The organism is Myxococcus sp. MH1 (genome assembly GCF_059738865.1).
Genome location: NZ_AP026947.1, coordinates 9,054,866 through 9,516,238 on the forward strand (window position 1 = coordinate 9,054,866; position 461,373 = coordinate 9,516,238).

362 protein-coding genes, 1 tRNA gene, 3 pseudogenes and 2 riboswitches (2 of these 368 only partly in view) are annotated in these 461,373 nt (G+C 70.1%); of the genes and pseudogenes, 180 read left to right on the top strand and 186 right to left on the bottom strand.

What is annotated here, in order from left to right; all coding sequences use genetic code 11:
• Positions 1–463 carry the end of an eCIS core domain-containing protein gene (locus tag AC6JA9_RS35720; protein ID WP_473570973.1) on the top strand. Its footprint begins 1,514 nt before the window's first position, so 463 of the gene's 1,977 nt are visible here — the last part of the coding sequence; its start codon lies off the left edge, out of view; the stop codon is at positions 461–463.
• Positions 464–473: 10 nt separating this feature from the next.
• Here the strand turns inward: AC6JA9_RS35720 and AC6JA9_RS35725 are convergent, their stop codons facing one another.
• The 6 genes from AC6JA9_RS35725 to AC6JA9_RS35750 form a co-directional block, all read right to left on the bottom strand.
• Positions 474–1,136 carry a hypothetical protein gene (locus tag AC6JA9_RS35725; RefSeq protein WP_497958487.1) on the bottom strand — a complete coding sequence of 221 codons (663 nt, stop codon included), beginning with the start codon at positions 1,134–1,136 and terminating at the stop codon, positions 474–476.
• An 83-nt stretch (positions 1,137–1,219) separates the two neighbouring features.
• Positions 1,220–1,408 carry a hypothetical protein gene (locus tag AC6JA9_RS35730; protein ID WP_223781474.1) on the bottom strand — a complete coding sequence of 63 codons (189 nt, stop codon included), beginning with the start codon at positions 1,406–1,408 and terminating at the stop codon, positions 1,220–1,222.
• Between the two features lie 313 nt (positions 1,409–1,721).
• Positions 1,722–2,687 (bottom strand): IS630 family transposase, encoded by a 966-nt coding sequence (locus AC6JA9_RS35735; protein WP_497958488.1) that lies wholly within the window; start codon positions 2,685–2,687, stop codon positions 1,722–1,724.
• 224 nt (positions 2,688–2,911) lie between these two features.
• The gene (locus tag AC6JA9_RS35740; RefSeq protein WP_267699523.1) at positions 2,912–4,153 is read right to left on the bottom strand and encodes an alpha/beta fold hydrolase; all 1,242 of its coding nucleotides are present in this window, start codon (positions 4,151–4,153) and stop codon (positions 2,912–2,914) included.
• 297 nt (positions 4,154–4,450) lie between these two features.
• Positions 4,451–5,197, bottom strand: coding sequence for an RICIN domain-containing protein (locus AC6JA9_RS35745; protein WP_473570971.1), 747 nt, complete (start codon positions 5,195–5,197; stop codon positions 4,451–4,453).
• Between the two features lie 109 nt (positions 5,198–5,306).
• Positions 5,307–6,443: an alpha/beta hydrolase fold domain-containing protein gene (locus AC6JA9_RS35750; protein ID WP_497958489.1), complete on the bottom strand. Its 1,137-nt coding sequence runs from the start codon at positions 6,441–6,443 to the stop codon at positions 5,307–5,309.
• 345 nt (positions 6,444–6,788) lie between these two features.
• Here AC6JA9_RS35750 and AC6JA9_RS35755 point away from each other — a divergent pair, with 345 nt between their 5' ends.
• Complete coding sequence (locus tag AC6JA9_RS35755; protein WP_223781470.1) at positions 6,789–7,139, top strand: hypothetical protein; 351 nt, start codon at positions 6,789–6,791, stop codon at positions 7,137–7,139.
• Between the two features lie 848 nt (positions 7,140–7,987).
• Here AC6JA9_RS35755 and AC6JA9_RS35760 read toward each other — a convergent pair.
• Complete coding sequence (locus AC6JA9_RS35760; RefSeq protein ID WP_426745053.1) at positions 7,988–8,254, bottom strand: hypothetical protein; 267 nt, start codon at positions 8,252–8,254, stop codon at positions 7,988–7,990.
• A 185-nt stretch (positions 8,255–8,439) separates the two neighbouring features.
• Between AC6JA9_RS35760 and AC6JA9_RS35765 the strand changes: the two genes are divergently transcribed.
• From AC6JA9_RS35765 to tnpC (AC6JA9_RS35785), 5 genes and pseudogenes are all read left to right on the top strand, one after another.
• The gene (locus AC6JA9_RS35765) at positions 8,440–9,618 is read left to right on the top strand and encodes an IS256 family transposase (RefSeq protein ID WP_497958490.1); all 1,179 of its coding nucleotides are present in this window, start codon (positions 8,440–8,442) and stop codon (positions 9,616–9,618) included.
• A 312-nt stretch (positions 9,619–9,930) separates the two neighbouring features.
• Positions 9,931–15,468 carry a protein kinase domain-containing protein gene (locus AC6JA9_RS35770; RefSeq protein WP_497958491.1) on the top strand — a complete coding sequence of 1,846 codons (5,538 nt, stop codon included), beginning with the start codon at positions 9,931–9,933 and terminating at the stop codon, positions 15,466–15,468.
• A 176-nt stretch (positions 15,469–15,644) separates the two neighbouring features.
• Complete coding sequence (tnpA, locus tag AC6JA9_RS35775; protein ID WP_267699516.1) at positions 15,645–15,959, top strand: IS66 family insertion sequence element accessory protein TnpA; 315 nt, start codon at positions 15,645–15,647, stop codon at positions 15,957–15,959.
• A gap of 4 nt (positions 15,960–15,963) precedes the next feature.
• A complete protein-coding gene (gene tnpB, locus AC6JA9_RS35780; RefSeq protein ID WP_267699515.1) occupies positions 15,964–16,329 on the top strand; it encodes an IS66 family insertion sequence element accessory protein TnpB in 366 nt (121 codons plus the stop codon).
• Positions 16,330–16,459: 130 nt separating this feature from the next.
• A pseudogene (gene tnpC, locus AC6JA9_RS35785) lies at positions 16,460–17,632 on the top strand (IS66 family transposase); the annotation flags it as partial.
• A gap of 15 nt (positions 17,633–17,647) precedes the next feature.
• On the opposite strand, the gene AC6JA9_RS35790 reads toward tnpC (AC6JA9_RS35785), so the two are convergent.
• The 5 genes and pseudogenes from AC6JA9_RS35790 to tnpA (AC6JA9_RS35810) all read right to left on the bottom strand — a co-directional run bounded on the left by AC6JA9_RS35790 (position 17,648) and on the right by tnpA (AC6JA9_RS35810) (position 22,234).
• Positions 17,648–19,747: a recombinase family protein gene (locus AC6JA9_RS35790; protein ID WP_497958492.1), complete on the bottom strand. Its 2,100-nt coding sequence runs from the start codon at positions 19,745–19,747 to the stop codon at positions 17,648–17,650.
• Complete coding sequence (locus AC6JA9_RS35795) at positions 19,734–19,922, bottom strand: hypothetical protein (RefSeq protein WP_267699514.1); 189 nt, start codon at positions 19,920–19,922, stop codon at positions 19,734–19,736. The genes AC6JA9_RS35790 and AC6JA9_RS35795 overlap by 14 nt, the downstream gene beginning before the upstream one ends.
• 117 nt (positions 19,923–20,039) lie before the next feature.
• Positions 20,040–21,608: pseudogene (gene tnpC / locus AC6JA9_RS35800) on the bottom strand (IS66 family transposase).
• Positions 21,550–21,915 carry an IS66 family insertion sequence element accessory protein TnpB gene (tnpB, locus tag AC6JA9_RS35805; RefSeq protein WP_267699515.1) on the bottom strand — a complete coding sequence of 122 codons (366 nt, stop codon included), beginning with the start codon at positions 21,913–21,915 and terminating at the stop codon, positions 21,550–21,552. The pseudogene tnpC (AC6JA9_RS35800) and the gene tnpB (AC6JA9_RS35805) overlap by 59 nt, the downstream one beginning before the upstream one ends.
• A gap of 4 nt (positions 21,916–21,919) precedes the next feature.
• Complete coding sequence (gene tnpA, locus AC6JA9_RS35810) at positions 21,920–22,234, bottom strand: IS66 family insertion sequence element accessory protein TnpA (RefSeq protein WP_267699516.1); 315 nt, start codon at positions 22,232–22,234, stop codon at positions 21,920–21,922.
• 334 nt (positions 22,235–22,568) lie between these two features.
• On the opposite strand from tnpA (AC6JA9_RS35810), the gene AC6JA9_RS35815 reads away from it, so the two are divergent.
• The 3 genes from AC6JA9_RS35815 to istB all read left to right on the top strand — a co-directional run bounded on the left by AC6JA9_RS35815 (position 22,569) and on the right by istB (position 25,278).
• Complete coding sequence (locus tag AC6JA9_RS35815) at positions 22,569–23,780, top strand: helix-turn-helix domain-containing protein (RefSeq protein ID WP_497958493.1); 1,212 nt, start codon at positions 22,569–22,571, stop codon at positions 23,778–23,780.
• Positions 23,777–24,337: a hypothetical protein gene (locus AC6JA9_RS35820; protein ID WP_223782506.1), complete on the top strand. Its 561-nt coding sequence runs from the start codon at positions 23,777–23,779 to the stop codon at positions 24,335–24,337. Before AC6JA9_RS35815 ends, AC6JA9_RS35820 begins: the two co-directional genes overlap by 4 nt.
• 221 nt (positions 24,338–24,558) lie before the next feature.
• Entirely contained in the window at positions 24,559–25,278 is a 720-nt protein-coding gene (gene istB / locus AC6JA9_RS35825; protein ID WP_223782897.1) for an IS21-like element helper ATPase IstB, read from the top strand.
• A 227-nt stretch (positions 25,279–25,505) separates the two neighbouring features.
• Here the strand turns inward: istB and AC6JA9_RS35830 are convergent.
• Positions 25,506–25,582: transfer RNA gene (locus AC6JA9_RS35830), tRNA-Pro, on the bottom strand.
• A 266-nt stretch (positions 25,583–25,848) separates the two neighbouring features.
• On the opposite strand from AC6JA9_RS35830, the gene AC6JA9_RS35835 reads away from it, so the two are divergent.
• Complete coding sequence (locus tag AC6JA9_RS35835) at positions 25,849–26,229, top strand: response regulator (RefSeq protein ID WP_046718495.1); 381 nt, start codon at positions 25,849–25,851, stop codon at positions 26,227–26,229.
• A 7-nt stretch (positions 26,230–26,236) separates the two neighbouring features.
• Here the strand turns inward: AC6JA9_RS35835 and rpe are convergent, their stop codons facing one another.
• The gene (gene rpe / locus AC6JA9_RS35840) at positions 26,237–26,893 is read right to left on the bottom strand and encodes a ribulose-phosphate 3-epimerase (RefSeq protein WP_141325276.1); all 657 of its coding nucleotides are present in this window, start codon (positions 26,891–26,893) and stop codon (positions 26,237–26,239) included.
• A 172-nt stretch (positions 26,894–27,065) separates the two neighbouring features.
• On the opposite strand from rpe, the gene AC6JA9_RS35845 reads away from it, so the two are divergent.
• Complete coding sequence (locus AC6JA9_RS35845) at positions 27,066–28,595, top strand: GAF and HD-GYP domain-containing protein (RefSeq protein ID WP_473568804.1); 1,530 nt, start codon at positions 27,066–27,068, stop codon at positions 28,593–28,595.
• A 71-nt stretch (positions 28,596–28,666) separates the two neighbouring features.
• On the opposite strand, the gene pyk is transcribed toward AC6JA9_RS35845, so the two are convergent.
• The 4 genes from pyk to AC6JA9_RS35865 form a co-directional block, all read right to left on the bottom strand.
• Positions 28,667–30,094 carry a pyruvate kinase gene (gene pyk / locus AC6JA9_RS35850; RefSeq protein WP_223747194.1) on the bottom strand — a complete coding sequence of 476 codons (1,428 nt, stop codon included), beginning with the start codon at positions 30,092–30,094 and terminating at the stop codon, positions 28,667–28,669.
• A 101-nt stretch (positions 30,095–30,195) separates the two neighbouring features.
• Entirely contained in the window at positions 30,196–30,900 is a 705-nt protein-coding gene (locus AC6JA9_RS35855) for a hypothetical protein (RefSeq protein ID WP_408889178.1), read from the bottom strand.
• A 316-nt stretch (positions 30,901–31,216) separates the two neighbouring features.
• A complete protein-coding gene (locus AC6JA9_RS35860) occupies positions 31,217–32,674 on the bottom strand; it encodes an NFACT family protein (RefSeq protein ID WP_497958494.1) in 1,458 nt (485 codons plus the stop codon).
• Between the two features lie 98 nt (positions 32,675–32,772).
• A complete protein-coding gene (locus AC6JA9_RS35865; RefSeq protein ID WP_046716140.1) occupies positions 32,773–32,991 on the bottom strand; it encodes a hypothetical protein in 219 nt (72 codons plus the stop codon).
• Positions 32,992–33,354: 363 nt separating this feature from the next.
• Between AC6JA9_RS35865 and AC6JA9_RS35870 the strand changes: the two genes are divergently transcribed.
• Complete coding sequence (locus AC6JA9_RS35870) at positions 33,355–34,641, top strand: glycoside hydrolase family 1 protein (RefSeq protein ID WP_408889177.1); 1,287 nt, start codon at positions 33,355–33,357, stop codon at positions 34,639–34,641.
• 15 nt (positions 34,642–34,656) lie between these two features.
• Here AC6JA9_RS35870 and dusB read toward each other — a convergent pair whose 3' ends face one another.
• Complete coding sequence (dusB, locus tag AC6JA9_RS35875; RefSeq protein ID WP_223782510.1) at positions 34,657–35,679, bottom strand: tRNA dihydrouridine synthase DusB; 1,023 nt, start codon at positions 35,677–35,679, stop codon at positions 34,657–34,659.
• A 94-nt stretch (positions 35,680–35,773) separates the two neighbouring features.
• On the opposite strand from dusB, the gene AC6JA9_RS35880 reads away from it, so the two are divergent.
• From AC6JA9_RS35880 to AC6JA9_RS35905, 6 genes are all read left to right on the top strand, one after another.
• Complete coding sequence (locus tag AC6JA9_RS35880; protein ID WP_223782511.1) at positions 35,774–37,210, top strand: site-2 protease family protein; 1,437 nt, start codon at positions 35,774–35,776, stop codon at positions 37,208–37,210.
• 85 nt (positions 37,211–37,295) lie between these two features.
• Complete coding sequence (locus AC6JA9_RS35885) at positions 37,296–38,387, top strand: acyl-CoA desaturase (RefSeq protein WP_483578724.1); 1,092 nt, start codon at positions 37,296–37,298, stop codon at positions 38,385–38,387.
• Between the two features lie 166 nt (positions 38,388–38,553).
• Positions 38,554–39,078, top strand: coding sequence for an RNA polymerase sigma factor (locus AC6JA9_RS35890; protein ID WP_223747188.1), 525 nt, complete (start codon positions 38,554–38,556; stop codon positions 39,076–39,078).
• Complete coding sequence (locus AC6JA9_RS35895) at positions 39,075–39,893, top strand: DUF1109 domain-containing protein (RefSeq protein ID WP_223747187.1); 819 nt, start codon at positions 39,075–39,077, stop codon at positions 39,891–39,893. The genes AC6JA9_RS35890 and AC6JA9_RS35895 overlap by 4 nt, the downstream gene beginning before the upstream one ends.
• A gap of 100 nt (positions 39,894–39,993) precedes the next feature.
• On the top strand, positions 39,994–42,099 hold the full coding sequence (locus AC6JA9_RS35900; protein WP_497958495.1) for a chloride channel protein: 2,106 nt from the start codon (positions 39,994–39,996) through the stop codon (positions 42,097–42,099).
• 107 nt (positions 42,100–42,206) lie between these two features.
• Positions 42,207–42,716, top strand: a complete 510-nt coding sequence (locus AC6JA9_RS35905) for a GNAT family N-acetyltransferase (RefSeq protein WP_046716146.1) — start codon at positions 42,207–42,209, stop codon at positions 42,714–42,716.
• Positions 42,717–42,726: 10 nt separating this feature from the next.
• Here AC6JA9_RS35905 and AC6JA9_RS35910 read toward each other — a convergent pair whose 3' ends face one another.
• Both AC6JA9_RS35910 and AC6JA9_RS35915 read right to left on the bottom strand, forming a co-directional pair.
• Positions 42,727–43,272 carry a peroxiredoxin gene (locus AC6JA9_RS35910; protein ID WP_141325287.1) on the bottom strand — a complete coding sequence of 182 codons (546 nt, stop codon included), beginning with the start codon at positions 43,270–43,272 and terminating at the stop codon, positions 42,727–42,729.
• Between the two features lie 50 nt (positions 43,273–43,322).
• Positions 43,323–44,606: an amidohydrolase family protein gene (locus tag AC6JA9_RS35915; protein WP_223782898.1), complete on the bottom strand. Its 1,284-nt coding sequence runs from the start codon at positions 44,604–44,606 to the stop codon at positions 43,323–43,325.
• Positions 44,607–45,386: 780 nt separating this feature from the next.
• Here AC6JA9_RS35915 and AC6JA9_RS35920 point away from each other — a divergent pair.
• From AC6JA9_RS35920 to AC6JA9_RS35930, 3 genes are read left to right on the top strand one after another with little or no spacing between them, the layout of a single operon-like run.
• Positions 45,387–47,576: a serine/threonine-protein kinase gene (locus tag AC6JA9_RS35920; protein WP_267699500.1), complete on the top strand. Its 2,190-nt coding sequence runs from the start codon at positions 45,387–45,389 to the stop codon at positions 47,574–47,576.
• A 10-nt stretch (positions 47,577–47,586) separates the two neighbouring features.
• Entirely contained in the window at positions 47,587–48,606 is a 1,020-nt protein-coding gene (locus AC6JA9_RS35925; protein ID WP_223747183.1) for an extracellular catalytic domain type 1 short-chain-length polyhydroxyalkanoate depolymerase, read from the top strand.
• Between the two features lie 18 nt (positions 48,607–48,624).
• Positions 48,625–49,374 carry a carbohydrate deacetylase gene (locus tag AC6JA9_RS35930; RefSeq protein ID WP_223747182.1) on the top strand — a complete coding sequence of 250 codons (750 nt, stop codon included), beginning with the start codon at positions 48,625–48,627 and terminating at the stop codon, positions 49,372–49,374.
• Between the two features lie 99 nt (positions 49,375–49,473).
• Here the strand turns inward: AC6JA9_RS35930 and AC6JA9_RS35935 are convergent, their stop codons facing one another.
• Positions 49,474–51,393 (bottom strand): ATP-binding response regulator, encoded by a 1,920-nt coding sequence (locus tag AC6JA9_RS35935; protein ID WP_223747181.1) that lies wholly within the window; start codon positions 51,391–51,393, stop codon positions 49,474–49,476.
• 196 nt (positions 51,394–51,589) lie between these two features.
• Here AC6JA9_RS35935 and queF point away from each other — a divergent pair, with 196 nt between their 5' ends.
• Positions 51,590–51,952, top strand: a complete 363-nt coding sequence (queF, locus tag AC6JA9_RS35940) for a preQ(1) synthase (RefSeq protein ID WP_141325292.1) — start codon at positions 51,590–51,592, stop codon at positions 51,950–51,952.
• Positions 51,953–52,008: 56 nt separating this feature from the next.
• On the opposite strand, the gene AC6JA9_RS35945 is transcribed toward queF, so the two are convergent.
• Both AC6JA9_RS35945 and AC6JA9_RS35950 read right to left on the bottom strand, forming a co-directional pair.
• A complete protein-coding gene (locus AC6JA9_RS35945) occupies positions 52,009–52,203 on the bottom strand; it encodes a hypothetical protein (protein ID WP_141325293.1) in 195 nt (64 codons plus the stop codon).
• 18 nt (positions 52,204–52,221) lie between these two features.
• Positions 52,222–53,232 (bottom strand): serine/threonine-protein kinase, encoded by a 1,011-nt coding sequence (locus tag AC6JA9_RS35950; RefSeq protein ID WP_426748993.1) that lies wholly within the window; start codon positions 53,230–53,232, stop codon positions 52,222–52,224.
• A 182-nt stretch (positions 53,233–53,414) separates the two neighbouring features.
• Between AC6JA9_RS35950 and AC6JA9_RS35955 the strand changes: the two genes are divergently transcribed.
• The 4 genes from AC6JA9_RS35955 (at position 53,415) to AC6JA9_RS35970 (ending at position 57,847) form a co-directional block, all read left to right on the top strand.
• Positions 53,415–53,621, top strand: coding sequence for a hypothetical protein (locus AC6JA9_RS35955; RefSeq protein WP_223747179.1), 207 nt, complete (start codon positions 53,415–53,417; stop codon positions 53,619–53,621).
• Positions 53,622–53,685: 64 nt separating this feature from the next.
• Positions 53,686–54,825, top strand: a complete 1,140-nt coding sequence (locus tag AC6JA9_RS35960; protein WP_223747178.1) for a phospholipase D-like domain-containing protein — start codon at positions 53,686–53,688, stop codon at positions 54,823–54,825.
• Between the two features lie 122 nt (positions 54,826–54,947).
• The gene (locus AC6JA9_RS35965) at positions 54,948–56,471 is read left to right on the top strand and encodes a Ppx/GppA phosphatase family protein (protein ID WP_267699495.1); all 1,524 of its coding nucleotides are present in this window, start codon (positions 54,948–54,950) and stop codon (positions 56,469–56,471) included.
• Positions 56,472–56,626: 155 nt separating this feature from the next.
• Complete coding sequence (locus tag AC6JA9_RS35970) at positions 56,627–57,847, top strand: zinc-dependent alcohol dehydrogenase (protein ID WP_223782518.1); 1,221 nt, start codon at positions 56,627–56,629, stop codon at positions 57,845–57,847.
• Between the two features lie 11 nt (positions 57,848–57,858).
• Here AC6JA9_RS35970 and AC6JA9_RS35975 read toward each other — a convergent pair whose 3' ends face one another.
• Together AC6JA9_RS35975 and AC6JA9_RS35980 are read right to left on the bottom strand one after the other, a co-directional pair.
• A complete protein-coding gene (locus AC6JA9_RS35975; RefSeq protein WP_497958496.1) occupies positions 57,859–58,884 on the bottom strand; it encodes an S-adenosylmethionine:tRNA ribosyltransferase-isomerase in 1,026 nt (341 codons plus the stop codon).
• On the bottom strand, positions 58,881–59,603 hold the full coding sequence (locus AC6JA9_RS35980) for an SDR family NAD(P)-dependent oxidoreductase (protein ID WP_223782520.1): 723 nt from the start codon (positions 59,601–59,603) through the stop codon (positions 58,881–58,883). The genes AC6JA9_RS35975 and AC6JA9_RS35980 overlap by 4 nt, the downstream gene beginning before the upstream one ends.
• Positions 59,604–59,694: 91 nt before the next feature.
• On the opposite strand from AC6JA9_RS35980, the gene AC6JA9_RS35985 reads away from it, so the two are divergent.
• Positions 59,695–60,252 carry a helix-turn-helix domain-containing protein gene (locus AC6JA9_RS35985; protein WP_046718499.1) on the top strand — a complete coding sequence of 186 codons (558 nt, stop codon included), beginning with the start codon at positions 59,695–59,697 and terminating at the stop codon, positions 60,250–60,252.
• A gap of 1 nt (position 60,253) precedes the next feature.
• Here the strand turns inward: AC6JA9_RS35985 and AC6JA9_RS35990 are convergent, their stop codons facing one another.
• Positions 60,254–60,946, bottom strand: a complete 693-nt coding sequence (locus tag AC6JA9_RS35990; protein WP_223782521.1) for a 2OG-Fe(II) oxygenase — start codon at positions 60,944–60,946, stop codon at positions 60,254–60,256.
• 1 nt (position 60,947) lies between these two features.
• On the opposite strand from AC6JA9_RS35990, the gene AC6JA9_RS35995 reads away from it, so the two are divergent.
• Positions 60,948–61,565 (top strand): DUF4230 domain-containing protein, encoded by a 618-nt coding sequence (locus AC6JA9_RS35995; RefSeq protein ID WP_141325308.1) that lies wholly within the window; start codon positions 60,948–60,950, stop codon positions 61,563–61,565.
• A gap of 75 nt (positions 61,566–61,640) precedes the next feature.
• Here the strand turns inward: AC6JA9_RS35995 and AC6JA9_RS36000 are convergent, their stop codons facing one another.
• The 4 genes from AC6JA9_RS36000 to AC6JA9_RS36015 all read right to left on the bottom strand — a co-directional run bounded on the left by AC6JA9_RS36000 (position 61,641) and on the right by AC6JA9_RS36015 (position 67,567).
• A complete protein-coding gene (locus AC6JA9_RS36000; protein WP_408889164.1) occupies positions 61,641–61,925 on the bottom strand; it encodes a hypothetical protein in 285 nt (94 codons plus the stop codon).
• Positions 61,922–63,202 carry a tetratricopeptide repeat protein gene (locus AC6JA9_RS36005; protein ID WP_497958497.1) on the bottom strand — a complete coding sequence of 427 codons (1,281 nt, stop codon included), beginning with the start codon at positions 63,200–63,202 and terminating at the stop codon, positions 61,922–61,924. Before AC6JA9_RS36005 ends, AC6JA9_RS36000 begins: the two co-directional genes overlap by 4 nt.
• Before the next feature lie 477 nt (positions 63,203–63,679).
• A complete protein-coding gene (locus tag AC6JA9_RS36010; RefSeq protein WP_497958498.1) occupies positions 63,680–64,759 on the bottom strand; it encodes a hypothetical protein in 1,080 nt (359 codons plus the stop codon).
• A gap of 744 nt (positions 64,760–65,503) precedes the next feature.
• A complete protein-coding gene (locus AC6JA9_RS36015; RefSeq protein WP_497958499.1) occupies positions 65,504–67,567 on the bottom strand; it encodes a hybrid sensor histidine kinase/response regulator in 2,064 nt (687 codons plus the stop codon).
• A gap of 197 nt (positions 67,568–67,764) precedes the next feature.
• Here AC6JA9_RS36015 and AC6JA9_RS36020 point away from each other — a divergent pair, with 197 nt between their 5' ends.
• Together AC6JA9_RS36020 and AC6JA9_RS36025 are read left to right on the top strand one after the other, a co-directional pair.
• Positions 67,765–68,541, top strand: a complete 777-nt coding sequence (locus tag AC6JA9_RS36020; RefSeq protein WP_223747168.1) for a DUF2270 domain-containing protein — start codon at positions 67,765–67,767, stop codon at positions 68,539–68,541.
• Between the two features lie 133 nt (positions 68,542–68,674).
• A complete protein-coding gene (locus tag AC6JA9_RS36025; RefSeq protein ID WP_223747167.1) occupies positions 68,675–69,679 on the top strand; it encodes an isocitrate dehydrogenase (NAD(+)) in 1,005 nt (334 codons plus the stop codon).
• A gap of 111 nt (positions 69,680–69,790) precedes the next feature.
• Here AC6JA9_RS36025 and AC6JA9_RS36030 read toward each other — a convergent pair whose 3' ends face one another.
• From AC6JA9_RS36030 to AC6JA9_RS36040, 3 genes are read right to left on the bottom strand one after another with little or no spacing between them, the layout of a single operon-like run.
• Positions 69,791–70,177 (bottom strand): translation initiation factor, encoded by a 387-nt coding sequence (locus AC6JA9_RS36030; RefSeq protein ID WP_141332825.1) that lies wholly within the window; start codon positions 70,175–70,177, stop codon positions 69,791–69,793.
• A 12-nt stretch (positions 70,178–70,189) separates the two neighbouring features.
• Positions 70,190–71,578: a vitamin K epoxide reductase/DsbA family protein gene (locus tag AC6JA9_RS36035; RefSeq protein ID WP_223782523.1), complete on the bottom strand. Its 1,389-nt coding sequence runs from the start codon at positions 71,576–71,578 to the stop codon at positions 70,190–70,192.
• Positions 71,575–71,901 carry a cupin domain-containing protein gene (locus AC6JA9_RS36040; RefSeq protein WP_223747165.1) on the bottom strand — a complete coding sequence of 109 codons (327 nt, stop codon included), beginning with the start codon at positions 71,899–71,901 and terminating at the stop codon, positions 71,575–71,577. The genes AC6JA9_RS36035 and AC6JA9_RS36040 overlap by 4 nt, the downstream gene beginning before the upstream one ends.
• Before the next feature lie 38 nt (positions 71,902–71,939).
• Between AC6JA9_RS36040 and ygfZ the strand changes: the two genes are divergently transcribed.
• From ygfZ to AC6JA9_RS36060, 4 genes are all read left to right on the top strand, one after another.
• Positions 71,940–73,016 carry a CAF17-like 4Fe-4S cluster assembly/insertion protein YgfZ gene (gene ygfZ / locus AC6JA9_RS36045; RefSeq protein WP_223782524.1) on the top strand — a complete coding sequence of 359 codons (1,077 nt, stop codon included), beginning with the start codon at positions 71,940–71,942 and terminating at the stop codon, positions 73,014–73,016.
• Between the two features lie 133 nt (positions 73,017–73,149).
• Entirely contained in the window at positions 73,150–74,643 is a 1,494-nt protein-coding gene (locus AC6JA9_RS36050; protein ID WP_497958500.1) for a fused MFS/spermidine synthase, read from the top strand.
• Positions 74,640–75,119: a hypothetical protein gene (locus AC6JA9_RS36055; protein ID WP_223782526.1), complete on the top strand. Its 480-nt coding sequence runs from the start codon at positions 74,640–74,642 to the stop codon at positions 75,117–75,119. Before AC6JA9_RS36050 ends, AC6JA9_RS36055 begins: the two co-directional genes overlap by 4 nt.
• Positions 75,116–75,589 (top strand): hypothetical protein, encoded by a 474-nt coding sequence (locus tag AC6JA9_RS36060; protein WP_497958501.1) that lies wholly within the window; start codon positions 75,116–75,118, stop codon positions 75,587–75,589. Before AC6JA9_RS36055 ends, AC6JA9_RS36060 begins: the two co-directional genes overlap by 4 nt.
• Here AC6JA9_RS36060 and chrA read toward each other — a convergent pair.
• Positions 75,576–76,766 carry a chromate efflux transporter gene (chrA, locus tag AC6JA9_RS36065; RefSeq protein ID WP_497958502.1) on the bottom strand — a complete coding sequence of 397 codons (1,191 nt, stop codon included), beginning with the start codon at positions 76,764–76,766 and terminating at the stop codon, positions 75,576–75,578. The genes AC6JA9_RS36060 and chrA overlap by 14 nt on opposite strands.
• A gap of 117 nt (positions 76,767–76,883) precedes the next feature.
• Between chrA and AC6JA9_RS36070 the strand changes: the two genes are divergently transcribed.
• Positions 76,884–77,300 (top strand): OsmC family protein, encoded by a 417-nt coding sequence (locus AC6JA9_RS36070; protein WP_426745025.1) that lies wholly within the window; start codon positions 76,884–76,886, stop codon positions 77,298–77,300.
• A gap of 46 nt (positions 77,301–77,346) precedes the next feature.
• Here the strand turns inward: AC6JA9_RS36070 and maiA are convergent, their stop codons facing one another.
• The 3 genes from maiA to AC6JA9_RS36085 all read right to left on the bottom strand — a co-directional run bounded on the left by maiA (position 77,347) and on the right by AC6JA9_RS36085 (position 79,691).
• Positions 77,347–78,006, bottom strand: coding sequence for a maleylacetoacetate isomerase (gene maiA, locus AC6JA9_RS36075; RefSeq protein ID WP_497958503.1), 660 nt, complete (start codon positions 78,004–78,006; stop codon positions 77,347–77,349).
• Positions 78,003–78,983 (bottom strand): fumarylacetoacetate hydrolase family protein, encoded by a 981-nt coding sequence (locus AC6JA9_RS36080; protein WP_074953112.1) that lies wholly within the window; start codon positions 78,981–78,983, stop codon positions 78,003–78,005. The genes maiA and AC6JA9_RS36080 overlap by 4 nt, the downstream gene beginning before the upstream one ends.
• Positions 78,984–79,103: 120 nt before the next feature.
• The gene (locus AC6JA9_RS36085; RefSeq protein ID WP_141326173.1) at positions 79,104–79,691 is read right to left on the bottom strand and encodes a hypothetical protein; all 588 of its coding nucleotides are present in this window, start codon (positions 79,689–79,691) and stop codon (positions 79,104–79,106) included.
• Between the two features lie 353 nt (positions 79,692–80,044).
• Between AC6JA9_RS36085 and AC6JA9_RS36090 the strand changes: the two genes are divergently transcribed.
• Positions 80,045–84,994 carry a protein kinase domain-containing protein gene (locus AC6JA9_RS36090; protein ID WP_497958504.1) on the top strand — a complete coding sequence of 1,650 codons (4,950 nt, stop codon included), beginning with the start codon at positions 80,045–80,047 and terminating at the stop codon, positions 84,992–84,994.
• A gap of 5 nt (positions 84,995–84,999) precedes the next feature.
• On the opposite strand, the gene AC6JA9_RS36095 is transcribed toward AC6JA9_RS36090, so the two are convergent.
• A complete protein-coding gene (locus tag AC6JA9_RS36095; protein WP_497958505.1) occupies positions 85,000–86,028 on the bottom strand; it encodes a class I SAM-dependent methyltransferase in 1,029 nt (342 codons plus the stop codon).
• Positions 86,029–86,204: 176 nt separating this feature from the next.
• Between AC6JA9_RS36095 and AC6JA9_RS36100 the strand changes: the two genes are divergently transcribed.
• The gene (locus tag AC6JA9_RS36100; protein WP_497958506.1) at positions 86,205–88,166 is read left to right on the top strand and encodes a S9 family peptidase; all 1,962 of its coding nucleotides are present in this window, start codon (positions 86,205–86,207) and stop codon (positions 88,164–88,166) included.
• Here the strand turns inward: AC6JA9_RS36100 and AC6JA9_RS36105 are convergent.
• On the bottom strand, positions 88,135–89,130 hold the full coding sequence (locus AC6JA9_RS36105; RefSeq protein ID WP_223782534.1) for a serine/threonine-protein kinase: 996 nt from the start codon (positions 89,128–89,130) through the stop codon (positions 88,135–88,137). The two genes, AC6JA9_RS36100 and AC6JA9_RS36105, sit on opposite strands and share 32 nt — an antisense overlap.
• Positions 89,131–89,155: 25 nt before the next feature.
• Positions 89,156–89,509: a hypothetical protein gene (locus AC6JA9_RS36110; RefSeq protein WP_141326168.1), complete on the bottom strand. Its 354-nt coding sequence runs from the start codon at positions 89,507–89,509 to the stop codon at positions 89,156–89,158.
• 217 nt (positions 89,510–89,726) lie between these two features.
• Between AC6JA9_RS36110 and AC6JA9_RS36115 the strand changes: the two genes are divergently transcribed.
• The 3 genes from AC6JA9_RS36115 to serA all read left to right on the top strand — a co-directional run bounded on the left by AC6JA9_RS36115 (position 89,727) and on the right by serA (position 93,307).
• Positions 89,727–90,104, top strand: coding sequence for a SpoIIAA family protein (locus AC6JA9_RS36115; protein WP_046716184.1), 378 nt, complete (start codon positions 89,727–89,729; stop codon positions 90,102–90,104).
• A 96-nt stretch (positions 90,105–90,200) separates the two neighbouring features.
• Entirely contained in the window at positions 90,201–91,862 is a 1,662-nt protein-coding gene (locus AC6JA9_RS36120) for a serine protease (protein WP_483578736.1), read from the top strand.
• 191 nt (positions 91,863–92,053) lie between these two features.
• Entirely contained in the window at positions 92,054–93,307 is a 1,254-nt protein-coding gene (gene serA / locus AC6JA9_RS36125; protein ID WP_223782536.1) for a phosphoglycerate dehydrogenase, read from the top strand.
• A gap of 18 nt (positions 93,308–93,325) precedes the next feature.
• Here the strand turns inward: serA and AC6JA9_RS36130 are convergent, their stop codons facing one another.
• On the bottom strand, positions 93,326–94,732 hold the full coding sequence (locus AC6JA9_RS36130) for an FAD-binding oxidoreductase (RefSeq protein WP_473568774.1): 1,407 nt from the start codon (positions 94,730–94,732) through the stop codon (positions 93,326–93,328).
• Between the two features lie 169 nt (positions 94,733–94,901).
• Here AC6JA9_RS36130 and AC6JA9_RS36135 point away from each other — a divergent pair, with 169 nt between their 5' ends.
• The 3 genes from AC6JA9_RS36135 (at position 94,902) to AC6JA9_RS36145 (ending at position 98,049) form a co-directional block, all read left to right on the top strand.
• Complete coding sequence (locus tag AC6JA9_RS36135) at positions 94,902–95,285, top strand: hypothetical protein (RefSeq protein WP_223747150.1); 384 nt, start codon at positions 94,902–94,904, stop codon at positions 95,283–95,285.
• Positions 95,286–95,308: 23 nt separating this feature from the next.
• A complete protein-coding gene (locus AC6JA9_RS36140) occupies positions 95,309–97,126 on the top strand; it encodes a hypothetical protein (protein ID WP_497958507.1) in 1,818 nt (605 codons plus the stop codon).
• A gap of 383 nt (positions 97,127–97,509) precedes the next feature.
• Positions 97,510–98,049 carry a dihydrofolate reductase family protein gene (locus AC6JA9_RS36145; protein ID WP_223747148.1) on the top strand — a complete coding sequence of 180 codons (540 nt, stop codon included), beginning with the start codon at positions 97,510–97,512 and terminating at the stop codon, positions 98,047–98,049.
• A 37-nt stretch (positions 98,050–98,086) separates the two neighbouring features.
• Here AC6JA9_RS36145 and AC6JA9_RS36150 read toward each other — a convergent pair whose 3' ends face one another.
• The 3 genes from AC6JA9_RS36150 to AC6JA9_RS36160 all read right to left on the bottom strand — a co-directional run bounded on the left by AC6JA9_RS36150 (position 98,087) and on the right by AC6JA9_RS36160 (position 102,080).
• Positions 98,087–99,391, bottom strand: coding sequence for a hypothetical protein (locus tag AC6JA9_RS36150; protein ID WP_426745014.1), 1,305 nt, complete (start codon positions 99,389–99,391; stop codon positions 98,087–98,089).
• Positions 99,392–99,405: 14 nt separating this feature from the next.
• Positions 99,406–100,644: a hypothetical protein gene (locus tag AC6JA9_RS36155; RefSeq protein WP_497958508.1), complete on the bottom strand. Its 1,239-nt coding sequence runs from the start codon at positions 100,642–100,644 to the stop codon at positions 99,406–99,408.
• Positions 100,645–100,754: 110 nt separating this feature from the next.
• A complete protein-coding gene (locus tag AC6JA9_RS36160) occupies positions 100,755–102,080 on the bottom strand; it encodes a hypothetical protein (protein WP_497958509.1) in 1,326 nt (441 codons plus the stop codon).
• A gap of 129 nt (positions 102,081–102,209) precedes the next feature.
• On the opposite strand from AC6JA9_RS36160, the gene AC6JA9_RS36165 reads away from it, so the two are divergent.
• Positions 102,210–102,773, top strand: a complete 564-nt coding sequence (locus tag AC6JA9_RS36165; RefSeq protein ID WP_223747144.1) for a hypothetical protein — start codon at positions 102,210–102,212, stop codon at positions 102,771–102,773.
• 137 nt (positions 102,774–102,910) lie between these two features.
• Here the strand turns inward: AC6JA9_RS36165 and AC6JA9_RS36170 are convergent, their stop codons facing one another.
• Genes AC6JA9_RS36170 through AC6JA9_RS36180 form a run of 3 tightly spaced genes read right to left on the bottom strand, consistent with a single transcriptional unit; the run spans position 102,911 to position 105,094 of the window.
• Positions 102,911–104,155 carry a hypothetical protein gene (locus AC6JA9_RS36170; RefSeq protein ID WP_497958510.1) on the bottom strand — a complete coding sequence of 415 codons (1,245 nt, stop codon included), beginning with the start codon at positions 104,153–104,155 and terminating at the stop codon, positions 102,911–102,913.
• Positions 104,148–104,600, bottom strand: a complete 453-nt coding sequence (locus tag AC6JA9_RS36175; protein WP_223747142.1) for a phage tail protein — start codon at positions 104,598–104,600, stop codon at positions 104,148–104,150. Before AC6JA9_RS36175 ends, AC6JA9_RS36170 begins: the two co-directional genes overlap by 8 nt.
• Positions 104,601–104,638: 38 nt before the next feature.
• Positions 104,639–105,094, bottom strand: coding sequence for a hypothetical protein (locus AC6JA9_RS36180; RefSeq protein ID WP_223747141.1), 456 nt, complete (start codon positions 105,092–105,094; stop codon positions 104,639–104,641).
• Positions 105,095–105,428: 334 nt separating this feature from the next.
• On the opposite strand from AC6JA9_RS36180, the gene AC6JA9_RS36185 reads away from it, so the two are divergent.
• Positions 105,429–107,684 (top strand): CocE/NonD family hydrolase, encoded by a 2,256-nt coding sequence (locus tag AC6JA9_RS36185; RefSeq protein WP_497958511.1) that lies wholly within the window; start codon positions 105,429–105,431, stop codon positions 107,682–107,684.
• 12 nt (positions 107,685–107,696) lie between these two features.
• Here AC6JA9_RS36185 and AC6JA9_RS36190 read toward each other — a convergent pair whose 3' ends face one another.
• On the bottom strand, positions 107,697–110,858 hold the full coding sequence (locus AC6JA9_RS36190) for a serine/threonine-protein kinase (protein ID WP_223747139.1): 3,162 nt from the start codon (positions 110,856–110,858) through the stop codon (positions 107,697–107,699).
• Positions 110,859–110,899: 41 nt separating this feature from the next.
• Between AC6JA9_RS36190 and AC6JA9_RS36195 the strand changes: the two genes are divergently transcribed.
• From AC6JA9_RS36195 to AC6JA9_RS36225, 7 genes are all read left to right on the top strand, one after another.
• Positions 110,900–111,784, top strand: a complete 885-nt coding sequence (locus AC6JA9_RS36195) for a sigma factor-like helix-turn-helix DNA-binding protein (RefSeq protein ID WP_497958512.1) — start codon at positions 110,900–110,902, stop codon at positions 111,782–111,784.
• Positions 111,785–111,929: 145 nt separating this feature from the next.
• Complete coding sequence (locus tag AC6JA9_RS36200) at positions 111,930–113,012, top strand: fatty acid desaturase (protein ID WP_223782547.1); 1,083 nt, start codon at positions 111,930–111,932, stop codon at positions 113,010–113,012.
• A gap of 5 nt (positions 113,013–113,017) precedes the next feature.
• Entirely contained in the window at positions 113,018–113,749 is a 732-nt protein-coding gene (locus AC6JA9_RS36205) for a hypothetical protein (protein WP_141332770.1), read from the top strand.
• Positions 113,742–114,818, top strand: coding sequence for a YheT family hydrolase (locus AC6JA9_RS36210; RefSeq protein WP_223747136.1), 1,077 nt, complete (start codon positions 113,742–113,744; stop codon positions 114,816–114,818). The genes AC6JA9_RS36205 and AC6JA9_RS36210 overlap by 8 nt, the downstream gene beginning before the upstream one ends.
• Complete coding sequence (locus AC6JA9_RS36215) at positions 114,709–115,191, top strand: acyl-CoA thioesterase (protein WP_223747135.1); 483 nt, start codon at positions 114,709–114,711, stop codon at positions 115,189–115,191. The genes AC6JA9_RS36210 and AC6JA9_RS36215 overlap by 110 nt, the downstream gene beginning before the upstream one ends.
• A 214-nt stretch (positions 115,192–115,405) precedes the next feature.
• The gene (locus AC6JA9_RS36220; protein ID WP_497958513.1) at positions 115,406–116,029 is read left to right on the top strand and encodes a hypothetical protein; all 624 of its coding nucleotides are present in this window, start codon (positions 115,406–115,408) and stop codon (positions 116,027–116,029) included.
• Positions 116,030–116,046: 17 nt separating this feature from the next.
• Complete coding sequence (locus tag AC6JA9_RS36225; RefSeq protein ID WP_223747133.1) at positions 116,047–116,592, top strand: hypothetical protein; 546 nt, start codon at positions 116,047–116,049, stop codon at positions 116,590–116,592.
• Between the two features lie 7 nt (positions 116,593–116,599).
• Here AC6JA9_RS36225 and AC6JA9_RS36230 read toward each other — a convergent pair whose 3' ends face one another.
• Positions 116,600–117,115: a hypothetical protein gene (locus tag AC6JA9_RS36230; protein ID WP_267699457.1), complete on the bottom strand. Its 516-nt coding sequence runs from the start codon at positions 117,113–117,115 to the stop codon at positions 116,600–116,602.
• Positions 117,116–117,212: 97 nt separating this feature from the next.
• Between AC6JA9_RS36230 and AC6JA9_RS36235 the strand changes: the two genes are divergently transcribed.
• Both AC6JA9_RS36235 and AC6JA9_RS36240 read left to right on the top strand, forming a co-directional pair.
• Entirely contained in the window at positions 117,213–117,929 is a 717-nt protein-coding gene (locus tag AC6JA9_RS36235; RefSeq protein WP_497958514.1) for a TetR/AcrR family transcriptional regulator, read from the top strand.
• A gap of 10 nt (positions 117,930–117,939) precedes the next feature.
• Complete coding sequence (locus AC6JA9_RS36240; protein WP_483578749.1) at positions 117,940–118,941, top strand: lytic transglycosylase domain-containing protein; 1,002 nt, start codon at positions 117,940–117,942, stop codon at positions 118,939–118,941.
• 36 nt (positions 118,942–118,977) lie between these two features.
• Here AC6JA9_RS36240 and AC6JA9_RS36245 read toward each other — a convergent pair whose 3' ends face one another.
• Positions 118,978–119,715: a hypothetical protein gene (locus tag AC6JA9_RS36245; RefSeq protein WP_483578750.1), complete on the bottom strand. Its 738-nt coding sequence runs from the start codon at positions 119,713–119,715 to the stop codon at positions 118,978–118,980.
• 596 nt (positions 119,716–120,311) lie between these two features.
• Here AC6JA9_RS36245 and AC6JA9_RS36250 point away from each other — a divergent pair.
• Positions 120,312–120,533 (top strand): hypothetical protein, encoded by a 222-nt coding sequence (locus AC6JA9_RS36250; protein WP_497958515.1) that lies wholly within the window; start codon positions 120,312–120,314, stop codon positions 120,531–120,533.
• Between the two features lie 151 nt (positions 120,534–120,684).
• Here the strand turns inward: AC6JA9_RS36250 and roxB are convergent, their stop codons facing one another.
• Positions 120,685–122,706, bottom strand: coding sequence for a rubber dioxygenase RoxB (gene roxB / locus AC6JA9_RS36255; RefSeq protein WP_463749564.1), 2,022 nt, complete (start codon positions 122,704–122,706; stop codon positions 120,685–120,687).
• Between the two features lie 590 nt (positions 122,707–123,296).
• On the opposite strand from roxB, the gene AC6JA9_RS36260 reads away from it, so the two are divergent.
• Positions 123,297–124,928, top strand: a complete 1,632-nt coding sequence (locus AC6JA9_RS36260) for a vWA domain-containing protein (protein ID WP_483578752.1) — start codon at positions 123,297–123,299, stop codon at positions 124,926–124,928.
• A 4-nt stretch (positions 124,929–124,932) separates the two neighbouring features.
• Here the strand turns inward: AC6JA9_RS36260 and AC6JA9_RS36265 are convergent, their stop codons facing one another.
• Positions 124,933–125,676, bottom strand: coding sequence for a glucosamine-6-phosphate deaminase (locus AC6JA9_RS36265; RefSeq protein WP_267699451.1), 744 nt, complete (start codon positions 125,674–125,676; stop codon positions 124,933–124,935).
• A 192-nt stretch (positions 125,677–125,868) separates the two neighbouring features.
• Between AC6JA9_RS36265 and AC6JA9_RS36270 the strand changes: the two genes are divergently transcribed.
• The 3 genes from AC6JA9_RS36270 to AC6JA9_RS36280 all read left to right on the top strand — a co-directional run bounded on the left by AC6JA9_RS36270 (position 125,869) and on the right by AC6JA9_RS36280 (position 130,154).
• Complete coding sequence (locus AC6JA9_RS36270; RefSeq protein WP_497958516.1) at positions 125,869–127,296, top strand: amidase; 1,428 nt, start codon at positions 125,869–125,871, stop codon at positions 127,294–127,296.
• A 78-nt stretch (positions 127,297–127,374) separates the two neighbouring features.
• Complete coding sequence (locus AC6JA9_RS36275) at positions 127,375–128,412, top strand: 6-phosphofructokinase (protein WP_141332983.1); 1,038 nt, start codon at positions 127,375–127,377, stop codon at positions 128,410–128,412.
• A gap of 101 nt (positions 128,413–128,513) precedes the next feature.
• On the top strand, positions 128,514–130,154 hold the full coding sequence (locus tag AC6JA9_RS36280) for a long-chain fatty acid--CoA ligase (protein ID WP_223747123.1): 1,641 nt from the start codon (positions 128,514–128,516) through the stop codon (positions 130,152–130,154).
• 48 nt (positions 130,155–130,202) lie between these two features.
• Here AC6JA9_RS36280 and AC6JA9_RS36285 read toward each other — a convergent pair whose 3' ends face one another.
• The 5 genes from AC6JA9_RS36285 to AC6JA9_RS36305 form a co-directional block, all read right to left on the bottom strand.
• Positions 130,203–130,499 (bottom strand): hypothetical protein, encoded by a 297-nt coding sequence (locus AC6JA9_RS36285; protein WP_483578754.1) that lies wholly within the window; start codon positions 130,497–130,499, stop codon positions 130,203–130,205.
• 18 nt (positions 130,500–130,517) lie between these two features.
• A complete protein-coding gene (locus tag AC6JA9_RS36290) occupies positions 130,518–130,658 on the bottom strand; it encodes a hypothetical protein (RefSeq protein ID WP_483578755.1) in 141 nt (46 codons plus the stop codon).
• On the bottom strand, positions 130,655–130,957 hold the full coding sequence (locus AC6JA9_RS36295; protein ID WP_483578756.1) for a hypothetical protein: 303 nt from the start codon (positions 130,955–130,957) through the stop codon (positions 130,655–130,657). Before AC6JA9_RS36295 ends, AC6JA9_RS36290 begins: the two co-directional genes overlap by 4 nt.
• A gap of 322 nt (positions 130,958–131,279) precedes the next feature.
• Positions 131,280–133,310 carry a hypothetical protein gene (locus AC6JA9_RS36300; protein ID WP_497958517.1) on the bottom strand — a complete coding sequence of 677 codons (2,031 nt, stop codon included), beginning with the start codon at positions 133,308–133,310 and terminating at the stop codon, positions 131,280–131,282.
• Between the two features lie 158 nt (positions 133,311–133,468).
• Positions 133,469–133,819, bottom strand: coding sequence for a hypothetical protein (locus AC6JA9_RS36305; protein WP_223747119.1), 351 nt, complete (start codon positions 133,817–133,819; stop codon positions 133,469–133,471).
• Between the two features lie 311 nt (positions 133,820–134,130).
• Between AC6JA9_RS36305 and AC6JA9_RS36310 the strand changes: the two genes are divergently transcribed.
• The gene (locus tag AC6JA9_RS36310; protein ID WP_141324015.1) at positions 134,131–134,667 is read left to right on the top strand and encodes an FHA domain-containing protein; all 537 of its coding nucleotides are present in this window, start codon (positions 134,131–134,133) and stop codon (positions 134,665–134,667) included.
• A gap of 169 nt (positions 134,668–134,836) precedes the next feature.
• Entirely contained in the window at positions 134,837–136,105 is a 1,269-nt protein-coding gene (locus AC6JA9_RS36315) for a metallophosphoesterase (protein WP_223782558.1), read from the top strand.
• Here the strand turns inward: AC6JA9_RS36315 and AC6JA9_RS36320 are convergent.
• From AC6JA9_RS36320 to AC6JA9_RS36330, 3 genes are read right to left on the bottom strand one after another with little or no spacing between them, the layout of a single operon-like run.
• Positions 136,086–136,748, bottom strand: a complete 663-nt coding sequence (locus AC6JA9_RS36320; RefSeq protein WP_497958518.1) for a class II aldolase/adducin family protein — start codon at positions 136,746–136,748, stop codon at positions 136,086–136,088. The genes AC6JA9_RS36315 and AC6JA9_RS36320 overlap by 20 nt on opposite strands.
• Positions 136,745–137,851 (bottom strand): S-methyl-5-thioribose-1-phosphate isomerase, encoded by a 1,107-nt coding sequence (mtnA, locus tag AC6JA9_RS36325; protein WP_223782559.1) that lies wholly within the window; start codon positions 137,849–137,851, stop codon positions 136,745–136,747. The genes AC6JA9_RS36320 and mtnA overlap by 4 nt, the downstream gene beginning before the upstream one ends.
• Entirely contained in the window at positions 137,848–138,732 is an 885-nt protein-coding gene (locus AC6JA9_RS36330) for an S-methyl-5'-thioadenosine phosphorylase (RefSeq protein ID WP_497958519.1), read from the bottom strand. The genes mtnA and AC6JA9_RS36330 overlap by 4 nt, the downstream gene beginning before the upstream one ends.
• A gap of 96 nt (positions 138,733–138,828) precedes the next feature.
• On the opposite strand from AC6JA9_RS36330, the gene AC6JA9_RS36335 reads away from it, so the two are divergent.
• The 4 genes from AC6JA9_RS36335 to AC6JA9_RS36350 all read left to right on the top strand — a co-directional run bounded on the left by AC6JA9_RS36335 (position 138,829) and on the right by AC6JA9_RS36350 (position 140,731).
• Complete coding sequence (locus AC6JA9_RS36335; RefSeq protein WP_223747114.1) at positions 138,829–139,194, top strand: ArsR/SmtB family transcription factor; 366 nt, start codon at positions 138,829–138,831, stop codon at positions 139,192–139,194.
• Positions 139,191–139,664, top strand: a complete 474-nt coding sequence (locus tag AC6JA9_RS36340) for an SRPBCC family protein (RefSeq protein ID WP_223747113.1) — start codon at positions 139,191–139,193, stop codon at positions 139,662–139,664. The genes AC6JA9_RS36335 and AC6JA9_RS36340 overlap by 4 nt, the downstream gene beginning before the upstream one ends.
• Entirely contained in the window at positions 139,657–140,190 is a 534-nt protein-coding gene (locus tag AC6JA9_RS36345; RefSeq protein ID WP_223747112.1) for an SRPBCC family protein, read from the top strand. Before AC6JA9_RS36340 ends, AC6JA9_RS36345 begins: the two co-directional genes overlap by 8 nt.
• A gap of 100 nt (positions 140,191–140,290) precedes the next feature.
• Positions 140,291–140,731 carry a CBS domain-containing protein gene (locus AC6JA9_RS36350; protein WP_223747111.1) on the top strand — a complete coding sequence of 147 codons (441 nt, stop codon included), beginning with the start codon at positions 140,291–140,293 and terminating at the stop codon, positions 140,729–140,731.
• A 20-nt stretch (positions 140,732–140,751) separates the two neighbouring features.
• On the opposite strand, the gene AC6JA9_RS36355 is transcribed toward AC6JA9_RS36350, so the two are convergent.
• The 3 genes from AC6JA9_RS36355 to AC6JA9_RS36365 all read right to left on the bottom strand — a co-directional run bounded on the left by AC6JA9_RS36355 (position 140,752) and on the right by AC6JA9_RS36365 (position 143,676).
• On the bottom strand, positions 140,752–141,543 hold the full coding sequence (locus tag AC6JA9_RS36355; protein WP_497958520.1) for an alpha/beta hydrolase: 792 nt from the start codon (positions 141,541–141,543) through the stop codon (positions 140,752–140,754).
• A 51-nt stretch (positions 141,544–141,594) separates the two neighbouring features.
• Entirely contained in the window at positions 141,595–142,833 is a 1,239-nt protein-coding gene (locus tag AC6JA9_RS36360) for a DUF1501 domain-containing protein (RefSeq protein ID WP_223782564.1), read from the bottom strand.
• Positions 142,834–142,971: 138 nt separating this feature from the next.
• Positions 142,972–143,676, bottom strand: a complete 705-nt coding sequence (locus tag AC6JA9_RS36365) for a type 1 glutamine amidotransferase domain-containing protein (RefSeq protein WP_223782565.1) — start codon at positions 143,674–143,676, stop codon at positions 142,972–142,974.
• A gap of 104 nt (positions 143,677–143,780) precedes the next feature.
• On the opposite strand from AC6JA9_RS36365, the gene AC6JA9_RS36370 reads away from it, so the two are divergent.
• Together AC6JA9_RS36370 and AC6JA9_RS36375 are read left to right on the top strand one after the other, a co-directional pair.
• A complete protein-coding gene (locus tag AC6JA9_RS36370) occupies positions 143,781–144,701 on the top strand; it encodes a LysR family transcriptional regulator (protein WP_223782566.1) in 921 nt (306 codons plus the stop codon).
• Between the two features lie 597 nt (positions 144,702–145,298).
• The gene (locus tag AC6JA9_RS36375; RefSeq protein WP_497960810.1) at positions 145,299–149,837 is read left to right on the top strand and encodes an alpha/beta fold hydrolase; all 4,539 of its coding nucleotides are present in this window, start codon (positions 145,299–145,301) and stop codon (positions 149,835–149,837) included.
• A 6-nt stretch (positions 149,838–149,843) separates the two neighbouring features.
• Here the strand turns inward: AC6JA9_RS36375 and AC6JA9_RS36380 are convergent, their stop codons facing one another.
• Positions 149,844–151,448, bottom strand: a complete 1,605-nt coding sequence (locus tag AC6JA9_RS36380; protein WP_497958521.1) for a DUF1800 domain-containing protein — start codon at positions 151,446–151,448, stop codon at positions 149,844–149,846.
• A 163-nt stretch (positions 151,449–151,611) separates the two neighbouring features.
• Here AC6JA9_RS36380 and AC6JA9_RS36385 point away from each other — a divergent pair, with 163 nt between their 5' ends.
• Together AC6JA9_RS36385 and AC6JA9_RS36390 are read left to right on the top strand one after the other, a co-directional pair.
• Positions 151,612–153,447, top strand: a complete 1,836-nt coding sequence (locus tag AC6JA9_RS36385) for a protein-arginine deiminase family protein (RefSeq protein ID WP_497958522.1) — start codon at positions 151,612–151,614, stop codon at positions 153,445–153,447.
• Complete coding sequence (locus AC6JA9_RS36390) at positions 153,444–154,358, top strand: hypothetical protein (protein ID WP_497958523.1); 915 nt, start codon at positions 153,444–153,446, stop codon at positions 154,356–154,358. The genes AC6JA9_RS36385 and AC6JA9_RS36390 overlap by 4 nt, the downstream gene beginning before the upstream one ends.
• A gap of 6 nt (positions 154,359–154,364) precedes the next feature.
• Here AC6JA9_RS36390 and AC6JA9_RS36395 read toward each other — a convergent pair whose 3' ends face one another.
• From AC6JA9_RS36395 to AC6JA9_RS36425, 7 genes are all read right to left on the bottom strand, one after another.
• Positions 154,365–155,069 carry a response regulator transcription factor gene (locus AC6JA9_RS36395; RefSeq protein ID WP_223747102.1) on the bottom strand — a complete coding sequence of 235 codons (705 nt, stop codon included), beginning with the start codon at positions 155,067–155,069 and terminating at the stop codon, positions 154,365–154,367.
• Positions 155,066–156,889 carry a sensor histidine kinase gene (locus AC6JA9_RS36400; protein WP_497958524.1) on the bottom strand — a complete coding sequence of 608 codons (1,824 nt, stop codon included), beginning with the start codon at positions 156,887–156,889 and terminating at the stop codon, positions 155,066–155,068. The genes AC6JA9_RS36395 and AC6JA9_RS36400 overlap by 4 nt, the downstream gene beginning before the upstream one ends.
• A gap of 8 nt (positions 156,890–156,897) precedes the next feature.
• Positions 156,898–158,295 (bottom strand): YfbK domain-containing protein, encoded by a 1,398-nt coding sequence (locus AC6JA9_RS36405; protein WP_497958525.1) that lies wholly within the window; start codon positions 158,293–158,295, stop codon positions 156,898–156,900.
• Positions 158,296–158,383: 88 nt separating this feature from the next.
• Complete coding sequence (gene ddpX, locus AC6JA9_RS36410) at positions 158,384–159,043, bottom strand: D-alanyl-D-alanine dipeptidase (protein WP_223747099.1); 660 nt, start codon at positions 159,041–159,043, stop codon at positions 158,384–158,386.
• Positions 159,040–159,738, bottom strand: a complete 699-nt coding sequence (gene queC, locus AC6JA9_RS36415; protein ID WP_141324036.1) for a 7-cyano-7-deazaguanine synthase QueC — start codon at positions 159,736–159,738, stop codon at positions 159,040–159,042. Before queC ends, ddpX begins: the two co-directional genes overlap by 4 nt.
• On the bottom strand, positions 159,738–160,337 hold the full coding sequence (locus AC6JA9_RS36420) for a hypothetical protein (RefSeq protein WP_223747098.1): 600 nt from the start codon (positions 160,335–160,337) through the stop codon (positions 159,738–159,740). The genes queC and AC6JA9_RS36420 overlap by 1 nt, the downstream gene beginning before the upstream one ends.
• Before the next feature lie 21 nt (positions 160,338–160,358).
• A complete protein-coding gene (locus AC6JA9_RS36425; RefSeq protein WP_497958526.1) occupies positions 160,359–169,916 on the bottom strand; it encodes a flagellar hook-length control protein FliK in 9,558 nt (3,185 codons plus the stop codon).
• A gap of 154 nt (positions 169,917–170,070) precedes the next feature.
• Here AC6JA9_RS36425 and AC6JA9_RS36430 point away from each other — a divergent pair, with 154 nt between their 5' ends.
• A complete protein-coding gene (locus AC6JA9_RS36430) occupies positions 170,071–172,674 on the top strand; it encodes a protein kinase domain-containing protein (RefSeq protein ID WP_497958527.1) in 2,604 nt (867 codons plus the stop codon).
• Between the two features lie 39 nt (positions 172,675–172,713).
• On the opposite strand, the gene AC6JA9_RS36435 is transcribed toward AC6JA9_RS36430, so the two are convergent.
• Positions 172,714–173,136 (bottom strand): hypothetical protein, encoded by a 423-nt coding sequence (locus AC6JA9_RS36435; RefSeq protein ID WP_223747095.1) that lies wholly within the window; start codon positions 173,134–173,136, stop codon positions 172,714–172,716.
• Between the two features lie 162 nt (positions 173,137–173,298).
• Between AC6JA9_RS36435 and sitA5 the strand changes: the two genes are divergently transcribed.
• Entirely contained in the window at positions 173,299–174,654 is a 1,356-nt protein-coding gene (gene sitA5, locus AC6JA9_RS36440; protein ID WP_223747094.1) for a SitA5 family polymorphic toxin, read from the top strand.
• Entirely contained in the window at positions 174,654–175,004 is a 351-nt protein-coding gene (locus AC6JA9_RS36445; RefSeq protein ID WP_141324046.1) for a DUF2019 domain-containing protein, read from the top strand. The genes sitA5 and AC6JA9_RS36445 overlap by 1 nt, the downstream gene beginning before the upstream one ends.
• A gap of 14 nt (positions 175,005–175,018) precedes the next feature.
• Here AC6JA9_RS36445 and AC6JA9_RS36450 read toward each other — a convergent pair whose 3' ends face one another.
• Positions 175,019–175,933 carry an NlpC/P60 family protein gene (locus tag AC6JA9_RS36450; RefSeq protein ID WP_267699423.1) on the bottom strand — a complete coding sequence of 305 codons (915 nt, stop codon included), beginning with the start codon at positions 175,931–175,933 and terminating at the stop codon, positions 175,019–175,021.
• 71 nt (positions 175,934–176,004) lie between these two features.
• Positions 176,005–182,121 carry a hypothetical protein gene (locus AC6JA9_RS36455; protein ID WP_497958528.1) on the bottom strand — a complete coding sequence of 2,039 codons (6,117 nt, stop codon included), beginning with the start codon at positions 182,119–182,121 and terminating at the stop codon, positions 176,005–176,007.
• Positions 182,122–182,322: 201 nt separating this feature from the next.
• Here AC6JA9_RS36455 and AC6JA9_RS36460 point away from each other — a divergent pair, with 201 nt between their 5' ends.
• Entirely contained in the window at positions 182,323–182,829 is a 507-nt protein-coding gene (locus AC6JA9_RS36460) for a GNAT family N-acetyltransferase (RefSeq protein ID WP_141324043.1), read from the top strand.
• A gap of 186 nt (positions 182,830–183,015) precedes the next feature.
• The gene (locus tag AC6JA9_RS36465; protein ID WP_483578765.1) at positions 183,016–183,705 is read left to right on the top strand and encodes an endonuclease III domain-containing protein; all 690 of its coding nucleotides are present in this window, start codon (positions 183,016–183,018) and stop codon (positions 183,703–183,705) included.
• 3 nt (positions 183,706–183,708) lie between these two features.
• Here AC6JA9_RS36465 and AC6JA9_RS36470 read toward each other — a convergent pair whose 3' ends face one another.
• Entirely contained in the window at positions 183,709–184,989 is a 1,281-nt protein-coding gene (locus AC6JA9_RS36470; RefSeq protein ID WP_223747090.1) for a phospholipase D-like domain-containing protein, read from the bottom strand.
• Between the two features lie 143 nt (positions 184,990–185,132).
• Between AC6JA9_RS36470 and AC6JA9_RS36475 the strand changes: the two genes are divergently transcribed.
• Positions 185,133–187,472, top strand: coding sequence for an acyl-CoA dehydrogenase family protein (locus tag AC6JA9_RS36475; protein ID WP_473568699.1), 2,340 nt, complete (start codon positions 185,133–185,135; stop codon positions 187,470–187,472).
• A 68-nt stretch (positions 187,473–187,540) separates the two neighbouring features.
• A complete protein-coding gene (locus tag AC6JA9_RS36480) occupies positions 187,541–188,053 on the top strand; it encodes an ester cyclase (RefSeq protein ID WP_223747088.1) in 513 nt (170 codons plus the stop codon).
• A 12-nt stretch (positions 188,054–188,065) separates the two neighbouring features.
• Here the strand turns inward: AC6JA9_RS36480 and AC6JA9_RS36485 are convergent, their stop codons facing one another.
• Positions 188,066–188,695 (bottom strand): hypothetical protein, encoded by a 630-nt coding sequence (locus AC6JA9_RS36485; protein ID WP_223747087.1) that lies wholly within the window; start codon positions 188,693–188,695, stop codon positions 188,066–188,068.
• A 256-nt stretch (positions 188,696–188,951) separates the two neighbouring features.
• Between AC6JA9_RS36485 and AC6JA9_RS36490 the strand changes: the two genes are divergently transcribed.
• The 4 genes from AC6JA9_RS36490 to AC6JA9_RS36505 all read left to right on the top strand — a co-directional run bounded on the left by AC6JA9_RS36490 (position 188,952) and on the right by AC6JA9_RS36505 (position 193,791).
• A complete protein-coding gene (locus AC6JA9_RS36490) occupies positions 188,952–189,410 on the top strand; it encodes a DUF3293 domain-containing protein (protein ID WP_473568696.1) in 459 nt (152 codons plus the stop codon).
• A gap of 121 nt (positions 189,411–189,531) precedes the next feature.
• Positions 189,532–191,487, top strand: a complete 1,956-nt coding sequence (locus AC6JA9_RS36495; protein ID WP_408889107.1) for a bifunctional metallophosphatase/5'-nucleotidase — start codon at positions 189,532–189,534, stop codon at positions 191,485–191,487.
• Positions 191,488–191,624: 137 nt separating this feature from the next.
• Complete coding sequence (locus tag AC6JA9_RS36500) at positions 191,625–193,394, top strand: bifunctional metallophosphatase/5'-nucleotidase (protein WP_497958529.1); 1,770 nt, start codon at positions 191,625–191,627, stop codon at positions 193,392–193,394.
• Positions 193,395–193,599: 205 nt separating this feature from the next.
• A complete protein-coding gene (locus tag AC6JA9_RS36505) occupies positions 193,600–193,791 on the top strand; it encodes a hypothetical protein (protein WP_497958530.1) in 192 nt (63 codons plus the stop codon).
• 552 nt (positions 193,792–194,343) lie between these two features.
• Here the strand turns inward: AC6JA9_RS36505 and AC6JA9_RS36510 are convergent.
• The 8 genes from AC6JA9_RS36510 to AC6JA9_RS36545 all read right to left on the bottom strand — a co-directional run bounded on the left by AC6JA9_RS36510 (position 194,344) and on the right by AC6JA9_RS36545 (position 204,081).
• The gene (locus tag AC6JA9_RS36510; RefSeq protein WP_497958531.1) at positions 194,344–195,270 is read right to left on the bottom strand and encodes a PfkB family carbohydrate kinase; all 927 of its coding nucleotides are present in this window, start codon (positions 195,268–195,270) and stop codon (positions 194,344–194,346) included.
• 40 nt (positions 195,271–195,310) lie between these two features.
• The gene (locus tag AC6JA9_RS36515; protein WP_497958532.1) at positions 195,311–196,984 is read right to left on the bottom strand and encodes a hypothetical protein; all 1,674 of its coding nucleotides are present in this window, start codon (positions 196,982–196,984) and stop codon (positions 195,311–195,313) included.
• A gap of 61 nt (positions 196,985–197,045) precedes the next feature.
• Positions 197,046–198,317 carry a cation:proton antiporter gene (locus AC6JA9_RS36520; protein WP_497958533.1) on the bottom strand — a complete coding sequence of 424 codons (1,272 nt, stop codon included), beginning with the start codon at positions 198,315–198,317 and terminating at the stop codon, positions 197,046–197,048.
• 189 nt (positions 198,318–198,506) lie between these two features.
• On the bottom strand, positions 198,507–199,730 hold the full coding sequence (locus tag AC6JA9_RS36525; RefSeq protein WP_497960812.1) for an MFS transporter: 1,224 nt from the start codon (positions 199,728–199,730) through the stop codon (positions 198,507–198,509).
• Between the two features lie 172 nt (positions 199,731–199,902).
• Positions 199,903–200,505: a histidine phosphatase family protein gene (locus AC6JA9_RS36530; RefSeq protein WP_497958534.1), complete on the bottom strand. Its 603-nt coding sequence runs from the start codon at positions 200,503–200,505 to the stop codon at positions 199,903–199,905.
• A 39-nt stretch (positions 200,506–200,544) separates the two neighbouring features.
• On the bottom strand, positions 200,545–201,372 hold the full coding sequence (locus tag AC6JA9_RS36535; protein ID WP_497958535.1) for a hypothetical protein: 828 nt from the start codon (positions 201,370–201,372) through the stop codon (positions 200,545–200,547).
• A gap of 51 nt (positions 201,373–201,423) precedes the next feature.
• Complete coding sequence (locus AC6JA9_RS36540; RefSeq protein WP_497958536.1) at positions 201,424–202,104, bottom strand: hypothetical protein; 681 nt, start codon at positions 202,102–202,104, stop codon at positions 201,424–201,426.
• A gap of 891 nt (positions 202,105–202,995) precedes the next feature.
• On the bottom strand, positions 202,996–204,081 hold the full coding sequence (locus AC6JA9_RS36545; RefSeq protein WP_497958537.1) for an IS66 family transposase: 1,086 nt from the start codon (positions 204,079–204,081) through the stop codon (positions 202,996–202,998).
• On the opposite strand from AC6JA9_RS36545, the pseudogene AC6JA9_RS36550 reads away from it, so the two are divergent.
• Positions 203,980–205,140: pseudogene (locus AC6JA9_RS36550) on the top strand (IS3 family transposase). The gene AC6JA9_RS36545 and the pseudogene AC6JA9_RS36550 overlap by 102 nt on opposite strands.
• Positions 205,141–205,205: 65 nt before the next feature.
• The gene (locus AC6JA9_RS36555) at positions 205,206–205,460 is read left to right on the top strand and encodes a hypothetical protein (RefSeq protein WP_497958538.1); all 255 of its coding nucleotides are present in this window, start codon (positions 205,206–205,208) and stop codon (positions 205,458–205,460) included.
• A 144-nt stretch (positions 205,461–205,604) separates the two neighbouring features.
• Here AC6JA9_RS36555 and AC6JA9_RS36560 read toward each other — a convergent pair whose 3' ends face one another.
• From AC6JA9_RS36560 to AC6JA9_RS36575, 4 genes are all read right to left on the bottom strand, one after another.
• Positions 205,605–206,027 (bottom strand): hypothetical protein, encoded by a 423-nt coding sequence (locus AC6JA9_RS36560; protein WP_497958539.1) that lies wholly within the window; start codon positions 206,025–206,027, stop codon positions 205,605–205,607.
• Between the two features lie 184 nt (positions 206,028–206,211).
• Positions 206,212–206,820: an ATP-dependent Clp endopeptidase proteolytic subunit ClpP gene (clpP, locus tag AC6JA9_RS36565; RefSeq protein WP_046716258.1), complete on the bottom strand. Its 609-nt coding sequence runs from the start codon at positions 206,818–206,820 to the stop codon at positions 206,212–206,214.
• A 151-nt stretch (positions 206,821–206,971) separates the two neighbouring features.
• Positions 206,972–208,366: a class II fumarate hydratase gene (gene fumC / locus AC6JA9_RS36570; RefSeq protein WP_497958540.1), complete on the bottom strand. Its 1,395-nt coding sequence runs from the start codon at positions 208,364–208,366 to the stop codon at positions 206,972–206,974.
• Positions 208,367–208,597: 231 nt separating this feature from the next.
• A complete protein-coding gene (locus AC6JA9_RS36575) occupies positions 208,598–208,948 on the bottom strand; it encodes a PspC domain-containing protein (RefSeq protein WP_223747082.1) in 351 nt (116 codons plus the stop codon).
• A gap of 270 nt (positions 208,949–209,218) precedes the next feature.
• Between AC6JA9_RS36575 and aceB the strand changes: the two genes are divergently transcribed.
• From aceB to AC6JA9_RS36590, 3 genes are all read left to right on the top strand, one after another.
• Positions 209,219–210,844, top strand: coding sequence for a malate synthase A (aceB, locus tag AC6JA9_RS36580; RefSeq protein ID WP_497958541.1), 1,626 nt, complete (start codon positions 209,219–209,221; stop codon positions 210,842–210,844).
• Between the two features lie 40 nt (positions 210,845–210,884).
• The gene (gene aceA / locus AC6JA9_RS36585) at positions 210,885–212,171 is read left to right on the top strand and encodes an isocitrate lyase (RefSeq protein WP_141325400.1); all 1,287 of its coding nucleotides are present in this window, start codon (positions 210,885–210,887) and stop codon (positions 212,169–212,171) included.
• A gap of 193 nt (positions 212,172–212,364) precedes the next feature.
• Positions 212,365–212,796 (top strand): hypothetical protein, encoded by a 432-nt coding sequence (locus AC6JA9_RS36590; protein ID WP_223747079.1) that lies wholly within the window; start codon positions 212,365–212,367, stop codon positions 212,794–212,796.
• Between the two features lie 16 nt (positions 212,797–212,812).
• Here AC6JA9_RS36590 and AC6JA9_RS36595 read toward each other — a convergent pair whose 3' ends face one another.
• From AC6JA9_RS36595 to AC6JA9_RS36620, 6 genes are all read right to left on the bottom strand, one after another.
• Entirely contained in the window at positions 212,813–213,064 is a 252-nt protein-coding gene (locus AC6JA9_RS36595; RefSeq protein ID WP_046716264.1) for a hypothetical protein, read from the bottom strand.
• 104 nt (positions 213,065–213,168) lie between these two features.
• A complete protein-coding gene (locus AC6JA9_RS36600) occupies positions 213,169–213,504 on the bottom strand; it encodes a hypothetical protein (RefSeq protein ID WP_141325406.1) in 336 nt (111 codons plus the stop codon).
• 57 nt (positions 213,505–213,561) lie between these two features.
• Positions 213,562–214,845, bottom strand: coding sequence for a TIGR04013 family B12-binding domain/radical SAM domain-containing protein (locus tag AC6JA9_RS36605; protein ID WP_497958542.1), 1,284 nt, complete (start codon positions 214,843–214,845; stop codon positions 213,562–213,564).
• A gap of 60 nt (positions 214,846–214,905) precedes the next feature.
• Positions 214,906–216,381 (bottom strand): serine hydrolase domain-containing protein, encoded by a 1,476-nt coding sequence (locus AC6JA9_RS36610; protein ID WP_497958543.1) that lies wholly within the window; start codon positions 216,379–216,381, stop codon positions 214,906–214,908.
• 375 nt (positions 216,382–216,756) lie between these two features.
• Positions 216,757–218,280 (bottom strand): pyridoxal-dependent decarboxylase, encoded by a 1,524-nt coding sequence (locus tag AC6JA9_RS36615; RefSeq protein ID WP_497958544.1) that lies wholly within the window; start codon positions 218,278–218,280, stop codon positions 216,757–216,759.
• Between the two features lie 53 nt (positions 218,281–218,333).
• The gene (locus tag AC6JA9_RS36620; protein ID WP_223747074.1) at positions 218,334–218,738 is read right to left on the bottom strand and encodes a VOC family protein; all 405 of its coding nucleotides are present in this window, start codon (positions 218,736–218,738) and stop codon (positions 218,334–218,336) included.
• A gap of 89 nt (positions 218,739–218,827) precedes the next feature.
• Here AC6JA9_RS36620 and AC6JA9_RS36625 point away from each other — a divergent pair, with 89 nt between their 5' ends.
• The gene (locus tag AC6JA9_RS36625) at positions 218,828–219,625 is read left to right on the top strand and encodes a TetR/AcrR family transcriptional regulator (protein WP_497958545.1); all 798 of its coding nucleotides are present in this window, start codon (positions 218,828–218,830) and stop codon (positions 219,623–219,625) included.
• A gap of 72 nt (positions 219,626–219,697) precedes the next feature.
• Positions 219,698–221,164, top strand: coding sequence for a hypothetical protein (locus tag AC6JA9_RS36630; protein ID WP_497958546.1), 1,467 nt, complete (start codon positions 219,698–219,700; stop codon positions 221,162–221,164).
• Positions 221,165–221,214: 50 nt separating this feature from the next.
• On the opposite strand, the gene AC6JA9_RS36635 is transcribed toward AC6JA9_RS36630, so the two are convergent.
• From AC6JA9_RS36635 to AC6JA9_RS36645, 3 genes are all read right to left on the bottom strand, one after another.
• The gene (locus tag AC6JA9_RS36635; RefSeq protein ID WP_223747070.1) at positions 221,215–221,805 is read right to left on the bottom strand and encodes a hypothetical protein; all 591 of its coding nucleotides are present in this window, start codon (positions 221,803–221,805) and stop codon (positions 221,215–221,217) included.
• 161 nt (positions 221,806–221,966) lie between these two features.
• Positions 221,967–222,233, bottom strand: coding sequence for a hypothetical protein (locus AC6JA9_RS36640; protein WP_223747069.1), 267 nt, complete (start codon positions 222,231–222,233; stop codon positions 221,967–221,969).
• A gap of 169 nt (positions 222,234–222,402) precedes the next feature.
• Complete coding sequence (locus AC6JA9_RS36645; RefSeq protein ID WP_223747068.1) at positions 222,403–223,314, bottom strand: LysR family transcriptional regulator; 912 nt, start codon at positions 223,312–223,314, stop codon at positions 222,403–222,405.
• A gap of 66 nt (positions 223,315–223,380) precedes the next feature.
• On the opposite strand from AC6JA9_RS36645, the gene AC6JA9_RS36650 reads away from it, so the two are divergent.
• Complete coding sequence (locus AC6JA9_RS36650; protein WP_223747067.1) at positions 223,381–224,325, top strand: haloalkane dehalogenase; 945 nt, start codon at positions 223,381–223,383, stop codon at positions 224,323–224,325.
• A gap of 60 nt (positions 224,326–224,385) precedes the next feature.
• Here AC6JA9_RS36650 and AC6JA9_RS36655 read toward each other — a convergent pair whose 3' ends face one another.
• Together AC6JA9_RS36655 and AC6JA9_RS36660 are read right to left on the bottom strand one after the other, a co-directional pair.
• Entirely contained in the window at positions 224,386–225,615 is a 1,230-nt protein-coding gene (locus tag AC6JA9_RS36655; protein WP_497958547.1) for a hypothetical protein, read from the bottom strand.
• Between the two features lie 54 nt (positions 225,616–225,669).
• Entirely contained in the window at positions 225,670–226,128 is a 459-nt protein-coding gene (locus tag AC6JA9_RS36660) for a MarR family winged helix-turn-helix transcriptional regulator (protein ID WP_223747065.1), read from the bottom strand.
• Positions 226,129–226,245: 117 nt separating this feature from the next.
• Between AC6JA9_RS36660 and AC6JA9_RS36665 the strand changes: the two genes are divergently transcribed.
• A complete protein-coding gene (locus AC6JA9_RS36665; RefSeq protein WP_223747064.1) occupies positions 226,246–226,998 on the top strand; it encodes a hypothetical protein in 753 nt (250 codons plus the stop codon).
• Positions 226,999–227,041: 43 nt separating this feature from the next.
• Here AC6JA9_RS36665 and AC6JA9_RS36670 read toward each other — a convergent pair whose 3' ends face one another.
• Entirely contained in the window at positions 227,042–228,028 is a 987-nt protein-coding gene (locus AC6JA9_RS36670; RefSeq protein ID WP_223782601.1) for a polysaccharide lyase family 20 protein, read from the bottom strand.
• Positions 228,029–228,378: 350 nt separating this feature from the next.
• On the opposite strand from AC6JA9_RS36670, the gene AC6JA9_RS36675 reads away from it, so the two are divergent.
• On the top strand, positions 228,379–229,404 hold the full coding sequence (locus tag AC6JA9_RS36675; RefSeq protein WP_408889097.1) for an arginine N-succinyltransferase: 1,026 nt from the start codon (positions 228,379–228,381) through the stop codon (positions 229,402–229,404).
• A gap of 106 nt (positions 229,405–229,510) precedes the next feature.
• On the opposite strand, the gene AC6JA9_RS36680 is transcribed toward AC6JA9_RS36675, so the two are convergent.
• Positions 229,511–230,530 carry a lasso peptide biosynthesis protein gene (locus AC6JA9_RS36680; protein WP_408889096.1) on the bottom strand — a complete coding sequence of 340 codons (1,020 nt, stop codon included), beginning with the start codon at positions 230,528–230,530 and terminating at the stop codon, positions 229,511–229,513.
• Between the two features lie 66 nt (positions 230,531–230,596).
• Here AC6JA9_RS36680 and AC6JA9_RS36685 point away from each other — a divergent pair, with 66 nt between their 5' ends.
• Positions 230,597–233,740 (top strand): ABC transporter substrate-binding protein, encoded by a 3,144-nt coding sequence (locus tag AC6JA9_RS36685; protein ID WP_223747061.1) that lies wholly within the window; start codon positions 230,597–230,599, stop codon positions 233,738–233,740.
• Positions 233,741–233,911: 171 nt separating this feature from the next.
• On the opposite strand, the gene AC6JA9_RS36690 is transcribed toward AC6JA9_RS36685, so the two are convergent.
• Positions 233,912–236,050 (bottom strand): hypothetical protein, encoded by a 2,139-nt coding sequence (locus tag AC6JA9_RS36690; protein ID WP_497958548.1) that lies wholly within the window; start codon positions 236,048–236,050, stop codon positions 233,912–233,914.
• 67 nt (positions 236,051–236,117) lie between these two features.
• The gene (locus AC6JA9_RS36695; RefSeq protein ID WP_223747059.1) at positions 236,118–236,738 is read right to left on the bottom strand and encodes a DedA family protein; all 621 of its coding nucleotides are present in this window, start codon (positions 236,736–236,738) and stop codon (positions 236,118–236,120) included.
• Positions 236,739–236,895: 157 nt separating this feature from the next.
• On the opposite strand from AC6JA9_RS36695, the gene AC6JA9_RS36700 reads away from it, so the two are divergent.
• The gene (locus AC6JA9_RS36700) at positions 236,896–237,213 is read left to right on the top strand and encodes a hypothetical protein (RefSeq protein WP_408889093.1); all 318 of its coding nucleotides are present in this window, start codon (positions 236,896–236,898) and stop codon (positions 237,211–237,213) included.
• On the opposite strand, the gene AC6JA9_RS36705 is transcribed toward AC6JA9_RS36700, so the two are convergent.
• Both AC6JA9_RS36705 and ltrA read right to left on the bottom strand, forming a co-directional pair.
• Positions 237,202–238,359 carry a DUF6183 family protein gene (locus AC6JA9_RS36705; protein WP_497958549.1) on the bottom strand — a complete coding sequence of 386 codons (1,158 nt, stop codon included), beginning with the start codon at positions 238,357–238,359 and terminating at the stop codon, positions 237,202–237,204. The genes AC6JA9_RS36700 and AC6JA9_RS36705 overlap by 12 nt on opposite strands.
• Positions 238,360–238,396: 37 nt before the next feature.
• Entirely contained in the window at positions 238,397–239,830 is a 1,434-nt protein-coding gene (ltrA, locus tag AC6JA9_RS36710) for a group II intron reverse transcriptase/maturase (protein WP_408888341.1), read from the bottom strand.
• Between the two features lie 885 nt (positions 239,831–240,715).
• Between ltrA and AC6JA9_RS36715 the strand changes: the two genes are divergently transcribed.
• The 10 genes from AC6JA9_RS36715 to AC6JA9_RS36760 all read left to right on the top strand — a co-directional run bounded on the left by AC6JA9_RS36715 (position 240,716) and on the right by AC6JA9_RS36760 (position 262,892).
• Positions 240,716–242,194 carry an amino acid permease gene (locus tag AC6JA9_RS36715; protein WP_408889091.1) on the top strand — a complete coding sequence of 493 codons (1,479 nt, stop codon included), beginning with the start codon at positions 240,716–240,718 and terminating at the stop codon, positions 242,192–242,194.
• Between the two features lie 487 nt (positions 242,195–242,681).
• Positions 242,682–244,136, top strand: coding sequence for a putative metal-binding motif-containing protein (locus AC6JA9_RS36720; RefSeq protein WP_497958550.1), 1,455 nt, complete (start codon positions 242,682–242,684; stop codon positions 244,134–244,136).
• Between the two features lie 94 nt (positions 244,137–244,230).
• The gene (locus tag AC6JA9_RS36725) at positions 244,231–251,211 is read left to right on the top strand and encodes an RHS repeat-associated core domain-containing protein (protein WP_497958551.1); all 6,981 of its coding nucleotides are present in this window, start codon (positions 244,231–244,233) and stop codon (positions 251,209–251,211) included.
• Positions 251,212–251,218: 7 nt separating this feature from the next.
• On the top strand, positions 251,219–251,404 hold the full coding sequence (locus AC6JA9_RS36730; RefSeq protein WP_223782609.1) for a hypothetical protein: 186 nt from the start codon (positions 251,219–251,221) through the stop codon (positions 251,402–251,404).
• A 186-nt stretch (positions 251,405–251,590) separates the two neighbouring features.
• Positions 251,591–252,325, top strand: coding sequence for an SAM-dependent methyltransferase (locus AC6JA9_RS36735; protein ID WP_497958552.1), 735 nt, complete (start codon positions 251,591–251,593; stop codon positions 252,323–252,325).
• A 297-nt stretch (positions 252,326–252,622) separates the two neighbouring features.
• Positions 252,623–254,317 (top strand): putative metal-binding motif-containing protein, encoded by a 1,695-nt coding sequence (locus AC6JA9_RS36740; protein ID WP_497958553.1) that lies wholly within the window; start codon positions 252,623–252,625, stop codon positions 254,315–254,317.
• 64 nt (positions 254,318–254,381) lie between these two features.
• On the top strand, positions 254,382–261,218 hold the full coding sequence (locus AC6JA9_RS36745; RefSeq protein WP_223782612.1) for an RHS repeat-associated core domain-containing protein: 6,837 nt from the start codon (positions 254,382–254,384) through the stop codon (positions 261,216–261,218).
• Positions 261,219–261,892: 674 nt separating this feature from the next.
• The gene (locus AC6JA9_RS36750) at positions 261,893–262,078 is read left to right on the top strand and encodes a hypothetical protein (RefSeq protein ID WP_223782613.1); all 186 of its coding nucleotides are present in this window, start codon (positions 261,893–261,895) and stop codon (positions 262,076–262,078) included.
• Positions 262,079–262,113: 35 nt separating this feature from the next.
• Complete coding sequence (locus AC6JA9_RS36755) at positions 262,114–262,548, top strand: hypothetical protein (protein ID WP_223782614.1); 435 nt, start codon at positions 262,114–262,116, stop codon at positions 262,546–262,548.
• Positions 262,549–262,574: 26 nt separating this feature from the next.
• The gene (locus tag AC6JA9_RS36760; RefSeq protein WP_223782615.1) at positions 262,575–262,892 is read left to right on the top strand and encodes a hypothetical protein; all 318 of its coding nucleotides are present in this window, start codon (positions 262,575–262,577) and stop codon (positions 262,890–262,892) included.
• Between the two features lie 14 nt (positions 262,893–262,906).
• Here the strand turns inward: AC6JA9_RS36760 and AC6JA9_RS36765 are convergent, their stop codons facing one another.
• From AC6JA9_RS36765 to AC6JA9_RS36780, 4 genes are all read right to left on the bottom strand, one after another.
• Positions 262,907–263,977 (bottom strand): radical SAM protein, encoded by a 1,071-nt coding sequence (locus AC6JA9_RS36765; protein ID WP_223782616.1) that lies wholly within the window; start codon positions 263,975–263,977, stop codon positions 262,907–262,909.
• The gene (locus AC6JA9_RS36770; protein WP_141325753.1) at positions 263,974–264,213 is read right to left on the bottom strand and encodes an anti-sigma factor family protein; all 240 of its coding nucleotides are present in this window, start codon (positions 264,211–264,213) and stop codon (positions 263,974–263,976) included. The genes AC6JA9_RS36765 and AC6JA9_RS36770 overlap by 4 nt, the downstream gene beginning before the upstream one ends.
• Positions 264,214–264,282: 69 nt before the next feature.
• On the bottom strand, positions 264,283–264,897 hold the full coding sequence (locus AC6JA9_RS36775) for an RNA polymerase sigma factor (protein WP_141325754.1): 615 nt from the start codon (positions 264,895–264,897) through the stop codon (positions 264,283–264,285).
• A gap of 35 nt (positions 264,898–264,932) precedes the next feature.
• Positions 264,933–265,520, bottom strand: a complete 588-nt coding sequence (locus AC6JA9_RS36780) for a DNA-3-methyladenine glycosylase (protein ID WP_141325767.1) — start codon at positions 265,518–265,520, stop codon at positions 264,933–264,935.
• Between the two features lie 134 nt (positions 265,521–265,654).
• On the opposite strand from AC6JA9_RS36780, the gene AC6JA9_RS36785 reads away from it, so the two are divergent.
• Positions 265,655–267,205, top strand: a complete 1,551-nt coding sequence (locus AC6JA9_RS36785; RefSeq protein WP_223782618.1) for a 4-alpha-glucanotransferase — start codon at positions 265,655–265,657, stop codon at positions 267,203–267,205.
• A gap of 65 nt (positions 267,206–267,270) precedes the next feature.
• Here the strand turns inward: AC6JA9_RS36785 and AC6JA9_RS36790 are convergent, their stop codons facing one another.
• Positions 267,271–267,579: a hypothetical protein gene (locus AC6JA9_RS36790; protein WP_141325756.1), complete on the bottom strand. Its 309-nt coding sequence runs from the start codon at positions 267,577–267,579 to the stop codon at positions 267,271–267,273.
• A gap of 166 nt (positions 267,580–267,745) precedes the next feature.
• Between AC6JA9_RS36790 and AC6JA9_RS36795 the strand changes: the two genes are divergently transcribed.
• Entirely contained in the window at positions 267,746–269,875 is a 2,130-nt protein-coding gene (locus tag AC6JA9_RS36795; protein WP_223747047.1) for a BamA/TamA family outer membrane protein, read from the top strand.
• Positions 269,872–274,584: a translocation/assembly module TamB domain-containing protein gene (locus AC6JA9_RS36800; protein ID WP_223782619.1), complete on the top strand. Its 4,713-nt coding sequence runs from the start codon at positions 269,872–269,874 to the stop codon at positions 274,582–274,584. The genes AC6JA9_RS36795 and AC6JA9_RS36800 overlap by 4 nt, the downstream gene beginning before the upstream one ends.
• A 25-nt stretch (positions 274,585–274,609) precedes the next feature.
• On the opposite strand, the gene AC6JA9_RS36805 is transcribed toward AC6JA9_RS36800, so the two are convergent.
• The gene (locus AC6JA9_RS36805) at positions 274,610–275,665 is read right to left on the bottom strand and encodes a hypothetical protein (protein WP_223747045.1); all 1,056 of its coding nucleotides are present in this window, start codon (positions 275,663–275,665) and stop codon (positions 274,610–274,612) included.
• A 246-nt stretch (positions 275,666–275,911) separates the two neighbouring features.
• Here AC6JA9_RS36805 and AC6JA9_RS36810 point away from each other — a divergent pair, with 246 nt between their 5' ends.
• A complete protein-coding gene (locus AC6JA9_RS36810) occupies positions 275,912–277,219 on the top strand; it encodes a hypothetical protein (RefSeq protein WP_223782620.1) in 1,308 nt (435 codons plus the stop codon).
• 42 nt (positions 277,220–277,261) lie between these two features.
• On the opposite strand, the gene AC6JA9_RS36815 is transcribed toward AC6JA9_RS36810, so the two are convergent.
• Positions 277,262–278,944 (bottom strand): hypothetical protein, encoded by a 1,683-nt coding sequence (locus AC6JA9_RS36815; protein WP_497958554.1) that lies wholly within the window; start codon positions 278,942–278,944, stop codon positions 277,262–277,264.
• A gap of 306 nt (positions 278,945–279,250) precedes the next feature.
• On the opposite strand from AC6JA9_RS36815, the gene AC6JA9_RS36820 reads away from it, so the two are divergent.
• Complete coding sequence (locus AC6JA9_RS36820) at positions 279,251–280,507, top strand: calcium-binding protein (RefSeq protein WP_223747042.1); 1,257 nt, start codon at positions 279,251–279,253, stop codon at positions 280,505–280,507.
• Positions 280,508–280,540: 33 nt separating this feature from the next.
• On the opposite strand, the gene AC6JA9_RS36825 is transcribed toward AC6JA9_RS36820, so the two are convergent.
• Genes AC6JA9_RS36825 through AC6JA9_RS36860 form a run of 8 tightly spaced genes read right to left on the bottom strand, consistent with a single transcriptional unit; the run spans position 280,541 to position 292,817 of the window.
• The gene (locus tag AC6JA9_RS36825; RefSeq protein ID WP_497958555.1) at positions 280,541–283,306 is read right to left on the bottom strand and encodes a VWA domain-containing protein; all 2,766 of its coding nucleotides are present in this window, start codon (positions 283,304–283,306) and stop codon (positions 280,541–280,543) included.
• A complete protein-coding gene (locus AC6JA9_RS36830; RefSeq protein ID WP_497958556.1) occupies positions 283,303–285,033 on the bottom strand; it encodes a vWA domain-containing protein in 1,731 nt (576 codons plus the stop codon). Before AC6JA9_RS36830 ends, AC6JA9_RS36825 begins: the two co-directional genes overlap by 4 nt.
• Positions 285,030–285,878 (bottom strand): DUF58 domain-containing protein, encoded by an 849-nt coding sequence (locus AC6JA9_RS36835; protein ID WP_497958557.1) that lies wholly within the window; start codon positions 285,876–285,878, stop codon positions 285,030–285,032. The genes AC6JA9_RS36830 and AC6JA9_RS36835 overlap by 4 nt, the downstream gene beginning before the upstream one ends.
• A 14-nt stretch (positions 285,879–285,892) precedes the next feature.
• Positions 285,893–287,416, bottom strand: coding sequence for an ABC transporter permease (locus tag AC6JA9_RS36840; protein ID WP_497958558.1), 1,524 nt, complete (start codon positions 287,414–287,416; stop codon positions 285,893–285,895).
• A complete protein-coding gene (locus AC6JA9_RS36845; RefSeq protein WP_408889077.1) occupies positions 287,413–288,387 on the bottom strand; it encodes an ABC transporter ATP-binding protein in 975 nt (324 codons plus the stop codon). Before AC6JA9_RS36845 ends, AC6JA9_RS36840 begins: the two co-directional genes overlap by 4 nt.
• A complete protein-coding gene (locus tag AC6JA9_RS36850; protein ID WP_223782628.1) occupies positions 288,384–290,150 on the bottom strand; it encodes a hypothetical protein in 1,767 nt (588 codons plus the stop codon). Before AC6JA9_RS36850 ends, AC6JA9_RS36845 begins: the two co-directional genes overlap by 4 nt.
• Positions 290,143–291,141 (bottom strand): AAA family ATPase, encoded by a 999-nt coding sequence (locus tag AC6JA9_RS36855; RefSeq protein WP_408889076.1) that lies wholly within the window; start codon positions 291,139–291,141, stop codon positions 290,143–290,145. The genes AC6JA9_RS36850 and AC6JA9_RS36855 overlap by 8 nt, the downstream gene beginning before the upstream one ends.
• A 20-nt stretch (positions 291,142–291,161) precedes the next feature.
• Positions 291,162–292,817: a hypothetical protein gene (locus AC6JA9_RS36860; RefSeq protein WP_497958559.1), complete on the bottom strand. Its 1,656-nt coding sequence runs from the start codon at positions 292,815–292,817 to the stop codon at positions 291,162–291,164.
• A gap of 240 nt (positions 292,818–293,057) precedes the next feature.
• Between AC6JA9_RS36860 and AC6JA9_RS36865 the strand changes: the two genes are divergently transcribed.
• The 6 genes from AC6JA9_RS36865 (at position 293,058) to AC6JA9_RS36890 (ending at position 298,871) form a co-directional block, all read left to right on the top strand.
• Positions 293,058–295,025, top strand: a complete 1,968-nt coding sequence (locus AC6JA9_RS36865) for an alpha-amylase family glycosyl hydrolase (protein ID WP_408889074.1) — start codon at positions 293,058–293,060, stop codon at positions 295,023–295,025.
• 62 nt (positions 295,026–295,087) lie between these two features.
• Entirely contained in the window at positions 295,088–295,864 is a 777-nt protein-coding gene (locus AC6JA9_RS36870; RefSeq protein ID WP_408889073.1) for a helix-turn-helix domain-containing protein, read from the top strand.
• Positions 295,865–295,914: 50 nt separating this feature from the next.
• Positions 295,915–296,397 carry a DoxX family protein gene (locus AC6JA9_RS36875; protein ID WP_223782631.1) on the top strand — a complete coding sequence of 161 codons (483 nt, stop codon included), beginning with the start codon at positions 295,915–295,917 and terminating at the stop codon, positions 296,395–296,397.
• Positions 296,398–296,409: 12 nt separating this feature from the next.
• Positions 296,410–297,405 (top strand): aldo/keto reductase family protein, encoded by a 996-nt coding sequence (locus AC6JA9_RS36880; protein ID WP_223747030.1) that lies wholly within the window; start codon positions 296,410–296,412, stop codon positions 297,403–297,405.
• A gap of 112 nt (positions 297,406–297,517) precedes the next feature.
• A complete protein-coding gene (locus AC6JA9_RS36885) occupies positions 297,518–297,808 on the top strand; it encodes a hypothetical protein (RefSeq protein ID WP_046716308.1) in 291 nt (96 codons plus the stop codon).
• A gap of 100 nt (positions 297,809–297,908) precedes the next feature.
• Complete coding sequence (locus tag AC6JA9_RS36890; RefSeq protein ID WP_408889072.1) at positions 297,909–298,871, top strand: hypothetical protein; 963 nt, start codon at positions 297,909–297,911, stop codon at positions 298,869–298,871.
• Between the two features lie 10 nt (positions 298,872–298,881).
• On the opposite strand, the gene AC6JA9_RS36895 is transcribed toward AC6JA9_RS36890, so the two are convergent.
• Positions 298,882–299,304, bottom strand: coding sequence for a hypothetical protein (locus AC6JA9_RS36895; protein WP_408889071.1), 423 nt, complete (start codon positions 299,302–299,304; stop codon positions 298,882–298,884).
• Between the two features lie 234 nt (positions 299,305–299,538).
• On the opposite strand from AC6JA9_RS36895, the gene AC6JA9_RS36900 reads away from it, so the two are divergent.
• From AC6JA9_RS36900 to AC6JA9_RS36915, 4 genes are all read left to right on the top strand, one after another.
• Positions 299,539–300,816 carry a PQQ-dependent sugar dehydrogenase gene (locus AC6JA9_RS36900; RefSeq protein WP_223782634.1) on the top strand — a complete coding sequence of 426 codons (1,278 nt, stop codon included), beginning with the start codon at positions 299,539–299,541 and terminating at the stop codon, positions 300,814–300,816.
• A gap of 173 nt (positions 300,817–300,989) precedes the next feature.
• Positions 300,990–301,703 (top strand): MotA/TolQ/ExbB proton channel family protein, encoded by a 714-nt coding sequence (locus AC6JA9_RS36905; RefSeq protein WP_046716312.1) that lies wholly within the window; start codon positions 300,990–300,992, stop codon positions 301,701–301,703.
• A 3-nt stretch (positions 301,704–301,706) separates the two neighbouring features.
• Positions 301,707–302,141 (top strand): ExbD/TolR family protein, encoded by a 435-nt coding sequence (locus tag AC6JA9_RS36910; protein ID WP_141333310.1) that lies wholly within the window; start codon positions 301,707–301,709, stop codon positions 302,139–302,141.
• Between the two features lie 16 nt (positions 302,142–302,157).
• Complete coding sequence (locus AC6JA9_RS36915) at positions 302,158–302,955, top strand: energy transducer TonB (protein WP_408889070.1); 798 nt, start codon at positions 302,158–302,160, stop codon at positions 302,953–302,955.
• 18 nt (positions 302,956–302,973) lie between these two features.
• Here the strand turns inward: AC6JA9_RS36915 and AC6JA9_RS36920 are convergent, their stop codons facing one another.
• Positions 302,974–303,465, bottom strand: a complete 492-nt coding sequence (locus AC6JA9_RS36920) for a MarR family winged helix-turn-helix transcriptional regulator (protein WP_223747024.1) — start codon at positions 303,463–303,465, stop codon at positions 302,974–302,976.
• A gap of 317 nt (positions 303,466–303,782) precedes the next feature.
• On the opposite strand from AC6JA9_RS36920, the gene AC6JA9_RS36925 reads away from it, so the two are divergent.
• The gene (locus AC6JA9_RS36925; protein ID WP_223747023.1) at positions 303,783–305,207 is read left to right on the top strand and encodes a TolC family protein; all 1,425 of its coding nucleotides are present in this window, start codon (positions 303,783–303,785) and stop codon (positions 305,205–305,207) included.
• 151 nt (positions 305,208–305,358) lie between these two features.
• Positions 305,359–305,571, top strand: coding sequence for a hypothetical protein (locus AC6JA9_RS36930; protein ID WP_267699368.1), 213 nt, complete (start codon positions 305,359–305,361; stop codon positions 305,569–305,571).
• Between the two features lie 137 nt (positions 305,572–305,708).
• Here the strand turns inward: AC6JA9_RS36930 and AC6JA9_RS36935 are convergent, their stop codons facing one another.
• From AC6JA9_RS36935 to AC6JA9_RS36970, 8 genes are all read right to left on the bottom strand, one after another.
• Positions 305,709–306,284 carry an RNA polymerase sigma factor gene (locus AC6JA9_RS36935; RefSeq protein WP_408889069.1) on the bottom strand — a complete coding sequence of 192 codons (576 nt, stop codon included), beginning with the start codon at positions 306,282–306,284 and terminating at the stop codon, positions 305,709–305,711.
• A 7-nt stretch (positions 306,285–306,291) separates the two neighbouring features.
• On the bottom strand, positions 306,292–307,338 hold the full coding sequence (locus tag AC6JA9_RS36940; protein WP_223747020.1) for a Rieske 2Fe-2S domain-containing protein: 1,047 nt from the start codon (positions 307,336–307,338) through the stop codon (positions 306,292–306,294).
• A 23-nt stretch (positions 307,339–307,361) separates the two neighbouring features.
• Positions 307,362–308,006, bottom strand: a complete 645-nt coding sequence (locus AC6JA9_RS36945; protein ID WP_408889068.1) for an HAD family hydrolase — start codon at positions 308,004–308,006, stop codon at positions 307,362–307,364.
• Positions 308,007–308,151: 145 nt separating this feature from the next.
• Positions 308,152–310,485: a Kelch repeat-containing protein gene (locus AC6JA9_RS36950; protein ID WP_408889067.1), complete on the bottom strand. Its 2,334-nt coding sequence runs from the start codon at positions 310,483–310,485 to the stop codon at positions 308,152–308,154.
• A gap of 303 nt (positions 310,486–310,788) precedes the next feature.
• Positions 310,789–311,994 (bottom strand): RICIN domain-containing protein, encoded by a 1,206-nt coding sequence (locus tag AC6JA9_RS36955; RefSeq protein ID WP_223747017.1) that lies wholly within the window; start codon positions 311,992–311,994, stop codon positions 310,789–310,791.
• Between the two features lie 64 nt (positions 311,995–312,058).
• The gene (locus tag AC6JA9_RS36960; protein ID WP_141332012.1) at positions 312,059–312,700 is read right to left on the bottom strand and encodes a M23 family metallopeptidase; all 642 of its coding nucleotides are present in this window, start codon (positions 312,698–312,700) and stop codon (positions 312,059–312,061) included.
• On the bottom strand, positions 312,697–313,563 hold the full coding sequence (locus tag AC6JA9_RS36965) for a TolB family protein (protein WP_497958560.1): 867 nt from the start codon (positions 313,561–313,563) through the stop codon (positions 312,697–312,699). Before AC6JA9_RS36965 ends, AC6JA9_RS36960 begins: the two co-directional genes overlap by 4 nt.
• Before the next feature lie 187 nt (positions 313,564–313,750).
• Complete coding sequence (locus tag AC6JA9_RS36970; protein ID WP_408889065.1) at positions 313,751–314,737, bottom strand: RNA ligase family protein; 987 nt, start codon at positions 314,735–314,737, stop codon at positions 313,751–313,753.
• A 103-nt stretch (positions 314,738–314,840) separates the two neighbouring features.
• Here AC6JA9_RS36970 and AC6JA9_RS36975 point away from each other — a divergent pair, with 103 nt between their 5' ends.
• The 4 genes from AC6JA9_RS36975 (at position 314,841) to AC6JA9_RS36990 (ending at position 319,400) form a co-directional block, all read left to right on the top strand.
• Positions 314,841–315,737, top strand: a complete 897-nt coding sequence (locus AC6JA9_RS36975) for a DUF6310 domain-containing protein (protein ID WP_408889064.1) — start codon at positions 314,841–314,843, stop codon at positions 315,735–315,737.
• Positions 315,734–316,489, top strand: coding sequence for a DUF5953 family protein (locus tag AC6JA9_RS36980; RefSeq protein ID WP_223747012.1), 756 nt, complete (start codon positions 315,734–315,736; stop codon positions 316,487–316,489). Before AC6JA9_RS36975 ends, AC6JA9_RS36980 begins: the two co-directional genes overlap by 4 nt.
• 187 nt (positions 316,490–316,676) lie before the next feature.
• Positions 316,677–317,870, top strand: coding sequence for an LLM class flavin-dependent oxidoreductase (locus AC6JA9_RS36985; protein WP_267699362.1), 1,194 nt, complete (start codon positions 316,677–316,679; stop codon positions 317,868–317,870).
• Positions 317,871–318,191: 321 nt separating this feature from the next.
• Positions 318,192–319,400, top strand: a complete 1,209-nt coding sequence (locus AC6JA9_RS36990; RefSeq protein ID WP_483578796.1) for a right-handed parallel beta-helix repeat-containing protein — start codon at positions 318,192–318,194, stop codon at positions 319,398–319,400.
• Between the two features lie 335 nt (positions 319,401–319,735).
• Here the strand turns inward: AC6JA9_RS36990 and AC6JA9_RS36995 are convergent, their stop codons facing one another.
• A complete protein-coding gene (locus tag AC6JA9_RS36995) occupies positions 319,736–320,479 on the bottom strand; it encodes a hypothetical protein (RefSeq protein WP_223747009.1) in 744 nt (247 codons plus the stop codon).
• 27 nt (positions 320,480–320,506) lie between these two features.
• Positions 320,507–323,698 carry a TonB-dependent receptor gene (locus tag AC6JA9_RS37000; RefSeq protein ID WP_255652914.1) on the bottom strand — a complete coding sequence of 1,064 codons (3,192 nt, stop codon included), beginning with the start codon at positions 323,696–323,698 and terminating at the stop codon, positions 320,507–320,509.
• A 241-nt stretch (positions 323,699–323,939) separates the two neighbouring features.
• Between AC6JA9_RS37000 and AC6JA9_RS37005 the strand changes: the two genes are divergently transcribed.
• The gene (locus tag AC6JA9_RS37005) at positions 323,940–324,857 is read left to right on the top strand and encodes a DUF547 domain-containing protein (protein ID WP_497958561.1); all 918 of its coding nucleotides are present in this window, start codon (positions 323,940–323,942) and stop codon (positions 324,855–324,857) included.
• A gap of 3 nt (positions 324,858–324,860) precedes the next feature.
• Here AC6JA9_RS37005 and AC6JA9_RS37010 read toward each other — a convergent pair whose 3' ends face one another.
• On the bottom strand, positions 324,861–327,713 hold the full coding sequence (locus AC6JA9_RS37010; protein WP_483578798.1) for a cation-translocating P-type ATPase: 2,853 nt from the start codon (positions 327,711–327,713) through the stop codon (positions 324,861–324,863).
• 183 nt (positions 327,714–327,896) lie between these two features.
• Here AC6JA9_RS37010 and AC6JA9_RS37015 point away from each other — a divergent pair, with 183 nt between their 5' ends.
• The 3 genes from AC6JA9_RS37015 to AC6JA9_RS37025 are packed head-to-tail and all read left to right on the top strand — an operon-like array spanning position 327,897 to position 330,644.
• Positions 327,897–329,060, top strand: a complete 1,164-nt coding sequence (locus tag AC6JA9_RS37015) for a HEAT repeat domain-containing protein (RefSeq protein ID WP_223782647.1) — start codon at positions 327,897–327,899, stop codon at positions 329,058–329,060.
• A gap of 11 nt (positions 329,061–329,071) precedes the next feature.
• The gene (locus tag AC6JA9_RS37020) at positions 329,072–330,043 is read left to right on the top strand and encodes a HEAT repeat domain-containing protein (RefSeq protein WP_497958562.1); all 972 of its coding nucleotides are present in this window, start codon (positions 329,072–329,074) and stop codon (positions 330,041–330,043) included.
• Positions 330,044–330,095: 52 nt separating this feature from the next.
• Positions 330,096–330,644 carry a M23 family metallopeptidase gene (locus AC6JA9_RS37025; RefSeq protein WP_223782648.1) on the top strand — a complete coding sequence of 183 codons (549 nt, stop codon included), beginning with the start codon at positions 330,096–330,098 and terminating at the stop codon, positions 330,642–330,644.
• A 63-nt stretch (positions 330,645–330,707) separates the two neighbouring features.
• Here the strand turns inward: AC6JA9_RS37025 and AC6JA9_RS37030 are convergent, their stop codons facing one another.
• Positions 330,708–331,517 (bottom strand): helix-turn-helix domain-containing protein, encoded by an 810-nt coding sequence (locus AC6JA9_RS37030; protein WP_473568598.1) that lies wholly within the window; start codon positions 331,515–331,517, stop codon positions 330,708–330,710.
• Between the two features lie 134 nt (positions 331,518–331,651).
• Between AC6JA9_RS37030 and AC6JA9_RS37035 the strand changes: the two genes are divergently transcribed.
• Positions 331,652–332,056, top strand: coding sequence for a hypothetical protein (locus tag AC6JA9_RS37035; RefSeq protein WP_223747001.1), 405 nt, complete (start codon positions 331,652–331,654; stop codon positions 332,054–332,056).
• A 30-nt stretch (positions 332,057–332,086) separates the two neighbouring features.
• Here the strand turns inward: AC6JA9_RS37035 and tpx are convergent, their stop codons facing one another.
• The 6 genes from tpx to AC6JA9_RS37065 all read right to left on the bottom strand — a co-directional run bounded on the left by tpx (position 332,087) and on the right by AC6JA9_RS37065 (position 339,497).
• Positions 332,087–332,605, bottom strand: coding sequence for a thiol peroxidase (gene tpx, locus AC6JA9_RS37040; protein WP_223747000.1), 519 nt, complete (start codon positions 332,603–332,605; stop codon positions 332,087–332,089).
• Positions 332,606–332,623: 18 nt separating this feature from the next.
• Positions 332,624–333,556 (bottom strand): ROK family protein, encoded by a 933-nt coding sequence (locus AC6JA9_RS37045; protein ID WP_497958563.1) that lies wholly within the window; start codon positions 333,554–333,556, stop codon positions 332,624–332,626.
• Between the two features lie 14 nt (positions 333,557–333,570).
• The gene (locus AC6JA9_RS37050) at positions 333,571–334,122 is read right to left on the bottom strand and encodes an NADPH-dependent FMN reductase (protein ID WP_141328863.1); all 552 of its coding nucleotides are present in this window, start codon (positions 334,120–334,122) and stop codon (positions 333,571–333,573) included.
• Entirely contained in the window at positions 334,119–335,489 is a 1,371-nt protein-coding gene (locus AC6JA9_RS37055) for a phosphomannomutase/phosphoglucomutase (RefSeq protein WP_426744919.1), read from the bottom strand. Before AC6JA9_RS37055 ends, AC6JA9_RS37050 begins: the two co-directional genes overlap by 4 nt.
• A 798-nt stretch (positions 335,490–336,287) precedes the next feature.
• Positions 336,288–338,231, bottom strand: a complete 1,944-nt coding sequence (locus tag AC6JA9_RS37060) for a protein kinase domain-containing protein (RefSeq protein ID WP_267699347.1) — start codon at positions 338,229–338,231, stop codon at positions 336,288–336,290.
• Between the two features lie 201 nt (positions 338,232–338,432).
• Positions 338,433–339,497: a mannose-1-phosphate guanylyltransferase gene (locus AC6JA9_RS37065; RefSeq protein ID WP_223746996.1), complete on the bottom strand. Its 1,065-nt coding sequence runs from the start codon at positions 339,495–339,497 to the stop codon at positions 338,433–338,435.
• 70 nt (positions 339,498–339,567) lie between these two features.
• Here AC6JA9_RS37065 and AC6JA9_RS37070 point away from each other — a divergent pair, with 70 nt between their 5' ends.
• Positions 339,568–342,504 carry a GDSL-type esterase/lipase family protein gene (locus tag AC6JA9_RS37070; RefSeq protein ID WP_497960814.1) on the top strand — a complete coding sequence of 979 codons (2,937 nt, stop codon included), beginning with the start codon at positions 339,568–339,570 and terminating at the stop codon, positions 342,502–342,504.
• Between the two features lies 1 nt (position 342,505).
• Positions 342,506–343,924 carry an MBOAT family O-acyltransferase gene (locus tag AC6JA9_RS37075; protein WP_267699344.1) on the top strand — a complete coding sequence of 473 codons (1,419 nt, stop codon included), beginning with the start codon at positions 342,506–342,508 and terminating at the stop codon, positions 343,922–343,924.
• Here the strand turns inward: AC6JA9_RS37075 and AC6JA9_RS37080 are convergent.
• Both AC6JA9_RS37080 and AC6JA9_RS37085 read right to left on the bottom strand, forming a co-directional pair.
• Positions 343,921–344,532: an NUDIX hydrolase gene (locus AC6JA9_RS37080; protein WP_267699343.1), complete on the bottom strand. Its 612-nt coding sequence runs from the start codon at positions 344,530–344,532 to the stop codon at positions 343,921–343,923. The two genes, AC6JA9_RS37075 and AC6JA9_RS37080, sit on opposite strands and share 4 nt — an antisense overlap.
• A 19-nt stretch (positions 344,533–344,551) precedes the next feature.
• Positions 344,552–345,445 (bottom strand): undecaprenyl-diphosphate phosphatase, encoded by an 894-nt coding sequence (locus AC6JA9_RS37085; protein ID WP_046716342.1) that lies wholly within the window; start codon positions 345,443–345,445, stop codon positions 344,552–344,554.
• Positions 345,446–345,571: 126 nt separating this feature from the next.
• On the opposite strand from AC6JA9_RS37085, the gene AC6JA9_RS37090 reads away from it, so the two are divergent.
• Together AC6JA9_RS37090 and AC6JA9_RS37095 are read left to right on the top strand one after the other, a co-directional pair.
• A complete protein-coding gene (locus AC6JA9_RS37090) occupies positions 345,572–346,042 on the top strand; it encodes a YchJ family protein (protein ID WP_267699342.1) in 471 nt (156 codons plus the stop codon).
• Between the two features lie 12 nt (positions 346,043–346,054).
• The gene (locus tag AC6JA9_RS37095; RefSeq protein ID WP_497958564.1) at positions 346,055–347,857 is read left to right on the top strand and encodes a TIGR02996 domain-containing protein; all 1,803 of its coding nucleotides are present in this window, start codon (positions 346,055–346,057) and stop codon (positions 347,855–347,857) included.
• 76 nt (positions 347,858–347,933) lie between these two features.
• On the opposite strand, the gene AC6JA9_RS37100 is transcribed toward AC6JA9_RS37095, so the two are convergent.
• Complete coding sequence (locus AC6JA9_RS37100) at positions 347,934–348,590, bottom strand: hypothetical protein (RefSeq protein ID WP_223782654.1); 657 nt, start codon at positions 348,588–348,590, stop codon at positions 347,934–347,936.
• 45 nt (positions 348,591–348,635) lie between these two features.
• Complete coding sequence (locus AC6JA9_RS37105) at positions 348,636–351,296, bottom strand: CHAT domain-containing protein (protein WP_497958565.1); 2,661 nt, start codon at positions 351,294–351,296, stop codon at positions 348,636–348,638.
• A gap of 320 nt (positions 351,297–351,616) precedes the next feature.
• Here AC6JA9_RS37105 and AC6JA9_RS37110 point away from each other — a divergent pair, with 320 nt between their 5' ends.
• Positions 351,617–352,441 (top strand): penicillin-binding transpeptidase domain-containing protein, encoded by an 825-nt coding sequence (locus tag AC6JA9_RS37110; protein WP_223782656.1) that lies wholly within the window; start codon positions 351,617–351,619, stop codon positions 352,439–352,441.
• Positions 352,442–352,533: 92 nt separating this feature from the next.
• Here AC6JA9_RS37110 and metK read toward each other — a convergent pair whose 3' ends face one another.
• Positions 352,534–353,712 carry a methionine adenosyltransferase gene (gene metK / locus AC6JA9_RS37115; protein WP_223746987.1) on the bottom strand — a complete coding sequence of 393 codons (1,179 nt, stop codon included), beginning with the start codon at positions 353,710–353,712 and terminating at the stop codon, positions 352,534–352,536.
• A 231-nt stretch (positions 353,713–353,943) separates the two neighbouring features.
• On the opposite strand from metK, the gene AC6JA9_RS37120 reads away from it, so the two are divergent.
• The 5 genes from AC6JA9_RS37120 (at position 353,944) to AC6JA9_RS37140 (ending at position 360,758) form a co-directional block, all read left to right on the top strand.
• Complete coding sequence (locus tag AC6JA9_RS37120; protein WP_248542969.1) at positions 353,944–354,519, top strand: Tgt2/MlaC family protein; 576 nt, start codon at positions 353,944–353,946, stop codon at positions 354,517–354,519.
• Positions 354,520–354,627: 108 nt separating this feature from the next.
• Positions 354,628–356,763, top strand: a complete 2,136-nt coding sequence (locus AC6JA9_RS37125; protein ID WP_497958566.1) for a site-specific recombinase — start codon at positions 354,628–354,630, stop codon at positions 356,761–356,763.
• A gap of 111 nt (positions 356,764–356,874) precedes the next feature.
• The gene (locus AC6JA9_RS37130; RefSeq protein ID WP_473568589.1) at positions 356,875–359,553 is read left to right on the top strand and encodes an efflux RND transporter permease subunit; all 2,679 of its coding nucleotides are present in this window, start codon (positions 356,875–356,877) and stop codon (positions 359,551–359,553) included.
• 86 nt (positions 359,554–359,639) lie between these two features.
• Positions 359,640–360,239: an MXAN_6521/LA_1396 family lipoprotein gene (locus AC6JA9_RS37135; RefSeq protein WP_223782658.1), complete on the top strand. Its 600-nt coding sequence runs from the start codon at positions 359,640–359,642 to the stop codon at positions 360,237–360,239.
• A gap of 33 nt (positions 360,240–360,272) precedes the next feature.
• On the top strand, positions 360,273–360,758 hold the full coding sequence (locus tag AC6JA9_RS37140) for an MgtC/SapB family protein (protein WP_255665582.1): 486 nt from the start codon (positions 360,273–360,275) through the stop codon (positions 360,756–360,758).
• A gap of 12 nt (positions 360,759–360,770) precedes the next feature.
• On the opposite strand, the gene AC6JA9_RS37145 is transcribed toward AC6JA9_RS37140, so the two are convergent.
• From AC6JA9_RS37145 to AC6JA9_RS37175, 7 genes are all read right to left on the bottom strand, one after another.
• A complete protein-coding gene (locus AC6JA9_RS37145) occupies positions 360,771–361,130 on the bottom strand; it encodes a hypothetical protein (protein WP_497958567.1) in 360 nt (119 codons plus the stop codon).
• Positions 361,131–361,216: 86 nt separating this feature from the next.
• A complete protein-coding gene (ptsP, locus tag AC6JA9_RS37150) occupies positions 361,217–363,037 on the bottom strand; it encodes a phosphoenolpyruvate--protein phosphotransferase (RefSeq protein ID WP_223782661.1) in 1,821 nt (606 codons plus the stop codon).
• A gap of 46 nt (positions 363,038–363,083) precedes the next feature.
• Entirely contained in the window at positions 363,084–363,362 is a 279-nt protein-coding gene (locus tag AC6JA9_RS37155; RefSeq protein WP_141327235.1) for an HPr family phosphocarrier protein, read from the bottom strand.
• Positions 363,363–363,383: 21 nt separating this feature from the next.
• Positions 363,384–364,151 (bottom strand): PTS system mannose/fructose/sorbose family transporter subunit IID, encoded by a 768-nt coding sequence (locus AC6JA9_RS37160; RefSeq protein ID WP_141327233.1) that lies wholly within the window; start codon positions 364,149–364,151, stop codon positions 363,384–363,386.
• On the bottom strand, positions 364,148–364,867 hold the full coding sequence (locus tag AC6JA9_RS37165) for a PTS sugar transporter subunit IIC (RefSeq protein ID WP_223746981.1): 720 nt from the start codon (positions 364,865–364,867) through the stop codon (positions 364,148–364,150). The genes AC6JA9_RS37160 and AC6JA9_RS37165 overlap by 4 nt, the downstream gene beginning before the upstream one ends.
• A gap of 4 nt (positions 364,868–364,871) precedes the next feature.
• Positions 364,872–365,357: a PTS sugar transporter subunit IIB gene (locus tag AC6JA9_RS37170; protein WP_046716356.1), complete on the bottom strand. Its 486-nt coding sequence runs from the start codon at positions 365,355–365,357 to the stop codon at positions 364,872–364,874.
• Positions 365,358–365,390: 33 nt separating this feature from the next.
• The gene (locus AC6JA9_RS37175; protein WP_223746980.1) at positions 365,391–365,813 is read right to left on the bottom strand and encodes a PTS sugar transporter subunit IIA; all 423 of its coding nucleotides are present in this window, start codon (positions 365,811–365,813) and stop codon (positions 365,391–365,393) included.
• A 429-nt stretch (positions 365,814–366,242) separates the two neighbouring features.
• Here AC6JA9_RS37175 and AC6JA9_RS37180 point away from each other — a divergent pair, with 429 nt between their 5' ends.
• From AC6JA9_RS37180 to AC6JA9_RS37190, 3 genes are all read left to right on the top strand, one after another.
• On the top strand, positions 366,243–366,734 hold the full coding sequence (locus tag AC6JA9_RS37180; RefSeq protein WP_223746979.1) for a peroxiredoxin: 492 nt from the start codon (positions 366,243–366,245) through the stop codon (positions 366,732–366,734).
• Positions 366,735–367,223: 489 nt separating this feature from the next.
• Positions 367,224–368,330 (top strand): M35 family metallo-endopeptidase, encoded by a 1,107-nt coding sequence (locus AC6JA9_RS37185; protein ID WP_408889051.1) that lies wholly within the window; start codon positions 367,224–367,226, stop codon positions 368,328–368,330.
• Between the two features lie 120 nt (positions 368,331–368,450).
• Complete coding sequence (locus AC6JA9_RS37190) at positions 368,451–369,020, top strand: protease (protein WP_223746977.1); 570 nt, start codon at positions 368,451–368,453, stop codon at positions 369,018–369,020.
• A 24-nt stretch (positions 369,021–369,044) separates the two neighbouring features.
• On the opposite strand, the gene AC6JA9_RS37195 is transcribed toward AC6JA9_RS37190, so the two are convergent.
• Entirely contained in the window at positions 369,045–369,965 is a 921-nt protein-coding gene (locus AC6JA9_RS37195) for a diacylglycerol kinase catalytic domain-containing protein (RefSeq protein WP_408889050.1), read from the bottom strand.
• 24 nt (positions 369,966–369,989) lie between these two features.
• Positions 369,990–371,003, bottom strand: coding sequence for an SPFH domain-containing protein (locus tag AC6JA9_RS37200; RefSeq protein ID WP_408891808.1), 1,014 nt, complete (start codon positions 371,001–371,003; stop codon positions 369,990–369,992).
• A gap of 214 nt (positions 371,004–371,217) precedes the next feature.
• On the opposite strand from AC6JA9_RS37200, the gene AC6JA9_RS37205 reads away from it, so the two are divergent.
• The 5 genes from AC6JA9_RS37205 (at position 371,218) to AC6JA9_RS37225 (ending at position 377,339) form a co-directional block, all read left to right on the top strand.
• Positions 371,218–371,925: a metallophosphoesterase family protein gene (locus AC6JA9_RS37205; protein ID WP_408889049.1), complete on the top strand. Its 708-nt coding sequence runs from the start codon at positions 371,218–371,220 to the stop codon at positions 371,923–371,925.
• Between the two features lie 83 nt (positions 371,926–372,008).
• Positions 372,009–372,806 carry an imm11 family protein gene (locus AC6JA9_RS37210; protein ID WP_408889048.1) on the top strand — a complete coding sequence of 266 codons (798 nt, stop codon included), beginning with the start codon at positions 372,009–372,011 and terminating at the stop codon, positions 372,804–372,806.
• Positions 372,807–372,925: 119 nt separating this feature from the next.
• Positions 372,926–374,140, top strand: a complete 1,215-nt coding sequence (locus AC6JA9_RS37215; RefSeq protein WP_223782666.1) for a serine/threonine-protein kinase — start codon at positions 372,926–372,928, stop codon at positions 374,138–374,140.
• Positions 374,141–374,191: 51 nt separating this feature from the next.
• Positions 374,192–375,205, top strand: coding sequence for a PEGA domain-containing protein (locus tag AC6JA9_RS37220; RefSeq protein ID WP_223782667.1), 1,014 nt, complete (start codon positions 374,192–374,194; stop codon positions 375,203–375,205).
• A gap of 85 nt (positions 375,206–375,290) precedes the next feature.
• On the top strand, positions 375,291–377,339 hold the full coding sequence (locus AC6JA9_RS37225; protein WP_408889047.1) for a TonB-dependent receptor plug domain-containing protein: 2,049 nt from the start codon (positions 375,291–375,293) through the stop codon (positions 377,337–377,339).
• On the opposite strand, the gene AC6JA9_RS37230 is transcribed toward AC6JA9_RS37225, so the two are convergent.
• Positions 377,340–377,975, bottom strand: coding sequence for a dioxygenase family protein (locus tag AC6JA9_RS37230; protein WP_267699328.1), 636 nt, complete (start codon positions 377,973–377,975; stop codon positions 377,340–377,342).
• A gap of 166 nt (positions 377,976–378,141) precedes the next feature.
• On the opposite strand from AC6JA9_RS37230, the gene AC6JA9_RS37235 reads away from it, so the two are divergent.
• The 15 genes from AC6JA9_RS37235 (at position 378,142) to AC6JA9_RS37305 (ending at position 398,008) form a co-directional block, all read left to right on the top strand.
• Positions 378,142–380,211: a hypothetical protein gene (locus AC6JA9_RS37235; protein ID WP_497958568.1), complete on the top strand. Its 2,070-nt coding sequence runs from the start codon at positions 378,142–378,144 to the stop codon at positions 380,209–380,211.
• A gap of 512 nt (positions 380,212–380,723) precedes the next feature.
• The gene (locus tag AC6JA9_RS37240) at positions 380,724–381,470 is read left to right on the top strand and encodes a hypothetical protein (RefSeq protein ID WP_223747253.1); all 747 of its coding nucleotides are present in this window, start codon (positions 380,724–380,726) and stop codon (positions 381,468–381,470) included.
• A 43-nt stretch (positions 381,471–381,513) separates the two neighbouring features.
• Positions 381,514–382,740: an ROK family transcriptional regulator gene (locus AC6JA9_RS37245; RefSeq protein ID WP_426744906.1), complete on the top strand. Its 1,227-nt coding sequence runs from the start codon at positions 381,514–381,516 to the stop codon at positions 382,738–382,740.
• Positions 382,737–383,582: a glycoside hydrolase family 16 protein gene (locus AC6JA9_RS37250; RefSeq protein WP_497958569.1), complete on the top strand. Its 846-nt coding sequence runs from the start codon at positions 382,737–382,739 to the stop codon at positions 383,580–383,582. The genes AC6JA9_RS37245 and AC6JA9_RS37250 overlap by 4 nt, the downstream gene beginning before the upstream one ends.
• Positions 383,579–385,228 carry an ABC transporter substrate-binding protein gene (locus AC6JA9_RS37255; protein ID WP_223746966.1) on the top strand — a complete coding sequence of 550 codons (1,650 nt, stop codon included), beginning with the start codon at positions 383,579–383,581 and terminating at the stop codon, positions 385,226–385,228. Before AC6JA9_RS37250 ends, AC6JA9_RS37255 begins: the two co-directional genes overlap by 4 nt.
• Positions 385,229–385,230: 2 nt before the next feature.
• Complete coding sequence (locus AC6JA9_RS37260) at positions 385,231–386,211, top strand: ABC transporter permease (RefSeq protein ID WP_141328654.1); 981 nt, start codon at positions 385,231–385,233, stop codon at positions 386,209–386,211.
• On the top strand, positions 386,204–387,958 hold the full coding sequence (locus tag AC6JA9_RS37265; RefSeq protein WP_497958570.1) for a dipeptide/oligopeptide/nickel ABC transporter permease/ATP-binding protein: 1,755 nt from the start codon (positions 386,204–386,206) through the stop codon (positions 387,956–387,958). Before AC6JA9_RS37260 ends, AC6JA9_RS37265 begins: the two co-directional genes overlap by 8 nt.
• Complete coding sequence (locus AC6JA9_RS37270) at positions 387,955–388,950, top strand: ABC transporter ATP-binding protein (protein ID WP_497958571.1); 996 nt, start codon at positions 387,955–387,957, stop codon at positions 388,948–388,950. Before AC6JA9_RS37265 ends, AC6JA9_RS37270 begins: the two co-directional genes overlap by 4 nt.
• Positions 388,931–390,301, top strand: a complete 1,371-nt coding sequence (locus tag AC6JA9_RS37275) for a GH1 family beta-glucosidase (protein ID WP_141328648.1) — start codon at positions 388,931–388,933, stop codon at positions 390,299–390,301. The genes AC6JA9_RS37270 and AC6JA9_RS37275 overlap by 20 nt, the downstream gene beginning before the upstream one ends.
• Entirely contained in the window at positions 390,298–393,627 is a 3,330-nt protein-coding gene (locus AC6JA9_RS37280; RefSeq protein ID WP_497958572.1) for a glycoside hydrolase 5 family protein, read from the top strand. Before AC6JA9_RS37275 ends, AC6JA9_RS37280 begins: the two co-directional genes overlap by 4 nt.
• A 10-nt stretch (positions 393,628–393,637) precedes the next feature.
• Positions 393,638–394,192: a hypothetical protein gene (locus AC6JA9_RS37285; protein ID WP_483578813.1), complete on the top strand. Its 555-nt coding sequence runs from the start codon at positions 393,638–393,640 to the stop codon at positions 394,190–394,192.
• Positions 394,189–394,833: a putative glycoside hydrolase gene (locus tag AC6JA9_RS37290; RefSeq protein WP_408889039.1), complete on the top strand. Its 645-nt coding sequence runs from the start codon at positions 394,189–394,191 to the stop codon at positions 394,831–394,833. Before AC6JA9_RS37285 ends, AC6JA9_RS37290 begins: the two co-directional genes overlap by 4 nt.
• Positions 394,834–395,109: 276 nt before the next feature.
• Entirely contained in the window at positions 395,110–395,613 is a 504-nt protein-coding gene (locus AC6JA9_RS37295; RefSeq protein WP_497958573.1) for a hypothetical protein, read from the top strand.
• 165 nt (positions 395,614–395,778) lie between these two features.
• Entirely contained in the window at positions 395,779–397,269 is a 1,491-nt protein-coding gene (locus tag AC6JA9_RS37300) for a Tox-REase-5 domain-containing protein (protein ID WP_408889037.1), read from the top strand.
• 13 nt (positions 397,270–397,282) lie between these two features.
• Positions 397,283–398,008: an immunity 52 family protein gene (locus AC6JA9_RS37305; protein ID WP_408889036.1), complete on the top strand. Its 726-nt coding sequence runs from the start codon at positions 397,283–397,285 to the stop codon at positions 398,006–398,008.
• A gap of 3 nt (positions 398,009–398,011) precedes the next feature.
• Here the strand turns inward: AC6JA9_RS37305 and AC6JA9_RS37310 are convergent, their stop codons facing one another.
• The 7 genes from AC6JA9_RS37310 to hprK all read right to left on the bottom strand — a co-directional run bounded on the left by AC6JA9_RS37310 (position 398,012) and on the right by hprK (position 404,701).
• Positions 398,012–398,719, bottom strand: coding sequence for a QsdR family transcriptional regulator (locus tag AC6JA9_RS37310; RefSeq protein WP_223782677.1), 708 nt, complete (start codon positions 398,717–398,719; stop codon positions 398,012–398,014).
• Positions 398,716–399,561, bottom strand: coding sequence for an SDR family NAD(P)-dependent oxidoreductase (locus AC6JA9_RS37315; RefSeq protein WP_141328636.1), 846 nt, complete (start codon positions 399,559–399,561; stop codon positions 398,716–398,718). Before AC6JA9_RS37315 ends, AC6JA9_RS37310 begins: the two co-directional genes overlap by 4 nt.
• Positions 399,558–400,661 carry an alpha/beta hydrolase gene (locus AC6JA9_RS37320; protein ID WP_223746956.1) on the bottom strand — a complete coding sequence of 368 codons (1,104 nt, stop codon included), beginning with the start codon at positions 400,659–400,661 and terminating at the stop codon, positions 399,558–399,560. The genes AC6JA9_RS37315 and AC6JA9_RS37320 overlap by 4 nt, the downstream gene beginning before the upstream one ends.
• On the bottom strand, positions 400,654–402,177 hold the full coding sequence (locus AC6JA9_RS37325; RefSeq protein ID WP_408889035.1) for a flavin-containing monooxygenase: 1,524 nt from the start codon (positions 402,175–402,177) through the stop codon (positions 400,654–400,656). Before AC6JA9_RS37325 ends, AC6JA9_RS37320 begins: the two co-directional genes overlap by 8 nt.
• A 143-nt stretch (positions 402,178–402,320) precedes the next feature.
• Complete coding sequence (locus tag AC6JA9_RS37330) at positions 402,321–402,869, bottom strand: manganese efflux pump MntP (RefSeq protein WP_223746954.1); 549 nt, start codon at positions 402,867–402,869, stop codon at positions 402,321–402,323.
• Positions 402,870–402,875: 6 nt separating this feature from the next.
• On the bottom strand, positions 402,876–403,739 hold the full coding sequence (gene rapZ / locus AC6JA9_RS37335; RefSeq protein ID WP_141332937.1) for an RNase adapter RapZ: 864 nt from the start codon (positions 403,737–403,739) through the stop codon (positions 402,876–402,878).
• Positions 403,736–404,701 carry an HPr(Ser) kinase/phosphatase gene (gene hprK / locus AC6JA9_RS37340; RefSeq protein ID WP_223747245.1) on the bottom strand — a complete coding sequence of 322 codons (966 nt, stop codon included), beginning with the start codon at positions 404,699–404,701 and terminating at the stop codon, positions 403,736–403,738. Before hprK ends, rapZ begins: the two co-directional genes overlap by 4 nt.
• A 196-nt stretch (positions 404,702–404,897) precedes the next feature.
• On the opposite strand from hprK, the gene AC6JA9_RS37345 reads away from it, so the two are divergent.
• Together AC6JA9_RS37345 and AC6JA9_RS37350 are read left to right on the top strand one after the other, a co-directional pair.
• Entirely contained in the window at positions 404,898–405,242 is a 345-nt protein-coding gene (locus AC6JA9_RS37345) for a histidine triad nucleotide-binding protein (RefSeq protein WP_408889034.1), read from the top strand.
• A 65-nt stretch (positions 405,243–405,307) separates the two neighbouring features.
• Positions 405,308–406,084: a YoaK family protein gene (locus AC6JA9_RS37350; RefSeq protein WP_223746952.1), complete on the top strand. Its 777-nt coding sequence runs from the start codon at positions 405,308–405,310 to the stop codon at positions 406,082–406,084.
• Positions 406,085–406,086: 2 nt separating this feature from the next.
• Here AC6JA9_RS37350 and AC6JA9_RS37355 read toward each other — a convergent pair whose 3' ends face one another.
• The 15 genes from AC6JA9_RS37355 to AC6JA9_RS37425 all read right to left on the bottom strand — a co-directional run bounded on the left by AC6JA9_RS37355 (position 406,087) and on the right by AC6JA9_RS37425 (position 429,354).
• Complete coding sequence (locus tag AC6JA9_RS37355; RefSeq protein WP_408889032.1) at positions 406,087–408,729, bottom strand: fused MFS/spermidine synthase; 2,643 nt, start codon at positions 408,727–408,729, stop codon at positions 406,087–406,089.
• 21 nt (positions 408,730–408,750) lie between these two features.
• Positions 408,751–410,442, bottom strand: coding sequence for a carbon starvation CstA family protein (locus AC6JA9_RS37360; protein WP_223746950.1), 1,692 nt, complete (start codon positions 410,440–410,442; stop codon positions 408,751–408,753).
• A gap of 75 nt (positions 410,443–410,517) precedes the next feature.
• Positions 410,518–414,228 carry a serine/threonine-protein kinase gene (locus AC6JA9_RS37365; RefSeq protein WP_497960816.1) on the bottom strand — a complete coding sequence of 1,237 codons (3,711 nt, stop codon included), beginning with the start codon at positions 414,226–414,228 and terminating at the stop codon, positions 410,518–410,520.
• 176 nt (positions 414,229–414,404) lie between these two features.
• Positions 414,405–416,087: an adenylate/guanylate cyclase domain-containing protein gene (locus AC6JA9_RS37370; protein ID WP_223746948.1), complete on the bottom strand. Its 1,683-nt coding sequence runs from the start codon at positions 416,085–416,087 to the stop codon at positions 414,405–414,407.
• A 151-nt stretch (positions 416,088–416,238) separates the two neighbouring features.
• A complete protein-coding gene (locus AC6JA9_RS37375) occupies positions 416,239–416,730 on the bottom strand; it encodes a QcrA and Rieske domain-containing protein (protein WP_223746947.1) in 492 nt (163 codons plus the stop codon).
• Positions 416,727–417,455 (bottom strand): cell surface protein, encoded by a 729-nt coding sequence (locus AC6JA9_RS37380; protein ID WP_223782685.1) that lies wholly within the window; start codon positions 417,453–417,455, stop codon positions 416,727–416,729. The genes AC6JA9_RS37375 and AC6JA9_RS37380 overlap by 4 nt, the downstream gene beginning before the upstream one ends.
• Positions 417,452–418,828: a hypothetical protein gene (locus AC6JA9_RS37385; protein WP_408889031.1), complete on the bottom strand. Its 1,377-nt coding sequence runs from the start codon at positions 418,826–418,828 to the stop codon at positions 417,452–417,454. The genes AC6JA9_RS37380 and AC6JA9_RS37385 overlap by 4 nt, the downstream gene beginning before the upstream one ends.
• Positions 418,829–419,013: 185 nt before the next feature.
• Positions 419,014–419,229: riboswitch (cobalamin riboswitch) on the bottom strand.
• Positions 419,230–419,248: 19 nt separating this feature from the next.
• Positions 419,249–420,862, bottom strand: coding sequence for an MXAN_6577-like cysteine-rich protein (locus AC6JA9_RS37390; protein ID WP_497958574.1), 1,614 nt, complete (start codon positions 420,860–420,862; stop codon positions 419,249–419,251).
• Positions 420,863–421,195: 333 nt separating this feature from the next.
• Positions 421,196–423,157 carry a TonB-dependent receptor plug domain-containing protein gene (locus AC6JA9_RS37395; RefSeq protein ID WP_408889029.1) on the bottom strand — a complete coding sequence of 654 codons (1,962 nt, stop codon included), beginning with the start codon at positions 423,155–423,157 and terminating at the stop codon, positions 421,196–421,198.
• 59 nt (positions 423,158–423,216) lie between these two features.
• A riboswitch (cobalamin riboswitch) is annotated at positions 423,217–423,463 on the bottom strand.
• A gap of 9 nt (positions 423,464–423,472) precedes the next feature.
• Positions 423,473–423,994, bottom strand: coding sequence for an FHA domain-containing protein (locus tag AC6JA9_RS37400; protein ID WP_497958575.1), 522 nt, complete (start codon positions 423,992–423,994; stop codon positions 423,473–423,475).
• A 74-nt stretch (positions 423,995–424,068) separates the two neighbouring features.
• Complete coding sequence (locus AC6JA9_RS37405) at positions 424,069–425,328, bottom strand: DUF7305 domain-containing protein (RefSeq protein WP_408889028.1); 1,260 nt, start codon at positions 425,326–425,328, stop codon at positions 424,069–424,071.
• The gene (locus tag AC6JA9_RS37410) at positions 425,325–426,203 is read right to left on the bottom strand and encodes a tetratricopeptide repeat protein (RefSeq protein WP_223746941.1); all 879 of its coding nucleotides are present in this window, start codon (positions 426,201–426,203) and stop codon (positions 425,325–425,327) included. The genes AC6JA9_RS37405 and AC6JA9_RS37410 overlap by 4 nt, the downstream gene beginning before the upstream one ends.
• The gene (locus AC6JA9_RS37415) at positions 426,200–426,796 is read right to left on the bottom strand and encodes a sigma-70 family RNA polymerase sigma factor (protein WP_497958576.1); all 597 of its coding nucleotides are present in this window, start codon (positions 426,794–426,796) and stop codon (positions 426,200–426,202) included. The genes AC6JA9_RS37410 and AC6JA9_RS37415 overlap by 4 nt, the downstream gene beginning before the upstream one ends.
• A 44-nt stretch (positions 426,797–426,840) precedes the next feature.
• A complete protein-coding gene (locus AC6JA9_RS37420) occupies positions 426,841–427,941 on the bottom strand; it encodes a hypothetical protein (RefSeq protein ID WP_267699307.1) in 1,101 nt (366 codons plus the stop codon).
• Between the two features lie 159 nt (positions 427,942–428,100).
• Positions 428,101–429,354: a dipeptidase gene (locus AC6JA9_RS37425; RefSeq protein WP_497958577.1), complete on the bottom strand. Its 1,254-nt coding sequence runs from the start codon at positions 429,352–429,354 to the stop codon at positions 428,101–428,103.
• A 268-nt stretch (positions 429,355–429,622) separates the two neighbouring features.
• On the opposite strand from AC6JA9_RS37425, the gene AC6JA9_RS37430 reads away from it, so the two are divergent.
• Positions 429,623–432,484 carry a hypothetical protein gene (locus AC6JA9_RS37430; protein ID WP_223782692.1) on the top strand — a complete coding sequence of 954 codons (2,862 nt, stop codon included), beginning with the start codon at positions 429,623–429,625 and terminating at the stop codon, positions 432,482–432,484.
• A gap of 135 nt (positions 432,485–432,619) precedes the next feature.
• On the opposite strand, the gene AC6JA9_RS37435 is transcribed toward AC6JA9_RS37430, so the two are convergent.
• The 3 genes from AC6JA9_RS37435 to AC6JA9_RS37445 all read right to left on the bottom strand — a co-directional run bounded on the left by AC6JA9_RS37435 (position 432,620) and on the right by AC6JA9_RS37445 (position 435,036).
• Positions 432,620–433,498: a sigma-70 family RNA polymerase sigma factor gene (locus tag AC6JA9_RS37435; protein WP_223782693.1), complete on the bottom strand. Its 879-nt coding sequence runs from the start codon at positions 433,496–433,498 to the stop codon at positions 432,620–432,622.
• On the bottom strand, positions 433,485–433,946 hold the full coding sequence (locus AC6JA9_RS37440) for a carboxymuconolactone decarboxylase family protein (RefSeq protein WP_223746936.1): 462 nt from the start codon (positions 433,944–433,946) through the stop codon (positions 433,485–433,487). Before AC6JA9_RS37440 ends, AC6JA9_RS37435 begins: the two co-directional genes overlap by 14 nt.
• Before the next feature lie 193 nt (positions 433,947–434,139).
• Positions 434,140–435,036, bottom strand: a complete 897-nt coding sequence (locus tag AC6JA9_RS37445; protein ID WP_223782694.1) for an MBL fold metallo-hydrolase — start codon at positions 435,034–435,036, stop codon at positions 434,140–434,142.
• A 310-nt stretch (positions 435,037–435,346) separates the two neighbouring features.
• On the opposite strand from AC6JA9_RS37445, the gene AC6JA9_RS37450 reads away from it, so the two are divergent.
• The 11 genes from AC6JA9_RS37450 (at position 435,347) to AC6JA9_RS37500 (ending at position 447,848) form a co-directional block, all read left to right on the top strand.
• Positions 435,347–435,595: a hypothetical protein gene (locus tag AC6JA9_RS37450; protein ID WP_194869429.1), complete on the top strand. Its 249-nt coding sequence runs from the start codon at positions 435,347–435,349 to the stop codon at positions 435,593–435,595.
• Complete coding sequence (locus AC6JA9_RS37455; protein ID WP_248543008.1) at positions 435,592–435,945, top strand: ComEA family DNA-binding protein; 354 nt, start codon at positions 435,592–435,594, stop codon at positions 435,943–435,945. The genes AC6JA9_RS37450 and AC6JA9_RS37455 overlap by 4 nt, the downstream gene beginning before the upstream one ends.
• 158 nt (positions 435,946–436,103) lie before the next feature.
• Positions 436,104–437,816, top strand: a complete 1,713-nt coding sequence (locus AC6JA9_RS37460; RefSeq protein WP_408889024.1) for a dipeptidase — start codon at positions 436,104–436,106, stop codon at positions 437,814–437,816.
• A gap of 278 nt (positions 437,817–438,094) precedes the next feature.
• Entirely contained in the window at positions 438,095–438,640 is a 546-nt protein-coding gene (locus tag AC6JA9_RS37465) for a MarR family winged helix-turn-helix transcriptional regulator (RefSeq protein WP_223747243.1), read from the top strand.
• Between the two features lie 446 nt (positions 438,641–439,086).
• Positions 439,087–442,230, top strand: a complete 3,144-nt coding sequence (locus AC6JA9_RS37470; RefSeq protein WP_248543010.1) for a DUF4175 family protein — start codon at positions 439,087–439,089, stop codon at positions 442,228–442,230.
• An 11-nt stretch (positions 442,231–442,241) separates the two neighbouring features.
• The gene (locus AC6JA9_RS37475) at positions 442,242–443,996 is read left to right on the top strand and encodes a peptidase MA family metallohydrolase (RefSeq protein WP_223746931.1); all 1,755 of its coding nucleotides are present in this window, start codon (positions 442,242–442,244) and stop codon (positions 443,994–443,996) included.
• A gap of 428 nt (positions 443,997–444,424) precedes the next feature.
• Positions 444,425–445,132 carry a DUF4142 domain-containing protein gene (locus AC6JA9_RS37480; protein WP_497958578.1) on the top strand — a complete coding sequence of 236 codons (708 nt, stop codon included), beginning with the start codon at positions 444,425–444,427 and terminating at the stop codon, positions 445,130–445,132.
• Positions 445,133–445,193: 61 nt separating this feature from the next.
• On the top strand, positions 445,194–445,472 hold the full coding sequence (locus AC6JA9_RS37485; protein WP_141332695.1) for a hypothetical protein: 279 nt from the start codon (positions 445,194–445,196) through the stop codon (positions 445,470–445,472).
• A gap of 21 nt (positions 445,473–445,493) precedes the next feature.
• Positions 445,494–445,802 (top strand): hypothetical protein, encoded by a 309-nt coding sequence (locus tag AC6JA9_RS37490; protein WP_408889021.1) that lies wholly within the window; start codon positions 445,494–445,496, stop codon positions 445,800–445,802.
• Positions 445,803–446,273: 471 nt separating this feature from the next.
• Positions 446,274–446,519: a helix-turn-helix domain-containing protein gene (locus tag AC6JA9_RS37495; RefSeq protein WP_408889020.1), complete on the top strand. Its 246-nt coding sequence runs from the start codon at positions 446,274–446,276 to the stop codon at positions 446,517–446,519.
• A gap of 3 nt (positions 446,520–446,522) precedes the next feature.
• Positions 446,523–447,848, top strand: a complete 1,326-nt coding sequence (locus tag AC6JA9_RS37500) for a type II toxin-antitoxin system HipA family toxin (RefSeq protein WP_497958579.1) — start codon at positions 446,523–446,525, stop codon at positions 447,846–447,848.
• A 194-nt stretch (positions 447,849–448,042) separates the two neighbouring features.
• On the opposite strand, the gene AC6JA9_RS37505 is transcribed toward AC6JA9_RS37500, so the two are convergent.
• Complete coding sequence (locus tag AC6JA9_RS37505) at positions 448,043–450,076, bottom strand: alpha/beta hydrolase family protein (RefSeq protein ID WP_223746929.1); 2,034 nt, start codon at positions 450,074–450,076, stop codon at positions 448,043–448,045.
• 220 nt (positions 450,077–450,296) lie between these two features.
• Here AC6JA9_RS37505 and AC6JA9_RS37510 point away from each other — a divergent pair, with 220 nt between their 5' ends.
• A complete protein-coding gene (locus AC6JA9_RS37510; RefSeq protein WP_223746928.1) occupies positions 450,297–450,917 on the top strand; it encodes a DsbA family oxidoreductase in 621 nt (206 codons plus the stop codon).
• Between the two features lie 26 nt (positions 450,918–450,943).
• Here the strand turns inward: AC6JA9_RS37510 and fliB are convergent, their stop codons facing one another.
• The 3 genes from fliB to AC6JA9_RS37525 are packed head-to-tail and all read right to left on the bottom strand — an operon-like array spanning position 450,944 to position 456,059.
• Positions 450,944–452,206, bottom strand: coding sequence for a flagellin lysine-N-methylase (gene fliB, locus AC6JA9_RS37515; protein ID WP_497958580.1), 1,263 nt, complete (start codon positions 452,204–452,206; stop codon positions 450,944–450,946).
• 13 nt (positions 452,207–452,219) lie between these two features.
• Positions 452,220–452,459: a ClpX C4-type zinc finger protein gene (locus AC6JA9_RS37520; protein WP_223782701.1), complete on the bottom strand. Its 240-nt coding sequence runs from the start codon at positions 452,457–452,459 to the stop codon at positions 452,220–452,222.
• Between the two features lie 18 nt (positions 452,460–452,477).
• Positions 452,478–456,059 carry a TIGR02266 family protein gene (locus AC6JA9_RS37525; RefSeq protein ID WP_497958581.1) on the bottom strand — a complete coding sequence of 1,194 codons (3,582 nt, stop codon included), beginning with the start codon at positions 456,057–456,059 and terminating at the stop codon, positions 452,478–452,480.
• A 143-nt stretch (positions 456,060–456,202) separates the two neighbouring features.
• Between AC6JA9_RS37525 and AC6JA9_RS37530 the strand changes: the two genes are divergently transcribed.
• Both AC6JA9_RS37530 and AC6JA9_RS37535 read left to right on the top strand, forming a co-directional pair.
• On the top strand, positions 456,203–457,381 hold the full coding sequence (locus AC6JA9_RS37530) for a hypothetical protein (protein WP_497958582.1): 1,179 nt from the start codon (positions 456,203–456,205) through the stop codon (positions 457,379–457,381).
• A 213-nt stretch (positions 457,382–457,594) separates the two neighbouring features.
• Complete coding sequence (locus tag AC6JA9_RS37535; RefSeq protein WP_497958583.1) at positions 457,595–459,010, top strand: fibro-slime domain-containing protein; 1,416 nt, start codon at positions 457,595–457,597, stop codon at positions 459,008–459,010.
• Positions 459,011–459,068: 58 nt separating this feature from the next.
• Here the strand turns inward: AC6JA9_RS37535 and AC6JA9_RS37540 are convergent, their stop codons facing one another.
• Positions 459,069–460,520: a metallophosphoesterase gene (locus tag AC6JA9_RS37540; protein WP_497958584.1), complete on the bottom strand. Its 1,452-nt coding sequence runs from the start codon at positions 460,518–460,520 to the stop codon at positions 459,069–459,071.
• A 232-nt stretch (positions 460,521–460,752) separates the two neighbouring features.
• Between AC6JA9_RS37540 and AC6JA9_RS37545 the strand changes: the two genes are divergently transcribed.
• A protein-coding gene (locus AC6JA9_RS37545) for a DUF3466 family protein (RefSeq protein ID WP_223782705.1) crosses the window boundary here: on the top strand, positions 460,753–461,373 show its beginning. 987 nt of this gene lie beyond the right edge of the window; only the first 621 of its 1,608 coding nucleotides appear in the window; it begins with the start codon at positions 460,753–460,755; its stop codon lies beyond the right edge, outside the window.

The following is a 461,373-nucleotide window of genomic DNA, read 5'->3' on the forward strand; positions in this document are numbered from 1 at the left end:
GGCCGCGGCGCGGCTGCTCCCCATCACCCTGCTCGAGCACATGGCGGGCAACGCCGGCCTGCGCTTCGTCGAGGGCGGCATGGCCCGCATCATCGGCGGCACGCTCCTGCAGGGCGGCCTGTCCGCGTTCGGCGGCGGCGTGGGCGTGGTCACCTCCACGCTGATGCGGGTGTTCACCGGCCTGCTGGCGCCCGAGCCCGAGGCCACGTCCACGCCAGCCCGTCGTCCCAGGACGGGGAGCACGGCGCGACGCACGCCCGAGAGTGATGCCTTCGCCCGCACCATCATCGAGCGATGGGGACGCACGCTCCTGGGACCGGCGAGCATGGTCAGCGCCTCGCTCCCGGACATCATCCCCGGCTGGATTCTGCGCACCCAGGAGTTCAGACAGTCGCTGCTGCTCTCCCTGGTGGCCGAGGGCATGACACCCGAGACCGCCATCGCCGTGATTTCCGGAGCCTGAGCCGAGGGCGTCACCCGGACGACGTGCCCCGCTCCTGCCGCCACACGCAGACCTGGCACACGCCGGCGATGAGCAGCAGCCCCCACGTGCACCGAGGCTCGCGCGTCGCGGCGAGCACCACCACCGACAGGCCCAGCATCCATGGCACCCAGAGGGATTCCCCCTCCCGATAGCGCACGTACACGCGCCCGGGGAACACCAGCAGGAGGCACGGCAGGGCGAACGACAGCCAGTCCCCGGAAGGCGCGCGGAGCATGAGCCACAGCGACAGCGCCGTGAACGCGCTCCACTCCGCCAGGACGAGGCCCGTGCGTCGCGCCAGCACCCTCCGCGCTCCGCGCCACGCCAGGAAGGCCCGCGCCTGCGCGACGGACGGGCCTGGAGACGCAGCCTCCTCCGCCGAGGGCGGGGGCATCGCGGCCTCCTGGAGCAACCGCGAGCGTCGGGAGTGGACCTGCGCGCCGAGCGCCACGAGCCCCAGGGCGCCGACGCCCACGATGACACCCCAGTCCTGGGACGACGGGGCCCGAGCCTCGGGGGCGAGCGGCGCGACACGCGGGCCCTCGGGTCGAGGCGAGGACACATCCAGCCGGGTCGCGATGACGTGAGCCATCATCGCGGCCAGGGCGACGAAGACGCCGAGGATGATGGGGACCTCGCGAGGCGCTGCCATGACGACAGTGCAGGGAAGACCGGGCCGCATGTCAATGGCCCGGTTGACTCACCCGCCCGAGGGCCTGGACCGAGGGGCTCGGCTCAATCGCCGCAGGTGCCGAACTCCGAATCCCAGACGCATCCCTTGATGCGGCAGAGGGACTCGCTCGTGATGTTCGCACAGATGATTTCCGCGGAGGTCGACTCCTCGGGGGATGCCGCCGGCGCCTCCGTGCGCCCGGTCCAGCCAGACAGGGTCAGGAACGCAGCCAAAGCCATGAAGCCTCGCATGGTCACCTCTCCTCGTGGACTCATGGACAGCCATGAGTCCAAGCAGCGTCTTCCTTTCAGCCACCCAAGTCAAACACACACATGATGCGACCACCGCCGTCAGAAAAATCCACCCTGCGGCGAGGCGCATCCCCACAGAGGCACCTCCTCTGGAGCCCACGAGGCGCGTCTGTCCGCGGCAGGTCGCGCCCCGACCTCCACGCGAAGCGCTCTGGATTCAGCCGACGTGGGGTGAGTCCCGAGGAGGGTCTTGAGGGCGTGGTGTGTGCGCGTGGGTTCCTGCTAAACCAACGATCTCGATTCTCGCACGACGTCAGGAGGCGCGCCTGAGGGCGGCTCGGCGCAGGGATGGACAGGCAGAGCGCTGTGCATTCCGCGCGTCGAGGTAGGCATGTACCCGCACCATGAGCTGGGCCATGGTGCGGCAGCGGTGGTTTCGCGTGACGTTTGCGTGCAGGTCGAGCCACACGCGCTCGATGCGGTTGCCCTGGGGGCAGTAGGGCGGCAGGAAGTGGAGCACGATGCGCTCTTTGAGTTGGACCAGCGCCTTGCGAGTCTTCTGACTGGTGTGGACCGCTGCATTGTCCAGCACGAGGTGGATGCGACGAGCGCGCCGGTATTCCCCCGCCAGCCGCCAGAGCAACTGGATGAAGAGGTCGCTGGCCTTGGATTTGCCCTCCACCCACGTCAGCTTTCCCGTCCGGACATTCAACGCTCCAGCCAGGAAGCGCTTCTGGTTGTTGCCCGGGGTCACCACCACCCGACGCTGCCCCGGAAGACACCAGTCGTGTCCGACCTTGGGGTTGAGATGGATGTCCACCTCATCTACGTGGAGCACGGGCTCTTCGGGGGGCTTGTGTGCATGCAGGCACTTCAACTCGTAGAGCCGGCGCCGACGCTTCCACGCGGGCCAGGGACACTTGACGATGGGCCTGGCGGCCTTGCGCCGCGCGCCGAGCCAGGTGAGCGCGCGGCCCATGGTCGCCACGGAGACCTGGGGCAGCCCGCGGCGCTCAAGCTCCAGGCACAGCAACTCCCGTGTCCAGGTGGGCCGGCACCAGCCCCAGTCCTCGGGCGTTCCCACCAGCACCCGCGCCAGCCTCTCTCGGAATCGCTCGTCTACCTTGCGCTGGCCGTTGCCCTCCCTCCTGTCTCGTAGCGCTCCGCGTCCGTCCTCCCGGTAGCGGCGCACTGCGCTGACGACGGTGGAGGTTGCACAGCCCAACTCCCGGGCTGCCGCGTTGCATGAGGCTCCCCGCCCCACAGCCGCCACGGCCATGCACCGCCGCATGGTGAGCGGGCAGCCACTCCGCTCACCCCACCTCAGCAGCGCCTGCCGCTGCTTCCTCTTCAGCCACTGCCTACCTTTGCCCTCGGGCAGGGCCTTCTCGCTCTCAGGTCTTCTGCGCACACAGAGCCGAACGAGAAGTGCCCCTGCTCCCTCTTCCCGCGCACTTCCCGCCTGCCCGCCCTTCAGCCTGATCGAGAATCACGAACTTCGGTTTAGGGCGTCACGGATGACAGCTCGGTGAGGACCTGGCACGAGCTCAGGACATCGGGAGGAGCGCTTCCTCCGAAGCGCTGGGTCAGCCAGGCCACGGTGCCAGGGATGTCATCGCCCAACACGCCGAAGTGGTCCGCCACCGGGCACCCCACGTACTCCACCGAGGCCTGACGCGCGATGAGCTCGTTGCGGACGACCCACGTCTGCGCCGGATTCACGCGCGCATCCAGGCGCCCCTGCACCAGGCGCACCGGGACTCCGATGCTCAGATATCCCGGGTGCATCGCGCGCAGCTGCGCGAGCAACGGCGGCCAGTTCGCGGTCTCGCTCATCACATTGCCCTTGGGGATGAAGCTCCCCCAGGAGTCCGTCAGGCTCAGCTCGGTGCGGCACTTCGTGTCGACCTCCGCGTACAGCTTCAGGGCCTGCGGCTTGAGCAGCTGCTCCAGCTTCACTCCGTCGGGGTCTCCCTCCGCGGCCCCGGTGAGGAAGAGTGGAATGAACGCGGCGTCCGGCGAGGCCTCCGCGACCTGCACCGCGAGCGGGAACGTCAGGTGCATCGCGGACCCTGGCGCATAGGCCAGCGCGCCCACCAGCTCCAGGTCCTTGCCTCGCAGCCGCTCCGGGGCCTCGGCCGCGGAGAACAGCGCGGCCTGTCCTCCCTGGGAATGGCCCACGATGGCGTACTTCTTCGACAGCTTGCCCGGGTACAGCTTGTGCGCCGCCACCACGCTGTCGAGCACGCCTCGTGCCTGCGAGCGTCCCAGCAGGTACGGGTGCCGCCCCTCCGTGCCGAGCCCCTCGTAGTCGGTCATCACCACGGCCCACTTCATCTCGCCCAGGAAGTAGTTCAGCAACCGCTGCGGCGCCTGATTGTACCAATGGGCGCTCGAGCCCAGCACATCGCGCGATGGCGCGCACTTGTCGGCCACGCCCACCGTCCCGTGTGCCCAGGCAATCACCGGCCAGCCACCTTCCGGCGGTTCTCCCTTTGGGAGCGCGATGATTCCGGACACGGCGATGGGCCGGTCCCCCTTCACCGCATCCGAGCGGTACAGCACGCGCACGTTGCTCCCCGCCTGCTCCAACGCGGCGAAGCCCGTGAGCGGCTCGTGCCGGAGGACATCGCCCTGAGAGGAGGTCGGGAGCGAGTCAGGCGTGCGGTAGAACGGAGGGAGCTCGTCCTGCTGCGGCTGGGGCGACCCGCGAGAGCACGCGAAGACGAGGACGGCCAGGGACACGAGGGACACAGCGCACCTGCGCGAGACAGGCATGACGACTCCCAGGAGAGTGCCGCGCGCGCGGGAGCTGGACGAAGGTGTCGGCGTGGGCGTCCAGTCTCGAAGAGCGAGCCAACGGCTCACAAGCCCGACACGGGGCCTCGGGCGGGAGCACTGCGAGTCGCGAGCCGCCGTCGTGAACCAGCCGACACGCGCCTGCCCTCGCGGGCCACGTGCATCGAGGCGGCTCCAGCAACGGCGAAGGCGGCACCCTGTTCGAGCAGTGCCGCCACGGTCCCACGGATTCAGGTGGGCGACTCAGAGGTCCACGCGCCACAGCTGGTTGTCGGCCGCCTTGCGATGCATCGGGTAGACGATGAGCCGACCCGCGCCATCCTTCCTGGCGCCCTCGATATCCAGCACGAAGCCATTGAGGGCGCTCTGGATGTAGTAGGTGCCGCGGGCGCGACCGGGCACGAGCTTCCACACCTGGTTGGGGCTGCCGTGGGCTTCCCACATGATGACCCGGGTTCCCGGCGCCTTGTTCGCGCCATCGATGTCGAGCACGAGTCCGTTGAGCTTGCTGCGGATGAGGTAGCCGCCGCGGGTCGGCACCAGCTCCCACTGCTGGTTGTCGTTGCCCTCGCGGTGGGACTTCGCGGGGTGGGCGATGAGTCCGGCGCCGAGCGAGCGGTTGTTGCCCTCGATGTCGAGCACGAGCCCCGCGAGCTTGCTGCGGATGAAGGAGGTGCGCTGGTGGCGCGGCTCATCGCGGCCGTGACCATGGCCCCGGCCCGGCGGCGGGGGCGGAGGAGTCGGGCGGGCCTCGCCCTGGCACCAACCGGCGGGGCTGCAGGTGCGCGCGCCGTCGCACTCCGAGGAGCTGTGGCAGCGGTTGGGACCGGGGCGGTTGCGAGACTCGTCCCAGCGGTAATCCGGCCCGGGACCCGCCGCCGCCGTCATGGGCAGGAGCAGCAGCGCGAGCGCCATCCATCCCCTGCCCTTCGCGGACGACCGGTTTTCACGCGCACGAACACCCTCGGAGCCACCGCGAACCGCCAACATGGGACCTCTCCTTGTCTGGAATCACCGCGGCGGGGCCGCTCTCGCTGTCCCGCTCACCGTGTGCTCTTCATGACGGGGGGCCGGGGATTTCATTCACGCCCGGCCCGCGTCACTCGACGGGCACGTACTTCTGGAGGAAATATCCCACCCGTCCCCGGGCGAGCTGTCGGCCGAAGCCGCCGTCCCAGATGTCGAAGCCGTGCTCCGCATACGGGAGCGTGAAGAGCTCGTGGGGCACTGCGTACTGCGCGAGCCGGACGGCCATCGCCTGGGAGGCCTCGGGCGGCACGACGCTGTCGGCACCACCGTGGAGCAGGAGCGTGGGAGGAGCGCGTGGACCGATGTGGTGGATGGGAGAGAGCAGCTCGTACAGCTCGCGGTGTCCGTCCAGCGGTGCACCGGTGAAGCCCTCGAGCGTGTCGGCGTTGATGGCTGCGTGAGCCACCAGGTCACCCGGCGCGTAGAAGCTGATGATGGCCGCGACGGACGTATCTCCAGTGGAGCCACAGGAGGACGGGAGGCGGGAATCGCCCGCGGAGTACCCCGCCAGCATCGCGAGGTGCCCACCCGCGGACTCACCGAACAGGACGAGCCGGGACGGGTCGATGCCGTAGGTCTCCGCGTGGTCCTTGACCCAGCGGATGCCGCACTTGACGTCTCCCGGAGCGGTCATGCCGGTGGCGGGAGGGAAGAGCCGGTAGTCGAGGGCGATGAGGACGTAGCCCTTCGCGGTGAAGAAGTCGGCCCAGGCGCGGGCATACGCGCGCTCGCCGCCGCGCCAACCGCCACCGTGGAAGTAGAGCACCGCCGTGCGTGGAGTGGATGGAGCGCCTGGGGGAAGGAAGATGTCGGCGTGCAGTTCGCGCCCCGCGGCTTCGGCGAAGCGAACCGTCTGACTCGGGAGGGGGCGAGCAGCGACGAGAGGACGGAGATACGCGCGGAGGTCGAGCGGGAGGTCGTTCGCACGGGCCATCCGCCAGGCGGAGACAGCGGGCCATGCCGCGAGGACTCCGACGAGCAGCGCGGACGTGGGGGTCGCCCAGCGCAGCCACTTCCACACGTCCACGTGAGCGCACCAGACGGCCACCAGCGCGGTGAGGAGCGCGGGGACCAGCATCACCAGGCTGTACTCGCGCAAGATGCCCTTGAGCAGATGGACGAGCGTGGGCACTCCGGCGGGAGCGAAGAAGACGGCGGCGAGCAGCACGCAGCCCAGGATGTGAAGTAGCGCCAGGACGGTCGGCATGGAGTTCGGAGTGCCCTGGACGGTACGCATCCGGCACCGGTCGCGCCATGCCCCACGACACCGTGGCGCTTGAAGATGGCGCCCATCGCCGCCGACTGACATCTTCACGGGATGGACGCGAGTGCCCGCGAGTATCTCGCGATTCAGACGTTCTACGGACAGCGTCGCGCTCGACGCTCCGGCGTACCGTACATGCACCACATCGACGAAGGGCTGTGGGTGCTACGTGCCCTGGGCGCGAGCGACCGGGCTCAACGCGCGTACTGCCTGCATCCCCTGGTGCAGGACGATGACGAACGCGCAGCAGCCTGGGCCCGAGCGCTCGCCACAGGAGCGGACCTCTCCTTGCCGCCGGTCGATGGCGTGAGTGACGACCCGCGAGTCCTCGCGCTCGCGCTGGACTACCGGGAGACGGCCAACGCGGCCCTGTCCCCTCGACCGGACTTGATGGGGCCCGAAGACATCGCGCTCAGCACGGAGCCCGAGGTCAACGACATGCTCCGCGCCGACAAGGTCCAGAACTACAAGGACTTCCTTCGACATCACCGGGGAGTACATCCCCGGTCCGTCGAATTGGAGCGCTACTTCCAGGCATGGCTCGCGCGCCTCGATGTGTCTTCGGACCAGGTCACCCACTGGCACGCGGAACTGGACCGTCTCCACCCCGCCAGGCACTCAGGCTGGATGCCCTCGTGAGTTCCGACCTGGCGGGGCAATATCCAGCGCAAGTTCAACGTCGACGCGCCTGAGCGACAAGCGTGTGCCCGAGAGCGGAGCACCAGTCTTCGTGGCGCCGCTGCCATCCCGAGTGCTTGCGCATCAGATTTCCTGGATGCGTCAGATGCACGATCGAGAGCGGCCGCCCCCATGGCTCCAGCTCAACGGCCGCCCCATAGAGAAGCTTCTGAGCATCTCGTATCGACGTCAGTCCTCGAACGAACGCGGCTGCCTCGGTGCCGAGCGTCAGCAAGAGCCTCAGCGCTGGGTTCCCGAGAACCTCTGCGAGTCGGTCGAGATTACCCGGTAGCTCCCGGGAGCGCGCCAGGAGCTCATCTGGCGCAGGCCGTGGCTCCACGGCAGTCCGCCTCCCTGTCTCTGCCTCGTAGCGCGCGACGTTGTCCGCCATCGAGCGGCCGCGCTTCCCAGTCACCGTGGTGGACAGGTAGTAGGGCCAGAGGTCCGTGATGAGGACGGAGCTCCGATTGAGACCGAGCGGCGCGAGGTAGCGCGCATCCAGGTCCCTTCCGGAGCGAGAGACAGGCTCGAAAGAGGTCCGCTCGACCTGAGTCGGAAGGTTGCACACCAGCCCATCATGTTCCCACCTGGAGAGCTTCGTCGCGGCGGGGTACACGCCAAGAATGGCGACCGCGGCGTCCGCCGGGCCCGACGCGTCCGTGCGTACGAGGTCTCCACCCAGGGGGAGGCTGCCTCGTCTATCAGGAAGCAACTCCCGCCAATGCGGCACCGCGTACTCCCAATCCGGCCTCTACGACAGGCAGCAAACCCGGGGGATTGTACCCGTCGCGTGGGCATGGAGCCGAAGTTCAACGTACCGAAGGCTCGGGTTCCGGGGCCGCACCACGAACCAGCCCAATCACCTGCGCGGCGAAGTGAACCCGGTCCGTCTTCACGATGTTGAAACGGCCTCGATGGCCCCAGAGCGTCTCTGGGTTGTCCGCATGGATTTCGCAGTTCCAAGTCCCGTCGGGCTTGGTGGCGATTCTCACGCGCTTCATGGTGTATGCCCGCTGGTCGATGTAGTCATTGGCCGCCAGCACATAGATGCCATCGTTCTCGATGATGCCCGGCAACGAGGAGTTGGATGGGGGCTCCGAGATATCAACCGGATCCAGATAGACCCCGTCCAGGAACCTGAGGGTCGTGTCCCTATAAGTGTGTAGTCGGCGAGCAGGGACGAGCGGGAAAGAGGGAAGCTCCTCGGTGAAACCAACCGAGACGGTCTCCCCCTGGCAGGGGAGCCGAGGAGTTCCCTGAAGTGGACGATACCGAGTTTGCCGCGCCCTCGCACGAGGAGGTGCGCACCGACGTGCGAGGCCTGTTCCTGGGAGCCATCCGCATGACGCTGGAGATGCTGCTGGAGGAGGAGATTCGAGGGCTGGTGGGGGCCGGGCGCTGGCAGCAGGTGGCAGGGCGGAAGGACCAGCGCAACGGCAGCTACCTGCGAGGCCTGCTGACGTCCATGGGGCACCTGGAGGTGGCCGTGCCCCGGACGCGGGCCAGCGGCTCGGCGGAGGCCGTCCTGGGTCGCTACAAGCGGCGCAGCGAAGAGCTCGACGAGGCGATTACCAGCGCATACGTGCAGGGCGTCTCCACGCGGAAGATGGGCCGGGTGACGCGAGCGCTCATGGGGGAGGAGGTTTCGCGTTCGACGGTGAGCCGAGTGACGAAGTCCCTCGAAGAGAAGGTGGAGGGCCTTCGCACCCAGCCTCTCACCCAGGCCTTCCCCTACCTGTACCTGGATGCCACCTTCCTGGACGCCCGGTGGGCGCGCACGGTGCAGAACGTCTCGGCCCTGGTGGCCTACGGCGTGGGAGAGGATGGGCACCGGCACCTGTTGGCCGTGACTCTGGGGGGCAGCGAGTCGCAGGACTCCTGGCTGGAGTTGCTGCGCCAACTGCTCGAGCGAGGGTTGAGGGGCGTGCGCCTGGTCATCGCCGACGGGCACGCGGGACTGGCCGCCGCGGCCCGGCAGGCACTGCCCGAGGCCCAGCTCCAGCGCTGCACGGTGCACCTCACCCGGAACGTCCTCGCCAAAACTCCCTGGCGCCTGCGAGGACGCCTCGGCAAGGAGACCTCGGCCGTCTTCGAGGCCCCCTCTCTCCTGGACGCCAGGAAGCGTCTGGAGGCGCTCCAGTCCGGACTGGGCCGCCAGGTCCCCGAGGCCATGGAGTGCCTGCGCGAGGGCTTCGCCGCCGCCACCTGCTTCTTCTCCTTCCCCAAGGCCCACTGGAAGCGCCTGCGCAGCACCAACGGCCTGGAGCGTCTGCACGGCGAAGTGAAGCGCCGCATCCGCTCCGTGGGCGCCTTCCCGGACCGTGCCAGCGCGCTGCGTCTCATCACCGCCGTCGCCCTCGAAGTGACTGGTATCTGGGACGACCGCCGCTACCTCGACATGGCCCTGCTCAACTCAACCCCAGACACTGCCGCTGCTTGACACCGCCAAAGAGCATTCCTCCCCCGAACCCCCCTCCGAACAACTACACACGATTCGGGACTTGACCCGGCAGTCTGCCTGGACATCAGGAGGACAGGCGGAACCGCCGTGAGTCTAATCCAACCCACAGCATCCTCTGGCGCTAGCTGGGTTTACGGGTTCGCGGCACGCTATCCTCTCATCCACGCCCAACATAGGGAGCGGGGACCGGAATGGGCCGTGCGTGCGTACTCCACTCCCCTGCCCGCGAAGCCGGCACCGGCTCCTGCCCGTAAAGAGGTCTCCGTGCCCGCCAGTACCCTGGAGGTCAGCATGCAGTCCGCCACCGCGCTCAAGAGCCTGTCCGCGCAGGAGCGCACGACGCTCAAGGACGTGCTCCGCAAGGTGAATGCCCAGTTGGGTATTAGCCTGCTGCGGCAGGTCGCGAAGGAGGCGGGGCTGCTGGGGAAAGAGGCCAAGCGCGCCGACGGCGCCACCCTTAAGCGGCTCGTCGCGGACGCGGACCAACTCACGAAACTCTTGGCGGAGGCGCTCGACGACCGGGGGCGACAGGCTAGTGCCGTGCGCACCCTGCAGCGCATCGCCCTGACCGCCTCGCAGGACCCGACCCTGGACCATCGCGCCCACAACGCATTCAGCCGGGTGCGCCAAGCCTTCGAAACCGGCGAATGGGAGCAGCTCAAGCGCTCCGCCGAGAGCCTGAGGAAGATTCGCGACGAGACGCCGCACGAGTTGCTGGACCTCATCAACGTCCTCATCGCGTTCCTCTCGGGAGACATCCAGCGCATCCTCCACGCCCTGGAGTCGCCCCTGGCACTCCCGTCGGGGCCGCTCCAGCCTCCCAGCCGCCCGGTGGGCGCTTCTGGCACGCGGCACAAGCCGCCGGAAGAGGCCCCGGCCCCCGCGGCCCCTCCGCCCGCCAGCGAGGAGAGCCACCGTGCGCGGCTGGCCGAATACCGCGCCTGTGTCCAGGCGCTCTGCGCGGGGTTGAGGGCGTCCATTGAGAAACTGCCGACGAGAGAGCGGCTCGCTCTGGCCAATACGCGGCTGCAAGACGCTACCGGCTCCCTGGCATCCATCTCCCTCGAGTCCTTCGGGTCCGCGCTGGACCTGGGCAGGCAGTTGCAGACCCTAGGCAGCCGGATTGCCGAGAGCATCCAGCACCTCTCGGATGCGTCCGCCTCCGTGGAGCAGGAAGCCCATCAGCTCGCCAGTGCGGTGGGCAAGTCGCTCGGGACGGTGGCTCCGTTCGATTGCACCCTCATGGGGCTGGCGAAGCTGCCAGCCGCGCTGGAGGCCGAGGTCGCCCGGTGCGAAAAGCAGGTCGAGGCGCTGTTCCAGCGGCTCGGTGAGGCCTCCCTGGATGGCTCCATCGAGCTGCTCCCCCCGCCTGACGCGTCGGCGGGGGCGCAAGGCCTGCTCGAAAGGATCCAGCAGTTCGACCGGAACGTGGCCACCACGCTCAAGGCACGCGCGAACGGCTCCAGGGTGGAGGCCCCGGGAGTGCGCGAGGAGGCGCCCGCGCCTAGGAGCAAGGAGCGCGACATCGAGCTGCGCTTCCGGGTGACAGGAGCTGTCCCGGCGCTCATGTCGGCGGGCCTGCTGGGGCGTCTGCGCGAGGAAGCACGCCACGAAGTGACGGGAGAGGTCCCCTCGTTCCTGCCCGTCGATGGCCGGGCCAACGAGCCGGTGCTCGTCCAGGTGCCCGCGTCGGCCTCCGACGCCGCCGCCGTGAATGCCGCGGCCCGCAACCTGCTGGTCCTGTGGGGCTCGGTGGCCAGGGCGGACACGCCCATACGGCCCCTGGCGCAATGTCTCGAGTTCCTGGGAGAGGCGGCGAAGCTCCAGGAGGTGGTTCGCAAGGACCCCATGGCCCCGCACTTCGACGTCGCCGTGGCGGCCATGGCTCTTCATTGCGCGGCCCTGGACCGGCTGGACGGCCGGGGCCGCAGGCGGCTGGCGGGAGTTCTCTCCTCCAGAACTCCCGCAGAGCTGGAGCGAGGGCTGCTGGAGTGCGCGGAGGCCGCGAGCAAGTCCCCTGCCCTGGCGCGCGCCTGCGCGGAACTGGTGGCGCCAGGGCTTCACCTGCCCCTGGCGCAGGCGGTGGGCGCCCTAGCGCGGACCTCGGCCGCCGTGGCCCGCCGGCTGCTGGACGGCATTGGCATCGCTGCGGCGCTCGTCGGCCGCGACAAGAGCCTTGAGTGCCGCAACGCCGTCCTCCAGGCGCTCGGGGCCGAGCCCCAAGACTCCGAAACGATTGAGGACTTCCTCGACGACGCAGAGCGGCAGTCCCGGCGCGGGGCCCGGCCGGACGTGCCCAAGCTGAAGTCCCTCCAGCCGCTCGTCACGGACTTCGTCGCGGCGATGGGCAGCAGGCTCTGGGAGCGGGGCCGCGGGAGCAATGCAGCCCCCAAGCCCGGTATCGCGCTGCCCAAGGCCGCGGAGAAGGGCCTGTCCCTCACTCCCGGCGCTAGGTTCGTGGAAGTCCCCATCCGCGTGCGCAATGGCGGCGACGCCGCCGTGGGGGGCATCAGCATCCTGGTGAGTCGGCCCGCCAAGGGCGACTCGCCCATCAGCTCCGCCCCTACCGAGCTCCACGTCTCGTGGCTGAGCGACCAGAACCTGGAGGACACGTCCTCGGTGGTCATCGCCTGCCGGCTCGAGCTGGACCCGGACAAGGCGGAGCAGTTCAGCGAGCTGCGGCTGTCCCTTCGCTCCTCGTGGTTCGGCGGCGGGCAGGATGAGAGCTACGTGCTGCCGCTGCGGTTCGAGGAGCGGGCGCTCGCGGAGGCGGAAATCACGGGCTTCAACGGCGAGCCCGTCGACCTCAACGACGAGAAGACCTTCCGGCTGTCGTCCTCGTCCGTGCAGACGTGCTTCAAGAAATTGCGGGGGCGGCTGCGCCAGGGCCGGGCCGTGCGCGCGGTCATCTTCGGCCGGCGGCGGCGCGGAAAGAGCTCCATCTGCGCCTCGCTGGAGGGAGACCGGGAGATACAGAAGCTGTTCTCCGTTCGCCGCCACGTGTGGAACGGACCACGGATGACCACGGCCGCCACCGCGTTCTCGACGCTGTCCGAGCTGCTGGTGGAGGCGCTGGCCCGCAGCGGGGTGGACGCGGCCGCGATGAACGTGACGGACCTGAGCCGGGCGGACGAGATGTCCCAGCGCTTCCTGCACTGGTTCGACCGGCTCTCGGAGTCGCTCAAGGAGAAGACGCGGGTCCTGCTGCTGCTCGACGAGTTCCAGAAGTGGATTGCCGGTCTGGGCTCCAAGCAGGAGCGCCTAGCGCTGCTGGCGGCCTTGCGGCACTTCAATGAGCGCAGCGGCAAGCTAGAGGTCGCCTTCGTCCTGAGCGGCCTGCAGAGCCTCAAGGGGCTCGTCCAGGAGTCCACCGACTTGGCGAATGCCGTGGAGTCCTTCGAGGTCAAGGAACTGACCAACGAGGAGGCGGACCGCTACCTGCGCGAGCGGGTTCCCCTGGAGTTGGACGGGCGCACGCGCCGGCGGCTCATCAGCCTGAGCGGCGGCAATCCTTATGTGCTGAATCGACTGGGCGGCCTCCTGGTGGAGATGTTGCGGCACCAGCAGCGGAGCTGGTGCACGGTGGCGGATGCGGACGCGCTCCTGCTGGACGACGATGCCCAGACGGGGCGGCTCGCCGAGTTCGTCAAGTACATGCTCCACGAGGACGAGGACGATGGTGCAGCGACGCTGCGCCAGCTCACCGTGCTGCGCGCGGTGGCCTCGACCCTGAATGAGCGGGGCGACTTCGATGGCTACGTCCGCATCACGGACGTGGATGCGTGGCTCCAGCGCAACAGCGTGGAGTTCGAGCCGGGAGAGCCTCAGCGCCAGTTGGATGAGCTGGCCCAGATGGGCCTCATCCAGACCCGTGAAGGGGGGCGCCACTACCTTCGTGGGGAGTGGCTGTGCCGGCAGCTCGCCGCGCTGGATCCGGAGAAGGTGAAGCTCCAGCCCGTCACCTCTCGCCCGGACCCGGACTTGGTGCTGGGGCGGTACCGGAAGCGCAAGTTCCTGGACAAGGGCGGAGAGGCGGAAATCTGGCTCGCGGAGAACGTGCAGGAAGGCGGGCACGACGTCGTGCTTCGCATCTACCCTGAGGGCACGGTGGGGCTGCACGAGCGCATCGAGCGGGAGAAGAAGGTGCTGTCCCGCATCCGCCACCCGAACGTCGTCGGCTTCCTGGGGGCCAGCATCGACGATCGCCACGGTGGAGTCGTGGTCCTCAACTACATCAATGGCGAGACGCTGGAGTCCGTCCTGGGAACGAAGCCCGCGTCGGCGCAGACGATTCTTCCTGGCGGCGACGTGGTCGCCCAGGTCCACCTGCTGAAAAAGATTGTCGACGCCGTTGGCGCCTGCCACGCCGAGAACATCGTCCACAAGGACCTGTCTCCCAGGAACATCATGGTGGCGCAGCAGATGGGGGTCTGGGAACCCACCCTCATCGACTTCGGCATCGCCGGGTTCGACACGCAGCCCGTCCAGGACGGCACGACTGCCCTCGGCACACCCGGCTACATCGCGCCGGAAAAGGCGCTGGGCGGCCGGCGTACCCCTCCCGCGGACATCTACTCGCTGGGGGCGTTGTTCCTCCGGGTGCTGACGGGGTGCGAGCCGCGTGAGGCGTTCAGCACACCGGAGCGGCTGGAGCGCCTGCTGGAAGAAGCACGCATGCCCACTCGGCTAGCCAGCCTGCTTCTGCTGATGCTCTCTCGCGACCCTGAGCAGCGTCCATCCGCCTCGGAGGTAAGGGGCAGCTTGGAAACGGTGCTTGAGCCGCACACCTGGAAGGAGCTTCGGGAGAAGGCGGGAGACGCCTTCCTAGACAACCGGGAGGATGACGCGATTCGCCTCTTCGGGCAGACCCTGTCGTCCATCCCGGCCGGGGAGCGCAAGGGCGCGGACTACGTGACGCTGCTGGGGGATGCTGCGGATGCCCTGGCGCAGGCCAATCAGCCAGTTCCCTGGGACACCCAGTGGTTGGACAAGTGGGTCGTCCTCATGAGGACGACGCCGGAGCTGGGCAAGGGGGCGCAGCAGATTCCGGCCGTCTTGAAGGAGTACCGGGTGAAGTTCCCCCAGGAGGGGGCTCGCCTGATTCGCCAGTTGGCCTCGGCCCTGGCCCAGCCGCCGGCGAGTCCCGCGCTGGTGCCGTTGCTGCGAGAGGTGGCCCGGGAGGACCTGTTCCGCGAGGCGGATGCCGCCACTGCGACCTTCGAGGCCCTAGCCCGCTACTATTCGGAGAACCACCTCGACGTGGTGTTGCTGGAGGACTTCGGGGTGCGCTGTGCCCGGCATTCTCGGGTCCGGCTCCAGCAGCCGCTCACCGCGGAACTGTGGCTTCAGCGCGTCCGCCGGCTGGGGCAACAACCGCGCGCAGACTACGACGAGGAACTCAAGGCCCTCACGGAGGCGCGCAGGAAGACGGGCAAGCTCCAGACGCTGCCTGAGGCGAAGAAGCAGGAGCCGATGAAGGTGGGCGTGGACGAGCGGGGGCACCTCGTCATGTCGAAACTGGAGGAGTTCGACAGCCGCATCCGGAACCTGTTCCCCTTCGTCTACCGGCTGGAGCGCGTCACCAAGGACCGGAATGCAAAGGCTTCACGCCCCACTCTGCTGCGGCTGGACAACATCGCCAGGCACCTGCCACAGGGTAGCCAGGACCCGGGGAACATCATTCCCCTGGTGCTCGATGGCTCCTTCACGGCGGAGGGCATTCCCTTGCGAATGAACATCGTCCTGCCCGCCGAGACCACGTCATCGCAGCGAGATGCCGCGCTCAACGTCCTCAAGGAAGCCGTCGACATCTTCGACTTCCACGGTTGAGGCCATGACCGGAGTGCCCGTCAAACTCCCTGACACAGGGGGCCAGCGTCTCGAAGCCCTCGCCCTCGAGAATGCCCGACTGAAGGGCGAGGACGCGCAGTCGCTGCGTAACCGTCCGGCGAGCGACGTGGCGGGAGGCATTGCCGGGGTATCAGTCGTGGTGGACCCTGGCCGGAATGTCGAAGCCGGCTGAGAAGCAGGAGTGGTTCCAGGTCGCCGAGGCCTTCGAGGCGAGCGGCCTGACGCAGAAGGAGTTCTCCGCACAGCGAGGGTTGAGGCTGAGCACGCTGCAGTCGTGGGTATACCGGCGCCGACGTCAGCGCCCCCGGAAGGCGCAGGAGGTGCGCCTGCTGCCGGTGGAGGTATCGGCCGTCGCGCAGGTGAGTCCTGTGCTGCTCGAGGTGGCGCTGGCCAGCGGAGCCAGGTTGCGGTTCCCCGCGGGCGCCGACGTCGATTACGTCGCCCGGCTCGTCACCGCGCTGGGCGGGTGAGCGCGTGTTCACGCTTCCGGCGTCCGTGCGCGTGGTGCTGGCCACCGAGGCGGTGGACATGCGCAAGTCGATTGACGGCCTCATGGCGCTGGTGAAGTCCGCCTGGGGCGAGGACGTCTACTCCGGCCACCTCTTCGCCTTCGTCTCGAGGCGGGGCGACCGCATCAAGGTGCTGACGTGGAGTCGGGGAGGCTTCGTGCTGCTGTACAAGCGACTGGAGACGGGCCGCTTCCGGCTGCCGAAGGTGGACGCGGACGCGAGCGCGGTGCACCTGGACGCGACGCAGTTGGCGATGCTGCTGGGCGGCATGGATGTCACCGACGTCAAACGCTCGCCCGTCTGGACGCCACCCGGGCGCACGTCCTCGTAGCGCGAGGACAGGCCGTGGCGCCGCGAGGTGTTGGTACCAGGTGCCCCGCGAGCTGCCCCAAGACCACTTCTGTCCCTGGCGCGAGGAAGCCGAAGAGCTTCGCGAACGGATGACGTCGCTGGAGGCGAAGATGGCGGCGCTGGAGCGGCGCGTCTTCGGCCGCAAGACGGAAAAGCTGCCTCCGGTGGCAAAGGAACTGAAGCCGTCGTCCACCAGCCCGGAGGACGAGGCGGCCCGGGCCGCGAGCGCACTGCAGACGCGACGCGAGCGCGCGGCCCGTAAGGCCGCCGGGGCCGTGGAGCGCGAAGTCCCGCACGAGGTGCCCGCCGAGGAGCGGCGCTGCCCAGCGTGCGGCAGCGAGGCCCTCAAGCCCCTGGGAGAGGGGCGCCGGACGGTGGTGTACGAGTACGTGCCGGCCTTCTTCGAGAAGCAGGTGCACGAGCAAGAGGTCCTGGCGTGCGCCTGCGGCCGAGGTGTCGTCACCGCGCCCGCGCCGCCCAAGGTGGTGGACAAGGGCGAGTACGGGCCGGGTCTCCTGGCCCACGTCGTCGTCTCCAAGTGCGCGGACGCCATGCCCCTGCACCGGCTGGCTCAGCGGATGGAGCGCGGCGGGGTCCCCATGAGCCGCAGCACGCTGACGGACCTCTTCCACCAGTCCGCCGAGGTGCTGCTACCGTTGTCCTCGCACCTGCTGCAGTGCATCGCCTCTGCGGAGGTGGTGTGGGCCGACGAGACGCCACTGCGCGTGCTGGACGTGAAGAAGACGCGCCGGGGCTACCTGTGGACATTCCTCACCCAGACGCCCCAGGGAGAGTGGCTCATCGGCTACCGCTTCAGCCTGGGGCGCGCGGGCAAGACGCCCAAGGACGTGCTGGGAGGCACCACGGGCGCGCTCGTGGTGGACGGGTACACTGGCTACAACGCGGTGACGCTGCCGGAGGGCCGCACGCGCGTCGGCTGCTAGGCCCACCTGCGTCGTCGCTTCTTCGAGGCGCTGTCCACCGCGCCTGAAGCCCGGGAGGCGATGGACCTCATCCTCGAGCTCTACCGCGTGGAAGCGCAGGCGCGGGACGCGGACCTCGTGGGTACCGCCGCGCACCGCGCGCTGCGCCAGGAGTCCAGCACTCGCATTCTCGCGCGTCTGTCGACGTGGCTCGCAGTCCAGACGCCGCTCCACCCGCCGAAGAGTCCCATGGGGCAGGCCCTCTCCTACGCGACGAAGCAATGGGACGCGCTGACGCGCTTCCTCGACGACGCGCGACTGCCTTTGGACAACAGCCGCTCCGAGGCGGCTCTGAGAAAGGCCGCAATGGGAGTTTCATTGTGCGTCACCTCTTCGGGGCGTTGTCGACCGCTTCACGCGACGGCGGGGCTTGCTCGCGCCGCGAGGGCTCCTACGTCGCTTGTGGACGGTCTCAAGCACGTGTGTCGCTCGCAGGTCCTCCGCTCGAATCTGCCACGGAGCATCCGGCATCACCTGCTTGGCGGGGAGAAGCCCACACTGGATGAGTTTTCGAATGGCTTGGTTCGGCACGCCGAGGGCTGCGGCAGCATCCCGCATGGTGAGCCAGCCGCTGTCCTGCCGGCCAGAGGCGTAGGCTGGAATTCGTGCCGTCCGTCGGTACGCAGCGACGCGCCTATGGGTCCACGCAAGGCCGTGGCCAGTTCGGTGGCCCGCCTGGTTGAGACGTACCGCCATGGCCGCGTCCGACTGCTCGCCAGCCATCGCACGAATCATCGCATCGGCGTCGGCGGAGGCACGCTTGCGGTGCTCTCCCGTGGCGGGCTTGCGTGCTCGCACCTCTGAGTGCTGCCCACCCCGCCAGTGAATGATGAGCACCAGCTCTCGGCGAGCATCGTCGATGTCGACGACTACCTCCTCAATCAGGGTACGCACCAGTCGCTGCTTCAAGGCGGCATCCGCCCCTGGGGCGTCCCATGCTGTGCGCAGGTCGCCTGCCAAACGTAACAGCGCTTCGCGGTCCGGGACGGAGGCAGACGAAGGCTCCCGCTCACTGACGCGCTGCTCGCATGCACGCAGTTGCGTGAGTGCCGCATTCCATCGCGCTTCCAACTCGGCGGCGACGAGTCGATTGTCCGGGTCGACGGCTTCGTAGCGACGCTGTGCGAGACGCACCTCGTAGTTCGCCTGCTCCTTCTCGAGTTCGAGGGCGCGCCGCCGCTCGGCGTGTTGCTGCTGGGCAAGGTCCATGGCGGCTATTGCTGCTTCCACGGCGACGGGAGCGACGGCTCGCAGCACCTCGGCCGCAACGAGGTCGTCCGGCCGAGAGGAGCCGAAGGAGATGCAGGGCGCGGTGCCGTGGGCCTCCCGGCCCCGGTGACAGAGGTAGCGCGCGCGGCGCGGCGGACGCCCGGTGTACGCCACGAGGAGCATGCGCCCACAGCGGCAACGCAGCAGGCCCGAGAGCAGGGCTCCTCCGCCTCTTGCCGACTTCGCGCTGCCAGCAGGGCGGCGGTGCGCGTTGCGCCGCAGGCGTTCCTGGTTGCGCTCGAACTCTTCCCAGCAAATGTAGCCTGCATGATGGTCTCTCAGCAGCACCGTCCATAGGTGCATGGGACGGGGGTGCCCGTAGCTCTTCGTAAGGCGCCCCTCGACAAGCTGGGTGCGCTGGGTCGACTTCCCATACGCATACACGCCTGCGTAGACAGGATTCTGTAACACGCTGATGATGTTGCGGTAGGTCGGTGGCGTCCAGCACCTGGGTGCCCCCCACCGCTTGCCATCGCTCGGCCGTGGGAACAGGTGGCGCTCACGGCACATGGACAGATGCACCTGCCGTGCGCTCTCCAGGCGCGCGAAGAGTCGGAACACCGTACGGATGGCTTCCTGCACGCGCCGGTCCGGGTCTATTTCCAAGGCAGGCCCCTGGGCCCACAGGTAACCGACCGGCACGGGAATATGGAGTTCCCCGCGCCGTGCCTTGGCCTGCGCTCCGTCGATGAGCCGGCGGCGCATCAGGGTCAGCTCGAATTCACTGATGGTCCCCTTCAGTCCGAGGAGTAGCCGGTCATTCGGCACGCTCGGGTCATAGGCACCGTCGCCGTCGACCACGCGAGCATCCACAAGGCCACACAACTCCAGGAGGTGGTGCCACTCACGACCGTTGCGCGCCAGCCGGGAAGCCTCCAGGCAGAAGCCGGCTCCGACGCGGCCCTGGCAAAGTTGTGCTACCAGCGCCTCGAAGCCCGGACGGGCGATCGTCCCGCTGGCCGAGCGGCCAAGGTCTTCATCGATGGTGACGACGTCACGGAATCCGTAGGCGCGCGCCAGGTCAGCGAGCGCATACTGGCGGCGCTGACTCTCCACGTTGTCCTGAACCTGCGCGACGGTGGATTGACGGACGTAGACGATGGCGCGCCGCTGCAGGACCGTCTCCGGCAACTCAGTACGGTTCATCGCCGGCCTCCGTCGCGGCGCCGGCGCCGCGGCTTGGCGGAGGCACCGTGCGCAGCAGGAGCTGCGCGAGCAGCAGTACCACTTGGTGGTGCTGCTCTTCGGTGACCCGGGGACTCGGCGCCCTTCCGAGCGGGAGCGAGAGCTGTTTCGGCTTCCTTTCCTGGTGGTTGGCCATGCGCGACCTCCACCCTCAAGCCTGAGGTGGTTGCCGACGCGTGCTCGGATGCCTGCGCGTCGAGCAACCGGCGCAAATCGCGAAGTGCCTCCAACGAAACCCGCGGAATGCCGAAAGTCAGCGTCGCGCAAGCCGCCCGCTCCAGCATCCAGGCGGGGACAACCGCTCGCGAGCCATCAAGCAGTTCGCAAATAGCGACTTGCTCTCCTTTGCGATGTTCTCGGTACAGGACTGGAACCTGCTGGGCCCACCAAGGGGTGCCATTGGTATTGGACCTGGGCAACTTCCGCGATGCTTACGGCAGAATGAACGGGGCGTTGCCGCTTTTCTCAGAGCCGCCTCGGAGCGGCTGTTGTCCAAAGGCAGTCGCGCGTCGTCGAGGAAGCGCGTCAGCGCGTCCCATTGCTTCGTCGCGTAGGAGAGGGCCTGCCCCATGGGACTCTTCGGCGGGTGGAGCGGCGTCTGGACTGCGAGCCACGTCGACAGACGCGCGAGAATGCGAGTGCTGGACTCCTGGCGCAGCGCGCGGTGCGCGGCGGTACCCACGAGGTCCGCGTCCCGCGCCTGCGCTTCCACGCGGTAGAGCTCGAGGATGAGGTCCATCGCCTCCCGGGCTTCAGGCGCGGTGGACAGCGCCTCGAAGAAGCGACGACGCAGGTGGGCCTAGCAGCCGACGCGCGTGCGGCCCTCCGGCAGCGTCACCGCGTTGTAGCCAGTGTACCCGTCCACCACGAGCGCGCCCGTGGTGCCTCCCAGCACGTCCTTGGGCGTCTTGCCCGCGCGCCCCAGGCTGAAGCGGTAGCCGATGAGCCACTCTCCCTGGGGCGTCTGGGTGAGGAATGTCCACAGGTAGCCCCGGCGCGTCTTCTTCACGTCCAGCACGCGCAGTGGCGTCTCGTCGGCCCACACCACCTCCGCAGAGGCGATGCACTGCAGCAGGTGCGAGGACAACGGTAGCAGCACCTCGGCGGACTGGTGGAAGAGGTCCGTCAGCGTGCTGCGGCTCATGGGGACCCCGCCGCGCTCCATCCGCTGAGCCAGCCGGTGCAGGGGCATGGCGTCCGCGCACTTGGAGACGACGACGTGGGCCAGGAGACCCGGCCCGTACTCGCCCTTGTCCACCACCTTGGGCGGCGCGGGCGCGGTGACGACACCTCGGCCGCAGGCGCACGCCAGGACCTCTTGCTCGTGCACCTGCTTCTCGAAGAAGGCCGGCACGTACTCGTACACCACCGTCCGGCGCCCCTCTCCCAGGGGCTTGAGGGCCTCGCTGCCGCACGCTGGGCAGCGCCGCTCCTCGGCGGGCACCTCGTGCGGGACTTCGCGCTCCACGGCCCCGGCGGCCTTACGGGCCGCGCGCTCGCGTCGCGTCTGCAGTGCGCTCGCGGCCCGGGCCGCCTCGTCCTCCGGGCTGGTGGACGACGGCTTCAGTTCCTTTGCCACCGGAGGCAGCTTTTCCGTCTTGCGGCCGAAGACGCGCCGCTCCAGCGCCGCCATCTTCGCCTCCAGCGACGTCATCCGTTCGCGAAGCTCTTCGGCTTCCTCGCGCCAGGGACAGAAGTGGTCTTGGGGCAGCTCGCGGGGCACCTGGTACCAACACCTCGCGGCGCCACGGCCTGTCCTCGCGCTACGAGGACGTGCGCCCGGGTGGCGTCCAGACGGGCGAGCGTTTGACGTCGGTGACATCCATGCCGCCCAGCAGCATCGCCAACTGCGTCGCGTCCAGGTGCACCGCGCTCGCGTCCGCGTCCACCTTCGGCAGCCGGAAGCGGCCCGTCTCCAGTCGCTTGTACAGCAGCACGAAGCCTCCCCGACTCCACGTCAGCACCTTGATGCGGTCGCCCCGCCTCGAGACGAAGGCGAAGAGGTGGCCGGAGTAGACGTCCTCGCCCCAGGCGGACTTCACCAGCGCCATGAGGCCGTCAATCGACTTGCGCATGTCCACCGCCTCGGTGGCCAGCACCACGCGCACGGACGCCGGAAGCGTGAACACGCGCTCACCCGCCCAGCGCGGTGACGAGCCGGGCGACGTAATCGACGTCGGCGCCCGCGGGGAACCGCAACCTGGCTCCGCTGGCCAGCGCCACCTCGAGCAGCACAGGACTCACCTGCGCGACGGCCGATACCTCCACCGGCAGCAGGCGCACCTCCTGCGCCTTCCGGGGGCGCTGACGTCGGCGCCGGTATACCCACGACTGCAGCGTGCTCAGCCTCAACCCTCGCTGTGCGGAGAACTCCTTCTGCGTCAGGCCGCTCGCCTCGAAGGCCTCGGCGACCTGGAACCACTCCTGCTTCTCAGCCGGCTTCGACATTCCGGCCAGGGTCCACCACGACTGATACCCCGGCAATGCCTCCCGCCACGTCGCTCGCCGGACGGTTACGCAGCGACTGGCCGACAATGCGCGCCAAGTCCACCGAGCCCCACATGGTGGCAGTGCGAATGCGACCACCGACGTAGGACAAAGTGGGAGACAGAGCATGTCGTCACCGACATACTCTCTCCTACAATTTCCTCCGTAGACTCTTACGCCAGTCTACTTCCCCTAGCAGGGTTCCCCTTGCTCCTACATGTCAGTGGCACACTCGAACCCTGTTGGCATATCTTGAGGCAAATCTTCCGCTGAGAATGCTCACGCATGAGGAGCAATGCCATTACCCCCAGAAGAGATCGGACGGAGAATCAAGGAAGTACGGATTGAGGTTGGCTTTTCTCCGGCTCAGTTGGCTGCGATTCTCGGTGTCCAACCCATAGTGATTGAACAGCTTGAGTCTGGCATCTTGTCTCCTGTGCCTGGAGACTACATTCTGATTCTCGCCCAGGCACTCAAGACAGACTTTCGCTATTTTATCTCGCGAAGTCTCGATGACGTTGAGACGGGGATCAAGAAGCTATTTAGGGCGCTCGCAGCCCCTAATCCCAAAGATTTCTTAGCTCTTCGGCGCTTCATGTCGTTTGCAGCCGCAGAGCATGATCTAGAGATACTGCTCGGGTGTCCCAAGCCGTCTCCGCCTCCTGTGTACCGATTCGAAAAAAACATCCTACACAAGGATCAAGGAAAGCAGGCCGCACAAGCCGAAAGAAAGCGCTTAGGCTTAGGAAACGAGCCCATTTCGAACATCTTCGATTTGATGCGTCGGCAGGGAATCGGCCTGATGCGTCAGCGCCTAGAAGACGGAAATCTCTCAGGCGTTACGCTTCTCCATCCACGGGCTGGGGTTTGCGCCCTCATCAATTACGATGACGATTTGTTTCGGCAATTTTTCTCAGCCGCGCACGAGTATTGCCATGTCCTCTTTGAACGAGGCGTTCTTGATCGAGAAAGCTGTATCGTTTCGTACTACAACAATAGGGAATTAGGCCGGAGAGACAGCACACAAACACCCCAGTCTGAACGAGAAAGCCATTGGATAGAGCTGAGAGCGAATAATTTTGCCTCAGAGTTTCTTCTCCCCCTGAGCGCTCTAGACCGTTATCCCAAGCCCCAGACGACGGATGATGTGGCCGAACTTACCCTCAGAATTGGAAGAGACTACCGTATTAACACCGTGACGGTTGCGATCCGATTGAAGGACAAGGGCTGGATCTCCCAGAGAACATTGGAGTCCTTCAAGAAAGTTATGCCCAAGCGAATCCCGCGGAGCGAGAAGCGCGACCCGGAAGTTCCTCTTGGTCTAACTCAGCAACAGTATGAGCGCCGTCAAGTTGCCACAGAATATGGCACGAGTTCCTATTACCTGGAGCTCCTTCGCCGTGCCGTGTCTAGCAATTTGATTACCATGGGACGGTTTACAGAAATGCTAGACATGACTCCTCGGCAGGCGGCATCCTTTGCTGTGGAAACGGGAATCGCTCTATGACGCTCGCTCAAGGCAAGGTCGGCCTTTGGATGCTAGATAGCTCGACCTTTATCCATTCCCTTATTATCGAGCAAACACGACTGGTCGTAACTCTGAGAAATCCCATAGCTTTCCCTGAGTATGTGTTCAAGGTTGAGTTGCTGGGTGAACGAGCCCACCCTGAAACCCAGGAGATAGCAAGAGCGGTCGTCACTTCTGGTCAAATCACATTAAGGAACTTGACTCTTGGCGATCTTGATCGAATTGCACAACTGAACGCCCCAAGAAAGGCAGGCCTCGGCGAATTGGCCTGTGCAATCATCGCAGGACGAGAAGGTGGTGGCGTACTGTGTGATGACTGGAAATGTCGCAACTGGATGTCTGCCAACACAACCCCGCTCGTTGAATGGCAGAGCATTGAGGATGTGCTACTTGAGGCGGCCGAGCGTGCCCATCTGAGCGAATATGAACTCGAAGACCTTCAAAAAAGGCTACTGAGCAACCGCTATCACTGTCGCTTCGACCTGCGCAATGAACATCTGATGCGTTCCCTGAGCAGAAAGACTCCGGATACATAAATAGATCAAGGGCAGTGCATAGCGGGGCTCTCGACATCGCCTTCACAAGGAACTACTCGCAGTAGCGGGGAGGCAGCATCTTTCCTTCCCGCAGCACAAAGTGCGCATGCGACCGGAAGGTGTTGCCATCAGCGAGCTCTTCTCAAGGGAAATGCCAACTGGAAACTCCGCCTACGCTTGCTTCGAAAAGCGTGCGATAAGTTCCTGGCACTTGGTCTTCCATCCCTGATGATGCAGTTTGGGTTTCTCGACGTCAGCAGGCGGTGGACGACAACCTCTCCCACTCCGAATTCCTCTACCGGCTGCTGGGAGACGAGGTGGAGCGCCGCGACTCCAAGCAACTCTCCCAGCGCGTGCGTCGCGCCTCCTTCGAGCACGCCAGGTCGCTGGAGGACTTCGACTTCCACTTCAACCCCAGCGTGCCCAAGGCCAAAGTGCTGGAGCTGGGCACCTGCGGCTTCCTCGAGCGCCACGACAACGTGCTCATCGTCGGCCCCACCGGCGTGGGCAAGTCCCACCTGGCGCAGGCTCTCGGCCACCGCGCGTGCCGTGCTGGCTTCAGCACCCTATACGTCGGCACCCACGAACTGCTCATGCAGTTGCGCTCCGCCCGGGGCGACGGCTCCTACGACAAGCGCCTCTTGCGCTTCACCTCGCCGGACCTGCTCATCATCGATGACCTCGGCCTGCGCGGGCTGACACAGGACGAGCCGGTGGACCTCTACGAAGTCGTCCGACAGAGGAACGAGCGCAAGAGCACTGTCATCACCTCCAATCGCGCAATCGAAGAGTGGCCTCCGCTCTTCGGGGACCCGCTGATGGCCAGCGCCGCCATGGATAGGCTGCTGCACCACTCGCATGTCCTGGTCATCGAAGGCGACAGCTACCGCAATCCGCCTCCCGTCCGGCGCCGAAAGGCCGCCGCTGCGGAAGCGCGCTAGCCACGGCGTGGATCCGCTTGGCCGACCCCGACCTCGTCAACGCCGCGAACTTGAGCAGCGGCTCCCTGACGAGCTCAGCAACCCGATCCGCTTGGCCGACCCTCCCGCGGTCCATGACCCCGGTCCTTGACACAAACCCGCCCACAGCAGCCTCGGGTCGAGCAACCGTCGGGCCCCTAAACGGCAACGGGCTGGAGACCCCGAAGGATCTCCAGCCCGTCAAGTCATGGTCGGGGAGACAGGATTTGAACCTGCGACCCCTTGGTCCCGAACCAAGTGCTCTACCAGGCTGAGCCACTCCCCGATATGTCCGTCCGCCGGCGGGTACTCCTCGGGACCGGCGAAAGTGCGGCGGTAGTACCCGAGCCTCACGGCTGAGTCAACGTCCTCGGATCACCTTTTCTTTCCCCCTCCCCACCTCCCCACCCTCCTGCGGTCCGAAAAGACCCTCGCTCCTCCCCTCGCCCCTTGCCCCCTCTAACAATTGTCCTGACATTCCGGTAGTTCCGGATATATTCACCAGTCCCCTCTGGGCCGAGAAGGCAGCTGGCCGTGCAGCTCCATACGAACATGCCCCCCGTCGTCCTCATCTCCGATGATGAACCGCTCATCGTGTCGGCCCTCGCCCGGGAGGCGAAGCGGTCCGGCCTGACGTGCATCTCGGACACGACGTCGGAGCGCGTCCTCGAGCTGGCCCGCCTCCACCGGCCCGCCGTCATCATCCTGGACATCAACCAGCACCAGGACGGGCGGGATTTGCTCGCCCAGCTCAAGCAGGACCCCGCCACCCGCGAGTGCAAGGTCATCATCCTCAGCGGCGTCGAGGACCAGTTCACCCGACACGTCTGCTTCGAGCTCGGCGCCGACGACTACGAGGTGAAGCCCTTCGACCCCACCTTCATGACCCGCGTCGCCCGCCTCGCCACCACCGTGGCTCGCACCCGGGCTTGACCCGCCGTCACCCCCGGAGCGAACGGATGGCCGCCGCCCGGTCCTTCGCCCCGAAGACGTAGCTGCCCGCCACCAGCACCGTCGCCCCCGCCTCCACCACCTTCTTCGCCGTCTCGGCGTTGATGCCCCCGTCCACCTCGATGTCCGTGTCCAGCCCCCGCGCGTCCAACATCGCGCGCAGCCGGCGCACCTTGTCCACCGTGGACTCGATGAACCCCTGCCCCCCGAACCCGGGGTTCACGCTCATCAACAACACCATCTCCACGTCCCCCAGCACCTCCTCGATGGCCGACAACGGCGTGCTCGGGTTCAACACCACCGCCGGCTTCGCCCCCGCATGACGAATCTGCTGCAGCGTGCGGTGCAGGTGCGGGCTCGCCTCCACGTGCACCGTCAGCACGTCCGCCCCCGCCTTCGCGAAGGCCTCCACGTACTTCTCCGGCTCCACAATCATCAGGTGCACGTCCAACGGCTTCGTCGCCGCACGCTTGATGGCCTCCACCACCACGGGGCCAATCGTGAGGTTCGGCACGAAGCGCCCATCCATCACGTCGACGTGAATCCAATCGGCGCCCGCGGCTTCGATGTCGCGGACCTCCTCGGCCAGGCGACCGAAGTCTGAAGACAACAGCGAGGGCGAGATTCGGACAGGGCGGCGGCTCATGGGGGCGCTACATACCCCGCTCCCTTCCACCCCGACAGCGAAGGAATTCCCCGACGTCCGCTCTAAAGCAGAAAACCAAGCAGGTCGGGCCCCAGGGCGACCACCTGCCCGGGCGTGTTACAACCTTGGAATCCTGCACAACCGCAGGACACACCTCGCCCGGAGCCACCCGGTGCCCTCTTCCGCCCTCGCGCAGCAGCCGACTCCGCCGCAGCCCGACCTCACCCGCCGCCTGGCGAAGCTCACGTCCATCCTCGACGTGGCCAAGGCCATGAGCGCCGAGCGGGACTTGGACCTGCTGCTGCCGCTCATCCTCTACGAGGCCACCAAGGTGGTGGAGGCGGACCGGTGCTCGCTCTTCATCCTGGACCGCGAGCGCAACGAGCTGTGGAGCAAGGTGGCCCAGGGCTCGAAGAACGAAATCCGGCTCCCCGTGGGCAGCGGCATCGCCGGACAGGTCGCCCACACCGGCACCATCATCAACATCCCCGACGCCTACGCGGACACCCGCTTCAATCGCTCGTTCGACGTCTCCAGCGGATACCAGACGAAGACCATCCTCTGCGTCCCCATGCGCGACGCGAATGGCGACGTCACCGGCGTCATCCAGGCCCTCAACAAGCTCGATGACCTGGCCTTCAACGCCGAGGACGAGGAGCTGCTGCTCGCGCTGGGCGCGCAGGCCGCGGGAGCCATCGAGAACGCCCTGCTCCACGAGGAGATCAACCGCCTGTTCGAGGGGTTCGTCTCCGCGTCCGTCGTCGCCATCGAGCAGCGGGACCCGACCACGGCGGGTCACTCGGGCCGCGTCGCCGACCTCACCGTGTCCCTGGCCCAGGCGCTGGAGCACCAGTCCACCGGCCCGTATACCCAGGTGCGCTTCTCCGCCACCGAGATTCAGGAGCTACGCTACGCGTCGCTCCTGCACGACTTCGGCAAGGTCGGCGTGCGGGAGAACGTCCTCGTCAAGGCGGAGAAGCTCTATCCGCATGAGCTCGAGGTGCTGCGCGCCCGCTTCCAGCTCGCCCGCAAGGATTTGCAGCTGCAGAGCTACCGGCGGCGGTTCGAGGCGGTGAAGAAGCGCGGGGACTCGGCGCTCGCGGAGATTGAAGCCGAGGAGACCGAGCGGCTCGACACGGAGCTCAAGCACCTGCACGAGGTGTTCGAGTTCGTCCTCACCTGCAACCGGCCCACGGTGCTGGCGCAGGGCGGCTTCGAGCGGCTCACGGAGCTGGGCCACCTGAACTTCCAGGACGACGCGGGCCAGACGCAGCCGCTGCTCCTGCCGCGCGAAATCCAGTCGCTCTCCATCCCCCGCGGAACCCTCTCCGCCGACGAGCGCCGCGAAATCGAGAGCCACGTCGAGCACACCTACCGCTTCCTCACCCAGATTCCGTGGACGCGCGCCCTGCGCCGCGTGCCCGAAATCGCGTACGCGCACCACGAGAAGCTCGACGGCACCGGCTACCCCCGCGCCATCCCCGACCGCACCATCCCCGTCCAGTCGCGCATGATGTCCATCTCCGACATCTACGACGCCCTCACCGCCAGCGACCGTCCCTACAAGAAGGCCGTGCCGCACACGCTCGCGCTCGACATCCTCAAGAAGGAGACGCAGAACGGGCAGCTCGACCCCGAGCTGTTCAAGATCTTCGTCGAGGCCGAGATCCCCCGCCGTGCACTGAAGCACGCGCCGAAGTAGCGGACCTCGCGGAAACCAAACGGGGCCCGCCGCGCGAAGCAGCGAGCCCCAGGTCCTCACGGCGTCAGGCTTCAGCCGATGGTGTGCAGCCGCAGGCTGTTGATCTTCCCCGGCTGGCCCACGGGCGCGCCGTAGACGATGACGATGCGGTCACCCTTGCGGCCCAGTCCTCGCGCGAGCAGCTCCTCCTCCACGCGGCGCACCATCGCCTCCGTGTCCTGGATGGGCTCGAGCACCCGCGGCACCACGCCCCACAGGAGCGCCAGTCGCCGACGGACCTCCTGGTTCGGGCTGAAGGCCACAATCGGCACCGTCGGCCGGTAGTGCGACAACAGCCGCGCCGTCACACCCGACAGCGTGAAGGCGGCAATCAGCGACGCGTTGCTCGCCTTCGCCGCCTCGCACGCCACGCGCGCGATGACGTCCGGGAAGTGCGAGGGCACGCCCAGCGGCGCGTCGATGCGCGGCGACAGCCCCTGCACCCGCGACGAGGACTCCGCCGCCAGGATGATGCGCTCCATCATCTGCACGGACTCAATCGGGAACTTGCCGCTCGCCGTCTCGCCCGACAGCATCACCGCGTCCGCGCCGTCGAACACCGCGTTCGCCACGTCGCTCGCCTCGGCGCGCGTGGGACGCGGGTTGTCGATCATCGAGTTCAACATCTGCGTCGCCACGATGACCGGCAGGCCGCGCAGGTTGGAACGCCGGATGATGTCCTTCTGGACCGCCGGCACCTCCTCGGGCGGAATCTCCACGCCCAGGTCGCCGCGCGCCACCATCACCCCGTCCGTCTTGTCCAGGATGGCGTCCAGCCGCGCAATCGCCTCCGGCTTCTCCAGCTTGGCGATGATGGGCACCGTGCGGCCCACCTCGGCCATCGCCTGACGGGCCGTGTCCAGGTCGGAGGGCTGCCGCACGAACGACAGCGCGATGTAGTCCACGCCCGCCTTGATGCCGAAGACCAGGTCCTCACGGTCCTTCGGTGTCAGCGCCTCCGCGCGCACCGCCACGCCGGGCAGGTTGATGCCCTTGTTGTTCTTCAGCGTGCCGCCGTGGATGACCTCCGTCTTGATGAGCTTCTGCTTGTCCGTGTGGAGCACCTTCAGCTCCAACAGGCCGTCATCCAACAGGATGCGGTCCCCCGGATTCACGTCCGCCGCCAGGAACGGGTACGTCGTCGACACGATGTCGTCCGTGCCCGGCACCGTCTCGTCCGTGGTGATGTGGAAGGTGCCCCCCTCCTTCAGCTCCGTGCTGCCCTGGGTGAAGCGGCCCGTGCGAATCTTCGGGCCCTGCAAATCACCCAGGATGCCCACCGCCTTGCGCACCTTCAGCGAGGCCGCGCGCAGCTTGGCGATGTTCTCCGCGTGCTGCTCGTGGCTGCCGTGGGAGAAGTTCAACCTCGCCACGTCCATGCCGTTCTCCAGCAGCGCCTCCAACATCTCCTGGCTCTGACTCGCGGGCCCGAGGGTGCAGACAATCTTCGCTCGTCGCATATGGCTCGGGAGGATGGGTGGACCTCATGGAGGCGTCAAGCACGCACCACGGGTCGCTTCGCTCGGTAAACCGGTAAATGAGCCAGCGAGCAGAAGAGCCATCAACCGCGCAACAACACGCCCAGGTTCTCCCGCTCCCAGCGCAGCGCCGCCGTGTAGTGCGGGTACGTGCGCTCGCGCTCCCGGAAGGCGCGCGGATGGTGGACGCGGCGCCCGCCCCGCCCCGTGCTCGGGAAGAGCTGATGGAGCATCTCGTGGTAGACGATGAACTCCACGAAGAAGGCCGGCACCTCGGGCCTGTCCAGCGCGGGATGGATGCGAATCTCCCGCGTCTGATGGTCGTACACGCCCAGGCGGATGGACTTCCGACGCCGCCGGGGCGGCATGCGCCCCCAGCCGATGCGCGCCTGGATGACGTTGTCGAAAAATGTCGCGTTGACCCCGTTGTAAAGCGCCTGCAGGTCGAAACAGCGACCCAGCGGGTTCAGGTCCGCGTCGGATTCGCGCCGCACCTGACGGATGCGCGGCTGCTGTCCCCGGATGTACTCGTCCAGCAGCACGCCCGCGGTGCGGTGGCCCCGGCCCGCGTAGTCCGCCACCGCGCGCACCACCGTCTCCGGCGCGTCCAGGAACATGTGGTGCAGGCGCAGCTGCAGCGCGTTGCCTCCCCGACGGAAGGACACCATGGTGGAGCGGTTGTCCGTCACCGCCAGCTTCACCGGCATCCCCAGCTCCGCGCTCAGCCGCCACGCGAGCGACTCCGCGCGGTTCCACATGTCCTCGCGCGTGGAGGAGACGTTGAGCATGCGCGGCGCTTCCTCGGGCACCCGGTTGCGGGGCGGAGGAGGACGGGGCGCCGGGGGCGCCAGCTGCGCCTCGAGCTCCGCGACGACGTCCGGGGCACGCGGCTCCGCGGCCGCCGCCGTGGCCCGACTGGCCGCGGAGAGGCCGCGTGGGAACAGGGACATCTGACGGAAAAACTCGGAGGTCACTCGGCGCGCATCGTACCCGCCAAGGCTCCGGACTCAAGGCCGCAGGCCCCTGCCCGCCTGCCCTCCGTCAGCCCGTCAACCGCGTCCGCCCCGAGTCCCCGGGTGATTCACACTCCGGGGGCGGCATCCGTCACGGAGCGGGCACCTCGGTGTGACGGGACTTGAGCAGTCGCTCCAGCCGCTCGGGCTCCATGCGCACCACGAAGGTCTTCTCGCGCGTGTACGTCACCTGCCCGTGCGCGCCGCCCTTCACCTTGCGCACGAACTTCACCGGCACGTAGCTCACCTCGCCCCGCGGCTCGCCCTTCGCCCCCGAGTGGTGCAGCGCCAGGTGCGCCGCGTCGAGCAGCGCCTCCTGCGCGGGCTCCTGTCCCTTCTCCAGGGGCAGCACCACGTGGCTGCCCGGCACGCCGCGCGCGTGCAGCCACAGGTGCCAGGGCCGGGCGAGCTTGAAGGTGAGCGTGTCGTTGTCCTCCGAGCCCCGGCCCACCCAGATGCGCGCGCCCGCGTGGCCCACGTACTCCTTGAAGGGCCGGCCCTCCGGCGTCGCCTCGCCGCCCGCGGAGACGTGCAGCACCTCCACCTGGGCCAACAACATCGCCTCGTCCATGCGCTCCACCTGCTCCAGCGCGGCCTGGGCGTGGGCGACCTCGCGCGCCAGCTCCGCCTCGCGGTGGCGCGCCTGCTCCACGCCGCGCAGGAGGCGCCGGTACTGGTGGAAGTGCCAGTCCGCCTCCTCCTTGGGCGTGCGCTTCGGGTCCAGCGGCACCCGGACCTCCTGGGCGCCCTCCTCCGTGTACTCGGTGAGCGTCACCTCGGTGGCGCCGCGCTTGAGGCGGAAGAGGTTCTGCGCGAGCAGCTCTCCCAGCCGGCGGTGCTTCTCCGCCTCCGGCCCGCGCGCGGCCTCCGCCCTCACCTTCTCCAGGGTGCGCGAGGAGCGCTTGAGGCGGGCGCGGTACGGCTGCGCGAGACGGCGGCGGATGGACTCGGCGCGGCTCTGCTGGTCGCGGGCCCCGAGCAGCCGCTCGGCCGCGTGGGAATAAGGGAGCACCTCTCCCGCTGTTGGCACCAGGCGGGAGGCGACCTTGAGCGCCTTCTCCAGCGCCTCGGCGGGCATGGGCTCCGGCGGTGTCCACGCAGCGCCTGGGTACAGATTGCGGCGGGGTCCGAAGCCCTCGCCCGAGAGCATCAGCACCCGGTTCTGCTCGCTCGAGAGGAGGAGTCCCCCCGGAGAGCCCAGCTCCATCACGAGGTGACGGCGCACCTCCTCGCGCTCGAAGTCGAGCCGCACCACGCGTTCGGCCTCCATGAAGCGGGCGCCGGTGAGCTTCGCGCCGGTCAGCTCGTGGCGGAGCCAGCGCTGGAAGGGGGCGGGCTCGCCCGGCGTGGGGAAGCGGGAGGTGGCGGCGGAGACGCGGGCCAGGTCTCCCTCCGCGCACAGGCACAGGAGGATGGAGCGTCCGGGGACCCGCAGCTCCAGGTAGGCCAGCCTCGGCAGGGGGCACCAGGCCTTCTGGGCCACCGCACCCGTCAGCTGACTGCCCACCTCCGCCACCACCTGTGAGAGCTCCACGGGACGCAGCGACACGGGCAACCTCCTGTCCGGACAAAAGAAAAACGGCCCGGCGGGTTTCGCCGAGCCGTTCACCGGACGTCAACCGACGTCCGCGAATGACGACCTGCTGCTCAGGACTCCGGCGTAACCGGGGCCGCCGTCGCGCTGGTCTTCTTCGCCCGGGCCGCCTTCTTACGGGCGGGGGCCTTCTTGGCGCGAGCCGCCGTCTTACGGGCGCCGCCCTTCTTGGCCGCGGCCTTCTTGGTCGCGGTCTTGCCAGCCGTCTTGCGGGTGGTCGTCTTCTTAGCCTTCGCGCTGGTCTTCTTCGCGGTCTTCTTCTTGGCGGCCATCAGAACCCTCCATGTGATTTGGCCCCAGTCAACCGGGGCCCTGCACTCTTCCTGATGAAAGTGAGTGCTTGAAGTGAATGGTACGGGCGACACACCAGTGTGTCAACGCATGGTGATGTATTGCATCGCGCGGCGAGGCCGATTTTTCGGCATCGAGCGGTGCCGAGGGCCTCGAACGGAGGTTCGCGGACACTTCGGAGGCGCGTCGCCGAATCGCGCGCGAGGCCGATTTTCCGGCTCCGGACGCGACGGAGGCCTTCGCTTCCGCGCTCGCGCGGACGCACTGTCGGCTGCCGCGCAAAGGCCCGAGCGGCACGCGGCGCTTTTCGCGAGGGAGGTCGGCGTCTACGGTGCGCGGCCACGATGAGGACCCCCGAGCGCACCTTCCCCGCGGACTTCACCTTCGGCGTCGCGACGTCGGCGTACCAGGTGGAGGGCGGCATCGAGAACGACTGGGCCGAGTGGGAGCGCGCTGGAAGATTGAAGGAGCCCCACGCGCGCTGCGGGCGGGCGGTGGACCACTGGAACCGCTACGAGGAGGACTACCGGCTGGCGACGGCGGTGGGGGCCACCGCGTTCCGCATCTCCCTGGAGTGGGCGCGAATCGAGCCCGAGCGCGGGCGCTTCGACGAGGCGGCGCTCGAGGGGTACCGGGAGCGGCTCCTCAAGATGAAGGCCCACGGCCTCACGCCGGTGGTGACGCTGCACCACTTCACCCACCCCACCTGGTTCCACCGCGAGACGCCGTGGCACCAGCCCGAGAGCGTGGAGGTCTTCCGCCGTTATTCCCGCCGGTGCGCGGCGCTGCTCGAGGGGCTGGACGCGCGGGTCATCACCTTCAACGAGCCCATGGTGCTCCTGTTGGGCGGCTACCTGCAGGGCGCCATCCCCCCGGGAATCGCCGACGGGGCGCTCACCATGAAGGCGCTGGAGAACCTGGTGCGCGCGCACGTGGTGGCCCGGCGGGAAGTGGGCGAGAGGCTGGGCCGGGTGGAGACGGGCATCTCCCAGAACATGCTGGCCTTCGCGCCGGACCGCTGGTGGAACCCGCTGGACCGCGCGCTGGTGCGGCTGGGGGGCCAGGCCTACAACCACGCCTTCCATGAGGCGCTGTCCACCGGGAAGCTGCGGGTGAACATGCCGGGGGTGGCCACCACCCGCGTGGACATCCCGGAGGCGCGCGACTCGGCGGAGTTCGTGGGGGTGAACTACTACAGCCGCGCGCACCTGCGCTTCGTGCCCCGGCCGCCGTTCATCGAGTTCAAGTACCGCGACACCCAGGGGCGGGGCCTGACGGACATCGGCTGGGAGGACTGGCCCGAGGGCTTCCTCCAGACGCTGCGCGACGTGAAGCGCTACGGCAAGCCGGTGTGGATTACGGAGAACGGCATCGACGACCGGAGCGGGACGCGCAGGCCCCAGTACCTGCACACCCACCTGGGACAGGTGCTCGCCGCGCGGGCCGAGGGCGTGGACGTGCAGGGCTACCTCTATTGGAGCCTGCTCGACAACTTCGAGTGGCTGGAGGGCTGGGGCCCGCGCTTCGGCCTCTACCACGTCGACTTCGACACGCTGGAGCGCAGGCCCACGCCCGCGTGCGACTACTTCCGGCGGGTGGCCACCGGGCGGAAGCTCGTGGCCCCGCTGTAAGAAGTTCCGGGCCGCTCAGCCGAGCGCGGCCCGGTAGTCGACGTCCTGCTCCTCCTCGGAGGCCGCGCCCGAGTTCGAGGCGCGGTCCGCGGTGGCGAAGAAGGCGCGCACCGCGTCGGCGACGGCCTCCGGTGCGTCCAGGGTGTTCACCCGGGCCCGGAAGACCGCCGCGCCCACCAGGCCATGGGCGTACCAGCCCAGGTGCCGGCGGAACGAGCGCACCGCGCCGAGCGGGTCCCCCACGAAGGCCAGGTGCGCGTGGAAGTGCTCCAGCACCAGCGCGCAGCGCTCCTCGGGGGTGGGCGGCTCGCCTCCATTCAGCTCGCGAAAAATCCAAGGGTTGCCCAGGGCCGCGCGGCCAATCATCACGAAGTCGCACCCGGTGGTCTCCAGCATCCGGCGCGCGTCCTCGCAGCTCTTCACGTCGCCGTTGCCGAACAGGGGCAGCTCGGGGAAGTGGCGCTTCACGTCGGCGATGACGCTCCAGTCGGCGCTGCCCGAGTAGCCCTGCTCGCGGGTGCGAGGATGGATGGCCAGCCCCGCGCAGCCCGCCTCCTGGAGGGCCTCCGCCATCTGGAGGTAGTTGCGGGAGCGGGCGTCCCAGCCCGAGCGAATCTTGCAGGTGACGGGCAGGCCCGAGGCCTCGCGCATGGCGCGGACGATGGCGGCGGCGCGGGGCGGGTCGGAGAGCAGCGCGCTGCCCGCGCCGTTCCTGGTCACCTTCTTCACGGGGCAGCCCATGTTGATGTCGAGCAGCTGGGCGCCGTGGGACCTGCCGACGCTGGCGGCGAGCCCCATGGCCTCCGGGTCTCCTCCATAGAGCTGGAGCGAGTAGGGCTTCTCCACCTGGGCGTCGAAGCGCAGGTACATCAAGGTGCGCTGGTTGGCCCGCATCAGGCCCTGGGAGCTGACGAGCTCGGTGGGGCACAGGGCGGCGCCCATGCGGAAGGCGAGCACCCGGTAGGGCATCTCGGACACGCCGGCCATGGGGGCGAGGACGTAGGGGTTCGCGAGCGTGAAGGGGCCGAGTCGCAGCATGGGGCCTGAGGAACCTAGCGGAATCGAAAGAACCGGTCGCGGGATGTGCGCTCCGGACTGCGCAACCGCCCTTCAACGGTTAAGGTCCGTCTCCATGTTCCGCTTTCGTCTCGGGAGCATTCCCGTCGAGGTCCATCCCAGCCATCTGCTGGTCTCCGCCATCATCGCGTACACGTCGATGAGAGCGGCCCAGAACGGCTGGCCCTTCGCCCAGGTCGCGGGGGCTCCCGCGCTGGGGCAGGCCAGCGCGATGGGGGTGTTCGTCCTCTCCTGGATGCTCATCGTCTTCGTGTCCGTGCTGGTCCACGAGCTGGGGCACGCCCTGGCCAGCCGCCTCTTCGGCTATCGGCCGAGCATCGCGCTCGTCTGGTTGGGCGGCCACACCCTGCCCACCGACACCCCCGGCCCCCTTCCTTGGAAGCGGGACGTGGTCATCACCGTGGCGGGCCCGCTGTTCGGGCTGATGCTCGGCGTGGTGTGCCTGGTGGGGTACCTGTTCCTGAGCGGGGGCTCACCCGCGCTGGACTTCTTCCTGCGCACCTTCGCGGGGGCCAACTTCATCTGGGCCATCTTCAACATGCTGCCCGTGCTGCCGCTGGACGGCGGGCGGCTGGTGAACACCCTGTCCACGCGCATCTTCGGGCCGCGCCGGGGCATGGTGGTGTCCCAGGGGCTGGCCCTGCTCGTGTGCGTGGCGGTGGTGGGCTACAGCCTGAGCACCGGCTGGCTCTTCGCCGGCATCTTCTTCGCCATGTACGGCTACCAGGCGTTCCGGATGCTGACCGAGGCGCTGGGCTCCGGCTCCTCGGGCACGCTGAGCAGCGGCGCGCTGGAGAACCCGCTCGCGCAGAAGTTGCGCGAGGGCAAGTTCGCCCTGGACGCGGGGCGGATGGACGACGCGCGGCGGCTGGGGGCGCAGGTGCTGGAGGGTGGCGACGCGCTGACGCCGGAGCTGGCGAGCCATGCCCACCACCTGCTCGGCTGGGTGGCGCTGAAGGAGGGCCAGGGGCGGCAGGCGCTGGACCACTTCTCCCAGGTGCAGGGGCTGCAAGTGGAGCCGCACGCGGTGGCGGCGTCCTTCTCCCTGGTGGGGGATGACGCCCGCGCCCTGGACTGGTGGAAGCAGGCCTGGCAGACGTCGTCGGACCGCACGGTGATGCACGAGTACGCCGGGACGTTGATCCGCCTGGGCCGCGCGCCGGAGGCCCTCAAGCTGCCGGGCGTGGAGCCCGCGGCGGCGTACTCCTGCGCCGAGCGCGTGCTGTTCATCCGGGGCGCGTACTCGGAGGCCGCGGCGGTGGGCGAGGCGGCGCTGGAGCACGCGCCGAGCGCGAGCATCGCGTACGACGCCGCGTGCGCCCATGCCCGGGCGCGCAACGTCACGGACGCGATGAGGATGCTGCGGCGCGCCAGCGAGCTGGGCTTCCGGGACGCGGCGTATGCGGCGTCCGATTCGGACCTGACGGCGCTGCACGGCCAGCCCGCTTTCGAGGAGTGGTTGACGGAGCTGAAGCAATCCGTCGCCTCCTGACAGAGGCATGACAGGAGGGGGTGTTGATGCGGGATGAGGCTGCGCACCTTCGGGTCCGCGCCTTCCTTCCGCTCACGAGGCTCCCTTGCAGACATCCTCTCCTGCCGCGGCTCCCGTGGACGACGAGCGACTGAACTGGCTGTCGTCCATCCCGTTCTTCGGCGTCCACGTCATGTGCCTGTTCGCCTTCGTCGTGGGGGCGAAGCCGGTAGACCTGGCGGTGTGTGTGGGGCTGTACATCGTCCGCATGTGGGGAATCACCGCGGGCTACCACCGCTACTTCTCCCACCGGGCCTTCAAGACGGGGCGTGTCTTCCAGTTCATCCTGGCGCTGGTGGGCAGCACGTCCACGCAGAAGGGTGTCCTCTGGTGGGCGGCCAACCACCGCCACCACCACCGGTACTCGGACCAGGGGGAGGACATCCACTCGCCCGTGCAGAAGGGCTTCTGGTTCAGCCACGTGGGTTGGATTCTCTGCGACAAGTACGGCAAGACGCGCATGGAGGGCATCAAGGACTTCGCGCGCTTCCCGGAGCTGGTGTGGCTCAACCGCTTCCACCTGGTGCCGTCGGTGGCCCTGGCCGTGGCGCTCTACTTCATCGGCGGGTTCTCCATGCTGGTGTGGGGCTACTTCGTGAGCACCACCCTCTTGTGGCACGGGACGTTCACCATCAACTCCCTGAGCCACATCTTCGGCAAGCGCCGGTACAAGACGACGGACACCAGCCGGAACAACTGGCTGCTCGCGCTCGTCACCCTGGGCGAGGGCTGGCACAACAACCACCACTACCACCAGAACACGGCCAACCAGGGCTGGTTCTGGTGGGAGGTGGACCTCAGCTACTACTCGCTGAAGGTGCTCTCCTGGTTCAAGGTGGTGGAGGGCCTGCGGCTGCCGTCGGAGGCGACGAAGTACTCGTACCTCAAGTACACGGCCGAGGAGCGCGCCGAGCTGGCCGCGCCCACCAGCTTCTTCGGCGCGGGTGGGGCTCGCGCGCAGCTGGTCGCCGCGAAGTCCGCCGCGGAGGCGCAGCTGGTCGCCGCGAAGACGGCCGCCGAGGCGCAGCTCATCGCCGCGAGGGCGGCCGCCGAGGGCAAGGTGCGCGAGGCGCTGGCCGCCGCCGCGGACCACCTGCCCTCCTCCGCACCCACACCCGAGCCGCTGCTCAAGCCGTGAGGACGTCGGGCGGCGCGCGTTCCTCGCGGGTCCACCGCGACGGGATAGAGTGCGCCGGTCCGTGGCTCCGCCTCCGCCTCCGCCGATGAAACCCGCCTCAGCGCCCGCGCGTACCGGAGAGGACCCGGTGCGCGCCTGTGTCGCCGCCGATCCCGACGAGGTGCTGATGGCGCGGTTCTGCGAGGGACATCCCCCGGCGTTCGACGCGCTCTTCCAGCGCCACGCGGGGCCGGTGCGCGGCTACCTCACCCGCCTGACGGGCAGCGAGGCCACGGCCGAGGACCTGGTGCAGCACACCTTCATGTCCCTGGTGCGCTCGCGAGGGCGCTTCCAGCCGGGCTCGCGCTTCAAGCCGTGGCTGTACGCCATCGCCACCAACGCCGCGCGGGACTTCCAGCGCCGGGGACGCCGGCCCGAGGAGCTGACGCCCGAGGGCGAGCTGCCCGTGGTCGCCGACGAGCGCACCGGCCCGCGCGACGTGGGCCTGGAGCGGGCCGTGCGGCAGGCGCTGGACCAGCTCCCCGAAGGACAGCGCATCCCCATCCTGCTGCACCGCTTCGAGGGGATGGGCTTCGCCGAAATCGCCGACACCCTGGGCCTCACCGAGAGCGCGGTGAAGGTGCGGGCCCACCGGGGCTATGCGCGGCTGCGCGAGCTGCTCACGGCCCTGCGCACGGAGACGATGGAATGACGCCGGAGTGTTCTCGGGTGATGGACCGCCTGGGCGAGATGCTGCCCCCGGAGCTGGAGTCCCACGTGGCGACCTGCGCGGACTGCCGGGCGATGACGGGGGGCTTCGACCTGATGGGGGCGCCTGGCAAGCTTTCCCACCCCCTCGCGCGAGAGGTGCTGGCGCCGTCCACCGAGCGGCTCGCGAGCGAGGGCGCGTCCCTGGATGCGGCCCACAGCTTCGCGTACGAGGCGCTGGCCCGGCGGCCCCGGGCCCGGCCCTGGTGGCACGAGCTGCTGCTGCTCCTGGGGGTGCACGGCGCCATCGCGATGACGGCGTTGGCCGTGCTGGCCCACGGGGCCTGGGTGGCGAACCGGGCCGACGTGCCCGTCATCGTGGGCGTGGGGCTGCTGCTCACCGCGCTCCTGTCCTCCGGGGCCTATGTCGCCCTGGCGCCTCATCGCAGGACGGTGCCCTGGGGTGGCGTCATCGCGGTGATGCTCTCGGTGGGCGCCACCGTGGTGCTGTCGGGCTCCGGGGTGCGGACGGCTCCGCTCATGGCGGGCATCCTCGGCTGCGCGGGTACCGAGCTGGCGGTGACCGCCGTGCCGCTCGCCTTCACGCTGGTGCTGCTGTGTCGCTCCGCGTACCACCCGGTGCGCGCGCTCGCCGCCGGACTGTCGGCCGGAGGGGTCAGCCTGCTGGTGCTCCACCTGCACTGCGCCGACGGGACGACGCCTCACCTGCTCGCCGGGCACGTGGTCCCCTGGCTGGCGCTCGGGGGCATCACCCTGTTGCTGCGCGCCCTGCTGCCCACCCGCAGCCACGCGCCCTAGGCCGCCTGCTCCTCCCTCGCTCGGAGCCGTGCCCAGGTTCCGACAGGCCCTTCACGAACGTTGAAGCATCCGCGTTCGCGATGGGTTAGTGGGAGGACCAATGAATGCCGATGAACCTCCGCCCGGGACGTCCTCCCAGCGCGCGTTGTGGGCGCGGGCGCGAGCACACCTGAGCCGTCTGATACACGCGACCTTGCAGGCCTCCAACCGCCTGCGCCTGCCCGGCCCCTCGGTGCTGCCGGTGGCGGGCGCGGTGGTGGGCCTCTACAGCGGACTGGCCGCTGGAATCTTCGCCAACCTCATCGGCCTGGTGACGGGCCTGACGTTCGGCACGGCCGAGCTGGCGCACACGCTGCGCCGCAGCCAGCTCTTGACGCTGTGGGAGGCGTTCGCCTCCGCGCGGTGGCATCCGGAGTACGCCATCGTCGGAGCGCCGCTGGCGCTGGGCGGGCTGCTGCTCGCGCGGGTCATCGAGCCGGGGGGCCCTCGCGACGAGGTGAAGCGACGGCTGCGGCTGCTCGCCCTGCTGACGTTGGGCGCGCTGTCGCTCTACTACCCGCTGGTGGCGCTGGCCGCGCTCAACAGCGTCTTCGGCCACTCGCACTCGCTGGCGGACGCGATTCCGCACCTGCCCTGGTGGCTGATGCTGCTGGCGCCCACGCTGGGCGGCATGGCGGTGGGACGGCTGCTGCGCGACAGGCCGGAGACACATGGCCACGGCGTGCCGGAGGTGGTGCGCGCGGTGAAGAGCGGCGCCAACGTGGTGCCGGCGGACCGGGGCCTCTTGAAGCTGGTGGCGTCCGCCATCACCATCGGCTCGGGTGGCTCGGCCGGACGCGAGGGGCCCATCGTGTACGGCGGCGCGGCGTTCGCCTCCAGCGTGGGGCGCGTCCTGGGCTTCAGCCGGCGGGAGCTGTCCATCCTGCTGGCCTGCGGCGCGGGCGCGGGCATCTCCGCGTCCTTCAACGCGCCCATCGCCGGCGCGGTGTTCGCGATGGAGATCATCCTCCGCGAGTTCGAGCTGCGCGTCTTCTCGCCCATCATCCTGGCCAGCGTGGCGGGCACCCTGGTGAGCCAGGGCGTGCTGGGCGAGGCGCCCATGCTGCGGCAGGTGCCGTACGAGCTGGTGAGCGGCTCGGAGGTGCTGGCGTACGCGGCGCTGGGCATCGGCTGTGGCCTGTTGGCCTTCGCCTTCGTGCGGCTCCTGCACGGGGTGGAGCACTTCTTCCATGGACGGATGCCGGGCACCCTGTCGCCGTGGCTGGGCAGCAAGTCGCTGCCGTTCCGCGCGGGCCTGGGCGGGCTGTGCGCGGGCGTGCTCGCGTTCATCAGCCCCACGGTGTGGGGCAGCGGGCACGACTACATCAACCTGGCGGCGGTGGGGAAGCTGCCCTTCTTCTTCCTCGTGACGGCGTGCCTGCTCAAGCTCGTGGCCACCGCGGTCACCATCGGCTCGGGCGGCTCGGGCGGCACCTTCTTCCCGGCGGCCGTCATCGGCGCCATGGCGGGCGGGGCCTTCGGCACGCTGGTGCACTACTTCTTCCCGGCCAGCACCGGCCCCAGCGGGGCGTACGCGCTGGTGGGCATGGGCGGCGCGGTGGCGGCGCTCAACCGCGGCCCGCTCACCGGGATGATGATGCTGTACGAGCTGAGCGGGAACCACGACATCATCCTCCCGCTGATGGTGACGTGCACCATCGCCTCCGCGCTGTGCCACTACCTCATCGAGCGCAAGGCGGCGAAGGTCCTGAGCGACGCGGACCTCTTGGAGAGCACCCACGTGCAGACGCTGATGGAGCACGTGGCCCCCGTGCCCGCGGGGCTGCCGGTGCGTCCGCTGGCGGACCTGCTGCTCACGTCCGAGACGGGCGCGCTGCCGGTGTTGGACACGGCGGGCGAGGTGTACGGCATCGTCCAGGTGGAGCAGCTGCGCGAGGTGTGGCGCGACGAGTCCGTCTACCCGCTGCTGGTGGCCAGTGACTTGTCGCGCAAGCTGCCGGTGCTCACGCCGGAGACGGACCTGGCGCAAGCGCTGCAGCTGATGGACCAGGAGGACGTGGACGCGCTGCCCGTCGCGGCGCCCACGGGCATCGCCACCCGGGGGCTGCTCACCCGCGCGGCGGTGCGTCGCTTCCTCTTCGCCCAGCACGCCCGGCACCACGCGCGCGGTGACGCGCCCGTCGGCGCGTCCGAAGTCACGCACTGACGCTGACCCCGAGCCGGGGGTCAGTGTCACCCCACGAAAGAGCCCGCGTGGCGAGGGTGGTCGCCACGCGGGGGATGGGACATGCTGCGCCCCTCCCGGAGGCGTCCTTGGAGCTACGCCGCGCGACCCCAGCCGAGCATCCGCTGCTGCGCAACCTGTACCCGCTCTATCTGCACGACTTGAGCGAGTTCGGGGTCGGCTACCGCCTGGACGAGCAGGGCCACTGGGCACCCAACTACCTGCCGACGTGGCTGGCGCCGTCGTCGGAGGTCCACCCGCTGCTCCTGCGCTGGGAGGGCCGCACGGTGGGCTTCGCATTCGTGGCCCAGGCGCCCTTCCCGTACATGACGCCGGGGCGCGACTTCCGGATGAGCGAGTTCTTCATCCTGCGCGGCGAGCGGGGCTACGGCCTGGGCCGGCGCGCCGCCGTCGCCGTGTTCGAGCGCTTCCGCGGGCTGTGGGAGGTGTCCCAGCTGCCCGCCAACCACGCGGCCACGTCCTTCTGGCGCAAGGTCATCCGCGAGTACACGCAGGGGCGGTTCGAGGACACCTTCGTGGACGACTCGCCCGCGCAGATGTTCGACAACCGCGAGCTGCCGCCGCGCTCCGGACGCTGAAGCGCGGGCGCTACGGCCTGGGCTTCGCCTCGGGCGCCGGCGTGGCGGGAGCGGGCTCCTTCGCGGCGGGCTGGGCCTGGGAGCAGGAGGTGATGGCGCCCGACGGGTCGATGGCGTCGCCGCCCGCGTCCACCTTGAGCACCTTGCGCCCCTCGCCCACGACGAAGGTGTAGCGCTTGGACACCGTCACCAGGGGCATCTTCACGTCGTAGGACTCGACGACCTTGCCCTCCGGGTCGGGGATGAAGGGGAACGGCGCCGCGAGCTCCGCCTTGAAGCGCTTGAGCGTCTCCGCGTCGTCCGTGCTGAAGGCGAGCACGCGCCCCTGCAGCTTCTCGATTTCGGCGTGCCGGGCGGTGAAGGCCTTGAGCTGCTTGGTGCACCCGCCCGTGAAGGCCTTGGGGAAGAAGGCGACGATGACGGGGCCCTGCTTCACCATCTCCGACAGGATGTAGACCTTGCCGTCGGTGTCCTTCACCGTGAAGTCCGGGGCGGTGTCCCCCACGGCGGGGATGGCGGCGCTGAGCAGTCCTGCGAGCAGTACGGGAGCGAGCATGCCTCGGATAAGAGCGGACCCGTCACTCCCGGGCAAGCGACCCCGAGGGCCTACGTCGTCTCACCCATCCGGGCCCACACCGCCGCCGCGGCCTCGCGCGCCTGCTCCGCCACCACCGAGGGGTTCACCGACAAGGGCCGGCGCGCCCACATGCGCCACACCCCGTCCACCATCACCGCCTCCACGTGGCGGCTGCCCAGGCCGAACACCACGTGCCACGCCAGGTTCTCCGCCGTCAGCGGCGTGGCGGGCAGGTAGTCGAGCACCAGCAGGTCCGCGAGCGCGCCCTCGCGCATGGAGCCCATGGGCACGCCGAAGTGCGCGGACGCCAGCCGGTGGCCGTTGGCCAGGTAGCGCAGCACGTCGATGACCTGCCCCGCCTCGCGCGAGCGCAGGTACGCCGCCTGGGCCTCCGCGAAGAGGTCCGCGGACACGCCATCCGCGCCCAGCGTGGCGCGCGCGCCGAACTTCAGCGCCGGCGCGTAGCCCACCTCCAGGCCCTGGTTGGCGCGCGGCGTGTGCACCATCCACGCGCCCGTCGCAATCACCTGCGCCAGGTCCGCCCACGCCAGGTGCCCCACGTGCGCCAGCTGGCTGCGCGGCGACAACAGCCCCGCGGCCAGGAGCCGGGGCACCGGCGAGTCACCGTGTCGCTCGTTGGACAGTCGCTCGTCGAGCGGGTCCTCGGCCAGGGGGAGGTGCAGGCCGGTGTTGGCGGTCTTCACAGCCTCGGTCAGTCCCTGGAGCGCGTCGGGGCCCAGCGTGAAGCAGGGGCCCGCGCCCACCTGTCCGCGGAAGCGACCCTGCGCCTTCTGCGCGAAGCCCACCGTCTCCTCCAGGCCCTCCTCGCGGCCCACCGCGCCGTTGCGGTCCGACACGGCGTAGGCCAGCACGCCGCGCACACCGACCTCGTGGAGTCCGCGCGCCAGGCGCACCAGCGAGCCGGAGACCGCGCTCGGGGAGGAGTGGAGGTTGACCACCGTGGTGGTGCCGCACTGGAGCGCCTCCAGGCCGCCCGCGCAGGCGGCGACCTGGACGGCGTCCAGGTCCAGCGCGTCCTCGTAGGGCCAGAGCACCTTCTCCAGGCTGTCCTGGTACGTCTCCATCGCCTTGCGCGGCATGCCCCGTCCGAGCACGGCGTGCAGCCGGTGGTGCGCGCTCACCAGGCCCGGGAAGACGAGCTTGCCGGAGAGGGCCACCACCTCGTCGTCCGGCTGGGACGCCAGGTCCGGCCCTCGCGCGACGATGCGCTCGCCCTCGATGCGCAGGTCCACGCGCTCCACCACCGCGGGCTCCAACTCGACGACGTAACCACCCTTGAGGACGGTTCCCAACATCCCTCCGAACGAAGAACGAAGCGCGGCAGCGGGCCCGGACGTTAGCACTCTCACTCCCTCATCGCGCGAGCGAGCAGATGGGGCGCCCACACCCCGCGTAAGGCACACCGCACCACCCGCGACGTCGGACGTGGTGGCCCTCATTGATCTCGGGGTCCGTCACACCCCGGCGCACACCTCGAGGTGGGAGCGGAGATGAAGGCGCATCGCACGAACACACCAGGGCACATGGTTCGCGCCGCCGGGCATCGCGCCCTCCAGGCTTGGTCGAGCTTCGTCCTGACGAGACGGGGCCCCTGTCGAGCGTCGCATCGCCCACCTCGTTCGAGCCTCACCCACCCATCGGCGCTCCGGTGGCGAGCCCCCAAGTGATGAGCGCTTCTCGGCGGGGCATGCCTCTCCGACGAGGTGGGCCCCCGCGGAGCGCCTCCTCCGACAGCGAGCTCCGCCCAGGCCCTGCGGGCCAGCCTCGCCCGGAAGAACGAGCGCTCCCATGCGACGAGGCGGGGCCCTGGACTGGCACGTGTCGGCAGATCGCCGCCCAGGCGCCCACGAGGCCCGAGCCCAGGTCTCCGACGGACACCGTGCCGACGCGCACGAACGTCGTGGAGAGGACGTGTCCCGCGCGGCCCTCGCCACGTGGAAACCCCGTGCTCCCACGCAGGCCGTGAGGACGGGAGCGCCGGGCGAGCGGGCCCGGACGAGACCGAGCGGGCATGCCCCCTCGAACTTCTGAGGGGGCACGAAGACAGGCTCTCCACATAGACTGGCGCCATCTTGGAGTCGGGTCCGAACACCTATTGGGTCGGTCGCTACCGTCTGTCCGCGCGCATCGCGACGGGCGGCATGGCGGAGGTCTACCTGGGGCGGCGCTTCGAGGATGACGGGCAGCGCGGGCCCGCCGTCGCGGTGAAGCGGCTGATGCCCCACCTCGCCTCGGACCGGCGCGTGGTGCAGATGTTCCTCAACGAGGCGCGCATCACCGCGCAGGTGCGCCACCCCAACGTCGTCGCCATCCTCGAATTGGGCATGGAGGGCACCGAGCCCTTCATCGCGATGGAGCTGCTCGAGGGACGCTCGTTCGCGGAGCTGCGCCAGGAGGCCGCCGAGCGCGGCCAGCGCGTCCCCCTGGGCATCACCCTGCGCGTGCTCGTGGAGGCCTGCCGCGGCCTGGACGCCGCGCACCGGGCCGTGGACGAGGCGGGCCGGCCCCTGCGCATCGTCCACCGCGACTTCACGCCGGACAACATCCACGTCGGCGTCAACGGCGCGGTGAAGGTCATCGACTTCGGCATCGCCAAGGCGGACGCGCTCGGCGCGGGCACCGAGCCCGGCGTGCTCAAGGGCAAGTTCTTCTACATGTCGCCGGAGATGATTTCCGGCAAGCCCGTGGACCACCGCGCGGACCTCTTCGCCGCGGGCGTCATGTTGTACGAGCAGCTGTGTGGCCGCAGGCCCTTCACCGGCATGACGGCCGAGGAGGTCCTGGGCCGCATCGCCGAGGGCCGCGTCCGTCCGCCCACCGGCTTCGACCCGTCCGTCCCCGGCGCGCTGGAGCTGGTGTGCCTCACCGCGCTCCAGAGGGACCCGGCCGCGCGGTTCGACAGCCTCGAGTCCTTCATCGACGCCATCGAGGCCATCGGCGGCCCCGCCGAGGTCGCCTCCGCGGAGGAGGTCGCCGCCTACGTCGACACCCTCTTCCCGCCGGAGAAGGACCCCAAGCGCCAGGCCCTCCGACGCGCGCGCATGGCGGACCCGTCCCACGGAGGCACGCCTCCGGGCCCGCGCCGCTACGAGCCCCACGTGGCCCCCCACGCCGCCATGACGGTGCCCACCGGCTGGCCCGTGCTGCCGGACGTGGGCGCCACGGTCCACGACGAGACCTTCCCCGAGCCCGCGCGCACGGCGACCGTCGAGCCCGTCGCTCCGCAGGTCGTGAAGCCCGCGCGCGTCCCCTCTCCGACGGACTCGACGCCGCCCACGCGCGGCACGCCTTCCGGCATCGGCGAGGGCGGACCCTCGCGCCGTGGGGGCTCGCGCGTGGCGGCCATCCTGGCCGGGGCGCTCGGGCTGGCGGCGCTCGGGGGCGGAGGTGTCTGGTACCTGAAGCGCGCAGAGGCGGCGCCCCAGGAGCGGCTGGCGAAGGCGACGGCCGCGGACACGGCGGCCGAGAAGAAGGCGCTGCTCTCCGGGCTGGGCACCGACGTGCGCGCCACGGCAGAGGAGCTGGCCCAGGCGGGCGCGCTGCTCGTCGACGCGGGGGCCTTCCCCGAGGTGGCCGAGCTGGCGGAGTCCTTCACCACGCGCTTCCCCAAGGAGCTGGAGGCGCACCTGCTCGCGGCCCGCGCGGCGACGGAGCTCAACCGCGGCAAGCGGGCCGAGCGCGCGTTGGATGAGGCGCTCGCGCTGGCGCCCAAGGATTTGCGCCCCGCGCTGATGCTGGCGGACCTGCGCGAGCGACAGGGCGACCTGCCGGGCGCGGTGGCGGCGCTGGCGAAGGCGTACGTGCTGAAGCCGGGCTCGCCGAAGGTGGCGCCCCGCTTCGGGCGGATGCTGTCGCAGAGCGGACGGCTGGACGAGGCGGCCTCGGTGCTGTCGGCCTGGACCCGCGAGCGGGACGACGCGGTCAGCCTGGCGGAGCTGGGCTTCGTGCGCTTCCGGCAGGAGCGCGTGGACGAGGCCGCGGCGCTGCTCAGGCGCGCGCTGCGCAAGGACGGCCGGCTGGCCGTGGCGCACTACTACCTGGGGGCCGTCCTCTTCCGACAGGGCGACAGCGCGGGGGCCGAGCGCGCCTATCGGGAGGCGGACAAGCTGGCGCCGGAGGACCCTCGGGCCCTGGCCGCACGTTGTCAGCTCCACGCTCACGGTGGCAACGCGGTGGCGGTGGCCGAGGTGAAGCGTACGCTGGAGGAACGATTCCCCGACCGCGCGACGCGGCTCGCGGCGGAGTGCCAGGCGGGGAATTAGCTTCCCCTCCATGCACCGCGGCCCCTTCCTGGCACTGCTCTTCCTGACGGCTCCCGGCTGTTCCTCGTCCCCCGACACCTTGCCGGAGCCCCAGGCGCCGCCGGACGCGGGCACGCCCATGCCGGAGCCCCAGGTGCCGGACCGCGCAGCCTGCCAGGGACTGTCCGCGGGCCCCGGTACCCACGACTGGACAGTGACCCACGACGGACGGGAGCGCGCCTATCGGGTGCACGTGCCCCCGGGTTACGACGCCACCCGCCCCACGCCCACCGTGGTCGCCTTCCACGGCTATGGCTCCCACCCGGAGCAGCTGGAGCGGCAGACGGGGCTGTCCACGCTCGCCGACACCGAGGGCTTCCTCGTCGTGTACCCGCGCGGGCTCAGCGCCCAGGAGCTCAACGGCGGCCCGCCGCCTCCGCCGCAGGACAACACCCGGGGTTGGAACGGGGGCGCGTGCTGCGGCTCGTCCCAGCTATCCCAGGTGGACGACGTGGGCTTCGTGGACGCGATGATGGCGGACCTGGACACGCACGTGTGCGTGGACCCCCGGCGCACGTTCGCCACGGGTTTCTCCAACGGGGGCTTCTTCTCGTACCGGCTGGCCTGTGAGCGCGCGGGACGCTTCGCCGCCGTCGCCCCCGTGTCCGGCATGGCGCCCTCGAGCGGGTGCGCGCCGTCCCGGCCCGTGCCGGTGCTGCACATCCACGGCACGGAGGACACCGTCATCCTCTACGAGGGGGGCAGCAACATCCCCTTCGGTCGCCCCTACCCCTCCGCGCGGGACTCGGTGCGCGGCCAGGCGGAGCGCAACGGCTGCGGTGGGCCGGAGCAGCAGACGTATCAGCGGGGCAACAGCACCTGCGTGGCGTTCACCGGATGTGCTCCGGAGAGCGCCACCGCGTCGCTGTGCACCGTGCAGGGTGGAAACCACACGTGGCCCGGCAGCCCCGTCAGCTCGGGCAACCCCACACGCGACCTGGACGCCTCGCTCGAGGCCTGGCGCTTCTTCCAGGGCCGGCCGCGCCCCTGACGCACAGGAGACTTCTTCGTGAGCACACGCACGCTCGTCATCAACGCCGACGACCTGGGGCACGACCCCGCCATCACCCGAGGCATCCTCAAGGCCATGCGAGAGGGGGTCGTCTCCTCGGCCTCCCTCATGGTGAACACGCCCTACTCCGAGGCCGCGGCCCAGGAGTCGGGGGGCCTGTCACTGGGGCTGCACCTGGACCTGGCCCGGGGCCAGCCCGTGTGGAGCGAGTTCCCCCGCGAGTCGCTGGGCGCCCAGGGGCAGTTCACCGAGGGCCGCGCCGCCGGGCTGTCCGCGGAGGTGGTGGAGGCGGAGACCCGCGCCCAGTTGGAGCGCTTCACCCAGCTCACCGGACGCGCGCCGAAGCACATCGACGTGCACCGGCACCTGCACCTGCACGCCAATGTGCTGGAGGGCGTGGCCAAGGCCGCCAGGGACGCGAAGGTGCCGGTGCGCGCGCTCGACTCCATCATGCGCCACGCGCTGAAGAAGCTGGGCGTGCCCACGAACACGCACTTCGTCGGGGACACGAGCGATGACCCGTACTGGACGCTGGAGCGGCTGGAGGCGGAGCTGGTGGCGCTGCCCTCCGAGGGCGTCATCGAGCTGATGTGCCACCCGGGCTACCGCCCCGAGAAGGTGAAGAGCAGCTACGCCGCGCAGCGCGAGGTGGAGCTGGCCACGTTCGTGGACCCCAAGGCGAAGGAGGCCCTGTCGCGGCTTGGGCTCACGCCGGTGGACTTCGGCGTGCTCGCTCCCGCGAACTGAGGCCTTGCGGGGGCGGCCCCCTCGCCACTCGAGCGCTGGGGCCGCGAGATAGAGCTCCGGCGCGCGGGTGCCGCGAGGCCACGCGGCCCCTCAGCGGGCTCAGGCCCGGGTCAGCAGGCCCACCTGGGCCACTTCCTCGACGACGTGGGGCGCGGTCGCCGTCCTGCGCCGCTCCTGCGTCAGCACGTTGCGCACGCGCGCCACCAGCTCATCGGCGACGTACGGACGCGTGCACAGGGACGTCTCCTCCTGCGCCCACCACGGCCGGGCATCCCCGGCCAGCAGAATCGGCACCGGACGCGCGCGCGGCAGCGTGGCGAACGTCTCCAGGAACACCCCCGCCTGGCCATGCGTCGCGGAGGTGGACAGCACGATGAGGTCCACCGGCAGGTGCGTGGCCCGCCGGAGCGCCTCCGCCCCGTCCCTCGCCGTGAGCACCTCGAAGCCCTCCGCGCACAGCACGCGCTCGGCCATCGCCTCCTGCGCCGAGTCCTCGTCCAGGAGCAGCACCCGCCGGGGCAACATCTTCACCTCGTGCGCCGGCATGCGCGGCAGGCTCACGGTGAAGGTGCTCCCATGCCCCTCGGCGCTCGCCAGCGTCAGCGCGCCCCCGTGCAGCCTCGCGATGGAGTGGCTGATGAACAGCCCCAGCCCCAGGCCCCCGAAGTTGCGGTGCGACACGTTGCGCGCCCGGTAGAAGCGCTGGAACACCTGCGACTGGTCCGCGCCCGGAATCCCGATGCCGTGGTCCTGCACGTGGATGCGCGACTCGCTCGCCAGCTTCTCCACCCGCACCACAATCGGCTCCCCGGGCGGGCTGTACTTGTGCGCGTTCTCCAGCAGGTTCACCAACACCTGCTCCAGCCTGTCCCTGTCGCCTCGCACCCACACCCGCTCGCGAGGCACCTCCACGGCGAACGGGCGCTCGAAGGCCGCGCGGAAGTGGTCCACCACCTCCGCCACCAGCTGCCCCAGCTCCAGCGGGGCCAAATCCAGGGCCAGCCGACCCGCGTCCAGCCTCGACGCGTCCAGCAGGTCGTCCACCAGGCCCACCAGCCGCTCGACCTGGCGCTTGGACTTCAGCACCGTGGACAGCTCCAACGGCTGCCCCAGCGTGAGCCTTCGCTCCATCGTGTACAGGCCCAGCTTCAGCGGCGTGAGCGGCGTCTTCAGCTCGTGGCTCGCGATGGACATGAACTCCTCGCGCACCTGGAGCGCCGCCTTCGCCTCCCTCAGGAGCCGCGCGTTCTCCACCGCCACCGCGAGCTGGTTGGCCGCCGCCGTCCACAGCTCCAGCTCCCTCGCGGAGAAGGACGTGCCCTGCTCCTTGTAGAGCAGCAGGAGCCCCACCGTCCGCCGGGGCGCGCACAGCGGCACCGCCGCGAAGATGGAGCCCAAGGAGTCCCCATACCCGCGCTGGATGCCCAGCTGCGCCTGGCGCAGGGTCAGCGCCTGGTGGAACGGGTCCTCCGACGGGTCGAACGAGTCCTCCGGCGACTCCGTCCCCGCCAGGTCCGACACCGCCGAGCGGCGCAGCTCCGTGCCGTCCTCCTCGCAGAGGTACACCTCCGCGCGGCGCACCTGGGCACACCTCACCAGCGCCACCACCGCGGCCGCGCAGACGCTGTCCACCTCCAGCGACTCGCCCACGGCGCGGGCAATCTCGCGCACCGCCAGCGAGAAGGCCCCGTCGTCATCCACGCCGGAGGGCTCCACCACCAGCCAGGCGCCGGGCACCTCCTCCTCGCGGCCCGGCTTCACCTGCACGCGCACCTGGTGCAGCTCGCGGGTGATGACATGGCCGGTGTGGGCGCGGCCCTCGCGCACGGCCAGCTCGATGGCCTCCAGGCTCCGGCCCTGCTCCAGCGCGGACAGGAGGCTGTGGCCGGGACTCAGCGCCAGGCCCGTCTTGCGGGCGAAGCTCGCCTCACACCACTGGACGCACAGGTCGGGACCGACGCGCACCAGGGCCTGGGGGAGACACGAGAAGGCTTCTTCGACGTCAGGGGGAAGCGTCATGTGCTCGGGAAGGTGGCGGGGGCCTTCCCGGGATTATGAACCCCGCGGCGAAGGCGCAACCGAGGGCCCCCCCGCTTTCCCCGTTGGTGGACGGGTGCCGCGTTGAGGGCTCGACAGAACCCCCGGCGGGCCTCCCGAAAGGCCCCACTCCACGTCGTGGATGACACGTAGCGATGGTGTGCTAGACGACAGCGCCATGCCTTCGCAGCCGACCAAGGACCTTCAGACCTTCCCCAACCCGGCGCCCGAGCGCGACTACGAAATCGCGTTCGACGTCCCGGAGTTCACCTGCCTCTGCCCGCTCACGGGGCAGCCGGACTTCGCCCGGTTCAAGATCACGTACGTCCCCGACCAGAGCTGCATCGAGCTCAAGAGCCTGAAGCTCTACATGTGGGCGTACCGCAACGAGGGGGCCTTCCACGAGAAGGTCACCAACACCATCGCCGAGGACATCATCAAGGCCATCCAGCCGCGCAAGCTGACGGTGGTCGGTGACTGGTTCGTGCGCGGTGGCATCGGCACCATCGTCACCGTCACGCACGAGAAGAAGAAGGCGTAAGCACCCGGCGGGGTGGACGGTCGCCCCGAGGCGCCGTCCCTCCGGACGCGTGGGGCCTACTCCACCTTGTCGAAGATGGCGTCGGCCTTCTTGTTGAGGTCCGTCTCCACGCGATCAGCGGCCTTGTGCACGTTCTCCAGGCGCCGCGCGGCGGCGGCCTCGGGGTCCGTCCGTGCGGGCCGCTGCAGGACGTACCACGCGGCGGCGACGAGGACTCCAAAGCCCAGCACGAAGGTGACGATGCGTCCCATGACTGCCTCCTGTCCTCGTCAGCGCGTGAGCTGCTGGACGAGCGGCGCCCACTGCGCCTGGGTGAAGTAGAGCCCGGTGCCCGCGGCGGACGCCAGCGCCAGCGCGGCCAGCGCCCACTTGAGCTTGCCGCCGGAGCGCGAGCGCGAGGTGTCGAAGACCTCCGCCGCCGCATCCAGCTCCTGGGGCCGCAAGAGCTGCTGCGCCTCCGTCTCGGTGAGCTTCTGGCGGTGGCGCAGGAAGGCGACGAGCAGCCCCGCGTGCGACACCTGGACCTCCTGGGCGAGGAACACGTCCAGCTCGCGGCGCATGGCGGCGGCGTCCGGGAAGCGGTCCTCGGGCTTCACCTCCATGGCGCGCTGGATGATGCGCACCAGGGGCGTGGGCACGTTGGGGGCCACCTTGTTCAGCGGCGTGTACTTGCCGTCGCGGATGCGCGCGAAGACCTCGCCCGCCGTCTTGCCGTGGAAGGGCCGGGCGCCGGAGAGGGCCTCGTAGAGCAGCACGCCCAGCGAGAAGATGTCGGTGCGGCCATCCAGGGGCGCGCCCGTCACCTGCTCCGGGGACATGTACGACGGGGTGCCCACGGCCATGCCCGCCTGGGTGAGGGCCTCCAGGCCCACGTCCTTGGCGATGCCGAAGTCCATCAGCTTCACGTCGCCGGACTTGGTGAGCATGACGTTGGCGGGCTTCAGGTCGCGGTGGATGATGTGCCGGAAGTGCGCGTGGTCCAGCGCGCTGGCGATGCGCGCGGCGATGACGCCCGTGACGTCCGGGGGCAGCGGCCCTTCCTTGATGAGCGTGTGCAGGGTGGGCCCGTCCACCAGCTCCATCACCATGAACAGGCTGTCGTTCTTCTCCACCAGGTCGTAGAGCGTGACGATGTTCTGGTGACGGAAGGCGGCCAGCGCGAGCGACTCCCGACGGAAGCGGGACAGGGTCTCGCGGTCTCGCTTGCCCTCGGGCAGCAATTCCTTGATGGCCACCTCGCGCTGAATCATCTCGTGGAGGCCGCGATACACGACGGCCATCCCACCTCGGCCCAGCTCTCCGAGCACTCGATACGCGCCAATCTTGCGATGACGCACGCTTCTTTCCGCGGCAGGCACGTGCGAAGGGTACAGAAGTGGACGCGCACCGTCGATGTCTCACGTGGCCGCTTCGACACCCGCCGGGTCCAGGTCCACAGGCCCCCGCTTTCCCCCTCGACACCATGACACTTCGTCTGCTCGCCCCCCTCCTCGCCCTCTGCATGTTCGGTGGCTGCATCGTCCACCGGGACGTGCACCACGACCACCGTCCGTCCAAGTCGAAGAAGTCCAAACACAACAGCAAGCAGTGCCACCCGAGCCAGTACTGGGACGGCGACGAGTGCCGTCACAAGGGCAAGGGCAAGGGAGCACGCAAGCACGACGGGTGAAGTCCCCCGCTTCCACCCGGGGCCCGTCCCCCTCCGCCCGGGAGAGTTGTAGGGTGGCCAGGTGATGCGTCCCGAAGCCGCCGTCCTCCCGTCGCCCGTCCCCGCCCCCGTCCCCGGAGCGCTCGCTCCGGAGCGGGAGGATGAGCGGTGCACGCTGCTGGACGGCGGGACGGAGGCGTATCCCCGGATGCTGGAGGCCATCTCCTTCGCCCGGCATCGCATCCACCTGGAGGTCTACACCTTCGAGCGCGAGGGCGTGGGCGCGCTCTTCGTGGACGCGCTCGTCGCCGCGGCGAAGCGGGGCGTGTCGGTGAAGGTGGTGGTGGACGGCTGGGGCAGCATCGGCAACAGCGCGTACCTCACCCAGACGCTGCGGGCCGCGGGCGCGAAGGTGCGGGTGTACAACCCGCTCACGTCGCTGTGCCTGGGGCGCTCGTGGCGCAACCACCGCAAGATATTGCTCGTCGACGACACGGTGGCGTTCCTGGGTGGCATCAACATCGGGGATGCGTATGCGGCGAAGGGGGACGTGCCCGGGTGGGCGGACCTGGCGGTGGAGCTGCGAGGCGACATCTGCCGGCAGCTCGGCGAGAAGCTCACCGCGGGCGCGGCGGCGCTGACGTCCGGCCAGGTGCGCCTGTTCCTGTCCGGCTTCGCGGGAGGCCACCGGCTGAGGAGGCGCTACCTGTCCGCCATCGACGGCGCGAAGCACGAGGTGCTGCTCGCCCACGCGTACTTCCTGCCCGACGCGGCCTTCGTGCGGGCGCTGACGCGCGCGGCGCGCCGGGGCGTGCGGGTGTCGCTGCTGCTCGCGGGCCGCAGCGACGTCATCTTCGCCAGGGCCGCCACCATGCGGCTGTACGGCACCTTCCTGCGCGCGGGCGTGAGCATCCACGAGTGGACCGCGTCCACGCTGCACGCCAAGGCGGCGGTGGTGGATGGGCAGACGCTGCTCGTGGGCAGCTTCAACCTGGACCCGCTCTCGCTCGTGAATCTGGAGACGCTGGTGGAGGCCGAGGAGCCCGGCGTGGCGGCGCAGGCGGCGCTGTGGCTGGAGAAGCACGTGGCGATGTCCCGGCACGTGCTGCTCGAGCAATGCGGCCGCTCGGGGCTGCAGCGGTGGCTGCTGGACGTCGTGGGCCTGGCGGTGGCGCGCTTCGCGGAGCGCTTCGCCAGCTTCATCGGCCGGCGTCGCAAGCGCTGAAGCCCCCTGGCGTCACGTGGACGTCACACGGGCAGTGGGGAGCGCTCCGCCGAGTGGTCGCTCCCGTCGATGACGTGCTGCGCGGGGCGTCCGGGGGCTCTACACTGCGCTGACGCCCGACCATGCCAAGACGCCACCCCCTCCAGCCCGTACTCGCCGCCATCGACGTGGGGACGAACGCCGTCCGCTTGGAGCTCGCCCGGCCGGATGCCGACGGGGCGCTCGAGACGCTGCACCAGGAGCGAGACCCCATCCGTCCCGGTGAGGGCGTCTTCGCCACGGGCACCATGCCGGAGGCCACCGCCCAGCGGCTGCTCTCCACGCTGCGCCGGTACTCAGCGCTGTGCCGCCGTCACAAGGCGCAGGTGCGCGCGGTGGCCACCAGCGCCCTGCGCGAGGCGCGCAACGCCCCGGACATCGTCCGCCGCGTGCGCGAGGAGTCGGGCCTCAACCTGGAGGTCGTCAGCGGCAAGGAGGAGGCGCGCCTCATCTGCCTGGGCGTGCTGCACCGCAAGCCGCCGGGCACCCGCTCGCTGCTCATCGACATCGGCGGGGGCAGCACGGAGGTGGCCACCGCCGTGGGCGAGCGGCCCGACAACCTGTGGAGCCTGGGGCTGGGCTCGGTGCGGCTCACGGAGGTGTTCGACGCGTCGCGCACGGTGACGACGAAGCAGCTGCGGCTGATGCGCGGCTTCGTGTCGGAGGTGCTGGGCAAGACGCTGCCGCCCAAGCTGCCGCACCTGCCCCGGGTGGCGCTCGGCTCGTCGGGCACCATCAACGCGGTGGTGTCCTTCGCCGCGGCGGAGAACAGCGGCAACGCCACCGTGCGCCAGCTCACGCAGACGGTGGAGGCGCTGGCGCAGATGCCGGTGGAGCGGCGCAGGAAGCGCTTCGACCCCAAGCGCGCGGACATCATCGTCTCCGGCGCCGTCATCCTCGAGGGCGTGGCGAAGTACCTGGGCGTGGAGTCGGTCAGCGTCGTCAACCGAGGCCTGCGCGACGGCATCCTGGTGGACCTGCTCTACCGCCAGGAGGCGCACCACCCACCGGACGACCACAGCCTGTCCGACGCGGCCATCGCCATGGGCCAGCGCTTCTTCTTCGACGAGAAGCACGCCAAGCAGGTGACGCGGCTGGCGCTGCGGCTCTTCGATGACCTGGCCGCCCTGCACCAGCTGCCGCTGTCGGTGCGCCCGTATCTGGAGACGGCCGCGCTGCTGCACGACATCGGCCACGCGGTGAACTACGAGCGGCACCACAAGCACACGTACTACCTCATCCGGCACGCGGACATCCCGGGCCTGTCGGACCGCGAGCGGGAGCTGGTGGCCCGTGTGGCGCGCTACCACCGCAGGAGCCCTCCGGAGCTGGCGCACTCGGGCATGGCGGGGCTGACGCCCACCGAGGCCCGCACCGTGCGCAAGCTCGCCACCCTGCTGCGCGTGGCCAACTCGCTGGACCACAGCCACCACCAGCCCATCAAGGACTTCCGCGCCACCAACGGCCGTGACGGCGTGGCGCTGCACCTGCACGCGCGTCAGCCGGTGGACCTGGAGCTGTGGAACGCGGAGCGCGAGGTGGTGCCCTTCCGCCGCGTCTTCGGCCGCAAGCTCACCTTCCACGTGCACCACACCGCGGGACGCTGACGCACGGCCCCCCGGCTGCTGGCCGGAAGAGGAGGCTGTGCGCGCTTTGCTCCCACCCGGACGGATGCCCACGCTGCAAGGCGTGTGGGTCCGTCCGCGGGCGGGCCCTTTCGTCTTTCCAGACACGGGCCCCCGGCGGGGGAAGGAGCAGTCCGATGAAGGCCATCGTATTCCATGGGATTGGGGACATCCGGCTCGACGACGTGGAGGAGCCCCGGCTGGAGAAGCCCACGGACGCCATCGTCAAGCTGTCGGCGAGCGCCATCTGTGGCACGGACCTGCACATGATTCGCGGGACGATGCCGGGGATGAAGCCGGGCACCATCCTGGGCCACGAGGGCGTGGGCTACATCGAGGCGCTCGGCGACGACGTGCGCAACTTCAACGTGGGCGACCGCGTGGTCATCCCGTCCACCATCGCCTGCGGCAACTGCGTGTACTGCCGCGCGGGCTACCATTCGCAGTGCAACGACGCGAACCCCAACGGCGCCGCCGCGGGCACGGCCTTCTTCGGAGGCCCCGCGCCGACGGGCCCCTTCCACGGCATGCAGGCGGAGAAGGTGCGCGTGCCCTTCGCCAACGCGGGGCTGGTGCGGATTCCGGACGGCGTCACCGACGAGCAGGCCATCCTCGTCTCCGACATCTTCCCGACGGGCTACTTCGGCGCGGAGCTGGCGGAAATCAAGCCGGGCGACACCGTGGCGGTGTTCGGCTGCGGCCCGGTGGGGTTGTTCGCCATCGTCAGCGCGAAGCTCCTCGGCGCCGGCCGCGTCTTCGCCATCGACTGCCACGAGGACCGGCTGGACCTGGCGCGGGCGCAGGGCGCGGAGGTCATCAACTTCGATGAAGAGGAGCCGGTGGCGACGCTCTTGCGCCTGACGAACGGCATCGGCGTGGACCGGGCCATCGACGCGGTGGGCGTGGACGCGGTGCACGCGCACGCGGGCCCCGCGGCGAAGGAGGCCCACGCGCAGAAGGCGGAGCACAAGCGCGAGGTGAAGGAGGCCGCGCCCAAGACGAACCCGGACGGCGACAACTGGGTGCCCGGCGACGCGCCCGCGCAGGTGCTCCAGTGGGCAGTGGAGGGCCTGGCCAAGGCGGGCACCCTGTCCATCATCGGCGTCTACCCGCAGCAGGTGCGCACGTTCCCCATCGGCGCGGCGATGAACAAGAACCTCACCCTGCGCATGGGCAACTGCAACCACCGCAAGTACATCCCCCGGCTGCTGGAGCTGGTGCGCACCGGCGAGGTGGACCCCACGGCCATCCTCTCGCACGTGGAGCCCATGGCCAGCGCGCTGGACGCCTACCGCAACTTCGACCTGCGCAAGCCCGGCTGGGTGAAGGTGGAGCTGGAGCCCTCGCAGCTCCAGTGAGCCGTGGGCCCTCACGTGTCCAGGATGAGGCACGAGTCCCCGAACTCGTGCCCCAGGTAGCCCTTCGCCTCCGCGTGCGCGGCCACGTCTCCGAGCAGGGACAGTGGAGCGAAGGCCTGGAGCAGCGCGTGGTGGCTGGTGCCCGGCTCGTGCATGCCCGTGAGCAGGCCGTCCACCACGCGCGGCACGAAGCCCGGCCCCAGGAGGAGGTCCGTCACCGACTCTCCCGCCACGAGCCTTCCGCCATTCATCGCCGCCCTGCCCTCCAGCGCGCGCACCACCGTGGTGCCCACCGCGACGACGCGTCCTCCCTCCGCGCGCGTGGCCTCCACCTGGGCCACGGTGACGGCGGGGATGTCCGAGCGCTCGGGCCGGGGCAGCGCCGCGTCCAGCACCGCGTCCCCGGTGGAGGACAGGCCCGCCGCGTGGGTGAGTGACGCGAGCCGCACGCCGCGACGGCGCAGGGCGAGCAGCAGGTTCCAGGTGAGGGGCAGTCCCGCCGAGGGCGCCTCCACGGCCCAGGGCCTGGCGCCGTAGCCCGTCTGCACGTGCCACAGGGACAGGGGCGCCAGGGTGTGCGCGTACTGCACGGGGCGGCCACCCTGGTAGAGCGCGGACCAGAGCTCGGCGCCGTCGTCCTCGAAGGCCACGCGCAACAGGCGCGGCGAGGGCGGCAGCACCTCCACCACCCGCGCGGAAAGGCCCACGACGGTGAAGCGCGCCCCGGCTTCGAGCACGGGCGGCGAGGGGCGGTCCTCGGTGCGCTTGCGCCAATCCCCCGCGCCGAAGAGCACGGCGAGCCACGTGCCGTCCGGTTCGTGCGACAGCAGGCGCAGCTCGATGCGCTCCGCGGCCGCCGTGCGCCCCTGCAGCGAGGCGGGGAACGTGGCCGCGTCGTTCACCACCAGCAGGTCCTTGTCGCGCAGGAGCGAGGGCAGCTCCCTCAGGTGGGCGTCCTGGAAGCGGCGAGCTCGGGGCTCCACGTGCAACAGCCGCCCTTCCTCCGGGTGGTCTCCAGGCCAGCGCGCGGGCTTCATGCGGCCTCCAGGCGCGCGGCTTCCAGTCGGGAGCCGCTGGGGGGAAGCGGGCGCTCCACGAGCGTGACGATTCGGGCGGCCACGTCCTCGGGCCGGGCGAGCGTGGAGCGGTCCGCGTCCGGTATCGCGTCGGCGTGCATGCGCGTGTCCATCTCGCCCGGGTCCACGCTGAGGAAGTGCACCCCTGTGCCCTCCAGCTCCGCGGCCCAGATGCGGCCCAGGTGCTCCAGCGCGCTCTTGGAGACGCTGTAGGCGCCCCAGCGCGGATAGGACGCCACCGCCGCGTCGGAGGTGATGGTCACCACCAGCCCGCCCCCGCGCACCACCATGTTGCCCACCACCGCCTTGGAGAGCCGGAAGGGTCCCACCAGGTTGACCTCGAGCACGCGCTGCAGGTCCTCGCACGCGGTGTCGAGCAGCAGCGGCAGCGGCGTGGGCCCCAGCGTGCTCGCGTTGTGCACCAGCACGTCCACGGGCCCCACCAGCGACGCCGCCACGCCCACCAGCCGGTAGATGGACTCCTTGTCGCCCACGTCGTAGGCGAGCCCGTGCGCCTCAAGTCCCTCTGCGCGCAGGGCCTCGGCCACGGCCTCCATCGGTTGCGCGTGCCGGGCCACGCCCACCACCCGCGCGCCCCGACGCGCGAAGTGGCCCATCAGGGCCTTGCCCAGCCCCTGGCTCGCGCCCGTCACCAGGACTGCCTTTCCCTTCAAGTCCATTCGGATGTCCTCCTTGCCGGGAGGGATAGCCAAGGGACGTTGATGAAATGGCGTCCACGCCAATCCTTTGGCAGATTGCCATCCCATGCCCCTGGAAGAAGAGGACCTGCCGAGCCGGCTCGCCCGCAACATCCGGACGCTGCGCGAGACGCGAGGCGCCACGCAGGCCCAGCTGTCGAAGCTCGCCGGAGTGCCCCGGGCCACGTGGGCGAATCTGGAATCAGGGACGTCCAACCCCACCCTGTCCGTGCTGCACCGCGTGGCCTCCGCGCTCCAGGTGTCCCTGGAGGAGTTGGTGGCCAAGCCTCGGGCCAGCGCGCGGCACTATCCGCGCGACAGCCTGACGACGCGGGTGCGGGGCGCGGGGCAGCTTCGCAAGCTGCTGCCGGACCCGCTGCCGGGCATGGAGTTCGACCGGGTGGAGCTGCCCTCGGGCGTGCGAATCACGGGCGTGCCCCACACGCCGGGCACCCGGGAGTACCTGGCCTGTGAGTCGGGCGAGCTGGTGCTGGTGGCCAGCGGCGAGCGCTTCCTGCTCAAGCCCGGGGACGTGGTCGTCTTCCGGGGAGACCAGAAGCACTCGTACGAGAACCCGGGCACACGCACGGCGGTGGGCTACTCCGTCGTGCTGCTCGCGCCGCCGTTGTGAGTCAGCCCGCGTCGCGACCGTAGAACCAGGCGGTGAGCGCCAGGCGGTGGGCGTGGGTGGGTAGCACCTCGTGCTCGATGCGCTCGCTCAGGAAGACGACCAGGGTGTCGAGCCTCGGCGGCACGTCCACGGGGGATTCTCCCTCGGGGTGCAGGCGGAGCAGGCCTCCGTGCTCGGCGCGCCAGTCCGGGTTGGCGTACCAGATGGCCGTGGCCCTGCGGTTGGACTTGCCGGGGAAGGCGTCGAAGTGGCGTGAGTAGTGCGCTCCGCCGCCGGGATAGCAGGCGAGCTGGAGGTCGAAGCGTCCCAGGCCCAGGTACGCGCCCGCCGAGAGCGCCTGGCCGAGCTGCTCGAACTGCCGCCAGAGGGCGCCGAGCGCCGAGTCGGGCTCAGGCGTCACCCAGCCGATGAGGTCTCCCCTCACGCGGGTGTCGAGCGTCCGGTCCGCGCCTCTCCGGATGCCCGCGGCATGAAGTACTCCGGATTCCGCCCTCGCCAGCGCTTCTGCCCGCGCCGCGAGGGCTGCTTCATCCCCGAGGAAAGCCGGGCGCGTGAAATACCCCCGCGCGCCCAGCGCCTCCACTTCCTGGACCGACAACTCCACACGTGCTCCTTCCAGCAGCGTGCCGACTCCACCTGGGCGCACGGTGCCCCAGACGCGGGCGGCGCGGAAGGGGATAAACTCGGGGGCCATGATGACGCACCTCACGCGAATCCTCGCCGTCCTGCTGGGCATCGCGGCCGGAGCCCTGGGGGCCGGCTGGCTGCTCAGGCCCCGCATCCCCGCTCCGCCGGACACCGCGTCCGTGGTGAGCCAGATGCGCGAGGTGGCGCGGCTGGAGACGCTGGAGGTCGCGCTCTACAAGAAGGTGTCCTTCACGCCCGAGCCGCAGGTGACGGATGCGCTGTGGAAGGACGTGATGAACTGGGCGCGGCACGCCATCCAGAATCCGCACGGCCGCGCCATCGTGTTCGCGGATGCGTACCTGGGGTTCGACTTCCAGCGGTTCGGTCCGTCGAACCTGCACGTGGCGGGGACGAAGGTGTACGTGGTGATGCCGCCCATCGATGTGCGGGTGGCGCTGCGGCCGGGGGAGACGGAGGTCATCGACTCCAACCTGGACAGCGATCAGACGGCGCAGTTGCTGGAGAAGGCGCGGCTCGCGTTCGAGCGGGAGGTGCGCGCGGACACGCGACTGCAGCAGCGGGCGCGTGACTCCGCCGAGCGGGCGCTGCGCGCGCTGCTCGTCACCGTGGGCTATCGCGAGGTGTTGTTCGTGGAGCGGTTGCCGATGTCCGCCACCGCGGGGTGAGGCGGCTGGCACTTCGCCCCACCCACGCCATTCACCGAACGACGGACTTCCGAGCCTTGAGGCTTCGCGCTCGGGTCACTCTGGCGGCAGGTCGCGCTCAGCGTCCTTCAGCCAGCTCTCGAATCCTTTTCGTTGAACTCGCGCGTACCCTTCGTCCTTCACACGGATGTCCGCGTCGATGAGGTAGTGCCAGACAATCTCCTCCAGGTCGAAGGAGGCCTGGACGGAGCGCAGTCGCTTCATCAGGGCGATGGCCTCGTCCTCCCAGGGTCCAAGGCTCTTCTTGTCCGTGGGCTCATGCTCGAACAGCCTCCGCATCGTCCGCAGGGCGGAGACCCACTCCGGGGAGGGCGCACTCATGAACGCCCCTCCTCGAGTCCAGGAGCAGCGGAGAGCCCTTCCTCGGTCAGCAGGAACAGCCCCGCGATTCCCTCGGAGGTCGGCAAGAGCTCCGCGAGCACACCTCGGGCCGAAGCATCCGAGGCCCTGGCGACGAGCGTCATCTCGCGCCGCACCAGGGACACGTACAGCGCGCCTTCGCCCACCTGGTCCGTGAGCAGCCGTCGCTGCCCCGCCGTGAGCATCCGCGCGCCGTCCAGCCCATCCCCGCCAGCCACCGCCCACAGGCCGGAGAAGCCCTCCGCCAGCCGCACCTCGCCCCGGTCGATGATGACGGGCTTCACGGGCGCGGGCTCCAGGTTCCTCCACGCCGCCGCGTCCACCGCCTCCACCGTCAGGCCCGAGTCCTTCAGCGCCGACTCCGGCAGGTAGCGCACGAAGTCCGCGTCCTCCAGCACATAGAAGACCGAGAGCCCCGCGGGCCCCTCACGGTGCAGCGCCCCCACCGCCTTCGCCGCGAAGTCCGCCGGACGAAGCACGGGCCGAAGCCTCGCCTCCAGCGACGCCGCATCCGACGCCCCGAGCCCCGAGTCCAGTCCGCCCAGCCGCGCCGCCAGCGCCTCGACATAGGCCGCCAGCCCCTGCGTGCCCGGCGCCTCCTGATAGGCCGCGTACAGCGAGCCCAGGTCCACGCGCCCCACTCCGCCCGAGGCCAGCTTCACCAGCAGGTCCTTGCCCTGTCGACGGAACGCCACGCGCGCCCGGGTGAGCGCCCCCGCCAGCGCGGCGGTGAACTCCGGCCGGAGCACCTGCTCCTGGGGCACCGGCGGCGGAGGTAGGTCCGCGGCCTCCAGTTCCTCCTTCAACAGCCGCGCCTCCGCGTCGAACGGATCCCTCGCCAGCGCGTCCTTCACGTAGGCCTGGACCTTGTCCATCTCGCCCCTGCGCAGGGCCAGCACGGCCAGCACCTTGAGGACCTCCGGGTCGTCCGGCTCCCGCGCGCGCACCTGTCGGAGCAGCGCCTCCGCGTCCCCGTGCCGCTCCAACCCCAGGAGCGCCCGGGCGAGCCCCAGTTGCACCGGGACGTGCTGGGGAAAGTCCCGCCGCAGGGCCTCCAGGAGCGGCAGGGCCTCACGCTCCGCGCCCGCGTTGATGAGGGCGTGCGCCACCGCCAGGCGCGGCGTCGGCCCGTCCTCGTCCCTCACCCGCGCGCGCAGCACCTCCATCTCCGCGTCACTCAGGACCTCGCCCGCCTCCACCTTGCGGCGGATGCGCTCCACTTCCAGCAAGAAGCTCACGTCCGCGACTCTAGACGCCCAGGCCCGATTCAAGAACCACCCCGCACCGCGCCCGCGACCCAACGCCAGACACACACTCCGCGATGCCAGGGAATGTCCACCGGCTGAATGGACAAACAACCCACCAGGAAACACTCACATGCCCTGATGTTGGATGGTGGGTGGAAGGTCCTGCGGGCACCATGCCGGTCCTGGCTTGGCGCATGACGGCGCGATGTGAAGGCCGCGGTGGAGGGCCGACGGCGGCCCCTGTCGGTGCTCCACCGCGGAACAGTAACAACAGGACACCTCCTTGCGGGTAAGGGACCGAGGTGTGCCGCAATTAGGGAGAGACCGTCCAGCCATGGAGTGGCCGCCGAAGAGCGAGAGCCGGGTTGAGTCCACAGCAACTCCGTAGACGTGCCAAGGATCGTGGCGCCACCCTGGCGGATAGGTGGCTAGCGAGTGGCATCTGCTCTTTCTTCAGTCCCGCTTTTGCTAAGACCCATCGAGGGCAGCCATCATCTTACGGCCCACCAAGTGCGAGAGACTCATCGCAGCAACTTTCTTCCATTCCGAATCAGGCAGCCCCACATCCGAAGGCCGATTTGCCTCCTCCTCCGTTGGAGACGTTTCGGTCCACATGCGGTACATACGTGGAATGTCCGTCCCGAGTGCAGCGTAGAATCCGGAGGGTTCGATGAAGTCCGGCGTTCGCTTGAGCTCGTACTGCCGCTTTCCGCGCCGCGTGAGCTTCAGCGACCCACCAGGACGGATGGGAACACGAAAGATCGCCGGGTGGAACACCTCCCACCACGAGAACGGACCGCCTGCACCGGCCACGACGTTTGAGCGCGGATCGTGCAAGACAAGAGGATTGGGCGCAATGAGGGACCAGTCGACCAACACCTTGATGGTATAGGCGCGATCCTTCGGCGAGAGGCGATAGACCTCATGCTTAAAAACGTGACCATCGTCCGTGATCAACCCGGCAATGGTTCCCTCGGGAGCCATGCCAACTTCCAGCATGTCACTCGGCCCAATCAGCTTCGCGACACTCGTGAAATACGCGTGGTGGGGTGAAACAAGCTCAGTCATCCCCTGGAAGTTCCACTTGCTTGGAAGAAAGCGAAGTGTGCCATCGATGCCCTTAGCACCAGTCTGGGTCGTATGATGGAAGAAGCACACCTTCGTTCCCTCAGTCGGCAATGCGAACAAGGAGCCGAACGGGTCTCCGTCCAAGAACGCTTCCACCTCAAGTTCATAAGCCCCCAGCGTCCAGAGCCCATTCGGATCCTTTTTGTCTCGAAAGTAGATGAAAGCTCGGATGGTTGGCGTCAGCATCATCTCCACAGACACCCATCCCTCATTGTACGAGACTCCATCAATCGACATGGGGCGCAGAAACCGCCCCTCATGAATGAGCCCCACGGGATAGTGAATGACTCCAGCGGGCGTCGTTGCGATGAGAATACGTGCCCTGAGCTGCGCCTTCCGCTGAGGGTAGGTCTCCGAGGTGAAGTGCCGGTATGTCTCCAAGCGCTTCTCAGTGGCATTCGTAACGTACTTGTCGAGCAAGACTCGGCGGAGTTCTGCGTCGGGGGTATCTCCATGGCAGCGCTCTCTGCGACGTCCGCTTCCGCAGCGACAGTTCATAGGCATTTGCGATGTCTCTTTCCGAGTAACTGCTTAGTTTTTTGCCCTGCAATAATAGTGTCAAAATAACACTATGTCAATGCACCCTGATCGTGCCGCTCTCCTCCGCCGAGCACGTCCCTGTGGAGGGCCGGGGCATGGGCGACAAAGGGCAGTATCGAGAATTGTGGAATGGTGCGTACAGGTAGGTGGAATAGGGGCCACGGTTGCTACGTGAAGGGCGTGGGGCGCACAGGAAGCAGGAGCAGCCTTCTGGCTTTATTCGCAGTCCGCACTACATGGATTGCCGGACGTCCACCTTGCTCGCCAGGAAGGCCCCAGAAGGGGCTCGCACCATAAAGGGCTGACGCAGCCGAAGTGGAGCGGCTACGCGCAGAGGGAGCCTGCGGTGGGCAGTGCTCCGGTACTAGCAGTACAGGAGTATCAAGCGCCTTCAGCTACCTAGAGGTTGAGGATGCAGTAGATGGCCACTCCATGCCTCAGGTTCGCCAGTACCCATGAGCCTGCCCCTACCCTCAGCACAGCAGAAGAAGTCCACCTTGAAAACGCTGCGCATGAGATCCACCTGTTCGAGCCTCTACATGCGCTGACACCTCCACATATGCCCACCTCTGCTTTCAAGCAGCGATGCCACGCATGAGCCTTACGTGATCACCCTGAAGCAGATCAGTGCTGGGAGTCAGGCCCCGGGCTGGCGGGGGCCTCCTCGTCCGACGACGTGTCCTCATCCTCCCCACTGTCCGTCTGCGCGAGGAAGTCATCCAGCGCGCCCACGTCGATGGGCTTGCGGAACACCGCGTCCACCAGGGCCAGGTTGGCCCGGTTCTGTCCGCGCACGTCCATGCCGGTGACGATGGCGAGCAGCGCCTGGGGTGACTTCTCCCGCAGCTCGCGCGCCAGCTCCCAGCCGCTCATCTCCGGCATCACCGCGTCCAGCAGGGCCGCGTCGTAGCGGCGCCGGTCCCACATGCCCAACGCCACCGTCGGGTCATGCGCCACCTGCACCTCGTAGCCCTCTTCGCCCAGGACCTCGGCCATCATCCGCGCGTTGTCCAGGTCATCGTCCACCACCAGCACGCGCCGCGTCTTCTGGAAGCGCCGGGGCGCCGACACCGGGGGCCGCGTCACGCTCTCCGGAGGCGGTGTGGGCTCACTGGGCGACTGCACACGCACCCGGGGCAGCCGCACCACGAACGTCGCGCCGCTCCCCGAAGACACGTTCTCCGCCGTCAGCTCGCCGCCCCAGCGCTGCACCTGCGCCCGCGCCACGGCCAGGTACAAGGACAGCTGCGGCGCCCCCGGGTCCCTGCGCAGCGGGTCGAACAGGTGCGACAGCTCCTCCGACGCATACGACGGGCCCTGGTCCTGGATGCGCAGCGAGAGCCACGCGGGGCCCTCCTCGCGCGTCGTCACCTTCAGGTGCCCGCCCTCCTCCATCCTGTCCCGCGCCGCGAGCAGCAGGTTCACCACCAGCTCGCGGAAGAAGGCCGCGTCCGCGCGCACCGCCCCCGGGTCGTGAAGGTCCAGCTCCACGTACACCGGGTGCTCGCGCTGCTCCAGCTCGCCGCGCGCCAGCTCCAGCGACTCGCGCACCGTCTGGTCCACCTTCACGTCGACGGGACGCTCCTCGGTGCGCTGGACGTTGAACTCCTGCAGCCGCGCCACCAGCTCGCCAATCTGCTGCACCGTCTTGTCGAGCGCGTCCAGGTGCTCGGGCTTGTACTCGCGCTGCAACAGCGTGATTCGCAGCCGCAGCACGTTGAGGAAGTTGTTGAGCGCGTGCGCCGCGCCACCCGCCAGCTGCCCCAGCGCCTGCTGACGCGTGCGCTGCAACAGCCGCCCCTGCAGCCGGCGAAGCTCCCCGTACGCGCTCTCCAGCGCCTTGGTCTTGTTCGCCGACTCCGTGCGGTCCGTGAAGGTCTGGATGGCGCCCGCGAGTTCGCCCTCCTCCTCCCACACGGGCGTGGCGCTCATCTCCAGCGTCACCTCGCCGCCGCCGGGGCGCTCCACCACCATCATCACCCCGCGCACCGGGCCCTGCTCCTTCAGCGCGCGCACGAAGGGCATGTCCGCGACCTTGAAGGGCTCACCCGAGGCGTGCCGCGCGTTCACCTGCGTCAGCACCGGCGCGAGCGTGTTCACCGCGCGCCCGCCCACCACCGCGCGCATCGGCACGCCCATCAGCCGGCTCACCGGAGGCGTGGCGAAGGACACCGTGCCGTCCACCTCCGCCAGGAGGATGCCCACGTCCACGTGGTTGAGCACCGACTCCATCACCGCCGCTTCCCGGAAGCGCACCTCCTCCGTCTTTAGAATCCGCGCGTACGACGCCTGCGCCGCCGCGTCCCCCTCCCACACCAGCTCCGCGATGAGGCCCGCCACCTCGGGCTCAATCAGCCCACCGTGGTGGCGCGCGTAGACGTGCAGCAGCACCTCCTCCAGCGACTTGAACTCGCGGGTGAGGTCCTCGGACTCGAAGTTCTGCGTGTACCGGTCCGCGCCGTGCGAGCGCGCCACCTCCGGCCACAGCCGCACCGCGTCCTCGCCCCGGTCCTTGAGCAGCCGCGCCATCTCCCCCACCAGTCGCCGCAGGGGAGCGCGCAAGTCGCGGCCCGGAATCTCCACCTCGTACACCTCCGCGCGCAGACGCTTCGCCCACAGGCGCGTCACACGCTCCTGCTCTCCCTGGAGCAGCTCCGACAAGGCTTCGATGGGGTCGAGACGGGCCACGTTGAAAAGCCAAGGTGTGCATGGCCGCCCGCCATGGCCACCCAGGCGCCCGCCCGCCTGCCCGTCCCCGACGCCGTCCAGACACGTCCGGTCGGCTGCCCCTCGACGGGCCGTTCGCGGAAGGCGCGCGGATCGCCCCCTGGCGTCCGGGCGAGCCGTTGCACCCGCTGGCGCGTCAGCCCACCTTCCAGGAACGGATGCCCCTCAACGAGCCCATCAAGAACGACCTCCTGGAGTCGCCATGGCTGTCGCAGCAGGCCATGGCGCAGCTCTTCCGGGGCGAGCTGAGCCGCTCCGACACCTGGCGCACGCGCCTGGACACCACCACCAACTGGGCGCTGACGACGACGGCCGCCGTCATCTCGCTCGGCTTCGCCACGCCGCAGAGCTCCCACGTTACCTTCCTCGTCGGCATCTGGATGGTGGTGTCCTTCCTGCTCGTCGAGGCGCGCCGCTACCGCTACTACGACCTGTGGAACCGGCGGGTGCGCCTGTTGGAGGACGGCTGGTGGGCCCCCATGTTGCGCCGCGAGCCGGTGGACCCGGACGCCCTGCGCGAGCTGGCGGTGGAGATGTCCCGGCCGCAAATCCAGCTGTCGCTGATGTCGGCCATCTCCACGCGGCTCAACCGCACCTACGGGCCCATCCTGCTGGTCCTGCTCATGACCTGGTTCTTCAAGGTCTACAGCCACCCGAAGCCGCCCGAGGACTTCGGCGAGTTCGTCGCCCGGGCCCACGTGGCGTGGATACCCGGGTTCCTGGTCATGGCGGTGCTGGCGCTCATCACCATCGGCGCCGCCTACCTGTTCATCTCCTCGTTCTTCATCCGGGCGCCCCTGGGCGAGCTGCGCACCCGGCCCCGGGGACGACGCGCCGCGCTGTGGGAGTCCTTCTACCGGCCCTACGCCATCCGCCGCCGGCACCGGCCGACCCGCAGGGCCCCCCGTCGCCCGGACGCGGCGTCCGAGCACTGAGGCCCCGGCCCTCGCTCGCAGGCCGGGTGGCCCCGAAGGGTTCGGCATGCTCATGGCCCCCATGTGCCGACCTGTCCGGCTGGAAGTTTTCGTTCTTCCGGGAGCGGGGGATTTGTGCTGTGAATCCGCACCCATGGCGAACACGCGCACTGTTACGGTCCTCAATGGCGACGGCATCGGCCCCGAGGTGATGGCGGCCACCATTCGCGTCCTCGAGGCGCTCAAGGTTCCCCTCGAGTTCGAGTACAAGGACGCGGGCACGGAGGTGGTGGCGAAGTACGGCACCAACCTGCCCCACGAGTCGGTGGAGGCGGTGCTGCGCAGCGGCGTGGCGCTCAAGGGCCCCACGGGCACGGTGGTGGGCGGCGGACTTCCCTCCGCGAACGTCGGCCTGCGCAAGCGCCTGGACCTGTACTCGTCGCTGCGGCCCGTCAAGAGCGTGCCGAACGTGAAGACGCGCTACGAGAACGTGGACCTGGTGGTGGTGCGCGAGAACACGGAGAGCCTCTACTCGGGCCTGGAGCACATCATCGTCCCGGGCGTCGTCGAGGCGCTGAAGATCATCACCGAGAAGGCCTCCACGCGCATCGCGAAGTTCGCGTTCGAGTACGCGCGCAAGCACGGCCGCAAGAAGGTGACGGCCGTCCACAAGGCCAACATCATGAAGCTGTCGGACGGCCTGTTCCTGGACTGCTGCCGCAAGGTGGGCCGTGAGTTCCCGGAGATCCACTACGAGGAAGTCATCATCGACAACCTCTGCATGCAGTTGGTGAAGGACCCGACGCGCTTCGACGTGATGGTGCTGGAGAACCTGTACGGCGACATCGTGAGCGACCTGTGCGCGGGTCTGGTGGGCGGCCTGGGCGTGGTGCCCGGCGCGAACATCGGCGAGCGCACGGCGGTCTTCGAGGCGGTGCACGGCACGGCCCCGGACATCGCGGGCAAGGGCATCGCGAACCCCACGGCGCTGATGATGTCCGCCGTGATGATGCTGGACTACCTGGACATGCGCGACGAGGCCCGCCGGATGGAGAACGCCATCCACAAGGTCTACACCGAGGCCAAGGTCCGCACGGGTGATTTGGGCGGCGGCGCCACCACGCGCGAGTTCACCGACGCCATCATCGCCGCGCTGTAGTCGTCACGAAGCCGTGGCACCCCGAGCCCGGGCCGCCTGTCGAAGGCGCCCGGGCTTTTTCGTGGCCAGGGGACGACGTCCACCGAGCCGCGAAGCGAAGGGCCCGCCTCGTCAGCCCACCGTCACCTTGCGCACGCCGCGCGCCTCAAGCAGCGCGGGGAGCCGCTCGCGCTGGTCGCCCTGGAGCACCAGCGTGTCGTCCTCCACCACGCCGCCGCAGCCCAGCGAGTTCTTCAGCGCCTTGAGCCACACCTCGCGCTGGGGCGCGGGCAGCTCCAGGTGCTCCACCACGGTGACCTCCTTCCCACCGCGGCCCTTGCGCTCCATGCGCACCACCGCGCGCGCCGGGCCCTTCGGCTCGGACTTGCTCGGGGGCGCGGCCACGGGCGCCACCGTCCCCACCGGCAGCTCCTCCCGCTTCGCCGCCAGCGCGGCGAAGGGGTTGTGGAACGGAGCCGGGGGCGCGGCGGGCGCGTCCTTCTTGTCACGCTTGCCCATGGCGTCCGGGACTCAGTGGTTGTGGCCCGCGTGGTCGTCCATCGGCATGGCGCGCGGCGGCGGCAGCACGTCGAACGCGGGCGCGCTCGGGTTGCCCTCCGCCATCACCAGCGCGTACAGGAACGGCGCCGACGGCATCGCCTGACGGCCGTTCACCACCACCAGCGGCGTGCCGGTGAAGTGGTAGCGCAGCGCGTACGACGTGTCCTCCTGCAGCTTCGCCGCCGTGTCCGCGCTCGCCAGGCACGACTCCAGCTGAGAGCGGGACATCGAACCGGACGAGGCGATCTCCATCACCCGCTCCGTGTCCAGCATCGCCTGCGCCGCGAAGAGCTTCTCGCGCAGCTCCCAGAAGTCCGACGCGCCCTCCAGGCAGATCTGCGCCTTCGCCGCCACGCACCGAACCGTGGGGGCGTCCGGCCCGCGCCGCTGCATCGCCGGGTTGCACGCGCCGTCCAGCGGGAACTGCCGCGCCTCCAGGGACAGCTTGCCCTCCGGCACGCGCTTCTTGAGCACCGCCAGCTCCTCCACCAACGACTTGCAGTGGGGGCACTTGCTGTCGGTCCACTCGACGATCTTCACCGGCGCGGTGGCCGGGCCATACAGGCGCCGCGCCGGCGCCGCGGCGGGCTTCGGCGTGTCCCGGCGGTACATCGCCAGCGCGTTGGAGATGAACTGCTGCTGGTCCATCGGCAGCCCCTTCAGGTACGCCTCCAGCGACGCGGGCGAGCTGTTCGCGCTCGCCGCCCCCGTCGTGGCGTTCACCGACGCCTCCGTGGGCGCGGGAGGCAACAGCGCCCCCGCCTTGGGCGCGGGCGTCGACAGCGAGCGACCCGGCAGGGCCACCGCCACGAACACCAGCACCGTGGCGCCCACCGTCCAGCCCAGCGCCGGGCCCCACTCGCCCGCCACGCTCGGCAGGCCCTTGAAGGCCACGCCCGCGATGAGCGCCACCAGCGCGTACGTGCCCAGGCACGTGGGGCACACCACGCCCGTCTGGTAGCTGGCGAAGGCGAACACGAACACCGACGCCACGCCCGCCAGCGCCGTCAGCTTCAGCCCCTGCGACGCCGGGGCCACCGACTTGCCCGAGCGCTCGCGCGCCAGGAACACCGCCGACAGCGCCACCACCGTCAGCCCCCACACCAGCCCCAGGCCGGCGACGGGGATGCCGAACAGCTCATGCAACCGGGTGGCGAAAGGCGAGTTCCACACCGTCTCGCAGTTCACCGTGTCGGACACGCCGCACACGGTGGCGCCGCCGGCGCGCAGCGTGAGCAGCTGGCTCCACTGGAAGATGGACAGGGCACTCGCGGCCACGCCCAGCACCAGCAGCGCCACGGCGGCCTTGGAGGGCGCGGGGGTGGCGGGGGCCTTGGGGGAGGAGGACTTCGAACTCATGCATGCTCCGGGGGCGGGGTCATCAGGACGAGCAGTCGGGCGGGAGCGGGGCCTTCGTTGGTGACCCCATGCTCGGCGCCCGCGGGGGCGAACACGGCCGCGCCCACGGTGTGGACCTCCTCCTCGGCACCCACGCGGAAGCGGCAGGTGCCCTCGAGGACGACGTAGACCTTGTCGGAGGTCACATGGTGGTGCGGCTTCTGGGCCTGCCCGGGCGCCAGGCAGTAGACATCCAGGAAGAAGCGCTCGGATTGAAAGACGTTGTGCTTCCGGAGCTTCTCCGGGGAGAAGTCCTGGAAGGACGACAGGTGCTTCACATCCATCGTGGCATTCGCTCCTTCGCCTCTATATAGCGACGGACATGGAACCGCTGTCGCTGCATTTTCTTCACGAAGAAGCGCGGGGCCGCTTCATCGAGGTCGGCGGCCGGGAGGTCGTGGCCGACTACGGGAACGCCGAGGACGCCTACCAGGCCGCCCGTGAGGCCGTGGCCCTGCACGATGCCTCCTATCGTGAGGTCCTCCGAATCACCGGGGAGGACCGGGTCACCTTCCTACATGGAATGGTGACACAGGAGGTGAACAACCTCCCCGTCGGGACCGCAGCCTACGCCGCCCTGGTGAACGTGAAGGGGGCCATGGTGGCGGACGCCCGCATCCTCAAGCGGGAGGCGGACCTGCTCGTGGACGTGGAGCCCGGCACCGGCGCCAAGGTCCGGGAGTTCCTGGAGAAATACCTCATCTCCGAGGACGCCGAGCTGCATGAGGCCACGGCCGACCACGGGCTCTTGCGGCTGCTCGGGCCCCGGACGGGCGCGCTCCTCACGGCCGTACTGGGCACCGACTTCGCCCCCCTGCCCCACCACGCCACCCGCCCGGGGACGCTGGCCGGGCAGGACGTCCTGCTGGTGGGCAACACCCGGCTGGAGCCGCACGGGGTGGACGTGTGGGTGCCACGCGCGGGCCTGGAGGCGGTGTGGCGGGCCTTGAGCCAGGCGGGCGCCGACCTGGGCCTCAAGCCCCTGGGCTTCGAGACGCTGGAGCTCTTGAGGGTGGAGGCCGGGGTGCCCCGTTACGGGCAGGACATGGTGGACACCACCATCCCCCTGGAGGCGGACCTGGGCCCGTCCGCCATCTCCTACAACAAGGGGTGCTACATCGGGCAGGAGGTCATCGCCCGGGCCACCTTCCGCGGGCACATGAACCGCAAGCTGACGGGGCTCTTGCTGGGCGACGTGGAGGCGGCGCCGGGCACGGAGCTGCGCCGCGGTGAGAAGAAGGTGGGCTGGCTCACCAGCGTGGTGCGCTCGCCCGCGCAGGGTGGGCAGCGGGTGGCCCTGGGGTACGTGCACCGCGACTCGCTGGAGCCCGGCACCGAGCTGACCCTGGCTCAGGGCCCCGCGACGGTGAAGGTGGCCGCCCTGCCCTTCAAGGGGTGAGCACGACAATCCTGTCAGTCGGGCCACGGCTCGCTGACGGGGGTGTCGCGGGCCTCGCGGTGTGTCTGCCCGTGGGGCCCGGACTTACGGGCTGTTGAATATGGAACGGGGCTTGCTGTTGGCGCCCCCGCCCATGAAGCCCTCCTCGCTGACCTGGTTGTCCTTCCTCTCTGGCGCCACGGTGATGGCGTCGGAGATGGCGGCCTCGCGACTGGTGGCGCCCTACTTCGGGAGCAGCACCCCGGTGTGGGCGGCGCTCATCTCCCTGGTGCTGGGCGGGCTGGCGCTGGGGGCGCACCTGGGGGGCAGGGTGGCGGACCGGGCCGCGAGGCTGGAGCCGCTCCGGGTGGCGCTCGGCGTGGCGGCGCTGATGCTCACGGCGCTGCCCTTCCTCGCGAGGGTGCTGCTGCCGGGGGCCACGACGGCGGTGATGACGGGCAGGCCGCTGGAGGCCATGGGGCGGGTGGCGCTGGTGGTGCTGGTGGCGATTCCCCCGCTGCTCGCGCTGGGCGCGGTGGGGCCGTTCCTGGTGCGCGTGGGGTTGGGGGGCGTGACGTCGGCGGGGGCGCACGCGGGGAGGCTGTCGTCGGCGTCCACGCTGGGGAGCATCGTCGGGACGCTGCTGGCGGCCTTCGTGGTGCTGCCGTGGCTGGGGACGGCGCGGGCCATGGCGTGCTTCGCGGGGATGCTCGGGCTGACGGCGACGTGGGGGCTGGGGTGGCGGTGGCGCGCGCTGGCGGTGGGGGTGCCCGCGGCGGCGCTGGTGCTGGGGGCGCACGCGCTGCCCCGACATCCGCAGGCGCTCGAGGTGGCCGAGTCGCCGCACGCCTTCCTCCAGGTGCTGGAGTCCCCGAGCGGCACGCGCAGCCTGGTCTTCGACGAGGGCTTCGCGGTGCAGAGCACGTGGGTGCCAGGCCAGCCGGTGCGCGACGAGGTGTTCGCGCACTACCTGCTGACGCCGGCGATGGCGCGCGAGGAGCCTCGGACGCCGCGCGTGCTGGTGTTGGGGCTGGGCGCGGGCACGAGCGCGCGCGGGCTGCGGGAGACGTATCCGGGGGCCTACGTGGTGGGCGTGGAGCTGGACGCGATGGTGGTGAAGCTGGCGCGTCAGCACTTCGGCCTGGGGACGGAGGTGGAGGTGCACATCGCGGACGCGCGCACGTTCCTGCGCCGGGACACGCGGCGCTACGACGCCATCATCGTGGACGCGTTCCGCTTCCCGTACGTGCCCTTCCACCTGACGACGCGCGAGTTCGCTCAAGAAGTGGCCGCGCACCTGGAGCCGGGCGGCGTGGCCTGCTTCAACGTGGGCCGCTTCCGCGATGAGCGCGCGGTGGTGCGCGCGGTGGGTGGGACGCTGGCGACGGTGTTCCCGCAGGTGCTCGCGGCGGATGCGCGCAACCACAGCAACACGCTGTTGTTCGCGGGCCCGGAGGGCATGGGGGAGCGGTTGAGCTCGCGGACATCCTCGCTGCCGCTGTCGCTGCGGCCCCTGGCGACGCGCGTGGTGGGGGAGCTGCAGCCGGTGGCCTCGGCGCAGCCGCTCACGGATGACCGCGCGCCGGTGGAGATGCTGACCGACGCCATCCTCCTCAAGGCGCTGATGGGCTCGGAGGCGCTGCGGTGAGCTGGCGCGCGTGGGGGACGAAGCCCCTGCCGTCGATGTCGGAGTTCCTCGCGCCCATGCCGCTGGCCGCCGTGGTGCTGATGGCGGTGAACGACCGCGTCCTCAAGCCGACCTTCCACAACACGCTCACCGGGAAGTTGTCGGACGTGGCCATCTGCTTCTTCCTGCCGCTCTATGTGTCCGCGCTGCTGGTGCTCGTCACGCGCTGGAGTCTGCGCGTGAGGCTGGGCGTGGGCGCGCTGGTGACGACGGGGCTGTTCACCGCGCTCAAGGTGTCCCAGCCGTTCGCGGACTTGTTCTGTAAGTGGCTGCGTCCCATCGGCGCGCCGTTGGGGCTCAGTGGCTTCCGCGCGGTGGCGGATGTCTCGGACCTGCTCACCCTGCCCTTCGTCGTCCTCGCCGTGCTGTACGGCCGCGCCTCGCTGCTGTCCCAGGCGCGGGCCGTGCCCCTCTCATCCCCAGGAGTTCCATCATGATGCCGTTGCTGAGGAACCTCGCCTCCGTCGCCGTGCTCGCCGCCACCGGTGTCCTGCTCATCGCGGACTCCGCGCCCGACTGTGAGAAGGACGCGCAGGAGGTCACCTTCGACGTGACCGAGAACACCTGCGGCGGCAACGGCTCCTTCCAGTTGAGGGTCCCCGAGGATTCGTGCGACCTGACGGCCGTGGGAAACGAGCCCCTGGGCTTCCCCGAGTACGGTGGCGCCAGCGCCAAGGTGGATTTGAAGCGGGGTGACTGGTCGTTGCATGACCGGGCGCACACCCTCCACGTGGACGCGGATGGCGGCGTGGTGCGGCCCGACGCGGGTGGGACGGCGGTGGACGGCAACCGTCACTGCGAGGCGACGCGCGAGGCAGAGCACCTGAGGCTGACATGCATCGACCGGCGCTCAGACCTGTCCGGTGTCGAGGTCTTCCGCTGCGAGGCGAAGCTCACGCCCCGCTAGCACTTCGGACGAGCCACCCCACCGCGCCTCCGCCGAGCACCAGCCAGGCGGAGTTGACGCGGAAGCGGATGAGCAGCACGGCCGACACGACGGCGAGCCCCACGGTCCACACGTCGACCAGGGCCGCGCGGCCGAGCTGCCACGTCACCACGGCCATCAGCGCGAGGGACGCCACGTTGACGCCATCCAGGAAGGCCCCCGCCACCCAGGACTCGCGCAGTCGGGGCACCAGCGGGCCGCTGAGCGCGACGAAGACGAAGGCGGGCAGGAAGATGCCCACCGTGGCCACGGTGGCGCCCACGGGCCCGCCGAGCACGTAGCCGATGAACGTGGCCGTGGTGAACACGGGGCCGGGCGTCACCTGTCCCACCGCCACCGCGTCGAGCAACTGCGCCTCGGTCAGCCAGCCCAGCCGCTGCACCAGGTCCGAGCGCAGGAACGCCAGCAGCACATAGCCGCTGCCGTAGAGCACCGAGCCGACCTTCAGGAAGAAGAGGAACAGGCCCTGTTGCGTGAAGGGCACTGCCGCCGACGCGGCGCCCAGCGGGAGCACCGCGCTCCATGGTGCGACGAGCATTCCAGCCGAAGGCCCCGAGGCTCCTCCGCGACGTGTCGCCGCGCGCCAGCCGAACACGGCCAGTCCCGACAGCAGCAACAGGAGCAGCTCATCGACGCCGAGGAAGGCCGCGGTGGCGGCGGCGATTCCCACGACGGCCGCGAGTGGGCCCTTCACCACGGTGCGCGTGAGTCCCCACAGGGCCTGAGCGACCACGGCGATGATGACCGCCTTGACGCCGTAGAGCAGCGCGCCCACGTCCGGCAGCGCGCCGAAGCGTGCGTAGCCCCACGCGACGCCGAGAACGATGAGGAACGCGGGGAGGATGAAGCACGTGCCCGCGACCAGCAGGCCGGGCCAGCCGGCGCGACGGTGGCCGATGTGGATGGCCAGCTCGGTGGAGTTGGGGCCGGGGATGAGGTTGGCCGCGCCGAGCAGGTCCACGAACTCCTCGCGCGTGAGCCAGCGCCGACGGCGAACGACCTCGTCCTCCATCAGGGCGATGTGCGCGGCGGGGCCACCGAAGGCCGTGGTGCCCAGGCGAAGGAAGAGCAACGCCAGCTCGCGCAGCGCGGCGGCGCGGTCCGGCACGGAGGGGCTCTGGGGCTCCAGGGGTGACATCCACCGAGGACGCTACCCCCGGAAGAGGGAGGGTGGCTCGAAACATCCGTGTGGCTCGACGCATGTGGGACGGGTGGACGCTTGTCACCCGGGCCGCGCCCTGGATTCATGGCCCTCATGACCACCCATGACTCCACGCTGCTCGCGGCGGCCGTCGTCGAGAGCCAGGCCGGCTACACGCAGTCGATTCGCACCGGCAAGCACCACTTCCAGGCGGACGAGCCCGCGGCGCTGGGCGGCGCGGACCAGGGCCCCGCGCCCTACCAGTTGCTGGTGGGCTCACTGGGCGCGTGCACCGCCATCACGTTGAAGATGTACGCGTCGCGCAAGGGCTGGGAGCTGAGCCCCTTCACCGTGAAGCTCAAGCTGCTGCGCGAGAACGACGTGGAGCGCGTGGAGCGAGTGCTCTCGGTTGGCCCCGCCATCACCGAGGAGCAGAAGGCGCGCCTGCTCGAAATCGCCGCGAAGACGCCTGTGACGCTCACGCTCTCTCGCGCGCTGCGCATCGACACGACCTTCGCGCCGACACCCTGAATGCTCGGAGCGCCCCATCCATGGCGGGGCGCTCCTCGACCACGCCTCAGGCCGGCGCCGCGTCCGGCTGACGGTCCGGGTGCGCCGCATGGAAGGCGGGATGCTCCGCGCACGCGGCCTCGATGCGCAGCAGCGTCGGGTACGGCGACAAGTCCAACGCGAACCGGCGCGCGCCATACAGCTGCGGCACCAGGCACACGTCCGCCAGTGACACGGTGTCCCCCACGCAGAAGCGTCCCGCCGTGGGCTGCACCATCGTCTCCAGCGCCTCCAGGCCCCGGGCGTTCCAGTACGCGCCCCACGCCTTGTCGTCGCCCTTCAGCTCGCTCTTGATGCGCTGCAACACCGCCAGGTTCTGCAGCGGCTGCATGCCAGAGTTCACGTACTCCGCCATCATCCGCGTCCGCGCCCGCAGGTAGCTGTCCTCCGGGAACAGCGGCGGCGTGGGGAAGCGCTCCTGCAGCAACTCCACGATGGCGAGCGACTGCGACAACCTGCGCTCCGTGCCGTCCGCCTCCGTCCACTCCAGCGTGGGCACCGTGCGCATCGGATTGACCGCCCGGTACGCGTCCGAGTTCTGCTGCCCACCGTCCTTCAGCAGGTGCACCGCCACGTACTCGAACGGCAGGCCCTTGAGGTGCAACGTCAGGCGCACCCGCCACGACGCGGAGCTGCGCCAGTAGTTGTGCAGCCGAAGGCCCTTCATGGGACCTTCACCACCTTCTGCGAGATTCGCCCGAACACGCTCTGCCCGTCCTCACCCGACATCTCGATGTCGATGGTGTCCCCGGGCTTCATGAAGGGCGTCCTCGGCTTGCCCTCCTCGATCGTCTCGATCATCCGCTGCTCGGCCAGGCACGAGATGCCCCGCGCGCGGTCCGCGTTGGACACCGTGCCGCTGCCCAGGATGGTGCCCGCCGTGTAGCTGCGCGTCTTGCACAGGTGCTGGATGAGGTCGAAGAAGGAGAAGTGCATCTCCGGTCCCGCGTCCGTGTCGCCCACCTGCACGCCGTTGAGCACCGAGCGCATGCGCAGGTGCACCCGCCCCTCGCGCCACGCCGAGCCCAGCTCGTCCGGCGTCACCGCGAACGGACTGAACGCCGTGGCCGGCTTGCTCTGGAAGAAGCCGAAGCCCTTCGCCAGCTCCTCCGGGATGAGGTTGCGCAGCGAGACGTCGTTGGCCAGCATCAGCAGCTTCACGTGCTTGCCCGCGTCCTCCGCCTTCGTCCCCTGCGGCGTGTCGCCGAGGATGACGCAGACCTCGCTCTCGAAGTCCATGCCCCACGCCTCGTCCGCCAGCGGGATGTCCGCGGTGGGCGCCAGGAAGTCACCCGAGCCACCCTGGTACACCAGCGGGTCCGTCTTCAGCGTGGCCGGCGGCTCGGCGTTGCGCGCCTTGCGCACCAGGATGACGTGGTTGATGTACGCGCTGCCGTCAATCCACTCGTACGCGCGCGGCAGCGGCGCATGCAGCGCCTTCACGTCCAGCGGACGGCTCTGCACACTGTCCGTCTCCAGCTGCTGGGCGAGCGCGCGCAGCTGCGGCTCCTTCGTGTCCCAGTCATCCAGCGCCGCTTGCAGCGTCAGCGCCACGTTGGTGGCCAGCGCATAGGCCGAGTTGTCCCGCTTGACGACGATGAGCCGCCCGTCACGGGTTCCATCCTTGAGCGTCGCGAGCTTCAATCCCGGGCTCCCCGCGGCCCGGTGGATACAGCGGGGGCCGCCTCATGAGCCCGGCTTTTCCGCCGGGGCTCTCGGGGAGTCAAGCTTCGGGTGCAGCCCGCGAACGCTCTCGGCGGAAAACTACCAGCAGCTCGACCGCGCCGGCAGTCGCGCGAAGTAGTTGTTGCCCAGATTGCTGTCCCACTGGCCGCCGGCCGTCGCGGCCACGTGGATGTCCCACGCGTTCTGGTTGCCGTTCTGGTCGAAGGCATAGAAGAACAAGTCGTTCTCCACCGCCGAGGGCTGCTCGCACACCCAGACGCCCTCCTGGCCTCCGGCCGCGAAGTGCGCGTTGCACAGCGGCGTGTTCATGTACCGCATGCACTTGGTGCACGCGCGCGGCCCCGCGTTCAGGAAGACATAGGCGTCGTTGTTCGCGCCCGCGCTCGCGGCCAGCGTCTGCTGACGGCCGTTGAGGCTGACGTAGATGGAGATCTGATGGTCCGGGTACAGGCCCCGCAGGAAGCCCCGGTAGCTGACGGTGAGCGTGGCCAGCCGGCCGGGCAGCCGGCGCGTGTGGCGGATGACCTCGAAGGGCCCCGTCGTCACGGAGTCGTAGACGCTGCAGATGGGGTAGTCGGGCGGATAGTCAGAGGCGCGCGCGGAGGCGAAGGGGAGCAGCAGGGACAGCGCGAGCGCGGCCAGCAACGTCTGCGAGAACTTCGTCATGGAGCAGGTCCTCAGGGGGAGGGAAGGAGCGGCGACTTCACGCACCGGCGTAGCATGTGCCACCCACCTGCCGGAAGGTCGGCCCCCTGCCCCGTCGCCCGCCGGACGACGTGCGGGCACACCCGAGTCAGACGCGCCCGCCCCCCCGCTGTCCGAGCAGCCTGCCCGCATGGCCGAGAAGCAGGAGGGAAGCGGAGCGCGTGCGGCTGTTGAAGGCTGAGTCGGCGCACGGGAAGCGTGCTCCGGCCACTCCCTTGGCGGCGCCCGTCCGACACCCAACGTTGCCGGAAAGGACGGGACGCGCGGCCAACCACGGCGCCTTTGCGTCATGGAGTGGAGCGCGAGGGCACTGAATGGCTGAAGGCATCCAATCCGCCAGCGCCGTTCCAGGAGAGCCGCGGCCGGGCCGCCGACTGGGCCACCGGTTCGAGCTCGTCCAGCGTCTGAAGGTCGGTCGGGGAATCTCCACGTGGGCCGGTGTGGACGTGCGCACCGGGGAGCGCGTGGCCATCAAGGTGACCTCCACCACGGCGCTCGTCCCCGCCGCGCGTCACCGCATGGAGCACGAGGCCGCCACGCTCGCGCGGCTCGACAGCCCCTTCATCGTCTCCGTGCGCCACATCGGCACCTCGGAGGACTGGCTGTACCTGGTCACCCCCTGGCTGACGGGAGAGTCCCTGGAGGCGCGCCTGGAGCGCGGCGTGCTGAGCGTCCCCGAGGCGCTCGCGCTGGGCCGGGGCCTGCTGTCCGCGCTGGCCGAGGCCCACCACCACGGCGTGCTGCACCGCGACGTGAAGCCCGCCAACCTCATCGTGTCCGGCGAGCCGCTGTCGCGCGCCACCCTGATTGATTTCGGGCTCGCCCGCAGCGAGCGCCTGGATGCGTCCCTGCGCGACCTGCCGGTGGGCACCGCGCGCTACCTCTCCCCGGAGCAGGCGGGCCTGCTGCACCGCCCCGTGGAGGCCACCTCGGACCTGTACTCCACGGGCGTCGTCCTCTTCGAGTCGCTGGCCGGGGTCCCCGTCTTCACGGGCGACTCGGTGGGCGAGGTCCTCCGGCAGCACCTGTCCGCGCGGCCCCGGCTGCGCGCGGTGGGCGTGGACGCGCCGCGCGCCTTGGAGGAGCTGGTCTCGCGCCTGCTGCAGACGGACCCCTCGGACCGCTACCAGTCGGCCGCCTCCGCGCTGGCGGACCTGCTGGAGCTGGAGGACGCGCTCTCCCAGGGCCACGCGGAGCCGGAGCTCATCATCGGCGCGAGGGACGCCCGGCGCAGCCTCACCGAGCCCTCCTTCGTCGGCCGCCACGAGGAGGTCGCCACGCTGGAGCGCGAGCTCGAGCACACGCTGACGGACCCGGGGCGACTGGTGGTGGTGGAGGCCGAGTCCGGCGGCGGCAAGAGCCGGCTGCTCGAGGAGCTCTCCGCCCGCGCTCCAAGACACCACGCGTGGGTGCTGCAAGGACAGGCGCAGGACCAGGCGGCGCGGCGGCCCTTCCAGCTGTTCACCGGCGTGGCCTCGGCCATCACCCAGGCGCTCGCGGCGCGGCCCGCGCTGGCCGAGGCGCTGCGGGGGCGGCTCGTCGGACAGGAGGCGGGGCTGTGCATGGTGCTGCCGCAGTTGGAGCCGCTCCTGTGTCCCGCGCCGCACGCCTCCGCGCGGGCGCTGGGGCCCGAGTCCCTGGGTGAGAGCCGTGGCATCCAGGCACTCACCGCGCTGCTCGGCGCGCTGGGCACGCGGGACGAACCCGCCGTGGTGGTGCTCGACGACTGTCAGTGGGCGGATGAGCTGACCCTGCGGGCCCTGGAGGGTTGGTCCCAGGCGAGGCGACAGGGACAGGGACGGGTGCTCGTCATCGTCGCCTTCCGTGGCGAGGACATCGGCCCCACGCACGTGCTGCGCAAGCTGGCGCCCACGGTGCACCTGCGCTTGTCCGCGCTGGGCGCGGCGGAGGTGACGCGCCTGACGGAGTCCATGGCGGGCACGCTGCCCCGCGAGGCCACGGAGCTGGTGACGCGGCTGTCCGAGGGCAACCCCTTCATGGCGAGCGCGGTGCTGCACGGGCTGGTGGAGGACGGCGTGCTGGTGCCGGGGCCCTCCGGCTGGAGCGTGGAGCCGGCGGCGATGGCGCACGCGCGCTCGTCCCGACAGGCCGCGGGGTTCCTGGTGCGGCGTCTGCGTCTGTTGCCCCTGGCCTCGCGGCGCCTCTTGTCGGTGGGCGCGGTGCTGGGCAAGTCCTTCGAGCTGTCGCGCCTGGAGGCGCTGTCGGGCGTGTCCCGCGAGGACCTGAGCGCCGCGCTGGAGGAGCCGCGTCGCCGTCACATGCTGTGGGAGGAGGGCACGCGCTACACCTTCGTGCACGACAAGCTGCGCGAGGTGCTGCTGGACATGCTGACGCCGCAGCGACGGCGGGAGCTGCACCGGCAGGCGGCGCGCTCGGCGGCGGCCCAGCCGACGAAGGACTCGTTCGAGCTGGCCTACCACTTCGACGCCGCGGGTGAGTACACACAGGCGCTGCCCCACGCGCTCGTCGCGGCGGAGCTGGCGCGCGGGCGGTTCGCGCTGGAGTCCGCGGAGCTCAACTACCGCATCGCCGAGCGCGGCGCGGCGGGCGCGGACGCGGGCACCCGCTTCCGCGTGGCGGCGGGCCTGGGCAACGTCCTCATGCTGCGCGGCCGCTACGAGGAGTCCCGTCAGCAGTTGGAGCGCGCGCAGTCGCTGGCGCGGGAGAAGCAGGAGCAGGCGCGCATCCTCGGCCAGCTGGGTGAGCTCGCCTTCAAGCGCGGCGACTTCGGCGAGGCCACGGTCGCGCTGGAGCAGGGCCTGAAGCTGATGGGACGCTGGGTGCCGCCCCGGGGCGTGCTCACCGGCGCGAGCGCGGCGTGGGAGATCCTCGCGCAGGCCGCGCACACGGCGGCGCCGCGCTGGTTCCTCGCGCGGCGTCCCATCGAGGGCGGCACCGAGGACCTCCAGGCCGTGCGGCTCTACAGCCGGCTCGCGTACGGCTACTGGTACCGACGTGGCCGCGCGGCGGTGCTGTGGGCGCACCTGAGGGACCTGAACCTCGCGGAGCGCTATCCGCCCACGCCCGAGCTGGCGCAGGCGTACTCGGAGCACTCGCCCGCGCTGACCACCCTGCCCTGGTTCGAGCGGGCCTACGCGTACGCGGAGAAGTCGCTGACCCTGCGCCAGGAGCAGAACGACGTCTGGGGCCAGGGCCAGACGCTGCACTTCTACGGGCTCGCCTGCTACGCGTCCTCGCGCTTCGAGGACTGCATCGAGAAGTGCACCCAGGCCATCCGGCTGCTCGAGCGCACCGGAGACCCGTGGGAGGTGAACAACGCCACGTTCCAGGTGGCCATGGCCCTCTACCGCCTGGGCCGGCTGCGCGAGTCGCTGGAGACGAGCCAGCGGCTGCACGCGGCCGCGCTCGCGCTGGGGGACCGCTACTCGGTGCGGCTGGGCCTGGAGGCCTGGGCGAAGGCGTCCGACGGGAGGCTGCCGGGCGCGCTGCTGGAAGGAGAGCTGACCAACCCGGACCAGCCGGACCCGCAGAGCTTCGCGGGCGTGCTCCAGGCGGACGCCCTCCACCGGATGCGCCAGGGCGACGCGGCGGGCGCGGTGGCGGTGCTGGAGCGCGCCGCGCGGCTCGTCGACGAGGCCCACCTGCGTCAGGAGTACGTGGCCCCCATCACCCCGCTGCTCGCCACCGCGCTGCGCCAGCTCGCGGAGGCCACCTCACCCCTGGCCGCCGGAAGGCGCCGCGCCCTGCTGGAGCGCGCCGAGAAGACGGCGAAGGCCGCGCATGCCCTGGCGCGCACCTACCGCAACAACCTCCCCCACGCCCTGCGGGAGCGGGCCCTGGTCGCCGCGCTGCGGGGCCAGGAGCGCCGGGCCCGTCAATGGCTCGAGCAGTCCCTCCAGGCCGCGCGCGACCTGAAGATGCGCCACGAGCACGCCCGGAGCCTGAAGGCGCGAGGAGAGCTGGGGCGCGCCCTCGGCTGGCCCGACGCGGAGGCGGACCTGTCCGTGGCCACGCGCGAGCTGGCGGAGATGGAGGAGCGCCTCTCGCCCGAGGTCGCGGAGCCGGGTGGCACCCGCGCGCTCTCGCTGGTGGACCGCTTCCCGCGCGTGCTGGAGGCGGGGAGGCGGCTTGCTTCGGCCCTGTCGCGCGAGGCGGTGTTCGAGGCCGTGCGCCAGTCCATGCTGGAGCTGCTGCGCGCCGAGCACTGCGCCATCGTGGACCCGCGCGTGCTCACCGAGGACGAGGACACCGAGGGCCCCAGCCGCACCGCCATCGCCCGCGCGATGGAGACGGGCCGCATCACCGTGATGGGCCAGGGCCTTCCGGGCGGGGCGAGCGAGAGCATGGAGCTCGCCGGGGTGCGCTCGCTCTTGTGCGCGCCGCTCCAGGTCCGGGGCAAGACGGTGGCCTGCGTCCTGGCCACGCACCGTCAGGTGGGCGCGCTGTTCGGCGAGGTGGAGGAGCGCCTGACGGAGTTCGTCACCGTGCTCGCGGGCACCGCCCTGGAGAACGCGGAGAACTTCGAGGCCGAGCAGGAGGCGGTGCGCCGCAGAGACGACTTCCTCTCCATCGCCGCCCACGAGCTGAAGACGCCGCTCACCTCGCTGCAGCTCCACATCCAGGGGCTCCAGGCCCAGGTCCGCGCCAGCGGAGACGCGGGGCTGTCCCCCCGCAAGCTCTCCACCAAGCTGGAGTCCGCCTCCGCCCAGACGCAGCGGTTGGGGCGGCTGGTGAACGACCTGCTGGACATCTCCCGGCTCGCCCAGGGGCAGCTGCACATCAAGCTCTCCGAGGTGGACCTGGTGGCGCTCGTCCAGGGGCAGCTGGAGCGCAGCCGCGAGGCGCTCGTGCGCGCGGAGTGCCCGGTGCGGCTCGACGCGCGCGTCCCCCGGCTCACCGGCTCCTGGGACGCGATGCGGCTGGAGCAGGTGGTGGGCAACCTCCTCTCCAACGCGATGAAGTACGGCGCCGGCAAGCCGATTGAAATCACCCTGGGCGAGGAGAAGGGCGGACAGGCGCTGCTGCGGGTGCGCGACTCCGGCATCGGCATCGCCGACGAGGACCGCGCGCGCATCTTCGGCCGCTTCGAGCGCGCGGTGTCGGTGCGCCACTACGGCGGCTTCGGGCTGGGCCTGTGGATTGTCCGCGAAATCGTCCAGGCCCTGGGCGGCGCCATCGCCGTGGAGAGCACGCCGGGCGAAGGCTCCACCTTCACCGTCACCCTGCCCCGCGCCGGGCCTGCCTCCTCACCGCAGGAGTCCCCGGGCCCTCCGGTGCACTGAGTTCGTCAGCGGCGCACGAGCTCCAGGTAGATGACGTTGTCCTGGCCGTCCCGGAACAGCCGCACGGAGTCGAGCCGCTCCAGCGGCACCTCGCCGAGGAAGCCGCGCAGCTCATCCTCCTCGCGGTACAGGAGCCACCAGTCCATGAAGGCCTCCATGTAGCCGGTCTCCGGCGGGAAGCGCGCGAAGTTGGCCACCAACAGCCGCCCCCGCGCGCGCAGCATGTTGAAGAGCAGCCCCGTCAGCCGCGTGGCGACGGAGTCGGACAGGTAGTCGTACAGGCCCGCAGAGTAGATGAAGTCCAGGTCCGCGAAGGACTCCTTGCCCGCGAGCAGCGCGCGCACCGAGCCGCAGTGCGGCTTCACCACGTCGAGCGGCTGGTGGTGGGAGATCTCCGCCAGGCTCAGCGCATCCTGGTCGAACGCGATGAGCTCCCGCACGCGCCGCTCCCGCACCGCCGCCGAGGCCTCCGCCTCGCGCAGGTGGCCACACGCCACGGAGAGGATGCGCGCCTCGCCCGGCACCCGCTCGGCCGTGGCGTCCAGCTCGCGCGCGAGCAGGTCCCGCCGCTCGCGCACGCTCACCGCGCTGGGCTGCTGGTGCATGTACCGATAGATTTCCCGGCCCGCGTGGAGCTCATCCGCGGCGTGGTCCAGGTAGAGGTAGTCGATGAGCGCCGCGTCGCCCGCGTACCCCCGGGGCCGCTCGAAGGCGCGGCGGGTGAAGGGACACTGGTGCAGGAACGAGCGCAGCGGGTGCTTGCGCGCGGTGTCCTGACAGAAGGCCTTCCAGTCCTCCGGGCTCCAGCGGCGCCGCAGCGTGAGCAGCCCCAGGTGCAGCGAGTGCATGTCCTGGTGCAGCACGTCATCGTCGGCCTCCAGCATCCGCGCGTGGATGCCGTCGAGCCACACGCGAGCCTCCGCGAGAGCCTCCTCGGCTGGACGCTCCGGGACGGGCAGGACGAGTTGGTTGCGCTCGCGGTGACGGACAGGCTCGAGCGCGCGTCGGACCAGGGGCCTCTGGGGGTCTTGCATCGTCCAACACAACCCCGGAGGGCCCCGGCTCCTCTTCCCGCGAAAAACCCTCGCCCGCTCGCTCCTTGAAGCGGGCTCGCGAGCGCATGCAATCCCGCCCGACGTCGTTCGTGTACAAGGCGGGACACCGGGCGGCGACGCCGCTTCCGGGTTCCACACCCCCACTGGAGTCCACCATGCCGTCCTGGTTCACCGTGTCGCGGGCCATGGCCCTCGCGACCCTCGTCCCCTCCCTCGCGCTGGCCAATCCCGCCGCGCCCAAGGCCGCCGCGTCCGGCAAGGCCAAGGTCGAGCGCGCGTCCACGCGCCCCTCGAAGCACTACACCATCGAGCAGTTCATGAAGACGACCCTGATTCGGGGCGCGTCCTTCTCCTCCGACGAGCAGCGGGTGCTGTACTCGTCGAACCAGACGGGCATCTACAACGTCTTCTCCGCGCCGGTGAAGGGCGGCAAGCCCACCCAGCTCACCCGCTCCACCACGGACAGCACCTTCGCGGTGAGCTACTTCCCGAAGGACGACCGCATCATCTTCACGCGCGACCAGGGCGGCAACGAGCAGCACCACCTCTACGTGCGCACGCCCGACGGGAAGGAGAAGGACCTCACCCCGGGCGACAAGCACCGCGCCGTCTTCTTCGGCTGGAGCCAGGACGAGGCGGGCTTCTACGTCCTCACCAACGAGCGCGACGAGCGCTTCATGGACCTGTACCGCTACGACGCGAAGACGTTCGAGCGCACGCGGCTGTACCAGAACGAGGACGGCCTGGACGTGGGCGCCGTGTCCGCGGACGAGCAGTGGCTCGCCCTGGAGAAGACCAACACCACGGCCGACAGCGACGTGTACCTGCTGAACCTCGCCACGAAGGAGCGCAAGCACATCAGCCAGCACCAGGGCACCGCCACCTGGAGCCCCGCCGAGTTCGACACCACCTCCACCGCGCTCTACCTCATCACCGACGAGGGCTCCGAGTTCACCCGCGTGGTGCGCTACGTGCTCGCCACCGGGAAGATGGAGGAGGTGGAGAAGACGGACTGGGACGTGATGTACACGTACTTCTCCCGCAACGGCGCGCTGCGCGTCACCGGCATCAACGCGGACGCCAGCACCGTCATCCGCGTGCAGGACACGAAGACGGGCAAGCAGCTGGAGCTGCCCAGGCTGCCCGAGGGTGACATCACCAGCGTGTCCATCGGCCGCGGTGAGAAGCGCCTGGCCTTCCACCACCGCGGGGACCGCTCGCCCAACAACCTCTACGTCTTCGACCTCACGACGAAGAAGGCCACGCGCCTGACGGACAACCTCACCACCGAAATCGACGCCAAGGACCTGGTCGACGCGGAGGTGGTGCGCTTCAAGTCGTTCGACGGGATGGTGATTCCCAACATCCTCTTCAAGCCGCACCAGGCCACCGCCCAGACGCGGGCGCCCGCGCTCATCTGGGTGCACGGCGGCCCCGGTGGCCAGTCCCGCAAGGGCTACAGCCCGATGATTCAGTACCTGGTCAACCACGGCTACGTGGTGCTGGCCATCAACAACCGGGGCAGCTCCGGCTATGGCAAGACGTTCTACACGGCGGATGACCAGAAGCACGGCAAGGAGCCGCTGCTCGACTGCGTGGAGGCGAAGAAGTACCTGGCCAGCCTGCCGTACGTGGACGGCGAGCGCGTGGGCATCATCGGCGGCAGCTACGGCGGCTACATGACGCTGGCCGCGCTGACGTACCACCCGGGCGTCTTCAACGTGGGCGTGGACATCTTCGGCGTGTCCAACTGGCTGCGCACCCTCAAGAGCATGCCCGCCCACTGGGAGTCACGGCGCCAGGCGCTCTACCAGGAGGTGGGCAACCCCGAGACGCAGGAGGCGATGCTGCGCGAAATCTCCCCCCTGTTCCACGCGGAGAAGATTCGCCAGCCGCTGCTCGTCATCCAGGGCGCCAACGACCCGCGCGTGCTGCAGGCGGAGTCGGACGAAATCGTCCAGGCGGTGCGCAAGAGCAAGGTCCCCGTCGAGTACGTGCTCTTCCCCGACGAGGGCCACGGCTTCACCAAGAAGAAGAACGAGGAGGAGGCCTACTCCCGCACCCGCGCGTTCCTCGACCAGTACCTCAAGAAGCCCGCCAACGGCCCCACCAACTAGGCCCCCGCGTCCGGTGCGCGTCCGAAGCCGCGCGCACCGGCGCCTGCTCGGGCTCCACCTCGCGCGACGCTGCGTCCCCGAGCGCCTCCAGCAGGGCCTCCATGGACGCGAAGCGCTGCTCGGGGCGCTTCTCCAGACACCGCCGCACCACCGCCTCCACCGCTTCCGGCACGGCCAGGTCGGGCCGCAGCTCCGAGAAGCGCGGAGGCATTTCCTTGTGGTGGGCGAAGACGAGTTCGAGCAGGTCATCCGACTCGAACGGCACCCGCCCCATCAGCATGTGGAAGAGCACCCCGCCCAGCGAGTAGATGTCCCCGCGCGCGTCCGCCACGTGCCGCGCCCGCTCCGGCGCCATGTACGCGGGCGCGCCGAGCCCCGCGTCGCCTTCGGTCAGCTCCCGCACCGACAGCCGGGCCGACTCCGACATCACGGGCCGCGTGCGCCCGAAGCCGCGCAGCTTCACGTGCGCCCCCGCCTCCTCCACCAGCACGACGTTGCCCGGGGACACGTCCCCGTGCACCACGCCCCGCTGGTGCGCCTGACGCAGGGAGCGCCCCAGCGCCCGGGCCCACGCCACCGCCCGCGCCCACGGCAGCGGCCCCGAGGCGAGCACCTCCTGCAGCGTGCGCCCCTCCAGCCACTCCGTGGCCACGAACAGCGTCCCGTCCTCCAGCCGCCCCGCGTCCAGCACGGTGACGGTGTGGGGATGGGCGAGCCTGGCCGCGGCGCGGGCCTCCTGGAAGAAGCGGCGCGGGGCCTCCAGGTCCTCGAAGGGCGCGCCCAGCACGCGCAGCGCCACGGTGCGCTCCAGCGGGAGCTGGAGGGCCCGGTACACCCGCTGCGTGCCCGGACCCTCCAGCGGCGCCACCACCTGGAAACGGCCCTGCAACACCTGCCCGACGAGCGGGTCCGCGCCCCAGGCCGTGGGGGTGCTGGGGCTTGCCTGTCGGTCGGTGCGCATCATGAGGGGCCTCGCTCTTCGACTTGCTTCAGGCCCGGAGCGGGTTCACCGCCGCCGGGCACTCCCAATACGTGTACTCACAGGTCTCCAGGCGCTCATCGCAGGGGACCTTCACCACCGTCATCAGCTCGCACGGGTGACGGGGTGCTTCCGTCTCCCGCGCGCCTATCGCCCGTGCGTCCTCGCTCCGGACGGCCTTGGGAGCCTCGGGCGGAGCCACCACGGCCCGGCGCTCCGTCCTGCCCTTGCCATGCGCCGACACCGGCGCCTGGGCTTCCCGTCGTGCCTCTCCGGCGGGCAAATCCCCCGGCGGACAGGCTCCCGGCAGCAGCCCCGGCACGGTGCCCAGCACCGCGCCCAGGACATACAGCTTCCTGTTCATGTAACCCCCTTGCCGGCTCGAACCGCCGGCCACGCCCTACGACGCAGGCCAGTACCGGTTCGGCGGCAGGGACGTCACTAGCCGGGGGGTCTGACATTCCCGGCGCTTCTGGACAGGGTGGCCTTTGCCACCCGTCTTCGGGGGCAGGTGAAGCGTCGGGTATCGGAGTGTCACCGGCTGAGGCTAGGATGGCACGCCTTCGGAGCCGTCACCGCCCATGCCATTCCAGATCACCGTTCACGCGCAGGACCGAATCCTCGAGGTCGTCTATCCCCCGCAGGTCACCTCGGCGGACCTCACCGAGTACCTCACGGAGGTGAAGAAGGCGATTGTCGGCTTCGCGGGGGAGTGGTCCGCGCTGGTGGACCAGTCCCAGCTGCGGGTGATGCCCACCGACGTGGTGGCCTCCATGGCGGCGCTCAACGCGTACGCGCAGTTGCACGGGATGAAGCGCTCGGCGCGGGTCGTCAGTGACGCCCCCTCCGGCCTGCAGGCGTGGCGGATGACGAAGCGGGCCATGCTCACCATCCCCACCCGCACGTTCGAGACGAAGCCGGAAGCCCTGGAGTGGCTGCGCAACCCCGAGGCGGACTGAAGCACCCCGCCCTGCGCGGCCCCGGCGTCTCCGGTAGAGTGTGAGCCCCGCCCGGCCTTGCGGGCGGGCCCGTTCCACTTCAGGAGTCGTCTCTTCATGCACCACATCCGGAATGGCGCCGCCCGGCAGCTCTTGGGCGCGCTCCTGTGTTCTGTCGCCGTCACCGCCTGTCAGCCGGGCCCCGAGTCCCCCACGGGTGAGCCGGAGGTGCCGGAGGAGACGGGCTCCGGCGAGAGCCCCGTGGTGTACGGCACGGATGACCGCTTCGACGTGTACGCGCACGCCAACGCCACGCTGCGCCAGCGCGCCGAGCAGTCCACCGTGGCGCTGATGTCCCCGGACATGCTCGACACGTCCAACCCGGACGACGTCGGCTTCTACGCCTACACGCTGGGCGAGTACGAGAACCTGTGCAACAACCAGCGCTTCTGGAACGACCCGGCGGCCGCGTGGTGCTCGGGCACGCTCATCGACGATGACCTGGTGCTGACGGCGGGCCACTGCGTGGAGAACGCGGCCGACTGCGCCGACACGCGCTTCGTCTTCAACTACTACAACACGGGCGCCGACACCCTGCAGAAGGTGACGACGGCGGACATCTTCTCCTGCAAGGCCATCGTCACGCGGCGGCTGGACTCCGGCAGCGGCAGCACGAACCTCGACTACGCCATCATCCGGCTGGACCGCTCCGCCGCGCCGCGCTTCACCCCCGCGCCCGTGCGCTCGGGCAACACCGCGCTGACGGCGGGCGAGGGCGTGGCCGTCATCGGCTCGGGCAGCGGCATCCCCTTCAAGATTGATTCGGGCGGCAAGGTGCGCACCGCGCGCGCCAGCACCCTGGACTACTTCGTCGCCACCACGGACACCTTCGCGGGCAACTCCGGCTCGGGCGTCTACGAGACCGCCAACCACACGCTGGCCGGCATCCTGGTCCGCGGCGACGAGGACTACGTGCGCAGCGGGAGCTGCTACGTCGTCAACAACTGCCCGGAGACGGGCTGCGGGGGCGAGGAGATCACCTACGTCCAGCCCGCCATCACCGCGTTCTGCAAGGTGGCCACCAGCCAGCGCCTGTGCGGCACCACGCAGCCTCCGACGGGCGGCTCCACCTTCACCTTCTCCGCCCAGAACACCTACAGCGCCACGGTCAACACCACCCACAAGACGGTGGCGCTGACGGCGGGGCAGAAAATCACCGTGGGCACCTGCGGCGTGCCGGACGCGACCGTCGTCGGTGACTCGTACCTGCGCCTGTTCGGCCCGAGCGGCCTGCAGGTCGCGGAGAACGACGACGCGTGCAACGGCCGGGGCTCCCAGCTGAGCTTCACCGCGACGGCGGCGGGCACCTACGAGGTCCGCGCGGGCTGCTACGACACCACCACCTGCTCGGGCACCGTGGCCTGGAAGCTCGAGGGTGGCGGCTCCACCCCCGCGCCCACCAGCGGCACGTTCGACTTCTCCGCCACCGCCACCAACAGCGCGCGCACGGGGACCACGAACCAGGACGTCACCCTCACCGCCGGCCAGTCGCTGTCCTTCGGCACCTGCTCGATGACGGGCGCCTCCGGCACCGGCGACACCTTCCTGCGCCTGTACAACAGCGCGGGCCAGCAGGTGACGAGCAACGACGACGCCTGCGGCTCGCTGTCCCACGCCACCTACACCGTGCCCGCGGGCGCGGGCGGGACGTACCAGATTCGCGCCGGCTGCTACGGCGCCACCACCTGCTCCGGCACGGTGGCCTGGACGCTCCGGTAGTCCCCGCTGATGCAAGTCACCTGACTCACCGAGGCGGGCGGTCCGTGGAAGACGGGCCGCCCGCTTCTGTCTTCGGGGCCACTTCCTCCACGCACGCCGGGCCAGCGGCCTGCCTGCCCGAGACACCGGCCTCTCCCGCCTGCTCAAGCCGCGCTTGACACACCGGGGGCCCGGGAATAACGCACGGCGACATGAGCACTGCCCGGTTCCCGCCGTCCCCGACGCGCCCGATTCTCAACGAGGGTCCGTTCCGCGCCCTGCTGCTGGAGAACATCCACCCGTCCGCGGAGGAGCTGCTGGCCGCCGAGGGCTTCCAGGTGGAGCGCGTCAGCTCCGCGCTCAAGCCGCTGGAGCTGGCCGAGCGGCTCAAGGGCGTGCACCTGCTGGGCATCCGGAGCAAGACCACGGTGCCCTCCGAGGCACTGGTGCATGCGGAGGAGCTGCTCGCCATCGGTGCCTTCTGCATCGGCACCAACCAGGTGGACCTGACGGCCGCCAACACGCACGGCATCCCCGTCTTCAACGCGCCCTTCAGCAACACGCGCAGCGTGGCGGAGATGGTCATCGCGGAAATCATCGTCCTCACCCGCCAGCTCTTCGACCGCAGCCGCGAGGTGCACACCGGCCAGTGGCGCAAGGTGGCCACCGGCAGCCACGAGGTGCGCGGCAAGACGCTGGGCATCGTCGGCTACGGCCACATCGGCTCGCAGCTGGGCGTGCTCGCCGAGTCCCTGGGCATGCGGGTGGTGTACTTCGACGTGATGACGAAGCTGCCGTTGGGCAACTCGCGCTCGGTGGCGACGCTGGACGAGCTGCTCGCCGAGTCGGACTTCGTGACGCTGCACGTGCCGGCGCTGACGTCCACGCACATGATGATGGGCGCCGAGCAGTTCGCGAAGATGAAGCGGGGCGCGAGCCTCATCAACGCCAGCCGGGGCACGGTGGTGGACATCGCCGCGCTGGCGGCGGCGCTCAAGTCCAAGCATCTGGGCGGCGCGGCGGTGGACGTATACCCGGAGGAGCCGGAGGGCAACTCGGACGGCTTCGTGACGGAGCTGCAGAACCTGCCCAACGTGGTGCTCACGCCGCACATCGGCGGCTCCACCGAGGAGGCGCAGGCGTCCATCGGCAAGGAGGTGGCCGTCAGCCTCTCCAAGTTCTTCCGCACGGGCGCGACGACGGGTGCGGTGAACTTCCCCATGGTGGAGGCGCCGCTCATCCCCGGCACGCACCGCATCCTCAACGTGCACCGCAACATCCCGGGCGTGCTGCGCGACATCAACCGCATCGTCTCCGACCTGAACGCCAACATCCACGCCCAGGTCCTCAGCACCGACGCCAACATCGGCTACCTGGTGATGGACCTGGACCAGGACGTGTCGCGCCCGGTGTGTGACGCCATCGCGGGCCTCACCACCGACATCAAGACGCGCATCGTCTCCTGACCGCGCGCCGCGCCGCGCTCAGGCGTCCAGCACCTTCCCCGGGTTGAGCAGTCCCCGGGGGTCCAGGGTCCGCTTGAGCGCGCGCAAGAGCACCAGCTCCTCCTCCGAGCGCGAGTAGCCCAGGTAGTCCTTCTTCAACAGGCCGATGCCGTGCTCCGCGGAGATGCTGCCCGCGTGCTTCCTCACCAGCTCGAACATGGTGGGGTCCGCCTGCTTCGTGTGGGCGAGGAACTCCGCCTTGTCCATGGCGTCCGGCTTCATCACGTTGACGTGCAGGTTGCCGTCGCCGATGTGGCCGAAGAGGCAGATCTCCCACCCCGGGTAGCGCGCCTGGAACACGGCCTCCAGCTCCGCGCAGAAGGCCTCCAGGCCGGCCACGGGCAGCGAGATGTCGTTCTTGTGGGGCAGACCCGTGGCGGACAGGCTCTCGCTGATGCCCTCGCGCAGCGCCCACAGCTCCTGGGCCTGCGCGGCGCCCTGCGCCTGGGTGCCGTCCGTCACCAGCCCCCGCTCGAACAGCGAGCCCAGCCAGGCCTCCACCGCGGAGGCGTCACGCGACTCGGCCTCCAGCAGCACGTAGCAGCCGCTGTCGGCCTCGAACGGTGAGCGCAGCTTGCGGTGGCGCTGCACGCGGGAAAGGCAGCGGTCCGTGAAGAACTCGTAGGCGGAGATGACGAAGGCCGTCTGCTCGCGTGCGTCGCGGAACAGCCGCAGCACCGCGGCCACGTCCGGCACGGCGAAGAGGAAGACATCCTGCTTGCCGGGGACCTGCGTCAGCTTGAGCGTGGCCTCGGTGATGACGCCCAGCGTGCCCTCGCTGCCGATGAAGAGCTGGCGCAAGTCCAGGCCGGTGTTGTTCTTCTCCAGCGCGCCGTTGAGCTCCAGCACGCGGCCCTCCGCCGTGACGACCTGCAGGCCCAGCACCCAGTTGCGGGTGAGGCCGTAGCGGATGACCTTCACCCCGCCCGCGTTGGTGGCGATGTTGCCGCCCACGGTGCTGGAGCCCTTGGAGGCGAAGTCCACCGGCCACGTCAGGCCGTGCTCGGCGCAGTGGCGGTGCACCGCCTCCGTCACCGCGCCCGCCTGCACGCGCACCGTGTTGCCGAGCAGGTCCACCGGCCCCATGCGCGCCATGCGCCGCAGCGACAGCACCAGCTCTCCCCTGGCCGCCACCGCGCCGCCCGCTAGGCCCGTGCGCCCGCCGGAGGGCACCACCGCCACGCCGTGCCGGTGGCAGAGGGCGAGCAGCCGGGCGACCTCGTCCGTGGTGCGGGGCAGCGCCACCGCGCTGGGGGCCGGGGTGTACACGCGCGTCCAGTCGCGGCCGTACTCCTTCAGCTCCTCGGGCTCCCGGGTGAGAAAGTCCTGGGGGAAGCCCTCGGCGAGGGCGGCGAGGAAGTCGGCGGGGAGCGCGGCGTCGGACATGGCCCTCAGGCGTATTGCAGGCGCCCGCGTATGACAAGGCGCGCCGTGGGCCTCCGGTCGCCTGGATGACCGGCGGGAAATCCCGGGGAAAGGCCAGGAAAATCCCCTCGAGGTGTATATGCGGCGGGGCCTCGTGTGCCCTGCCCACCCCCGTCCCAGGTTGCCCCACATGTCCCCGAGTCGAGTCCTCCGAAACCTCGTGCTGTCGACCGCGGCCGCGCTGCTGCCCTCGACGCTGGCCTGGAGCGAGACGCCCCAGGTGGACGTGCCCTACGTCTTCGAGACGGTGGACAGCTACGCCATCACGGAGGCCAACGTCATCGAGATACGGGGCGTGCTCCAGGGCGAGAGCGCCCCGCGGACCTTCGAGTTCGAGTTCTACTCGAACCCCGCGTACTACGACGCCAGCCAGCATGGCTCGCGGTGCGACCGGATGGCGCTGTTGGCCATGACGCGTCCGGGGCGCTACCTGCTTGAGCTGAAGGTCCAGCGATGGATTGGCGGACAGCCGTCCTGTCGCCTCACGCGTCGTACGGCGCAGCCCGCGCCCTGACGGCAAGGATGAGGGGCACATCCATGCGCACGATGCGAGGCAGTTGGCTGCCGCTCGCGCTGGCCCTGACGACACTCCAGGTCGGCTGTGGCAGCGGGCTCGAGAAGGGCGGCGAGGAGACACGACCGGACTCGGACGGCGATGGCGTCCTGGACGCGCAGGACTGCGCTCCGACGGACGGCCAGCGCTGGCGCGAGCTTTGGGGGTACGCGGACACCGATGGGGACGGCCGGGGGCATGGCCTCCGGGAGAAGGTGTGTGGCGCCCACGACCTGCCCCCGGGCTGGTCCGCCGTGGAGGGAGACTGCAACCCGACGGACCCTGGCACCTGGCGGGAAGTCCCAGGGCTGTATCCGGACCGCGACGGGGACGGGGCCACGGGTCCCAACCTCGTGAGGGCCTGCGTGGGAGAGCACGTGCTTCCCTACCGCGAGCAGCCGGGACCGCTGGACTGCGATGACGAGGACAGGCGCTACCAAGCGTCCACCTGGGTCTACCCCGACGCGGACGGGGATGGCGTGGGAGATGGCATCGAAACCTTCTCCATCTGCGCCCAGGACCCCCTCCCCGCGGGCTACGCGGCCCACTCAGGCGATTGCGACCCCACAGACCCGACGCGCAGCCAGACTCGCGACTACCTGTACCGGGATGAGGACCTGGACGGGTATGGCCGGGAGTCGCCCGGCAGCCTCTGCCTGCCCCAGGGCGCGCCCCTGCCACCGGGGTACGTCGACCACTGGCTGTCGAAGGACTGCGACGAAGCGGATGCGACGCGGTTCCAGGTACGCGGCGTCTACACGGACAAGGACGGGGACGGGGCTGGCGACGGCGACATGCTGGCCCTGTGCATCGGCGACACGCCGCCCGCGGGCTACGTCTATTTTGGTGGAGACTGCGCGCCGGAGGACGCCACCCGCTGGCGGCTGCTCGACTACTCCTACCGCGACGCGGATGGCGACGGAGACACGGTGTGGTCGCCCGGCAACGTCTGCGCCGGCACGGAGCTTCCGCCGGGCCACCTCACCACCGCGCGAGGGGAGGACTGCGATGACCGGGACGCCACGGTGCGCGTGCGCTGGGACCTCTACCGGGACGCGGATGGAGACGGCGTGGGCGTGGGCCCCAGGGTCCCCGTGTGCGCGGGCACCACACGGCCCTCGGGCTACGCGACGACGGGCGAGGACTGCGCGGACGACGACGCCGCGCGGTGGCAATGGCTGTCCTATGCCTATCGGGACGTGGATGGTGACAGGTACACCGTGGCCGCCCCGGGCCAGCTCTGCGCGGGCGAGGCGCTGCCCGCCGGCTATCTCAACCTCTCCGTGGGCCCGGACTGCGACGACATGAACGCGTCGGTGCACAAGACGCTGCGCACGTGGCCGGACCTGGATGGGGACGGCGTGGGCGCGGGCGTCGCGGAGGACCAGTGCACGAACGGGCAGACGCCCGCGAACAGGTCGCTGCTGGGGAGCGACTGCGCGGACGACGACTCAAGTCGCTGGATGAGCCATTCGTATCGGCACGTGGACCGCGACGGGGACGGCTTCACCACGCCCGAGTCCGGCACGCGCTGCGCCGCCGCCACGCTCCCCGCGCCCTACTTCATCCAGGCCACGGGCAATGACTGCGATGACGCGAACACGGCGCTCATCCGCTGGGCCGTGCTGTACCCGGACAACGACGGCGACGGCGTGGGCACCGAGCCCCGACGCATCCTGTGCATCGGCACCACCGTGCCTCCGGGCATGTCCATCTTCGGCGACGACCCGAACGACCATGACCCGTCGACGATGACGGACCCCGAGCACGAGGCGCTCGAGACCTTCATCCTCGACTTCTGAAGAACATTCCCTCGTGTGACATCAGACGAACGCTCGTCCGGTGCCGGAGCGGGACACAGCGACAATCAAGCCCTTGCATTCATGCGAGGGCGGGTCCATTGTGTTTGACGGCGCGGGCAACCGCGCTGTCCATGACCTCCTCCAACTGACACCTCCGCTCCTCGAAGCGCACCTCGCCCTCGGCTCTGTCTTGAGTCCGTGCGGGCGTCGAACGTGCTCGGCGTGAGTCCACGCGGACAGCGGAGTTGTTCCCCAGGCATCCAGAGCGTGCGCCACGAGCCCTCACGGCCCGTGACGCGTCCCTTCCCTGTCCCACCGCGGCCTTCCGGCGCGGAGCGCCACCCGTGCGCGCGGCGGGACCCAGCCACTCCCGAGGTCTCCGTATGCAATCCCAGACGCGCAAGCTCACGTACCACGTCGCCACCACCCTCGACGGCTACATCGCCCGCGAGGACGACTCCTTCGACTGCTTCGTCTTCGAAGGCGACCACGCCACCGAGTACATGGCCACGCTGCGGCACGACTACGACACGGTGCTGATGGGCCGCCGGACGTATGACGTCGGCCTGAAGTTCAAGGTCACCGACCCCTACCCGTACCTGGAGACGTTCGTCGTCTCGCGCAGCATGAAGGAGGCGCCGAATCCCCGGGTGAAGCTCATCTCGGACGACGTCGTCGGCGCGGTGCGCGCGCTGAAGGCGAAGGAGGGCAAGGGCATCTACCTGTCCGGCGGTGGCGCCCTGGCCACGCAGCTCTTCGCCGCGGGCCTGGTGGACGAGGTGCTCGTCAAGCTCAACCCGCGGCTGCTCGGCTCGGGCATCCCGCTGGTGTCCAGGCTGGACAGGCACCTCGAGCTGGCGCTGCGCTCGACCAAGGTCTACCAGAACGGCGTGGTGCTGCTGCGGTACGACGTCCAGCGCTGAGCGAGTGACCCACGGGAGGCACCCGAGGTGGGCATGCTCACTTCGGGTGGCCTCCGCCCTCCGGCCAGAAGCCCAGCACCTTCTCCGTCGCGCCCAGCGAGGACCACTCCACCTGTCCGCTGAGCACCCGATGTCCGTGGGAGAGCGTCAGTCGCTTCCACAGCGGCACATCGCCGCGTCGAGAGGTCTCCCAGGCCGACCAGCTCACGCCCCCGGTGGCCTCCACCACGCGCGCCAGCACCCCGTCGAGCTCCGAGTCGGGCAGCCAGCGCAGTGAGTCCAACACCCAGTTCACCTCGGCCTGGATGGCGCTCGGCCGCCCCAGCACCGTGGCGAGCGCCTGGGGGCCCTGGCCATTGGGGACGAAGGACACGCCGCTCGGCCGCAGCACCGCCCAGCCCGAGCGCCCCTGCCCATCCTCTCGCAGCGTCGCCGGATAGAGGACCGCGTTCTCCAGCCGCACTCCGGAGCGCGCCAGCCCTCGCAGCGGAGCCTGCGTGTGCAGCTCGAGCAGCGTGGCGACCAGATTGGCCTCCATCAGGTAGGGCACCGTGACGCCCGGCGTCCCATCCACCCTCAAGGAGAACAACCTGCCCACCTGGATTCCGCCCGGCGCGATGGAGGACAGGGGCACCGACACGGCCTCGCCGAACACCGGCGTCCACATGAGCCGCTCGTTCGTCATCGTGAGCCAGCCGGAGCGCAGCAGCATCATGACCATCGGGACGACGAGGAGCGCCATCAACAACCAGCCTCCCACCGGGCGCCCATCCACCGGCAGGAAGAAGATGAGCGCGGACACGCCCAGCAGCGCCAGCGCCAGTGAGGACCCGCGCAGCGGTGTCTGACGGACAGGCACGGAGCCGGAGCGCTGCGTCTGGAAGAGCAGCACCTCGCCCTCCTGGAGGTTCTGGGACACCTGCTGCTTCGCCAGCGTGTCCAGCCGACGCAGCTCCGTTGCCAGCGCGATGGGGCCGGACACGAACGCGTGGCGGGACAGCCGCCGACGCACCAGCGGTGCCAGCCGCCTCGAGCGCGCGTCCAGCTCGCGCAGCACGCGCATCAGGGGAAGCGACTCGGGCCAGGCCTCGCGCTCGGCGCGGCGCTTCGCGTGCTCCAGGGCCTCCGCGACGCGGGGTTGCTGCTCCAGCCACTCCTCGACGAGCGTGGGCTTCGCGCGCAGCTTGCGCTTCCAGGCGCGACTGCGCAGCGCGGACTCCAGCGCGGCGATGTGCGCGTGCGCGGACTCCAGCACCTCGGCGCGACCCTCCAGTTGGAGGCGCACGTCCTCGGAGGTGGGGCCTTCGCGAGGCGCCCGCTTGGCGAGGTCTTGTCGGGACATGGCTTCGGGGGAGGTTACCGGGTCGGCGCGCGGGATGCCCAGGCGTGGAGGCGCGCGAGGACGGCGCTCCGCTCCTTCACGCCGGGCGTGCCCACGAGCGCCTCTTCGCCACGCACCAGGTGGACCTCCCGTGCGCCTTCGAGGCCTGGAACCACCCGCACGTCCGCGGAAGACCAGGCCGTGCCACCGGTCGCCGCGACCGCGCGTGACAGCACGGCCTCCAACTCCGACTCGGGCTGCCAGCGAAGCCCCTCCAGCACCCAGGCCAGCTCCACGCGCCCGTCCAGCGTGCGCCCCGTCGCGGCCTTCAACAGCGCGGCGCCGACCTCGGGGTCGGGAAGGAAGGACACGCCCCCAGGCGACATCACGAGCTGGCCCGAGGTCCACACCCCGCCGCGACGAAGCCGCGCGGGCCAGGTCACCAGTTCCACCGGCCGCTCGGCGTTGGCCCGGACCTGGGGCGCGCGGAACAACTCGAGCAGCACGCGCAGCCTCGCGGCCTTCTCGCGACCGAGCCGGGGCAGGCGGACACCGCGATTGCCTCGCAGCCGCAGCGTGCCCCTTCGAGCGTGCTCCAGTTGGACGCCGCCATCACCCAGCGAGTCCAGTCGCACGGACACGGACGGCTCCCCACTCGGGGCCAACCACACGAGTCGCTCCGGCGTCAGCCAGGCGGAGCCGGGGGTCTGGAGGGTCAGCAGGGCCATGGCGATGGCGGCGATGGGCCACAGGCAGGACAGGACGAAGCCAAACACCAGGAACGCGTCGAACGAGAGCGCCAGCCCCAGGAGCATCACCGCCCCCAGCAAGCCCCCCGCGAGGATGAGCAAGGGCCTGAGGTAGCGCATCACCTGGGACGTGGTGCCGACGTGCATCGCGAAGGCGGTGTCCGGTGTCGGCGCGACGGGGGCATCCTCGAGACAGTAGTCCTCCAGCCTCGTGAGCGCCTCACGCGGGGGCGTGTCCTCCGTCAGCAGCAACAGCAGGCCTACCTTGCGATGGAGCAGCTTGAAGACCCGCTCCCGGACCACACGCAGCCGACGCAACCTGCGCGGAATCCGTGAGCCCCGGGGCCAGCCCTCCGCCTTGCCCCGGCGCTCCAGGTGCTCCATCACCTCGGGCAACAAACCCTCCAGCTCGCGGACCTTGCGCAACAGGTCCGGCTTCTCGCGCAGGTGGCGCAGCCAGTGGCGTGATGCGAGCGCATCCACGAGCGGCGTGTAGCGATAGAGGGCCACCTCGATGAACTCCACCCGGCCTTCCAGGCGGAGACGCAGGTCCTCTTCCGACGCTGGCGGCTCGGACGCGTTCGGACATCGCGCTCACAGGATAGACAGCCAGGCGCTCGGGTTGGGAGCGACCGTTACCCTCCGACCCCCCAGCCGTGGAGCAGTTGGAGGACCGTGCCTCGGTCGTCCGAGGCCGGCTTGCCCACGAGGACTTCCTTCCCTCGCGACAAGTGGACGTCCTGCTCCTCCTCCACGTCGGGAGACACGCGCACGTCCACGGAGGCCCAGGCGGCGCCCTGGGTCTGCGCGATGGCCCGCGCCAGCAACGCATCCAGCTCCGACTCGGGCTGCCAGCGAAGCGCCTCCAGCACCCACGTCAGCTCGACGCGTGAGTCGAGCCTCCGCCCCGTCGCGGCCTTCAACAAGGCCGCACCTGGGTCCGAGTCCAGGCCCGGAATGAAGTAGACGCCCCGGTGCGACAGCACGAGCTGCCCCGGCGTCCAGAGGTTGTTGCGACGAAGCTGCGCGGGATAGCTCACGAGCGTCACGGGCCGCTCGGCGCGCGAGGCGTTGGCACGGACCTGGGGCACGCGGAACAACTCGAGAAACACGCGCAGCCGCTCCACCTTCTCGCGCCCGAAGCGAGGCAGGTGGAGATACCGGTCACCGCGCACCGCCAACGTGCCCCAAGGCCCCTCTGGTTCGACGGCGCCGTCCCCCAGTGAGTCCAACCGCACGACCACCGGCGGATCGCCTCCCGGCGCCAGCCACACCAGCCGCTCCGGCGTCAGCCAGAGGACGCCGGGTGTACGACGTCGCAACAGGCTCGCGGTGAGGAGCAGCAGCAGCCACAGCGCGACCGCGGTGACCACGAGCGCCATCCCCCAATTGAACGAATTGCCCAGTCCATCGAACAGCACCGTGCCCAGGAACAAGCCCAGGACGAACTGCGCTGCGAGCACGTACTGCATCCCTCCTCTCGCCGAGCCGATGCGCAGCGAGAAGGGCTCCCCCGGTGTCCGCACGAGCGAGACATCCTGGAGACAAACCTCCTCGAGCTTCACGAGGGCATCCCGCAGCGGCAGCGACTCGGGGCGGCGGAGCAGCTCATCCAGCCGCCGGTCGACCAGGGTGGAGACTCGCGCCTGGAGGTCGCGCATGCGCCGCGCCGACGTGGGAATCCGGGCGTCGGCGGGCCAGCCCTCCAGCTCGCATCGGCGCTCCGTGCGCTCCAGGGCCTCGGTCAGCGAGCCCTCCAGCTCCCTGACCTCACGAAGCAGGCTCGGCGCGGCGCACACCTGGCGTCGCCAGCGACGGGACTCGAGCTGCTCGGCGAGCAGGCGGTAGCGTCGGAGGGCTGACTCGATGAGCTCCACCCGCCCTTCCAGGCGGCGGCGCAGGTCCCCCTCCGACGCCCGTGACTCCGACAGGGCGGCGCCGGTTCGGGTGCGTTCGGACATTGCGCGCACAGCATAGCCGGCGAGGCAGGGGGACGGGAGCAGCGCCCAGGTCAGGGGCCGCGCAGCGCTTCGTCCTTGCGCGCCGCGTCCCGGCGCGTGCAGCGCTTCCCCGGCGACCCACCCAGGAACATGAGCCCGTCCATCCCACCCGAGGTCCTCGTCGAGGTCGACCCGCTCCTGCTCTCCCGTGAGCTCTTCGCGGCCATCTCCATGCTGCGGAAGCGGACGGGCTGTCCGCTCGCCACGGCGGTCGAGCAGCTCACCTGGCGCTCCCAGGAGCTGGAGACGCTCCATCCCGCGTTCGGCGAGGCGGAGGCGGCGCGCCGGTGGAGGGAGAGCGCTCCCGAGGCGTGGCGAGCGCGGGCACGTGAAGCGCTCGATGCGCTCCCCCATCCTCCCGTGGCCATCGAGGTGCAATGGGATGGCGACTCGTTCGGATGGTCTCTCGATGTCTTCGCCATCCTGCCGGGTGCATCCACCGCGCATCCTCGCTTCACCTGCGTCCCGCTGGTGACGATGCGCCCCAGTGGCCAGACGATGGGCGACGCGCGTGTGCTCGCCATTGAAGTGGGCCAGCGGGCCCAGGAGCGCTGGGGCAGCCCCTTCTACTTCCCTGCGCTCGAGGAGAGTCCGGACGAGCCACGCTGGTGGGACACCCTGCCCGCCGAGCCAGGAGATGACGCGGGTTCGTGACGGCACGAATCCCCTGGAGCGGCGGACCACCCGGTGCACGCCGGGCCCGAGGCGCCCCCCACGACGCACGGCTCGGGCATCGAACGCTCAACCGCTTCGCGCACCCTCATGCGAAATGGGGCAGGCCCCTCGGGCCATCACTCACCTCGCTGCTCCCGCTCGAGCCGGCGCATCTGCGCCCACAGCCGCAGCTCGCGCGCGGCGTCCTCGTCGTCGGTGTCCCGCGACGAAGCGGTGGGGTACCCCGCTTCTTCCTGGACGGGATGCGCCGCCTGCCTCGGCTCTTCCTGACCGTTCTCGTCCGGCCACGTCTCCGTCCTCCCGGGAGTCGTCCGAGGCCCGCTCGCGACGTGCGGCTCGCGAGGCGCCGGCTCCGCATGCACGGGCGCGGCCTCGGCACCGGGCCGGCGCGGAATCCACAGCTCCGCGGTGGAGCGGGCACGAGGCACGGCCACGGGGCCCTGGACGCTGGAGGCCTGGGACGCGGAGATGCCCTGCGGCAGTCCCGACGAGCTGAGCCCATCATCGTTGTCCAGCTCCCCCAGCGGCGGCACACACACCTCCGAGGGAGACACCGGCGTGGACTCGACGCGCACCGGATTGGGGAACGGCGCGCCCCGCAGCATCAGCGGGACAGGCGTCGTGGGCCCCTCCACGGGCAGCGGCGCGGGCTCCGCTTCAATGGGCGCGTGCGGCGGCGACGCGAAGGGATGAGCCCAGGCCCCTTGCGCCCCGGCCACCCCCGGAGCCGCCACCTCGGTGGAGTCCCGCGTGGGCGAGGTACTCACGGGCGGCGGAGAAGCCCCTCCCTCACGCCACATCGGCGCGGGGTTCTCTGTCGTGGCGAGGGACTCGACCCGACGGGACAGACGCGGAGCAGGAGGCCGCGTGCGGATGGAGGGCGACATCGCGGGAGGTGGAAGGGGACGCCGAGGCTCCGGGTCCGTCGCGTTGCCCGAGAGCATCATGCGCGCGCGAGCGGACAGATGCGCGTCACTCAAGGGCGGCGTGGGCACCTCGTCCGTCATCCCCTCGACCAGATGGGGCGCGACCTTGCGCACCCGCGCCACCCAGTCCGCCGGAGGCCCCATGGCGCGCCGAGCCTGGACGTCCCGCACCCAGTGCTCCGGCGGCCCCACGCTCACCGCGGGCGCCGTCACCATCGTGATGGAAGCCAGGGGCATCGGTGGCCCCCGGGGCGCGGTGATGGGCGGCCCGCGGGTCGCGGGACACGCGCGCTCCGGAGTCAACCGCGCCTGGGAGAGCGCCGCGGCGAAGTCCGCCTCCTCCTCGGAGAGCACCGCCCGCGCCCAGTCCTTCATCCGCCGGGCGACGGAGCGCAGCCACCCACCGGGCACCTGTCCTCTCGCGCGCTCAACCACGGGTGATGGACTCGAAGACGAGGGTGAGTGAGTCGACGGCGATCTGCTGTCCGAGCACGTCCAGCGGAGCCGCCCGCCACTTCTTCGGCCAGGCCTCGTTGAGGTCCCACCGCAGCTTCTGCGTCATCCCATCCCCGTCAAACAACAGCACGGAGACGTTCTTGCGCGACGGTCCCCCGTTCATCGACGCGAGGAACCAGTTCCACAGCTCCGGGGACTGCGTGACGCCGTAGCGCAGCGTCAAATCCCCGTGCATCACGGGCCCCGCGAGCCGCTCACGGGGATGCGGCGTGATGACCTCCACCTCCAGGTCGGTGCACTGGGTGAAGTGCCCCTCGCTCACCCCGTCGATGAGCAGCTTGAAGTTGTACGCGCGGAAGGGGTCCACGCGCGTGCCCATCCCCTGCTGCGATGGGGCCACCTCGGGCGCCTTGGCGTCAGTCATGGGTCACCTCCTCCACTTCGGCGAGGGAGCTCGGCACGTCAGTCCTCCTTCAGCGGCAAGTGGATGGGCAGCGGTTGGGGCTCGGCGGCCGGCGCCTCCGCGGGCACCAGTTGGGTGATGACCGGGAAGCGCACGCGGTGAACCACGGACGCGGGCCGCTCGCGTCGGACCGGCAGGCGCAGCCGGAAGCCGGGGCGCGGCGGCACGCGCAGCCCCGCCCAGAGCGTGGCGGGCACGGGCGTCAGGTCCACCTCGAACTCCGCCTCCTCCATCGCGGAGAAGACCAGCTCGCCGAGCAGCCGGTGCGCCTGTTCGGGAGCCTCCGCGCCGGCGGTGACCAGGTAGCAGACCGAGAACTGCAGCGGCCCCCGGCGTCCACCTCGCGCGGGAGGCGCGGGCCCCAGCTCCAGCAGGTACAGACACACTCCGCGCTCGATGGCCTCCCGGTCCGGGACGCCGAGGTACACGGGCGCTTCGCCGGCGACGCGGCTCACCCATGCCTTCAAGCGTTGATCGACTTCGTCGATCATCCGGTCCCCCCAGGTCCTGGGCCGGCCTCCACGGAGCCTGTGAGCTCCGTGATATCCGGGCTCGCAAGGTCGCACCGACCGAGGGGCACCGGAAGTGCTCCCGGGGACAGCGCCGACGTCGCGAGCCCAACAGGCCCCCAGCCACGACACCCGCTTCGTCCGGCGGAGCACACGCGCGATGCACACGAATGAACCCACGACAAGTAGGCCCGGGGCGCACCTTCGACGCCTGGGCCGCACCAGGTGTCCATGGATGCGCGGGCATCGCGTCCTATCGTGGACCTCCTCGAAAGAACTCATGCCGCGCGCCCTCCTGCTGACCCTGCTGCTCGCCACGCTCGCGAAAGCCACACCCGCCGATTTCGCGTCCCCCACGTCCGAATCCCCCGAGGCGCTCGCGAAGGCGATGCCCGTGCTCGCCAGGGCCCTGCTGAAGGACCCTCCGGACGAGGACCTGGCCACCCGACTGGGCCAGCGCTTCCGGTTCCAGCTGGTGTCAGGTGACTTCGCGGGCGCGGTCGCGTCCATCCGCGAGCTCCGGCCCCTGTTGGAGGCGAACACAGCGACGCAGGGCATCACCTTCCTGCAGTACGAGGCCCACGCGCTGGCGAAGCAGGCCCAGGCCGAGCGCGGGACGCCGTACGCCGACGCGCTGCGCGGGGCGTTCGACCGGACCTTCGGCGCGCTGGAGGACCGGGTCGCGCTCGATGCGCGGGGGATGTTCCGCTTCGACCTGGAGCGGGCGCGACGGGAGCTGGACACCCGACTCGCCGAGGCGCGCAAGGCGGGGCGGCTGACACGAGCCCAGGCGGTGGAGCTGGTGCGTCACTACCAGGTCCATCAGGTGTTCCAGGAGCTCTTGCCCGCGAGCGAGCCCCTGTGGGTCCGGGACGAGGCGCGCCGCTACGTCATCGAGGAGGACGTCCTGGTGCCCACGCCCGACGGGGCACGGGTGTCCGTGACCGTCGCGCGTCCCCGGAAGACCCAGGCGCCGCTGTCCACGGCGATGTCGTTCACCATCTACGCCAACGGCTTCAACAAGCAGGAGGCGGTGCGCTCGGCGGCGCATGGCTTCGCGGGGGTGACGGCGCTCACGCGAGGCAAGCGCAACAGCCCCGATGCTCCGGTGCCCTTCGAGCATGACGGGGACGACGCCGTCGCCGTCATCGACTGGGTGAGCCGCCAGCCGTGGAGCGATGGGCAGGTGGGGATGTTCGGGGGGAGCTACGAGGGCTTCACGCAGTGGTCCGCGGCGAAGCGAGGGCACCCGGCGCTCAAGGCCATCATGCCGTCGGTGCCGGTGGCGCCGGGCATCGACGTGCCGATGCAGGGCAACGTCTTCCAGGGATTCTTCTACCGCTGGCCGCGCTACGTCACGCTCGACAAGGGCCTGGCGGACGCGGACTACTTCGACCTGGCGCGGTGGGATGCGCTCCACGAGCGCTGGTACACGAGCGGCGAGCCCTATCGCGCGCTGGAGCGGCTGGACGGGCGTCCCAATCCCTTCTTCCAGCGCTGGCTGGAGCACCCGACGTACGACGCGTACTGGCGGAAGATGATTCCGTACCGTCAGGAGTTCGCGCGCATCCGCATCCCCGTGCTCACCACGACGGGCTACTACGACGGCTGTTCGTTGAGCGCGATGTACTACCTCACCGAGCACCTGAGGCACGCGCCGGACGCCCGTCACTACTTCGTCATCGGGCCGTATGACCACATGGGCGGGCAGCACGCGTCGAGCGACGAGCTGATGGGCTATCGCATCGACCCCGTGGCCCGACTGGACGTGCATGCGCTGCGCTACCAATGGCTGGAGCACGTGCTGCGACAGGCGCCGCTGCCCGCGTTGCTGAAGGACCGCGTCAACTACCAGGTGATGGGGGCGAACACGTGGAAGCACGCGCCGGACCTGGCGCGTGTGAGCAACGGCGCGGTGGAGCTGTTCCTCGCGCCCTCGGCCACGGGCGCTCCGCACCGGCTGACGACAGTGGCGCCCGTGGCGGGGACCCGGCAGCGGCTGCGCGTGGACTTCAAGGACCGCTCGCCTGGGCCGCACTACGAGCCGTCGGACATCGTGTCCACGACGCTCGAGGCGCCGCGCGACGGCTTCGTCTACGTCGGCGAGCCGCTCACGCAAGCCCTGGAGGTGAGCGGGCTGTTCGCCGGGCGGCTCGACTTCATCACCAACAAGAAGGACTTCGACTTCTACGTGGTGCTCTACGAGCGCACGGCGAAGGGGGAGTACGTGTACCTGTCCTACGTGCTCCAGCGCGCCAGCCACGTGGCGGAGCGCGAGCAGCGGCGGCTGCTCGTTCCGGGCAAGCGCCAGCGCCTGACCTTCCAGAGCGGACGGATGACCAGCCGCAGGCTCGAGGTGGGGAGCCAGGTGGTCGCGGTGGTCGCCATCAACAAGCACGCGCAATCCCAGCTCAACCTGGGCACGGGCAAGGACGTCAGCGACGAGCGCCTCGCGGACGCGAAGACGCCCCTCGAAATCACCTGGCTGCCCGGGAGCCGGCTCACCCTGCCCGTGTGGAGGCAGCCCGCGCCCTGAGCCCTCGGGGGCTCACGGCCGCCTCGCCTCTCCCGTGGCCCGCTGGGACGTCGACGCGTCATGCCGCGCCCGCCACTGCCGCACCTCGCGCGCCAGCGCCTCCGTCGTCCGGGGCGCCTTGCGCAGCGCCTCCTCGGCCTGCCTCGCGAGCGTCCTCGCCTGCTCGCGCGAGCCGTCCGAATCCCACGTCGCCCGGGCCAGCCAGAACAGCGCCTTGGCCCGGTCCGCCGGAGTCACCTGCGCCTTGCCCGCCAGGAGCACCGCCTCCTGGAGCGTCGCGAGCGCCGCGCGCGGCCCCTCCAGCCTGCGCTTCGCCTCCGCCAGCAGCGTCAGCGTCGACACCAGCTTGGGGTGCTCGGGCCCAAGGCCCTTGCGCCGCATCGCGAGCGCCCGCTCGAACCCCGCGTGCGCCGCGCCCAGCCGCCCCTCCGCCAGGTCCGCCTTCGCCAGGTTCTGCAACACCGAGGCGACCCGCGGATGCTCCGGCCCCAGCGACTTCTCCCACAGCCCACGCGCCAGCTGCAGCAGCGGCCGCGCCTTCCCAGGCTCCCCCAGGTCCAACATCACCGAGGCCAGGTTGTTGTACGTGAGCGCCAGGTCGGGGTGCTCCGGCCCCAGCAGCCGGCGTTGCACCGCCAGCGCCTCCCCATAGGACTTCTGCGCCAGCCGCGACTCGCCCAGGTCCGCGTACGCGGTGCCCATGCTCGTGAGCACCGAGGCCACCCGCGGGTGCGTGTCCCCGTGCACCGCCAGCAACGCGGGCATCGCCTCCTCGTAGCGCGCCAGCGCCTCCGTGAGCCTGCCCTGGAGCTGGAGCGCGTCCCCCAGGTTGACGCGCACCATGTTCGTCGACGAATGCGCCGCCCCCAGGCGCCGCTCCCCCAGCGACAACGCCTCCTCGTAGCGCGCCACCGCCTCCTCCACCCGCCCCTGCAGCCGCAGCGCCGTGGCCACGTTGTTGAGGTGGCTGACACACACCGGATGCTCGCGGCCATACGCGCGCTGCTGCAGCTCCAGCGCGCGCTCGTAGTAACCGCGCGCCTCCTCGTAGTGCCCCTGGAGGTTGAGAATCAGCCCCAGCGCCGTGAGCGGCGCGTCCAGCCGCGGGGACTCGGGCCCATGCGCCTGCTCGAACAGCTCCAGCGCGCGGCGGAAGTCCTCCTGCGCGCGGACAGCCTCGCCCTTGCGATGGAACAGGTGCCCCCGGAACAAATGCAGCTCTCCGGCCGCCCCGGGCGCCTGCCGGATGTCCAGCCGCTCCAGCGTCGCCTCCGCCAGCCGCACGGCCCGCTCCGCCTCCGCGTAGCGCGCATGCCCCTGGAGCTCCGAGTCCGCCAGCCCCATGAGCGCGCGGACCATCAGGTCATCGTCCCGTCCGGCCAGGGCCGCCAGCTGCGCCGCGTCGAAGACCTCCGCGGCCTCGGTGAAGCGCGCATGCGCCTTCTCCACCAACCCCAGCAGGAACAACGCCGACGCCTCCATCGGCCGATACCCCGTCTGCCGCACGGCCTGGAGCACCTCCTCCGCCACCTGCCGCGCCCGCGCGTGCTGCCCCGCCTCCTGCAACGCCATGCCCTCCGCGAGCCGCGCCTGCAAACCCTGCAATCGCTGACGCACCACCGGGTCCTCGGGCAGCGGCACCACGCTGGCCAGCGCCTCCCGGTCCGCGCAGGGCAGCAGGTCCGGCAGCGCGTGCGCCGCCTGGGGCGCGCGCTCCAGCACCGCCGCGTCCCCTTGCAGCATCAGCGTCACCGACGCGCGCAGCGCCTCGCGCCGCCGGTCCAGACACATGCCCCGCAAATCCAACATCCGCCCGGACTGCTCACCACGCACGTGAGTGGCCTCGCACGAGTCCCGCTCCATCCGGGCAATCGCCTCCGCATACGCATCCAGCCGCCGCGCCGTCGCGCCGAAGCCCTCCTGGGCCAATGGCAGACCCGACGCGGCGAAGACCGCCTCCAGCTGGCCTCGCAGCGCCGAATCCCAGACACCCACCAGGTGCCCGTCCGCGCCCGCGCACCGCGTGGTCTCCCGGAGCCAGAACCCCGCCCCCACCCCCGCGAGCGTCGCCGCCCCCGCCCACACCGCCGCCATCCGCCAGCGCTCCCACCGGGGCCGATGCGTGAGCGCCGCGAGCAACGCCTCCATCGAGGGATGCCGCGCCGTCGGGTCCGCGCTCAAGCCCCGCAGCACCGCGCGGCGAATCCTCGCCGGCACCCGCGCCTCCCCCGACGACACCGGAGGCCCCGCGCGGATGGCCTGCACGAGCGCCGCGCGCGAGCTCGCCTCGAACGGACGCCGGCCATACAGCCCCTCGTGCAACGCCACGCAGAAGCTGAACTGGTCGCTGCGCGCGTCCGCGGGCCGTCCCTCCAACTGCTCGGGCGCCATGTACGCGGGCGTCCCCAGCAGCGCCCCCGGCTGCGTCACCGTCCCCGCGTCCCCGGAGGAGGCCCCGTCGAGCACGGCGGACTCCACGCCCCCCGGCAGCGAGGTCTGCGTCAGCCGGGCGAGCCCGAAGTCCGTCACCCGCACGCGCCCATCCACGCCCACCAGCACGTTGTCCGGCTTGAAGTCGCGGTGCACCAGCCCCCGCGCATGCGCCGCCGCCAGGCCCTCGCCCGCCTGGAGGAAGCGGCCCAGCACCTCCGTCCACCGCCGAGGCTCCGCCCGCAGCCAGCGCCGCAGCGTGGTCCCCTCCACGAAGTCCATGGCGATGAAGAGGCTCTCCCCATGCACCCCCACGTCATGCACCGCGACGACGTGCGGATGGGACAGCCGGGCCAGCGCCCGCGCCTCGCGCCACAAGCGCTCGCGCGCGTCCTCCGCGCCGCCCTCCTTCACCCAGTCCGAGCGCAACAACTTCAGGGCCACCTTGCGGTGCAGCCTCGGGTCGTTCGCGGCGAACACCACGCCCATGGCGCCCAGGCCCACGTGCTCCAGCACCTCGTAGTGCCCCACCCGGGCGCCGCGCTCCAACCGGGGCACGCCCGCATCCGCCGAGGCGGCCACCGACTCCGCGCGCGCCTCGCCTCCCGCGAGCACCACCACCACGCGCCGACACAGCCCGCACCCATCCAGGTGACGCTCCAGCGAAGCCAGCGCGTCCCCCGACACCAACCCTTGCACCAGGTCGGCCAGCTCCGCCTCATCCGGACAGGTGCCCTCACCCATGCCGTCCCCCCTTCACCCATCCCCGGATAGACTCCCCCGCCATGGGGGATGCATTGGGGCTGAGTCGGACCTTCGTCGCCGTGACACCCGTGAAGACGTCGTCGGAAGAAGACCTTGGAACGCTGGAGGCGCGGCTGCAGGCCCTCCTCGCCCGCGCCCGACACGAGCAACCCACGCTGTGCTTCCAGCCCGAGGACTTCGTGCGCCACCTGGCCGCGCGCATGCCCGCGTCGAAGGACCCGTGCGCGCTGTTGGAGCAGGTGCACGCGGGCGAGCTGCTCTTGACCTACGCGTGCGCGCACGCGGACACCACCGCCCTGGCCCTGCTGGACACGAGCGTGTTCGCCCGCGTGGGCGCGTGGTTCCCCGCCGAGGACGCCGAGCGCGTCGCCGAGCTGAAGCAGCGCCTGCGCCACCGGCTCCTTGTCGCCGAGGGCGCGCCCCTGCCGCGCATCGCCACGTACACGGGCCGAGGCCCCCTGGAGCGCTGGGTGCGCGCGGTGGCCACGCGGCTGCTCGCGGACCTGCACGCGGAGGTGCCCCGTCACGTGGCGCTGGACGCGCTGCCCTCGGACGCGGACGCGCTGGTGGGAGGGGACGCGGAGCTGAGCTTCATCCGGGCGCGGCATCAGGAGGACTTCCGGGAGTGTCTCCAGGAGGCCCTCGCCACGCTCTCCCCCCGGGAGCGCGGCCTGCTGCGCCTGCACCATGTCGACAACCTCTCGGTGGACTCCGTGGGCCTCATGTACCAGACCTCCCGCTCCACCGCCGCGCGCTGGATTGCGCAGGCCCGTGAGCAGCTCGTCGAGCGCACCCGCGACGCGCTCGTCCGCCGGCTCCAGCTGGCCCCCGCCGAACTGGAGAGCCTGCTGGCCCTCATCCGCAGCCAGCTCGAGGTGAGCCTCCATCGACTGTTGCGCCCCTGACAGTCCCAGACGCACAACCAACCAAGAAAACTACCAAATCATCGCAAAACCTGCGAAGTCCTTGTCGCGACGCGTCACGGCGGTTATGTCCATTGATGGAGAAATCAATGGTTCCGGGGGGCCGGCCCGCAGCGTCGAGACAACCATGACAGCTCATCCCACACCCCACACCCCACACCCCGCACCGACAGCCCGCTGGCAACCCCGCACCACCCGAAGCCTGCTCCACGTGGTGGGCACGGCGGGCGCCTATCTGCTGCTCACCGCCGCCAGCTACGTGGCCCTCGCGCACTCCATGGCCCTGGGCCTGGGGCTCGCGGTGCTCGCGGGAATCACCCTGGTGCGGGTCTTCATCCTCCAGCACGACTGCTCACACCGCTCGCTCTTCGCGCGCCCGTCGATGAATGACCGGGTGGGCACGTGGCTCGGGCTGCTCACGCTGGCGCCGCACGCGTACTGGCGCGCCATGCACCTGGTGCATCACAGCACCAGCGGCGACCTGGAGCGCCGGGGCACGGGCGACATCGTGACGATGACGGCGGACGAGTACCAGGCGCTCCGCCCCGTCGAGCGGCTGCGCTACCGGCTCTACCGCCACCCCGCGGTGCTGCTCGGCATCGGCCCGGTGTTCCAGTTCATGTTCCGCTTCCGCCTGCCCACGCTGGTGGCGCGCTCGCGCGTGCCGGAGCGCCGCTCCATCTGGGTGACGAACCTGGCGCTCGTCGCGGTCCACGCGGCCTTCCTCGCCTTCGGTGACTGGCCGCGCTTCTTCCTGATGCACCTGCTCATCACCCAGGTGGCCGCGGGCCTGGGCATCTGGCTGTTCTTCGTGCAGCACCAGGTGGAGGAGCCGTACTGGGTGCCGCACGCGCGCTGGACGCTCAAGGACTCCGCGCTCAAGGGCAGCAGCTTCCTGGTGCTGCCGCGCGTGCTCGAGTGGACCTTCGGCGCCATCAACCTGCACCACGTGCACCACCTCAAGCCGCAGGTGCCTGGCTACCTGCTGCGCGACTACATGCAGCAGCATGACTTGGAGGGCCACGGCGTGCGCCTGGGCCTGTTCGAGTCGCTGAAGGCCTTCCGCCTCAAGGTCTACGACGCGTCGCAAGGCCGCATGACGGGCTTTCCCCCCACCCCACCCCGGGGCGCACCCGCGCTCCTGGCGGCTCCGGCCCCCTCACCCGGTCGGCTGGACCGCCTGCTCACCCTCTCCGGAGAGGAGCACTGACTCCCATGTCCGACCTCATCCATGTCCTCCTCGGGCTCGTGCTCGGCTACGTCATCGCCTCGTACATCGAGTCCTTCATGCACGAGTACGTGTCCGACGCGCGCCCCAAGGCCGTGCGCTTCTGGCAGCGCGCGCCGTGGCTGTTCCGGCCGCTCATCAACACGCACTTCTCCCACCACACCATCCACCACGTGCGCACCTTCCGCGGGGACCACGTCACCCAGTTCCGCGACGAGGAGGAGAAGACGAAGCTCACCGAGGAGCTGCTCCAGCGCGGCAAGCACGGCGTCACCATCATCAAGGGCGCGTTCGCCACGAAGCTGCACGGCGAGGGCGCGTTCGTCTTCGTCTCGCCGCTGGTCATCTTCTTCCCGCTCTTCTACTTCACGCTCAAGCCCATCGCCTTCCTGGCCGGGTGCGTGACGCTGCTCCTGCCGCCGTTCATGAGCCACTTCGTGCACCCGTACCTGCACCGCCCGTTCGAGGAGGGGCAGCGCACCGCGCCCCGGTGGCTCGCGTGGTTCCTGCGCACGCGCTACGGCCGCGCCATCTACCGCAACCACTTCCTGCACCACCGCTACGGCGGCGTGTCCAACTTCAACCTGGTGCTGGGCGCGGACTACGTGCGCCGCCGCACGCGGCCCTACACGCCCAAGGATTTGGAGGTCATGGCGCGCATCGGCATGCCGCTGCCCGAGGACACGGCCACGCCGCCCGTCGAGGCCGTCCGTGGGTGAGCTTGCCTCCGGCTTCCAGGCCCCGTGGTGGCTCAGGCACTCGCACGTGCAGACGGTGGCGCCGCACCTGGACCCGCGGCGCTTCGACGTGGCCATCGAGCAGCGCCGGCACGAGCTGCCCGACGGCGACTTCGTGGACGTGCACTGGCTGAACCGCGAGGGCTCAGGGCCCCTGTTCATCCTGCTGCCCGGGATGCAGGGCACGCCCGACTCCACGTACATCCGCGCGCTGTTGGGAGAGCTGTCCCGGCGCGGCCTGCGCGCGGCGGTGCTCTGCCACCGGGGCGGCGCGGTGCCCAACCGGCTGGCGCCCTTCTACCACGCGGGCTTCACCGAGCACCTGGGCTGGCTCGTCGCCACCGTGCGCGAGCAGGAGCCCACCACGCCGCTGTACGCGGTGGGCTTCTCGCTGGGCGGCAGCATGGTCATCCGCTACCTCGCGCAGACGGGCCACCACAGCCACCTGCGCGCCGCGGCCGCCGTGTCGCTGACGTTCGACCTGGCCAGCACCGCCGCCCGCGCGTACGAGGGCATCAACCAGCTCTACCAGCTGCGCGTGCTGCGCTCCTACCAGCGCGTGGCGCGGCTCAAGGCACACCTGCCCGAGTACGCCTCGCGGCTGGGCGCGCTGTCGGGCCTGCGCGGCATCCGCGACTTCGACGAGGTGTTCACCGCGCCGCTGCATGGCTTCAGCGACGCCCAGGACTACTACCGCCGCTGCAGCAGCCGGCAGTTCCTGGGCGACATCCAGACGCCCTTCCTCATCCTCAACGCCGGAGACGACCCGCTGGTGGCGCCCGACACGCTGCCCTCACCGGGCGAGCTGCGCTCCCACGTGCAACTGGAGCTCACACCGCACGGGGGCCATCTGGGTTTCATGTACCGCCACGCTTCCGGCTTTGGCTACTATCCGCCGTCCCGCCTCATCTCGTTCTTCCTGCAGGAGCAGCGCGAAGCACATGAATCTCTATCTCCGGATGTTGTGGGTGCTCGTGTCCTCGCTGTGGAAGCCGCAGATGAAGGTGGACGCGCTGACCAGCACCCTCCAGCAGCGCGTGCTGCCCAATGATTTGGACCTGAACCTGCACATGAACAACGGGCGGTTCCTCACGGTGTGTGACTTGAACCGGGTGGACCTGTTCGTGCGCACGGGGCTGGCGGCGCTGATGATGAAGAACAAGTGGGCGCCCATCATCGTGCGCCACACCATGGACTACAAAAAGGCGCTGCCGCCGTTCCGCAAGTACACGGTGTCGATGACGATTTCGCGCTGGGACGAGAAGTACTTCTACGCCACGCACCAGTTCATCTCGAACGGCAAGGTGGTGGCGGAGGGTGAGTCCACCGCCGTCATCCTCGGCCGCCAGGGTGTGATTGCGCCCGCGCAGGTCATCGAGGCCGTCAACGCGCGCCAGGGCCGCACCGAGGCGCTCCAGGGCTGACGTCGCCTGCAGGGCCCGAGGCGTGTGGGAGGTTTCGTTGCCTGGTGTACACCGGGCAGCGGGCCTCCCCTCCTCGGGGCCGGCGCCGGGAACCCGGGGCTTTCCGTGCCTTGAGGCGGCCGCCGGCATCATTTTCGAGCGCGCGACTTCCGTTTCGGAGCGTGGCGCCGAATGATGCTCGCCCGGGCCGGGACTTCCCTTCGTGGAACAGCACATGACGACGGCGACACCCTCGACGAGACGACGCGCGGCATTCCTACGACGACACGGCACGGCGCTGGCCTGCCTCACGGCGCTGGCCACTGGCGCCGCCGCCCACGCCCAGGAGGGCGACTCACCCTACCGCTTCGGCCTGCTGGTGGACGCGGGCGCGCCGCACGGCATCGGCCTGTCCGCGGTGCTCAAGCCGGTGCCCTGGCTGCGGCTGCAGGCGGGGCCCACCACCAACACGCTGAGCCTGGGCCTGCGCGGCGGGTTGAGCATCCTGCCCCTGCAGACCTTCATCGCGCCGTCCATCAACGCCGAGGCCGGGTACTACTTCGGCTCGGACTACAACGACGTGGTGGACTGGCTGGGCGCCGAGCCCTCGCGGGCGACGTCCGCCATCCAGGACATCAGCTACAACTACGTGGCCGGCAGCGTGGGCCTGGAGATTGGCGCGGCCAGCCGCTTCAACTTCTTCCTGCACCTGGGCCTGAGCTACGTGCGGATGGGGGTGAAGGACGCCACCGCCCTCATCGAGGACGCCACCGACGAGTCGGACATCACCGCCCGCAACCTCACCGTTCGCGCCACCATCCCCTCCGTCAAGGTGGGGTTCCTCTTCTACTTCTTCTAAGGCCAGGAGCCCCCACCATGCGAACGACTTCCTTCCGCGCCCTGGTGCTCTCCACCTGCGCGCTCGTCGCCACCGGTTGCGACTCATTGTTCTTCATCGAGGCGGAGGCCGAGGAGATCTGCAAGGCCGAGCCGAACGTGGACTTCCCCGCCGCCTTCCCCGGCTCCGCCGACATCGAGTACGCGCTCGACTTCCCGCTGGGCGACTTCGACGACGTGCTCCCCGAGGACACCGACGTGGAGACGGAGCTCAGGCTCCGCGGCTTCGAGGTGACGTCCAGCACGGACCTGAGCGGCATCGAGCGCGCCAGCGTGTCCGTGGTGAAGCCTGGCACCTCCGAGAGCATCCTCATCGGTGAGTACCGCCGCGCCAGCACCACGCCCACCCAGTCCATCCGGCTGACGGGCAGCGGCGCCGTGAACCTGCTGGACATGGCGCGCGAGGACTCGCTGCAGCTGGTCTTCACCGCGCGCGGCTCGCTGCCCACGCGCGACTGGAGCGCCCGGCTGGAGGCGTGCGCGGGCGTGCGCGCCAAGGCGAACTACTTCGACCTGGTGTTCTAGGTCCGCCTCACGGGTGCGCGGGAGAGGCCACGGAATGGCGCTCTCCCGCGTGCACGGGCTGCACGCCCAGGTACTCGCGGCGGGTGCCCAGGACGTTGTCGAAGAACGGATGGGTGACGCACCAGTTGGCGTTCTGGTCCGTGCCCAGGTGGTGGTCGCAGTGCCACGGCAGGTGCTCCCGGGCCCACTTCGGGTCCAGGTGGGCGCGGCGGTGGACGCGGTAGTAGTTGGCCGCGCAGGCCCAGACGGTGCCCACGAAGAACGGCGCCACCGGCAACAGGGGCGCGTGCGCGAGCGCCAGCAGCGCCAGCCCCAAGAGCTCCTTGGTCTGCGCGGACCACGTCCACAAGGAGCGCAGGTACTGGTCGTCCAGCATGTCGTGCCGGCGCGAGGCCTGGTGGTGCTCGTGCCAGTGGAAGCCCCAGAAGCTCCCGCGGCGGCGCCCCAGGCCGTGCAGCACGTACTTGTGCAGCGCCCATTCACCGAAATTGGAGTACGCCCAGCCCAGAGGGATGCCAATCATCGTCGCTCTCCCACGGAGCGCCCGGTCGACGCCCCGCCCTCGATATCATGACTATTTGGTCACTCTTTATGTATCACGCGATGCGTCGGAGCGCACGATGGTGAGTCCGAAGCGAGGGGCCAGGGAGGCGGACAAGCGTCCGGGGCGTCCGGGGGGCGTGCGGGAGACGGCGCGGCGGGAGCGGACGAAGGCGCTGGAGGACGCGGCGCTGACGCTCTTCGTGGAGCGGGGGCTGGACGCGGTCACCATCGATGACATCACCCAGGCGGCGGGGGTGGCCAAGGGGACGTTCTACCGGTACTTCGCCGACAAGCCGGCGCTGGTGGAGGCGCTGCTTTCGCCCGTGCGCGCGGAGCTGTTGTCGGGGCTGGAGGCGTGTGGACGGGCGCTCGCGGGGGCGCGCGATGTGGAGGCGATGTTCGAGGCGTACCGGGCGATGGCGGCGGTCATCGCCAGCGCGCTCTTGCAGTACCCGGGCGTGGTGCGGCTGTACCTGCAGGAGAGCCGGGGCCCCGCGGTGGGGGCGCGCACGAAGGTGGCGCAGCTGTCGCGCGAGGTGTCCCGGCACGCGGTGGCCATCACCCAGAAGGCGCACACGCACGGGCTCTTGCGGCCCATCCGCCCGGCGGTGAGCGGGCTCGCGGTGGTGGGGGCGGTGGAGCGGCTGTTGCTCGCGGTGTTGAGCGAGGAGGACATCGGCAACCCGCTGGAGCTGCCGGACGCGCTCACCACGTTGGTGCTGGATGGACTGAGGGTGCCGCCGGGTGGACGTGGGGGGCGCCGGAAGTTGGACGGAGGGGGAAAGCGCCCTTAAGGGTGGGGAGGTGGGACGCAAGCGGGCCCTGGGTGGCTTCAGCATTCCGTGGTGGGCGTGGGTGGGGCTGGCGGCGGCGGCGCCGCTGGTGCTCATCAACACGGCCGTCGCGTGGCTGGGGGACACGCACATCTCGCCCCTGTCGCCCTCGTTCCTGGAGATGAAGGTGAACGCGCTGCGCTCGTACGCGGCGCACCGGCCCTCCTGTCTGTGGGATGGGCATGAGCCGCTGGAGCCGCTCATCGCGCGGGCGGAGCGGCGGCACGGGCTGCCCGAGGGGCTGCTGCACGCGCTGGTGCTGGTGGAGTCGGAGGGGCGGGTGCACCGCATCTCCCCGGCGGGTGCGATGGGCCCGGGGCAGCTGATGCCGACGACGGCGAAGATGCTCGGCGTGGAGGACCCGTTCGACCCGGAGCCGGCGCTGGACGGGAGCGCGCGGTACCTGGCCGAGCAGCTGCGGCGCTTCCGTGACGTGCGGCTCGCGGTGGCCGCGTACAACGCGGGGCCCGGCGCGGTGAACGGGCGCGTGCCGAGGAACGGGGAGACGGAGTACTACGTGCCGAAGGTGCTCACGGCGTGGGCTCGGACGCGGCCGGAGCCGCCTGCGCGGCCCGTGGTGGCGGCGCGTGCGCGGCCCGTGCCCGTGGTGGCGGTGGAGACGCCGGTGCGCGCGGCGGTGGTGAAACCGGCTCCGGCGGTGAGGCCGGCGCAGACGGGGGCGCGCAAGGCCGTCGCGCCCGCGCGGCCCCAGCCCGCGACGACGAAGGGGGCGAAGGTGGCGTCCTCTCCTCCCGCGGCGGCGAAGGCGGAACCCGGGCGCCCCTCTTCGACGGCGGCCGTGAAGACGGGAGCCACGGCGCCTCGACCGAAGCCGCAGGCCGCGAAGCCTGTCGCGGCGAGGCCCACGCCCTCGGCCAGGACTCCGGCGAAGCCACAGGGCGCGCCCGCGAAGGCCTCGACCCGCGCGACACAGGCGAAGCCCGCTGTGACGCCCGGCACGCGCCAGGGCTGAGCCGCGCGAACCGAGGGAGCCGGTCCGCCACGGCCCTCATCCGCGGTCGAAGTTGCCCGACCTCAGCAGGTCGTGGATCTCCGTCTTCATCCGCTCGAAGTAGGCGTCCTCCTCGGAGACGACTCCCGAGTCCTCGAGGTCGCGGTACCGGCGCTTCTCACCAAAGTCATCCCAGGCGCGCTTGATGGAGCCGCGCCCCTGGAAGTTCTTCGGCGTGTCTCCTCCGAGCTTGGGGTTCGGGAGGAAGGCCTCGAAGGGGAGGACCAGGGCCTCGGCGAACTTGCCCTGGTTGTTGTAGGCCTGGACGGCGGTCAGGAGCTTCTCCCGTGAGGACTCGGAGCAGAACATCACGACCTGGAACTTCTCCACGCCCGGGAAGGTGCGGGTGCTCAGGTACTTGCAGAGCGCCTTGAAGCTCCCGCCACTGACGCCATAGTCCGCAATCCCTACCGTCAGGTTCGTCGGCCCGGAAGGGTTCCAGGTCCTGGCCAGCTCGACGCCCTTCGCCAGCTTCTGGGCGAAGTACTCCTGCCAGGACAAGGAGGGCATGGCGCTTTCCCCTCCGGTCGTGAGCGAGCCGGTCACCTTCACGCCGGGCAGCTTGCGCAGGACGCCCGTCTCCTCCAGGCGCTCGTTCACGAACCATCCCATGCAGCGCTTCACCAGCGTCAGGCTCTCGCCCAGGTACAACATCAAGCCGATGTCGTGCTCGTGCGACAGCCTGGCCAACTGGATGCTCATGTTGACATACGCCCCGAGCGTCGAGCCTTTCATCGGCTCGGCATTCCACGTCTGAGCGAAGAGGTTCCCTTCGCGGACCTTTCGCATCATCTCGGCGCTACAACACTTCACCAGCGTCCCGCCCTCTTCCGTGGAAGACTCGATGGTCTCACCACAGCCCGAACAGTATCCACGCGCCTGGGGCAACATCTTGCGGCACTTCGCGCACAACTCCAGCACGGGATAGCCTTCATTCCGGATGAGGCCTTCGGCGAACTCTCCGGGTTCGAACGGGCAGCCGCTGTAGCACATGAGGGTCTCGTCTCTTCCGTTGAGCAGGCGTTGGAGTCGAGGCCCGAAGCTAGCACACGGCGCAACCCCAGACTGCCCCGTGGCACGGACGCGACCCTATCCGTGCGCCAGGCCTGGGATGAAGACAGTACGTCCCAGGCAGGGCTTCTCGGAAGAGGACCGGATCCGCGAGCCCCCGTGTTCGCGGCCTGTGTCTTCGTGGACACCGCACCGCTGACGGTCGTGTAGCCCTTGGTTCCACCCTGTCCGCCGGCACGTAGCGCAGCCGATCGAGCAGGTTTCGAGAAGCACTCCCCCGCACGCGACTCCACAGTGGGGATTCATCCCAGGAGCAACCCATGAGCTGGAGCCGAGGAATCCGTCAGACCCACCGTTGGCTGTCCGTGGCCTTCACGGTGGCGGTCATCGCCAACATCGTCGTCATGGGCCAGGAATCGCCGCCCATCTGGGTCGCGTATCTGGCACTGCCTCCCCTCCTCCTGCTCCTGCTCACCGGCCTGTACCTGTTCGTGCTGCCATACAGGGGCCGGGCGCGCGGAGAAGCGCGACACTCCGACTGAGCGCCGCGGCACCCATGCGGAGGTCATCCAGCGAGGGTGGATGCCCTCAGTTGCAGAGGACCCGGAGGAGGCGTTCGGTGCGCACGCGGGACACCGCCACCTCCCGAGAGGAAGCAGCGGGCCCGCATGCCATCAGCGCTCGACCTGCCGCCTACAGCGTCTTCATGTACTCGATGAGCGCCAGACGCTCCGGGTCGGTGAGCACGGAGTTGAACTCGTGCCCGCCGTTGTCCTGGCCGAAGGCGTTCGTGTTGTAGATTTTCCGGTCCTCCAACTGCTGCCGCGTGCGCGTGGGCGGGAAGAGGATGTTCCAGGAGACAATCAGGTTGCTGAACAGCACGTTCATCAGCTCCTGAGCCAGCGGCGTGGTGAACTCATCCCCTGGCTGGCAGTTGATGTACGGCGACACCGCCGGGTTCAACGGCCCGCGCCACTTGCAGGCAATCGTGTCGTACTTCCACCCCAGCTTCGTCGAGTCGAACGCGCGCTGCAGGTCCGTGTCGAACCCCATCACCACCAGCGGCTGGTCCCACCGCGGCGGCGTGGAGACCCGGCGCCAGATGGGCTTGCGGTCCGACGGCTTGAGCACCTCCCACACGTTCGGCACCGAGCCGTTGTGGAAGTACGGCGCCGTGGCCCAGACGCCGTAGAGCGGCGGCGCCAGATAGCCCAGCGGGCGGTTGCCCCGGATGTGCGGCTGGTTCTGCGGACCGCAGTCCTGGTCCGTCCCCGCCGTCGTCGGATAGCCGAAGAAGTTCTTCGCCCCCGCCGACTGCACCGCCGCGTTGTTCGTGTTCACGCGGACGGGGTCCGTGCCGATGATGTCCAACGGGACGATGTAGCTCGCCATGCCCTCCAGCGTCGGGGACGCGAGGAAGGACGGGTCATTGACGTACCGGGGCGCGTACGCGCCGTGGCAGCTGGCGCACGAGCCGTTGCCCTGCGGCCGGGGCACCGTGTTGTTGCGCGAGGGCGCCCACATGTCGAGCGTGTGGAACAGCACCGCCCCCTGCTCCGCCAACGTCTTGTTGATGGGCAGCGGATACGGCGGGGACTTCAGTGCGTCCACCCAGGTGTTGAGCGACGGGCCGTTCTCCCGCATCCAGTCCTGTCCCGCCTCGCTCAGCGGCCCGCCGGCACTTCCGAACAGACCGATGAACGGCGTGTAGAACACCATGTCCACGCGCGGCGCATCCATCGGGAACACCCCGTCGACGAACTTCACCGGACGGTGCCCCATGTTCCACCACGCCGGCGTGTCCATGCCGGCGGTGGAGCCGGAGTTGATGAGCCCAATCACCTCCGAGGGACGCAGCAGCTTCTCGTCTGGGAACAGGAAGGCCAGGTTGATGTCACTGGCGTTGTTCGTGCCACGCGTGCGGTTGAGGTTCAGGAACGTGGCCAGCGACGCGGGATACCCCAGTGGCAGCAAGTCACTCAGGAACAGGTCCAGGTCCGCCAGGCTGCTGCCACCGCCCACCTGGACACCCATCCCCGGACCATCCGAGGGCTTTCCCACCATGCCGCTGTGGCAGGCGTGGCAGGTGACGCCGATGCGCCCGCTCCAGCTGCCATCCGGATTGCGCAGCTGCGTGAGCATCTCCGGCAGCTGCCCGCTGCCGCCGTTGGAGAGGTTGGGGAACTGCCCCGGCAGCGGATAGGGGTTGCGCTTGGGACTCAACCCCGAGCCGTAGCGTTGCGAGACCAGGGTGTCGAAGTTGTCGGGACGGAAGGGAAAGCCCCAGACCCGCCACAGCTCGTTGTACTGCGCGGCGGAGAACGTCGCGATGCCGAACGCGGCCTCGGGCACGGTGTAGTCGGTGCCGGTGAACAGCGCGCCCACGCCGGGGTGGCCGTTGGTCAGCAGGCCCTCGCCGTGGTCGAAGCGCGCGCGCAGCTCGCCGCACGTCTTCGCCGCGCCGACCTCCTTCACCGCCACCGGGTCGACGTGGCAGTTCTTCCAATAGGCGTTGAAGTGCACCGCCTTGCCGTTGCTGATGCCCGGCTGCACCAGCGTGCGCGGGTCCACGGGCAACAGCGTGCTGTCCGCCTTGCCGTAGCAGAAGTCCCACTGCACCGAACCGCCTCGACTGCTCTTCAACAAGTCATTCGCGGCGCCGACGCCGGGGACCGCCAGCGTCGCCACGGCAACCCACGTGCGAATGAATGACACGGCGTAACGGCTTCCTGTGAGTGACTTCCTGACGACGCGCATGAAACGCTCCTTCGCTGCGTGTTCCCGCTTCCCGGCCGCCAAGACACGGAGGGGAGCAGGCCAGGCCCGTCCAGAGCGCCGCCACCACGGCGGACTCCAGGGCGGGCATCCCTGACAGCGAGGCGGAAGTGCGCGCGGAGGGGACATCGTCGGGCGCCTCGCCGAGCGCACCCGACAGCCCTCGTCCCACGCACGGTCGTCACTCCACTCGAGCGCGCGAGGAGCGAGACCTGCTCGGCAATCGAGGACCAGGGGAAGGAGCGCATGGGGGCCACTCGTGACTGCTTCGCCAGAAAGGATGCCCTCCTATTGGCAGACCGTCAACAAGCCCTCTTTCCATGGCTGTCCACTTTCCGACGGAGCTGGGGCAATCCCAGACATCCAATCCGAGGCGTCCCGCCTCCGGCTCCTCCCGCACGAGGGCATCGGTCGGATGACCGACCTCCTCCCAATGACCGACCTCGGGCGGATGACGGACGCGCGCGGTGAGGCGCCCATGAGACGAGTCCCTCCACGCAATGCCTTCTTCCGCCACACCCCGAGGCCCCATGAGCAAGCGCTTCACCCGCATCCTCGTCACGCTGTTCGTCACGCTCGCGCTGCTCGGCGGCGGCGTCACGCTGTACGGCGACAACATCCGCAAGCTCTTCGGCGCCAGCGCCTCGTCGCTCACGGGGAACCATGAGGCCGTCGCCTCGGGCTCGGAGGGCCTCCAGCGCAAGAGCATGAGGACCTTCGGCAACAACGACGCCTATGGCGACTCCGACACCGGGCAGCGGGCCAGCGTCCCCGTCGCACAGGCCCCGGCCCCCAGCGGCGCGCCCCAGGCCATCAATCCGCGCACCGACGTGCGCGAGGACGCCCTCTCCACCTTCGCGGTGGACGTGGACACCGCCTCCTACACCCAGTTCCGCCGCTCGGTGACGGAGCACCAGCTCCCCCACCCGTCCAACGTGCGCGTGGAGGAGTGGGTCAACTACTTCCGCTACGCCATCCCCGCGCCACCCCCGGGGCAGGGCCCGTTCCACGTCGCGCTCGAGGCCGCGCCCTCGCCCTTCGCGGAGCGCCAGCACCTGCTCAAGGTGAGCCTCCAGGGACGCCACGTCCCCAGGGCCGAGCGCAAGCCCACGCACCTGGTCTTCCTCGTGGACACCAGCGGCTCCATGCAGGGGCCCGACCGGCTGGCGCTCGTCCAGAAGTCGGTGAAGCTCGCGGTGGAGGGGCTCAACCCTCACGACACCGTGGCCATCACCACCTACGCCGGCGGCGTGTCCACCGTGCTCGAGCCCACGCCCGCCAAGGAGCGCAAGCGCATCAACGCCGCCATCGACGCGCTCTCCGCGGGCGGTGGCACCGCCATGGGGGATGGCCTGGAGCTCGCCTACCGTCAGGCGGTGCGCATGGCGGGCTCACAGCGCGTCTCGCGCGTCATCGTGCTGACGGACGGCGACACCAACCTGGGCCGCAACCAGACGGTGGAGACGATGCTCGGCAGCATCCGTCGGTACGTGAAGGAGGGCGTCACCCTGTCCACCATTGGCTTCGGCATGGGCAACTACCGTGACGAGCTGATGGAGAAGCTGGCCAACCAGGGCAACGGCAACTGCTACTACATCGACTCGGAGCGCGAGGCGCAGCGCGTGTTCCGCGACCAGCTGGGTGGCACGCTGGAGGTCATCGCCCAGGACGTGAAGATCCAGGTCGAGTTCGACCGCGCGGCGGTGCGCGCGTACCGGCTGCTCGGCTACGAGAACCGCGCCATCGCCGACGCGGACTTCCGCAAGGACGACGTCGACGCGGGCGAGGTGGGCGCGGGCCACACCGTCACCGCGCTCTACGAGCTGGACCTGACGGGCAAGGGGGACACGGTGGCCACCGTGCGCGTGCGCGCCAAGAAGCCGGGTGACTCCGAGGCCGCCGAGCAGCGCTTCGTGCTGAACCGCAACGAGGTGAAGGCGTCGCTGGACCGCGCCTCGGAGGACCTGCGCTTCGCCGCGGCGGTCGCCAGCACCGCGGACCTGCTGCGCGGCACCCTGACCACCGACGAGCGCAACTTCTCGCGCATCCACTCGCTCGCGGCGGACGCCACCCACGGGCAGGAGGACCGCGTGGAGTTCCTCACGCTGCTCGGCAAGCTGCGCCAGCTTCTCGCCCCGCGCCTCGCCAGCAGCTCGCGCTGAGGCCCTACTGGACGCGGCCCGCCAGCGCGCTCGCGGCGGGCACGTCCAGCCACACCTCCACGTCGCGGTGCAGTTGCAGGAACGACGCGGGACACGAAGGCGTCAGCGGCCCCTCCACCAGCGCCTTCACCGCCTCCGCCTTCTGCGCGCCGAACGCCAGCAGCATCGCCCGGCGCGACTGGATGAGCGCGCCCATGCCCAGCGTCAGCACCTCCAGCGGCACGCGGCTCGCGTCATCCCCGAAGAACATCGCGTTCGCCTCGCGCGCCCCCCGGCTCAGCTTCGCCCGGTGACAGCGCGCGCGCAGGCTGTCCGACGGCGCGTTGAACGCCAGGTGCCCGTCCGCGCCCACGCCCACCAACACCAATCCCAGCCCTCCCTCCGCCATCAGCTCCGCCTCGTAGCGCTCGCACTCCTGGGCGAGGTCCGGCGCCGCGCCGTCGAGGAAGTGGATGCGCTCCTTCGACAGGTTCACATGTCGGAACAGGTGCCGCTCCATGTACGCGTGGAAGCTGCCGCCCTCCTCCGGCGACAACCCCACCCACTCCTCCAGGTTGAACGTCCGCGCCATCGACCAGTCCAGCCGCCGCCGGGCCTGCAGCGACACCAGCTCCCGGTAGACATTCAGCGGCGTGCGCCCCGTGGGCAACCCCAACACCAACGACGGGTGCGCCGTCACCGCCTCGGCGATGCGCGCGGCGCACGCGGCGGCCGCTTCCTGCTCGGACTCGAAGACCCGGATGTTCATGGAGGCTCCTCGCTCGAAAAGAGCCGCGCACACGAACATGTTCTTGGGCCCCTCAACACCACCCGGGAGTCACGAAGCCGTTCACCCAGAGGCATGTCCGTGACTGTTGCAGCAACTGCCGTCATCGCCGACACCGCGCGGACGCGACGCGTCATACCGCGCGTGGCGCACGCACGGGTAGAGTGCCCGCCCATGGACCCCTTCATCAGCCTCGACGCCACCGCCCAGGCCGAGCTCGTGCGGCGCCGGGAGGTGACTCCGCTGGAGCTCGTGGACGCGGCCATCTCCCGCATCGAGCGCTGCAACCCCCGGCTCAACGCCGTGGTGCAGACGCAGTTCGAGACCGCGCGCCTCAGGGCGAAGGCTCCGCTGCCCGAAGGCCCCTTCACCGGCGTGCCCTTCCTGCTCAAGGATTTGCTCGCCGCGCAGGAGGGCTACCCGCTCACCTTCGGCTCGCGCTTCGCGAAGGACTTCGCGCCGGGCCATGACAGCGAGCTGGTGAAGCGCTACCTGCGCGCGGGGCTCGTGGTCCTGGGAAAGACCAACACGTCGGAGCTGGGGCTGCTCCCCACGACGGAGGGCTCGCTGCACGGACCGTGTCGCAACCCGTGGGACGTGACGCGCACGCCGGGAGGCTCCAGCGGCGGCGCGGCGGCGGCGGTGGCCAGCGGCATGGTGCCCTTCGCGCACGCCTCCGACGGCGGCGGCTCCATCCGCATCCCCGCGTCCGCGTGTGGCCTGTTCGGCCTCAAGCCCAGCCGGGGCAGGAACCCCACCGGGCCGGAGCTGGCCGACAGTGTCCACTGGCTGATAGGCGAGCATGCCCTCACCCGCACGGTGAGAGACAGCGCGGCGCTGCTCGACGCCACCGAGGGGCCCGACCTCGGCGCGCCCTACCACGCCCCGCCCAAGGCCCGTCCCTACGGCCTGGAGGTCGGCGCACCCCCGGGTCGGCTGCGCATCGGCCTGACGCTGCGCAACGCGGTGGGCGCCCCCGTCCACCCCGAGTGCCTCAGCGCCGTCGTCGCCACCGCGAAGCGGCTCGAGGGCCTGGGCCACTCCGTCCTCGAGGGCAACCTCCAGATTCCCGGCGACGACACGCTCGGCCAGCACTTCATGACGGCCTGGGCCTGTGGCGTGGTGAACACCGTGGAGGGGCTCTCGCGCCGCCTGGGCCGCGCGCCCTCAGCCGAGGACTTCGAGCCCTTCACCTGGGCGCTGTATCAACACGGGCTGAGCCAGGGCCTGTCGGCCTACCTGCACGCGCAGACGGAAATCCTGCGCTTCGGCCGCGTCTTCGCCCGGCACTTCGAGGACGTGGACGTGTGGCTCTTGCCCACCGTCACCGAGCCCGCGCCCGTGCTGGGGACGTTCGCGTCCCTGCCCGACGCGCCGCTCGCTCCCCTGTTCCGCGCGGCGGGCTTCACGCCCTACTGCCCCATGGCCAACATGGCGGGCAACCCGGCGATGAGCGTGCCCCTCCACTGGAGTCCCGAGGGACTGCCGGTGGGCGTGCAGTTCATCGCCCGCTTCGGGGATGAAGCCACGCTCTTGCGGCTGGCGTCGCAGCTGGAGGCCGCGCACCCGTGGACGCACCGGCGGCCGTCGGTGTTCGGCTAGGGGCCGCTCCTCCCGTCGCAGGGCGCTCGGGCAAACTTCATCAGCACGTCGGGTGCAAGGCGCGATAAAACATTCTTCATGAAAGTCGCCGTGCTTACCGGCGGGGGTGACTGCCCCGGCCTGAACGCCGTCATCCGCGCCCTCGTCCGCCGCGCCTCCGCCCACGGTTTCGAGATGATGGGCCTCCGCGACGGGTGGAAGGGCCTGCTCGAGGACAACCACTTCCGCCTCACCCGCGAGACGACCTCCGGCATCCTCCACCGGGGCGGCACCATCCTGGGCACCTCGCGCGTCAACCCGTTCAAGGTGGAGAACGGCCTGGAGAAGGTGAAGCGCGCCATCGAGCGCAACGGCATCCACGCCGTCATCGCCATCGGCGGCGAGGGCACGCTGTCCGCCGCCACGCGCATGTCCCAGGAGGGGCTGCGAATCGTGGGCGTGCCGAAGACCATCGACAACGACCTGAACGGCACCGACTTCACCTTCGGCTTCGACACCGCGGTGGCGATTGCGACGGAGGCGGTGGACCGGCTGCACTCGACGGCCGAGTCGCACAAGCGCGTCATCGTCTGCGAGGTGATGGGCCGGCACGTGGGCTGGATTGCCACCTACGCGGGCATCGCCGGCGGCGCGGACGTCATCCTGGTGCCGGAGATTCCCGCGGACCTGGAGCGCGTGGCCGAGCACATCCGCAGCCGCCACGCGGGCGGGCGCAGCTTCTCCATCGTCGTGGTGGCCGAGGGCACGCGCATCAAGCTGTCCGCGGACCAGGGCGAGCAGCTGGTGACGAGCGGCGCGCTGGACGAGGCGGGCCGGCCCCGGCTGGGCGGCGTGGGCAACATCGTCGCGCAGGAAATCGAGCGCCGCACGGGCTTCGAGACGCGCGTGTCCGTGCTGGGCCACATCCAGCGCGGCGGCGCGCCCACCGCGCATGACCGCGTGCTGGCCACGCGCTACGGCGTGCACGCGTGCGACATGGTCGCCCGGGGCGAGTTCGGGAAGATGGCCGCGCTCAAGGGCAACGAAATCGTCAGCGTGGAGCTGGCCGCCGCCACCAAGGAGCTCAAGCGCGTCCCGACGGAGTTCTTCGAGGTCGCCCAGGTGTTCTTCGGCTGACGCAACGCAGCAACACTCGGGCCGCGAGTGACGCGGGACGCTGGCCCGAGCGCGCATCCGGTAGCATCGGCGCCCCACCCTCGCCTCGAAGGGACGTGCCGATGCTGCCAGGCCGCATGATGGACTTCCCGCTGACGTTGACGCACTTCCTGGAGCGCGCGCGGACGTACTACCCGCGCTCCGAAATCGTCAGCCGCAATCCGGACAAGTCGATGCACCGCTACACGTACGCGGACTTCTACAAGCGCACGTGCCGGCTGATGAACGCGCTGAAGCGGCTGGGGGTGAAGGCCGGCGACAGGGTGGCGACGCTGAGCTGGAACCACTACCGGCACCTGGAGGCGTACTTCGGGATTCCGGCGATGGGCGCGGTGGTGCACACGCTCAACCTGCGACTGCATCCGAATGATTTGGCCTACATCGCCCGGCACGCCGAGGACACGGTGGTGCTGGTGGACCGCTCGCTGTGGCCCCTGTTCGAGAAGTTCGCGGCGCAGGTGCCGAGCATCCGCCATGTCATCGTCATCCCGGACGCGGGGCCCGCGCCGGAGGGGACGCTGGACTACGAGCAGCTGCTCGCGGCGGAGCCGGAGACGTTCGACTTCCCCACGCTGGAGGAGAACAGCGCGGCGATGCTCTGCTACACGTCGGGCACGACGGGCAACCCCAAGGGGGTGCTGTTCAGCCATCGGTCCATCACGTTGCACACGCTGGTGTGCTGCATGAAGGATTTGACGGGCATCGGCGAGGCGGACTCGGTGTTGCCGGTGGTGCCCATGTTCCACGCGGCGGCGTGGGGGTTGCCGTTCGACGCGCTGCTCACGGGGGCGCGGATGGTGATGCCGGGGCCGCACCTGGACCCGCCGTCGCTCCTGGAGTTGATGTCGGCGGAGAAGGTGACGGTGGCGGGCGGAGTGCCGACCATCTGGCTGGGCATCCTCGCGTTGTTGGACCAGGACCCGAAGAAGTGGGACCTGAGCGCGATGCGGACGATGTTGATTGGAGGCTCGGCGGCGCCGCCGGCGATGATTGACGGCTTCCGGCAGCGGCACGGGCTGGAGGTGACGCACGCCTGGGGCATGACGGAGATGAACCCGGTGGGGACGATGGCGAAGGTGAAGCAGGCGCTTCGCCACGCGGACGCGAAGGCGCAGCTGGGGGCGCAGAGCTCGCAGGGCTTCGCGCTGCCGTTCGTGGAGACGCGGGTGATGGGGGAGGACGGGAAGGCGTTGCCTTGGGACGGCGCGACGATGGGTGAGCTGGAGGTGCGCGGGCCGTGGGTGGCGGGCTCGTACTACGGCGGCGAGGGGGCGGACCGGTTCACGGCGGATGGCTGGTTCAGGACGGGGGATGTCGTCACGTTGGACGCGGATGGGTATGTGCGCATCTGCGACCGGAGCAAGGACGTCATCAAGTCGGGCGGAGAGTGGATTTCGTCGGTGGCGCTGGAGAACGCGCTGATGAGCCACCCGGCGGTGCTGGAGGCGGCGGTGTTCGCCGGGCGGCATGCGCGGTGGGACGAGCGCCCGCTGGCGGCGGTGGTGCTCAAGCCGGGGCAGGCGGTGAGCAAGGAGGCGCTGACGGAGCACCTGGCGAAGCAGTTCGCCAAGTTCTGGCTGCCGGACGACTACCTCTTCATCGAGCAGATTCCGCGCACGTCCACCGGGAAGTTCCTCAAGACGAAGCTCCGTGAGGACTACGGCGACCACCTCATCAAGAACCCGAGCACCGCCGCGGGGTGAGGCACGGTGGGCCCGCCGTCCGTGGAAGGACGGTGGGCCCCAAGCTCGTCAGCCCTGCTGGTCGATGAGCTGGATCTTCCGCTGCCGGCACACGTCCTCGAAGTCGCCCCGGTTGAAGGTGACGAGGGCGTGGAGCCGGTGGCTCCGACTGAGCAGCATCAGCCGCACCACCCGGTCCACCAGACTCAGGGCGCGGTAACCACCGTCCTTCGTCAGCTCCTCGAAGCACTCCGCGAGCGCCTGCTCGCGCATCTTCCGGTCGAACAACATCGACAGCCGGTTGCGCTGCCGCAGGCGCTTCAAGTCCCGCTCCAGCAGCCCCATCGACGCGCTCCTGCGAGCCATGCGCGTCGACACCGTCTCTTAGAGGATGGGCCAGGGCACCACCAGTTCGTGGGCAGTCGAGTCGAACAGCTTCTCGAACAGCGCCTTGGCGACGCCGTGGAGACCATCCCTCGGATCATAGAGCGCGAGCAGGAAGCAGGCATCGACACAGACATTCATGCGTCGTCCTGCTCCTCACTGGCGAGCTCGACGTAGCCGACCCACGGGGCGGGACGCCGGTTGCCGAAGAGCCACTTGCCGCTCCACTTCCCTTCCTTGTCGGAGCCAATCAGGTAAGCCCGCCCCTTCTTGCCCACGATGGGCTTGAGGGCCCGCTTGAGCTGCACGGGCGTCTGCTCCGTGGTGAACGTCGCCATGCCGTCACCACACTCGCGCGCGTCCAGCTTCGCCAACCACCGGTAGAGGTCGTCGTAGTTGCCCCGGAGCCCCAAGTCGAACGAAAGCCAGTACCGCGTCATGAGCCCTCCCTGTCGAGCCCGAGCACTCTCGCCTCGACAGACTTCGGCCCGAAGGGGCGCGAGGTCCATCCCGGGTGTCTCACCCACCAGGTCGTGCTGTCTACCCCCTACCCTCCTTCGCGGCCCCATCACGACAGGGGCCGTATGGCCCGGCGATTCACTCAGACGATGCATGCAGTCTCACAGGTTGGACGGTCCGCGCCCCTTCACGAGCGCGGACCGTCTCCGCTGCAAGCCACACGCCTCACGGCGCACGATTTCCGAACCAACGCGGAGCCATCCACGAACTTGTAACTACGGCTTACACGTTCAGCCCACCGCGTCAGTTCGCGCCGAGGCAGACGCCGCCGCAGGTGGCCTCCACCTTGCCGTCGGGCCTGAGGAACAGGTCCACCTGCTCACGGCCCTTCGTGTTGCGACGCACCCCTTCATGCACCGGGTTGTCGTCCGCCGGCAGGTTCGCCACCGTGCCCGGCAGCGGCGAGGGCAACCCGAAGTCGAACTGCACCAGCGCCGCGCCGTCGAGGACCCCCTCCACCGCCGGCAGCTCCGGCACGCGCCACGTCGCCGGCAGCTGCTGCGTCAGCCCCATCGCCCGCGCATGCAGCTCCGTCGCCACGTTGGGCACCTGCGCATCGCCCAGGCCGTACTGCACCAACACCTTGCGCGACGCGGGGCCACCTTCGTACGGCGTCTTCAACACGTGCGGCGCGTACGTCAGCGGGTCGATGCGGTCGAACCCCGTCTGCGTCATCGCAGCGAACTTCTGCTGGTCCAGCGCGTCCGGCACCGCCGCGGCGATCGCCTGCAGGAACGGCGCGAAGGGCTTCGCCCGGAACATCATCAGCGAGAAGTCCGCCCCACCCACGCTGAACACCGCGCGCTCGAGATGCGGCGAGAGCGCCACGTACGTCCCGCCCAGGATGTGCCCCTGGCTGATGCCGTAGAAGTACGTCTGCCCCGGCTCGTACACGAGCACCCCGTTGTCGCTCAGCTCCGGCACGTCCCGGAGCGTCGTGCGCGCCGCGTACGTCACCGCCATCTGGTTCACCATCCCCTGATGCACCCGGTCCGAGAAGCGCATCGTCTGCCCCGGCTGCTGCGCCATCGCCCCCACCACCCCCGGCGCGTCCGCCTGCGACATGCCCCACCAGTCCACCGTCATCACCACCATCCGCGTCGCCTGCACGAACGGCCGCACGAACGAGCCGTCCGCCTCCCCCTGCCCGCCGAAGAAGCCGTGCCCGTACTGGAGCAGCCGCACCGGCGCCACGCCCTGCCCCCAGACACTCCGGGGAATCTGCAGCGTGAAGGGCACCTCCGCCTCGCCATTGCGCCGCACCCGCCCCTGCGCATCCCGCGCCAGCAGCGCTCCGGGCTGCGCCGTCTCCATGAACAGCGGCACCCGCAGCGTCCCCTTGATGCGACGCGCGATGTTCGCGTCCACGTCGTTCGTCACCTCCGTCACCGTCACCACCGGCGGCGTGGCCTCCATCGCCTCCATCGCCAGCCGACGCACATCCAACATGTCCCGCGTGACGTTCTCCTCGGTCTCCGTCGTGAAGTCCCACGCGAGCTGCAGCTCCGCGCGCGGCACCCCCGCCGCCTCCAACGCCGGGAAGATGTCCGCCTCGTAGCGCCGGGCCAGCGGCGCCAGCAGCGCGTCCCCCGCCGTCTGTCCATCCCGGATGCGGCGGAAGCCCTCCGGCACCGGCACCGGCGCGCCGTCCTTCGCCTTCAGCCCGCGCAGCGCCACGATGTAGCGCGTCCCACCCTTCAGCCGCACCGCCGGCCGCACCAGCAGCGCCCGCCGCGCGTCCGCCGCCGCCCGAGGGTCCAGCTCCGCGAAGTGCAGCACGCCCGTGCCGGCTTCCGCCTCCAGCAACACCGTGCTCCCCGACGTCGCCGCCGTGGGCCGCGTCACCGAGGGCAGCCCCGTGTCATCCACCCCGCCCGGGAACAGCGCCAGCATCTGCGTGCCATGCGAATACCCATCCGCCGGATGCAGGTCCGTGAAGTCGAACGGCGTCCCATCCCGCGTCTTCAGCTTCGCGGCCGCGCTCAGCGTCACCCGATGTCCCGAAGGCAGCGCCGCGTCCTCCTTCAGGAAGTAGTCCGAGGGATACGGCAACAGGCAGTCATGCTCGGACGCCAGCGGGTTGCAGCCCTCCGGCACCTGCAGCGGCGGCAGCTCCGAGCCCGAGTCCGGGGCCCCCGCATCCGGTGTCCCCGAGTCGGGCTGCGCCCCGGCGTCCGGCGTCGGCTGGTCATCGTCCGGGTCCGAGCACCCGCTCAACGCCAACAACGACGCCGCCAACACCCAGGCGCCGTGCTTCCTCATTCGCTCCCACATGGCTTGGACGCTCCTCGCGCGAACACAAATGTCTGTGTCACACGAGTGTCACCGGACACGCCGCGAGCGCAAAGCCTCATCTCACGACACACCGCGCCACGCACCACCATGCAGCGTCAGCCCTCACCTGGGGCTGACGCTGAGCTTCCACGGATGTATCAGATTCCGCAGATATCCTCGGCGAGCGAGATGCACGCGGCGATGAACTGCGCCGTCGTGCAGCCGCCGTTCTGGGTGCAGACGATGTCGCCGGTGCCCGGCTCGCTGCACCACTGCAACGTCACCCAACACGCGGCCTGGGTGACGGTGCGCTCACCTTCGATGGCCTGGGCGCTCACGTTGTTCTCGCCCGAGGCGTCCCGCACGATCACGGACCTCCCATCGTTCAGCGTGGCCTCGTACCGGGGCCCCTTGTCGTCGACTGTCGCCTCCGGCGTGGTGCCCTCGCCGCAACCGGCGAGCACGCCCATGGAAACAGCCGCGACCATCACGAATGACAGTGCCTTCATGCGCTTCTCCTGGTGATGGAGCCCACCGACCCGAGCTCCGTGGGCGGATATGCAATGATTGTCGAGCCTTCTCCATCGTTGATAGCCACTAGCTGAAATGTTTCCAGCCTCGTCTCGGGTCTGGGATTACAGCCACTCGCAATCACTGCGCATGGATTGAGCCTCGCGCGTGCCTCCATGAAACCTTCCGAAGAACCCGGACCAAATCCGCTCCATGTGCTCACGTGGGAGCGTTCGCTGGTGGACGGCGGCGGCCTGGTGCGTGCGGGTGCGCGCCAGGGCCCGCGGCTTCGGGGTAGGTTGTGGCCACCATGCCGTCCGTGAAGCAACTGCGCCCGTTCGCCCTGGCAACCCTGGAAGCCTTCCTCGACGCCTCCGGGCCCGTGGTCCTCGTCCAACAGCCGCCCGAGCCCGTCTTCCAACAGGTGGCGATGCGGCTGGGCGAGGCGCGCACCGTGGGCATGGCGCACCGCACCCGGCTGGTGGACCGGCTCTTCGTCATGCTGCGCGGCTTCGACGCGCTGGAGGTCCACTTCCTGCGTCCGGCCGCGGACGGGCAGGAGCTCACCGTGGGACGGATGGAGGGCTGCACGCTCATCGTCCCGGACCCGTCCGTGTCCAAGCACCACGCCACGCTCAAGTGGCACGCCTCGGCGGGGGACTGCTCGGTCCGGGACGTGGGCTCGATGAACGGGACGTGGGTCAACACCGCCGCGCTGACGCCCGAGCAGGACGTGCTGCTCACGGATGGCGACGCGCTGGGTTTCGGCGATGCCCAGTTCCTCTACCTGCGCACCGAGACGCTGCACGCGCACCTGCGCATGGCCAGCCCCGGCGCCCGGGGCTGATGCCCACACGCCCTGGGGAATGTCCCGGGCCGCGCGGACGTAGGGAGGACGCCCTGGCGCCCAGGCGAGCCTCGGTGACAGGGGCATCACCTACATTCAGCCACTTCGTGCGGCGGGGCATGCGGCCCGGCGCTATGACTGCGGTTCTCGTGCGCTTGGGAGCGTGTTGATGGTCAGGCCGTTGCTTCTCCTCCTGGTCTACGTGGTCGCCTGGACCGTCCTGAAGTCGTTCTGGCCCGCGATGGCGCGAGGGTGGCGCCGGTGGGTGTTGCTCGGCGGCTCGGCGCTGTCCCTGGCCGTCTGGCTGGTGCCCGCCATCGCCGGACGCACCTCCGAGGTCCCCGCCCTGCTGCGCATCCTCGCCACGGGCTGGTCCATCTCCGCCATCATCATCTTCCTCGTCGGCGGCCCCCTGGCCCTGCTGCGCCGGTGGATGGACCGCCGCGCCCGGGCGAAGGCCTCCCCTGACGTCATGACGACCCAGGCCCCGGTCCCCGAGGCCCCCGAGTCCGTCCCCAGCGGAACCCCCGCCACCCACTCCACGCAGGCCAGCGCCCTGGAGTCGCTGACGTCCGCGAGGATGAGCCGGCGCAACCTCCTGACGAACGCGGGGCGCGCGGTGCCGCTGCTCGCGGTGGGGACGAGCACGGCGGGCCTGGCCAGCGGCTCCATGGGCTTCAAGGTGGAGTCGGTGGAGGTGCGCCTGCCGGGCCTGCCCGCCGCGCTGGATGGCTTCCGCATCGGCCAGATCACCGACGTGCACGTGGGCACCTTCATCGACACCCAGTACCTGCGCGACACGGTGGCCGCGATGAACGAGGCCAAGGTGGACCTCCAGGTGATGACGGGGGACCTCATCGATGACCTGGACCAGCTCGACGCCACCATGGCCGCGCTGGAGGAGTGCCGCGCGCCTCACGGAATGCTGGCGGTGCTCGGCAACCATGAGCACTGGCGCGGGCTGGACGAGGTCGTGGAGGCCTACGCGAAGTCCCAGTCGCGGGGCAGCCCGGTGCGCCTGCTCGTGGACGAGTCCCACACCTTCGAGCACGGCGGCCAGCGCGTGCGCGTGGTGGGCGTGGACTACCCCATGTCCGGCCGCAGCCACCGCGTGAAGGCCGCGCGCATGAAGCAGTCCGCCGAGCAGGCCTTCCAGGGCGTCTCTCCCGACGAGGTGGTGCTGTGCCTCACGCACCACCCGGACTTCTTCGACCACGCCGCCGAGCGCGGCGCGCGGCTGACGCTGGCGGGCCACACCCACGGTGGCCAGGTGGCCTTCTTCGGGATGCCGTTCTTCTTCTTCGCCTTCCAGTACATGCTCGGCCGCTACCGCCGGGGCGACCACCAGCTCTACGTGTCCGGCGGCACCGGACACTGGCTGCCCTTCCGCCTGGGCGTCCCGCCCGAGGTGACGGTGCTCACGCTCCGCTCGGCGTGAGCGCGGACTGCTGGCCGTAGGTCTTGAACTTCTCCAGCACGCGCGCCATCTCCGCGTCGTCGAGCAGCACGGGCTCGCCCACCTGGAGCGCTCGCCAGTACATGGCCGCGAGCGTCTCCACCTCCACCGCCAGCTTGAAGGCCGAGGGCAGGTCCCGCCCCAGCGCCAGCATGCCGTGGTTCGCCATCAGGCACGCCTTGCGGCCCTCCAGCGCGTCCAGGACGTTTCGCGCCAGCTCCGCGGTGCCGAAGGTGGCGTACGGCGCGCACCGCACGTCGACGCCGCCCGCCGCGCAGACCATGTAGTGGAAGGCCGGGATGCCCCGGCGCAGACACGCCAGCGTGGTGCTGAACATGGAGTGCGCGTGCAGCACCGCGCCCACCTCCGGACGGGCCTCCAGGATGTCCCGGTGGAGCTGCCACTCGGACGACGGACGCCGGGGGCCCTCGTGGCTTCCATCCATGCGCATGAGGACCATGTCCTCGGGCACCAGCACTTCGTAGTCCATGCCGGTGGGCGTCAGCAGGAAGCCCCCGTCCACGCGCACGCTCAAGTTGCCGCTCGTGCCCTGGTTGAGCCCCGCCGCGTTCATCTTGCGGCAGGTGGCGATCATCGCCTCTCGCACGACGCGCTCGTCCTTCATGAGCCCATCCTCGCGCGCTCCGGGAACAGCGAGCGCAGGCCCGCCTCACTCGCCGGACACACGCCCCGCTCGGTGATGAGCGCTGTCACCAATCGCGCGGGCGTCACGTCGAAGGCGTAGTTGGCGGAGGGGCTGCCCTCCGGTGTCACCCGCACCGTGGCCACCTCCCCCGAGGCGAGCCGGCCCGTGACGTCGCTCAATTCGGAGCCATCGCGCTGCTCGATGGGAATCTCCCGCACGCCGTCGCGCAGACTCCAGTCGATGGTGGGCGAGGGCAGGGCCACATAGAAAGGCACGCCGTTGTCCTTCGCCGCGAGCGCCTTGAGGTAGGTGCCAATCTTGTTCGCCACATCACCGTGGGCCGTGGTGCGGTCCGTGCCGACGATGCACAGGTCCACCTGCCCGTGCTGCATGAGGTGGCCGCCCACGTTGTCGGCGATGACGGTGTGCGGGACACCATGCTGCCCCAGCTCCCACGCCGTCAGCTGCGAGCCCTGGTTGCGCGGGCGCGTCTCGTCCACCCAGACATGCACGGGCAGGCCCGCGTCGTGCGCCAGGTAGATGGGCGAGAGCGCCGTGCCGAAGTCCACCGTCGCGAGCCACCCCGCGTTGCAGTGGGTGAGCACCTCCAGCCGGCCCTTCCTCCCCTTCTTCTCCCACGCGGCCTCCAGGAGCCTCAGGCCGTGCTCGCCCAGCGCCCGGTTGATGGCCACGTCCTCGTCGCACAGCTCGGCCGCGCGCCGCTTCGCCGCCTCCACGCGCTCGGCGGGCGGCAGCGGGGTCAGCACACGGCGCATCTCCTCCAGCGCCCAGTGCAGGTTCACGGCGGTGGGCCGCGTCTCACCCAGCACCGCGAGGGCCCGCGTCAGCGCCGCGTCGGAGGCATCCGCGCGCAAGGCCAGCCAGACCCCGTAGGCGGCCGTCGCGCCGATGAGCGGAGCGCCCCGCACCCGCATCGCGCGGATGGCGTGCGCGGCCTCGTCCAGCGTCTCCAGTCGCGCGGTGACGAAGGCGTGGGGCAGCCGCGTCTGGTCGATGATGCCCACCGCGCGGGCATCCGGCTCCAGCCAGACGGCGCGGGTGGGCTTGCCGTGGACCTTCATCGCCCGAGCACCCGTCCGGCCACCGCGGACAGCTTCTCCACCATCGCCGCGTCGCGGGCGTCCGGCGCGGTGATGAGCGCGTGCTCCAGCGCGCGCTGACACCCCTGCCGACAGGGCCCCTCGTGTCCTCCGAGCAGCGGCACCACCTGCTTCACCAGCGAGCGCGCCTTGCCCGCGTTGCCCACGAGCACCGAGACGACCTGGTCCACCGTGACGGCGTCGTGCTCGGGGTGCCAGCAGTCGAAGTCCGTCACCATGGCCACCGTCGCGTAACAGAGCTCCGCCTCTCGGGCGAGCTTGGCCTCCGGCATGTTCGTCATGCCGATGACGTCACAGCCCCACGTCCGGTACAGCCGGCTCTCCGCGAGCGAGGAGAACTGCGGCCCCTCCATCGCCAGATAGGTGCCGCCCCGGTGCGCGGCCACGCCCAGCGCTTCGCACGCGGCCACCACCGCCTCCCCCAAGCGCGAGCACGTGGGCTTCGCCATGGACACGTGCGCCACCAGCCCCGTGCCGAAGAAGCTCTTCTCCCGCGCGAAGGTGCGGTCCACGAACTGGTCCACCACCACGAAGGTGCCCGGCGGCAGGTCCTCGCGCAGGCTGCCCACCGCGGACAGCGACAAGAGGTCCGTCACCCCGCTGCGCTTGAGCGCGTCGATGTTCGCCCGGAAGTCGATGTCGCTCGGGGCGATGCGGTGCCCGCGACCATGGCGGGGCAGGAACACCACTTGCGTGCCCTCGAGCGTGCCGAAGCACAGCTCGTCGGAGGGCTGGCCGAAGGGCGACGACACCTTCCTCCACGCGACGTCCTTCAGGCCATCCATCTGGTACAGGCCACTGCCACCGATGATGCCGATGACGGGCGCGGGGGCTCGGGACATGGGTCTTCTCCGGGGTCGAGGGGCGCCGCCAGCGTAGCAGCCTCCTCGCGGCCCACGTGGGTTGACAGCGTCACGCGCGACTCTATATTCAACCTCATGGTTGAACAACACGCGAGCCAGCTCGACCACACGTTCCATGCGCTGTCCGACCCGACACGTCGGGCGATGCTGCGCAACCTGTCGGTGCACGAGCGCAGCGTCGGAGAGCTGGCGGCGCCCTTCCAGATGTCCCTGGCCGCGGCGTCCAAGCACATCAAGGTGCTGGAGCGTGCGGGGCTGGTGCACCGCGAGGTGAAGGGCCGCACGCACGTCTGCCGGCTCAACGCCCGGCCACTGTCGGACGCGCAGGACTGGATTCGCTACTACGAGCGCTTCTGGAGCGAGCGGCTCGACATGCTGGAGAGCCTGCTGCGCGGCGAGGCTCCCACGCCCCCTTCCCCCAAGAAAGGACGCACCCGGTGAATGCCTCGAAGACGGTCCAGGTCCAGCTCACCCGCTTCTTCCCCGCCAGCGCCGAGCGCGTCTTCGACGCGTGGCTGAGCCCCGAGACGCTCGGCCGGTGGATGTGGGGCCCGGGTGTGCGCGACGAGGAGGTGGTGCACCTGCGGCTCGACGCGCGCGTGGGCGGCGGCTTCTCCTTCCTCGTGCGCAGGAAGGGTCAGGACATCGACCACATCGGGACCTATCTGGAGATAGCCCGTCCCCAGCGACTGGTCTTCACGTGGGCCATCCGCGAGGAGCCGATGAGCGAGGAGAACATCAGCCGCGTCACCCTGGACTTCCGGCCGAGGGACGCGGGCTGTGAGCTGACGTTGACGCACGTCATGTCGGACACGTGGGCGGAGTATGCGGACCGCACGCAGGCGGGCTGGGCCACCATGCTCACCACCCTGGCGCGCGAGCTGGCCGTGGAGACCCCGCGCCATGGCTGAACACGGCGTCGTCACCGAGCCCCAGACGGTGCGCCTGGAGCGCGTGCTGCCGGGTCCGCTGGAGCGCGTGTGGGCGTTCCTCACGGCCCCGGAGCTGCGCGGGAAGTGGCTCGCCGCCGGGGACATGGAGCTGCGCGAAGGTGGAAGCGTCGAGCTGCGCTTCCAGCACGCCCACCTCTCCCACGAGCCGGTGCCCCAGCGCTATCAGGTGATGCGCGATGGCCATCGCCACACGGGGCGCGTGCTCCGCTGCGAGCCGCCACACGTGCTGAGCTACACCTGGGCCGAGCAGACGGGCGCCCCCTCCGAGGTCACCTTCGAGCTGAGCGCTCGGGGCTCGGACGTGCTGCTCGTCGTCACGCACCGGCGCCTCGTCACGCGCGAGGACCGCGTCAGCGTCGCGAGCGGCTGGGACACCCACCTGGGCATCCTCGAGGACCAGCTGCGCGGACAGACGCCTCGCGGCTTCTGGTCCACCCACGCACGCCTGGAGGCCGAGTACGAGGAGCGCTTCCCTCGGGATTGAAGTCCTCGGCGCGTGACGGGCCCTCGCCTTGTTGCCCGCCGCGGCTCGAGACCTCGAGGCGCACCTTCCTGGGGAGACTCATTCTCCCTGGGAGGTCGCCATGAAGGTCGGAGAAGCCATGACCGCCAATCCCGTCACCTGTCTGCCCGACACGGGCATCGAACAGGCGGCGCGATGGATGGTCGAGTGTGACTGCGGGGCCCTGCCCGTCATCGACGCCGACAACCGGCCGCTGGGCATCATCACGGACCGGGACATCACCTGCCGCATCATCGCCAAGGGGAAGGACCCCTACATGCTGGACGTGACGGCGGCGATGAGCGCGCCCGCGGCCACCGTGTACCGCGACACCCCCTTGGAGGACTGCCTGGCGTTGATGGAGCAGAACCAGGTGCGGCGAATGGTGGTGCTCGACGACGACAACACCGTCTGCGGCATGGTGGCGCAGGCGGACCTGGTGAAGCGTCTGGGCGCGGAGGAGACCGCCGAGCTGATGCGCGAGGTCTCCATCGACACGCAGTCCGCGTCGCAGGTGCACTGACGACGGCGTGCGCTGGAGCCTCAGTCGCCGCCGAGCGCGAACGCGGCCATGCGTTGCACGCGGTCCGGCCCCGAGCGCTCCAGCACGTCGTTGTGCCCCGCGTCCGGCACCGTCACCACCGTGGCGCGAGGGAAGCGGGTGCCCAGCTGGCGCCCCATCTCCACCGGGATGAGGGTGTCCTGCTCACCGTGGATGATGAGCACCGGCAGGTCGAGCCCCCGCGCCTTCGACAGGGTGTCGAAGCGGTCCCTCACGAGCAGCGAGGTGGGGAGGAAGGGCAGCATCGTCGCCGCCATGTCGGGGATGGAGGTGTAGGGCGCCACCAGCATGATGCGCGCGCCATGGCCCCGGCGCGCCATCTCCACCGCGACGCCCGTGCCCAGGCTGCGGCCGCTGAGCACCGTGCGCTCCGGCGGGACCCCCTGGGTGCGCAGCAGCGCGAGCGCGGCCTCCGCCGCCGCGTAGATGCCCTGCTCGGAGGGCGCTCCGGGGGAGGCGCCGTAGCCCGGGTACTCGACGGCCAGGAAGCCCAGGCCGTTCGCCTGGAGGAACAGGCCCAGGTCGAGCTGGTCGAGGAGCTGCTCCCCGTTGCCGTGGAAGTGCACCACGGTCGGCGCGCCCTCGGGCCCTGGCAACTGGAGCAGGTCCACGTAGGCCCCTGCGCTCAACGGCAGACGGCTGAAGCCGTGCGCCGCGGGGAGCAGGGTGGCGGCCTTCGGCGCGGGGAAGAGCAGCGAGCGCTGGAAGACGAAGGCCGCGACGCACAGCGCGACGTAGAGGACCGCGAGGACGGAGAGGAGGAGGGTGAGCATGCGGCGGAGGCGGACCATGGCCCCGCCCAGTCTGCCCGATTCCGGACCGCGCTATGTGAACAGGCCCAGCGCGGTGCCGGGGGAGTACCCCGGGAACACCCGGGTCAGGTCCACGCCAGGGCGGCAGGCGCGCAGGGCCTCCGACAGCGGGGCGCGCACGTCGGTCCACGCGGGCACGTCCCGGCCGTCCTGGAGCCGGTCCGCGGTGAGGGGCTCGAAGCGGCCGTACACCCGACCTCCGCGCACACCGCCGCCGAGCACGAGCATCGCGCTCCCGACGCCGTGGTCCGTGCCTCGGCTGCCGTTCTCCCGCACGGTGCGGCCGAACTCCGTCAGGACCACCACCGTCACGTGCTCGAGCCGTGGACCCAGGTCGCGCGCGAAGGCGGACAGCGCGCCGGACAGCTCCGCGCAGCGATTGGCGAAGGTGCCCGTGGCCGCGCCCTGCGCCGCGTGGGTGTCCCAGCCGCCCATCTCCGTGGCGGCGACCTCCAGGCCCACGTCGCCCTTGATGAGCCGGGCGATGTCCGCCAGTCGCTGGCCCAGGGGCGCGCGTGGGTACTCGGCGCCGGAGGTGGGCGGCAGCCGGGCGAGCTGCTCTTCGTCCAGGTGCGAGAGGGCCTCGAAGGCGCCCTGCCCCGTGGTCCGCAGCGCGTCGTCCACGGCGCCGGCATAGAGCGCCTCGAAGCCGCGAGTGGCCCGTGCTCCTCGGTTGCCCACGCGCAGCCGGAACTCCTCCAGTCGCCCCATGGCCAGCGCGCCCGCGTCACCAAAGAGTGCTCGGGGCAGCGTGGACTGCAGCGCCACGGCGCGCAGCGGCGCGGAGGGGACCTGCGCCTCGGAGCCCAGCGCGCGGTTGAGCCAACCATCCGGCGTCGACTTGCGGCCCGGCGTTCCGGACTCCACGAAGTCCTGGGCATCGAAGTGCGAGCGGACCGGGGTGGGCAGTCCCACACCGTGCAGCACCGCGAGCTGTCCTTCCTTCCACAGCGGGAGCAGGGGCTCCAAACGTGGGTGCAGGCCGAAGGGTGAGGACAGGGGCAGCGCGGCGCCCTCGCCCGTGGGCTTCAGCGCGAGCGAGGGGCGCGCGCGGTGGTAGGCCCCGTCCTCGACGGGCGGGACGAGCGAGAGTCCGTCCACTCCGCCCCGGAGGAACACCGTCACCAACGTGCGCCTGGAAGGAGGTGTGGCCGCCTGGACGCCACGCAGGAGACCTGGCGTGAACAGGAGCCCCACTCCGGACAGACCCAGCGCGTGCAGCAGGCGGCGTCGAGAGAGGGACTGGGGCATGCGGCTGGGACTCCAGGGTGGTCGGCCCCGCGAGGCGGCGAGGTCCGCCCATTCAACACCCGTCCGGTCCGGAAGTTACGAGCGCACCTCCGCCCCCATGAGGGCACATCGTTCAGGTGGCGCCGCCTCGAGCCTCCGTCAGGGCTGCTTCTTCTCGCGCAGTTGGTGGAGCACCTCGCGCGCGGTGGCGGCGGACGACGCCGGGTTCTGCCCGGTGACGAGCCGGCCGTCGGCCACGACGAAGCTCTCCCACAGCGGGCCCGACTCGTAGCGGGCTCCCTGTTCCTTCAGCCGCGTCTCCAGCGCGAACGGGACGATGGCGTCGAACTTCGCCGCCTTCTCCTCCGCGTTGCTGAAGCCCGCCACGCGCTTGCCCTTCACCAGCGGCTGCCCGTCCGGCCCCTTCACCCCCACCAGCGCCGCGGGCCCGTGGCAGACCGCCGCCACCACCGCGCCCCGCGCGTACCCGGCGGACAACAGCTTGTGCGTGGGCGCGTGCTTCGACAGGTCCCACATCACGCCGTGCCCGCCCACGACGAAGTACGCGTCGTACGAGTCCTTCACCTTCGCGAGCTCGAGCGTGTTCGCCAGCTTCTTCTTCGCCCGCGCATCCGACAGGAACGCCTTCGTGGACTCGGTCTGCTCCTTCTCGCTGCGAGGGTCCACCGGCGCGGCCCCGCCCTCCGGCGAGGCGATGTCCACCTGCGCCCCCGCGTCGACGAACGCCTCGTAGGGCGCGGCCAGCTCCTCCAGCCAGAAGCCGGTCTTCTCTCCCGTGTCCCCGAACTGCGAGTGGCTGGTGACAATCAGCAAAATCTTCACGGCGGTCAGCATCTCTTCCATGACACGGCTCCCTCGCGGGCCCACGAGGAGGGGCCCCACGGCGAAAGGGATACGCCTGGAGGTCCGCCCAGAAAACCGAGGGCTTCTTCACATAAGCTCAAGCCATGCTTGGCAATCGTGAAGCCCTCTGGACGCTGTGGGAAGTCAGCCGCGCGGGGACCCACGCCGCCGCCGCGGCGCGACTGGGCATCACCGCGTCCGCCGTGGGACAGCAGCTCAAGGCGCTCGAGCGACACACGGGTGTCGCGCTGTTCGAGCGCGTGGGGCGCAGGGCCCGACTCACCTCCGCCGGAGCGGCGCTCGTCGCTCGACTGGGAGAGCACCTGCCCGCGCTGGACGCCGCCGTGGAGGAGGCCTCCGAGACGCATCGCGTGGTGCGCGGCGAGGTGGCGCTGGGCGGCCCCTGGCCCTTCTTCCGCTACTGGCTGCGCCCGCGGCTGCCGTCCCTCCTGGCGGCGCATCCCGAGCTGCGACTGGACGTCCGCTTCGATGTCCCCAGCCGCGTCGCGCGCAGGCTCCTCGACGGCGAGCTGGACCTGGGCATCGTCGGCTTGCTGCCCGAGGCCCCGGGCCTGGAGCTGCACCCGGTGGCCCAGGAGCAGTTCGTCGCCGTGGCCTCCCCCGGCTACCTGAAGCGCTGGGGGACACCGAGGAGCGCCCGCGACTTCGCCGCGCATCGCTTCGTCGCCTTCGACGCGGACCTGGCCATGCTCCTGCCCTGGTGGCGCGCGGCCTTCGGCGCGAAGGAGCCGCTGCCGACGCAGGTGGTCTGCCGCATCGCCAACCTCGACGAGATGCTCGCGCTGGCGGAGGCGGGCGTGGGGTTGGCGGTGCTGCCCGACTACCTGGTCCAGCCGGCACTGCGCGAGGGCCGAGTCGCAGCGCTCGAGGCACCGCGACGCGCAGCGCGTCGTCCCTCAGGGACCCTCTGGGTGGCCTGGCGCAAGGCCGCCGCGCCCACCGCGCGATTCCTCGCGGTCCGCGACTGGCTCCTTGCGAAAGACAGACGTGTCCAGCGTGCATGAAGGGTTCTGTCACGGCCCACCGGAGCGTCGAATCTCCGACGGGGCGCGGAGCGGCCGTGTCTGGAAAGGAATCACGGATACCCGCCTCGTACGCCAGGACCGGTAGGCGGTGCCCAAGGCCTTGCCTATCCATCCCCCCTCAAAATTCTTCGAGGGGGAGCGCCCATGCGGTTGTCGTCGAACCAGGACCCCGAAACGCAGGCCGTCGTTCGCGCCGCAGTCTTGAAGATGAGGACCGTCGCGGATTGTGTCGTCACCCCTCGCACCGCCAGCTCGGGGACGGCCCAGGAGGGGTTCCGGGTCCACGTGGCCACCCGAGGCCCCCTGACCGAGCAAGCCGTCCTCGAGCACCTGCGCGCCCACTGTCCTCGACAGCTCGGGCCCCTGGACATCGTCCTCGTCCATGCCCTGCCGCCCTCGCGACGTCCAGGTGACCTGGAGGACCTGGGCCTCGCGGTGCTCGACGAGACACTCGTCATGCACTGCCAACGCGTCGTCGACGCCCTGCTGGGCTCCGGACACTTCCAGGTGTCCGTCGGCGACGCGGACTCCACGCCCGGAGCCTTGAGGCTCCGACGCGCACCGGACTCCTCCTCCATGGTTGACCGGAGCAACCTTCCGGCCATCGCGACGAGCACTGCCGGACACTCGGTCCGGGAAGCGCTCGCCGACGGTGGCCCGGCCCTTTCTGGCGCGGAGCGGACGTTGACCGAGGTCCTGCTCGCGGCGGTGGCGCGGACGCCGGAGCAGAGAATCGTCCACGTCGAGGCGGAGGGCGTGGAGCGGACCGACACCTACCGCGAGCTGCTGTCGAGGGCCCTGCGAGTCGCCGGAGGGCTGCGGAGTGAGGGGCTCACGGCGGGCCAGCGGGTGATGTTCCAGTTGCCGGGGACGCGCGACTTCATCACCGCGTTCTGGGGCTGCATCCTCGCGGGCCTGGTGCCCGCGCCCATCGCGACTCCCGCCGAGTACGCCGAGGGGATTCCCGGGGTGAGCAAGCTGCTGGCGGCCTGGAAGGCGCTGCGCGAGCCCCTCGTCCTCATCGACGCCTCGCAACAGGCCTCACTCCAGGCGTTCGCCACGAGCCACGGCCACACGGTGAGGACGGCCACCGTCGAGGAGCTCGCCCGCCATGAGCCGGCGAAGCCGCACCTGGACGCGACGCCCGACGACATCACGCTGCTCCTGTTCACCTCCGGCAGCACGGGCACGCCCAAGACAGTGCCCCTGAGCCACAAGGCCATCCTCACCGAGGCTCGTGGCACCGCGCGGGTGATGAACACGGGCCCCCAGGACGTGTCCTTCCACTGGATGCCGCTGGAGCACGGCGGCAGCCTGGCGATGGTCCACACCCGGGACATCCTCTCCTCCTGCGCCGAGGTGCATGTCCCCACGCAGCTCATCCTCGGCGAGCCCCTGCGCTGGCTCGATTGGATGGAGCGCCACGGCGCCACGCTGAGCTGGGCGCCCCACTTCGCCTTCGGGTTGATTGTCGGTGAGCTGGGCCGCAAGCCGTCGGCGCAGCGGTGGGACCTCTCCCGGGTCCGCATCCTGGTCAACGGGGGCGAGGCCATCGTCTCCAGGACGGCGCGGGAGTTCCTGCGGGCCCTTTCGTCCCACGGCCTGCGCGACTCCGCCATATGGCCGGCATGGGGGATGTCGGAGACTTCGTCGGGCGTCACCTACCACTCCGACTTCAACCTCTCCACGTCGTCGGATGAGGACTCCGTCGTCGCGCTCGGGCCGCCCATCCCGGGCGTGCGACTGCGCATCGTGGACGACGAGGACCAGGTGCTGCCCGAGGGAGAGATTGGCGCCCTGCAGATTCAGGGGCCGTCGGTGCTGCGCGGCTATGTCGACAACGACGCCGTCAACCGCGAGTCCTTCACGCAGGATGGTTGGTTCCGCACCGGGGACCGCGCCTTCCTGCGCGACGGGCGCCTGACGCTGACCGGCCGCTCGCGCGACACCATCATCATCAACGGCGCCAACCACTTCGGCCACGAGATTGAAGCCACCGTGGAGGAGCTGCCGTTCATCGACCGCTCGTTCACCGCCGCGTGTGCGCTCCGCTTGAGTGGAGCGTCGACGGACCAGCTCGCGCTCTTCTTCCACCTGCTGCCGGGCACGAACGAGCAGGAGGCCTTGCGCAGCATCCGCGCCGCGGTGGCCAGGAACCATGGCGTCCAGCCCCACCACCTCGTCCCCGTCGAGCGCGCGGACATCCCCAAGACGGACCTGGGCAAGATTCAGCGCACGCAGCTCGCCAGTCGCTACGCGGCGAAGCTGGAGGCGGCGAAGCCTCGCGCGGACACGCACGAGCGGCTGCCCGCGTGGTTCTACCGGACCACCTGGCCCGCGGCGCCGCTGGACACCGACGTGCATGGCGCGGAGCGGACCTCCGTGGCGCTCCTCATCGAGGATGACGCGCGACTGGGTGATGCCCTCCGCCAGGAGCTGGAGCGTCGCGACCAGCCGCATGTCACCCTCATCCCGGCCTCGACGCCCGGGCTCATCCAAGAGGGACCGCGCCGTTATCGCCTGGATGTGGAGAACCCGGTCCACCACCTCCAGCTCTTCAAGCAGCTGCGCGAGGAGGGGCTGCTGCCCCGACACATCCTCCACCTCTCCGCGCCCTCCGCGATGGGCGTCCCCGAGTCCTTCGAGGCGCAGCGTGAGGCCTGCCTGCGGGCGTGTGGCTGGCTCGTCCCGCTGCTCGGTGCGCTCGATGCGCAGCGGCCCGAGCAGGTGCTGTTGAAGGTCATCGCCAGCCACAGCCTGCGCGTCGGGGAGGACGACCAGGTCGCCGTGCATCACGCGCCCCTGCGCGGCCTGCTGGCGACCGCGCAGCTCGAGCTGCCCTGGCTTCGCACGAGCCACGTGGACCTGCCCGCTGGAGATTCGGAGGGCAACGCGCGCCGCATCCTGGCCGAGGTCGATGCGCTCAGCGTCGAGCCCCTCGTCGCCTGGAGGGCGGAGGGTCGCCACGTGGCGAGGATGGTGCCCACGCACGCGGAGGGCTCGCTCATCGACGTGCCCGGCTTCGAGCCGAACAGCCTGTTCGTCATCACCGGGGGGCTGGGTCACGTGGGTCGGGTCCTCACCGAGTGGCTCGTCACCCGGTACCAGGCCCGGGTGCTGCTGCTCGGCCGTACGCCCGAGGCGGGCCTGCCCGAGGTGTCACGCGCGGCCCTGGCGGCGCTGCGGAGTCGAGGCGAGGTGCTGTATCGCGCCGTCGACGTCGGAGACGCGGACGCCGTGCGCGCCGCCATCGAGCAGGCGGAGGCGCACTGGTCGCGGCCGGTCGACAGGATGCTGCACCTGGCGGGGCACTACGCGGAGAAGACCCTGCTCCAGCTCGCGCCCGGAGACCTGGCCGCCGCGCTGGACCCGAAGCTCGCGGGTGCATGGAGTCTGTGGCGCGTCGCGAAGCACCGTCCTGGTTGTCGCCTCATCCTGTTCTCCTCCGTCGTCGGCGCCGTGGGCGGGGCGCTCCAGGGCGCGCATGCCGCCAGCAACGCCACGCTCGATGCCTTCGCCGAGCAGTGCCACGCCCAGGGCCGTGGCGCGACGGATGCGCCCGTCTGCCAGAGCATCGGCTGGAGCTACTGGCGCGATGAGCGCACCGCGGACCTGGAGGTGACGGGGCAGGCCGCGGCGCGGGGCCACGCCATCATGGAGCCCGCGCAGGCTTTGGAGTCGCTGGCCATCGCCGCCGCCGCGCCGCACACCGTCAGCTGGGTCGGGTTCCTTTCGGGAGGACATCACTTCCGCGCGAGGTTGGACGGCCGTCCGCGCGCGCTGCGCCGCATCGTCGCTCGGGGCGCCTCGCGCCATGTCGAGCTGGCGAAGATCTCCCTCGCGCCGATTCGCATCGTGGACGCGGCGGGGGTTCCGGTCTCCATCTCTGCGGCCGAGGCCACCGAGGCCATCCAGCCGGTGGTGGAAGCGACGGACTCGACGCGGAAGATTCGCCGCCTCTTCGCCGACGCGCTCGGACAGCCCGACGTCGGCGTCGACGACGACTTCTTCGATGTGGGCGGCAACTCCATCCAACTGGCGCAACTGCACCGGGCACTGGAGACGGCCTTCGAGCGCGAGGTCCGGTGGGCGGAGGTGCTGCGCTGCCGCACGGTCAACGCGCTCGCGGCGCTGCTCGCGGGGGACTCGACGTCCGAGACGCAGTTCGTGAGCTTCCGGGGGCTGCGCTACGCCTACCGCGTGGTGCCGGGTCCCGAGAAGCCGCTCATCGAGTCGCCGCTGCTCATCATCAGCGGCGCCTTCCAGGACATGTATGCGCTGCCGAAGCTCGAGCACCTGTTGCATCCGCTCGGCACGCTCATCATGGCGGACCTGCCCGGCACGGGCGTGGCGGACGACCTGGCGCCGGAGTTCGGCTTCGACTTCCTCGCGGATTGTCTGGAGCACCTGCGCGCGCACCTGGGCCATCCGCGCATCAACGTCATCGGTATCTCCTACGGCGGTTCGACGGCCTACGAGTTCGCGCACCGATATCCGGACAGCATCGACCGCCTCATCCTGGTGGGGGCGGCGACGGAGCTTCCCGACCAGTCCGCCGTGCGCATCGACATCCGCGCCGAGCAGATCCTGGAGGGAGAGCTCGACACGTTCGTCCAGGGCCTGGTGGAGGCGACCATGAACCAGGACCCGCGCAACCACGTGCGTGAAGCGGAGGCCACGCGGGTGCTGGTGGAGAAGGCCTTCCATGCCGTCACACCGCGCGAGGCGCTTCGCTACGCCGACGTGCAGAACCGGTTGATCGCCGAGGCCCGGGACCCGAGCCTGCGCATCCTGAAGCGCCCCGTCCTCGCCTTCACCGGCGAGTTCGACCCGCTCACTCCGCCAGCCCATGTGCGCAACCTGGCCGCGACGATTCCCGGCGCGCTGTTCACCACCATCCGGGAAGCCGACCACCTGGTCCTGATGGAGCGTCCCGAGGAGATGGCCGACCTCATCCGCCGCTTCCTCCAGAACCACGACCTCCACGGGCTCGACTACCTCTCCGGCGTCGAGTGCCCCACGAACACCCCTCCGCCCCGGAATGAACTCGTGGGTGGCGCCACGCCCTTCAAGTCCCGAGGCGAGGGGTTCCAGCAAGGCGCGTCCGCGGAGTGACGGCCCCTACTGCCGCTGGAACTCCGGTGAGCCCAGCAGCAGGCCGGCGATGAGGGCCACGTCGACGGGCCCTCGCTCCGCCTCGGCGCTCGCCGATTCCTTCCGGCGGGAGAGCGCGTCGAGCACCGTCGCCTTCGTCGCCTCCGACGGCGGTGTGCCCAGGAGCGCGAGCCCGAGCGCCTCCAGCCACGCCTCCGCCGTGGGCGCGGCGGGCCACGCGACGGTCTCCATCACCACGCGCGCTCCAGGCATCCTGCCGGACACCAGGTCCAACCCGAAGTTCAGCCGCGCCACCAGCGAGCCGCTGTTCACCCACGGCGCCGCCACCTCGGGGAAGCCCGTGGGCGCAGGCGCCCGGTACAGGGGCTCCCCCATCTTCGCCACCGCCTGCACCAGCCGGGGCTGCACCTGCACCTCCGCCCCCGTCGCACGCAACGCGGACACCACGAACTCGAAGGGTGTCTTCACCTTCGCCCCACGCGCCTCGGGCGCCCAGAACTCCGGCGCATCCAACAGCGCGCGATACACCGACGACAAATCCCCGTCCGTGTCGAGGAACACCTTCGCCAACCGGTCCACCAGCGCCGGCGGCGGCGAGTCCGACACGAAGCGCCGCGCCAGCTTCGTCGCCAGATGCCGCGCCGTGGACGGATGCCGCGCGAGCACGTCCAACACCCGCTCCCCATCCGCCTCCCCACCTCCCGCCGCGAACTCCTGCCCCAGCACACGCTTCGCCCCCGGGTCATGCGCCCGACGACGGAAGACGAACTGGGGCGCCTCGCGCGGCTTCTTCACGCTCCACCCCGTGAAGCACCGCGCCACCTCGCGCACGTCCGTCTGCGAGTAGCCGCCCTCCACGCCCAACGTGTGCAGCTCCAGCAGCTCCCGCGCGTAGTTCTCGTTGAGCCCCGGTCTGGGCTCGGCGTCCATCTCCGCCTCGCCCTCGTCCTCCACGTCCCTCCGCGCGCGGCCCCGCTCCGGCATGCCGTCACGCGTGCTCCTCCAGTTGTCCAGATAGACGAGCATCGCCGGGTGGCGCGCCGTGGCGCCGAGCAACGTCCGGAAGCGCCCGAAGACATGCGGACGGATGGCGTCGCGCTCGTACGACGTCACCATCCACCGCACCACGCCCTTGTCCGCGGAGACGTTGAAGTGGTTGAACCAGAAGTCCACCAGCACCTCCTCGAGCGGATTCGGTCCCTCGACGGCGCGCAGCAGCTTCGCCGCGGAGAGCTCCGCACCGATTCGCGCCGGGCGCTCCAGCTCGCGGCCAGCCAGGAGCGCCTGCTCCCGCTCCTTCCGGTTCGGGTACGCGTCGAGCAGCTGGGGCATCGACATCTCCAACGTGGGCAGGGCCTGGAGCTTCCCGGCCAGCGCCGGCGACATCGGCGCGTCCCGACGCACGAGCCGCGCCTCCACCCAACCGCGCACGCCCAGGCGACGCACCTCCGCCAGCTCCCGCGCCGACGGACCGAAGGCCCATCGCTGCAGCAGGTGCACCTCCGCGCCCGGTCCGAAGTCCTCGACAGGCGCCTCACTCCGCGCCGGGTGTGAGGTGCTCGCACATGAGAGCAGCAAGGCCGACAGGAAACCGAGGGACACGAGGCGCATGGCTGCCTCCGAGAACCCACGAGCACGCGCGAGGTTACGACCCGCGCTCCGAGATGCCTGCTCGCCCACCCTGTCAAACATCCCTTGCCTCCTGAACACCTGCTGGCTCGCACCAACCGTTGCTTGTACCCGAGCCCCGCTGCTTTTCGTATGGAGGCCAACGATGAAGACCCCCGCGCCCCTGGGGTGGCTGCTCTCGCTGGTGATGCTCGGCGGGTGCTCCGCCCTCTTCGATTCCGGTGGTGATACCGGCAGCAACTCGGACCGGCTCACCGCGCCGTTCGAGCCGCACGTGGACCTGCTCGCGGACGTCAACCGCGACGGCGTGGTCGACGAGCGGGACGAAGCCGGCGAGGAGACCTGGAGCGCCGAGCGTGGCGCCATCTTCCTGGCCAACATCGACGACGACCAGAAGGCCTGTCCCTTCAGTCCGTCCTTCACCCAGCTCAGCGACGAGCAGCTCGCCGGCTGCAACGACTCCCAGGACACCGAGGTCAACGGCGAGGAGGACTTGAAGGACCTCGCGCGGCTGCGTGTCGCGCCGTGGCCCGGAGCGCCGAGCTACGCGGTGGGCAGCGTGTCCGTGACGGGCGCGGGCTCGGACAAGGTGCGTCTGTTCAAGCGCATGGATGGGGAGTTCCTGTCGTTCCGCATCGCCAACGTGCTGCCGCTGTCGGCCCGGGACTTGCGCGAGGGCGTGGACCTGGCCATCGAAGCGAACGACATTGTCCGGGACGCCGCGGTGTGGGATGGCCGCGTGGAGGTGACGCTGACCATCTACCACGTGGACCGGCCGCAGGAGCTGTTCCGGGACACGGTGATGATGCGCGTGGCGCCCGTGGTGCTGTTCCATCACCTGACGCCGGTGCGCAACGTCTACGTGTCGCGCCTGGACACCGAGGCGTCTGCGCTCTTCCGCGAGGACCTGGGCGGCGCGCTCGTCAGCTCGCGGGAGCCCACGCTCTTCTCCGAGTTCGCGGTGGATGACCTGTGGGCCCAGGACTACTTCGAGCCCGCGTACATGGCGCTGCCCACCGAGGGCGGCGGACAGCATGTCATCCAGGTCAACCTCCGCTCGGCCAACGTCAACACGAACGAGCGCCCGGTGCCGCTGCGCGAGGCCGGGCGCATCGTCTACTGGCTGCGCGGCCGGGACCAGGCGGCGGTGCAACAGTACCAGTCGGGCCTGTCGCCCGAATCGCAGACCCTCAACTCCATGGGCAACACGGAGGTCATCCCGCCCTACGAGAAGGACGGCGTGAAGTATCCGCTGGGCCGGCTGCTGCGCGGCCGGGGCCCCGACTCCGAGCCGGACTTCCAGCTGGACCCGAGCTTCACGCGGATGCTCGACGCGCAGGCCGTCCAGCCGGTGGTGTACCTGGACACGTCGTGGCTCGCCGTGGCGCACGTGGATGAGACGGTGAGTTTCCTGCCGGTGGACTCGCCGCGCGGGTGGATTGCCCTGGTGGCCGACCCCGCCCTGGCGCGGCGCATGTTGATGGACGCGCGGGCGCGCGGACATGGCGAGGCGAAGCTCTTCGAGGGCAAGCGCTGGGTGATGGAGCAGCCCGCGGAGATGACGGTGTCGACGCTGCTGGACCACGCCGGGGTGATGGACACCAACGCGATGGCCGCGCTCGAAATCGAGGAGCAGCTGGCCGTGCTCCGCGAGGAGACGGGAATCACCGACGCGGAGGTCGTCCGCGTGCCCTTCCTGTTCCAGGGTTCGACCCACGGCGCGACGGCGCTGCAGCCTGGCACCGTGAACCTGCTGTCGGTGTCCCGCTCGCTCGTCATCGCGCCGGACCCGCATGGCCCCGTCATCGACGGGAAGGACCTCTTCAAGGCGCAACTGGAGCAGGCCCTGGCACCGCACGGCATCCGCGTGCACTGGTCCGACACCTGGGACCTCTACCACGTGGGGGGTGGTGAGGTGCATTGCGCGACGAACGCCGCGCGCGTCCCGTCCCCCGTGAAGTGGTGGGAGGGCGGTCGATGAGCGCCTCGCTGTCACGCGGCCCGCGCGCCGCCGTGTCGTTGCTGTTGATGCTGCTCACCCTGCCCGCCCTCGCACAGACGGACGGCCTGGGCGCGCTGCGCGAGGAGGTGGCGAAGGCGCGGCAGCAGACGCCCGAGGCCTTCACGCGCCTGGAGGCGGCCGTCGCCCAGGTGGGCGTCTGGGATGCGCGCAAGCGCGGGACCCTTGCCGCCGTCGCGCCGCTGTTCCGTCAGCTCGGTCCCCAGGGGCTGTGGCCCATGGTGGATCGGCTCGCGTTCGACACGGGGCAGGCATCCCAGCCCGAGCGCGACTCCGCGAAGCTGGCCCTTCAAGTGGGGATGATTGAAGCCACCGGCGAGCTGCGGGACGCGCGGCTGTTGCCCCTGTGGAAGCACCTGCTCGAAGGTCCGGAGACCCGACGTCCCGCGCGCCGTGCGGCGGCGACCGCGCTGGCGAAGCTGGAGTCGGACGAGGCCGCGACGCTGCTCATCACGCTGTCTGGCGAGTCGGGCACTCGCGGGCTCACGGTGCTGCGCGCCATGGGGTCCTGCCGCAGGCTGACGGTGGCGCAGCGGCTGGCGGAGGCGCTCGCGGCACGGCCCGAGCCGGAGGTCGCCCGCCGCGTCGCGCAGGCACTCGGTGACATCGGCTCCGCGTGGGCCTGGAAGACGCCGCAGGTGAAGCACCGCGAGGAGGAAGGCGCCGTGCGCCGCATGGCCGCGGAGGCCCTGGTCCACGCGTGGACGGACTACTCGGGAGACACCCAGCGCGCCCTCACCCAGGCGGTGCTGCGCGTGGACGCGCCGGAGACGCTCACGCTCGTCCAGACAGCCCGGACGCGGACGCCGGATGCGCAGCGCGCGGGCCTGGAGTCCCTGGAGCGGCAGGTGGTCAACAACCCGCTGCGCTGAGGGACATCAGGGCGCCTCGATTTCCATGCGGTAGCCCACCCCGCGCACCGTCTGGATGGCGAAGCGCGAGGCGCTGTTCCACCCCAGCTTCTTCTTCAAGCTGGAGACGAAGTTGTCCACGGTGTGCGGGTCCACGACGACGTCGCGCCCCCACACCGCGTCCAGGATGTCGTCCCGGCGCAGCACCCGCTCGCGCTCCTTCACCAGGAAGGCCAGCAGGTCGAACTCCGTGCGCGTCAGCTCCACGCTCGCGCCGTCGGGGTTCTCCACCTTGCGGCGGTCCAGGTCCATCCGGTAGCCGCCGAAGCGCACCTGCTTGGCGGGCGCGGCGCCTCCCGCGCGGCGCACCAGCGCGCCCACTCGCGCGAGCAGCTCCCGCAGCCGGTAGGGCTTGCCCAGGTAGTCCTGCGCGCCCGCCTCGAAGCCGCGCACCACGTCGTCCTCCAGCGTGCGCGCGGTGAGCATCAACACCGGCGTGCCGACGCCCTCCTCGCGCAGCGCGCGGCACAGCGAGTAGCCGTCGCCGTCCGGCAGCATGACGTCCAGGAGGATGAGCTGGAAGGCGCCGCGGGAGAGGTGTTCGCGGGCCTCGCGCACGGAGGAGGCCTCCTCCACGGCGTAGCCGCCCTGGTGCTCCAGGCTGTCACGCAGCGCGAGCCGCAGGTTCGGATCGTCCTCCACGAGGAGGATGGTGGGCTGGGTGGGGTTCATATCGTCGCAGTCGGAGGAAACGAGAGCTCGAAGGTGGTGCCTTCAGGACTGGAGGCCACCACGCGCAGGGTGCCTCCGTGAAGACGCATGATGCGCCGGCACAGCGCCAGGCCCAGGCCGCTGCCGGGCACCTCGCGGCCCTGGCCGGGCAGGCGGACGAACTCGCCGAAGACGCGCTCCCAGTCCTGGGGCGGAATGCCCACGCCGTTGTCGGAGAAGCGCACGCGCCCGCCGGGCAGCGCCTCCACGCGCAGGCGCACCGGCTGCCGGGTGTTGTAGGCGCACGCGTTGCGCGCGAGGTTGGAGAGCAGCAGGCGCAGCAGCTGGGAGTCGGCGCGCAGGGACAGCTCGCCCACGTGCGCCTCCAGTTCCACCGGCACCTTGGACCAGGCCTCCAAGTCACAACGCATCAGCGCCACCAGCTCCTCCAGGCGCACCGGCTCCAGCCGCGCCACCCAGCGGCCCTTGTCGATGCGATTGAAGGACAGCAGGTTCTCCACCAGGAAGCCCAGGCCGTCCGCCTCGCGGACGATTCGGCCCGGGTAGTCACGCGCCTCGGCGCCCTCGGCCAGCCGCCACTCGAGCGTCTCCGCGAGCAGGCGGATGGAGGCCAGCGGCGTGCGCAGCTCGTGGGACACCGTGGCCACGAAGTCGCTCTTCAGCTCCAGGAAGCGGTACTTGCGGTGCTGCGCGAGGAAGGCCAGCGCGGCGATGCCCACCGCCAGCCCCGCGCACAACAGCACCATGCCCGTCTTCAGCCGGTAGCGCCGCTCCAGCGCCGTCTCGGCGCGGCCCCACTCGGGCGTCACCACCGACAAGGGCAGCGCGTCCACGGCCACCACGGGCGCGTCACCGAGCAGCTTCACCGTTCCTTCGACGTCCAGGAGCCCGCGCTCGCGCATCTCCCGCGTGAGCGACGCGAGCAGCACACCCGCGTCCACCGCCACGCCGCGCACCTGGTTGCCTCCGCGCGGCTCCAGGTACCACCCCGCGCGCACCAGGGCCGGGCCGGGGAGCGAGTCCGGCAGCGGCAAGGGGCTCTTCACGAGCTCGCTCGCGCGGGCCCGCAAGTCCTCCACGGGCGCGCCCACCTTCGACGAGAGCGCCGCCACGCGCGTGAGCAGGAACTGGAAGTCCGTGGGCGTGAAGCGCGAGCGGCGCGACAACAGCAGGCGCTGCAAGCCGTCCAACCGCCCCCCGCGGCCGTCCGACAGCCCCTCGCGCACCAGCGCCTGCATGAGCTGCGGCACCGGGTCGCCCTTCTCCGCCAGGGCCTCCAGCACCACGAGCAGACCGGGCACATCCCGGGTCGAGGCGAGCACGTATTGCGAGCGGTGCTGGAGCAGCGCCATCAACGCCACCGTGGAGGCTCGACGGTCGCCTCGGGCGAGCGCCGTCTCCACCGCGCGGGTCCTCGCGAGCCGCTCCGCCCACGGGTCGTCCTTGTCCTCCGCCACCTCGGTGCCCGCGCGCAGCCGCGCGTACCGCTCGCTCGCGGGGGCGTCTTCGCCGGTGTCGTGGAGCGCCAGCCGGGGCAGCACCTGGGTGCCGCGCTCGCGCAGGTAGAGTCCCGTGGCGGGCGCCAGCGGGTCCGTCACCGCGGCCTCCAGCGCGGGCCTCGCCGCCTCCAGACGGTCCCTCAGCGTCTGCGTCAGGGACGCGCGGGCGTACTGCTCCAGGGCCTCGCGCCGCGAGTCGAGCGAGCGCCGGGCGTCCTCGCGCTCCTCGGCGAAGATGCGGTGCAGGGAGCCCAGTCCCCAGGCGAGCCCGAGGAGGCCGAGCACCAGCGCGACGAGCATGGGCAGCAGCCGGCGGAGCATCGTCGCGGCTACCTCCCGGAGCTCGGGAGCAGGTCGGGGTCCAGGCTCGCGCCGTCCAAGCCGGGGCGCTCCTTGCGCGCGTCGAGCGAGCCCGCCTGCTTGATGAGCGCGCCCAGGTTCGCCACGTCCGGCCGGCTCACCAGCGGCTCACCGAGGTCCTGCCAGAGCGCGTGCAGCCGCGCCCAGTCGAGCGAGCGCGTCCAGGGCGAGCCGCGCAGCTTCTCCGCGAAGGCGGCGGCCACGTAGGTGAGCCTCGTGTCGGGCGAGGCACGCGCCATGGACGAGCGCAGGGCGCTGGAGGGCAACAGCTTGTGCGCGCGGCGCCACATGGTGTCCTCGCCCTCCTCGTAGAGGATGCGCAGGACACCGAAGGCGATGGCCGGAGCAATCAGCTTCACCTCGTAGATGGCGGTGACGGACGCGCCCGCGGCCAGGGGCACGGGGTCCGGCGTCACGTCGTCGCCGAGCGGCTCCGGAGGGGTCGCGGACGGATTCTCGTAGCCCACCAGGCGATAGCGGGCCACCGCGCGCTTGTCGAACTCGAGCTGCACGCCCACGTCGCTGAAGGCCGCGCGCGTGCGCAGCGTCACGCGCACCACGTGGTAGCCCTTGCGGCTGGGCGAGGGGAACCCCTCCACGTCGACGATGAACGGACCCGCGTTCTCGCCGCCCTCCTTGGGAGAGAAGCTGTTGACGAAGTCCTCCACCCGCACCGCCTCCTCGGCCGGGAGCGAGTCGCGCTCCAGGTGGCCCCGCGTCAGCGCGTACGAGGCCGTGCTCACCCGCAGCGGGTACGTGGAGGCGTTCTCCTCCTCGGTGTCGATGGTGGGGTTGACGCCATGGCCCCGCAGGTCCGAGTCGCGCAGGAACTTGCTGCCCGGCACATAGCGGCGCTCACCGGAGCCCTCGGCGGCGAGCAGCGACACCTGGGGCAGCGCCCACGGCGGCGCGCGGTCCCGGATGTCTCCCTCGCGGGGCACCGCCATCCAGGCGACTCCGTCCGACTCCAGTCGCAGCGGCGGCGCGAACGGCGTCAGGGACGCGAAGGGATGATGCGACACGGGCAGCGCCTGGAGCGCCACCGCCACGCCGAGCGTCCGTCCCGCCTCCACGCGCACGCCCTCGCGGGTGACGGGCTGGAAGGACTCCCTCTCGAAGCGCAGCGTGTAGAGCCCCACCGGCAGGGACGCGAGCCGATACTGGCCCCACTCATCCGTCGTCACGGTGCGCGGCGAGGGCAGCGCGGGGGACGTGGCGTGGACCTTCACGCCCGCCAGGGGACGCGCGTCCTTGGCCTCGGAGACCACGCCCGTCACCTCGCCCACCTGGGCCCACGCCGGAGCGGCGAGGCACAGGAGGACTCCGCAGAGGGAGCGAAGCAGGGCGCTCTTCGTCGAGGGCTTCACGCGGACACCGGGCACGGCCTTCCTTGGGATGGTGCGAAGCCTGCCGCAGGCGGCCCGCCGGCATCATCACGGTTCCATCATGGCGCCGTCAGCCCGCCTGCCCGCCCTGCTTCTCCGACGTGAAGGGCACATCCAGCACCGGCCGCGACTTCGCGTCCGGCAAGTCGTAGTGCCACCACTCCATGCGGTTGGGCGTGAAGCCCGCGCCCAGCATCGCCTCGCGCAGCACCTCGCGATGACGGCGCGACGCCTCGGTGCCTCCCGCGTAGCCGTGGTGCGCGGCGGGCGTGAAGGTGTCGAAGGCGGTGGGCATCTCCACCTCCTGCCCGTCCAGCGTCACCAGCGTCAGGTCCACCGCGCCGCCCCGGTTGTGGTTGGAGCCCTTGCGCGGGTCCGCCACGTAGCCGGGCACGGGCATGATCTTCCACATCTCCCACTGCACCGCGCGGGGCCGGTAGCAGTCGTAGACCTTGAGCCGGTAGCCCTTGGGCCGGAGCACGTCCGCGGCCGCCTTCAGCTTGCGCGCGGACTCCGGCAGCAGCAGACAGCGCGCCGTGTCCGGGTACACCTTCTTCTTCAGGAAGTTGTCCTCCGTCGCATAGCGCAGGTCCAGCGCCAGGTCCTCCACCACCGTGGAGGCGTCCACCAGCGGCGAGGTGCTCGCGGGCCTGGCCTTCTTCTTCCCCGCATCCTCCGCGAGCACCGGAGTCGACAGGCCCAGCGCCGCCACGAGTACCCACGTCCTCATGCTCCGGCCTCCACCGTGTAGCGCGTCGGGTCCGGCACGCCGGCCTCCTCGAAGCCCTTCTTGCGCAGCAGGCAGCTGTCACAGCGCCCGCAGGCGCGGCCCTGCGCGTCCGGGTCGTAGCAGGAGTGGGTGATGCCGTAGTCCACGCCCAGGCGGACGCCCTCGCGGATGATGTCCGCCTTCGTCAGGCCGGACAGCGGCGCGTGCACCGTGAAGCGCGCGCCCTCGACGCCCGCCTTCGTCGCCAGGTTGGCCATCGCCTCGAAGGAGCGGATGAACTCCGGCCGGCAGTCGGGGTAGCCGCTGTAGTCCACCGCGTTGACGCCGATGTAGATGTCGGTGGCGCCCACCACCTCGGCCAGTCCCAGCGCCAGCGAGAGGAACAGCGCGTTGCGCGCGGGCACGTACGTCACCGGGACGCCGTGGCTCATCTCGTCCGCGGGCCGGTCCTTGGGCACGTCGATGTCCGCAGTCAGCGCGGAGCCGCCCACCTGGCGCAGGTCGATGCCCACCACCCGGAAGTCCTTCACGCCCAGGGCCGTCGCCACCTCGCGCGCCCGCTCGAGCTCCACCGCGTGCCGCTGGCCATACGCCACCGCCAGGCACACCGGCTCGAAGCCCTTCGCCTTCGCCATGGCCACGCACGTCGTCGAGTCCAGGCCCCCCGAGGTCAGCACCACCGCACGCTTCGTCATCAGTCCCTCCGCACTCCCTGCACCTTGTACGCAGTCCTGCACGTCGTCGGATTACACGTACACGAGCCCGGCAGGAAGACGTCCGTCAGCGCGCCACACGCGAGCGCCACGTCGTAGCCACTCTCCGTGGGGGCCGGCGGGCTGGCGTCGGGGATGCCGCCGTCGAAGCCGTTGCAGTCGCGGTTGAGCAGCCGCGCCTGGCTGTCGCTGAAGAGCGTCACCTTCAGTGACTCCTCAATCTGGGAGTCCTTGCAGGTGCTGCCACAGGACGCGCGCAGCGACGTCGCGCGGAGCATGGAGTCGACCTGCTGCCCCTCGAACTTCGCGTCGCGGTTGAAGCCCTGCACGGTGAACCACCCCGGGCCGCCGTCCTCGTTGCGGGAGAACGTGCCCTCGAAGCGGAACACGCCCGCGTCGTCCACCTGCGCGAACTCCGGCATGGAGGCGTCGCAGGTGGTGTTCGCCGGGTCCAGTCGGGCCTCGAACTGGAAGGTGCCCAGGAACTGGTTGCCTGGGTACACCGGGTCCGTGTTGCAGGCCATGGCCGCGACGACGGCGGCGGCGGGGAGGACGGAGAGCAGCAGGGGCTTCAGGCGCATACGGCCGGGCAGGCTACACGGCTACCCGAGGTCGAGCACGCAAAGGGCCACCGCCCGGAAGGTCTCCCCCTGTGCGAGCACCGCGCCCACATCCACCCGCGCCGGGTCACCCCCGCGCACCTTGCCATCCAGCCGGGCCAGCACGCGCCCCGCCGCGAGCGACGAGGGCACCGCGCGGAAGGCCGCCACGGCCGCTTCGTCGAAGCCGGGGACTTCGCCCGGGCGGGAAAGCTTCACGCCCGCCTCTCCGAGCGCCAGGGCCAGCGCGCACAGATAGCCCAGCTCCACCGCGTCGAAGCACGCGAGCGCGCCCGCGCCCAGCACGAGGGCGTCCGGCGCGGTGAGGTACGCCTCCACCCCGCCGATGGGGTCCACGCCCACCGACAGCGCCCCGGCGCCCAGGGACGTCAGCGCGGGCCGCAGCGCGGCGAACAGGCGCGGGAAGCTCTCGGTCGTCACCGGCAGCACCCGGGCGGGCGGCGCGTGCTGGAAACCCGAGGGCAAAGGCAGCGGCGACACCGGCACGCGCGTCACCAGCGCCGTGCTGGAGGACAGCGCCGCGCCGATGCCATCCGCGCGCTCGGCCGCGTCCTGACGTCCGACGAGCCGCAGGGCCTCGGCGTAGAGCGTCCAGCCATCCACGTCCAGCGGGGATGCGCGCAACAGCCCCGGCCACACGCGCGTGGCGAACACGGCGCCCTCGGACACGGGCGACAGCCGCTCACAGGCCAGGCGGAGGACTTCCGGCGACAGGCCGGCGCCGTCGAAGAGGCGCTCGGCGAGCCGGGCCGCGGGCGCCACCAGCTGCGCGTCCAGGTAGCCGCGCAGGATGGACTCCAGCATCCCTGGCTCGTCGGTGAGCCGCTCGCGAAGCCGCAGCGCCTCGCCCGTCAGACCCCGCTCCTCCGCGAGCCTCGCGCGGCGGGCCAGGCGCTCCTCGGTCTCCGGCAGCGCCTCCAGCTGGGCGGCGGCCTCGGCCACCTGGCCCAGCATCTCGTACGCGTCCGCCCAGCGCTCGCGGTGCTGCGTCGCGGCGGCGGGCCCTTCGGTCGCCACCAGGCGCTCGGCCAGGGACACGAAGACGGCCGGGTCCTCGGCCTCGTCCACCAGCGCGAGCAGGTTGTGCAGCGCCGTCACGCAGGTGGCGTCGTCCTCCAGCGCGCGCTCGAAGGCCGCGCGGGCCTCGTCGGTCCGCTCCAGCGGGCTGAGCAACAGCTCGCCCTGCTCCAGGTGCAGGGTGGCGCGTGCGCGCGCGTCCTCCTCCACCTCGATGAGCTGGCCCAGCGTGCGCGCGGCGGCGTCGAAGCGGCCCAGGCTGAACTCCAGCATGTGGCGCTCGAGCAGCAGCGACTTGCGGCGGGACGTCCAGCCCTCCGCCGCCATGGCGAGCGCTTCCACACGCGACGCGTCCGGCAGCGCGCGCACCCGGTTCAGCACCGCCTCCGAGAACACCTCCGGGTGCTTCTCCAGGCCGGGCAACAGCAGCGTGAGCCGGGCCGCGAAGCCCGCGTCGGTCGACAGCTCCTCCAGCGCGCGCAGGCGCTGAAGCTCGGGCGCGTCCGGGTCGCGCAGCACCTCGTCGCGCAGGGCCACGGCGAAGGCGGCGTCCCTGGACACGGACAGGGCCGCCAGCTCCAGCAGCCCCTCCGCGTCGTGCTCCGCGCGCAGCCCGTCCGCGAGCGCGGACGCGTGGGCGGGGTCCGCGTCCGCCTGCGCGACCAGGGCCCACAGCGCCTCGCGCGTGCGGGCCGCGTCGCCGGCCTGCGCGGCCATGGCCAGCGCGTCCGTCAGCTCGCCGGCCAGCATCGCGGGCGCGAAGCCGACCTCGAGCGCGCGGGCGAAGGCGCCCAGCCGGCCGAAGCGCTCCGCCAGCTCCGACGGCGCGAGCATGTCCGGCGCCTCGGTGGCGATGCGCTCGATGACCTCCAGCGCCTCGCCGTGCTCGCCCGCCTTCTCCCAGAGGTCCGCGGCCTCCAGCAGCAGCGGCGGACGCTCGTCCGGAGACGCGAGCCGGGCCGCCTGCAGCAGCGCCGTCGCGGCCTTGGGCGCCTCGCCTGAGGCCCGGTACAGGTGGGCGACCCGCAGCGTCGCGTCCACGTCCGGCTCGACGGCCGCCGCGGCCTTGGCCGCCTTCAGCGCGTACGGCAGCCGCCCCGCGCTCTCGAAGGCACGGGCCGCCGCGAGCATCAGCGAGCGACGCTCGCGCCCCGACGTCAGCTCGGCGCGGGCCACCTGGACCTCGGCCCGGCGCCCGGGCGCGTCCGTCAGCAGCTTCTCCAGCTCCTCCAGCGCGACGGCGTAGCCCGCGCCCGCGGCGCCGCGCTCCACCACCGCCTCCAGCGCCTCGCGGGCCGTGGACGTCTCGCCCTCGGCCTCCAGCAGCGCGGCCAGCTCCAGCCGCAGCAGGGCCGCCTCGTCCGCCTCCTCCAGGCGCGGCACCAGCCGCTCCAGGGCCTGACGCAGCCGGGCCGTCTCGCGCCGCTCGCGCAGGCCCGTCACCAGGGCGCGCAGCGCGGTGACGTCCTCGGGCGCGGCCTCGGCGGCGCGCTGGGTGAGCTCCCACGCCGCGTCCGCGTCCGCGAGCGACTCGGCGGCCACGGTGGCGGCGGCCAGGAGCAGCTCGGCGGCGCGTGCGCCTCCCGCGGCCTCGGCGCCGGACTCGTATACCGCCAAGAGGTCGCCGTGGCGGCCCATCGCGCGCAGGCCCGCGACGGCCCGGTCGATGACGGAGGCGTCCGCGGGACGCAGCCGCGCCAGGGGCAGCAGCGCGTCGATGGCCTCCCTCGGGTCCTCGAACAGGTCCGCCGCGCGGCGGTACAGCACCTCCGCCGTCGCCGTGTCCTCCGCGCGCCGGGCCAGCTGCAGCGAGGCGCGGTACAGGCCCGGCGCGTTGCCCGTGCGCGAGTGCACCTCCGCCAGCAGCGACAGCGCCTCGCGGCCGCGCTCGCCGTCGGGCTCCAGCGACACCACCGACTCGAAGGCATCCGCCGCGTCGTGGTACGCGTTCGCCCCCAGCGACGCGTGGCCCAGCCGCAGCCAGGTCCGCGCGCGCACCGGCACCGGCAGCGCGTCTCCCCCCGCGTCCAGGAGCCGCCGGTCATACGGCCGCGCGGCGGCGGGGCCACCACTGCGAGCCGCCAGCTCCGCGCGGGCGGACAGCGCTTCCACATCGTCGCCCGCGCTCGCCAGGTACACGTCGAAGGCCTCGGCGGCCAGCAGCGCCTCTCCCGCGTCCAGCAGGCGCGTGGCGCGCTCGCGCAGGAGGGGCAGCGACTGCTCGCGAGGCAGGGCTCGCGCGCGCTGGGCGAGCAGCTCCGACAACCGGCGCACGTCCGTGGCCGCGCGCTCGCGCACCTGCTCGAAGGCCTCGACGCTCGCGGGGTCCAGCTCGAAGGCGCGGTCCTCGCACAGGAGCGCGCGCTCGCGGGCGCCTCCCGCGCGGAAGGCCCGGGCCGCCGCCAGGTAGCTGGCCGCGGCGTCCACGTCGGACTGACGCTGGGCGCGCCGCAACATCAACTCCGCGAGCGACTGGTTGTCCTCGGACTCCTCCAGGAAGGCCCGGTGCCGGGTGAAGACGGGCTCGCGGAACGGGTCGGCCTCCAGCAGCACCGCGTCGAACTCGGCGGCGTCCGCGTGCCGCTTCACCTCGTGCAACAGCTCCGCGGCCTGCGCGGTGAGGTCCAGGTCGTCCGGGCGCGCCGAGCGCGCGGCGATGAAGGCCGCGGCGGCCGCGTCGGGGCGCCCCGCCCTGTCGCGGTAAAGCACGGCGGCGCGCTGGAGCAGCTCTGCGCGGCGCTCCGCGTCCGGCTCGCCCTCGGCGCACTCCTCGTACCAGGCGGCCAGCTCCGCCATGCGGCCGTCGCGCTCCAGCAGCCGGGCCAGCAGCGACTCGGCCTCCTCGAGCGAGCGGTCCTCGCGCAGCGCCTCGCGCAGGAAGCGCTCCGCCTCCTCCGCGTCCGCGAGCACGCCCAGGTGCAGCTTCGCCAGCCGCAGCCGCAGCGCCGCGGCCTGCCTGGCGTCGTCCAGCAGCGGCAGCGCGCGCTCCAGCCACAGGGCCTCGGCCTCGGCGTCGTCGCGGCGCTCGGCCAGCGCGGCGCCCAGTCGGGCGGTGCCCAGGTCCTCCGACAGCGAGAAGGCCCGGTCCAGCGCGCCCTCCGCGGCCGAGAGGTCCAGCTTCACGTCGCGCAAGAGCTCCGCGCGGCGGCGCTCGGACACGGCGGCCTCGGCGGGACGGCCACGCGACGCCAGCAGGTCGCGTGCATCCGCGAGCGCGCGCAGCGCGTCGTCCGCGCGGCCGGTGGACTCGGCGAGCCGGGCCTCTTCGTCGTAGGCCGCGAGCGTCGCCGCCACGTCGCCCACCTGGAGGCTGAGCGCGGCCACCTGACGCAGCTCCGTGAGCAGCTCCAGCGAGCGACCCGTCTCGCGGTACAGCGCGGCGAGCCGCAGCCGCAGGGGCAGCGGCGTCTGGGCCATCTGCGCCGCGTGCGACAAGAGCGACGCCGCGACGCCCGCGTCCGCGAGCGACGCGCGCGCCCTGTCCGCCAGCACCACGAGCCGCCGCACCGTGTCCTCGGACGGCGCCAGCGAGCGCGCGTGGGTGACGAGCACCTCGAAGGCGCCGCGCGGGTCGTCCTTCTCCAGGAGCGCGGAGAGCCGCTGCACCGCGGCCTCGCACAGGGGCCGCTCGGCGAGCAGCTTCCGGTACGCGCCCACCGCGCGCTTCGTCTCGCCCGCGCTCTCCGCCAGCTCGCCCAGCCGCAGCCAGGTGGCCTCGGCGGCGTCGACGGACGCGGCGTCGCCCGAGAAGTCCACCGCGAGCGCCAGCGTCTCCTGGAGCGGCAGCGCCTCCACCACCGCGCCGCGCAGGTAGAGCAGCTCCGCCAGCGAGGCCAGCTCCGCGCCGCGCGCGGGCACCAGGGCGTGCGCCTTGCGCGACAGCTTCAGCGCGCGCTCCAGGTCCTCCGCGTCGCGCGCGTAGGCGGCGCCCTCGCGCAGCAGCGTGGCGGCCTCCGTCGCGCTCGCGCTCTCGGCGGCGGTCTCCAGCAGCGCCGCGGCCTCGCGCAGCTCGCCCCGGCCCGCGACCAGGGACACCAGCTGGCGCCGCGCGTTCGCGTCGTCCGGGGTCAGCCGCAGCGCGTGGCGCAGCGCCGCCTCGGCGGGGCCCGGCTGGTCCAGTCGCTCCAGGTAGAGCGACGCCAGCTCCGAGTACATCGTCGCGGCCTCGCCCGCGCCAGCGTGGGGCGCCTCGGCCGCGAGCACCTCGGCCAGCGCGGCCCAGTCTCCCAGGGTGCGCAGCACGCGCAGCAGCGACGCCGTGGCGCCCGCGTGTCGGGGCGCCAGCGCCAGCGCCGCCCGCAGGCTCTCGCGCGCATCGGCCAGCGCTCCGCGCGACTCGAGCAGCGCGGCGCGGGCCAGGTGCGCCTCGACGCGGCGGGGCGTGGGGCCCTGCCTCGCGGCCTCGGCCAGCGCGGTGGCCTCCTCGTCCGGACGCTCGTCACGGCGGGCCAGGTCGGCCAGGGTGAACCAGGCGTCGCAGCGCTCCGCCTCCGAGGGCGACAGGGCGACGGCGGCGAGCAGCGCCTCGCGCGCCAGCGGCCGGACGTCCTTCTCCGCCAGCGTCGTCCCCAGGGCGAGCAGTCGCTCGCGGGCGCGCGCGCCGAGCTGGGCATCGGCGACCACCGCGCGACGCCACACCTCCAGCTCACCCGCCTCGTCCTCGGACTCACGCGCCAGCTCCGCCAGCGCCAGCAGCAGCGGCGCGGGGCGGCGAGACAGCGTGGCGGCCTCGGAGAAGTCCTCTCGCGCGGCGGACACCCGGTGGGCCGCGCGGTGCAGCACGGCGCGGCGCGCGAGCAACTCCGCGCGCTCCTCTCCCGACGACGAGGTCACCAGGGCGCCCAACAGCTCCAGACGCTCGGCCTCCTCCTCCACGGAGCCCGTGCCCGGCGGGGGCAGCAAGTCGAGCAGCGCCTGCGCCGCCCACGTGTCGTGCGGCTCCTCGAGGCGCAGGCTGCGCAGCGAGTCCATCGCCGCGCCCGCGCGCCCCAGCGACAGCGACAGCTCCGCCAGCTCGCGACGGGCCGCGCGGCGAGGCTCGCCGGACAGGCGCGGCCACAGCTCCACCAGCAGGTCCGCCAGCGCCTCGCGGGCGCCCGCCTTGCGGTGCAGGCTGGCCAGCTCCACGCGCGCGTCCAGGTCCTCCGGCGCGCGGATGCAGTACTCGGCCAACAGGCGGCGCGCGGAGTCGGTCCGGCCCGCGCGCACGGCGGCGCCCGCGGCCTTGCGCGTGAGGGACACGCGCTCCGCCTCGCGAGGCGCGTCGGCGTCCACGGGAGGCAGCGCCAGCACCGCCTCGAAGTCGTCCAGCGCGGCCCGCGCATCGGTGGGCAGCTTCAGCTCACCCCGCCGCTGCCGCGCGGGAGCGAAGGACGCATCGCGCTCCAGCGCCTCGGCGAGGAACGCCTCCTCGCGGCTGGTCCCCGCCGCCAGGAGCGACGCGCGGAACAGGAGCCGCGCACCCGCGCGGTCCTCGGGCACCAGCACGGCGCGGCGCGCGTACAGGCGCGCGGCCTCCAGCTTCTCGCCCCGCTCCAGCTCCAGCTCGGCCAGCGACTCCAGCACCTCGGCCGCCAGCGGGCCCTCGGGGCTCGCCTCCAGCGCGGCGGACAGGCGCAGCAGCGCCGCGGACTTCTCGCCCCGCTCCAGCAGCGCGCGAGCGCTCTGCAGGAACAGCGGCGCGGCCTCCTCGGCGCGCTCGGCGCCCATCAGGGCCTGCGCGCGGCCCGCCCACAGCTCGGCCAGCGCCTGCGTCTCGCCGGCCTCCGTGTAGAGGGCCTCCAGCCGCGCGGCCAGCGCGTCGTCCAGCCGGCGCAAGGGCAACGCCTGCGCGTACGCGGCGATGGCGCCCTCGCGGTCGCCGAGCATCTCGCACGCGCGTCCCAGTCGGGCCCGCACGTCCGCCAGCTTCTCCGGCGCCGCCGTGCGAGGCAGCGTGGACAAGAGCGACTCCAGCGCGCGCCGCGCATGCTCGGGGCGGTCGCAGCGCAGGGACAGGTCCGCCAGGTCCAGCAGCACCGCGGAGTCGGGCGCGAGCCGCGCCGCCTTCTCCAGCGCCACCAGCGCATCGCCCACGCGCCCCAGCCGGGCCTCCAGCACTCCGGCCAGCTCTCGCAGCGCGGCCGCCGCCAGACGCTTGTCGCCCTGTGCCTCGGCCACCCGCGCGCGCTCCTCCAGCGCCACGGCCAGCCCGGCCATGTCCGCGCGCTTGCGCTGCAGGGCGCACAGCTCACCCAGCGCCGGCAGGTCATCCGGCTCCGCGCGGAGCACCTCCTGCAGCGAGTGCACCGCCAGGTCCAGGTCGAACGCCAGGTCGCGCGCGGCCACCGCGAGGCGCCGGTACTTCTGCGCGCGCTCCTTCACGTCGGTGGACAGCCGCGCCAGCGCGGACAAGCACCGCGTGAGCAGCGGACCGTCGCGGCGCGCCTCGGCCAGCGCCAGCAGCGACTCCAGCGACGGCCGGTGGTCGGCGTCCGCCTCCAGCGCGAGCAGCAGCAGCCGCTCCGCCTTCTCCGGCTGCTGCAGTCGCCCGCGGTACAGCTCGCCCGCCTCCGCCCAGGCCGCGGCGCGCTTGCCAGGCTCGTCCTGGAGCGCGGCGGACTTCTCCAGCGCGTCGGCCAGCTCCAGCGACTTGCCGGTGATGCGGAAGTACGGAATCAGCTCCTCGAGCGCCAGCGCGTCGCGAGGGTCCAGCGCGAGCGCGGACTCCAGATGCTCGCGCGAGCGCGCCGGGTCTCCCAGCCGCGAGCGGTACAGCCTGGCCAACGCGTGGTGGCTGGCATGCGCCGCGTGGCGGATGCCCTCCGAGCGCGGCGCCGGCCCCGCCAGCTCCAGCGCCTGCTGGTAGCCCGCGAGCGCCTCCTGCAGCCGGCCCAAGCCCTCCGCCACGCGCGCGGCGGCGAACAGCGGCTCGGGCTCGCCGGGCAGCAGCGACACCGCCTCGCGGTAGCGCAGCAGCGCGTTCTCCGGCTGCTTCAGGCCCTCTTCCCACACGCGGCCGGCCATCAGGTCGGCGTGGCCCACCCGGTCCAGCTCGTGCCGGGCCATGGACACCTCGCGCAGGCGGTCCAACGCCTTCAGCGCGCGCAGATGCTCGCCGCCGCGGTGACACAGCTCACCGAGCAGCAGCAGCGCATCGGCCTGGTCCGGCGCCAGTCGCAGCGCGGCCTCGCAGTGCAGGCGCGCGCCGGCGATGTCGTCCTCCGTCTGCGCGCACAGCCGGGCCAGGTGCACGTGCGCGTCGGCGGCCTCGTGCGGGTCGCGAGCGAGCGCCGCCAGCCGGCGATAGGCCCGCACCGCGCCGGCCCTGTCGCGCGCCTGGTCCGACGCGCGCGCCAGCGCCTTGAGCGACGGCAGGTGGTCCGGCTTGAGCCCCAGCAGCTCGTGCAGCGCCTTCACCGCGACCTGGGGCGCGGTGTCGCGAGAGCAGCGCGCGGCGGCCTCGGCGGAGAAGAAGGCCGCGGCCTCCTCGGACGTGCGCCGGGCCAGCGCGCACAGCGCCAGATAGCGCTCGGCCGCGCGAGCCCCCTCGCCCTGGCGCTCGCGCACCACCGCCTCGCCCCACAGCGCCGCGGGGCTCCGGTCCCGCCTGCGCTGGAGCGTGGCCGCCACGTCCAGGGCCAGCTCGTGCGCCTGGGGGTCCGCGACCAGCAGCGACAACAGCCGCTCCGCCGCGAACGGGTGCGCGTCCTGCGCGTCCCCGGCCTGCAGATACACCTGCCGCGCCTCGGCCAGACGGCCCTGGGCGACCAGCCCCTCCGCGTCCGCGAACGCCCGCGCGCCCTCGAGCGTGAGCAGCAGCTCCTCGTCCGGCGCGGACGGCGGCGGCAGGCCCCCCGCCGCGAAGCGCAGCCGCAGGCCCGTGCTCGACACCTCGGCGGCGGACAGCCGCGCCGTGTCCAGGGACGGCATCTTGTAGCCACGACTCACCGCCGCCAGCTGACACAGCGCGGGCAGCACGCGCGTGGAGAACCCCGAGGCCCCGCGCACCTCCACGTCGGGCACCAGCGCCAGCGCGCCCACCGCCGCGGACAACAGCCCCGGCACCTGCACCGACGGCGTCGACGAGAAGCCGTACAGCCGCACGTCGTACAGGTAGATGGCGAGCTTCTCGCCATCCGCGTCGAAGGCGACCTTGAACGTGAACGGCGTGCGCTCCGGCGCGGGCAGCCGCCCCTGGCCCTCCAGGTAGCCGGGACGGAAGTGCAGCCGCAGCTCCTCGATGCCCGCCAGCTTCCCGGCCAGCTCCGCCACCCGCCGCGTGACGAGGTCCGCGTCGACGCTCAGCTCCAGGAAGCCGAAGCTCAGCTTCTTGCGCTGATAACGCGTGGCCCCGGCGCTGACGTTGAAGGGGAAGCTGACGTCCGGAATCTGGAGGGCGAAGTCGGAGATGCGCAGCCCGGGCGTGACTTCGAGCGCGGGGAAGCCCACGAAGGCCCTGCGGTCCAGCAGGCGCAGCTCGGGTGCGGCGGCGCGCGCATCGGGCGCCGCGGTGGGCTTGGGGGAGTCGCTCTCGTTGGCCATCGCGGGAGCCTGGACGCTACCACGGTGCCCAAGCCCCCGAAATTTATGGCAATCCCCCGCCCGGGGGGCAGCCGGAGGGGCAGAGCGGCCCCAGGGCCGCCCCCGTGCGGTTCGTCATGCGCGCGAGCGCGAAGTCGGACAAGATGCGCCCGGCGTGCTGGCTCCCGACTCTCTCGTCCTCGACGGTCGCTTCCGAGTCCTCCGTCCGTTGGGCTCGGGCGGCATGGGGGAAGTGTACCTGGGTGAACAGGTCTCCTTGGGCCGCAAGGTGGCCATCAAGGTCCTTCACCATGACCTCAACGCCCAGCCCGGCATGGCCGAGCGCTTCAAGCGCGAGGCCCGCCTCCTCTCCGCCGTCGAGCACCCCGCCGTCGTCCACATCGTCGACTTCGGCGAGTCGGGAGATCACGCCTGCCTGGTGATGGAGTTCGTGGAGGGCGAGAGCCTCTACGACGTGCTCACCCGGGGGCCCATGCCGCCGGGGCGCGCGCTGCCGCTGCTCCACCAGCTCGCGGAGGGCCTGGCCGCCATCCACGACAAGGGCATCATCCACCGCGACCTGAAGCCGGAGAACGTCTTCATCTCCCCCGGCGCGCGCGGTGAGCAGGCGCGGCTGCTCGACTTCGGCATCGCGCGGCTCGTGGAGCCAGACGCGCAGAGCAACGTCAGCCAGGTGGGCGTGGTGCTCGGCACCCCCGAGTACCTGTCGCCGGAGCAGGCGGTGGGCGCGAAGGTGGACACGCGCAGCGACCTGTACACCTTCGGCGTGCTCATCTACCGGGTGCTCTCCGGGCGCCTGCCGTTCGACGGGCCCCAGGCGCGGCACTTCCTCGCGCAGCACGCCTCGCACGCGCCGCTGCCGTTGGACCGGGCCGCCCCGTCGCTGTCGCGCTACATCGGCCTGCTGTCGCTGGTGATGAAGCTCTTGGAGAAGAACCCGGCCAAGCGCACGCAGAGCGCGCACGAGCTGGCGGATGCCCTCGCCGCGGCCCACGCCTCGCTCTCCTCGCTGACGCCGGGGCTGGGCACGCCCGCCTACGTCGGGATGCCCGCCACCGTCACCTCACCCTCGGGCACGTCCGTCTTCGGCACGGGCGAGACGCCCGTGGTGGCCACGCCCGGTCCCACCGGGACCTCCGTGTTCGGCGGCGCGGACGCTCCGGTGCCCGCCACGTCCCAGCGCATCAGTCAGGGGACGGCCGCGTACGGCGCGGTGGCCACCTCGGGCGCGCACAGTCTTCCGCCGGGCATGGTGCGCACGGGCACGGCGGCCTTCGGCACGCGGCCGTCGGGCGCGGGCCCGTCCTTGTCCGGCAGCAACTCGGTGGTGAAGCCGCAGAACCTGACGGTGATGCTCACCGACATCCAGGGCTTCACCGAGCGCACCAGCCGGCAGACGCACGAAGAGAACGCGCGGATGCTGGAGACGCATGACCGCCTGCTGATTCCGCTGGTGAAGGAGCACGACGGACGGCTGGTGCAGAAGCGCGGCGACGCGCTCCTGGTGGTGTTCCGCTCGCCCACCGCGGCGGTGCTGTGCGGCATGGCGATGCAGGACAAGCTGTGGCGCCACAACCAGTCGCTGCCCGACGGGGAGCGGCTGAACGTGCGCGTGTGTCTGCACGCGGGCGAGGTGCTGCTCACCGCCGACACCGTGCTGGGCGAGCCCATGGAGGTGGTGGAGACGGTGGAGCACGTCGCCGCCGCGGGTGAGGTCACCTTCACGGAGGCGGTGAACCTGGCGCGCAACCGCGCCGAGGCGGAGGTGGAGCCGTGTGGCTCCATCACCCTGCCCGGCCGCGAGGAGCAGCTCCAGCTGTACCGTTGCCTGCGGATGGCCGAGGGGCCGCCCTTCGGTGGCCGCTTCGAGAAGCAGAGCGCGCTCGCGGTGCACATCGCTCCGGCGCTGCGCAGGACGGGCGTGGCCTGGGCCTCGATGACCCAGCGGGCCCGTGAGCGCCTCCAGCGCGTGCGCGGCTTCTCGCCCCGACAGTCGCTGCGCGCGGCGGGTCCGTGGCTGCGCGAGGAGCTGACGCCCGCGAAGTTGAAGGCACGCGCCCAGGCCACCGTGGCCCTGGCGCGAGCGAAGCCGAAGCACACGGGCGCGTTGGGGGGGGTGCTCCTGCTGCTCGTCGCCGCGTGGGTGTGGCACTTGAATCGCCCCGCGGTGAGGGCCCTGTCGCTGTTGGAGGACGGCAGGACGGAGGAGGCGCTCGCGCTGTTGAACGCGACGTCGAACGAGGAGCAGAAGCAGGCCTCGGTGCGACGCGCGCTCGCGGCGACGCACCACGCGCTGGGCAATCACGACAAGGAGCGGGTGCTGCTCGCCACGTTGGACGACGAGGGGCGCGCCGGCGTGGAGGACTCGATTCTGGACGGGCTCGCGGAGGACTACGGCCGCAAGGACTCCGACGAGTTGCGCAAGCTCTTGAGCAACATCCCCCGGGAGCGGGTGCGTCCGTACTTCATCGACCTGGTGGAGAGCGACTTCTCGCTCAAGCAGTGGGGCGCGGTGCGCTACCTGGACGCCGCGAAGGAGACGGACGGGTTCGACCTGGTCGAGGGCTACGCCAAGGCGCTGGAGGCCAAGGAGTGTGAGCTGCGCCGGCTCGCCGCGCGGAGGCTGGGCGTGCTGGGCAACATGGACGCCGTCCCCGCCCTCGTCCGCCTCGCGGAGCTGGAGGTCGGCAAGAGCGGAGACTGCGGTCAGGCCGAGGCGAACCGGGCCCTGCAGCGGCTGAACAAGAAGGGCGGCTGAAGGCCCGGGAATCCCGTCCCGGGCGCGGCGCGGCGCGCGTCAGTCGTCGCGGTGGGCGTGCCCCTTCTTCTTGCCCTTGCCGCGACCGTGATGGTGGTGGTCGTCGTCATCCCAATCGTCGTCCCTGTCCCGGCGTGCCTTCACCTTCTCGTCCACCCTGAGCAGGTTGCGGGAGAAGGCGTCGTATTCGAGGTGCAGGTGGCCCCGGGCGCCCGGCGCCGAGGCCTCGAACTTCACCTTCCAGACATCGCGTCCGGTGCGGTGCGCCTCCTTGAGGCGGCAGTCATAGCGGCGCGAGCGACACTCCCCGAAGCCCCGGTCCACGGCCTCCTTGTAGGACATGGAGGACGGGCGGGGCGGAGGCCGCGAGGGACCGGGGCGCGGCTCGGAGCGCGAGTGCACGACACAGCCCGAGGCGAGCAACAGACCACCGACAAGCAGGGCGATTCTCATGCCCGACATGACGCAACAACCTCGCGGAGCTTCAAAGCCACGCGGGGTGCGGGATGTCGACTGGAAATCTACAGCCCCTCGGGAGACGCGTAGGAGTTGGTCCAACTAATATTCCACGACCACAGGTCGACGATGGGCTTCCGCGGACGGAAGCCAGCGCGAGGGCTCCGCATGCCGCCACGATGGGCGCTTCCTCTACTGCTCGTGATGCTGGCCGGATGCAGCGGCACCACGAAGTCCGTGCGCCTGCACACGGGCCACGGCGAGCCCACCATCCTCACCCCTACCAGCGGCGATGGCGCGCCAGTGGAGTTGGACGAAGACGACTTCGTTGAAGCCGTGGAAGCGCTAACCCAGAGCGTGCGGCCATCCCCCCATCCCCAGGATGCAGCCCGGCGGTTGTTCGAGGTGGGTTCGCGCAGCGGTGCGTACCTGTACGAGCCACGCGTTCATCGTGTCATCCCGCTGGGACCGGGCGCCCACCTGGAGGGCGAACCACCCACGACCGAGGTGGAACTGACGCGTGCCTACCTGCGCTGGTGCGAACGCTCGAACAAGCCCGGCGATTGTCTGCGCATCCTGGTGGAGACCTCCACTGTCACCGGCGATGGCCGTTACGCCCTGGCCATGGCCTTGGCACAGGGCGTCGTGTGGGAAGAGATGATGGATGCCTTCAAGGACCTGGCCGACCCACAGGCCGTGATGGCGGCGGTTCTCTGGACGTGGACCACGTACTGCATCCTGCTCGCGGTGCCCGAGCCTCTCTCGAAGGGCGTGGCCGCGGTGATGACCGCCTCGCTCATCGCCTATGTCGGGGTCGATACCTTCTGGAGCCTCATCGTGGGCTTCAAGCGATTGGTGGAGGAGGCAGAGCAGGCCACCACGTTCGACGAGCTACGCGAGGCGGGAGAGCGCTACGGCCAGGTCATGGGCCGCAACGCGGCGCGAGCGTTCGCCATGCTGGCCACCGCCGCCATTGGAAACACGGCGGCGGGCCTGGGGGCGAAGGTGCCAAAGTTTCCCGGCGCCTCGCAGGCGGCGGTGCAGGCCGAAGCCCAGCTGGGCATCAGGCTCGCGGCGGTCGCGGACGTCGGCACGGTGGCGGTGAGTGCGGAGACCGTCACCATCGCCCTCGCGCCCAACGCGGTGGCCATGGCGGCCGGCGGCAAGGGAGGCGGAGCCTCCGCGAAGACGCGTCCTACGGGCTACAAGGCCTGGGGCTCGTTCAGTGGATTCAAGAAGGCAATGGGCCCGGCGGGCCAGGACAAGCAGTGGCACCACATCGTCGAGCAGACCCCGGGCAATGTGACGCGCTTCGGCCCCCAGTCCCTCCACAACACCGAGAACATCATCCCCTTGAACAAGGACCTGCACACGGAGGTCAGCGCCCTCTACTCATCGATTCGCCATCCCATCACGCAGTCGTATACACAGACCGTGAGGCAGTGGCTGAGCACGCAGTCGTATGAGGCGCAGCGCGAGTTCGGACTGCTGGCCATCGAGAACGTGAGCAAGGGGCTCTGGTGATGACGCTGGAGGAACTGGTCGAGCGAATCGCGAAGAACGTCGCGGCCCAGACCGATGCCATCCGGCGAGGAGATGCCAGGACGGGCAACCGCCACGCCAAGCAGTACATCGCGGCGCTTCAGCAACTCCGAGCCCAGGGGAACGCAGGTCGAGAAGCCCTCACAGTCCTGCTGACGCATCCCCGCACGGACGTTCGCGCCATGGCGGCGGGCTTTCTGCTCCGCTACCGGACGGAAGAAGCCAAGGCCGTGTTGGAGGCGGCGGCGAAGGAAGGAGGCGTCGGTGCCCTCGACGCCATCATGACCCTGAAACACTGGGAGAACGGAACCTGGGCGCTGGACCCGGAGTAGCCACCACCGGAAATCTACAGCCCCTCGGGAGACGCGTAGGAGACGAAGAGCTCCCCCGTGACATAGGCGCGAGAGCCCTTGCTCGCCGGGCGCAGGAAGTCGTTCACCACGGGGCCCCCCTGGGAGAGCTGGTGCTTCTCCGGATGAGCCAGGTTCATGCGGCTGCGGGCCACGCCCTTGCTGCCTCGGTGGATGAAGGTGACGGTGCCGTCTTCTCCAATCGCCTCCACCACGCCGATGTGGGTCATCCCATCATTGCGGCGACCATCGCGGTTGCGGTCATACGTCTCGCGGAAGAAGACGAGGTCGCCCGGACGCGGCGCGTGCTGGTGCAGCCGGCCCCCCTGCGTCGCGCGGCGGAAGATGGCCGAGACGGCGTTCTCCCCGGCGAGGAAGCCGTGCGCCACCAAATCAATGCCCGCGGAGAGATACGCCAGCCGCACGAAGCCCGAGCAGTCGTTCGGCATCCCCCGGCTCACGCGCCCCAGGTTGCGCTCACCGACGAGCTGCATCGAGCGCGACACGATGAGCCGCGCCAGCTGCATCGGCGTGCGGTACGCCTCCCAGAACCCCGCGGAGTCCGTCGCCGGACTCGTGACCAGCGCGACGGCCTCCAGCGCGGCGGAGATGACCCCCGTCACCAGCGGCCGGGCCTTCTCCTCGGACATCACGGTGGCGACGACGGCCGGCGCACGCTCGCCGCGAGGTGCCTCCGCGACCACCGGTGCCACCATCTCGCTCGCGGACGCAGCCTCGGGGGCCACTGCCGGAGTCGTGTCGGACGCGGGCACCTGGGTGCCCTCCCCGGTGGACTCCGGCACTGAAGAAGGCACCACCTCCGGAGCGGTCCCGACGTCGCGGGACTTCACGGTGGCGCAGCCGATGAGGGCACACAGCGGAACGATGGCGAGCAGGCGAGGACTGGACAACCGACGACCCTCCAACAAAGGCGGCCGCATTCAATCCCACAGGTGGGGCCCGTCGCCAAGAACTCGAAGTGTCACCCCTCCCAGGTGGACAGCAGTGCGCGGACCCGCGTGTACCTCTGGAGGAGTGCGGCACGGTGGGCGCTGAGCATCACCATGGAGCCGATGACGAACAGGCCCATGATGAACAGCGAGGCGGCCGCGACGCGGTGGTCCCTCATGCCGAAGCGCACCAGGTTCGCCGCCACACACGTCACCAGGAACGCGGTGCCCAGGTACACGTAGGAGCGGATGCGCAACGCGATGCCGAAGCCCACGCCCACCACGCAGAGGAACACGCACAGGAGCATCGCCCCACCGTCGTCGAACATCAGCGGCTTCCACGCGCCGGCCACGTAGATGACGGTGACGGCCACCGCGCGCAGCCGCGCATACGTGTCCTGCTCGATGGCGCCCCGGAACACGCGCAGCAGCGCGAGCAGCGAGAGGCCCGCGGGGATGACGTAGAACTGCGGCTCGCCGTGCCCCGTGCCCTGCCACACCAGGAAGAGCGCGACGTTGAAGGCCACCACCGACGCGAGCGAGGCCGAGCCCCTGCGCGTCGGATGCGAGGCCAGCGCGGCGAAGTGCGCGGCGTGTCCCACCAGCAGCGCGGCCACCTGGAGCGGCTCGCCCCACGGCGCGGAGAGCAGGCCCGCCATCGGGAACAGGTACGCGCCCCACAAGGCGGGCCTCCGGAAGACCGTGAGCCCCGAGCCCTCGCGCTGCACGAAGAAGTACAGGCCCGTGAAGAGCGCGCCGCCCACCAGCGCCGCCAGGCTGTCTCCGGAGTTCGGCTGCGCTCCCATGCCGAGCATCCGCATGGACAGGTACCCCAGCGCGAGCACCGCCTGCGCCAGGAACGCGGCGGGCTCGTCCTCCTCCCTGGAGGCATGGCGCACCAGCGCGACGAGCAGCACCGCCAGCGCTCCGCACGCGACGAGCGCCTCGCGCAGCGCGTCCCCTTGCGGCCCCAGCAACCCCAGGCCGAACATCACCTCCATCAGCGCCACGACGGTGAAGCCCAGCCCCACGCCCCGACGCACCTCCCGGCCCGCCACGAACAGGGCGAGCGCGGCGAGCAGCCCGCTGAGCGCGCCCAGGTACGGGAGGATGAACTCCGAGCCACGCCCCGTGGAGAACACCGCGCCCAGGTGCATCATCACGCCATGCGCCGCCACGAGCGACGCCAGCCAGCCCGCCGCCTCGCGCTCGCTCCGGCGCCACACCACCGCCCACGCCGCCCCCAGACCGAACACGAAGCACAGCGGCGTCCCGATGTGCCGCAGGTCGCGCAGCGCCGACAACGACATCAGCGCCAGCACCCAACCGCCATGGTGCAGGGCCGCGCCCACGCGCACCCCTCGCGCATCCAGGAACATGCCCGCCACGCACAGCGCCAGCCCCGCGCCACTGACAGCGGCGGGCACCCACACGAAGGGCACCGCCGCCACCAGCGACAACCCGAGCAGCACCGTGGCCACATTCGCCATCCACCGCTCGCGCGTCGCCATCAACACCAGCGACGTCACTCCGGCCCCCAGCGCCACGTGCGGCGCGAGCGCTCCAGGCCCCGTGGCCGCGAGCCTCGCCAGGAGCAGCAGCCCCAACACGCCCGTGCTCCCCGCCCACAGGGGCTCGCTCCACGTGCCGCCCAGGCCGGGCATCAACCGCCCCACCCCCTTGTTGAGCGAGCGCTGCACGCTCCCCGACTGACAGAAGGCGGACAGCACGGCGGCGCCCAGCGCCAGCGCGACGATGGGCAGCCCCGCCTCGGGCCGCCACTCCAGGAAGTGGCGTGTCTCCGTCTGCCCCACGCACGCGAGCGCGAGTCCCAGGAGCGCCGGCACCAACAGCCAGCGCAGGGACAGGAGGAACGCGGACGCGGCCACCACACCCGCGAGGCCCGCGAGCCTCGACGGTGACGGGTCCTCCAGCACGGGCAGCGCAGCGATGACCAGCGCGGTGATGACGGAGACCTGACGCAGCTGCGCGTCCGGCGGACTGCGGAAGAAGGCCCAGAGCCTCGGCGCCACGTGGTGCTCGGCCAGCGCGAGCGCCAGCAGGAGGACCGTGACGATGGGCCGCGCCTCGGGAACGGTGATGAGCAGCAGCGAGGCGCCGCACACGCGCAGGAACGGCATGGGCCCGGGCATCAGCGCCAGCGAGGCCGTGAGGAAGTACACCGGCAGCGGCCCCATCCACGACGTCAGCAGCACCATCGGCGTGAGCAGCGCGAGGCTGACCTGCATGCCCAGCGACAGCCGGTTGCGGACCGCCACCTCGTTCGAGCGCAGCAACAGGGTGCTGAAGCCGGGCACATGCTCCACCGCCCGCGTCACGGCCAGCGACAAGAGCGGCAGCGCAAAGGCCCACGTGGGCGTATCCCCACCCATCGCCAGGAAGCCCACGAAGGCGAAGGGCACACCGAGGCACGCGAAGAAGGGCTGACGCGTGGCGCGCGTCCACAATAGCGGCAGCGCCATGGCGCCCAGGACCATCCAGGCGGGGGGCGCATCGTCCCAGCGCACCACCGTGGGGACCATCACCAGCGCGGAGGCCACCGTCGCCACCATCGCGAAGCGGCGGCCCCCCGCGCCCACCCGCAGCACCGCGGGGACCTCCTCGAGCACCGCGAGGACGGCGAGCACCGTGGCCAGGCCCAGCAGCGCCATGGGCCCCGTGGCGTACAGGCCGATGGCGGCATACAGCGCGGCCACGCCGACGCTGAGCGCGGCGGGCATGGCCCTCGCGGTGAGCAGCGCGGCGAAGGCCGTGGCGAGGATGAAGGTGTTCTCCTGCCAGGACTTCGCCTCCGCGACCGCGAGGAAGGGGAAGGTCCACGCCACGAGCGCCGCGACAGTGGTGCTCGGGCTGCGCCCCCAGCGCGCCGCGCTCAGTGAAGACCCCAGGGCCCAGAGGATGAACGCCCCCATGGACATCGCCGGCGTCATCAGCCCGCCCCAGGGTGAGAACGAGCGCCCCAGGTCCGGCAGCAGCGCGAAGGCCGCGATGAACACCGCCAGGGGCCGCGCGAGGGGGAGCGTGCGAGACACCACGGCGATGGCTCCGGCCGACAGGAGCATCACCACGCCCAGGCCACTCACGGTGCCGATGATTCCCGCCAGGAAGCCGAAGAGCGCGTAGAAGACCGCCACCCCGCTCAGCTGCCGCAGCAGCCGGCCCCGCTCGGCGACGACGGCGAGCGCCAGCGCGACGAAGACCAGCGAGAAGGCCATCGCCGTGACGGACACCTGGAGCGCGAGCTTCGGCACCAGGGCGGCCGCCAGCAGGACGGCGTAGGCCACGACGTACGCGTTGCGCAGGCTCCACGCGATGACGAGCATGCTCGCGCCACACAGCACCGCGCCCGCCATCGGCGTGAAGCCGAAGTCGCTGAACAGCCCCATCAGGAAGCCGGCCGTGGCCAGCAATCCCCCCACGGGGGCCACCAGTGTCCGCGTGCGCGCGGTGCACACCAGGGACACGCCCGACAGTCCGAGCGCCAGCAATCCGGCCACCACGGACGCGGCCTCGACCGAGAGGACCTGGATGGCCAGCGGCGGCACCACCAGCATCAGCAGCGCGCCGACGACCTTCAGGTAGAAGCGGTCCACGAGCAGGCCGGTGCCCAGACACACCACCGACATGCCGAGCACGCTCCAGAGGGCCGGGCGCGCGTCGGGACCGGCGATTCCGTGGAAGGAGAAGAGGACGCCGGCCACGGCCGTGCAGCGCAGCAGCACCTCCGCGAAGGCGACGTCGCGCGCCTGTCCGGTGCGCTCACCGCGCCACAGCCGCGACACCGCGAGCACCACGCCCGCGAGCACGAAGGGCAGCGCCGTCAGCGCGCCGTACTGCACGGGCAGCCGCTCCGCGACGGGATAGCCGAGCGAGGCCTTGAGCGTGTCGAGCAGCCGCTTCAGCGGCCCCGGCACCAGCTGGCCGCTGGTGGCATACGAGAAGTAGAGCGCGGCATAGGCGGGATACACCCATGGCAGGCGATGGAGGGCGCCGCTCGCCAGCGACAGCAGCGTCCAGGTGATGACGGCGGCGGTGACGAAGAACGTGGGCGGCGGGGCACCGATGGCGGCGACCAGGCACATCGCCTGGAGGGAGACCACGCCCAGCGACAGCGTGTCCGTCGCGCGCTCGGCGGGCAGGGCACGGAAGCGATGGGCGGAGGCGAGCAGGAACGCGACGAAGGGCGCATAGAGGCCCGCGTCGGGCGGAGCCCCCGCGTGGACGAGCGCCAGGTGCAGGCGCACCGCGTAGGCGATGAGCAGGTACAGCGGCGCGGCGAGCGCGAAGGCCAGCGCGCTCCCTTCTCGAGGACTCGAAGGGGTGCGCGAGGACAGCAGGAAGAAGAGCACGCACGGCAGGAGGTTGAGCCACAGCGCGGCGCCCCCGAGCCTCGCGGCCAGCGGAGCCAGTCCCATCATCAAGATGCTGGCGACGAGCGAGGCCTGGACGAAGGGACGCGAGGGGGCATCGAAGGCCTCCGCGGGCTTGCGCACGAACCAGGCCGAGACTCCCGCCCAGACCAGCAGCGCCGGAGTGAGCCACCACGGCCCCAGGTTGCCGTCGCCGAACCCGGTGGGCGACAAGGCAATGCCCGCGAGGGGAGCCGCCGCCGAGCCGATGACCCCGAGGATGCGCCCCGGACCGCGCAGGGCCTCGCGCCGCCCGAGGACCGCGCCCATGATGGAGAAGAACGCGGAGGCCCCCGCCGTGGCCAGGAAGATGGCCACCGAGCGACTGACGGAGCTCATCCCGGCCCAACGCTCGAACACGAAGTAGAGCAGGCCCGAGAGGACGAGGAAGGCCCCGACGAACCACATGATGCTTTCGTAGAGGAACGGCTTCCACACGCGATTCCACGACGAGGCCTGCTCGACGAACCGGGCCGTCGGGCCCCCAGGCTGCGGCGCCTCGAACGACGGCGCGGAAGCGTCCTCGGGGAGCGGATGCGCCTCGGCGCCCGCTCCGGACACGCGAGCATGCGGCGACGCGCGAGCGCCTGGACGTCGCGTCGATGCCGCCCTCGCGGCGCGCTCGGCCTCACGCTTCGCCTCGTCTCTCGAAGCAGAGGAAGCACCTTCCGTACGCAACGCCGCCGATGTGCTCGACGCGTGCCCATCATCGGCACGCGACGCGGATTCACCCGAGCTCCACGTGCCGCTCGCATCTCGCGTCACGGAGGCATCCGGACGAGGTACGTACTCACCCTCGCCCCACGGCAGGCCCGTCTTCGGACGCTCCGAGCCCGGCGTGACCTCGCTCACACCGTGAGCGTCGCGCCCCACCGAGGCACCACTCGCCACCGACGCGTCCGCGCCAGGAACAGAATCACCCTCGCGCCACGACAGACCCGCCTGAGGATGCTCCGCGGCCACATCAGCGCCAGACGTGACACCCCTTGCGCCGTGGGCATCCTGAAGCACCGAGGCGCCACTCGCCACGGACGCCTCCGCGCCCCAAGCTCCGTCCGCCTCCCGAGTCACCGCTTCGCCCGAGCGCTGCGAGGACGCCTCCGCGCCCCACGCTCCGCCCGCCTCCCGAATCACCGCCTCGCCCGAGCGCTGCGAGGACGCCTCCGCGCCCCACGCTCCGCCCGCCTCTCGAATCACCGAAGCGCCGCTCGCCGCGGAATCTCCCGCGCCCCGCACGAACGGCTCCGCGGCATCGCGCGTCACGGCCTCGCTCGACCGCCACGCGGCCTCCGCGGCAACCGTCTCCGCTCCCTGCACGAAGCCCGTCACGGGCAGCACCGTGGCCCCCGCGTGCACCCCATCCACATCGGGAACCACCGCGGGCCACTCACCGGGGCGCGAAGGCGCTTTGCCGCCAGCCGCCGCGGCGCCGTCCTCCGTGCGCGGCGGCGCCGCCCGACTCGCCGTCACCGGCGCCGGCGACTCGGCGAGCACGGAGAGGAGGATTCGGGCCTGACGCTCGTAGCGCTCGGACAGGAAGCGACGGACGTTGGGGGGAACCTCGGTGGCATCCCAGCGCGCCAGCTCGGACAGGAGGAAGTGGACGTGAGCGAGCTCCGCGTCCAGCTCGGAACGAGGCCGCGAGGTCATCGCCGTGCCACAGAGTGCGCACTGGTGGAACTGACCCAGGCGCTCCTGTCGGCAATCAGGGCAGTACATGAAGCTCCCCCTCTACAACGGACATGCCACCCAGAATGCCTGGGATATCCAGCGCGTGGAAAGCCGCCCCCTCATTCCAGGTGCGTCGTCCGGGTGGCACCTGTGCAGGCAGGTGCACAACGGGTGCACGCACTCCGACGCACCCGTCACGCCCGGAGTCCCCCTGGCCCCACCTCGCATTCCGTGGGAGCGTCCGCCCCCATGAGCAACGACGAGCTGACCCTGCGTCCCATCCGACCCACGGATGATGCCGCCGTGGCGGGCGTCATCCGCGCGGTGATGCCCGAGTTCGGAGCCGATGGTCCCGGCTTCGCCATCCACGACCCCGAGGTCGACACCATGAGCGCCGCCTACGCGCGCCCGCGCCACGCGTACTTCGTGGTGGAGCGCGCGGGCCGCGTCATCGGTGGCGGCGGCATCGCCCCGCTGGAGGGCGGAGACCCGGGCGTGTGCGAGCTGCGCAAGATGTACTTCCTCCCCGAGGCGCGTGGCCTGGGAGCGGGCGAGCGCATGCTGCGCCGCTGTCTCGACTTCGCGCGCGAGGCGGGCTTCCAGCGCTGCTACCTGGAGACGCTCGCCTCCATGACACAGGCGCAGAAGCTCTACCGCCGCCTCGGCTTCGAGCCACTCTGCGCCCCCCTGGGAAGCACGGGCCACTTCGGCTGCGACCACTGGTACGCGCTGGACCTCACGAAGCCCGCGAGCTGAAGCGCCCCCGCCCCCCTGCCCTGCCACCGTCCCCTGAGCCCCTTCGGGTCCGTGCTCCTCCCTGTCCCCATCTTCTCGGACAAGGAGGGGGACTGAATGGCGGGAAGAGGACCCACGCCTCCCGGACGCCGCAGGGCACCGTCACCGACGAGCGCGAGGACCGCGAGGGCACGGCCCGAAGCAGCCGTGGTCTCCGAGCCCGCGCCCCGCTCGGACAAGGTCCCCTTCGACATCGACGACGTGCTCGCGCGCGTACGTCACACGGTGCGCGACTTCGCGGACGCGGCGATGTTCGCGCTGTCCGCCCGGGGCCACGACAGCCTCTTCGAGCAGCTCGTCGCCTGCATCCTCTCCATCCGCACCCTGGATGAAGTCAGCCTGCCCGCGGCGCTCCGGCTGCTCGAGCGCGCCTCCACACCCAAGGCCCTCGCGCGCCTGGGCACCGCCGCCATCGACGCACTCATCCGCCCCGTCACCTTCCACGAAGCCAAGGCCCATCAACTCCACGCCATCGCCGTGCGCACGCGGGACGAGTTCGCGGGCACCCTGCCCTGCGATGCCCGGGTCCTCCAGTCCTTCAAGGGCGTGGGCCCCAAGTGCGCGCACCTGGCGCTCGGCATCGCCTGCGGGCACGAGGCCATCAGCGTGGACATCCACGTGCACCGTGTGACGAACCGCTGGGGCTACGTGAAGGCCACCACGCCCGAGGCGACCATGACCGCGCTCGAGACCCAGCTCCCGCGCAGGTACTGGGTGGAGCTCAACCGCCTGCTGGTACCCTTCGGCAAGCACGTGTGCACGGGCTCGCGCCCCAGGTGCTCCACGTGCCCGGTGCTCAGCGCCTGCCGGCAGGTCGGCGTGACGAACCCTCGCTGACGATTACCGGTCGTGCCCCACCAGCTGCGTGGCCCGGCGAGCCAGTCGCCGCCACGGGTTGGTGCGACCGCCGTTCTCCAGCGAGATCTCCTTGGACACGCGCAGGTCCTTGGCCCAGCACCGCTCCATCTTCCGGACGAACTCCTTGTCGTGGATGATGAGCGAGCCCTCGCCCAGCTTGTTGAGCGACAGCGAGTCCATGTTCGTCGAGCCCACCACCGCGAGCCAGTCGTCCACGATCATCGTCTTCGCGTGCATCATCGACGGCTGGTACTCGTAGATGCGCACCCCCGCGTCGAGCAGTCGCTCATAGGTGGAGCGCTGCGAGGCGCGGATGATCTTCACGTCATGCACGGGCCCGGGCCCCAGCACGCGAATCTCCACGCCCTGGCGACACTTCTCCTCCAGCTGCTCCAGGATTTCGTTGGGCGGTGAGAAGTACGCGTTGGCGATCCACAGGCGCTCGCGCGCGGCGGCGATGACCATGCGCACCATCCGCTCCGCGTCGGTGATGCCCAGCTTGCCCGCGCTCTCCACGAAGCACGCCTCGGCGTCCCCCACCAGCATCGGCTCCGGGAAGGTGTCCGGTGGCAGCAGCCCACCGCCCGACTCCTGCCAGTAGCGCGAGAAGGAGAGCTGCATGTCGCGCGCGGCCGGCCCCTCGACGCGCACGCTGGTGTCGCGCCACTCCTCCGGCGACAGCCCGTCTCCCTCCCACACCTTCCAGAAGCCGAAGCCACCCGTGTACGCGATGCGCCCGTCGATGATGACCAGCTTCTGGTGCGAGCGCCCCAGCAGCCGCCCCATCACCTTGCCCGCGAGCAGCCGGTAGTAGTGCACCTCCACGCCCGCGGCCGAGAGCACCTTCTCCACCTTCTGGTCGAAGTCCTTGTCCCCGCTCAGCTCCTCGCTGCCCACCGGGTCCACCACCACGCGGCACGCCACGCCCGCGTGGGCGCGGTCCACCAGCGCGTCGATGATGCGGTCCGACACGTCGCAGGGCCGCCAGATGTAGACCAGGATGTGGACGCTCTCCCGGGCCGCGCGGATGTCCTCCACCATGCGGTCGAACACCGCGCCGTTGTCCAGGAGCTCCAGGCGGTGGCCCGTCATGAGCGCCGCGCCGGTGGACTGATAAAGAGAGAACGAGAAGCCCTGAGGCCCTGGAGGCAGCTCGAAGGGCCCCTTCATCTCGTGCTTGCCGCGCTCGCTCCCCGCATCGAAGCCGTGGGCGCCGGGCTGGGGAAGAATCTCCGTCTCCGAGAGGTCCTGGGGCTCGTCCATGACGTGGCAAGCTAGGGACACTGTCCAGCCCCGGCATGCAGGGCCTGGCCGCCTGCCCGACAGGCAGGTGCTCTCTCCCATTGCCGCCCGGCACCGGGCTGGCCACACTGGGCCTCTTGCCTCGCTTGCTGGAGAGCCGACTGATGGTGGAAGAGATTCGTCCAACCGCGAAGGAGCTGCTGTCGCTGCCCCGCCTGGCCCCCCTGGTCCCCATGCTGTACGTGGCCTGGACGGACGGTGAGCTGACGCCCGCGGAGATTCGGATGCTGGGCACCGCCGCGCGCGCCCAGCCGTGGTTGGACCTGCGCTCCAACACCGTGCTCGCCCGCTGGTTGGATCCGCTGATGCCACCCAGCTCCAACGAGCTGGCCCTGGTGCGCGAGCACATCCGCGCCTCCGCCGAGCGCCTGAGGCTCAGCCCCCAGGAGAGCCTCTCCGAGCTGGGCGCGAAGCTGACAGAGCTCGTCGCGGACTCGAAGGAGCTGCCCTCGAGCATGCCGGAGCTGGTGCGCGCCTTGGCCTCGCTGGAGGCCGTGCTGGGCGTCTCCGGACGCGAGGCCGTCCGCGCCCTGGTGCCCTCCGCCGCGCACGAGCCGCGCCGCATCGGCCCCACCGAGCCCACCTCCTTCGCCCCCGAGGCGCTGCGCGCGGTGCTGGACCGCAAGTACCCGGAGATCCGCTCCCAGGTGCGCAAGTGGCTGGAGGACCCGACCTTCCGCTATCAGCGCACGCTCGACACGGACAAGCAGCGCGAGCAGGTCTTCGCCTGGCTCAAGCAGCTGGCGGACCAGGGCCTGGGCCGCATCGCGTTCCCGGAGGGCGACGAGGCCGGCGCGGACCTGGGCGCCTTCATCGCCTCGTTCGAGACGCTCGCCCTCTTCGACCTGAGCCTCGTGGTGAAGGCGGGCGTGCACTTCGGCCTGTTCGGCGCGAGCATCCTCTTCCTCGGCACCCAGAAGCACCACCGCGAGTACCTGCCCAAGGTCGCCACGCTGGAATTGCCCGGCTGCTTCGCCATGAGCGAGCTGGGCCACGGCTCCAACGTGCGCGACGTGGAGACGGTGGCGCGCTACGACGCGGAGGCCGGCGACTTCATCGTGCACACCCCGTCCGAGGGCGCGCGCAAGGAGTGGATCGGCAACGCCGCGCGCCACGGGCGCATCGCCACGGTGTTCGCGCAGCTGGAGGTCGGCGGCAAGGGGCTGGGCGTGCACGCGCTGCTGGTGCCGCTGCGCGACGAGCGCGGCCAGGTGCTGCCCGGCGTGCGCATCGAGGACTGCGGCCGGAAGATGGGCCTCAACGGCGTGGACAACGGCCGCATCTGGTTCGACCACGTGCGCGTGCCCCGGGAGAACCTGCTGGACCGCTTCGGACAGGTCAGTGCCGAGGGCGAGTACACCAGCTCCATCTCCAGCGACGGGCGCAGGTTCTTCACCATGCTGGGCACGCTGGTGGCGGGCCGGGTGAGCGTGGCGTGCGCGTCCTTGAGCGCGGCCAAGAGCGGGCTGACCATCGCGGTGCGCTACGGGGACCTGCGCCGCCAGTTCGGCCCGCCGGGCGCGCCCGAGGTGCGGCTGCTCGACCACCAGACGCACCAGCTGCGGCTGCTCAAGCCGCTGGCGAAGACGTACGCGCTCGACTTCGCGCTGGAGCACCTGGTGGAGCGCTACGTGAAGCGCACCGAGGAGGACTCCATGGAGGTGGAGGCGCTGGCGGCGGGCCTCAAGGCGTATGCTTCCTGGAACTGCACGGCGGTGCTCCAGGAGGCGCGCGAGGCGTGCGGCGGCCAGGGCTACCTGGAGGCCAACCGGCTGTCGGCGCTGAAGGACGACACGGACATCTTCACCACCTTCGAGGGCGACAACACGGTGCTGATGCAGCTGGTCGCCAAGAGCCTGCTGACGGACTACCGCCAGCGCTTCGAGGACGACCGGGTCTACGCGGTGCTCAAGCTCATCGCGGACAAGGCCACGGCCATGGCGGACAAGAACCCCATCGCCGTGCGGCGCACGGGCAGCGAGCACCTGCGCGACGACGACTTCCAGCTGCGCTTCCTGCGCTACCGCGAGGAGGACCTGCTCGCCTCGGTGGCGCGGCGCATCCGCAAGCGGCTGACGGCGGGTGTGGAGGCCTTCGCCGCCTTCAACCAGGTCCAGGCGCACCTGGTCGCCCTGGCGCACGCGCACATCGAGCGCGTGGTGCTCGAGCAGTTCATCCACGGGGTGAACACGGTCCAGGACCCGGGCCTCAAGGTGGTGCTCGGGCGGCTGTGCGACCTCTACGGCCTGTCCTGCCTGGAGGCCGCGAGCGGCTGGTTCCAGGAGAACAGCCTCATGGAGGGCGGCAAGGCGCTGGCCATCCGCAAGGAAATCGTGAAGCTGTGCACGGAGCTGCGGCCGGACGCGGTGGCGCTGGTGGATGCCTTCGGGATTCCGGACACGTGCATCGCGGCGCCCATCGGACTGGGGCATCTGTCGGCGTGACGCCCGCTGAACAATTGGGGGCCCTGGGGGGCTGACGGGCTGGGCGAGGCTGCCCAGCTTCCCGGGCCATGAAAACCACCACGACGCTGTGGCTCTGCGTTCTTGGAATGTTGTCCGCGTGTGCGTCCGTGTCTCCGGTGGAGCGCGCCGCACAGCAGGAGGAGCAGAACCGTCAACGGGCCCGGCTGCTCACCGAGGAGCTCTACAACCTGCGCAAGCTGGACCGCGTCCCGGAGCTGTTCGCCGAGGACTACGTGGACCACTCGCAGGGCGCGCCCAAGGACGTGGTGGGCCCGGCCGTGGTGCTCCAGCAGGCCGAGGCCACCTTCCAGACGTTCCCGGACCTGCGCTTCGACATCCTCCACGTGGTGGCGGACCAGGACCTGGTGCTGGTGCACTGGAAGGCCGCCGGCACGGACCCGCTGAACCTGGACGACGCGGGCAAGCCCCGGCCGCTCGCGCTCGCCGGGCACTCGCTGTACCGGATGCGCGACGGGAAGGTGGTCGAGTCGTGGGACATCTCCGACCGACTCACGCCCCTGCTCCAGCGCGGCTACCGCGTCGTCCCGCCCCAGCCGTAGCGGGGCGGCGACTCACTGAAGGACGGCGGGCGCCTGGAAGACCTCGCCGTCGCGGCCCTCCACGCGGAGGCTGGCGCCCTCGGAGGGGCTCACGCGCAGCTCCACGCGCGGCTGGCCCCGGCGGTCCACCAGCAGCAGGCCCGGGGAGCCGTGCTCATCCGCGCCGAGAATCGCGCGGGGTCGGCCATCCGCGTCCGCCAGTTCCAGGCGCGAGGAGCCATCCACCTGGAGGCCCACCGCGAACAGGTCCACGCCCCCTGGCTTGGACAGGGTGAGGCGCGGGGCCTCGTCCGAGTAGACGGTGAGCTCGGCGAGGGACTCGCCCTCCGCGGTGGAGAAGCGCAGCCGGGGCGAGCCGTCCTGGGCCACGCCGAGGAGCGCGCGCGGACGCCCCGCCTGGTCATGCAGCACCAGGCCCGTGGTGCCGGCGTCATCCAGTCCGAGCGACGCGCGCCGCTGTCCGTGCGCATCGTTGAGCACCAGACGCGAGGCCACCAGCTCTCCGCCTCCCAGCGTCGGCGCGGGCTTCAGCGCGGCCACGCCCAGCCCGAGCCCCGCCACCGCGAGCGCCGAGAAGGTCAGCCCCTGCAGCCGCCGGCAGCGGCGCTCCAGTCGCTCCAACCGAGCATCCAGCGAATCCATCTTCGTGCCTCCCGTCGGAGCGCTCCACGCGTCTGACGCACCGCACGTTAGCGGAAGGCGGACCGGGCCGCCCGCGCTCCCGGAGCGTCGCCCCGACCGGACCTGGCCCCCGCCCTCGCGGCGCGCGTCCCCAGGAGCGCTCCGCCCACTGCGTGATTCAAGACACGTGTCGGGGAAGACATGTGACACACCGCGGCTCACGTTGATGAGGCCCGGGGGGCTGACACGGAGGCGGCGCCGACGCGAGAATGCGGGAATGAGACAGCTCGACCAGGAGCGGCTGTTGGGGGCATACCGGGCCACGCGCTACGTCATCCGTCCTCATGCCTCCACCGGAGGCGTGGAGCAGGTGCTGCGAGTCGGCCGGCTCCACCCCGCGCTCGACGCGGAGCTGACCGCGCGCGGCCACCGCGAATGGGCGTTCCTGACCGCGTGGAATCCAGGCTCAAGGCCTCGCGGCAAGGACGAGAACCAGCGAGCCCAGGAACGACTGACTTCCCAGCTGGTCGCGGGCGGCTTCGTCATCGCCCCCGCCATCGGCGAGGCCGAGGACGGGAGCTGGTCCGAGCAGAGCCTCTTCGTCCCGGGCCTGCCTCGCTCGGAGGCGGAGCGCTTCGGTCGCGCCCATGGCCAGGTGGCCATCCTGGTGGGGCGCACCGGAGGCCCCGCGGAGCTGCTGCTGTGCGGCTGCGAAGCGCCGCCGCCCGTTCCTTGAAGCAGGGCCACAGCAGCAACCCCGTGTCGAGACACGGGTTCCACCGTTCCGCCGTGAAGTCGAGCCATCCATCCACGAACCGGGGTAGGTTTCACCGCCCCCGTGCGTTGGAGTTCTCTCGATGCCTCAAGCCACACCGCGCTCGTCCCTTCTGGGAGCGCGCCCCAGCCCCTTCCTGCTCGCCGGAGCGTTCCTCACCGGCATGCTCCTCTTCGTCCATGGCGGCTGCGGAGGTGATGAGCGCGATTGCCGGAACGCCACCGACTGCCGCTACGACAACGGCGCACCGGACGAGGGCAAGGAGTGGGCCTGCGAGGAACAGCGCTGCGTGCAGCACCCCGTCCAGCAGCCGCCCCCGGATGCGGGCACGGACGCGGGGACGCCCGACGCGGGGGCTCCCGACGCGGGAACGCCTGACGCGGGGAGCCCCGACGCGGGGAGGCCCGACGCGGGGGCGCCGGACTCAGGCCCCACCACGGTGAGCATGCAGATCCTGGCCTTCAATGACTTCCACGGGCAGCTCGAGCAGCCCTCGGGCCAGGTTCTGGCGGGCGTGGCCCCCGACGGTGGACCGGTGCGGGTGAACGCGGGCGGCGTGACGTACTTCGCCCGGCACATCGCGGCCCTGCGGGCCACCAACCCCAACACGGTGGTGGTGGCGGCAGGAGACCTCATCGGCGCCTCCCCGCTGCTGTCGGGGCTCTTCCACGACGAGCCCACCATCGAGGCGATGAACCTCATCGGCCTGGACCTGGTCGCGGTGGGCAACCACGAGTTCGACGAGGGCAGCACGGAGCTTTTGCGCATGCAGGCGGGCGGCTGCCACCCGGTGGATGGCTGCCTGGACGGGGATGGCTTCGCGGGCGCGAAGTTCAAGTTCCTGGCGGCCAACGTGGCCACGGGCGTGGACCGCACGCTGTTCCCCCGCTACGACATCCGCGAGTTCGAGGGCGTGAAGGTCGCCTTCATCGGCATGACGTTGGAGGAAACGCCGGCAAGCGTCATTGCCTCGGGCGTGGAGGGGCTCACCTTCAAGGACGAAGTGCAGACGGTGAACGCGCTGGTGCCGGAGCTGCGGCAGCAGGGCATCGAAGCCATCATCGTGGTGGTGCACCAGGGCGGCGTCGCGACCCCGGGCTCCCTGGTGAACGATTGCAAGGGCGCGGGTGCGGACGGCCTCATCTCAGGTGCCATCGTGGGCCTGGTCAAGGGGCTCAACGACGCGGTGGATGTCGTCGTCAGCGGCCACACGCACCAGGCCTACAACTGCGTCATCGATGGCAAGGTCGTCACGAGCGCCTCGTCGATGGGGCAGCTCGTCACGGACATCGACCTGACGTTGAGCAAGGCGACGGGCGACGTCGTGGCGGCGCGAGCGAACAACGTCATCGTCACGCGCGACGTGCAGGAGGTCGGCGCGGTGAAGGAGCTGGTGACGAAGTACCAGGAGCTCGCCACGCCCCTGGCCAACCGGGTCATCGGCTGGGTGGCGCAGACGCTCAGGAACCAGTCGGACTCCTTGGGCCAGTCCACCCTGGGCCTCGTCATCGCGGACTCGCAGCTGGAGGCGACGAAGCCCGCGAACCTGGGTGGGGCGCACGTGGCCTTCATGAACCCGGGCGGCGTGCGCGCGGACATCGTCCAGGGCGAGGTCACCTACGGCGAGGCCTTCACCGCGCAGCCGTTCGGCAACAGCCTGGTCACCATGACGCTGACGGGCGCGCAAATCGATGGGGTGTTGGAGCAACAGTGGCGGCCGTCGGGAGCCACCCTCATGCTGCTTCCGTCGGCGGGCTTCACCTATTCGTTCAGCGCGTCGGCGCCCGTCGGGAGCCGCGTCGACCCGGCGTCCATCCGGATCAACGGCGTGACGGTGGACCCGGCGGCGAACTACCGCGTCACCGCGAACAACTACATCGCGAGTGGGAGTGATGGCTTCTCGGTGTTCACCGAGGGGACGAACCGGCTGACTGGCGCCATGGACGTCGACGCGATGGAGACCTACCTGAAGGCGCGCAGCAGCGCGGCGAACCCGCTCCCCGCCCCGGCGCTCAATCGCGTCACCCGGCTGCCGTAGCGTCGCTCCGGGGGACGGGGCCGTGTCCCTGTCCCCCGCGCGCCACGGGCCTCGAGCGGCCTCCACGAAGACGCGCCAGGGTGCGCCGGGCGGAGTAGGTTCCCGCCCCTGTCCTGACCCTCGAGAGCCCCCTCCTCATGTCACGGTCCACCCCGCGCCTGGGCGCGCTCCCCGGCGTCTTCCTCCTGGCCGGAGCCTTCCTCACCGGCGTGCTCCTGTTCGCCCACGGCGGCTGCCAAGGCGCAGCGCGCGCCCAGCGTCCCACGGCGGACGCGGGCTCCGAGACGGTGAGCGTGCAGCTCCTCGCGTTCAACGACTTCCACGGGCAGCTCGAGCCGCCCGGGGGCAGCACCGGACAGATTCAAACCGGCGTGGCCCCCGACGGCGGTCCGGTGCGAGTGAGCGCGGGCGGCGTGACGTACTTCGCCCGGCACATCGCGGCCATGCGGGCCACCAATCCGAACACGGTGGTGGTGGCGGCGGGAGATCTCATCGGCGCCTCCCCGCTGCTGTCGGGGCTCTTCCACGACGAGCCCACCATCGAGGCGATGAACCTCATCGGCCTGGACCTGGTCGCGGTGGGCAACCACGAGTTCGACGAGGGCAGCACGGAGCTGCTGCGCATGCAGTCCGGCGGCTGCCACCCGCGGGACGGCTGTCAGGACGGGGACGCCTTCGGGGGCGCGCGCTTCAAGTTCCTGGCGGCCAACGTGGCCACGGGCGTGGACCGCACGCTGTTCCCCCGCTACGACGTGCGCGAGTTCGAGGGCGTGAAGGTCGCCTTCATCGGCATGACGCTGGAGGGCACCCCGGAGATCGTCACCCCCACGGGCGTCGCGGGCCTCGTCTTCCTGGACGAGGTGGAGACGGTGAACGCGCTGGTGCCCCAGCTGCGCCAGCAGGGCGTGGAGGCCATCATCGTCGTGGTGCACGAGGGCGGCGTGCCCGCGCCGGGCTCGCTCATCAACGAGTGCCGGGGCACGGGCGAGGGCGGCGGAATCTCCGGCCCCATCGTGGCCATCGCGAAGGGAATCGACGACGCGGTGGACGTCATCGTCACCGGCCACACGCACCAGGCCTACAACTGCGTCATCGACGGCAAGGTCGTCACGAGCGCCGCGTCGGCGGGGCGGCTCGTCACCGACATCGACCTGACCTTGAGCAAGGCGACCGGCGACGTGGTGGAGGCGAAGGCGAACAACCTCATCGTCACGAGGGACGTGACGGAGGACGGGCCGGTGAAGGAGCTGGTGACGCGCTACCAGCGGCTCGCCACACCCCTGGCCAACCGGGTCATCGGCTGGGTGGCCCAGACGCTCAAGACGCCCTTCACCCAGGCGGACCCGGCGGGACAATCCACGCTGGGCTTCGTCATCGCGGACTCGCAGCTCGCGGCGACGCGGGCGGCGAACCTGGGCGGAGCGCGGGTGGCCTTCATGAACCCGGGCGGCGTGCGCGCGGACATCAGCCGTGATTCGAACAACCCCGCGGACAAGGGCGAGGTCACCTTCGGTGAGGCCTTCACCACGCAGCCGTTCGGCAACAGCCTGGTCACCCTGACGCTGACGGGCGCGCAAATCGAGGAGCTGCTGGAGCGACAGTGGCAGCAGGTGGGCCCCAACGTCGTCACCCGCATCCTCCATCCGTCGGCGGGCTTCACGTACGCGTTCAGCGCGTCGGCGCCCATCGGCAGCCGCATCGACCCGGCGTCCATCCGCCTCGACGGCGCGCCGTTGGATGCGGCGGCGACCTACCGCGTGACGGTGAACAACTTCCTCGCGGGCGGCGGGGACGGCTTCGCGGTGCTCACGCAGGGGACGAACCGCCTGGGCGGCGCCATCGACAGCGACGCCCTGGAGGCCTACCGTAACTCCTCGCCGGAGCCCGTCGTGACAAGCGAGGCATGAGGTGAGGAGGTTGTCGCTCCCCGGCAGAGGAGCAAGTGAATGGACTTGGAGCAGATGAGGGAGACGTTGCGAGCGCAGGTGAAGGCGCGAGCGGGAGTGGGAGTGAAGCTGCGGTTCGACGAGGCCTTCCGCACGCAGGCGGTGGAGTACGTGAGGGGCCGGCAAGCGCAAGGGGTGACACAAGACGGGCTCCACGTACGTCAGGTTGCTGGCTCCCAGCACCGCCACGAAGAGCTTCGCCACCCGCACCTCGTTCGTGGCTGCGTCCACCACCCGCACCCCATCTCCGCTGAAGTCCACGAAGCACTTCTCTCCGGCGCGATGCTCCTGGCGCAGGGTGGTGCTGGAGGCCGTCAGCCACCGCCGGTACCTCTCGCAGAAGCGGCTGTACTGGTAGCCGCCCGGCGCTGCCTCCAGGTACTCCTGCCACAGCAGCAGCTTGGTGACGCCCTTCTTCTTCAGCTCCGCATGCACCCGCGCCCAGTCCGGCTCCGGACGCTCCGCCTGCGCCTTCGCGTCCTCAGGGAACAGTAGCGCCGTCAGCGCCACATCATCGTCCAGCTCCGCTGGCAGCGGCCACGGCAGCTTCGCAACCCGTGCCCGTCCCAGGTAGTCGCATACCGTGCCGTTGCCGACGCTCAGGCTCGTCGCAATCGCCCGCGTCGTCAGCTTCGCCTCGAACCGCAACCGGAACAGCTCTCTCAACTTCCTCATGGACAGCCTCTGTGCCGCAATCTCCACCTCCAAATCGGAGGTCGCAGTGGCTGCTGCTGCCCGGCGCCGTCAACGCACCTGTCAACACCACCCACTCCTCACCTGGAGTGGTGCTCGGCTTCACTGGAACGCCTGCTCGGCATCTCCGGAATCGGTGCTCGACATGGCAGGAATGCCTGCTCGGCATCCCCGGAACTGCTGCTCACCTTGCTCCGGAATCGCTGCTCGGCATGGCCTAGAATCGGTGCTCACCTTGCCCCGGTGCACGCATCAAGTGCTGGAGTTCTGTGAAGCGGGCGTGGATCTCTGGGCGGGTAACGGCCTGTAGCCGCTCCAAGCCGAACTTCTCCACGGTGAAGGAGGCCATGACGCTGCCCATCACCATCGCACGGTGCAGCAGGGCGCCGTTCAGGGAGCCGGTGGAGGTGGCCAGGGTGCCCATGAAGCCGCCAGCGAAGGTGTCCCCGGCGCCAGTGGGGTCGAACACCTCGGACAGAGGGAAAGCCGGACAGGCAAAGATGTGCTCCTGATCGAAGAGGAGCGCACCGTACTCACCGCGCTTGACAACCACCCGCTGCGGGCCCATTGCGAGAATGGCCCGGGCGGCCTTCACCACGTTGTGCTCCCCGGCCAACTGCCGCGCCTCTGCGTCGTTGACGAAAAGCAGGTTGACGCGTTTGAGGGTGTTGAGCAGCACCGCCCGGCTGCCCTGGATCCAGAAGTTCATTGTGTCGGCGGCCACCAGCTTCGGCGCCGTTACTTGGTCTAGCACCTGCGACTGTAGCTCCGGTTGGATATTGCCGAGGAATACGTAGGGCGTGTCCCGATAGGCTGTAGGCAGCTTCGGGGAGAAGGCCTGGAAGACGTTGAGCTGGGTGCCCAGCGTCTCCGCCTCGTTCAGTTCCCAGTCGTAGCGCCCCTTCCAGCGGAAGGTGCGGCCCGGCTCGCGGGTGAGCCCCTTCAGGTCGATACCCCGACTCCGGAGGAAGTCGAGGTGCTGCTCGGGGAAATCCTCGCCCACCACCGCCACCACCTGCACCGGCGTGAAGAAGGATGCCGAGGTGGAGAAGTAGGTTGCCGAGCCGCCAAGCACGTCCTCCCTCTGACCGAAGGGCGTTTCCACGGAGTCGAACGCAACGGAACCGACAATGAGAAGTGACATGGAAAACTCAAGAGAGAATGGAGTGGAGAGGCGTCGTGGCTCAGCGTTGCGGGACCGAAGCCTGAAGCTGCCGGTGCAACTCCTCGAATGCTTGGTTCTGGGACACATCACCAGTCACGAGCATGTAGGCTCGATGCACCGGCGGTTTTGGCTCCCTGCCAAGCAGATACTTCGCGTCGGCCTCAGGGAGGATTCGTAGCAGGAACCCGCCGTATGAAAGCCGCTCGAACTCTTCTGGACTTATCCCTGCTCCCTTCAAGTCCTCCGCCAAGACGAAGACCTCATTTTCCAGGGCCCCTGCCAAAGGGAGCTGTCGAAAGCCAGCCTGCGCCAGCCACCCGCGCAGTACCTCGACGTGATGACGGACGTCGGCCATGCGAGGCCCCTCTTCGCTCGCGACCCGGGCCGCGAGCTTTTCGAGGCTTGCCCATTGCTCAGCACGGTCTTGCTTCGCCGGGCCGGCGAGTGCGTCGAGTTGCTTCACCAGGGCCGACCAGTTTCCCGCCTGTCGGGAACGGACCAGAGCGGCGCAGCGCTGGCGGTAGTAGCGCAGGACGCGCTCCGCATCACCGGAGAGATGGAAGAACCGCTCGGACTCCTTAAGCACGGAAGCCGCCTTCTCGAGGTCGTCGGCCACGGTCGCTGCGGGGGCCGCCAACCACCTCGGCAGCGCAAGACTCACCGCTGCGCGCTCATTCGCCGGCATAGCAGCGCCGAGCAGGTCCACAACCTGGTGAATGCGCTTGACGCCTTTGTGCAGTTCGCCCGTGCGGAGATTGTCCTCGGCCACTCCCAGCAACAGCAAAGCGAGGTCGAGCCGCATGCGAACCAGGTCAGCGGAGGCCGGCACCAGCTCTAGCAACCCATTCAGCGACTGCTTCGAGGAAAAGGCAGCGACGAACAGCAGGTCCCGGGGCCGGATGGGCACCCCCGAGCCACCATGGATGGGTACGAAGAGCAGCTTTCGCGTCGTCCCGCCCTGTGCATCTGTGATGCCGACGGAGAAGAAGATCTCGATGGAGGCCTCACGCACTCCGGGAAACATCTCCCGACGGTACTTGATGAGCGTGGAGTTGTAGAGCGACCGGAACCTCGCGGGTAAGGGGAACTCGCCCTCTGAGAAGACGGAGGGGACGCGCTGGCCTCGCTTGTTCTCGAAAGTGGCGTCCAGTGGAGCCGAGGAAGGCTTGTTCAGCAATGCGGACGCCAGGCTCACCGCCACTTTCGCGCGATTCTGAATCTGCCCGTTGGCCGAGAGACCAACGACCTCCAGCGGCACGAGACTCACGTCGCGCTGTTGCGGCAATCGAGCCGTGAAGTCGCCCATCACCGCCTCCATCCGCGTCATCACGAGCTCGGCGCCCGCGAGACTAGCCGGCACGGTCCCAAGGTCGAAGATGGCGAAGAAGTCGAGGTCCCGCCCCACGGACACATACCTTTTGAAGCCCGAGCCGTAGGCTCCCGAAGACCGGAGCCGGACGCCTCGGTCCTCGAGTCCGGCTGCGACCGATTCCAGCTCGTTCTGGATGCGGTCCATCGCAGGCCGCGCGTATGGAACCGCGGTCATGTCGACCTCGGGATGATAGGCTATCCACTCACGTGATTCCGCCGCGCTGGCAGACGCAGCCACTAGGCACATGGCCACGAGCCCCCATACGGCGAGCGGGGTCTCACGCTTCGAAAGTGTTTTCTTCGGGCTGTTGTTCCAGGTCACGAAAGCCTCGTGTCGTGTCATGCGGGTTTACTAGGGCAGATTGAAGCGGGAGGATGTCTCGCTAGCTGGGGGCTGGCGCGTCCGGCCCGACGCGGGGCGCTGGGCCTCCGGAAGATAGAGGGAGGGCCTCGTCGAGGAGGAGTGCCGGCTTGATTCGCTTGAGCCAAGCCTCGGAGGCAATAGCCGTCACAATGGAGGCGAACACAAGCGCAATGAACGTGGATTCACCAATCAAGCCGGAGCTAAGCCCGAGGCTAGCGAGCGCGATGCCGGGCCCTCCACGTGTGTTCAGCACCAGCGCATACGTCAGGGCGACCCGCCGGCTCCGGCGCATCCAATAGACGATCGTGAAGGTGCAGCCCATCTTGATGGTCGAGGACCACGCCAGGAAGGCGAGGATGAGGCGCAGGTCGAAGTCCCTGCGCATATCAAGAGAGAGCCCGGCGACTGCGAAGTAGAGAGGGGTGAGTAGCCGGGACGCCACGGGGTCCGTCCAGCGGCGCAGCGCCTTCACTCCTCCCGCGTGGAGTTGCAGGCTGAATCCCAGGACGAGCGCGGCGAGCATCAGGTGGACGCCAAGCGCCCTGCCAAGCAGCGCCGCAAGGCACCCCACCATGGCTACGAGCAGTGCCTCGCGCGCCAACGCCGGCCATCCGGCGAGCCAGGTCTCCACTCCACTCGCGCACAGCTTCACCAGCAGTATGCATCCGACCGCGAATACGAGCGTGCCCGAGAACGAGAGCAGTAGTGGCATCGCGCTCTGCGCGCCGCCCGACTTCAGGGCTTGGACCGCGCCGAACAGACTCCAGACCACCAAGTCAATCAGGCATGCGAACTCCAGCGTGCCCCGGGCGAAGGATGTGCTGGTAAGGCCCGTGTTGAAGTAGATCTTCGTCAGGAACGGCACCGACGTCACGATGGCCGCTAGGGCGAGTAAGCCTTGGTAGGCGGCGGCGCTTCCCGCCTCCGCCCCCACCTGCGGGTCGGGCGCGATGGCGCTGATGAGCGGCGCAGAAGCGAAGGCGGGCAGCAGACTCAGCAGCGTGCCTATGATGAGCACGGGGATCAGTCGCCCGGGGCCTTCTGTCCCCGCCCGGTTGATGCCGAGCCCCGCCGACGCCATGAGCGCCACCAAGCCTGCGGACGCCAGCGCAGTGAAGGCCTGTGGCAGGGGCGCGCCTTCCTCAGAGCCGATGAGCCCCAGCACGGATGGCCCCAGCAGCACGCCCGCGAGGATGGCACCAATGAGGTCCGGCAGACCTACTCTAACGGCGACCGCCATGAGCAGGGTGGCAATCCCGAGGACCAAGATGATACCCACAAAGAGTTCCATGGCCGTTCCATTTTACATTCCGGGCACACCTCTCCCGTTCCTCCTGGAGAGGCTGAAGAAAGACAAACACAGGTCTTCACGCCGGAGCCCAGCCCTGAAGACGTGGCCGCTCCGGTGCCTGTCAATCCCGGCGGGCCCGTCGCGGACTCCTTGCCGGGTCACCCTCCAGCACTACACTACCCTCCAGCACTACACTTTCGTCCGCGAACCGCCGACCACTTCCGCGCGCTCCCGGTGCGCCAGCATCCAGAACGCCCATAGCGCGGCGGGAATAAGAGCCAAACCGGCGGTCACCCACATCATGTTGGACACGTGCAAGAGACGCCCGGCGACCAGGCTGAAGGCAATGGTTCCGAGGGCATTCATCAGCGTTCGCATCGCGTACTCGGTGCTGAAGACCCGCCCACGGACCTGATTAGGAATCTGCTGCATCAGCAACTGCGTGGAGGAGACCCACATAATGCCGCCGCCGATCCCACGAATGAACATGCCCAGCAGCACCACTCCGAGGTTGGGCATAAGCGCGGTGACACCCAGCCCTACCGCGCTGACTAGGTAGCAAACGACCAGGCTCCTCCTCAGGGCTCGCTCGTCATCGCCCGTCAGCCAGCGCGCGACGAGGGGCCCGATGGCCGTCCCGACGCCTGTGGCTCCGAAGATGAGCCCGATGCTGATGCCACCGGCCTGGCCCAGCGGGAAGTACTGGCTGGCGATGATGACCTGCAGCACGTTGAGCCCGCCGGTGATGAAGAGGGCGTTCACCCCCTTGTGCAGCGCGATGAAGAGCACGTCCAGGTGCTGCCGCAGGTAGATCAGCCCGTCTGCGTACTGCCTCAGAGCTGTGGCCAGGGGGCGCTCGGAAGCGTCCAGGATCGGCTCCGCATGGAAGATGATGATTCGCGAGCACAGGGTGGCTGACACGAGGAAGCTCAGCGCGTCGATGAGGAACGTCACCTGGGTGCCCCACGCGCCAGCCACAACCCCTCCGAGAGCCGCCCCGATCGACTGCATCACCGCGTACGTTGCGGAGCTGAGCGAGCTGGCGACCCCCAGGTGGGCCGGTGGCACCAGCTCCGGTAGGATGGCATTGCGCGCAGGGACGAAGAAGCCACTCAACCCGAGTTGGATGACTGTGAGCGTGTAGAACAGCCACACGTCGCCCGGGTCCCTCACCTGCAGGAATCCTAGCACCACCATGGCTCGACACAGGTCTATCACAATCATGATGTGCTTGCGACTGTATCGGTCCGCGATCACCCCCGCGATGGGGCTGACGAGGAACGGCGCGAGCATCCGTACGACGAACACCGCGCCTACGGCGGTCCCGGACGTCGTGAGCAACCCGATTAGCGAGGCGGAGGCGATGAGGTTGAACCAGTCTCCGAACATGCTAACGATTTCACCGAGCCACATGTTCCTGAAGCTGACGTTAGTTCTGAGTAGCTCGATGTAGCCGGGGGGCCCAGGCTGGGATGGCGGGTTCGCTGTCAAACCAGACAAGACGAGGCTCCAGGGGCGGGACTTCGGTTAGGGGACGGACGGAGCAGCAGGGTGGGCGGGGACATGCTCCACAAAGGTGTTTGGCTCAGATGGTGCGCAGCTCCGGGGGCAGGTGGTCCCAGAGGTTGATGTGAGCCAAGTGCCAGCGACCCCTTCGCCATTCGAGTACAGTCACCGCCGTGTTATAGAGGTTGAAGCAGACGTGCTCGCTGCCTGTGGCCCCTCGCAGCATTGTCTTGATGAGCCCACCATGGGACACCGCGAGCACCGCCCCGCCCGTGATTTCCGAGTGCTCCACCAGTTCCTTCAATATCATCCGAGCCTGCTGACGGAAGACTGCGTACTCCGTAGGCGCCTCGAAGGAGGGGAAGGGCTCGTGCGGCGTCTCACGGTGGGGCAGCTGCGAGGCGACGTGGAACGCCGCCTCGCGCAAGTGGGGGCTGGTCACCAGCGGAAGGTGGAGGGCCTCGGCAACGAGGGCCGCCGTCCTCTGCGCCCGGATGAGCGGGCTGCCCCACACTGAGCACACCTCTAGCCGTGTCCCCTCTGCCACCACAGGCCGGCTCGCGAGCCACTGCGCCAGGCGCCGCGACTGCTCGTTGCCTAGATCCGTCAGCCCCGTGTCCCAGTCGGTGCTCGGCGCAACCTGCCAGGTAGACTGGCCATGCCGTGCGAGATAGATTCTCATGAGCGCCTCACGCCTGCCCTGTCGCGGTATTTCCGGCCATCAGCTCCGCAGGATGTCCAGCGCCTTAGCCGAGCGCTGGTACTTTATGTCCTTCGTGATGCGGACATTGAATGCGTCCGTGAGTGAGGTGGCAAGGGTGTTGATGAGCTCCACCACACGCTGATCCTTCGCTACTTCCGGCGTGATGCGCGGATATATGGCCAGTTCCACCTCGGAGACTGGCTTGCGCTCGCGCTCGTGCTCAGGGAGCCGCAGGTCAGACACGAAGGCGCGGTCGATGCTGCACCGCAGCGCATCCTTATTGTCCAGCCAAGCAAAAAACGTGTAGCGGTAGTCGTCCAGCATGATTGCGGGCGACAGCTCCTCGCCCCGGATGCCGTAGTACCGCTCCAAGAACGTCCCTGGGTGCTCGATGTCCTTACGCGCCAAGAGCCGCTTCACGATGGCCACCGCCTCCGATGAAGAGGGAGCATTCTGGATGGTCCGCTTCTCGTCATCCGCGAAGACGTAGCGGTGGTCCTTGCGCACCGCATGCGCGTCCTCCGCCATCTTGAAAGCGCAGAAGGCGTGAGTGATCTTGTTGCACGAGGTGCGCAGTAGCGCACCTGTGCGCAGGATATGGTGGCCTGCCGTGTCATAGTAGATGGCAGTGTTCAGCGGAGGTGCGACGCGCGCGTTCTCCTTCTCGACGATTTTCGCGCCACGCACCTTCTGGCCGATGGTGGCAATCATGTGATCGAGCCAGCCGTAGTAGGCCTCATTCGAGACGCGATCCATCTCAATCTTGAGTGCGAGCTGGTTGAAGATGACGAGGCTCGCCTGCTTCGAATAGACACTCTCCTCGACGGGTACGCGCAAACTGGTCATGGGAAACGCTCCTGGGTTGAAAACTGGCGAAGGAAAGGAGTGAGGAGACGGTCAGCGACCGAACTCCGTGTAGTCCGGGCGACGGGCCACGGCGGCGATCAACGCCTCGAGCCGACCCCGCACCTCGCAGGGCGTGAACATGGGGTGGACCACCTGCAGGTCGCTGCTAGGATACGCGGTGTTGTATATGTTTGAGAATTGCCGTTGCCGCGGGCCTCGCAACACAAGGGTACACGCCATCTCCTCGCGGGGCAGCACCACTCGGTGGATACTTTCGTACCGGAGGAAGTAGGACTGCCCAGCGTGCTTCGCGGAGGGCGTGACCTTTATCAATGACTCCTCCCCCATGAACGTGTAAAACTTCGAGGCGCCGCGGTTCTCGGGGATGTATTGATATTGGCGGAACGTCATGCCACCCGCTGCCCGCTGGAGGTTCTCGGTGACGAGCTTCCCCGTGAGGATGGTGGACCAGAAGTTGAAGCGGTGGTCGTGGATTAGTTCGTCGTGGAACTCTTTGTCGGAGTACGGTGGTTTCCACAGGTGCAGCGTGAGCCGATAGCCCGTCTGCGCCGCGGAGTCCACAAGGACGATCTTGTCGAAATGGTTGACGTGCCGATACGACAGGCTCGCCACCTCCTCGATCAACGCGGGGTCGTCGAGGATCTGACGGAGAAGGGGGATTATCAAGTCCGGACGCCCTAGTCTGGCGATTAGCTCCAGGTTGCGGTTCATCGTCGCAGAGCCGCCATCCTCCGGTAGCCTATGGATAGTCCGCTCCAGTTCCTTTCGCGATACGCTCTCTTGAATGGTGCAACGCATGATTGACCTGCCCCCCTTTATGTTCACGCGCGGTTGTGTGAATGGGACGCGACCGTTTTGCGTATGGGAGTGACGCCACCTCTAGCGGTGGGCTCAAGGATTTGCCAGTCGCGGATTTTCGGCAAAGCTCTTGGGACTGCGTCAGTGCGCAAAGAGATGTGCCATGTGCAGCCTTTGAGTTTAGTGTCCAGTGCGCCGCGATGCCCCCCGACCAGACGCAAGTCGTCAGTTGGGCGGGTATAGCAGGGATTCGAATGGCTTTCAAGTTCATGCTTGCATTACCTGTCTGGTTGGCTTTGTTCTTAGTTATGGGGCTGGCTTGGTTGGTTGTGTCCGGATCGACGCAAGCATAACCTGATGCGTTGGTTGCTCTGCGGGCCGTGACAAACCAGGCGGATGGGACTGGAAAGGTGCTCCCATAGGGGAGCGCTCTTGTGAGAGTGCCGGCGCGCATGACAGACGACATACATGGCGCCGGGTTGTTCCTAGGCGCTGTACTGCCCCCCCAGGTCGGTCCATCCTCACGAGAGTACCTCCTCGATCGCGGACGGCTGCGTCTTCGAAGACGGCGCGGGAGGCGCATTGCAGCCCCTGGGGCGCAGCCGCAGGGGGCGCCGGACCTGTCTGGCGCACCGCGGGGCCTCCGTAAAGGTGCGCAAGACAAGTGCGGGCATTGGGGCAAAGCGCCCCGGCTGGTCAGGAGAGCTTACCCCGCACCGCATTGGGCTCCTTTGTCCGGGAGGGGAGCCGGAAGCGCAGGCGGAGGACCCGGTGGGCGTCAAGGTAGTTGTCGCGTGAGAGGTTTCAGCCGGCGTGCCGCCCTTCCTTCAGAAGTGGGGTGAGGCAGGGAGCGGGGTTGAGGCGCACGGGACCTGCTGGAGTCCAGTCGCGCGTGCTGCGACTCCAGCGATCGGGATGACGGCGCCGGGCGCGCTGGTACATCTGGTGGCGCTGGGCGAGCAGCGCGGCTTTACGCCGCAAATGCTTGTCGTCGGGTGTGGCGAAGCGATGGCCGAGTGCCCGTAACTGTTCGCCGTGCCCCGTCCAGGTGTGGAGTTGCCCCGTAGAGAGGACCGACAGGAGAGGTCGCCAGGCCTGGCCCTTGGGGAGCGTGGCAGAGCCCGGATTCTCGATGGAGGCGAGCGCAGCGCGCTGCAGATAGCGTCCCGGGTCCTCTCCGCGCAGGCGAGCCGTCTCGATGAGCGAGTAGAAGAGAGCGGCCACCTCGGTGCCTCGCTTCGACTTGCTGCCGTAGTGGTTCTTGCGGCCCATCACCATGTCGCGCATCTGCCGCTCGACGTGGTTGTTGTCGATGGGCACCACGGGATTGCCCAAGAAGACGGTCAGCCCGTCCCACAGCTTCAGCATGTACTCCAGCGCCTTGCGGAACGCGCTGCCCGGGGCGGCTCGCTGGGCCAGTGCCCACTGCCGGATGCTCGCGACGACTGGCGCGGAGCGCTGCTGGCGTACCGCGAGCCGCTGCGCGAGCGCAGTCTGGCGCTCCTCTGCCGTCAGGGCGTACCAGCCGGGTAGGTCCGCCTCAATGGCATACATCTCCGCAATGAGCCGCAGCACTTCTTCGCACGCTGGCGCGAATTGCTTCGCCTCGAAGAATTTACGGCGCACGTGCGCCCAGCAGAAGGCCAGCATCGCTGGGGAGGGCCCGTCCGGGCCGGACTTCGTCGCCGTCTGGTATGCCGCGTACCCATCCACCAGGACGACTCCGGCGTAGTCTGGAGTTGCGTCGGGTTCGTTGAGTCCGTTCAACTGTGGGAGAAGGACCCAACGATGCCGAAACCGAAGCCCCCATACCCGCCGGAGTTCCGAGCACGAATCGTCGAGTTGGCGAAGGCGGGACGGACGACGAGCAGCTTGGCCGAGGAGTTCCACGTCACTGACACGACGGTGCGCAACTGGGTACGCCAGAGCGAACTGGACGAGGGCACGCGACAGGATGGGCTGACGTCGGACGAGAAGCAGGAACTGGGCCGCTTGAGGCGCGAGGTGAAGGTGCTGCGCGAGGAGCGTGACATCCTCTCAAAAGCCGCGGCCTGGTTCGCACAGGAAGGCGTCGGGACGCCCAAGAAGCGTTCCGATTCGTGAGCGAGAACCAGGCTGAGCATGCAGTGTCGACGATGTGCCGGGCGCTGGGCGTCACCGAGGCCGGCTACTACGCCTGGAGGGGCAGGCCCGCCTCAAAGCGGGCCGAGGAGGATACCCACCTCTCCAAGCACATCCACGCCATCCACCAAATGTCGGACGGCACCTATGGCGCACCTCGCGCCCGGGCGGAGCTGGTCGACACGCACGGCCTCCAGGTGGGACGGCGGCGCGTCGCCAGCCTGATGAGAGAGGCCCGGTTGGCGGGAGTCAGTCGGAGGGGATACTGCGTGACGACGAAGCGAGATGACGCGGCACAATCTGCTGCGAACCTGGTGGGGCGCCGATTCGAGGCCCGAAGGCCAACCGAGTTATGGGTTGCCGGCATCACCTACATCCCGACGTGGGCGGGCTCTCTCTACCTGGCTGTCGTCATCGACGTGTGGAGTCGCATGGTGGTGGGCTGGGCCATCGCCACCCACCTGAAGTCGGAGTTGGTCATCGCCGCGCTGAACACTCATCTATGTTCATTTCAACCAGGAGGCGTTGCGACGACCGCTTGAATCCGCCCAATATACCTCGCTGAGCTTCGGGCAGAGGTGCAGGCAGGCAGGAGTTTGTCCTTCCATGGGGAGCGTCGGCGACGCGTACGACAACGCGCTGTGCGAATCCTTCTTCGCGAGCCTCGAGTGCGAGCTGCTCGACCGACGGGCCTTCCGCACTCACGCAGAGGCCAGGATGGCTGTCTTCCAGTACATCGAGGGCTGGTACAACCTGCGCCGGATGCACTCCGCCCTCAGCTACCAGTCTCCTGCTAACTATGAGAAGAGGTACCTAACTGCGGCTTGACCCACCAAGTCGCCGGGACTCAACGAGACCGATGTAACTCCGCGCAACGTCGCAGCATCCTCCAGGTGGCCATCACCGTCTGGAATGCCGTTGTCACCGCGGCCTGGGGCGGGGAAGACTTGCTGCCGGACCTCTACCGCCGGCTCGACGCGCTACCAGAACCGGGCCGCTCCACCGTGCGCGCTACCATCGACATGCTCGTGGCCCGCAAGCGCCAGCTCTTCGCCCGTGACTTGCGTGGCATCGGCGCCTGGGAGCTCCGCCAGACGGCGAACGGTGACGTCTCCCTTTGGGCAGAAGCTCGCGCCCCACGCCGCTGATTCCCGCGCCGCCCCTTTCACGAATTTCCTTGCCGCACCAGACGGGGCGCGGCCAGGAGTTACCAAGAACGAGAGCGCCACACCCTCAACCACCTGGGCGCCCCAGGCAAGGGCGACCTAACTGATCGGCATTGGCCCTAGCCCTCAAGGCACGGGCCCGCGTCCCTGACCGCCGGAGGGCACGTCGCCGCCGCGGCCGGGGACGTTGTCGGGGGACACGGTGGAGCCCGGGAGGATTTCAATCTCCTGGGTGCGCGTCACGCGCCGGGCCACCTCGTCGAACTCCAGCTCGATGCCGCGTCCCGGCTGGTCCTTCAGGCCGAAGCGGATGCGCCAGAAGTTGGGGCGGATCTCCACGGCCTCACCGGCCTCGGAGAGCACCAGGCTGTTGTTGCGGGCGTATTCCTCGCCGGCCTGGATGACGTCACGCTCGCCCAGCTCCGCTTGCACGGAGGCCGAGCTGGGAGGCTGGGGCGGTCGGCCGGTGGGCCCGACACAGCCCGCGCCGGCCAGGAAGGCGGCGGTCAGCAGGAGTCGAGGGAGAGGGCGCGAGCTGAGCCTGGACATGTCCACAAGTTGAGCATGGGACATGCCACCCGCATCCCTGGAGAGCATCTTTAGAGGCGCGCGAGTCTTGCGCCTGCTCGGAGCTCCAGCGCGGAACCTGCGCCCAGGAGGCGTCGGGAATCCGGCGGAGGGTCTCCAGGCGCCCCCGCTCCGCCATGAGGAGCGGGGGTCGCGAGGACTTGCGCTACTTGTTCGACGGCGTCGGGGAGATGAGGCGCTGCTTCTCCACGACCTCGTCGATGAGGCCGTACTGGCGCGCGTCCTCGGCGCTCATGAAGTAGTCGCGCTCGGTGTCCTTCTCGATGCGCTCGACGGTGTGGCCGGTGTGCTTGACGATGAGGCCGTTGATGTAGCTGCGCAGGCGGAGGATTTCCTTGGCCTGGATGTCGATGTCGGTGGCCTGGCCCTGGGCGCCGCCGAGCGGCTGGTGAATCATGATGCGGCTGTTGGGCAGGGCGTAGCGCTTGCCCTTGGCGCCGGCGAGCAGGAGCAGCGCGCCCATGGAGGCGGCCTGTCCCACGCAGATGGTGGACACCGGACACTTCACGTACTGCATGGTGTCGTAGATGGCCAGGCCCGCGGTGACGGAGCCACCGGGCGAGTTGATGTAGAGGTTGATGCCCTTGTCGGGGTCCTCGGACTCGAGGAAGAGCAGCTGGGCGACGATGATGTTGGCCACGTCATCGTTGACGGGCGTGCCCAGCATGATGATGCGGTCCTTGAGGAGCCGGCTGTACAGGTCGTACGCCCGCTCGCCGCGGTGCGTGGTCTCGATGACGAAGGGGACGTTCATGGCTCCCCTACCCTAATCGTCCTGCCGCGCGCGCGCCCGCCCCTTCTTCCCTCAGCGTGCGCTGGCCCACGGTTCTGCCCGTCCCCTCCCCCGGCGGGCCCTCGAAAGGGGCGTCCGGAGGAGGGACGGAGGCGTGTAGGACACCCAGCGCCTACAGGCCGGTCATCTTCTCCGGGCGGACCCACTGGTCGAACTGTTCGGGGGTGACGAGGCCCAGCTCGACGGCGACCTCCTTGAGCGTCTTGCCGTCCTTGTGGGCCTTCTTGGCGATCTTCGCGGCGTTGTCGTAGCCGATGTGCGGGTTGAGGGCGGTGACGAGCATCAGGCTGCGCTCCAGGTTCTCCTGGATGCGGGCGCGGTTGGGCTCGATGCCCACGGCGCAGTGGAGGCGGAAGCTGCGCATGCCGTCGGCGAGCAGCCGGCAGCTCTGCAGGACGTTGTGGATGATGAGGGGCTTGAAGACGTTGAGCTCGAAGTTGCCGGAGGCGCCGCCCACGCTGACGGCGACGTCGTTGCCCATGACCTGGGCGCAGAGCATGGTGAGGGCCTCGCTCTGGGTGGGGTTGACCTTGCCGGGCATGATGGAGCTGCCGGGCTCGTTCTCCGGGATGGTGATTTCACCCAGGCCGGAGCGGGGGCCGGAGGACAGCCAGCGGATGTCGTTGGCGATCTTGAAGAGCGCGCAGGCCAGGCCCTTGAGGGCGCCATGCGCGTGGACCAGGGCGTCGTTGGCGGCCAGGGCCTCGAACTTGTTGGGGGCGGTGACGAAGGGCAGGCCGGTGAGGCGGGCAATCTCCTGGGCGACGCGCTCGGCGTACCCCTTGGGGGCATTGAGCCCCGTGCCGACAGCCGTCCCCCCCAGGGCCAGCTCGTGCAGGTGGGGAAGCACGCGCTCCAGGTGCGCGCGAGCATGGGCGAGCTGCGCGACATAGCCGCTCAGCTCCTGGCCCAGGGTGAGGGGCGTGGCGTCCTGGAGGTGGGTGCGGCCAATCTTCACCACGTCCATGAAGGCGCGGGACTTGTCGGCGAGCACGTCGCGAAGCGCGTCGAGCTCGGGGAGCACCCGCTCGGCGATGGCGGTGGCGGCGGCGACGCTCATCGCGGTGGGGAAGACGTCGTTGGAGCTCTGCCCCTTGTTGACGTCGTCGTTGGCGTGGACGCGGCGCTGCTCACCGCGTTCGCCGCCGAGCAGCTCCGAGGCGCGGTTGGCGAGCACCTCGTTGGTGTTCATGTTCGTCTGGGTGCCGCTGCCGGTCTGCCAGATGCTGAGCGGGAACTCCGCGTCATGCTTGCCGGCGAGGACCTCGTCGGAGGCGCGGACGATGGCGTCGCCCTTCTCGTGGGAGAGCGAGCCGTTCTCGACGTTGACGAGGGCGGCGGCCTTCTTGACGAGCACGAGCGCGCGGATGAGCGCGGGAGGCATGCGCTCGGTGGAGATGTCGAAGTTCTGGAGGCTGCGCTGCGTCTGGGCGCCCCAGAGGCGGTCGGCGGGGACCTCGATGGGGCCGAAGGTGTCCTTCTCGATGCGGACGTCGCGAGTGCTCAAGGGCGGGCTCCTGGAGGAGAGAATCCTGGAGCCCACGCATAACAGGCCGGTCAACGGGTCACCGGGAGACGAGGAGAACCGTCGAGCCGTGAGCAGAACGCGCCGATAAGCAGGACACCGCGAACGCGTGACACAGAGGAGCGGGACGGCCGGCGTGGGGGGCCCCGCCCGCTGGCGGGGGGACCCACGGCGAGCCGAGGGGCCCGCGAGCCGTGCCCCCTGGCCGTGTGCCTAGACCCGCCGCTCCAAGCGAGGCGTCTCCGACTCCCCGAAGCGCGACAACCAGTTCAGCGTGCGCTGCAGGGGAGCCCGCCCCAACGCGGAGGTCGGGGTGAACGCCCAGAGCAGGACGTAGACGAGCGGAAGCGTGCCGCCGGAGAACAAGGTGGCCACGACGACGGCCACGCGCACCAGGGCCACGTCGATTCCCAGCTCGCGAGCGAGCATCGCGCAGACGCCGGCCACGGCGCGGCCCTCGACGCCGCGGTGCAGCCGCTCCACCCGGATTCCACACCGGGCGCAGCGCGAGGCCTCCATCCGAATCTCCTCCGCGCACCCCGAGCACCGCTTCATCGCGTCCATGACGTGTCTCCCGTGAGGGGACCCCTTGGCGGCGAGCACCCTCGACCCTACCTACGCACCTCGCCGTCGCTGATTGCGTCCCCGGCACCCGGCGCCCCCCTGCTCGCAACCCCGCGTCACGTCTGTTGATTTACAGATTTAATCCGCCGGCTGTTGACAGCATTACAGGCAAGCAGGCAGAAATTGACGCGCACTTCCATTTCGCCCTCGGAAGATTCATTTTCCGACCCGTTGCCGTAGATTTACAACGCACCAAGCCAAGGAGCCGAGATGCCCACGGAAGTCCCCTCTTCGAAGAGCCCGGCCTTCAGCGCTGGCGTAGAGGTGAAGGGGCCGTGGCACCCCGACTACGCCGAGGTGCTCACCCCGGCCGCCCTGGACTTCGTGGCGAAGCTGGTGCGCGCCTTCGGGGAGCGCCGCGAGGGCCTCCTGGAACGCCGCAAGCAGGTCCAGGCCGCCTGGCGCAAGGGTGAGCGCCCCCACTTCCTCCCGGAGACGAAGTCCGTCCGGGACGCCCAGTGGACGGTCGCCCCGCTGCCTCCGGACCTCCAGGACCGCCGCGTGGAAATCACCGGCCCGGTGGACCGGAAGATGATCATCAACGCCCTCAACTCGGGGGCCAACGTCTTCATGGCGGACTTCGAGGACGCCAACAGCCCCACCTGGGACAACGTCGTGCGCGGGCAAGTCAACCTGCGCGACGCCGTGCGCCGCTCCATCTCCTTCACCGGCGACAACGGCAAGCACTACGCCCTGGTCGACAAGCCCGCCGTCCTCTTCGTGCGCCCTCGCGGCTGGCACCTGCCCGAGCGCCACGTCGAAGTCGACGGCAAGCCCATCTCCGGCTCCCTCTTCGACTTCGGCCTCTTCTTCTTCCACAACGTCCGCGAGCAGCTCGCCCGCGGCACCGGCCCCTACTTCTACCTGCCCAAGATGCAGAGCCACCTGGAGGCCCGCCTCTGGAACGACGTGTTCCTCATGGCCCAGGACACGCTCGGCATCCCCCGCGGCACCATCAAGGCCACCGTCCTCATCGAGACGCTCCCCGCGGCCTTCGAGATGGACGAAATCCTGTACGAACTGCGCGAGCACTCCGCCGGCCTCAACTGCGGCCGCTGGGACTACATCTTCAGCTTCATCAAGACGCTCCAGTCCGACACCAGCGTCGTGCTGCCCGACCGCGGCCAGGTCACCATGGACAAGGCGTTCCTCAACGCCTACTCGCAGCTGCTCATCCAGACCTGCCACCGCCGCGGCGTGCACGCCATGGGCGGCATGGCGGCCTTCATCCCCATCAAGGGGGACGCCGCCGCCAACGAGGCCGTCCTGGAGAAGGTCCGCGCCGACAAGCTGCGCGAGGTGAAGAACGGCCACGACGGCACGTGGGTCGCCCACCCGGGCCTGGTCTCCATCGCCCGCGACATCTTCGACGCGAACATGAAGGGGCCCAACCAGCTCGCCAACAAGCGCGAGGACGTGCGCGTCATCGAGGCCGACCTGCTCAAGGTCCCCTCCGGCACCCGCACCGAGGAGGGCCTGCGCCACAACCTGCGCGTGGGCATCCAGTACACCGCCGCGTGGCTCGGCGGCCTGGGCTGCGTGCCCCTCTACAACCTCATGGAGGACGCGGCCACCGCCGAAATCTCCCGCGCCCAGGTGTGGCAGTGGCTGCACCACGGCGCCTCGCTCGACGACGGCCGCAAGGTCACGCCCGAGCTGTTCCAGACGCTGCTCTCCGAGGAGATGGCCCACCTCGAGAAGGAGGGCGTCCACGAGAAGTATGGCCGCGAGCACGTCACCCGCGCCCGCGAGCTCTTCGAGCGCCTGTCCACCGCGCCCGCCTTCGAGGACTTCCTCACCCTGCCCGCCTACGCGGCGCTCGACGCCAACCGCTGAACCCTTTCCAACCCTTCAACGCCTCACCGAGGAGCCTGCGATGTACGACGCCACCACGACCACCCCGGACGCCTCCCCTCACGCCAAGCTCCACGCCCGCCGCTTCGAGGGCATCAAGCGCAACTACACCGACAAGGACGTCCTGAAGCTGCGCGGCACGCTGCCCATCAGCTACACGCTGGCCGAGGTCGGCGCCAAGCGGCTGTGGGAGCTGCTCCACACCGAGGACTACATCAACGCGCTCGGCGCCCTCACCGGCAACCAGGCCGTGCAGATGGTCCGCGCGGGCCTCAAGGCCATCTACCTCTCCGGCTGGCAGGTCGCCGCCGACGCCAACTCCGCCGGGCAGATGTACCCCGACCAGAGCCTCTACCCGGTCGACTCCGTCCCCACCGTGGTGCGCAAGATCAACAACGCCCTGCGCCGCGCGGACCAGATCGACCACGCCGAGGGCAAGAGCGACCGCTACTGGTTCGCGCCCATCATGGCGGACGCCGAGGCCGGCTTCGGCGGCCCGCTCAACGCCTATGAGCTGATGAAGGGCATGATTGAAGCCGGCGCCGCGGGCGTCCACTTCGAGGACCAGCTGGCCAGCGAGAAGAAGTGCGGCCACATGGGCGGCAAGGTGCTGGTGCCCACCAGCCACTTCATCCGCACCCTCACCGCCGCGCGCCTCGCCGCCGACGTGATGGGCGTGCCCACGCTGCTCGTCGCTCGCACGGACGCGGACAGCGCCAAGCTGCTCATGTCCGACGCGGACGAGTACGACCACGCCTTCATCGACCGCAAGAACGGCCGCACCTCCGAGGGCTTCTACCGCATCAACGGCGGCCTCGACTGCGCCATCTCCCGCGGCCTGGCCTACGCGCCGTACGCGGACCTCGTCTGGTGCGAGACCAGCACCCCGGACCTCGCCCAGGCCAAGAAGTTCGCCGAGTCCATCCGCGAGAAGTTCCCCAACAAGCTGCTCGCGTACAACTGCTCGCCGTCCTTCAACTGGAAGAAGAACCTGGACGACGCCACCATCGCCAAGTTCCAGCGCGAGCTGGGCGCCATGGGCTACAAGTTCCAGTTCGTCACCCTGGCCGGCTTCCACGCGCTGAACCACTCGATGTACGAGCTGGCGCGCAAGTACAAGGACCGCGGCATGGCGGCCTACAGCGAGTTCCAGCAGGGCGAGTTCGGCTCCGAGAAGGACGGCTACACCGCCACGCGTCACCAGCGCGAGGTCGGCACCGGCTACTTCGACCAGGTCGCCGAGGTCATCTCCGGCGGCTCCGCCAGCACCCTGGCGCTCCACGAGTCCACCGAGGCCCACCAGTTCTAATCGCCCTGGCGGCGCCTGAAGACGCCTGACACCGGAGGCCGTGGGGTCCTAACCCCGCGGCCTCTGGTCGTTTTTCCGCCCTCCGAGCAGGCGTGAGGCCCCCGGACGCAACTTCTCCCGGGGTTGCCCGATAATGTGGGCAGACCTCCGAGATCCGCGCCAATTGCGCCCTCGGACCGCCACGGAGCCAGCCATGAGCCGCATCAACTCGTTCACGGGTCCCCAGGTCCAGGTCCCCCGTCCCCAGGCCGGCGTGCAGTCGGCGAACGTCGGGTTCGGCTCGCTCATCCAGCAGAACCAGCGCGCGGCGATGTCCCCCGCGAACCGGCCGGGTGATCCGCTGATGTCCACCGGCGGGCTGGTGGTGCAGTCGGCGCTCAACTCGGTGGGCAGCGCGCCGCACAGCGGCATCATGAACTCCTACCTCGCCGCCGTGGGCCGTCCTCCCATCCAGGACGGCGCCTCCGGGCAGGGCAAGGCGCAGTCGCCGACCGCCGCCGCGGGCTCCAAGGAGGCCGAGGAGCAGAAGGTGATGATGGAGCTGGCCGAGCTGTCCGCGGCGACGCTGAACAACTCCATCTTCCACATGGGCAATCGCAACAAGGTGTCGCTGGACCGCGAGTAGCCCCGCGCGTCGCCAGTCAGTCCTTCTTCGGTTCCTTGCGCTCGGCGCGCTGGAGGTACTCGGCGCGCTGGCCCTGCTGCAAGTCTCCCGAGCCGTCGTACGGTGGCCCCACGTCGGTGCGCTGGCCGCCGTCCTGCTCCGTCACGTCATTGAGGAACTCGGAGCGGCCCTCCGCGGGCACGCGGTCTCCATCCTCCTCCGGGTCCTTCTGCTTCGCGGGGTCCAGGGGGATGCCGAGCGGCTTCTTGAGATAGTCCTTCGGGTCCATGGCTGTCGCTCCTTCGAGGGTGCTGAGGTGAGCCCGTGCCTCGAAGATGGAGACACCGGGCACCGCACGCAGCACAGGGAGCAGGCGACCGGGAGCCCGTGGCCTCAGTTGAGGTACTTCGGACGGGGCGGCGTCGCGGGCTGCTGACGCATCATCTCCAGTCCCTGGCGCGTGAGGATGAAGCGCACCACGCCGGAGCCGCGCTCGGTCTCGATCTCCGCCTCGAAGGCGGGGCCCGCGATGCCACCCAGGGCGACGTTCTTGCGCAGGTTGTGCACCTTGCCGCTGAGCATGTCGCCGGCGACCTCCTTCACCCCTTCACCCCGCTCGTGCAGCTCGTACGCCGTCTGGTGCAGCGTCATGGCGAGCGAGGGCGTCAGCGGCTGGGAGCTGAAGAGGACGGAGATGAGCAGCCAGTAGGGAGTCTCGTCGGAGGACATCGCGCTCCCATCCTAAGCGCCTCGCCGCCGGGGGGCCCGACGAAGTGACGGGGGACGCTAGCCCGCTCGGGGCCGGCGCCGCTGGGCGATGCCCTCCGCGAGGGCGACCTGCTGCTTCCAGTGGCCGTACAGCCGCCCCTGGGACGCGAGCCGGTCCAGCTTCGTCTGCGTCTCGGCGTCCACGCGTCCTGGGGGCGCATCTCGAAAAGGCGTTCCGGGCAGCGGCATGAAGGTGTGGCCGTGCACACGCGCGCCCAGCTCCGCCAGTCGCTCCATGAGGGCGACGGTGGCGGCGACGTCGTCGGCCTCTTCGCCCGGAAGCCCGAGGATGAAGTCCACGTTGGGCACGAAGCCGCCCTCCACCGCGAGCCGGGTGGCCCGCACCACCGTCTCCACGTCGTGGCCCCGGCGGGTGCTCTGGAGGATGCGCTCGGAGCCGGACTGGCCGCCGATGATGAGGTTGTCGTTGTGGACGTAGCGCTTGAGGACGGCGAGCGCCTCGGGCGTGACGTGCTCGGGGCGGACCTCCGAGGGGAAGGTGCCGTAGTAGATGCGCCCGTCGGGGGCCATGGCCTCGCGCACCGCCGCGAGCAGCTCCTCCACCGCGGCCAGGTTCATCGTCTCGTCGCCGGTGCCGTAGGACATGGACGTCGGCGTGATGAAGCGGATGTCGCGGCGGCCCGAGCGGCGCAGCTCGCGCGCCCAGTGCGCCACATTGGCCACGGAGCGGTGGCGGAAGCGCGCCTTGCTCATGAAGGGCGTCTGGCAGAAGCGGCACGCGTAGATGCAGCCGCGCGTGATTTCGATGGCACCGAACATCGCGTTGCGCGCGGCGAACGGCGGGAAGTCATCCAGCTTCACGCCCTCCCCTCGCCCGTGCTGCACCAGCTTGCCGTCCTTCAGGTGGGCCACGCCGTGCGTGTCCCGGGGCTCCTCCCCGCGCTGGACGCGGCCGAGCAGCTCGCGCAGGGAGTGCTCGCCCTCGCCGATGGCGATGAGGTCGAAGCCGGCCTGGAGTGTCTGCAGCGGCTCGGCCGTCGCGTGCACGCCGCCGGCGATGCAGAGGACAAAGCGCCCCTCCAGCCGCTCGCGCACCCAGGCCAGCTCCTCCGCGGAGGCCGCGAAGCTGGCCGAGTAGAAGGACCACGCGGCGACCACGGTGTCGCCTGCGTCATGGCGCTCCTTGAGCGTGGCGAGCAGCGTCTCGCGGTCGCGGGGAAAGAACAGCTTCACGTCCGCGAGCGCCGGGTCCGACTCGACGGCGCCCGCCAGCACGGTGAAGGCGTACTTGCCTGGGTACTGATAGCTGAGGACGAGCGAGACGGGACGGTGCGGCACCATGAGCGGACGGCATGATGCCACACGGCCCCGGAGGCGAGGGCCTCGGTGCGAGCAGGCGGGTCAGCGGGCGGTGGGCTCGGGGCGGACCAGGCGGAGCACCAGTTCGGCGAACGCGGTGAACTCGAGGACCTCGTCGGAGACGCGCTCATCGGGGTCCGACATGCGCACGGCCACGAGGTCATACTTGGGCAGGACGAGCACCCGGTTTCCGCCCTGGCCCACCGCCGCGAAGCCGCTCGGAGCCCCCTCCACGGCCTGCTTCAGGTTGAAGGGCGCGGACTTCATCATGAAGTCCCGGGCCCGGTTCGAGTCTCCTCCCAGCTTCGCCATGAACGCCGGGTAGAAGTCCTTCTGGGGCAGAGGCCGGTCCGCGATCTCCCGCAGCGGCGCGAGCGACGCCTCGGGGAAGCCATTACGGAGCGCCTGCTCCAGCATGTCCGAGCCCAGCGTGACGCTCATCCCATCCTCGTAGAGGAGCCACCACAGGAGGCCGCCCGTGGGCATGTGCGGCTGCGAGGGTGCGCCGCCCATCGCGTGAATCCACTCCGTGCTCAGGATGCGTTGGCCCTGCCACATCCCTCCCTGGAGGAGCATCTGCCCCACCTTGGCGAAGTCCAGCGGGTGGAGCTGCAGGCCCGCCATGCCCACCGGATTGCCCGACGGGTCCGTGTCCCAGCGGAAGTCTCGGATGCCGAGCGGCGCGAACAGCCGTCGAGCCAGGTACACATCCATCTTCTCGCCCGACGCGCGCTCGACGATGCCGGCCACCAGGTTCGTGGCCTTGTTGTTGTACGCGTGCTTGCTGCCCGGCGTGTCCGTCACCTCCGAGTCGAGCGCATAGCGCACGAAGTCGTTCGACGCGTAGATGTCCAGGGTCCCCCTGTTCGCGGCCAGTCCCGAGGTGTGGTTGAGCAGGTGTCGCACCGTCACCTGTCCCTTGAGGCCGTCCTTCCACTCAGGGAAGAAGGCGGACACGGGCGTGTCCAGGGAGGGAATCTTCCCCTCGTCGATGAGCAGGCCGATGGCCAGCGCCACCATGCCCTTGGTGGCGGACATGGCCTCGATGCGGTGCGTGTCGCCGCCGAAGTACCACTCGCCCACGAGCTTGCCGTGGCGCAGCAGCACGAGGCCCGCGGAGCCTGAGTCCTCGGCGGCCTTCAGCAGCGCGGCGAGCGCGGGCTCGGACAGGCCGGCCTCGCTCGGGGTGGTCTTCTCCAGTCCGGAGCCCACGCCCCAGGTGCTGCGAGCCTCGCGAGCGTTCTTCCGCGCGCGCTCCACCAGGGCGTCGTAGCCCGGCAGCTCGCGCACGGGAGCCAGGGCCTTGGCGTGGAGCAGTCCACCCGGGTCGGCGTAGCCCACGTCCAGGGCGCGCTCCAGCCAGGTGAAGGCGGCCGCTGTGTCCTTCGCCTCCGCGGCCACGTTCGCCGCGACCCGAGCCAGCTCGGGAGCATGGTGCCCCGCGTCCCACGCGCGACGGAGCTCGTCCTGGGCCTTGGGCAGGTCTCCCTCACGCTGGGCCATCCAGGAGCGGGTCATGGCGCTCGTGGCCTCAGGCGCAATCCGCCCGGAGCTGAGGGTCTGGGAAGGAGCACGCGAAGCTGTATCCGCGGGAGAGGCGTGAGCACAGGCCAAAAGCGCGCAGAGCGGCAGGAACAGGACGCGTCGCGACAAGAGATGACTCCGGGTAGGGGTGTGGTGCACGGCAGGGCCCATGACGCAGGCCGGGTGTGAACGCCCGCCACCGAGACTCATTTCATTTCGCCATGTAAAGGCGCACGTGGAAGCCCACGTGCCACACGGACGCGGTGTCAGCGGACGGGAGAAGAGCCCTCCAGCCTCATCTGCGTTCGCGCGGGCGCGCCGTCGGCCGAAGGGCACGCCCTTCGCGCGTGTATTCCCTCGCACGCGGTGTCAGCGGACAGAGGCGACGAGCAACTCCCAGGCGGCACGCACATGTCGCTCCTCCGTCGTCGCCGCGCCGATGGCCATCCGCAACACGTACCGTGCGGGCGCTCCTTCCACCGAGGGCAACACCGTGTGCGTGAGGAACACCTTGCCGGAGGCATTCACGCGCTCCAGCAGCTCGCGGTTCCTCGCATCCGTGTCCTTCACTGCCTCACCCGGAAGCGGCTTCAAGCGGAAGCACACCAGCGACAGCGAGCGGGGCACGACCAGCTCGAAGCGCGAATCCTCCTTCACCCAGGACTCGAAGCACTGCGCCAGGCGCACATGCTCACGGATGTGCGCGCGCAGCCCCTTCGCGCCGTAGTGACGCAGCACGAACCACAGCTTGAGCGCACGGAAGCGGCGACCCAGTGGCACCTGCCAGTCGCGGTAGTCGATGACCGCGCCGCTCGCGCTCGCGGCGTTGCGCAGGTACTCCGGCGTCACGCTGAGCGCTTCGAGCAGCGCCTTCCGGTCGCGCGTGAAGAAGGCATTGCAGTCGAAGTTGGTGAGCAGCCACTTGTGCGGGTTGAAGGCGAACGAGTCCACCCGGTTCATGCTGTCGAGCAACCCCCGGTGCTCGGGACACACCAGCGCCGAGCCCGCCCACGCCGCGTCGATGTGCAGCCAACCACCGGTGGAGCGCACCGGCGTGCGAGCCATCACCTCACCGATGGCTCGGACCGGGTCCACCGCGCCGGACGACGTGCTGCCCACGGTGGCGCAGACGAAGAAGGGCACGCGCCCCGCGCCGAGGTCCTCCAGGATGGCGCGCTCCAGCAGCTCGGCCCGCATCCCATAGCGGTCGTTCGTCTCGATGAGCCGCACATGCGTCGTGTCCTCCGCGCCGTGCGCCACGCCGCACAGCATGGCGGCCTTGAGCACGGACGAGTGGGCCTGGGTGGAGGCGTAGGCCACCCACTCGGAGTTCGCGGGGGCGCCGTAACGACGCACGCGCTCCCGAGCCGCCACCATGGCCACGAGCGTGGCCTCGCTCGCGGTGCCCTGGATGACACCACCACCTCGCGCGGAGGTGGAGCGGAAGTCCTCGGGCAAGCCCAGCAGGTCCACGAGCCAGTCCACCACGCGCGTCTCCAGCTCCGTCGCCGCGGGGCTGGTGGACCAGAGCATGCCCTGCACCCCCAGGCCCGCCGACAACAGCTCCCCGAGCACCGCCGGCCCCGAGGCATTCGCGGGGAAGTACGCGAAGAACGACGGCGACTGCCAATGCGTCACGCCCGGCAGGATGACGTCCTCCAAATCCTTGAGGACCGCATCCCAGCCCTTCACCCCGTCGAGCCCCTCCTCCGGAGGACGCAGGGGCAGCTTCGAGGCGACCTCCCCCGGCGCCACCTGCGAGCGCACGGGGAAGGACTCCAGCCGCTGCTGATAGTCGGCGACCCAGTCCACCAGCCGGTGGCCCAGCTCACGAAACTCCTCGGGGCTCAGATGGGGCACGCCGCCATCACCACGGTTCGATTCGTCGCGCATGGCCGACACCTCGCACGAGCCTCGGGTCGCTTCAAGCAGGTCGCCGCGCGGCCTCAACTCACCACGCCTTCCGGAGGCGGGTGCATCCATTGGACCAGCTGGAGGATGACGCCATTGTCATCCGCGACCTGGAAGAAGCGCTCGCCCCAGGGCTCGGTCTCGATGGGCGTGAGGATTCGGACGCCCTCGTCCTGCAGCCGTCGGTACTCGGCGTCGATGTCGTCGACGACGAACGCGACGAGGATGCCCTCCGCCTTGCGGTGCTTGAGCGACTCGGGCTTGAGCGACTCGAGCCCCGTGCGCAGGAAGATGAGGTTGAACCCCGCGTCCTTGCGCGACAGGGACACGAACCCGTCCGCGGACATGTCCTCCGTGAACCCGAAGTGGCGCTTCATGAACGCCGCGGACGCGGACACATCTTCGACATTCAGCGAGATGGCGGATGCGGTGATGCGCATGCGGACAGGCCTCCGTCTCGATGTGGACGAGAATCTACGTACAATGTACGGAGTAGCCAGTCAAGGCGGGCTCTGGCACTGGAGAGCGCATGGCGACACATCGCAGCGGCGCGGGGGACCCCGCCCGGACGCTGGAGCTGCTCTGGAGGAAGGACGTCCCCTCGGCGGGGCAGCGGGGGCCCAAGCCGACGCTGAGCGTCGACGGCATCATCGCCTCGGCGGTGGAGCTGGCGGACCTGGAGGGCCTGGAAGCGCTGACCATGCGCAAGCTGGCCGAGCGGCTCTCGGTGGGCCCGATGACGCTCTACACGTATGTCCCGGGCAAGGCGGAGCTGGTGGACCTGATGCTCGACCAGCTCTACGCGGACATGCCGCGTCGCGAGCCCGAGGACACGGGCTGGCGCGCCCGGCTCGAGGCGGTGGCCCGCGACAACCATGCGCTGTACGAGCGGCACCCCTGGATGAGCGACATCGCCACCAGTCGCCCGCCCCTGGGCCCTGGGTTGATGGCGAAGTACGAGCACGAGCTCGGCGCGCTGGAAGGGCTCGGCCTGGACGATGTCGAGATGGATGCGGCGCTGACCTTCGTGCTGGGCTTCGTCGAATCCTCCGCGAGGAGCACGAGCCGAGCACGCGCGGCCTCCGTCGAGACGGCGAAGACCGAGGAGGCCTGGTGGAAGGCGAACGAGCCGCTGCTGGCCCGCGTCATGGACCCGGCCCGCTATCCCCTGGCCTCACGTGTGGGGGCCGCGGCGGGAGCAGCCCACGGGGCCGCCTACAGTCCGGACCATGCCTTCGGCTTCGGCCTCCAGCGCGTCCTCGATGGGCTGGGCGCGCTCATCCAGGCCAGACAGCCACGAAGGTCCCCTCCTCGCACACCCCGATGAGCGCCCTTTCGAGAAAGTGACTTATTCTCGCTTTGCTCATCTTGAGAGGGAAGGCCGTGGTTTGCTGGGGGCATGACCCCAGACATCACGAGACGTGCTCCCCGGTACTCACGGCTTGGCCTGTACGGCGTGCTGGCCCTGACCTTCGCGGCGCTGAGCTGGCCCACGAGCGCCTACGCGCAGGCGTGGACACTGACCACGGAGCAGCGGCAGGCGTTCCTCCAGTACTACGCGCCCGTGCTGCTCAAGCGGGGCAACGGGAACGACGGGCGGCACGGCTATGACTGGGTGACGAGCTTCGACTTCGACCGGGACGGGAACTTCTCCAACAACAAGCTGAACTGGAAGCGCATCCCCCAGTACGTGGACGCCTCGCGGGCGGGGCCGAGCGCGTATGACGCCTGGCGCATCCGTCCGACGCTCTACACGTCGCTCATCGAGTTCATGGATGGGAGCAAGAACCTGAAGCTCATCTACCACGTGTATCACGCGCTCGATAAGAACGCGGCCGGGGACTACCAGCTCCACGACTGGGAGCGGGTGGAGATGCTGGTGACGAACGTGGTGGGCGCACCGGGCAGTGGCGAGTCCGTGGCGTACGCGGTGGTGACGCAGCACAAGCGCAACGTGGTGCGCCGCGCGGGACACGTGGACCTGAACTTCATGCAGACGGCCACGGGCAAGCACCTGCTCATCTGGCAGGCGGAGTGGTCGGACAAGCTCGCGGCGGCGCATGGGCAGGAGCTGCGCTTCGTGACGGACCCGTATGCGTTCTTCGCGGGGAGGATGGCGAGCGCGGGCAAGGCGGAGGCGGGGGTGAACAACGATGGCGGGCGGAAGAACGTGCACTACGCCTTCGTGCCGGAGGGCTCGGCGGACGCGGTGGCGGCGTTCGGAGCGCGGGCGCTCACGTACGCGACGGCGGACGCGCTGGCGAGCCGCTACGACAACGGGAAGACCATCACCTGGCCCAACGTGAAGCGCGTCACGTATGAGCTCCAGGACCTGGCGGACATCCTGCCCACGCACTGGCAGCACGGCGGCTACGCGACGCACTGGTTGGACACAGGGCCCATCGACTTCTACCTGGAGAGCGCGCTGGTGAACGAGGGCGGCGCCACGGAGGTGAGCGCGGGCATGCAGCGCTTCTTCCCCAAGACGCGGGACGTGGAGAACGACGATGACCGCGAGGGGTACATCGCGAAGAAGTGGTTCGTCGGGACGTACGAGATGAACGACAGCGCCTCCGACTTCGGAGGGGGCGGCTCCAACGCCTTCCACGACAACGCCTACGCGAGCACGGCGGTGGACTCACGGGGCCAGACGCGGGCGAGCGCGAGCGGCTACACGACGTCGCCGTCCTCGTTCTGGTGGCAGCACGACTACTTCGTGCACGCGGGCTTCACGGACTCGACGGACGGCGTGGAGCAGGGCTTCTGGTTGCCAGGGGCCTGGTACCTGCCCGCGAACGGCGGCTTCGACGGCCGTTGGGTCCAGCTCTTCGACGACCGCCCGGGCCTGGAGTCGGGACAGCGCTGAGTCCCACGGCGCGAGTCGTCACATCCATCCGACGACTCGCGCCTGGAGCCTCAGGGCTGGAGTGACACGCCGGCGTTCTCCTGCTCCCGCCGCTTCAGCTCACCCGCCGCCTGCGCGGCCTTGACCAGCGTGACGATGATGTACACGCGGACGACGAACCCGAAGATGTTCGGCTTGCCACCGGCATCAATCGAATCCATCAACGTCACCACGGTGTCGCCGATGTACAGCAGGACCGCGAGGATGGGCCCGAACCTCGTGGCCCGATAGGTGAAGAAGCCGAACACGGCCACCAGCGCGCCGAAGACGATGGAGCCGATGCCCAGCCCGAGCGCCTCCATCTCCTCGCTCGCCGTCAGCATGCCGATGACGCCCAGCAGCGTGTTCAGGCCCGCCAGGACATACAGCATGTAGGCCGCGGTCTTGATCTGCTGCTCGGGGTCCGTCGACGACCCGGGCAACGGGAGTCCATTGCGCTTCACCGCCAGCTCCGCGCTGAGCACGCCGGACTGGAGCTGCACGTCCAGCACGGTCCGGTCCGGCAGCGTGAACCGCACCCCCTTCTTCAGCGCGGAGGCTCCGCCTTCAGACGTCCCCACGACCTGGCCGTCGAGGACCACCGTGAAGTTCCTCCAGAACATCCCCCACACAAACTCGAGACGCAGAGGACCACCTGCCTCCAGAGCAAACTTCCTCGTAGCCATTCATGCCCCCACTTGATGCGTCAGAAGACGTCGACCCTCGGACTCCAGGGAGTCCATCGGCCTGACCGCGAAGCGTACACGCAACCCGACAGAATCCCTCAAACCTGGAGCATCAACCCGACGCCAATGACAACCAGCACCACCAGATGGAACCACCCCACATTGCGCGCCAGCACCGCCCAGCCCTCGCCCGACCCGGGCGACGTGCCCGCGCGGATGGCCGCCAGCTCCTGGTAGCCCAGCACCAGTCCGACGAGCCCCGGGACGAATCCGCAGAACCCCAACGTGGCGAAGACGACCGCGAGCGTCGCCCTCCTGGATGGCTTCTCCCCCAGCGCCACCTTGTGGCAGCGAAGGCACAGCATCCTCCCCACCTGCCACCTGCGGCAGCCCTCACACACGAAGGTGCCACATCGACTGCATGCCCCGTCCGCGAGGCGCTCGGGATGAAGAGGACACGTCGCCGCCAACGACTCCATCCCCATTCTCTATCATGCCCGCCGAAGACACGCCGAAGGGTCGGCCCGGACCACTTCAGGACGCCAGGACACCGCGCCGCACCAGCTCGCGGAAGTAGCGGGCCGCCGGGTCCACGTGGGTGCGCTCGTGCCAGCACATCGAGATTCGCACCGTGTGCGGAGGAATCGGCGCATCGACCGCCTGCACCGCGAACCTCGCCCCCTTCTCGCTGACCAGTGACTCCGGCAACGTCGCGACCAGGTCCGTCGTGGCGACCACCGCCGCCGCCGCCGTGAACGACGGCACCGCCATCACCACCTCCCGAGCAATCCCCGCCCGCGCGTACGCCGCCCCCACCGCGTCACGAAAGCTCTTCCCCGGCACCATCTCCACCCGGACATGCTGGAGCCCACCCAGCGCCCGCACGGACAGCCTTTTGCCCAGCACCGGATGCCCTCGGCGCGCCACCAGCAGCGTGCGCTCCGTCAGCAACGGTTCGAGGTGCAGCCCCGTCCCCTTCCCCGCGAGCCCCAGGTGCAGGTCCACCTGCCCCGACCCCAAATCCCCCAGCGACACGAGCGAGTCGATGCCCACCACGGAGAGCCGCGCATCCGGCATCTCCCGACGCATCAGCGCCGCGATGCGCGGCACCCACGTCAGCTGCCCCGCATCCGCGACCGCCAACGTGAAGGTCTGCGTGCAGCGCCCCGGCTCGAACGGAACCTCATGGAGCGCCAGCTCCATCTCCCGCAGCCCGCGACCAATCGCCGGCGCCAACGCGAGCGCCCTGGGCGTCGGGACGATTCCCCGCCCCTTGCGCGTCACCAGCGGGTCTCCGAGCAGCGCACGCAGCCGCGCCAGGCTGTTGCTGATGGCCGACGGCGTGACGTGGAGCCGCTCCGACGCTCGGACCACGCTGCGCTCGACGAGCACGGTGTGGAGCACCAGGAGCAGGTTGAGGTCGATGGCCCCGATTTGAATGCTCATTTTCCGTGAGGTTACTGCTCACGAACCATCACGGCCAGCGAGGACGCTCCGGGCACATATTGGGGCATGCACAGACTGCTCGGCTGGCTCGCCACCGGCGCGCTCATCGCGTGCCACGCATCCGCACCCGTCATCCCCCACCCCACGCCCATGCCCACCACCCACCAACTCCCCGTCCTCGACTCCTTCCTCTCCTACCGTGAGGAGGGCACCGGCTCACCCATCGTGTTCCTCCACGGCAACCCCACCTCCTCGTACGTCTGGCGCAACGTGACGCCCCGGCTCGCGGACAAGGGTCGATGCCTCGCACCCGACCTCATCGGCATGGGGAGCTCCGGAAAGCCCGACATCGCCTACCGGTACGCCGACCATGCGCGATACCTCGACGCCTGGTTCGACGCGCTCGGTCTGCGCGACGTCGTGCTCGTCGGCTACGACTGGGGCGGCGTGCTCGCCCTCGACTGGGCCGCTCGGCACCCGGACCGCGTGCGCGGCGTCGTCGTCTTCGAGACCTTCCTGCGCCCCATGCACTGGAGCGAATGGCCGCCCCAGGGAGAGAAGCTGTTCCGCGCACTGCGCACACCCGGCGTCGGCGAGCAGATGGTGCTCGAGCAGAACGAGTTCCTGGAGCGCTCGCTCAGCAACGGCGTCAAGACGGGCCTCAACGACAGCGCCCGGGCGGCCTACTACGCGCCCTACCCCGACGCCGCGTCACGGCGCCCCATGCTCCAGTGGCCCCGGGAGATTCCCATCGACGGCAGCCCCGCCGATGTCGCCGCCGTCATCGAGCGCTACGACGCCTGGCTCGCCCAGCCCACCGGGAAGCCCGCGCTCCTGTTGACGTTCGATGGCGGCAGCCTCAGCGCGCCCAAGACCATCGAGTGGGCCCGCACCCAGTTCCCTCGCCTCGAAATCGTCCCCCTCGGCCCGGCGGGCCACCACGCGCCGGAGGACGTGCCCGAGGACATCACCAAGGCACTCCGAAGCTGGCTCGACCACCAGGGCTGGTAGGCTCACCGCGAACCGACCAGGGCCTGCTCGACTTCCGCCAAGAGCGAGCCCTGACGACCCTCAGCGCAGGTCCAACAGCCCCGCGTCGGTGATTCGCCCAAAGCCCTTGAGCCACACGTACTCATCCGTATCCGCATCGAACACGGCGACCGAGCGTCCCGGGTCGAAGAGCAGCAGCGTCCGCCCATCCTCGCTGATGTCGTGCGCGCCCTCGAAGCCCTCGGCCTTCGTCACCCGGACCTCGTCCCGCTCGACCGAGTACTCGTACAACTGGGAGAGCTTCCGCTCGTAGTAGTTGCTCTCGATGAAGAACACCGACTTGCGCCGCGGGCTCCCCGCCGTGAGCTCGTAGCTGCTGCAGTAGGTGTCATGGGTCTTCCAGACCCGCTCCTGACCGGTGCGCAGGTCCAGGCGCCGATAGGTGGCCGAGTCCGCGCCCTCGCAGTTGCCGCCCTCGTCCTGCGTCCCCTCGCGATAGAAGACCATCGTGTCCCCTATCACCATGGGCGACAGCATCCCCTTGCGCCTCAGCTTCAGCGGCGGCCCCACCTTCCACGGCTTCGTCCCAGTGGGGTCCATCGTGGCGATGCGGACACCCCCCTTGTCATGACGCAGCACCGTGCGCGACTCGCCTGGCAGCACCTCATTGCCCGCCTTGTCCGTCTGGTGCACCGGCAACACGCGAATGCCCTCGGGCTTCGGACCAAAGCTCCAGCTCCACCAATCCGTGGTCGTCACCGTTCCATTGGTGACGAGCACCCGAGCGCCATCCTCCGTGAACATCATCGGCATCTGCGAGTGGTGGACGTTGTTCTCGGTCCACTGCGAAGCAACGCCGGGCGTCACCCCCACGACCCCGTTCAGGTCCCCCATCACGAGGAAGGAGCCCTGCTTCGCGCGCCCCGACTTGCTCCGGGGCACCTCGAGCTTCCGCCCCGCGAGCGTCACGCTCACCAGGCGCTCGTGCCCCTCGTCCCCACCCACGGAGAGCGACATCGCCCAACGGCCCGTGGACGGATGCACCGCCAGGAACCAGAGCGAGCACGGCTCCGTCTCCTGGAACCGCGTCCCCTTCTCGGGTCCCGCCAGCCACTTGCGCTCCTCCACGTACTCGCACTCGGCGAGATTCCGCGAGCCCTGCGAGTCGGCGTAGACAACCCGGCCAGGAGCCAGGGCAATCAACGGCACCGGGGAGACCGTGACGTCGGGGGACTGAGAGGATTCGGCCCACGCCGTCGCGGACGTGGCCAACAGTGCGGTGAGCACCGTGCGGCGCAAGATGTCGTGCATGCGCCTGATGACGCACGCCGACACGCCCTATTCACGCTGCGTGCGCATCCCCACTCACGCGTTCGTGGACGCGTCCTGCTCCAGCGCCTCGCGCACCTCGCGCAGCGTGCCCACCACCGTCTTCAAGGACGCCGCGGTCAGCTTGCCGCCCAGCTTGTTGGCCCACGCGAGCTGCCGGGCCTCCACCTCGCGCAGCCGCTCGCGCCCCTTCGGCGTCAATCGCATCAACTTGGCCCGACGGTGGTGCGGGTTCTCCTCGTACTCGATGAACCCCTCCGCCTCCAGCGCGTCCGCCGTCTGCTGCACGCTCTGCCGCGTCAACCCGATGGACCGCGCCACGTTCGCCACCGGCGCGGGCTCGTGGTCCACCACCCCCAACACCTGCCACCGCGCGCTCGTCAGCCCCGACGGCGCCGCCAACCGGTCCCCCGCCGCCAGCAAGAGGCCGTTGTTCTGGAAGATTTCGAGCACCAGGTCCGTGAAGGTCGACCCGGCCGTCGTGTATTTCGCCATGCCCACAGGCTGGCTGATTGACAGTGCCCTGTCAAAAGCGCCGCCACCCCGGTTCGCATGAATTTCCGGAGTCTCCGGTCGTCCAGGGCGCTGAATCCCCGCCCCCAGGAGCCTGAGATGCTTCGCCCCCTCGCCGGACTTCTCCCCCTGTGCCTGCTGGCCGCCGCCTGTGGAAGCTCCGCCCGACAGCAAGCGCTGCTCGAGCGCCGGGAGTCCATCCGCGAGTCCAACAGCGCCTTCGCCGCCGAGGAGCTGGCGAACCACCGAGGCAAGAGCGGGTTCCAGGAGACCCGGTGGGGCATGTCTCCCGACGAGGTCCGCGCGCTCTACCCCGAGGCCCGGACGACGTCGTCCGAAGGTGACCTGCGCGTCGCCCTGCGCGTCACGGACCGCCCGGCGACGGTGGACTTCCAGTTCACGCTGAACAAGCTGGCCGTCGTGTCGCTGCGCTTCGACACCGGCGCGCCCCTGCGCGAGGACTTCGACGCGCTCTCGGAGCTCTTGTCCATGAAGTACGGCGAGCCCACCTCGCGGCGGGACACGGCCGAGGAGGCGGAGGCGCGCGTGCGCAGCGCGGAGTCCTACAACCGCAGCCTGGGTGAAGGCACCCGACGCTCCCGCACCACCGCGGACGACCTCGCCTACGAGAACAAGGTCCGCGTCGAGGCGCTCGCGGCGCAGTCCGACTACGTCGTGGAGAAGTCGTGGAAGGACACGGAGACGAAGCTCCAGCTCACCGGCTGGCAGCAGCCCGACACCCGCAGGCTCACGCTCGACTACGTGAGCCGCTTCCTGGAGCCCCACCTGGGCAAGCGCTCCACCGAGCTGGAGGCCCTGGAGAAGAAGCGCGAGCAGGCCCAGGAGCTGTGAGCGGGGGACTCGGGAACGCCGCTCCCGAGCCCTCCACGCAGGCTCAGGAGCGCCGACGCCGACGCGCGCCGATGAGCCCCATCAACCCCAACAGCGCCATCCCCGCGAGCGGACCGCCGGAGCTGTTGCAGCCCACGGCCTCCTCGTCGTCCTCGCTCGGGGACAGACCGCCGGGAGGAATCACGCCGCCCGGTGACTCGTCCGGCCGGGAGCCCGCATCCGCGACGGGCGTCCCCGCATCTGCGACGGGCGTCCCCGCGTCCACCTCGGGCGTCCCGGCATCCGCCGTCCCCGCGTCCACCACGGGCGTGCCCGCGTCCACGGGCGTGCCCGCGTCAGGCGTGGGGGTGGGCGTCGTGGGCAGCACGTCCGCGAGCGTCGTCGCCTGGATGAAACCATCGTGGTACAGCACGCCCACCGGCTTCACGGTATCGCTGCGGTACAGGCCCAGCTTCAGGTAGTTGTTCTGCCCCGCGTACATCGTCGCGGCGGCGCGCTTCGCGAGCACCTTCTCCTTGTTGTGCCACAGCTCCACGAAGCCCGTGCTCGCCTTCGCGGACCACTTCACGTGCAGGATGAACTCGTGCCAGACGCCTCGCACGAGCTTGCCGCGCCACGGAATCGTGGAGTCGGAGTTGAGCGCCATGCGCATCTCCTCGCCGCGCACGTAGAACTCCAGCGGAGGCGAGCCGCAGCAGCCGTCATGGTGCCACTGCGTGAAGAGCTGCCACGTGTCCACGCTGGGGAAGTCCGGCGCGAACATCACCTTCCAACGGTAGTAGTACTCCGAGCCCTCCTTCTCCTTGCCCAGGTACACCAGCTCGTTGCGGTTGCCACTGGAGTTGATGGGATCATCGCCCTGCTTCACGGTGACCTTGAGCGCGTACTTCCCTTCGGCCACGGGGTTGCTCACCACCAACAGACGGTCCGAGCTGACCATCTGCTCGCGCGTGTACTGCGAGCGGTTGCCCGTCTCGAAGTCACCGCGCCAGAGGACCTCCCCCGACGCCAGGCCAGGGAGCAGGAACATCGCCAGCAATCCAGGGACAAAGACTCTCAATGGCACATGTCCTTGCGAAGGTTTGAAAGCCAACCTTCGACAGACCGTAGCCGAAACGATTCCGTGTTTCATTCCCCCGGCAAATTCTTCCCTCTTGCCTGACAACAGAGCGAGCATCCGGGCAGGGGGATGGATGTCTGATAAATGTTTCGGTGAGTGGAACGGGCGCGCACCTCCCGCCCGAATCGGTGAGTTCAGCTTATGACTCAGTGCGTCACGCAAGGAAACAAGGGAGCCATGGGCTGACCGTTCGGAGGTGGTGTGGTGTATGGTCCCCACCCCTTCCGGCGCTCCGTTCCGGCAGCGTCCCGGGTGCAACCATGCTTGTCCTGCGTGACGTCCAGAAGACCGACCTGGCCGGCCTCAAGCGGCTCGCCGCCGTGCTCAACACGGTGAACCTGCCGAACAACGAGGAGACGCTCGAGAGCATCATCGACAAGTCGGTGAAGAGCTTCGCCGGGAAGGTGAAGAACCCCTTCGAGCGCGAGTACCTCTTCGTGCTGGAGGACATGCGCAACGGGCTCATCATCGGCACGTCGATGATCATCGCCCAGCACGGCACGTACGAGGCGCCGCACATCTACTACGAGGTGAGCGAGCGGGAGCACTACTCCGCGTCCCTGGAGCGCCACCTGCGGCACAAGGTGCTGTCCATCGCCTACAACTACGAGGGCCCCACCGAAATCGGCGGGCTGGTGGTGGACCCGCCCTACCGCGCCACGCCGGACAAGCCCGGCAAGCAGCTGTCCTACGTGCGCTTCCTGTTCATCGCCATGCACCGGCGGCTGTTCCGTCCCCGGGTGCTGGCGGAGCTGCTCCCGCCGCTGTTGCCGGATGGACGCAGCCTGCTGTGGGAGGCGTGCGGCAAGAAGTTCACCGGCCTGACGTACCTGGAGGCGGACCGCCTCAGCCGGCAGAACAAGGAGTTCATCAAGGAGCTGTTCCCCGCGTCGGACATCTACGCGTCGCTCTTCCCGGACCGGGTGCAGAAGGTGCTCGGCGAGGTGGGGCCGCAGACGCGCGGCGTGCAGCGCATGCTGGAGCGCGTGGGCTTCCGGTACGTGGAGCGCATCGACCCGTTCGACGGCGGGCCCCACTTCGAGGCGAACACGGGCGACGTGACGCTGGTGCGCAAGTACCGCACGGTGAAGCTGGCAGCCGAGGACTTCGAGCTGGAGGGGGATGACGTCCTGGTCGCCTTCGAGCGCGAGTCGGGCCGCAACCGCTTCCGCTCGGTGCGCTGCCACGCCCGGCTGGACAACCAGGTGGCCTACCTGCCCGCGCGCGCCAAGGAGATTCTGGGCGCGAGCGCCGGCGCGAAGCTGTCCGTCATCCCGTTCGAGTAGCACTCACGGACGTCGGACCACGCAGTGGTCTTTGCCCTGGAGGGCCAGCGCACGCTGGCCTCTAGCGCCGGGCCCCGAGCATCCGCCAGCGCCATGGGCAGCGCACTCACGGACGTCGGACGACGCGGTGGTCTCCACGCAGCAGCGCGAGCCACCGGGCCCCAGCCTCCAGCGCCGGGCCCTGTGCATCCGCCAGCGCCACGGGCAGGTGCGTGTCCTCGCGCACCGGGTCCATCGACGTGGGGTCCAGCTCCAGCGTGCCCCCGTCCTCCAGCGCCACGCGCACCCACGCGTGCGGCCGCGCGGGCCCGCCGTCCACCACCAACAGCCCGTGCACCAGGGCCACCTTCACGCCCCGCTTGCGGGCTCCGGCCGCGAAGCGCAGCGCGTGCGCGAGGCACCCACCCGCCTCGCCCTCGCCGTCCTCGCGCCAGTCCGCCGCGCTCGGTCCCTTCTCGATGAAGGCCGCGTGCACCCGCGCCGCCAGCGCCCTCGCGGCCCGGGCCGTCCAGGGTGTCATGCCCGGAAGCCTCGCGGGCACCTCCAGCGCGGGCACCAGGGTCAGCGCCCCACGCTCGCCCTGCACCGGCAGCCCCTGGGCGAAGAAGTCCGGAGGCGCCACCAGCCGCGTGTCCGGCGACGCCACGGTGAAGCGGGACTCGCCCACCTCCAGCACATCCATGAGGCCACGCGCGTCGTAGCGGGCCCGGAAGGGTGTCCCCAGGAGCGTGCCCTCCACCCAGGGGGCCGTCCCACCGGTGACGCAGTGCGGGCCCTCGCGGCCGGAGAGCTCCTCGCGCCCCGTGACGCAGCCCGGGGTGGGAGGCCCGCGCCACAGCCACAGCGCCTGGGGCACCACCGGGCGGCCGACGAGGCGCCCCTCGGCGTCCACCTCCAGCAACGCCGTGCGTCGACGCGCGCCCGAGTCCTCCCCTCGCGTGTGCAGGTGATGGCTGTCGTACCGGAAGGCCGCCGCCTCCCGCGTCAGCGTCACGGTCCCCACGGGCACCCCGCGCCAGGCGAAGACGTAGCGGGCCGTCTCCTCGGGCGGGTGGGCCCGCGCCGAGCCCGGACTGACGGGGTTCGCGGGGAGGGCCAGGGCCAGGAGGGCGAGCAGGATGGGCACGAGGGGGACGAGTCTGCGGCGTTTTGAGGACCGGCGCGAGAAGGCGGAGTACCCTTCCCCGGGTCCATGGGCGCCAAACGGTACCTCTTCGCGTTCGGCCTGGCGGCCGGTCTGCTCTCCGCGCTCGTGCTGGGGGGCGTGCTCCAGCTCACCGGCCAGCGGCTGGACGTGTCCGCGTGGACGGCGCTGCTCTTCGCCACGCCCACGCTCTACATCGTGGGCGGCTACCTGTCGTGGTTCCGCTGGGCGGCGCTGCGCAGGCTGGCCCGGCGGCGCGTCATGGCCCAGCTGGCCGAGGGCGACCTCACCACCACGGGCGGCTTCCGCTACGAGGGGCATGAGGACGTCCGCCGGCTCATCCTGTCGCTGCGCCGCGCGCTGTCGCAGGTGCAGCGGGTGACGGCGAACCTGCACCGCACCAGCAACGAGGTGAGCGAGCAGGCCCTGAGCCTGCTGGAGGCCGCGCGGCGCCAGGGTGGCGCGGTGGAGCGCACGCTGCACTCCGTCAGCGGCATGGGCGGCAGCCTCCAGGTGGTGGGCAAGCGCGTGCACCAGCTGGAGGTGTTCGCGGTGGACACCACCGGCGCGCTGCTGGAGATGACGGAGCGGCTGGAGCAGGTGGTGGAGTCGCTGTCGCAGGTGAACGACTTCGCCAACCACACCACCTCGCTGATGCAGGCGATGAGCGAGCGGCTGGCCAACATCGCGTCCTCGGGTGACGAGCTGGCGCGCTTCGCCGCGGAGGCGGAGAACTTCGTGGCGCTGGTCGAGGGTGGCATCGACTCCGTGCGCAGGCGCGCCAGCGAGACGAACCAGCTGGCCCTGGCCGTGACGGCGACCGCCGAGCGCGGCGAGGTGCTGGTGGGCGACAGCGTCAAGGGCATGTACCGGGTGGAGGAGACCGTCCGGAAGGCCGCGGAGCTGATGGGCACGCTGGGCTCGCGCTCCGCGGAGATTGGCCGCATCGTCGACGTCATCCAGGAGATCGCCGACCAGACGAACCTGCTCGCCCTCAACGCCGCCATCATCGCCGCGCAGGCTGGCGAGCACGGCCGCCCCTTCGGCGTGGTGGCCAACGAGATTCGCAACCTGGCCGAGCGCACCACGCGCTCCACGCGCGAAATCGCCGCCATGGTGTCCGGCATCCGCGACGCGGTGATGACCGCGGTGACGCTGGTGCACGAGGGCCGCGAGCAGGCCACCACCGGCGTCGCGCTGGGTGACCGCGCGTCCGAGGCGCTGGTGGAGATTCGCACCATCACCCAGCGCACCTTCAGCGCCGTGGAGGCCACGGTGACGGAGACGCAGCGGCTGGAGGCCCAGGGCGCCACCGTCGTCGAGGCGAGCCGCCGCGTGGCCCGGCGCGTGGAGGACGTCACGCGCATGGCGATTGAACAGGCCGGCCACGCGCGCGAGCTGGTGCGCCAGACGCAGGAGATGGCCCGCGTGGGCCACGGCGCCTCGCAGAAGGCCGAGGACCAGGCGCGCACGGGACGGGACCTGTCCGAGTCCGTGGTGCGCCTGAGCGCGGCGATTGAAGAGCTGCGCACCGCCAACGTGGTGCTCACCCGCGCGGACGCGTCCATCCGCGAGGAGGTGGCGCAGGTGCGCGAGGACGCGCGCCGGGTCATCCGCATCGGCGACGGGCTGACGCGCACGGTGGACCAGCTGGGCCACGAGGCGGTGGGACTGGAGACGGAGGTGTTCCGCTTCCGCCTGCCCCAGCCTCGCACGGGCGGCACGCTGCGCGTGGTGCTGCACCAGTCCGCCTCGCTGCGCAACCGCCAGGCGGTGGACCCGCTGTTCAGCGTGGAGAACCAGCTCTCCGAGCTCACCGCGTGTTCGTTCTCCGGGCTCGTGCGACTGGAGGACGGCGGCCTGGAGCCGGACCTGGCCGAGCGCTGGGACGCGGACCCGTCCGCGCGCCGCTATCGCTTCTATCTGCGCAAGGGCGTCACGTTCCACGACGGCTCGCTCTTGACGGCGGGCGATGTGAAGCGACACCTGGAGCGCCTGTTGGACCCGGCGGTGCGCTCGCCGGACCGCAGCCTGCTCGAGGACGTGGAGGGCGCGCCCGAGTTCTCGTCGGGCCTGGCGCGCGAGGTGACGGGCATCGAGGTGCTGGACGACGCCACGCTGGAGATACGGCTGCGCGAGCCGAAGGCGTTCTTCCTGCACCTGATGGCGCTCACGGCCACGTCGGTGGCGAGGATGGACGGGAGCGGGCGGCTGGTGGGCACGGGCCCCTTCCGCGTCATGTCACTGGAGCCGGAGCGCGTGGTGATGGAGCGCAATCCGTCCTACTGGCGCTCGGGGACGCCGCTCTTGGACCGGCTGGAGTTCCAGCTCGTCGACTCGCGGCAGGAGGCGGTGTCGAGGCTGCGCACGGGCACGGCGGACCTGGTGTCGTTCCTCTCGGCGGAGCACGTGGAGGTGCCGGGCCTGGAGTCGCTCCAGGTGCTGGCGAGCACCACGCCCTCCACGGCCTTCGTGGCGCTCAACCTGCGTGAGCCGCCCTATGACGACGTGCGGGTGCGGCGGGCGCTGCGCGCGGGCATGGACATCATCGGACTGGTGGAGCAGTTCCACCCGGGTGCGCGGGTGGCGCGCACGCTGACGCCGCCGGAGCTGCTGGCGGGCTCCGAGATGGCGCCCCTGCCGGCGCCCGACGTGGCGCTGGCGGAGCAGTTGTTGCGCGACGCGGGACTGCGCCGGCTGAAGCTCACGCTGCACCACCCGGTGGGGCGCGACACGTCCACCGAGGACGCGGTGTTGTTCCGTCCGCTGATGCAGGCGGGGCTGTTGCAGTTGGAGCACGTGGAGCTGGCGCCGGAGGAGTACCTGACGCGGCTGCGCGACGGGAAGATGTCGGCCTTCCGCACGCTGTGGCTGGCGGACTTCCCGGACCCGGACACGTTCCTCTACTTCCTGCTGAACTCCAGCGCGCAGACGGTGTACCCGGTGGGCTACCGCAACCCGGAGCTGGACCGCATCACCTCCGAGGCGCGCGTGTCCATCGACCCGGAGCTGCGCCAGCAGCTCTACGTGCGCGCCGAGCACCTGTTCCGCGACGACTGCCCGCTCATCCCGCTGTACCACGAGCGCGTGCACGCGGCGGCCTCGGCGGCCGTGCAGGGACTGCGGCTGCACCAGACGCCGCCCCAGGTCCGCTTCGAGACCCTCTGGGTGGATACGAACACGACGGAGTGACTCGGCGCGCCTCGAGCCGCTGGGGCCGAACCGAGGTCCGCGTCGAGACTTTCGAGCAGCCTCCGCACACATCGCCCCCCTCGGGGTGAACCCGCCACGCGGTCGCGTCGCTGAGGTCGGCGCGAGACTCACGTCGAGCGCCTTGGGTGGACCTGAGCGCGGCGATGTCTTTCAGCGCGCCTCGCGCCTCACGCCCGACGAACTCCCGTGTCGTTGGGGCCAGCCGAAGGGCGACGCCTGGATGCCACCCATCCCGTAGGCCTCCACGCGCCAGACGCCATCACGCTCCAACACGACGAGCAGCCGGCCGCCGGAGAACGTGCTGCCCGCAACGCGCGTCGGTCGTCCGGGGAGCGCGCACATCTCTACCTTCTTCCCCCGCGCGAAGAACTGGAGCCACACCTGCCTCCCGTCCGTGCGTTCGGCGTCGGCGAGCACGCCCACCGCGTCACCTTCGATGAGCGTCGCGTCGTGGAACGAGCCCGGCACCTCCTCGAAGGGCAGCGCGTCCACCTCCCACGCCACCAACCCCGTGGTGGAGTCCACCGCGCGCAGCACCGTGCGCTCCTCGTCGGGCGCACACGGCAGGCCATCCGTGCGCGAGCAGGAGCGCGCGAACACGTAGCCAGGGTTCCCCGCGGAGGACAGCAGCGCGGGCTCGGCCAACGGCGTCAGCGTCCGAGAGCCCGCGTCCCAGTCCACCGTCACGGGAGCGCCGCCATCCGTGGACACGAAGGCCCGGGTCCCCACGAACAACGTGCCCCCCGCCACCGCGAGCGACGCACTCCCACCCGGGACACCACCGTCCGCCAGCTCCGAGATGAGCAGCGAGCCTCCATCCGGCTCGAAGTCCGCGCGCTCCAGCCGCCCATCCACCGTGTACCGGAACGCCGCCTCCTCCGCATCGAGCGCGAGCCGCGCCTCACCGCGCCACGCCTCCACGGGCCCCGCGCGCAGCACCGTGCCCGCATCCTCACCTCCCGCGAGCCAGACCCACCGCGTGCTCTCGGGCACCGCCACCGCGCCACCATCCTCCGGCACCGGGCCCCACGCCACATGCGCCACTACATCCCCCGCCGCCGTCAGCGCGACCTGCCCCGCCTCCACGTGCCCCAGCCACGGCCCCGCATCCGAAGGAGCACCGAGCGACGTCCACGACGCCTCCCACTGTCGCGCGCCCGGAGTGCGCGGGGCATACGACTCCAGCCCCTCCGGCGCAGCCACCACCACCCCCGCATCGGACGCGGCCAGCAGCGTGCGTGCGCCCCCATCCGGATAGGGCGACTCGAAGCGCAGCAGCCCGCTCTGGGTGAAGGACACGAGCCGGCAGCCCGCATCCTCGTCACACACGGAAGAGAACAACGCACCGTCCTGCACCAGCAGCGCGGGAGCCCCCACGGGCTCACCGCCGAGTTGCTGGCTGAACTCCGCCTCCAGCTCCCCCGCGTCGGGCCGCTCGCACTCACCATCCTGACAGGTGCCCTCGCCCCGGCACGCGGTGGCGGGAGCGCAGACGATGCCATCCGGCGTGGCGAACTCGTCACACGAGCCGTTGAAGCACAGCCGCGCCGACTTGCAGTCCCCTGGCCCACACGGGATGAAGTCCTCGGCGTCCACCTCCTGGCAACCCTCGTCCCGGTCGCACACGCCCACCTTGCACCGGTTGCTCGGCGTCGGACACACCACCGGCGCCGTCACGCAGCCCTGCGAGGGCGAGCACGCGTCCACCGTGCACGGGTTGTCGTCATCACACGTGCGAGGAGAGCCCACGCACGCACCCGACTCGCAGCGCCCGTTCACCACGCAGCGACTGGTGGGGATGCAGGTGGCGCCATCCTCCAGCGCCCGCTCGATGCAGGTGCCCGTGGCCAGGTCGAAGCTCGACTCGTGACAGGGGCTCGATGGCACACACGTGAGCGGCCGCACCCCCAGGCCCGTGAGGCGCACCGTCTCCGTGCGCCCCGCGCCCGTCAGCGTCAGCGTCCCCTCCGCGGGCCCGTTGGCCGCGAGGAAGTCCACCTCCACCACCGTCGTCCCGCTGCCCGGCACGGTGACCTCCGCGCTCGCCACGCTGAAGGGCGCGCCCACGGACGCCGTCACGGTGAGGCTCGCGCGTCCGGTGGCCAGCAGCGTCACCTGCCTGCGCGTGAGGCTGCCCTCCAGGGCGCGACCGAAGTCGACCTCCGTCTCCTGGGGACGGAAGCCCTGGCGCGCGTCGCCCGTGCCCGAGTCATCCCCACAGCGACAGCCCGTCAGCGACAGCGCGAGCGCGACGAGCAGGAGCGTCCACGAAGAGGTGCGCGAGGCCATCCCTCGACTCAAGCGCGCCCGGGCCGCCCCATGCAACGTCGCCGTGGAATGCCGTCGTCCCGAGGACTCAAGGCCCGGGGGCCGGAGCCCGTCGCCGGGCGAACATGCGCACCAACACCGCCACCGCGCCCACCGCCACCAGCCCCACCACGGCGTACTGGTAGCGGCTCATCAGCGCCGACAGCCGCTCCAGATTTCCGCCCACCGCGGCCCCCAGCGCGAGCACCAGCCCCGTGTGCGCCATGGCGGACAGCGCCCCCAGCCCCAGCGCGTTGATGCGCGGCACGCGCGAGGCACCCGCCGCGACGAAGATGAGCCCGCGGATGCCGGGCAGGAAGCGATTGGCCAGCAGCAGCCAGGGCCCGTTGCGCCGCATCCGGGACTGCACCTCGGAGAGCCGCGCGTGGCTGATGCCCAGGTAGCTGCGCCCCGGGTTCGCGTCGAAGCGCCCCGCCAGCCAGTGGCCCACCGCGTAGTTGATGGCCGCGCCCACCACGCTGCCCGCCGTCACCACGAGGAACACGAGCACCATCGACTGCTCACCGCGCACCGCGTACACGCCACCCAGCAGGGTGATGGTGTCCCCCGGGAAGGGGGGCACCACGTACTCCAGCGCCGCCGCCACGCCCAACACCAGGAGCCCCAGGGGACCGAGCGCCCCGATGAGCTGGTCGATGTATTCCACCATCCGCGCGAACGACCTCCTCCAGGTGCCAGGCACCCGTCATAAGGCAGCCCTCGCGGAGGGGAAAGCGTGAGTGGCCGTTGGTGAACAGTGCAACGACAGCACCGTGCCCGGGACGTCGGCTATGCTCCGCTCGAACTCGGGAGTCGGAGTCGCCGCCATGATTCTTCCGCGCTACTGGGACAGGCTGACCACCTCGCTGCACGTCGTCGACCTCCAGGGGAATGCCGAGGAGGCCTGGCGGTTCCTCGTCTACCAGGGGCTCGTCGAGGACACGCCCGAGGGCCAGCGGTTCTTCGAGGGCGCCATCCAGCGCAGCCAGACGTGGCGCGGCTACGAGAGCGGCGGCGCGGTGGGCTTCATCGCCAACGAGCTGAAGAACGAGCGGCTCCTGGAGTTCAACCAGCCTCGCGACCCCGATGGCCACGGCGCGAAGCGGGCCTTCCGCCTGTGGAAGCGCAGGTCCCTAGAAGTATGACGCCCGCTCGTGGACCGCGACGAGCGCGAGCGATGTCCCACCGGGGCGAAGACAGACGACCCCCATGACAGGGGGACGCGCGTCCTGCCAGGAGCCCTTGAACTGGTACCAGGTGCAGGCGTTCCAGCGCTTCTCGGGGGCATCGCTGGCCCAGGAGACCTCGATGCCACCGAGCGCCTCGAGCGTGCGCCACAACGCCAGACGTCCATACGCCGCGCCCAACCACCCGCGAGCGCGTGACGCCACCCGGGAGAAGAAGAAGTCGGCCACGTGCGACAGCGTGTCCCGCTCGCACACCACGAAGGCCGCGTCCTTCATGAGCGGCAGGCCCAGGTCGATGAGCAGCGAGGTCATCGTGTCCGAGGGCGCCTTGGGCAGCGCGGGACGCAGCTTGAGCACCCGCTGCTCGATGGCCTCGTGAGTCCCCTCCCCATCCTCCGCGACCAGGATGGCCGCGAGCCCCGGAGGCACGGGCTCGTCCTGCGTCGCCAGCCGGATGTCGGGCGCGGTGTACTCGTCCTCTTCGTCCTCCCGTGACGCCGCGGACAGCCGCTCCCCGAGCGTGTCGTACGGGTCGATCTCCTCCGTCCCCATGATGCGTCCGAACGAGGACTCCCAGCGTCGACGCTGGAGGGGCAGCGCCGCCAGCGGATGACCGCGCCGCGACAGCTCCTCCTGGAGCGCCAGGACACCGGGCACCGAGGACAGGTCCGCGCCGCGCAGCACGAACTCGTGGACGCCACACGCGAACAGCTCCAGCAGGTCCTCGGGGCCTTGCCGGTGGGAGCAGAGCTCCACGAAGCTCGCCGCGTTGCGATGGGTCCCCAGCAGCGCCGCCAGCTCCTGCTCCCGTCGCGCGGCGGAGAGACGTCCCTGGTAGCGCGCGTCACGCGGCTGACGGGCGACCTCCAGGAGGGTCAGGGCGCTGTCCACGTCCTGGCCCTTGGCCAGCACCTCCTCCAGGTGGTCCGAGAGGGCGTGCAGCCGCTCCCGGCCCTCCGCGGGCGTCGAGGCCAGCCGCGCCTCCAGCTCCGCCGCGACCGCCACCAGCGCCGGGTAGGCCCGCGCTTCTCCCAGCTGGTCGATTCGCGCCCGCGCCGCCTTCAGCCCGTCGCGGGTAGAGATGTCGTCGAGGAACGCGCTCACCGTCGAACTCATTGGTAGATGGGTGGCGCGGTACCGGTCAGCGGCCCGTTTCCACCCGCCTCCTTTCAAACCGTACGTGCGGTTTTCCCGCATACGGCTTAACGAGAGTGTTGTCGTGCAGCATGCACGGTTTCGGGTAACGAATCGTCCCACGCAATCGGTGGAGCCCCTGTCCCCAGAACCATTCCCGATTCCACTCGTGAGCCTGTCCGGCTCGCAGGTTCCTTCCCCTGCGCTTCACCATGAACTGGTGCAGCCGCCTGCACACGTAGGAGTCGAGCTGATTGAACTTCCGGGCTGCATTCCCGCTGCGGAAGTAGTTGCCCCACCCTCGCAGCACCGGATTCAGGTCGGCGATGATGACTCGCACGTCCTTCACCCCGTACCGCTGACGACTCGTCAGCTCCTTCACCCGGGCCCTCACCCGCTTCATGCTCCGCGCTGACGGCCATCTGTGCAGGTAGTAGCGCTTGAGGCCACGCTCCTCCAGCAGCTTGCCCGACATGCGTTGATGCAGGTGACAGCCCAGGAAGTCGAAGCCTTCCTTGCCCTCGGTGAGTTCCACTCGCCGCGTCTTCTCCGGATGCAGTCGTAGCTTCAGCCTCTCGAAGATGATTCGCACTCTTCGTTCAGCCTCCTCGACAGCTTCGCGGCTTTTGCACAGCACCACGAAGTCATCCGCGTAGCGCACCAGCTCGCCTACCCGCGCGCACTGCCGCTGCCACACGCTGTCGAAGACGTGCAGGTAGATGTTGGAGAGCAACGGAGAAACCACTCCGCCCTGCGGCGTCCCCGAGACCGTCTCGGAGTACCGGCCCTCTTCTACCACTCCCGCACTCAGCCACTGCCTCAGCAGCTTGAGCACCCTGCGGTCCGACACCCGTCGCTCCACCCGCTCCATCAGCAGCTCATGCTCGATGCTGCCGAAGTAATCGCGGATATCCGCGTCGAGCACGTGGCGACATCCGGCATTGACTACCTCCCGGATGCGCTCCAGGGCCTGCAACGCGCTTCGGCGAGGCCGGAAGCCATACGAGGACGGCAGGAAGTCCGCCTCGAATACCGGCTCCAGCACCAACTTCACCGCCATCTGCACGATGCGGTCCTTCACCGTCGGAATGCCCAGCGGCCTTCGCTTCCCGTCCGCCTTGGGGATGTACCGCCTCAGTACCGCGGGCGGCCTGTACGCTCCTGCTCGCAGCACCTCGCCCAGCTCCTCTACCAGCCGCTGCGCGCCGTACCGCTCCACCGCCGCCAGCGTGACTCCATCCACGCCAGCCGCGCCCTTGTTGCGTCGAACCCGCTCCCACGCTTCCCACAGGACGTCACTCCGGTGGACTCGGTCATACAGCGCATGGAAACGGCGCTCCTTGCACCGCTTGGCTGCCACGAAGAGCTTGCGCTGGAGTCGTCGAACTTTGTCGGTGGACTCTGGTCCACCGGGGAGATTGGAGCCGCCGTGGCGGCTCATGCCCTCGCTCTTACCTCCCACCCAAGCACCACTCAAGCAGGGGCCCTTCCCTCCGGGCGCGTTGTCCTGCACGCCCCTCATCGGTACTACGGCCCCCTCGGACTCCCGCTGCACTCCCCTCGCTTTCGCCTTCGGCTTATACGCGGGGCCCTGCCGCGACGACGGCTGCGCAGTCGGGTCTCTCCTGTTCCCCACCACTCCTTGAACACGTGCCGCGCCCCATACCCCGGGGAGTTCCGCTGCTTCACACCCGGACTCGTCCGCAGCGGACCTGGCCTTCACCGTGACATGCTCGGCTCGGCTCTCCCATTGTGTCTCTGTCGAGGCGGCAGGCTTCACTTCATGTTGCGGCCCGTGCTCTTGCTCCCTCCCTGTCGGAGGCTTTTGACGCCCCGCTGTGGCCTGCCGCCTCTCGGCGACCGGCTGGGGCCTGCTACCGGGCACTCCGGTGTCTACCCGGACGGGACTCTCACCCGCAGGTCTGGTGGAGCATGGACGTGCTCCTCTTTCTCGTCCTTCAGGACGCACCATGGAATGCGAGCCTACAAGGGAACTGGGGTCCGGTGGCATCCCGCCCTCTCTCCCTCGGAACACCGAGCCCCTGTGCCACGGCGCCCTCCTGAAACGAATCCCAGGGGCAACACGAACCCCTGGCGAGGAGTCGTTGAAGCCTGACTGGATTTACGGCCCGACAACCCCAAACGCGCCGTCGCTGCGTCACTCCAGCCGTACCCAGCTCTGTCGACCGGGACGCGGGGCTCGGGCGAGCACGCGAAACGCCACATCTCGGCCGCGGCGCTTCCGCTCGAGCACGTTCCCCACCGGGGCGCACCTTGACGAGGCGAGGTGGCATTGGGAACTCCCTGAGCCAAGAGGAGCACCACCATGTCAGGACCGTCCCCCCATCTGTCCGCGAAGCAACCGGGCCACGGCATGCGCTGGCCCGCGATGGGACTCCTGTCGGCCTCGGCGGTCATCAACCTGACGAACGTGGCGGCGATGTCCGAGTACGGCCTGGGCTCGGTGGTGCTGTACCTCATCCCGGCGCTGGTCTTCCTGCTGCCCGCGGCCTTCGTCGCGGCGGAGCTGGGCAGCACCTGGCCGGGCGGCGTCTTCACGTGGGTGCACGAGGCCTTCGGGGAGAAGTGGGCGTTCTGCGCGGCGTGGCAGCAGTGGGTGCAGAACGTCATCTTCTATCCGCTGCTCCTGTCGTTCGCGGCGGGGAACCTGGCCTTCGTGGTGTCGCCGGACCTCGCGCGCAGCGGACCGTTCAACGGCGCCTTCGTGCTGGTGGGCTTCGGGCTGTGCGCGGCGGTGGCGATGCACGGTGTGAGACACGCCTCGCTGTTCTCGGTGTGGAGCGTGCTTCTGGGCATCGTCCTGCCCACGGCGCTGCTGTCGTTGCTGGCGGTGGTCTATCTCGTCGGTGGGCACGGCTCGGCGGCCCCGTTGGGCGCGCGCGACTGGGTGCCGCCGTGGTCCGGCATCGGCGGGCTCGTGCTGGTGGTGGGCAACTTCCTGGCCTTCGGCGGCGTGGAGGTGAGCGCGGTGCACGTGCGGGAGATGCGCGACGCGCGGCACGGTTATCCGAAGGCGATGGTGGTGATGGCGCTGCTCGCCACCAGCATCTTCGTGCTCGCCACGCTGGGCGTCGCGGTGGCGGTGCCGCGCACCCGTGTGGACCTGAGCGCGGGGCTCATCCAGGCATTCGAGACCTACCTGTCCACGTTCGGGATGAGGCGCGTGGCGCCGCTCATCGCGGTGCTGTTCCTGGTGGCCACGCTGGGCACGGTGCTCACGTGGATACTCGGCCCCAATCACAGCCTGCTGCTCGTGGGGCGAAAGGGATTGCTCCCACCCTTCTTCCAGCGCACCAACACACACGGCACGCCCACGGGCCTGCTCGCCACGCAGGCGGTGCTGGTGGCCCTGCTGGCGCTGCTGTTCTTCTTCGCCCGGGATGTCAACCAGGTCTACTGGGCGCTCGACGCGATGACGACGCAGCTCTACATCCCCATGTATGGGCTGCTGTTCCTCTCCGCGCTGCGCCTGCGCCGCACGCAGCCCGACCTGCCGCGGGGCTACCGGGCGCCCATGCTGCCCGTGCTCGCGGGAGTCGGACTGGTGGCCTGTGTCCTCGCCTTCCTCGTCGGCTTCGTGCCCCCCAAGCAGCTGGGCGTGCAGAACGCCGCGGCCTACGTGGCGCGGCTGGCTGGGCTCGTCCTCTCCCTGGCCGCCGTGCCCTTCGTGTTCTACGCCCTGCGCAAGCCCGGCTGGCGCCAGCCGCCCCCCAGGGCCTCGCATCCTGGAGCCGGCTCGGGCTCCCGGACCGGCCGGCCGACACCCGCGAAACCCGAGCCCTGAGCGGCATGCACCGATTGCAGCTCCAATGTCCGGAAGAATCCCGACGTAGCACGTGGAAAGCGGGCTGATTTTCAGCCCCGGCAACCCAAGACAATTCGTCGATACGTATACCCGGCCCCTCTGCAATTCCTGGCCGAGCGCGCTCTCTGGGTATGGGGTGGCCTGCTTGATTTTTGAGTGATTCCTCTTTTATGAGGGAAGCGCGCGTCCACGCAGCACCGGGCCCACGCGTGCACACTCGCCAGGATTCACCGTCTGACGGCGAGCAGTGCGCCATGGCCGCCCGTTCGCGCCTCGCGAGCGCCCCGCTCGTTCACCACGAAAGCACCTCATGAAACGACCACCTGGGTCCCACACGCGTGTGTGGCGACTCCCTTCGTATGTCTTGGCACTACTCCCATTGCTTGCCTCCAGCCTGGTCCTCGCGGCCCCGGCGAGCACGCCCTCCAGATCCACCTCGAGCCCCAGCGCGAAGTCGGGAGCGCAAATGCTGCCGCCCCCGGGCTGTCCCGACTGCGAGCCCGAGCCCATCTGCGACCCGGAGATCTGCGACGGCGTCGACAACGACTGCGACGGGCAGATTGACGAGGGCGTCAAGCGCACCGTCTACCGCGACGCGGACGGTGACGGGAAGGGCGCGGGCGCCGCGGTCCAGGGCTGCGTCGACTACGGCTGGGTCACCAACAACACGGACTGCAACGACTCCAACGCGTCCGTCTGGCAGGCCGGCCGCTTCTACCGGGACGCGGATGGAGATGGCTACGGCAATCCCAACCAGTGGCAGGACTCCTGTGGCATCCCCGCGGGCTACGTCGCGGACGCCACGGACTGCAACGACGCCAACGCCGGCGTGAAGCCGGGGGTCATCAAGTCCTGCGGCGTCGGCGAGTGCGCGCGCACGGTCCAGGCCTGCGTCAACGGCGTGGAGCAGGCCTGCGTCCCCAAGCCCGCGACCGCCGAGGTTTGCGACAAGCTGGACAACAACTGCAACGGCGTGGCGGACGACCTGCCGCCCATCACCTGTGGCACGGGCTACTGCCAGCGCACGGTGGCCGCCTGCGCCGACGTCTGCGAGCTGGTGGAGACGAACCCCAACAAGCCGCCCGTCGAGGTCTGCGAGTGGATGGCGAACAGCTGCACCCCGGGCCCGGCCAGGGCCGAGACCTGCAACAACATCGACGACAACTGCAACGGCACCATCGACGACGGTGTCATGAGGACCTACTACCGCGACAACGACGGTGACGGGTACGGCGCGGGCGCGCCCATCGGCATGGCCTGCACCGTCCCGGGCGGAGCCGCGCCCAATGCCTCGGACTGCAACGACCACGACTTCAACGTGAAGCCCGGCGCCGTGAAGCAGTGTGGCGTGGGCGAGTGCCGCGTCAGCGTCCAGGCCTGCGTCAACGGCGTCGAGCAGACCTGCACCCCGCGTCCCCCCGGCGTCGAGATTTGCGACAAGGCGGACAACGACTGCAACGGCGCGGTGGACGACATCACCATCGCCTGCGGCACGGGCGCGTGCCGTCGCACCGCCCCGGCCTGCGGTGAGCTCTGCGAGATGGTGGAGACCCAGCCCGACAAGCCGCCCAAGGAGGTCTGCGAGTGGGGCGAGTACGGCCTGTGCACGCCCGGCGCGCCCTCCGCGGAGGTGTGCGCGAACGACATCGACGAGGACTGCAACGGCATCACCGATGACTCGAGCAACAGCGCCGCGTGGCTGACCTTCTATCCGGACCAGGACCATGACGGTTACGGCGCGGATTGGAACTCGACGCGGGCCTGCTACCAGCCCATGGGCACGGTCCGCACGGGCGGGGATTGCGACGACACCCGCGCCGACATGAAGCCAGGCGCCGCCGAGGTCTGCGACGGCATCGACAACAACTGCTCGGGGACGCTGGACGAAGGAAATGTCTGCGACCAGTCCCTCTGCCAGTAACCCCCTTCCGACTCATCACGGTCCTTCCCCAATGAGACACGACTCACGACCTCCGCGACCCCCGGGGCGCCTCAAGCGCTTCGCGGCGAACGCGATGCTGTTCTTCTATGGCACGCAGCTGTTGAGTGGCTGCGTGCCCGCGGGCTCACCCTCCGACGAGCCTGGCGGCGCCGGCGAAGTCGCGCGGGCCCGGGCCGCGCTCGACAACGTCCCGTTCGAGCTGCGCTCCGACACCATCCTCCCCACCACGTCCGCCACCCCCGAGGCCCCGGGCATCACCCCGTTCACCGCGGACGTGTCGCCGGGCGGCTCGGCCAACGTCTCCATTCCGCTCTGGACTCCACCGGGACGCGCGGGCATCCAGCCCTCGCTCTCCATCGTCTACGACAGCCAGGGCAGTGACGGCCTGCTCGGCCCGGGCTTCAACCTGGCGGGCCTGTCGCAAATCACGCTCTGCCCCAACTCGTTCGCGCGCGACGGGAAGCTCCTGGCCGCGGACACGCGACACTGGATGCTCTCCGGAGGAGTCCAGGACTACACCCGCGTCTACTGTCTGGATGGCTCGCGGCTGGTGGGCTCCACCTGGGACAGGTTCACGACGGAGGCGGACCCCTCCACCGCCATCACCATCACCGGCGGCAACCACCTGGAGGCGTTGACCTTCGAGGTGCGGGGGCGCGACGGGCTCATCCGGACCTACGGCAGGACGACCACCGTCTCCGGGGCGCAGCGGGACGACGCGCTCGTCCGGGGCTTCCACTCGACGCCCATCCGCGGCGCCAACAACACCATCACGTCGGAGGACAACCAGGCGGTGACCCTCACCTGGGCGCTCGCCTCCGTCCGGGACCGGTTCGGCAACCGGATGGATGTGCATTACGACCAGGCCCCCGCCACCGACGCCTCGTCCGTCGCCTGGCACCGCCCGTCGCGCATCACCTACACCGGCTTCCGCCGCGAAGTCGTCAACCCGGAGACCGGCTCGACGCAGGTCACCGTCGAGGAGGGCCAGCGCGAGGTCACCTTCGAGTACGAGTCCCGGCCGGACACCTTCACCGGATACCTCTCCGGGGTGAAGGTCGGACGCGACTTCCGGCTGTCACGCATCAACATGAAGGGCCCGGGCCTGGCGCCCGGCGCGAGCACGCTCTCCAAGGTCCCGCTGCGCTCGTACAAGCTCAAGTACTACCAGGGCACCGTCAGCCAGCGCAGCCTGCTGACGGAGCTGCGCGAGTGCGATGGCGCCGACGTCTGCAAGACGCCCGTCCGCTTCGACTGGGAGCAGGGCTCCTGGGACTTCGACTACCTGCCCACGGTCAACGTGAGCAACGCGAAGGCGGGCGCGGGGCTCAGCGCCTTCGGGCTGGGCGCGGGCCGTCAGGGCCTCGCGTACTTCACCGGCTCCGTCCTCATGCAGGAGCGCGACCTGGGCCCCCCCGAGTACGTCACGGACGTCACCATCCAGAACTGGGAGGACCGGATGCGGCTGTTGCAGTACCCGGACGCCGCCTCCACCACGCTCGACTCGTCAGAGGCCAGCGGCCTGGTCCTCTGGTATCCCTATCTCGACGCGGATGGCGGCCCCTTCGGCGGCGGAGACTCCAACCGCTTCTGCGGCAATCGCGCGGAGCGCAACCTCTTCCCCCTGGTCACGGACTGGGACGGCTCGGGCCGCTCCTCGGTGGTGGGCCTCTCGTGCGCCTGGAACGTGTTCCCGGGCAGCCCCTACCTCACGCCCGCCTATGCGCATCAGGTCTCGCGGACGGTCAATGAAATCCACTGGGTCGGCTCCGAGCTGAATCCCCAGTACTGGCTGGACGTGGATGGTGACCGGCGCAACGAGCGCGTCTGGGTGGGCCGGCACCAGGTCGACCTCGAGGATACGAGCAACCCGAACAGTCAAATCGTGCGGCGGGTCGTCATCACCCAGCCCGTCCCCTCCACGATGCGTCCGCCCATGGTGCCCGCCACCCGGGCGAACACCATGTCACCGGCGCTCTACGCCCAGAGCACACGCGCGGGCGTGCGCGTGGCGGACCTGGACGGCACCGGCAAGCTGAGCCTGGTGGGCCTGGGCTCGCACCCGGACGCGAGCAGCTTCCTGGATGCGGTCAGCTTCCGGGAGGTGACCTCGGGCAGCACCACCGCGGGCCAGCTGAACATCGTGCCGACCACGCTGCGCCGGCCGCCCGGCCTGCCGTTCTTCTTCCCGAGCCTCTACGCCTTCACCTTCGACTTCATCGACGTCAACGGCGACGGCCTCCAGGACGCGGTGACGCTGGGACAGCTGCAGGCGACCGACACCCAGCTCAAGCTCCGGGTCCAGTTCAACACGGGCAAGGGCTTCACGGAGATGCGTGAGACGGAGCTCCCGGAGAGCTTCAAGACCGCGCTCCTGGGCGCGAAGACCGAGCACGGCGACTTCGACGGGGACGGTCGCGTGGACCTGGCGGTCTTCCGTCCGGGCCACCCCGTCCAGGTGCTGCTGGCGGGCCCGCGGGGTGAGTTCACCCAGCTGTTGAACCTGTCGATTCCTTCCAGCGGCGACAGCAAGGACTGGTCGCAGGTCATCGACGTCAACAACGACGGCCTCTTGGACCTCACCTATCGCGTGGGCAACGAGCTGCGCATCGCCCGGCGCCAGAAGCCGGTGGACGAGCTCAAGCGGGTGCACGGCAACGTGCAGCTCGCCACGTACCAGGGCTACTCCGGCCTGAGCTACTCGTTCGAGTACGCGCCGCTCTCCCAGGCCAACCCGCACGGCGCCGTCACGCCGAGCGAGCCCTTCTACCTGCGGAACTACACGGAGACGACCACGACCCCGTGGCTGCGCCTGGCGCCGGAGTCGATGCGCGTCGTCTCGCGCCTGTCCGTCAACTCCAACGAGCAGCGCATCCAGAGCTGGCGGCACCTGTACCGCACCGGGCTCTCCGATACGCGCGGCCTGGGCTGGAAGGGCTTCGGCCAGCGCATCGTCATCGACGAGGTGACGGGGGCTCGCACCACGACGACCTACGACAACGTCTCGGCGAAGGAGGGCACCGAGCGCAAGGCCATCGCGCCGCTGGCCCACCTCCCGGTGGAGGAGCTGACCGAAGTCCCGCTCGACACCAACACCCGGCTCGAGACGAAGCGCCAGTGGACGTACGCGCGCACGATGGCGCAGCCGTATGCCGCGACCTATCAGCAGTACGCCACGCGCATCTCGGAGACCGTCAGCGAGCGGCGGGGCGGCGCGGTGACGCCCGTGTCCGAGAAGGAGACGCTCACCACGCTGGATGCCTACGGCACGCCGGTGTCGCGGACCGTGCTCACCCACGGCGCCTTGACGACCGAGCAGGAGCAGGTCGTCACGACGCCGGACTTCGACGCCGCCACCTGGCTGCCCCGAGGCACCTGGACCGTCACGACCTCGTGGATGTCCTGCGACAGACTGCTCCCGAACAGCACGGGCTGCGCGGGTCAACCCGCTGCCGCCAACGTCCGGACGATGAAGGTGACCCACGACGCCCAGGGACAGGTGTCGTCCACCGAGAACGAGCCGTCGCTCGTCAACGAGTCCTCGACGGCGACGACGTCCGAGACCTATCTCAAGACCACCTTCGCGAGGAACGCCAAGGGACTGGTCGAGCAGGTCTCCCAGCAGGGCGCGAACGGCGTCACCCGCTCCGAGACGGTGACGTACGACGGCGTCGACCAGACCCAGTTGGCGAGCACCACGGACGCGGAAGGGCTCACCTGGAGGTATCTCTTCCATCCGGGCCTGGGCGTGCTCGCCCAGACGAAGGACCCGAACGACGCCCACGTGCGCCTCCAGTACGACGGCTTCGGCCGCCAGCGCATCGTGACGCCGCTGTACCAGGGCCCCTCGGCGGCGCCGGCGAACAGGTCCGTCGTCGAGACGTTCTACGAGTGGAACGGCACGCTGCCGCAGCACCGGACGCGGGTCGCCACGGGCAACGGCGTGTTCGACGAGACCGTCATCCGGTTCGACACGATGGGCCGACCGGTGACGACCCAGTCCCCGCGCTTCGATGGTCAGCCGGTGACCACCACGCTCACCTACGACGTGCTCGGGCGCGTGGTGAAGACGGAGCTGCCCAGGACCAGCACCGAGCCGCCCACGTGGGAGCTGCACGAGTACGACGCGCTCGGCCGCGTCACGGCGCGCCGCTTCGCGGATGGGAGCACGGGACCCAACGGGAGGCTCCTCGAGGGCATCGCCTACTCGGCGCCCCAGCCCTACTCGGCCCAGGCGACGTCGACGGATGCGCTCGGACAGGTGAAGAAGTCGCTCACCGACTTCCGCGGGCTGATGGTCGAAGCGACCGAGGCTTGGGGCACGGTGAAGGCCGCCACCATGAAGTACTCCTACGGCCCATTCGGCCGACTGGAGCACACGGATGACCCGGCCAACCATCGCAGCTCGCGCTTCTATGACGCCGTGGGGCGGCTGGAGCGCACGGTCGACCCCAACTCCGGGACGCGGCTGTTCGTCTACAACGCCTTCGGTGAACTCAAGAGCCACTCCGACGCGCCGGAGGGAGCGGCCGGCCGCATCACCACCACGTACGAGCGGGACTTGCTCGGCCGAGTCCTCACGGCGACCAATCCGAAGGAGTCCCTCCAGTACTGGTACGACGAGGGGCCGGGAGGAAAGGGGCGGCTGACCCGCGCGAGCCGCACGCCCGTGGGGACCTCGGTGGAGGCCGTCGACACCGCCTATCTCTACGACGTGTACGGCCGGGAGACGGGCCTCTCCCAGAAGGTGGCCGGCACCACGCGCAGCCTGGGTCGTGAGTACGACGACTACGGTCGCGTCGGTCGCCTCACCTATCCGGCGCAGCTCAACGGTCAGCCCTTCTCGATCAACTACTCGTACACCGACCGGGGTGAGCTCTCGAGCGTCTACCGCTCCAACAGCATCACGACCTACTGGCGGGCCTACGAGCGCGACAGCATGGGCCGGCTCAAGACGGCCCACTACGGCAACGGTGTCTCGCGCGTCTTCCGCTACGACACGCAGGGACGGCTGCGCTTCACCGAGGCCAAGAAGCACCTCACCGACGTCCAGCGCCTGGCCTACGAGTACACGGCCAACGACAACCTCTCCGCGCGCCACGACCTCATGGTCGGCGTCACGCAGAAGTACACCTACGACGCGCTGGACCGGCTCGAGCGCTGGAAGGTCCAGCAGAACTGCCAGACGCTCGACGTGCAGTTCCAGTACGACCCGGTCGGTAACCTGCTCAGCCGCTCGCCTGTCTCCGGCTGGGAGCCCTCCGCGAGCCTCCAGTACACCGGCGGCAGCTCGGGCGGCCCCCACGCCGTCAAGCAGGCGCAGCTGGGCGCCGAGTCCTTCACCTACGAGTACGACCATCGCGGCAACCAGCTCGCGATGCGCGATGCCCAGGGCGCGCTGGTGCGCTCGGTGCAATACACCCCGGCCAACCTGCCCGAGAGCATCACCTCGTCGAGCGGCACGGCGCCGAGCAGCACCGTCCGCTTCGACTACGACGCCTCCGGCACCCGCGTCCGTAAGTACGCCGACAACGGGCAGGATGATGAGACCGTCTACGTCGGTGGCCTCTACCAGCGCCGCAAGCAGGGCTCGACGGTCACCCACATCGTCAGCATCCCCAGCCCCGAGGGCGTCGTCGCCGAGCTGTCGTGGCAGGAGGGCTCGACGTCGGAGTCCACGCGCTACTTCCTCAACGACCCGCAGGGCAGCCCCGACACGGTGACGGATGCCTCGGGCGCGGTGCTCGAGCGCATCAAGTACGAGCCCTTCGGCGGCAAGCGTCAGGCGACGAACCTGGCGCAGGCCTCCGCGACGAACCACTCCGGCGCGCGCCGGGGGTTCACCGGGCATGAGCAGGACGATGAGCTGGGGCTCATCAACATGCGCGGGCGCATCTACGACCCGCGGGTGATGAAGTTCCTCAGCGTGGACCCGGTCATCGCCGAGCCGGGCTCCGCTCAGGCCTACAACGCGTACTCGTACGTCCTCAACAACCCCACCCGTTATACGGACCCCAGCGGCTTCACGCCGTATGGCGGGGAGCTGGTCAGCAGTTGGGGGGGTGGCTGGACGGGAGCGCCGCAGTCGCACCAGAGCCGAATCATGGGCGCACTGGAGCGCCACCTGTCCATGCCGGGCCCGTCCCTGTACCTGCCCAGCGTCGACTTCAAGGTGCCCAGCATCCAGTCGCTGGATGACACGAGGACCCAGCCCGATGCGCGTCACACGAACGACATCGGACAGAGCTCGGGGTCGTCCAGGTCCGGGTTGACGTCCCTGCTCACGACGGCGTCGAGCACGTTCAACGCGGTCGCCGACAAGGTCCCGTGCGGTCCGATGGTGGGCTGCCATCTGAGCCGGGCGATGACGAGGTCGCAGCTCGAGAGCATGCTCAACGCGTCGACGCTCTATGACCGCTATGCGCCGGTCAGCAAGCTCGCCGCGGCCAGCTTCGCCATCAACGAGTTCATCCCGTTCGTGTCCGCGGGTGAGAGCTATCTCGAGACCAAGTCGGCCTGTAGCAAGGGAGACGCGGGCGGTTGCGCCGTGGGCGCGGGCAAGACCACGTTCTACACGCTGGCCTCTGGCGCCAGCCTCTTGTCCCTCATCGAATCGGGCGCTGGTGTGGCAGGGGTCCTCAAGGCTCCGGTCTCGAGCGCGCGCAGCGCGATGAACCAGGTGACCCGCTCGCTCAGGGGTCGAACGCTCCCACCTCGTGGCACCTTCTCCATGAGCAAGAACGCGGCGGGCGGAGAGGTCTGGACCTCCAACGGGGAGATCATCCAGATGGACTTCGCGCACCTCGTGGATGAAGCCCGCCTCAAGGGCAATGTGCAGATTCTCTCAGGAACCCATGGGCAGGCGAATGGCAGGCTGCTTCAGGACATGAGACTCCACAAGGAAGACAGGCTTCGCTGGCGAAACGCGCCCAACGTGACCGTCCACGACATCAACAAGCTTTCGCCCGAGGAGATCACGAACATCCTCCGAAGCGAGGGGAGCATCTTCGGGGCCTTCTGCTACAGTGACCGCTGCCTCGCGCCCTTCAGGTAGGCACGACATGACCCAGAAGAAGTTGAAAGAGTACAAAGGGTTCATCTGGACTCGGGACCTCACTCGGCCGGGCCTGCGAGTGAGCGTGATGGCGACGGACCCCGAAGAAGCCTTCGACATGCTGGAGGAGAAGCATGGCAAGGGCACCGTCCACGACCTGCACAACGAAGAGGAAGCGAACACGATTCGCTGACCGGGCTGGCGCAGGCGCCAGCTCGAGGTAGCTGAGGAAGGGCTCGCGACTCACGGGTCGCGGGCCCTTCTTCGTGGGAGGGACGCAGGCCCGACAATCCGCCGATGTGGCCTGAATCCGCGCTCTACCGGACTGACGGCCCGGCGCGCATCCTCGAAAGACTCACCCGACCTTCGAGGACACGTCATGGCCCACGACCACTCCGCACATTCCGTCCACCACATCGTTCCAGGCTTCGGCGCGGACCGCGCCGCTCATTACGATGCCCAGGCCGCGCTCAGCCTCGCGGGCGTCCAGGCCATGTACGAGCTGGTGGCCAGCGCGATGACGTCCCGGCTCGATGGCCAGCAGGACGCCTCCCTGCTCGCCGTGGGTCTGGGCACGGGGATGGAGCTGGTGCCCTACCTGCGCTTCGATGTCCCGGGTTGGCGCTTCACGGGCATCGACCCTTCCTCAGCCATGCTCGACGTGGCCCGGAAACGCCTGGAGACCGAGGGGTTGCTCTCTCGCACGCACATCCACGTGGGGGAGCTGAAGAGCCTTCCGGAGGGCCCTCCGTTCGACGGCGCGCAGATGATGGGCATCCTGCACCATGTCGAGGGGGACGCGGCCCGCCTGGAGCTGCTGCGCGAGGTGGCTCGTCGGCTCAAGCCCGGAGCGCCCCTGGTCATCGGCTGCCGCGTCGGAAAGGACCCGGTGCTGACGGATGTGGAGTTCCGCCGCCTGCGGGCCCATGGAATCCCCAAGGAGGAGCTGGACCATCGTCGCAAGCTCTTCGACGCCAAGGTGACGCCCATCGAGTCCGACGCGGTCCTGGCCGGAATGCTCGAGCAGGCGGGCTTCACGACGCCCAAGCCGCTCTTCGTCTCGCTCCAGTTCAAGGTGTTCCTCACCCAGTCCAGGACTGCGTCCCAGGGCTGAGTCCCGTGCGGTGGACCTGATGAAGGAGCCACGCGCTTGACGCTCTCGGGGCCCGGACGCCGCACTGGCGCACGGGCCCGCCCAGGGCGCACCCATTCCAGAGTGAGAGTTCGATCGCCTGAGCAGAGGCTGGATCGACCCACTTCCTGGTCCCCTCCAGCAGCAAGCTTCTAGCTGTGCATCATCGGCGTTGGACTCGAGTCCCGTGTTGCGGACTCGTGCCGAGCCCCGCGCAGCCCTCCGTCGAGGAAGGTCTCCGGCGCGTCCGTTGCACAACAGCGGACCACGCGAGTCCACTTGGACGGCACGGCCGAACACGGCCATCCCGACGCAAGCCAGGGCATCGCGAGACCCTCGTCGCTCGACCGAAGGCTCACCATGACTCAAGCGCGTCGCCCGCCACCCCGCCTTGCGCTCCAGGCATTGCATCTCACGGCACTCCTCGTCCTTCTCGTCACACCACCGGTCCTCGCCTCGGAGCCCACGCTGCCGATGTCCCAGGCTGACGCGGGCCCCATGGCTGCCCCCATGGCCTGCAACGGTTGCGAGCCGTTCCCCGACCCCGACCCCGAATGCACTCCGGAGGTCTGTGACGGCGTCGACAACGACTGTGACGGGCTCATCGACGAAGGACTGATTCTCACCCTCTACCGTGACGCGGACGGAGACGGGAAGGGCGCGGGCGTCGGGAAGGCAGCCTGTGCCCAGCCCGGCTGGGTCAGCAACAACAGCGACTGCAACGACAACAACGCCTCCATCTGGCAGTGGCGGAGATACTACCGCGATGCGGATGGCGATGGCTTCGGATCGCCGGCGACCTGGAAGGACTCATGTGGCCAGCCCTCCGGCTACGTGACGGACGCGACCGACTGCAATGACACCTCGTCCGCCGTCAAGCCGGGCGTCGTGAAGTCCTGTGGCATCGGAGCCTGCGCGACCAGCATCCAGGCCTGCATCAATGGAGTCGAGCAGGTCTGTACGCCCCGGCTTCCCACCGAGGAGGTCTGCGACCAGATCGACAACAACTGCAATGGCCAGGTGGATGACCTCCCTCCGGTCACCTGCGGTGTTGGCACCTGCCAGCGCACGGTGCCCGCGTGCGCCAATATCTGCGAACTGGAAGAGCGCCATGACGGGAAGCCGCCCGTCGAGGTCTGCACCTGGAGATCCAACTTCTGCGTCCCCGGCACCCCCATGCCCGCAGAGGTCTGCAATGGGGTCGACGACAACTGCAATGGGATGACGGACGAGGGCGTGCAACTGACGTTCTACCGCGATGAGGATGGCGACGGATTCGGTGCGGCAAGTGCCCCCATCGGAAGTGGCTGCAGCGTCCCTCCTGGGGCGTCCCTGAACAGCCTGGACTGCAACGACAAGAACGCCGCGGTTCATCCCTCGGCCCAGAAGACCTGCGGCGTCGGTGCATGCGCGAACAGCGTTCCCGCATGTCGCAACGGAGTCGAGCAGTCCTGCACGCCGCTGCCTCCCTCCGGGGAGATCTGCGACCAGATCGACAACAACTGCAATGGGCAGGTGGACGATGTCCCTCCGAAGACCTGTGGCGTAGGAGCGTGCGCGCGAAGTGTCCCCGCCTGCACCACGGCATGCTGGATGGAGCCGAGTCGTGACGGCAAGCCTCCACGAGAAGTGTGCGAGTGGGGAGACTACGGCATGTGCGTTCCCGGAGCCCCAGCCCCGGAAGTCTGCGCCAACGGCATCGACGAAGACTGCAATGGGCTGGCTGACGACTCGACCCACTCGAATGCATGGCTCGACTTCTACGCCGACCGGGATCAAGACGGATATGGCGCCACCTGGGTGAGCACACGAGCGTGCCGCCAGCCCGAGGGCACGACTCGAGTTGGCGGAGACTGTGATGACACCCGGTCCACCGTGAGGCCCGGCGCCGCGGAAGTCTGTGACGGCATCGACAACAACTGCAACGCGAACATCGACGAAGCGGGCATCTGCGAACAGTCGCAGTGCCAGTGACACGAGTCCATTGACTGCATCCCCAGGCGGAAGCCCTCCGTCCTGCTCGGAGTCCATTGCCCTCATGAGTCCGGAAAAATCCCATCATCATTCCTCGTTGCGCAGGTTTGTCGCCGCGCACGTCATGCTTTTTCTCTACGGAACCCAGCTCGTCAGCTGCGCGCCATCCAGTCCTCGGGAGCAGGAGGAAGAGCGCAGCGCGCAGCACGCCAAGGCACTGGGGGCGTCGCAGAACATTCCTTTTGAACTGAGACAGGACACGATTCTCGCCACGGGGCCGGCGGGGCAGTCGACGCCAGGGGCCATCCCGTTCTCGGCCGACGTCACGGCCAGCGGGTCAGCCGCGGTGTCCATTCCCCTCTGGGTTCCTCCCGGTCGAGCGGGAATCCAGCCCTCTCTCTCCATCGTCTACGACAGCCAGGGGAGCGACGGCATTCTCGGCCCGGGCTTCAACCTCGCGGGGCTGTCGCAGATCACTCTTTGTCCCAACACCATTGCCCGAGACAACAAGCTCCACGCGATCGACCTGACGAACTACGCGAATCCCAGCGACAGCAATCGCTACACGAAGACCTATTGCCTCGACGGCATGCGACTCGTACGCTCTGGATTGAGAGAGTTCAAGACGGAACGCGACTCATACGCCTCCATTCGCATTCCCGCCGGCGACAGCACCGCGGACCCAAACACCTTCGAAGTCCTAGGACGAGACGGCCTCGTCCGGACTTATGGCAAGGCCGCTGGAAATCGGAAGGACGCTCTCCTTCGGGGCCAGCATTTCGCATACACACCACACGACGGGGCGATTCAAGAGCACCACGATGATGTCGTGACCCTCGCCTGGGCACTCGCATCTATAGAAGATCGCTTCGGCAATCGCATGGAGGTGTTCTACGAGCAGGCATCACCTGGAACTGAGACAGGGGCCTGGCATCGGCCATCGCGTATCGCCTACACCCAATTCAAATCAGCATCTGGCGGATTCGAGCCTGGCCAGCGAGAAGTCACTTTCGACTATGAGACTCGACCTGACACTTTTCTTGGATACTTTTCCGGGGTGAAGGTCAGCCGTGACTTTCGGTTGCGCCGCATCAACATGCGGGGCCCAGGCATTTCACCCGGCTCGACATCACTTTCCATGACCCTCCTGCGCTACTACGAACTCAAGTACACCGAGGGAGCGATCAGTAAGCGCAGTTTGTTGACACAAGTCGGCGAGTGCGATGGTGGGGGCATCTGCAAGAAGCCTTTGTTTTTCGATTGGGAGCAGGGCTCCTGGGAGTTCACTCTTGCTCCGCCAGTGAACGTGAGCGAAGCGGCCGCAGGTGCAGGCCTCCACGCATTCGGCCTGGGCGCAGGACGACAAGGCCTCGCGTACTACGTACGCTCCGAGAAAACTCGAGAGGACGACTTGGATTTCCATTCGACCAATGGCCAGGTCACGGACTTCACGCAGCAAAACTGGCGGGATGTCATGCGACTGCTTGAGTACCCAGACGCAACATCCACCTCTCCCATTCTCGCGGAAGAGACCGGATTCGCGCTCTGGCATCCCTGGTTCAACATTCAAGGAACCGGGTGGCTCGAGGACATCTGGGACAGCGTCTTTGGGAGTAACGACCCCGGATATTTCTGCGGGAAGCGCAATGAGCGAGGACTGTATCCCATGGTCACAGACTGGAACGGGATGGGCCGGTCCTCTGTCACTCCGCTCTCATGTTTCTGGGATGTCTTTGTGGAGAATCCTCTCTCCAATCCCGAAGGCAGGCTTGCCCCCGCATATGGACACATTCCCCGCGGATACGGAAAAGCCAAGATAGCAGGCTCGGAACCGAATTCACAATACTGGCTCGACGTGGACGGCGATGGACGGAACGAGCGGGTGTGGATGGGTCGACATATCATTGACCTCAGGGGAGCAGGAGACTCCATCGTCCCCAATCAACGTGTCGTTGTCGTAGAGCCCGCGACAGGGCGAACTACTAAAGCGTCCCCGCTGGGCTATTTCCAGCCCTCCCGCGTCGGAGTTCGCGTAGCGGACCTTGATGGCACGGGCAAGATGAACCTGCTTGGAGTTGGCCCCGACACCAACACCTTTCTCGCCGCACTTTCCTATCGAGAGCACGCACCAAACAACCCGGACATCGCATCGCTTGAACCCGCTCTGACAACGGTCCGGACACCTCCCGAATGGAACCCGTTCCTCAACAACCCTTACTCATTCACTTTTGACTTCATCGACGTCAACGGCGATGGACTGCGAGATGCTGTCACACTCGGGCAGATGTACTTCCTGGACCCTGCGCCCGAGCGATGGGTGCAGCACAACTCCGGCAACGGATTTCTCGAATCCACCAAGGTCGTGCTTCCAAGCGATCTTTCGCAGATGCTCCTTGGAGCCAAGACGGAGCATGGGGACTTCGACGGAGATGGCCGGATCGACCTGGCGATTTTCAAGAAGGGTGAGCCAGTGCAACTCTGGCTCGCGGGAACCCGAGGCGATTTTGCACGAACGGAGAAGCTGAGTTCCGTCCTCAGCGGCGACAACCTGGAATGGGCACAGGTCGTCGACGTCAACAATGACGGGTTGTTGGACTTCACCTTCCGGCAGGGCAATCAACTGCGCGTAGCGTTTCGTACCCGCGCGACCGATGTCCTCAAGTCCGTCAATTTCAACCAGAATGCGAACTACACGTTCGACTATGCGCCCTTGTCCCAAGCCAACCCAACCGGCGTAGGTGTTGCCACAGAGCCGTTCTACTCGAAATCCAATATCACGGAGCAGTGGTGGCTTCGAGCAGTACCGGAGACGACGCGCGTTGTCGCACGCCTCTCCCTCATGATGGATGGGCGGCGTACCCGCCGCTGGCACTATCTCTATCGAGATGGACTCTCCGACATGCGCGGCCTGGGATGGCTGGGGTTTGGTCAACGCGTCGTCGTCGACGAAGTGACAGGCGCTCGCACCACGACACGCTACGACAACGTCTCCATGGTGCCAGGAGCTGATCAGAGGAGTTCGTCCCTCCAGGCACATCTTCCTGTCGAGGAGAACGTCGAGATCCAAGTGGATTTGAACACGGCCCTCCAGACGCAGCGAACCTGGACGTATGCCCGCATCCAGCACGCCTATGCTCTTACCTATCAGCAGTATGCACGTCGTTTCGTAGAGGTTGTACGCGAGGTCAAGGGAACCCTCTCCACAGTCGTTTCCGAGACGGAGACGATCGTTGAGCTCGATGCCCATGGAACACCGATTTCGCACACGGTACTGACCCATGGAGCAGACAAGACCGAACAGGTCAAGACCCTGACGACGCCCGGCACCTTCGACGCAGCGACCTGGCTCCCCGCAGGCGACTGGACTGTTGCGACGTCATGGATGTCCTGCGCCAGAGCCATCTCGCTTGGCTGCTCCGGGCAACCCGAGTCCACGAATATCCATACTCAGCGGATGACCTATGGTGCTCTTGGCGAGGTTGCGAGCACTGAGACCGAGCCTTCCCTTTCTGGGGAGTCCGTGACGCCTACAACCTCCGAAGCACACCTCAAGACCTTCTTCACCCGCAACGACAGAGGCCTCGTCGTGCGAGTCTCCCAGCACGGCAGTGGTGAAGTGCGCACCGGGTCCGTGACATACGACAGCCTCGACCAGACGCAGCTTGCGTCAACGACGGATGCAGGAGGCGCGACCTGGCGCTACCTCTTCCATCCAGGTCTCGGCGTTCTTGCGCAGACGGAAGACCCCAACGGGGTCCATACGCGCGTTCAATATGATGGCTTCGGTCGTGAGCGAATCGCGACTCCGCTTTATCAAGGGCCATCGTCTGCACCTGCGAACAAGTCCATCGTGCGCAGCTTCTACGAGTGGCAGGGCTCGACGCCCCAGCTCCGCGTCCAGGCAGACACGAATACTGGCGCGGCAGGGGTGACTGAGGCCACGACCTCGTTCGACGCCCTCGGCCGCCCGGTGTCGCACCGCGCGCCGCGATTCGATGGACAGACCGTGCTCTCCACCATCGATTATGACGACCTGGGTCGCGTGGTGAAGCAGGAAGCCCCTCGACTGAGTACGGAGATGTCGTCCTGGGAGGCATTCGAGTACGACCCGCTTGGGCGAGTCACGGCACGCCGCGTTGGCGACTCGACCACCGGGCCTCGCGGCATGCTCGTCGAGACACGTTTGTACGCAGCGACTGCGCCCTACATTTCGCAGGCGGTCTCGTTCGACGCGGCCGGACAGATGAAGCGGACGCTCGTCGACTTCCGCGGGCTGATGACCCGGACAACCGAGGCACCCGGAACAGCCCTGGAAGCAACCATGGCCTACACCTACGGTCCCTTCGGGCGACTGGAACATGTTGACGACCCTGCTGGGAACCGGAGTTCCCACTTCTACGATGCGTCTGGACGATTGGAGCGCACGGTCGACCCCAGCGCGGGGACAAGACTGTTCCTCTACAACGCCTTTGGTGAGCTCAAGAGTCAGTCTGACGCGCCCTCTGGGACGACGGGCCGGTTGACGACCACGTATCAGCGCGATCTCCTGGGGCGGGTTCTTTCGGCGACCAACGAAAAGGAGCGTCTGGATTACGTCTATGACAGTGGTCCGGGTGCGATGCGACGCCTGTCACGCACGACCCGTACGCCTGTTGGCGACTCCGATGGCGTCGTCATCAAGGACCATGTGTACGACCCGTTCGGGCGCGAGACGGATACTGCGTTGAGAGTAGGCGGCGAGACACTGGTGATGAGTCGCGAATACGATGACTTCGGGCGAGTGAAGCGGCTCACCTACCCGGTCGCGCGCAATGGAGTGCCCATGACATTGGAGTACTCCTTCATGAATCAAGGGAGTCTCGCGACCATCTACTCGACTAGCATTTCAAGCCCGTTTGCCATCTACTGGCGAGCGTACGCAAGAGACAGCATGGGTCGACTCAAGACGGCCCATTACGGCAATGGCGTTGCCAGGAGCTTTCAGTACGACAGCCAAGGGCGGCTGCGCTTTCAGGAGGCTCGCCACGGCGGAAACAAAATCCAGAGCCTCGCCTACGACTATACCTACAACGACAACCTCTCCGCGCGTCACGACCTCATGGTCGGCGTCACGCAGAAGTACACCTACGACGCGCTGGACCGGCTCGAGCGCTGGAAGGTCCAGCAGAACTGCCAGACGCTCGATGTCCAGTTCCAGTACGACAAGCTCGGCAACATGCTCAGCCGCTCGCCTGTCACCGGCACAGAGCCCTCCGCGAGCTTCCAGTACACTGGCGGCACCTCGGGCGGCCCCCACGCCGTCAAGCAGGCCCAGCTGGGCGCCGAGTCCTTCACCTACGAGTACGACCACCGCGGCAACCAGCTCGCGATGCGCGATGCCCAGGGCGCGCTGGTGCGCTCGGTCCAGTACACCCCGGCCAACCTGCCCGAGAGCATCACCTCGTCGAGCGGCACCGTCCGCTTCGACTACGACGCCTCGGGCACCCGCGTCCGCAAGTACTCCGACAATGGGCAGGATGAGACCGTCTACGTCGGTGGCCTCTACCAGCGCCGCAAGCAGGGCTCGACGGTCACCCACATCGTCAGCATCCCCAGCCCCGAGGGCGTCGTCGCCGAGGTGTCCTGGCAGGAGGGCTCGACGTCGGAGTCCACTCGCTACTTCCTCAACGACCCGCAGGGCAGCCCCGACACGGTGACGGATGCCTCGGGCGCAGTGCTCGAGCGCATCAAGTACGAGCCCTTCGGTGGCAAGCGTCAGGCGGCGAACCTGGCGCAGGCGTCCACGACGAGCCACACGGGAGCGCGCCGAGGGTTCACCGGGCACGAGCAGGACGACGAGCTGGGCCTCATCAACATGCGCGGGCGCATCTACGACCCGCGGATGATGAAGTTCCTCAGCGTGGACCCGGTCATCGCCGAGCCGGGCTCCGCTCAGGCCTACAACGCGTACTCGTACGTCCTCAACAACCCCCTGCGCTACACGGACCCCAGCGGCTTCACGCCGTATGGCGGGGAGCTGGTCAGCAGTTGGGGAGGAGGTTGGACCGGGGCGCCTCAGTCACACCAGAGTATTATCACGAGCGCGCTGGAGCGACACCTGTCCATGCCGGGCCCATCCTTGTACCTGCCCAGCGCCAATAGCAAGGTTCCTAGCGTTCAAGCGCTCGACGATGCCAAGGCGCAGCCTGACGCGCATCACACAAACGACATCGGGCAGAGTTCCGGCCCCAGCGCTCGCGGCCAAGTATCCCCCTTGGCATCATTTTCAAAAGAGGACGAGCGGACACACAAATCCACACTTACCTCAATCATGGCAGGCTATGACGTCCCTGCCGCCCTCAAACCAATCGGCACAATCTTCGCAGCCAAACTCATTCTTACCTGGGCAACAGGTATCGGGCCGGTCAACACAAACTACGAAGACGGATCCCTTCCTGCAAGGCTCATGAGGGATACAGCCGACTATCGAACCGCACGTGAACGATACGAAAAAGCAAGCATACTCAGCGGCAAATACGAAGACGCCATCCTTCGAATCAGCAACCCCGACGAAATGCACTACCCATTCTGGATTGGCACCCACGGAGCCAGCTTCAAACCGCATCCAGATCAGAAATCAATGACAGTCACCCTATTTAACACCACGTCGCTCACATCCGCCCGACGCAACAACATGGACACCGGCGCCGCGAACACCACTCCGAGTTGGGAACGGTGGCCAATTCTGGACGCGAAGAATCCAATACTGAGAATCTTTCTGTACACGCTCGCAGTACGCGCCAGAATTGAATTCCCCAATTGGGGACTCCCCTTTGGCAACACCTACCAGACCTTCACCTGGAGAGAGCCCTTGCCAGGGATACCTCCGAAGGACCAGAATATGCCGGAGTCGGAACCATAGACCATGCCCTGTGTCGCAAGCCGCCATGAACCTTCGCTTTCTCCCGCTCTCACTCCTCCTCGCATTCAGTTTCGCGTGCCCCCAAGAACGCTCGAAATCCCGGCACTCGGCCGCATCACTCGTTGGCACATATACTGCCAACTCGCGAGAAATCAATGGAACCATCGTCCTCAGGGAAGATGGAACCTATCTTCATACATTCACTCAAAATAATCAGCCACAACGGGAAGAGGGGCATTGGACAGCCATTACCGACACATCGGGAACGGCTATCGTTTTCGATGGGTTCACGCCCGACTGGATGGATCGGGGACAGACGAAATGGATCCCCTACATAGAAGAACAAGGCGGCCGTGTAGCCATCTCGGCGGACCCAGACAAGGCTGGCTATTTCGTCAAGCAATAGGTGCACCGACAGCAGCCAGCTCACTTCTCCATGAACACACATGCAACATCGAAAACTCTCTTCCGTGTTCCTGGAGAAGTGCACGCAGCATCTCTCCAGGGGCTGCGGGCCATGTCTTCGACATGGAAACCAGCGCATCTTGCCTTTCCCCTTTCACGCCGTACCGACCATCGCCCAAATCAACGAAACCCTCCAATAACAGGGGACCATCATCGAAGTCTCTTGCCCTTGTGGGGGCCTGCCTCTCACTCATCAAAACGGCACAATCATGACGAAGAAGAGATTGAAAGAGTACAAAGCGTTCATCTGGACCCCTGACCTCATTTGGCCTGGAACACCGGTGACCGTGATGGCGGTAGACGGCGAAGAGGCCTTCAATCTTCTCGAGGAAAAGCACGGCACGCGCACCGTCTACGACCTGCACAACGAAGAGGATGCGAACACGCCTCGCTAACAGCGAGAGGGGCTCGCAGGGCTCAGGACGACGAGATGGTTCGCGAGACAATCACCACGAGCATGTCGTGTCGTCAGTGCGGAACACTCCAACAGTGCACCCACACGGCGACGGCAAGGAGCAAGGGGCTGGGCTTCGCCAGCTCGTTCCACTGCCTCGAATGCGGAGACACCTTCGAGAGCGACGACTCCCGCATCCCGGAAGACCTCCGCCATCTCTTCTACGAAACGCACGGGAAATGGACGCTGCGTCTCGAAGAACCAGGCCCACGAAGAGGCCAGCTTCTCCACGCAGTCCGCGACGTCATGGGCATGAGCATCCAGGACACGGGCGAACTGTGTAAGTCCCTGCCACGTCAATTGGCGGAGGGAACACGTGTCGAGATGGAGCTGCTCCGAGAACGGCTTGCCCACAGTGGAGCGAAGCTGTTCCTCAAGAGCGACGCCTCAACCCAAGACCCCACTCAGTAGTCGAGCGCTCTCCAACGGACTTCTCCATGGCGCAATTCTTCCCCGGCCTCAGTCGATGCATCCTCTGCAAACAGGTCATCGACGACGCCCCGGTGATGTTCCCCGCTTTCATCCCCAAGGGGCATTCACTCTGGGGGTATCAGGACGCGTCCTTCCACGCCCCCTGTTTCGACGGCTGGGAACATCGAGCGCGCTTCCTGCACATCTACGACGATGCGCTGCGGCTCGATGCCTCGATGCCCAAAGGCCTGAGCCTGGAGGAGAACGAGAAGCTGTTCGCCGAGCGCTCACGGCTCTGGCGAGAACGAATCCTCCGCGAAGACCTGACGCCGCCAACGCAGTGAGCCCGCGCCCACCGTCACGGAGTCGTGGTCACAACCCCAGGCACCGGCATCACCGTGCCGCCGTACTGCGTCGCCGCCAGCGTCCCGCACGCCGCCCCAATCTCCTTGCCCCCTGAGTACCGCCGCGCCACCGGCGCCTTCAGGATCTGCAAGTAGTCCCGGAACGCGCTCAGCTCCTCCGCCGACGGCGGCAGGTACTTCCCCGTCGGGTCCGTCACGTCGATGAGGTCCACCTTGATGGGAATCCCCTCGAACGCCACCTTCAGCGCCTCCGCGTCCTCGCGCTCCAGGTTGAAGCCGGAGATGGCGACATAGGCAATCATCGCCCGCTCACGCCGTACCTGGCTGTACTCGCGGATGGCCTCAATCAGCTCCGGCAACGGATGCGTCTTCTCAATCGGGAGCACCTTCGCCCGCTTCTCCGACATCGCGCTCGTCACCGAGAACGCCAGCCGGTACGGATGCCCCTCCCGCGTGTAGCGCCGAATCGCCGGCACATGCCCCGCCGTGGAGAACGTAATCGCCGTGCCCGCAATCGAGAACCCCGCCGGGTTCGACAGGATGCCCGCCGCCCGCAGCGTCTCCTTGTAGTTCAGCAGCGGCTCGCCCATCCCCATGAACACCACACCCCGCACCGGCCGGTCCGCCTCCGCCCTCACCTGCAGCACCTGGTCCAATATCTCCCAGGTATACAGGTTCCGTTTGAAGCCCAACTTCCCCGTCATGCAGAAGTCGCACGCCAGCGCGCAGCCGACCTGGCTGGACACGCAGATGACGTACTTCTCGTCGAAGATGGGGATGCGGACCGCTTCAATCCGCCCGCCCAGCGGGGAGTCGAAGAGGTACTTCACGAAGCCGTCGTCCGCCTTGCGGCGCTCCACGATTTGGAGGCTCGGCATCTCGGCGTGGGCTTCCAGGTAGTCCGTCACCCGGCGGGGCACCTGCGGCGAGCGCGCCACCTCCGTCACGGACTTGCGGCCGTGGGCGAAGACGGCCGCGAACACCTTGCGCACGGCGGTGGGCGACGGGGACAGCGGCGCGAGCGCCGCCTCCAGCTCCGGGAGCGAGAGTTGCTTCAGGTTCACGAGGCGGACTTGATTTTGGAGCGAAGGAAGTCCGTCAGCTTGGTGCTGACCTCCTTCGGCATCCTCGCCGCCAGCGCGCGCTTGCACAGACTGGGCGTCGCCCGGTACGTGCGGAGGAACTCCTCACAGGGGCTGCACCCGGACAGGTGCTCCTGGAGATGGCGCGAATCCTCGGGCGACATCTCGCCCTCGAGGTATTCCAGCAGGAGGTTGATGGAGTCTTTACAGGTGTACATCCGAACCTCGGCTGGCTGCGGCGCGCCCTCGTCCTCGCTTCGGAAGATGCGGAGCCCCCCGTTCGCGTTTCACGGCCCGGGATTGTCGCGGTTGTAGAAGGCGTCGATGGCTTCCCGGAGCGCGAGACGAGCCCGGTGCAGGCGGCTCTTGATGGCGGGGATGGAATCCCCCGTCACTTCCGCAATCTGTTCGTAACTGAGGCCGTCCACGTCTTTCAAGAGGAAGACCTCACGATACCCCTCGGGCAGGCGGTCCGCCGCCTGCCGGATGGCCTGGCCCAGCTCCGCGTCCAGGGCCTTCTCCTCGGCGTCCCGACTCCAGTCCGTCTGGGGGTAGTCCGCCAGCGTACCCCGGGGGGTGAACTCCGGCCCCTGAAGCTCCGCCTCGGCCGCCTGGGCCACCCGCCGGTGGCGCAGGCGCATGAGCGCATGGTTGGCCGCGATGCGGTGCACCCACGAGCCGAAGGCCGCATCCCCGCGGAAATCCTTGAGATGTTGGTAGGCCGACAGGAAGGTGTCCTGGGTGATTTCGGCGGCGTCCGCCTCCGAGCGCGTCATCCGCAGCGCCAGACCGTACACCTTGTCCTGGTGGGCTCCCACCAGGGCCTCGAAGGCGGACATGTCCCCGTCCTGCGCGCGGGCGAGGAGCTGGCGATCATCTTCCGTGGCGACCTCGTCGGACATGGCGGGGCGCACCCAACCAGCCGGAAGCGCCTTCGTCAAGCGCGGTTGCGACGCCTCGTCCCAGGCCGCTTGCTGACATGTTGACTGTCCCGGACCCACAGCCGGAAGGGCTCGTCCGCCCACGCCCCCGCGTACTCCACGCCGATGCGGGGGCCCTTCTCCACCCGCCCCTCCTCCACCGGCACACCCGGGAGCAGGTGCAGCCCCGGTGAGGCCAGGTCCACCCGGTTGTGCGCGAGCGTCAGCCCCATCGCCTTGCACAGCTTGCCGGGCCCGTCCGTGCGCGCGCCTGCGTCCAGCCCCTCCACCGGCTCCACCGCGCGCACCAGCACCGCCGCCCCCACCCCGGGCGCGTCCGTCACCACGTTGAAGCAGTGGTGCATCCCATAGATGAGATACATGTAGGCCTTTCCCGGCGGGCCGAACATGACCTCGGTGCGAGGGGTGAGCCCCTTGGCGGCGTGGCAGGCCAGGTCGTGCTCGCCGATATAGGCCTCGGTCTCGACGATTCGCCCCACCCGCCGGGCGCCGTCGGACGCCTGCACGACGAGCAGCGTACCGAGCAGCTCCCGCGCCACGACGAGGGCCGGGCGCGCGTAGAAGGACGAAGGCAACACGCTCACGTCCAGCAGTGTACCGCTCAGGGCCGACTTGCGCCTTGGAATGGACAACCGTCCACCAGCGGAAAACGGCCCTGCACTTCCTGTCGCCGGACCAGTTCACTCCAGCGCGGGGCTGGTGCAGATTGCGCCGCACCATGTCCACCCCCGGCCGGCTCTCCGGTCTCCTGCTTCCGCTCTTCTCCCTGCGCTCCCCGACGGATTTCGGCATCGGTGACTTCGGCGCGCTCGACGGCCTGTTCTCCTGGATGAAGCTCGGGCGTCAGCGCCTGCTGATGCTGTTGCCGCTGCTGCCCACCGCGCCGGGTGACTCCAGCCCCTACGCCACCCGCTCGGCGTTCGGCCTCAACCCGCTCTTCATCGACCTGCACGCGCTGCCGGAGTTCACCGCCTCGGGCGGCGAGGCCGCGCTCTCCGACGAGCAGCGCCGGCAGCTCGCCGAGGCCCGGAGCGCCCCGCGCATCCGCTACGACCTGGTCTTCCCCCTGAAGGACGCCGCCCTGGCGCGCGCGTTCGACACCTTCGAGGCGCAGCACTGGGCCACCCAGTCCGAGCGCGCCCGCGCCTTCGCCCGGTGGCGCGACGCCCAGGCTGGCTGGCTGGAGACCTACGCCCTGTTCACCGCCATCAGCGAGCAGGAGGACCGCCGCGCGTGGTGGGAGTGGCCGGAGGGCCTGCGCACCCGTCAGCCGGAGGCGCTCGCCGCCAAGGGGAAGGAATTGGAGCGCCGGGTGCGCTACCACGCGTGGCTGCAGTGGGTGGCCGAGGAGCAGTGGAACGCCGCGCGCGCCAAGGCCCGCGCCCAGGACGTGCTCCTGTGCGGCGACGAGCCGTTCATCATCGGCCAGGACAGCGCGGACTGCTGGGCCAACCCCACCATCCTGCGCCGCGACGCGCGGCTGGGCGTGCCGCCGGATGACTTCTCCGCCACCGGCCAGGACTGGGGCCTGCCCTACTTCGACTTCGTCGCCATGCAGGAGGACGACTACGCCTGGCTCAAGGCGCGCGCGAAGAAGGCCGCCAGCTACTATGACCTGCGCCGCGTGGACCACGCGGTGGGCTACTTCCGTCAGTGGATTCGCGACGAGCAGACGCCCACCGGGCGCTTCATCCCGCCGGACGAGGAGAGCCACAAGCGGCTGGGCCGCAAGCACTTCGAGCTGCTCTCCGAGGGCGCGGGCATCGTCGCCGAGGACCTGGGCGTGATTCCGCCCTTCGTGCGCCACATCCTCGCGGAGCTCAAGCTGCCCGGCTACCGCGTGATGCGCTGGGAGCGCGACGACAACACGTACCGCAACCCCCACCAGTTCCCCGCAATCTCCCTGGTGACGACGGGCACCCACGACACCGACACCATGGTGGAGTGGTGGGAGGGCGCCCGCGACGACGAGCGCCAGGCCGCCGCCCGCGCGTGGCCGGAGTTCCACGGCGTGCCGGTGTCGCGCGAGTTCACCCCGGAGGTGCACCGGGCCCTGCTGGCCGCGGCGCTCAACTCGGGCAGTGATTTGTGCGTGCTGCCCTGGCAGGACGTGCTCGGCACCCGGGACCGCATCAACCTGCCGGGCTCCATGAGCGACTCGAACTGGGCCTACCGCATCGCCCAGGACGTGGGCTCGCTGCTCAACGACGCCACGACGCGCGAGGCCGCCGAGAAGCTGGCCTGGCTCACCGCCTCCGCGCGCCGCTGAAGGACGCCTTCCCACCGCCGTGCCCGGGGTGATTCGCACCCGGGCGCGGTGGCGTGGCCCTCACCTCAGTCGATGCACTTCACCTGACCGGGGAAGCCATCGAAGATGGCGCAGCGGCGGTTGGAGTTCGCGCACTCGAGCCTGTCGCAGACGTCCTCGGTGACGCAGATGGGCGGAGAGCGGCCGAATTCCAGGAATACCTCGGCGCAGAACTCGTAGATCTGCTCGCAGCCGAAGGAGCCGCAGTACTCGGCGTCCGCGAGGCTCTCACCTTCTCGGAGTTTGACGACCTCGTCGTCATCCACGCCGCAGGCGGAGGCGAGCGCCGACACCACGCAGAACACCAGGACTCTGATTCGGCGGGACAGGAGCATGGCCCCCAATCTGGCGCACCTTGGCGCGGCTTGCACGTGTCGAGGTGTTTCGAGCAAGGACTTGCCGACAGAGGCCGGGATGAAGAGACGTTGGAATGCGACAAAGGGAGGAGGTCGTCCTCCACAAGACGCGCTGCCCCTCTTGCCTTCCGGGTATGAACAGTCCGTGGCCGTTGACCTGCTCCGACTCCTCCGCATCGCCACCGTCGCCCTGCTCCTGAGCATGGCGGGTTGTGCCACCACGTCCACGCCGCCCCCGGGACCCAAGGTCGCCAAGCTCGACATCGAGGGCACGAAGCAGGTGAGCGAGGGCGACATCAAGGACCGCATCCTCACGTCGCAGACGCCGTGGTGGGCGTTCTGGCCGTTCGGCGGGCCCAACTACTTCGACCCCAACGCGTGGCAGGCGGACCTGCGCCGCATCGAGCGCTACTACCAGGCCCAGGGCTACTACCAGGCGGAGGTGGTGGACAGCGAGGTGAAGCCCAAGGGCGACGCGGTGGAGCTCTTCGTGGAGGTGAACGAGGGCGAGCCCACGCGCATCGGCGACATCACCATCGAGGGGCTGCAGGCGCTGCCGGAGGAGGAGCGCGGCAAGCACCGCGAGCGGCTCGAGTCGAAGCTGCCCTTCAAGAAGGGCGACATCTTCCGCGAGGGGCCGTGGGAGGAGTCCAAGGGCGCGATGCAGGAGCAGCTGCGCGAGCAGGGCTACGCGGAGGCCGAGGTGTCGGGCGAGGTCCAGGTGGACGTGGACACGAAGCTGGCCCGGGTGCGGCTCGACGTGAAGCCGGGGCTTCGCTACCGCTTCGGCAACACCTTCGTGGCCACGGACGCCAACCCCGAGGTGCCTCCGCGCCGCATCATCGAGCAGGTGCAGGGCGCGCTGCGCAAGGGGGACTGGTACAGCGAGACGGCGCTCGCGGAGGCGCAGGCGCGCGTGTTCCGCATGGGCGTGTTCGGCGCGGTGAAGGTGAACCGGGGCGCGCCGGACCGCGAGTCCGCCACGGTGCCCGTCGTGGTGGACGTGCGCGAGGCGCCGTTCCGCTCGGTGCGGCTGGGTGGTGGTATCGGCGTGGACGCCGCGCGCCAGGAGGTCCGCGCGCTGGGTGAGTGGACGCACCGCAACTTCCTGGGCGGCCTGCGCCGGGTGACGGTGCGGGGGCGCGCCGGTTACGCCTTCATCCCCAACATCCTGAGCACGTCGAAGCAGGGCCCCGTGTTCGAGGTGACGGGCGAGTACGAGCAGCCGCGCTTCCTCTTCCGGGACCTGCGCCAGCAGACCTCGCTCACGCTGGAGAAGGGCCTGGAGCAGGCCTACGACTTCTACGGCGGCCGGTTGCAGACGGGCGTCATCTGGCAGCCGCACCGCAACTTCTCCGTCTTCCCGTCCTACAACCTCCAGGTGTACCGGCTGTCGGGTCGGGTGAGCGCGGACTCGCGCGTGCCGCCCGTGATCCTGGGCTGCGGCGAGGGGCAGACGCGCTGTGACGTGTCGCTCTCCTTCCTGGAGGTCGCGTTCGCGTGGGACCGGCGCGACGACCCGGTGGAGCCGCGCGACGGCTACTACGTGAGCATGTCCGTGCAGAAGGGCGGCGGCTTCCTGCAGGGTGACTTCAACTACGTGCGGCTGCTGCCGGACCTGCGCTTCTACCGCTCCTTCGGCGAGGAGAAGCGCGTGGTGCTGGCGGGCAAGCTGCGGATGGGGACGCTCAACCCGGCGGGAAACTCGCAGAGCTCCATCGTCACGCGCTTCTTCTCCGGCGGCGCCACGTCCATGCGCGGCTTCAACGGCCAGCGCCTGTCGCCCCTGGCCGCGCTGGAGAAGCAGGAGGACACCAACGGGGACGGCGAGCCGGACACCCCGGTGCAGAACGAGGAGTGGGAGACGGTGCCGGTGGGCGGCAACAGCCTGATAGAGACCTCGCTGGAGCTGCGCTACCAGATCACCGAGAGCATCATGCTGGCGACGTTCTGGGACTCGGGCCTGGTGGGGGTGGAGGGCTTCGACTCGCCGCGCGCGCCGCGGCTGTTCGGTCCCGAGCACTACCACGCGGTGGGCCTGGGGCTGCGCTACCTGACGGTGGTGGGCCCCATCCGCCTGGACATCGCGCGGCGGCTGAACCTGGGCCAGGGATTGCCCGTGGCCACGCCGGGGTACATCTATCCGTCCTCCGGTGGATGCTTCGGCATTGGCAGCAAGTGGAAGCCGGATGGACCCACCTCCCGGCAGGCGACCTTCGCGGGGGCCCCTGACGGACAGTGCGCGCTGCACCTGTCGATTGGAGAGGCGTTTTGAGCCGGCGACGCTGGGGGCGACGACTGCTGTGGGGGCTGCTGGGCGGCCTGGCCTTCATCGTGCTCGCCGTGGTGGGCGTGCTCGTCTGGGCGACGTCCGCGCCGGGCGAGCGGTTCCTGGTGGGCAAGGGGCTGCAGCTCGCCAACGAGCAGTTCTCCGGCAGGCTCGAAGTCGGGGGCCTGGACCTGGCGCCGCCGGGCGCGGTGCTCACCGGGGTGAAGCTGTATGACCCGGAGGGAGAGCTGGTCGCGGAGATTGCCCGCGTCGAGGCCCGCGTGCGGCTGGGCGGACTCCTCCAGCAACAGGTCCGATTGACGGAGGCCCGCATCGAGGCGCCCCGCCTCTACCTCGCGCAGGACGAGCGCGGGTTGAACCTGTCGCGCGCGATTGCGCCCCGCGTGCCCAAGCCCGAGGAGCCGCCCGGTCCGCGCGGCAAGCTGCGCGTGGACCTGGACGCGCTGGTGCTCCAGGACGGCTACGTCGACTTCCGGCAGGAGCTGGAGGACGGCGGCGAGCGGCACGCGCGGCTGGAGGACCTGGACGCCACGGCCTCCGGACACTTCGCCGCGGCGACGCAGGGCTTCGGCGCCACGCTGGAGGCCACCGCGGCCCTGACGCAGCCGACGAAGGGCCCCGTGAAGCTGAGCCTCAAGGGCGGCGGCGAGGAGGGCGCGCTCGACGCGGACGTGAAGCTGGAGCTCGCGGGGCTCCTGCTCGACGCGAGCGCCAACGCGAAGCTCCCCGCCGAGACGCCGCCCGGCCAGCCTCCTGGCGCCCTGAAGGCGGACCTGGTGGTGCGCAAGCTCACCGTGCCGCCGGAGCTGCCGCGCGGCTTCGTGCCCTCGTGGCCCCTGCTGGTGCCCGTGCACGTGGAGGGCACGGCGGGCATCGAGGGTGACCTGGCCCAGGCCCAGCTGTCCGGCAAGGCGGCGGACGCGACGCTCGAGCTGAAGGGCGACGTGGACCTGGAGCGCCTGCGCACCCGCGGCGTCACCGTGAAGGTGCGAGGCGTGGACCTGTCCGCGCTCGTGGCCGAGGGGCCGAAGACGAGCCTGTCCGCGGACCTGAGCGCGAAGGGCGGCGGCACCAGCCTGGAGACGCTCGACGGCGAGGTGGACCTCACCGTGTCGCCGTCGCGCTTCAAGGGCCAGCCGCTGGGGCCCGTGGAGCTGCACGCGAAGGCGAAGGACGGCCAGTACACGCTGTCGCGGCTCCTGGTGCTGGTGCCGGGCGCCTCGCTCCAGGCCAAGGGCCAGGGCACGGCGCAGGCGGTGCGCATCGACGGCGGGCTGACGGCGGGCAACCTGGCCCTGCTGTCCGACTCGCTGACGAAGCTGCTGCCCGGCGCGGTGCCGCCCATCTCCGGCAGCGGCACGCTGGAGTTCAAGGTGGAGGGCCCCGTGCGCGCGCCCGGCGTGGTGGCGCAGGGCAACTTCACGTCGCTGACCTACGGCGACTACGCGATTCGCAACCTCACGCTGAACGCGGAGGTGCCGGACGCCACCCGCCCGCTGACGACCGACGCGACGCTGGTGGTGGGCGTGCTGAAGGTGGGCGAGCGGATGTTCCGCGACGTGTCCGTGGGCATCGCCACCGAGGAGCGCCGCCTGGAGGCCAGCGTGCGCGTCATGGGCGACACGGCGCTGGGGCTGACGCTCGCGGGGCTGGTGGACGACGACGGCATGGGGCTGGCGCTGGAGGCGCTGACCTTGTCGTGGCCGGAGGCAACGTGGAAGCTGCAAGGCCCCACGCACGTGGGCTTCGGCGGGGGCAAGGTGGAGGTGGAGCCCGCGCTGCGGCTCGGCTCGGGCGGACAGGCGCTGGGCGTGCGCGCCCTGCTGGTCAACGAGCGGCTGACGGCGCGCGTGGACCTGGAAGCGGTGGACCTGTCGCTGCTGCCGCGCGTCGCGGTGCCGGAGTCGCTGGGGCTGGGCGGCACGGTGTCGGGCTTCGTCACCGCGCAGGGCCGGATGCCGCGTCCGGACGCGCAGGTGAAGCTGAGCTGGAGCGACGGACGCGCGCAGGGCTACGAGGACCTGCAGCTCGCGCTGGACGCGACGTACGTGAAGGACCGCGCGCAGGGCACACTCTCCGCGGGCCTGCCGGTGGCGAAGCTCACCGCGAACTTCGACGTGCCGGTGCAGGGCGTGCTGAAGCGGCGCAAGGACACGCTGTCGCTCAAGGCGAACCTCGAGGGCGTGGACCTGGCCGGGGTGATGAAGCTGCTCGAGCGTCCGGAGCCGGTGAGCGGCACCGTGTCCGCCCAGCTCGTGGTGGACGGCACCGCGAAGGACCCGCGCCTGGACTTCGTGTTGCTCGGCCAGCAGGTGAACTACAGCGCGCCGCCCCCGGGCTTCGCCCTGAAGGCCCCGCTGGACTTCGAGCTGCGCGCGGCCTCCGACAAGGAGGACGGCACGCTGGACGCGCGCCTGGACGTGCGCGGCCTGGGCACCCAGCAGACCTACGTGGTGCTGCGCACGCCCTTCACGGTGGGCGGGATGATGGCGCGGCCGCCGCAAGCCGAGGACCTCCTCTCCGCGTCGGTGGACCTGGAGGCCCGCGTGGCGGAGCTGCCCCTGGCCCAGTTCGAGGGCGTGGGCGGACTGCAGAAGCCCGGCGGCAACGTGTCGGTGCAGCTCAACCTCACCGGCTCCGCGCTGGTGCCCCAGGCGCGCCTGAGCGTGCTGGGCGTGGGGCTCACCGCGTACGGGCTGCCGCCGATGAACAGCCAGCTGGGCGTGGTGGGTGACGACCAGGACGTGCGCGTGACGCTGGCCGCGCAGCGCGAGGACGGGCCCCTGGCGCAGCTGGACCTCACGCTGGACGCGCCGCTGGGCGCGCTGCAGGACCAGGAGGTCTACGGACACATCCCCTTCCAGCTCAAGGGCCGGCTGGGCCCGGTGTCGCTGCAGCAGCTACCCGGCGTGGCCAAGGCGCGCGCCACGGGTGAGCGCGCGCAGCGGACGGGCGCGCCGTCGTCCCAGAAGGGCCTGCAGGGCGAGCTGGCGGTGGAGCTGGCCGCGCGAGGCACGCTGGACGCGCCGCGCATGGAGCTGACCGCCGGCGTGCAGAAGCTGGGCATGGGCGCGCTGGCGCTGGGGCAGGCGCGGTTGCAGTACGGCTACCAGGACGCGCGCTCCAAGTTCGACGTGCTGCTCACCGCGCCGTCGGGCGGCACCATGATGGTGGACGGCGGCCTGGAGCTGGACGTGTCGCTGCCCGCGATTCGCCGCGGCCTGGACACCTCGCGCGCGCCCATGGAGGTGACGCTGCAGGCGAAGGACTTCGACCCGTCGTTCCTGTCCGGCGCGGCGGAGATGCTGCGCAGCATCGGCGGCTTGATTCAAGCGGACGCGAAGCTCGCGGGCACGCTCGCGGTGCCCACCTTCCAGGGGTCGATGAAGTGGAAGGACGGCAAGCTCGCGCTGATGGGGCTGGGCGAGTACCGCGACATCCAGCTGGCGCTGGAGGCCAGCCAGGAGCGCCTGGCCATCAACACGCTGTCCATGAAGGCCGGCGGCGGCACCGTCTGGCTGGACGCGCCGCTGACGGCCACGCGCAACCCCCGGGGCGAGTACGAGCTGACCAGCCCCCAGGACAACCCCTACCCGCTGCGCGCCCGCGACTTCCCCATCGTCTTCGACGACCAGCTGATGGCGGTGCTGAGCCTGCGCGCGAAGGTGGAGGGCACCCTCTCCGAGCGGCTGGTCAACCTGCGCAACGTCTCCGTGCCGGAGGCCACCGTCGAGCTGCCCGAGGCCAAGCGCAAGGACCTCCAGGACCTGGAGCGCCCCGGCGACGTGGTGCTCGTGCGCAACGGTCAGCCCATCGAGCGGCGCAAGCGCAAGCAGCCCCAGCAGCCCTCGCCCGGAGACCCCGAGCCCGAGGTCGCCGCGGGTCCGTCCACGGAGCCTCCGACGCCCGCCGACGCGGAGGAGGACCTGGAGACGGGCGACGAGCCGAAGCCCCAGCGCGCGTACTGGGTGAACGTGAACGCGCCGCGAAACATCTGGGTGAAGGGCAGCGACCTCAACGTGGAGCTGGGTCTGTCGGAGGACTTCCGCGTCGAGTACACCGACGTGGCGCGCCTCTTCGGACAGGTGCGCGTGCTGCGCGGCCGCGTGGACGTGCTGGGCCGCCGCTTCGACGTGCAGCGCGACAGCCTGGTGAGCTTCACCGGCCCGCCCACCGTCCCGTACATCAACGTCACCGCGGAGCACCGCGCCGAGAGCTCCAACATCACGGTGTACGTCACCATCCGGGGCCAGGGCCGCGACATCACCCTGAAGCCCACGAGCGAGCCGCCCCTGCCCGAGTCCGAAATCTACACGCTGCTCGCCACCGGCCGGCGCACGCTGGAGCGAGGCTCCGGCGCGTCCATGACGGCCAGCGCGCAGGCGGCCTCCGTGGTGGGCTCGCTCGTCGCCAACGAGGCGCGCAAGGCGCTGGCCGCGAAGCTGCCGCTGGACGTGCTGTCGATTGAAGCCGGCGGCGCGGGCATCGCCGGCACCAAGCTGGAGGTGGGCACCTACGTCACCGACAAAATCTACGTCGGCTACACCGGACGCGTGGGCGCCAACATCCAGCAGGGAGAGAACTCCAACGCGGTCCGCTTCGAGTACCAGTTCGGACCGCGCTGGAGCCTGGAAGGACAGTACGGCGACGCCCGCTCGGGCGGCCTCGACCTCATCTGGACCAACGAGTACTGAGGGCCGCCCTCCAAGCGCGAGGGGGCTACAGCCAGTACATCTCGAAGCACGCGCCCACCGGGCCCGCGCCGCTGTCGGGCGCCATGGGCGAGCTCACCCACGCGCCGCCCACGCCGCACTGGCTCCACTGCTGGTTCGACGAGGACTGCACGCAGGTGCGCGCGGGAACCGAGCGGCCCAGCGTGGCGGACGAGCACCACGGCCACGCCTGGGTGCAGTTGGTGGGGCGCGTGGTGCTGCCCGCGGTGAAGACGCCGGAGACGCACTGGCGCCACATCGCATCGGACGAGCTCTGCACGCAGCCGAGCTCCGGCACCGTCGTGCCCGCCGTCTCCGACACGCAGCCCGTGGACGTCGGGGCCCCCCAGTTGAAGCCGCCATCTGCGTACCGGTGGTAGATGACCGACACCAACGACGAGCCGCCCACCGTCGTGCGGCCACACTGCGTCGCGTACGCGCCCACCCAGGGCGTGTACGTGTAGAGCGCCGCGGTGGCCTTGTTGGTCGGCTTCACCGAGCACGGGTCCAACGTCGCCTTCGTCGTGCCCACCTTCCAGCCGGACACGGTGGCCCGCCCCGCGTCCAGGTCCGTGAAGTAGCCGCGCAGCTTCTTCGCCGAGCAATCAATCTGCTTGCCGAAGCCCACGTATTGCGCGTCACACCCGCTGCTGTCGGGACAACCACAGCCGGTCGCCTTGCTCAGGTTGTTGGAGGTGCCGCTCTGCACCAGGCTGGACTCCACCTGGATGCGCGCGAGCATGTACAGCGGGCTGATGCCGAACGCCTTGGAGCGCTCGACGATGAGCGCCGCCGCCGTCTTGTTGCTGAAGGCCGGGTCCCGATAGGTGGCCAGGTACGAGCCCTGCTGCGTCAGGAAGGCCTGCACCTGCTCGGTCGTAATCCACTGGTGGCCCAGGAGGTTGTCGTCCTCCAGCAGCCGGTGCATGTCGTACTTCACCGTGGCTCGCTGCAACACCTGTCCGGTCAGCTCGTCGACGAACTCGTCCTGCTCCTCTTCGACAGGGCCACAGCCAACCGCCAACAGCGCGGGCACCATGAGCCACCACAGTCGCGTCTTCATCACGGCCTCGAGGGGAGATGCGCCGTGCCCGCGAGTGAAGCGCTCGCCTCCCAGCGGGCCCGGCAGGGGGGGGAGCCTTCTCGTCTACCCGGCCCCTGCCTCATGTCTCAAGAATTTCTTGAATTGAAGGAATGACAGATTATTGGCGCCGAGCTGGATGGGCGCCCGGAGCGCGGGTGCTGTCCTGGAGTCCAGGGGACTTGAGGCTCACGCGGCGCGTCGGGCTAGCGTCCTAGGCGTATGCACATGCCCTGCTCGATGTGGCTGAAGCGTCTGGTGGTGGTCAGCGTGTCCCTCGCGGTGCTGGGCGGTTGCTCCAGCTCGGACGACGACGGCAAGACACCCGCGGCGGATGGCGGGACGAACACTCCGGACGGCGGAGGCACCGCCAGCGGTGACTGCCTGGGAGAGACGTTCCTGGAGTCGCTGGGCGAGGACCGGCTGCTGGTGGGCGCGCAGATGGAGGACGACACCGCGGCCAGCGCGCCGTTCGACGTGCACTACCTGTACATCGCCAGCGGGCTGGTGGACTCGAACAACGTGTGCACGTCGTGCACGTCGGGCTGCAACGCGGGGGGAACATCCTGCGCGAATGGCGCGTGCGCGTGGTGGGGCTGCTGGCAGGACCTGTCGCAGCCGCCGGGGGACTACATCCGCGGCTTCGTGTCGCGGGCGGCGGGGCGGCAGCAGCTCCCGTTCATCACGTACTACCAGCAGCTGCTGGGCAGCGTGGGGCCCTCGGGTGAGGGCGAGCAGCAGCTCACGGCGCTCAACGACGCGGCGGTGATGCGGCGCTACTTCGCGGACTATCGCTTCACGCTGCAGCAGGTGGGCAGCGCGCGCGCCCTGCTCCACCTGGAGCCGGACCTGTGGGGCTATCTCCAGTTCTTCTCCAACGGCAATCCGGACTCGGTGCCCGCGCAGGTGGCGAGCGCGAACAACACGGACTGCGGAGGCATGGCGAACACCGCGTCGGGCCTGAGCCGCTGCATGATTGCGATGGCGCGCAAGTACGCGCCGAACGCGAAGGTGAGCCTGCACGCGAGCCCCTGGTCGACGCGCGTCGACGTGTACCTCAACACCAACGCGTCCTTCGACATCGCGGGCGAGGCGCGCAAGGTGGCCGACTTCCTGTCGAAGCTGGGCGCGGCGGACACGGACTTCATCGTCGTGGAGGCGTCGGACCGCGACGCGGGCTTCTACGACAGCATCGGCGAGGAGACGTGGTGGGACGTGGACAACCGCAAGCTGCCCCACTTCCGTCAGGCCTTCACCTGGGCCGCCGCCATCTCCGAGCGGCTGGGCAAGCCGAACTTCTGGTGGCAGCTGCCGGTGGGCAACATGAGCCTGCCGAACAGCAACACGCGCTGGAAGGACAACCGCGTGGACTACTTCTTCTCGCACACCGCGGAGCTGGCCGCCGCGCACTCCGTGGGCTTCTCCTTCGGCGCGGGTGAGGGCCGACAGACGTCGCCGGAGACCGACAACGGAAACCTGGCCAGCCGCGTCCGCGCGTACAAGCAGGCCGGTGGACAGGTGCCTTGCGTGAAGTAGCCGTCCGGACGGAGGCGGGACCGCGGTGACTCGCGGTCCCGCTCAGAACAGGCGTGAGTAGGTGGGCCTCGCGTCCGGCCGCGGCGTCCATCGCCGGCCGTCGCGAGGAAGCCAGAGCAGGTGGAAGCGCTCCGCGGGCCCTTCGTAGCGCACCGGGTGCTCGCCGCGCTCGAGCACAAGCTCCGCCTGCGTCACCCGCTGGCCGTCGATGAACAGCGCGCCCGTCTCGAGCACGGACGCGGGCTCGACGAAGTAGCGACCCTGACGCACGGCGAGGAAGCGGTCCTCCAGCCTGTCCCCGTTCTTCACGTCGTACCGCTGGCCCCAGAGGAACAGGTCCCCGTCGTACGGCTGGTAGTGCGTGTCGAGGAACCCGCGCAGCCCGGGCGGCAACCCGGACGTCCGCAGGTCATCCACGCGCAGCACGCAGCCCTTCTCCATCAGCGCCTCGGGCACCTCGCGCGCCAGCTGGTCCGGGATGGCGCCGCGCAGGTACGCGTCCGTGTAGAAGTAGAAGTGCGCGTGTGGCCGGCTCACGTAGCCACCGGAGTTGTCGTAGGCCACGTCCTCGGGCCCCGTGAGCGTGGCGATGCGCCCCAGCACCTCCCGCTGTCTGGCATTGCCGTCCCCGTCGAGCAGGGACTCCAGTCGCCACACCTGCAGGCAGACCAGCGCTCCCAATGCCACACCCAGCGCCACCCTCGCGCGCACGTGCTCGACGAGGAAGCCCACCCCACGCGCCATGAACGGCGCGAGCACGCCCAGCCAGGGCAGCAGGCTGTACGGGAAGGGCGCGCGCTGGAGCGCGTACGAGCCGAACGTCGCCACCACCGCGAGCAGCAACGGCAGGTCCGCGTCCGCCCAGCGCTCGGGGCCGGTGCTCCACCACCGCCTCACCGTCGCCGCCACGCCCAGCCCCGCCAGGCCGAAGAGCCACGGCTGCTCACGCAAGACCGGCCCCAGGTAGTCCCACGGCGAGAAGCCGGGATAGTGACGCTGGTGCTCGGCGGCCCACACGAAGCACCATTGCCACCACGCGCTCCACGACGCCGTCGCCGTGAGGTACGCCGCCACCGCCGCGAGCCCCACGCCCGCGCCCGCCAGGAACATCCCCGGCTGCGTCACCAGCGCGGGTGCACGTCCGCGCCGAACCATCAGGTCCACCGCGAGCGCCGCGCCCACCACCCCGCCGAAGAACAGCACCTTCTGCGAGGCCCACAGCGCGGCCACGTACGCCAGCCCCGCCACGAAGCCTGGCCACCGCGTCCCCGGCCGCACCGACAGCGCCGCGAGCGCGCCCAGGAACAGCGCCGTGGATAGCGCATCCGGACGAATCTCCGTGGCGAAGCGCGTGAAGGGCACGCACGAGAGCAGCAGCAGCGGCCCCAGCCAGCGCACGACCGGGCCCTCGCGCCGGTTCAGCACCGCCACCGCGACACAGCTCCCCAACAGCGGCACCAGCATGGCCGCGCGCAACGCGAGCACGCCCCTGGGCGAGTCCCCCAGCAGCCAGAACAGCGGCGCCAGCGCCTGGTACACGAGCGGGAAGTGCACCTCGAAGAAGTCCCGGTAGGGCACCTGCCCCTTCGAGACGAGCCACGCCGCATGGGCATACTGGAACTCGTCGATGCTGAAGGCCTTGTGCAAGGCCAGCCGCGCGGCCAGCCCCCCCAACCCCAGGAGTCCCAGCCCAAGTCCCACGCGCGTCCACCGTGCGTCCGTCATCGGCCGCCCTCTTACCCCGAATCCCTCCCACCTCCTGGGGTGGTCCTGACCGCATGAACCGAGCATCAACTTTTGATAGTAGGGAACTATTTTGACCCAGTTGTGCATCCCGCTCTTTCCGTGTATCTCGTCTTTACCCTGTGAGCTTCAAGGGGAGCGGGCCGCCCCCTCATCCCGTGACGACACCTCCAGGTCGGGGCGGCCCGCGTCATTTCGCAGAGGGGGAATCACCACATGTCTCAGCACCAGCCGTGGGGCGCCAGGCGCTCCGCGATTGCTCGTTCATGTCTTGGGGCCGTTGGAGCCGTGGCGTTGGTCTGGGGAGCCGTCGCGCCGGGGAGCGCGCAGGCCGCCCTCCAACTGCCCGGGCTGGACCTCACCGCGCACTGCGTGCAGCGCTACGGCTCGGGAGCCTTCGCCACGCTGACCGCGAACAATGCGTATGGCTGGTCCTGCTACAAGAATGGCCAGTACCTGGGAATGGACCTCAACCAGGCGTGCCAGACGCAGCACACGAATGGCTTCCAGGCCGCGTACCGCAACTTCAACGACGCCTATTCCTGGTACTGCCAGCTCCGCGCGAACTACACGTCGCAGCAGGGGCTGACGCACTCGCTCTATGTCTGGAAGGGGCAGTACGTCGCCCTGCGCACGCCGGACATCACCACCTGCGCGAGCTCGACGAAGGAAATCACCGCGCAGATGGCCCTGCTGGTGGATGGGTTCGACCGGGGCTACACCTTCTACAAGGACGTCACGGGCGCTCAGCCCTCGCTCTTCCGCAACTACTACGGCTTGAACAGCATGGCCGTGCTGCCCTCGGGGTACGCGACGGGCTGCGGCAGCTCCACGGACCCGGCCTGCGGTGAGCGCGGCCGGACGGGCATCGAGTTCCGCTACAACCTGTACCAGACGGACATCTGCGCGGAAGCCCTCGCCACGGTGGCGACGCTCAACAACACGGGATTCTACGAGCTGGGCCGCAACTTCTGGTTCTACGAGAACCAGCTCGCGTCCACCAACGGCAACTACGCCCACGCCATGGTGACGGGCTACGCGGTGCTGATGCGCTTCCTGTCCATGGACTATTACGCGCTGCCTGTCTCCACGGGGCACGCGAGCCTCTACAACAACGTGAAGAGCCTGGTGAACACGTACCGCATCGCCACGGCGCCGTGCACGACGCCGGGCGTCTCCGGCACGCGCGTCTCGCCGGGCAGCACGACGTGCTACCAGCATGACTGGGCGAATACGCTGCTCGTGAAGCAGGGCGTCGGCGGCCTGGACACGACGGACCTGTTCGCCTCCTTCGTGCTCCGCCTCAAGCACGTCCATGGCTGGCCCTTCATCTTCCAGCTCTGGCGCAAGGTGGGCGCCATCTCCGGCACGGCGACGAGCCCCTACACCTCGGCGGACAACTTCGTGCTCGCCGCCAGCCGCGCGGCCAACGTCAACCTGGCCGACGTGTTCGAGACCGCCTGGCGGTGGCCCGTGAGCATGTCCGTGCGCAACACGCTCCAGAGCGAACTCGGCAATCCGGTGAGCACCACGCCGTATCTGTGAACCCGGCCCGAGCCGGGCGGCGCGTCTCGCCGCTCACCGGTCCAGGCGACGACGGGAGCGGGCGCGCGCGGCCTCCAGCGCCGAGTCCACGCCGCCCTCCCCTGATGGTTTCGCCCCGGAGGTGTCTGTCTTCGGCTCCGGGGTGCTCGAAGTGGACGTGGGCGACTCCAAGGCGCCCCGTGTGCTGTCGGGTGCGGGCATCGTCACGCCGGGAGCGGCCCCTCTCGGCGTGGCGGTGCCCCGTGAAGCCGCGGTGGCCACGCGCTGCCGGGGCGCGGAGAGCAAGCGCCTCACGGCCACCTCGGCGAGCAACACCAGCATCGCGAGCGACACCAACCACGGCGCCAGCGCGAGCTGGCCCTCGGACTCGGGGGCCTCGGCGAAGAGGCCCGTCATGGACAGTCGCTCCACGCCGCCTCCCACGGCGGCGAGGGCGCGCAGCAGCGCCAGACCCTCCTTCGGACTTCCTGGCTCGAACTCCGGAGCGTACGGCAGCGCGACGGGCGGTGCCCTCAAGGCGCGCGTGCCCACGCGGACCACCGGGTGCCATGTGCCGCTGCCTTCCAGTGGGAGCTCCGCCACCAGCCGGTCGTCGTCCTCCCAGCGCATGGGCACCTCCACCGGCTCCGACCTGCCATCGCCCGCGAGCAACATCATCGAGGGCAGCGTGCCGGGCAGCGGCGCCTCGGGAGGCAGGTCCAGCGTCACCCGCAGGAGGTGTCCGCGGCGCTCGGAGCGCACCACCGCCTCGCCCAGCGGAGACGAGCCCGCCAGCGTCCAGCGCACCATCGCCTCCAGCGTCGCGCGCAGCGAGGCCCACTGGCGCAGCTCTCCGGTGAACGGGCCGTCGACCTCGGCGGTGAAGGCCACGGTGCGGCCCGCGCCTCGGGGCCACATCGCGAGGACCGGGGCCGCGTGGGTGTCGAGCGTGCGCAGCGCCACGTTGGCTTGAGGGCGCAGGTACGTGAGGTTGTAGCCGCCCACCTGGGGCAGGCCCTCGGAGGGGAGCCGGCCCAGGAGCGGCAGGTCGGGCGCGGCCTCCATCGACACGGGCTCGTCGATGAAGGTGGCCCGGGCGACCGCGAGCGTCTCCTGGCTGAAGATGCGCGGCAGGCTCATCGCGTCCTCGGCGAAGTAGATGCGCCCGCCGCCGCGCTGGGCGACTTCCATGAGGAGCTTGGCGTCGGAGTCCTTCGGTGTGCCCAGGCCGATGACCGACACCGTCACCGACTTGGATTGGAGCTCCTCGAGCGTGCGCCGGAAGTCGTCGGGCTCCTCGGAGTCGGCCGCGTCAGAGAAAAGCAGCACGTGGCGCGTGGCCTTGTCGCTCTGGAGGATTTGCTTGCGGCCGGAGCGCAGCGCCTCGCCCACGTAGATGCCGCCGCCTCCGCTGAAGCCCTGGGCGACCTTGTCGAAGGGCAGGCCCGCCTGGACCGAGCGCAGCGGGAAGATTTCGTGCGTCTCCGTGTCGATCATGTGCACGGAGGCCTCGTCCTGGGGGTTGAGCAGTGAGAGCGCGGCGACGACGCCCTCGGCGGCGACCTCCATCTTGGTGCGCCCGTCGGGCACGGTGACGCCCATGGAGCACGAGCAGTCCATCAGGATGCTGATGGCGATGGAGGCGCGGCGGACCTCCTCGCGCATCTCCAGCGATACGGGGAGCAGGGGCTCGATGGGCGAGCGACGGTAGCCGCCCTCGCCGAAGCTCTCGCGTCCGCCGGTCATCACGAGCCCGCCGCCGGCCTGCTCCACGTAGGACGCGAGCGCGTTGAGGCCCGGTTCGCCGAGCAGGTTCGCGTCCACGTTCTCGAGCACCACGCTGCCCACGCCGTCCAGGTCATCGAGGGACAGGCGGAAGGGGGCGCGGGCATCGACGAGCAGGCCCGTGGCCTGGAGCGCCTGCGCGAGCGTGCCCTTGGGTTGGTGGGTGAGCAGCAGCACGCGGCCCGGGCCCTCGACGCGCAGCACCGCGAGGCCCTTGTCGTTCTCCACCACGCCGTCGCCGGGGACCTCCACGGTGAGCTGGTAGCGCGCGAGGCCGGGCTCCTCGATGAGGTCCCTGAGCGGCAGCACGTTGGGGCCGGGCAGGAAGTCGAAGGGACCTTTCACGAGCACGCGGCCGTTGCGCTCCAGGCGCACGGTGCCGGTGACGGCCGCCGAGGCGAATACCTGGGCGGAGAACTGGAAGGGCTCGCGAGTGGCCACGGAGGTGGGCACGTCGAGCGAGACGACGGCGACGTCCAGCGCGGGCTCGGGCCGGGCGAGCTGTCGCCAGTCCACGGCGATGCCTCGGGCCGCGAGCCTGCGCGCCGCGCCTCGTGCATCCGTGCCGGTGGCGCGGCCGTCGGAGAGGACGAGCACGCGGCCGGTGCGCTCCTGCGGGATGAGGACATTGGCGGCGTCGAGCGCGGCGGACAGGTCCGACGCCTCGGCGTCCAACGGTCGGCTGAAGCCACCGAAAGCGCCGACCGAAGACAGGGGCTGTTCCACCCGGGCCTCGCGGCCGAAGGTGATGACGCCCACGCGGTCGCCCGGACGCCGCTGGGATTCCAGGTGCGAGACAAGCTCCTGGGCCGTGCGGTCCACGTCGCGAGGCATGGAGGCGGAGCGGTCCACGATGACGACCACGTCACTGCCCGCGTCCTCGCGACGGCAGCTCGGGCCGGACAGCGCGCCGACCACCAGCACGAGCAGCGTGGCGCGCAGCCACATCGGCGGACCGGGCCTGCGGCCGTACTTCCACAGGAAGAGGCCGAGCGGGATGAGCAGCATCCACGCCTGCGGGAGCGCGAAGGTCATGACACCCGCCTCGTGACGTAGAAGTCGCCCATCAGCGCGAGCAGGAGCAGCACCAGCGGCCAGCGCATCCGCTCGGAGGCCCCCGCTGCATCCTCGTCCTCACCGGACTCACGCGGGGGGATGTCCACGCTGCCGCGCCCGCGCAGGTCCGACTCGCGCGCATCCATCGTCAGCACCACCGCGGCGTCGACGACCTCACCGTCGCGCTCCAGTTCGTAGCGTCCAGGCGAGGAAGGCGGAGGCAGGCTCACCGCGCCCGCGCCGAACACGGGCTTCTCCCCCTCCGGCCCCACCAGCGTGTAGCGCTCGCCGGGCAGCGTCACCACCTGGAGCGGCTCGCCCAGCGAGAGCTGCCTTCGCGCGAAGCCCTCTCGTGAGCGACGCGCCTCGCGCACCACGTTGCCCAGCAACACCGGCCACGCGGACACACGCTGCACATTTGAGCGAGCCAGGTCGATGTTGAGGTGCACACGACCATCCTCGCCCTCGGACACCAGCACCGCTTCCCCCGCGGTGATGAGCGGACGCCCGGGCGGGTTCTCCCCCGCGGACCAACGCACACCCGCGAGCTGCACGTCGTCGAGCAAGGGGTGCCCCTTCTCGGAGAAGAACGGACCCACGAAGGTCCGGGGCTTACCCGTCGCCCCCACGGTCACCCGTGCATCCGTGCCTTGCGGACCGATGAGCAACACGTCCTCCGCCGCGGCCTCGCGCGACAGGTCCGGGATGGCCGAGACGAAGCGCTCCAGCGCGCCCCGCTCCAGCGGCCCCAGCCCCTGCGCCAGGCGCACCGCGAGCGGCCGCGCCGACGACACGGGCAGCTTCGCCCGGTTGTCCTCCGGCAGTGCGTCCGGAGCGATGAAGACGCTCACCTCGCCCGCGTCCTGGAACGTGACGCGCACCGTGGCCGTCTCCCCATCCTTGAACGACACCGTCTCCGCGCGCGACGTCCCCTGCTTCGCGCCCGCCCCAGGCTGCGCGGTCATCCGCACCGACACCGAGTCCGGCCCCACACCGAAGCGCGCCACCCGCAGCGTCACCGTCGACGTACCGCCTTCGTCCTTCCGCTGCGCGGAGACGAGCGCCACGTTGTCGCGCGCCGTGCCCAGCGCTGTCCACCGCACCGGCGCGGGCACCACGAGCCCCTCGGCCGGCGGCGCATCGGTGAAGAAGTCCACGTGCTTGCCCGGCCCCGCGAGTTCCTGTGCCCACAACAACGTGGGGATGGGGTCATGGTCCGCGCCCAGCGCATTGAAGGACTCCAGCGCGGCCAACGCCCGCGAAGGCTCCGCCTCCGGCCCCGCGAGCACTCGGGGCGTCATGCCCGTCGCCAGCACTGTCACCCGCGTGGCCTTCGCGGTCTCCACCCGACGCGCGGCCTCGCGGCGCACCAACTCCAGCACCGTCACGTTGTCCGGCCCCCGCGCGGACATGGACAGGCTCCCATCCACCACGAGCACCAGGTGTCGGCTCCGAGCCGACTCACCCAGTCGCACGTCCGCCAGATACAGCGCCGCGGCGATGACCGCGAGCACCTCCAGCAGCAGCGACACCTCCCGCGTGAAGCGCTCCCAGCGAGGCCCCGCCTCGGCGCGAGGGCTCGGCGTACGCCACAGGAACAGCGCGCTCACCACCACCGGCTTCTGCCGCCGCCGCAGGAAGTACGCCGCCACCAACGGCACCAGCGCGCCCAGGGCCAGCAAGCCCCACGGGAAGCCGAAGCTCACGCGCCACCTCCCGCCACGAAGAGCGGATGCAGCGGCCCCGCCACCAGCGCGGCCAGCGACTCCGTGGCAGGCGCCGTCACCAACAGCCCACGCGCACGCAGCGCCGCGCCCCGCAGCAATCTCTGATGCTCCTCGAAGCGCCGCGCATATGCCGCCAGCACGTCCTCCGTCAGCAGCTCCTCCAACGCCGCGCCGCTCTCCGAGTCCACCAACCTGGCGCCCTCACCTCCCGAAGGCGAAAGGTCCTCCTCATCCAACACCTGCACCAGGAAGCACCCCGCCGCCCCACGCGTCAGCCGGGACACCAGCGCGGGCAGGTCCGCCTCGAACAGGAAGTCACTCACCACCACGCGCAGCCCACAGGGCCGGGGCGGAGGCAGTCGCCCCAGCGCCGTCGCCAGGTCATCCCGCGCGTCGAACTCGAGCGCCCGCAGCACCGCCCGACACCCCGCCCCCTGCATCCGCTCCGCGCGGACCGCCGTGGTCAGCAGCGTCGGGCTCAACCCCTGCCGCGCCGCCACCTCGCACACCAGCAGCGCCAGCTCCCTCGCGCACGCGGCCTTGCGCGGCGACAGCGCCATGGAGCGAGAGCCATCCACCACCACCTCCACCCGAGGCGACACCTCGTCCTGCCGCACCCGGAGGATGAGCTCATCGGTCCGCGCCACCGCGTTCCAGTCGAGCTGCCGCAGGTCATCTCCCGGCTGATACGCCCGGAAGTCATGCAGCTCCAACGAGCTGCCCATCGACGACGCGCGCACCTCGCCCACCCGGCCCCGGTGCGGCCCTCGCGGCAGCGCCAGCGCGAGCCCCGGGGCCAGCCGCCCCACCGCCGCTTCGTCCATGGGAGCGGGCCCGCTCACAGCCGATGGGCCCGCTTCTCACGCTCGGTCAGCACCCGGTCGGCCAGGAACGCGCACAGCAGCGCCAGCCCTCCCAGGAAGCCCACCATGGCCCAGGACATCTCGGGCAGCCCCGTGGAGTAGTCATGCGACGAGAAGTTGGCCACCCCCACCACCGGGTTCAGGAGGTTGATCAACGAATCGCCCGCCTCCAGCCCCACCACCTCCGCGAAGAGCGGCGGCAGGCCCGCGGCCATACCCACCGTCGCCACGAAGAGCAGCCGCACCGCCGCGGGCGAGGAGAACCGGTCCGCCTTCGACATCCGCCCCAACAGCAACGCCAGCGACAGGTAGAGGACCGAGTACGCCGGCATCACCGCCATCACCATGCGGAACGGCTCGCTGCGCGACGAGGTGTGCTCGGAGAAGAGCGCCGCCAGGAACCACGCGACGTTCCAGCCCACCAACAGCAACACCGCCAGCCGGAAGCCCCGCAGCGCCCCCGGCCGCATCAGCGACCAGGGGCCCGTGTCCGCTCGCAGCGCGCGCGCCTGTCCATCCACGTCCGAGGCCATGAACAGGCTCACCAGCGTCAGGTGCACCGTCCCCAGCGTGGCGAACACCTCCGTCACCACGTGCTTCTTGTCATCCACCCACCAGAGCACCAGGCCCGCGAGCAGGGCCACCCCCATCTGCGCCGCCACCGCCCGACGCGGGCCGCGCGTGTAGTCCTCCGTGGACAAGGACAGCCGCGACGCGGCCACCTCGAACAACAGCCACCCGTCCAGGAGCATCAACCCCAGACAGATGCTCATCGCGAGCAACACCCCGTCCGTGTGCAGCAGCCGGTCCGCCGCGTCCGTCAGCGCGCTGGCGATGCCGAGCGCCATCGCGAACGCGAGGCCCAACGCGCCCAGCACCACGAAGTGCACCAGGCCCCGCCCCATCCGGCTGTCCGCCAGCGTCGCCGCGCACACCGCCACCACCGTGAGGAACACGAGCCACGCCGCGCTCAACCCCAACACCACCAGGATGGTCGGCAGCGCGATGCCGTTGAGGTAGTAGCTGAAGAGCAGGAAGGGCCCCACCGCCGAGGCATACAGCGCCGCCTGCACCAGGAACGACAGCACCTTGCCCCGTAGAATCCTCCGAGGCCCCAGCCCCGTGAGCACCAGCAGCACCCACGTGTCGTCCTCGCGCTCCCGCGCCAGCGAGCGGTACGCGCTGTACGGAATCACGAAGAAGTGCACCACCGCCAGGCACACGAAGAACGCGAAGAAGTACGTCTGCCCGAACTGGGAGAACGCCGCGTCCCGCGTCTGCACGAAGGCCACCAGCGCCAGCACCACGCACGACAGCAGCATCAACCCGAAGCACGCCCAGAAGATGCGCGTGCGGAAGCCCTGACGGACCTCCTTCACCACCAGCGGGTTGAGCCGGTCCCCCCACCGCGCCTGGAAGCCGCCGCCGCTCGCGGACACCGCGCCACCGGCCGGCTCCGCCACGGGCGCCCCCGAGGTCGTCTCCATGGGCGCGCTCACGCGAGCCTCCCCTTCGTCACCGTCATGAAGGCATCCTCGAGGTTGCGCTCACGCATGCCGAACGCGCACACCGGCAGGCCCGCCGTCACCAGCACCGCCAGGAGCGCCGCCGACGCCACGTCCGCGCCCGTGCCGGGCTCCAGCTCCAGACTCACCCGCAGGGACTCGCCCTCCTTCGACACCCGCGACACCCGGGGCTGCTCCAGCAGGAGCCGCTCCGCGCGCGCCCACGCACCTTCCGACTCCGGCCCCGTCGCCAGGCGCACCGTCAGCTCCACCGAGGCGAGGTTCGTGTCCTGCTGGAGCAGGTCCTCCACCTTGCCCGTGGCCAGCAGGCGCCCCTGCTCGATGATGGCGCACGTGTCGCAGATCTCAGCCAGCTCCGTGAGGATGTGGCTGGAGATGATGACCGCCTTGCCCTGGTCCGCCAGCGCCCGCAGCAGCTCGCGCAGCTCGATGCGCGCCCGGGGGTCCAGGCCATCCGCCGGCTCGTCCAACAAGAGCAGCCGCGGGTCGTGCAACAGCGTGCGCCCCAACGCCACGCGCTGCCGCATTCCCTTGGACAGCGCGGTGGTGAGCTTGTCCGCGAGCGGCCCCAGCCCCGTGAAGCCCATCACCGACTCCACGCGCTGGCGCCGCTTCGCGCCCGTCAGCCCATAGGCGCGCGCGAAGAAGTCCAGGAACTCGAAGACGGTGACGTCGTCATAGGTGCCATACCGGTCCGGCATGTAGCCGATGAGCGGCCGCACCTTGTCCGGCGTGTCCACCAGTGAGTGGCCCCCGAGCAGCACCTCGCCGGACGTGGGTGCGTCCAGCGTCGCCAGGATGCGCAGCGTGGTGCTCTTGCCCGCGCCGTTCGGACCGATGAACCCCAGGATGCTGCCCGCCTCCAGTTGGAAGGACACGTCGTCCACCGCCCGCAGGGCGCCGTAGTCGCGCCTGAGGCCCTTCACCTCCAGCAACGCGCTCATGGCCTCACCTCGCCCCGAATCAGATGCACGCTCGCCTCCACCTCCGCGCTCAAGGCGCTGGTGGGCAACGGGCCCGGGCCACTCGTGCGCACGACGAACTCCTTGTCCTTCAGCTCCCTGCGGAAGAGCGGCAGCGCGGCCTGCAGGCGGTACTGGGCCGAGGAGGGCATGCCCACCTCCACCAGGGTGTCCGCCGCGTTGGCCTGCGAGGGCCCCGGGTCCGGCTCCGCGGCCCCCAGCGCGCCCTCCTCGCCATCCGCCAGCCGGGGCAGCCGGCGCACCTGACCGTTCCAGCGCAGGACGCCTTCCTCCACGACGACGCCCAGCGCGTTCTGGACCTTGGGTTCTCCGCCCGTCTCCACCAGCACCAGTCGGGCGCGCGAGGGGACCACCGCGAGCTCTCCCCACTCGCGATAGGTGCGCGGTGGCAGGAAGCCATCTCCCACGGTGAGCCCGCCCGTCCAGTCCAGGTCGGCCATCAGGTCCTCCGTGTCGTGCGGAGCGATGAGCACGCTCGACGAGGGCAGACGCAGCGGCTCGGGTGACAGGTTCGCGTACCAGCCCGACAACCCCACCGTCACCGCGCGGGCCCGGGCGCCATCCAGGTACGTCAGGCTGTAGCGTGCCGTGTGCACCGCGAAGCCGTCCACCAGCACGGACCAGGCGATGAGCACCAGGCACGTCACCAGCGACACGGCGGGCACCGCGATGAGCACCGCCACCGGGCCCCGGCGCTTCGTCAGCCACCAGGCCCCGGGCCCCACCAGCAGCGCGAACGCCGTCATCAGGAGCAGGAACGGCCCCACCGGCGCGCGGGCGGTGCCCAGCAGCGGCGCCTCGTCGTCACCGAACGACACCTTCGACGCCCACCGCGAGCGCAGCCCCTGCGGGCGCGTCTTGCCCCGGTTGTCATCCGTGAGGGTCGACAGCTCCGACTGAATCTTGTGCCGACACGTGGCCGCGGAGTTGTCGCAGGTCCACACGCCGCCGAAGGCGTAGGGCCCGTCCTGGAGCGGGACGGACTGGAGCAGCTGCAGCCGCTCGCGCAAGTCCCTCGGAGGGTTGGCGACGACGAGCCGGCCTCCCGACAGCGCATAGGACTCCAGCACGGCCCACACGTCCGCGGGGACCTTCGTCGCCGTCTCGGTGAGGACCACCATCTCGAAGCCCGCGTAGGCCGCCAGCTCGCGCGGCGCCTCTTGCGCGTCGATGAAGCGCACGGAGAACAGCGGGTCCTCCTGCTCCGGCGTCTTGGTCAGGCCCGTGACGGCCTCGAAGGACTCGCTGTTGCCCACCACCAGCACGGGCTCGAAGCGGTCGTTGTCGGGGAACAGGTGCTCGGTGATGGGCGGCAGGCCGGGGACCTCGACGGTCAGCGCGCCGGAGTGCCAGGCCACGGGCGCCATCAACCAGGTGACGAGCCGCTGGCGAGGCGCCAGCTCCACGGTGCGCTCGACGGCGTGCGTGACGTCGCCGTAGGAGGGTCGGAAGGACAGGTGCACCGGGTGCGGCTGGGCGTCGCCGTTGTGGAGGGTCACCTCCGCCGCCCAGTAGCCGCGCTGGGGCTTGAGCGAGCCCCGGCGCACCGTGACGCGCAGGTAGTCCTGGGCGAGCGAGTCCACCGAGCCGCTCGCATCGCGGTAGCCGGTAGGCGCCTTCACGGCCGTGGCGGCGGTGGCGACGTCCACGGGAGCGGCCGCCTCGACGACCGGCGGCGGGGTCCCCAGGAGCAGCCACACCGACAGCACCACGACGCTAGTCACGCGGCACCTCGGGCACGGCCTGCAGCAGCGCGCCCACCACGTCCGACGCGGACACCTTCTCCAGCGAGGCCTCGTACGCGAGCACCAGCCGGTGGTTGAGCGCGGCGGGGGCGGCGGCCACCACGTCGTCGAAGCCGACGTTGGGCCGGCCGCGCATCAAGGCCCGCGCGCGTCCGGCCGCCGCGAGCGCGAGCGCGGCGCGGGGGCTCGCGCCATAACGCACGAAGCGGCGGACGGCCTCGGGCGCGGAGGCCTGGCGCGGGTCGCTCGCCTCCACCAGCCGCCCGATGAAGTCCGCCACCGGGCCGGGCAGGTGGACGCGGTCCACGGCGGCGAACAGGCGCGCGAGCCCGTCCGCGTCGAGCACGGGGGACAGCTCCGGCGGCGCGCCGCGCACGCGCGTGGTGAGCAGCGCGCGCAGCGTCTTGGCGCCCACGGGGGGCACCTGGATGCGGAAGAGGAAGCGGTCGAGCTGGGCCTCGGGCAGGGGATAGGTGCCCTCCAGCTCGATGGGGTTCTGCGTGGCGAGCACGAAGAACGGGTCCGGCAGCGCGCGCGTCTGGCCGAGCACCGTCACGCGGCGCTCCTGCATGGCCTCCAGCAGCGCGGCCTGCGTCTTCGGGCTGGAGCGGTTGATTTCATCCGCGAGCACGAGGCTGGCGAACAGCGGACCCTCGCGGAAGACGAAGTCGCGGCGGCCCTCGCCCTCCAGCACGTAGGTGCCGGTGATGTCGCCGGGCAGGAGGTCCGGGGTGAACTGGATGCGGCGGAAGGGCAGCGCGAGCAGCTTCGCCAGCGACTTGCACAGCTCCGTCTTGCCCAGGCCGGGCAGGCCCTCGAGCAGCACGTGTCCGCGCGCGAGCACCGCCATGACGACCTGCTCGACGACGGTCTGCTGGTCCAGCATGACGGTGTCGAGCCGGGCCTTGAGCTGGTTCGCCACCTCCGCCGCCCCCTGCGCCTCGGCGGGACTGAGAAGTTCCGCTGCCACGTGTGTTCTCCCCTTCCGGACTACTCTCCACCAAAGTACCGCTTCACGAGGTCGCGGTTGCGCGGCAACAGCGGCTGTCCGCCGGTCCCCGCCGCCGCGTCGCCCTGAGCGCTCGTCCCCTGACCGCGCGCCGCGCCCCGGGCCCCCGTGCCTCGCCGAGGGTCCGCCGCCTCGAGCCCCCACAGCTCACCGGCCTCGCCGCCGTGTCCCTCCGGAAGCGGCTCGAACGCGAGCCGGTCCGGGTCCATCTCCGCCGCGCCCCCGAAGACGAGCGGATTCGAGCCGCCCCCTTCGGAAGGAGCGCCCGAGCCCGCGCCCTGGCGCACCGAGCGGCTCGCGTGGCCCTGGCTGTTGCCGCGCCCGCCGCCCTGGCCTTCGCCACCCTCCTGCCCCTCGCCGCCTTCCTGCCCTTCACCGCCTTCTTGCCCCTCGCCACCTTGTCCCTGGCCCGCTTGCTGGCGACTGCCTTCCTGCCGCCCGCTCGAGCCTTGTCGAGGACGCGAGCGTTGATTGCGGGCCTGCGCGTCCTGCCCCTCACGCGGCTCGAAGCGCTGGGCGAGCGACTGCCTTCGACGCTCCAGCGACTGGCGCAGTTCCGAGATCTGGTCCACCGAACCGGAGGACTGGGCGCGCGCCTGCTCCTGTCGCGAAGCGCCCTGCTGACCTTCGCTCGGATTGCCGCCTTGCTGTCCCGCGTTCGCCTGGCCCTGCTCGCCGCCCTGTTGCCCGGAGTTCGGTGCGCCCTGCTCGCCGCCCTGTTGTCCCGCGTTCGCCTGGCCCTGCTCACCGCCCTGTTGCCCCGAGTTCGAGGCGCCCTGCTCCGAGCCCTGCTGCCCGTTCTCGGAGCCCTCTTGCGCCGAGCCCTCCGCGCCCGCGGACTGGAGCGCCATGAGCGCGCGCTCGAGGGCCTCGCGCTCACGGGACGCGGACTCCGCGCCCCCCGCGGCGCCGAGCGCATCCTCCAGCTCACGCGCGGCCTCGGAGGCCTGGGCCAGCTCGGCGGCGGCCTCGGCGGCGCGCTCGGCGAGTCGACGCTCCATCGAGTCGGCGGCCTCCCAGTCACCCGAGTCGAAGCGACCCGAAGCGACCTCCTCGGACAGGCGACGCAGCTCGTCCTCCACGGCCTCGCCCAGGGGCTCCTCGCGGGCCAGGGCCTCGGCCTGTGCCTTCACCGCGTCCACCTTCGCCGCGGCGGCGGCATGGACACCCCGGGACGCGCGCGGTGCGGGCAACGGCATCAGGAAGCCGATGAGGGCGAACACCAGCGCGCCGGCGAGCGCCGCCACGGGGCGCCGCCACTTCAGCCGCGGAGGCTTCACCTCGCGGGCGAGCTGATTGACGGAGAGCTCCCACTCCCCCACGGGGCGCTCCAGCCGGGTGAGCAGCAACCCGCCCGCGTCGGCCGAGCGGTCCGCGAGCACGGCCGCATGCTCGAGCGAGACATGGCGCGCGCGGGCACGTCGCCACCACCATGCGAGACCCGCGAGCACGAGCGGCGGCAGGGCCCAGACGCACTGCTGGCGCAACAGGAGCCGGGCCAGCACGCAGGCGGTGCTGGTGGCCCAGAGGGGAGCGAGGCCGGCCTCCGCCCACGCGAGGGCATTGAGGCGTCGCTGGACGCGGCGCACCGGAGCAAGCACCAGAGCCTGGAGGCGGCGTTCTTCGCTGGCGGCCATGAGGAAGGACCAGTGTCGGACACTCGGGGTGCCCGGACAAGCCGCTCGGTGTCGAGCGTCGGCGGGGGCAGGTGGGCGGCGTTCGTGTCGACCTGAACGGTCGCCTGCTCTCGAAGGACGGGAAAACACCCGGGCACTGCCCTGAACTGAACGGGGGGCGACAAGGTGGGCTTTGCCCTGGATGCGGCGCGCTGTCGGAATGGCGCGCATCGCGAAGCATCCGCTTTCCGGGGGGAATCCATGTCGACGCGAGAGGCGAAATCGAACGAGGTGCGCCAGCCGCGCAAGGACTTCAGCGAGACGGCGTGCAGGGCCCGAGGCAACGAGGTGGCTCGGCGCACCGCGCGCTCGCGCTCGGCGCCGGAGTTGTTCGGACCGGCGGAGCAGCTCCAGGTGCCGGGCGCGCTCACGGCCTTCGTTCCGGTGGAGCCACAGCCGGAGCCGTCATGGCGTCCGGGCATGGGCGTGATTCCGTACGACGGCGGCGCGACGTTCCGGGTGTGGGCGCCGCATGCGCAGCGCGTACAGGTGGTGGGGGACTTCAGTCACTGGCACGCGGTGGAGCTGGCGCGCGAGCCCTCGGGCAACTTCTCCCGGGACATCCAGGGGGCGTACAACGGACAGCAGTACCAGTACATCGTGCAGGGCCGTTACGGCGACTGGCGCTGGCGCAACGACCCGAGGGCCGCGGACGTCACGAACTCCACGGGCAACAGCGTCATCCTGGACCACCGTGACTTCGTGTGGCGGTACGACGGGCACTTCCAGATGCCCGCGCGGCACGAGGCGGTCATCTACGAGCTGCACATCGGCACGTTCCACGACTCACCGGGCTGGGGGCCGGGGCACTGGTTGAGCGCCATCGACAAGCTCGACTACCTGAGGGATTTGGGCGTGAACCTGGTGGAGCTGATGCCCTCGGCGGAGTTCGCGGGGGACTTCTCGTGGGGCTACAACCCGACGTTCCCGTTCGCGCCGGAGAGCACGTATGGCGCGCCGAACGACCTGAAGCGCTTCGTGGACGAGGCGCACCGGCGCGGCATCGGCGTCATCATGGACGTGGTCTACAACCACCTGGGGCCCAGTGACTTGCCGCACTGGGACTTCGATGGAGAGACGTTCGGCCGAGGGGGCGTGTACTTCTACGCGGACTGGCGCGCGAGCACGCCGTGGGGAGACACGCGTCCGGACTACGGGCGTCACGAGGTGCGCGACTATCTGCGTGACAACGCGCTGATGTGGCTGCGCGAGTACCACATGGATGGCTTGCGCGTGGACGCGACGAAGGAGATTCGCACCACGAGCGGCGTGGACAATCCGGCGGGCTGGGACCTGCTGCGCTCGATTACTGAGGCGGTGAAGCGCGAGTTCCCGTGGAAGCTGCTCATCGCGGAGGACATGGCGGCGGACCCGGCGGTGACGCATCCGCAGGGGGCGGGGTTCGACGCGCAGTGGGACGCGGCCTTCGTGCACCCGGTGCGCGCCGCGCTCACGGCGCCGTTCGACGAGTGGCGGGACTTGAGCGCGGTCCGGGACGCGCTGTACTTCCGCTACAACGGCCAGTCGATGCAGCGGGTCATCTTCACGGAGAGCCACGACGAGGTGGCGAACGGCCGCAGCCGGTTGCCCACGGAGGTGTCGCCGTACAACCCCGGGGACGTGCTGGCGAAGAAGAAGGCGTTGCTGGGCGCGGCGCTGACGCTGACGGCGCCGGGGATTCCGATGTTGTTCATGGGGCAGGAGTTCCTGGAGGACGGGCACTTCGATGATGGGGACCCGCTGGACTGGAACAAGTCGGACTGGTTCGGGGGAATCCTCCAGGCGCATCGGGACCTCATCCGCCTGCGGCGCAACTGGCACGACACGAGCGCGGGGCTGCGGGGCGAGGGCGTCAACGTCTTCCACCTGAACCACGACGACAAGGTGCTCGCGTTCCACCGGTGGCAGCACGGGGGAGCGGGTGACGACGTGGTGGTCATCGTGAACCTGGGGCACCGGACGTTCAGCGGGTACGAGCTGGGCCTGCCCTCGGATGGACTGTGGCGGGTGCGGTTCAACAGCGACTGGCAGGGCTACTCACCGGACTTCGGTGGCACGCACGTGCACGACTTCTGGAGCACGTGGGGAGCGCGGGATGGAATGCCCGCGCGCGGAGCTGTGTCCCTGGGCGCGTACAGCGCGGTGATTCTCTCCAGGGACCGCTGGTAGCCTGCGGGCGGATGCTGCTCGCCCGACCTCCTGACCTCGCGCCTCGCGCTCCGTGGCCGGACATGCCCCTGGTGGTGTGGCCGGCCGCGCTCGCCATGTGGGGCCCCGGGGACATGTCGTCGAAGCACGCCCACCACGCGATGCACCTCATGCTGTGCCGCACGGGCACGCTCTCCATCCGAGTGGACTCGGCCAGGAAGGACACGCGCGCGGCCGGAGTCCTCGTGGGGCCCGATGTCCCACACGCGCTCGATGCCCGAGGCACGGAGGTCGTCCTCCTCTTCGTCGAGCCCGAGAGCCATGACGGTCTGCGCCTCCGCGCGTCCCTCACCGAATCCGTCCGACTCTTCGACGAGGCCGCGCGCGACGCCCTGCTCGCCAGTCTGCCGCGCGCGGGGCCCATTCCCCACGCGGACATCGGCCCGTGGATGGAGTCCACGCTGGAAGCCCTCGCCGGCCCCAGCACCACCGCCGCCCCGCGCATGCACCCTCGCGTGCGCAAGCTCCTGCGCCACCTGCGCGCCGACCCCGCTCCCGAGGACACCTCCCTCGAAGCGCTCGCCGAGGTCGCCGGCCTGTCCTCCGGCCGCCTGATGCACGCCTTCACCGAGTCCACCGGCGTGCCCCTGCGCCCCTATCTCCTCTGGCTCCGACTCCAGCGCGCCGCCGGCGCCATCGCCTCCGGACGCACCGCCGGAGAGGCCGCGCACGCCGCCGGCTTCTCCGACTCCGCCCACCTGACGCGCACCTTCCGGCGCATGTTCGGCACCACGCCCTCCTTCCTCCAACGTCGCAGCCAGTTCGTTCAAGCCCAGGCCAGGGCCCCCGACGCATCTTGAGCAGCGTCAGGCCGGGACCCCTCCCGACCTTCCGCGCCAGGAGCCTCGCCGTGTCCTTCGCCCTCGTGCTGCTCTCGTTCTTCGCCCTCTTCCACCTGCCCCCGCTGCGCAGGCTGCCCGCGCTCTCCACCCCCGCGAGCCGCGCCGCCGTGGCCGCGGGCCTCTTCTTCATCGGCGCCGGCGTCATGCACTTCCTCATGCCCGCGCGCTACGACGCGATGATTCCGCCGCAGCTCCCCTCACCCCGCTTCTGGACGCTCCTGTCCGGCGTGCTCGAAGTCGCAGGCGGCGTGGGCCTCCTCCTCCCGCGCACCCGAAAGCTCGCGGCACTCGGCCTCATCGCGCTGCTCGTCGCCATCCTCCCCGCGAACCTCCACGAGGCCTCGGCCAACTCCGCCTCACACGTGCTGCCCTTCCCGGACTGGTACTTCTGGCTGCGCCTCCCCTTCCAGCTCGTCTACATCGCCTGGGTGGCGTGGGCCGGTGGACTGTTGCCCTCCCAAAGCCGTGCGAGGCGCGCCATGGCTGGTTAGGCTCGCCACCCCATGAACTTCCGTCATCTTGGTCGCAGCGGTCTGGCCGTCAGTGAAATCTCCTTCGGCAACTGGCTCACGCACGGCTCCCAGGTGGAAGAAGAGGCCGCGCTCGCGTGCGTGAAGGCCGCGCAGGACGTGGGCATCACCACGTTCGACACCGCCGACGTCTACGCGAGCACCCGCGCCGAGTCCGTCCTCGGCCGAGCCCTCAAGGGCCAGCGCCGCGCCAGCTACGAGCTGTTCACCAAGGTCTACTGGCCCACCGGCCCCGGGAAGAACGACTGGGGCCTGTCGCGCAAGCACATCATGGAGTCCATCCACGGCTCGCTCACCCGCCTCCAGACGGACTACGTGGACCTCTATCAGGCCCACCGCTTCGACACCGCCACGCCGCTCGAGGAGACGATGCTCGCCTTCGCCGACATCGTCCGTCAGGGCAAGGCCCTCTACATCGGCGTCTCCGAGTGGACCGGCGAGCAGATCCGCCAGGGCGCGAAGCTCGCCCGCGAGCTGAAGATTCCCTTCGTCTCCAGCCAGCCCCAGTACTCCATGCTCTGGCGCGTCATCGAGGCAGACGTCATCCCCGCGTCCCTCGACGAGGGCCTCGGTCAGATTGTCTGGTCCCCCATGGCCATGGGCGTGCTCACCGGCAAGTACCTCCCCGGCAAGCCGCCGCCCGCGGGCAGCCGCGCCACCGACCCCACCGGCTCGCGCTTCATCGCGCGCTTCCTCAAGGAGGACGTGCTCACCCGCGTGCAGAACCTCAAGCCGCTCGCGCAAGAGGCCGGCCTCACCATGGCCCAGCTCGCCGTCGCCTGGGTGCTCCAGAACAAGGGCGTCTCCTCCGCCATCATCGGCGCCTCCCGCCCCGAGCAGGTCCACGACACCGTGAAGGCCGCCGGCGTGAAGCTGGAGCCCGAGCTGATGCGCCGCATCGACGACGTGCTCGGCCCCGTCATCGAGCGCAACCCCGCCCTCACCGACGTGCCGGACCGCAAGATTTGAAGCCCCACGCGACGCGCCGGGTCTCCACGTGAGCCCGGCGTGCTCGCGCCGCTGCACCCCGTCGCCGCGCCGCCCTATACTCGCGCCCAGGTCCTTCTCCTGGAGGTGGCGTGTGCGTTGGTTCGTAATCTCCGCAATCCTGTTCGCGTCGAGCGCGTCCGCGCAGACGCCCGAGTGCAAGGCGGCGAAGAAGGAGTACGTCGAGCGCGAGGGTCAGCTCACCACCCTGAAGCAGGCTCGCAAGGACATGCGCGAGGTGCTCGTCGCCGCCAAGAAGGGCCGCGCCCACAGCCGCGCGCTCGACGCGCTGGAGAAGGCCGACGACGCCATGGAAGACGCCGTCAAGCGCGCCACCTCCGAGCAGGCCCAGCGCGACAAGCTGACCAAGGAGATCTGCAAGTAGGCCCTCGACCCGGGGGCGCTTTTCGCCCCTGGGTTTCTTTTGCCTTTCGGCTGCGCGAAGGGGCTTTCAAGGGGCGAGCCACTCGGAGCATCTTCACTGCATGGATCCACTCTTCAAGGCCCAGGCCTTCGGCATGCTGCTGCTCTGGATTCCGCTGCTCGCGGGATTCTTCGTGGGCCGGTGGGTGTACCCGAAGTTGCTGCGCCTGCTCCCCGCCGTCCTGCCCCTCGCCCGCTCGCGCTCGTCGACCTTCATGACGCTCGTGAACGTCACCCTGTTCGCCACGGCCATGGTGCTCACCACGGGCATGCTCGCGGCGAAGACGCTCGTGTGGCTCCAGGGTCTGACCTTCCTGCCCGTCACGCCCACCGCCAACTGGGTGCGCGCCCTCTCCTGGCTCGCCGCCTTCTTCTGCGGCTACCACGCGGCGCCGCTGTTCGGACGCGCCGCCCTCGAGAACATCGACGTCCACGAGCCCGCGCCCCTCCCCGCGCTCCCCGGCCCCCGCAAGCAGCCCTCCAGTTGGTGGGTGCTCGTCATGCTGTGCTTCATCCTCGCGGCCGGCGGGGGACTGGCCGCGGTGGCCATCGGCCTGCAGAAGGAGGGCTTCCTGCGGACCTCGGACGTGGGAGACCTGGCCGAGCTCGCGTCCGTCCAGGAGCAGCTCCGACCGCTCGAGGCCTGCGGCATCGAATACAAGCGGTGGGACGCCAAGGGCCGCAACAGGTACCCCAAAGCCGTCTCCATGCAGGACTGCGACAGCAACACCCACGGCATCCTGCGCATCGAGGTGCCCCAGACCTGGCTGGAGCAGGGCGTCGGCTTCACCATGCAGCGGGGTTCGACGTCGGAGCCCTGGGAGATCCTCGTCGACAAGGATGAGGTGCCCTTCCCCGCGCTCAAGGAGGCCCTGGAGACCTTCGCCCCCATCATCGCCGCCGAGTACCCGGACAAGCTGCGCCAGGAACTCAAGAGCGAGGCCGCGTACCGCCGGAACCTGGAGGAGTACCGGCGCCAGCGCGACGCACCGAAGCCGAGCGCGAAGTCGTCCTATCCCGAGTGACGCCAGGCGCTCAGCGCCGGCAGTCTGGATGCGCCGCCGCGTGGAGGCGCTCGTACTCCGCATGGGTGATGTCGCCCGCGAAGAGCGTCATCGCGACTTCGCCCCACGTCCCGCGCCAGTCGCCTGGCATCCGCAACGGATTGAAGCTCGAGAGCATGCCGGGGGGCGGAGGAGGGGGCGTCATCATGAGATACGCGTCCCCCAGGGGGTGCGGCGGGAGCGCCCGCGCGAGCACGCGCCGCTGGAGCTCCTCGAAGGCGATGTCCCCGCGCTTGTACGCCGCCGAGTCCGCCAACGCCGCGGAGTAGTCCGCGCTGCCCTCGGGAATCCGCGGGTCGCGCGTCGACACATCGGGCTCCGGAGGCATGTGCGGCGGCCGGGGCGGCGGCGGGACGGAGCGCCAGGAATCGTCATCGGGCGGCTTGTTCGACATGCGGGAGTCCTCCAGGAGGAAGGCTCCCGACTGTCCCTCAAGTCCCCGCCGTCGGGGAAGTCTGTCGTCGCCGCGACGCTCCTCCTGCCCTCCGGGGACGTGCGAGTCCTTGCAAGGACAGACGCCGAACCCTTCACCTGTCCAACCGGCCACAGCCCCCCGAGCCTCGGGCCTCGGCCCGCGCACGCGATGGTTAGCTGCCCTTCGACCACCCACCACCCGCCGAGGAGCCCCATGCGCTTGTGTCTGTCTTTGTCGAGCCTCGCCTGCGCCCTCTTCCTGTCCCTCACGGGAACCGCCCACGCCCAGAGCGCCGCACCCCCACCCCCGGAGACGGCGAAACCCGTCGAGCCGCCCCAGGCCCCACAGGGCGCCGCGGCCCTGGCGTCCCCCTTCCCTCCCGCCTTCCCCGGCCAGACCAACGGCCCCGTCGTCGTTTCGCAGACGCGTTACAAAGTCACCACCATTGCAAGTGGCTTCAACTACCCCTGGGCCATCGCTTTCCTCCCGGACGGGCGGATGCTGGTGACGGAGAAGCCCACCGGGAAGCTCTACATCGTCACACAGCAGGGCGCGAAGTCCGCGCCCGTGGCGGGCCTGCCGCCCGTGGACGGCCGGGGCCAGGGAGGCCTGATGGACGTGGAGGTGGGCCCCGACTACGCGCAGAGCCGCTACATCTATTGGAGCTATTACGAGCCGCGCGAGGCGGGCAACGGCCGGCCCACCGCGGGCAACGGCCTGGCCGTCGCGCGAGGCAAGCTGGTGGACGGCCCCCAGCCGCGCATCGAGGCCCTGCAAATCATCTTCCGAATGAAGCCCACGCTGGACTCGACGCTGCACGCGGGCGGGCGCATCGTGTTCCACCCGGACGGCACCCTGTTCGTCACGCTGGGCGAGCGCTCCATCCTCCCCGGCCGCGTCCAGGCCCGACAGCTCAACAGCCACTTCGGCAAGATCGTCCGCATCTTCCCCGACGGCACCGTCCCCTCGAACAACCCCTTCTACAACCAGGTCGGCGCCCGCTCGGAGATCTTCTCCCTGGGCCACCGCAACATCCTGGCCGCCGCGCTCGACTCACGCGGCCGGCTCTGGGAGGCGGAGATGGGCCCGTTGGGCGGCGACGAGCTCAACCTGGTGGAGCGCGGCAAGGACTACGGCTGGCCCACCATCGGCTACGGCACCGAGTACTCCGGAGCCCCCATCCACCAGTCCGGCCAGGGCCCGGGCATGGAGCAACCCGTTTACTTCTGGAACCCGGTGGTATCTCCATCCGGGATGACCATCTACTCGGGGAGCCTGTTCCCTGAGTGGCAGGGCAACATCTTCATCGGGGCGCTGTCGGGGCACGCGCTCATCCGGCTCGTCCTCCAGGATGACCGGGTGGTGGGCGAGGAGCGGCTCAAGCCCGCCAACAACGCGCGGGTGCGCGAGGTGGTCCAGGGCCCGGAGGGCGCGCTGTACCTGCTCACCGACGACCCGAACGGCCGCCTGCTCAAGATGACACCCCAATGAAGGTGCCGGACCCACGCGGACCAGCACTCCGAGTCCGCGTGGGGAGACGGGCCTGAAAAGGGGCGGACGGCCGGGCAACAAATGTGTTTCCAGTCGTGGCCCGAGGGCCCGGGAAGCGGACAAACCGGCTGATCCATTTGACTTTCAGGGCGGACGGAGAAACAGATGGGCGCATGACGCTCCCCCCCATCCTCCTGGCCCAGTCAGGGCATTCCGAGCTCGGCTGGCTCAGCAGCAAGCTGCTCGGCGTCACGCTCACGTCCGCCGAGTGGGTCCTCTGGATTCTCGTCGTCCTCTCGGTGCTCTCCATCGCCATCATGCTGGAGCGCGCGGTGTACTTCGCCCGCCACCGGCTGCCGGACTCGGAGGCGCTCGCGGTGCGGCTGGCGAAGGGCGACTTCGATGCGGGGCGCAAGGCCATCGAGGGCAAGACGGGCATGGAGGCCGCCGTCATCCGCGAGGCGCTCGCCGCCAGCGCGCAGGGCGCCGACACCGTGGAGCAGGTCATCGCCTCCACCGTCGCGCGCGAGCGTCCCCAGTACGAGCGCTTCCTGTCCTTCCTGGGCACGCTGGGCAACAACGCGCCGTTCATCGGTCTGTTCGGCACCGTGCTCGGCATCATCAAGGCGTTCAATGATTTGGGCGCCAGCAACGTGAAGGGCGCGGCCATCCAGCAGACCGTCATGGCCGGCATCTCCGAGGCGCTCGTCGCCACGGCGGTGGGCCTGGCCGTCGCGATTCCCGCCGTCGTCGCCTTCAACATCTTCAACCGTCAGTTGAAGACGGTCACCAGCCGCACCAACGCCCTGGGCCACGCGCTCGTCGGCAGCATGCGCGCCTCGGGTCGCACGCCGGACACGGCCGCCCGGGCCGCGGAGGTCCGCTAGGCCATGGCGGGCGGCGCGCAGGACAACGAAGAGGAGATCACCGGCATCAACGTCACGCCGCTGGTGGACGTGGTGCTGGTGCTGCTCATCATCTTCATGGTGACGGCGAACTTCATCGTCCGCGAGACGGTGGAGGTGGACCTGCCCCGCGCGGCCAACGGCGGCGAGACGGTGCAGGGCCTGGTCAACGTGGTGCTCGACAAGGAGGGCAAGCTCTACTTCGACGGCGCGCAGGTGACGGAGCCGGAGCTGACCACCAAGGTCGCGGAGGCGGTGGCCAAGGACAAGGACACGCGCGCCATCATCAGCGCCGACCAGACCATCGCCTACGGTCAGGTGATGCGCCTCATCGACACGGTGAAGGGCCAGGGCATCGCGAAGTTCGCCCTCAACATCGAGAAGGACGTGGCCCCCGCGGCCGCGCCCGCCACTCCCTGACGGCACGACCCAGCACATGAGCCAGGCGGTCCTCCAAGACAACTCCTTTCCCCGCCGCGAGCGCTCGCTCGTGTTCGTGGGCGCCTTCCTGCTCGTGTCGCTGGTGCTGCACGGCGTGGGCTTCTGGTACCTGAGCCACATGGCGGACCGGCCCCGGCCGGTGGTGCAGCGCCCCGTGGAGCTGGTCATGGTGGAGGTACAGAAGCCCCCTCCGCCGCCGCCTCCCGAGGAGAAGAAGGAGGAGCCCAAGCCGCCTCCGCCCAAACCCAAGCCGGTCAAGCCGCCGCCCATCAAGGTCGCGCAGACCAAGCCCCAGCCGCCGCCGCCCGAGCAGGCCCCGCCGCCGCCCAACGAGCCGCCGCCGCCCACGCCCCAGGCCAAGCCGCCGCCGCTCGTGGTGGGCATGACGATGTCGTCCACCACCAGCGCCGGCTCGTTCGCCGCGCCCGTGGGCAACACGTCCTACGGCAAGGTGGACAGCACCGCGAAGGACCCCAAGGACGTGAAGGGGTACTCGGCGCCCAAGTACACGCCCATCTACCAGGTGGACTCCGAGCCCACCGTGGCCTCCGAGGTGAAGGTCCCCTACCCGGAGGAGGCGCGCCGCGCCGGCATCGAGGGCACGGTGACGCTGTCCATCACCATCGACAACGAGGGCCGCGTCGTCTCCGCCAAGGTGCTCTCCGGCCCGGGCTACGGCCTCAACGAGGCGGCCCGCGACGCCATCAAGCGCTTCCGCTTCAAGCCCGCCATCAAGGGCGGTGAGGCGGTCTCCACGGAGATGAAGTACTCGTACACGTTCCTGCTGGACTGAAGGCGCCGGGGCGCGCCGTCACTGCGAGCGCAGCGCCCGGCGCATGATGTCGCGCAGCGCGCGCAGGTCCTCGTCCGACAGCGCGGCGATGGGCTCGGGCGGCTCCGCCAGCCGCTCGAGCAGCCGCTCGCGCAGGGCCACGCCCGCCTCCGTCAGCACCAGCATCTTCACGCGCCGGTCCTGCTCGCTGCTGCGCCGCTCGACGAGGCCCCGCGCCTCCATGCGGTCCACCAGGCCCGTCACGTTGGACGCGTCACAGGACAGGTAGTTGGCCAGCGTGCTCATCGCCAGCGGGCCCTCGCCCAGCTGACGCACCACGTGCGCCTGCACCGGGGACAGCTCGAACTCCGCCGCCAGCGCGGGGAAGTTGCGCATGTGCGCGTGCATCAGCTCGAACAGCAGCGTCCACGCCTGCCTGGGCAGCCCCGCCTCCTCAGGGGCCTGCTGCCCGGCGTCCGGTGACCTGCCGCGTCGCTCCAGACTCTCGCTGCTTCCGCTCATGCCCCTCATGGTAATTCACCCCGCCCACCTAAACAATTGACTTCATCAACTATTGAGGGTTACTACATTCCGGAGCTTCCAAAATAGAACGACATGGCCTATGTGGGGCCGGACCCGGAACAGGACGGCGGAAGAAGCGATGCGGCGGCGGACGACCTTCATAAGAGCCGGTTCGGCACTTCGCGCTGAATTCCCACAGAGCATGACGCACCCGGGCAAGACGCCCGGGCGCACGCACCCAAGACACAACCCGTAGCAAGTCCTTCGAGGACGCAAATGGGGCACACCGCGCCGGCGCGGGGCTCCACGAGGAGGCAGAGGCGGTTATGAGCTCACTTCTGGCGTTGACCCTGGCGGCCACCCTGGCCGCGGCACCGCCCCCCGTGCTGACACTGGAGGACGCGCTCAATCAGGCGCGCAAGGAGAACCTGGACCTGAAGGCGGCCCAGGCCCGGCTGCGGCAGGCGGACACGGCGTCGCGCAAGGCGTGGGCGGGCTACCTGCCCACCGTCACCGTGGGCGCGGCCATCATCCGCAACTCCAACGCGGCCATCATCCCCCCCGGCCCGCTGGGTCCCGAGCCGGTGGTCATCCAGCCCCTGGTGCAGCGCCAGTTCCAGGCGGAGGTGCGTCAGGCCATCATCGCCCCGCAGCTGTGGGCGGGCATCCAGGCCGCGTACAAGAGCGAGCGCGTCGCGGAGCTCAACGTGGAGCAGGCCCGGCGCGAAATCCTCTTCGGCGTGGCGCAGGCGTACTACGGCGCCGCGGCGCAGGCCCAGGCGGTGACGGTGCAGGAGCGGCTGGTGGAGCTCAACGGCGCCCGCGCCAAGGACACGAAGATCCGCTTCGACGCCGGCACGGTGACGCGCGTGGCGCTCTTGCGCGCCGAGCAGGACCTGTCGCGCGCCGAGCAGGACCTCATCCGCGCGAAGAACGCGCTGGCGTCCGCGAAGCTGGTGCTGGCGACGCTCCTGGCGTTGGACAGCCCGGACTTCGAGGTGGCGCCTCCTCCCGAGCCGCAGGTGCCGGTGAAGACGGAGGCGGAGGTGCTGGTGCAGAAGTCGCTGGAGCAGCGCGCGGACGTGGCCGCGGCCCGTGAGACGACGGAGCTGGCGCGCATCAACAAGCGCGGCGTGTGGTTCAGCTACCTGCCCACGCTGGGCGTCACCGGGCAGTTCCGCGTGGCGAACGCGGCGGGCTTCCAGGGCCGCTCGGACGTGTGGCTCATCACCTTCGGCGCCAACTGGACGCTGTGGGATGGCGGGCTTCGCGAGGCGAACCTCTCCGAGGCTTCCGCCCGCATCGCCGAGTCGCTGGCCACGCAGCGCAAGGCGGAGCTGACGGCGCGGCAGGAAGTGAAGACGGCGCAGCTGGACCTGGAGAGCGCGCTGGCCAACCGCCTCAAGGCGGAGCAGACGGTGGAGCTGGCGCGTGAGGGCCAGCGGCTGACGGACGTCTCCTTCAAGGCGGGCGTCGCCACGTACCTGGAGGTCGCGGACGCGAACACGGCGCTGACGCAGGCGGAGATTGGCCTGGTGGCCGAGCGGCTCCAGGCCTCCGTCGCGGCGCTGAAGCTGTTGCGCTCGGTGGGTGCGTTCGAGGCGCGCAGCCTCGACTCGGACCTGAAGGACGAGAGCGCCGCGCCGCCCGTGGTGCAGCCGCTGCCCGGCGACGCCACCCAGCTGCAGCAGCAGACCGCGCCGCAGGACGCGCCGGTGCAGACGGAGCAGCCGGCACCCGAGCAGCAGTAGGCTTCAAGCGCCTTCCGGTGGCCTGGACGCTCGACGCCAGGCACCGGGGCGACCGCTTCCCGGGGCGGGTGGGCGGGGCTCTTGTGGGAGCCCACCACCGGCCCCACCCTCGGAGAGAAGTCGAAGCACCCTTTTCACCGAGGAGGTCAACATGGCGGAAGGAACGTGGGGCAACTGTAAGGGTTGTCGCTACTTCGCCAGCGACAAGCCCAACCCCAGTGACAACGAGACGCAGCGCTGCATGCAGGCGAGTCTGCGGAAGTTCGACCTGAAGGTCTCCGGCGCGAGCGGTTGCAACGCGTACGAGGCCCGGGTCGGGGTTGGCTCGCAGCCGCAACAGGAACCCGCTCAACCGGCGCACTGACGCCCGTCCAGCGGGAATCCGTCGAGCCTTCGTGGAGCACATGACTCCACGAAGCAAGACGGCCCTCGGGAATCCCCACCGCGTCGAGCCCTCGCGCCTTGCGTGCGCGGATGCAGGCACCGCGGCTCCACCCCACCTCAGGATGAAGGCGCGTCACCCACGCGGGGACGGTCCGGCTCGCAGACGCAGTCCACGCAGCCGTGGGTGCAGCACGTCCCGCACAGCTCGATGAGCCTGCGGCCCAGGGCCTGCCGGGCGCGGTGCAGGCGCACGGCGGCGTTGTTGGCGGTGAGCCCCTCTTCCCCCGCGAAGGTGGAGACGGGCGTGCCCTCCAGGTCCACGCGGCGGATGGCCTGGGCGTACTCGGGCTTGAGGGTGTCGGCGAGCCCCGCCACGCACGCGCACACGGTGGACTCGAGCGCGGCGGTGTCCTCGGTGGAGCGAGGCACCTCGGCCTCCTCGAGGGCCAGGGCCTGGGACTCGCGCCGCGCGCGGCGGTGGCGGTCCACCAGCACGTTGCGCAGGAGGCGGTAGAACCAGGCCACCGCGCTCTCCTCGTCGCGCAGGGCCTCGCCCTTCTCCAGGCCCTTCACCAGGGCGAGTTGGAGGACCTCCTCGGCCTCCTCGGGGCTGCCGACACGCGGGGCCAGGAAGGCGAGGAAGCGCCTTCGCTGGGCCACGAGGGTTTCGAGGACGCGTTCATCCAGGCTCATGCGCCCTTCAGCCTACCGCCTCGCGCGCGGGCACCTCGTCCTCGGTGACGGCGCGGGGTTGACGGAAATAGATGCGCTCCATCAGCCGGCGCTGGTGGACGAGCGGCTTGTCGTAGCGGTCCAGCCGCATGCCCTTGTGGCTGTAGGGCGTGTCCGCGACGGTGGGGATGAAGCGCGCGTCGTCGACGATCTCCCAGCGGGTGAGCTCGCGCGCCACCTTCGCCGCCACCGGCAGGAAGGGGGTGAGCCACGGGTGCACGCAGCGCAGGAAGGAGAAGACATGCAGGCGCGTGCGCCTGGCCGTCTCCGGCACGAAGAAGATGTTGGCGCGGGTGATGAACGGCCGCTTCTCCCCCGTGGGCGACACCCAGCTCACGACGTACTCGCTCTGCACGGGGTCGAAGCGCGTCAGCCAGTCATTGTGGAAGAAGTCGCCGTCGCGCACGCCGAGCAGCTTCATCAGGAGCGCGGGGCGCTGGGGGGCGCGGTAATGGACCTCCGTGTGGTCGTCGTGGTTCTTCGCGTCGAACTCGACCTGGCCCGCGTGCGGGTCGTCCCAGCCCAGGCGGGTGTGCACGTAGGGCGTGTGCTCGTCCTCGCTGAAGTTGTCGAGCGAGACGTGCAGCGGCGCCTCGAAGGGCACCGAGAAGCTGCCGCCGAAGACGTAGCCGTCGTTCAGGGGCAGCTCGGGCAGGGCCGAGCGCGGCGTCTCCCGGTGGGCCAGCCACAGGTAGCCGTGGTGCTCCACGACCTGGAAGCTCTTCACGTCGCAGTGCTTGAGCTCGGGTTGGCTGGGATTGGAGCCCCGGCCCTGCGAGTCGAAGCGCCAGCCGTGGTACGGGCACTGGAGCCGGCCGTCCGGGCGCACCTTGCCCTTGGACAGGGGCGCGAAGCGGTGGGGACACGTGTCCGCGAGCGCCGCGGGGCTCCCCTTCTCGTCCCGGAACAGCGCGTAGGCGCGACCGGCCACCTCCACGCGCACGGGCTCTCGGCGAAGCGACTCGGAAGGGAGCACGGGGTGGAAGTGACGAAGGACGTCGGGCAGTGGCTCCATACTTTCCAAGTATAGCGGGCCACTCAGGACAGGGGAGGAAGGCGCTCCAGCAGTCTTTTCAGGTCTGGCTGGAGCTCATCCGGCGTTTCACGGGCGAGCTCCTCCACGGGGTGAGTGCCCCAGGTGACACCGTAGGTGCGCAGGCCGGCGGCCTTGCCGGCGCGGAGGTCCAGGGAGGTGTCCCCGACCATCCACAGGCCCTGCGTGCCGAGCGCGGCGAGGGCGCGGTGGAGGACGTCCGGCGCGGGCTTGTGGGGGAAGTCGTCGGTGCCCTGGACGTGGTGGAGGACGTCACCCAGGCCCATGGCGTCGACGAAGCGGCGGGCCATGGGGCTCTTCTTGGTGGTGGCGACGGCCAGCAGGTAGCCGCGCTCGCGCAGGGTGTGGAGGAGCTCGAGGACGCCGGGGTACGGGCGGGAGTTGCGGTGGAAGTTGAGCGGGTAGTGCTCGCGGTAGGAGGCGCACAGCGCGGGCACGTGCTGGGGCGCGAACTCCGCGTACATGATGTCGAGCGGCAGGCCGATGAGGGCGCGCACCTGGGCGTAGGTGGGAGCCTGGAGGCCATTCGCGGGGAAGGCGTACAGGAAGCTGTCGATGATGTCCGGCAGCGAGTCCACCAGCGTGCCGTCGAGGTCGAAGAGGATTCCACGGGAGTCAGCGCGGCTCATGCGCTCCTGCATACGTGGTTCGGGGGTTGGGGGCACGTGTTTGGAGCCGTGGGGGATGGGCACCCGAGCCTGTGAGCGCACAGGTGCCCGGAGAGGGACCGTCACCCTCGCGCCGTGTCACGCGAGGGTGGCGGGGTGATGCGGCCTACGGCGTGTAGAGGGCCGCGGTGTTGAGGAAGGTCGTACTCGAGGAGCCGAAGATGAAGCCGCCCTCCACGAGCACCTTGCCTGAGGACAACAGGATGGGGCGTCCCCCGCCGCGAGCGCCCGGCATGCTCACGGTGTAGCGGGTGGTCCCTGTCGCGGGGTCGAACAGCTCGCCCGTGGCGGAGATCGCGTCCGTCCCGCCCGTGTGCAGCAGTTGTCCGGAGGGCAGCATGAGCAGGAACGACCAGCTCCGGCCATGCATCCAGGAGCCGACGGTCCGCTGCAGGTTGAGTGCCGGGTCATACTCCAACAAGCTGGTGCCGCCGTGCAGCAGCACGCGCCCCGAGGGCAATAGGAAGGCGCGCGTCCAATTCGTTCCCGTCAGCCCCGTGGCGGGGGCCCACGTGTCGGTCGCCACGTCGTAGAGTTCGGCCACGCCGCCAGCGCCGGCCACCAGCACCTTGCCCGAGGGCAACTGGAGCGCGACGTGGCCCAGACGACTCGCGGCGCTCATGCTCGCCACGGGCGTCCAGGCGTTCGTCTCTGGGTCATAGAGTTCCGGGATGCGACCTCCACCGCTGGCCGAACTCGCCCCACCAATGACGAGCACCTTGCCGGATGCGAGCAGCGTCGCGGTGTGCATCTCCCGAGCGAACGTCATCGAGGGCCCTGCAGACCAGGTATTCGTCTGGGGGTCATACACATCCACCTCTTGCGTCTCACTCCCCGCGCTCACGGTCGTCACCCCGCCAATCGCCAGGACCTTGCCCGAAGGCAGCAACGTCAGCGTGTGGTTGATGCGCCCTCGGCGCATGTTACCTGCCGCGGTCCACGTCCCAGTGTCCGGCGAGTAGAGCTCGGCCGAGGCGAAGGTCGACGTGTTGCTGTAGCCTCCCGCCACCAGCACCTTGCCGGACGGCAGCAGGACCGACTCATGGCGGGCGCGTGCCACCTGCAAGCTCCCTGTCGCATCCCACTTCGCGGCGGAGCCACTGCCACAGTTCGTCCCGTTCACCACGCTCACGTTGAACGTGTGTGACGCGGAGAAGCCGCGAGCATTCGTGACGGTGGCCGTCACCGTCGGCGCGCTGCCCTGCGCGACACAGGCCGGCGCCGTCCATCGCACCTCGCTGGAGGTGAAGCCGCTCGTCGCCGTGCCCAGCGTGCCGACGCTCGCCGCCCAGCCGAAGCCGAGCGCCCCGCCATCTCCGTCCTCCGCCAGCACCCGCAGCGTCACCGACTCACCGCCCGCCACCGTGGTCGCGGACTGGTACGCCTGCACGATGCGCGGAGGGATGCTCGGACCGGTGCCAGGGCCCACGCAGATGCGCAGCGTGCCCTGCGTCCGTCCACCGTGCGCGTCCGACACGCTGACGTTGAGCGCGCAGTTGCCACACGGGTCACCGGCCGGCACGGCGCTCGGCGTGAAGGTCGCGGCGGCGGACGTCGCCTGCGTCCACGCACCCGCGCACGTCGTGGACCACTGGTAGCTCAGCGCATCCCCATCCGCGTCCACCGCGTCCACGGTGACAGTGGTCCCCTGCCCCACCGGCACCGGAGAACGGGTGACCGTGATTCCGCGCACCGTGGGTGCCATGTTGAAGGACACCGTCACGTTCGCGCTGCCCATCCCCGCCCCGCCATCCGTCGACAGCGTCCGCACGTCGATGCGCAGGCTCGTCGCCGCGCCACGCGAGTCCGTCACCGTGAGCGTCAGCGCGAACTCACCCGCCACCTGCGGCGCGGTCCACGTGGTGGTCGCCGTGCCCGTCGTGGTGAAGGAGCCACCGGTCGCGCTCCACGCGTACGAAATCGTGTCCTGGGTGTCCTTGTCGTGCGCCGTGGCGCGAAGGACGATGCTCCCACCCGGCATCACCACGCTCGCCGACGCGATGAGCGAGTCGATGCACGGCACCGTGTTCTCGAACGGGGTACCACTGGAGAGCGACTGGAGCGTGATCGCCACCACCGCTGTCTCGCCCGCGACGATGGTGACGCCCTCCGCCACGCCGCGATAGCGCAGCGCGCCCTGTGAATCGAACGCCTCCGCCGTGAAGGTCCGCGCGCTGCCCACGGGCACCTGGTGGAACGTGCCGCGCCACGCCCCGGCCTCCTGCGTCAACACCACCGTCGACGCGGGCACGCCCGTGGCCGTCAGCGTCACCGTGACGCGGGTGACGTCCTCTCCCGCGAGCGCGTCGGACACCGCGCTCATGAACTCCACGGAGCCCGTCTGCTCCTGCTCAACGGAGGAGCCACAGCCCCAGACGGTGAACACCATCGCGATGACCCAACACAACTGACTCCAGCGCTGCCTGGCTTGCATCCTCATTCGGGCGTTCCTTTCCAGCACGAGCAGGAAACGGCCTCGCCCTCCGACGAAGGAGGTGGATGCAAGGTGAGCGGAGGGTCGCGGGCCGTGGGGAAACGCTCACACGCGCCTTGAGGGAACCAGCGCGTGCGAGCCCGCGAAGTAGACCATTCCCTCGCGCCCGGGAAACACCCTCACTTCAAACAAACAATGGATGTCAGCCCAGACCCTCGCGTGACAGGGACGGACCCATGGGAGCGGACGGCCTCGCCCTGGAGTCGCCTTGACCCGAACGAGTGGCCAGCACGCCCATCGGGGCGTCGCTCACAGCGCCTCTTTCACGGGCCACTCGGAGGTCACCTTCCACAACTGTGCCGAGTCATTGCAGGTCGTCTTGGAGAGGACGGAGATGTTGTTCTCCTTGCTGTCATTGAGGATGCCCAGGGACTGCGCATCACCCTGCGCCTGGGTGGTCAGCCGATAGATGCCGTTGGGCTCCGGAATCAACTTCCACCGCTGCTCCGGAACATCCGCGGTCTTGACGAGCAGGGGGCGATTGTCGGCGGTGCTGGCAAGGGACAGGTCGGCCCCACGCCACTGGGTCGTCAACCGGTAGTAGCCGTTGGCCTCCGGCGTCACCTTCCACTTCTGACCCGTGAGCTCCGCCGACCTGGCGAGGATGGGCACGTTGTCGTCCTTGCCATCCCCGAGGATGTCCAGCGACATGCCCTCGCCCTGCCACAGGGTCGTCAGCCGGTAGTAGCAACGCGCATCGAAGTCGGCGGACGGAGGTGGCGTGGCGGGAGGCGTGGCCGTGGTCGTGGGCATCTGCCACATCCGCTCGAGCAGCATGAGCATGCCCGGGTCGTGACTGGCCAGCTCTTCACGCGTGAATGGGAAGTAGTCGTTGCGGCCGAAGAACGCCTCCGAGGTCTCCGAGAAGTACTCCCAGTCGTCGAGGATGGCATACGCACGCTCGAACGTGATGGGCTTGTCGGACGCACGCCGACGCTCCACGCATTCGTAGTTCTTGCTTGCCACCGCGCGCGCATAGGCGGCCCGGATGTCGGCGTGCTGGTGGAGCACCTGGTCGTAATAGGCGTGGGCGAGCTCGTGGAGCACGAAGAGCGGCATCCGCCTGGTTTCCTTCTCGAAGATGAGGACGTTCGAGAACTCGATGCCCTTCAGCATCGCCATGTTGCGACCGGGCTGGCCCAGCCAGACCCTGCCAGCATGGTACCGGGCCGCATCCGGCGCGTCGGGATAGGGCGGCGACAGCCACAGCGTCACCTTGCGGAGCTGCGCCACGGGCCCCGCGGGGATGAGCCGGACGACCTCCTTGAGCTGCGCCCCCAGGAGCACCAGGGCCTTGTCCGTCAGGGGCTTGTTCGCCGCTGACAGCAGGCGGTCATCGATGCGAACCGTCCAGCCCTCGATGGCCCGGGTCCGGTAGCTGGGAGCGGGGCTTGCCGCGGAGGCGACGCAGGCGAACGTCAGGGCAACCAGGAGGAGCCATCTTGGAGAGTGCACGCCTCATCCTACGCCAGGCGTGGCGGGCAATCCCAACCCACCACGCCGGCGATGGAAGCGTGAGCTACTGACAGGCGATTCCCGGCAGGCCCCGGTACGCGCCCTGTGAGGTCCAACGCGTGTATGGAGTGCCGCAGGAACCCGCATACGGGTCATCCGTGCCGTAGCCCGGCACCCAGTATTCGAAGTGCAGGTGCGGCCCCGTGGAGGCCCCGGACGAGCCCACCCGCGCAATCCAGTAGGCGCAGTCGAGCGACGTGCCCCGGGCGAACTGCTGCGTATAGGCCTTCAGGTGCCAGTACCAGGTCTGGGTGTTATCCGGGTGCCGCATGATGATGTAGTTGGCCGTGTAGAGGCCACAGGCGGCGTAGGGGTTGGACTGGTTCCAGTAGTTGCACCGGTCGTAATACCCATCCACGTTGGACTCGATGTAGCCCCGCGCGGCATTCATCGCCCAGACGCCGTAGTCCATCTTGCTGAACCCGCCGACCAGCGCGTAGTCCGTGCCCGTGTGGCCGCTGTAGCGCACACCCCCACAGGCGTAGTCCCGACCGCCGTAATCCTTGTACGCGCTCACGGTACAGCCGCCGTTGCCGCACTGGTCCGCGAGCTGCGACGCGGGGAAGCGGAACATCGTCTGCGCGGAGGCCAGGGCTGGAAGGACACACAGCGCCAGCATGAGCAGTTGCCGAATCGCGCGACTCATTTCTCACCGCCCAGGTCCGCGGAGGCCTCGCCCGTCCGCACGTTCAGCTTCCAGAACTCGCCGCCACCCGCGTTGTAGCGGAGCACGTCGTCGCTCAACCACGTCATGTGATGACTGGAGACGGGCGGTGGCACGAAGCCCTTGGGCGGGCCGCCATACAGCATCGTGCTGTCCATCCCGAGGTTGGTGAGCTGCCTGGGCGCCGCGCCGTCCACGTCCGTCACGTAGAACGATGCGACGGTGGTGCGGCCGGAGACGAAGACCACGGTCCGTCCATCCGGAGAGATGCTGGGCGTCGCGTCCACGCCGGGCCCATCCGCCAGCACCTTCACGCGGCCCTTCAGGTCGATGAGGCCCACGGAGGTCTCGTGCTTGCGCCCACGGGACATCGCCAGTGTGGCCACCAGGGCGTCGCCCTTCGCCGTGGGGAACAGGTCCCCGCCCACGCCTTGCGCCAGCAGACGCTCGCGGCCGTTGGCGTCGCGCAGGTGCAGATTGCCCTCGCCATCCAGCAGCGCCACCTCGGGGCCTACCGTGCGGGCCTCGCGGTACTTGAACTCACGGCCCACCACGCGCACCGCGCCCGTGGTTTCGTCATACTGGACGATGGCCAGCAGCGGCAGCTCGTCCGTGCCCAGGGCGTCGGCGGGAATCTCCGCGACGACGCCGGCCAGCACTCCCTTGCCCTGCCCGAAGAGGTGGACGAACCGGGCCTTGGGTCCGAACTCCTTCGCGACGGCGGGGACGAGGTGCTCACGCGCCTTCGTCACGCGGCGCAGGTCCGTCGGATTCATGCGGTCCGCCGCGGCGGCGCTGGTCGCAGCCAGCGTCAGCACGGTGAGTGCCAGGAATTGTCTTCTCATGTCGCTCCAGGGGTGAGGGGAAACCCATTCGGTGATGTGTGACGAATGGGTTTTCCTGCCGCTCAGGAACGAGTTGCCTGGAAATCAATAATTACTTGCCCACGCAAAATTGAAGACTGTGTGTATTCACGGCGACAGAAGAAAATGGGAGGCCGATTGAAGATGGCGGGATGCTGTCCATTTGTCGTCACACACCGTGAGGCACCAGCGCAGCTTGGATGAGCACACGGGCTCGCTCGCGAATCCGAGACGAGAGGAGTTCCTCCGCCGCGACATCGAGCGAGCGATAGGCAAGCGGGAACGCCAGCTCCAGGTCCACGCGCACGTCGAGGACCACTTCGTCGAGCAGGGCGTCGACGTGGTCGCGTCCACACTTGGAGATGGCGCTGGCGATTCGCGCGGGGTTGACCAATCTCAAGGACCAGTCCACGAGCGTCTCCACAGAGAGGGGCTGGTGCGGACTCCACGCCTCGCTCTCGTCGAAGCGGCCCTCGCTGAACTCGTCGATCTTCCGTTTGACGGAGGCACGCGCGCTCGGGGAGACGCGCAGTTCGCTCTTGATGACCAGCCCCTCCGCCACGTTGTCGGCGAGCGTCGGCAACCCCAACAGGCCGGGGACCCGCGTCGGAAACCGGGTGGGGACGCTGTCCATGTCGCCGCGGGTTCCCCTGCGAAGCACGGGAGGCGTCATGAGCCCCGCGTCCCTCGCCGCGGCCTCCAGCTCCGGGTGGGCCAGCAAGACGCCCTCGTCTTCATCATCTCGCGCGAGCAGGACGTCGAACGGAGACCAGCGAAGGTCTGGCGCATACCAGATGCCCGTCTGCACGGCGGACAGGCCCGGCACGGGTGGCACCTGGGGATGCGGATAGTGCCCGCCGAAGAGCTCTCCGTAGAAGTACAACGTGCTGGTGGCCGCCCCCAGCGCCTGGGCCATCTGCTCGGCGGCGTGGCCCAGCTGTGCTCGGACGAGCTGCCATCCGAAGAAGGACTCCTCCTCGGTCAGCCACGCCTTGCGTTTGCCGAACCACGCCTGTCCCTCACGCACGGCGATGACGAGCTGCGCGCCATGGACCTTCTCCAGTGCGATCCACGGGCCGCCGGGACTGGGGACCGACTTCGGCTCGCCCGCCGCGGGCATCTTCGCGTAGGTCCGGAAGGGAGGTGGCTGCGCCATGCGCGGGAGAATGCCTGAAGTGGCCGCGCGGCGCTGTCCCCGCTCGGACGCGGTTGGCCCTTCTTGACCCGCGACAGCCCGGCCTGATTGAACGGACGTGACCATGCGACTCCGCGCCTGCGCCGCACTTCTGCTGCTACTCTCGGCCTGCGCGACGACAGAGTCGAACACACGAGGCTCAGCGGCCCAAGACTCCAGGGTCGCCAACCTCCAGAGAGCGGCGACTCTGCCGTGGGTGGATGACGGGCGCTGTGTGGTGCGGGAGGCCTCCAACGAATGGGCCGTGCTGGTGGAGCGGTGCTTCCATTCGCTCGACCATGACCGGCTCGAGTTTCGTGATGTCACGGGACGATGCTCGGTCGCCTCCGCGGGAGCCGCCGCACTTGGCTTGGGCGTCTGCGTTCTGATTGCGCCCGAAATCATCGTCGGGGCCGTGATTGTCGCAGGTGCGGTCGTGGTGGCAGCCGCCATCAGCGAGGAGTTGGCTGCGTATCGGCGGGCATCCCGTGCGAGCGCGCGGCCAGAGGTCCAGACGCAGCCCATCAAGAAGCCTGCGGCAGACCGAAAGCCCAAGCCATCAGGGCAGGACTGGTTTCCTCCAGGACCGACCGAGCCAGTGGCGAGTGAGCGCCGCCCGGACTGCAAGCCCGTCCCGGTGCCGCACGCGGGCGAGGATGCCGCCCATGACGAGTGCGCCGATAGGTTTCCGCCCAACCGATATCCTGGAATGGACGTGCTGGTGGGTGGCAAGCGCTTCGATGCGCTTCAAGTCGGTGCGCGTGTCCTATGGGAAATCAAGACCTACCAGTTCGACACGTACAGTGACTTCCTCCGGGAACGGGTCATCGAAGACCAGATAAGAGAGTTCAAGGATGCGCGGAGTATCGCACGGACTTGTGGCTATGACTTCGTCATTGGCGTCAGCACCGTTACGCACAAAGCTGAACTGAAGATGGCAGACGACACCTTTGACATTGTCGTGACGGGGTGCACGCGATGAGCACTCGAAACCGCCTCATTCTGAACCTCTATGCATCTGCGCTCAGTGAGAACGATGGCCGTCCGCTCGCTGCCGTCCACGGCTTGGAGCGGGCGTTCCCCGGCCTGAGCATGACGTGGCAGGTTTCAAATAAAGGTCAGCTCATCGCGATACCCAAGCGCGACGCATGGCTCGCCGAGGCAGCCGCACGCGGAGAGTTTCCTCTTGTTTGCAACGGGGACGAGCGCTACCCGGTGACGGTTGTAGGGCGGCAACAACTCGCCAGTGAGAGTCCAGGAGGCCAGCCCCAGCTTCAGGTTCATGCGAAGCTACCGCAGGACACGGTCGCTCTCGCGGCAGCTGCGGATGTGTTGGAGCAAGTGGCAGAGGGCATCCGGGCGCTGTGGGGCCTCGTGGCACCGGGGGCCATCATGGAGGTCATCGCGGACCAGACCGGCCCGAAGAGATACGGCCCCAGCAAGCCGCCACTCGGACTGCCCGCGTTGAAGATGCCATGGGACATCCATTCACCTGAGACGCCACGTCACCTCGGGTGGCTGAACTATTGGTCCTCCGCCGCCGCACAGGCCATCGGGTTCCCGGACCCCGCCCGTGACGCGGAGCTGCTCTCACGGGCTCGACGCACGGCGACAGGGGGCTGGGTCGTACAGCTCACGGAGGCGCCGCTCGACCTGGACGACCCCGCTCATCTGGACGCGCTCCAGCGCGCCTATGCGCGCTTCCCGGAAATCGGTGGCCGCGCGGCGTCTTGACTCCTCGGCTCCGGGTGCCCGCACGTCCATCACGAGGAACCGGCGCTTGCGGGCCCCTCCGCCGAAACAAACAATGGATGTCAACCCAGGCCCTCCCCCTGACAAGGATTGGGCCAGGGGAACGGATTGCTTCACCCACGGTGCTACAGTCTTCCGCAACCCGAGGTCTACAGGGGGAGGACCCGACATGAGACTCGACATCTTCTCGGAGATGCAGCACCCGAAGGAGCGGTGGACTGGCGCGGACCACGAGCATCAAATCATCCGTGAGACGCTGGAGCAGGCTCGGCTCGCGGACGAGATGGGCTACGGCGTCTGGTGGCAGGTGGAGCACCACACCGCGGTGGAGTTCAGCTACAGCTCCGCACCCGAGGTCATGCTCACCGCCATCGCGATGGGCACCCAGAACATCCATGTGGGCCACTCGGCGGCGCTCGCGCCCGCGCGCTTCAACCACCCCATCCGCATCGCCGAGCGCTCCGCGTTCCTCGACCACCTGAGCGGCGGCCGCTTCCAGCTCGGCATGGCCCGCAGCACCATCCCCGAGTGGCGCGTCTTCAACATCGAGCCCGACGCCACCCGCTCGCAGATGCAGCAGGCCTTCCAGATGATTCCGAAGCTGTGGACCCAGGAGAAGTTCTCCTGGGACTCACCGGACTTCCGCGTCAAGGACATCAACGTCATCCCCAAGCCCTTCCGCAAGCCGCACCCGCCGCTGTGGCAGGCGTGCTCCAGCCCCGCGTCCTTCGAGCAGGCCGGACGCAACGGCGTCGGCGCGCTCGGCGTGACGCTGTGGGCCTCCCCCGAAGAAGTCGCGGAGATGATCCACCTCTACCGCGAAGCGCTGCGGACCCGCTGTGAGCCCGTCGGCGACTTCGTGAACGACCAGGTGGCCTTCTTCACCTTCGTGCACTGCGCTGACACCGAGCGCGAGGCGATGCAGAACGGCGCCGCGAAGGCCGCCGCCTGGTACACCAGCGGCTCCTTCACGTTCTTCGAGGCCAAGGACCACTTCGTCAAATCCGCCGCGGAGCTGGAGGCGCTCGCCAAGGACCCCGCTGGCGGCGGGCTCACGGGCCAGTACCTGCGACGCAAGGACCCCAACGCACCCCAGTCCCAGGCCCAGCGCATCCTCGGCCGCATCATGTCCGGCGAGGCCGTGCCCGATGAGCAGGTCTGGGAGGTGCTGAGCGCCCAGGACTCGCTCATCGTCGGGACGAAGGACCAGGTGCGCCAGGGCCTCAAGCGCTACGAGGCCCTGGGCATCGACGCGCTGATGTCCTTCCACCAGGTGGGCGCCCTCACCCACGAGGCTGTGCTCAAGAGCATCCGCCTCACCGGCGAGCTCATCCCCGAGTTCAAGACGCCCGCGCCTCCCTGAGCCCCCTGGCGGAGGGCTCCGAGGACCGTTCGTCGCTCCTGGAGTCCTCCGTCCCGGCGCCTCGCTCGCCAGGGCGCACAACTCCCACCTCGCCCCGCTTCCCCAGGGCGCCATCGTGCGCACCTTGGGGACGGTCTCGTGCGGAAGGGGATGGGGATGAGGGTCGGCCAGCGAACACTGGGATGGGGCCTTGCCTGCGCCATGTGGGCCACGACGCCCGCATGGGCGGCAGAGCCCCCGAGTGCCCGGGAGCAGGGCAGCCAGGAGAGCGTCGCGAAGGCCTCCTCCCCGCGTCCCCGCCGCTTCACCCGCGAGTGGTACGTGAGCCCCTCGGGCAACGACATGGCCGCGGGGACGAAGCGCGCCCCGTTCCGGACCATCGGCCGCGCGGTGCGCAACGCGGGTCCCGGCGAGGTCATCCGCGTCCAGGCAGGTGAGTACGCCGAGGGCGTCTTCATCGATGGCCCCGCCGTGAAGGCCGGCAAGCCGAACGCGCCCATCACGCTGCTGGGCGAGGGCAAGCCCCGCATCATTCCGACGGCGCGTGGCGGCACGCTGGTGCAGGTGCGAAAGCCCCACTGGGTCATCGAGGGCTTCGAGATCGACGTGCGCGGGCAGCCGCGCTTCGCCGTCCTCTTCGAGGGCGACACCACCGGCGCGGTGCTCACCGGCTGCCACATCCACCACGGCACGCTGGGCGCCGGCGTCGCGACGCACGGTGGCGCGCGCGACGTGCTCATCGAGAACAACCACATCCACGATTTCCGCCGGGCGCCCAAGGGCGACTCGCACGGCGTGGTCATCCAGGCCACGTCGCGGAACATCACCGTGCGCGGCAATGACATCCACGGGAACTCGGGCGACTCGGTGCAGTGCCTGCTGCCGGACCGCAAGGGTCAGGCGCCCGCGCGCAACGTGGTCATCGAGGGCAACCAACTCCACGACAACGACGAGAACGCCGTGGACATCAAGACGTGCCACGACGTCGTCATCCGTGACAACACGATGTACGGCTTCCGCAAGTCTCCCACGTCGGCGGGCGAGGCCGTCGTCGTCCACTTCTCCGCGCGGAACGTGCGCATCGAGGGCAACCGCATCTCCGACGCGGGACGCGGCATCGCGGTGGGCGGCTCGCGCGAGGGGAACCAGCCCAGCCCCGCCAACGTCGTGGTGCGCGGCAACACCATCAAGGGCATCACCCAGAGCGGCGGCAGCGACGGCGCGGGCATCCGCGTGGAGAACTCGCGCGACGTGACGGTGGTGGGCAACACCATCTCCGACACGGAGGGCTTCGGGATGATGCTCGGGCTGGGCTCCAACGGCGCGCCCAGCGAGAACCTCACCGTGCGCGGCAACTCCATCCAGGGTCGGCACCTGGTGCGACTGGGCAAGCACCGCCCCGGCCTGAAGATGGACGGCAACCAGTACGCCGCCGAGGGCACCTTCAAGGCCGACCCCGAGGAGACCCGCAGCCTCGCGCAGTGGCGCCGCGTGTCGGGCGTGGACCAGAAGTCCACCCCACTCCAGTAGGAGCAGGGGGAAGTCCCACCCGTTCGACTGTCCCGAGCGAGCCTGGACTCGGCGAGACCGAGCCCGGCATCTCTCGCCTGAAGGCCGCTCACCGGCGCGCCCCTTCCGCTTGCAGCGACGTACAGCGCAGGAAGGGACTCGGCCCTCGGGGCGTCTTCTCGCGGAGAGGCTCTTGCAGCTCGCGCCAACGCACGGAGCAGGACGGACTCGACGCACGCGGCGTCAGCTCGCCTGACACTCACTCACCAGCGCCCCTTCCGCGCAGGCCGCCGCGCAAGGAGCCACGCCCCCTCCCCGCTTCAATCCACAGAAGCGGGAAGGGGCTCGACGCTCGCTCAGGGCGTCTCGTCGGACGGCACTTCCCCCGTGAGCACGCAGATGAGCGCGACGGGGTCACACTTCACCGGGAACACGGGATTGATACCCGAGCCACGCAGGCGGCCCGCCTCGAAGTCCGGGTACGGGTCGCACTTCACGTCGTCCGGCTTGCCCGCGGTGGCGCAGCTCACCACCGGCCAGATGCCCTTGGCCTGATACGTCGCCGTGCACCCGTTCTCCGAGTAGCGCAGGTCCGCCTTGAACTGCGTCCCCGGAATGCCCGGCGTGTTGTAGATGCGCAGGTTGGACCACTCGTACGCGAAGCTCTGCGCGGGCAGCGTGTCCGTCGCCGGCACCTCCAGACGCGTCGTCGACAACTGCGGCACGTCGCAGAAATTGTCCGCCCCCGGCCCCTCGCTGGCCAACGGCCCCACCGAGTACGGCGTGTGCGACGCATCCAGGTCCGGCCGGTCCTTGAAGTCCACCAGCAGCTTCCCCATCCGCGCGCTGCGCAGCGCCACCGTGTCCGGCGCCTTGGGGTCCTGGCTGAAGTACTTCTGCATCCCCACCGCCTCCGGCGCCAACCGCGCGCACTGCAGGTCGGGGTTCTGTCCCGGCAGCAGCGTGTACACCGTGGCGAACGAGCCGATGGAACCATCCGTCACGGCCCGGGCCACCACACACTGCGCCTCCGGGTCCTCCACCCCACAGCCCGCGAGCACCAGCGCCGCCAGCGCGCTCCATCCCATTCCACGAATCATTGGCAGATGTCCTTTCATGGCGAGCGCCTAGAAGGTCAGCTTCGCGCCCAGCCGCACGGAGCGCGGCGCCTGGTAGGCCGTGGGACGCTTGAAGTTGGGGTTGATGTCCGCGGGGACGATGGGCAGGTTCGTCGCCGTCGAGATGACCTTGCAGTCCGGGTTGTTGGCGACGAGGCACGCCGACAGGTCCGCGGGCTTGCCCCCCTGCTCGATGGCGTAGACCCGCGTATTCGTCAGCGTCTGGTCCACCGCCGTGTACTGCTGGAAGTTGAAGACGTTGAACACGTCCAGCGACATGCTCAGCACGTAGTCGCCACTCAGCTTCTGGTTCACGCTCACGCGGGTATCGATGTTGTGCACCCACGGCAGCCGACCCGCGCTGCCTCGCGGCAGGATGAACGTCTCCGAGCCGCTGCGCCGAGGATGCGCGCCCAGGTAGTTGAGCGGCGTGCCCGAGCGGCTCCGATAGCCACCACCCACGTTCAGGCTCGTCGTGCGCGTCAGGTTGAACTCCCGCGCACCGAACGCCTTGAACGAGTGCGTGCGGTCCCCGGGCAGCGGACCGTCGCGGTTGGTGGTCAGCGACACCAGGTCGAAGTCGCGCGTGAGGTTGGGCGACAACTGGCCGGTGTCCGCGCGGAACAGACCCGAGTAGTTGCCGCGCAGCTTGGACCACGTGTAGCTGGCCTGGGCCAGCCAGCCGTCGGTGAACGCCTTCTGGTAGTACAGGTTCACCGCGTCGTAGTGGCGCTTCGCCTCGGGGAAGTCCGTCGAGAACCCCTTGCCCGGGTTGCCCAGGAAGAAGGTGTTGCCGTCATCGCGGCTCATGTCCTCGATGACGTCGTTGAGCACGCGCCGCGTGTACGTCAGGCCGAAGCGGCCGAGCAGCACCTCGTACTCACCACCCACCATGATTTCGTCCGCGGACTGCGCGCGGATGTTCGGGTCCACCGGCACGCGGTCTCCACCCTGCGCGTCCCAGCGCTGGTTCGGCCCCTCCCGGCTGCCGATGGTCTGACGGTTGCCCGGCGCCATGCAGCCCGTGAGCCGTGACTCCCGGTCGCTCGGCATGCAGTTCTCCGCACCGTACGTGGCGGACAGGAGCTGCTGCTGCGGGAAGGACAGGTCCGCCAAATCCAACGGCACGTTCTCGAAGAAGCGCGCGAAGTTGACGAACAGCTTCGAGCGGCCCTGCTGGGTGAAGTCGTAGATGAGCCCCACGCGCGGCGACCACTGGTTGGGCAGGTGCAGGCCCACCTTGTCGTCCAGCCCCCGGATGGTCTGCACGTCGTAGCGCAGGCCCGCGTTGAGCGTCACCTTGTCCAGGATGGACCAACTGTCCTGGATGAAGCCGCCCATCGTCACCGACGTGGACGTGCCCTCCTTGCTCGCCAGGAACACCGGCTGGTCCGGCCCCTCGAGATAGCCGTACTGGTTGAGCGTGAAGAAGCAGCGGCCGTTGGCGCACTCCTGCCAGGGGGCGCCGCCCGTGCGCGCGCGGTGGTTGTAGAAGCTCATCCGCTCCGCGTCGAAGCCCGCCTTGATGATGTGGTGGCCGAGTGCCTGGACCAGGAGGGTGCCCATCACCTTGCCCTGGAAGCGGTCCAGTTCCTGCTCGCTGATGGTGCCAGGCCCCCCGGTGGAGTAGGTCCTGACGGGACAGTAGAGCCGCTGTTCCTCCGGCGTGGTGCCACAGACAGACGGGTCCGGCAGCGTCTCGAAGTCGGTGATGGAGCGCGGGCCGGGATTGCTCGTACGGCGCCAGGAGACGTTCGGCTCCGCGGCCAGGCCCGTGGGGGACAAGAGGCCCGAGCCATCCGACGGCAGGATGCTGTCCGCCTGGTGGTGCCAACCGGCCGTCGCGTCGACCAGGAGCGTCTTGCCGAAGAAGGACGAGGACTGCTTGGCGACGATGTCCATCACGCCGTTGCTGCGCCGCGTGGCGATGGATTCGTAGGACCCCTGCACGAAGCCGGTGCAGGCAAGGCCCGTGCACACCTCCGGGTCACCGTCATCGCTATAGGAGAACTTGCCCGCGCCTCCCGAGGAGCGCGGCGTGCCGAACACCGACACCGACAAGTTGTGGTCCGGATTGAAGAGGTACGTCAGCTTGGTCATGTACTGGAGCGAGCGCTCGTCCGCGAAGCGCGTGGTGCGAGTGCCCTCGATGGGCGTCACCAGCCCGAAGCCCGTCTCCGGGTCCTTGTCGCGATCGTTCGGTCCGCCGCAGCTCGGATTGTCGGGACCACAGTACTCCAGCCGGCTGAGCTGCCGGTCCACGCGGATGCGATTGAACGACGGCGCCACGCCCGCGTAGAACCAGAGCCTGTCCTTGAGGATGGGGCCGCCGAAATCGAAGCCGAAGTCGCCCTGGTTCCAGGGCTGGCCTTGCGCGGAGATGACGGAGCCCTCCTGTCGCACCCAGGGGCCGTCGCGTTGCAGCGCCCCCGGCGCCATGTTCGCGAACACCGAGCCGTGGAACTCGTTGGAGCCCGACTTGGTGACGACGTTGAGCACGCCGCCCGTGGAGCGGCCGTACTCGGGCATGTAGCCGCCGGTGATGACGTTGACCTCCTGGACGAACTCCACCGACAGCGGCGTGCCCAGCGTGCCCACGCCCGGGTCGTTCACCGACAGGCCATCCACCACGTACTGGCTCTCCGGGGAGCTGCTGCCGCTGACGCTCACGCCGTAGCGGTCCTCCACCGCGCCCGGCGCCAGCTCCGCCAGCGACTCGAACGAGCGCGACGCGGAGCCCTTGCTGCCCGGCCGGATGACGGCCACGTTGCGCAGGAAGTCCGCGTCCACGCTCATGCCCTGCGTGCTCGAGCCCACGTCCAGCGTGGGCGCCGCGCTGATGGAGATCTCCTCGCCGAACGCCGAGGGCAACAACTGGATGTTCACCCGGATGGTGCGGTCCAGCCGCAGCACGATGTCCGGACGCACGAAGGGCTCGAAGCCCTCGCGCTCCACGCGCAGCGTGTACGTGCCCGGCGGCAGCTGCGGGATGCGATACAGGCCGCTCGCATCCGAGACCACCACCCGCTCACCCTGCAGCTTCGGCGAGGTGGCCGTCACCACCGCGTCCCCCAGCGCCTTCTTGTCCTCCGCGCTGGTGATGGTGCCGGTGATGACCGAGACGCCTTGAGCGAACGCTCCGGCGCCACAGAGCAGGACCGCGAGACACACCCCGCGGGCGAGACCCACACGTATGGACAAAGCTGACTCCCTCCCTTTGATTCCGGAGGGCACTCTGTCTCAAGACGCGAGAAAGCAACAATCCCCAATTAAACAGTAGGCACGCCGGGGTGCGTCACCGGGCTGGGCGGGGACGGGCCCATCCGGAGCCCGCGTGGGGCTGGAGGGCGGCCACCGTCCTCGGCACGACAGGGGCCGCTGCCTCGCCCGCGGCCTGGGCGACGGAGCGGCGGACGGACGCGGGACGGCGCGGCACTGGTCTATGCTGCGCGCTCCCGTGGACGCTCCCCTGCCCTCCCGCCGCCGCCTCCTGGTGCCCGCCGTGGTGTTCGCCGTCGCGAGCATGCTGGTCGCCCTGGCCGCGCTGTATGTGCAGGGCCTGCTGCCGGCCTCCGTCCCGTCCGCGTCGGAGCCCTTCCACTATCAGGGCTACGAGAAGGTGCTCCGGCACGTGCGCGCGGATGGGGATGTGGACTTCTCCTCCATCGGCCGCGAGCGCGCGGAGCTGGACCGGTTCGTCGAATCGCTGGCGTCGTTCTCGCCGCACAACCGTCCGGACGTCTTCCCGACGTCGGAGGACGCGCTGGCCTTCTGGCTCAATGCCTACCACGCGCTGGTGCTCCAGCAGGTGGTGGATGGGTATCCCTATCTGGAGAGCGTGCACGGGCCGCTGCTCGGGCGCTTCTATTGGGGGCGCTCGTGGCCGGTGGGCGGCAAGCGCATGACGCTGTGGTCGCTGCACCACCGCATCCTCGCCCGGGAGTACGCCGACCCGCGCATCCACCTGGCGCTGTTCCAGGCCACGCGCGGCGGGCCTCGCATGGACAGCACCCACTTCCAGCCCGAGTTCCTCGACGCGCAGCTCAACGAGGCCAGCCGCCGGTTCGTGGGCGACAAGCGCCACGTGCGCCTGGACCGCGACACGGTGTACCTGGCGAAGCTGTTCGAGACCTGGCGCGAGGACTTCCTCGCCGCGCTGCCCGAGGGGCGCCGGGGCAACGTGCTCCAGTTCGTCTGGGCGTTCCTGCCGGACACCTGCGAGGAGCGTCCCGGCTGCGACACGCGCGCGGACCTGGACCACGCCTGCGGGCCGAAGCTGGACCGCTGCCACATCGTGTACGAGCCGGAGGACCCCGCGCTCCCGGATGCGGCGGCGCGCGAGGTCCGCTCGGAGCGCTGACGCCTACGCGGGCAGCCGCTCGCGTCTGCCGGGCGGCGGCGTGTGGTCCTCGTCCCCCCGCTCCCGGGCGCGGGGCCGCTGCACGGGGCCACCGTCCTTGCGCCCTCGCAGCCACTTCTCCAGGCCGACGGCGGGCAGCACCACCGCGCCCACCAGCACGGACAGGCCGATGGCCTCCAGCGACAGGGGCGCCGTTCCGAAGATGCTCCGCATGAAGGGCACGTACATGAACGCGAGCTGCAGCAGCACCAGCGCGCCGATGCCCATGAACACCGTGGGGTTGCTGAACAGGCCCACCTTGCGCACCGAGCCCGTGAGCGTGCGGCACATCACCATGTAGAAAATCTGGAAGCTGATGACGGTGTTCACCGCCATCGTCTGCGCCTCGGCCAGCGCCCGCGCGTGCCCCACCGCCGGCAGCTCGCGCGAGTACTCCCAGAGGAACAGGCCGATGGCCCCCGCCGCCATGAGCAGCGCGACCAGCCCCGTGCGCATCACCACGAAGTGGCTGAGCACCGGCGCGTCCGGACGGCGCGGCCTGCGGCGCATCACGTCCGACTCGCGCGCCTCGAACGCCAGCGGCAGCGCGAGCGACACCGTGGCCACCAGGTTGATCCACAACAGCTGCGTGGGCAGCATCGCCATCAGCGGCACCGCCCTCCCGCCGATGTCCTGGATGGGGAAGAACGCCACGCCGCACAGCAGGATGAGCGCGAGCCCCAGGTTGGTGGGCAGCACGAAGGCGAGCGACTTGATGAGGTTGTCGTAGACGCGCCGCCCCTCCTCCACCGCCGCCGCGATGGAGGCGAAGTTGTCATCCGTCAGGACGATGTCCGCCGCCTCCTTGGACACCGCCGTGCCGGTGATTCCCATCGCCACGCCGATGTTGGCCTGCTTGAGCGCGGGCGCGTCGTTCACCCCGTCGCCCGTCATCGCCACCACGTGCCTTCGGCCCTGGAGCGCGCGCACCAGGCGCAGCTTGTGCTCCGGCGCCACGCGCGCGAAGACGTTCGTGCTCTCGGCCACGTGCGCCAGCTGCGCGTCGTCCAGCGCCCCCAGCTTCGCGCCCGCGACGCCCGGCATCCCCGCCTCTTGAAGACCCAGCTTCGCGCCGATGGCCTCCGCCGTCGCCAGGTGGTCGCCCGTGATCATCTTCACGACGATGCCCGCCTCGTGACAGGCGCGCACCGCCTCGATGGCCTCCTCGCGCGGAGGGTCCATCATCCCCTGCAGGCCCAGGAGCTCCAGCCCACCCTCGACGTCTTCGAGCGCCAGGTCGTCCTTCGCCTCGGGCACCTGCCGCGACGCCACCGCGAGCACGCGCATGCCCCGCCGCGCCAGCCGCTCCACCTCCTCCAGCACCGCCTCGCGTGACACGGCGCCGTCCAGCTCGCAGCGCGCCAGGACGACCTCGGGCGCACCCTTGAGGAGCACCACGCGGCCCTCGCGGCCATCGTCGTGCAGCGTGGCCATGAACTGGTTCTCCGACTCGAACGGGATGGCGTCCACGCGGGTGAAGCGCGAGCGGGACTCCTCCACGCGCAGGCCCGCCTTCTCCGCCGCCACCACCAGCGCGCCCTCGGTCGGGTCGCCCGTCATGCGCCAGTTGCCATCACCGCCCTCCAGCGCCGCGTCGTTGCACAGCGCGCCCGCGAGCAGCAGCTCCTTCGCGTCGTCGGGCAGGAGCGACTCGCTGAGCGCCGGGCCGTCGCGGCGCAGCTCGCCCCGGGGCGCGTACCCCACGCCGGTGACGGTGTAGCGCCCCGTCGGCGTCCACAGGGCCTGCACCGTCATCTCGTTGCGCGTGAGCGTGCCCGTCTTGTCCGAGCAGATGACGGTGGTGCTGCCCAGCGTCTCCACCGCGGGCAGCTTGCGGATGACCGCACGCCGGGCCGCCATGCGCTGCACGCCGATGGCCAGGGCGATGGTGACGATGGCGGGCAGGCCCTCCGGAATCGCCGCCACCGCCAGGGTGATGGCCACCACCACCGCCTCGCTCATGTCATACCCGCGCCACAGCCCCACCCCGAGCAGCAGCACCGATACGACGAGGATGGCCACGGTGATGACCTTGGCGATGCTCGCGAGCGCCTTCGTCAGCGGCGTCTGCAAATCCGTCGCTTCGCTCAACATCTCCGAGATGCGCCCCAGCTCCGTGGCGCCTCCCGTCGCGATGACCACCGCCTGCCCCACGCCCGAGGTCACCAGCGTGCCGCCGAAGACGACGCTCGTCCTGTCCCCCAGCTCCGCGTCCTTGGCCACCACCGAGGGCTGCTTCGACGCCGGCACGGACTCGCCCGTGAGCGCGGCCTCCTCCACCTGGAGGTTGCGCGAGCCCACCAGCCGCATGTCCGCGGGCACCTTGTCCCCGGCGGCAATCTCCACCACATCCCCGGGCACCAGCTCCGCGGCGGGCACCGCGCGCTTGTGGCCCGCGCGCACCACCGTCGCGTTCTGCGGCACCATCCGGCTGAGCGCCTCGATGGCCTTGCCCGCGCGGAACTCCTGCACGAAGCCGATGAGCGTGTTGAGCACCACCACGGCGGCCACCACCAGCCCGTCCGTCACCTTGCCCATCACCACCGCCAGCACCGCCGACACGATGAGCACCCAGATGAACGGACTGTTCACCTGTCGCCACAACAGCTTCAGCGGCCCCTCGCCCTTCTGTCGCTCCAGGACGTTGGGCCCATGACGGGAGAGCCGCTCGCGCGCCTGCTCGTCCGTCAGCCCTGACGGTCCGCTCTCCAGCCGCTCGAAGGCCCGCTCGACCGGCAGGGCATGCCAGGGCACCGCTCCCGAAGCGGGCTCACGTGCGTCCTCGACGCCGGACGCGGCGGGTGGCGGCTCGCGCATTCGACTCCCCCAGTCAGCAACCAGCTCTCTCCCCTCAAGCTATGTCCGCCCCAGGCCCGCGCCCCACGCCCGCCCTCGCAGGAGGCAGGCGACGCGTCGCGGCCGTGACAAAGCCGTTGCCTGGCTCGCGATTTCCAAGTAATCAAGAATTAAAGGAATCACGAGCTTCTCGACTTCGTCCTGATGAACTCCAAAAAGTCCGGTGTGGTCCTGTTGGGGGTGGTGCTGGTGGCCTCGGTCGTCGCGCTGCTGACCCGAGGCCTGTCTGCCTCCTCGAATGAATCCGCCCCCGCCGCGAGCGCCGCGAGGCCGCCCACCTCCAGCGGCGTCATGGTGGGCACGCCCTCGGGGGTGCCGCCGGCCTCGGAGCCGACGCCCGCGGTGGAGCAGCTGCCGATGCCCGGGTGCTGGGATGGCCTGCGGGAGCTGGACAAGGCGACCTCGCTGGACGCGCTGCGCGCGGCGCTGGGGGTGGCGGTGGGGCACCGCGACAACCTGCTGGCGACCTACCTCCAGGAGCGCCTGACGGAGCTCGTGGGGCAGGACGCGGGGCGCGCGCTGCAGGTCATCGAGTGGGCGAAGCAGGCCAGCCCTCCGGAGCTGGGGCTCTACCTGGAGGCCGTGAAGGCGGCGCCAGCCGTGCACGACGCGAAGGTGTCGGCGGCGCTCCTGGGGATGGGCGAGGACAAGAGCCTGCCGACCCAGAACCGCTCGGCGGCGCTGGACGCCCTGGAGACCCAGCGGCGGCTGTCGCCCGGGGACCTGGCGCGGCTCAAGGCGGTGGCCCTGGACGAGACGGCGGACTCCACCGCGTGGGTGGCCACGCGCACGATGGGCCGGGTGATGAAGGAGGACTTCGAGCGCACGGGCACCCATGCGCCGTACTGGAAGGAGCTGCTCTCCATCGCCGGCACCTCGGACGACATGGCGGTGCGGTTGCTCGCGCTGGAGATGCCGTCGTACTCCGACCCGCTCATCGGCCCGGAGTCCTTCGACGAGCTGGAGCACATCCTCACCACGGACCGCGAGCGCGACGTGCGGGAGATGGCCGCCTTCCGGCTGGGCGTCACGCGCGAGCCCGAGCAGGCGCTGAAAATCTACGAGGCGGCGTTCGACAAGGAGCACGACGTCTGCGTGCGCTGGGCCATCTTCCGCTTCGCCGTGCGCGCCGCGGGAGAGGGAGCGCTGCCGATGCTGGCGCGGCTCGCCGCGAAGGACCCGCGCTTCCAGCGCGACTACACCGAGTTCCAGCAGCTGTACGCCTCCGGCACCGTGGACTTCGCCCGCATCTGGCTGGGCAAGGGCGAGCACCACGCGTGCCTCGTCGAGGAAGGAGCGCCGCACTGATGCATGCCCTCATGAACAGGCGATGGGGGCGCGGGCTCCTGGTGTCGTTCCTCCTGGGTGCGTGGCCCGCGAGCGCGGCCGCGCCGCTCTTGACGCCCGAGACTTGCTCGGTGGAGACGATGCTGCGCGACGTGCGCGCGGCGATGAAGGACGGCTCGCCCGCGCTGAAGCACTACGTGAAGGCGCGGCTGCGGGAGGCGGCGCTGGCCATGCCCGCCGGGGAGTTGCAGGCCGCGCTGGAGCGCGAGCACCAGCCGGAGGTGCTGGAGGCCCTGGGCGCGGCGCTGGCCACGAAGGCGAGCCACGCGGAGTCGCCCGGACTGGTGCAGCCGCTGCTGGCCCGGGCCGCGGGAGACGCGGACCCGGCGGCGCGCGCGGCGGCGGTGCGGGCCCTCAGGGCCACACCCTCCGTGGAGTTCATGGCGAAGAACGGCGGCGTGGTGACGTACGAGCAGCTGGTGCGCGACAGCTCCCCGGAGGTGCGCCAGGCGGTGGCCGACAACCTGCTGGCGGAGAGCGCACAGGTGTACTCGGGCCATGACCGCACGGTGTCGGAGACGACGGTGGCGGTGGCGTCGGCGGCCGAGGACCCCGCGGTGGCGGCGAGGCTCTTGGGCGAGGTGTCCATGGAGGCCGTGGGCCACGAGACGGTGGAGCGCGTCACCCGGCACCTGAAGGCCGAGTCCCCGGAGCTGCGCGCGGCGGCGGCGACGGCGCTGGGAGGCGCGCCGGGAGCGGAGTCAGCGGGGGCGCGGCGCGCGCTGGTGGAGGCCTTCCGCGGGGACCCGAATCCGGCGGTGCGCAAGGCGGCGCTCGAGGGCATCGCCCGGCTGGGCCAGGCCTCCGCGCGGCCCCTGCTGGAGTCGCTGCGCGGCGTGGACCCGCGCATGGACCCTGAAATCGACGCGTGGCTGTCCGCGCTGAAGCTCAACCTCCAGGAGTGGCACCTGCTGCTGCGCGAGAAGCAGCGGCTGAGGAGGTGACCCCTGCATCACCGGGCAGTGCCGCAGCGAAACAACCAGAGGAGGCAGTTCCATGAAGGCATTGAAGTGGATGTTGGCCACGGTGGCCTTGGCCGTGACGGGGTGGTCCACGAGCGCGTCGTCGGCGACGGCCGTCGGTCCCATCTGTGACACGGCCGCGCGCGTGGGCTCCACGACGTACTACTCGTGCTCGGGCAGCAGCCACAACGCGCTCGACATGAGCAATGGCACGTGCAGCGTGTGGAACCACCGCGGGATGATCAACGTCAGCCGCTACTACGCCTACTACGGCGGCTGTGCGAACAACTGCAGCGGCGGCACCAGCTGCAACGGCGGCGCGGGCAACTACTACGTCGTCACCGGCGGCAGCGGCTGGGACTTCCGCCAGCTCCACCTGAACTCCAACGTGTCCTCCGGCTCCAAGACGTGCGACCGCTGCGCGCTGGGCCTGGTGGGCTCCACGGGCAACTCCACCGGCGCGCACGTGCACGCGGACAACCGCCAGTACGGCACCCGCAAGACGGCCTGGTACACCAGCGTCGGCACCACGTGCGGCTCCAGTGCGTATTGCAGCAATCGCGTGGGTACGCCCACGCTGTAGTCGCAGTCCCCAAACCCGCGCCCCGCTCCGGTTTCCCTATGGCCGAGGCGGGGCGTCCTTGTTTCACGCGTCGGAGCGCCGCGGGGCCTCGGCGGCGGCCCGGCGCAGGGTTTCCCCCGTCGCCGCGTCCGCGGGGAAGAAGGACTCAATCGCCAGCTCCGCCAGGGTGACGTCCACCGGCGTGCCGAACACCGTCGTCGTGCCGATGAAGGCCAGCACGCCCCGGGGCGTCATGATGCGAAGCGGCACCACCACGCCCGCGGAGTCCGGCTCGGCCGCGTGGCTCGGCACCGGCCCCATCCCTCGCAGCTCGTCGAGCAGCGCCGCCAGCGTCGCGTCCGCGGTGGCCGACACCTGCCGCTGCAGCCTGGCCAGCACGTGCGCGCGCCACTGCTCCAGGTTGAGGATGCGCCGGCCCAGGCCGTCCGGGTGCAGGCTCAGGCGGAGCACGTTGATGGGCGGCTGGAGCAGCTCGCCGGGGATGCCCTCCAGGAGCACACCCACCGCGCGGTTGGCCGTGACGAGGTGCCAGTGCCGGTCCACCGCGAGCGCCGGGTACGGCTCGTGTCCAGAGAGCACCAGCTCCACCGCCTCGCGCGCCGCCGTCATGCGCGGCCCGTCCAGCTCGTTCTCCGAGTAGACGGGCGCGAAGCCCGCCGCCACGAGCAGCGTGTTGCGCTCGCGCAGCGGCACGTCCAGCTCCTCGGCCAGGTGCAGCAGCATGTCCCGGCTCGGCGTGGAGCGCCCCGTCTCCAGGAAGCTCACGTGGCGGGCGGACACCTCCGCGCGGCACGCCAGGTCCAACTGACTCAGGCTGCGGCGCTGACGCCACTCGCGCAGCAACTCTCCCACCGGACGGCTCGGCATCATCATGCCCCTGACCCTAGGAACAACGGGGAAGCCTGCCCATTACCTCCCGCGTAATCGACCCGCGCACCGCCCACGCGCAATGTGTGTCCCCAGACGGCGGCGGGATTTCCCCGGCGCCGCATTCCAAGGACACAGCCATGAGCGCCATTCCCGCGTCGCGTACCTTCCTGGGCCACATCCTGCTCGCCGACGGCCTCATCAGCGGCGCCACCGGGGCCCTGATGTTCTTCGCCGCCCAGCCCCTGAGCGAGCTGCTCGGCCTGCCCGTCACGCTGCTGCGCTCGGCGGGCTTCAGCCTGCTGCCCTTCGCCGCGCTGCTCGTGTTCCTGGCCAACCGGCCCCTCGTCCCCCGGGGGCTCGTCTGGGCCATCATCGGCGCCAACGTGCTGTGGACGGTGGACAGCCTGGCGCTGCTCGCCACGGGCTGGGTGCAGCCCACCGTCTGGGGCGTGGCCTTCACCGTGGTGCAGGCCGTGGCCGTGGCCGCCTTCAGCGGCCTGGAGCTGATGGCCCTCAAGCAGGCCCGCATGGTGCCCGCCTGAGCGTGCGTCGAGCGCGGCGCGAGGCGTGCCTCAGAGCGCCTTGCGCACCGCCTCCAGCGCGGCGTCGTAGTCCGGCTCGTGCATCATCTCCGGGACGATTTCGCGGAACACCACCCGGCCCTCGCGGTCCACCACGAAGGTGCTGCGCGCCAGGAGGCCCAGCTCCTTCATGTACAGCCCGTACTTCCGCGCGAAGTCCCGGTCCTTGTAGTCCGAGAGCACCGCCACGTTCTGGATGCCCTCGGCCGCGCTGAAGCGGTTGAGGGCGAAGGGCAAATCCAGGCTCAGGTACCAGACCTTCACGTCCGGCCCCAGCTGCGTCGCCTGCTGGTTGAACATGCGCAGCTGGATGGCGCAGACCTTGGTGTCCACGCTCGGCGCCACGCTCAACACCACCACCTGCCCCTTGAGCTCCGACAGGCGGTGGGACTCGTAGAAGCCCTTGTACACGGTGAAGTCGGGCGCGAGGTCGCCCACCTGCACCTGCCCGTCGCCCTCCAGCGTCACCGGCTTGCCGCGGTAGGTGACCTGGTCCTTGAACTCGGCCATCACTGCACTCCTCTCACGTCACGCGGCCAGCAGTGCCGCACCAATGAGGCCGCTGTCGTCGCCGAGCTCCGCGTCGGCGATGAGCAACCCCTCGCGGGACGTCTGGGACGCCCACGCCCTCACACCGTCCAACACCCGGCGCCGCATCCCAGGGCAGTGGTTCAACACCCCACCCCCGAGAATGAGCCTGGCCGGGTTCAACACCGTCACCTGGTTGGCCACCGCCAGCGCCAGGAAACGCGAGGCCCGCTCATACACCTCCCGAGCGGCCTCGTCGCCTGCTTCCGCCGCCTCTTCCAGCGACACCGGCGTCAGCCGGGAGGCGTCGTTCTCCACGAGCTTCGCGAGCAGCGGAGCACGGCCCGCGGCGAGCAGCTCCTTCGACTGGGCGATGAGGTTGTGGCCCCCGGTATACGCCTCCAGGCAGCCCTGCTCGCCGCAGCCGCAGCGCCGCCCGTCGGGGACGACCTTGATGTGGCCCAGCTCGGCCGCCACCCCGCCCGCGCCTTCCAGGAGGCGCCCGCCGGCGATGATGGCGCTGCCCACGCCCGAGCCGACGAACACCACCAGCAGGTCCTGCGCGCCACGGCCCGCGCCCGCGTGCAGCTCACCCCACGCGGCGGCGGACAGGTCGTTCACCACCTTCACCGGCTGCTTCAGCCGGTCCGTGAGCATCTTGCCCAGGGGCACGTTGCGCCAGCCCAGGTTGGGGGCCACCGACAGCACCCCGGAGTCCTTGTGGATCTGCGCGGCCGCGCCCACGCCGCAGGCGTCCACCGGCACACCCGCGGACCGCACCGCTTCGGAGGCGGCCTGGGCGATGGTCTCCACCACCCCGGACGGGCTGCGCTCGGCGAGCGCCACCTTGGTCGACGCGAGCATCTTCCCCGCATCGTCCACCACGGCGGCTCGAGCGAACGTCCCCCCCAGGTCGATTCCCAGCGTCGGCATGGCGGTGTTCCCCTCTAGCCTTTCACGCGCTGGACCAGCTCGGTCACCAGCGCCTCGACTTCCTGCTGCCGCGCGTCGTCCTTGAACCGGCCCTCCGGCGTGAAGGCCTCCGCGGCCCGCGCCAGGTGCACCTGCGTGGGCAGCACCAGCGCGCCCACCGACGACATCACCTGCCGCAGGTGCGGCTGCATGCGCGCGGTGCCGAAGTTGCCGGGGCTTGCGCCCATGATGGCGGTCCACTTGCCCTGGAACAGCCGGCCGGGCGCACGCGACGCCCAGTCGATGGCGTTCTTCAGGCCGCCCGGAATCGACGAGTTGTACTCGGGGCTCGAGATGAGGAGGCCCTGGGCCTTCGCCACCCGCTCTCGCAGGGCGACGACACTCGGGGGCAGGCCCTGGGCCTCCACGTCACCGTCGTAGAGCGGCACGCCCACCGTCTTGAGGTCCACCACGTCCACGTCCGCGCCGAGCGCGCGGGCCTTCTCGACGGCCAGCGCCAGGAGCTTCTGGTTGAAGCCGCCGGTGCGCAGGCTGCCCGCGATGGCCAGGATTCGAGGCGCGCTCACCCTCCCACCTCACGCTGCACCTGGGCCACGGTGCCCTCGATGAGGGCCTGGATCTCCTTGAGGCGCTCGGGCGTGTTGGCCTCGAAGCGCAGCACCAGGATGGGCTGGGTGTTGGAGGCGCGGATGAGGCCCCAGCCGTCGGGGAACGTCACGCGCACGCCGTCCACGTCGATGATGTCGTGGCCCGCCGCGCGCAGCGTCTCCGTGGCGCGCTTGACCATCTCGAACTTCTTCTCCTCCTTCGTGTCGAAGCGCAGCTCGGGACTGGCGTAGGTCTTCGGCACGTCCGCGAGCAGCTCCGACATCTTCTGCTTCTCGTGGGTGAGGATTTCGAGCAGGCGCGCGGACGAGTACACCGCGTCGTCGAAGCCGAAGTAGCGGTTCTTGAAGAAGATGTGGCCGCTCATCTCGCCGGCCAGCTCCGCGTGCTCCTCCTTCATCTTCGCCTTGATGAGCGAGTGGCCCGCCTTCCACATCACGGGCTTGCCGCCGCGCTTGGCGATGTCGTCGTACAGCGTGTAGCTGCACTTCACCTCACCGACGATGGCCGCGCCCGGGCTGTCCTTGAGGACGTAGCGGCTGAAGAGGACCATGAGCTGGTCGCCCCAGAGGATGTTGCCCTGGTCGTCGATGACGCCGATGCGGTCGCTGTCACCATCGTAGGCGATGCCCACCTCGGCCTTCTCGCGCTTCACCGCGGCGATGAGGTCCTGGAGGTTCTCCACCACGGTGGGGTCCGGGTGGTGGTTGGGGAACGTCGCGTCCATCTCGCAGAACAGGGGCACCACGTCGAAGCCCATGGACTCGAACAGGGGGACGGCGATGGCGCCGCCGGTGCCGTTGCCCGCGTCGATGACGATCTTCATCCCCTTGCGGCCCACCTTCACCGTCTGGCGGACGAAGTGGTTGTAGGGGGTGATGATGTCGTACGGCGTCACGGTGCCGGGCGTCTTCGAGACCTCGAAGTCCCGCGCCTCGATGAGGCGGCGCAGCGCCTGGATTTCGTGGCTGTGGAAGGTCGTCTTGCCCGCGCCAATCTTGAAGCCGTTGTACTCGGGCGGGTTGTGGCTGCCGGTAATCATGGCCAGGCCATCCACCGGCAGGGTGTTGGCGGCGAAGTAGGTCAGCGGCGTGGGCACCACGCCCACGTCGAAGACGTTGAGGCCCGTGGACGTCAGGCCGGCACAGAGCGAGTCACGGAAGCGGGTGGAGGACTCGCGGCAGTCGCGGCCCACGGCGATGAAGCGGCCGCCGTTGCGGCGGATGATGGTGCCCAGGCCCTTGCCCAGCAGCTCCACCACTTCGGCCGTGAGGTCCTTGTCCACCAGACCCCGGATGTCGTACTCGCGGAAGATATGCGCGTTCATGAAGGTGTCCCCGCCCTCCTCCTGGAACCGGAGGGCATGACAGAGGGCGGCGGACTCTACACGAGCGCAACGGTTCCCGGCACCCGACAGGGGGCCTGCGCGGGCTGCTGAACGATGCTCCCTCGGCGCCCCTGTGAATCCCTGGGGTGCCAATCAACCCCCACACCCGCCCGGCTGTGGGGCGACCGGGGCTCCGGGCTCCCTCTGTCGAGGGTGGGGCGTGTGCTCCGGTCGGGCCGGCCTCCTGGGGCGAACGCCCTCCAGGCGAGCCCTCATGGGTCGGAGAAGTTCGGGTGGGCCCCGCCTCGACGGCGCGGCCGCCGAGCGCGTGCCAGCGACCTCTCCCAGGCCACGAGCGCTGCCTCGGTGAGGCCCGAGTGCGTGCTCACCGTATCGCCAGGGTCACGAGGGCGGCCTCGGTAGAGGCCCGAGTGCGTGCTCGCCGTATCGCCAGGGTCACGAGCACGGCCTCGGTAGAGGCCGGACCTGAGTCCACGGCGCTCACGCTCCGCTGGGGGCACCCCTCCGGAACACGCGTGCCTTCGGTACGCGGTGACCTCCGCACCCGCGCTCCGCTGGGAGCGCCCCTCCGGAACACGCGCGCCTTCGGTACGCGGTGACCTCCGCACCCTCGCTCCGCTGGGAGCGTCCCTCCGGAACACGCGCGCCTTCAGTGCGCGGTGACCTCCACACCCACGCTCCGCTTGAAGCGTCCCTCCGGAACACGCGCGCCTTCAGTGCGCGGTGACCTCCGCACCCTCGCTCCGCTGGAAGCGCCCCTTCGGAATGCGCGCGCCTTCAGTGCGCGGTGACCTCCACGCCGGCGCTCTCGATGGAGAGCGGCACCTCAGGGCGCGGCTGCCCGCGCAGGACCTGGTAGTGGCGCAGCCAGGAGGCGTTGAGCGGATCCAACGCCAGCGCCTCCGCGTAGCGCTCGAGAGCCGCGTCGTGCTGCCCCCGAACCTCCAGCGCGTGGCCCTGCGTGAAGAGCGCCCGGGCCCGCGACTCCGCCAGCGGACGCGCCGCGAGGAAGGCACCGCGCATCACCTCCGCCTGCTCATCCGCCAGCCCCGCGTCGAGGCAGCGGGCGACCCCCGCGAGGTTCCCCCGCGTGGCGTCGTAGCCGGCGCGTGACACCGCGTCGCCCAGCATGCGGCCCGCCGCCTCCACCCGGCGCAGCAGCGCCTCCAGCGCCTGACGCTGCCCCAGGGGCAGGGTGCGCTGACGGAAGAGGTTCAGCCTGCGCAGCGCCGAGGTCGCGCGACGGCGCACCGCCTCGAAGTCCTCGTGCGGCAGCGCGCCGAGCAGCGCGTACGGGTCCTTCTCCACCACCGCCGCGCGCGACAGCACCCGGGCCAGCTCCGCGTCCGGCACCGGCTCCGCCTCCAGCGCGCGCGGCCCCGAGCCCAGCCCCAGCGCGTGCGCCAGGAGCTCCCGCGCCGCCTCGCCCGCGAACTGCACGTGCAGCCCCGACTCACCATTCCACGCCCGCGCCTCCTCGCGCGTGACATGGCGGACCACGTCGCAGTCGCACGCCACCTTGCGGCCCTTGAACGTCAGCTCCACCGGGAGCTGCGAGGCGAGCGGAGGCAGCACCCCCGCCCACGTGGCGAAGAAGCCGTCCACCGTCACGTCCCCCAGGCGCACCGGCACCAGCTCCGCGTCCGTGGCCAGCCCCAGCCGCACGAGCAGCCCCCGGGGCGACTCCATCTTCGGCGGCGTCAGCTCGGCCGTCGGAACCTGCTCGTAGGCGACCTCGCGCAGCGCGCGGTGCAGCGGCGTGGCGTCGTCCTCCGGGAGGATGTGGCCGAAGATGGAGATGCTCCCGCGCGACGTGCGCGTGCGCTGCGGGGGCGCGGGCCGCACCCGGCCGATGCCCTGGCTGTCGAGCAGCGCCTCGCGGAAGGAGACGGCGTCCGGAAACCGCTCCCCGGGGCTCTGGGACAGCGCGCGCAGCAGCACGTCCGAGAGCGCGCGCGGCACGCGAGGGTTGAGCTCGTGCGGCGCCGCGGGCGACAGCGCCCCCACGCGCCCGAAGCCGAAGGGCAGCCGGCCCGTGGCCAGCAGGTAGCCCACCACGCCCAGCGCGTAGATGTCCGTGCGCCCGTCCACCGAGTCCTGCGCCCACTGCTCCGGCGCGAGGAACGCGGGCGAGCCCACCACCATGCCGCACGCGCGCTCCTCGCGGGACAGGCTGGCGGTGAGCACCTCGCGAGAGCCGAAGCCCAGCACCTTCACCCGCCGCTCGCCCCGCGAATCCCACGTCAGCACCAGGCTGTCCGCGCTCAGTCCCCCGTGCACGCGGCCCTGCGCGTGGGCGACCTCCAGCGCGCACAGCGCCTGGGCCAGCACCAGCACCACCTCCGCCGGAGCCAGCGGCATGGGCAGCTTCGAGAAGGGCTCACCCTCCGCGTGCTCCATCAGCAGGCACGGCAGCCCCGCGGGGCCGATGCGCGCGTCCAGCACCCGCGCGACATGGCGGTGCTTGAGCGAGCGCAGCGCGCGGCCCTCCATGAGGAAGCGCGAGCGCACCACCGGCTGGGCCGCCAGGTGCGGGTGCATCACCTTCACCGCGAAGCGGTGCCCCGTGGGCGTGTGCTCCGCCAGGTACACCGTGCCCAACGCCCCCGAGCCCAACGCCGCGCCCAGCACCAGCGGGCCATGCCGCTGCCCCTCCAGGGACGGCGCCCGAGGACACACCGACCCCACCGGATGCTCCACCGCGCAGTGATTGCAAGCCATGTTCGAGCTCCGCCCCGTCCGCCCCGGGATGGGGCGGGCGGCGACGGCCCTGCAACCGGCGTGCACCCCCGACTTCGTCAGCGACTGGACACGACAACCTCCCGCCGGGACGAGAAAGCGGAGAACCCCGTTACCCACGGAGCGGAAGTTCTTTCAGCCCCGGGGTCGGAAGTTTCTCCAGCGCACACTGGGCGCCTGCACCTACAGGTACTTCTGCAGCTTGCGGGCCTTGAGGGCCTCGACCACCTTGCGCACGTCCTGGCTCTTCTCGCGGGGCACCACCAGCACCGCGTCGCCGGAGTCCACCACCACCACGTCGGTGAGGCCCACGACGGACAGCGGGCGCTTGTCGGCGAGCACGATGCAGCCCTTGCAGTCCACCACGACGGCCAGGTCGCCGGAGATGACGTTGCCGTGCGCGTCCGCGGGGCGCACCTCGGGGATGGCCGCGAAGGAGCCGACGTCCGACCAGCCGAAGTCACCCGGCAGCACCGCGATGTTGCTGGCCTTCTCCATCACGCCGTAGTCGATGGAGATGGACGGCAGCTTGGGGAACACCTTCTTGAGCACCGCGCCGAAGGTGCGCTTGCCGGCGGCCTCGCGCAGGGCCTTCAGGCCCTTCTTCATCTCCGGCATGTGCTGCTCGAAGGCGGCCAGGATGACGTCCGCGCGGAAGACGAAGATGCCGCCGTTCCACAGGTACTCACCGGAGGACACGTACGCCTGCGCCGTCTGGGGGTCGGGCTTCTCCTTGAACGCCTTCACCGCGCGGCCGCCGCCCTCCAGCGCGTCACCCACCTGGATGTAGCCGTAGCCCGTCTCCGGGCGGTGGGGCTGGATGCCCAGGGTGACGATGTGGCCCCCCTCGGCGATGCGCGCGGCCTGCTCCAGCACGCGCTTGAAACCCGGCACGTCGGCCACGTGGTGGTCGGAGGGCAGCACCACCATGACGCCCTTCGGGTCGCGGGCGGCCACCTGCACCGCGGCGAGCGCGATGGCGGGCGCGGTGTTGCGGGCCACGGGCTCCACCAGGAGGTTGGGCTTGGGAAGGCCCTTCACCAGCTTCGCGGCGGCCTTCGCGTGCAGCGGGCCGCACACGATGAAGGTGTTCTTCACCGTGGCCAGGCCCTTGAGGCGCTGGGCGGTGTCGGTGATGAGCGGCAGCTTCGAGGCGAGCGGCAGGAACTGCTTGGGGCGCGCCTGCCGGGACAGCGGCCAGAAACGCGTGCCGGAGCCACCGGCCATGATGACGGGGTAGAGGGCCATGCGGGGTACGACTCCTGCGAGTGCCGGCTCGGAGCCAGCGAGAAGCGCCAGGGTCTTCCCCCTGGCGTGACTGGCGGCGCACCATACCGTTTCGGCCTTTCCGGGAAAGAGGGCAGCCGTGACGAAGCCAGCCCCTCGCCAGCCGTTGCGACTCCCACCTGCCCGCCCACCCCGCCCGGCCGGACGCCCTCCGGACGGCGAAGCGGCCGGAAGTGGCGGGAGTTTTGACCCGCCCCCGAAAAGCCAGTCTCATGCCGCGCTGTTGGACTTCCTCAAGGCCAGATCCACCGGGCTGACGCTCCTCCTCACCATCGCGCTGACGTTGGGGCTTTCGCTCGCCCCGATTCCGGAGGCGTGGCGCCCCCTGCCCTCCCTCCAGCGCGGTCCCTTGCAGGAGAAGCTGGTCGCGCTGACCGTCCCGGCGAGGTTCCTGGGGGGCCAGCCCGTGCCCGCGCCGGAGACGGAGGTGGCCGCCGGCCAGCCGACGAAGCCCACCGCGCCCCCCGAGGACGAGGCGGGCGAGGACGCGGGCACCGACGTCGCCGCGCTCCCCCCGGACCAGCCCGTGGTGCCCACCGTGCCGGGCATCGGCCTGGAGGAGCTGAGCGCGCCTTCCCTGGCCCGCGCCGTGGAGCTGGAGGCGCTGCGCGAGAAGATGAGCGCCCAGCACGTGGACATCGAGCTCAACTGCCGCAAGGCGCGCTCGGATGGCACGTGCGAGGAGGACGGGCTCGCCCCGTTCCACAAGGCGCTGGGCGAGCTGCGCGCGGACACCCGACGCACGCCCGTGCGCGTGGTGCACCTGGGCGACTCGCTGGTGGCGTCCGACTACATCACCGACGTGGTGCGCGACAGGCTCCAGGAGCGCTTCGGCTCGGGCGGCAAGGGCTTCCTCTTCATCACCCGCCCCGCGAGCGCGGGCCGGTGGACGCGCTCCGGACGGGGCTCGGACGGGTGGACCATCGAGCGGCTGGTGGACACCAAGTGGCCCCGAGACAGGGTGGGCTGGACGGGTGTGGCCTTCACCGCGGCGGGCGGCTCGCAGAACACGAAGTACGACGCGGAAGGAGCCAGGGTCGCGGAGCTGTTCTTCCTGGCCCAGCCCTCCAGCGGCTCCGTGCAGCTGTCGGTGGACGGCCGTCCGCTGCAGCGCATCCAGACGCGCGGCTTCTCCAAGACGAAGTCGGAGGCGGCCTTCGCCCGGGTGAACCTGCCCGAGGGCGCCAGGACGCTGACGCTCACCACGTCCGGCCGGGTGGAGCTGCACGGCGTGACGCTGGAGACGGGCACGCCGGGCGTCATCTACGACACGGTGGGCCTGCTGGGCGGCATGGCGGAGGTGTACCTGCGAGCCCAGCCCGCGGCCTTCCGTGCGCAGCTGCGCCAGCGCAAGCCGTCCATGGTGGTGCTGATGGTGGGCGGCAACGAGGCGTTCTTCTACTCGCGCGAGCGCACCACCTTGGAGGAGGTGCGCGCGCAGATGAAGGAGCTGGTCTCCCGCGTGCGCACCAACGTGCCGGACGCGGCGTGCCTGGTGATGTCCCCCATCGACGCGGGCGTGCGGACCATGGGCGGCGAGCCGGTGCCGCGCCGAGGGTCCAAGGAGGTCTCCGACATCTTCCGCGAGGAGGCGCGCCTGGGCGGCTGCGCGTTCTGGGACGCCTACAACGCCATGGGCGGCGAGGGCGCGGCGCTGCGGTGGCTGGAGGCGGGGCTGATGCTGGAGGACCTGGTGCACCCGCGCGCCAAGGGCTCCGACCTGTTGGGCCACCTCTTCGACCTGGCGCTCCAGCGCAGCTTCGCCAAGGCGCACACCGCGCTGGTGCCGGTGGCGGACACGCCGGGGCTGCAGGACGCGGACATCGCGCTGGCGCGGACCTTCGACAAGCTGCGCCGCCGCGAGTCCGGCGAGGCGCTGCGCGTGGGCATCGCCCAGTTGGGCGCGTCGCATACCGCGTCGCACTACTTCACGGACGCGGTGCGCGACGTGCTCTCCAAGCGCTTCGGCGACGCGGGCCGGGGCTTCATCGCCGCGGGCAAGTCCTCGCCTCGCCTGGACAAGGCGCGCGTGGCGCGCGAGCTGACGGGGGAGTGGAAGGTGGAGGACGCGCTGGACTCGACGCCGGGCGGCCTGTGGGGCCTGACGGGCATCCGCGCCGTGGGCGCGCCCGGCTCGAAGCTGCGCATCCAGTTCTGCAAGGGCTGCCCCGAGGAGAAGTCGCGCACGGGCCGGTTGGACCTGTACGCGCTGGACGTGCCGGACGTGGCGTCGCCGGACATCCGCGTGGACGGCGAGGACATCCCCCCGGACGCGCCTCCGCCCGAGCCGCTCACCGCGCCCACCGTGCGCATCCGCTCCTTCCCCGTCACCGGCACCTCGCACGAGGTGGAGGTCGCGGCGGCGCCCAACAGCCAGGTCACCGTGCTGGGCGCGGCGCTGGAGTACGACACGCCGGGCGTGGTGCTGGACGCGCTGGGGCTCCCCGGCTCCACGTCCTTCACCCTGCGGGACATGGACGCGGCGGCGGTGGACGCGCAGCTCGCGTCGCGGCGGCCGGACCTGCTCGTGTTCTGGTACGGCACCAACGAGGCGAACCTCGTCGGTCTGGACGCGCAAGGCCTGTCGGGCGACTACACGGCGCTCATCTCGCGGCTGCGCAAGGCCACGGGCAACGCGGAGTGCCTGGTGCTGGGCCCCACGGACCGGCTGGCCAAGGACGCGAGCGGACACTGGACGGAGGCGCCCTCGCTGGCGACGGTGCTGGGCACGCTGCCTCGCGTCGCGCGGGACGCGGGGTGCGCGTACTGGTCTGCTCGCGCGGCCATGGGCGGTGAGCGGGCCATGCTGCGCTGGCAGCGCTCGCGGCCGGTGTACGGGCACGCGGACGGTGTGCACCTGACGCCCGAGGGCTACGAGCGGCTGGCGGCGAGCTTCGCCCGGGACTTCCTGTCGGCCTACGAGGCGCGCAAGAAGGGCGAGCCCACCGCGCGCATGGAGGGGAACTGACGTGCTGTCGCACAGCCTCCAGTATCTCGTGTTCGTCATCGCGGTGTTCGCGCTCTACTGGGCGGTGCACCGTCACTACTGGCCGCGCATGCTGGTGCTGCTGGGCGCCAGCGTCTTCTTCTACACGGCCTTCACGCCCTTCCCGCTGCTCATCTTCCTGGCGGGCGTCACGGTGGACCACGTGCTCGTCAAGGGCATGGGCCGCGCGCAGTCGCCCGGCGTGCGCAAGCTGCTCGTCACGCTGTCGGTGGTGTCGAACCTGGGGCTGCTCGCGGGCTTCAAGTACCTGGAGCTGCTCCGTCAGACGGCGCTCTCGCTGATTCCCGCCTCGTGGGGCATCCACGTCCGCGAGACGCCGTTCGATTTGATTCTGCCGCTGGGCCTGTCGTTCTACGTCTTCCAGGCCATCAGCTACACGGTGGACGTGTACCGGGGGAAGGCCAGCTCCGAGCACTCGTTCCTCGAGCACCTGCTCTACATGCTGTTCTTCCCGCGCGTGGTGAGCGGCCCCATCATCCGCGCGTCGGAGCTGCTCGAGCGCTTCCGCGACGTGCCCACGCTGACGCCCGAGGACGGCGGCCGGGCGATGTTCCGGATTGCCGTGGGCCTGGTGAAGAAGCTGGTCATCGCGGACGTGCTGGGCAGCGGAATCGTGGACCCGGTGTTCGCCGCGCCGGAGAAGTACGCCTCCGCCGAGTGCATCGTCGCCGCGGTGGCCTACACCTTCGAGCTCTACTACGACTTCTCGGGCTACTCGGACATCGCGCTGGGTGTGGCGGCGCTGTTCGGCTTCAAGTTCCCGGAGAACTTCAACCGGCCGTACCTGGCGAAGAACGTGGGCGAGTTCTGGAACCGGTGGCACATGAGCCTGTCCACGTGGCTCCGGGACTACCTGTACCGCCCGCTGGGTGGCAACCGCGTGTCCAAGCCGCGCGTGCTCTTCAACCTGATGACGGTGATGGTGCTGGGCGGCCTGTGGCACGGGGCGGACTGGCGCTTCGCCGTCTGGGGCGCGGTGCACGGCGTGGCGCTGGGGCTGACGCGCTGCTGGGAGTGGTCGGTGGGCAAGCCGGAGAACCCGGGCGTCCCCCGCATCGCGGCGGGCATGCTGGCCACCTTCACGCTGGTGGTGCTCACGCGCGTGGTGTTCCGCGCGCACTCCATGACGGACGCGGGCGAATTCTACGCGCGGATGATGGCGGGCGTGCCGGGCATCGCCAACGTCAGCCCGCTGGTGTGGGGCATGCTGGCCGCGGCGGTGTTCTTCCACGCGGTGCCGATGAAGCTGTACACGGTGGCCTCGGAGGCGTTCGTCCGGATGCCGGTGCCCGTGCGCGCGATGGCGCTCGTGGTGCTCGGCCTGGGCATCCGCCACCTGGCGTCCGTGGAGGCGCGGCCGTACGTCTACCTGCAGTTCTAGCCGCGCGCGCCGAGGAACGACTCGAAGTCCGGCACCTGCGACAGCTGCGTGAGGAAGTCGCGGAGGATGCGCGCCGTGGCGCCCCAGATGACGTGGGACTCGTACGTGTAGAAGTACAGGTCCCGCTCCGCGCCGAAGACCTCCTTGCGCTCCACGCGCAGGATGGCCGGGTCCAGCAGGCGCGCCAGCGGCACCTCGAGGATGAAGGCGACCTCCTCCGGGCTCGGCGTGTAGCGGCCGTCCCCTGGAATCACGCCCACGAAGGGCCGCACGCGGTACTGCGAGATGGTGGGCACCTCGTCCAGCATGCCCAGCACGCGCACGCCGCGCCGGTCGATGCCCAGCTCCTCTTCCGTCTCGCGCAGCGCGGTGTGCAGCGGCGTCAGGTCCTCCGCGTCGCGGCCTCCGCCGGGGTAGCTGTACTGGTTGGCGTGGGTGCGCAGCGTGGCCGGGCGGCGGGTGAACACCATGTGGGGCACGCCGTCGCGCTCGAACAGCGGCACCAGCACGGAGGCCTCGCGCAGCACCAGCCCCGGCAGGTCCACGCCGCGCGCGGGGCGCGTGGACAGCCGCGCCTCCACCGCCTGGAACAACGACTCCACGCTCACGACGCCACGCCTCCGCGACTCAGTCGGTGATCTGCTTCTCGAGCTGCTGCTTGCCCGGCTCGGGCGGCACGTCCACGTTCTCCACGCCCGACAGCGGCTTGAGCACGTTCATCTGGAGCAGCACCAGCAGCAGCACGCCCAGCGCCACGCGGTACACCACGAACACCAGCGTGGTGCGCGAGCGCAGGTAGTTCAACAACCACGCGATGGCCGCCATGCCCGAGGCGAACGCCACCAGCGTGCCCACCCAGAGCGACACGGCGCTGGGCCGCTCGGTGGCCTCCAACAGGTGCTTGAGCTCGAAGATGCCCGCCAGCGTGGTGGCGGGGATGGACAAGAGGAACGAGTAGCGCGCGGCGTCCTCGCGCTTGAGGCCGAGCGACAGGCCGCCCGTCAGCGTGGTGCCCGAGCGCGACGAGCCCGGGATGAGCGCCAGCGCCTGCCACAGGCCGATGAGGATGCCGTCCTTCCACGTCATGTCCGCCAGCGTCCGCTTGTGGGAGGCGCGCTTCTCCACCACGAAGAGGATGATGGCCAGGATGATGAGGCTGCCGGAGATGACGTAGAGCGAGCGGAACTGCGTCTCGATGGCCTTCTTGAAGGCGAGGCCGCACAGGCCGATGGGCAGCGTGCCCACCAGGACGAACCACGCCAGGCGCGACTCCACGGTGCCGAAGGGCTCGCGCTTCGCCAGGCCCTTGAAGAAGGCGGTGACGAGGGAGACGATGTCCTTGCGGAAGTAGATGAGCACGGCGGCCACCGTGCCCAGTTGGATGACGGCCGAGTACGCGGCCCCCGGGTCCTTCCAGCCGAACAGCTCCGGCGCGATGCGCAGGTGGGCGGTGGAGCTGATGGGCAGGAACTCCGTGAGACCCTGGACCAGTCCCAGGACGATGGCTTCTATCAGGCTCATAGGCGCGGTCCCGGGATGTATGCCCGGACACCGCCGCCAGCAAGGGCGTTCCTGTGCGTGTGTGGCTCGCAGAGCATGCGGTGCTCCCGCCCCCACACCGGTCCAGGTAGGCTCCCCTCCCGAGACATGCCCCCTGCCCCACCCTGCCCCTGCTCCTCCGGCCTGCGCTACCGCGAGTGCTGCGCCCCCTTCCACAAGGGCGAGGCGGAAGCCCCCGACGCCGAGCGGCTGATGCGCAGCCGCTACAGCGCCTTCGCCCAGCGTGAGGCCGCCTACCTGTGGAAGACACTCCACCCCCAGCACCCGGACCGCGCCCGGCCCGAGGCCGACGTGGTGCGGGAGCTGCGCGTCTTCGCCCAGGGGCACCAGTTCCCCAAGCTGGTGGTGATGGACCGACAGGCGCCGGACGCCCAGGGCAACGCCCAGGTGCTCTTCTTCGCCAAGGTGTTCGAGAAGGGCAAGGAGCGCTCCTTCGTCGAGGCCTCGGACTTCCGCCATGACGGGGTCGGCTGGCGCTACCTGTCCGGGCACACGCTCATGCTCCGCGAGCTGACCGTGCCGCCCGAGTCCCTCACCCTCGCGACGTTCCCCCGGTAGGGGAGGTCTTCGATGCCCTCCGCGCCGAAGAAGAAGTCGCCCACGCTGGAGGAGGCCACGAAGCAGGGGGACTGGGCGGGTGTCCTGGAGCACCTGCTCACCCGCTGGCGCGCCGCGCCCCACACGGTGCTGGCCGAGCGCATCGTCGGCCTGGGCAACAAGCTCGCGAGGGACCTGCCCGCACCCAAGGACTGGGACGCGCTCGCCGGGAGGCGGGATTCCGCGACGCTCACGACGCTGCTCGCGGCGCTGCTCGACAAGGGCTCGGTGAAGGCGAGGCCCCGACTGGAGACGCTCGCGGATTGGCCCGAGGACCCGCGCATCGACCGCTGGGTCGCGAGCCAGTTCGCGGAGCCTCCCTTCACCAGCACTGGCGCGCGTCCCTTCTGGACGAGGCTTGCGCCCCTGGCGCGCCGCATCCGGGATGCTCGTGCCGCGAGCACGGTGCTGAAGGCGCGCAAGGGCTACGACGTGGAGGACGACGCCGAGGCCTTCTTCGCGAGCCACGTCGACCGGATTCGCGCCCAGCTCGACGCCGCGGCCCGCGAAGGTGAGCTCTCCGCCGCGGACCACCAGGCCATCATCCACGTCGACGCGGAGATGCGGGAGGCCGAGCCCGTCGCGCCTCGGAAGGCCTGGGCCGTGGGCGAACACTCCAACGCGGCCCACGGGGCCAGCCTCCCTATCGACGCGGAGATGCGGGAGGCCGAGCCCGTCGCGCCTCGGAAGGCCTGGGCCGTGGGCGAACACTCCAACGCGGCCCACGGGGCCGTCCTCCCTGTCGACGCGGAGCCGCGGGGGGCGGAGCCTGTCGCGCCAAGGAAGGGCGGGGACGCGGAGGCGCTGCTCGCGCGGGTGTTGGAGGAGCCAGGAGACAACGAGGCGCGCGCGGTGCTGGCGGATGTGCTGCTGGAGCAAGGCCATCCGCGCGGCGAGCTCATCGCCCTGCAGCTCGAGGCCACGCGTCGGTCGCTCACCACCGCCGAGCGCAAACGCGAGCGGGAGCTTCTCAAGAACGCGCGCAAGGAGCTGCTCGGTCCGCTCGACGAGGTGCTCAAGCCCGACTGCGTCTTCACGCGGGGCTTCCTGTCCCACGCCGCGCTGAAGCAGGGCAACTCGAGCGCCCTGCGGAGCGCCATCCAGAAGACGGCGGGTCATCCGCTCTGGGCCACGGTGGAGCACCTGGAAGGTCGCGGGGACTACGACGTCACCACGGACCCGGTGATGAAGTCGCTGCGCTCGCTCGTGAACAGCGACGTGAGGACGCAGGACCTGGCGAAGCGGCCCGGGCTCGAGTCCCTCGCGATGCGTGGCGCGCTCGACCAATGGGTGGAGCTGGCCCAGGACCCCAGCGCGTTCCCCTCGCTGCGCCACCTGGACATCTTCGCCTTTCACTGGTGGGCCGCTCGATTCCTGGAGTCACCACTCGTGTCCAGGCTGGAGCGCCTCCAGCTCCGCGTCTACGTCAGTGGCCCCTCCGCCGCGGAGGCGCTGGCCCTCATCCCGCTCGTCCCGAGGCTGAAGGTCCCGGACCTCACGCTCCGGCTGGTACGCAACGACTCCAAGGACTGGAGCTGCGGCTTCCGCTTCGTGCGTGGACCCGATGGGAGGCACGAGGTCCACCTCTTCACCACCGCGATGAACGAGCCCCACGAGGAGCTCGTGCGCGATGACCTCCTGGCGGGGCTCGAGCGAATCGACCGGCTCGAACCCTTCAAGCGCTCGAAGCTCATCCTGGACCATCGGCTCCGCACGGCGGCGAGGCACGAGGTCTTGCGACGGGTCGGCGAGCTCGATGGCGTGCTCGCGGAGTGAGGGACGGGACACGGCTCGTCCCTCCGCCACGAGGAGCCCGGTGCACGGTCCGGGCTCCTCGCCTCGACTCACCTGACTACCGAGGCACCGTCGAGCCCGTGGGCGACGTGGTGTCCGGCTTCTCCGGCGCGGGGTCCGAGGCCGCGTCGATGGCACTGGCCGTCTGCCAGGCCAGGCTCGCGAACGAGTTGGGGACCGTGGGCGCGGCGCCGCCCTCGTCCGTCGGGTCCGGCGGCGGCTTGTCGCCAATCTCGTCCTGCTGATTGATGCAGGGGTCGTACGTCGGCCCCTCCGTCGGATCCTTGTCCTCCTGGGGGTTGCCCTGCTGCGGGTCGGAGCTCGTGTCCACCGCCGAGCTGCCCACCGAGCCGCCCTTGCGCAGCTTCACCGGCGCGCTGAACACCGTCATCGGCAGGCCGAGCCGCTGGACGCGCGCGAAGAACGCATCGCTGGTCCCCCGGCTGCCCGCCACCGCGTACGCGAAGCGCCCCTGCTCGGGAGCGACGCCCAGCGCGAGGTACTGGCCCGTCCTGCGGCACAGTCCGACGACCACCTGCGTGGCGCCCTCGGGCAGCTCCGCGTTGGGAGGCAGGGCCTGGATGGTCGGCACCTTCGGCAGCGGCGCCACCTCCGGGCACGAGGGGCTCGGCGTCGGCCGCGAGCCCAGCGTGCGGCATCCCGTCAAGGCGCCCACGAACAGCACACACATCATCAGCTTCTTCGAGGTCTTCATCTCGTCGTTCCCCCTCCAGTCCATCCAGGCGGGCCCATCCCGCCGTCAATCGAAGACCAGGACGGAGCGCACCCAGCTGCGTGGGTCTCGCTTCATCCAGGCCATCCGCACGTCCCTCAGCGCGTTGGCCGCGCGCTCGCCGTGCTGAATCCGCTCCCTCACGGCATTGAAGAAAGGTCCTGCTTCCGCGTCCGGCACATCCACCGTCGCCGCGAGCACCGTGCTCGCGCCCGCGTCCAGGAAGGCCACCGGCAGGCTGAAGCGCTCGTACGTCCACGCGGCGCCATGCGCGGCCCGACATGCGCCGAGGATGACCAGCGGCTGGCCGCGCAGCTTCGCCCCGCGCACCTCGCCGGCGGTGAGCGCGTAGCGGCCGCTCGGCTCCGGCGACAGGACCAGCAACGAGGCCTCGGACACGTCCGGATTCATCAGCCCATGGGCGTGGACCTCGATCTGCGTCGCGTCCGTCATCGCCTCCAGCACGCGGGACGGCGTGGCCTGGCGTCCGAGCAGCATCGTGGCCTCGTCTCCGGGCAGCCCCGCCCAGCCTCCGAGCATCGGCAGGCCCAGCGCCTCGGGCGCCTGCACGTCGGCGACGACGAGGCGGCGAGGCGTCCGCGTACCGGACGCGACGGGCGACGCGCGCACCGAGTGGTACGCCCAGGCGAGGTCCTCCGGCAGCAGCCCCGCGCGACCATGGAGCGGCGGGCGCGCCACCACCTCCACCGCCGGACAGGCGCGCAGCAGGTCCGTCATCGCATCGGGGATGAGCCCCTGGAGCTCGTCGTGCAGCGGGGCCCTGCGGCTCGCGTCGTGGTGACCGACGAGCTGACCTTCCGGGCCTCGCACCAGCACGAAGGTGCGCTCGACGTCCGTGGTGACGGCCAGGACACAGCGCCCGGGGAGCTGTCCGCCCACCTCTTCACCGAAGAGGCGCCACGCCTGCTCGTACTCGCCCGCCTTGGCGGAGGAGAAGAGCAGCGACGTGTAGCTGTACGCGCGGGCCTTGCGGGCATCCACGCTGGTGACGGGCAGCTTCGCGGCCTCGGCGATGGACTGGCGCAGCAGGGCCTCGCCGCGCGGCCGGTCGCGCTCCACGACATAGCGGCCCTCGATGTGCGTCAGCAGCGCGGACTCGCCCGGCGTGAGGTTCCCCTTCTGGCGTCGCTCCGCCAGGCCCTGCACGAGGCGCGCGTCCAGCGCGGAGTCCGGCTGGAGCCGGGCCAGGTCCGCCAGCGTCTTCGCGCCCGACAACAGCAGGGGCGTCTTGCACGCGAGCGCCTCGCGCATGCGGGCCTGCGCGCTCTCCACGGAGAACGCTTCCAGCAAGGCGAGTGCATCGTTGGCGCGGACGAAGTGACGGATGGTGCAGTCGTCGGGACGCTGGGCCAGCGCTTCATCCAGGTAGCCGCGGGCCAGCGCCGCATCGCCCTGGTAGCGCGCGAGCTGTCCGAGCTGGAGCAGGAGCTGCGCCTCTCCCCAGCGCGGGTCCGCGCGGTACAGCGCGCGCGCGGCCAGCAGGTGACGCTGGGCCTCGGCCAACCGGTGGAGCTGACGATAGAGGTCGCCCAGGTCGGACTCGATGGGGATGCAGCGATAGCCCAGCGGGTGTTGCTGGCACCGCGCCGCCGCGCTCAGCAGGAGCTGCTCGGCCTGGAGCAGCTCGCCTCGGGAGATGGCCTGCAGTGCGCGCTCGTGCTCCAGGAGCAGCGTGAACCACGGGTCCTGGAGCTTCGCGACGAGCCGGGAGACCTCGTCCAGGTGGTCGGCCACCTTGCTCTCACGAACGAGCGCGCCCAGGAACAGGTCCTGCTCTTCGGCGCGACGCACGTCCTCGAGGAACGCGGCGAAGCCACCCTCGACCTGATGGGTGCGGTACAGCTCCAGATAGCGACGGGCCAGAGGCGCGCGGAGCTGGAAGTCCCGCGTCAGGGTCCACTGGAGGGCCGCGCGCAGGGCGGTGCCGCCCGAGTGCGCGTCCAGCGTCGCGGCCATCGGCTCCAGGGCGCGCACGCGCTCCACGGTGGGGGCCGCGCGCAGGGCCTCGTAGAAGTACATGCGGAAGATGCCGGGCTGTGCGCGGAGCACGTCATCGGGCACACGCGCGCCCTCCACGACGAGGGACTGGCCCCACGTCGACGTCTTTCGCCAGTCCTCGGTGCCTCGCAGCCGACCGCGCGCGGCCTGGGCGCGAGAGGTCGCCTCCTGGGCCCAGCCGGACTCGCCCAGCGCGGCCACCGCGTCGAATGACTGCGCGGCCAGCGCCCAGAGTTCCAGGTCCCGCAGCACCAGCGCGCGGTTCCACAGGGCCTGTGCATGCGTGGGCCGCGAGGCGAGCACCCCCTCCAGCAGCGCGAGCGCGGAGGCCGAGTCACCGCGGTCCAGCGCCATGATGGCCTGGTCGCTCGCGACGTCCGGCGAGGTGCCTGCCTTCGCGAGATAGGGCGCGGCCATCTCCGCGTTGCGGCGCACCAGATAGGCCGCCGCGAGACCGTGCATGTCACCCTCGGACTCCAGTCGCGCCAGCTCGCTCAGGGGCGCCGGAGCCGCGCGGCCCGCGTCCGCCGCCGAGCGCAACGGTCCATAGGGCCGATACACGTCCGCGCCCGGATAGCTGACCCGGGCCTCGAGCATGCGCACGGGGGCGCTGGTGAGGAACAGCTCGGGCGACACGGGAGCAACGCGGCGCGAGCGCAAGCCCGCCATGAGTGCCGCGCCTCCCACCACCACCACCAACGCCACGAGAACGGCCGACTTCGGCCTCGGAATCCAGGACCCGGACCCTGCATCCACCGGCGAACTCCCCGCGTATGTGCCCTGGCAGCCCATGCCCGCTCAACGACGGGTCGCCAGAATCTTCCCGTCACACGCTACGCCGCTTCGAACCACGGCGGTGCGGACGAATCACCGCACCCGTGTGGTCCTCCAACCACGCGCACGACTCCGTCCCAGGCGGGTCCTCCTGGCCCACACCTTGCTCCAAGCGCACGCCCGACACAGCAGCGCCCCCATCGCCCAGGAGTCCCATGTCCCGCCGCCGCTCCCTCCGCGCAGTGCTCGTCTTCCTCCTCGTCACCACCAGCGCGCTCGCGGCACCGCCCAAGACGCCCAAGCACCCCGGCTGCTTCCTCGTGATGGACCTGGACTCCGGCGAAGTCACACGCAACGGCGCGAAGCTGTGCGCCACGCCGCTCGTCCCGGCCTCCACCTTCAAGGTGCCCCACGCGCTCATCGCCCTGGAGACCGGCGTGGTGTCGAGCACGGACGAGGTGCGCAAGTGGGACGGCACCCAGCACGCCATCGCCATGTGGAACCAGGACCAGACGCTCGACACCGCGATGCGCCGCTCGGCGCTGTGGGTCTTCCAGGGCACCGCGAAGCAGATTGGCCGCGAGCGCCTGGAGCAATGGCTCATGCGCCTGGACTACGGCAACCGCAAGGCCTCCGGCGACATCACCCGCTTCTGGCTCGGCGGCCCGCTGCGCATCTCCCCCGACGCGCAGCTCGACTTCCTCGCGCGCATGTACCGGGGCCAGCTCCTCGTCAGCCCCCGCGTCCTCGAGGCCGTCCAGGCCACGCTGGTCCACGGCCCCGACACCGTCGCCAGCGTGCGTGACGGCCTCAACCTGGGAGGCCCCTGGAAGGACCACGCCACCCTCAGCGCGAAGACGGGCTGGCACCAGGACGCCAAGGACGGGGACGTGATGTGGCTGGTGGGGCACGTGTCCTCCCCCAAGGGACGCCACGTCTTCGTCAGCGCCGTGAAGCAGGCGCCGGGCAGCAAGTCCCCGTCGAAGAACCTCGCGCTCCCCGCCGCCATCGATGCGCTCCAGGCGCAAGGGCTGCTCTGACACGACGCCTGGAAAAGACGACGGGCCGCCCCCACATCCGGGAAGCGGCCCGCGTCGAGCCCCGACCGTGACGGCCGGGTGTGTCAGCGACCTCAGACCGCCTTCAGGCGGCGGGAGCTGGTGCTGTTGGCGGCGTCGCGCAGGGCGTCCTTGCGGTCGGTGCGCTCCCAGGTGAACTCCTTCTCGGAGCGGCCGAAGTGACCGTACGCGGCGGTCTTCTGGTAGATGGGCCGCAGCAGGTCCAGGCCCTCGGTGATTTCGCGCGGACGCAGGCCGAACGTCTGGCGGATGGCCTTGGCGATGCGCTCCTCCGGGACGGTGGCGGTGCCGAACGTCTCCACCATCACGCTGACCGGCTCGGCCACGCCGATGGCGTAGGACACCTGCACCTCGCAACGACGCGCCAGGCCCGCGGCCACGACGTTCTTCGCGATGTAGCGGCCCATGTACGCCGCAGAGCGGTCCACCTTGGACGGGTCCTTGCCGCTGAACGCGCCGCCGCCGTGACGGCCCATGCCGCCGTAGGTGTCGACGATGATCTTCCGGCCCGTCAGGCCCGAGTCGCCCATGGGGCCACCCACCACGAACCGACCCGTGGGGTTGATGAAGAACTTCGTCTTGTTGTCGATGAGCTTCTTGGGGAGCGCCTTCGCGATGACGTCCTCGCGGATGGCCTCCTGGATGCGCTTGTTGGAGATCTCCTCCGAGTGCTGCGTGGACACCACCACCGCGTCGATGCGCACCGGGCGGCCCTCGCGGTACTCCACCGTCACCTGGCTCTTGCCGTCCGGGCGCAGCCAGTCGTGCTGCTTGCGGCGCACGTCGGCGAGCTTGCGCGTGAGCGCGTGCGCGTAGTGCAGCGGGGCGGGCATCAGCTCCGGCGTCTCGTCGCACGCGAAGCCGAACATCATGCCCTGGTCACCAGCGCCCTGGTCCTTCTTGTTGTCCACGCCGCGCGCGATGTCCTGGCTCTGGCCCTCGATGGCCACCATCACGCCGCAGGTGTTGCCGTCGTAGCCCATCGAGCTGTCGGTGTAGCCGATCTTGCAGATGGTGCTGCGCACGATGCGCGGGATGTCCACGTAGGTGTTCGTCGTCACCTCACCCGCGACGATGGCCAGGCCCGTCTTGACCAGCGTCTCCACCGCGACGCGGGCCTGGGGGTCCTTGGCGATGATGGCATCCAGGACACCGTCGGAGATCTGGTCGGCGATCTTGTCCGGGTGGCCCTCGGTGACGGATTCAGACGTGAAGAGGAAGTCGGTAGGCATGTCGGCTCTGTAGAGAGAAGGAGGCGCAGACGACGCGCGAAGGGCAGGACACTAAAGTGTGGTCCTGGGGGAGTCAAACAGCCATCAATGCCCGCACATTCGCGGGCGCCCCCTGGGCAAACGGGCATGGCCAGAAGCCCTCGGCCCGCAGGGGGATGAATTTCGCGAGGCGCCCGACGTTCTCCTGGGCTAACAGAACGCCGAGCAATCCCGTTGGAGGACTCGCCCGACATGAACACCCGCTTCCGTACCCTCTCCCTCCTGGTCGCCTTCGCCTTCGCACTGCCCGCGGCCGCCGCGGCGCCGAAGAAGGACGACCCGGTCGTCAAGCCCGTGAAGACGGTGGTGTCGTCCGTGCGCTACGAGCGGGACGCCGCCGCGCTCAAGCTCTTCGGCGGTGAGGAGCAGGGCAAGTACCTGCTCGGCGACGAGTGGTCCAAGGGGACCGACGAGCAGCGCAAGGAGTTCGTCAGCCTCTTCCACGGCCTGTTCGCGAAGATTGCCTTCCCGCGCGTGCGCGAGAACTTCAAGTCGCTGGAGGACATCGTCTACTCGCCCGCCGAGGTGAACGGCGGCGAGGCCACGGTGGACTCGGTCGTCTTCATCAAGCACCCGCTGAAGACGCAGGAGATGAAGCTGAAGTACCGCCTGGTGAAGGACGCGGCCGCGTGGAAGGTGGTCGACGTGACGGTGCTCGGCTCCTCCATGCTCCAGGACATCCGCGACACCCAGGTGCAGCCGCTGCTCAAGCAGGGCGGGTGGGACCTGCTGCTGGGCCGCATGCGCCAGGAGCTGGCGAAGAAGTAGCCGCCGCGCCCACTCCCGGCGACCAGGCCACCAGGCTCCTGGTCGCCGGAGGGGTTCCGAGGGGATGCCGGGCTGGCGTAGTCTGTCCCTCCCCCTCTGGCCTGGTTGATGACCGCCTCCCACTCCGTTGCACCTCCGAGCCGCTCCCAGCACGGCCCCTCCGAGCGGGAGGTGGACGCGTTCTGCATGCAGTACGCGCCCCGCGCGCCGGGCCACCCCGCCGTGCGCGACCTGTACCGGCTCTTGCGCGACGTCCCCGAGGAGGGCCTGGAGGCACGGCTCACCTGGGTGGAGCGGTGGATGGCGTGGCTGCGCGAGCGCCTCCCCGCGCACGCCCTGGTGGACGACACCGAGCCGCAGCAGCCCCCCGCCGACGCGAGGCTCGCGCTGATGGTGCGCGTGCTGGAGGGCGAGCCCGCCATGCGCGCGAGCCTCACCCTCCTGGTGTCCGGCGTGTGCGACGGCAGCCGGGGCCTGAAGCTCTTCGCCCAGGTGGGCCTGCCCGCGGGCCAGGGCTTCTTCGCGGAGGCGTCCGACCGGCTGGCCCGGGCGGTGCTGCCCGCGCCGCCCGAGCCCGGCAAGCTGTCGGAGCTGCTCCTGCGGCTGTTCCCCGTGCCCGAGGACGCGGTGTGGCTCTCGCACCTGTCGCCCGCCCTGCTCGCGAAGCTGTCCGCGCTGGTGGGCGAGCCGCGCCCCCCCATGCCCCAGCCGGGCGCCCGCGTGCGCGCGGACCTGATGGACGCGCTGTTGCTCCTGGCCCTGCAGACGGCGGCGCTGGGCACCACCGAGGACGTGAGGGACCGCACGCCGGAGACCTCGCTGCGCGCCTCGCCCTTCCTGCGGCTGCGGCTGGTGTGCGACGCGGTGCTGGCGCGCGACGCGGCCCAGGACACCCTGCGGGACCTGAGCACGTGCGTGGACGACTGCCGACGGGTGGTGGGCAGCGTGTCGCGGCACCTGGAGGAGGCGGGCGTCAGCGTGGACCTGGTGTACCGGCTGGAGCGCATCCGCCGGAGCCTGGAGCGCATGGAGGCCATCGCGCGGGTGCTGGGCGCGCCCCGGGGCGAGCCGCGCTGGCGTGAGGCGCTGGGCCTGCTGTCGGACCTGCTGCGGCGGGCGCACGCGGACCGCTCCGTGGTGGAGCTGGCGCGGCGCAATGTGCGGATGCTGGCGCGCAAGATCATCGAGCGCGCGGGCCACTCGGGAGAGCACTACATCACCACCACGCGCCCGGAGTTCCACGCCATGGTGCACTCGGCGGCGGGCGGCGGACTGGTGACGGCCGTCGCGGTGGCCAGCAAGTTCCTGCTCGCCACGCTGCCGCTGGCCCCGCTCTTCGCGTTCCTGGGCGTGGGCCTCAACTACGCGGTCGCGTTCCTGCTCATCCAGGCGCTGGGCTTCACGCTGGCCACCAAGCAGCCCTCCGTCACGGCGGCCACGCTGGCGGGCGCCATCGGAGAGGGCGCGCGGGGGGACCGGCTCTCCAGCCTGGTGGACATCATCCCGCGCATCACCCGCTCCCAGTTGGCCGCCTTCGCGGGCAACCTGGGCTGCGTGCTGCCCGCGGCCGTGGTGCTGGCCCTGCTGTGGCAGGTGGCCACGGGGCAGCCGTTCTTGAGCCCCGCCAAGGCCCAGGCCACGGTGGCCTCCGTGCACCCGTGGAAGAGCGGCGCGCTGTTGTACGCGGCCCTCACCGGCGTGCTGCTGTGGCTGTCCAGCGTGGCGGGCGGGTGGCTGGAGAACTTCGTGGTGTACCGGCGGCTGCCGGAGGCGCTCGCGCACCACCGACTGACGCGCAGGCTGCTCGGGGAGCGGGGCGCGCACCGGCTCGCGGAGGGGCTGGCGCACGCGGCGTCGGGTCTGGGCGCCAACGTGACGCTGGGCTTCCTCCTGGCGCTGATGACGATACTGGGGCGCTTCGTGGGGCTGCCCCTGGACATCCGCCACGTCACCTTCGCGCTCGGCGGCCTGGCCATGGCGGGCGCGGCGCTGGGCCCGCACGGGGTGCTCCAGCCGGACTTCCTGTGGGCGCTCGTGGGCGTGGGGCTCATCGGGGTCATCAACTTCGCGGTGTCGTTCAGCCTGGCGCTGGGGGTGGCCGTTCGCGCGCGCGACGTGCCCACCGCGGAGGCCCTGCCGTTCCTGCGGGCGGTCGGCGCCCGCTTCCTCTCGGCCCCCCGCTCCTTCTTCCTGCCCCCCGGGGAGCCCCCGGCGGCCCCCGCCCTGGAGCACGGCGGCTCCTGACGGGGCGTTTATTCCCAGGGTCCGAGCGGCCCTTCCTCGCGGCCCGGGAGCCGGCCGGGCAGGTCATGCCGCGCTTCCGGGGCCGGGCGTTTGCCGCTAGGGTCGCCGCGAATGAGCGGCGCTCCTCGAAACCCGAACTCCCATTCTCGCTTCGCCTACAGCTTCGCGAGGCTCCTGGTCCGCCGGCCCGGCACCGTCCTGGCCGTGCTGCTGACGCTGCTGGCCGTGTCCACCTGGGCCACGCTGCAGCTGCGCATCAACTCGAACCAGCTCGACCTCATCTCCCAGGACCTCCAGGAGGTGAAGGACGTCAAGCAGGTCATCGACATGGTGGGCGGCAGCGGCTTCCTGATGCTGGCCCTGCGCTCGACGGACGAGGCCGCCATGAAGCGCACGGCGGACGACATCGCCGGCATGCTCCAGGCGGACAAGGAGCACGTGCGCACCGTCAGCTACAAGCTGCCGGTCGAGTTCATCCAGCAGAACATGGTCCTCTTCGTGAAGACGGAGGACCTGGTGGAGGGCAAGCGCCGCATCATGGCCTTCCTCGAGGACAAGCTGCGCCGCAGCAACCCCTTCTACATCGACATGGGCGCCACCAAGCCCGTGGAGCTGAACCTCCAGGACCTGGTCGACAAGTACTCGTCCGTCGGCAAGAAGAGCATCCGCGACGACTACAACATCTCCGCCGACAAGAAGATGGTGCTCATCCTCATCAAGCCGATGTGGGACACCACGGAGATTGGCAAGACGAAGGACTACCTCGACAAGCTCAACAAGGACCTGGCCGCGTACTCCGCGCAGGACGGCAAGCCGAAGCTCGTCGAGGACTACAAGCGGATGGGCGACGCGAAGACCATCGCCTACGGCTACACCGGCTCGTACAAGACGACGGTGGATGACTCGTTCGCGATCGAGGAGTCGCTCGAGCCCGTCACCATCATCGCGCTGGTCACCATCTTCCTCATCACCATCGTCTTCTTCCGGAAGCTGGCGCCCACGTTCATCGTGGTGAGCGGCACGGTGATTGGCACCATCTACACGCTGGGCTTCACCTACGCGACGATTGGTGAGCTCAACATGATCACGTCCATCCTGGGCGGCATCCTGATGGGCTTTGGCATCGACTACGGCATCCACTTCACCTTCCGCACGCGGCTGGAGCTGGGCGCGGGCAAGCCGTACGACGAGGCCATCGTGGACGCCTTCGTCAACGCGGGCCGGCCGGCGGCGGTGGCCGCGGTGGTGACGGGTGGCTCGTTCTTCGTGCTGATGGTGAGCGAGTTCCGCGGCTTCTCCCAGTTCGGCTTCCTGGCCGGCTGCGGCACGCTCATCCTGGGCCTGACGCTGTTCGTGTGGAGCGCGGCGCTCCTGGCGCTGTTCGGCCGCATCAACCCGGCGTGGCCCAAGAAGCTCATCGGCGAGATGAAGCCGCCGCCGACCAACTCCTCCAGCGGCCAGGAGCTGCGCATCCCCCGCCCCGGGCTGGTGCTGGGCGTGAGCACCGCGCTCGTCGCGCTCATCTGCGCGGCGGCCGTGCCCTGGGCCGGCACGGGCGAGCCCCCCGAGGGCAACCTGGGCTTCTTCGAGCGCGTGAAGCACGGCGTGGGCTTCAACTACAACACCCGCGCGCTCATCCCGGACGGCATGTCGTCGGTGTTGCTGCAGGACGAGATCAACGCCCGCTTCAACATCTCCAGCGACCCCATGGCCATCTACACCAAGGACCTGGACGAGGCGGAGGGCATCTACCGCGAGCTGACCGACCACCCGGAGAAGTACCCGTCCATCGACCAGGTGGTGAGCGTCTTCACCTTCGTGCCGCCGGAAGCCACGGCCAAGGCCAACGAGAAGGTGCTGCAGGAGTGGAAGCAGGACATGGCGAACCTGGAGGCGCGCGGGTTCTCCATCGCCGCGCTGCCGCCGGAGATGCAGGAGAACGCCGCCTTCTTCATGAAGGTGCTCGACGCGAAGCCCTTCGACGTGCACGGCGTGCCGGCCAACTACAAGAGCCAGTTCCAGAACCTGCCCAGCGCGCAGCCGGAGAACCGCGGCTGGCTGACGTTCATCTACTCGAGCGTGGACCTGTTCGACGGCCAGAAGATGATGCAGTTCGCCGACGAGACGCGCGCCATCCCCGCCACCTACTACCCGGGCCGCTTCGACAAGGATGACTTCGACCCGAAGACGCAGACGGCGCAGAAGGAGTTCCGCGCCGCGGGCGCCACGCAGCTGTACGCGAAGCTGGCGCGCATCGTCCTCTGGGACGGCAAGGTCACGGTGGTGCTCACCGCGCTGTGGATTCTCGCGATGCACTTCCTGGACTTCCGCAACGCGAAGCTGGCGCTGGCGTCCGTGATTCCGCTGGGGGTGGGCGTGGCGATGATGCTGGGCATCATGTCGCTCGTCGGCCTGCGGCTGAACTTCATGAACATCATCATCCTGCCCATCCTCCTGGGCTTCGGGGTGAGCCACGGCCTGTACCTGCTGCACCGCTTCCTGGAGGGCACCTCCCCGCTCGTGGCGCTCAGGAGCGTGGGCGCGGCGGTGGCGTCCTCCACGCTGACGGCCGTGGCGGGCTTCGCGGCGCTCTTGGCCGCGGCGCACAACGGCCTGCGCTCCATGGGCATGGTGGCCTGCATCGGCCTCATCACCACGCTGGTGGTGTCCTTCACCGTGCTGGCCGCGGTGATGCAGCTCATGCATGACCGCCGCAAGCGCGAGTCCTCGCCGGGCGACGGCACGGGCAGCGCCTCCGGCGGCGAGGATGGCTCGACGCGGGCGGCCTGAGCGGCGGGCAGCGACGTCACACAACCGCGCGGTAACGAGGCCCCCTTCTCCTTCGTGAGGAAAGGGGGCCGGGAGAGGGAGACATCATGAGGCTGATGCGATGGGCGCCCGTGCTCGGGCTGGGGTTGCTCGCGGGCTGTTCGGCGGTGAAGAGCCACCGCGTGCGGCCGGACTACGCGCAGGTGGACCGCAAGCAGACCAAGCGGCTGGTGGTGGTGGCGCAGCCCCTGCCGGACGAGAAGCCCGCGGTGGGGGAGCTGTGGAGCCTCATCGCCCGCCAGTGGGTGAACCAGAACCGCGACTTCATCGTGAAGGACAACGTCGCGCTGCCCGGCCGCCCCACGGACACCACCTTCAAGGAGCTGTGCACCGAGGGCGTGGAGGGCGTGCTCTGGCTGGACCCCACCATCCAGTTGAAGGGCGACGGCGCGGAGGCCGAGGTGAAGGCGCAGCTGCTCCGCTGCAGTGATGGCGAGGAGGTCTGGGCGGCCCAGGCCGCGGGGAGCTGGGGCTCACGCGACGAGGACTACGCGGCGCGGGTGCAGAAGTTCAGCCAGGAGCTGGGCGAGGAGGTGGCGCCGTACGTCGTGCCCACCACCAAGCTGCTCGCCGCCACGCTCGACACGCTGCCCAATCCCGAACTGACGGAAGCGGACAAGGACGAGAAAATCGAGCTGGGTGAGTAGGCTCCTCCCATCGTGGAGGAGAAGCTCATCGTCATGAGGCTCGGGGTCGCGGCGCTCTTGGGCGCCGTGCTCGGCCTGGAGCGCGAGCTGCGCGGCCAGTCGGCGGGGCTCCGGACCCACATCATCGTGTCGCTGGGGGCGTGCCTCTTCACGCTCTCCAGCGTCTTCGTGGAGGGGGCCCTGGCAGGGGGCGCGCCGGAGGGCTCGCGCGCGGACGTCAGCCGCATCGCCAGCCAGGTGGTGGTGGGCATCGGCTTCCTGGGCGCGGGCGCCATCATCCGCGACCAGGGCCAGGTGAAGGGGCTGACGACGGCGGCCAACCTGTGGCTCACCGCGTCCGTGGGGCTGGCGGTGGGCATGGGCTTCCACTGGGCGGCCATCACCACGGTGGTCATCGCCCTGGTGGCGCTGGCGGGTCTGCGCCCCCTGGAGAAGGCCATCCGCCGGCACCGCGCCCGCCGGGGTCTGAAGGTGGAGGGCCGCGTCCCCGAGCACCCGGAGGACGAGAGCCCGGAGTGAGCGGGCCGCGCCCTACCGGTCCCAGTCCGCGGGGGCCGCGCCGAGCGCGCCCGTGGCGTCGTGCTGGAGCGGCAGCCGCCGGGCCACCTCGCCGCGCGCCGCCAGCACGTCCGGCCTGACGCCGGGCAGGCTGGCCAGGTCCTCGCGCAGGTACACGTCGTCGCGGTCGATGTCCGTCACGTCGGAGAAGGCCATGCGGTAGTCGCGCGGGAAGTAGCTGCCCTTCTCGATGAGGAACCCCGCCGCGTCCACGGCGGTGATGAGGCCCAGGTTCTCCCCGTCCCTGTCCCTGGCCGTCATGCCCTTCTGGATGTCCGCTGGATTGAACACACCCGCCTCCCGAAGTCCGGTGCCGACCTGGAAGTTGGGCATGCCCGCCCTCCTACGGCACGGGGCCCCTGCCCGGCGGGCGGGCAGCCGGGCCCTCGCCTCGCGCTCCAGGGAGTGCGAGGCGGGCTTCAGCCCGTGGTGCGTCCGGACGGCGTGTCGCCGGGGGACTCGTGGGCGGCCGCGGGCTCCGGCGTGTCGACGAAGCGCCGGTCCATCTCCGTGCGCATGAAGCGCTCGATCTCCTCGGCGGTGGTCAGCTCCATCGCCTCGCGCAGGAGTTCCGTCGCGTCCTTGCGGCCCACCCGGCGCAGGAAGCGTTTGACGGCCGGAATCTGCCCGGACGTCATGGACAGCTCGTCGAACCCGAGCGCCAGCAGCACCAGCGTGTAGAGCGGGTCTCCCGCCATCTCCCCGCACATGGACACGGGGATGTTGGCCGCCTTGGCCGCGTGGACGATGGTCTCCAGCATGCGCAGCACCGACAGGTGCAGCGGACGGTAGAGGTAGGCCACCTCGCGGTTCTGGCGGTCGATGGCCAGCGAGTACTGGATGAGGTCGTTGGTCCCCACCGAGAAGAAGTCCGCCTCCTGCGCCAGCCGGTCGGCGATCATCGCCGCGCTGGGCGTCTCCACCATGATGCCCACCGGGAAGCGCTTGCCCACGGGCACGCCCGCGCGGCCCAGCTCGGTGCGGCACGCCTCCAGCTCGCTGCGGGCCTCGCGCAGCTCGCTCACCCCGCAGATGAGGGGGAACATCAGCCGCAGGTTGCCGTGCACGCTGGCGCGCAGGAGCGCGCGCAGCTGGACGCGGAACAGCTCCCGGTTGGACAGGCAGTAGCGGATGGCCCTCAGGCCCATCGCCGGGTTGGGCTCCTTCTCGTGCTTCGTCTTGCCCGGCACCTTGTCGCCGCCCAAATCGAGCGTGCGGATGGTGACGGGCTTGCCGCCCATGGCCTCCAGCACCTGCCGGTAGGCGCGGTAGTGCTCCTCCTCCGTGGGCGCCGTCTTGCGGTCCAGGAACATGAACTCGGTGCGGTACAGGCCGATGCCCTCCGCGCCGTGCGCCAGGAGGGACGGAATCTCCTCCAGGAACTCCATGTTGCCGTTGAGCCGGATGCGGAAGCCGTCGGTGCTCACCGCCTCCAGGTCCTTGGTGGCCAGCGCCAGCTGCTCGGCCTCCTGGTGGCGGCGCTGCTCCTCGCGGAAGCTCTGGAGCTGCTCCTCCGTGGGGTTCACCAGGATGATGCCCCGGGTGCCGTCCATGGCCACCAGGTCCCCGGGGGAGATCTGCTCGCTGGCGCGGCCGGCGCCCACCACCGCGGGCGTCTCCCGCGCGCGGGCGACGATGGCGGTGTGGCTCGTCTGGCCGCCCAGGTCCGTCACGAAGCCCGCCACGCGGCCGCTGCGCGCCATCAGCGACGCGTCCGCGGGCGGCAAATCATGCGCGACGACGATGGCCTCTGCGGGGACCTCCACCTCCTCGTCCACCACCTGGCCCATCAGGTTGCGGATGATGCGGTCCGCCACGTAGTCCACGTCCGAGCGGCGCTCGCGGAAGTACTCGTCCGGGATGTTGTCGAACAGGTGCTTTATCTTGCGGGCCACCCGCCGGACGGCCCACTCGGCGTTGATGCGGTCCTCGACGATGAGCTGGTTGACGGCGTCCACCAGCATCGGGTCGTGGAGCATCAGCCGGTGCGCCTCGAGGATGAGCGCGTGGTCGCTGCCCTCGGTGCGCGTAATCTGTTCCTTGAGCTCGGCGAGCTGGCGGTCCGACAGGTCCACCGCCGTCTTCATCCGCATCCGCTCGGGCTCGACCTCCGCCTCCGCCAGCCGCAGCTTGGGCGTGCGGATGCGCTTCCTGTCCAGGATGAAGGCGTGGCCGACCGCCACGCCGGGTGAGGCGCCGATGCCCATCAACCTCAGTGTGGGAGTGGCCTGGCTGCTCACGTGTCTTTGTTCCCTCCCCGTCCTACCGCATTTGCATTGTCATCCGTCACTTGGACTCGCCAAAACGGTCGGCGATGAGCTTTGCCAGCTCCTGGAGACACGCGTCGGCGTCATCTCCCTTACAGGTCAGCTTCACCTGCACCCCCTGGGCGGCCGCCAGCATCAGCACCCCCATGATGGACTTGGCGTTGGCCCGCTGTCCCTGCGCCTCGATGAGCACGTCGCTCTTGAAGCGGTTGGCCACCTTGACCATCTGCGCCGCGGCCCGGGCGTGCAGCCCCAGCTCGTTGATGATCTCGTATGTTCCCTCGGCCACCGTTGCCATTCGCGACTCCTACCTCTCGTCTTAAAGGAAGGCACCCGCCGCGCAGGCCAGCGTCGCCGCGAGGTAGAGCACCACGTAGTTGGGCACCCGACGGCTGACCAGCACGTAGGATGCAACCCCCAGGGCCAGACACCCGGCCGCCAGGAAGGGCGCGTGCGCCCCGCCCGCGTTCGCCCCGAAGGACACCGCCAGCCACGCCGCCAGCCCGCCGGCGCACAGCGCCGCCACCGTCCGCAGCCGCGCCCCCCGGGCCGGCAGGTTGGCCTTCGCCACCGCCTCCACCAGCCGGTCCCCCAGGGTGAGCCCCAGCCAGTACAGCCTCACCCGGAGCAGCAGGTGCACCAGGTTGTAGAGCACCAGGAAGACGGGCACCGCCCACAGGCCCAGGAGCGGCACCAGCGCCGCCCCCACCGCGCCCGCCGCGGGCTTGAGCGACAGCCAGAAGAACCCGTCCCCCAGCGCCGCCAGCGGCCCCATCAGCGCCGCCTTGAAGGCCACCACCTTGTCCGGGGTCTCCTCCCCCCGACAGATGCGCTCCTCGTGGAAGACGACGCCGCCGACAATCGCCGCGGCGACGTAGGGGTGCGTGTTGAAGAAGACCAGGTGCCGGCGCACCGCCTCCTCGCGCGCGGCGCCCGCCGCGTACAGCCACTCGAGCGCGGGGAACACCGCGTAGGCCAGCCCCAGGTTCTGCATGCCCTTGGGGTTCCACGACGCCTGCAGGAAGAGCGAGCGCATGAAGACGCGCAGCAGCACTCCCCAGGGAAGCGTGGTGTCCGGAGCGCTCACGCGTCATGCCCCTGGAGCACGTACAGCACCACCGCCACCGTCACCGCCGCCGCGCCCAGGGCCGCGTACAGGGGCGCCTTCCGGGCGTGGCTGCCCTGCGCCGCGATGGCCGCCGCCACCGAGGCCATGGCCGGCCACGCCCACGCCAGCCCCCGCACCAGCATGGGCGGCAGCGACTGCAGCGCCGGCTCCACGAAGAAGCCCGCGAGCGCGCACAGGGCCGTCAGCACGCCGTACACCACGAAGTGCGGCCACATGCCCCACAGGTTCTGCCGCATGGCGCGCGTGAGGTTGCCGGCCTCCGCGGAGGCGAGCGCCACGCGCGCCAGCCGGGCCGAGTAGCCCTCCAACAGCCGGTCCGCGCGCCGCCCCACCCGGCCCATGCCGATGAACAGCAGCACCGCGAGCGACCAGATGGCCGGCGTGGAGCCCGCGCCCGAGGCGAGCGTAATCGTGCACGCCGCCGCGCTGGTGGCGGTGGCCGCCAGCGTGTCGTTCTCCGGCAGGGACGCGCCCAGGTTGGCGGTGCCCAGGAAGAACAGCTCCAGGAGCAGCCCCACGCCCAGGCCCGAGGGCACGTCGTTGAGCAAGAGCCCCATCACGGTGGAGGCCACCAATGGGCGCGACAGCATGGCCTGCAGGAACGCCTTGCGCTCCACGGCCACCAGTCCGCCCCACAACCCCGCGAGCGCCACCTGGGTCCAGAGGACGCTCACGTGTTCACCCGGCCTTCACCCACCGCTCGGAGAGGTCCGGCAGCTCCACGGGCTTCTCCGCGGGGACGGCTCGGGCCTCCACGCGCACGCCCTGCTCGGCCAGCTGCTGCAGCGTGCGCAGCTCCGCCTCGGCCAGGAACACGGAGGGGGACACCTGCCGGCGCCCCGTGCCGAAGTGCACGTTGCCCAGGTTGAGCTCGCCCAGGGAGAGCCCGTGCGCGTACGCGAAGGGCACCGAGGCCACGTCGCGCAGGAGCACCAGCGTGCGCACCCCGTCCTTGGACAGGGCGGCGAAGTCCACCTGGGACAGGGGGAGGATCTGCACCTCGATGGCGCTCTGCACCGCGAGCGCCATGGCGGCGCGGATGAGCGGGCTGGAGGCAGCCTCGTCATCCGCGACGACGACGCGGGAGACCTTGAGGTGCGGCAGCCAGGCCTCGACGACCTGGCCGTGGATGAGGCGGTTGTCGACGCGGACCAGGGTGATCACAGCCGTCTCGAATCGCCGACCCGCGCCACTTGGTCAAGTTCGCGGCTGCTGCTGGGCCTCGCGAAGCAGGGCGGATGCACAGGTGATGTTGCGCTGACCATAGGACGCGAGCTGGTTGGCCATCTCCGGGAGGGTCATCTGCTCGGAGCGAAGCGAGTTGGCCTTGAGGAGCATGGGCAGGTTGACGCCCGCCAGGACCTCCAGGTTCATGCGCTGACACATCATCAGCGACTCCTTGCAGGGCGTACCTCCGAACAGGTCCGCGAGGATGATGACGCCATCACCCGTGTCCACGCGCGACACCGCCTGCTTCATCTTCGCGCGGAGGTCCTCGACGGGAGTCCCCGGCTCGATGTTGCAGGTTGCCACCGCGGGGAGCTTCCCCACGATCTGTTCCGCGGTGGAGACCAGCTCCTCCGCCAAACGCCCGTGCGATGCGACGACGAGGCCGACCATGTTCACTCCTGACCAACCCCCCGAGGCTGCGTCCTACGCCTGAACGGCATCTTGCGCAACCTCGGCGAAAGTTTCCGCCCTGTACCCGTAGCTAAGCTCTCACGTCTTGTCTCGAAAGGTAAGACGCCATTGCTTCCCGTGCCCGAAATTTCGGGTCCGGCCGCGCGCAGGGCTGTCGCCTGCCGGACGTGGGAGCAACACGCGCCGCCCCCACGCTGATTCAGATGCGGTGGAAGTATCGCGGATGCGTGCGGCGCGGTTGCGCGTGACACCGCGCCCACGCGCTCTCTCGGAAAGCGAGGGGACAGGCTGTGCACCCCGTGCGTGTTGGCGCTCGTCCGCAAGCTCGCCCCTCCCTCGGGGGCATGGTTGACTGACGCGTCGACGGCACGAGGCTGTAGCACCGGGTGCGTGCGGGAGGAGCCAAGCGTGGCGAAGAACAAGCTGCTGAAGCAGGGCGATGTGCTGCCGGACGTGACGCTGACGGGCGCGGGCAACCAGCCGGTGCGCCTCAAGGACCTGGTGGGGCAGAAGGTGCTCGTCGTCTACTTCTACCCGCGCGACGACTCACCGGGTTGTACCGTGCAGGCCTGCGGGTTGAGAGATCAGTACGAGGACTTCGTCGCGGCGGGCGCGGAGGTGGTGGGCATCAGCGGCGACTCGGTGGCGTCCCACCAGGGCTTCGCCGCCAAGCACCGCCTGCCCTTCGTGCTGCTGAGCGACGAGAAGGGTCAGGCGCGCGAGGCCTTCGGCGTGGGCGCGTCGTTCCTCGGCATGCTGCCCGGCCGCGTCACCTTCGTGGTGGACCGCCAGGGCATCGTCCAGGACAGCTTCGAATCCCAGCTTCGCGTGGGCGAGCATGTGCGCCGCGCGCTGGAGCTCGTCCGCTCGCTCGCCTCCAAGAGCGCCGCTTCTCCCTGAGCCACGACGCAACCCCTGCACGCGCGCGTGAGGGCCGATACCGCGGCCGCACGCGCGCGTCCCAGGCGCGAACACCTTGCGCGGGCCCTGATGGCGCGCGCCCCCCCGGGCCCGCTTCAACCGCGCGAAGTGCATGGGGTTTCCCGCCCGGACGGGTCATGGCCCACGCCTTGCTCATGGGTCCGGGTGCCACGCGATGGACGCGCGGCGCCACGCAAGGAACCCAGGCCATGAACACCCAGACTGAAAGCCTCTACGACGCCGTCCTCTTCGCGCTCGGCCCCGTGGTGCTCGGGTACGCCGTCGGCATGGTGGCGCTGCTCGTCGCCTACGCGCGCCCGTAGCCACCCGACATGTCGGGCCTGGACGGGGTGGAGTGAACGGAGCTATAAGCTGTATAGCGCGACAGGACCGCATTCTCCGAATGAGGACCGCCGCGCGCTCCGCGAAGTCACTCCCCAAAGCAATCCCCGAAAGGAAGTCCCCGACATGAGCTTCAGCTCAGGTGGTCGCCTCAATGGGTGGATGGGTGCCGTTGTCAGCGTGTCGCTGTTGGCGGCGTGTGGTGCGCCGGACGAGCGTGCGGGAGAAACGCCCACCGCCGGCGAGAGCGCGCGTGACGCGGTCGCGGGCGATGTGGCGGTGAAGCTGTCGGTGCCGAGCCAGTCCTACGCGGCGCGCGAGGGCGTCAACGTGCAGGTGACGCTCACCAACGTGTCGCGGGACACGGTGCGGGTGCTCAAGTGGCACACGCCGACGGACGGCATCAAGGAGGACCTGTTCCAGGTGACGGTGGACGGGCAGAAGGCGGAGTACAACGGCCGTCACTACAAGTGGGCCACGCCGGCGACGACGGACTTCCTGCGCCTGGCGGCGGGAGAGAGCGTCTCCTACACGGTGGACCTGGCCACCGTCTACGACTTCGCGAAGACGGGCAGCTACAGCATCCGCTACGACTCGGAGGGCCACCACTCGGACGAGGGCCACCAGGGCCTGTCCCAGCTGGCCTCCGACAGCCTGAGCGTGTTCGTGGAGGGCCGTCAGTTCCAGCCGCCCGTCGCCTGGGGCAACGACACCGTCTCCGCGCAGGCGCTGTCCACGTCGAGCTGCACGGGCTCGCGCCCGGCCTCCACGGTGTCGACGGCGTTCACCACCGCGCAGTCGATGACGAACGGCGCCGTCAACTACCTGAACGGCACCATCGGCCAGCGCTACACCACATGGTTCGGCACGAACACCGCGACGAACGTGGCCACCATCCGGTCGCACTTCGCGGCCATCAAGAACGCGTTCGACACGAAGAACGTCGTCGTCGACTGCGCTTGCACGGACAGCGCCTACGCGTACGTCTACAAGAACGGGCACTACCGCATCTACGTGTGCAACGCCTTCTGGAGCGCGCCCATGTCCGGCACCGACTCCAAGGGCGGCACGCTGGTCCACGAGATGAGCCACTTCACCGTGGTGGCGGACACGGATGACCACGCCTACGGCCAGAGCGCCTGCCGCAGCCTGGCCACGTCCAACTCCGCGCGCGCCCGCGACAACGCGGACAGCCACGAGTACTTCGCGGAGAACACGCCCGCGCTGCCGTGACAGCGCGCCGTTGACATGATGTGAAGGGGAAGCGGGGGCGCGGCCGGGCGTCCCCGCTTTCTTTTTTGTCGAGGGGCGCGCCTCTCGCGCTCCCGGAGCGAAGGGCGGAGGGTCCAACACATGAAGCACGCACACGCAGGTCGCATCGCGCTCTTGACCGCGGCCATCGCCGTGGCGGGCTGCGCGGCCCGCAAGGAAGAGGCGCCGCCGCCAGTCGACGCGCGGCCCGAGGAGACGGCAGCCATGGCGAAGAAGACGCTGGAGTGCTCGCTGAGCGCGCCCGCCCAGGTGAAGGCGGGCGAGCCGGTGGAGGTGCGCTTCAAGCTCACCAACACCTCCGAGCAGCCGGTGTACGTGCTCAAGTGGCACACGCCGCTGGAGGGCGTCCGCAACAACTTCTTCAAGGTGACGCTCGCGGGCTCCGCCACGGAGCAGCCCTACCTGGGCCCCATGGTCAAGCGCGGGCCGCCGGACGCGTCCTCCTACGCCACGCTCGCCCCGGGCGCGTCGGAGGAGCGCAGCGTCGACGTGGCGCAGGTGTACGGCGTCCAGACGCCGGGCACCTACCGCATCCACTTCGAGGGCCCGCTGATGGACGTCACCACGGACGCGGCGAAGGTGCCCGCCCTCAACGGCGAGTTCCACGACACCGCGGTGGACTGCCCCGACATCGAAGTGACGGTGACCTGACCCGGAGCCGGGCGCGCGCGGCCCTCAGGCCATCACCAGCCGCGCGCGCTGCTTCGCTGGACGGATGTGGGCGCGGGCCCCCGCGCCGAACGCGAGGAAGTCCTCCTCCATCCCGTCGCTGAAGATGACGCCCCCCGACGGCATCCGCGACTCCAGCACCAGTTCCTGCTCGGGCGTCACGAAGCCGCCCACCAGCTCCGCGCTCGAGTTGCGGCTGACGAAGGGCTCGCGCACCACGAAGGCCAGCCGGGGCTCCTCCCACGACAGCCGCCACTCCCCGCCCGGCACCCCGCCCGTGCGCGCGGTGAGCGCCCGCGCCAGCGTGAAGACGGAGGACAGCCACCCGCTGGAGCCCGCGCCGGTGGACACCAGCACCCCGCTGGACGACTGCGCCTCCTCCTGTCCCCCGTGGCTCAGCCGGTAGCGCGCCGACACGTGCGTGCGGGCGCCGATGAACAGGTCGTTGAACGCGAGCAGCCGCTGCCCGTCCTCCAGCCGCGCCTCCGCCAGCGTGACGCCGCGCGTGCGCGCCTTGCCCTCCAGCACCTTGCGCACCGCGGCCCGGGCCTGCGGGACTTCATAGGGCAACAGCACGCCGTCGAAGCGGTCCGGGTCCGGGTTCACGCCCACCAGCGGCTGCTCCCCCACGTACTTGGCCACGTTCGCCACCAGCCCGTCCTGCCCGGCGACGACGACCACCTCCTTCCCGGTGAAGAGGAAGGTGGGCACCAGGCCGCGGTCCACCTGCTGCACCGGCAGCCCCACGTCCAGCGAGTCGCGCAGCCGGTCCACCGCGCGCGCATAGGCCTGGTCCTCGCGCTCGAACTCGTCGAAGTCCTGCCCCGCGTTCTCCACGTAGAACTTGGCCTGCTTCTTCGTGTTGAAGCGCTCCACCAGCCCCGCCAGCCGCGTGCGCCGGGTGACCAGGAGAATCTTCTCGAACATGGCGTGCCCTCCCCTCTCGTGGCTTCAGCGCTCGCGGCCGGGCGACGGCGCGCGCGGCGCGGAGACCTGCGGCGGCTTGCTCCCCACACCAGCGCTCATCAGCGAGTGGAGCAGGTCCGGCGACACGTTCAGCTCGCCGATGCGCTGCGCGTTCTCCGCCATCTCCCGGAAGGCGAGCGCGATGTTGAGCGCGGGGTCCCCGCCGCTCGCCGAGGTGGCCATCAGCGTCTTCCAGTCCACGCCGCGCACGGGCGCCAGCGTCTTCTCCAGCGCGTAGGCGCGCGCGTCCGCGGCCTGCTTCTCGTTCTGGGTCCACCGCTCCATCAGGGCCGCGCGCTGCTCCTCCACCGCGATGTCCGCCGCCATCTTCGCCTCACGCAGCTGCCGCTGGCGCTCCTGCACGGCCAGCTCCGTGGCCAGCTCGCTCTCCTTGATGCGCCGCTCCTGCTCCACCGCGGCGTTGCGGCGCGCGTAGATGGCCTCGTCCGCCTGGCGCTGCAGCCCCTCGCGCGCCTCCGCCTCCAGGGCCCGCGCCATCTCCGGCGTCGGCTTGGCGGAGAGCAGCGAGAACGCCATCACCTCCACCCCCAGCGCGCGGATGGGCTCGGCCGAGGCGAGCGACGCGAGCACCTGGTCTTCAATCGTCTGAGCGCTCACCAGCACCTCGCGCAGGGTCAGCCCCTGCACCACCGTGCGCGCCCGCACCTGGGCCACCTGCACCAGCCGCTCCGGCAGCTTCTCCGGGTCCTCCGAGCGGTAGCGTCCCGACGCCGACAGCGAGTAGTCCAACAACCCCGCAAGCTTGCGCGCGTCCGCCACCCGGTACGTCAGCTGCCCCTGCAGCGTCACCGCCTGGAAGTCCCGCGTCACCTCGTTGAACACGAAGGGCACGTCCGCGCTCGACAGGGGCACGCTCACCAGCGTCGCGGACGGCTTCCAGTAGAAGAACGACAGCCCCGCCCCCTCCCGCACCATCCGTCCCCCCTCGAACTGCATCACGTACGACGTCGGTGCCGCCTTCATGTAGCCGATGACCATGGGGTCCACCCCTCGATGCTTCGCCACTTCGTGTTATTTCGACACCATTATTAGTGTCCAACCGACACGAAGGCAACCCGAAGTGTGACCGCCGGTGGAAGAGTCCCGGAGGTGGGGAACATCCGCGCGGCGACAGGGCCCGCGGATTTCGTGGCGCGACGCGGGGGGCGTGCGCAGCCTTGCGGGGCAAACCGGGTGAGGAACAGGGCACGCCATGCGCATCGCGGTGATTTCGGACCTGCACCTGGGCAGACGCGACGTGGCGGACCACTTCGGCCACGAGGACACGGCCTTCCTGCGCTTCCTGCGGGGGCTGGAGGGCAACTTCGAGCGCATCGTCCTGTTGGGGGACATCTTCGAGACGCTCACCTCCAGGACCCCGGGACGCCAGGCGGCCGAGCTGGCGGCCGCTCGCGCCGCCCACCCGGAGCTGGTCAGACGCTTCTCCCAGCCCCAGTACCACTACATCCACGGCAACCACGACCTGGTGGCGGGCACGGTGCTGGGGGCGCCCGAGCAGCTGGTCCTGGAGGCGGACGGGGTGCGGATGCTCTTCACCCACGGTCACCACCACGACTGGGTCATCCGCAAGGCGCGCTGGCTGTCGGAGGCCGCGGTGTGGACGGGCGCGTGGCTCAGGCGCATGCGGCTGCACGCGATGTTCCGCATGTTCCAGGCGCTGGATGTCCGGCTGACGCACGCGACGCCGGACCCGGAGCGCTGCACCTTCCAGCGCTGGGCCCTGGCGCGGGCCCACGAGCAGCAGGCGGACGTCGTCGTCACCGGCCACACCCACCTGGGCATGAAGGTGGAGCACGGCAGCCGGCTGTTCCTCAACAGCGGCACCTGCTCGGAGGGGCAGTTCTCCTTCCTCAGCCTGGACACCCGCGCGGGCCGCTACGCGCTGCACACCTCCTGGTAGGCCGCCTGGCCAGGGAGGCGCGCGAGCGGGCGCCCTCACGTTCCGCTCGCCCCCACCCGGGAGGTGCGAAGTAACATCGGCGGATGTTCAGGCGGCTCACCCAGGCGCTCCGGCTGCTCGCGCGGCGCATTCCGGGTCCGGCCTCCTCCGAAGGGACTCCACGCATGGGCGCGGCACCTTCCGAGGAGACTCCGGACAGGCCCCGCCGTGCGTCCGCCGCGCGGCGAGCTCCCCCGAGGACGGCCCGTGCCGCCCGCTACTTCGACCTGCACGACGACTTCCGCCACCCGGCCCGCCGGGAGCTGAGCGACCCGGTGTCCGTGGAGGGGCGGAAGCTCAACTCCGTCTGGTTCTTCACCTCGGGCGCCCCGGTGCTCCAGCGGGGGCGGCTGAAGCTCACCGTCGAGCCCCCGGGCCGCCCCCTGGACTTCTCGCTGGCCGGTGCGGGGCTCACCCCCGTGGTCCACGCCACCGTGGCCTCCGTCTTCCGGGAGCTGGCCCCGGATGACGTGCAGCTGCTGCCCGTGGAGGTGGAGGGCGAGAGCGAGCCGTACTTCATCCTCGTCGCCACCCGGCTGATGCGCTGTATCGACGAGCGCGCCTGCGCGGAGGTCGCCCACTACACCGCCCAGGACGCCCCTCCCGAGCGCGTGGGCCACTACCGCACCGTGAAGGGCCTGCGCATCGACCCGGAGAAGACCGGCGGCGCCCGCGTCCTGCGCACCTGGGGCTGGCCCGTCAGCCTCATCGTCTCCGAGGGCATCAAAGAGGCCCTGGAGCACGCGGGCGTCAGCGGCGTGCGCTTCGCCGAGGTGACCAGGCCGCCCCCCGCCCGACGCAAACCCCGCCGCAAGAGCCGGCGCAAACCGCGCGGCGAATGACCCACCGGCCCCCGACGCTCGAGACGCCCGCCTGGCTGATACTCCGAGAGTCACGAACTTGAGGGGTAGTCAGACGGAATGTATCTTTCTCGCCTTACAGGTTTTTACCGAGGCGACCGTTGGACAGGCTCGACGTGCCGGTGCCGGCCCCCGTGGAAGAGGCCTTCTTCGGGAAGTACAGAATCCTCCAGCGGCTGGCCGCGGGGGGGATGGCGCACATCTTCCTGGCCTCCATCGACGGTCCGGACGGCTTCTCCAAGCCGTGTGTCATCAAGCGGGTGCTGCCGGAGTACGCCAACCTGGAGGCGTTCAGCCGGATGTTCGCGGACGAGGCGAAGGTGGCCGCGCTGCTGACGCATCCGAACATCGTGCAGGTCTTCGACTTCGGGAAGATTGATGGCCAGTACTACCTGGCCATGGAGTGGATCCAGGGCCAGTCGCTGGACCGGGTGCTGCGGCACGCGTGGAAGTCAGCGTTCCCCCTGGGACAGCGGGTGGCGGTGGACGTGGGCATCGCGGTGGCGGACGCGCTGGCGTACGCGCACTCGAAGACGCTGCCGGACGGCACGCCGCTGAAGCTGGTGCACCGGGACGTGACGCCGGGCAACGTGCTGGTGTCGCGTGACGGCATCGTCAAGCTGGCCGACTTCGGCATCGTCAAGAGCGCGGTCAACGTGGAGCGCACGAGCGTCGGGGTGGTGAAGGGCAAGTACGCGTACATGTCCCCGGAGCAGATAACGAACCGGGAGCTGGACCACCGCTCGGACCTGTTCTCGCTGGGCATCGTCCTCTACGAGGCCTCCACCGGCAAACGCCTGTTCAAGCGCGAGACGGTGGAGCAGACCATCGTCGCCGCCACCCAGGTGCAGGTGACGCCTCCGTCACAGGTGTCACCGGGCTTCGCGCCGGAGCTGGAGCGCATCATCCTGCGGCTGCTGGAGAAGGAGCCGGACGCGCGCTACCAGAGCGCTCGCGAGTTGGCGATGGACCTGGAGCGCTTCCGCGCGTCGCAGCACTGGACGTCGGGCGGGCGCGAGCTGGCGTCGCTGGTGACGTCGCTGTTCCCCGCGGACCGACCCGGGAGCACGGGCGCGGCGCTGGCCGCCTTCAGCGGGGCCTCTGGCAGCGGCATGTCCTCCGGGCATATGTCCCCCCTGGACGACGTGCCGGGCGCGCGGCCCGGGCCTCCGGTGGAGGAGCGCACGTCGGCCACGGTGCACAGCCCGCCTCCCGGGCCCCTGCCCGTGGGCGAGCCTCCCTTTCCCTGGCCCGTCGTCCTGACGGCCGGAGCCGCCATCTGTGCCAGTGCCCTGTTCTGGTACTTCGTCGCCTGAGGGTGACGGCCTTCGCGCCGGGGTGGACGCGGCGGTGAGACCGAGAAGCGGATGAAACAGAAGACCTGGATTGCCGTCATCGTCGTCGGAACGCTCGCCATCAACGCCATGGCGTACGTGGTCGTGCGCAAGCGCCGCGCGTCGGACGTGCCTCCTCCCCCTCCCGTCTCGGCCACCCCCACGCCGCCCGTCACCGCCCCCGCGCCGCCGTCGGAGGACGCGAACGAGGGGCTGTCCCGCGCCCGCCGCGCCGCGGGGCTCGCCGCCTTGGAGGACCGCGACTACGACATCGCCGTCCGCGAGTTCACCGAGGCCCTGAGCCTGCGAAGGACGCCGGGCGGAGACCTGGTCGAGCTCCTGCGCATCGCCACGGACCTCCAGTCCCGCGAGCGCGACCGGACGCGCGTGGAGCCCGCCAGGCCGGCGCGGGAGCCCGCCGTCACGCGGACGCCGCCGCGCGCGAAGCCCTCGCGCTCGAGTCCGTCCCGAGCGAGTCCGCAGCACACCAAGGAGGAGCCGCCCCCGGTGGTCGAGGAGCCGCGCAACGGGCTGTTGCTGGTGACCTCCACGCCTCCGGGGCTCGTGGTGCAGGTGGACGGCAAGGCGGTGGACATGACGCCCGCGCGGCTGCCGCTGCGGCCGGGCACCTACCGGGTGGCGCTCGCGCAGGGGGAGCGCCGGTTGATGGAGGAGACGGTGGTGCTGGAGGAGGACGGCGTGCACTCCCTCAACCGGGACGTGAGCGAGCAGCTGGCGCCGCCCGCCCCTCCGCGCCCCGTGGCCACCACCGCGCCCACCGAGCCGCAGCCCACGCCCCCCGTCGCCGCCGCCGCGCCCGTGGCGGTGAAGGCCGAGGCGACGGGGCGAGGGGAGCTCGACATCAGCTCCCCGTCGCTCTACGGCGAGGTCTGGGTCAACAACCGCCCTTATGGCTTTCCACCCCTCGTCGCCCAGAACCTCCCCGCCGGCCCCGCCCGCGTGGAGGTCCGCGTCAACGGCGAGGTGAAGCGTCGCATGAGCGTCGAGGTCGAAGCAGGCCGTCGTGTCGCCGTCCGGGTGCGCTGAAAGCCTCTCGTTCCCCGCACCGCTCCATTCCGAATCTCCGCGAGGGCCTTGGACGCCCACGCCCCGTCATTGCCTGGAGGTCACCATGGTCCGCCGTCATCGGCTCCGCCCCGGTCTGCTCTCGCTGCTCTTGTGCGCGTCTCCCGCCCTCGCCCAGTGGGAGGAGCCCGAGCCCCCGCCCGAGCCCGCGCCCGAGGCCCGCGCGCGGGAGGAGCTGCCGCTGGATGGGGAGTCGGACGTGCACAGCCAGGTGGCCTCGTTCGCCATCACCCGGCTGCGTGACTCGCCCGCGGTGGTGACGTCGCTGACGGCGGAGGAGATTCGCGACTCGGGCGCGCGCGACCTGATGGACGTGCTGCTCCAGGTGCCGGGCTTCTTCTTCGGCGTGGACACGCAGGGCACGGTGGGGCCGGGCTTCCGCGGCCTGTGGGGTTACGAGGGCAAGGTGCTGCTCGTCGTCGACGGCAAGGAGCTCAACGAGCAGCTCTACTCGACGATGCAGCTGGGCAACGAGCTGCCGGTGGAGCTCATCGAACGCATCGAGGTGGTGCGCGGCCCCGGCTCGGTCATCTACGGCGGCAACGCGGAGCTGGCCGTCATCAACGTCATCACCCGCGGCGTGCAGGGCAGCTCGGACCTGATGGTGTCGGGCACCTATGGCCAGCTGGAGTCGGTCAACGGGCGGCGCAGCCTCACGCTGTCGGGCCGCAAGGTGTTCGAGTCCGCGCCGGGCCTGAGCGTCTTCGCCTCCGCGTCGCTGGGGCAAGGGCAGCGCAGCGACGGGCGCTTCGAGGACTTCTTCGGCAACACCGCGCAGCTGGGCGGCAACACGAAGCTGGACCCGACGACGGTGCAGGCGGGCGTGGGTTACCGGGACCTGCAATTGAGCGTGCTGTACCAGCGCTTCGCCACGTCGGCCATCGTCGCCTTCGACGAGGTGCTGGACGCGCCCGCGGCCACCGACTTCGAGTCCTTCCACGCGGAGCTGAGCAACCGCTTCCGTCCGAGCGAGCGGGTTGAAATCATCCCCCGCTTCAACCTGACGCTCGCCGAGCCGTTCCGCGACACGGACCAGGGCTCGGAGTTCTATTACGAGAAGCGGGTGATGCGGCTGCGCGGCCGGACGATGGCGCGCTGGGCGGCGCTGGACTACCTGCAGCTCACCGGCGGCGTGGACGTGGCGTCGGACCAGGGGCGGCTGGAGGGGCCCGCGGACGTGGGACTGCAGACGGCCTTCGGCGCGGACGGCGCGACGAGCGTCTCCTATCTGAACGTCGCGGGCTTCGTGGAGGCGTTCTCGGAGAACCCCATCGCCACCGTGGTCGCGGGCGCGCGGTACGAGAACCACAGCGCCTTCGGCAGCTCCTTCGTGCCGCGGCTGGTGCTCCTGCGCGCCTTCGGTCCGTTCAGCGGCAAGGCGCTGTTCAGCCGCGCCTTCCGCGCGCCGGGCATCGAGAACATCAGCCTGGGCGCGGACGTGAAGCCCGAGCGCACCACCGTGTACGAGCTGGAGGGCACGCTGCGCCTGGGCGAGGGCCACGCGCTGAGCGCCAACGCCTTCGACGTGGGCGTCTCCGACCCCATCATCTACTCGTACGACGCGGTGACGAACGAGGAGGCGTACCGCAACCTGGGGCGGCTCGGCAGCCGGGGCGTGGAGCTGGACTACCACCTGAAGGGGAGCTGGGGACGGGTGGCGCTGAGCTACTCGTTCTACGCGCCCTCGGGCCGCAACGACGTGGCCGACTACCAGGTGCCCGGACACTCCAACGCGTTCACCGGGATGCCCACGCACAAGGCCTCGCTGTCCGGCAGCCTGAAGCTCAAGCCGTGGCTGTCGGTGAACCCGACGGCGGTGCTGGTGGGGCGGCGCTTCGCGGTGGACGTGCCGGATGACCAGGGCCGCTCGGCCGTGGAGGAGCTGCCGACGCAGCTGCTGCTCAACCTCTACGTGCGCGCGCGGGATGTGCTCACGCCAGGGCTGGAGGTGGGCGCGGGCGTCTACAACATCCTCGGGACGAACTTCCGCATCGCCCAGCCGTACAACGGCGGCCATGCGCCGCTGCCCGTGTTCTCGCGCGAGTTCCTCGTCCGCCTGAGCTACCTGTTCGACCCGGCGCTGAGCGAGCCGTGACTAGGGATGCAGCTCCAGCACGATGTCCCGCGTCGCCAGCCACACGCCCGCGGGCGAGCGTGACAGCTTGAGGATGCCGCTGCCGCCGCGCAGCTCCTGCTTCGCGCGGTACTCCGCCGTCACGCCGTACTCGCCGTCGAACACGGCGTCATCGACGTGGTACGGAGCGCGGCCGGGCTCGCCGAGGAACAGGTGCACGTGGGCGGGCATCGAACCGTCCGGATAGGGCGCGGGCTTGATGGTGTCGAACGTGTAGACACCGTCCTTCCCCGTCCGTGCCCACCCTCGCAGCCGGCCGTGACGCCGGCTCCACGTCGTCTCCTTGCCCCCGTTCGCATACAGCCCCTGCGCGTTGGTGTGGTGGGCATAGACGATGACACCCGCCACGGGGGCTCGCGTGCCAGGGCTCAGCACCCGCCCCGTCAGCACCATCCGCTCGCCCGGCTCCGTCGACGAGGCGAGCTGGACGCGGGACGTCATCGATTCCGGCGCGCGCTCGGCCACCGCTTCACAGCCCTCGCACGCGTAGAGGTCCGGCCGCGCCCGGGGCACCGCCCCACCCGCCTCCGCGCAGGCCCCCACCACCGCGCCGGCCGCGCAGGCGCCCAACCCCACCAGGACCTCTCGTCGCTTCATCGCTCGCATGGACCTCCACAACGGAGGAGCGGGGCCTCGATTCCCAGCCGCCGGGCCCCGTGCCGAAGACACTCGAGGCGGCGCGGATTTAACTCGGTTTAATTCATCCGACGACGCGCGGGCCGCGACACTTCCGTTGAAAGTTTTCAACGCGAGGTCGCGCGACATGTCCCGGATTCCGTCCAGCCCATCCCCGTCGTTCGTTCCCACGCCGCCGCCCGAGGCCGAGGCCGCCCGGCCGGCTCCGCCACCGCCGCCTCCTCCGCCCACGCCGCGCTACCAGAAGCAGGACAGCGGCTTCGAGGCCGAGGACACGCGCAAGTCGGACCTCCGCAAGTGGGCCGCGAAGAACGGCGACACGGCCGGCGCGGGCAAGCCCGGGCCTCATGTGCCGACGCAGCACGGGGGCCAGGGCAGCGGCGGCACAGTCACCGCGGGGATGTTGATGAACGGCGGCATGGCCCTGCTCAATGGCTCCGGGGCCAGCGCGAGCCTCCTGAACGGAGGACGAGGCAACCTGCTCGGAGGCACGGGCAACGGCGGCCTCGTCTCGCGCGGGGGTGGGACCGAGGGCACGACGGCGACCTCTCGCGCCCAGGTCGCGCCGGGCCTGACGGGCGCGGATGCGTACGCGCGGATGCAGACGCTGTCCGCCTCCGCCACCGCGGCGCAGCAGGCGGTCGACGCGACGGAGGTGCAGCTCGCCAACGACCTGGCGCTGCTCGGCCCCACGCTGACCACCGAGGAGCGCGACGCGTACATCGCCGGCTACCGCGAGCAGAACGCCGGCGTCTACGCGGCGCGCGACGCGGCCGTGGCCGACTTCGCCGCCCACCTCGAAGCCAACGGCGACGCGCTCACGAGCTACCTCGCCGAGCACCACGCGGGTTCGCCCTACACCACGCCCACCGCCGCGGCCGCGCTGTTCGAGGGCCTGGCCCTGGTCGCCGACTCGCCCCAGGCGGGCGCCGCGGTGGACTTCCTGGCCAACAACGCCCCGCTGATGACCACCCTCGCCAGCGGCGCGGGCGTCAACCTGGAGGCCCAGGTCTACGGCCCCGCGCTCAACGCCACCATGGCGGACGCGCTCGCGAAGGGACAGACGCCCGAGCAGGCCGTGGCCGCCAGCCGCGCGCTCATCGACGCGATGCCCGCGAGCGTCCAGGCCAGCATCCTGGGCCCCAACCCCCAGGCGACGCTGGACACGCTGTCGCGCGCCGTCACCGGCGACGTGGCCGCCCTCACCGCGCTGTCCACCCACGCGGCCACGCAGGGCGGCGCCGGCGCCATGTCGCTGGTCACCTCCGCGCTCTCGGTGGCCATGTTCACGCGGCCCGAGGTGTTCTCCGAGCCCAACGTCCTGCTGGGAATCACCGGCCCCTTGAGCAAGGTGGGCATGGGCGCCGCGGCCGTCAGCCTCAGCCTGGGCACCGTGGCGTCGGTGCTCCACCGCGTCACCTCCTCCGCCGCCGGCAGGTTCCCCGTCCTCGAGGGAGCGGCCCAGCACACGGCGAACCTGGCGGCGAATGCCCCCGCCCTGGCGAAGCTGGTGGGCAAGGCCAGCAACATCCTGGGCATGGTGGCCGCGAGCCTCAACGTGGTGGAGCTGCTCTCGCGCCAGGAGCAGAACCAGGGCACCCACATCCAGGTGGCCGTGCAGGCCGCGAGCGTCGTCACGGGCGCCCTGTCCTTCGCGGGCATCCTCACCGGCGCCCCGGGCTTCGCCGTGGCCGCCACCCTCTTCGTCCTCAACCAGATTGGCCAGGCCCGGGAGAGCTACCTGCGCGACGAGGAGGTGCGCCGCGCCGTCACCGAGCGCGCCACCGCGTTCGGCATCCCCGACGCCGCGGCCCGCGTGGAGTTCGTGTCCACCTACCCCAGCCAGGCCCGCGACCTGGCGGCGCTCGGCCTCGACTTCCCACGCATGAGGGATTTGGTGACGCGCCGCCTCACCGACACCGCCGGCCTGCGGGAGGTGGCCCAGGCCTTCGACCTGGAGCCCTCCGAAATCGACCAGATGATGGGGCTCATCGCGCCCGAGGGACAGACGACCCCCGCGAACTCCGGCGTGCGCACCTTCCTCAACTACTTCGAAGAGGCCCGGACCGCCCTCCCCAACGGCACCCCCGAGCAGCTCGCCGCGTGGATGCGCCAGAACCCGCCCCCGCCCACCCACGGCGGCGGCTACTACACCTTCGTCGTCTCCATGACGAACCTGCTCACCGCCAGCCCGTAACCGCGCTGCATTCGCACACCGCCTCGATTTGTCCTGGCCGGCGGACACCCGCTATCGTGTCCGCCGGCCTCGTCGTTCCTCCCGACACCGGACGTGAGCAGCACCCCGTCCCGCCCCCACTTCATTCGCTCGACGAATGAAGTTTTCCGCCCCCGCCGCGCGCCAGCCTTCACGACTTCGCGCCCGCGTGGACAATGACTCTCACCAGCGCCACCGCCGCGTCGCGTCAGGCATTGTGCCCTGCGCGCGCCGCAAACGCAGACGTGCGCGAACTTGCAATCCGCCAGACGTCACTGGTACTTTCTTCGCCACTCGAACGAATGCGGCGCCGGTTCGTCACGGAGTGACGGTGGGCCCCGGGGGTGCGGGCGATGGGCACGGCGTGATTCACCGCACGCTCCTCTGAAGCAGAGCGCTTTTCATGACGCATCGCACCGTGCGAGCGCCACCTGTGTGCGTCGACTGGTTTCTTCGCAGCAAGAACGAAGTTTTCCAGCAGGGAGGGGAAGCCCATGCAGCACAAGCGTTTCGCCTGGACGTGTGCCGCGGCGGGGATGCTCGCCGCCATGAGTCTGCTCGGCGCGTGTGACCCGGAAGAGGACGACAAGACGCCGGACCCGCAGGCCGACGCGGGGACGAAGCCCGACTCCGGGACGCCGCAGGACTCGGGCACGCCGGACGCCGGTGCGCCCGACTCGGGGACTCCTGATTCAGGGACGCCGGACGCGGGCGAGCCTCCTCCGGACGCGGGCACGCCGGACGCGGGCCCCACGGTGACGCTGCCCCTGGCGGTGGACAGCCACTGGGCGGCCAGCGGCTACATGGGCGACGGCGAGCAGGGCACCATCACCTATGCGTCCGAGTGCGCCTCGCCTCGGCCCGGCACGGGCAAGGGCACCTGCCACAAGTTCACCTATACGGTGGGCGGCAACAACTGGGGCGGCGTGTGGTGGCAGTACCCGGAGAGCAACTGGGGCGACCTGCCCGGCTTCGAAATCCCGGACGGCGCCTCCGTGCTCTCCTTCTACGCCTGGGGAGCCTCGGGCGGCGAGGTCGTCAAGTTCCTGGCCGGCCTGAGCACCAAGGCGGACGGATTCACGCTGGATACCGGCGACGTGACGCTCACGACGACGCCAACTGAGTACACAATCGACGTCAGCCGCGTCCGATACCGGAAGGTGGTGGGTGGTTTTGGCTGGGTCGCGGGAGGCAAGCCCTCTCCGGTCGTCTTCTTCATCGACGACATCCAGTGGCGGTGACCCCCACCATCCTCCACGCGGTGGAACGGAGCGTAAGGGGACGATGAAAGTGGGAACGGCGGCACGGACGGTCGACGCGGCGGGCATGCGGGCGCAGAACAGCAGCCTGCTGCTGAACATGATCTGGCGCGAGCGCCAGATTTCCCGGGCGGAGATTGCCCGGAGGACGGAGCTCAGCCCGTCCACCGTGTCGGCCATCGTCGCGGACCTGGAGCACTCCGGGCTGGTGCGCAGCATCGGCGCCGGCGTGTCCCGGGGTGGCCGCCGGCCCACGCTCATCGGCTTCCGGGATGACGCCTTCAGCATCCTCGGCGTGGAGATGGGCGCCACCCACGTCACCGTCGTGCTCACGGACCTGCGAGGCCGCGTGCGCACGCACCGCAACAGCGCGCAGCAGGTGCGCAACGACCCCGAAGGCACGCTCAAGTCCATCCGGGCGCTGGTGCAGGAGTGCCTGGACGCCGAGCGCGTGCCCCGCAAGTCCGTAGTGGGCCTGGGCGTGGCCGCGCCCAGCCCGGTGCACCCGTCCGCGCCGGGGAAGCTCTCGCCGCTCATCCTGCCGGCCTGGCGCGGCTACGACGTGCGCGAGGCGCTGGGCAGCACGTTCGACCTGCCGGTGCTGGTGGACAACGACGCGAACCTGGGCGCGCTGGCGGAGTGCTACTGGGGCGCGGGCATCAACGGGGAGGACCTGACGTACATCAAGCTGGCCACGGGCATCGGCTCGGGCCACATCATCCACGGCGACGTGTACCGCGGCGCCGGAGGGACGGCCGGAGAGATTGGCCACATCGCCGTGGACTCCGCGGGGCCGCCGTGCCTGTGCGGACTGCGCGGCTGCCTGGTCACCCTCATCGGGTCCGGCGCGTTGGTGGAGCGCGCGCGGGAGCTGATGGGCACCAAGGGCCGCAAGGCGCCGACCATCCGCGAAATCGTCGAGGGCGCGCGCGCCGGAGACGCGGCGGCGCGGCAGATCATCGACGGGCTGGGCCAGTACCTGGGCATCGCGGTGGCGGGCCTGCTCAACCTGCTCAACCCCGCCATCGTCGTGCTCGGCGGAGAAATCTCCTCCGTGGGGGACCTGCTGCTGGACCCCTTGCGGACCTCGGTGCGCAAGCGCGCGCTGTCCACGTCCATGGCGGAGACGCGCATCGTCACCTCCGCGCTGGGCGACAAGTCCATCGCGGTGGGCGCGGCGACGCTCGTGCTCCAGGCGGCCCTCCGGGACCGCACGCTGTTCCCACTCCAACACGTCGGAAGAATCGCATGACCTCCAGCCGACTCCTCGCGTGGTGCCTGCTCCTGGGGAGCGTGGCCTGTGACCCGGCCCGCTCCAAGAGCATCGAGCCCCCTCCCACCATCCACCAGCCCTCGCATCAGGATTGGCGGCTGGTCTGGCAGGACGAGTTCGACGGCGCACCGGGCACCCCGCCCTCCCCTGAGCGGTGGAACGCGGACGTCGGAGGAGACGGCTGGGGCAACGCCCAGTACGAGCACAACACCGCGCGCACGGAGAACGCGTCACTGGATGGCGAGGGCCACCTGGTCATCACCGCGCGCAAGGAGCGCTACCAGGGCAACGACTACACCTCCGCGCGCCTGAACACGCGCGGCAAGTTCGAGCGCGCGTACGGCCGCTTCGAGGCGCGCATCCAGCTGCCCACCGGCAAGGGCATCTGGCCGGCGTTCTGGATGCTGGGCGCCAACTTCCCGCAGGTCGGTTGGCCCGAGTGCGGCGAAATCGACATCATGGAGCACCGGGGCCAGCTGCCCGCCATCGTCCGGGGCTCGCTGCACGGCCCGGGCTACTCGGGCGGGGAGAACGTCGGCGGCGAGCACGTGGTCAGCGGGGGCAAGCTGTACGAGGACTTCCACCTCTACGCGGTGGAGTGGGACCCCGACCGCATCCGCTGGTTCGTCGACGACGTCGCGTTCCTCGAGGTGACGCCCAGGGATTTGCCGGCCAACCGGCGCTGGGTGTTCGACCATCCCCACTTCCTCATCCTGAATATCGCGGTGGGCGGCAACTACGTGGGGCCCATCGACGGGACCACCCAGTTCCCCCAGACGATGCGCGTGGACTACGTGCGCGTCTACGCGAGGGCGGAATGAGGCCCGCGGCCTCACTGCTCCCCCTCCTCCTGCTGACGTTGGCCGCGTGCTCGAACGAGCCCAGGCCCCGTCCGCCCGGGACGCTGTTCGTCTCCGTGGAGCAGCAGAGCGCGTGGGTGCGCAACTTCAACCCGCTGTTCCCCGGCGCGGGCTCCAGGTGGCCCACGCGCGCGGGCATCTACGAGTGCCTGGAGCTCTACACGCCGTCCACCGGCGGCTTCACGCCGTGGCTCGCCACCGGGCATGCGTGGTCCGAGGACCGCCGCACGCTGCGCTTCACCTTGCGCGAGGGCGTGCGCTGGTCCGACGGCAGGGCCTTCAGCGCGGAGGACGTGGCGTACACGTTCCAGCTGTTGCGCAAGCACGCGGCGCTGGACGCGGGCGGCGTGTGGCGCTTCCTGTCGGACGTGCGCGCCGAGGGGCCGCACACGGTGGCGTTCCAGTTCTCGCGCCTGTTCATCCCGGGCTTCGGAGACCTGGCCGCGCAGCCCATCGTCCCCAAGCACATCTGGGAGCGGGTGGCGGACCCGGTGACCTTCACCAACCCGAGCCCGGTGGCCACCGGCCCCTTCACGCAGGTGAGCCTGTTCCGCAACCAGGTGTACGAGCTGGGCCGCAACCCGTACTACTGGCAGCCCGGCAAGCCCGCGGTGCGCGCGCTGCGCTTCCTGGCGTTCCCAACCAATGACCAGGCGAACCTGGCGCTGGTGGAGGGCGAGGTGGACTGGGCGGGCAACTTCGTCCCCGCCGTGGACCGCACCTTCGTGTCCAAGGACCCGAAGCACCACGCGCGCTGGTTCCCGCTCTACGGCAGCACCGTCTTCCTCTACCCGAACACCACGCGGCCGCCGCTGGACGACGTGCGCGTGCGCAAGGCGCTGAGCATGGCGCTGGACCGCGAGCGGCTGGTCGAGATCGCGATGTACGGCTACACGCGGCCGGCGGACGCCACGGGCCTCAATGACGCGTACGCGGGCTGGCGGGACGCGGACGTCGCGGACGACGCGTGGGTGCGCCACGACGCGAAGGAGGCCGCGCGGCTCTTGGACGAGGCGGGCCTCATCGCGGGCGAGGACGGACTGCGGCGTGGCAAGGACGGCCTGCCGCTGACGCTGGACATCGAGGTGGTGGGCGGCTGGTCCGACTGGGTGCGCGCGGGACAGGTGGTCGCGCGCGACTTGCGCAAGCTGGGGCTGCAGGCGCAGCTGCGCACGTACGAGTTCGGCGCGTGGCAGGCGCGGCTGCAGAAGGGCGAGTTCCAGCTGGCCATCTCGTGGTCACTGGACGGGCCCACGCCGTACACCTTCTACAAGTGGATGCTGTCGTCGGCGACGGTGCGGCCGGTGGGCGAGGTGGCCGCGGCGAACTGGCAGCGCTACGGCGACGCGCAGACGGACGCGCTGCTGGAGCGCTTCGAGGGCACCGACTCGCGCGACGAGCAGCAGGCGCTGATGGCGCAGGTGCAGCGGCGCTTCTCGGAGACGGCGCCCGCGATTCCGCTGTTCCCGAACCCGTCCTGGGGTGAGGCCAACTCCAAGCGCTTCACGGGCTTTCCCTCCGAGGCGAACCCGTACGCGCGGCTGTCCCCGCACGCCGAGCCGGACAGCCTGCTGGTGCTGACGACCCTCACGCCGAGGGAGCCCTGACCATGTCCTACGTGCTTCGCAGGCTCGGCTTCTATCTGCTCGCGGCGTGGGCCTCGCTGACGATGAACTTCGTCATCCCGAGGCTCGCGCCTGGAGATCCGGCCACGGCGATGTTCGCGCGCTTCGAGGGGCGCATCTCGCCGGAGGCGCTGGTGGCGCTGAAGACGGCCTTCGGCTTCACGGACGCACCGTGGCACGTGCAGTACGTCACGTACCTGAAGCACCTGCTCTCGGGCGACCTGGGGCTGTCCTACGCGTACTACCCGTCGCGCGTGTCGGAGGTCATCGGCACGGGGCTCTTGTGGACGGTGGGGCTGGCCGGGTGCGCGGTGGTCATCAGCTTCGCGGTGGGGACGATGCTGGGCGTGCTGGCGGCGTGGAACCGGGGCGGATGGATGGACTCCGCGCTGGCGCCGGCGCTCGCGTTCCTGGGGGCCTTCCCCTACTTCTGGCTGGCCATGCTGGCGCTGTACCTCTTCGGCTTCGGGCTGGGGTGGTTCCCGCTGCGGCACGCGTACTCGCACGACGTGGAGCCGGGGCTGACGCTCTCGTTCATCGCGGACGTGGGGCGGCACGCGGTGCTGCCGGCGACGTCCATCGTGGTGGCCACGCTGGGCGGGTGGATGCTGAGCATGCGCAACACCATGGTGGCCGTGCTGGGCACGGACACGCTGCGGCTGGCGCACGCGAAGGGGCTGCCGCCCCGGCAGGTGATGCTGCGGTACGCGGCGCGCAACGCGCTGCTGCCCAACGTGACGGGCTTCGGGATGGCGCTGGGGTTCGTGCTCAGCGGCTCGCTGCTGACGGAGATTGTCTTCTCGTATCCGGGGACGGGCTACCTGCTCATCCTCGCGGTGCGCAACCAGGACTACCCGCTGATGCAGGGGCTCTTCCTGGTCATCACGCTGGCGGTGCTCGCCGCGAACTTCGCGGTGGACCTGCTCTGCCTCTGGCTGGACCCGAGGACCCGCGCCCATGCGTGAGACCCTTCGACGCCTGCTCCGCCAGCGCAAGGCGGCGGTGGGAGGCAGCATCCTGCTGGGCTTCCTCGTGCTCGCGCTGGTGGGCCCGTGGCTGGTGATGGACCCCACGGAGCTGGTGGGCCAGCCGCACCAGCCGCCCTCGCGCGCGCACTGGTTCGGCACCACGGGCCAGGGACAGGACGTGCTCGCGCAGACGGTGGTCGGCGCGCGGGAGACCCTGGCCATCGGCTTCGCGGTGGGCGCGCTGGTGACGCTGGTGGGCGCGCTGGTGGGAATCACGGCGGGCTACCTGGGCCGGCGTGTGGACGACGCGCTGACGCTCACCACCAACGTGTTCCTGGTCATCCCGGGTCTGCCGTTGGCCATCGTGCTGGGGGCATACCTGCCCTCGGGGCCGATGCGCATGGTGGTGGTGCTCACGTTCGCGGGCTGGGCGTGGAACGCGCGGGTGTTCCGGGCGGAGGCGCTGGCCTTGCGCGGTCGGGACTTCGTGGCGGCGGCGGTGGTGGCCGGCGAGAGCCACGCGCGCATCATCACCCGGGAGCTCTTGCCCAACATGGCGTCGCTGGTGGCGTCGTCGTTCATCGGGAACACGCTGTACGCGGTGGGCGCGCAGGTGGGGCTGGAGTTCCTGGGCCTGGGCGACGTGGGCGCGGTGACGTGGGGCACCAACCTGTACTGGGCCGGCAACGACGCGGCGCTCCTGACGCGCTCGTGGTGGATCTTCGTCCCCACGGGCCTGTGCATCGCGCTGGTGGGCTTCTCGCTCACGCTGCTGAGCTCCGCCATCGACGAGGTGACCAACCCCGCGCTGCGGGCGCCCCCTTCGGCGCCGGTGCCCGCGAAGGCGGTCGAGGCGTCCTCCGAGGCGCCCACGCCCGGCGCGCTCCTGAGCGTGCGTGGGGTGTCCATCGAGTACATGACGGCCTCGGGGCCTTCGCGGGTGGTGGACCAGGTGTCGCTCGACATCGCGCCGGGCGAGGTGTTCGGGCTCGCGGGTGAGTCGGGGAGCGGCAAGTCGACGCTGGGCTACGCGCTGTTGAGACTGCTGCCTCCGTCGGCGGCGATTACCCAGGGCCGCATCCTGTTCGATGGCACGGACGTCACCGCGCTGTCGCCCGAGGCGATGCGCGAGTTCCGCTGGAGCCGGGTGTCCATGGTGTTCCAGAGCGCGATGAGCGCGCTCAATCCGGTGCTCTCGTTGGGCGAGCAGTTCCACGACACGCTGGCGGCGCACGGGGGGAGCTCCCGCGCGGCGTCCCATGCGCGGGCGCGCGAGATGCTCGCGATGGTGGGGCTGAAGCCGGAGCTGGTGCACGCGTGGCCGCACCAGCTGTCGGGCGGCATGCGGCAGCGGGTGGGCATCGCGCTGGCGTTGGCGCTGGAGCCGAAGCTGGTGGTGATGGACGAGCCCACGACGGCGCTCGATGTGGTGGTGCAGAAGGAGCTGCTGCAGCGGGTGGTGGAGCTGAAGGACCGGCTGGGCTTCGCCGTCCTGTTCATCACGCATGACCTGCCGCTGTTGCTGGCGCTCGCGGACCGGGTGGGCATCCTCCAGGCCGGCAAGCTGGTGGAGGTGGACACGGCGGAGCGGCTGCGCACGGACGCGAAGCATCCGTACACGCGGCTCTTGCTCTCGTCCTTCCCGCACCTCGGCGCGTCCGATGTGGCGCCGCCGCCACCGGATGTCCTGGAGCACGCCTCACTCAAAACCGCACAGGCCGCGCTGCCCGGAGGTCGCCGATGAGCCCGCCGCTCCTGGAGGCCACGCGCTTGTCGAAGAGCTTCCCGCTGGGCGGCTTCCTCTCGCGCTCCCGGCGCAAGGTGTTGCAGGACGTCTCCTTCTCACTGGAGCGCGGCGAAATCCTCGCGCTCGTCGGTGAGTCCGGCAGCGGCAAGAGCACCCTGGCGCGCCTGCTCGCGCGGCTGGACACCCCGGACGGCGGCGAGCTGCGTCTGCACGGAGAGAACGTCCTCGCGCACGACGGCCGCGCCGCGTCGCTGTCCTACCGCGCCCGCGTGCAGATGGTGTTCCAGGACCCGTTCGCCTCGCTCAACCCCGTGCACACCGTGGCCTATCACCTGGAGCGCTCGCTCCTGCGCCACGGCAAGGCCCAGGGCGTGGAGCTCAAGCGCCGCGTGCACGCGCTGCTGGAGTCCGTGGGCCTGACGCCCGTGGAGCAGTTCGCCCAGCGCTATCCGCACGAGCTGTCCGGAGGCCAGCGGCAGCGCGTCGCGGTGGCCCGGGCGCTGGCCGTCGAACCCGACGTCATCATCGCGGACGAGCCCACGTCGATGCTCGACGTCTCCACGCGCCGGGGCGTGCTCCAGCTCCTCAAGGGCCTGACGCGCGAGCGCGGCATCGGCATCCTCTTCATCACCCACGACCTGGCGAGCGCGCGACACCTCGCGGACCGCGTGCTGGTGCTCTACGCGGGCAGCGTCGTGGAGACGGGCCACACCCGCGAGGTGCTCCAGGCACCTCGCCACCCGTACACGCGCCTGCTGCTCTCCGCGGTGCCGGACGGCGTGGACTTCCTGCGCACGCCGCTGCCCGCTCGCACTCCCGCCGGGCCCGCGCCGCCATTGGGCTGCGCCTTCGCCCCGCGCTGTCCGCACGCGGACGTGCGCTGTCACGAGTCGTTTCCCCCCTTCCACCTTCCCGCGGCGGAGCACCACGTCCGCTGCCACCTCGAGTCCTCGAAAGGAGTCCCTGACGATGCGGCAGTTTCCTCGTGACTTCGTGTGGGGTGTCGCCACCTCCTCGTACCAGATTGAAGGCGCCACCGATGTTGACGGGCGCGGTGAATCCATCTGGGACCGTTTCTCCGCCACGCCTGGGAAGATTCAGGACGGCACCAACGGCAACGTCGCCTGCGACCACTACCATCGGTGGCGCGAGGACGTGGAGCTGATGCGCTGGATGGGACTGAAGTCCTATCGCTTCTCCATCGCGTGGCCCCGCATCCTCCCCACCGGTCGCGGCAAGGTGAGCCAGGCGGGCCTGGACTTCTACTCACGGCTGGTCGACGGGCTGCTGGAGGCCGGCATCGAGCCCTGCGTCACCCTGTACCACTGGGACCTCCCCCAGGCGCTCCAGGACCAGGGCGGCTGGGCCTCGCGCGACACGGTGAGCGCCTTCGTCGAGTACGCGGACGTCGTGAGCCAGAAGCTCGGCGACCGCGCGAAGCGCTGGATTACGCACAACGAGCCCTGGTGCATCAGCGTGCTGGGCTACGCCAACGGTGAGCACGCGCCCGGCATCAAGGACTGGGGCCAGGCCCTGGCCACGGCCCACCACGTGCTCCTGTCCCACGGACAGGCGGTGCCCGTGCTGCGCTCCAACGTGTCCCAGGCGGACGTGGGCATCACCCTCAACCTGGTGCCCGCCGAGCCCGCGTCGCCCAGCGCCGAGGACCTGGAGGCCTGCCGCTCCTTCGACGGTGGCTTCAACCGCTGGTACCTGGACCCGCTCTACGGACGCGGCTACCCGCGTGACGTCATCCAGGACCATGTCGCCGCGGGCCATCTGAAGTCGGACACCCTGCCCTTCCTGCGCGCCGGAGACCTGGAGGACATCTCCACGCCCATCGATTTCCTCGGGGTCAACTACTACAACCGCGCCGTCCTGCGCAGCGACCGCATCCCCGAGTCGCAGAACGCGCCGCGCACCGTCCACGTCAGCAGCGAGAAGACGGAGATGGACTGGGAGGTGAGCCCCCACGGCCTCACCCAGCTGCTCGTGCGGCTGCACCAGGACTACAACCCGGGCCGCCTCTACGTGACGGAGAACGGCGCCGCGTACGGCACGGGCCCCGACGCGGACGGCCGCGTGCGCGACACCAAGCGCGTGCAGTACCTGCGGCTGCACCTGGAGGCCTCGCTCGAGGCCATCCGCCAGGGCGTGCCCCTCCAGGGCTACTTCGCCTGGTCCCTGCTGGACAACTTCGAGTGGGCCTACGGCTACCAGAAGCGCTTCGGCATGGTCTACGTCGACTACGCCACCCAGAAGCGCATCCCCAAGGACAGCGCGCACCTGTACCGCGCCGTGGTGGCCCAGAACGGGCTGGATGTGGAGCTGGCCGCATGAGAGCCCTGTTCCTCGCCCCCCTGCTGACCCTCGCCCTGCACGCGCCCTCGGGCCTCGCCCAGGAGGTCCAGGCGCCTCCCGTCCAACCCGGCGCGGCGCAGCCTCCCGCGGCGCCCGTGGAGAACGCGCCGCCCGCCGCCGCGCAGCCCGGCGGCGCGCCTCCGCCCACCACGTCCACGCTGCCCGAGGGACCTCCGAGCCCCGCGCCGTCCCCCCAGCCCATCGCCCTGCCCACCGTGGACGTCACGGCGGGCGCGGAGAAGGCCACCGTCGTCAAGCTGTACCGCGACGAGCGGGGCTTCAAGCTGAAGGTGGACGGCCGCGACTTCCTCATGCGCGGCATGAACTGGGGCTACACGCCCATCGGCGAGAACTACCGCTACTCGCTCTGGAACCAGCCCGACGACTTCGTGCGCGCGGTGCTGGCGCGCGAGATGACGCTGCTGCGCGACATGGGCGTCAACTCCATCCGCCAGTTCGACGACATCCCGCCGCGCTGGGTGGAGTTCATCTTCAAGAACTACGGCATCACCACCGTGGTGAACCCGCTGATGGGCCGCTACGGCGCCACCGTCAACGGCGCCTTCGTGCCGAACATCGACTACTCCAACAAGACGTACCGCGAGGCGCTGCTCGCGGAGCTGGCGAAGAAGGTGGAGGTCTACCGGGGCGTCCCCGGCGTGCTGCTGTGGCTGCTCGGCAACGAGAACAACTACGGCCTGCACTGGACCTCGTATGAAATCGAGGCGCTGCCCGGCCAGGAGGACGCCGCGCGCGCGGTGCACCTCTACACGCTGATGGGGGAAGCGGCGCGGACCATCAAGGCGCGCGACGTGAACCACCCGGTGGCCCTGGCGAACGGCGACCTCCAGTACATCGACCTGGTCGCACAGCACGCCGCGGACATCGACATCTTCGGCGCCAACGTCTACCGCGGCCCGAGCGTCCGTGACTTGTACGAGGAGGTGCTGCGCAAGGTGGACAAGCCGGTGCTCTTCTCCGAGTTCGGCGCGGACGCGTACAACGCGAAGGAGGGCCGCGAGGACCACCTGGCTCAGGCCGAGTACCTGCGCCAGCAGTGGGAGGAGATCTACACCCAGACGTACGGCCAGGGCCGCGTGGGCAACGCGCTGGGCGGCTTCGTGTTCCAGTGGGTGGATGGCTGGTGGAAGGTGGGCCAGGAGACCAACCTCTCCCTGCACGACACCACGGCGTCGTGGCCCAACGGCGGCTACGCGGCGGACTTCGTGCCGGGCCAGAACAACATGAACGAGGAGTGGTTCGGCATCTGCGCGCTCGGCACGCCGGATGACGCGGGCATCTCCCGCATCCAGCCGCGCACGGCCTACTACCTCTTGCAGGCGGCCTTCCGGCTGGACCCGTACGCGGAGGAGACGGACCTGGACCGCATCCACGCGCACTTCGGGGCGCTGCGGCCCTCGGAGCTGTCGAAGGGGTACGAGTCCTCCATCGCCCTGGCGAAGGCGGATGAGCTCAGCGCGGTGCGCGTGTCCAACCTGCGGCTGGTGATGGACAGCTCGCTGTCGCGCGGGAGCATCGCGACGACGCGGCCGAACCAGACGGCCTCCGACCACACGGAGTCCATCTTCTTCGACCTGGCGCTCCAGCCCGCCACCGGCGTGTACGGGCGCGCGTCGTTCAACGTGGTGGGCAACGTGGCCACCAACCGCCTCAACAACCTGTTCTACGAGAACCGGGGCAACACGCCCGCGCCGACGACGCCCACGCCGGGTGTCTCTCCGACGCCGGGCGTGGCGCAGCCGGGTGTGTCGGGGTTCGACCGGTTCGCGCTGTACCAGGCGGAGTTCAAGCTGGACCGCACGGACTTCGCGCTCGAGGGCTTCTACCGCGTCGGCCACTACCACTGGGGCGAGGAGGGCGACTTCTTCGGCCTGTACCGCGAGGCCAACTACGGGCCGAACATCGACATCTACCACGGCAACGCGCCCTTCGGCGTGGTGCTCAGCGGCAAGCGCGCGTACGAGGGCTTCAAGCTCGCCATCGGCCCGGAGCTGTACTGGGGCGCCAACCCCTCCATCGTCGCCAAGTACCGCAAGGGCTTCGGCAACGCGGCGCTGACGCTGGTGCACCAGGAGGACATCGCGCGCGGAGGCACGCAGCAGACGGCCTCCGTCATCCGTGAGCGCGTGGCGCGCCGCACGGCGCTGACGTTCGAGTGGAACCAGGGGCCGCTGTCCGTGGACGTGGGCGGTATCCTCGCGGCGCCGCAGCGCATCGGCGAGGAGTTCACCTGGACGCGCGAGACGAACGGCCCCGGCTACCAGGGTACGGGCCAGGAGGTGCTGCGCGACAAGGTGCAGTTCCTGGACACGCTCGGCGCCAAGGCGCGGGCCACGTATGACTTCGGCGGGGCGCGCGTGTTCGCGCAGGGCTCGTTCCGGGGACTCGTGGCGGACGGCGGTCCGGAGCCGAGCATCGTGCTCACGGGCTGGAGCCTGCGGGAGAGCGGGCGCGGCAATCACTTCGGCGCGCAGGCGGGCGCGGCGTTCCAGCTGGGCACCATCGAGGTGGCGCCCAATCTGTTGTACCAGAAGCCGCTCATCGGACCGAACCCGAACATCCCCGACACGTTCGACCGGGAGACGGGCACGTACTTCCCGGCGGTGCGCGCGCGCAACGTGTTGCAGGACGCGTTCACGGTGCTCGACAACCGCGAGACGCTGGGCGCGGAGCTGCTCATCACCTTCGACCCGACGCCCGGGACGTGGTTCTGGCAGTGGGACCGGGAGATGCGCGAGGACGCGCCATTCGCCGCGGGCCTGGACCTAGTGTACCGCCACCAGCCGACGTCGCGTGACGCGAGCATCGCCATCCTCGCGGATGGCAGCGCGGTGCCGTTCGCCGGCGCTCCGCCCGCCCGGGACGAGTGGGAGGCGTCGCTGCGCATGGTGGGCAACCCGTCGCAGCGGCTGAAGCTGTACGGCACGGCGTTCGTGGGCAGCAACCAGTCGGGTGGCGAGGACGCGCGGCAGGTGCGCCGCTTCGGACTGGATGCCAACGCGCTGTACGACACGCTGCTCCTGGCGGCGCAGGTGCGCTTCAACGACTGGGGGCCGTACGACTATCACCGCATCTTCAACCTCACCTATCCGCTGCAGGTCGGAGGCGACTTGTCCTACGGCTTGAAGCGTCCGGTGCTGGGGGCGGTGTCCACGCGCTTCGGTCTGCGAGGGCTGGTGCGCATGCTGAACGAGTACTCGGAGGGCCTGAGCACGACGGCCATCGCCGAGGGGCTCGAGGGCCGCGAATACGAGGTGGGTGCGTATGCAATCCTTTCGCTCTGAGGGACGACGGATGAAGACGTGTCTTGTGCTCCTCGCGGCGCTGGCCGCCTCCGGGTGCTACGACCGCGCGAGCTATGTCTATGGCGAGTCGATGGAGGACCTGACGCTCCAGGTCCACGACGCGACGATGGGCGTGTACCCGAGCACCACCATCCTGGACGACCCGAACAACCCCTTCGTGGACTCGACGCCGGGGGCGGAGACGAAGTGGCTCATCCAGGCCAACGCGGGGCCGGTGGCCTCGTTCTACGCGTGGGCCACCCTGCTGGCGCGCGGACCGTATGGCGAGGCGCAGTACTACGTGGGGTTGAACCTGCTGGGCGTGTACCAGAACGGGCTCGCGTCGCAGCAGGACCTGCCGGTGGTGCGCGAGCTGGCCATCAAGGCGTACCAGTCGGTGCTCGACAACTTCCCGGACGCGGTGACGTACGACGCCACGGGGACGATTCAGTACGAGCTGGTGACGCCGGCGTACAAGGCCATCGTGGAGATGGGTGGGACGGTGACGGGCGGGTGGGTGCTGGTGCGGACCTCGAGCGGCGCGGACAAGGCGGTGCGGCCATGAAGCGGACCTTGGGCGTGGTGCTGCTGATGCTGGGGGCCTGCCGGCCGGACCCGGGCGAGTCCGACTACGAGAACCATCAGCCGTCGGTGCAGGGGGACGCGGGACCGAATCCGGAGGAGGAGTTCCTGCCGGGTCCGTTCCCCTACCAGCAGGGCCAGCGGCGGCTGTTCGTGGGCTTCTACGAGGGAGGACGCTCGGAGGAGATCATCATCAACGACGTGGACTCGCACATCTACCTGTACGAGGGCACGGTCTCGATTGCTTCGTCGACGACGCGCGTGGAGGGGAAGCTGTCGGACCGGGTGGTCCACGCGGGCAAGGCGTGGCTCGGCTTCGGCATCCACTGGGACACGCCGCACAGCCTGGATGGATGGAAGACGCTGCACGTGAGCTTGCAGTCGTCGGACCCGGGGTTCGCCGCGGTGAAGATTGGGATGAACGACACGGAGGGCTTCCAGGTCGACGCGACGAAGTATGGGTATGCGAATGATGGACAGTGGCACCACCTGGCCATCCCCCTGGCGGACTTCGCGGCGGGGGGCGTGAACCTGGCGGCGGTGCAGGCGCCGTTCGTGCTGCTGTCCGGCGCGGGGCCCTCGGGTAATACGCTCTTGCTCGACAATCTGTACTTCACGAACTAGCCGGTGGGCCTGGGTGGCGGCGGCGCGCGCAATTGCAATGATTGCACATTTGCAATTCCGAGTCCATCGCCACCCAGGTTCGGTCTGGCAGTCATTGCCGCTCGGTCGGCAACTTCGACTCGAAATTGCATCCTCCGTCTCGGCCGCGCAGCATGACCGCCGACGGGCCGCGACCGACCGATGGGGTGACTCGCGCGCGACAGCAGGCGCAGGGCCGTCATGTCCGCAGTGACACCCCATCGACGGCCTCCCCCGGGCCGTAGGAGTTGCCTCGTCATGACTCGAACCAGACTCTCCCTCGTCACCGCCGCCCTGCTGTCGATGTTCCTGGGCGCATGCAGCCCCGAGCCGCAGCCGGGTGAGGGGGGCACGGAGGCGATGGCCTCCGAGAGCGCGCTGTCCCAGGACACGGCCGAGCAGGACACGGCCGAGCAGGACACGGCCGAGCAGGACACGGCCGAGCAGGACCCGAGCCTCGTCGCATGTACCGCCACGGCGGTCTGCGGCACCTGCACCACGCTGAATTGCACGGGGACGGCCACGTGTTCTGCGGCGAATGGACCCACGGGCTTCGCCACTTGTGATGGCGTCACCCAGGCTTGTCGGACGTGCTCGTTCGGCGGGGTGACCTACAACGACGGACAGCGTGTCCCGTCTTCCATCACCATTGGCTGCTCCGCGAAGCTCAACGGCCGGTGTCTGGGTGGCCCCTTCGCTGGCCGGGCCTGCGTGTCCAGCGGACAGTGCGGCGCCGAGTGCTGCAACGGCACCTGGCAGTAACGCATCGGGCGCGTGAGGGCGTCTTCCATGTGCCCTCGGTCTTCACGGCGACAGGGTACTGCCCTGTCGTCGTGCGGCAGACGACTGTCTGACAATGCCCTCTGTCAGACAGGGATGCCAGCATCCGCCGACATGGACGCTGCCCATGATGGACTGAGGTGAAGCATGCGTGCCGGTCTCTGGCTGCTGTGCCTTGCCATCCTTCTGATGGGTTGTTCGGGAGTCGAGTCGTCAGCAGGTCGACGTCGTACCTCCGTGCTTCGACAGCACGATGCTCGGTCAGGGGAGGTTCTTCGCGACGATACCGAAACCGCGCGCGCGTCTTCGTCGGCCGGAATCCGGAGCGCGCCAGGAGAGCGCGTCGACACGTTCGAGGCGCTGCTGAGGAACGCCGGGCTCGAGGAGCAGGACGACCGGCCCATCCCCGGCAACACTCTCACGCCAGCGCAGGCGGCGCGGCTGCTCGCGACGCTTCTGCGCAAGCCTGTCACTCTTGGGACCTTTCCTTCGCGAATGGTGGTGGGCCACCTGCTGCGTGAAGTTATCGAGCGAGGGCCGGTGGCGCCCGCCGAGTTACAGCGGCGCGTTGGACGCTTCCGTCAGATAGCGGTGCTCCGTCCGGATGGATGCCTGGCGTGGGCGCTCACAGGGCGGGCGCAACAACGCATCGGTGAGGTCGCATGGGAAGATGGGGCGTTCCGGGCGCATCACTTCGAACTGGGACGCTTCTATGTCAGCAACGGCTTCGTCTTCCGGCTCGCGGACGAGCGACTGGAGCCCATCGACAGCGCCGTGTTCGTCGAGGTGTACGACGACGCGGACTATCTCGGTCGCGCGCTGGATGGAGCGGAGTCCGCGTTCCTGAAGCTGGCGCTCTCGGTGGGGCAGTTGCTCACCCATCCGCTCGACAGCCTCGCCGAGCTGAAGAACCTGCCCTCCGGAGTGGCCGCGCTCATCACCGCGTCTCCCGCCTACTTCGAGCGCTTCCGGCACATGACTCGCGGAGAGCAGGTCCGCGCCGCCGCTGAGCTGGCGACCAACCTCCTCGTCACGGCGGGGACGGCCTCGGCCACGACTCGCTCGGTGACGGGAGCCCTGGCGGGCGCCGAAGCACACGCTCCGGTGCTGTCCCTGTCAGCGCAGGGGGCGCTCCGAGTGGAGCGTCTCGCGGTGCCCATCGGCCGTGCAGCCACCGTTGTAGGCGGCGGGCCTGGCGCGGCCATCGTGCTTCATCGGGTCAACTCCGCGACCATGCAACCGTCGGGTGGTCCTGGACCGGGACAGTGGGGCCCCGCGAAGGAGTCCATGTCCCCCCGCGCTCGCCGCTACCAGGAACAGATCTCCGGTCACTCGGCGGACGAGGCATACTGGGTCGGTGGCGTGAAGTTCGATGGCTTCGAGCAGGGCGTGTTGCTGGAGGCGAAGGGACCGGGCTATGCGAACAAGTTCCTCGACGACCTCAAGCCGAAGGTCTGGTTCGAAGGGTCGGGCGCCAAGGCGCTCGTCGACCAGGCGAATCGTCAGCGCGCCGTCGCGAGAGGGGCGCCCATTCGATGGCACATCGCGGAGGAGAGAACCACCGAGGCCATCCGGAAGTTGTTCGATGCCAACGATGTCGAGGGAATCGAAGTCATCTTCACGCCTCCTCTTCCCTGAGGAACCTTGAGCCGTGACCGAGAGCTACTACGCAGGAGTCTATTGGGGAGCCAGGAAGGAGTCGGCGGAGGAGTGCGCGCTTCGACTCCAAGTCCTTCTCGACCGGCTTCCAGCCGTAGACTCCTCGCTCGCGCACTGGTTCCAACAGGGCAAGTCACGCGCCGAAGCACTGAAGCGCCCACTGCTTCCTCAGTTGGCGGAGCTGGAGCCTTTCGTCCGCCGGAGCAAGGACCGGGTCGTCGACGAGCTGGGATTCAGCATCGCGGGGTGGAATGGCGCCAGTGTTGATGTCGAGACCACCAGCTTCCTCATCGCATGTGGCGGCTCCTCTGAATGGGTCGGAAACCGGTGTGTCTACACGCTGCCCAGTAGGGGCCCGAGCTTGGAGCGGCTCCTGTCGGAACCCGCGCTCTCAGCGCTCCTGCGACATACAGCTGACGCCTGGGAGCCGGATTGGGGCGTGGCGATTTCGGAGCAACACCGAGACCTGCAGAAGCCACACCGTCCCAAGGGGACTCCTTACGTGGGCTGGGTCACCTATCTCGCACGGCATCGGGGCACGGTGCCGTCCCTTCCCGCACCGGTGCGCGTCGAAGCCGTGGGCGACAAGGGCACGCTCATCATCCTCACCCCCGAACGCTTCACGGTGAGCAACCCGGAACACGTGGCCCTGGCGGAGCAAGTGCGAGCGCTGTTGGACCAGGCAGGGCTGCTGAAGCCACTCAGCGGCCCCCCCTGAGTCTCACCGCCTGCGCCACCGCGCGTCGCCCGCCTCCGCGGTGAGCAGGATGAGCGTCGCCGTAATCGCGGACTCCACGTCCGGTGGGTCTCCCGTCAGCGCGTCCCGGTACAGGAAGAACTGTCCCACCCGGACGATGACGTTCGACAGCGCATCCAGGTTCATCGCCGGTCGGATGAGCTTGTCCCTCACGCCCTCCTCCAACGCCCTGCGGATGCTCGCCGCGCAGCGCTCCTCCACGCGGCTGCTCTTCGACATCAGCACGCGCATCGCGTACTCGGAGTCCTGCTGGATGAAGCGCCTGAGCGGCGCGTCCTCCACAATCAGCTGGATGAGCCGCTCGGTGACGTTCGCCAGGTACGCCGCGCCCTCGCCCTGGAACTCGCCCCTCGCCGCCGTCAACGCCGCGTCGAACCGGGCCGAGAGCACCTCCCCGTAGAGCAGCTCGCGCGTCCCCGCCCACCGGAACACCGTCGCCCGACTGACGCCCAGCTCCTGCGCCATCCTGCCGATGTCGAACCGCTCCCCCTCGCTCCACCACCGCATCGCCAACGCGAACAAATCCCTCGGCGTCGCCCTCGATGGCGCCTCCAACCGCTTCGACAACGGCGTCACCCGCACCCGCGCCTTTTCGCGCGAGGCCGGACGCGTCGTCCTCGACGGCGCCCCCTTCGCGCTCCGCCGCACGGGCTTCGCCCCCGTCCGCTTCATGTCGCCGCGCTCAGCATCTTCCGGCGCCGCCGCTTCATCCCCGCCACCAACACGCGCTGGTACAGCGTGGGCAACAGCCGCTGCATGAAGTCGATGAGCACCGCGTCCCCGCCGATGAGCTGACGACGCCGGTTCTTGTGGATGGCCGTGACGATGTCCTCCGCCGCGCGCTCCGGCGTCGTGGCGAACGCCTTCTCGAAGTCACTCGACGAGCGCTCATCCGTCCACCCCCGCCGCACCGTCACCCTCGCGTTGCGCGCGATGTTCGTCTTGATGCCCCCAGGGTGCACACACGTGACGCCGATGCTCCCCCCCTCCACCTCCAGTTCCTGCCGCAGCGCCTCCGTGAACCCCTTCACCGCGAACTTCGCCGCGTTGTACGCCGCCTGCGTCGGCACCCCGATGAGCCCGAACACACTCGACACGTTGACGATGTGCCCCGCGTCCACCGCCTTCAGGTGCGGCAGGAACGCCTTCGTGCCGTACACCACGCCCCAGAAGTTGATGTTCATCAACCACTCGAAGTCCTCGTACCGCGTGTCCTCGATGGTCGCCCCCAACGCCACCCCCGCGTTGTTGATGACGATGTGCACCGCGCCGAACTCCCGCGCCACCTCGTCCGCCCACGCGTGCACCTCTTCGCGCTTCGCCACGTCCACCCGGTCCACCCGCACGCGCACCCCGTGCTCCCGGCACTTCGCCTCCGTCTCCGCCAGGCCCTGCGGATTCACGTCCGACAGCGCCAGGTGACAGCCCCGCTTCGCCAGCAACACCGCCGTGGCCCGGCCAATGCCCGAGCCCGCGCCCGTGATTGCCGCGACCTTGTCCTTCACCGTCTTCATGTGCTGGCTCCGTTTCGCGCCCGGCTCGGCTCCACCTCGTCGAGCATCCGGCGCAGCAACCGCGCGACCTCCACCGTCGCCTCCCGACAGGCCCGACTCAGCCCCGACATGTTCGCGAACGCATGCACCAGCGAGTCGAAGCGGCGCAGCGTCGTCGGCGTCCCCGCCTCCCGCAGCGCCGTCGCGTACGCCTCCGCCTCGTCCCGCAGCGGGTCGAACCCCGCCGTGACGATGAGCGCCGGTGGCGCCCCCGCTAGCGACTTCTCCTGACGCGGAGAGACCCGGGGGTCCGCCAGCGGCGTCGTGCTGCCCATCATGTACTGCTCCTGGTACCACTCGACATCCACGCGCGTGAGGAAGAACCCCTCCGCGAAGTGCGACAGCGAGCCCCAGTCCCGGGTGCGGTCCATCGTCGGGTACAACAGGAACTGGAGCGCCGGCTTGCGCGTGCCCTCGCGCACCGTGTGCTGCGCGACGACGGCCGCCAGGTTCCCACCCGCGCTGTCACCTCCCACCGCCACCCGCTCCGGGTCCGCGCCCAGCGCCTCCGCGTGCTCCAGCGCCCACTCGAACGCGGCAATCGCGTCCTCCACCGCCGAGGGGAACGGGTGCTCGGGCGCCAGCCGGTAGTCGATGGAGAGCACGTGCACGCCCGCGTGGTGACACAGCCGCCGGCACGGCGAGTCATGCGTGTCCAAATCCCCCATCACGAACCCACCGCCATGGAAGAACACCAGCAGCGGCCGCCCCCGTGAGTCCCCGGGCGGGACATAGTGCCGCGCCCGCAGCGGGCCCTGCTTCGTCTCGAGCACCCGCGACGTGACCGACGCCACCGGCTCCAGCGCCCCCGAGTGCATCAGCGCCTCGCGCCGCAGCCGGTTCCGCGACTCGGCGAGAGGCAGCTCCGACTTCCGGGGCACGCCCTTGCGCTCCCGCAGCGAGAGCAGCAGCTGCACCTCGGGGTGCAGGCGCAGCCCGTCAATCACCACCGGCGGCTTGCCGGACAAGCGCACCAGCATCGGCGGCGGCAGGCGGAACAGCGCGCTCGCGACCTTGAACTCCAGGCGCTCCAGGAGGGTGAGCTTCGTGTCATCAGCCATGTGCCAGCTTCCGGTGACGAGTCCCCGTCGTCGCGCTCGAGCGCCCGTGCCGGGCGATGGCCACGTACTCCGACGGCTCGAAGGCGGAGACTCGATGGTGGTAGGAGAACGTGAAGCCGGGCCACAGCGTGGAGTTGCGCCCGGTGGCGTCCAGATACCAGCTCACGCACCCGCCCGTGAGCCAGACCGTCCGCGCCATCCGCGTGTCGACGTCCTGGATGAACGCCTCCTGCGCGTCGGACGTGGGCTCCACCGCCGCGAGCCCTCGCCCCTCCAGGTAGCGCAGCGCGCTGAGCACATGCGCGAACTGGGCCTCCATCATCAGGATGACGGACGTGTGCCCCAATCCCGTGTTGGGTCCCAGCAGCATGAAGAAGTTGGGGAAGCCGCTCACCGACGTGCCCAGGTGCGCCTTCATGCTCCCCGCCCACGTCTGGGTCAGCGAGCGCCCATCCCGTCCCCGGATGTGTCGCGCGAAGGCCGGCTCCGTGATTTGGAAGCCCGTGCCGAAGATGAGCGCGTCCACCGGGTGCTCCGCGCCCGTCGTGGTGACGACGGAGTGCTCGCGCACCTCCTGGAGGCCCTCCGTGACGACCTCGACATTGTCCCGGGTCAGCGCCGGCAGGTAGTCGTCCGAGACGAGCACGCGCTTGCAGCCCATCGTGTAGCCGGGCGTGAGCTTCGCGCGCAGCACCGGGTCCTTCACCGAGTCGCGCAGGTGCCGCTTCGCCCCTCGCTGGGCAAGCCGGATGATCCACGGGTGCATGAAGGCCAGCGCGGACAGCTCCTTCACCGCGTAGATGCCCAGGCGCGTCAGCCACCGCGCCCCAGGAACTCGCGCATACAGCCACTGTCTCCATGCGGCGATGGGACGGTCCTCGCGCGGCAGAATCCACGGCGGCGTGCGCTGGAACAGGACCAGCCGCGACACCTTCGGCTGGATGACCGGCACGAACTGGATGGCGGACGCGCCCGTGCCCACCACCGCCACCCGGCGCCCCTCCAGCGCGTAGCTCGAATCCCACCGGGCCGAGTGCATCACCTTGCCCTGGAAGCGCTCCAACCCCGGCAGCGTGGGCACCACGGGCTCGCTGAACGCGCCCGCCGCGAAGATGAACACGTCCGCGGTGAACAGCCCCTGGGACGTCTGGAGGCGCCAGTGCTGCGCGGCCTCGTCCCAGGAGGCCTCCTCCACGGTGTGGTGGAAGCGCACGTGCGGCAGCACCCCGAAGCGCCCCGCGCAGTCACGCAGGTACGCGTGAATCTCCGGCTGCGATGAGTACGCCCGCGACCAACGCGGGTTGGGCGCGAAGGAGAACGAGTACAGGTGCGAGGGCACGTCACACGCGCAGCCAGGGTACACGTTGTCCCGCCAGACACCGCCCACGTCCCCCGCCCGCTCCAGGATGACGAAGTCCTCCATCCCCTCCTGCTTCAGACGGATGGCCATGCCCAGGCCACCAAAGCCGCTGCCGGCGATGGCCACGTGGAAGTGCCGGACCCGAGCCAGGGACATCTCCTACCTCCGCTCCAGGAAACCCGCCCGTCGCCTACCCCGCCCGCGCCACGGATTCCTACCATGGCGCGTCATGAGTCACTTCGCAACCTTGACTCATTTCTGACAAGGCCGTCGCTCGCGAGGGCCCGCCAGTGGGGACGTCAGTGGTTCAGGTGCTCGACGAGCGTCTTGAGGCCGATGCCGATGAGCACCACGCCTCCGAGCAGCTCGATGCTGGTGCCGAAGCGCTCACCCAGCCGCTTGCCCGCCCACGCGCCCAGGACGGACAGCACGAAGGTGAGCACGCCGATGAGGCCGGTGGAGAGGATGACCCCCAGCTCCAGCGCGGGCAGCGTCACGCCGACGGCGAGCGCGTCGATGCTGGTGGCCACGCCCAGCGTCATCAGCATGGGCAGCTTGATGCCCGTCGACGCGGCGCGCTCCTCCTCGTCGTGGGAGAACGCCTCGTAGATCATGTGCCCGCCCACCAGGGCGAGCAGCCCGAAGGCAATCCAGTGGTCCACCGCCGCGAAGCGCGTGAGGATGACCTTGCCCCCGAGCGCGCCGGCCAGGGACATGCCGAACTGGAACAGGCCGAACGTCACCGCCAGCTTCAGGATGTCTGGCGGACGCGCCCCGCGGATGGCCATGCCTCCGGAGACGGCGGTGGCGTCCATCGCCACCCCGAGCGCGAGCAGGAACAGGGTCATCTCCGGCTATTCCTTCTCGATGTCCCGGTCCCATAGCTGGACGCGGGTGTTCTCATCGGTCAGCCGGCGGGTGAGCTCCGCCGCGATGGCCACCGAGCGGTGCTTGCCGCCCGTGCACCCCAGGGCCACCGTGAGGTACGCCTTCCCCTCCTTCTGGTAGCGGGGGAACAGGAAGCGGCAGAGGTCCACCACCTTCTCGAGGAACTGCTGCGCCTCGTCGCGGTCCAGCACGTACGCGGCCACCTTCGGCACCTTGCCCGTCAGCCCCTTCATCTCCGGGACGAAGTACGGGTTGGGCAAGAAGCGCACGTCCAGCACCAGGTCCGCCTGCGGCGGCACGCCGTAGCGGTAGCCGAACGACATCACCGACAGGCTGGGGCCCGCGGCGGGCTCCGGGCTGAAGCGCGCCTGCACCATGCGCTTCAGGTCGTGGACGTTGAGCACCGACGAGTCGATGACCTGGTCCGCGATTTCGCGCAAATCCCTCAGCGCCTCGCGCTCCGCCTTGATGCCGTCGGCGACGGTGCCGTTGGGGGCGAGAGGATGGCGGCGGCGCGTCTCGCTGAAGCGACGGATGAGGCTGTCGTCGCTCGAGTCGAGGAAGAGCACCTCCACGTGGTGGCCGGCGCGACGCACCTCGTCGAGCATGCGCGGGGCCTCCTTGAGGAAGACGCCCTCGCGCACGTCCACCACCAGCGCCATGCGCTCGATGTTGCCACCGCCCGCCAGCTCCGTGAGCTTGGGCAACAGCACCACCGGCAGGTTGTCGATGCAGAAGAACCCCGCGTCCTCCAACGCCCGGATGGCGGTGGACTTGCCGGAGCCGGACATGCCGGTGATGACGACCAACTGTTTCGCGGGCGCGGTCACTCGACCTCTTCTCCCAGGGTGCGGCGCATCGCCCCTTCGGCGATGGCCCGGTTGAGCCGCTCGGCGAACTCCCGCGCCGAGTGGTGGCCCTGATGCTTCAACAACTGGTTGCGGGCGGCCACCTCGATGATGGTCGCCATGTTACGGCCAGGACGCACGGGTACCACCGACAGCGGGATGTCCACACCCACAATCTGCAGGTGCTTGTCCTCCACCCCCAGCCGGTCGTACTCCTGATGGGGGTCCCACTCCTGCAACTCGATGACGAGCTCAATCTTCTTCTGCTCGCGGACCGCCGCCACGCCGAACAGGTCCTTGATGTTGATGATGCCCAAGCCCCGGATTTCCATGTGGTGCTTGATGACCGGATTACCGGCCCCGTAGACGGCGCCCTTGCGGCGGGTGACGTCGACGATGTCGTCGGCCACCAGGCGGTGGGCGCGCATCACCAGGTCCAGGGCAATCTCGCTCTTGCCGATGCCACTCTTGCCCAGGAGCAGGATGCCCACGCCGAAGACGTCCATCAGCACGCCGTGCAGGCTGCTGGACTCGGTGAGGGCCTCCTCCAGGAAGGACTGGACGCGGGTGATGAAGTCGCTGGAGAGCAGCGGCGTCTTCATCAGGGCCAGGCCCTCCGCCTCGCAGGCGGTGACCAGCACGGGGGGAATCTCCAGCTCCTTGGTGACGACGACGCAGGCCAGGTCCTCCTCCTCGAAGAGCTTGGACAGGGCCTCGCGCTGCCGCGACTCGGGGAGGGTGGCCAGGTAGGAAATCTCGGTGTTGCCGAACACCTGGACGCGGCGGGGGTGGAGGTGCTCGGTGAACCCCGCCAGCGCCAGCCCCGGCTTCTGGATGCGCGGCGAGTCCACCGTCCTCGTCAGGCCCGCCGCGCCCGCGACGAGCGTCAGCCGCAGGTCGTAGTCGTGGTCCTCGATGAGCTGGGAGATGCGGATGGATTTCATCGTCGGGGCCTGGAATATCACCGGTGGGACCTTTTGAGTCGAAGTGCCCACGGGGCATGGCATCCCCTACCTCTACCGCCGATTGCCCACCCGACCACCGGCCCGCCGGCCTCGGGCGCCCGGGCCACCGATTGGCGCCTCAACAATGCGCGCCATGGCCATTTCCCGGCGTCCGGCGGGTTGGTAAGCCCCGGCCATGTCCGACTGCCTCTTCTGCAAGATTCGAGACGGCCTCATCCCGGCCAAAGTGGTCTACAAGGACGACGTCTGCCTGGCGTTCAAGGACATCAACCCTCAGGCGCCCACGCACGTCCTGTTCATCCCCCACAAGCACATCCCGACGGTGAACGACATCGCGGCGGAGGACGAGGCCACGGTGGGCCACCTCTTCACCGCGGCGGCGAAGCTGGTCAAGGAGCTGGGCCACGACGCCAACGGCTACCGGGTGGTGATGAACACGAACGGCGATGCGGGGCAGACGGTGTTCCACATCCACCTGCACCTCCTGGCTGGCCGCTCGCTCACCTGGCCTCCGGGGTGAGGCGAAGCGGTGGGGCCCACCGGTTGCTAGTGTCTGTCCCGTGAGGCGCGAGGGGTGCGCCGGCGATGCCCTTCTCCACGGAATCGACTCCCGCGAATCGTCGTGCCTACACGGTGCTGGCCCTGCTGCTCGCGGCGGTGGCGGGCACGGTGAACGCGACGGGCTTCGTGGCGCTCGGCGTGCACACGTCCCACATGTCCGGGAACATGGCGTCCCTGGGCGAGTCGCTCGCGCTGGGGGACGGCGCGCTGGCGTTCCGGGCCGCCCAGGTGCTGCTGGCCTTCGTGGTCGGCGCGGTGTGCGCGGCGGCGCTGCTGGATGCGTCCCGGCGGCGCGAGCGGGGTCGGCACGTGGCCGCGCTCGCGGTGGAGGTGGTGACGCTGGCGGGCATCGGCGTGGCGCTCGACGCGGCGCCGGGTGCGCGTGCGCCGGTGCTGCTGTGGGCGCTGGCGTTCGCGATGGGGCTGCAGAACGCGCTCGTCACGCGCGTGTCCGGCGCGGTGGTGCGCACGACGCATGTCACCGGCATCCTCACGGACATCGGCATCCAGCTGGTGCAGATGTTCGCGTGGGTGCGGGATGGCTCGCGCGGCCAGGGGGTGACGGGGGTGCTCAGGCGCCTGCGCGCCCTGCCCTCGGCCATCGAGTTCGAGCGCACGCGGCTGCACCTGGGACTGGGGTTGTCGTTCCTGCTGGGGTGCACCGGCGGGCCGTTGCTCTACCTGCGCCACGGGCCCGCGGCGCTGGGGCTGCCGTGTGTGGTGCTGCTGCTGCTCATCGGGCTGGACTTGAGCCCGGCCGCGGCGCGCGGGGCGCCGCGAGGCTCCACGTCACGGGCGTGACCTCACGGGGACGCGGGCTGGGCCAGGGGCTGGGTGGGCGGCGGGCCCGAGGAGGCCTCCACGTCCAGGACGCGCGAGTCGGGGCCGCCCTGGCGCAGCACGCGCAGCACGCTGCTGCGGTCATCGGTCCAGGTGAAGTCCGGCTCGCCGCGCAGACCCAGGCGCCGCACGCGCGCGGTGGCGCGGGTGAAGGTGGGGCCCCAGGAGAACTCGCGGTCCGGGCTCAGCAGCATCCAGTTGCTGCGCAGGGCGTCGTCCTTCGTCTCGTGGAAGACGAACGTCGCGTGCATGCCCAGCTTGCGCGCGTGCGCCAGCGCCACCGGCACCAGGTCCAGGTGCACGTTGCTGATGTGCATCGCCAGCACGCCGTGGGGGGCCAGGTGCTGCTTGTAGAGGGCCACCGCCTCCTCGGTGAGCAGGTGCACGGGCACCGCGTCCGAGGAGAAGACGTCCAGGGACAGCACGTCGAAGCCCTGCGGCTCGCCGCGCTCCAGCTCCTGCTCCAGGGAGATTCTCGCGTCGCCCTCCACCATCGTCGCGGTGGCCGGTGAGTCCGCGAGGAAGCTGAAGAAGCCGCCCTTGCCCTGGGCCAGCTCGATGACCGCCGGGTTGATTTCGTAGTAGCGGCCCCGGTCGCCCTTCTCGAGCAGCGCCGCGCTGGTGCCCACGCCCAGGCCGAGCACCCCCACGTGCAGGCCAGGGGGTAGTCCCACCGCCTGGCGCAGTCGACGCTGCTCGGCGATGGCCAGGCCCAGTCCGGCCTCGCGCGTGTAATAGGTCGTGGGCCGCGAGCGGTTCTCCGGTGAGGCGAGCTGCCAGCCGTGGGTGACGGCGCCGTGGCGCAGGCCGAAGAGGTGGAGCGCCGGGTCCTCCGCGTTCTGCTCCATCACCCGCACCACGCCGAAGAAGTTGCGCTCGCTGAACCGGGCCCGCTCCAGGTCCTGGCTCATCGAGAGGAACAGGTTCGTCGTCACCATCATGAGCATCGCGCCGCGCAGCATCCGGCTCACGCGCCGGCCGCGCGCCTCGTCCGGGGGCGCCTTCGCCAGGCCCAACAGCGCCACGAGGCAGCAGCCGCCCAGCGAGAGCGGATACTCCCAGTAGGCGCGGAAGAAGTTCGTGGCCACGCCGCTGACGAACAGCGCGCCCAGCACACCGCCCGCGGAGACCCACAGGTAGAAGGCGCTCAGGTGCCGAGGCGCGGGGCGCAGCCGGAACAGCTCGCCGTGGCACACCATGCAGCCGGCGAAGAGTGACGCGGCGTAGGCCAGCAGCAGCAGCGGCAGCGGGAAGTGTGGACCCGCCGCGTGCGCGTGCGCCGCCGCGGCGCCCGAGGCGATGAGCAGCACCGAGTACAGCGTGCGCGAGTAGAAGGACTCGCGCGAGAAGGCGAGGATGAAGGTGAGCAGGTAGACGGCGAGCGGCAGCACCCAGAGGAACGGGCCCGCGGCTACGTCCTGCGAGAGCTGGTTCGTCGTGGCGAGCAGCAGCACGGAGGCGCAGGTGGACAGCCCCAGCCACTCCAGCGTGTTCCTCAGGCCGGGCTTCGACGGGTGCTCCGTCGCGGGGACGTCTAGCGCGCCACCTCGCGCCTCCTGCTTCATCGCCGCGAAGGCGGCCGCGTGCGCGGCCTCGGCGTCCGTGGCGTGCCCGGCGGTCCCCCCGCGCGAAGCGCCTCCGGCGAGAGCCTCGCTCGCATCGACGCCCGAAACCGTTCCCGTCGCTCGCGGCTCCGCGCCCGCCACGGGCGAGGCCTTCGCATCGACGCCCGAAACCGTTCCGCCAACCCCTACCGTCGCTCGCGGCTCCGCGCCCGCCACGGGCGAGGCCTTCGCATCGACGCCCGAGACCACTCTGCCAGCGCCCGCCGCGACGTGTGGCTCGGCTTCGCGCGAGCCTCCCATGAGCGCGGCATTCGCATCGGAGCCCAAGCCGCCTGCTGCGCCAGCACCCACCGCGAGCCGTGACGCCGCGTCCGCCGCCACGTGCGTCACCGTGACGCCGAGTTGTCCCTCGACGGGAGCCGCCGCCGAGCGCTCATGGCGCAGCACATCCACCGCGCACACCGCGCAGGCCACCGCGAAGAGGACGAAGCCCACGCCCCAGCCCCACGCCTGCGCGCCCCGCCCCACCCAGGGCTCCACCAGGAACGGATAGCCCAGCAGCGCGAGCAGCGAGCCCACGTTCGACAGCGCATACAGCACGTACGGCGAACGCCCCGGCCGCGCCCTCGCGAACCAGGACTGGAGCAGCGGCCCCGTGGTGCTCAGCACGAAGAACGGCAGGCCGATGGTGACCGCCAGCATCGCCAGCAGTCGCGGCACCGCCAGGTCCGTGCCCACCGGACGCCACTCGGGCCCCGGCGCCACCGGCGAGCCCACCCACAGCGCCCTCACCCCCAACACGGCCACCGCCAACGCCAGCACACCCAGGTGCACCTTCGCCTGCAGGCGCGGCGTCAGCCGGGAGGCCAGCCCGTGCGAGTACGCATAGCCGCCCAGGAGCGCCGCCTGGAAGAAGAGCATGCACGCCGTCCACACACCGGGCGTCCCGCCGTACCAGGGCAGCGCATAGCGCCCCGCCAGGGGCTGCACCCCGAACAACAGGAAGGCGCTCGTGAAGATGGCGACGGAGTATCGAAGCATGGAGACCCTGGGAGGCGTACGTCAGACAGCCGGCGCCGCGGCGGGAGGATGGCGCCGGGAGCGCAGCGCGCGCGACCCAGCGGCGAAGAGGGACAGCGCCAACGCGAGCAACACCACCGCCACCACCCCGTTCACCCGCGACGCCGCCGAGCTCGCCGGCGACAGCGCCTCGCGCACCAGGAGCACCAGGCTGGTGAGCGTGACGGCCCCCACGAACATCATGGGCACCAGCGCATACACATAGGGCCGGCCCGTGCTCTTGAGCCACACGCAGACCCCGAGCAGCGACAGCGACGCGAGCAGTTGGTTCGACGTACCGAACAACGTCCAGAACGAGCGCCACGCTCCCGAGCCCGCCAGCAGCACGAAGGCCAGCGGCACTCCACACGTCACCGCGGTGGCCACCATCGCCGCGCCCTTGCCCTTCTTCCCCGACAACTCCTGGAGGATGTAGCGCCCCAGCCGCGTGGACACGTCCAGCGTGTCGAACACGAAGGTGGAGAAGGCCATGGCCCCGAAGGTCGTCGCGATGACGAGGTACTCCTTGCCCAGCACCGTGACGATGAAGCGCCCCAGCCCCGCGCCATACACCGCGCCCGGCGCCTTGCCCGTCAGCTCCGCCTTGGTGGCGACCATCACCGTCGCCAGCGCGATGACCGCCACGAAGCCCTCCAGCAACATCGCCCCGTAGCCCACCGGCTTGCAGTGCGGCTCCTTGTCGATCTGCTTCGACGTGGTGCCCGAACACACCAGCCCGTGGAACCCCGAGCACGCGCCGCACGCGATGGTGACGAAGAGGAACGGGAACAGCGCGCCGCCGGGCCCCGGGACGTTGAAGCCCGAGAAGGCGGGCTGCTGGATGGACAGCTCTCCGCTCAGCCCGCCGTAGAAGATGCCCACCACGCCCACCGCCAGCGCGGCGTACAGCACGAAGCCGCCCAGGTAGCCGCGCGGCTGCAGCAGCACCCAGACGGGCGTGAGCGACGCGACGAAGCAGTACGCCAGGATGAGCGCGGACCAGCCTCGCGCATCCAGCACCAGCAGCGTGGACATGCGCGTGCCCAGGTACACCACGCCCAGCGTCGCCGGCACGAAGATGAGCGTCTGCAGCCACAGGGGCGGCTTGAGCCAGCGGTCCACCAGCCCCATCACCACCGCCAGCAGCAGGTACGCGATGGACGCGAACGCCACCGCGCCGCCCGGGTTGAAGCGGAAGGTGAGCCCCTCCAGCTCCGCGTCGCCGCTGACGAACGTGGCCGCCGTCGCGTCCGTGAAGGCGACGATGACGTAGACGAGCGCCACCCAGATGAAGGCCAGCATCGCCAGCCCCGCGGTGGGCCCCAGGTGGCTGCGCACCACCTCCGCGATGGAGACCGCGCCGTGGCGGATGCTCGCCACCAGCGTGGCGAAGTCATGCATCGCCCCGATGAACACCGAGCCCACCGCAATCCACAAGAGCGCCGGCAACCAACCGAACTGCTGCGCCGCCAGGATGGGCCCGGCGATGGGCCCGGCCGCGGCAATCGCGCTGAAGTGCTGGCCCAACAGGTAGAAGGGCCTGGTCGGAACGAAGTCCACGCCGTCGCTCTTCGCGTGCGCGGGCGTCACCGCTCCAGAATCCAGGCGGAACTGCCGGGCGATGAAGCCTCCGTAGAAGCGATAGCCCAGCGCCAGCACCACCAGGAACACTCCAGCAATCAGGGGGAGGCTCATGCCGCGAGGCTTTCCCGACCCGGACTTCCGGTCAACACCCTGGCTCCTGGAAGTCCGAGGACGACGGCAACGGCGTCACGGGTCGCCTGACGCCAGCTTGCCTTGGACCTGCTTCCTGAAGTTCCTCACCGTCTTCAAGAGCTCGGGGTTGGACTCCCCTTGGGCGGCGGCGACTTCTTCATCCAGGTCGTCCCGCTTCTGGCAGAGGAACCCCAGGTTGTCGCAGGACCGGAGGGCCTCGAGCTTCTTGAACTCGGCGTTCGCCGCCTTCCACTCGCGTGCCAGCTCGGTCTGCGGGCCCGCGCCCTTGATGATGCGCACGCGATTGGTGTTGGCGCGCTTCGGCGCGGGGGCCTTCGGAGCCGGCTTCCCCAGGGGCGCCAGCAACGAGCCGTCATCGTCCTCGGCGCTCTTCGGCGCGGTGGCCGCCTCGGCCTCGGGAGGCGCGGACGGCGGGCTGTCCACCGCCGCGGGATTGTCAGCCGGGGCCTGCTCGCCAGGGGCCGCCGCCTCCACGGGGGCCTGCTCCGCCACCACGGCGCCCGGCTTGGGCTCCGCGGCGCCGTCCCCAGGGGCCTTCGAGGCCTTCGCGCCTGGAGCCACGGGGCTCGGAGCCGGAGCTCCCTCGGGCCCCTTGGCGACGAGGCCGAGCTGCCCGAGCTGGTTCATCACCATTCCCCGGACCTGGGGGTCCGACAGGAGGAACGCCGCTCCCGCCGTCAGCGCACCCAAGCCGCCCAGCACCACCACCCACGTCAGCGCGGAGCTGCGCTTGCCGCGCTTGGGCACGGTGGTCTTGCGCGTGTCCTCCGACGGGCGACGGACGGGGACGTTGGGCCGCGAGGGCACCGACGTGCGCCGCGTCTCCTCGTGCGAGGCCATGGACACGCGCACGTCCGCGTCCTCTTCCTCCTCCTCGGGCACGGCGACGACCACGGGACGGCTGACACCCGTGCGTCGCCCCGGCGCGGGCGCCATGCCCGGAGAGGACGGCCTCACACGGCGCGAGCCCGTCTTCGGACGCGAGACACCCGAGCGCTCCTCGTCGTCGCGCGCGACGCCCTCCGCGTCACGCAGGAGGCTCTCGTCCAGGACGACGCGAGGCTGGGTGTCCTCGTGGACGGCGGCGCGGGCCTGCATGTCCGCCACGCGTGGACCCCGAGGGTCCGTGTCCGCGTCCCGAGGCGCGCGCGGGTGCGTGTCCTCGTAGCGCTCCGCTCGCCCGGGCCGCGACGCCCGGGGGTTCGTGTCCATCTCCTCCAGGCGCTCCGACGGCTCGCCGTGTCCCATCTGCTCGGGCGTGAGCACCGGCAGCTCGCCGTCCGCGTCACCAACCAAAGATTCCAGGTCGGAGACCACCACGCCCGGCTCGCCCACCTTCGCTCCCGAGCGCGACGGCACGCCTGGGTTCGAGGTCAACGCGGCGCCCTGCACCTGCAACGCGCCCGAGCGCGACGGAACCCCTGGGTTCGACGTCAACGCGGAGCCCTGCCCTGGCAGCGCTCCCGAGCGGGAGGGGACACCCGGGTTCGACGTCAACGCGGAGCCCTGCCCCGTCATCACTCCCGAGCGCGACGGCACGCCGGGGTTCGACGTCAACGCCGCGTCGGGCATCGACATCGCACCCGAGCGTGAGGGGACACCCGGGTTCGACGTCAGGGAGCCGCCGCGCGCGGACGCGGCGGCCGGGGGCATGGTCATCGCGCCCGAGCGCGACGGAGACCCAGGGGGCGGCGCGGCCCCAGGTCCAGGTCGCGTCGTCACGCCGGACGCGGGCTGCTCGCCCGCGAAGGGCACCGAGGCCCCCGGTCCTGGCCGCGTCGTCACACCGGACGCGGGCACTTCGCCAGCCGAGGGCATCGCGGCCCCAGGTCCGGAGCGCGTCGTCGCAGCGGACGCGGGCTGCTCACCCGCGAAGGGCATCGAGGCCCCAGGTCCAGGCCGCGTCGTCACACCGGATGCGGGCTGCTCACCCGCGAACGGCATCGAGGCCCCAGGTCCAGGCCGCGTCGTCACACCGGACGCGGGCTGCTCGCCCGCGAACGGCATCGAGGCCCCAGGTCCAGGCCGCGTCGTCACACCCGAAGCCGGCGCCTCGGAAGGCACGCTGACAGCGGGCATCACCATCACCCCGGAGCGCGCCGGAGACGCCGGTGCCGGCGCGCCAGGAGGCACGAGCGCCTGCCGCTGGGGCATCACCGCCGCGGGAGGCGGTGTGACGGGAGGCGGAGGAGGACGCGGGTTCCCGCCGCTGAACGTGGGGGGCCGGGACGCCGCGCCACGCGGGTCCTCCCCGAAGGGACGCAGCGGCTCCGCGCGGGGGTCGGTGGCGTCGTAGGGGCTCCCCTGCCCGTCCGCGGGGCCGACGACCGCGCCCACGGGCAGCAGCTCCAGCTCCGTGGGCCGCGTGTCCGGGCGCGAAGGTGGCGGTGGCGGCGCGGGAGGAATCGCCTCCGCGGGCATGGTCGTGAGCGGGACCTCGCGCGTCTGCGACGGCGGCCGAGGCGCGGGCGCGACGGCGGGCGGCGGCGAGGGCGGGCGGGCGGCCACCTCGGGCGCCACCTCCACGGACAGGGAGGGCGACGTGTCCGGATTCAGCCGGGCCGCCCGCACCCGAGCCTCCTCCTCCAGCGCCTCCAGCGGGAAGGCGGGCCGGGTGGACTCGTCCATCGGGATGCCCGGACGCGTCTCCCCGTCATCCACGGGCCCACCATCGCGACTGCGCCGCGTCGGATGGAAGGACAGCGCCTCCACCGGCCCATCCAGGCGGATGGTCTTCGCCGGCAACATCGCCCCCGCGGGCGGCGACGGACGCGGCGCGGCCCCCTCCTCCGAGGGCTCCGGAGCCGCGGCGCGCGCCTCGGCGTAGCCACCGCGCGGCACGTCCTTGAGGCTCGCGAGCAGCCGGCGCTCGGACTGGAAGTCCGCGGTGAACAGCTCGCGCATGAAGCGGCTGACGCTCTCCGGCCCCGCGCTGGGGTCGATCTCCATCAGGCACGCCTGCAGCCGGCCGCGGAACTCCTCCGCCGTCTGGAAGCGCTGCGCCGGGTCCACCTCCAGCGCCTTGGCCACCAGCGCCGTCACCGAGCGCGGCGTGAGCGGCTCCACCTCGTCCAGCGGCGCCACCTTCGGGTTGGCCACCACGGACATCAGCTCGCCGGGGTGGATGCCGTCGAAGGGGTTCTTCCCACAGATGAGCTCGTAGAGCGTCAGGCCCACCGCGTACAGGTCCGCGCGCCGGTCCACCGGCTGGTGCCGGGCCTGCTCCGGGGACATGTAGAGGAACTTGCCCAGGATGATGCTCGGGTTCGTCTTCGCCGCCGACAGCCGGCTCTTGGCCAGCCCGAAGTCGATGACCTTCACCTCCCCCTCGTAGGAGATGAGGATGTTCTGCGGCGAGATGTCCCGGTGGACCAGCTTCAGGTCCTCCCCGTCGTCGTCCTTCTTGCGGTGCGCGTACGCCAGCGCGTCCAGCACCCGGCCCATGACGTAGAGGATGAACGTCAGCGGCAGCGGAACCTGCCTGTCCCCCACCCGGGCGGCCACCTTGCGCAGGTCCTTGCCGTCCACGTGCTCGAGGGCCATGTAGGCCTCGCCCTCGTGCAGCCCCATGTCCAGCACCTGGGCGATGGAGCCGTGGCTCAGGCGGACGAGCGTGCGCGCCTCACCCACGAAGCGCTCGACGAAGTCGGTGTCCTCGGCGAGCTGCGGGAGGATCTTCTTGATGACGCAGAGCTTCTCGAAGCCCTGCGCGCCCTCCAGCCTCGCGAGATAGATTTCACCCATGCCGCCCGTCGCCAGATGGGACAGGAGGGTGTACCGGCCAAAGGGCTGGGGCCGGAACGGGCGCAGCCGGGCGGAGGGGTTATGAGCGTTCATGGGGGCGGGGGTCCACCACTCGGGCGCCCATTGAACCCTGGCTTGCCCTGGTCCATCAACCCGTCAACCTGCCGCAGGGGGTTTCACCGCAGGCCGGGGTTGGTCAACACCCCGACGTCCTCGTCGAGGACCTCGAAGGCGGCCACCTTCTCCTTGGGGGGGCGCACCAGCCGCTCCCCCAGGGGCATCACGTCGAAGCGGGCCGCCACGGCCGCCAGCACCTTACCGGAAATCAACACCTGCCCGGGGTTGCCCGTCGCCGCCAGCCAGGTGGCCACGGACATGCCCTCGCCCACGGCGGTGTAGTCGGGGCGGACCTCGTTGCCGATCATCCCCACCAGGGCGCGCGTGGTGTGCAGGGCCATCCGGAGCGAGCAGCGCTCGTCCAGGGGACGGCGGCTCATCGCCCGCTCCCAGTCCGAGCGCAGGGCCAAGGCCGCCCGCACCGCCCGCACGGAGTCCTCGCCCTTCACGTACGGCACGCCGAACAGGGCCCGCATGGACTCACCGATGAAGGACTCCACGGTGGCCTCGAAGCTGAACACGATGCCGGTGGCGCGCGAGTGGAAGTCGCTCAGCAGGCTGGTCGCCTTGGCCCCGCCGATGCGCGACGCCAGCGCGGGGAAGCCCACCAGCTCCACGTGCAGCACGGTGAGGGTGCGCTCCTCCAGGCCCGGCAGGCGGCCGCCCTGGCGCTGGGCCTCGGTGGCGCGGCGCTCGGCGACGTCGGGCGGGTGGAAGCGCTCCAGCGAGCGGCGCAGTCGCTCCTGCGTGGCGCCGCCGTCGCGCGGGGAGAACTTCTGCACGCCGGTGGCCACCAGGTGAGCCACCGCCGAGCACGCGTCCAGCATGGGCTCCAGCCCGTCGCCCTTGGCGGAGGTGTTGACGTAGAGCACGCCCTGGTACGGGGCCTCGGAGCCGATGGGGATGCACAGCACGCTGGCCACGCCGTAGAGGATGACGCTCTCGCGCGCGGCGAAGCGGCGGTCGTCGCGCACGTCGCCCACCGCGAGCGCGCGGCCCTGGCGCAGCGCCTCGTCGACGATGGCGTCGGACACCGGCACCTCGCCCTTGGCCAGCCGTCCCCGGTGGCGCACCGCCGCGGGGACGAGCGCGCCCGTGGGGTGCTTGAGCAGCACCACCGCCGTGGTGGCGTCGGTGCGCTCCAGCAGCCGGTCCATCGTCAGGTCCAGGAAGGTGGACAGCGTGGTGGCGGTGGAGAGCGCCTCCGCGGTGCGGAACATCAGCACCAGCGTCTCCTGCGCCACGCGGGGGCTGGCCGGGGGGACGAACGAGGCCTGCTGGTTGAAGTCCTCGAAGGGCACCGGCCCCACGTTGTCGAGCAGGCGCAGCACGTCCGCGTCGCGCACGCTCTTGGCGAGCAGGACCGAGGGCCCCACGTCCTGTCCGTGGCCGAAGCGCACGACGCCGCCGGCGCCCAGGTCCACCATCTCCGTGGCGGCGTTCTCCACGGTGTTGGGCTGGCGCACCGCGAGCGTGTTCTCGCCCAGCGCCACGGAGTCGCCGGGGGACAGCTGCCGGGAGCCCTGCAGGGGCGCGCCGTTGACGCGGCTGCCGTTGCGGCTGCCCAGGTCCTCGATGCGCAGGATGTCCGCCTCCACGTAGAGGCGCGCGTGCCGGCGCGAGACCAGGTCTCCGCCCAGCACGATGTCGTTCTCGTCGGCGCGGCCCAGGCTCGTCACGCCCTCGGGCAAGTCATAGGACGTGTCGAAGTAGCCGGGCCCGTTGATGATGATCTGCCACATCGAATCCCCGACATTACACGACTCTCTCTCAACGTAAGAGAGGGAGACCTGTGCCCCGGAGGGGGACGGGGCTGACCCGGACTCCCGGCGCAAAGGCCCGTCGCCGGGTCAGGACTGACAGTGCGCCGGGCCGCTCCCTCGGGTGCGGGGCTCAGCGCGGCCGGTGGATGAAGACGGACGCGCCTTGCCGCACCGCGGTGAACGCCGCCAGCGGCCGCCGGGCCGGGCCCTGGAGGACGGCGCCGTCCAGGGCGAAGCGCGAGCCGTGACAGGGGCACTCCACCACGCCCTCCCCGGGCCGCCAGTCCACGCCGCAGTCGCCGTGCGTGCAGATGCGCCACAGCGCCACGAAGCACCCGGGCGTCGTGTGGACGAGCAGCACGTCCAGCAGGGCCTCGGGCGCGTGCACCCGGGCGTGGCCTCCGGGGGACTCGAGGCCCGGATGCGCTTCGAGCCGCACCTCCACCCAGCCCTCGGCGGCGGTGCCGGGCTGGGGGAGGTCGGGGCAGGAGGCGCCCTCGGGCGGAGGGTCCAGGACGATGGCCTCCCGCCACTCGCCGCCGCACCCCGCGCCCAGCGTGGCCAGGGCACAGCCGCCCCGGGCCAACGTGAGGAGCGCGGCGCGGCGGTCCAGGTCCGTCATGGCGCGGCGGTCAGCGACACGCCGTTCACCACGGCGACGGCGTCCAGGTCGAACCCCGCGGAGGTGCCCGCCGAGCCGTTGGTGCCCGCGTCGACGATGCGCACGTAGCGCGCCCGGGCGAGGCCCACGGTGGCCAGGTCGAACCCGTCACCGCCGGCCACGGCGGGGTCCGTGGCGCTGATGCCAGCGGCGGGGTTGGCCGTCACGGGACGCACGCCCGCGCAGCCCGGGTAGTTGTTCGTCGCGTCCGAGGGGGCGCAGGGGAACTCGTGCCACTGCACGCCGTCGTCGCTCACCGAGACGCGGCCCCGCTCGGTGAAGGCGCGCGGGCCTCCGGCGATGAGGAAGCCGTTCTCGAAGACGAGCAGGTCCACGCCCGGGCCATCCACCACCGCGAGGTCCGTGAAGCGCAGGGTGATGGAGCCACCCTGCCCCAGCGAGAGGACATCCAGCGAGCCGCTGTCCAGCCCCGCGCCCACCGGCGCGCCCAGGACGATGGACGGGAAGCGGTCCTGTCCGAAGCCCGCGCCGGGGCCGGGCAGGTACTCGACCACCTCGTCGGCGTACGGGTCCGCGGGCCGCGAGGGGCTCGCGTCGGTCCCCGAGTCACCGGGCCCCGCGTCGTCGTCCGTGACGGGAGCCTCGTCCCCACCGCACGCGGACAGGCTCAGCGCCAGGGCGAGCACGGTGCCGCGACCGAACCACGAGGAGGCGCGCGTGCTCACGGCGCCACCTGGAGGCGCACCAGGCGCCGGCCGTTGCGGTCGGACACGCCGACGAGCACGTCGGAGCCGAGCGCCTTGAGCATCCGCACCGTGGTGCACTGGTTGACGTAGGTGAGCACGGGCACGCGCGCGCCCACCGTCACGGCGTCATTCGCGCCGACCGACAGCGCGTAGCGGGACACGTCGGTGGCGACGAAGTCGTAGTCCGGGGGAGCGTAGGCGCCGCGGTTGAGCACCACGCCACCGCCGAAGGCCGCGACGTCGTTGAAGTCGCTGCCCACGTCGACCTTCGCCTGGGTGCCCAGGTCCAGCGGCGTGCCGCTGGTGATGGCGGTGGCGAGCGTCGTGGGCGCCACGCCGTGGAGGACGTTGACGAAGTTCTGGTCGAAGTAGCCCAGCGCGGCGACGCCCGTGTCCGTCACGGCGGTGAAGCCGCTGCCCACCACGTCACCCTGCGGGAAGTTGACCGCGCGCACCGTGCCCATGGGGTCCGTGGACGTCACGAGACCATAGACAGCCAGGTCGGAGGCCGAGCCCAGACCGCCGCCGTTGACGAGCACCGCGCTCAGCTCCCCGGACGTGAAGGCCGCCGCGGAGAAGTTCTTGGGCGCGACGACGAAGCTCGAGTTGGCCGGCGTGGCCAGGTCATACGCGGCGACGTTGCCCGGCGAGCCCGTGGCGCCCAGCGTGTAGCCGGTGAAGACGCGCAGGCCGTCGTTGATGACGTAGCCGTTCGGGTACACCGTGGCGCCGCCCTCGCGGTCCGCGGGGGTGATGATGTCGAAGAGCTTCGTGGTGCCCGGCAGCAGGTCGGGCCAGGTGCCCAGCGAGTACAGCGCGGCGTCCTTGCCCCGTCCCTGGATGCCGTAGAACGCATACGTGGGACCCGGAGAGGCACCGAGCGCGAGGATGTCCGGCGACAGCGCCACGGACTCGGCGGCGACGAAGCCCGGCTGGAGCACGAGCGTGCCCAGCTTCGGGTCCAGCGGCACCGTCGCGCAGTCGACCACCACGGGGCCGGCATCCGGCTCACCCGCGTCCGGCGCACCTGCATCCGGCTCACCCGCGTCGGGCGTGCCCGAGTCCGGCTGACCCGCGTCGGGCGTGCCGGAGTCCGGCGTACCAGAATCCGGCGTCCCGGAGTCCGGCGGGCCCGCGTCGGGCGTGCCCGAATCCGGCGTCCCCGCATCGGGCGTCGGGGTGGTGGGGAGGGGCTCGGTCTCGCACCGCTCGTCGACGCAGACCCACTGCTGTCCCGCGGGGGCCTCGCCATTGTCGGCGCGGCAGTCGAACGGGTCGACACACTCCGGGTTGCAACCGGTGCCGAGCAGGGCCACGGCGAAGGAGGCCACGGCCAGTGATGCGGACTTCATCCAAGGTTTCGCGCGCTTCGATTCAGCCGTCTTCATCTGCGTCCTCGTCCCTCTCCGCCCCCACGGGCGGGTGGGCTTCCAGGAGGACGCGGTCGAAGGCGGGCACCCGAGCACCCCACGGTGCGCGGTGAATGGGCTGACGCCTCCGCCGCCTCCCCTCGGAGGCCTCGGTGATGTCCGTGCCCAAGGGGCACGGGTCCACGGCAGGTTTTCGGACTCGCAGGCGCGGGAGCCCCGGAGGGCGCCCACCTAGTGGCCGTCGCTTCCCAGTCCCGTGAGGGACCAGTGCTTCAATGACGGCGGTCGTTCCTGCACACCGCTGCGGGGCAGTCCCGGATTCGCACCGGGTTCCCTAGAGCCGCCGTGGTTCGCACGACGGCACCGAGGACGCGGCCGGGATATGGCGGGCGACAGGCATTGTCAATGGAGCGCGGTGACGTCGATGGCGTTGGACACGGGGCGTCGAGGGTCCACCGGGCACGCCTCCAGCGCGGGGCCCTTCGCGGTGGGCGTGGAGGAGCCCCTGCGCTCGGTGAGGGTGCCATCACCGACCTCCACGACGAAGACGCGGCCCGCGTTGGTGTCCGCCAGGTACACCGCGCCTCGGGACACGGCGAAGCGGCTGGCCACCGACAACAGGCAACCCGGTGCGCCGGGCTGACAGCCGGGATTCAGCGCGTAGGAGGCCACGGGGACATCGTTCTTCACCAGCACCAGCCCCGTGGAGCGAACCGACGTGGCGATGTAGCCGTTGGCCGTGTCGTAGATGGCCTCACCGATGCAGGCGACCACGAGCTGGTCACCGACGGCTTCCACGTAGCCCGCGTTGAGGCAGCGCTCCTGGCCCAGGTCGATGGCGCTGACGGCGCCGGTGGCGGGGTCGATGCGCGCGAGCATGCCCGGCCCGTTGGGGCGGTAGTCGTTGGCGGGGTTGAGGTTGGTGAGCGCCACGTACACGTGGGTGCGCGTCGCCGTCACCGAGAACGGCAGGGGCATGGAGCCCGTACCGTCGAAGGGCTTCAGGTCCAGGCCGGTGAGCGACAGCGTGTCCACCTTGCGCGGCTGCGTGGGGTCGGAGATGTCCACGCGCGCCACGGCGTTGCCGTGCTGGAAGTTGGAGCTGCCGGTGCCGAAGAGCGGGATGTAGAGCAGGTCGCCGAAGCGCGCGAGCGCCTGAGGGCTGGTGTTCGGGCCGAGGTTCAACTGCCCCACGGTGCGCAGGCCCAGGCCGTTGCCGTGGGACGGGCCGTCACGGCGGAGCACCTGGAGCGTGTTGTTCACCGAGTCGATGACGTACACGTGGGGCGGGTCCACGAGGATGTCATTGGGGGAGCCGGACACGACGCCCAGCGAGTCCTCCTCGACGAGCGCGCCCAGGTTGCCTCCAGGAGCCTGGAGCAGCTTGCCGTTGGTCATGTCCGCGCCGAGCACGAAGCCGTCCCAGGACGCGAGCGCCTGGATGCCAGCGCCGAACTCTCGGCGAGGTCCGAGCTGGTCCGTCCCCGCCTGGAGGCCCACGAGCTGCCCGTTGGTGAAGCACGCGGCCACGACGTCGTAGGTGCAACGTCCCGCGCGGCAGGACTGCGCATCGGGGCACACGTTGCCGCAGGCGCCGCAGTGGAGCGCATCCGACTGGCCGTCCACGCACGCGCCGGAGCAGCGCAGCAGCCCTTCGGAGCAGCCCTCGCGACAGGTGCCGGACTCGCAGACCTGCCCGGCGGCACAGGCCGAGCCACACGCGCCGCAGTGGGCGACATCCGTCGCGGTGTCCACGCAGGCGCCGTTGCAGGACTCGGTGCCCGCGCGGCAACCACAGGCGCCGTCCTGACAGACCTCCCCCGAGGAGCACGTGGTGCCACAGGCGCCGCAGTGCGCGGTGTCGCTCCGCGTGTCCACGCAGGCGCCGTCACAGACGACGAGGCCGGAGGTGCAGACCACGCCCTCATCCGGACAGCCCGTGAGCACGAGCGCCGAGACACAGAGCAGCGACAGGACGAGCAACCTGGGCGCTACGAAGGAAGGAACAGGAAGCATCGAGTCCTCAGGAAGGGGAAGGCAGGCGCGGCATCACCGCGAACGACCGGTGCCAGGGAGAGCGAACACATGCGACGCGCACCTCGCGAGCGGGCCCCACGGACGAACCGGACGCGAGGAGCGTGCGTGCGAGATGCCCCCTGCGAGAGGACGGCGCTGCAACGGGTGCCGTGAACGACCGGCATGGGCACGCGAGCGCGCAGGGCGCGCAGCTCATGAGCCGAGCGGCCCAGCGAGAGTTGCGCGGGCGGCTGAGAGGACCGCACACCGACTGGCGACGGCGCGGTGTCACCTCGCACGCCACGCGCTCCGGAACAACTCCGGCGTCCGGGCTCACGGAGCGCGCGGCGCATTCGAGCCCTCGGGAGCAGAAGGAGCCGGCTCGAGCGACACCGCGAGCGTCGCGTACGCCGCGCGCCCTGGCAGCGGGAAGCCGGTGAAGTCCTGTACCCGCGCGTCGAGCAGGTTCTTCACCTCGACCGACAGCGTCACCTCGGGCCGGTGCAGGAAGGTGCTGGAGGCCCCCACGCTCCACAGCGTGCGCGAGGGCAGAGAGCGCGTGCCCGTGCGGTTGACGAACTGCGACGCCTGATACAGCACCTCGGTGCGCGCGTTGAGCCACTCCGGCCCCGCGCGCAGGCGCCCCACCCACTTGTGTCGCGGGCGATTGGACAGGTCCTGGTTGAAGTAGCGCGGGTCTCCAAACCGGTTCTGCGTGCGCAGCCACGTGTAGCCACCGCTCGCCGACAGCCACGAGAACAGCCGCGCCTCCGCCTCCAGCTCCGTGCCCCACACCCGCGCGGCGTCGAAGTTGTACGGCCGCGCCATCATCGGCGGGTACAGCTCGTACGCGATGAGGTCCTCGTAAAGCGCCGCGAAGCCGCCCGCCGTCACACTCCACCGAGGAGCCCCCGCCACCGTCGCCTGGGAGTCCCAGACCACCGCCGCGTCCGCGTAGAGCGCCCGCTCGGGCCTCAGCCCCGGATTGGGCAACAACGTCCCCTGACGGATGTACAGCTCCAGGAACGACGGCGCGCGATGCGACTGTCCCGCGTTCGCCCGAAGCCCCACGCCTCCGCCCAACGACAGCCACGCGCCGACCTTCGGCGAGAACAACCAGTAGGGCCCCACCCGCTCGAACCGCAGCGACGGCACGACGCTCAACACGTCAGCCACCAGCGCCCACTCGTCCATCACCATGACACTGCCGCGCCACCAGCTCGCGGACTGCGCGCCCCTCGCCTGGGTGACCTGCTCACCCGACGACGCCACCGTGGCCGTCAGCGCATGCCCGCCCCCGAGCAGCGTCCGCCCCTCCACCTCCACCCCACCCACGACATGCCGCTGCGGACCTCCCGCCCCCAGCAGCCCCCCCGTCACCTCCAGGCCATCGCGACGGAAGAAGCCCCTCACACTCGCCTGCGTCCCCGACCACCGCACGCCCAATGACAGCCGGTCCAGGTCCTGTCGCCCCGCGGACTGGGGGTTCTGCACCGTGCCCGGAATCGCGCGGTCCTCCAGCGACAGCTCGGACAGCACATCCAGCCGCGAGCCCCCCGGGAGCCGCCGCCGATACCGCAGCAGCACGCCTCCCCCCTTCGCGTCGTTGCGCGCGCGCGCCTCCGCCGTGACGGGGTTGTCCGGCACCGCGGGCAGCTCATCCAGCTCGTACGCGAAGTCCCCATCGGAGCGCCCCGCGTGCAGCAGCACCAAAGCGTTCCCGTCCAACAAAGGCCCGGTGATGGCCACGTGCCCCAGCGCCGTGTTCCAGCTCCCGTAGACCACCTCTCCACTGGCCCGCACGTGCGACGACGGCGCGCGCGTGACGATGTTCACCGCGCCGCCGAGCCCTCCCGAGCCATAGCGAGCCCCCGCGCCCCCGCGCAGCACCTCCAGTCGCTCCACCAATGCGGCCGGCACCTGCGACAGGTCCGCCATGCCGCCCGCGCCGTTGAGCGGGATGCCATCCAGGAACACCAACACCCCGTTCGACGCCGCGCCGCGCACCACCAGGCTCTTGCTCTGCCCGTAGCCACCCGAGTCCTGCACCGCGAGCCCCACCGAGCCCACGAGCAGCTCCGCCGTGTCCCGCGCCTCGCCCGCATGCTCGCTCGCGTCGATGACGGTGATGGCGCCCGTGGGGTCGCGGCGCTCGGGGGCGTCGGGAGGCGGCGGCGCCTTGCCTCGCACCACCGTCGCGGGCACGACGACGTCGTCCGTCGCCTGCGCGCGCGCTCCGGAAGGCAGGCTGAGCGCCAGGCACACCAGGTGCCCGGCGAGGAAGGTGCGCCGCATGCTCCGCCTTCCGCTCTCTCCATCGAAGAGAGAAGGCCATCCGCCCGTGCCGCCACGCGACACGTCCGCACCCTCGGGCAGGTCTCCTGGCTGATGGACTCCAGCTCCAGGCGCACGACGCGTCTGGCTGGAAGGGGGCTTCCGCCTTCCCCCGGAGCGTCCGCCTGGACACCGCCGGAGTGGCGACAACCGAAGTCCCCGGCCCTGACCTCAGGGCGGCCCATTCACAGTGGCGGGACCGCGCCGGAATCGCACCGGCTTCCCTCTTGAAAGCCCGACATGGGCACCCAAGGGCGCACCCCTTCTAGGAGCTGACTACCAGCGCGTCAAGCGCACCCGGGACGACACCTCGCACGCGCGCGCGTAGGACTCGAAGGCGCTCGCCTGCAGGAACACCACCTGCGCGCCCCCCAGTCGCAGCGAGGCCTGGCTGAACAGCGGCGTCGAGCGCCCCGGTACAATCAGCACCCCCTCCACGAAGGTGCCGCCGTGGCTCTCCAGGTCCGTCACGCTCCACACCTCGGTGTGCGGTTCCGGACGGAAGCGCGCGTGCTGTCGCGACACGGTGGGCTCGGGCAGGACGATGTCGCACTCGGGGCTGCGGCCCACCATCACCTCCGGCCCTCGGCCAGGGAAGCGCGGACACAGCTCGAACACCACGGGCTCCACGACTCGCGATGGAATCGGCACCTTCAGCGTCGGCGGCTCCGCCTGCGCCACGGAGCGCGGACGGCTCGGCATGGAGTCCCACACCAGAACGGGCCACCCGACCTCCCGCAGCAGGGCTTCGCGGTCCTCCTGGAGCCGGGACATCAGCGTGGACAGACGGTGGAGCACGACGAGCCCTCCAGGCCGGGAAGGTGTGCACGCAAACCTGTGCACGCCCCCTCGCCCTGTCCACCCCCCTTGCGTCACTCCACGGTTCCGCAGGCGCTCGCCAGCGAGAGGATGTCGGCGTCGTAGTGCAACGCCAGCGTGCCGGACGACTCGATGTGGCGCACGAAGACGGAGCCGAACACCTCCGCGTTGCCGCTAAGCGTCAGCGTGGCGCCGGGCGCGTAGAGGTTTCCCGCGAGCACACTGCCCGCGGAGATGCCCAGCGTCCCCGTCCCCGCGGCGTACACGCGCACCTTCGCCGGCGCGTCCACGGACCCCAGCAGGAGCTGGCCGGCCACCGTCATGTCGCCGCCCACGAACAAGTCCAGCTCCCCCGGCGGCACCACCTCCACCGAGAGCCGCTCGCCGATGACGACGCTGTCCCGCACGAAGAGCGCGGTGCGCTCGCGCACCACGAGGTTCAGCCGGCCCTGGCCCTCGATGCCCGTCAGGAAGAAGCGCCCGCACGGCAGCTCCAGCGTGCGCTCGCCGGTGAAGCCCTGCAGCGCCGAGGGCTCCAGGTCGATGACGTCGTTGTGGTTCTCGCGAGCGTGGTTGGCGATGAGCCCCTGGATGTCCACCACCGACGCGGTGTCCCCGCACGCGCACGGCGACACCGAGTCCACCGGCTCGCGCAGCACCTCGGCGGCCGTCACCGTGCCGGACATGCTGCGCTCCGCGGGCACCGCCAGCTTGCCCGCCACGCTCAGCGACGCGAGCCCCACGTCGCCGCGCACCCACGCGTCCCCCGTCACCTGCGCGGACACGTTGCCGCTGAGCGGACCGCCGCTGTACAGCCCGCCGCCCACCGACAGGCCGCGCCCCAGCAGGATGCCGTCCGCGCCGCCCGCGCTCAGCCCGCCGCCAATCGTCAGCGTGTCGTTGGCCGCGACGCCGCCGTTCGTCGCCACCGCGCCGCCCTTGCCGCCCGGCACGTACTTGCCCAGCGAGCTCTTGAACGCATCCGTGGTGAGCGACGCGCTGAAGGCCAGCCGCTCGCACGAGCACAGCGCGTAGCGGAAGGCCCGCTCGGCCAGGTGCCCGCTGCACACCTTCGCGCCCGTGAGGCTGTCGCCCACCAGGAGCAGCGGCCCCGTGGACGCGCAGAAGGCGGTGTGGTCATCGGCGGGCTCCTCGCCCTCGCCCGTCGTTGGCCCGGCGTCCGACGAGGCCACCGGCCCCGCGTCGTTGCGGGGCGTCTCGATGAAGGCCACCGGGTCCTTCACCTCGCACGCGCTCCAGGCGCCCACCAGCCCCAGCACGCAGAGGACCTTCGTCACGTTGGCGCGACTCATCGACCTGAGACCTCCTTCAGCCGCTTCCGGGCCGCCACGGCATGGGGCGAATCGGGGTGACGCGCGAGGAAGTCCTCCAACGCGCGCACCTCGCCGTCCCGGTCCCCCAGCGCGCGCAGCGCCTCGGTGACACCGTGGCTCGCCTCTTCTTCCAACAAGCCCCCGGGCCAGCCCTTCAGGGCCTCCTGGTACTGGCGCAGCGCCCCGCGCGCATCGCCCAGGTGCTCCAGCCTCAGCGCGCCCGAGGCCACGCGCGCGACGTACGCGGACATGCCCTGGGGCTCGGCCCGGATGACGCGCAGGTAGAGCGCCTCGGCCGCCTTCCACTGTCCGGTGGCCCGATGCGCGTTGGCCCGGCGCAGCAGGTCCTCCGGCGCGGGCGCGGCGGACGGCGCGCTCATCCGGGGCTTCACCGGAGTGATGGACTCCAGAGCGACCGCATCGGGCACCTGCGGAGCGACCCCCTCCGGCCCTGGAGGCACGGACTGCGCTCGCGCGGCCGCACCGGGCATCGACGGCACGGGCGGCTCCGGCGCGAGCGCCTCGGGCACGGGCACGACGGGCTCGGCGCGGGGCATCAGCGGCGCGGAGGGAGCGATGACCGCCGTGTCCTCCGGAGCAGGAGGCTCCTGGCGACGCCAGAGCTGCCAGGTCGCGACCGCCGCGGCGCCGACCACGAGCAGGGCCCCGCCCATCCACCAATGCGGCCGGTGTCGCCGACGCGGCGGCGGCGACGGCGCGTCCATCGCGGCCAGGAGCGCGGCCTGCACCAGCGCTGCGGACTTCTGCCGCGACAGCCGGCGCGCGGGTCCGGAGCCGTCATCCAACGGCGTGAGCAGCTCGTTCGGCCCGTCCTCATCCACGAGCCGACTCATGCCGCACCTCCCTCCGGAGCGCCACCCGCATCCGTGGCCAGCGCGCGCAGCGCCGTGCGCCCCAGCCGCAGGCGGCTGCGAATCGTCTCGAAGGGAATCCCCAGCTCGTCCGACACCTCCGGCACGCTCATGCCGAGCACATGGTGCAGCACCATCGCATGCCGCTGCTCGTCGGGGATACGGTCCAGCAGCATCACCATGCGACGGCGGTGGACGTACTCGTCCGGCGGCGCGTCCTCGGACGGCACCGCCGTCAACTCGGCCGGCTCCTCGCCCCTGCGCGCCTCGGTGCCCCGGGCGCGCCGCAGCCACGCGAAGGTGGTCCTCGCGACCACCCGGTCCGCCCACGAGTGGAACTGCCCCTCTCCCCGGTACGAGGGCAGCCCCCGGAGCAGCGCGATGAGCGCCTCCTGGGCGATGTCCTCCACGTCCCCGTCGCCGTGCACCAGGTAGCGCACCAGGTTGCGCACCCGGGGCAGGAGCTCCAGCAGCAGGGACTCGGCGGCCTCCTTGCGCCCCTGGATGGCCGCCTGGATGCGCGGGTCCACTCCAGGTCTTGCCCTGCCGATGGCCTCCGGACCCGTGCTCGTCATCGACCCCATGGAGGGAGGCCGAGGCGAAAACGGGTCATCACCGCTCATGGCAGCAGCACCAGCGCCAGGGACGCCCTGGGCCGGATGGCCCAGCCCTGATTGCGCGGCACGAAGTTTCCGTTCTCGGAGTAACCCAGCTCCGGCCGCCCCACCGCCGCGTCGGCGGCCACGGACAGCTCCACGGCGAGCAGCCGCGAGAAGCTCCACCGCAGGGACGTGTCGGGCCCCACCAGCAGCGCGGGGATGAAGCGCGGCTTGGCGGCCTGGATGCCCGGGAAGTACGACTCCGTGCTGCGGCCGAAGAGCAGCAGGCCCGCCCCCGCGCCCAGGCCCCAGCGCAGGGCGCCCGTCTCCAGCAGCGGGAAGTCCAGCCACAGCCCGCCCGAGTACTGCTCCAGCTTCACGTCGGTGCGCCCATCCGGGAGCATGCGCGCCAGGCTCAGCGAGAGCAGCAGCCGCAGCCGCGCCGAGGGGAACTCCCACCCGGAGCCAATCAGGAACCCCTGTTGGCCGGAGTCCGTGTACCCATCCAGCGCGGCGAGCCCGCCCACCATCACCTGCCACCGCAGGGAGCGCGCGTCCTTCGAGGCCGGCGGATAGGTCCACAGCTCCGGGGGCACGACGACGGGGCCGGCCTCGGGTTCGAGCACGGGCACGGGGGGCGCGGCGGCCTCCACCACCTCGCCCAGGGGCGTGCCCGCCTCCACCGCGCGCAGGGCGGAGCGCACCACGAGCGCCACGGCCTCGGCGCCCGCGGACCACTCGAGCGCGCCGGGTTGTCCCTCCAGCTTCGCGGTGCGGACGAAGAGGTGCCGGCTGCCGGGCTCGGCGAAGTGGACGCGCAGCTCGGAGCCGGAGCGCTGGAACCAGAGCACCGCGCGGGCCTGGTGCGCGTCCGCGAGCTCGACGGCGGAGCGCCACTGGGCCTGGGGCGGGCCCTCCAGGGAGGGGCCCGGCATGGCGCGCAGCTCCACGGGCAGGTCGCTGCTCTGTCCGCGCACGCGCTCGAGCAGGGCGCCGTCCTCCGCGGAGGCGATGCGCGCCACGGCCAGCCATGCGCCGCCGCCGTCCTCCGCGCGAGCCTCCACGCCCAGGCACAGGGCGGCGACGAGCCCCAGCCGAATCAACACGACGCCCGATGCCATGAACGCGAGGCTAGCTTTCGCGTGTGGCCGAAGGAAGCCCCCGGGTTCCCCGGACCCGCTGTACAGCAGGTGCATCGGAAAAGACGCGCCGCGCCTGCAATCCCGGGCGGACAGGCGTCACGTTCCCTCGTGCCGCCGCCTGCCCTCGCGGGACTGGAATCAGCGCCGGACGCTGGGGGGTGAGCGCAGCTCGCGGCTGACGGCCTCCGCATCGCGGAAGACCCGTAGGAGGTTGCCGCCCAGGATCTTGTGCAGCTGCTCCCGCGTGTAGCCCCGGGCGAGCAGCGCCTCGGTGATTCGCGGCAGGTCCGCGACCGAGTCGAGTCCCTCGGGCGCGGAGTTGATGCCGTCGAAGTCCGAGCCCAGGCCCACGTGGTCCACGCCGGCCACCTTCGCGATGTGGTCGATGTGGTCGATGACGGCCTTGAGCGGAGGACGCGGCACCTTGGCGGCCCACTCCCAGCCGGCCTGGGACTGGGCTCGGAAGCGCGTGACGGGGTCGGAGTCCTGGTGCTTCGCCTCCACCGCGGCCAGGGCGGCGGCGCGCTCCTGGGACATGGCGGCGTAGGCCTTGCGGTAGTCGTCGTCGACGAAGGCGGAGAAGAAGTTCACCATGACGACGCCGCGGTTGGCGGCCACGGCCTTGAGCATCTCGTCCGTCATGTTGCGCGGGTGGTCCGTGAGCGCGCGAGCGGACGAGTGCGAGGCAATCACCGGCGCGCGCGTCACCTTCAGCGTGTCGAAGAAGGTCTTGTCGGACACGTGCGAGACGTCCACGAGCATGCCCAGCCGGTTCATCTCCCGCACCACGTCGCGGCCGAAGTCGGTGAGGCCGTCGTGGTGCTTCACGGTGGTGTCGGTGAGGTCGCCCGACGAGTCGGCCCACTCGTTCGTGTTGGACCAGGTGAGCGTCATGTAGCGCACGCCCAGGCGGTAGAAGTCGCGCAGCACGCCCAAATCGTTCTGGATGGCGTGGCCGCCCTCGACGCCCAGCAGCGTGGCCAGCCTCTTCTGCTTGCCGGAGCGCGCGGCGACGATGTCCTTCGAGGACAGCGCGAGCACCATCTGGTCGGGGTGCCGCTCCACCGCGGTGTGCACCGAGTCGATGATGCGCAGCGCCTGGTGGGTGTAGCGGCCGGCGTACTCCTTGGGCTCCACCCAGATGGAGAAGAAGGCCGCGCCCAGGTTGCCCTCCCGCGCGCGCGTCAGGTCCAGGTGCCCCTGGCCATTGGGCGGCTTGGAGCCCACGTCGAAGCCCTCGTTGAGCATGCGCAGGGGCGTGTCCACGTGGGTGTCGATGATGAGCGCCGAGTCATGGATGGCGCGGGCCTTGGCGGAGACGGGCGCGGGCGCCGCGGCGAGCGACGGGGCGGTTCCCAGGACGACCAGGGCGGCGAGGACGGAGCGGTTCACGCAAGGCACCTCGGGACGGCGGGACGGGTGGGCGCACTCTTTCACGGAGAGGGGATGGGTTGAAGCCGCGTCCCCTCGGGACGAACGTGCGTCCAGGCACGACGCAAGCGCCCCGGGAACGGTGCGCCAGGGGCCCCATCCCGCGCGCTCCCGAGTGAAGTCCACCCTGGCGCGACGCATGCAAAACCTCCGGCCAGGTCCCTCCCGACGCCGCGCGTCCCCCGATGCGCACCCGGGCTCGTCCGATGGGGAACCAAGGAGCCGGTCGATGGTGTGGCAAGTCGAGGCAGCTCAAGAAGCGGGCAGCATCCGCATCACCTACGACCTCGAGTGGCTGCACCAGGTCATGCTCGCGTCCGCGAACTCGATGGTGCCCTTCACGAGGTTCTCGACGGGCGCGAACCTGGGGACGCGGTCCTATCCCCGCTCGTACAGCCCGGGCTTCGTGCTGGGCCGGGGCAAGCCGCTCGACACCTCGTCGAAGGGAGGCGGACGTCAGCCGCTCAGCAACGGGGGCGGCATGTACTCGCTGCTCTCCCTGTTCGAGGAGGGTTGCGCTGGGCTGGCCGTGCCGCTCAGCGACATCGCCATCCTGTCCAAGCGGGCGGTGTGCCAGGCGGTGCTCGCCGGCTTCGTGCAGAAGGGCAAGAGCTTCCACGTCGAGGGGGGCACGCGGCTCGCGATGGAGCGAGGCCCGGGCTGGCAGATTCACGGCTATCCGATGCTGTGCATCCTCGGAAACGAGGCGCAGGCCTTCCCCTCGAAGCTGAACAACCAGGGCCAGTGGCGAATCATCCAGTGCGTCTTCGGGGCCAGGCTCACGCGCGCGCTGCGCGCCCGCGGCATTGGCATCGAGGTCGTCTCACGCGAGGGCTTCGGCTCGGTCTTCCCCACGCTCGCGGACATCCCCAACGGCATCCGGCTGGACCCGGGGCTCTTGCCTCCTGCCGCCGGGGCCGAGGCCATCATCGAGGCGCTCGACTTCACCGGCGAGTTCATCACCGCGATGCTCAAGGTGATGCCCAAGGTGGTGCCCTCGAAGGTGCCGCCGGTCATCAAGCTCATCACGTCCCTGGAGGGCTATGGGGATGACCAGCTCGCCGCGCTCGACCGCCTGATGTCGGCCTTGCACGCCCTGACGAACAACTCCCCCAAGGCCACGGCGGCGAACTACGCGGAGCTCATCGGCAACTTCAACGGCAGCGAGGTGGCGTGCTCCTGGGCCTTCGAGAACAACCAGGTCTCCTACACCCTCGCGGGCGTCCTCCCACGCGTCCAGGGTCCCAAGAAGAAGCGCAAGCCCGAGCCCGATGACTCAGGCTACGGGTCGGAGTCCGAGTACGAGGATGACGACTCGGACCTGCTGCCGTCGAGGAAGCCCACCAAGGGAGACGGAGACGCGCCGGTCGAGGTGAACGACAGGCTCGTCCTCAAGAAGGCCTCGCTGGTGTCGGGCATGGCCGCGCTCCGGTCGGCGACGATGTTCGGGATGCTGTATTCGAACTGGCTGTTCTCCTCGAAGGGCGGCGCCAAGCTGGACTCCCAGGGCGAGCCCCTGCCCATCCAGTCCTGGGCGCCCTACTTCGAGCTCGACCATGACGAGCTCTACGCGTCACTGGACAGCAAGGTCGGCACCCGCGTCCTGGTCTTCGACGGCGCGCCCAATCCCATCAACATCGACAACAAGCCCTTCGTGTCCGCGCGAGAGCTCGGGGCCATCATCATCGACACGACCAACAACACCACCCTGGAGCGGGCCGAGTACCTGGCCTTCTTCCAGGGCTTCCTGGCCACGTCGAAGACGTCGCGAGCAGGCGGGTTGCTGATCCTGGTCGAGAGCGCGAGCAAGCACCCGACGGGAGGAGACCTCGTCCACGGCATCATGCGTGTCTGTGGCACCCCCCTGTCGGTCCAGACCTTCTTCGATGGGCTGCTCAAGCACCAGCTCAAGCTCAAGTCCAAGGAGGGGAAGACGGCCCGGGAGCTGAACGTCCTCTCCTCCGTGGAGACGAACTTCCGCAGGATGATGCTCGAGCAGCGCCTGCTGATGCGCAACCTGGACCTCTTCAACACGGGCATCGACTTCGACCGCCCGAACCTCAAGCTCCCCGGGAGCCTGTCGCTGGGGAGCCCCCTCGTGGTCATCCAACCCCCGAGCCAGGACGTCGTCGTGCCCGTCCGGCCCCGCGTCCATGACTTCCCCCTGCTGAGCCCTCACAACCTGGGCAAGGTGAAGCGGCGGGTGCTGGCGGAGCCCTCCCCTCGGGTCATCGACTTGCCTCGCAAGAAGAAGTCCCAGGTCTCCGGGAGCCAGGAGTCGGGCTCGCCGCGGGACGGGGAGAAGGAGGCCGAGGACCTGGAGTCGAAGCGCAAGGAGTACGAGGCCCTGGGACACTTCAGCGACCCCAGCGCCCTCCCGAAGCTCGACGACGAGGGGACCTACTACGAGGAGGACGACATCTACTGCCTCCAGCGCTACTACCTCCAGGGCCACCCGCACGTCGCGGTCCTCCCCGGCATCAGCCGCGTCCAGTGGCGGGAGATGAACCGCTCCGCGTACAGCACCGCCGTCCATGGGGCCATCACCACGGCGACGACCGTCATCATCCAGCCGCTCCACCGCCACCGCAACCACTGGGCGCTGCTCTACATCACGCTCGGGGCGCCGAACCTCCTGGGACGTCGCAAGGCGAAGCTGCTCTACATCGACCCGCTCAGCCCCGACGACGTGCCGGTGGAGGACCTCCAGCTGCTCAACCTGCCATTCCCTGGCATCGAGGCGGAGAGCTGCACCGTCCGCTACCAGGACGACCGCGACGGGAACGAAGCGCTCGCCCAGGACAGCTGTGGCGCGTGGGCCGTCCAGCTGGCGGTGTACCTGGTCGAGCATGACGGCGCGCTGCCCGCGCCCCCCGACAACCCGCGGACCGCGGCGATGGACCTGCGGGTGGCCCACATGACCGTGATTGCGGAGGCCAAGGCGATGGACCTGCCCCAGGCGCCCGATGACCTCTCGCAGCACGTGGGCGCGCCCAGCCCCATGCTGCGACGGAGCAACAGCGTGGGGAACCTGTCGGGCGTGAGCCGGTCCAACCCCCTGTCCACGAAGAAGCCCTACCACGAGCTGTGATGGAGCCGGGGGCGCCTGCGTGCGCCGCCACGGGCGAAAGGCCCCGAGCGCGCGGGCTCGGCGGCGAGCGATGGGGTGGTTCCCAGGACGACGAGGACGGAGCGGTGGAGCGTCCTTCGTCGCGTCAGAGCCCCACTACGGCGACTCGCCCACCACCCTGTGCCGGATGCCCTTCAGCTTGTCGGGATTGCGCATGACATAGATGGCGACGATGCGGCCGTCCTCGATGCCGAACGCCGTGGTCTGCAACACCCCCTCCGCATCCACCGTGACGTACGCGGGCAGGCCGTCGATGGTGCCCTCGTGAACCAGCTGCGCCGAGCTCACGGCGGGAGCGCGCCACACCCCCTGGAAGAAGCGCAGCAGCTTCTCCTGACCGTAGACGGGATTGGGAATCGCCCTCGCCTTGCCACCGCCGTCGGCATACAGGACGGCGTCCTGGGCCAGCAGGGTCTGGAGCGCCTGCATGTCACCGCTCTGGGACGCGGCATGGAACGCCCGTGCCAGCTCATGGCCCTTCGCCTCCGTCACGGGGAAGCGGGGCCGGGCCTCCCGCACATGCGCTCGCGCCCGGCTGGCGAGCTGGCGGCACGCCGCGGGAGCGCGGTCGAGGGCCTTCGCCACCTGCTCGAAGTCCATGCCGAACACGTCGTGCAACAGGAACGCGGCGCGCTCCAGGGGTGACAGGCGCTCCAGGGCCATCATCAAGGTCAGCGTCAAATCATCGCCCTCCACTGTTTCGATGATGGGCTCCGGCAGCCAGGTCCCCACGTACTCCTCGCGCCGGACGCGCGCGGACTTCAGGACATCCAGGCACAGGCGCGTCACCGTGCGGACGAGCACGGCCTCGGCGTCCCGCACGGCCTCGCGGTCCGTCTGATGCCAGCGCAGATACGCCTCCTGCACCACGTCCTCCGCCTCCGCGACGATGCCCAGCATCCGGTAGGCGATGCGGAGCAGCCGGGGGCGGAGCGGGTCGAAGACGTCCGCGGGCGTCGAGTCAGGCGGCTTCACTGCGCGGGCTCACCGGGTGGACCATGCGGAAGCCGAGCACGAGCCGGTTCGCGGTGTTGATGAGGCCAATCAGGAGGGTCAGCTTCACGATTTCTTCCGGGGTGAAGTGGGGTTCGAGCGCGGCGTAGTCCTCATCCGGAGCGTGGGTCGTGGACAGGAGCGTCAGGGCCTCGGTCCAGCCCAGGGCCGCGCGCTCACGCTCGGTGTACAGCGGCGACTCGCGCCAGCCGTTCAGCAGGAAGATGCGCTCCTCGGTCTCCCCCTGGGCGCGGGCGGCGCGGGTGTGCAGGTGGATGCAGAAGGCGCAGCCATTGATCTGGGACGAGCGGATCTTCACGAGCTCGCGGAGGCTCGGCTCCAGGCCCAGGGCCTCCACCTTCTTGCTGAAATCCACCATGAGGTTGAGGGCGTCGGGCGCGACCGCGAAGGCATTCATCCTGGGCTTCATGTGCGGCTCCTCGTTCTGGGGGCGAAGTGCCCTTCCAGCCCCAGGACGACGCAGCCGGTGCCCCGTGTGACATGGCCCTCTCGAATGTCCAAGCAGTCCTGGCGCGGGCCTGGCTCCCCCAGCCGGCGCCACGTGGGCCTGCCTGACGGGCCGGGCTGCTCGCGAGGCAGCGGCGAGGGGGATGAAGGGCCCCTCAGGGACGCGCGCCCGGCGCCGCCACGCCCAGGCCCGTGTAGACGGTCTCCAGCCAGCGGTCCGTCTTGACGTGCCCCTCGCCGAAGCCCTTGAACTTCTCCGGCAGGCCCTCGGCCTTCACCTGCTCCAGCGTCTTGCCCGCGACCTTCTTGCGCCGCACGAGCGTCGTCGTCTCGCGCAACATGGCGACGAAGCGCTCCAGCGCCTCGCGGCCGCTGAGCGGTCCGTGGCCCGGGATGATGCGCACGCCGGGAGGCAGGCCCGCGAGCAGCGCCTCCGCGTTGCGCACGTAGCCCTCCACGTTGCCGCCCGCCTCCAGGTCGATGACGGGGAAGCGGTCCGCGAAGAAGAGGTCGCCGGTGTGCAGGACGTTGCTGCCGACGAAGAGCACCACGCTGTCGCCGTCCGTGTGGCCCGCGGGCAGGTGCGTCAGGCGCACCTCCTCGCCGTTGAACCAGAGGCTCAGGCCTTGTTGAAAGGTGACGACGGGGCGCGCGTGCTCCGGCGCGGGAGGAAGTGTCTCCCCGCGGCGCGTCCTCGGCTTGGACATGCGCTCGCGAACGGCGGCGTGGGCGATGAGCGTCGCCTCGCGTCCGAAGGCGGCGTTGCCTCCGGTGTGGTCGCTGTGCACGTGCGTGTTGACCACATAGGCCAGCCGCTGCCTGCCGAGCTTCTTGAGGGCCGCGCGCAGCTTGTCGGCGAGGGGCGCGAACTCGGTGTCCACCATGAGCTGGCCGTCCGGCCCCACGGAGACGGCGATGTTGCCACCCGCGCCCTGGAGCAGGTGGATGTTGCCCGCCACCGGCGTCGCGCGCACCTCCACCTGGGAAAAGTCGCGCTCCTGCGAGAGCGCGAGACACGGCAACAGGACGAGCACGGCGGCGACGGCCTTCATGGAACCTCCAGACGGCGGGTGACGCGGCACGGCGCGTCTTAGCAAACGCCCCGCGATTTCATTCCCGAGCCCCGACACGGTTCATCCCCACGTCCACCGTGACGCTCTCGCCTCGCGAGAAGCCGCTGGAGTCCCGTCGCCCGTCCTCGCGGTGGGACGGCTCGCGCGCACACGCACGGTGGCGCGACCACCTCTCCAGAGGGAGCACGCGCTGGCACGACGGCTGCTCATGCCGGAGTCGACCTCAGGCGGTCGAACGAATGAGGCGGTCCGCGCCGTGGTGGCGCGGTGTCGAGTGTGGAGGTGGATGATGCTGATGGCGGGGAAGCGACTGGCGGTGTTCTCCATTCGTGAGGGCAAGGGCGGGAGCATCTGGGTGAGGGCGGGCAGCGCGTTCGTGAACAAGGACGGCTCGCTCAACGTGCTGCTGGATGTGCTGCCGCTGGACGGCAAGCTGCACGTGCGGGAGGCGGCGGAGAAGCGCGAGACCCCGGGCATGGGCGGGCGCTACGCGGGCGAGGTGGGCCTGGACGCCGCGCCCGTGGGTGGCCACTCGTGAGGGCCGTGTGGGCGGCGCTGCTCGTGGGCCTCTGGGTGGGGTGGCCCGACGCAGCGGAGGCGGCCAGGCCACGCCACCAGTTCACGGGCGTGGTGAACCTCAACGAGGCCTCGGCCTCACAGCTCGACCTGCTCCCGGGCATCGGTGAGAAGGCGGCGCAGCGCATCATCCAGCATCGGGAGAAGCGCCGCTTCCAGCGCGTGGAGGAGCTCGTGCGGGTGAAGGGCTTCGGCAAGAAGAAGTTCCTCAAGCTCAAGCCCCACCTCGCGCTCGACGGCCCCACCACCCTGCGGGTGGAGCAGGTCCTCATGCCGGCGGACGGAAAGGAGGTGGTCGCCACGAACAACTGACGCAACGAGTCCATTCTTTCGGGAAAGGTCGCCGCCCGGGTTTTCTCCCTTCGTGGCCCGGGCGGCGACTGCTGGGTGAGGGGGCAAGCCCGGGGACGACCCGGCGCATCGCAACGGACGTTTGTATCCGGGCCCTGGCTGGTAGAGCATCCGCCGCCATGAACCGACGACTGCCCCGACTGCTCACCGCGCTGCCCGTGTCGGCCGCGCTGGTCGCTCCGCCCGTGCTCGCGTGTACCAGCATGCTGGTCAACAAGGGGGCCACGGCGGACGGCGCCACCCTGATGACGTACGCCGCGGACGCCCACGAGCTCTACGGCGAGCTGTACTACACGCCCGCCCGCCGCCACGCCGCGGGCGCCCAGCGCGACATCATCGAGTGGGACACCGGCAAGCACCTGGGGCGCATCCCCGAGGCCCCGGTGACGTACTCCGTCGTGGGCAACATGAACGAGCACCAGCTGTCCATCGGCGAGTCCACCTTCGGTGGCCGCAAGGAGCTGGAGGGCCCCGCCGGCATCGTCGACTACGGCTCGCTCATCTACATCGCGCTGGAGCGCGCGAAGACGGCGCGCGAGGCCATCCAGGTCATGACCACGCTGGTGGCCGAGCACGGCTACGCGTCCGGCGGCGAGTCCTTCTCCATCGCCGACCCCAAGGAGGCGTGGCTGCTGGAGATGATTGGCAAGGGCGCGGGCCAGAAGGGCGCCGTGTGGGTGGCGCGCAAGCTGCCCGAGGGCCACATCACCGCGCACGCCAACCAGGCGCGCATCGAGCAGTTCCCGATGAACGACCCGGAGAACGTGCTCTTCTCCAAGGACGTCATCTCCTTCGCGCGCGAGAAGGGCTGGTTCAAGGGCGCGGACAAGGACTTCAGCTTCGCCCAGACGTACAACCCGCTCGACTTCGGCGGGCAGCGCTTCTCCGAGGCGCGCGTGTGGAGCATCTTCCGGCGCGCGGCCCCGTCGAAGAACTTCGGGCCGGAGTACGCGGACGGCTCGGCCCCCAACAAGCGGCTGCCCCTGTGGGTGAAGCCCGACAAGAAGTTGTCCGTGCAGGACGTGATGTCGCTGATGCGCGACCACTTCGACGGCACGCCGCTCGACATGACGAAGGACGTGGGCGCGGGCCCCTACGCCCTGCCGTACCGGTGGCGGCCGATGACGTGGGAGGTGGATGGCAAGAAGTACGTGCACGAGCGCGCCATCTCCACGCAGCAGACGGGCTTCTCCTTCGTCGCCCAGATGCGCGCCTCCATGCCCGCCCCCATCGGCGGCGTGCTCTGGTTCGGCGTGGATGACACGTCCATGACGGTCTACACGCCCATGTACGCGGGCATCCGCGAGGTGCCGCGCAACTTCGCCCAGGGCGTGGCCAGCCGGGGCAGCTTCTCCTGGGACTCGTCCTTCTGGGTGTTCAACTGGGTGTCCAACCAGGCCTACGCGCGCTGGAGCGACATGTCCGTGGACGTGCACAAGGAGCAGGGCGCGCTGGAGGGCCAGTTCCTCGCGGACCAGGCCGACATCGAGCGCACCGCGCTGGAGCACTACAAGCGCAGCCCCGAGGAGGCCCGGCGCTACCTCACCGAGTACTCGCTCAGCCAGGGCGAGAAGGTCCACACGCGCTGGAGGAAGCTCGGCGAGACGCTGCTCGTGAAGTACATCGACGGCAACGTCCGCGACGAGCAGGGCAAGGTGAACCACCCCAAGTACCCGGACAGCTGGTACCGGCGCATCGCGCAGGAGCGCGGCAAGAGCATCCAGATGCCGCCCGAGCCCGAGGAGCCCAAGCCCGCTTCTCCCCCCGCGCCCGCCAACAAGGCGCCCCCCGCCCCGGCCGCCCCCAAGCCCACCGTGGCGCCCGCGCCCTGAGCGCCCCACCCTCCCCTCCCGGGGAGGGCCTCGGGCCTCCCATGTTCCGGAGTGCCCGCCGAGGAATCCGGCGCTCCGGCTCCCACCTGGCGGGGTGGGCGGCCGGGCGCTCCCCTGAGGGGTCCTGCGGGGCCGGGGCACGAAAGCCCCACCCTTCTGTCCTCAGTGACTGATAGACAACGCCATCTGGCGGCGGGGGACCCTGAGGATTGGACACCTCCCGCGGCTCCATGGACATGGCAGAGACAGGGAGACGGCAGGTGAAGGAAGATGAAGGCATGAAGGACGCGGCCACCGGGGAACCGGAACCTCACGAAGGCGAGCGGCTCAAGGGGCCGCCCCTCGGCGAAGTGCTCGAGTTCATGCGGCTGTTGTGGGCCGTGGACCACGGGCTCCAGTCCACCTCGAAGCGGATGGAGTCGACGCTGGGCCTGACGGGTCCGCAGCGGCTGGTCATCCGGCTGGTGGGCCGCTTCCCCGGCATCACCGCGGGGACGCTCGCGCAGATCCTCCACGTCCACCCCAGCACGCTGACGGGTGTCCTCAAGCGGCTGGAGAAGCGCGCCCTGCTGGAGCGCAAGTCGGATCCGCTCGACGGGCGCAAGGCGCTGTTCGCGCTGACCGAGGCGGGGCGCTCGCTCGACATCCCCTCCGAGGGCACCGTCGAGTCCGCCGTGCAGCGCGTGCTCGGGCGGCTGTCGCGCTCGCGCATCCTCGCCACCCAGGACGTGCTCACCGCGCTCGCGCAGGAGCTGGGTGGGCTGCAGCCGTCCGAGGTGGAGATGGGCGCGGACGAGGCGCGCAAGGAAGAGGTCCGCAAGTAGTCCGTCGCCGAGCAGCGTCACGGCCCGCCCCCCTCGCGGGCCGAGAACCTCGGCGCCGCCCCTCCGGAGTGAATGGCCCCCGCGTGGCTCGAGCGCGGCGAGGCGCCTCCGTCCCTTCCCGTTCGTGCGTGGGCCGCTCCCCCGCCTGCCCGCCAGACGAGGTGCTCGCCATCCCGTGCCCCAGGGCGCATCCGAGCCCCGAGCCCTGGCCCGCTTCCGAGTCATGACGGGCACTTGGCGCGCCCCGTCGGGACGAAGGGCACGGCCCTCGCGCGTTGCCTCCCGGACCCTCCGTCGGCCGCGTCCTTCGTGCGTCGGACACCCTCGCCGCGTCCCGAGCGAAATCGACGTGTCCAAGCTCCTCGCGGCGCGTCGGACGTTGCTAGAGAATCGGGAAATAGGCACCCCTGTCGGGGGTTGCCTCGCGAACGAGCGGACAGGACAGCGTGAATCTCGACACCCCGCAGAGCCCAGGCCCCGAGCTGCCGCCCCCGCCACCTCCCCCTCCGTCCGCCCCCGCGTCGAGGGGCCGGCGCTCGCGAGGCGAAGGGGTCCGGGCGCTCCTGGCCTCCGTGCGCCAGCGCCAGCGGCGCTACCTGTGGCTGCAGGGCACCGCGCTGGGGTTCCTGGCCGCGTGCGTCTTGTGGGTGGGCGGAGGCCTGCTGGGCCTGTGGGCGCCGCGCCTGGGCGGCAGCCTGCTGGGCCTGGCGCTGCCGGTGGGCGTGGCGCTGGCGTGTGTCTTCGGGCTGTGGCTCGCGCGCCGCCGCGTGGGGGATGACACGCTCACCGCGCGGCTCGTCGGTGAGCGCCGCCCGGAGCTGTCCCTGGACGTGCTCGCCGCCGTGGAGCTGATGCGCGAGGACGGCGCGCACGCCAACGGCTCGCCCGAGCTGGCCCAGGCCTTCCTCCAGCAGATGGACACGCGCGTGCGCACCGTGGACGCGCGCTCCGTCGTCGACTCGCGCCCCGCGCAGCGCACCGCCCTGGCCGCCTGCGGCGTGCTGCTGCTGCTCGCGCTGGTGATGGGCCTGTTCGGCGAGAAGTGGGCCGCGGGCGTCAAGCGCGTGCTCGACACGGCGAAGACGCCCGAGGCCAAGGCCCAGGTGGAGCCGATTACCGGCGACATCGAGCTGACGTACCGCTACCCCGCGTACACCGGCCTGTCCCAGCGCACCGTCCCCGGCACCGACGGCGCGGTGAGCGCCCCGGCCGGCACGGAGATTCAAATCAAGACGCGCTCGGACCGCCCCGTGGAGCGCGCGGAGCTGGTCATCAACGGCGAGGCGCTGCCCCTCCAGGTGACGGGCAACCGGGATTTGACGGGCACCTTCGTCGCGAAGCAGGGCGGCCACTACCGCTTCGCCTTCTACGGCACGCGCGAGAAGCCCATCGCCGTGGGCCCCGACATCCCCCTCACCGTGGAGGCGGACAAGGCGCCGCAGGTGTCGCTCCTGACGCCCGCCGCGGAGCTGGAGGTGGACCCCGGCCAGAAGGTGACGCTCAAGTACGAGGCCACCGACGACTACGGCCTGTCCGGCCTGTCGCTCGTCTTCCGCACGCCCGGCGCGCAGCAGGACACGCGCGTGCCGCTCCGACGCGAGGACGGCCGGCGGAGCCGCGACACGTACACGTGGGACCTGGGCTCGCTCAAGGTCGACGCGGGTGACCGGATTACGTACTTCGTGGAGGCGCAGGACAACGACGCGGTGGAGGGCCCCAAGAAGGGCGTCAGCCGCACGCACGTGCTGCGCATCTACTCCGCCGCCGAGCACCACCGCGCCGCGCTGGAGAAGGCCGAGCAGCTCTGGGGCCGCATGGTGGACCACCTGGCGGACCGCCTGGAGGGGCCTGACCGCGCGAAGCAGAAGGACGCGCAGGCCATCGCCGCCGCGGGCGCGGTGGACACCAGCGGCCAGCAGCTCATCACCGACATGCGCACCCTGGCGCAGACGCTGTCGCGCGAGCGCGATGTCCCCACCGAGCTGGTCTCCGCGCTGGCCAACATCTCCGAGTCGCTGGGCAGCCACATCAACGGCACCGCGGACTTCCGCCGCCTGTTCCTGCGCACCCAGCGCTCGCGCGGCGAGGACTGGGGCACCGGCAACCGCCTCACCGCCGTGGTGACGGAGGAGATTACCGAGCTGGAGAAGGACATCCTCTACCTGGAGGCGCTGCTGGACCGGCAGAAGCTGGAGGCGCTGCAGGAGATGGCCAGGCAGCTGGCCGGCGAGCGCCGCGAGCTGTCGCGCCTCATCGAGGACTTCAAGGCCAACCCGGACGAGGCCGCGCGCCAGGCGGTGATGGAGCAGATTCAACAGCTCAAGGCGCGCATCCAGGAGCTGATGCAGCGCATGGCGGAGATGCGCAAGGGCATCCGCGACGAGCACCTCAACGCCGAGGCCCTGTCGGAGATGATGAAGGAGCAGGACCTGCAGTCCGCCCTGGACGACGTCGAGAAGCTGATGCGCGAGGGCAAGACGGACGAGGCGCTCGCGAAGCTGCAGGAGCTGGGCATGCAGATGGACGAGATGCTCAAGGGCCTGGACGACGCCAACGAGGAGTTCGGCGGCGAGCAGTACCCGGAGCTGGCCGAGAAGTTCGGCAAGTTCATGGAGGAGCTCAAGGGCACCGTCGACGAGCAGCAGCGCGTGGCGGAGCAGACGCGCCAGCTGCGCGACCAGGCCCGGGCGCAGAACAAGGAGAAGCTCTCCCAGCGCGGCGAGGCCATCAAGGACGAGCTCTTGCGCAAGGTGCAGCAGGCCCAGCAGAGCTACGACAAGCTCAACCCGGAGCACCTCAACAGCCGCGCCGCGCGCCCGCTGGAGGAGGCCCAGTCGGAGCTGTCCAACGTGGAGAACGCGCTGAAGGTGAACGACTTCGACCTGGCCGCCGAGGCCGCCGCCCGCGCCGAGGACGCCGCCCGACAGCTGGCCGGCATGGGCGAGCAGCAGAAGCAGCTCGACGAGATGTTCGGCAACCCGCCCGAGGTGCGCCAGCAGTCCTCTGAGCTGGCCCAGCGCCTGGACCGCGATGCGCGCAACGTGCAGGACGTCAATCGCCAGCTCCAGAACCTCTTCCCGCCTCCCGGCTCGCAGCTGTCCCAGCAGGAGAAGCAGCAGCTGCAGCAGCTCGCCCAGCAGCAGCAGCAGTTGGAGCAGCGCGCGCAGGGGCTGCGCCAGCAGATGGAGGAGATGGAGCAGACCGCGCCCCTGTTCGGCGAGGAGGCCGCGCAGCAGATGGAGGGCGTGGGCCAGCGCATGGGCGAGGCCGCCCAGCGCATGCAGGGCAAGGACCCGGGCCGGGGCTACGGCGAGCAGCAGGCGGCGCTCGAGGGCCTGAAGCAGTTCCAGCAGCAGATGCAGCAGGGCCAGAAGGGCAGGAAGGGCGGGCTGCCGCTGCCGGGCGGCATGAGCGGGCGCAAGCAGGGCCAGTCCGGACGAGACCCCAAGGACCAGGTGGAACTGCCCGACGAGGACGCCTTCCAGGCGCCCAAGGAGTTCCGCAAGGACCTGCTGGACGCGATGAAGCAGGGCGCGCCGGAGAAGTACCGCGAGCAGGTGAAGCGCTACTACGAGGAGCTGGTGAAGTGAGGGACGCCCGGATGAATCACTGGGGAGCGCTGGTGCTGGCGCTGGGCCTGTGCGCGGCCATGCCCGCCTTCGCGCAGGAGTCCTCGCTCAAGGACGAGGTGAAGACGCGCCTGGGCCAGGTGGAGTCGGCGCTGGATGACTGGGACGTGCCGGGCGCCCGGCGCGAGCTGTCCGAGGTGGAGGCGCTGATTCCCGCCGACGTGGAGCCCCTGAAGTACTACCAGGGCCGCGTGGCCTTCGAGGAGGGCCGCTACGACGACGCGGTGGGCCTGCTGCAGGGCGCCAACATCGAGGACAAGCCGGGCAGCTACCTGCGGCTGGCCAAGGACACGCGCGACATCGTCAAGAACCACCAGCGCGCGGAGAGCGAGCACTTCATCTTCCTCTACCCCAAGGGGAAGGAGGCGGTGCTGGTGCCGTACGCGCTGGAGACGCTGGAGGCCATCCACCGCGCCATGGCGGAGGACCTGGGCTGGACGCCTCCGGGCGGCAAGATTCGCGTGGAGGTGGTGAACAACGCGCGCGAGCTGGCCAAGGTCAGCACGCTCACCGAGAAGCAGATCCGCACCACGGGCACCATCGCCATCTGCAAGTTCAACAAGCTGATGGTGACCAGCCCCAAGGCGGTGGCGCAGGGCTACGACTGGCAGGACACGCTGGCGCACGAGTACATCCACCTCGTCGTCAGCCAGATGAGCCGCAACACGGTGCCCATCTGGTTGCACGAGGGCCTGGCCAAGTTCCTGGAGTCGCGCTGGCGCGGCAAGGCGGGCCTGGCGATGACGCCCTCCACGCAGGCGCTGCTCGGCAAGCGCGTGAAGGCGGACAAGCTCATCCCGTTCGAGAAGATGCACCCGTCCATCGCGCTCTTGCCCACCGCGGAGGACGCGGCCACCGCGTTCGCCGAGGTGTTCTACGCCATCGACTACGTGCACCAGTCCAAGGGCGCCGCGGGCCTGCGCGCCGTGGTGCAGGGGCTCAAGGCCGGCCAGTCCGACAAGAAGGCGGTGGAGACGGCCATGGGCATGCCGTTCGGCCTGTTCGAGAAGGCCTGGCTCTCCCACATCAAGAAGCAGCCCTTCCCCATGGAGCTGGTGCCGCGCGACGACCGCGTGGTGCTGAAGGAGGACGCCAAGGGCAAGGTGAAGGAGGACGGCGAGAAGAAGGGCCGTGAAATCTCCTTCGGTGACTTCAACGAGGTGCAGGAGGTCCCCGCGCGCAAGTTCGCGCACCTGGGGGAGCTGTTGCGCGAGCGCAACCGGGTGAAGGCCGCCGCCGAGGAGTACGCCAAGGCGCACAAGCTGGTGGGCGACAAGTACGAGTCCGTCTCCAACAAGTACGCGCTGACGCTCCTGGAGCTCAAGCGCCTGGACGAGGCGGAGAGCGTGCTGCGCGGCAGCCTGCGCGTGCACCCCGGCGCGCCCGCCACCAACGTGCACCTGGGCCGCATCCTCCTGCACCGCAAGGACTACCCGAAGTCGAAGACGGCGTACCTGGAGGCGCTCGCGTCGGACCCGTTCGACCCGGAGATCCACGTGGCGCTCACGCGCATCCACGGCGCGCTCGGCGAGGCGGAGCTGGCGGGCCGCGCGAAGACGGCGACGGCGGTGCTCACGGGATTGAAGCCCGAAGAGGTGGACGAGCTGGCGCGCAGGTTCCTCCAGGAGGAGGCGGAGCTGTCCGGCACCAGCGTGCCCGCCTCCGGCGGCGACAAGCCCAAGGCGCCCGCCGCTCCCGCCGCGAGCACACCCGACGCCGGCCGCTGAAGGCGCTCTGCGTTCGAGCGCGCCCGACGCCGGCTGCTGAAGGCGCTCTTGCCCTCGAGCGCTTCCGACGCCAACCGCTGAAGGCGGCCCGCCCTCGACGCAGGCCGTTGTCGAAGGAGCCTGTCGCCCGCGAACGCGGGCCACCCCGCACGCCCCTCGCGCCCGTCGGGCCGGGGAGCGAGCGGGCCTGTGCGCGCGCAGCCGACCTGTCAGGGGGTGCCTAGCTTCACGCCGGGGAAGTGAGGCACCCGACACCTCTGGTCCGACACCCGTACAGTCCCAGCGTTGACTGCCCCACGTCCTCATCGGCGTTCGTGCGCTGTCGCACGGACCCGCGCCGCGCTGCGCACCGCGGACCACGCGTTGGCCCAAGGTGCGTGCCCGCGGCCCGACAGTGCTGGATTCCCGACGTGAAAGGAGCAGTCCACATGAAGCGCACCCTTTCTGGCCTTGCCCTCGCGGTCTCCCTGTTCACCGGTGGCGCGGCGCTCGCGCAGAGCGGCGCGTCGGCGGCGCCCGCCATGAAGCCCTCGACGACGCAGAAGGGCATGGCCGAGTACCGCGGCTTCATGGCCCCCACCGATGAGAAGGCCCTGCTGGAGCGGCTGCACTACGCCAACCAGCAGGAAATCCAGGCGGGCCAGCTCGCGCAGAAGAACTCCCAGAACGCCGAGGTGCGCTCCTTTGGCGAGATGATGGTCAAGGACCACACCGCCATGGACGAGAAGCTCATGGCCTATGCGAAGAGCAAGGGCCTGAAGCTCTCGGACATGCCCAAGGCCATGAACGACGTGGAGAAGAAGATGATGGCCCAGGACAAGGCCACGATGGAGGAGCTCACCGTCCTCCAGGGCGCGCCCTTCGACTCCTGTTACATGGCGACCCAGGTGGGCGACCATGACGCCGTGCTCGGCAAGGTGCTCGCCGCGCGGCAGGGCATGCCCTCGGCCAGCCCCGAGCTGACGGCGATGTTCACCGAGCTCACCCAGAAGGTCCCCGCCCACCGCGAGCAGGCCTGGCAGATTCTGGGCAAGCTGGATGACGGCATGGCCGTGGGCGGCTCCGGCGCCTCGCCCGCTCCGGCTGGCAACAAGGACCACGCGGGCCACGGCGACATGGGGACGAAGAAGAACTAGTCCCGCACGCCGCTCCGAGGGCTATTCCAGGACGTCACTGGGTGCGGTAGGACACCACGTCATGTCCATCCGAACCCTCGCAGTGACGACCCTGGTGGCGCTCGGAGCGGTGCTCACCGGCTGCTCCAGCAACGCCGACACCATCTGTGACCTCCGCAAGGAGTGCTTCCCGGGCAGCGACGACACGGGCAAGTGCGCGGACCGCATCAACGACTGGGTCGACGACCGCGACTCCGACGAGCGGCGCGAGCGCGTGGCCGAGTGTGCCGACTGCATCTCGGACCGGAGCTGTTCGGAGTACCTGGAGCACTGCATCGACGAGTGCTTCGTCGTCCCCTGAAGCCTGCAGGGCGACTCCACCATGAGCATCCGAAGCGCTGCCTCCCTCAAGCGGTTCGTCCAGCAGCCCAAGACCGAGGAGAAGTTGCCCACGCCGCATTGCGAGCCGGACGCGTCGCGGCCTTCTCCCATGCAGACGCTGGGCGACTCCTCAAGCAGCTTCGAATCCCAGAAGCCGAAGACGCCGACGAACATCAGATCCGAGCCGACCGGGGCAATCGGCCCCACAGGCCCGATGACCGAGGCGCAGAAGTACGACTATTACAAGTCGCTCATCGAGCAGAAGGGCGACTTCGACAGCGGTACCGACAAGCGCAACCTCGGGATGTAGCGCGCTCCTCGGCGACACCCGGGTGAAGGCCCAGCGAATGGGTACGAGGTGGCGGTTGGCGTCGGGCGCCCAGGCGCAAGTCCTGTTCCGGAGGGCCTCCACCGAGTGGAGTTGCCCACCGTCGAATCGGACATCGTCAGTGAGGGAAGCAGCTCGCGCACCGCCTTCAACCCGGCGCCCGTCGCGCACATGTGGGAGCGCGGCCTGGCAGGCGTGAGCCCAAGGGTCCAAGCGACCTGTCCACCGGCCGGGAGCTTTGCTTGGGCGGTCCTCCTCAGCCCCACTTCCCCTCGACAGGGCGCCCCTACCTCTTACGCACTGATTCGGGGCGTGTTTCCCCCTCCTGCAAACCGGTTTATTGGGGCCGTCGATTATCCCCTTCGTGGGATAATGAGGTCATATCCCTTGGAGGGGATATTCTGGCAATATCCCCGATGCGGCATATTTTTCGGTTATCCGCGTGGAGGAATCATGATTACCTTTTCTGCTCAAACCCCCGCCCAGTTGGGCGCCGTCCTGCGTGGCTATCGTCGGATGCGCGGGCTGACGCAGGACCAGTTGGCGTCCCGCCTGGGGCTCACCCAGAAGGCGATTTCGCACGCGGAGACGTCCCCGGAGCGGATGGGAGTCGATCGCCTCTTCCAGATCCTCGCGGGTCTGAATGTCGAGTTCGCACTCCGCGACAGGGCTCCCCAGAAGACGCCGTCGGAGTGGTAGGGCATGGCACGACCTTCGAAGACGCGTGCCCTTGACGTGTGGATGAATGGCGAGTGCGTGGGCAGATGGACGGTCGAACAGGGCGAGCATCGCTTCGACTACCTTGACGATTGGAGCCAATCGCCCAACGCCCGTCCGTTGTCGCTATCGATGCCGCTGCGCCCCGCGGGCGAGCCCTACAGGACGAAGGTCGTACAACCCTTCTTCGACAACCTGTTGCCGGACAGCGACGAAATCCGAAGGCGGATGATGAGCCGCTTCGGCGTTTCGTCGACGTCGTCCTTCGACTTGCTCGAAGAGGTAGGCCGTGACTGTGTTGGAGCGGTCCAACTCCTTCGACCGGACGCATCACCTCCAGACGTCCGTCTCATCCAAGGTCGTCCGATCAACGAAGCAGAGGTCGGACAGATTCTCGCCCGAGTGCGCACGCCCACGATGGGCGCACAGGACGATGACGACTTCCGAATCTCCCTGGCCGGTGCCCAGGAGAAGACCGCGCTCCTCTGGCACGACAATAAATGGTGGGTACCAGAGGGCACTACCCCCACCACGCACATCTTCAAACTCCCGATGGCCTCACTCGATTCTTCCGGGATTGATCTCTCCGCCTCGGTAGAGAACGAATGGCTCTGCGCGCAGTTCCTACGTCACTATGGCCTGCCTTGCGCTCCGTGCGAAATCAAGACCTTCGCCGGGCAGCGAGTCCTCGTCGTGGAGCGCTTTGATCGTCGTCTGGCACGAGATAGCTCCTGGATCATGCGCCTGCCGCAAGAAGACTTCTGTCAGGTGACGGGAACCCCTCCCGGAAAGAAGTACGAACAACATGGGGGGCCTGGCATCCGCGAGATCCTCAAAGTACTCCTTGGGTCAAGCACGGCCCTTGAGGATCGCGACGAATTCCTCCGGACGCAGTTCCTCTTCTGGTTGCTGTGCGCCATCGATGGTCACGCCAAGAACTTCAGCGTCTTCATTGAGGCAGAGGGCCGCTTCCGGTTGACGCCAAGGTACGATGTTCTCTCCGCCTACCCACTCCTTGGGCGGAAACAGAATCAGCTCTCGCCACATAAGGTGAAGATGGCGATGGCTGTCTTCGGAACCAATCGGCACTACAAATGGAAGGAGATTCGTATGACCCATTGGCTCGACACCGCGCGCCAGTGTGGACTTGGAACCTCCGCTCGCCAGCTCTTTGCTGAGACCCTCGAGAGAACCCCTCGAGTCATCGACGAGGTGCTCACTTCGCTTCCTCGCGACTTCCCAAGCGACGTCAGCGAGCCAATACTGGAGGGACTGCGCAAGGCAGCCAATGCCGCGAAGAATGGGCTGTGATGACGTCAGGCCTTGCTGAGCGTCAGCGGCTCCTGCATCCCGTCGAGCACAAGCCGAGGGTCTTTCTTCGGTCGCCCTGGCCGGCCGCTGCGGTGGCAGCAGGCCGACCAGTCTCTCCCATTGCGTGTCGGTGAATTCTCCCCGGCTCATGCCTCCTCGGAGCCGGGCAGCATCACCCTATTGGCGAACACGCCCTAGTTGCGCGTCCACTGGTCCAGCCAGCCGAGCACCTCGTCGTGCCACTGCAGGCTGTTGGCGGGGCGCAGCACCCAGTGGTTCTCCTCCGGGAAGTAGAGCAGCTTGGAGGGGATGCCGCGGCGCTGGAGCGCGGTGAAGGTGCCCAGGCCCTGCGTCTCCACCACGCGGAAGTCCTGGCCGCCGTGAATCACCATCATCGGCGTCTTCCACTTGCCCACGTGCTCGATGGGGCTGTGCTTGCGGTAGCCCTCGGGGTTCTCCCAGGGCGTGCCCTTGTGCTCCCACTCCGGGAACCACAGCTCCTCGGTGTCGAAGTAGCCCATGCGCTCATCCAGGATGCCGTCGTGGTTGACCAGGCACTTGAAGCCGTCCGCCCAGTTGCCGGCAATCCAGTTGATCATGTACCCGCCGTAGCTGGCGCCCAGCGCGCACTTCTTCTCCTTGGAGATGAACGGGTAGCGCTGCAGCGCGGCGGCCAGGCCCTTCTGCAAATCCTCGAGCGGCTTGCCGCCCCAGTCGTCGCGGATGGCGTCGGTGAAGGCCTGCCCGTAGCCGGTGGAGCCGTGGAAGTCGACCATGACCGCCACGTAGCCGCGGCCCGCGTACACCTGCGGGTTCCATCGGTAGTGGAAGTGATTGCCGAACGAGCCCTGCGGTCCGCCGTGGATGAGGAAGGCCAGCGGGTACTGGCGCTTCGGGTCGAAGTCGACCGGCTTCACCACGTAGGCGCGCACCGTCTCGTTGTTCCAGCCCGGGAACTCGAACTGCTCGAAGCCGCCGAAGCGCACGCGCGCGAGCGTGTCCTGGTTCACCTGGGTGAGCTGCTTGGTACCCGTACCGTCCTGGTTGATGACGAACAGGTCCGCGGGCGAGTCCAGGTCATCGTGCACGTAGACCAGGCGGTTGCCGGCGGCCGGCTGCGGCGAGTCGTCCGTGCCGTCCTTCGTAATCTGCCGCACCTTGCCCGAGGCCACGTCGAGCGCGAACAGGGGCTGCTGGCCGATGTGGCCCGCGGTGGCGAACAGCGTCTTGCTGTCGGGGCTCCAGGCGAGGCCGCCGGCGGAGCGGTCCCAATCCTCGGCGAGCACGCGCTCCTGGCCGCCGGGCCACGCGCGCACGATGACGCGGTAGCGGTCCGCCTCGTAGCCGGGGCGGGACATGGCCAGGTACGCGAGCGACTTGCCGTCCGGGCTGAAGACGGGGCTGGTGTCGGTGGCGCGGTTCTTCTCGGTGAGCTTGCGCGGCCTGGCCTTCCCGTCGATGGGGGAGACGAAGAGGTCCAAATCCGTGGACCAGGACTCGGTGCGGCCCACGTCGCGCGCGGTGAAGACGACGCTCTTGCCGTCGGGCGTGAAGGTGTACTCCTCCGGTCCGCCGAAGGGCTTGGTGGGGCCGTCCGCGTCCATGCCCTTCATCAGGTCCACGGGCGTGCCGCCGGCCACGGGGACGACGAAGATGTGCGAGCGGCGGCCGTCCTTCCACGTGTCCCAGTGACGCGCGAAGAGCTTGTCGTAGGTGCGGCCGGTGGCCTTGCGCTTGGAGCGCTCCGCCTCGCGCTGGGTGTTGCAGTCGAGACCAGCGCAGTCGGGGAACACCTCCATGGACACGGCCAGCCGCGCGCCGTCCGGGGACAGGCGGAAGGTGCCGACGTCCAGGGGGAGCTTCGTCACCTGGGTGGGCTCGCCGCCGTCGATGGGCAGGCGCCACACCTGGGAGGAGCCGCCGCGCGAGGACAGGAAGAAGAGGCTCTTGCCGTCCGGGGCCCAGGTGGGGTCCGAGTCCGCGTCCGGGTGCGAGGTGAGCTGGCGCGGGGCGCTCCCGTCGACGCCGACGAGCCACAAGTCCGTGCGGCCGCGGTTGGCCTCCAAATCCGTGGAGCGCAGGACGTAGGCGACCTGGGTCCCGTCGGGAGAGACGCGCGGGTTGCTCAGCCGGCGCATCGAAATCATGTCGTGGTGGTTGAACGGCTGGGTCTTGGCCGGCGCCGGGGTGGCGGCGAGGGCCAGGGCCGCGACAAGCGACAGCGGCAAGGTGTCCTCCTGGGGTGGGCCCGCGCGCGTCCATCCAGGCGAGCGCTCGGGCGGGGTTTTCGGGGGTGGACCGTGCCCGCTCCTCCGGGCGCTGTCCACCTTGGGGCGTCGGAACATGCGAGGGGCGCCCGTATGCCCGGCGCGTCATGGAAAGTGGGGTCGGGACTTCCCGGGAGCGGAAGCCATGACGTGACGCGCCAGTCCGGTTAGTGAGAGGGGCATGAGCCCACCCGTCAGCGTGCGTGTCTGGTCCGACTTCGTGTGTCCCTGGTGCTACGTCGGTCTCCAGGAGGTCAAGAAGCTCCAGCAGGAGTTCGATATCCAGGTGGACTGGCAGCCCTTCTTCCTGCGCCCGGAGACGCCGCCGGAGGGGCTGCCCCTGCCCGCGCACATCCGAGAGAAGATGAAGGACCCGAACAACCCCCTCAAGGTCCGCGCGGCGCAGGCGGGGCTGAAGATGGTGGACCGGGACGTGATTCCTTCCACGCGGCGGGCGCACCAGGCCACGGAGTACGCGAGGACGCAGGGCAAGCTGGAGCCGTACCACGCGGCCATCCTGCGTCGGTACTGGAGCGAGGGTCAGGACCTCTGGCAGTGGGAGACGCTCCGGGGCGCGGCCGAGGAGGTGGGGCTGGACGCGGACGCGCTCCAGCGCGCGGTGGAGGGCGGCGAGTTCGCGAAGGTGGTGGAGGACGCGGTGCGCGCGGCGCAGGAGATGGGCGTCAGCGCGGTGCCCACGTTCGTGCTGGGTGAGCGCTTCGGCATCCAGGGCGCGCAGGACTACGCCGTGTTCAAGCAGGCGATGGAGCGGCTGGGCGCGAAGCCTCGCGCGACGACGTGAGGTGGGCGCGGGGCGACTCGCGCTCGCTACATGCCCTGGAGCAGCACGAGCATGCGCGGGAGCGAGTCGGGTCCCGCGCCACCGGAGAGCCCCTGCGCGAGGTCGTGCAGCTCGGGTGATTGTTCCAGGTGCTTCGCGCTGAGCTGGAAGCACTCCACGGCCGCGGCGTCGAGGCGCGCACGGGCATCGCTCGGTGTGGGGTCTTCACACAGCGCCACGACCTCGGGATGTCCGAACAGCGCCCAGCGCAGCATCGCGGCGCGCAGGGTCAGCTTGAAGACGGAGTCCATCACCGAGGGGCTGTCGGTGAACGGGTTGCGCAGCCAGTGGTTCACCGCGTGGTGACGGAAGTACTGCTCGATGCGCTCGCCGAGCACGGGCTCCAGTCGGGCGCGTCGCTCGGAGTACTGGGCCCAGACGTCGTCCGGCGCGGCGCTCGGACCACCGTAGGACGCCTGGATGGCGCGGGCCCACGCCTGGAACCGCGCGCCCCGGACGCCGTCGATGCGCGCGCGCAGCACCGCGCCGCAGATGCCGGCCCACGGGCCGCCGGGCAGTCGCACCGAGGACACCATCGCGTGCAGCGCGTCCAGCGTCGACGGTGCCTCGAAGTCAGAGAGCGTCGAGAGGAGCAGTGCTTCGTCTCGAAACGCCTCCGTCCCCCGGAAGTAGAAGGCCCCGAGCCGCCGGGCCAGCTCCCCCAGCATGAACAGCCGCGAGGCATACGGGTACTCGCGTCGCTCCAGGATGCGTAGCGCCACCTCACGCACCCGCGCCGCATGCCACGTCCACGCGTCGGCCGCGTCCTCTCCGCCCAGCGCTCGCGCCAGCTCGGGCCGTGCCGCCAGCGACGCGTCCACCGGCACGGGCTCCAGCGCGTCCTCCGCGAGCAGGCACAGGCGCACGACCTCCGGGCAACCGAACGAGCCCGTCACCTCCAACCGCCCTGCCCTGCGCGTGGCCACGCGAGGGAACACCGCGCACGCATCCGGCAACACCGCCTCGCCATACGCGCGATGCAACGAGCACAACCTCCGGGCATCGAGGAACGAGCACAGCCCGTCCTCGCGCTTCGCGATGTACGCGGCCTCCGCGCCCACGCCGCTGCCCGGGTCGGGCAGCACGAGCGCCGCGACCCGCGCCGCGTCCGGTCCTCCCGCCACCGCGTCGCGCAGCACCTTCCACCGCGCGTCGCTCACCGGCACCACGAGCCCCGCGCAGCACGTGTCCTCACACGTGTCCGCCAGACACTGGAAGCGCGTCAGATACCGGGGAGCCGTGGCGGACATGGACCTTTCGAGCTCAGGCGTCGTCCGAGCCGCCCCGCAGCCCCACCACCACCGCGTCACCCGACACGGGCGGCGCGGTCACGGAGAAGGCCTCGCGGTCCAGCGTCGCGAACAGCCGCACCACACACGCATCACAGATGGCGGCGCTCCCCATGCCCGCCTGCAGCCGCCCCACCTGATGCGCCAGGGCGCCGCAGAACGAGCAGCGCCGCCGGGCCGGCGTGGGCTGATTCGAGACGTACGGTCCTTTCATCTCCCCATTCCTCACAGGCTACTTCCGGCCCAGCGCCTTCTTCACGAAGCCCCAGAATCCGCCAGCGCGCTCCTTCAGGTCCGCGCCACGGCGCTCCTCGGCGGCCTTCACCGACTCCTTGCTCACCTGCAGCTGCTTCTGCAGCTCCTCCGGCGAGTAGCGCGTGGCCAGCGTGGCCTTCACTTCCTTGCGCGTGGAGTACTCGCGCGCCTCGACGTGCAGCACGCACTCCGAATCGAGCTTGATGGTGACGGCCACGCGCACCGAGCCCTTCGGCCCTCGGGGCAGGCCCTCGATGCGCACGGTGCCCAGGTACTCGTTGGCGGAGATGTGGTTGTCCTCGCCCTGGAAGATGGACAGCTCGAGGACCTCCTCGTTGTCCTTCGACGTGCTCAGCGCGAACGAGCGCTGCGCGGGCAGCGGGCTGTTGCGCTCGATGACGCGCTTGAAGGCGCCACCGGGCATCGCGATGCCCACCGTCATGGGCAGCACGTCGATGAGCACCACGCTGCTCACCTTGTCCACCGAGCCCGAGTACAGCGCCGCGCCCAGCGCCACGGCCTCGTCCGCGTTGACGCTCGCCTGCGGCCCCTTGCCGAACAGGCCCTTGAGCTTGTCGCGCACCAGCGGCATGCGGCTCATGCCGCCCACGAGGATGATGTCGTCCACCTCGGCCGCCTTCAGCTTCGCGTCCAGGAGCACGTCGCGCACCACGTCCACGGTGCGGCTGAGCAGCGGGTCGCAGATCTTCTCCAGCTCCTGCCGCGTCATCACCACGCGCAAATCCCGAGGCCGCCCCGAGTCGTCCATCATCAACATCGGGATGTGGACCTCGAAGCTGGCGCGCTCGGAGAGGGCCATCTTCGCGCGCTCGGCGGCGTCGCTCACGCGGGACAGCGCGATGCCGTCGCCGTTGAACGCCAGGCCCTCCTTCTCCTGGAAGCGCTTGAGCAGGAAGTCGACGATGAGGTTGTCGAAGTCGATACCGCCCAGGAAGATGTCGCCGCCGGTGCCGAGCACCTCGAAGACGTTCTTCTCAATCTTGAGGATGGTGGCGTCGAAGGTACCGCCGCCCAGGTCGTAGACGAGGACGCGCTTGTTGAGCTCGCGGTTGAGGCCGTAGGCGAGCGCCGCGGAGGTGGGCTCGTTGAGGATGCGCTCCACCTTGAGGCCCGCGAGGATGCCGGACTTGCGCACGGCCTCACGCTGCGGCTCGGAGTAGTACGCGGGCACCGTCACCACCGCGCGCTCCACCTTCTGGTTGAGGTGGGCCTCCGCCATCTCCTTGCACTCGCGGAGGATGATGGCCTGCACCTCCTCGAGCGAGAGCACGCTGTCCATCAGCCGCACGGCGGCGCGGCCCGCCGCGTCCGGGACGATGTCGTAGTGGAAGCGCTCGCGGACCTGGTTCACCACGGCGCTGTCGTAGGGCCGGCCCACCAGTCGCTTCGCGCCGTAGATGGTGTGCTGGGGGCGCAGCACCAGCTGGTTCTTCGCGCGGTGGCTGACGAGCAGCTTGTTCTGCGCGTTGAGCGAGATGACCGACGGAATCGTGTTGTAGCCCTCGCGCGAGCGCAGCACGACCGGGCGGCCGTTGGACAGGAGCGCCACGCACGAGTTGGTGGTGCCCAGGTCGATGCCGATGACGGGGCCCGTGCCGGCGATCTGCGGAGGCGGCGGGAGGAAGACCGTCCTGGGCAGACCCCGCTCGTCGAGCGCGGGCGCGACGGGCGCGGCCTTGGGGGCGGCCGGCGTCAGCACCGTGGGAGTCCCCACCGGCTCGGGAGCCCTGGGGGCCTCGCGGCGCACGTTGGGCAGTGACGGAGCCGCGGGCGCGGGAGGCGGCTGGAACGCGGCCGGAGGCGGGGGCGGCGGAGGCCGGGCCTGGGCCACGGGCGCGCGGGGAGCAGCCACGCCCGGAGGCGCGCTGCCGCCCATGCCCGACAGGTCCAGGTCGAACTCGACGCCGCCCGCCGGGCGAGCCGAGGAGGGAGGCGGCGGCGGTGAGGTGCGCGTCGGAGGCGGCGCGGCGGGAGGCAGCTCCTCCACCGCGTCACTGAAGTCCAGGTCGAACTCCAGGCTGCCACCACCGCGAGGCTTCGCGGCGGCGGCGGCGGGAGGAGGAGGCGGCGCGACGGGGCGCGGGGGCGGCGCGGCCGGGGCCTCCTCCACCGCGTCGCTCAGGTCCAGGTCGAACTCGAGCGCACCTCCGGCGGGCTTCGCGGCGGCGGGAGGCGGAGCGCTGGGACGAGGAGGCGGAGGCGGAGAGACCGGGGCCTCTTCCACCGCATCGCTCAGGTCCAGGTCGAACTCGAACGCGCCCCCCGCGGGCTTCGCTGCGGCGGCGGGACGAGCCGGAGGCGGCGCGCTGGCACGAAGAGGCGGCGGCGCGACGGGGGCCTCCTCCATCGCGTCGCTCAGGTCCATGTCGAACTCGAACGCACCTCCCGCGGGCTTCGCGGCGGCGGGCGGAGGCGGCGCACTGGGGCGCGGAGGCGGCGGCGCGGGCGTCTCCTCCATCGCATCACTGAAATCGAGGTCGAACTCGAACGCGCCACCCGCGGGCTTCGCGGCGGCGGGCGGAGGCGGCGCACTGGGGCGCGGAGGCGGCGGCGCGGGCGCCTCCTCCACCACGTCACTGAAGTCGAACTCGAACGCGCCACCCGCGGGCTTCGCGGCGGCGGTGGGACGCGCGGGCGTCTCTTCCACCGCGTCACCGAAGTCCAGGTCGAACTCGGGTGCGCCCCCCTTGGGCTTCGCGGCGGAAGGCGCCGGAGCCCCGGTGGCCTCGGACATGTCGAGGTCGAACTCCATCGGGCCGCTGGGGCGCGCCGACGAGGACGACTCGTCCTCCACGGAGAGGCCGACCTCGATGGGCGCCTCATCGAGCATCTCGCCCTGCGCGAGCGGCGCCTCGTCGAGCGACAGCTCGAACCCGGGCAGCGGCTCGTCCATCAGCGGCGCGGCGGGCGGGGGCGGCGTGCTCGCGATGAGCTCCTCGAGCGGGATGTCCACGTCATCAGCGGGCGCGGCGGGCGGCGGGGAGAAGTCGAAGGGCTCGTCGAGCCCCGGAGACGCCGGCGCATCCAGGTCATCGAACAGCGAGTCCAGCGCGGGCCCACGAGGCGCCGCGGCGGGCTTCGCCACGGGCGCGGGTGCGGGCCGGGCCTGCACGGGCGCGACAGCCGGCGCGATGGAGGGGGCCAGCGGCGCGACGGACGGGGCGATGGCGGGCAGCGGCGAGACGACGGCCGCGGGGGCCTCCGGCTTGCGCTGCAGGAGCATCATGTCCACCAGCGCGCGGCTGGCCGGGTCCAGCTCGTGGAACTGGAGCCCCATGCCGGGAGGCCCCGCGGGGTCTCCCACTTCACGGACCCAGCGCACGTCGGCGGTGCCGCGCAGCACGCGCACGCCTCCGGCGATCTGCACCTCGAACTTGACGGGTGTCCCCACGGGCTGCGGGGTGCGCGAGCGGATGAACATCCCGCCCGGGCTCAGGTTGGTGGCGAACTCCTCCGCGAAGCTCCCCACGCTTTCATGCTTGAGCTTCACCAACAGACCGACTGCCTTCCGGTCCGTGGTGCGCCTGCCTTGATCCATAACGCACCACCATCGCGGTACACCGCCCCCTTCTCAAGAGGGTTTTGGGGCCTCGGTTGGTTGGCAGGCCGAGGAACCAGGACAGGTGGGCCTGCGGCCTACCTGCACCTTCCTGTAATGTCGTGCGCCGCGAGGAGGCGTCCATGAGCACCATCCCTCTCACCGTCGCGGTGGCGCCGCGCACCGGCTGGCTGGTCGACCGACGCCACGACTTGATTTCCACGGTGGGCGGCGCCTGCGCGAGCCTCATCCTTGTCGGACTTCATGCCGGGGCGGGGGTGAGCAGCCTGGCGTTGTGGTGGGCGTGGGTGTTGGTGCTGGATGGGCCGCACCTGTTCGCGACGGTGTCGCGCACGTACCTGGACGCGCGCGAGTGGAAGACGCGCAGGCGGCTGCTGCTGGGGAGCCTGGGCTGGTTCGCGCTGGGGCCGGTGTGCTTCGGGGTGTCGTTGCTCGTCGGCAGCAAGCTGCCGTTCGTGTTGTTCCTCACCTTCGCCGCGCTGTGGGCGTACTGGCACGTGGTGCGGCAGCACTACGGGCTGATGCGGTTGTACCAGCGCAAGTCGGGGGAGACGTCGCGGGTGGACCAGCGGCTGGACAGCGTGACGCTCTACGTGGGGCTCGTCGCGCCGTTCGTGGCGTTCGCGGTGACGCATCCGGGGGCGCGCAAGCAATTGGGGCTGACGGGCACGCCGAGCTGGGAGCCGGTGGTCGCCGCGGCGTGCTTCACCCTGGTGGCGGCGGTGGTGCTCTTGAGCGCGGGGCGTCAGGCGTGGCGCTGGCGGAAGGGGCAGCCGGTGAACGGGCCCAAGTTGTTGATGATGGGGGCCGCGGTGGGGCTGTCGGCGGTGGTGTTCTGGCCGTCGGTGTCCGCGCGGATGGACTTCATCATGTTCGCGGTGGCGGTGACGGCGTTCCACAACGTGCAGTACCACGGCATCGTCTGGTTCTATCACCGCAATCGCTATCACTCGGCGGGGGTGGACCCGGCGTCCTTCGGCTGGGCGCCGAAGGTGAGCCAGCGGTTCATCTTCTATGCGGTGTGCGGCATCGCCTTCACCCTGGTGTACCGGGGCCTGGGGTGTGGCTTCGGCGCGCATCCGGGCTGCGGCGTGTTCGACGCGAAGCTCGCGCTGGGCACGGGGCTGACGCTGCGGGACTTCATGGCCGGCTTCATCTGGGGCTTCGCCCTGCACCACTACTACCTGGACCAGCGCATCTGGCGGGTGAGCAAGGATGCGGGGCTGAACCAGGACCTGAAGCTGGACGGCGCCCTTTCCGCTGCCGCACGAAGTCCCCGGCCTCCGGTGCCGCCGGGTTGAAACCCTGTCGTGGCACCCTGGCTTCCGACCTCCCCACGGGCAGTCCCGACGCCCGGATCTACCCGACGCCCGGCGACCACACTCCCGCACCGGGAGACACATGTAATCCAGAAACCAAAGCAAGCCAACTGATGGTGCGTTCCACGGAATGTCAGACGGCGGGAGCAGGATGCGCCCCGGCTCACGCCTCACCCACCTGGAATCCCATCGACAATGCAGACACTTCCTCAGTCCCCCCGACTGGCGAGCGTGTTGCTCGCCTCCCTCGTCGTCACGCTGTTCGCCTGCGGCCGCGAAGATGACGCCGGCCTCGCTCCGGTGAAGGACCCGTGGCAGTCCCCCGGGATGGAGCTGGAGCCCGGCTGTGGAGAGACCGACGCCGGCCCCGCCACCGACGCCGGCCCCTCCGAGCCCGACGCCGGACCTCCTGAACCCGACGCCGGCTCCGCCCTCTGTGGCGACGCCATCAAGCACCCCTCCGAGGAGTGCGACGACGGCAACTACAACCTGGGCGATGGCTGCACGCCCCTGTGCAAGCGCGAGCCCCGCTGCCTCAACGGCAGCTGCGAGGCCCGCTGCGGCGACGGCCGGCTCGAGCCCAACGCCTCCGAGGCCTGTGACGACGGCAACACCGTGGCCCACGACGGGTGCTCGCCGACGTGCCAGCTCGAGCCGGGCTTCCTCTGCCAGGTCCTCGAGGCGCCGCCCCCTTCCGCGCTGGAGCTTCCCATCGTCTACCGTGACTTCCGCGGCTACGACCTGCCCGCCACGGGCGGCCTGCCGCGCGGCCACATCGACTTCCAGAACAAGAACGGCAGTGAGCGGGGCATCGTGGCCTCCACCCTGGGCCCCGACAACAAGCCCGTCTACGCGAAGGTCGGGGTGAGCTCGCTGACGACGCATGGCCAGTACGCGTTCGACCAGTGGTTCCGTGACGTGCCCAACGTCAACCTGCCGCTCGTCGGCAACCTGCAGCTCACGCGGACGCCTGACAACGAGTACCTCTACGACAACGCGTTCTTCTTCCCGCTCGACAACGCGGGGTGGGTCGCGGCGGGCCAGGAGCCCCTGCGCAACGACTACGGCGCCCCCGCGCGGCCGCGCAACTTCAGCTTCACCAGCGAGACGCGCCACTGGTTCCAGTACAACGGCACCGAGGTCATCCGCTTCCGGGGAGATGACGACGTCTGGGTGTTCGTCAACGGCCGGCTCGCGCTGGACCTGGGCGGCATCCATGGCCCCGAGACGGGCAGCGTCAGCCTGGCCGCGCTCGCCACCCCGCTGGGATTGAACGTGGGCGGCGTCTACCAGCTCGCCGTGTTCCAGGCGGAGCGTCACACCACCGGCTCCTCCTACCGGCTGGGCCTCCAGAACTTCCACTACCCCCGCCAGTACACCGCGTGCATCCCCCACCCCCAGCTCCTGTGCGGCAACGGCACGGTGGACCCGGGTGAGCAGTGCGACGACGGCGTCAACGACGGCGGCTATGGCCAGTGCGCCGCGGGCTGCATCTTCGGGCCTCGCTGCGGGGACGGCGTCGTGCAGCTCTCCTCGGGAGAGCAGTGCGACGACGGCAACCTGAACAGCCAGGACGGCTGCAGCGCGTACTGCCAGCTCGAGCTGTTCTGAGTCCCGACGCCGCCGCTTCCGAGGCACTCATTCCTCGGAAGCGGTGGCGTGAAGTGCCTCAGCGCACCCAGGACACGTTGGTGACGGTGAACTTCGAGCCGTCCGTCTTCTCGACGTTCGTGTAGGGCAGGTACACGCGCGACGAGAAGGTGTTCGCGGCGGTGTCGATTTCGATGAGCCGCGTCGGGTTCGAGGACCCGTCGTGGTAGGTGGTCAGCATCTGATGGATGGTGTTGCCCTGCGTGCCCGTCACCGCGCGGTAGGCGTGCGTGCCCACGTGCCCGGAGAAGATGAACCGCACGTTGGGGTACAGCTTGAGCGCGTTGTCGAACACGTACTGGGGGCTGTTGTTGCCGTAGCCGCCGTTGCCCTGTTCGATGGCGCCGCCGCTGTTCTGGTGGGAGTGCGTCAGCACGATGACGTTGTGGTTCGGGTGCTGCGCGAGCACGTTCCGGGCCCACGTCACCGCGTCCGTGCGCGCCCACAGCTCCAGGCTGAGCACCAGCCAGTTCAGCCCGCCCGCCGAGAAGGTGTGGAAGGAATTGTCGCTCTTGCCCGCCTCGAACACGCCGCCCAGCCGGGTGAAGCGCGACGGCGGGAAGTAGGTGTTGAACGTGGTGGTGTTGCGCAGGTTGGCGTTCACGTTGCCGGGGCACGCGCTGCCGCCCGGGCAGGTGGCCGCGGTGTCGTGGTTGCCGATGGCGATGGCGTAGGGAATCCCCGCCGCGTCCAGCTTCTGGAAGGCGTTGCCCGCGCGGACGTACTGGATGTGGTCCGGCGTGTCCCAGTTGGCCATGTCGCCCGTGTGGCCCACGAAGCGGATGTCCAGCGCGGCCTTGTTGTCCGCGAGCCACTGCATGCGGTGGTCGATGAGCGTGGAGCTGGAGACGACCTCGTTCTGGGTATCCGGGACGATGACCAGCGTGAACTTCGTGTCCACCGGCTGCGGCGTCGCGGGGGCCACGTGGAAGCGGATGCCCTGGTCCACCCAGCCCGCCGCGCTGAGCGCCGCGCGCTCCTGGGCGGTGATGGCGAAGCGGTGCTTCCTCAGCGTGTCGTTCGCGTAGCGGTAGACGGGCACCAGGCACGGCGAGGCCGTCGCCGACGCGAAGAAGCCCACGCCCTCGTCGGTGGTGAAGCCGCCCTGCGTCACCAGCTGCTGCTTCTCCGCCGCGTCGATGGTCCAGAAGTGCTCGGTCCGACTCGGGCTGTAGATGCGATACACGGGCGACAGCCCCGTCCCCGTGATTCCCGAGGCCCGGAACGCCACGCCCCGGTCCTCCGTGTAGCCGTACGTCGTTCCCGCGTTCGTCGCCTCATTGGCGTTCAGCGTGTAGAGGCTGTCGCCATTGCTCGGCCGGATGCGGTGATACACGGGCGAACCCAGCGCGGCGCAGTCGAGCGCCGCCTCGCTGGACGCTGTCCCGGCGGGCTCCACGGGCGCGCCACCACCACACGCCCACAGCCCCGCCACCAGCGCCAAGGACCCCACGACTCTCCATGAACCCATGATGTCTCCTCTCGAAGGAACACGACTCGCTGCTCCTCGAAAGCCTCTTCGACCCGATTGACCCAGGCAATGACTTGATTCCTGGTCAATCCAAACATCGATGGCAAACAGGCCAAAACCGGACACGAGACATAGACGCAACACGGTTGCATCAACAATCCTCACATGACATAACGCCCGTACCTCGAAGGCGCGTGAGCGCTCCGCCCTTCGCACCTCCCCGGGAACAGTCATGCATCCAAGACCCCTCCATCTGGCATTCCTGGCCGTCACGGCCGTCCTCATGGTGAGCTGCGGCTCCTCGGACGAGCCCGGGCCCGACGAGACCGCTGAGTGCAGCGGCCACGGCCACCTGCACGGCGACCACTGTCACTGCGACGAGGGCTACGTCGCGGACGGCCTCACGTGTGTCGTCGCCGGGGAGCCCGTCATCGAGTGCGGAGGCCACGGCCATCTGCACGGCGACCACTGCCACTGCGACGAAGGTTACACCGAGCAGAACGGCACCTGCGTCGTCGCCCCCGAGCCGGGCCTCGACTGCGGCGAGCACGGCCATGCACACGGGGACCACTGCCACTGTGACGAAGGCTACGTCGAGCAGGAGGGCACGTGTGTCGCGGCCCCCGTGACGGGGCCGGACTGTGGCGAGCACGGCCACGCGCACGGCGACCACTGCCACTGCGACGAAGGCTACGAGGAGAAGGAAGGCACCTGCGTGCCCCAGACGGAGCCAGTGCTCGACTGCGGCGAGCACGGCCACAGCCACGGCGACCACTGCCACTGTGACGCGGGCTACGTGGAGGTGAACGGCACCTGTGTCCCCGAGCAGCCGAACCCCGTGCTGCCCACGTAC

What these genes read in the sequence shown, in the direction of transcription:
- AC6JA9_RS36455 (WP_497958528.1), bottom strand. Translation starts at nt 182,121, where the DNA reads ATGTACTGCCCTGATTGCCGACAGGAGCGCCTGGGTCAGTTCCACCAG.
- AC6JA9_RS37310 (WP_223782677.1), bottom strand. Translation starts at nt 398,719, where the DNA reads ATGAAGCGGACGGGGGCGAAGCCCGTGCGGCGGAGCGCGAAGGGGGCG.
- AC6JA9_RS36370 (WP_223782566.1), top strand. Translation starts at nt 143,781, where the DNA reads ATGCTTGGCAATCGTGAAGCCCTCTGGACGCTGTGGGAAGTCAGCCGC.
- AC6JA9_RS37350 (WP_223746952.1), top strand. Translation starts at nt 405,308, where the DNA reads ATGCCCTTCTCCACGGAATCGACTCCCGCGAATCGTCGTGCCTACACG.
- maiA (WP_497958503.1), bottom strand. Translation starts at nt 78,006, where the DNA reads ATGAAGGGCCTTCGGCTGCACAACTACTGGCGCAGCTCCGCGTCGTGG.
- AC6JA9_RS36130 (WP_473568774.1), bottom strand. Translation starts at nt 94,732, where the DNA reads ATGTCCGACGCCGCGCTCCCCGCCGACTTCCTCGCCGCCCTCGCCGAG.
- AC6JA9_RS36490 (WP_473568696.1), top strand. Translation starts at nt 188,952, where the DNA reads ATGAGACAGCTCGACCAGGAGCGGCTGTTGGGGGCATACCGGGCCACG.
- AC6JA9_RS37155 (WP_141327235.1), bottom strand. Translation starts at nt 363,362, where the DNA reads ATGGCAACGGTGGCCGAGGGAACATACGAGATCATCAACGAGCTGGGG.
- AC6JA9_RS36330 (WP_497958519.1), bottom strand. Translation starts at nt 138,732, where the DNA reads ATGTCCCGAGCCCCCGCGCCCGTCATCGGCATCATCGGTGGCAGTGGC.
- AC6JA9_RS36035 (WP_223782523.1), bottom strand. Translation starts at nt 71,578, where the DNA reads ATGAGTTCGAAGTCCTCCTCCCCCAAGGCCCCCGCCACCCCCGCGCCC.
- AC6JA9_RS36890 (WP_408889072.1), top strand. Translation starts at nt 297,909, where the DNA reads ATGGATCCACTCTTCAAGGCCCAGGCCTTCGGCATGCTGCTGCTCTGG.
- AC6JA9_RS36025 (WP_223747167.1), top strand. Translation starts at nt 68,675, where the DNA reads ATGGCGAACACGCGCACTGTTACGGTCCTCAATGGCGACGGCATCGGC.
- AC6JA9_RS36910 (WP_141333310.1), top strand. Translation starts at nt 301,707, where the DNA reads ATGGCGGGCGGCGCGCAGGACAACGAAGAGGAGATCACCGGCATCAAC.
- AC6JA9_RS37365 (WP_497960816.1), bottom strand. Translation starts at nt 414,228, where the DNA reads ATGGGTGAAATCTATCTCGCGAGGCTGGAGGGCGCGCAGGGCTTCGAG.
- AC6JA9_RS36260 (WP_483578752.1), top strand. Translation starts at nt 123,297, where the DNA reads ATGAGCAAGCGCTTCACCCGCATCCTCGTCACGCTGTTCGTCACGCTC.
- AC6JA9_RS36135 (WP_223747150.1), top strand. Translation starts at nt 94,902, where the DNA reads ATGTCCCCGAGTCGAGTCCTCCGAAACCTCGTGCTGTCGACCGCGGCC.
- AC6JA9_RS36775 (WP_141325754.1), bottom strand. Translation starts at nt 264,897, where the DNA reads ATGTCCGACGAGGTCGCCACGGAAGATGATCGCCAGCTCCTCGCCCGC.
- AC6JA9_RS37030 (WP_473568598.1), bottom strand. Translation starts at nt 331,517, where the DNA reads ATGATGATGCCGAGCCGTCCGGTGGGAGAGTTGCTGCGCGAGTGGCGT.
- AC6JA9_RS36670 (WP_223782601.1), bottom strand. Translation starts at nt 228,028, where the DNA reads ATGTTCCTGCTCCCTGGCCTGGCGTCGGGGGAGGTCCTCTGGCGCGGT.
- AC6JA9_RS35865 (WP_046716140.1), bottom strand. Translation starts at nt 32,991, where the DNA reads ATGGCCGCCAAGAAGAAGACCGCGAAGAAGACCAGCGCGAAGGCTAAG.
- AC6JA9_RS36970 (WP_408889065.1), bottom strand. Translation starts at nt 314,737, where the DNA reads ATGGCGCAGCCACCTCCCTTCCGGACCTACGCGAAGATGCCCGCGGCG.
- AC6JA9_RS37460 (WP_408889024.1), top strand. Translation starts at nt 436,104, where the DNA reads ATGAACCGACGACTGCCCCGACTGCTCACCGCGCTGCCCGTGTCGGCC.
- AC6JA9_RS36900 (WP_223782634.1), top strand. Translation starts at nt 299,539, where the DNA reads ATGCGCTTGTGTCTGTCTTTGTCGAGCCTCGCCTGCGCCCTCTTCCTG.
- AC6JA9_RS36860 (WP_497958559.1), bottom strand. Translation starts at nt 292,817, where the DNA reads ATGGCCGCCAGCGAAGAACGCCGCCTCCAGGCTCTGGTGCTTGCTCCG.
- AC6JA9_RS36995 (WP_223747009.1), bottom strand. Translation starts at nt 320,479, where the DNA reads ATGATTCGTGGAATGGGATGGAGCGCGCTGGCGGCGCTGGTGCTCGCG.
- AC6JA9_RS36030 (WP_141332825.1), bottom strand. Translation starts at nt 70,177, where the DNA reads ATGGGCAAGCGTGACAAGAAGGACGCGCCCGCCGCGCCCCCGGCTCCG.
- AC6JA9_RS35795 (WP_267699514.1), bottom strand. Translation starts at nt 19,922, where the DNA reads ATGGCCAACCACCAGGAAAGGAAGCCGAAACAGCTCTCGCTCCCGCTC.
- AC6JA9_RS37060 (WP_267699347.1), bottom strand. Translation starts at nt 338,231, where the DNA reads ATGGCTTGCAATCACTGCGCGGTGGAGCATCCGGTGGGGTCGGTGTGT.
- AC6JA9_RS36270 (WP_497958516.1), top strand. Translation starts at nt 125,869, where the DNA reads ATGGACCCCTTCATCAGCCTCGACGCCACCGCCCAGGCCGAGCTCGTG.
- AC6JA9_RS36095 (WP_497958505.1), bottom strand. Translation starts at nt 86,028, where the DNA reads ATGCAAGACCCCCAGAGGCCCCTGGTCCGACGCGCGCTCGAGCCTGTC.
- AC6JA9_RS37525 (WP_497958581.1), bottom strand. Translation starts at nt 456,059, where the DNA reads ATGGATCAAGGCAGGCGCACCACGGACCGGAAGGCAGTCGGTCTGTTG.
- AC6JA9_RS36695 (WP_223747059.1), bottom strand. Translation starts at nt 236,738, where the DNA reads ATGGTGGAATACATCGACCAGCTCATCGGGGCGCTCGGTCCCCTGGGG.
- AC6JA9_RS37260 (WP_141328654.1), top strand. Translation starts at nt 385,231, where the DNA reads ATGTCCTACGTGCTTCGCAGGCTCGGCTTCTATCTGCTCGCGGCGTGG.
- AC6JA9_RS36070 (WP_426745025.1), top strand. Translation starts at nt 76,884, where the DNA reads ATGACCACCCATGACTCCACGCTGCTCGCGGCGGCCGTCGTCGAGAGC.
- AC6JA9_RS37465 (WP_223747243.1), top strand. Translation starts at nt 438,095, where the DNA reads ATGAAGGACGCGGCCACCGGGGAACCGGAACCTCACGAAGGCGAGCGG.
- AC6JA9_RS35925 (WP_223747183.1), top strand. Translation starts at nt 47,587, where the DNA reads ATGCACCGCGGCCCCTTCCTGGCACTGCTCTTCCTGACGGCTCCCGGC.
- AC6JA9_RS36420 (WP_223747098.1), bottom strand. Translation starts at nt 160,337, where the DNA reads ATGCGCCTGAAGCCCCTGCTGCTCTCCGTCCTCCCCGCCGCCGCCGTC.
- chrA (WP_497958502.1), bottom strand. Translation starts at nt 76,766, where the DNA reads ATGTCACCCCTGGAGCCCCAGAGCCCCTCCGTGCCGGACCGCGCCGCC.
- AC6JA9_RS36690 (WP_497958548.1), bottom strand. Translation starts at nt 236,050, where the DNA reads ATGGCCTCGCGCACCTCTTCGTGGACGCTCCTGCTCGTCGCGCTCGCG.
- mtnA (WP_223782559.1), bottom strand. Translation starts at nt 137,851, where the DNA reads ATGAAGGTCCACGGCAAGCCCACCCGCGCCGTCTGGCTGGAGCCGGAT.
- pyk (WP_223747194.1), bottom strand. Translation starts at nt 30,094, where the DNA reads ATGCGACGAGCGAAGATTGTCTGCACCCTCGGGCCCGCGAGTCAGAGC.
- hprK (WP_223747245.1), bottom strand. Translation starts at nt 404,701, where the DNA reads ATGAAATCCATCCGCATCTCCCAGCTCATCGAGGACCACGACTACGAC.
- AC6JA9_RS36745 (WP_223782612.1), top strand. Translation starts at nt 254,382, where the DNA reads ATGAGTCCGGAAAAATCCCATCATCATTCCTCGTTGCGCAGGTTTGTC.
- AC6JA9_RS36345 (WP_223747112.1), top strand. Translation starts at nt 139,657, where the DNA reads ATGGCTGAACACGGCGTCGTCACCGAGCCCCAGACGGTGCGCCTGGAG.
- AC6JA9_RS37095 (WP_497958564.1), top strand. Translation starts at nt 346,055, where the DNA reads ATGCCCTCCGCGCCGAAGAAGAAGTCGCCCACGCTGGAGGAGGCCACG.
- AC6JA9_RS36510 (WP_497958531.1), bottom strand. Translation starts at nt 195,270, where the DNA reads ATGTCACTTCTCATTGTCGGTTCCGTTGCGTTCGACTCCGTGGAAACG.
- AC6JA9_RS35900 (WP_497958495.1), top strand. Translation starts at nt 39,994, where the DNA reads ATGAATGCCGATGAACCTCCGCCCGGGACGTCCTCCCAGCGCGCGTTG.
- AC6JA9_RS35890 (WP_223747188.1), top strand. Translation starts at nt 38,554, where the DNA reads ATGGCGCGGTTCTGCGAGGGACATCCCCCGGCGTTCGACGCGCTCTTC.
- AC6JA9_RS36630 (WP_497958546.1), top strand. Translation starts at nt 219,698, where the DNA reads ATGACCCCAGACATCACGAGACGTGCTCCCCGGTACTCACGGCTTGGC.
- sitA5 (WP_223747094.1), top strand. Translation starts at nt 173,299, where the DNA reads ATGCCGCCACGATGGGCGCTTCCTCTACTGCTCGTGATGCTGGCCGGA.
- AC6JA9_RS36020 (WP_223747168.1), top strand. Translation starts at nt 67,765, where the DNA reads ATGCCCCTCAACGAGCCCATCAAGAACGACCTCCTGGAGTCGCCATGG.
- AC6JA9_RS36835 (WP_497958557.1), bottom strand. Translation starts at nt 285,878, where the DNA reads ATGGACGAAGCGGCGGTGGGGCGGCTGGCCCCGGGGCTCGCGCTGGCG.
- AC6JA9_RS37140 (WP_255665582.1), top strand. Translation starts at nt 360,273, where the DNA reads ATGAGGCTCGGGGTCGCGGCGCTCTTGGGCGCCGTGCTCGGCCTGGAG.
- AC6JA9_RS36975 (WP_408889064.1), top strand. Translation starts at nt 314,841, where the DNA reads ATGCGACTCCGCGCCTGCGCCGCACTTCTGCTGCTACTCTCGGCCTGC.
- AC6JA9_RS36530 (WP_497958534.1), bottom strand. Translation starts at nt 200,505, where the DNA reads ATGAGAATCTATCTCGCACGGCATGGCCAGTCTACCTGGCAGGTTGCG.
- AC6JA9_RS36250 (WP_497958515.1), top strand. Translation starts at nt 120,312, where the DNA reads ATGAGCTGGAGCCGAGGAATCCGTCAGACCCACCGTTGGCTGTCCGTG.
- AC6JA9_RS35950 (WP_426748993.1), bottom strand. Translation starts at nt 53,232, where the DNA reads ATGGCCGTCGTGTATCGCGGCCTCCACGAGATGATTCAGCGCGAGGTG.
- AC6JA9_RS36385 (WP_497958522.1), top strand. Translation starts at nt 151,612, where the DNA reads ATGAAGACCCCCGCGCCCCTGGGGTGGCTGCTCTCGCTGGTGATGCTC.
- AC6JA9_RS37355 (WP_408889032.1), bottom strand. Translation starts at nt 408,729, where the DNA reads ATGCTTCGATACTCCGTCGCCATCTTCACGAGCGCCTTCCTGTTGTTC.
- AC6JA9_RS37285 (WP_483578813.1), top strand. Translation starts at nt 393,638, where the DNA reads ATGAAGACGTGTCTTGTGCTCCTCGCGGCGCTGGCCGCCTCCGGGTGC.
- AC6JA9_RS37415 (WP_497958576.1), bottom strand. Translation starts at nt 426,796, where the DNA reads ATGACGAGCACGGGTCCGGAGGCCATCGGCAGGGCAAGACCTGGAGTG.
- AC6JA9_RS36225 (WP_223747133.1), top strand. Translation starts at nt 116,047, where the DNA reads ATGCGAACGACTTCCTTCCGCGCCCTGGTGCTCTCCACCTGCGCGCTC.
- AC6JA9_RS36590 (WP_223747079.1), top strand. Translation starts at nt 212,365, where the DNA reads ATGAGCCGCATCAACTCGTTCACGGGTCCCCAGGTCCAGGTCCCCCGT.
- AC6JA9_RS37300 (WP_408889037.1), top strand. Translation starts at nt 395,779, where the DNA reads ATGCGTGCCGGTCTCTGGCTGCTGTGCCTTGCCATCCTTCTGATGGGT.
- AC6JA9_RS35995 (WP_141325308.1), top strand. Translation starts at nt 60,948, where the DNA reads ATGACGCACCTCACGCGAATCCTCGCCGTCCTGCTGGGCATCGCGGCC.
- AC6JA9_RS36480 (WP_223747088.1), top strand. Translation starts at nt 187,541, where the DNA reads ATGAAAACCACCACGACGCTGTGGCTCTGCGTTCTTGGAATGTTGTCC.
- AC6JA9_RS35745 (WP_473570971.1), bottom strand. Translation starts at nt 5,197, where the DNA reads ATGTTGGCGGTTCGCGGTGGCTCCGAGGGTGTTCGTGCGCGTGAAAAC.
- AC6JA9_RS37485 (WP_141332695.1), top strand. Translation starts at nt 445,194, where the DNA reads ATGTCCATCCGAACCCTCGCAGTGACGACCCTGGTGGCGCTCGGAGCG.
- AC6JA9_RS36655 (WP_497958547.1), bottom strand. Translation starts at nt 225,615, where the DNA reads ATGCACGACATCTTGCGCCGCACGGTGCTCACCGCACTGTTGGCCACG.
- AC6JA9_RS37005 (WP_497958561.1), top strand. Translation starts at nt 323,940, where the DNA reads ATGCTGCGCGCTCCCGTGGACGCTCCCCTGCCCTCCCGCCGCCGCCTC.
- AC6JA9_RS37325 (WP_408889035.1), bottom strand. Translation starts at nt 402,177, where the DNA reads ATGTCCCTGGCTCGGGTCCGGCACTTCCACGTGGCCATCGCCGGCAGC.
- AC6JA9_RS37540 (WP_497958584.1), bottom strand. Translation starts at nt 460,520, where the DNA reads ATGGGTTCATGGAGAGTCGTGGGGTCCTTGGCGCTGGTGGCGGGGCTG.
- AC6JA9_RS36390 (WP_497958523.1), top strand. Translation starts at nt 153,444, where the DNA reads ATGAGCGCCTCGCTGTCACGCGGCCCGCGCGCCGCCGTGTCGTTGCTG.
- AC6JA9_RS37025 (WP_223782648.1), top strand. Translation starts at nt 330,096, where the DNA reads ATGAAGGCATTGAAGTGGATGTTGGCCACGGTGGCCTTGGCCGTGACG.
- AC6JA9_RS36715 (WP_408889091.1), top strand. Translation starts at nt 240,716, where the DNA reads ATGTCAGGACCGTCCCCCCATCTGTCCGCGAAGCAACCGGGCCACGGC.
- AC6JA9_RS36050 (WP_497958500.1), top strand. Translation starts at nt 73,150, where the DNA reads ATGAAGCCCTCCTCGCTGACCTGGTTGTCCTTCCTCTCTGGCGCCACG.
- AC6JA9_RS36815 (WP_497958554.1), bottom strand. Translation starts at nt 278,944, where the DNA reads ATGACGGACGCACGGTGGACGCGCGTGGGACTTGGGCTGGGACTCCTG.
- AC6JA9_RS36085 (WP_141326173.1), bottom strand. Translation starts at nt 79,691, where the DNA reads ATGACGAAGTTCTCGCAGACGTTGCTGGCCGCGCTCGCGCTGTCCCTG.
- AC6JA9_RS36495 (WP_408889107.1), top strand. Translation starts at nt 189,532, where the DNA reads ATGCCTCAAGCCACACCGCGCTCGTCCCTTCTGGGAGCGCGCCCCAGC.
- AC6JA9_RS36785 (WP_223782618.1), top strand. Translation starts at nt 265,655, where the DNA reads ATGTCCACCCCCGGCCGGCTCTCCGGTCTCCTGCTTCCGCTCTTCTCC.
- AC6JA9_RS36725 (WP_497958551.1), top strand. Translation starts at nt 244,231, where the DNA reads ATGCTGTTCTTCTATGGCACGCAGCTGTTGAGTGGCTGCGTGCCCGCG.
- AC6JA9_RS36395 (WP_223747102.1), bottom strand. Translation starts at nt 155,069, where the DNA reads ATGAACCCCACCCAGCCCACCATCCTCCTCGTGGAGGACGATCCGAAC.
- AC6JA9_RS37135 (WP_223782658.1), top strand. Translation starts at nt 359,640, where the DNA reads ATGAGGCTGATGCGATGGGCGCCCGTGCTCGGGCTGGGGTTGCTCGCG.
- AC6JA9_RS37175 (WP_223746980.1), bottom strand. Translation starts at nt 365,813, where the DNA reads ATGGTCGGCCTCGTCGTCGCATCGCACGGGCGTTTGGCGGAGGAGCTG.
- AC6JA9_RS37385 (WP_408889031.1), bottom strand. Translation starts at nt 418,828, where the DNA reads ATGAAGTCCGCATCACTGGCCGTGGCCTCCTTCGCCGTGGCCCTGCTC.
- AC6JA9_RS36560 (WP_497958539.1), bottom strand. Translation starts at nt 206,027, where the DNA reads ATGTCCAGGCTCAGCTCGCGCCCTCTCCCTCGACTCCTGCTGACCGCC.
- AC6JA9_RS36665 (WP_223747064.1), top strand. Translation starts at nt 226,246, where the DNA reads ATGCTTCGCCCCCTCGCCGGACTTCTCCCCCTGTGCCTGCTGGCCGCC.
- AC6JA9_RS37535 (WP_497958583.1), top strand. Translation starts at nt 457,595, where the DNA reads ATGCAGACACTTCCTCAGTCCCCCCGACTGGCGAGCGTGTTGCTCGCC.
- AC6JA9_RS36425 (WP_497958526.1), bottom strand. Translation starts at nt 169,916, where the DNA reads ATGGCCAACGAGAGCGACTCCCCCAAGCCCACCGCGGCGCCCGATGCG.
- metK (WP_223746987.1), bottom strand. Translation starts at nt 353,712, where the DNA reads ATGCCTACCGACTTCCTCTTCACGTCTGAATCCGTCACCGAGGGCCAC.
- AC6JA9_RS37345 (WP_408889034.1), top strand. Translation starts at nt 404,898, where the DNA reads ATGTCCGACTGCCTCTTCTGCAAGATTCGAGACGGCCTCATCCCGGCC.
- AC6JA9_RS36535 (WP_497958535.1), bottom strand. Translation starts at nt 201,372, where the DNA reads ATGACCAGTTTGCGCGTACCCGTCGAGGAGAGTGTCTATTCGAAGCAG.
- AC6JA9_RS37530 (WP_497958582.1), top strand. Translation starts at nt 456,203, where the DNA reads ATGAGCACCATCCCTCTCACCGTCGCGGTGGCGCCGCGCACCGGCTGG.
- AC6JA9_RS35730 (WP_223781474.1), bottom strand. Translation starts at nt 1,408, where the DNA reads ATGCGAGGCTTCATGGCTTTGGCTGCGTTCCTGACCCTGTCTGGCTGG.
- AC6JA9_RS36090 (WP_497958504.1), top strand. Translation starts at nt 80,045, where the DNA reads ATGGCTGAAGGCATCCAATCCGCCAGCGCCGTTCCAGGAGAGCCGCGG.
- AC6JA9_RS36845 (WP_408889077.1), bottom strand. Translation starts at nt 288,387, where the DNA reads ATGAGCGCGTTGCTGGAGGTGAAGGGCCTCAGGCGCGACTACGGCGCC.
- AC6JA9_RS36790 (WP_141325756.1), bottom strand. Translation starts at nt 267,579, where the DNA reads ATGCTCCTGTCCCGCCGAATCAGAGTCCTGGTGTTCTGCGTGGTGTCG.
- queC (WP_141324036.1), bottom strand. Translation starts at nt 159,738, where the DNA reads ATGACGAAGCGTGCGGTGGTGCTGACCTCGGGGGGCCTGGACTCGACG.
- serA (WP_223782536.1), top strand. Translation starts at nt 92,054, where the DNA reads ATGAGCACTGCCCGGTTCCCGCCGTCCCCGACGCGCCCGATTCTCAAC.
- AC6JA9_RS37015 (WP_223782647.1), top strand. Translation starts at nt 327,897, where the DNA reads ATGAACTCCAAAAAGTCCGGTGTGGTCCTGTTGGGGGTGGTGCTGGTG.
- AC6JA9_RS37235 (WP_497958568.1), top strand. Translation starts at nt 378,142, where the DNA reads ATGTCCCGGATTCCGTCCAGCCCATCCCCGTCGTTCGTTCCCACGCCG.
- AC6JA9_RS37045 (WP_497958563.1), bottom strand. Translation starts at nt 333,556, where the DNA reads ATGCCGACGCTGGGAATCGACCTGGGGGGGACGTTCGCTCGAGCCGCC.
- AC6JA9_RS36595 (WP_046716264.1), bottom strand. Translation starts at nt 213,064, where the DNA reads ATGGACCCGAAGGACTATCTCAAGAAGCCGCTCGGCATCCCCCTGGAC.
- AC6JA9_RS36915 (WP_408889070.1), top strand. Translation starts at nt 302,158, where the DNA reads ATGAGCCAGGCGGTCCTCCAAGACAACTCCTTTCCCCGCCGCGAGCGC.
- AC6JA9_RS36435 (WP_223747095.1), bottom strand. Translation starts at nt 173,136, where the DNA reads ATGTCGGGCATGAGAATCGCCCTGCTTGTCGGTGGTCTGTTGCTCGCC.
- dusB (WP_223782510.1), bottom strand. Translation starts at nt 35,679, where the DNA reads ATGCTGCGACTCGGCCCCTTCACGCTCGCGAACCCCTACGTCCTCGCC.
- AC6JA9_RS37230 (WP_267699328.1), bottom strand. Translation starts at nt 377,975, where the DNA reads ATGAAGCGACGAGAGGTCCTGGTGGGGTTGGGCGCCTGCGCGGCCGGC.
- AC6JA9_RS36880 (WP_223747030.1), top strand. Translation starts at nt 296,410, where the DNA reads ATGAACTTCCGTCATCTTGGTCGCAGCGGTCTGGCCGTCAGTGAAATC.
- AC6JA9_RS37445 (WP_223782694.1), bottom strand. Translation starts at nt 435,036, where the DNA reads ATGAAGGCCGTCGCCGCCGTGCTCGTCCTGTTGCCGTGTCTCGCGCTC.
- AC6JA9_RS37240 (WP_223747253.1), top strand. Translation starts at nt 380,724, where the DNA reads ATGCAGCACAAGCGTTTCGCCTGGACGTGTGCCGCGGCGGGGATGCTC.
- AC6JA9_RS37410 (WP_223746941.1), bottom strand. Translation starts at nt 426,203, where the DNA reads ATGAGTCGGCTCGTGGATGAGGACGGGCCGAACGAGCTGCTCACGCCG.
- aceB (WP_497958541.1), top strand. Translation starts at nt 209,219, where the DNA reads ATGCCCACGGAAGTCCCCTCTTCGAAGAGCCCGGCCTTCAGCGCTGGC.
- AC6JA9_RS36105 (WP_223782534.1), bottom strand. Translation starts at nt 89,130, where the DNA reads ATGATGCGCACCGACCGACAGGCAAGCCCCAGCACCCCCACGGCCTGG.
- AC6JA9_RS36195 (WP_497958512.1), top strand. Translation starts at nt 110,900, where the DNA reads ATGGGGGATGCATTGGGGCTGAGTCGGACCTTCGTCGCCGTGACACCC.
- AC6JA9_RS36610 (WP_497958543.1), bottom strand. Translation starts at nt 216,381, where the DNA reads ATGACCCGCTCCTGGATGGCCCAGCGTGAGGGAGACCTGCCCAAGGCC.
- AC6JA9_RS36675 (WP_408889097.1), top strand. Translation starts at nt 228,379, where the DNA reads ATGCTTGTCCTGCGTGACGTCCAGAAGACCGACCTGGCCGGCCTCAAG.
- AC6JA9_RS36615 (WP_497958544.1), bottom strand. Translation starts at nt 218,280, where the DNA reads ATGCGCGACGAATCGAACCGTGGTGATGGCGGCGTGCCCCATCTGAGC.
- AC6JA9_RS35880 (WP_223782511.1), top strand. Translation starts at nt 35,774, where the DNA reads ATGTTCCGCTTTCGTCTCGGGAGCATTCCCGTCGAGGTCCATCCCAGC.
- AC6JA9_RS37375 (WP_223746947.1), bottom strand. Translation starts at nt 416,730, where the DNA reads ATGACGGACCTGGACCGCCGCGCCGCGCTCCTCACGTTGGCCCGGGGC.
- AC6JA9_RS36640 (WP_223747069.1), bottom strand. Translation starts at nt 222,233, where the DNA reads ATGCTGTGCCTTCGCTGCCACAAGGTGGCGCTGGGGGAGAAGCCATCC.
- AC6JA9_RS36245 (WP_483578750.1), bottom strand. Translation starts at nt 119,715, where the DNA reads ATGAAAGGCTCGACGCTCGGGGCGTATGTCAACATGAGCATCCAGTTG.
- AC6JA9_RS36810 (WP_223782620.1), top strand. Translation starts at nt 275,912, where the DNA reads ATGCCCTGCTCGATGTGGCTGAAGCGTCTGGTGGTGGTCAGCGTGTCC.
- rpe (WP_141325276.1), bottom strand. Translation starts at nt 26,893, where the DNA reads ATGAGCCGCCGCCCTGTCCGAATCTCGCCCTCGCTGTTGTCTTCAGAC.
- AC6JA9_RS36280 (WP_223747123.1), top strand. Translation starts at nt 128,514, where the DNA reads ATGCTGCCAGGCCGCATGATGGACTTCCCGCTGACGTTGACGCACTTC.
- AC6JA9_RS36285 (WP_483578754.1), bottom strand. Translation starts at nt 130,499, where the DNA reads ATGGCTCGCAGGAGCGCGTCGATGGGGCTGCTGGAGCGGGACTTGAAG.
- AC6JA9_RS36175 (WP_223747142.1), bottom strand. Translation starts at nt 104,600, where the DNA reads ATGACTGACGCCAAGGCGCCCGAGGTGGCCCCATCGCAGCAGGGGATG.
- AC6JA9_RS37475 (WP_223746931.1), top strand. Translation starts at nt 442,242, where the DNA reads ATGAATCACTGGGGAGCGCTGGTGCTGGCGCTGGGCCTGTGCGCGGCC.
- AC6JA9_RS37370 (WP_223746948.1), bottom strand. Translation starts at nt 416,087, where the DNA reads ATGTGGCAGATCATCATCAACGGGCCCGGCTACTTCGACACGTCCTAT.
- AC6JA9_RS36645 (WP_223747068.1), bottom strand. Translation starts at nt 223,314, where the DNA reads ATGAGCATTCAAATCGGGGCCATCGACCTCAACCTGCTCCTGGTGCTC.
- AC6JA9_RS35870 (WP_408889177.1), top strand. Translation starts at nt 33,355, where the DNA reads ATGAGGACCCCCGAGCGCACCTTCCCCGCGGACTTCACCTTCGGCGTC.
- AC6JA9_RS36230 (WP_267699457.1), bottom strand. Translation starts at nt 117,115, where the DNA reads ATGATTGGCATCCCTCTGGGCTGGGCGTACTCCAATTTCGGTGAATGG.
- AC6JA9_RS37420 (WP_267699307.1), bottom strand. Translation starts at nt 427,941, where the DNA reads ATGGCATCGGGCGTCGTGTTGATTCGGCTGGGGCTCGTCGCCGCCCTG.
- AC6JA9_RS36305 (WP_223747119.1), bottom strand. Translation starts at nt 133,819, where the DNA reads ATGAAGGCACTGTCATTCGTGATGGTCGCGGCTGTTTCCATGGGCGTG.
- AC6JA9_RS37090 (WP_267699342.1), top strand. Translation starts at nt 345,572, where the DNA reads ATGCCCCCTGCCCCACCCTGCCCCTGCTCCTCCGGCCTGCGCTACCGC.
- tnpA (WP_267699516.1), top strand. Translation starts at nt 15,645, where the DNA reads ATGTCGAAGCCGGCTGAGAAGCAGGAGTGGTTCCAGGTCGCCGAGGCC.
- AC6JA9_RS37295 (WP_497958573.1), top strand. Translation starts at nt 395,110, where the DNA reads ATGACTCGAACCAGACTCTCCCTCGTCACCGCCGCCCTGCTGTCGATG.
- AC6JA9_RS36925 (WP_223747023.1), top strand. Translation starts at nt 303,783, where the DNA reads ATGAGCTCACTTCTGGCGTTGACCCTGGCGGCCACCCTGGCCGCGGCA.
- AC6JA9_RS37125 (WP_497958566.1), top strand. Translation starts at nt 354,628, where the DNA reads ATGACCGCCTCCCACTCCGTTGCACCTCCGAGCCGCTCCCAGCACGGC.
- AC6JA9_RS36625 (WP_497958545.1), top strand. Translation starts at nt 218,828, where the DNA reads ATGGCGACACATCGCAGCGGCGCGGGGGACCCCGCCCGGACGCTGGAG.
- AC6JA9_RS36215 (WP_223747135.1), top strand. Translation starts at nt 114,709, where the DNA reads ATGAATCTCTATCTCCGGATGTTGTGGGTGCTCGTGTCCTCGCTGTGG.
- AC6JA9_RS36160 (WP_497958509.1), bottom strand. Translation starts at nt 102,080, where the DNA reads ATGTCCGAACGCACCCGAACCGGCGCCGCCCTGTCGGAGTCACGGGCG.
- AC6JA9_RS36220 (WP_497958513.1), top strand. Translation starts at nt 115,406, where the DNA reads ATGACGACGGCGACACCCTCGACGAGACGACGCGCGGCATTCCTACGA.
- ddpX (WP_223747099.1), bottom strand. Translation starts at nt 159,043, where the DNA reads ATGAGGACGTGGGTACTCGTGGCGGCGCTGGGCCTGTCGACTCCGGTG.
- AC6JA9_RS36375 (WP_497960810.1), top strand. Translation starts at nt 145,299, where the DNA reads ATGGTTGACCGGAGCAACCTTCCGGCCATCGCGACGAGCACTGCCGGA.
- AC6JA9_RS37205 (WP_408889049.1), top strand. Translation starts at nt 371,218, where the DNA reads ATGCGCATCGCGGTGATTTCGGACCTGCACCTGGGCAGACGCGACGTG.
- AC6JA9_RS36600 (WP_141325406.1), bottom strand. Translation starts at nt 213,504, where the DNA reads ATGTCCTCCGACGAGACTCCCTACTGGCTGCTCATCTCCGTCCTCTTC.
- ltrA (WP_408888341.1), bottom strand. Translation starts at nt 239,830, where the DNA reads ATGAGCCGCCACGGCGGCTCCAATCTCCCCGGTGGACCAGAGTCCACC.
- AC6JA9_RS36315 (WP_223782558.1), top strand. Translation starts at nt 134,837, where the DNA reads ATGGTCAGGCCGTTGCTTCTCCTCCTGGTCTACGTGGTCGCCTGGACC.
- AC6JA9_RS35910 (WP_141325287.1), bottom strand. Translation starts at nt 43,272, where the DNA reads ATGCTCGCTCCCGTACTGCTCGCAGGACTGCTCAGCGCCGCCATCCCC.
- AC6JA9_RS36150 (WP_426745014.1), bottom strand. Translation starts at nt 99,391, where the DNA reads ATGTCCCGACAAGACCTCGCCAAGCGGGCGCCTCGCGAAGGCCCCACC.
- AC6JA9_RS35935 (WP_223747181.1), bottom strand. Translation starts at nt 51,393, where the DNA reads ATGACGCTTCCCCCTGACGTCGAAGAAGCCTTCTCGTGTCTCCCCCAG.
- AC6JA9_RS36190 (WP_223747139.1), bottom strand. Translation starts at nt 110,858, where the DNA reads ATGGGTGAGGGCACCTGTCCGGATGAGGCGGAGCTGGCCGACCTGGTG.
- AC6JA9_RS37250 (WP_497958569.1), top strand. Translation starts at nt 382,737, where the DNA reads ATGACCTCCAGCCGACTCCTCGCGTGGTGCCTGCTCCTGGGGAGCGTG.
- AC6JA9_RS36470 (WP_223747090.1), bottom strand. Translation starts at nt 184,989, where the DNA reads ATGGACGAGCCCCAGGACCTCTCGGAGACGGAGATTCTTCCCCAGCCC.
- AC6JA9_RS36620 (WP_223747074.1), bottom strand. Translation starts at nt 218,738, where the DNA reads ATGCGCATCACCGCATCCGCCATCTCGCTGAATGTCGAAGATGTGTCC.
- AC6JA9_RS35770 (WP_497958491.1), top strand. Translation starts at nt 9,931, where the DNA reads ATGCAGTCCGCCACCGCGCTCAAGAGCCTGTCCGCGCAGGAGCGCACG.
- AC6JA9_RS35960 (WP_223747178.1), top strand. Translation starts at nt 53,686, where the DNA reads ATGCGTCCCGAAGCCGCCGTCCTCCCGTCGCCCGTCCCCGCCCCCGTC.
- AC6JA9_RS36735 (WP_497958552.1), top strand. Translation starts at nt 251,591, where the DNA reads ATGGCCCACGACCACTCCGCACATTCCGTCCACCACATCGTTCCAGGC.
- AC6JA9_RS37395 (WP_408889029.1), bottom strand. Translation starts at nt 423,157, where the DNA reads ATGCGGCGCACCTTCCTCGCCGGGCACCTGGTGTGCCTGGCGCTCAGC.
- AC6JA9_RS36700 (WP_408889093.1), top strand. Translation starts at nt 236,896, where the DNA reads ATGATTCTTCCGCGCTACTGGGACAGGCTGACCACCTCGCTGCACGTC.
- AC6JA9_RS37490 (WP_408889021.1), top strand. Translation starts at nt 445,494, where the DNA reads ATGAGCATCCGAAGCGCTGCCTCCCTCAAGCGGTTCGTCCAGCAGCCC.
- AC6JA9_RS36165 (WP_223747144.1), top strand. Translation starts at nt 102,210, where the DNA reads ATGAGCCCGTCCATCCCACCCGAGGTCCTCGTCGAGGTCGACCCGCTC.
- AC6JA9_RS37360 (WP_223746950.1), bottom strand. Translation starts at nt 410,442, where the DNA reads ATGAGCCTCCCCCTGATTGCTGGAGTGTTCCTGGTGGTGCTGGCGCTG.
- AC6JA9_RS36960 (WP_141332012.1), bottom strand. Translation starts at nt 312,700, where the DNA reads ATGAGTCGCGCGATTCGGCAACTGCTCATGCTGGCGCTGTGTGTCCTT.
- AC6JA9_RS36310 (WP_141324015.1), top strand. Translation starts at nt 134,131, where the DNA reads ATGCCGTCCGTGAAGCAACTGCGCCCGTTCGCCCTGGCAACCCTGGAA.
- AC6JA9_RS36445 (WP_141324046.1), top strand. Translation starts at nt 174,654, where the DNA reads ATGACGCTGGAGGAACTGGTCGAGCGAATCGCGAAGAACGTCGCGGCC.
- AC6JA9_RS36770 (WP_141325753.1), bottom strand. Translation starts at nt 264,213, where the DNA reads ATGTACACCTGTAAAGACTCCATCAACCTCCTGCTGGAATACCTCGAG.
- AC6JA9_RS37120 (WP_248542969.1), top strand. Translation starts at nt 353,944, where the DNA reads ATGAACACCCGCTTCCGTACCCTCTCCCTCCTGGTCGCCTTCGCCTTC.
- AC6JA9_RS36825 (WP_497958555.1), bottom strand. Translation starts at nt 283,306, where the DNA reads ATGACCTTCGCGCTCCCGCAGGCGTGGATGCTGCTCATCCCGCTCGGC.
- AC6JA9_RS37495 (WP_408889020.1), top strand. Translation starts at nt 446,274, where the DNA reads ATGATTACCTTTTCTGCTCAAACCCCCGCCCAGTTGGGCGCCGTCCTG.
- AC6JA9_RS36000 (WP_408889164.1), bottom strand. Translation starts at nt 61,925, where the DNA reads ATGAGTGCGCCCTCCCCGGAGTGGGTCTCCGCCCTGCGGACGATGCGG.
- AC6JA9_RS36575 (WP_223747082.1), bottom strand. Translation starts at nt 208,948, where the DNA reads ATGGACGCGATGAAGCGGTGCTCGGGGTGCGCGGAGGAGATTCGGATG.
- AC6JA9_RS36235 (WP_497958514.1), top strand. Translation starts at nt 117,213, where the DNA reads ATGGTGAGTCCGAAGCGAGGGGCCAGGGAGGCGGACAAGCGTCCGGGG.
- AC6JA9_RS36965 (WP_497958560.1), bottom strand. Translation starts at nt 313,563, where the DNA reads ATGAGAAGACAATTCCTGGCACTCACCGTGCTGACGCTGGCTGCGACC.
- AC6JA9_RS36365 (WP_223782565.1), bottom strand. Translation starts at nt 143,676, where the DNA reads ATGGAAGAGATGCTGACCGCCGTGAAGATTTTGCTGATTGTCACCAGC.
- AC6JA9_RS37130 (WP_473568589.1), top strand. Translation starts at nt 356,875, where the DNA reads ATGAGCGGCGCTCCTCGAAACCCGAACTCCCATTCTCGCTTCGCCTAC.
- AC6JA9_RS36100 (WP_497958506.1), top strand. Translation starts at nt 86,205, where the DNA reads ATGCCGTCCTGGTTCACCGTGTCGCGGGCCATGGCCCTCGCGACCCTC.
- AC6JA9_RS36265 (WP_267699451.1), bottom strand. Translation starts at nt 125,676, where the DNA reads ATGAACATCCGGGTCTTCGAGTCCGAGCAGGAAGCGGCCGCCGCGTGC.
- AC6JA9_RS37430 (WP_223782692.1), top strand. Translation starts at nt 429,623, where the DNA reads ATGGTGTGGCAAGTCGAGGCAGCTCAAGAAGCGGGCAGCATCCGCATC.
- AC6JA9_RS36185 (WP_497958511.1), top strand. Translation starts at nt 105,429, where the DNA reads ATGCCGCGCGCCCTCCTGCTGACCCTGCTGCTCGCCACGCTCGCGAAA.
- AC6JA9_RS36060 (WP_497958501.1), top strand. Translation starts at nt 75,116, where the DNA reads ATGATGCCGTTGCTGAGGAACCTCGCCTCCGTCGCCGTGCTCGCCGCC.
- AC6JA9_RS37220 (WP_223782667.1), top strand. Translation starts at nt 374,192, where the DNA reads ATGAAACAGAAGACCTGGATTGCCGTCATCGTCGTCGGAACGCTCGCC.
- AC6JA9_RS35820 (WP_223782506.1), top strand. Translation starts at nt 23,777, where the DNA reads ATGACGCTCGCTCAAGGCAAGGTCGGCCTTTGGATGCTAGATAGCTCG.
- AC6JA9_RS36805 (WP_223747045.1), bottom strand. Translation starts at nt 275,665, where the DNA reads ATGAAGACGCGACTGTGGTGGCTCATGGTGCCCGCGCTGTTGGCGGTT.
- AC6JA9_RS37265 (WP_497958570.1), top strand. Translation starts at nt 386,204, where the DNA reads ATGCGTGAGACCCTTCGACGCCTGCTCCGCCAGCGCAAGGCGGCGGTG.
- clpP (WP_046716258.1), bottom strand. Translation starts at nt 206,820, where the DNA reads ATGAACGTCCCCTTCGTCATCGAGACCACGCACCGCGGCGAGCGGGCG.
- AC6JA9_RS36295 (WP_483578756.1), bottom strand. Translation starts at nt 130,957, where the DNA reads ATGACGCGGTACTGGCTTTCGTTCGACTTGGGGCTCCGGGGCAACTAC.
- queF (WP_141325292.1), top strand. Translation starts at nt 51,590, where the DNA reads ATGCCTTCGCAGCCGACCAAGGACCTTCAGACCTTCCCCAACCCGGCG.
- AC6JA9_RS36360 (WP_223782564.1), bottom strand. Translation starts at nt 142,833, where the DNA reads ATGCCCCAGTCCCTCTCTCGACGCCGCCTGCTGCACGCGCTGGGTCTG.
- AC6JA9_RS36300 (WP_497958517.1), bottom strand. Translation starts at nt 133,310, where the DNA reads ATGTGGGAGCGAATGAGGAAGCACGGCGCCTGGGTGTTGGCGGCGTCG.
- AC6JA9_RS36120 (WP_483578736.1), top strand. Translation starts at nt 90,201, where the DNA reads ATGCACCACATCCGGAATGGCGCCGCCCGGCAGCTCTTGGGCGCGCTC.
- AC6JA9_RS36950 (WP_408889067.1), bottom strand. Translation starts at nt 310,485, where the DNA reads ATGAGGATGCAAGCCAGGCAGCGCTGGAGTCAGTTGTGTTGGGTCATC.
- AC6JA9_RS37055 (WP_426744919.1), bottom strand. Translation starts at nt 335,489, where the DNA reads ATGAACGCGCATATCTTCCGCGAGTACGACATCCGGGGTCTGGTGGAC.
- AC6JA9_RS36140 (WP_497958507.1), top strand. Translation starts at nt 95,309, where the DNA reads ATGCGCACGATGCGAGGCAGTTGGCTGCCGCTCGCGCTGGCCCTGACG.
- ygfZ (WP_223782524.1), top strand. Translation starts at nt 71,940, where the DNA reads ATGGAACCGCTGTCGCTGCATTTTCTTCACGAAGAAGCGCGGGGCCGC.
- AC6JA9_RS36720 (WP_497958550.1), top strand. Translation starts at nt 242,682, where the DNA reads ATGCTGCCGCCCCCGGGCTGTCCCGACTGCGAGCCCGAGCCCATCTGC.
- AC6JA9_RS36905 (WP_046716312.1), top strand. Translation starts at nt 300,990, where the DNA reads ATGACGCTCCCCCCCATCCTCCTGGCCCAGTCAGGGCATTCCGAGCTC.
- AC6JA9_RS35815 (WP_497958493.1), top strand. Translation starts at nt 22,569, where the DNA reads ATGCCATTACCCCCAGAAGAGATCGGACGGAGAATCAAGGAAGTACGG.
- AC6JA9_RS37315 (WP_141328636.1), bottom strand. Translation starts at nt 399,561, where the DNA reads ATGAAGACGGTGAAGGACAAGGTCGCGGCAATCACGGGCGCGGGCTCG.
- AC6JA9_RS35790 (WP_497958492.1), bottom strand. Translation starts at nt 19,747, where the DNA reads ATGAACCGTACTGAGTTGCCGGAGACGGTCCTGCAGCGGCGCGCCATC.
- AC6JA9_RS37065 (WP_223746996.1), bottom strand. Translation starts at nt 339,497, where the DNA reads ATGGCCCTCTACCCCGTCATCATGGCCGGTGGCTCCGGCACGCGTTTC.
- AC6JA9_RS36660 (WP_223747065.1), bottom strand. Translation starts at nt 226,128, where the DNA reads ATGGCGAAATACACGACGGCCGGGTCGACCTTCACGGACCTGGTGCTC.
- AC6JA9_RS37440 (WP_223746936.1), bottom strand. Translation starts at nt 433,946, where the DNA reads ATGAAGCCCAGGATGAATGCCTTCGCGGTCGCGCCCGACGCCCTCAAC.
- AC6JA9_RS37405 (WP_408889028.1), bottom strand. Translation starts at nt 425,328, where the DNA reads ATGAGTCGCGCCAACGTGACGAAGGTCCTCTGCGTGCTGGGGCTGGTG.
- AC6JA9_RS37270 (WP_497958571.1), top strand. Translation starts at nt 387,955, where the DNA reads ATGAGCCCGCCGCTCCTGGAGGCCACGCGCTTGTCGAAGAGCTTCCCG.
- AC6JA9_RS37100 (WP_223782654.1), bottom strand. Translation starts at nt 348,590, where the DNA reads ATGAAGACCTCGAAGAAGCTGATGATGTGTGTGCTGTTCGTGGGCGCC.
- AC6JA9_RS37390 (WP_497958574.1), bottom strand. Translation starts at nt 420,862, where the DNA reads ATGCTTCCTGTTCCTTCCTTCGTAGCGCCCAGGTTGCTCGTCCTGTCG.
- AC6JA9_RS37320 (WP_223746956.1), bottom strand. Translation starts at nt 400,661, where the DNA reads ATGGCTGATGACACGAAGCTCACCCTCCTGGAGCGCCTGGAGTTCAAG.
- AC6JA9_RS35735 (WP_497958488.1), bottom strand. Translation starts at nt 2,687, where the DNA reads ATGGCCGTGGCGGCTGTGGGGCGGGGAGCCTCATGCAACGCGGCAGCC.
- AC6JA9_RS36870 (WP_408889073.1), top strand. Translation starts at nt 295,088, where the DNA reads ATGCCCCTGGTGGTGTGGCCGGCCGCGCTCGCCATGTGGGGCCCCGGG.
- AC6JA9_RS36520 (WP_497958533.1), bottom strand. Translation starts at nt 198,317, where the DNA reads ATGGAACTCTTTGTGGGTATCATCTTGGTCCTCGGGATTGCCACCCTG.
- AC6JA9_RS37225 (WP_408889047.1), top strand. Translation starts at nt 375,291, where the DNA reads ATGGTCCGCCGTCATCGGCTCCGCCCCGGTCTGCTCTCGCTGCTCTTG.
- AC6JA9_RS36485 (WP_223747087.1), bottom strand. Translation starts at nt 188,695, where the DNA reads ATGGATTCGCTGGATGCTCGGTTGGAGCGACTGGAGCGCCGCTGCCGG.
- AC6JA9_RS36935 (WP_408889069.1), bottom strand. Translation starts at nt 306,284, where the DNA reads ATGAGCCTGGATGAACGCGTCCTCGAAACCCTCGTGGCCCAGCGAAGG.
- AC6JA9_RS37035 (WP_223747001.1), top strand. Translation starts at nt 331,652, where the DNA reads ATGAGCGCCATTCCCGCGTCGCGTACCTTCCTGGGCCACATCCTGCTC.
- AC6JA9_RS36930 (WP_267699368.1), top strand. Translation starts at nt 305,359, where the DNA reads ATGGCGGAAGGAACGTGGGGCAACTGTAAGGGTTGTCGCTACTTCGCC.
- AC6JA9_RS37500 (WP_497958579.1), top strand. Translation starts at nt 446,523, where the DNA reads ATGGCACGACCTTCGAAGACGCGTGCCCTTGACGTGTGGATGAATGGC.
- AC6JA9_RS36980 (WP_223747012.1), top strand. Translation starts at nt 315,734, where the DNA reads ATGAGCACTCGAAACCGCCTCATTCTGAACCTCTATGCATCTGCGCTC.
- AC6JA9_RS37195 (WP_408889050.1), bottom strand. Translation starts at nt 369,965, where the DNA reads ATGTTCGAGAAGATTCTCCTGGTCACCCGGCGCACGCGGCTGGCGGGG.
- AC6JA9_RS37275 (WP_141328648.1), top strand. Translation starts at nt 388,931, where the DNA reads ATGCGGCAGTTTCCTCGTGACTTCGTGTGGGGTGTCGCCACCTCCTCG.
- AC6JA9_RS36460 (WP_141324043.1), top strand. Translation starts at nt 182,323, where the DNA reads ATGAGCAACGACGAGCTGACCCTGCGTCCCATCCGACCCACGGATGAT.
- AC6JA9_RS36920 (WP_223747024.1), bottom strand. Translation starts at nt 303,465, where the DNA reads ATGAGGGGCATGAGCGGAAGCAGCGAGAGTCTGGAGCGACGCGGCAGG.
- AC6JA9_RS36685 (WP_223747061.1), top strand. Translation starts at nt 230,597, where the DNA reads ATGGGCGCCAAACGGTACCTCTTCGCGTTCGGCCTGGCGGCCGGTCTG.
- AC6JA9_RS37145 (WP_497958567.1), bottom strand. Translation starts at nt 361,130, where the DNA reads ATGCCCAACTTCCAGGTCGGCACCGGACTTCGGGAGGCGGGTGTGTTC.
- AC6JA9_RS36750 (WP_223782613.1), top strand. Translation starts at nt 261,893, where the DNA reads ATGACGAAGAAGAGATTGAAAGAGTACAAAGCGTTCATCTGGACCCCT.
- AC6JA9_RS37450 (WP_194869429.1), top strand. Translation starts at nt 435,347, where the DNA reads ATGCTGATGGCGGGGAAGCGACTGGCGGTGTTCTCCATTCGTGAGGGC.
- AC6JA9_RS37510 (WP_223746928.1), top strand. Translation starts at nt 450,297, where the DNA reads ATGAGCCCACCCGTCAGCGTGCGTGTCTGGTCCGACTTCGTGTGTCCC.
- AC6JA9_RS35990 (WP_223782521.1), bottom strand. Translation starts at nt 60,946, where the DNA reads ATGGCCCCCGAGTTTATCCCCTTCCGCGCCGCCCGCGTCTGGGGCACC.
- AC6JA9_RS36760 (WP_223782615.1), top strand. Translation starts at nt 262,575, where the DNA reads ATGGCGCAATTCTTCCCCGGCCTCAGTCGATGCATCCTCTGCAAACAG.
- AC6JA9_RS36040 (WP_223747165.1), bottom strand. Translation starts at nt 71,901, where the DNA reads ATGGATGTGAAGCACCTGTCGTCCTTCCAGGACTTCTCCCCGGAGAAG.
- AC6JA9_RS36605 (WP_497958542.1), bottom strand. Translation starts at nt 214,845, where the DNA reads ATGGTGCCGCACCGTCCCGTCTCGCTCGTCCTCAGCTATCAGTACCCA.
- AC6JA9_RS37110 (WP_223782656.1), top strand. Translation starts at nt 351,617, where the DNA reads ATGTCCCGCCGCCGCTCCCTCCGCGCAGTGCTCGTCTTCCTCCTCGTC.
- AC6JA9_RS36475 (WP_473568699.1), top strand. Translation starts at nt 185,133, where the DNA reads ATGGTGGAAGAGATTCGTCCAACCGCGAAGGAGCTGCTGTCGCTGCCC.
- AC6JA9_RS36110 (WP_141326168.1), bottom strand. Translation starts at nt 89,509, where the DNA reads ATGAACAGGAAGCTGTATGTCCTGGGCGCGGTGCTGGGCACCGTGCCG.
- AC6JA9_RS37105 (WP_497958565.1), bottom strand. Translation starts at nt 351,296, where the DNA reads ATGGCGGGCTTGCGCTCGCGCCGCGTTGCTCCCGTGTCGCCCGAGCTG.
- tpx (WP_223747000.1), bottom strand. Translation starts at nt 332,605, where the DNA reads ATGGCCGAGTTCAAGGACCAGGTCACCTACCGCGGCAAGCCGGTGACG.
- AC6JA9_RS36865 (WP_408889074.1), top strand. Translation starts at nt 293,058, where the DNA reads ATGTCGACGCGAGAGGCGAAATCGAACGAGGTGCGCCAGCCGCGCAAG.
- AC6JA9_RS36895 (WP_408889071.1), bottom strand. Translation starts at nt 299,304, where the DNA reads ATGTCGAACAAGCCGCCCGATGACGATTCCTGGCGCTCCGTCCCGCCG.
- AC6JA9_RS36145 (WP_223747148.1), top strand. Translation starts at nt 97,510, where the DNA reads ATGCAATCCCAGACGCGCAAGCTCACGTACCACGTCGCCACCACCCTC.
- AC6JA9_RS36500 (WP_497958529.1), top strand. Translation starts at nt 191,625, where the DNA reads ATGTCACGGTCCACCCCGCGCCTGGGCGCGCTCCCCGGCGTCTTCCTC.
- AC6JA9_RS36730 (WP_223782609.1), top strand. Translation starts at nt 251,219, where the DNA reads ATGACCCAGAAGAAGTTGAAAGAGTACAAAGGGTTCATCTGGACTCGG.
- AC6JA9_RS36290 (WP_483578755.1), bottom strand. Translation starts at nt 130,658, where the DNA reads ATGAATGTCTGTGTCGATGCCTGCTTCCTGCTCGCGCTCTATGATCCG.
- AC6JA9_RS36525 (WP_497960812.1), bottom strand. Translation starts at nt 199,730, where the DNA reads ATGTGGCTCGGTGAAATCGTTAGCATGTTCGGAGACTGGTTCAACCTC.
- AC6JA9_RS36275 (WP_141332983.1), top strand. Translation starts at nt 127,375, where the DNA reads ATGAAAGTCGCCGTGCTTACCGGCGGGGGTGACTGCCCCGGCCTGAAC.
- AC6JA9_RS36940 (WP_223747020.1), bottom strand. Translation starts at nt 307,338, where the DNA reads ATGGAGCCACTGCCCGACGTCCTTCGTCACTTCCACCCCGTGCTCCCT.
- AC6JA9_RS36335 (WP_223747114.1), top strand. Translation starts at nt 138,829, where the DNA reads ATGGTTGAACAACACGCGAGCCAGCTCGACCACACGTTCCATGCGCTG.
- AC6JA9_RS35970 (WP_223782518.1), top strand. Translation starts at nt 56,627, where the DNA reads ATGAAGGCCATCGTATTCCATGGGATTGGGGACATCCGGCTCGACGAC.
- AC6JA9_RS35725 (WP_497958487.1), bottom strand. Translation starts at nt 1,136, where the DNA reads ATGGCAGCGCCTCGCGAGGTCCCCATCATCCTCGGCGTCTTCGTCGCC.
- aceA (WP_141325400.1), top strand. Translation starts at nt 210,885, where the DNA reads ATGTACGACGCCACCACGACCACCCCGGACGCCTCCCCTCACGCCAAG.
- AC6JA9_RS36540 (WP_497958536.1), bottom strand. Translation starts at nt 202,104, where the DNA reads ATGAACCGCAACCTGGAGCTAATCGCCAGACTAGGGCGTCCGGACTTG.
- AC6JA9_RS37185 (WP_408889051.1), top strand. Translation starts at nt 367,224, where the DNA reads ATGAGCTTCAGCTCAGGTGGTCGCCTCAATGGGTGGATGGGTGCCGTT.
- AC6JA9_RS37020 (WP_497958562.1), top strand. Translation starts at nt 329,072, where the DNA reads ATGAACAGGCGATGGGGGCGCGGGCTCCTGGTGTCGTTCCTCCTGGGT.
- AC6JA9_RS36400 (WP_497958524.1), bottom strand. Translation starts at nt 156,889, where the DNA reads ATGCTCCGCCGGCTGCTGCCCATGCTCGTCGCGCTGGTGCTCGGCCTC.
- AC6JA9_RS37210 (WP_408889048.1), top strand. Translation starts at nt 372,009, where the DNA reads ATGTTCAGGCGGCTCACCCAGGCGCTCCGGCTGCTCGCGCGGCGCATT.
- AC6JA9_RS35855 (WP_408889178.1), bottom strand. Translation starts at nt 30,900, where the DNA reads ATGCTCAACGTCTCCTCCACGCGCGAGGACATGTGGAACCGCGCGGAG.
- AC6JA9_RS36350 (WP_223747111.1), top strand. Translation starts at nt 140,291, where the DNA reads ATGAAGGTCGGAGAAGCCATGACCGCCAATCCCGTCACCTGTCTGCCC.
- AC6JA9_RS36200 (WP_223782547.1), top strand. Translation starts at nt 111,930, where the DNA reads ATGACAGCTCATCCCACACCCCACACCCCACACCCCGCACCGACAGCC.
- fliB (WP_497958580.1), bottom strand. Translation starts at nt 452,206, where the DNA reads ATGTCCGCCACGGCTCCCCGGTATCTGACGCGCTTCCAGTGTCTGGCG.
- AC6JA9_RS37520 (WP_223782701.1), bottom strand. Translation starts at nt 452,459, where the DNA reads ATGAAAGGACCGTACGTCTCGAATCAGCCCACGCCGGCCCGGCGGCGC.
- AC6JA9_RS35975 (WP_497958496.1), bottom strand. Translation starts at nt 58,884, where the DNA reads ATGAAGCCCGCGCGCTGGCCTGGAGACCACCCGGAGGAAGGGCGGCTG.
- AC6JA9_RS37330 (WP_223746954.1), bottom strand. Translation starts at nt 402,869, where the DNA reads ATGACCCTGTTCCTGCTCGCGCTCGGGGTGGCGATGGACGCCACCGCC.
- AC6JA9_RS35965 (WP_267699495.1), top strand. Translation starts at nt 54,948, where the DNA reads ATGCCAAGACGCCACCCCCTCCAGCCCGTACTCGCCGCCATCGACGTG.
- AC6JA9_RS35980 (WP_223782520.1), bottom strand. Translation starts at nt 59,603, where the DNA reads ATGGACTTGAAGGGAAAGGCAGTCCTGGTGACGGGCGCGAGCCAGGGG.
- AC6JA9_RS37245 (WP_426744906.1), top strand. Translation starts at nt 381,514, where the DNA reads ATGAAAGTGGGAACGGCGGCACGGACGGTCGACGCGGCGGGCATGCGG.
- AC6JA9_RS36635 (WP_223747070.1), bottom strand. Translation starts at nt 221,805, where the DNA reads ATGTTCTGGAGGAACTTCACGGTGGTCCTCGACGGCCAGGTCGTGGGG.
- AC6JA9_RS37290 (WP_408889039.1), top strand. Translation starts at nt 394,189, where the DNA reads ATGAAGCGGACCTTGGGCGTGGTGCTGCTGATGCTGGGGGCCTGCCGG.
- AC6JA9_RS36320 (WP_497958518.1), bottom strand. Translation starts at nt 136,748, where the DNA reads ATGAAGGACGAGCGCGTCGTGCGAGAGGCGATGATCGCCACCTGCCGC.
- AC6JA9_RS37085 (WP_046716342.1), bottom strand. Translation starts at nt 345,445, where the DNA reads ATGAGCCTGATAGAAGCCATCGTCCTGGGACTGGTCCAGGGTCTCACG.
- AC6JA9_RS36945 (WP_408889068.1), bottom strand. Translation starts at nt 308,006, where the DNA reads ATGAGCCGCGCTGACTCCCGTGGAATCCTCTTCGACCTCGACGGCACG.
- AC6JA9_RS36355 (WP_497958520.1), bottom strand. Translation starts at nt 141,543, where the DNA reads ATGCTCACCCTCCTCCTCTCCGTCCTCGCGGTCCTCTACGTCGCGCTG.
- AC6JA9_RS35955 (WP_223747179.1), top strand. Translation starts at nt 53,415, where the DNA reads ATGACACTTCGTCTGCTCGCCCCCCTCCTCGCCCTCTGCATGTTCGGT.
- AC6JA9_RS37280 (WP_497958572.1), top strand. Translation starts at nt 390,298, where the DNA reads ATGAGAGCCCTGTTCCTCGCCCCCCTGCTGACCCTCGCCCTGCACGCG.
- AC6JA9_RS36755 (WP_223782614.1), top strand. Translation starts at nt 262,114, where the DNA reads ATGGTTCGCGAGACAATCACCACGAGCATGTCGTGTCGTCAGTGCGGA.
- AC6JA9_RS37010 (WP_483578798.1), bottom strand. Translation starts at nt 327,713, where the DNA reads ATGCGCGAGCCGCCACCCGCCGCGTCCGGCGTCGAGGACGCACGTGAG.
- AC6JA9_RS36115 (WP_046716184.1), top strand. Translation starts at nt 89,727, where the DNA reads ATGCCATTCCAGATCACCGTTCACGCGCAGGACCGAATCCTCGAGGTC.
- AC6JA9_RS36650 (WP_223747067.1), top strand. Translation starts at nt 223,381, where the DNA reads ATGCACAGACTGCTCGGCTGGCTCGCCACCGGCGCGCTCATCGCGTGC.
- AC6JA9_RS35945 (WP_141325293.1), bottom strand. Translation starts at nt 52,203, where the DNA reads ATGGGACGCATCGTCACCTTCGTGCTGGGCTTTGGAGTCCTCGTCGCC.
- AC6JA9_RS37200 (WP_408891808.1), bottom strand. Translation starts at nt 371,003, where the DNA reads ATGGTCATCGGCTACATGAAGGCGGCACCGACGTCGTACGTGATGCAG.
- AC6JA9_RS35835 (WP_046718495.1), top strand. Translation starts at nt 25,849, where the DNA reads ATGCCCCCCGTCGTCCTCATCTCCGATGATGAACCGCTCATCGTGTCG.
- AC6JA9_RS37480 (WP_497958578.1), top strand. Translation starts at nt 444,425, where the DNA reads ATGAAGCGCACCCTTTCTGGCCTTGCCCTCGCGGTCTCCCTGTTCACC.
- AC6JA9_RS36205 (WP_141332770.1), top strand. Translation starts at nt 113,018, where the DNA reads ATGTCCGACCTCATCCATGTCCTCCTCGGGCTCGTGCTCGGCTACGTC.
- tnpA (WP_267699516.1), bottom strand. Translation starts at nt 22,234, where the DNA reads ATGTCGAAGCCGGCTGAGAAGCAGGAGTGGTTCCAGGTCGCCGAGGCC.
- AC6JA9_RS36380 (WP_497958521.1), bottom strand. Translation starts at nt 151,448, where the DNA reads ATGCGCCTCGTGTCCCTCGGTTTCCTGTCGGCCTTGCTGCTCTCATGT.
- AC6JA9_RS36985 (WP_267699362.1), top strand. Translation starts at nt 316,677, where the DNA reads ATGAGACTCGACATCTTCTCGGAGATGCAGCACCCGAAGGAGCGGTGG.
- AC6JA9_RS35895 (WP_223747187.1), top strand. Translation starts at nt 39,075, where the DNA reads ATGACGCCGGAGTGTTCTCGGGTGATGGACCGCCTGGGCGAGATGCTG.
- AC6JA9_RS35750 (WP_497958489.1), bottom strand. Translation starts at nt 6,443, where the DNA reads ATGCCGACCGTCCTGGCGCTACTTCACATCCTGGGCTGCGTGCTGCTC.
- AC6JA9_RS37255 (WP_223746966.1), top strand. Translation starts at nt 383,579, where the DNA reads ATGAGGCCCGCGGCCTCACTGCTCCCCCTCCTCCTGCTGACGTTGGCC.
- AC6JA9_RS37190 (WP_223746977.1), top strand. Translation starts at nt 368,451, where the DNA reads ATGAAGCACGCACACGCAGGTCGCATCGCGCTCTTGACCGCGGCCATC.